A 461,373-nucleotide genomic window follows, 5' to 3' on the forward strand; every position below is an offset into this window, starting at 1 on the left:
GAACTGCGGGGCACGGGCGTCGCCGCCCTCGCGTTCGACCCCGGCCTGCTCGACGAGGGCATGACCAGGGCGCACTTCGAGCGCGGGCGGACCGGGGAGCACTGGGCCGACACGATCCACGACTGGGCGCTGGAGGCGAAGGAGGCGGGTCGCTTCGCGAACGTCGACGACGCCACCGCGCACCTGGTCCGGCTGGTCGCGGGCTTCGCCGACCACCGCTCCGGCCGCTACCTGACCGGCGACGACCTCGACCCGCTGCACGGGTGCTGAACCGCGCACCGCGGCTCTGACGGGCGGGACCGGCACCGGCCGGTCCCGCCCGTCCTCCGTTCGGCCGGACGGCCGGGAGTGCGACCTCGCCCCTGCGCGGACCGCCACCCCGACGCGGAAGCGGTCCGGGAGGCGGCCCAGACCCTGCTCGGCGACACCGGCGTGGCCGAGAACGCGCGGCGGCTCGCGAGGGCGCACGACGCGCTCGCCGAGGTCGAGCGGCTGGTGCTGGGCCGGGAATCCCGAGCGGCGGCACCGGTGGCCGACCGGTGCCGGTCGCGTCGCGCGATTGCGAGGTGGGACGCCCCGAAGGTGGACCGGCCGGTGCGGATTCCGCACTCTGCGGATCGCCGGGCCACCGGTCGTGGTGAACCGGGCGTCCTGAACGGCTGATGATCGTCGTCTTCGCCGGGAGGGGCGCGGTTCGTGCGCGACGCTCAGCGGGGCCGGTCCCGCCCGGCCGCCCCGCTCCCCGTCGCCCCCCGGAGGTCGTTCGTGCGTCGGACCAGGATCGTCGTCGGGACGATCGCCGCTGTGCTGGCGTGCGCGGCGCTGTCCAGCCTCGACCCGCCACCGGCGTGGCCGGCGGAGGCGGTCGGGCAGCACTCGTCCCGGTCCGGGGACGACGGACCGCTCCGCCCCACCGTCCCCGGACCAGCGGACCCGTTCTCCCGGTAGGGGGCGACGGCGTCGGAGCGGTCACCGGCTCCCGGTGCTCGCGGGCGGAACCAGTGCGGCGAGCGGGACGTGGTGCTGCCCCGCGTGGACGTCGCGGTCCCGCAGGCCGCCCTGGGAGACCGGGCGGGGGAAGGAGATCTTCACGACGTTCAGCGAGGGGATGCGGAAGATCTGCACCCCCTCGGCGGGAACGCCGTACAGGCGGGCGACGACGTCCTCGTCGAGGAAGTCCTCGTCGGCGGCCAGCGCGTACCCGGCCTCGTCGCGCATGAACAGCTCCAGGGTGACCCAGAAGGGCCCCGCGTTCTTGGACCGGACCTCGACGGCGAGGTCTCCCAGCGTGTCAGGCACGGGCTGTGGCCTTTCGGTGCTCGGTGCGGAACATGGCCGTCGGCGTCTCGGAGTCGACGACGTGGTTGAGGACGAACTCGTAGGCGGCACCGCGCTCGGTCTCCGCGGGCGAGAAGGGGAACGCCAGGCTCGGCAGGTGCGGCATGTCGGGCGTGGGCAGGTGCAGCATCAGCGGGTTGGCGATCTTGGCCACCGCGGTGGCCGTCGCCTGGTCGGAGGCGTTGACCAGCAGCATGACGCCGACCTCGCGGGCCGGGCCGGTGGCCGGGTCGAGGTCGCCCAGGATCGCGTTGTGCCCGTAGAGGCGGATGTCGGTGGCGTACTCCTCCTCGGTGAGACCGAGGGTCTGGCTCACCCGCTCGGCGAGCACCCGCCGCAGCAGCGCGGCCCAGTTCTCGACGTCGGCCAGGATGTGCGGGTCGCGGATGCCGGTGAACGACGTGGTCTGGTAGCCGGTGATCCGCGCGCCCTCCAGCTTGATCGTGTGCTGCTCGGCGACCTCGAAGCGGGACCCCTCGACGCGGACCCGCCGGTCGTCGAGGGCGTGGTAGGTGGCCTCGGAGACGTCCACGGTCCCGGCGGGCTCGCGCATCCGGAACGGGTTCACCGTCTCGTAGAGCATGTGCGCGGCCACGGACGTCGGCGTGCACGACACGGCGGGGTCGAGCGGTTCGATCGTGAAGCCGTCGCGGTCGATCGTGACGAACACCCCGCCGGAGCGCGGGTTCGTCGTGCACTGCCCGCCGCACTCGGCGATCTTCGCGGCGTGCCAGACGGGGCCGGGCGGCATCCCCCTCGTGAGCGGGAGCGCCGCGATGACCGCCGTGTCGGTGGCACGCCCGGCCAGGACGACGTCGGCACCGGCGCGCAGTGCGGCCTCGATCGGCTCGTGCCCCATCATCCCGACGACGTGGGTGCAGCTGTCCAGGGTCTCCGGCCGCAGCTCGCCCAGCGGCGGCAGCGGGTGGATCGCGCCCGCGGCGAGCCGCTCCTTCAGGTGCGCGGGGCTCTGCTCGCTGTAGATCCTCGCGACGGAGAGGTCGTGGTTCCGCTCGGCGAGGATCTCCTCGACGATCCCGGCCACCCAGTCCACCCCGCTGTCGGTGCCGCTGGTGCCGCACGAGCCGACGACGAGCGGGACGCCCGCCTCCGCCACGGCCGCGAGCAGGACGCGCAGGTCGCGCGCCACCGCCGCCGCGGTGGTCTTCGCCGTGCCCGAGCCCAGGTAGTGGGGGCCGGAGTCGGTCGAGCCGCCGTCGACGGCGATCACGTCCGCGCCGAGCGCCAGGCCGCGGTCGACCGTCTCCGGGGCGAACCCGGCGCCGAGCATCCCGGCCGGGACCAGGACTCGCACCGAGTTCTCGCTGTCGCTGTTCACATCTCTCCTCGTCGTGGATCGGATGTCGGGGGGGGCTCACAGCACGTCGGCCGCGTCGGCCGGGTTCCGGCGGCGCAGCACGTCGATCCGCAGCACCGCGACGACGGCGAGCGCGGCGAGCAGTGCGGCGTCGAGCAGCATGAAGCGCCAGCCGGTGAGGTCGATCAGCGCGCCGACCGCGGCCGGGCCGAGGAAGCCGCCGCTCGCCCAGCTCACGGTGTAGAGGCCGGTGTAGGTGCCCAGCACCCGCGCGGACGGGGCCAGGTTCCACAGGACCACCGAGGCGTTGATCAGGAACGCGGCCGCGCCGATCGCGCCCAGGCACAGCGCCACCACCGTCGCGACCGGCGTGCGCAGGAACGCGCCCGCGGTCAGCGACACCACGAACACGACCACGCCGAGCGACATCACCCGCAGCCGCCCGACGCGTTCGGACAGCAGCGCGAGGGGGTAGGCGGTGAGCAGGAACGCGATGCCGCCGGGCAGGGTGAGGCTGCCGGCGCTGCCGCGCGACAGCCCCAGCGTCTCCGTGCCGTAGGGCGTGATGAGCGAGCGCGACGCCGCCCAGGCTCCGCCGAACAGCAGGATCGCGAGGAGCACCAGCAGCCGGCTGCGGTTCCGGTCGCGCACGACGTCTCCCACGACGTCGCGCATCCGCGTGGCGGGCGCGGCGCGGCGCTCGGGGTCGGCGTCCTCGGCGACCACCGCCCGGTACGCCGGCGAGGCGCTGTCGCGGACCTTCCAGACGAGGACCGCGGCCGAGAGGAGCATCAGCGCCGAGGGGATCGAGAACGACAGCGTCGGGTGCGAGTCCACGAGGAACGCGCTGATCAGCGCCGAGACGACGATCGTCAGGCTGGAGGCGATCTTCACCGCCGCGCTGGCCCTGCTGCGCCGCTCCGGGCGGACGAAGTCCGGCAGCAGGGACTCCGCGATCGGCTTGAAGCTGTTGGCCACCAGGGCGTAGGTGAGCATCAGGGCCACCAGGGCGGGCAGCGACGACGCGAGCGGGATCGTGGCGAACAGGACCGCCGCGACCGGCATCCCGACGGCCAGGTAGGGGATGCGGCGTCCCCAGCGGGTGCGGGTGTTGTCCGAGCGGTTGCCGATCCACGGCTGCACGACGACGCCGAACAGGTTGTCCATCCCCATCAGCAGCCCGATCAGGACGGCGTCGTCCAGGTGCTCGCGCAGCAGCGGCGGCACCTGGGCGTCGTAGAAGTTCCAGGTCGACTCCTGCGCGAAGACCGCGAGAGCGACGAAGAAGGTGGCGCTGCGTCCTCGCGCTCGCCGAGCGGGTGCGTCGACCGTCGTCATGGAGACCCTCCGTGGAGCCGCGGTCGCTGCGTCGCGCCGCCGCCGGTCGTCACCGTAGAGATGCTATAGCAAAAATGTCAAAGGTTTCTTCGAGCTCTTGCCATGGCACAGCAGTAGGATCAGCGCATGACACGAGGCCCGCTCAGCACACCGAGCGCCGGGACGCTGGCCGATCGCGCCTACCGCGCCGTGCACGACGCCATCGGCTCCGGCGAGCTGCGGCCGGGCGAGAAGATCACCGAGCGCGGTCTCGCCGAACGGCTCTCGGTCAGTCCCACCCCGGTGCGCGAGGCGATCCGGCGGCTGGAGCAGGACGGGCTCGTCGAACGCACCGGGCCCCGCACCGTCGTCGTGGCCACCATCGGCGACACCGCCGTGCAGGACCTCGCCGAGGTGGAGGTCGCGCTGCGCGGCCTGGTCGCCCGGTTCGCGGCCCGCCACGCCACCCCCGCGCAGCTCGACCGGCTGGACGAGATCCTCGACGAGGCCGACGACCTGCTGATCGTCGTCCAGAGGCGCCACGCCGACGGCCGTCCCGTCGAGCGCCAGGTCGCCGCGCTGTTCGACGCGGTGCAGCGCTTCAACGACGCCGTGACCGCCTGCGCGGGCAACCCCGTGCTCGTCCGCCTGCTGGAGCAGACCCGCGTCTTCTCCCGCAGCGAGCGCCGCACCCGGCTGCTCGAACGCGTCGCCGCGGACGACCGGTCCGGCCTCGACCGCTACAGCGGCCACCGCGCGCTCGTGCGCGCCCTGCGCGCGGGCGACTCAGCGGCGGCCGAGCGCATCGTCGCGCAGGACGCGCTCGGCGGCCTGAACACCCTGCGTCAGGAGCCCCGGCAGCCCGTCTCCGCCCTCGGACCGCTGTCGGGCGCCGAGGTCTGAGCCGGGACGGCCTGGCGGTCGCCGGGCGGCGGGCCGACTCACCCCTCCACGACGGTGACGGCCCCCGAGGGACAGGCCGAGGCCGCGTCGCGGGTGATCGCGTGCCGCGACGCCGGAGGCGCGGGGTCGAGCAGGAGGACCAGCCCCTCCTCGTCGTCCTGGTCGAACACCTCCGGCGCGGTCAGCGCGCACATCCCCGCGCCGACGCAGCGCTCGCGGTCCACCCGCACCCTCACGAGACGTCCCAGGCCACGGGGAGCCGCTGCACGCCGAGGATGTCCACGTCGGACCGCAGCGGCACCTCTCCCGGCTCGACGGCCAGGCGCAGACCGGGGAACCGGGCGAACAGCGCGGGCAGGGCGACGCGCATCTCCACCCGTGCCAGCTGCTGTCCGAGGCACTGGTGCACGCCGTGCCCGAAGGCCAGGTGCCCGGTGGCACGCCTGGTCAGGTCGAGCGCGTCGGGGTCCGGGAACCTCGCGGGGTCGCGGTTCGCCGCACCCACCTGGAGCGTGACCGTCTGGCCGGCCCGGACGAGCTGCCCCTCCACCACGACGTCCTCCAGCGCGGCCCGCGTCAGGACCGGGGCGATGCTGAGGTAGCGCAGCAGCTCCTCGACGGCCCGGTCCGGATCGGCGTGCAGCGCGGCCACCTGGCCGGGGTCGCTCAGCAGGGCGAAGGTCCCCAGGGAGAGCATGTTCGACGTCGTGTCCAGCCCGGCTCCCAGCAGCAGGACCGCGATGTTGGTGAGCTCCTCGTCGGTGAGGTCGCCGCTGTCGAGGTCGCCGGACGTCACGTCGCCTCCGACGAGGTCGCCGAGCAGGTCGTCGGTCGGGGTCCGCCGCTTGGCGAGCACCAGCTCGTGCAGGAACCCGCCGATCGCGGCGAACGACGCCATCTGCTGCTCGGCGGTGGCGTTGACGTCGTTGAACGTCGCCGTGTGCTCCAGGAAGAAGGGGCGGTCGGACTCGGGTGCGCCCAGGAGTTCGCAGATCACCAGCGCCGGGACCGGCTGGGCGAACGCGGTCACCAGGTCGGTGGGCGAACCGTTGCGCGCCATCTCCTCCAGGTGCTCGGCGGTGATCTGCTCGACGCGGGCGGTGAGCTGACGCATCCGGCGGACGGTGAACCTGCCGGTGAGCAGACCCCGGTAGCGGGTGTGCTCCGGCGGGTCGACCTTGACGAACATCCCCGGCGGGACCGGCGGCAGCTCTCCACCGGGGATGTGCCGCGGCACCGGCAGGTGCGCGAGTTCGGGCCGCGCGCTGAACCGCGGGTCGGCCAGCACCGCGCGCACCGCGGCGTGGCCGGTGGCCAACCAGCCCACGTGGCCGTCGGGGTAGCGCATCGGGCGCAGCGCCCGCTCGTCGCGCAGCGCCGCCAGCTCCGCGGGAGGGTCGAAGGGACAGCCGGGTGCGCGGGTCGCCGGCATCGTGACAGGTTCGTCGGACGGGTGCATCTGTTCTCCCCCAAGCGGTGTCGGGACGGGTGGTCAGGAGCGGCGGACCGTGATGTCGCCGAACGAGGTGTGCACGCGCACCTCGACGGTCCGGCTCCGCTCGGGCCGTCCCGCGGTCTCCTCCAGCAGGTTGTGCACCCTGCCGTGGGCGGTGTTCAGGTCGAGCCAGGCGGCCGTGTCCTCGCCGATGCCGACCTCGACGTCACCCAGCGAGCTCCTGAGCACGGTGGAGCCGCGGACGACCTCGCCGACCCGGATCGAGCCGTTGGCGCTCCTCGCGTCGATCCCGGCGGCGGCCTCCGCGACGGAGATGTCGCCGTTGGACGCGCGCACCCGCAGCTCACCCGCGACCCTGGCGATCGAGGTGGGGCCGTTGGAGTTCTTGACGACCGCGCCGCCGCCGATCTCGCCGATGCGCAGGGTGCCGGAGGAGGTGGAGACCTCGGCGTCGCCGTCGACGGTGTCCACGACGACGTTGCCGGTGGCCGTGTGCAGGTGCAGCGGTCCGGTGCGGTCGGTCTCGACGTTGCCGGTCCCGGACCTGAGGCGGCACTCGCCGAGCCGTCCGGTGAGGCGGAGGTCTCCCGCCCCCGTGGTGCCGCGGACCTGCGAACCGGTCGGCACGTCGACGCGCACCTCCACCGACCCGCGCTTCCAGACCAGGCCGATCCCGCTCGCTCCGGGTCTCCTGATCAGCAGCTTGCCGTTCTCGTACTCGACGCGCGTCTGCTCCGCGGCCCGCACGTCCCTGGCGTCCCGCTCGTCGCTCGGGCGGACCTCGACGACGGTGTCGGTGCGGTCGCCGGCGGTGACGCGCACGTCCCCGGCGGGGATCTCGACCGTGACGTCGATCGGTTCCGGTGTGTCGAAAGTGGGCATGGCTGTCCCCCGTGACTGTGTCGGTTCGGCGTTTTCCCCGGTGGGAGCGCTGGGTGCGGTTACCGCACCCAGCCGGTGAAGCGCTGCTGACCGCGCTTGCCGCTGCCGCCCGGTTCCGGGGTCCGCTGGCGGTCCGGCTGCTGGAGCGCGGCCGACGCGGCCCGCACGAGCCACGCGTTGACCGAGCGACCCTCCGCCGTCGCGGCCTCCTCGATCGCGGACTTGAGCTGCTCCGAGAGGCGGACGTTGATCCGGGTGGTGGCACCCTCGTCGAACGCCGGCACCTCGTCGGTCCGCACCGGCCCGACGGTCGTCTCCGCCGCGCCGTCGGCGGACCGCTCGGCAGGTGGTGGCGTCACCACGAAGTCCGGATCGCGGCCGCGCAGGCGCAGCTCGACCGAGCCGGGCGCGAGGTCCAGGGTGATCTCGTCCGCGGCGGCGGACAGCGTCTCCAGCAGCGTCAGCCGGATCGCGGACTCCAGTGCTCCGCTCAGGCGCTCGACCAGTGCGCGGGCGTCGTCACCACCGGTCTCGGCCAGCAGCGCCAATTCGCGCCCGAGGTTGTCGACGTACGTGCTCAGGTCCATGACAGAACTATGGCGCACTCGTGGCACCAATGCAAGCCGCAACGGTGCCACCATGGCACCTCGACGGCTCAGCGATGACCGGACGCGCCCTCGCACGTGGTGCCGGGCGGCCCCGCCACCGAGACCTCAGTGCCCCCCGCAGCACTGGTGCGGGTCGGCGATCTCCACCGGCCGCAGCACTCCCCCGGCACCCGGTTCCACGAGCAGGACGAGCCGTCCGTCGAGGAACACCGGCCGCAGGAAGTCGCGGGTGTCGACCGGGGCGTCCCGCTCGACGCGGACTCCGACGCCCAGCACCTCGTCCACCGCCGACTCCGCGGGGATCGCCGCGGCCGGCACCACGCCGCTGAGCGCGTCCTGGCCGGGGAAGCGCACGCAGCGCGCACCGGCGGCGACCGGGTCCACCGCGCACGGCCGGCCGTCCAGCAGCGCGGTGAACGCGGCGGGGTCCCCGCCCGGAGCGGTGGTCCTGGCGAACACCGCCGTCGCCGTGACGGTTCGCGAGCGGTCGACCCCGGTGCACACGAGGTCGGCGACGAGCCCGCTGCGGTCCACCGCCGACAGCACCGCGGCGTCCAGGTGGGCCGCGGTGCCGTCGGCGAAGCGGGGTCCCGCGACGGCCGCGACCCACCTGACGTCCGCCATCGTCAGACGACGTCCACGAACACCGGGTTGGCGTAGAACCACAGGTCGGCCCACGGGTCCGCGTCCCCGCCGATGTCCATCACCGGCCCGCCGTCCGCGGTGAGGCGGTTGCCGTCGCTGCCGCGCACGCGCAGGTAGAAGGCGTGGTCGACCGCCCGGAAGGTGTGGGTGAACTTCGCCTTCCGCGCGCCGCGGGCCACCTCGAAGGTCTGCACGACCGACGTGCCGGGCGCGCTCAGCGCGTCCCGGTCGGCCGACGGCCCGGTGATCGGGCCCGCCACGAGGTCGACCTTGGCGAGCTTCGGCACGGCGCCGTTGTGGTTGGGGCCGCCCGCGAGGGTCACCTCGATCGTGACCTCGACGTCCCCGCCGCGGCGGACCCACGTCCGGCCACCGGTGGTGACGCCGCGCCGGTCGCCCTCGGACAGGGCGCGCACCCGCACGTCCACCGCGTCGACGAGACGACCGTGCACAGCGATGATCTTGCCCGCCTGCAGGCCCCGCATGACGTCCACGTACGAGCGCGAGGAGGCGCCGACCACGGTGCTGCTGTAGTAGCCGGGCCAGAAGTCGCCGAACCCCGTCTGGGGCACGCCGGTGTCCACGGGCGCGCCCCGGCTGCCGGTCGTGGTGTGGTCCTGCCCGCCTTGCACGAACGTGTCGCGGAAGACCTGGTGGCTGTCGGAGGTCGCGGTGATCCACCACGGCCTGCCCTCGGCCAGCAGGGAGTCCCACAGACCGCCCACCTTCGCCGCCGCCCAGTCGAAGCCGCCGTAGGTGCGGTAGGGGTTCTCCGCCGCGGTCGGGGCGTAGCCGGGGAAGCTGTCCACGCCGGGCGAGGAGTCGTAGTAGCCGCGCGCGCCACCGCGTCCTCCCGCGGCGGCCGGGATGCCCGCCGCCTGGTGGCCGGGTGCGCCCTCCATGCCCACCGCCACGCCGGGCGCGGCGTCGCGCCAGCCGCGCATCTCGTGCGGGCTGTCCACACCGCGCCGCGACGGGTGGTTGGCGAACATCAGGGCCAGCTCGGTGCGCCCGGCGAGGACCTGGGCCTCCAGGTAGCGCAGTGCGGCCAGCGCGTACGGCTCGCCGTCGGCGGAGGTGGAGCGGGAGAGCAGGCCGCGACCGCCCTGCTCGACCGACGTCGACAGCACTCCGCCGTCGTAGGCGGCCTCGAAGGCGCGGAGGACCTCGACGGCGTCGCGCCCCGGCGGCACGAACACCGTGGCGTGCTCCGCGCCGGGGATGTTCCACTCCACGCCCTGGTAGACCAGCACGTCCCGGTGCGCGCGCCGGGCGCGTTCGACGTCCGGCGCTGTCTGGTCGATGGAGAACTTCTGGTGGGTCACCCCGCCGTGGTCGGTGATCACGACCCAGTCCAGGCCGTACTGCCGCGCCCTCGCGACCTGGGTGGCGATCTCGTACTGCCCGTCCGAGGAGTACTGGGTGTGGATGTGGTGGTCACCCGCCAGCCACTGCCCGCGCGGCTCCCAGGGGTTCGTCGGCCGCTGCCGCGCCGCCGCGGAGTCGTCGGCGGCGGCCGTTGCGGCGAGCGGTCCCGCCACCGCGGCGGCTCCGGCCGCGACCCCCACACCCGCGAGGAAGCGGCGGCGTGCCACGGACAGCGGCCGGTCGTCCTCCTGGTCCCGCCAGCTCCCCTCGACGGCTCCGCCGCCGTCCTCGTGGTGCTCGTGCTCGTGGTGACCGTGCTCGTGGTGGTGGTCGTGCTCGTGGCCGTGGCTCATGGGGGCTCACCGTTCGACGACGCGACAGGGCGGTGGGCGCGCTTGCGCACGACCGCGGAGAAGTGTCGTCGGCCGCGGGCACGCCCGTCCCCCCGGCGGGGTGAACACACGCTGAACGCTCGACGATCACCAGGACGGCACCGCGCCGGGCGCGGACGTCCCGGAGGTGGTGTCGCACCCCAGGACGGCGGGGCGCACGCGCTACCGTTTTCCCATCGGTGGAGCTTCTCCGGGAAGACGGTCGGCGCACCGCGAGGACCGGGGGGTTCGTGTGGCGGCTCGCAGGCCCGGCGACCGGTTCCACCCGGACGACGTGCTGCTCGGCTTCGACGACCGGCCTTCCGACGAGGACCGGGACGGTCACGCGCCGCCGGAGCAGGACCTCCAGATCGCCATCGTCAAGGTCCGCGACTTCCGGGACGTGCGGATGATCGGCGAGCACTACCGCCAGAAGATGCCCGTGGTCGTCGACCTGGCCGACCTGGACGTCGCGGAGGCCAAGCGGGTGGTGGACTTCGTGGCCGGAGCGGTCTTCGGCAGCCGGGGGGACGTCGAACGGCTGTCCGGCCGGGTCTTCCTCATGCTGCCGCCCCGCACCACCGTCTTCAGGATCTGACGCGGCCGGACCGGGACGGCTGTCACACCGCCGCCCGCCGAGCTCGGCGACGCCGGGCACGTCGACCCGACGGCCGGTTCCGGCCCGTGGCCCGCGGGCGAGGAGCTGCACCGGGACCTGCTCGCCGACACCGGCGGCCGAGGCGCGAATCCGTCCCCGCGAGCGTTCCGCTGCTCTACCGTGGTCGGGTGCGGAACACGCGAGCGGCGGAACTGGTGGAACGGGCGCGCGAGGACCTGGCACCGGCGGAGAACCGCCTGGTGGCGCTGGTGGAGTCCGGGGACGCCGGGCTCGACGCCGTGGGCGCGCTCGCGGCGGAGCAGCAGCGGGTGATCCGCAGCGACTGGCGGACGTTCCTGCACCTCGCCGGATCGGCGCGGGACGCGTCCGCCCGCACGTTCTTCACCTCCTACGCGCAGGGCGAGGCCGTGGCGCTCGACGCGCTGGAGCCGCTGGCGAGGGCGTGCGGGTGGGACGCGGACCGCGTCGCCGCGCACCGGCCGCAGCCGGGCTGTCAGGCATACCCTGCGTTCCTGTCGTGGCTGTCGGCGCAGCGCGACACCGCCGACGCGCTGCTCGCGGTGCTGGTGAACTTTCCCGCCTGGGGCGGGTACTGCGCCCGCCTGTCCACCGCCCTGCGTGCGCGGCACGGCTTCGGCGACGCGGCGTGCGCGTTCTTCGACTTCTTCGCCACCCCCGTGCCCGAGCTGGAGGAGCTGGCGCTGACCGCGGTGCAGAACGCGCTCGACTCCGGCTGGGACCCCGCCGAGGGCCTGGAGTGCGGTCGCCTGCTCCAGGGCTACGAGATCATGTTCTGGGACACCCTGGCCGATCGCACGACGGCCTGAGCCGTGTCCGCACGGGTGAGCCCGCGCGGGATCACGGCCGAGAACCGCGCCGCGGTGTGCGCGCTGCGCGTCCGGCCTGCGCGGGAGCGCTTCGTCGCCCCGGTGACCGCGTCGCTCGCCGAGCGCTGAGACCGGTCAGCCGTCCCGGCTGGTCCGCGCGGCCGTCCAGGACTCGACGCCGTCCAGGAACCGGTCCACGCCGAAGCTCAGCTCGGCGGGCAGCACGCCGTCCGGCCGCCGGTGGCCGAGGTCGTCACCGGCGATCTCGGCGGCGTGCACGGCCGCCAGGGCGGGATAGCCGTCCGGGTCGACGACCTCGGCCAGCGCCCGCGCCAGTTCAACCCCGTCGCGCGGGAACTCCCCGTCGGTCCCGCGCGCGGTGCTCATGTCCGCGCTGATCTGCGCGGTGCCGCGCACGACCGCGGTCAGGTGCAGGGCCGCCGCTCTCGCCTCGCCGCCGACCAGCCCGGCCGCCAGCAGGGGCTGGAGCAGGCGGTCGAGCCACGCGAGCTGGTTGGGCCCCACCGGCGCGTGGTCGAGCGGGACGCGCAGCAGCCAGGGACGGGCCTGGAAACCGGCCCACAGCGCACCGGCCCAGCGCCGGACCGCCTCCCGGAAGTCCGTCTCGCCGCCGAGCTCCGGCGGTCGTCCCGCCGCGACGTCGGCCACCACCTCCAGCAGCAGGTCCTTGCTCGGGATGTGGTTGTAGATGGACATGGTCGAGTAGCCGAGCTCGGCGGCGATCCGCTGCATCGACAGCGCTTCCAGGCCGTCGGCGTCCGCGATCTCGACGGCGGCGTGCGCGATCCGCTCCACGGTGAGCCGCGGCCGGGGGCCGCGCTGCCCCCTGGCGCCCCCCTCCCAGAGCAGTGTGAGGCTGCGCCGGAGGTCAGCGCCCTTGCCGTCTCGTGTCGCCATCGCCGTCCCGTCCGTGTCGTCGCCCCATTCTAAAACTATGTACGTCATACGTTTATTATGTATGGTCTACACAGTTCTTGCTCGCGACCTCATCCGAACGGACTCCCATGACCTCGACGACGACCGCGCCTCCTCCGGCTCCCCCGCGCAGCGCGCCGGTCTGGTGGCGTCGCCCCTGGATCGCCCCGCTGCTGATGGTGGTCACGGCGTTCCTGCTCTTCTCCGTGCCGCCCTACCTGACCCTCGACCCGTCCCTGTCCCGCCTGCCGGCGCCGGAGGGCAACTCCCTCTACCACCCGCTGCTCGTCGCGCACGTCCTCTTCGGCACCGTCGCCATGACGACCGCCTGCTTCCAGATCTGGCCCGCGTTCCGCACGCGCCACAAGCACGGCCACCGGATCACCGGGCGGATCTACGTCTTCGCCGGTGTGCTGCCCGCCGGGCTGCTCGGCCTCTACATCGGCTGGCACACCGCGGCCGGGCCCTCCGTGCGGGTGGCCAACCTCGTGGGCTCGGCGCTGTGGCTCCTGGTCACGCTCGTCGCGTTCCGAGCGGCCCGCCAGCGCCGCTTCGGCGATCACCGCCGCTGGATGTCGCGCAGCTTCGCGCTCACCATGTCCATCGTGCTGAGCCGGGTCGTCAACGTCGTGGCCACGATCGTGCTCACGCCGCAGGTGGACACCACCTTCGGCGGCAGCGAGGAGATGATGCGGTACAGCGCCGCGAGCATCGGCGTCTGGCTCAGCCCCCTGGTCCTGCTGCTGATCACCGACTGGCTGCTGGACCGCCGCAAGCCCGCCGCCCGCCGCCCAGCCGACCCCGGTGCCGGCGCACGGGTTCGGGCGACGAACGCCTGATCGGCGGCTTCCCGGCGGCCGGACCCGGGTAGGGTCGGGTGTCGTGACCGAGGTGATCGTCCGCGAGGCGGAACCCGCCGACGCGGCGCGCGCGACGGACCTGCTGCACCAGCTGGGGTACCCCGGCAACTCCGAGGACGACGTCCGGCTCCGCCTGCGGCGCTGGGCGGAACTGCCCGCGAGCACGGTGCTCGTCGCCCTCGTCGACGGCCGCGTGGAGGGCCTCGTGGCCGTCGCGACGATCCCCCGGTTCGAGCGGGACGGGATGATCGGCCGGGTCGTCGCGCTGGTGGTCTCCGAGCGATGCCGGGGCACCGGAACCGGCAAGCGCCTGCTGCGGGCGGCTGAGGGGTACGCCGCGGAGCGGGGCTGCGACGCCGTGGAGATCAGCAGTTCGCGGCACCGGACCGGGGCGCACGCCTTCTACCGCGCCCTCGGCTACACCGACCGGTGCGAGCGGTCCGCGAGCTTCGTCAGGACGTTCGGGTAGACCGGCGCCGCCGGCGGCGGAGTGCGCGGTGGGGGGCACGCCCGCGCGGGCGGAGGGCCTGGTCCTGCGCTGTCCGCGCCGGCGGCCCTCCCCGCCGCCTCCACGCCCGCGACCAGGGGGTCCGGCGCGTGCCGGTCCCCCGGCGACCTGCTGCGCACCGCGCCGCGAGTGCTCACGGGGGTGGCGCGCCACGGCGATCCGGAGCCCGCGCGCACGACGCCGTTCCGCCCGTGACTCCGGCGCCCGGCGCGAGGACCACCGGAGCGGCCGGTCAGTCGAACGTGTAGTGGTACTTCGACGCCAGCGCGCCCATCGCCCGCACGTCCGCGTCGTTCAACGGTGGCCCCACCACGCCCCGCTCACCCGGTGTTCCGATCTCGGCGAACATTCCGTCCATTCCGCCGGGCGTGTAGAGGAAGTACATCCGCGCCGGCTTCGTGGAACTGAGGTTCGTGAACGAGTGGGTGGTGCCCTTCGGCACGTACACGACCCCGCCCGGTTCCACCTCGTACTTCTCCTCGCCCGCGGTGACGACCAGGTTCCCCTCCAGGAGGACGAACGTCTCCGACTCGCGCAGGTGCGTGTGCGGCGGCGGGCCGGCGTTCACCGGCACGATCGCCTCCACCAGCGACAACTCACCGCTGGTCTGCGCCGCGTCGAGCAACGTGGTGTAGGTGTCGCCCACCAGGAACACCGGCGTTCCTCCCGTGGGCGGGACGTGCACGGGAAAGGTCCCGATCGACATCTCTTCGTTCCTCTCCGACGTTCCCGGAAGTCCTCCGGACCCGCGACGCTACGAGCGGAATTCGCCGGAAAGGGCTGCGCACCACGTCGGCTACCCGTTCTTCCGCGTCATTCTGCACGACCTCCCGGCTCACCGGTCCGGTCGTGACGAGAATTGCGCGACTCGTGACGGATGTTGTCGAGAGCACGCTGCGCGTCCTTCCTGCACCGCGTCGGGGTCGTGCCGAAGTGCCGGTGGAACGTCCTGGAGAAGTGCTCAGGACTGGGGAACCCGCACCGGCGCGCCACCTCGGCGACCGGGTCGGCGCCCGTTTCGAGCAGGTGCCGCGCGAGGTCCATCCGCAGACCGAGCAGGTACCGGTGGGGCGTCGTCCCCGTGGCTTCCGTGAACAGGCGCAGGAACCGGAACCGGTCGTGCGGCGTGCGGGCCGCCATGTCCCGCAGGGTGATCGGCTCGGCGACGTGGGCGCGCAGGTGGGCCAGGACACCGGCGATCCCGTCGCCGTCACCGGTGGCGCCACCGGTCACGCGCTCGTGGCTCTCCACCAGGTGGGCGACCAGGTAGCGGGCCGCGGCCTCCGCGTACCCGCCGCCGGCGCCCGACCGCCACGCGTCGAGGACCGTCGCCACCACGGCCGTCACCACCGGATCGGGCCTGCCCACCGCCTCCAGCGCGCCCACGTCCACAGCGGACCCGCCTGGCCGCGACCGCGCGTACTCGGCGAAGAACTCGTCCGGGACGGTGACGAGAGCGAGGTCCACCGGTCCGCTCCGCGGTCGGTAGCCGATGACGCGGTCGACCCCGGGCGGGGTCACGCAGATCTGGTCGGGCCGGTAGACCCCGTGCTCCCCGGCGGGAACGGCGGCGTCACCCAGGACGAGGGGCCCGCCGAGGTGCAGCCCGAGCCGGACCCCGCGCGGCGCGGGCAGGTGCACGGCGCGCACGGCGTCCCGCACGGTGACGACCTCGACGTGCAGGGCGGTCCACGCGCTGTTCGGCGGTGTGGTGGCGATCATCGTGCGAGGGTGGCGCACCGGCGCGGCCCGGTGGCCGGGAGCGTCGTCCCGGAAGCGGTCCACGCAGGTTCTTCTTCCTCCGCTGCCACGACCGGTCGCCGCCGGTGGGGATCAGCGCACCTCGACCCCCACCACGCAGGTGTCGTCGTCGGTGTCGGAGTCGGTGTGGGTCAGCAGGTGGTCGAGCCTGGCCTCCAGACCGCCGGAGGACGCCGCGGAACTGGTGAGCAGCCGGTCGATGCAGTCGTCCAGCGGCAGGTCCCGGCGTTCGACGAGGCCGTCGGTGTAGAACAGCAGCACGTCGCCCTCCTCCAACTGGACCTGGCTCTCGTCGTAGTCGCTGTCGGTCAGCACGCCCAGCATCAGCCCGCGCGGTGTCGGCAGGGCGGTCGCCTCTCCCCGGCGGACCAGGACGGGCGGGAGGTGCCCGGCCCTGGCCCAGGTGAGGGTGCGCGTGGGCGGGTCGAACAGGCCGCAGATCGCCGTGGCGAGGACGTTGTCGGCCAGGTGGCGGGCGACGAGGTTGAGCCACGCCAGCAGTTGCGCCGGGCCCGCGCCGGTGGCCGCGAGACCGCGCAGGGCGTTGCGCAGCACGACCATGCCGGTGGCGGCGCCGACGCCGTGCCCGGTGATGTCGCCGACCGAGATCAGGACCTGGTTCGACGGCAGGACCACGGCGTCGTACCAGTCACCGCCGACCAGGTGCTCCTTCTCCGCCGGGCGGTAGCGCACGGCGATGCGCAGCCCCGGCGCGTCCACCGGCGCCTCGGTGGGCGGCATGATGGCGTGCTGGAGCTGGAGGGCGAGCCGGTTGTGCTCGGCCGCCTGCTGCTCGGTGTGGGCGAGCTGGTCGCGGGTGGCCGCCAGCGCGACCTCGGTCCAGTGCTGGGCCGAGATGTCCTGGTAGGCGCCGCGCACCGACAGGAGCCGGTTGGTCGCGTCGACGACGGGTTCGGCGATGACGCGGATGTGGCGCAGGATGCCGTCGGCACGCCGCAGCCGGAACGCGGTGCTGGCGGGCCGCCGCAGGTGCAGCAGGGTGCGCAGGAACCGGTCGATCGTGCCGGAGTCGTCGGGGTGGGCGTGCTCGGCGAGGTGCTGCACGGACACCGGGGCCGCGGTCTGGGACAGCCCGTAGAGCGAGAACAGCTCGCCGTTCCAGGTGATCTCCTGCGTGAGCAGGTTCTCCTCGAACCCGCCGACGCGCCCGAGCCGCTGAGCGTGCTGCAACAGGTTCGCCAGCCGGGTCGTCTCGTCGTGCACCCGCCACAGCAGGAGCAGTTCCCCGCCGTGCCTGCTGATGCTGATGCTGGCGGTGACGGTGAGCGGCACCTGGTCGACCAGGGTGGCCAGCGTCATCCGTTCGGCGCGGAAGGGCTCACCGGTGGCGTGGACGCGTTCGAGCTCGTCGATCAGTCCGCTGTGGGCCACCAGCGGGTAGGCCTCCAGCAGGGTCGCACCCACGACGTCCTCGCGGGTGCGGTCGGCGAGGTCGGTGAAGTGCGGGTTGGCGTGGTGGACGCGGAAGTCCACGGGGGTGCCGCGTCCGTCCAGCTCGGGGCGCAGCACCATCGCCGGGTCGAGCAGCCCGTCCACGAGGTCCACCAGTTCGGTCAGCGCGTGGTCGGTCGCCGTGCGGGGTTCCGACTCGGCCCGCAGGACCGGCCGGTTCTCCAGGGTGTGCGAGCACAGCTCGGCCAGCGCCTCGACCTGCCGCTGGATCTGCGGTGTCCGCGGAGGTGGCACGTGCGGCCAGCAGATCTCCAGGACGCCGAGGATGCGGCCACCGGTGCCGGCGGGCAGCACCACCCGGCCACCCGGCACCTCCCGGTGCGCCACGGACGGCAGACCGGTGCTGACCACGTCGTCGAACCAGACCGGCGCCCGGTCGACGAGGGCGCGGCGCGCGGAGGTGACGACACCGGGCGGGACGTGCCGCCAGCGCGTCGCCTCCGTCTCGCTGAACCCCGCGTGCCCGGCCAGGTCGAGAGAACCGTCGGAGGCCGCCGCCCACACCGCGACCGCGGTCGCGCCCAGCGGGGCCAGCGCGTGCTGGAGCAGCGCCTCCGCCACCGCCTGCGTGTCGCTCGCCCCCAGCACACCGCTCTCGGTGGTGCGCAACCGGACCACCGCCGAGGACACCGTCCCCGAGTTCCCGGTCCCGGTGCGCACGTGGTCCACGAAGGCGCTGGCCGCCTCGGCGAGCTGGTCGTGCGACGCCTGGTCCACGATCTCCGCCGCCAGCTCCAGCTGCGTCACCCCCGCGCGCTCGGCGAGTTCGGCGAGCTGCTTGGCGGCCCTGGTGGGGCCGCAGCGCAGCCGCTCCACCAGCACGCCCTTCGCCAGCTCGATCAGCGCGCGCCCGTCCGCCGTCGCCTGCGCCTCCCGCACCCTGCGGCTGAGCCGCTCGACGGTCGCGGCCAGTCTGTCCAGGTTGGACCGCATGCTGGTGTGGACGTCCGGCACCTCCGCGAGCGCGCTGAAGGTCGAGTCGTCGTCGGAGAAGTCCGTCGACAACGCCCCGCCCTCCTCCGGGAGCGGCGTCGGCACGAGCCCGGCCGGTGGCTGTCCGGCGCGCTCGTCCCCCGGCGCGATCACCGCCCGCTCCTCGTCACCCGGTCCCACGACCGGCACGTCTCCCGCGTCACCGGTTCAACCACCCGCGGATGCGGCCGATCAGCTCGTCGGCGTCGAGCGGCTTGGTGACGTAGTCGTCCGCGCCGGAGGCCAGGCTCTTCTCCCGGTCGCCCGGCATCGCCTTGGCCGTCACCGCGACGACGGGCAACCGGCTGTGCTCCGGCATGGCCCGGATCGCCGCGGTCGCGCTGTAGCCGTCCATCTCCGGCATCATCACGTCCATCAGGACGAGGTCGACCTCGGGGTGCGCGCAGAGCGTGTCGATGCCCTCCCGGCCGTTCTCCGCGTGCAGCACCGTCATCCCGTGCAGTTCCAGGACACCGGTCAGGGCGAACACGTTGCGGGCGTCGTCGTCCACGACGAGCACGGTGCGTCCGATCAGCTCGCTGTCCGGCTCGGGCGCGGGGCGCGCGGCCGGGGCGTCCCGGCGCACGAGGGGGAGCACGTCTCCCGGCTGCTCGGCGTTGAGGTGCAGGGCGATGCGCTCGCGCAGTTCGTCCAGACCCGTCAGCAGCTCCAGCGGCCGGTCCTGCGCGCGGGTCTGCAAGCGCTGCTCCTGCTCCGCGTCGAGTCGCCGGTTGTTGTGGGCCAGCACGGGAATGGTGCGCAGAGCCGGGTCCTCGTCCACCACGTCGAGGAAGCGCAGGGCCGCGGCGTCGGGCATGTCCAGCTCCAGCACGATGCAGTGGCACGCCTCGACGGCGAGCGCGGCGGCGGCCTGCTCGATCCCGACGGCGGTCACGACCTCGACCGGCCCGCGCGGGTCCGTCGCGTCCCCGCTGGTCGCGAGGTCCGCGGTGGCGCTCTCGGCGACCAGCGACAGCAGGCCGCGCGGACGCTCCTCGACCACCAGCAGGCGGCGGCGCTGCTGCGGCGGCGCGGTGATGAGCAGCCGCTCGTCGGCGGAGCCGGCGCCCTCGACGACGATCTGCTCGTCGGCGGTGCGCTGGATCGTCGCCGCCTCCTCGAAGTCCGGCCGCGCCACCGGGAGGTAGAGGGTGAAGGTGCTGCCCGTGCCCACGGTGCTGCGCGCGGTGATCGCGCCGCCGAGCAGGTAGGCGATCTCACGGCTGATCGACAGCCCCAGGCCGGTGCCGCCGTACTTGCGGCTGGTCGTGCCGTCGGCCTGCTGGAAGGCGCCGAAGATGGACTCCAGCTGCTGCTCGGCGATGCCGATGCCGGTGTCGACGACCCGGAAGGCGATGGCCGGGCCGTGGTGGTGCACCGCCGCGGGCAGGTCGGCGGAGTCCGCGGGCTCGACGCGCAGCTCGACCCTGCCGTTCTCGGTGAACTTCACGGCGTTGGAGAGCAGGTTGCTCAGCACCTGCCGCAGCCGCGAGTCGTCGGTGAGCAGGTCCATCGGGGCCCCCGGCGCGGTGACGACGCGGAAGCTCAGGCCCTTCTGCGTGGTCATCGGCCTGAACGTCGCCTCGACGTAGTCGAGCAGGTGGCGCAGCGTGACGCGCTCGGGGCTGATGTCCATCTTCCCCGCCTCCACCTTGGACAGGTCGAGGATGTCGTTGATGAGCTGGAGCAGGTCCGATCCGGCGGAGTGGATGATGCCCGCGTACTCCACCTGCTTGGGCGTCAGGTTCCGGGTCGGGTTCTGGGCCAGCAGCTGCGCGAGGATGAGCAGGCTGTTGAGCGGGGTGCGCAGCTCGTGGCTCATGTTGGCCAGGAACTCCGACTTGTACTTGGAGGCCAGGGACAGCTGCTGGGCGCGGGTCTCCAGCTCCTGCCGCGCCTGCTCGATCTCCAGGTTCTTCGTCTCGATGTCGCGGTTCTGGCTCGCGAGCAGGGCCGCCTTCTCCTCCAGCTCGGCGTTGGACAGCTGGAGCTCCTCCTGGCGGACCTGGAGCTCTCCGGAGCGCGCCTGGAGCTCGGCGGCGAGGCGCTGGGACTCCTCCAGCAGCTCGTCGGTGCGGGCGTTGGCGATGATCGTGTTGACGTTGACCCCGATGCTCTCCATGAGCTGTTCGAGGAAGTCGGTGTGGATGTCGGTGAAGTGGTGGACCGAGGCCAGCTCGATGACGCCGAGCACCTGGTCCTCCACCACGATCGGCAGCACCAGGAGGCTGGTGGGCGCGGTGCTGCCCAGGCCGGAGGAGATGGTCGCGTAGCCGGGCGGCAGGTCGTCCACGGCGATGATCCTGCGGTTGCGCGCGGCCTGCCCGACCAGCGACTGCCCCGGCCGGAAGCTCGTGACGGCCTGGTCGGGGCCGCCCTCGTCGGCGTGGCCGTAGGAGGCGATGCGGCGCAGCGCCGGGCTGTCGGCGCCGTCGTCGGTCAGGTAGAACGCGCCGTACTGCGCCGACACCAGCGGCACCAGCTCGTCCATGATCAGCTCCGCGACGACGGCGAGGTCGCGGTGCCCCTGCATCAGGCCGGAGATGCGCGCCAGGTTCGACTTGAGCCAGTCCTGGTCCCGGTTGGCCCTGGTGGTCTCGCGCAGCGACCCCACCATCGAGTTGATGTTGTCCTTGAGCTCCGCGACCTCGCCGGAGGCCTCGACGGTGATGGAGCGGGTGAGGTCGCCCTCGGCGACCGCGCTGGTCACCTCGGCGATCGCGCGCACCTGGCGGGTCAGGTTCCCGGCGAGTTCGTTGACGTTCTCCGTCAGCCGCTTCCAGGTGCCGGACACGCCCTCGACCTCGGCCTGGCCGCCGAGGCGTCCCTCGCTGCCGACCTCCCTGGCCACGCGGGTCACCTCGGCGGCGAACGCCGAGAGCTGGTCGACCATCGTGTTGATGGTGGTCTTGAGCTCCAGGATCTCGCCGCGCGCGTCCACGTCGATCTTGCGCGTCAGGTCGCCCTGCGCCACGGCGGTGGTCACCTGCGCGATGTTGCGCACCTGGTTGGTGAGGTTGTTGGCCATGAAGTTGACGTTGTCGGTCAGGTCCTTCCACGTGCCCGCCACGTTGGGCACCCTGGCCTGGCCGCCGAGGATGCCCTCGGTGCCCACCTCGCGGGCCACGCGCGTCACCTCGTCGGCGAACGCCGAGAGGGTGTCGACCATCGTGTTGATCACGCCGGCCAGCGCGGCGACCTCGCCCTTGGCCTCGACGGTGATCTTCTGCGACAGGTCGCCGCGCGCCACCGCCGTGGCCACCTGCGCGATCGAGCGCACCTGGCCGGTCAGGTTGGAGGCCATGACGTTGACGTTGTCGGTCAGGTCCTTCCAGGTGCCCGACACGCCCCGCACGGTGGCCTGGCCGCCGAGGTTGCCCTCCGTGCCGACCTCGCGGGACACGCGGGTGACCTCGTCGGCGAACGCCGAGAGCTGGTCGACCATCGTGTTGATGGTCTCCTTCAGCTCCAGGATCTCCCCGCGCGCGTCGACCCGGATCTTCTGCGACAGGTCGCCGCGCGCCACCGCCGTGGTCACCTGGGCGATGGAGCGCACCTGGGCGGTCAGGTTGTCGCCCATGACGTTGACCGACTCGGTCAGGTCCTTCCAGGTGCCCGACACGCCCTTCACGTCGGCCTGACCGCCGAGTCGTCCCTCGGTGCCGACCTCGCGCGCCACGCGGGTCACCTCGCCGGCGAACGCCGAGAGCTGGTCGACCATCGTGTTGATGGTCTCCTTCAGCTCCAGGATCTCCCCGCGCGCGTCCACGTCGATCTTCTGCGACAGGTCGCCGCGCGCCACCGCCGTGGCCACCTGCGCGATCGAGCGCACCTGGGCGGTCAGGTTCCCGGCCATCGAGTTCACCGACGCGGTGAGGTCGCGCCACGTGCCCGACACGCCCTTCACGTCGGCCTGACCACCGAGGATGCCCTCGGTGCCGACCTCGCGGGCCATGCGGGTCACCTCGTCGCCGAACGCCGAGAGCTGGTCGACCATCGTGTTGATGGTGTTCTTCAGCTCCAGGATCTCGCCGCGCGCGTCGACGGTGATCTTCTGCGACAGGTCGCCGCGGGCCACCGCCGTCGCCACCTGCGCGATGTCGCGCACCTGGCTGGTGAGGTTGCCCGCCATGGCGTTCACCGAGTCGGTCAGGTCCTCCCAGGTGCCCGACACCCCCGGCACCTCGGCCTGGCCGCCGAGCCTGCCCTCGGTGCCGACCTCGCGGGCCACCCTGGTGACCTCCGAGGTGAACAGCGACAGCTGGTCGACCATGCCGTTGAAGACCGTGGCGATCTCACCGAGCAGGCCGTCGCCGTCGTCCGGCAGCCGGGTGCCGAAGTCTCCGTCGCGGACGGCCGTCAGCCCCGCGAGCAGACGACGCAGCTCCAACTGGTCGCTCCCGTCACCGCGGACGACCGTCTGCGCACCGTCGAGCTCGGTGTCGTGCATGTCCACCCTCGTTCCACTCCCGGCCTGAACCCGTGCGGTGCGACGCCGATCCCGCACGATCGGCCGACCTGCCCGCGCACACGCTACAGCGACGACAACGCCCCGGAGCACCGCTGATCTCTCCGGCGGACGGTCCGCGCCGCCGGGCGGCACGCCGGTCTTCTCCCTCGCCCGCGCCACGACCTCCGTCCGGGGGCGGCCGGTCCCGGCGACCACCCCGCGGCGAAGTCAAAAAACTTTGACATGATGTCAGCTCTGCTTTACATTCATGTCCATCGACCAGCGAGCAGAAGGAGCGGGTGTGGCGTTCGAGGAGAAGCGCGCGTGGATCATGGCGGTGCTCGCCGTCTGCGCGTACGGGACCTACCTGGCCGTCGTCCTCGCGGGAGCGGGAGGGGCGCCCCTCACCGAGGCGTCGTACGGCGCGGCGCTGCTGTGGACGGTCGGCGCCGCGGTCGTGGGGCAGATCGTGCTCGACGTCGTCGTCTCGGCGGTGTCGGAGGACTCGAACCAGAAGGACCAGCGCGACCGGGAGATCCTGCGGTTCGGCGACCACGTCGGACAGTCGTTCGTCGTCGTCGGCGGAGTCGCCGCGCTGTGCATGGCGATGGCCGAGCTGAACCACTTCTGGATCGCCAACACGCTCTACGCGGGGTTCGCCCTGTCGGCCGTCCTCGGGTCGGTGGCCAAGATCGTCGCCTACCGGCGGGGCTTCCAGCCGTGGTGAAGCCGACCAGGGTCACGAACTCCATCCGCTCCCTGCGCTTCGCGCACGGGCAGATGACCCAGGCGGACCTGGCGAACCGCATCGGCGTGACCAGGCAGACCGTCATCGCCATCGAACAGGGCCGCTACTCGCCGTCCCTGGAGATGGCCTTCCAGATCGCGCGGGTGTTCGGCGCCGCGCTCGACGACGTGTTCCAGTACCCCGACAGCACAGGAGAGACACCGTGAAGGCGATCGTCCAGGACAACTACGGCTCACCCGACGTCCTCGAACTCCGGGACGTCGACACACCGGTGGCGGGAGCCGGCGAGGTGCTGGTGCGGGTGCACGCGGCGGGCGTCGACCCCGGCGTCTGGCACCTCACGACCGGGCGGCCGCTCCTGCTCCGCCTCACGGGCCTCGGGCTGCGCGCGCCGAAGGTGCGCGTGCGGGGCATGGACGTCGCGGGGCGCGTCGAGGCGGTCGGCGACGGCGTGACCGGGTTCCAGCCGGGCGACGAGGTGTTCGGCACCTGCGACGGCTCCTTCGCCGAGCACGTGAGCGTCACGCCGGACAGGTTGGCGCACAAGCCCGCGAACCTCTCCTTCGAGCAGGCGGCGGCGGTCCCCATCTCGGCCGTCACCGCGTTGCAGGGGCTGCGCGACCGCGGCGAGGTGCAGCCGGGGCAGCGGGTCCTGGTCATCGGCGCCGGCGGGGGCGTCGGCACCTTCGCCGTGCAACTGGCCAAGGTGTTCGGGGCGCACGTCACCGGCGTGTGCAGCACGGAGAAGACGGACCTCGTCCGGTCCCTGGGCGCGGACGAGGTCGTGGACCGCACCCGCGAGGACTTCGCGGACGGCACGCGCCACTACGACCTCGTCCTGGACACGGCGGGCAACCGGCCGTTGTCCCACGTGCGCCGAGCCCTCGCGCCGCGGGGAACCCTCGTGATCGTCGGGGGCGAGGGGCCTGGCAAGTTCTTCGGCGGTGTGGACCGCGTGCTGCGGGCGCTCCTGCTGTCGCCGTTCGTGCGTCAGCGGTTGCGCGGACTGGTCTCCAGCGTGGGCGCCGAGGACCTCCGGTTCCTGCGGCAGGTCGTCGAGGACGGCGGGCTCACGCCTGTGATCGGCCGGACCTACCCGCTCGCCGAGGCGGCGGACGCCGTCCGGCACGTCGGCGAGGGACACGCGCGGGGCAAGGTCGTCCTCACCGTGTGAGCCGCGCTCCCGCGCCGGACGTCACCGTCCGTCGGCGAGCTGCTCGGCGAGCACTCGACCGGCGGAGCGGACGTGCTCCTCCGCGACGCGTTCGAGGGTCGTCAGGTCCTTCACCCGCAGCAGCGCCACCAGTTCGCGGTGCTCGTCCACGACGATCCCCCGGTACTGCTCGTGGCCCAGCCGGACGCGGGTGAGCAGGAACAGGTGCACCTGCGACCGGATGGCCAGCCAGGCGTCCAGGAGCCGCCGGTTCCCGGACAGCCGGTAGATCCGGTCGTGGAACTCGACGTCCAGGGCGAGCAGCCGGGTCACGTCGGCACCGCGGGCGATCTCGGCGGCCATCGTGTCCACCAGCCGGTCGAGGTCGTCCCACTCGAACGCGCCGGAGCGTTCGGCGGCGGCGCGAGCGGCGACGCGCTCCAGGGCGGCGCGCACGGCGTAGACCTCCTCGACGTCGGGCGCGGTCACCTCGGTCACCCTGGTGCCGCGGTGCCACTCGCTCTGCACGAGGCCCTCGCGGGCGAGCACCGCGAGCCCCTCACGCACCGCACCGCGGCTGACGCCCAGGGACGCGGCCAGTTCGACCTCCCGCAGCGCGCCACCCGGCTGGAACAGACCGGTGAAGATCGCTTCGCGGACGCGGTCGGCGGCCTCGTCGGCGAGCCCGCGGCGCTCCGCCCGGCGGATCGGCGCAAGAGGGGACGGCTCCATGTCCTAATGTTGACATTGACTAGCGGCACGGTCAAGGTGGAGTCACGAGCCGACGAAGGAGACACTCCATGAGCAGCACGCGTCCCGGCTTCCACCTGGCCGTTCCGGTCGACGACCTCGCCAGCGCCCGCGAGTTCTACGGGACCGTGCTCGGCCTGTCCGAGGGCCGCTCGGCCGACACGTGGGTGGACTGGGACTTCTACGGCCACCAGTTCGTCACCCACCTCGTCGCGAACGCCCCCGGCGCCGCGGCGCGCAACGCGGTCGACGGGCACGACGTCCCGGTGCCCCACTTCGGCCTCCTGCTCTCCGTCGCGGGGTTCCACGACCTCGCCGAGCGGTTGCGCGCGGCCGGCACGGCGTTCGTGATCGAGCCGTACCTGCGGTTCGCCGGTGAACCGGGCGAGCAGTGGACGATGTTCCTGCTCGACCCGGCGGGCAACGCCCTGGAGTTCAAGGCGTTCCAGGACGAGTCGCAGGTCTTCGCCTCCTGAGGCGGCGCAGGTCTTCGCCTCCCGAGGCGGCGCAGGACTTCGCCTCCCGAGGCGGCACAGGACTTCGCCTCCCGAGGCGGCGGCCGGTGCGGACGAGGTCTCGCGCACGCCCCGCGGTCACGACCCGGTGCTCGCCGCTCGTGCGGCGGGTGTGGTCTCGACCTCGGCGGCAGCGTCGGTCCTCCGTGGACGGACCTCTTCCGCCGCCCGTGCCCGCGGAGGACTCGCGGGCACGGGCGGCGGCCGGTCACGGGGTGAGCCGCCGCGCGAGCAGCGCCTTGCCCTGGTCCGCGCCCTTGCGGCTCTCGTTCTGCGCGCGGCGGAAGAAGTCCGCCAGCTCCGAGTCGCCGTCGCGCTCGGCGTCCTGGACGTAGGTCTCCAGGCGCAGCGCGTTGCTCAGGCACGCCTCCACGAACCAGATGACGTTGTAGTCCTTGTCCTTGGTGCCCGTCACTCCGCCGGTCTCGCCGTCGACCACGATGCCTCCTCGTCGAGTTCGTGCGGTCCCGCCCCGGCTACCCCACCGGGCCGGGGCGACACGCCGGGGCCCGGTCATCACCCGGAGGCAGGACACACGGGTGGACGCGTCCGCTCGGCGGTGCGCGGCGCGTTTCGGGCGTGCCGCGGGTGGAATCCGGTGCCCGGCGCGTTCGAGCGCGTCCAGCACTGCTCGGGAAGGCGGGACGAGATGAGCCGCACGGTCGCGGACGCGCTGGTCGACCGCTTGCGCACCTGGGGCGTGTCCAGGGTGTTCGGCTACGCGGGAGACGGCATCGACCCGCTGCTCGCGGCGCTGCGCCGGGCCGACGGCTCCCCGGAGTTCGTGCAGCCCCGGCACGAGGAGATGGCCGCCTTCGCCGCCACCGGGCACGCGAAGTACACCGGGGAGCCCGGTGTCTGCCTGGCCACCCAGGGGCCGGGCGCGATCCACCTGCTGACCGGGCTCTACGACGCCAAGCTCGACCACCAACCGGTCGTGGCGATCGTCGGACAGGTCGTGACGTCCGCGCTGGGCAGCGGCTACCTCCAGGAGGTCGACCTGCACAGCCTCCTCAAGGACGTGTGCGGGCAGTACGTGCAGACGGTCGCCGCGCCCGAGCAGGTGCCGGTGCTGCTGGACAACGCGATGCGCACCGCCGTCGCCACGAGGACCCCCACCTGCCTGATCGTCCCGCACGACGTGCAGCGCGCCGACGCGCCGGAGGAGCTGCCGCACACCCACGGCGTCGTGCCGTCCGCCGCGGTCGTCGCACGACCGCGGGTCCTGCCGCCCGAGCAGGACCTGCGCCGCGCCGCCGACGTGCTCGCGGCCGGCAGCCGGGTCGCCCTGCTGGTCGGCCGCGGCGCGGTGGGCGCGGCCGAGGAGGTCGAGCGGGTCGTCGACGCGCTGGGGGCCGGGGTGACCGCGTCGCTGCTCGGCAAGCCCGTCCTGCCCGAGACCGCGCCGTGGCACACCGGTGTCATGGGGCACCTGGGCACGACGGCCAGCGCCGAGCTGATGTCGGAGTGCGACACCCTGCTGATCGTGGGCTGCAACAGCCCGTGGACCGAGTTCTACCCCGAGCCGGGACGGGCCAGGGCGGTGCAGATCGACGTGGACGCCCGCGTGGTGGGCAGCAAGTACCCCGTGGAGGTCGCGCTGGTGGGCGACACCGCCGAGACGCTGCGCGCGCTGCTGCCCCTGCTGCCGCGCGCGACCGGCCGGGACTGGCAGGAGCGGGTCACCCGCAGCACGTCCCGCTGGCGCGAGATCGCCGAGCGGCGCGTGCTGGAGCCCGCCGACCCGCTCAACCCGCAACTGGTCGTGCGGCGGCTGTCCGACCACCTGCCCGGCGACGCGCGGGTGGCCGTCGACGTCGGTTCGTCGACCTACTGGTACGCCCGCTTCCTCACCCTGCCGCCGGGCGTGCCCGCGCACGTGTCGGGCTACCTCGCGTCGATGGGGTGCGGGATGCCCTACGGCCTGGCCGCGAAGCTGGACGCCCCCGACCGGCCGGTCGTGGTCCTCGCCGGTGACGGCGCGATGCAGATGAACGGCCTGCTGGAGCTGATCACGGTGGCCGACCGGTGGCGGGGGTGGAGCGACCCGCGCTTCGTCGTGCTGGTGCTGCACAACCGCGAGCTCGACGAGGTCACGTGGGAGCAGCGGGAGATGGAGGGCGATCCGCGCTACCCGGCGTCGCAGCGCGTCCCCGCCTTCCCCTACGCCGAGCACGCCCGGCTGCTCGGACTGCACGGCATCCGCGTCGACGCGCCGGAGCAGGTGGCCGGGGCGTGGCGGCAGGCGTTCGCCGCCGACCGGCCGGTGGTCGTCGAGGCCGTCGTGGACCCGGACGTGCCACTGCTCGCGCCGCACCTGCCCGACGAGAAGGCCGCCGAGATCTACCGGGGGCTGGCGCAGGAGCCCGCTGGCGGCGCGGCGCGGGAGCAGCTGCTGCGGCAGCGGGCCGACGAGGGCCACGACGACCGCTGAGCGGTCACCTCCCGGCGGCCCGCCCGCGCCGCCGGGACCTGCGGCGTCACCTCCGCGCCGCGATGCCGAGCGTCACATCGATGTTCGACGCACACCGCACGGGGTACCTCGACGTGGTCATCGAACCGCGGGCGACCACTCGCGGTGCTGGATCAGCCGTGCTGTTCCACCGAAGCGGATCACCTGGGGGACACATGGCCGACCCGGCACCACTCGTCTACGCCGGAGCCGGTGCGGCGACGTTCGCCGCGGCCCTGCTGCCGCGCGTCCTCGACCGGGCCCCGATCTCGATGCCGATGGTGTTCCTGGGCGCGGGGGCGCTCGCGTTCACGGTCATCGGTCCGCTGCCCGACCCCGACCCGGTCGCGCACGCCACCGTCACGATGCACCTCACCGAGCTGTGCGTGATCATCGCGCTCACCGGCGCCGGCCTGGCCCTCAACCGCAAGATCGGCCTGCGCCGCTGGTCGACGACCTGGCGGCTGCTGGGCATCACCATGCCGCTGTCGATGCTCGCCATCGGCCTGCTCGGGTGGGGCGTGCTCGGCCTCGGGGCGGCGGCCTCGCTGCTCCTGGCCTCGGCGCTCGCGCCGACCGACCCCGTGCTCGCCAGCGAGGTGCAGGTCGGCGAGCCGACCGAGGACCGGGAGTCGGACGAGGACGAGGCCCGGTTCGCGCTGACCTCCGAGGCGGGGCTCAACGACGGGCTGGCGTTCCCCTTCACCTACGCCGCCATCGCCATCAGCACGGTCGGCGCGGCGCCGGCGGCGTGGTTGCCGAAGTGGTTCGGGGTGGACCTGCTGTGGCGGCTGGGGGTCGGCGTCGGCGTCGGTCTGCTGGCGGGGTGGTTGCTGGGCAAGCTGTTCTTCTCGGCGCCGTCGGAGAGGTTCCGGCTCGCCGAGCACGCCGAGGGGTTCGTCGCGCTGGCGATCACCTTCCTCGCCTACGGCGCGGCCGAACTGGCCGAGGGCTACGGCTTCATCGCGGTGTTCGTGTGCGCTTGCACGATCAGGGCCGCCGAGCGGAGCCACGGCTACCACCGCGTGCTGCACCAGTACGTCGAGCAGCTGGAGCGCCTGCTCACGGTGCTGATCATCTTCCTGCTCGGCGGTGCCGCCGTCACCGGGCTGCTCGCGGGCACCGGGTGGCGCGACGTGCTGGTGGCGGCGGTCGTCCTGCTCGTCGTACGTCCCCTCGGCGGGCTGATCGCGCTGGCGCGCGGCAAGACCGGGTCGCACGAGCGGGCCGTCATCTCGTTCTTCGGCGTGCGCGGTGTGGGCTCGCTGTTCTACGTCGCCTACGCGCTGGACGCGGGCGACTTCACCGATCCGGACACCGTCTGGCGCGTGGTGGGCCTGGTGGTCATCGGCTCGATCCTCGTGCACGGCATCTCGGCCACCCCCGTCATGACGCTGCTGGACCGGAGGCGGCGGCGGGCCGCGCGGAAGCTGCACGGCGACGCCGCCGAAGCACCGCACACCGCGGTGTGACGACGCGCCTCAGCCGTCCCTGCCCTGCCAGGTGCTGACGCACACCTCGTTGCCCTCGGCGTCGGCGAGGACCCAGAAGGCCGGGGCGTGCGCGTCCGACCGCAGGACGCCCCCGGCGGCGAGCGCGGCCCGCACCCGGCTCGGGGCCTCGTCGTGCGGGACCGACAGGTCCAGGTGGACGCGGTTGCGCTGGGGCCGCGTCCCGGTCATCTGCTGGAACCAGACGGCCGGGCCGCGGCCGAGCGGGTCGATCAGGCCCGCGTGGGGGTGGGCGCTCTCGTCGGCGTAGCCGGTGACCGCCCTCCAGAACGGCCGGACCGCCCCGATGTCGGAGGCATCGACCGCGATCTCCGGTGCCTGCAGCGCTGCCCCGCTCTCCGTCCGCAGCCCCAGGTCGGCGACCACCGCCGATGCCGAGAGCGCGAGGGCGACGTCCCGCGCCGTCACCGCGCCCGCCGCGAACGTCCGCACGGTCAGCACCACGCCGTCCCGGCGCAGGTCCACCCGCAGGTGCTCGTCGGCGTCGTCACCGGCGTCGGCGACGACCCGCGCGGCGACCTCGGCCGCCTGCACCAGCGAACCGACCCCGACGCACGCGCACAGCGCCCCCAGCACCAGCCGCCACCCCGCGTCGCCCACCGCGTCCTGCGCCTCGGTTCCGCGCAGCGCCCCACCCGTCTCCACGTCCATCCCGTGATCGTGGCACCCACCACCGACGGTTCAGCGCGCCGCCGCGACCGCGACGCGCAGCGGGTCGCGCGCCGGGCGGGTGAGCAGGCGGGCGAGGTCGCCGCCGGTGCCGGCCAGGAACCCGCCCGCCACCGCGGAGCAGATCCCCAGCAGCATCGGCGGCTGGAAGGGCAGCAGGCCCGCTCCGTCGAGCCCGGCCCGCCACCGGGCCAGCGAGACAGGCAGGTACGGCACGGCGAGTTCCGCGGCCAGGTCGGCCGCCGTGATCGCGGTCGGTCCGACCAGTTCCAGGGTGCTGCCCCGGTGCGACTCCGGGTCGGCCGCCACGGCCACGGCCGCGTCGGCGAGGTCCTCCCTGGCGACGGCGGCCACGGCCCCGTCCCCCAGTGGCGTGGCGATCACCCCGTCGGCCGGCGCGGCGAGCTGACCGATCAGCTCCGCGTAGAGCCCGTTGCGCAGGACCGTCCAGTGCAGCGAGCTGGCGCGCAGCCGCCGCTCGGTCCAGCGGTGGGCCAGGGCGAAGGGCAGGTGGTCGCCCGCGGCGGTCAGACTCGTGTAGACGACGTGCTCCACACCGGCCCGCTCCGCGGCGGTGATCACCGCGTCGTGGCGGGCGATCACCACGTCGTCCTCGCCGTAGCCCGCCGACACGAGGACCAGGGTCCGCACCCCGGTCAGGTCCGCGGTGGCGGGGTCGTCGAAGTCCAGCGACCGTCCCGCCGCGCCGAAGCGGTCCGGGGTGCGGCTGCCGGCGAGCGGGGCGAGGCCCCGTCGCGTCAGACCGGCGTGGACGAGCGAGCCGAGGTGCCCGGAGGCACCGGTGACGAGCAGCATGCGGGGAGTCCTTCGCGTGGCCGTGATCGGGAACTACCCTCATCCTCCGAAGGCCGCTCACCAGCCACAAGGAGGCACTTCCGTGTCAGCAGGGCACACCGGGGTAACCCCCCTGCCCGCGCCGTGCGGGCTGCCGGAGCACCCCGACTGCGGAATCCGCGACGTCCTGGACCGCATCGGCGACCGCTGGTCGGTCCTGGCGATCGTCGAGCTGACCGCCGGCACCCGGCGCTTCCGGCAGGTGCAGCGCGGCGTCCACGGCATCTCCCAGCGGATGCTCACGCTGACCCTGCGCCGCCTGGAGCGCGACGGCCTGGTGCTGCGCACCGCGTACCCGACCGTGCCGGTGAGCGTGACCTACGAGCTGACCGACCGGGGCCGGAGCCTCGCCGCGCTGATCGGGCAGCTCGCGGACTGGTCGCTGGCCAACCGGGACGGCGTCGCGGAGTCGCGCCGCCGGTACGACGCCGACGGCCCCGGCTCCGGCGTCTCCTGAGCCGCTCGGTCGTCCTCGGCGAGCAGGTGCCACGATCTGGCAGTTCCGCCGGGCGAGCTCGGCCAGCCGCACCTCCCGCAGGAAGCCTCCCGGCCCGCGCCGGACCGGCCTCACCACGACGCCACCCGCGCCCGTGCGGCCCGGTCGTCCGGCGCGGTCGTCAGGACTCGTCCACCCCGGAACCGGACGCCAATCACGTCGCGGAGAGGAACTCCTCGCCACAACCCCGGCACCGGAGGAAGCGCGACGACGCCGGTGCGGCGACGCCCGCGAGAGCGGGACCGATCGAGATGTCGTAGGACGCGCAGTGCGGGCACGGGTAGGCCACGAACACGTGGTCGCACCGGTAGCACTCCCACGGACCGCTGCCGAACAGGTCGACGGCGTCGTGCGCCGTGAGGACGTCGCACCCGGTGTCGGCGTGCAGCACGGCGTTCGATCCGCATCCGGCACAGCGCAGTCCTCGTTCGTGAGCCAACTGGGTCTCCTTCGGCGCATGGGCGAGCGTGCCGCCGGAGGTCGTCCGGGCGTCTCGCCGAGTTACGAAGTGTCTACTCTCGGTGTGCTCCCGACCCAAGAGCACACTGCCGTGAAGCACCCGTTCGTGTGATGGTGGTGCAGGTGCACGTGCACCGGGTGAGCTCGGCGGATCTCGTGCCGGGCACGGATCAGCGCGGGCGGTCCGCGAGCTCGCTCCGGTAGATCTGCAACCGCAGGTCACGGGCCCTGGTCATGTGCGCGCGGGCGAGAGCTGCCGCCCGCTCGCCGTCGCGGTCGCGGATGGCGGCCACGATCTCGTCGTGCTCGCGCTGCGCCTCCTCCCAGCGCCCCGCCACCGCCAGCGTCGTGGCCGGGTAGCGGGTGAGGTGGTTGTTCAACCGGCTGAGCAGGTCGACCACCGTGCCGTTGTGGCCGGCGGCCCACACGGCCTCGTGCACCGCGCGGTTGGCCTCGGCCATGGCCCGCGGATCGCAGACCGGCGTCGCGGCCATCGCCTCGGTGGCCGCGCGCAGCCGCACCAGGTCCAGCTCGGTGTGCCGCTCGGCGGCGGCGCTGGCGGCGGTGGCCTCCAGCGCGATGCGGACCTCGTAGATCTCCAGGATCTCCTCGGGGCTGCGGGTGCGCACCCGCATCCCGCGGTCGCCGCGCTCGACCAGGCCGTCCTGCTCCAGGCGGCGCAGCGCCTCCCGGACGGGGGTGCGGCTCACGCCGTAGCGCTCGGCCAGCACGACCTCGACCAGCGGCGCTCCGGCGTCGAACGTCCCCGCGACGATCTCCGAGCGCAACCGGTCGTAGACCTCCGTGAGCACGTCTCCCCCGCATCGCCGTCGTGCCGGTGTCGGAGCGTACCCCGGTGTGCGGTCGTGCCGTGCGCACCGCGGAACCGGCGACGGGCGACGTCGGGGCGGGCACGACGACCGGCTTCCCGCGGGATCGGCAACCCGGTCCCCGACCGGGCGATCGGCGCGGGCGGTTCGCGGCGGATGCGCCGGGTATCCGGGGTGCGCCCGTCCGGGGAACCCGGAGCACGCCGATCTCAGGAGCACCCGTGACCCGAGCCGTGGAGATGCTGCGCGCCGCGCCGACCAGGACCGACGTGGACGAGGCGGTGCTGGCCGAGTGCATCGCGGCCTGCGTGGAGTGCGCTCAGGTCTGCACGGCCTGCGCGGACGCCTGTCTGGGCGAGGACGGGGTCGCCGATCTGGTCACGTGCGTCCGCACCGACCTGGACTGCGCCGACGTGTGCGCGGCGACGGCGAGCGTGCTGTCGCGGCAGACCGCCTACGACGCCGAGGTCTCCCGGATGGTGCTCGAAGCGTGCGCCACGGCGTGCGGCGCGTGCGCGCAGGAGTGCGCGCAGCACGCGGAGGTGCACGAGCACTGCCGGATCTGCGCGGAGGCGTGCCGCCGGTGCGAACGGGCGTGCCGGGAACTGCTCACCGCCATCGGTGGCTGACGCGGTCTCGTCTCCCCCGCTGGCGCGTGGCGCGACGAGACCGCGCCACGTCCGTCAGTGCGCTGCCTCGAACGCCTCGATGACGCTCGCCGGAATGCGTCCGCGGTCGGAGAGTTCGTGGCCGTTGGCCTTCGCCCACTCGCGGATTGCCCTGGTCTGCTCCTTCGAGCGACCTTCCCCCGCCGCCCGGCCGGATGCCGCCGGACGGCCACCCTTCTTCGCCCGGCCACCCGTGCGACGGGCGTGGGCGACGAACTCGGCCAGCGAATCACGCAGCCGAGCGCTGTTCTGCTCGCCCAGGTCGATTTCGTAGGTCACGCCGTCGAGAGCGAACGTTACCGTTTCGATGCTGCCACCTGCACTGCCGTCCAGGTCGTCGACGAGCTGGACGATGACTTGCTGCGCCATGGAGAAACCTCACGAGGGGTCGAATGATTGCCGGTGCCGAAGCGGTGACGAGGCCACAGTAAACCATTCGCGAAAGCAGCGCTGTCAATCACAGTTCCGTTCGAGTCTCCGTGTCGCGATCTGCCGGGGCCGCGCGGGGCGCTCGCCCCGCGGAAACGGCACGGCTACAATCCGCACATTGCTTCTCACCTACCGGGATTCGTGGCCGCAGGATTGTGATCCTGCCGGGGGAAACTCATCCCCGGTCGGGTGAGCGACGATGTCGGAGAACGTGCGCACGATCACGGTGGACCGGACGGCGCGGGCCACGGAGCGACGTCACCCACGATCGTGGCCGGGTCCTGCCGCCCCACCACCGCGCCGGACGCTGATCGTCCGGTCGCGAGCGCGGCGGAAACCGGTCGTGCTCGCACGGCGCGGCGAGTAGCGTGGTCCGCCGCCGATCTTCGACGAACGGGCGGGCGTCCGGGCGGGAGACGGCTCCCCCTCCCCGCGCCCTCCGAGGAACCCGTGTCTCCCGCACGACTGCTGCTGGACGTCCGCCCGCTGCGCGAATCGCCGCACTTCCGGCGGCTGTGGGTGGGCACCGCCCTGTCCGCGCTCGGCTCCCAGATGACCGCCTTCGCGGTGGCCCTCCAGGTCTACACCCTCACGCGCTCCTCGCTCGCCGTCGGCGGGGTGGGTCTCGCGATGGCGCTCCCGGCGGTGCTGTTCGGCCTGCTCGGCGGTTCGATCGCCGACGCCTTCGACCGGCGCTCCCTGGTCCTGCTCTGCAGCGGCCTGGCCGCCGTCGTGTCGGGTGCGTTCGCGGTGCAGGCGTTCGCGGGACTGGACCGGGTGTGGCCGCTGTACTGCCTGGTGGTGGCCCAGTCGCTGATCAGCTCGGTCAACGCGCCAGCGCGGCGGACCTTCCTGCCGCGGCTGCTGCGGGCCGACCAGCTCCCGGCCGGGACGGCGCTCACGCTCCTCGCCTGGCACGCCAGCACGGTCGTCGGCCCCGCGCTGGCCGGTGTGGTGGCCGCGACGTGGGGACTGCTGGCGTGCTACCTGGTCGACGTGCTCAGCTTCGCCGCCGCCCTGCACGGGATCGTGCGCCTGCCGCCGATGCCTCCCGAGGGCGGGGCCGTCCGTCCCGGACCACGCGCGGTCGGCGAGGCGCTGCGGCTGGTCCGCCGCACGCCGGTGCTGGCCGGCGCGTTCCTCGCCGACACCAGCGCGATGCTCCTGGGGATGCCCGTGGCGCTGTTCCCCGCTCTCAACGCCGAGCGCTTCGGCGGGTCCGAGCAGACCCTCGGTCTGCTCACCGCCGCGCCCGCCGTCGGCGGGGTGATCGCCGCCGCGCTGTCCGGTCCGGTGGGACGGGTGTCGCGCCAGGGCCGGGCGATGCTGGTCGCGGGTGCGCTGTGGGGCGTCGGCGTCGCCGGGTTCGGTCTCGCGCACGACCTCGCGCTCGCCCTGTTGCTGCTGGCCGTCGCGGGTGCGGCGGACGCCGTGTCCGTGGTGTTCCGCACGACGCTCGTGCAGCTCGCCACCCCCGACCGCCACCGGGGCAGGATCGCCGCGGCCGAGCACGTCGTCGGCGCGGGGTTCCCGCAGCTGGGGAACTTCCGCGCGGGTGCGGTGGCGTCGCTGACCTCGCCCGGCCTCAGCGCGGTGAGCGGGGGCGTGGCCACCGTCGTGGCGGCGGGACTGATCGGGCTCGCCCTCCCCGGCCTGGTCCGCCACCGCGCGCGCTGATCGCGGCGTCCTCCCTCACCGCCACCACGTCGAGCACGCGTGCGACGATCGCGCCGTGGACTCGACGATCAGCCGCACCGGCGCGGTGGTGCTGGCGGCCTGTGCGGTGCTCGGCGCCTGCACGCCGCAAGCGCCCCCACCGGTCACCCCCACCAGCACCGCCGCCGACCCGTGTCCCTCCGGCGTGCTGCTCTCCGCGCCGTCCACCGAGGCCGCGTCGGGGGTGCGGGTGATGCGCCTGGAGATGATCAACTGCGGCACCCGGCCGTACACGGTGCGGGGCCATCCCTCCGTCCGCCTCCTGGACGCCGGCCGCGCGCCGCTGGAGGTGACGATCACTCCGGGGTCGTCGGGCATCTCGACGGTCGACTCCTTCGACGTCCCGCCCCGGCCCGTGGTGCTGCAGCCCGGTGAGCGGGCCGTCTCGGGACTGCTCTGGCGCAACACCAACACCGATCCGACGATCGAGCCCACCACGGGCGAGTTCCTGGACCTCGCGCCCGCCGACGGCGAGCCCCGCCAGGTCGTGCCGTCGGACGGGCCGGTCGACCTCGGCACGACCGGACGGCTGGGCGTGGCCCCGTGGAGCGCCGCGCCGAGGCGGGCCCGGACGGGCGACTCGCGGGTGGTCAGGCGCGGCCGGAGCGCAGGGTCAGCACGGTGATCTCGCTGGGGGCGAAGACGCGCAGCGGCGGACCCCAGAACCCGGTTCCCCGGCTGGTGTAGAGCTGGGTGCGCTCCCCGTGGCGGCTCAGGCCCGACACCGAGGGCTGCTCCAGCCGCACGAGCAGGTGGAACGGCCAGATCTGCCCGCCGTGGGTGTGACCGGAGATCTGGAGGTCCACCCCGGCCGCTGCGGCGAGCGCCACCTGCCTCGGCTGGTGGGCCAGCAGCAGGACCGGCACGTCCGGGTCCGTCCCCGCGAGCGCGGCGGTCAGGTCCGTGCCGTGCCCCGCCAGGCCGGACGAGGTCCCGGTGGGGTCGTCGACCCCGGCCAGGACCAGCCGGTCGCCTCCCCGCTCGACCACGCGGTGCCGGTTGTGCAGGGTGTCCCAGCCCAGAGAGGCCATGTGCGCGAGCCAGCCGGGGGCGTCGGAGTAGTACTCGTGGTTGCCGGTGATGTAGAGCCGCGCCTCGGCGGCGCGCACGTCGCCCAGCGGGTCCACCTGGCCGCGCCTGCGCTCGACGCTCCCGTCTGCGAGGTCCCCGGCGTGGCACACCACGTCGGCCTCCAGCGCGTTCACCGCGTCGACCACGCGCCGCGACCAGCGGGTGCGGTCGATCGGCCCGAAGTGGGTGTCGGCGAGGACCACGACGCGCAGCCCGTCCAGGCCCGGTCCGAGCCGGGGCAGCACGACGTCGACGGCCCTGGTGCGCGGCAGGCGCATCGCCTCGGCGTGGCCGACGGCGACGAGCACGACGGCGACCGCCAGCACGGCGAGCGCGACGGCCCGCGACCGCAGCGGATCGTCCACCCCGGCGGCCAGCAGGACCAGCCGGAGCACGACCCCGAGCACGGACCAGCTGAACAGCACCCAGATCCCGCCGAGCAGGGCGTCGGCGACGTTCGCCGCCCGATCGGTCGCGCGCCCGCCGTGCCCGGTGATCATCAGGACGGGGAAGGCGAGGAACGCGCAGGCGAACACGACGGTGCCCGCCACGGCGACCGGGCGTGGCCAGTCCGCGGCGGCGACGAGCGTCCACCAGGGCAGGCCGAACAGCAGCACCAGCGTCACGGCGATCAGAGCAGGGCGCGCCAGGCGCATGGACGGACCGGTCCTTCCGGGGAGGGGCGGCGAGTCGCCTCACCGCGTCCCCCGAACGTACAAGACGGGTGCCGCAGACCGTCGCCCTGATGCGGCTGAGGCGTGTCCTGCGCGCGGCTGCTGGCCGAGCGCGGCAGGTCCACCGGCGAGGCGGCACGTCTGCTGTCGGAGGTGCTGGAGTCCGTCCGGACCGACCTGTCGGTGCGCTCCCCGCACCTGCTCTCGGCCGCCGAGGCGGACCTGGTCCGCGCGGAACGGCCGGCCCGCCGTGGTCGCCGAGCGGTTCGCCCCCACGGCGACCGCCCACCCGGTGCGGGTGCGCTTCGGCGGGATGCTGCTGTCGGCGCTGGCCGGTGAGATCGCCGTCGGCAACGGCACACCCGCGATCCGCGCCGGGCACGCCCGGCTGGACGAGGCGTTCACCGGGTGGGCGGCCGAGGTGGAGGCCGAGGCGGCGGCGCGGCCGATCCCCGTGGGCGTGCAGTTCGGCGCCCTGCTGGCGACCGTCGCCGACCTCGTGACCTGAACGGGGCTGGCGCGCGGCGCGCGCGACGGCGATCGTGACGGGGAGCGGGGCGACGACGAGGGGGACGCTGGTGCTGGATCTGCTGATCGAGGACGCGACCGTGCTGACGGTGGACTCCGCCCGGCCGCTGGCCCGCCGGATCGGGGTGTGGAACGGCCTGGTCGTCGGCGTGGACGAGGAGCTGGAGGGCCTCTCCGCGCGCCGGACCGTGCGGCTGGACGGGGCGACCGTCGTGCCGGGGTTCGTCGACGCGCACACCCACCTGGCGTGGGCGGGCAAGAGCATCGGGGTGCTCGACCTGACCGGGACGCACGACCGGGGCGAGGCGCTGGCGGCGCTGGGACGGGCGGCGACGGCGGCGGCGCCGCACGACTGGGTGGAGGTCGCCGGGTACGACCAGCGCGTCGTCGGCGGCCACCTCGACCGCCGCGAGCTGGACGCCGTCGCCGCCGGGCGCAAGCTGGTGCTCCAGCACGCGTCGGGACACGCGTGCGTGGTGAGCACCGCCGTGCTCGACCTGCTCCCGGCCGGTGAGCTGACCGCGCTGGGCGAGGACGTGGACCGCGACGAGACCGGTCGACCGACGGGGCTGCTGCTGGAGCGGGCGCAGCTCGCCGTGCGCCGTGCGCGCTTCCCGCACCCGCTGGGCGAACTCGTCGACGCGATCGAGCGGGCCGGGCGGGTGTGCCTGTCGCAGGGCGTCACCACGTGCGCCGAGGCGGGGATCGGCGCGGGTCTGATCGGCTACCCGCCGGTGGAGATCGCCGCCTACCAGGAGGCGCGCGACCGGGGCGGGCTCCCGGTGCGCGTCCAGCTCATGATCGCCGCCGACGCGCTGCACGACCTGGGCGCGCACCCCGGCGACGGCATCGCCCGCGGCCTGGACCTGGGACTGCGCACGGGGTTCGGCGACGACGTGCTGAGCGTCGGCGCGATGAAGCTGTGGCTCGACGGCGGCATGATGGCCCGCACCGCCGCGGTGACCGAGCCCTACCTCGGTGGCGCGGGGTCGGGCCAGTTGCAGGACGACCCGGACGTGCTGCGTCGCACGATCGTCGACGGGCACCGCGCGGGCTGGCAGCTCGCCGTGCACGCCATCGGCGACCGCGCGCTCGACCTCGCCCTGGACTCCGTCGCCGAGGCGCTGGCCGCGGCTCCGCGCCCGGACCCGCGGCACCGCGTCGAGCACTGCGGGCTGGTGCGTCCCGACCAGCTCGCGCGACTGGCGGAACTGGGGCTGACGGCGGTGATCCAGCCGGAGTTCCTGCTGGACAACGGCGACGACTACTCGGAGCTGTTCGGGCCGCGCCGCGCGGAGTGGCTCTACCGGGGCCGGGCGTTCCTGGACGCGGGGGTGCCGGTGGCGTCCAGCTCGGACCGCCCGGTGGCGGCGGGCGCACCGCTGCGCGCGCTGCGGTTCATGGTGGAGCGCCGCTCGGCCAGCGGTCGCGCGGTGGGGGCGGGCGAGGCGATGACGGTGGCCGAGGCGCTGCACGCGGCGACCCTCGGCGCGGCGCGGGCGTGCCGCCGCGAAGCGGTGTCGGGCAGCGTGGAGCGGGGCAAGCTCGCGGACCTGGTGGTGCTCGACGCCGACCCGGCCAGGACGCCCGCCGCCGAGCTGGACGGCATCGGGGTGGTGGCGACGCTCGTGGGTGGCGAGGTCCGGCACGGCGCGCTGGACTGATCCCACGGTCGCCGCCGCACTTCCCGGTTCTCCCCCGCCGTTCTCCGGAAGAGCGATGTGATCATCGCGCTCACCGCCGCTCGCAACGGCCGCGAGAGTGCTCCGCACTCCTCGTCGCCCGCCCCGGCGGCGGGGTGCTCACCACACCGGCGGGACGACGCGCACGCGCACGGACAACGGTCGCGCGGATCGACGGGGACGTGGCCGGGAATCGTCCGCGGTCGACGGCGATCGTCGCCCGACCGCCGCGAAGACGAGCCGCCGAACTGATCGACCTGCCCACGAGAAGCGCATTCCTCCCGATTCCGCCAGCTCGGGACGAACGCGGCGATCAGTCGCCGTCGGAACGCGACGGCGGCACCAGCAGGTCGTCCCCCGCGAAGATCTGGATCTCGTCCCGCACGACGCGGCTCACCCCGGTCAGGACGAGCGACCCGCCCCGGCCGCGCAGCAGCTGCGCGTACCAGGCGAGCGTCGCCACGCCGCTGGCCGACACGTGCCCGACTCCGCCGAGGTGCACGACGATCCGCTGCGCGCGTTCCACCGCCCGCTCCAGGTGGTCGCGCAACGCGTCCACGGTGTGCCGGTCGACCTCGCCCGCCAGCCGCAGCAGCAGGTGGTCACCGGACCCCGGGTCCTCTTCGACGATGAGCGGCGGCACGGGGCGAGCCTAGGAGCGGGGACCGGCTTCCCGCGGCCCCCGCGAACGGTGTTCAACGACAGTTCTTCCACCGTCCAGACGGGCCGGTCGCCGTTCAGCGGGAGCGCGGAGCGAAGGGCGCTCCCATCACGGGCAGCAGCGCCCACACGACCTTGCCCCCGGCCTCCGAGCGCACGCCCCAGGCGGTCGTCAGCTCCTCCAGCACCTGCACGCCGCGCCCGCCCCACGCCCCGCCGGACGGGCCGGTCTGCCGGGGCGGACGGGGATCGCGGTCGGCGACCTCCACGTGCACCCCCGCGTCGGACCGCACGACGCGCAGCTCCAGCGCGCCGGCCGTGTGCTGGAGCGCGTTGGCCACCAGCTCCTCCACGACGAGCAGCACGTCGACCAGCGTGTGGACGTCCACCTCGCCCGACAGCTGACCGCGCACCCAGCGGCGCACCCGCTGCTGCTCCGGAGCGTCGACCAGGGACAGTCGACGCACGGTCACCGCCGTGCCGGTCTCGTCGCGCACCTCTGTCACAGCCACCTCCCGCGCGCACCCGTCGCTCGGGGCCGACGTAGAGGCTACCCAACGCGAGCACCCGCGGGACACGTCGCGTTCGCCACCCGTTCAGCTCACCGCCGACGAGGGCGGGGCCGGACGCCGGCCCCGCCCAGTCGCCTCAGACCGCGCGAGCGCGCACCGGGAGGTCGCGCACCAGCGACCAGGTGACCGCCAGCCCCACCGCCCAGCTCACCGCGCACAGCAGCAGCACCACCGCGGTCGGCACGCTCCCCCAGGAACCGAGCGTCGGCAGGAAGGGCAGCGAGTTCGACCCGTTCACCGCCAGACCGGGCGGAAGGATCAGGGCGACGCCCACCGGGACCACCACCAGGCCACCGCCTCCGAGCCGGTCGAACCCGGCGGCCACCATCGCGCCCACCACCATCCACACCGCGAACACCGCCCAGTGCGCCCAGACGATCGCCGGGAAGTCGGTGGCCGAGCTGAACGTGCCCTGCTCACCGAGCCGCTGCGTCCAGTCCATCGCCCGGTACAGCAGGAACTCCAGTCCGAACCCCACGGCGACCAGCAGCGCGGCCGCACCGGACACCACGAGCGTCACCACGGCCGCCTGCGCCGCGAACTCCCGCCGGGTGCGGCCGTGGGCGATCACCGCGGGCAGCACGTCGTGGACCGCGTAGTAGCCCAGGCCGAACAGGAACCAGCGTCCCGCCTGCACCGAGGCCACGTTCCACCCGCTGATCGTGACCTCGCGCCAGATCGACACCACCGGCACGAGCACGGCGACGAACACCAGGGCCGCCGCCCACACCACCACCAGGACCGAGACGAGGGCGCGGCACAGCACCCTGAGGACTGGCCACTTCATCGCGCTCCTCCAGCGGGCTCGGTCAAGTGCACGAACAGGTCCTGCAGGGCGATCGGGCGCAGGTCGAGCCCCTCGGCACGAGCGCGGTCGCGCCGCGCGCCGTCCAGCTCGCCGAACACGGCCGCCTCCTTCGTGCGCCCCAGCTCCCGCTGCTCCAGCACGGTGAGCCCGGCGACGAACCGGTCGACCGCCTCCGCCTCGCCGACGACCGACGTGCCGCGCGAGCGCAGCGCGTCGACCTCCTCGTGCAGCACCAGACGGCCCGAGTCGATGATCACGATCTCCTCCAGCACCGCCGCCAGCTCCTCGATCAGGTGCGTCGAGACGATCACCGTGCGCGGCGCGGCGGCGAAGTCCGCCAGCAGCGCGTCGTAGAACTTGTAGCGCGACGGCGCGTCCATCCCCAGGTGCGCCTCGTCGAACATCGTCAGCGGAGCCCTGCTGGCGAGGCCCAGCACGACGCCGAACGCCGACCGCTTCCCCAGCGACAGCTCGCCGAACTTCGCGTCGAGCGGCAGTTCGAACAGGTCCATCAGCTCCACCGCGCGGTCCGGGTCCCAGCTCTCGCGCAGGGTCGCCGCCTGGAGCAGCGCGTGCTCGAGCCGGTCCGACGTGCCGACCGCGTCGCCGGTGTGCCGCACCAGGCACACCCGGCGGGTGGCGCGGCCGTTCTCGAACACCGGCTCGCCGTCGATCCGCACCGTGCCCGCACTGGCCCTGCGGTGCGCGCCCACGACGGACAGCAGACTCGTCTTGCCCGACCCGTTGCGCCCCAGCAACCCGTAGATCTTGTCCCCCGCCAGCGAGAAGGACAGGTCGTCCACCGCGGTCACGGCGCCGTAGCGCACGGAGACACCCTCGACGTCCACCCGCGCCCCCATCACACCTCCCCGTTCTCGAACTGCTCGATCCGGCGCACGACGTCGCCCAGCGGGACACCGACGGACCTCGCCTCGACCACCATCGGGTCCACGAACTCGCTGAAGAAGGTCTCCCTGCCCTGCGCCCGCAGCATCTCGCGGGCCTGCTCGCTCACGAACATCCCGATCCCCCGTTTCTTGTAGAGCACGCCCTCGTCCACGAGCTGCTGGAACGCCTTGGCAGCCGTGGCCGGGTTGATCCGGTAGAACGCGGCGTACTGGTTGGTGGACATGACCTGCTCGTCCGCCTTCAGCACCCCGCTGCGCACGTCGGCCTTGATCCGCTCGGCGATCTGCCGGTAGATCGGGCTCCGATCGTCGAACATCGCCACACCCCTGGTTCATTACTTATGTGAAGAACCGTAGCACCAGAGAACCACGCACCTCAAGGTGAATTCGTTTCGACCTACACTGACGTCATTGTGGCCAGTGGCCACACGGGGAACGCGCCGACGACACGCACGGCCCGAACGCCGGTCCGGGCAGCGGGGCCGTGCCGCAGGGGGCGCGGCGCACCGCAGTCGGCGAGCGTGCGGCACTTCCTCACCGGCGCGACCCCGCGGCACGACGACGGTCAGTCCGAAGTGGACGATGCACCGGCCGGGGCCGAGCTGCGGCCGTCCCGCGCCGCGTTCGTGGCGGATCTCCCCGCAACGTCACCGGGAAGTTCCGGCACGCGTTCCCCGACGGCACCGCGGCGGGGGTGCGCCCGCCGTGAGCGCGCGACAGCCGGGACGCCCGCTCCCGAACGTCCTCTTCGGACGGACGCGCGGGATCGCGGTGCGCCGGCGGTCGACTCGTGGTGCTCGAACGGTGAACTCGTGGTCAGTACCGGTTCTTGACCTCGGTCAGGAAGCGGCGGGTGTGGTCCGGGGTCTCCGCGTCGACCATCAGGCGGTCGAACACGCGGCTGTAGACCTCCAGCTCGTCGCGCTTGTCCAGGTACATCGCGCCGGAGAGGTGCTCGATGTAGACGATGTCGGGCAGTTCCGCCTCGGCGAAGCGCAGCAGCGTGAACGGGCCCTCCGCCGCGTAGCCGCTCAGCGCGTACGGCACGACCTGGAGCACGACGTGCGGCAGCTTCGTCATCTCCAGCAGGTGGTCGATCTGCTCGATCATGCCCTCGCGTCCGCCGATGGGCCGGTGCAGCACGGACTCGTCGATGACGGCCCACAGCCGCGGCGCGGTCGGCTTGGCCAGGATCTTCTGCCGCCGCATCCGCAGGGTGATCCGCCGCTCGATCTCCGGAGAGGACATGTCCGGCCTGCCGTGGCTCGCGACCGCCCGCGCGTACCTCTCGGTCTGGAGCAGACCGGGCACGAACTGCAACTCGTAGGTGAGGATGCGCTCGGCCGCCTCCTCCAGGCCCACGAAGTCCTGGAACCAGTCGGGCATGAGGTCGGTGAAGCGGTGCCACCAGCCCGGTTCGTTGGAGCGCTTGACCATGCCGAGGAACTGCTCCCGCTGGACGGGGTCGGTCACCCCGTACATGGTGAGCAGATCGGCGACGTCGCGCTCCTTGAGCCCGACCCGGCCCAGCTCCAGACGGCTGATCTTGGACTCGGAGCCGCGGATCGAGTAGCCGGCGTCGGCGCGCGTGATGTCGGCGGCCTCGCGCAGCCGGCGCAGCTGCGATCCGAGGACGATGCGCAGAGCAGTGGGTCCGCCGCTGTGATCGTCGGCGGGGGTCGGTGGTTCAACCGAGGCCACTGCCACTCCTTCCGCGGGTCCAACGGTGTGCGTCCGGCAGTCGGGGCACGCTTCTACCCGATCGGCGGTTGCCACCGGGCGTCCGGATTCGACTCAATCACTGATCGTGCACCACAGCCACTCGTGATCGACCACGCGCCCGGTGTTGGCCCGTCGCCCCCACGTGCTAACGCTAAGCGTCGCGTGATGTGATGCACAAACTTCCGCGATCATCGACGTTCTGTGAGGCCATGATGCCCGGTAGCACCAACTCCCCCGACGCGGCCGCACCAGTGCACATCGACACCACGAAGGCCAGCATCGCCAGGGTGTACGACGCCTTTCTCAACGGCAAGGACAACTACGAGGTCGACCGCGAAGTGCTGCGACGCGTGCAGAGCGTCGCCCCCGAGGCGGCTCAGCTGGCCGTCGACAACCGCGGCTTCCTGATCCGCGCCACCAGGTTCGTGGCCAGCCAAACCGGCATCACCCAGTACCTCGACTGCGGCTCCGGACTTCCCACCGCGGAGAACACCCACCAGGTGGCCCAGCGGATTCAACCGGATGCCAGGGTGGTGTACGTGGACAACGACCCGGTGGTGCTGGCCCACGGGCGCGCGCTGCTGGAGGAGAACGACCAGACCCACTTCAGCGCGGCGGACATCTTCAACCCGGCGGAGATCCTGAACGACGACGTGGTGCGCAGGCACCTGGACTTCTCCGAGCCGATCGCGCTGTTCCAGATGGGCACGCTGCACCACTACGACGGCGAGCGTCCGCCGAGCGACATCATGCGCGAGTACGTCGAGGCGCTGCCCTCCGGTTCCTACGTGGGACTGACCCACTTCTTCGACCCGGAGACCGAGCAGCACAGCAGGCTCTCCCGCCGCATGGAGGAGATGTTCCTGCACAGCCCGATGGGCACGGGTGTCTTCCGCACCCGCACCGAGATCGAGGGCATGCTCCCCGGTCTCGACCTCGTGTCGCCCGGTCTGGTGCTGTGCGCCGACTGGTGGCCGGACGGTCCGCGGGTGAAGCCGCTGGACGAGGTGTCCTACTGCATCGTCGGGGCCGTCGGCCGCAAGCCCTGACGACGCGCAGGACCTCCGGCCCCTACGGCCTGCGGTGGCGGGGGCCGGCGGGGCCGCGCGGCACCGTCCGCTCGGCACCGCCCGGAAGTGCCCCGGTCGCCGCGCCGCCCCTCCTGAGCCGGACGAACTGAGCCGCCACGAGCGCCGACAGCGCCAGCACCACCAGCAGCAGGACCGCGGTTCCCGCGACCGGGCCGCCGGACGTGCTGGGCGTCGTCACGTCGAACACCGCGCTCAGCACGATCCCGCACTCCGCGCGCAGCACCTGCTGTCCCGAGGGGACGTCGGCGAGCCGCACGGAGGTGTCGAACGCGCCCCGGTCGTCCGCGGTCGTCTCGCCGACCCGCCCGTCCTGCACGGTGAGCCGGACCGGGGCCAGCGGCGCGCACCCGCTCCCCCGCACGGCGAGCGTCCCGCCCAGCTGGACGTCGGTCGAGGTGAGCACCAGGGCCGCGGCGGACGGCGTGCGGGACGACGGGGCCGGAGCCCGTGCCGCGGTCGTGCTCGTCGTGGCCGGCGTGCTCGTCGTGGTCGGCGAACTCGTCGTGGCCGTGGCCGTGGTCGTGGTCGTGACCGGTGGCGGTGTCGTCGTCGGTGGTGGCGGGGCGGTCGTCAGCCGTGGCGGCAGCTGTGGCGAGGGCTGCGTGGTGACCGGCGTCGGTGGGGCGGTGACCTCGAAGCGGGCGGACGCGCCGTCGCCGCACCGAGAGACCACCCGCACCTCGTGCCCTCCCGGCACCTCGCCCCGCGGCACGGCCGTGGTGAGCACGCCCCGCTGCGCGTCGTGCGACGCGGCGATCGCGTCGTCGTCCCAGAGCACGACGACGCCGCCCCGGCAGCGGTCGAAACCGTCCCAGGAGACGTCGAACCGGGAGCCGACCGGACCCGTCGCGGGGTTGACCGCCACCCGCGCCGACTGTCCGAGGGCCGAGGGCGGCGACGAGATCAGCGTCGACACGACCGCGGCGGCGAGGAGCACCGCTCCGCCGACCGTCCTGGATGCCCCTGGCACGTGATCCCCCTGGCTGCGCGACCCGAGCGGACGCGGAAGATAACATGCGCTTCCCGCACCGGGTGCATCTCAGGAGTGAGCGTGAGACGTCGTCTGCCCGACGCGCTGGTGATCGTCCTGGCACTGCTGCTGACGTCGTGCTCCTCCGCGGACCCGACCGCGACCGACGTGCGGATGTCGGTCCAGGTGGACGGTGCCCGCCTCGGTCCGGACGCCCCCGCGTTCGTGCCGCGCGAGGACTCCGCGGTGTTCGTGTCGGTGCGCAACGGCGGCTCGGAGGCGGTGCACGCCAGCGCGTTGCGGCTCACCGGTGACGTGCTCGGCGTCGGGGTGTTCACCCACGAGACGCGCCTGGCGGTGTCGGCCGAGCCGGGCGAGCAGGTGTCGCGGTCGTTCTCGGCGGACCTCGACGTCCTCGGCGCGCACGCCACGGGCCTGGTGGACGCCGAGTTCCAGCTCGTCGGTGTGGACGGACGGGTGCTGGCGGCGGAGGAGGGTCTCGTGGAGCTGCGGGGCAGCCCGCTGTCGCCGCACGCCCTGGCCGGGCTGGCCGTCCTGGTGCTGACCGTGCTGTCCTGGCTCGCGACCGCGCTGACCCGCCTGCGCGCCGGGCCGCGACGCCGCTCCTGGCGCGAAGCCGCGGACTTCCTCCCGGCGGGCGTCGCCACGGGCCTCCTGGTGGTGATCACCCTGCCCGTGCTCGGCCTCCTGGTCCCCGCCCCTCCCGCCCCCCTGTTCCTGGGCACGGTCCTGGCGTCCACCGCCCTGGGCCTGACGACCCGTCCCAGGACGACCAGCCCGACCTGAGCACCGCACCGCTCCGACGCGCGGACGGCGACGACCTCCGTGCCGCGGTGGTGACGCGTCACTCGAAAGCGGACAGAACCGACGCCGGTGAGCGCGCCGCCGGCGTGCACGCGGTTCCCGCGCGCGGACGTGTCGGTCGCGCACCGTGCCGGGGAAGCCGCGCGGACGGCCCCGAGCGGGGCGTTCGAGTCCCGGCGCCGGTGGCCCGCACCAGCGCGAGCCGGTCCGGACCCGCCTCTACGACTCGGCGCCACCGCGTTCGGGGTCGGTGGCCTCGAGGAGCCACTCCAGACCGGGGTCGACCTTCAACCCGAGGTCGGACATCCCGAGCCAGTTCAGCAGGGTTCCCGCCTCCGCCGCGCGAGCGGACAGCTCCATCCGCAGCCCGTACGCGCTCAGCAGCAGCGCCTGCACCGAGTCCACGCCGTAGCACGCCCGCACGGCCTCGTCGCCCAGTCCCGTGATCTGGTGCGGACAGCACCAGGCGCCGCTGGTGCTCCGCGGATCGGGGCGCGGCGTGCCGACCCTGATCACCACGGGCGTCTGCGCGCCGTCCACGGTGACGCTCGCCAGCTGCCGCTCGGCGACGACCTCGCCCAGTTCGTACGTCGTCATCGGTCCCCGCCTCAGTCGATTCCGGTGCGCCTGCGACCGTACAGGGGCTGCGCCGGGCGGGGCGCACGGACACTGTCGATCCACAGTGGACCGCGGTCGTCTCACCACCGCACGGGCAGCTCCGCCAGGTGCCGGGTGCCGGGGTTCGCGCCGCGCCGCAGGTCCTCGGGCGCGACGGCCAGCGCGAGTCCTGGACGGTCGCGCAGCAGCGCGCCGAACGCGACCTCCCCCTCCAGCGCCGCGAGCGCCGCGCCGAGGCAGTGGTGCGGCCCGTGGCCGAAGCCGACGTGCGGGCGGGCCGCGTCGCGCGTGACGTCGAGCCGGTCGGGCTCGGCGAAGACGCGCGGGTCGCGGTTGGCCGCCCCCAGCACCGGCATCACGGCCTCTCCCCGGCGCACGACACCGCCGCCGATCTCGACGTCCTCGGTGGCGTACCGCATCCGCGTGCCCAGCGCCGGACCGCACCAGCGCATCAGCTCCTGCACCGCGCGGGGCAGCAGGCCGGGGTCCGCGCGCAGCAGGGCGAGCTGGTCGGGGTGGGTCAGCAGGGCGGCGGTGCCGTTGGCGATCAGGTTCGCCGTGGTCTCGTGCCCGGCGACGACGAGCGAGAACACGGTGCTGATCACCTGCGCCTCGCCGAGCTGGTCACCGGCGAGGACCAGGTCGGTGACGAGGTCGTCGGCGGGTTCGGCGCGGCGGCGCTCGACGAGCTCACGGGCGTTGCCCGCCATGGCGCGCACGGCCGCCGCCATCGCCGGGCCGCCGCCCGGCGCGAGGGCGGCGCTCCACTCGCGCCACCGCGGCCGGTCCCGCTCGGGAACGCCGATCAGCTCGCAGATCACCGTGATGGGCAGCGGGTGGGCGAACTCGGCCAGCAGGTCCACCACCTCGCCGCGGGGCAGCGCGTCCAGCAGGTCCGCGGCCAGCCGTTCCACCCGTGGCCGCAGAGCGGAGACCCGGCGCGCGGTGAACGCCCGCGACACGGCGCCGCGCAGGGCCGCGTGGGCGGCGCCGTCGAGGTCGGACATGGTGGGACGCACGTGCTCCAGGTCCTCCGGCGCGAGCCCGGCGGCGAGCAGGAACTGCTCCTGGAGGTCGGTCGCGTCCGCTCCGGGCACCGATCGCACGTCGCCGACGAACCGGCGGTCGTTCAGGACGAGCCGCACGTCCTCGTAGCGCGTGACGATCCAGAGCGGCCCCGCGCCGGGGAGGACACCGCGCGCCAGCGGCGACCGCTCCCGCAGGCGGCCGTAGACGCCGAACGGGTCGCGCACCAGGTCGGCGTCCAGCAGGTCGATCACGTCGTGCTCCACCACGCCCCCCAAATGCTTTCATCATCTGAATGTTGTGAGCATTTCGGATGCGGGAGGTGCTGTCAACCGGCACGATCGGGAGGACCACCGCTTCCGATGGCAGGGGGACGTCCGTGAGCGAGTCGAAGCCCGTCGTCGTGCTGAAGCCCGCGCCGCAGCGCGTGGACCGCGTCTTCTCCCCCGCCGTGCTCGACGAGCTGGCGGAGCGCTTCACCCCGGTCGACCTGTCCGGCGACGAGGACGACGAGGCGTTCGACGCCGTCCTGCCCGACGCGTTCGCGATCGTGGGACAGCCCGACCTGCCCCGCGCCCGGCTCGACCGGGCACCGCGGCTGCGCGCCCTGCTCAACGTGGAGGGCAACTTCTTCCCCAACGTCGACTACGCGGCGTGCTTCGACCGGGGCGTGCACGTGCTGGGCTGCGGCCCGGCCTACGCGCAGGCCGTCGCGGAGTACTCCCTCGGACTCGCGCTGGACCTGGCGCGCGGGATCAGCCGCGAGGACCGGGCGTTCCGCGCGGGCCGCGAGCGCTACGTGGCCGACGGCAACCACGACGCCGTGCTGCTCCGGCACGCCGACGTGGGCCTCGTCGGGTTCGGCAACCTCGGCCGGGCGCTGCACCGGCTGCTCGCGCCGTTCGCCACGACCACGCGGGTGCACGACCCGTGGCTGCCGCCGAACGCCCTGCGCGAGCACGGCGTGGTCCCCGCGTCGCTGGCGGAGGTGCTGTCACGCAGCCGATTCGTGTTCGTGCTGGCGACGGTCACCGACGAGAGCCGTCACCTGCTCGGTCCGGCGGAGCTGGACCTGCTGCCGGAGGGCGCGCGGCTCGTACTGGTCAGTCGCGCTCCCGTCGTGGACTTCCCGGCGCTGCTGGAGCGGGTGGCCGCCGGCCGCTTCCTCGCCGCGATCGACGTGTGGCCGGAGGAGCCGGTGGCGCCCGGCGACCCGGCGCGCGACCTGGAGGGCCTGGTGCTGTCCGCGCACCGGGCGGGCGGCGTCCCGGCGGCGTTCCGCGAGATCGGCGAGATGGTGCTCGACGACCTGACGCAGATCGCGCGGGGACTGCCGCCGGCGCGGATGCAGGTCGCCGCGCGCGAACTCGTCGGCCGCTACCGCAACCGCCCGGTGATCTGACGGCTCAGGAGTGACCGCTGATCGCGCGCGGCGTGTAGGGCTCCTCCAGCAGCGCGACCTCCTCGTCGGTGAGTTCCAGGTCCAGCGAGGCGACGGCGTCGTCCAGGTGCTGCGGCTTGGTCGCGCCCACGATCGGCGCGTCCACGGCCGGGTGCCGCGACACCCAGGCGAGCGCCACCTGCGCGCGGGGCACGCCGCGCCGCTCGGCGATCGTCCCGACGGCCTCCACGATCGCGCGGTCGCCGTCGAGGTACAGCGTCCTGCCGAACGCGTCGGTCTCGGTGCGCGCGGTCGTGGTGTTCCACTCGCGGGTGAGGCGACCGCGCGCCAGGGGGCTCCACGGGATGACGCCGACGCCCTCGTCCAGGCACAGCGGCAGCATCTCCCGCTCCTCCTCGCGGTAGAGCAGGTTGTAGTGGTTCTGCATCGACACGAACCGCGTCCACCCGTTCGCGTCGGCCACGTGCAGGGCTTTGGCGAACTGCCAGGCGAACATGGACGACGCGCCCACGTAGCGGGCCTTGCCCGCCTTCACGACGTCGTGCAGCGCCTCGACGGTCTCCTCGATCGGCGTCGCCGGGTCCCACCGGTGGGTCTGGTAGAGGTCGACGTAGTCGGTGCCGAGGCGGCGCAGGCTGTGGTCGATCTCGGTCGTGATCGCCTTGCGCGAGAGCCCGCCGCCGTTGGGACCGGGGCGCATCGGGTTGAACACCTTCGTGGCGAGGACGATCTCGTCGCGGTTCGCGCACTCGGCCAGCAGGCGGCCGACGATCTCCTCGCTCGTGCCGTCGGAGTAGGCGTTGGCCGTGTCGAAGAAGTTGACGCCCGCCTCGACCGCACGCCGGACGAACGGCCTGCTCGCCTCCTCGTCCAGGCTCCACTCGTGGGTGCCCCGGCTCGGGACGCCGTAGCTCATGCAGCCCAGGCAGATCCGCGAGACGTCCATCCCCGTGGACCCCAGCTTCACGTACTCCACGCGGCTCCTCCTCGTGCTCGGCTCGTGCTCGGCTCGTGAGATCCACTCAAGCACGTTCCGCCGCCGGGCGAGCGGTCAGCGCACCCGGAGGGGGACCGCCAGCGGTGGCCGCGGGTCGGAGCGGCGCGGGAGGTGACACCTTCCCGTCGACGGTGGTGGTGGTGGTGCGTGCGGCGGCTCTGCGGCGAAGCGCGTCGCCGAGGTGCGGGCCGTTCCGACGCGTGAACCGGCCACGTGGTGGGGCCGGCCTCCGCGCTCCCCACCACGTGGCGATCGGCGCGGTAGTGCGGGCCGTGGGCGGGTAGTCCGGACGTGTGTCAGCATCCAGCACTTCCGAAGGTCCGGCCTCCGGCGCGACGCGCCGGGGCGCGGCGCGTCTCAACCTCGTGTCCGGCGGTCTCGTCGGGCTGGGCTCGGCGGCCTTCGTCGACGAGGTGGTGTTCCACCAGGTCCTGCACTGGCACCACTTCTACGACCGGTCGACCTCCGCCGTCGGACTGGTGTCCGACGGGCTCCTGCACGCCGTGAGCTGGCTCGCCACCGTCGGCGGCCTGCTGCTGCTCGCCCGGCTGCGCGGGGCGGGGTCGCTGCGCGCCCGCACCTGGTGGGCGGGCTGGTTCCTCTGGTGCGGGGCGTTCCAGCTCTTCGACGGCGTCGTGAACCACAAGCTGCTGGGGCTGCACCAGATCCGCTACGGCGTGGACCTCACCCCGTACGACACGGTCTGGCTGGTCGTGGCGGTCGCGCTCGTCCTCGTCGGGGTGGTGCTGGCGCTCCGGCCGCGCGGGCGCTCCGCGTGAGCGAGCAGCCCGGCCTCCTCGCCCACCTGGGCGTCCTGCTGGTCCTGCTCGCCCTCGCCGCCGCCCGGTCGTGGGCGGTGCGGGTGACGCGTTCCCGGGGACGCGACTGGCCCGCGCGGCGGACGGCGTGGTTCACCGCCGGGCTCGTGGTCGCGGCGGCCGGGCACGTCGTGGGCGGTTCGCACGACCTGCGCGCGGAGGTCGTCGCGCACCTGCTGCTCGGGGTGGTGGCTCCACTGCTGCTGGTGCTCGGCACGCCGGTCACGCTGCTGCTGCGCGCGCTGCCCGCGCCGTCCGCCCGCCGGGTGACCCGCGTGCTCGGCACTCCCGCGGCGCGGATCGCGACCTCTCCGGTGACGGCGGCGCTGCTGTCCGTCGGCGGCCTGTGGCTGCTGCACACGACGGCGCTGCACGACGTGGTGGCGGGGTCGGCGGCGCTGACGACGGCGGTGCACCTGCACTTCCTGCTGTCCGGGTACCTGTTCACCGCCGGTGTGCTCGGCGTCGACCCGGCCCCCCACCTGCCGTCGTTCCCGCGGCGCGCCGTGGTCCTGGTGCTGGCGACGGCGGCGCACGCCGTGCTCGCCAAGCACGTGTACGCCACGCCGCCGCCGGGGGTGTCCGCGGACCAGGCGCAGATCGCCGGACTGCTGCTCTGGTATGGCGGCGACGCGGCGCACCTGCCGCTGCTGGTGGTGTTCTGCCGGCGGTGGCTGCGCCGGGCGTCACCGGTCCGGGCCGCGACGTCCTGACGCACCAGCTCCAGCGGCGCCGGGTCGGCGTCGTGCGGGAGCGGTGCCGCGAATCGCCGGTTCAGCGCGCAATCGCACTCCGCCGTTTCCCGGAAACGGCACGCCGCCCCCGATCAGAAAGTCGACCGGAGGCGGTGTGCCGTCGTGCTCAGTTCTCCGCCTCAGTTCTCCGCGGCGGGCTGCACGGTGAACTCGTACAGCCGGGTGTCCTGGCCCGGCCGGAGGGTGCAGTTCGAGGTGAACGTGCCCAGCCCGGTGAGGGAACCGTCGGCCCGGCGCGGGGTGAGCGTCGTGCTGAAGTTCCCCACGTCGATCGTCGTCGGTCCGGCCACCGCGAACGTCACCGCCGGGGTGCCGCCCGTCGCCACGACGTCGAACGCGCCGGAGGACGGCACCGGCGTGCTGGGGACGACGAGGTCGGCGACCACGCTCTGCGGCGTGCCCGCGTTGTCCACGGCCGTCGTCGCGGTGGCCGTGCCCCCGATCGTCCGCGCGCCGACCAGCGACAACCCGGCCGTCGCCGACGCCGGAACGGTGGCCGTCGCCGTGACCTGCACGGCGGGCGTCTCCTCGCCCGCCACGGCGGAGTCGGGCAGCTGCTCGGCGACGATCTCCACGGCCACGTCCTGCGTGCCGATGAGGGGGAAGGGGCAGCGGTAGGACAGGTCGATCGTCGCGGTGGCCGCCAGTGCCGTCCCGGCCCCGGTGAACCCGACCGCGGCGGCGACCGCCGCCGTCACGGCCAGCCCGGCGACCGCGCTCCTCAGCCTGTTCTTCGCCTGCGTCATCATCGACTCCTCGCGTGGATCTGGTGGCGGAGGAGAATTCCGCCACGAACGGCCAACGGCGACGGAAGTGCGAACTCGCTGTGTGTTTCACGCTGGTTGCGCATTCGTAAACTACCGACGAGTAGCTCCGCTGTCCAACCAGGTGTGCGACATTTTTCGAATTCATCACGGGGTGACGAAGAAGGATGTTCTTCTTGTTGCCCGGATGACAAGCGGCCGGGCGACCGGCGAGCGGTGCGCGTCCGGCGACCGCCCCCGGTGACGCGCGCGGGGACGGCTGACGCCCGCCGCGCGACCGGTGCACGGCGTTCCGGACCGAGCACGGAGCGGAGTCGGCGTCAACCCGTCAGCCGGTGCGCGGCAGTTTCGGGGGCTCAGTATGCTGCGCGCCGCTGAGAGCGGTTTTCGACCGGCGCCGCACCGAGACGATGAGTGTCCGACGTGGACTGGGCTGACAGTGTTGCGGTGGTAGTGCTCGGACTGGTGGTGATCGGTGTCGTGTGGTGGGTGCTCACCGACAACGGCCCCGGGAGACCCGCCGGTCCCGACGCCGTGCCCGCGCGAGCCCGGCCCCCGCGCCCGCGCGCGGCGGAGCCGGAGCGCGCCGCTCGGAGTGCGGCGCGGAAGCCGCCGGCGCGGGAGCGGGTGCCCCCCGAGCGGGCGGCACGGCCGCGACGGGACGACGAGGCGGACACCGTGCCGATCCCGCGCGTGCAGGAGCCGCCCACCGTGCGCGCCGAACGCCCTCCGCCGCCGCCGGAACCGCAGACCGTGCGGATGAGGACGCGGCCGGGCGGACAGCACAGCCGTCCGCTCCCCGTCGAGCGCCCGCAGCGGCCGGGCGGGCTCCGGCCGGGACGGCGACCCCCTCCGCCGCCACCACCTCGCGCACACGACTGACCATTTGCGTTACAACATGTCACGTAATATGCGCTCGGAGGGATGAACTCGGACCACGAACGAGTCCATCGGGTGACGACCGGGCCTCGACGTGTGACACAGGTACCGATCACCTCGGACGCCGTCCGGCGACACTGCCCCGAACGGCAGTGTCGCCGACAACGGGCAACGCGGTGAACTTGCAGCAGGTCAGACGTTCACCCAGCCTCCGGAGCCCGCCGTGCTGACTCGTCGCACCCGCACGACACCGATCGCCGCCCTCCTGGCCCTGCTGACCGTCCTCGTCGCACCACCGGCGAGCGCGGAGCCCGTGGCTGGCCTGCCCGAGCCGACCGACCGCTCCGCCGCCGTCGACCCGGCCCGGCGGATCGAGACCGCCCGCACCACCACCCCCGTCGCGCCGGGCGTCGAGCTGACCTCCTTCGACTGGTACGAGCGCGGCGACGCGGGCGGCTGGGTCCGCGGCGACGCCCTGACCGTCGACCTCGACGGCGGCACCCGCGTGGACTACCTGGACCCCGGCGAGGTGAGCCGCGCCGAACCGCTGTCGGCGCAGGCCGCGCGCACGGGGGCGGTGGCCGCCGTGAACGGCGACTTCTTCGACGTCGGCAACAGCGACGCGCCGCTGGGCGTCGGCGTGCGCGGCGGTGAGCTGGTCAAGTCCCCCGCCGCGGACCACCGGCGGGCGGCGGGCGTCGACGCGGAGGGCGTGGGCCGGGTGATGGAGGTGTTCTTCACCGGCTCCGCGGCGCTGCCGGGCGGTCGCGCGCTGCCTCTGGACCAGCTCAACAGCGCTCGGATCGACGCGGACGGCACCGGCGTGTTCACGCCGCTGTGGGGCTCGTACCCGAGGACGCGCGCCGTCGCGGGCGCGGCGCGGGTGACGGAGGTGGTCGTGCGCGACGGCGTCGTCGCACGGGTGGACGCCGCGGCCGGCGCGGACCCGGTGCCCGCGGGCGGGTTCGTGCTGCTGGGCCGCGAGGCCGGTGCCGACGCGCTGGCCTCGCTCGCCCCCGGCGACCCGGTGAGCGTCGAGTACTCCTCGCGCACCGCCGACGGCAGCGCCCCCCTGGCCGCGATCGGCGGCGGTGAGCTGCTGATCGCGGACGGGGAGGTCGTCGCGCCCGCCGACCCCCTGCACCCGCGCACCGCCGTCGGCTTCTCCGCCGACGGCAGGAGGATGTTCCTGCTCGTGGTCGACGGGCGGCAGTCGCCGTACCTGCTGGGCCTGACCCAGCGGGACCTGGCCGCCGTGCTGCGGGAGATGGGCGCGCACAACGCCCTCAACCTCGACGGCGGCGGGTCGTCCACGATGCTCGCGCGCCGGCCGGGCACCGACGAGCTGGCGCTGGCCAACACCCCGTCCGACGGCGGAGAGCGGCCCGTGCCGAACGGCCTCGCGCTCTACGCGCCGGAGGGCAGCGGGCGGCTCACCGGCTTCCGGGTCGGCACGGCGGCGGACGCGGCGGCCTCCCCCGGCGCGGACCCCGTGCCCGGCGGGCGGCCGGACCGGGTGTTCCCCGGGCTGACCCGGCGTCTCGTCGCGCACGGGCACGACGAGACGTGGGGGCCGGCCGACGACCGGGCGCACTCCTGGCGGACCGAGCCCCGCTCGGTCGGGCACGTCGGCGACGACGGCGTGTTCCGCGCGGCGCGCACCGGCGCGGTGACCGCGACCGCCCACCGCGGAGCGGTCTCCGGGAGCGTCGGCCTGACCGTCCTCGGACCGCTGTCCCGGCTGTCGGCCACCACACCGCGGCTCGCCCTGCCGGCGCCGGGCGCGTCGGGCCGGATCGGGCTGGTCGGCTTCGACGACGACGGCTTCAGCGCGCCGGTCGAACCGGCCGACGCCGTGCTGGAGCACGACGCCACCGTGGTGCACGTCGTGCCCGACGACGACGGCGGGCTGCGCGTGACCGGGAGGAGTCCGGGCTCGACCACGATCTCGGTGCGGGTGGGCGCGCACACCACGAGCGTCCCCGTCACGGTCGGGCTGGACGAGCGGCTGATCGCCGGGTTCGACGACGGCGCGGCGTGGACGTTCCGCGCCGCTCGCGCCACCGGCTCCGTCGCCCCGGTGCCGGACGGGCGCACCGGGGCGGGCCTGGAGCTGCGCTACGACTTCTCCCGGTCCACGGGCACCCGCACCGCCCACGCGGTGCCGCCGAGCCCGATCGAGGTGCCGGGACAGCCGCTCGCGCTGGGCGCGTGGGTGCACGGGCACGCCGGGGACGAGTGGACCGCGTTCACCGTGACCGACGCGCAGGGCCAGACGCGCTCGCTGCACGGCCCGCACATCACCTGGGAGGGGTGGCGGTACCTGGAGGTCGCGGTGCCGACGGAGACGGCGTTCCCGCTGCGCGTCGACAGCTTCTACGTGATCGAGACGGCCGCCGACCGGCAGTACGGCGGGACGGTGGTCGTGGACGACCTCGTGGCGCAGGTCCCGCCGCACGTCGACCTGCCCGCGCGGCGGGCCGGGACGGACCGGGTGGTGGTGCGCGACGGCACGGTCGGCGGGAGCGCGTGGCGCTTCGCGGTGATGTCCGACGCGCAGTTCGTGGCGCGCGCTCCCGACAGCGACCTCGTGCGGCAGGCGCGGCGCACGCTGCGCGAGATCCGCGCGCAGCGGCCGGACTTCCTCGTGGTGAACGGCGACCTGGTGGACGAGGCGGCGCCGGAGGACCTGGCGCTGGCCCGCCGCGTGCTGAGCGAGGAGCTCGGCGACGAGGTGCCCTGGTACTACGTGCCGGGCAACCACGAGATCATGGGGCCGGGCACGATCGAGAACTTCCGGCGCGAGTTCGGCGCGACGAACCGGACGTTCGACCACCGGGGCACGCGGTTCGTGCTGCTGGACTCCTCCACCGGCACGATCCGGGGCGGCGGGTTCGACCAGGCGCTGATGCTGCGCTCCGCGCTGGACCGGGCGCGCGGGGACGAGGCGGTGCACTCGGTGGTGCTGCTGGAGCACCACCCGCCGCGCGACCCGACACCCGCGCGCAGCAGCCAGCTCTCCGACCGGATGGAGGCCGCCGTCGTCGAGGACTGGCTGGCGGAGTTCCAGCGGGAGACCGGCAAGGGCGCCGCGATGATCAGCGGCCACGTGGGCGCGTTCTCCGCGTCCAGGGTGGACGGCGTGCCGCAGCTGATCAACGGCAACTCCGGCAAGGCTCCGGCGGCCGACGCCGCCGACGGCGGGTTCACCGGGTGGACGCTGCTCGGCGTCGACCCGCCGGACCCGGTCCCCGGCCGGGCGTGGCCGCAGCGCCCCCGGCCGCGGTGGCTGAGCGCCGAGTTCCGCCCGCACGTCGACGCCCTCGACCTGCACGTGCCGGAGGTGGTGCGCACCGGCGAGCCCGGCCCGGTGTCCGCGACGGTGACGCAGGGGGCGCGGCGGGTCCCGGTGGCCGCGCCGGTGAGCGCCGACTGGTCCGGCTCCCCCGGCCTGCACGTCGGCGACCGGGCCGGGGTGCGCGCGTGGCACGCGGCGTGGCTGGACCCGGAGACGGGCGAGCTGACCGCGTTCTCCGCCGGGCGCGTGGTCGTCGCCGTCACGGTGAACGGCCAGACGCGGCGCGCGGAGGTCGCGCTCACCGCGGCGCGGCAACGCGCTCGGGCATCCTGACGTGCCCCGGAACGCCCGTGGTCGCGCACACGACCACGAGCACTCACGGCCGCGACGCCCCAGCGCCACCCACCGGACACCTCGACGGCGCACCGTACGCACGACCGGCAGCGATCGATCGGAGTCCACGTGGAACCCCAGGCTCAGAAACCGCAGTTGCGGCGGCGCGCGCTGCTCCAGGCGGCGGTCGCCGCTCCGGTCGCCGCGTCGGCGCTCGGCGCGACCGCCGCGCCGGCCGCGGCCACCGGGTCGGGCGGTCGCTTCGACGGCGACAGCCCCCGCTTCTCGATCGCCGTGCTGCCGGACACGCAGTACCTGTTCGACGAGGACAGCTCCGACCCCGAGCCGCTGAACGCCACCTTCGCGCACCTGCTGGAGCGGCGCTCCGAGGCCAACGTGGCGTTCCTGACTCACCTGGGCGACGTGACCGAGCACGGCAGCGAGCACGAGATCTCGCTGGCCGACCGGGCCTTCCGGGCGATCGACGGCAAGGTGCCCTACAGCGTCCTCGCCGGCAACCACGACGTTCCGGGGTCCACGAACGACCAGCGCGGCGACAGCGCCTACCTGCGCGCGTTCGGCCCGCAGCGCTTCCGCCGCAGCCCCACCTTCGGCGGTGCGTCCCCCGACGGCTACAACAGCTTCCACGTGCTCACCGCGGGCGGGCGGAAGTGGCTCGTGCTCGCCCTGGACTGGCGGGTGTCCCCGAGCGGTCTGGCCTGGGCGCAGGGCGTGATCGACGGGCACCGCGACCTGCCGGTGATCCTCACGACGCACGACCTCGCCTCGGCCGACGACAGCGGTCGCGCCGAGCTGTCGGGCAACGGCCGCGCGCTGTGGGACGGCCTGATCCGCCGCAACGACCAGGTGTTCCTCACCCTCAACGGCCACTACTGGCCGTCGGGGCGCACGGTGCTCACCAACGACGCCGGGCACGACGTGCACGTCCACGTCGCCAACTACCAGGACCGCTACTACGGCGGCGCCGGGATGATCCGGCTCTACACCTTCGACCTGGTGCGCGGCGTGATCGACGTGGAGACGTTCTCGCCGTGGCTGCTGTCCCGCGACGCGGAGGACCGCACGCCGCTGGAGGCGGAGAACCTGGAGCTGACCGGGCCGGTGGACCGGTTCAGCGTGGAGATCGACTTCCGGGAGCGCTTCGCCGGCTTCGCGCCGCCGGTGCTGCCGCAGCCGCGTCCGGCGAGCGCGGTGATGCCGCGCGGCACGGCGGCGTACTGGCGCTTCGACGCGGCCGGACTGGCCGGCGCCGGGGGCGTCGTCGCCGACGGCACGGTCGCGCGCGACCTGACGGGCAACGGCAACGACCTGACCGTGCAGCGACTGCACGCCAGCGGCCCGGACGCGCTGGAGCGGTCGGCCGAGCACCACGAGGGAGCGCCAGCGCACGCCAGTCTGCGCTTCGGCGGCGGCAAGTCCCCCGACCGGGGCGCGGTGCTGCGCACGGGTCCGACGGCGCCGATCAACAGCGCGACCTTCGAGCGGGGCTACACCATCGAGGCCTTCGTGAAGTTCCCCGAGCCGTTCGAGGGCGACCACGCCTGGATGGGCATTCTGAGCTGGGAGGGGCGCAACGGCGACGCGGGCAAGACCAGCGGCTGGTCGCCCGACGAGCCCACGTGCAGCCTGAACCTGTCCCCCGAGCGCTTCCTCCAGTACGTCGTGTACCCGACGGGACGCGACGCCGACCCCACGTCCTGGAGCCACGCCCTGCCGGTGGGCCGCTGGACGCACCTCGCGATCGTCAACGACGGCAACCGCACGGTGATCTACGTCGACGGCTCGAAGATCGCCAGGAACCCGACGCAGCAGTCGCGGGGCATCACGACGCTGGGCAAGCCGTTCGTCATCGGCGGCACCCAGTTCGCCGGGCAGTACGGCCAGGGCTTCTACGGCTGGATCGGCGACGTGCGCATCGTCTCCCGAGCCCTGAAGCCGAAGGAGTTCCTGACCTCCCGCGCCTGACCGCGCGAGTTGCCCGTCCAAGCACCGCGGGTCGGCCGTTCGCGGTGTCCGCGCCGATCTCGGCGCGGACACCGCGGCGCGCTCACGTGATCGGGTAGGCCCTGGCCGGCTCGGTGCGCATCCGGTCGCGGCGCAGCACGGGACTGCGGTCGTCGGTCCCGTCTGCCATTCCGGCGAGCTGTTCCGCGGCGGCCTGAGCGCTGCTGACCCTCGGCGCCCAGCCCAGCTCGTCGTGGGCCCGGTTGGTGAGGACCAGCGGTGTCCGCGAGCCGACGTCGAACCAGCCGGGGGACATGCGGATCGCACGCAGCTGCCACGCCAGCCACACCGCGCCGCGCACCAGCCCGACGGGCACCGGCAGCGGCCGGGCTTTCACCACCTCGGCCAGGTCGTCGATCGTGAGGACGTCGGCGGCGAGGTTGAACGGGCCGCTCGCCCTGCGCCGCAGGATGCGCACGAGCGCGTCGCCCACGTCGTCGGCGTGCACGAGCTGCACCTTGAACCCGGCGGGCAGCGGCAGCAGCGGGAGCCGTCCGGACTGGACGAACCGGATGAGCACGCGCGGCACGATCGGGTCGAAGAACAGGGCGATCAGGCTCGCGGCCGCGCGGCGCTGGGCGACGAGCGTCGGCCGCACGCTGGTCACCACGACGCCGGGGTTCTTCGCGGCGAAGCCCTCGATCATCCGCTCCGCCTCGGCCTTGCTCTTGCCGTAGACGGACGTGCTGATGCCGGTGCTGGTCCAGCTCTCGTCGACCGGTTCGGTCGCGCCCTCGGCGTACACGCCGATCGACGAGCCGTGCACGAGGTGCGGCACCCCGGCGGCCCGCACCGCCCGCAGCACGGCGGCGGTCCCGTCGTGGTTGGTGCGGTGCAGGTGCAGCGTGTCGCGCACCGGCTGGAACGCCCACGCGAGGTGCACGACGGCGTCGGCGCCGGTGAACACGTCGATCAGCTCCTCCTCCGCGTCGGGGCCGCCGACGTCGACGCAGCGCCACTCCGCGGTGTCGAAGGGCGGCGCGACCTCCGGCAGGCGACGGCAGACACCGACCACCCGGTGCTCCTCCTCGTCGCGCGCCAGCGCGCGCAGCAGTCCCGTACCGATGTTGCCCGACGCTCCGGTGATCACGATGCGCACGCCGCCTCCTCAGGTGTCGTCGGCGGATACCCCGGCGCGACCGTCCGAACCGGATCGACCTCGGGTGTCACCCGGTGACGGCGCCGTCCACCACGAGCAGCGGGGGCAGCTGGCGCGGAGGCACGTCCGAGGGGACCTGGACGATCCCGGTGCGGGCGCGGGTCAGCGCGCGCAGCCGCTCGCCGATGCGCCGGTAGAAGCGGAGCTGGGTGTGCCGCCCGAACAGCGCCCAGCCCAGTCGCAGGACGGGGTGGGCGCGTCGGTCGAGCTGGGAGTGGCTGCGCGCGAAGAACTCCACCTCCCCGGTCCGCAGGTGCTTGACGACCTCGTAGTCGACGCGACCGCGTTCGAGGTGGCCGGTGAGCGTCTCGTAGCTCCAGCCCCAGACGCGCCGCTCGTCGTCGGTGTCGTCCCGCACGGCGGTGATCCGCACCCCGAGCTGGAACTTCAGGAAGGCGAACCTGCCCTCCAGCAGCAGGTCCCGCCCCAGCAGCGGCGTGTCGGCGTCGTAGCGGGCGCGGATCAGCTCGGGCGGGGTGAACTCGTAGTCCCGCACGACGGCGCGGGCGATCTCCCAGGGGCCACCGGCCTCCGGCGGGCCGGGCGCCTCCCGGCCGAGGCGGTGGCGGTGGACGTCGAACGTCCACCCCGGAGCCCGCACCTCGCTCGCGTCGTAGTTGACGGACCGCTCGCGCAGAGCGCGCAGGGCGGCGTCCGGTGGGGCTGAGCGCGGGGTGCGCAGGCGCACGGACTCCTCCTTCAGACGGGGTGGTGCTCGCCGATCAGCGGGTGAAGAGCCACTCCAGGCCGCTGACCTCCAGCAGGCGGACCACCGCCGTGCTGGGCTCGCGCAGCCGCACCTGGCCACCGGCCTCCGCGGCGCGGGCACGCGCGCGCAGCAGCGCCCCCAGGCCCGCGGAGTCGCAGAACGTCACGCGGGAGACGTCCAGCAGCAGCCGGGTCTGGCCGTTGGCGACGAGCTGGTCCGTCCTGGCCAGCAGGTCACCCGCGCTCGCCAGGTCCAGCGCACCCGTCACGACCACGACGCACGTCGTCGGGGTCCTCTCGGCGATCTCCACGGTCAGCACCGCCCACCACCTCTCGCACTCGGATCTCCGGGATAACCGCCAGTGACCTCATCAACCCCGTCGGGGGAACTGGATCGGATCAGGATCGTCACGAGGCGAACAGGTCGTGGTCGACCGCGGTGGCCGTGACGAAGCCCGCCGCGGCCGCGGTCGCGACGAAGGCGAACCCGGACGGGGCCTCGGCGCGGCGGGCCATGTCGCCCACGGCGTACACGCCGGGGACGTCCGTGCGACCGTGCTCGTCCACGCGCACCGAGTCGTCGTCCAGGACGGCGCAGCCGAGGAGCTGGGGCAGCTCGCTGGCCTGCCGGGTGCGGGCGTGCAGGAACACGGCCGTGCAAGCGAGCCGCTCGCCGGTGTCGAACACGACGTTCTCGACCGTTCCGTCCGGTCCCTCCACGCGCTCCACCCGCTCGGCGCGCACCCGCACCCCGCGCCGTCCCAGCGCGGCGCGGCGCTCCCGCGCCAGGTCCTCGCGGCCTCCGGTGCACAGCACCACGTCGCTGCTCCACCGGCTGAGCTGCACGGCGAAGTCGCAGTCGGCGTCGTCGCCGCCGAGCACGGCGAGCGGCTGGTCGCGGTACTCCCAGGCGTGGCAGTAGGGGCAGCCCAGCACGCCGCGCCCCCACCTCTCGCGCACACCGGCGACGTCGGGGAGGTCCTCGGTGATCCCGGTGGCGAGCACGACGCGGCGGGCCGCGACCTCCTCGCCGTCCACCAGCAGTTCGAAGCGGTCCAGCTCTCCGGTCACGGCGTCGACGCGTCCGTCGTGAACTCGCACGTCGGGGTAGTGGTCCAGCTGTTCGCGAGCCACCTTCCGCAGGTCGGTGGGCGAGATGCCCTCGGCCCCGATGAGCCCGTGCACGGCCGTGGCGGCGGCGTTGCGCCCGCCACCCGCGTCGACGACGAGGGTGCGGCGGCGCGAGCGGCCCAGGACGAGGGCGGCGTTGAGGCCGCCGGGACCACCGCCGATCACCGCCACGTCGTAGATCTCTCCGGTACGCGGCTCCGTGGTGAGGTGGTCAGCCACCGAGCGTCTCCGCCCCGGTGGACACGGTGGCCGCGATGATCTCCAGCTCGGCGTCCGAGGCGTCGCTCCGCCCGTCGAGGCGGTCGAGCAGCTCGTCGCGGGAGATCAGGACCAGCGAGCCGCGGTAGGAGTCGGTGTCCAGGTCGTCCGCCCGGACGGTTCGCACGCCCCCCTCGACGAGCACCAGGGTCGGGTCGGGCACGCCGGAGTCGATCAGGGCGCGCAGGTCTTCGGCGGAGATCGCCACGGTTCCTCCACTTGTCGGGTCACCGCGGTGTACCCGTTACGTGCCGCCGATCACCCGCTTGGCCCGGCGAATCGCGGGTAGTCCTCCCGGACGTCGACCAGGAGGTGCAGCCATGACCACCGACAGCACGAGGCCCGCTCCGGACGAGGACCCCGACGACTTCGCCGAGGAGGTGGGTGTGGACCCGACGCCGCAGGAGGTCGCGGAGTACGAGCGGCTCGTCCAGGAGCACCAGCCGCGCGGCCGCTGAGGCCGCGCGCACCGAGGATCAGGTGGCGGGCAGCGCTGCGGGGATCTCCGCCCAGGTGGTCTTGCCGAAGCGGTAGCGGCGCACCCCCCACCGCGGCGCCATGGTGTTCACCATCTGCAGGCCGCGACCGCGGTGCGGCCCGAGCCGCGAGAGCCCCACCACCGGCACCACGTCGGGGCTGGCGTCGTCCACCTCGACCCGCACCACGCCCCGGCGGGGCATCGTGAGCAGCCGGACGCGGCGCGGGCCGCAGGCGTGCTCGTGGGCGTTGGTGGCCAGTTCCGTGCAGACCATCTCGGCGTCGAGGAGCTGGTCGGGGCAGAGCCCGTCCAGCACCGAGGCCACCCACGCCCTGAGCTTCGCCAGCGGTGGTGCGGCGCCGACGTCGAGGTCGAAGTCGAACGTGCCGTGTGCGAGCAAGGCGCTGTCCACGGATCTCCTCCCGCTGTGCCGCGTCCGGTGGAGCGGCGCGTTGGCGGAGTACCCGTCTCAGCCGGTCGGTACACGTGCCTTCCGGACCCGGCCCGACTCGCTGATCACGGAGTGTGACGCGGCTCACCCGGACGAACCGGGGGAGCCGCGCCGCCGTACGTCCCGCTGGACCGTTCGGCTGCCGTCAGTCGCCGGAGCCGGGCTCGGTCATCTGCTTCTGCCCCTTCGCACCCACCGCGTCGGGGAGCAGTTGCGAGGCCGCGGCCTGCACCCTGTTCTTCAGCCCACCGGCGACCACCTTGTCCTTGCCGGCCATGAGGGCGTCGAAGCCCTCCCGCGCCACGGTCGCCGCGTCGTCCTTCGGGCCGGTGCCGACCCTGGTGTCCTCCATGTCGGCCCGGCGGAAGAAGTCCGTGTCCGTGGGGCCGGGCATCAGCGCGGTGACCGTCACGCCGGTGTCCTTCAGCTCCTCGCGCAGCGCCTCGGCGAAGGACGACAGGAACGCCTTGGACGCGGCGTAGGTCGACTGGAAGGGTCCCGGCCCGGTCGCCGCGATGGAGGAGGTGAACAGAACGCGGCCGCTGCCGCGCTCCACCATGCCGGGCAGCACGCGCTTGGCGAGGTGGACCGCGGAGGTGACGTTGAGGTTGACCAGCCGCAGGTGCTCCTCCAGCTCGGTGTCGCGGGTGAAGTCACCGCCGACCCCGATCCCGGCGTTGATCGCGACGGCCTCCGGCGGCTCGCCGTCGCGCTGCACCGCTCCCACCAGCCGCTCCACCCCCTCGAACGCGCCGAGGTCGACCTTCACCGCCTCGACCAGCGCGCCGCGTTCCACCAGGTCCGGGACGACGTCGTGGATGCGGTCGTCCTCCGCGGCCACGACCAGGTCGAAGCCGTTGTCGGCGAACACGCGGGCGAGCTCCAGCCCGATGCCGCTGGACGCCCCGGTGACGACGGCGAGCGGCTTGTCGCGGCCGCTGCCGCGCGGGCTGGTGCTGGACGTGCTCGTGGTCACGTCGTCCTCCTCGTCCTCGATGTCGTGTCCACCCGAAGTACCCCGTCCGCCGCGGATCATGCTCCGCGGCGCGGGGGAGGCACAGCCGCGCAGCCGCGCCGTGCGGCTCGGCGCTCGCGTGCGTCCGGAGGTGTGGCCACAGCGCCGATCGGACGCAGCGGGACGGCGGACCGGAGCACGCCCACCGCCGCCGAGCGGCCGTCACCCCGTCGTCGACCAGAGCCCACGCACAGCAGGCACACCCGCCAGGGGCTTGCGCTGATCGGGTGAGAGCCGCCCCGCAGGCCCGTGCTTCTGCGGAGAAGCCGTAACGAGGGGTGCCGCCGCTCCGAGCAGTCACTCGAACAAGTGATCCCAGGAGAGGTGATGATGGTGCGTTCACGACGACGTCCACGAAGCACGTCGACGAGAGGGGCGAGAGAGGCCGCCCCGGAGCGGAGATCCACGTCGAGACGCTGGCTGGCGGGGACGACTGCCGGTCTGCTCGCCGCCGCGGCACTGGCGGCGACGACGTCCGCGCCAGCGACCGCCGCGGTGCCCACCGGTTTCACCGACTCGGTGGCCATCAGCGGACTGACCACACCGACCGCGGCGGCGTTCGCCCCCGACGGCCGGGTGTTCGTCGCGGAGAAGAGCGGCCTGGTGAAGGTCTTCGACTCGCTGGCGGACACGACGGCGACGGTGTTCGCCGACCTGCGCACGCAGACGCAGGACTACTGGGACCGCGGGCTGCTCGGCCTCGCGGTCGACCCGCAGTTCCCGGCACGCCCGTACGTCTACGTGCTCCACACCTTCGACGCGCTCCCCGGCGGCACCGCGCCCCGGTGGGGCGACACGTGCCCGACGCCCCCAGGCGCGACCGACGCCGGCTGCGTCGTCACCGGCAGGCTGTCGAAGCTCACGATGGGCTCGGGCGGGGTGTCGGTGAACGAGCAGCCGCTGATCACCGACTGGTGCCAGCAGTACCCGAGCCACTCCGTCGGCACGGTCGCCTTCGGGCCGGACGGCGCCCTGTACGTGGGCGGCGGCGACGGCGCGAGCTTCAACTTCACCGACTACGGACAGGTGGGCAACCCGTGCGCCGACCCGCCGTCGGCCGCGGGCACGAACCCGACGCCGCCCACGGCGGAGGGGGGCGCGCTGCGGTCCCAGTCGGTGCGCAGGCCGGCCGGCGAGCCGGTGTCGCTCGACGGGGCCGTCCTGCGGGTCGACCCGGACACCGGCGCGGGAATGCCGGGCAACCCGTTCGCGAGCAGCCCGGACGCCAACGCGCGCCGGATCGTCGCGCACGGTCTGCGCAACCAGTTCCGGTTCGCGTTCCGTCCCGGCACCGAGGAGCTGTGGGTGGGCGACGTCGGCTGGAACACCTGGGAGGAGCTCAACCGCGTCGCCGACGTGAACGACGCGACGGCGGAGAACTTCGGCTGGCCGTGCTACGAGGGTTCGGCGCGGCAGTCCGGCTACGACAACGCCAACCTCACGATGTGCGAGTCCCTCTACTCCTCCGGGGGCCAGACCGCGCCGTACCACGCCTACAGCCACTCCGCGAAGGTCGTGTCGACCGACCCCTGCCCGACCGGCGGCTCGTCGGTCTCCGGCGTGGCCTTCGAGGACGGCACGAGCAACTACCCCGCCGCCTACAGCGGCGCCCTGTTCTTCGCCGACAGCTCGCGCGGGTGCGTCTGGGCCGTGCAGCGCGGCGCGAACGGCCAGCCCGACCCCGCGACGATCGTCCCGTTCGTCACCGGCGCCAGCACACCCGTGCAACTGCTGACCGGGCCGGGCGGCGACCTGTTCTACGTCGCGCTGGGCAGCGGTCAGCTCCGCCGGGTGAGCTACTCCAGCGGCGTCAACCGGCCGCCGACCGCGGTCGCCACCGCCACGCCGTCGTCGGGTCCGGCACCGCTCGCGGTGCAGTTCGACGGCGGCGGGTCCACCGACCCGGACGCGGGTGACGCCCTGAGCTACGCGTGGGACCTCGACGGCGACGGTGCCCACGACGACTCCGCGGCGGTGTCGCCCACCCGCACCTACACCTCCGCGGCGGCGATCGACGTGGGTCTGCGGGTCACCGACCAGGACGGGGCGTCCGCGACGACGACCGTGCCGGTGACCGTGGGGACGCCGGACGGGCTCGATCCGGTGCCGGTGATCGACGACCCGACGTCCGCGCTGCGCTGGCGGGTGGGGCAGACCGTGCCGTTCGCCGGGCACGCCACCGATCCGCAGGACGGCGCGCTGCCCGCGTCAGCGCTGAGCTGGCGGCTGAGCGTGCAGCACTGCTCCACGCAGGGGTCGTGCCACGAGCACGTGGTGCAGAACTCCGCGGGTGTGGCGTCCGGGTCTTTCGTCGCACCGGACCACGAGCACCCGTCGCACCTGGAGCTGACCCTCACCGCGACCGACTCGACGGGCCGCACCGGCAGCACGACGGTCCGGCTCGACCCGCAGACGGTGGTGCTGAGCTTCACCTCCAGCCCCAGCCGGGTGGTGCTCGGCGTGGGCGGCACGTCCGAGCGCACGCCGTTCTCGCGGACGGTGATCGTCGGGTCGAGCAACTCGATCAGCGCGCCGAGCCCGCAGACCGTGCCACCGCTGAACCTGCGCCACCGGTTCAGCCGCTGGTCCGACAACGGGGCGCAGACGCACAACATCACCGCACCGGCGACGTCCACGACCTACCGCGCGACGTACTCGCTGTGCCTGGGGTGCTGATCACGAGGCGCTGACACCGCCGGTGCCGGGCGCGGCACCGGCGGTGGCCCGGTCACCGTCACCGGAGGACGTGGCGCACCGCTCCGCTCGGGCTCGGCGCCCGTTCCCGGCGGAAGCGGTCGGCGAGGTCGTCGGGGCTCGTCCACGACCGTTCGCCGCGACCGGTCTCCACCGGTGCGACGACGGGCGGGGTGGCACGCGGGTGGCCGCCGGGGCGACCGGACCCGCCGCGACGGTTCGCCACCCGGCGAGCCGACGCGCCGCTAGCAGGCCGGGGCCGAGTCGGAGGTCGTGACCTCCTGAGCCGCCCGGCACGCCTCGTCCCCGGCGGCACCCGCGTGCGTGGCGATGCGACGCAGCATCTCCTTGAGCGCATCGCGCTCCTGCGGGCCGAGCGGGTGCAGGACGTCGTCCTCCGCCGCGCGCAGGGTCCGCTCCAGGTCGCAGAACCGCTCGCGGCCCTGCTCGGTCAGGTCGATCCGGCGTGCCCGCCGGTCGGCGGGGTCGGGCGTGCGCTCGATCAGACCCGCCCCCTGGAGGTCGTCGAGCAGGTAGGTCATGACCGTGCGGTCGACTCCGAGCCGGTGCGCGAGCGCGAGCTGGTTGCGCGCCTCTCCCCCGGCCGCCGCGGAGAGCACCTGGTAACCGCGCGGACCACCGGGCAGGTTCTGCACCGCCTGCTCGGCGACACGCAGGTAGGAGCGGAAGACCGCCCCCAGCGCCCATCCCAGATCGGCCTCGACGGTGGCGGGGGATTCGGTCGTCACGTGCACATCCTACCGGCGACTGCGACGAACAACACTTCTGTTGACAAGATAGTCTGAGCAGCAGATCATCTAATTGTCAGCATTCCTTCGCACGAAGCGAGTCTCCGATGACCCTGTTCCGCCTGGACGCCAGCATCCGCACCGACGGTTCCGTCAGCCGGGAGGTCGCCGACTCCCTGGAGCGGGGGTGGCTGGCCGAGCACCCCGGCGACGCCGTCGTGCGCCGCGACGTGGGAGTCGCCCCGATCCCCGCGGACGTCTGGGCGACCGCGGCGGCGGCCCAACACGTTCCCGCCGACCAGCGCACCGAGCAGCAGGAGGCCGCGGTCGCGCTGGCCGCCGCCCTCGCCGACGAGGTCCTGGCCGGCGACAGCGTCGTGATCGCGTCGCCGCTCTACAACTTCACCGTCTCCCAGCACCTCAAGACGTGGATCGACCTGCTGGTCACCGACCCGCGCTTCACCCCGGGCCAGCAGCCGCTGGTCGGTCGCCCCGTGGCGCTCGTCCTCGCCCGCGGCGGCGGTTACGGTCCCGGCACCCCGCGCGAGGGCTGGGACCACGCGACGCCGTGGCTGCGCCGGATCTTCGGCGACGTCCTGGGCGCGGACGTCAGCGCTGTCGCCGCCGAACTCACCCTGGCCGACGTGAAGCCCGCGATGGCCGACCTGAGGGACCTCGCGGCGCAGTCGCGCACCGAGGCGCACGGCCTGGCCGAGCGGACCGGCCGCACGCTGGCCGCGCGAGCGCTGGCCGGGCGAGCACTGGCCAACGCCTGACCCGCACGGGCGGCGAGCGGCGCGGTGCCGCTGCTGTTCCGAATTTTCCTCCGATTCCACGATCAGGTGAACCCTCGACCGGGGGCGTTCGACACGGGTAGTCCTGAATCGTCGTTGCCTCGTCCTCACGGAGGAGTAGTCATGCGCCGATCGATATCCGCTGTCGCGGTAGCGGGCCTTCTCACCGCGCTGATAGTCACCGGAAGCGGAACGGCGGTCGCGACGTCGGCGGCCTCCCCCCTGCTCCCCTCTCCGCCGATGGGCTGGAACTCCTGGAACCGGTTCGCCTGCGACATCGACGAGAGACTGGTCCGGCAGACCGCCGACGCGCTGGTGTCGACGGGAATGCGCGACGCGGGGTACACCCACGTCAACCTGGACGACTGCTGGATGGCGCGCGAGCGGGACGCCGGTGGACGGCTGGTGCCCGATCCGCAGAAGTTCCCCTCCGGCATGAGGGCGCTGGCCGACCACGTGCACGAGCGCGGCCTGAAGTTCGGCATCTACTCCAGCGCGGGGACCGCGACCTGCGCCGGGTACCCGGCGAGCCTGGACCACGAGGAGGTCGACGCGCGCAGCTTCGCCGAGTGGGGAGTGGACTACCTCAAGTACGACAACTGCCACAACGAGGGCCGACCGGCGGCCTCGCGCTACGCGAAGATGGGGCAGGCGCTGCGGGCCACCGGCAGGCCCATCGTCTTCAGCATCTGCGAGTGGGGCGACCAGAGGCCCTGGGAGGGCTGGGGCGCCGAGGTCGGCGGCCACCTGTGGCGCACCACCCACGACATCCGCGACACCTGGGCCAGCTGGACCGACCTGCTGGACCAGCAGGTCGGCCTGGAGGGCTACTCGGGGCCGGACCGCTGGAACGACCCCGACATGCTGGAGGTCGGCAACGGCGGCATGCTCGACCACGAGTACCGCGCGCACTTCAGCCTGTGGGCGCTGCTGAACGCCCCGCTGATCGCGGGCAACGACCTGCGCGCCGTGAGCGGGGCGACGAAGCAGATCCTGCTCAACCGCGCCCTGATCGCGGTGAACCAGGACTGGGGCGGCAAGCAGGGCCACCGGGTGCGCGACGACGGCGAGCAGGAGGTGTGGGCCAAGCCGATGTCCGACGGCTCGGTGGCGGTGGTGTTGTTCAACCGGGGTCCGGGCACCGTCGACATCGCGGCGAACGCGGCCGAGGTGGGGCTGTCCGCCGCCGGGCGCTACCGGGTGCTCGACCTGTGGAGCGGACGGGAGGACACGACCGCGGGCGAGCTGCGCGCGCCCGTTCCCGCTTATTCGGTGGTGGCTCAGCGGATCTGGCCCGCCTGAGCACACCGGTCGTCCACAGAGGACCGATCGGGGACGGTCGGCGGTCCGGACCACCTGCACCGGACACCGCGAACCGGTTGCGCAAACGTGATCCGGTGTCCACCACGGACAGTGTCGTCACTCCTCCTCGTGGTTCCCGCTGGTTCGGCGGGTATCGGCCGGACAACCGGTGACTCTCGACGTGTTGGCACCACTGACGATCCGGAAGGACACACAGATGCACAGCATCACTCGCGGAGTGCTCGGCGGAGTTGTCGCAGGCCCTCTGCTCCTCGGCGCTGCCGGTGTGGCGGCTGCGGACGAGGGCTCGGGAGCTGCGTACACCAGCAGCACCGTGGCCGCGGGCCCGCACGGCGCGTCGACAGAATTCGTCCACTCCAGCGCGGAGAGCCACGGGCACGGCGGTCACGACCACGGGTACGGGCACGGCAGCTACGCGTTCTACCACGAGAACGGGACGTGGGCCGGACCCGACGGTGCGGGCACGTGGAGCACCACCTCCTACGCCGAGTCGGAGCGGGGGTCCGAGTGCGAGGAGGAGTGCTCGGACGACGGCAGCTCGTCCTACTACCACGAGCTCGAGACCTCGGCGGGCTGCGACGGCGCGTACGTCTCCGAGACGGAGTCCTACGCGGAGAGCGAGTACTGATCCCGGCACCCGCCCCGGCGCGCCGATCAGCCGAGCGCCGCGACGTCCGCGCGCCACAGCTGCCCACCGCCGTCCGGCCCGGCCAGCACGTAGAGGGCATCGCCCACCCGCGTCACAGCGGTGACGGTGCCGACCGGTCCCTCCGCGGCGCGCACGGTCCACCGGTCGCCGTCCGCGGACGCGACGCGCACCCGTTCCCCGTCGGACACCACCTGCGTCACCCGCCCGCCGATCTCCACCGGTGCGGCCGTCCGGCCCTCCTCGTCCACGGCGACGCGCGGCGTCCCGTCGACTCGCTCGGCCGCGCCGCCCTCCAGCCGCCAGACGGCGAGGGCGCCGTCGACCCGCCCGGTGACACCGCAGACCGAACCCCAGCAGCGCGCCGCCAGCGCCGCGCCGGCACCACCCGCGCCGGGCAGCGGGTGCGCGGTCCAGCCGGTGGTCCCGGCGGTGGAGCGCCACACGACCGGCTGCTCGCGGGTCTCTCCCCCGCCGCTCTCCAGCCGCCAGCCCGCGACGAGGACGCCGCGCTCCAGCGGGACCGCCGCCATCGGGAAGCCGAGCGAGCCCCGATCGCTCTCCAGGGCGGTGCCCTCCGACGCCTGCCGGGTCCACACGTCGCCGTCGGACGTCCAGGCCGCCACGTCCAGGCCCGACCGCGCGCTCTGCCACGACCCGATCAGCACGGGACCGGCGGGGGTCGCGACGGCGTCGACCAGCTCACCGGCGCCCCAGCCGCCGAAGGTGCTGAACCCCTGCGGCTGCTCGGCGACGCCCTCGGCCGTCCCGCCCCACACGCTCCAGCGGACGTTGCCGTGCGCTCCGCCGCGCTCGCCGCCGACGGCCACGATCCGGTCGCCGTCGGCGACGAGCGAGTGCCAGGTGGCCAGCAGGCCGTAGAGGGTCGCTCCGCGCACGGGGACCTCGGCGAGGGAGCCGTCCGGGCCGCGCCGCACGAGACCGGGCACGACGTCCCGCCCGGCCCACCGCACGCCGACGAGCAGCGCGTCACCCGCGGCCGTCAGCACGACGGGTGCCGCTCCGGCGGGGAGGTCGACCCTGGTGAACGGCACCGGGGCCGGTTCACCGGTCCCGTCCTCTCCCCCGCCGCCGCACGCCGCGACCGTCAGCACCAGGAGCACCGTCACCAGCAGAGACCCGCCCGATCGATCTCGCACGGCGGCCAGTATCCACCCGCCTCGCGGCAGCCGGGCGCGGAACGGCCGGTTTCCCGGTCAGCGAGCGGCGGACCGCGCGCGAAGGGCCTCCAGCACCTCGCGCGCAGTCGTGAACTCGCCGAGCCGCACGTCCTTGCGCTCGCCGTGGAAGTCGCTCGACCCGGTGCGGAGCAGTCCCAGCTCCGCGGCCAGCGCCCGCAGCGCGGACCGGACCTCCGGCTCGTGCTCCGGGTGGTCGGTCTCGATCCCCGCCAGTCCGGCGGCGGCCAGGTCGGCGAGCTGCGCGTCGGTGACCTCGGCCCTGCGCCGCGACGAGCGCGGGTGCGCCAGCACGGCGGCACCGCCCGCCGCCGTGATCAGCTCGACGGCGTGCCGGGTCGTCAGCACGTGCTTGGGCACGTCCGCTCGGCCGCCGTCGCCGATCCACGCGGCCGTGAACGCCTCGGCGGTGTCGCGGACCGCACCGGACTCCACCAGCGCCGCCGCGACGTGCGGACGGCCCACGGGGGCGGAACCGGCGACGGCCCGCACCCGCTCCGGCGTGATGTCAGCGCCGAGGTCGCGGCAGCGGCCGACCATCAGCTCCGCCCGGCGGGACCGGTCCTGCCCGATGCGCTCCAGCTCCTGTGCGAGCGGCCGGTGACCGGGATCGACGAAGTAGCCCAGCAGGTGCACCTCGGTGGTGTCGAGCAGGCACGAGACCTCGACGCCCGCGACGAGTTCCACCCCGGCCGCCGCGGCCGCCCGCGCGGCGTCGGGCACACCGCTCAGCGTGTCGTGATCGGTCAGCGCGACGACCTCGAGCCCCGCACGCGCCGCGAGCAGCGGCAGCTCCGAGGGTGGCACCGTCCCGTCCGACGCGGTGCTGTGCGTGTGCAGGTCGATCGTCATGGACGTCCTCCACGGGGTCGGCGTCTCGGCGTGCTCCGAGCAGCGTCGTGCATCCGGGGCGCGGTGTGTACCGGAACCGCGAACGGGAATCCCCCCGCCGTGCCAGGAACAGAAGAACTGCCCAGCACGCTGCGCCGGTCACCGGAGAAGGCGCAGCGCACCTGGATCGAGGCCCACGACTCAGCCGTGCGGAGCTACGGCGAGGGGCAGCGCGCCCACCGCACGGCGTTCGCCGCGCTCAAGCACTCGTTCGAGAAGGTCGGTGACCACTGGGAGCCGAAGGACGAGAAGGGCCCGTCGGACGCGCAGGCCGCGCGCGGCACGCCCGAGCGGGACCTCGGGACCGGGGGCGGGGTCGACGCGAACGCCAGCAAGAAGCACCTCTACGACCTGGCCAAGCGGCTCGACGTGCCGGGCCGGTCGTCGATGAGCAAGGACGAGCTGGTCGACGCCCTGCGGAGGGCGAACGACCGGGAGACCGCGCGCGCCCGCGGCTGACGAGGTCCGCGGTGTCGCGGGACGGCGGTCCCGCGCTGCCGCGACGGCCGGTCAGCCCGCGCTCACGACCCCGTCGTGGGCGGAGTCCGGGACCTGGTCCTGAACGGGCTCCGGGGTCGGCACGGGCACGCCCGCCCGCGCGTAGACGCGCAGGACGTCGGCCGCGACGCGGTCCCACGTGTAGCACGCCTGCACGCGGTCGCAGCCGGCCAGGCCGAAGCCCTCGTGCCGCGCCCGGTCGGTCTGCACGACGCGCACGGCCCGCACGAGGGCCTCCGGGTCGCGCGGCGGCACGTGCAGGCCGGTGACGCCGTGCACCACGACGTCGGTCAGGCCGCCGACGTCCGAGGCGACGACCGGCACGGCGCAGGCCATCGCCTCCAGCGCGACGACACCGGACGGCTCGTAGGAGGGCGTGCAGACCACGGCGTCGGCCGAGCGCAGCAGCGCGGGCAACTCGTCCCGCTCCATCGGGCCGGTGAAGCGCACCCGGCGTGCCACGCCGAGAGCGGTGGCGCCCCGCAGCAGGCGGGCCACCTCGGGATGGGAGTCGAGTCCGCCCTCGCGCGAGCCGCCGACGATCACCAGCTCGGTGTCCGGCAGGGCGCGCAGCGCGTGGACGATCGTGTCGAAGCCCCGGTGCGGGGCCAGTTCGCCGACCGCGACGAGGCGGTGCGACTCGCCGCGCTGGGCGCTCGGCCCGACGGGGGCGAACAGGTCGGTGTCCACCCCCCACGGCACGATCGAGATCGAGGAGCGGGGAACCCCGAAGCGCATCAGCTCGAACACCTCGTCGGTGCAGGTGGCGATCACCCGGTCGGCGCGGCGGCCGACCAGCCGCTCGGCGCCGGGACGCTCGGCCGCGTCGGCGAGCGCACCGGGGTGCCGTCGTTCGACGGCGCTCAGCGCGTGGGAGGTGTGCACGACGGGCAGGCCGACCTCGTGGGCGGCGAGGACCGCGGCGAGGCCGGAGGTCCAGAAGTGCGAGTGGACGACGTCCGGACGCTGCTCCTTCCACCGGTCGACGAGGAAGCGGGTGAAGTCGCCGACGTGCGGGAGCGCCTCGGTCCGGGGCACGGGAGCGGCGGGACCGGCGGGAACGTGCACGACGTCGTACCCCTCCGGGGTCCGGACGCGTTCGGGCAGATCCCCGGCGTCCCGCCGGGTGAAGACCTCCACCTCGTGCCCGAGCCCGCTCAGGGCGGTCGCCAGTTCGGCGACGTGGACGTGCTGTCCCCCGGCGTCGGCACCGCCCCGTGCTGCCAGCGGGCTGGCGTGCTCCGACACCACCGCGATCCTCATGCACTCACCTCGACGTGTTGTTCGCGCGGCCACGTCGAACGTGCGGCCGCTGGTTGCCGTCCCTCGGGCGGTTCGACGGCGGAACGTGCTCCGCCCTCTTCACAGTCCACCCCCTCCACCACCGTTCTGCACGACGAGACGCACTCGGGCTCCGTCGCACGCGTGTGACGAAGGTCGTTTCCCGCTGTCTCCCCGGCGCACTCGCTCGCGGTGGTGAACGACAGCGGAGGGCACCACCTCCTCATCCGATCGGCAGTGACGGAACGGAACCGGGCGTACGAGCGTGCGGCACGTGTCCGCTGCTCAGGGGCGCGACGAGGTCGTGGAACGCCCGCGACGGGCCGACCCCCAGCTCCGCGCGCAGCATGCGGTCGAACATGCGGTACTGCCGCAGCGCCTCGGCCACGTTGCCCTCGGCCAGGTGCAGCGCCACGAGTTCGCGGTGAGCGCTCTCCCGCAGCGGTTCGGTCGTCACGGCCGCGATGCCCGCCTGCAACGCGCGGTGGAACCTGCCGCGCTCGCGGTGGTGGGCGCACAGGGCGTCCAGGGCGTGCAGCCGCACCTGCCTGAACCACTCGCGCTGTCCGTCCAGCCACTCGTCGGTCCAGTCGGGCAGCAGGTCGTGCTGGAGCACGGACACGTCCAGCGGCGCCTCCGCGGAGTCGCTCTCGTCGGAGCACAGCGTGCGCACCTCTCGCTCGATGGTGTGCACGTCGACCTCCACCGACGGGTGCAGTGCGATGTCCGTCGGTCCCGCCACGAGCAGGCCGGTGGGGCACAGCCTGGCCAGCCGCCACAGCGTGGAGCGCAGGCTCGCGGACGCGCGGCGCTCCGGGGCGTCCGGCCACAGCGCGGCGGAGAGCGCGGTGCGGCTGGCCGGGCGGCTGCGCAGGCCGAGGAACGCCAGGAGTCGTTGTCCGTTCGGCGGGATCAGCGGATCTTCCGGTCCGACGACCAGCCGGAACCCGCCCACGAGAGCCAGTTGCGCGCAGGGACGAGCAGTTGTCATGCCGGACCGCCTCGAATCGTGGACGTCGTCTTGCTGGCCCTGGCTTCCCCGTCACGCGCGCCTCATTCCTTGAAGTGACAACTTCTCCCGTCCGAGTGGTGACGCGGCGGTGACGCGAGTGGTGACGCGCAGGACGACGGCGCCGTGACGACGCCCGTTCACGATCGGGTCCGACGTCCCGACACCAGGAGGACCAGATGTACTTCCACACCAGCCGCCTGCAGTTCGAGGCGAAGCCGTCCGCGCCGGACCCGGTGTACGCCCGCAAGCTCCAGGAGCTCATCGGCGGCGCGTTCGGCGAGATGACCGTGACGATGCAGTACCTGTTCCAGGGCTGGAACTGCCGCGTCGAGGGCAAGTACAAGGACATGATCATGGACGTGGCGACCGAGGAGATCGGCCACGTCGAGATGCTCGCCACGATGGTGGCCCGTCTGCTGGAGGGCGCTCCGGCCGAGACGACCGCCGACGCGGTCGACGGCGACCCCGTCCTCGCCGCGGTGCTCGGCGGCATGGACCCGCAGCAGGCCATCGTCGCCGGTGGCGGCGCGATGCCGCAGGACAGCAACGGCTATCCGTGGAACGGCCGGTACATCGTCGCGAGCGGCAACCTGCTGGCGGACTTCCGCGCCAACGTGGCGGCCGAGGCGCAGGGCAGGCTCCAGACGGCCCGGCTCTACAACATGACCGACGACCCCGGCGTGAAGGACATGCTGAAGTTCAACCTCGCCAGGGACACCTATCACCAGAACCTGTGGCTGGCGGCGATCGAGGAGCTCCAGGCCGACGGGCTGGAGGGTCAGCTGGCGCCGGGCGCCCTGTTCGACGAGGAGCACAGCGAGCACGCCGGCACGTTGTGGCACCTGTCCGACGGCCCCGCCGCGGGCGAGGGCCGCTGGGCCAACGGCGTGGGCCCGGACGGGCACACCGAGCTGTCGTTCCTGGAGCGGCCGCAGCCGTTGGGCGACAAGGCGACCGCGCCGAAGCCCGACCCGCTGCTCTACGGCACCAGCCCGGTGAACATCGGCCTCATCGAGCGCGCGATCAACAAGCTCGTTCCCTGAGCGGAAGAGGGGACTCGTCTCGCATGGCGCACTCAACGGCGCTCCGCACGGGGCCCGCGACCAGCCGGTCGCGGGCCCGTGCCCTGCTCACCTTCGCCGGTCCCGGCTGCGTCGTCGCCGTCGCCTACGTCGATCCGGGCAACTTCGCGACGAACACGACCGGCGGTTCCCGCTACGGTTTCCTGCTGCTGTGGGTGATCGTGGCGGCGAACGTCGTGGCGATGTTCGTGCAGTACCTGTCCGCGAAGCTGGGCCTGGCCACGGGCAAGGACCTGGCGACGCTGTGCCGGGAGGAGACCAGCACGCCGGTGCGCGTCGTGCTGTGGGCGCAGGCCGAACTGGTGGCCGTCGCGACCGACCTCGCCGAGTTCGTCGGCGGGGCGGTCGCCCTCCACCTGCTGTTCGGGGTGCCGGTGCTGCCGGCCGCGATCATCACCGGCGTCGTCTCGTTCGTGATCCTGGCCATCAGCCCGTCCGGGCGGCGGCGCTTCGAGACCGTCATCGGCACGCTGCTGCTGGTGATCCTGGTCGGCTTCCTCTACCAGGTGCTGCGGGCCGGACCGACCGCCGACGTGGCGAGCGGCCTCGTGCCGCGGTTCGCGGGCACCGACAGCGTGCTGCTCGCGACCGGCATCCTCGGCGCCACGGTCATGCCGCACGTGATCTACCTGCACTCGGCGCTGAGCAGCAGGCACAGCCGCGCCCTCGACCCCGCCGCCGCGCTGCGCGGGACCAGGGTCGACCTGATCTCCTCGCTGGGCGTCGCCGGGCTGATCAACGCGTCGATGCTGATCGTCGCGGCCCTGGTGTTCCACCCCTTCGGCGGGGCGGGCGGCGACACCCTGGAGGGCGTGCACGCCGGGCTCGGCGCGGCCATCGGCACCGGCGCCGCGCTGGCGTTCGCGCTGGCCCTGCTCGCCTCGGGAGTCGCCTCGGCCAGCGTGGGCACCTACGCCGGTCAGGTGATCATGGCCGGGTTCCTGAACGTGCGGATACCGCTGGCGCTGCGGAGACTGCTCACGATGCTGCCCGCGCTCGCGGTTCTCGCCCTCGGGATCGACCCGACCAGGGCCCTGGTGCTCAGCCAGGTGGTGCTCTCCTTCGGCATCCCCTTCGCGCTGGTGCCGCTGGTCCTGCTCACCCGCCGGGCCGATCTGATGGGCGCGCTGGTCAACCGGCGGGTCACGACGTGGCTGGCCGGCGTCGTGGCCGCCGCGATCATCGGGCTCAACGCCTTCCTCCTCGTCTCGACCTTCGGCGGATGACCGCCGTGGAGGAACGACCGCGGCCGGGCTACGTGCTCTCGCTGTGCTGGAACGACGACGTCGAACTGCTCCCGCTGACCGCCTACCTGCGCGGGCTGTCCGCCCGCTGCGACGTGGTCGTCGTGGACGGGTCGCCCGAACCGCTGTTCCAGCGGCACGCGTGCGACTGGGAGCGTCTGGTGATCCACCTGCGCCCCGACCTGACGCCGCACGGGGGCGACGGCACGGTGACCGGCGTGCTCACCGGGTTGCGGGCGACCGACCGCGAACGGGTCGTCCTCGCGGACGACGACGTGCGGTACGACGAGGAGACGCTGGAGCGCGTGGTCGCCCTGCTCGACACCGCGGACGTGGTGCTGCCGCGGAACGTCTTCGCCGCTCCCCTGCCCTGGCACGCGCGCTGGGACACCGCGCGCACGCTGATCGACCGAGCTCTCTCCGGCGACCACCGCGGCACGGTGGCGGTGCGCCGCGCCGCCGTCCTGGACGGTGGCGGCCACCGGGGCGACGTGCTGTTCGAGATCCCGGAGCTGGTCCGCACCGTGCGGGCGCGCGGCGGCCGGGTGGTGCGCGCCGACGACCTCGTGGTGCCGCGGCTGCCGCCGTCGACGAGGCGGTTCCTCGACCAGCGGGTCCACCAGGACCGCGACAGCCCCGCGCGTCCCGGCCGCCTGGCCGCCGAACTGGCCGTCCTGCCGGTGCTGGTCGCGGCCGCCCGGCGCGGTGCGTTCGCACGCGCGGCGGCCGGTCTCGCCCTGGCCTCCTGCGCGCTGGCCGAGGCGGGGCGCAGGAGGCACGGCGGCCGGGACGCGTTCCCCGCGTCCAGCGTCGCCCTCGCGCCCTGCTGGCTGGCCGAACGGGCGCTCTGCTCGTGGCTCGCGGTCGGCCTGCGCGTGCTGCGCGGGGGCGTCGCGCCCTGCGGTGGCGGGCTCAGCGCCGCGGCCCGCCCGCCGAGCGCCTCAGCCCAGCAGCAGGCGCACCGAGAAGCCGTCGGCGACGTGCTCGAAGTCGACCCGGTCGCAGACCTGCCTGGCGGCGAAGAGGCCCGTGCCGACGTGGACGGCACCGTCGTCGTTCCCCGGCAGGTAGCCGGCGAACGGGTCGTCGAACCCCGCCCCGCGATCGGTGACGGTGCAGACGAGACGCCCGGCGGCGGCCCAGAGGCGCACGCCGACCGGTGACCTCCCGTGCAGCAGGGCGTTCGTCGCGACCTCGTTGATCGCGAGGACGAACTCCTGCACCTGGTGCACCGGCATGGCGCACCCCGCCAGCGCCGCGCGCCGCACCGCGCCGCGCAGCTCTCCCAGGTCGCGCAGGTCGGCGACGTCCAGCACGGGCGGGCCGGACTCGATCGGGTCCGGCCCGCCCGACGCGGTGCGGCGCAGGAACTCGGCCGGGTCGAGGTGGTCGGGGTTGGCCGTGCGCGTCGAGCCGGTGCGCAGGTGCCGGTGGGTGAGCGCGGCGGCGACGAGCACCGGTTCCGGCACCCGCAGCCGGTCGTAGGTGCACACGATCCACATCGGGTACGGGCCGAGGGCGTGCTCCAGCACCGCGTCGAAGCGGCTCCACTCCATCCACTCCGCCGGTGTGCCGCCGTGGTCCAGCTGCACGACGACCCGCACCCGCGACACCCCGGCACGCGCGTAGCGCTCCATCACGTGCTGGTAGTTCGCGACGGCGCCCGCCGGCCGCTCGTAGACGTCCGACGGCGCCAGCAGGTGCAGCCGGTCGTGCCGCGGGAGCGCGTCGACCAGCAGATCCCCGCACCGCTTCCCGCAGACCACGACGGCGGTCTCCCCCGCCTCCAGCCCGTCGAGCAGGAACGGCGCGGTCGCCGCCAGCAGCTCCTCGTCGTCGCGGTGGAAGACGCCGTCGTGCGCGCCGGGCCGGTCCCCGCCCCCGGTCATCCGCCGCCGTCCAGCTCTCCGTCACCGGACGGGTGGCCCAGGCCGGACGTCCGCAGCGCGCGCGGCGCAGGACGGCGCGGGAGGAGGCGCTCACGGCGCTCGTCCTCGTTCGCGTGCGACAGCACCGGACGACCGTCCCCCACCGACCCGGTGAGACCGGTCCACCGGTCAACCGCCACGATCTCCTCCTCGAACACGGTCGGCGGAGACTCCGGGTCCGCGCGTCACCGCGAACCCGAGCCTCTCCCGCGCTGGAGGGCGGACCGGTCCGCGCGGGCCGCAGTCGCACGATCGTAGTGCCACGGCGAGCACCTCCACGGGCCGGTCGGCCAGCTCCACGACGTCACCGGCTCCACCGGGGACGCGGCCGACGCGGATGAGCACGAGACCGGACCTCGTCGTGGACCTCCCCGACGACCTCTTCGAGCAGGTCCTCCAGCGGGTGCGCGGCGCTGAGGCGGCGCAGCGCGTCGGAGACCCGCGGCGAGTCGGGGAACGTCTCGACGGGCCGGGCGACCTCGTCGGGGGTCTCGTCGTCGCCGAGCAGGTCGCGCGGGGGCGACTCCGCCGTCCTGTGCTCCCACGACGGCATCACCGCGTCGCCGCCCGACTCCGCGCTGGCCGCTTCGCGGCCCTGCTGCTCCAGGCGCTCCGCGCCCACCCCCCGTGCCGCCACCGCCCCTGCCGGTAGCCGGGGCGACGGCGGCGCGGTCTACGGCTTGCGGCCCACACCCGCCCAGACGACGGACTCGTTCGGCGTGGCGAACTCGACGACGGGGGCCGACGGACTGGTCTCCTCCGGGTGCCACAGGGTCGTCCACGTGGCGCCGGGGTCGATCAGCTCGAAGTCGCCGAACAGCTCGCCGATCTCGCCGTGCGAGCGCCACACGACCGGGCTGCTGGACGTGTCGTACATCCGCTTCAGGTCCACGAGCTTGCCCGCGACCTCGTCCGGCACGCCCTCGTCGGTGATGTGGGAGAGCGCCAGGTAGGAGCCGGACGGCAGCAGCTCCCGGTAGCGCGCCAGCGCGCGGGGGCCGACGTCCACGCCGTCGGCGTCGGGCTGCTGGACGTGCAGCACCGCGATCAGCAGCAGCGCGATCGGCTCGTCCAGGTCGATCACGCCGGTGCGCACGACCTCCTGCCACAGCCGGTCGGGGTTGCGCAGGTCGGCGTTGATCGCCGCGTGCCTGGCCGGGTCGCCGTGCTGCTCCAGCAGGACCTTGGAGTGGGCGACGGCCACCGGTTCGTTGTCGATGTAGACCACGCGCGAGTCGGGGGCGAGGTCGTCGGCGACCTGGTGGGTGTGGCCCATCGTGGGCACGCCGGAACCGACGTCGACGAACTGCCGCACGCCGAGCTTCACCAGGTGGCGCACCGCGCGGTGCAGGAACAGCCGGTTGGCGACGGCGATGGGGCGCAGCAGCGGGAAGACCGACAGCACCTTCTCGCCGAAGGCCCGGTCGATCGCCCAGTTCGCCGTCCCCCCCAGGTAGAAGTCGTAGACCCTGGCCACGCTCGGGTGGTCGAGGTCGACCCCCGCCGGGGGGAACGGGTCCTGCTCCGCGTCGTCCACGCTGGTCGTCCTCTCCTCACCGGACCCCGCTGGCCCGGCACGTCGGTGTGCGGTGTCGCCGTCAGAACCGGAGCTGGGAGCGGAACCGCTCCGCCAGCTCGCGCAGGAACTCCACGCTCTCGCGCCGCTCCAGCACCGCGCCGCGGAGCTGGTCCCACGCGTCGACGAACGCCTCGAACTGCTCCTCGCCCCGCACGTAGTCGCCACCGGCGACGTGCTCGACGTAGACGAGGTTGTCGGTGATGTCCGCGAAGCGCATGACCGTGAAGTCGTTGGGCACGAACGGAAGGCGCGCGCTGAACGGCAGCACGTGGATGAAGGTCCGCGGGAACTGCGCGTCCAGTTCGATCAGGTGCTGCACCTGGTCCAGGGCGACGGCGGGGCTGGGACCGCCCGGCATGCGGTGGAACGCCGCCTCACCGAGGATGAAGCGGTAGCACGGGGGTCGCGGGAGGGTGAAGACCTCCTTGCGCGCCAACCGGTTGCGCACGTGCGGCGTCACGTCCGTGGTGCCGGCCTCGACGAACTGCTTGAGCATGTAGTGCTCGGACTGGAGCGGGCCGGGAATGCGTTCGCCGTGCCAGCTCAGGATCTCCGCCGCCGTCGGCTCCAGTCCGGTGAACTCGCGGAACCACGCCGGGACGGCCGCACGGTGCCCCGCCCACTCCCCGCGCCGGTCCCCGGCACGGGCGAGTCGCGCCATCGTGGCGGCCTCCGCGTCGGCGACGCGCAGGACCTTCACGACGAGGTCCAGATCGGCCTGCTTCACCGACACCGCGCCGGACTCGATCTTGTTGATCTTGCCCTGGCCGCAGCCCAGGTGGTCGGCGAGCGCCTGCTGGGTCATCCCGGCGGCCGCTCTGGCCCGGCGGACCCTCTCACCCAGCTGGCGGCGCAACGAGGTGACCGTGTCGGACAACAGATCTCCAAGGTCTTCGCACGGGAGAACCAACCGGTGACCCACTGTAGCCGGGTGGGCAAGTCGCCGGCGGAGACCTCAGCGGTCGTAGCGACCCGACCGCGCCGTCTCCAGGAAGGCGCGCCACTCGTCGTCGTCGAACAGCAGCACGGGAGAGGAGGGCAGCTTGCCGTCGCGCAGTCCGACCACGCCGTCGACCGCGAGGTTCACCTCCACGCAGTTGCCACCGTTCGGGCCGCACCGCTGCGGCGCCTCCCAGGACTCGGCCGGCAGGAGCCCGGTGGCGTCCGACGGGTCGTACTCCCTCATCGTCACTCCGTTCGAACGGCGCATCACCCCACGTCTCGATTAATCCTCCTCCTCGGGGAAGCGCAGCGCAATCGAGTTGACGCGCTGCGTGACCACCCGCCGCACAGCGGCCGTACCGCGCACCCCGAGCGCGTAGGCTCGCGCTCGTGCGACTGACGGGCACGACCACGAGCGCTCGGGGGTTCGGGCCTCGCGACCACCTGTGCTGGGCCTACACCGACCCCGGCGACATGCGCGTGCGCATGCGCGAGTTCCTCGCGGACGGCCTGGAGCTGGGCCAGCGGGTCTCCTGGATCGCCTCCGGCCCCCTGGAGGACCTGGTCGACGACCTGCGCGGCGTCCCGATGTTCGACCGGGCCCTGGACAGCGGCGCGGCGTCCGTCAGCTCGATCGACGACTCCTACCCCTTCGGCACCGTGGTCGACCCGCCCGGCCAGGTGGGGGTCTACGCGGAGGCGACCGCGGACGCGGTGGCGGCGGGCTTCACCGGCCTGCGGGTCGTCGCGGAGGCGACACCGCTGGTGCGCACGTCCGCGCAGCGCGAGGCGTTCCTGCGCTACGAGCACCTCGTCGACCGCTACATGACCGGGCACCCCTTCGCCGCGATGTGCGCCTACGACCGCGTCGAGCTGGGCGACGACGTGGTGACCGCGCTCGCCTGCATGCACCCGAACTCGAACCAGGGGCTCACACCGTTCCGCGTCCACGCCTCCGACGACGGGACGACGGCGTTCGCCGGCGACCTGGACGGCCCGGTCCGCGACGCCTTCGCGCGGACGCTGGACCTGGCCGATCCCGCCGTCGCGGACGGCGAGCTGCTCATCGACGGAACCGACCTGAACTTCGTGGACCACCGCAACCTGCTGATCCTCGCCGACCACGCCGCCCGGCGGGGCGCGACGGCCGTGCTGCGCACCCGTGCCGTCGGCGCCGCGCGCCTGCTGGAGGTCCTCGGCCTGAGCAACGTGCGCGTGGAGGTGCCGGCGTGACGCCGGGTGCCGCCGGTCACCGCGGGTACTTCCACGAGGCCGCGTTCTACGGCTCCGACGGCGAGTTCCTCGCACTCGTGGTGCCGTTCCTGGAGGACGGCCTGCGCGCGGGAGAGCCGACGCTGACCGCGTTCGGCGCGAAGAACACCGCTCTCGTGCGAGCCGCGCTCGGCGAGCGCTGCGGCGCGGAGTTCCTCGACGGGGACGTGCACTACTCGCGTCCGGCCAGCGCCATCAGGCGGTACCGCGAGGCGGTGGCGGGCCACCTGGCCGGTGGGGCGACGCAGATCAGGATCGTGGGCGACGTCCCCCACCCCGGACTGGGTCTGCCGTGGGAGTGGTGGGCGCGCTACGAGGCCGCCACCAACCACGCCTTCGAGGACTTCCCGCTGTGGGGCCTGTGCCCCTACGACACCCGGACCGCGCCGCCGCGGGTGCTGGCCGACGTCGCCCGCACCCACCCGGTGCTGACCACGGCCGGGGGCGAGCACGCCGAGAACCCCGACTTCGAGGAACCCGCCCGCTTCCTCGGCGCCCGCTCCCCCGTGTTCGGCGACCCGCTCCAGCGCACGCCTCCGGCGATCGACCTGATCGATCCGACACCGGCGGAGGCCCGGCGTGCCGTGCTCGACGCCACCCGCGGCAGCGCGGTGGACGCCGCCGAGATCGACCACCTCGTGGTGGTGACCAGCGAAGCCGTCACCAACGCCCTGTGCCACGGCCGTCCGCCGCTGCGCCTGCGGCTGTGGAGCGGTGAGCAGCGGGCCGTGGTGACCGTGTCGGACCTCGGGAGCGGTCCGACCGACCCGTTCGCCGGGCTGCTGCCGCCGACGGACCCCGCCAGCGGCGGCATCGGCCTGTGGATGGCGCACCAGCTGTGCAGCGACGTGACCCTGCACCGCGAACCGGAGGGGTTCACGATCCGGCTGGTGGTCGGCGTGGCGCACGCCGCCTGACCGGTGTCTCGTCACGTGCCCCGTCCGCCGGGGTCGCGGGGCTCGGAGGATGATGGCGGCATGTCGTTCGCCGATGACGTCGCCGCCGCCGCGAAGCGGCTGGAGGGCGTCGCCCTGACCACCCCGCTCCAGTTCAACCAGCGGTTGTCCGACGCCACCGGCGCCAGGGTGTGGCTCAAGCGCGAGGACCTCCAGATCGGCCGCTCCTACAAGCTGCGCGGCGCCTACAACCTGATCTCCCAGCTCGGCGGCGCGGAGCGCGCGGCGGGCGCCGTGTGCGCCAGCGCGGGCAACCACGGTCAGGGCGTCGCACACGCGTGCCGCGCGCTGGGCGTGCGCGGCCGGGTGCACGTGCCGAGCACGACACCGCGGCAGAAGCGCGAGCGCATCGCCGCCCTCGGCGGGGAGTTCGTGGAGCTCGTGGTCGACGGCGACACCTACGACGACGCGGCGGCGCTGGCCGCCGAGCACGCGGCGCGCACCGGGGCGACGGTCGTGCCCGCGTTCGACGACCCGCGCACCATCGCCGGGCAGGGCACCGTGGGGCTGGAGGTGCTGGCGCAGCTGGGCACCCGCCCCGACGTGCTCGTGGTCCCCGTCGGCGGCGGTGGCCTGCTCGCCGGTGTCGGCACCTGGTTCGCCCAGCAGCACCCCGGCACGCGTCTCGTCGGCGTGGAACCGGCCGGGGCGGCGAGCACGACGGCCGCGCTGCACGCGGGCGCTCCGGTCGTGCTGGACGAGGTGGACACCTTCGTGGACGGCGCCGCGGTGCGCCGGGCCGGTGACGCGAGCTTCCCGATGGTCCGCGACAGCGGAGCCGAGCTGACGACCGTGGCGGAGGGGCAGGTCTGCACCGAGATGCTGGACCTCTACCAGGTCGACGGCATCATCGCCGAGCCCGCCGGCGCGCTGGCCTCGGCCGCCCTCGCGCACGACGTGGCGGTGGAGCCGGGGTCGACCGTGGTGTGCCTGCTCTCCGGTGGCAACAACGACGTGAGCCGCTACGCCGAGGTCGTGGAGCGGTCGCTGGTGCACCGAGGTCTGAAGCACTACTTCCTGGTGGAGTTCCCGCAGGAGCCGGGCGCGCTGCGCCGGTTCCTCGACGACGTGCTCGGCCCGGACGACGACATCGTCCTGTTCGAGTACGTCAAGCGCGACAACCGGGAGACCGGGGCCGCGCTGTGCGGCGTGGAGATCGGCCGCCGCGAGGACTACGAACCGCTGTGGGCGCGGATGAAGGCGAGCCCGCTGAAGATCCAGCACGTGGCCCCCGGCACGACGGCCTACCGCTTCCTGGTCTGACGCGAGCCGAGCGTCGGCGCCGAAAGGTTCGACGGCTGGACACCACCTCTGAGTTCACGGGGCGTCGACCCGCCCGCGTGACGCTGCCACGTGCCGTCTCAGCAGGGGTTTTTGGCACTGCATCTATCGGAGCATTATCCGAAACAGTGTTGTTCGCTCGTGCTTGCGGAGTCACAATCGAGCGGCATCGCCGATGGCCGCCGCTGCCCTCCGGTCGGCGTGCTCACCCAGTCGCACAGCGGAGGAGTCAACGATGAGAACAGCGGTGAAGATCGTCGCGAGCGTGGTGTCCCTGCTCGCCGCGCTCCTGGTCGCCGTCGCCGCGCCACCCGCCTCGGCCGCCTCCCTCACCGAGGTCACGAACTTCGGCGCGAACCCGTCGAACCTGCGGATGCACCTGTACGTCCCCGCGTCGGCCCCCGCGAAGCCCGCGATCGTCGTCGCGGTGCACTACTGCACGGGCTCCGGCCCCGCCTTCTACTCCGGCAGCGAGTTCGCCTCCCTCGCCGACCGGTACGGCTTCGTGGTGATCTACCCGTCCGCCACCCGCAGCGGCAACTGCTTCGACGTGTCCTCCGCCGCCGCGCTGCGGCACGACGGCGGCAGCGATCCGGTGGGCATCGTCTCGATGGTGCGCCACGTCCAGCAGCGCCACGGGGGCGACCCGGACCGCGTCTACGTCACCGGCGTCTCCTCCGGCGCGATGACGACCAACGTGCTGCTGGGCGCTTACCCGGACGTGTTCAAGGCGGGCGCGGCGTTCTCCGGCGTGCCGTTCGGCTGCTTCGCCACCACCGACGGGTCCGGCTGGAACAGCGCGTGCGCCAACGGCACCGTCCTCAGGTCACCGGCGGAGTGGGGCGACCTCGTGCGGGCCGCGTACCCCGGCTACAGCGGCCCGCGCCCGCGGATGCAGCTGTGGCACGGCACCGGGGACAGCACGCTGCGGTACCCGAACCTCGGCGAGGAGATCGACCAGTGGACGAACGTCCTCGGGGTCTCCCGGACGCCGGTGTCCACCGACCGTCCCCGGTCGAACTGGGTGCGCACGCGCTACGGCGACTCCTCCGGCCGCGTCGCGGTCGAGGCGTACGAGCTCCAGGGCGTCGGCCACGACCTGCTGTCGAACGGCATGGCCGCGCTCGCGGTGGAGTTCTTCGGCCTCACCGGCGGCCAGCAGCCCACCACGCCAGCACCGGGTGGTCCGTGCCGCGTGACCTGGAGGACCACGGCCTGGAACACCGGGCACACCTCCGCCATCACCATCGCGAACACCGGCTCGGCACCGGTCGACGGGTGGTCGCTCGGGTTCACGCTGCCGGGCGGGCAGACGATCGCCTCGGGCTGGAACGCGACCTACTCGCCGTCCAGCGGAGCGGTCACCGCGACCGACGTCGGTCACAACGGGCGGATCGCGCCGAACGAGTCGGTCGAGATCGGCCTGCAGGCGACGCACACCGGCGACACCGCGAAGCCGACGTCGTTCACCCTCAACGGGTCGGCCTGCACGACCGCCTGAGCACGCCGCGCCCCGCGCCGGCCGAGGGGATCGGCGCGGGGACGTGCCCGAAGAGGCAGACGTGGGGGACGATCTCGCGCGCTCGCGCCAGCACCGGCGCGTGTGGCCGCGCGATCGGGCGCGGCGCTGGTAGGCATGGCTCCGGGCGTCGCCGCCCGCTCCCCCTCCCCCGATCCTCCAGGAGATCGCCGTGTCCGCCGCCGTGCAGGAACTCCTGCTGCGCACCGCCGCACGTGCCGCGACCGGCCTGCTCCGTCTCCCCGATCCGCTGCTGCGCGCCGTCACCGGTGCGCCGATGGCCGTGGAGGGGCACGAACTGGGCGCCACGGCCCAGGCGCTGCTGCGCGCCGAGGCCCTCGTCCCGCGCCGGAAACCGGACCGGACGCCCGATCCGGCGGTGGCACGCCGGGACTACGACGTGGTGGCCACGGCGCTGTCGGCGGGCGTCGGCCGGTCGGTGCGCACGCGCGACACGACCGTGAGCGGGGCGGCGGGACCGCTGCGGGCGCGGTGCTACGAACCGCAGGACGCACCGGAGCGCGGCCCGGCGCTGGTGTTCTTCCACGGCGGCGGCTTCGTCGTGGGCAGCGTGGACAGCGTCGACGGGGTGTGCCGCTACCTCGCCGAGGAGGCGGGCGTGCGGGTGATCTCGGTGGACTACCGGCTCGCGCCGGAGCACCCCTACCCGGCGGCGGCGGACGACGCGGAGGCCGCGTTCCGGCACGTGGTGGACAACGCGGCGGACTTCGGCACCACCCCGGACGCGGTGGCGGTGGGCGGCGACAGCGCCGGGGCGACCCTCGCGGCGGTCGTCGCCCACGCCGGTGCCCGGACCGGGCGAGCGCTGCCGGCGTTCTCGCTCCTGCTGTACCCCGCGACGGAGGCCGCGGGCACGCACCGCTCGCGCGGGCTGTTCCGCCGCGGGTACTTCATCGACCAGGAAGTCCTGGACTGGTACCGCGTCCAGTACGTTTCGGACGAGGCGCTCTACGACGATCCCAGGGTGTCGGTGCTGCGGGAGACCGCCCTGGACGGCCTGCCGCCGACGCACGTGGTGACGGCGGCGTTCGACCCGTTGCGCGACGAGGGCGAGGCCTACGCCGAACTGCTGCGCGGGGCCGGGGTCCCGGTGACGCACGTGCGGCACGGCGAGCTGCTGCACGGGTTCGCGAGCTTCCTGGCGGTGGACCCGCACGCGCGGCGCGCGGTGCGCCGGGCCGCGCACGTGCTGCGCGCGGCGGTCTCCGCCCGCTGACACCGCCTCATCCGCGCAACGCCGCCACCAGCGCCCGCGCGAACCCGTCGTGGTCCACGGGCGCGTCGACGCCGACGAGGGCCGCGTACCCGACGAGCGCGGCCAGCACCACCTCCGCACGGTCGCGAGCCGACGGGTCGTCGCCGGGCGACTCCTGCGCGATCAGTCCGGCCAGGAGGTCCCGCAGTCCGGCGTGCCGCCCGGCGACGACCGGGGCGAGCCGTTCGTCGAGCGCGGCGTCGGCCCAGATCTGGGACACCAGCCGGGCGTGCGCCCGCCCGTCCTCCCGGCCGGGGTGGACGTTGCCCAGCAACCGGTCGACGGCGGCGACGGGCGTGTCCGCGCCGAACTCCTCGTCCTGTCCGTCCTCGCAGACCGCGAGGACGAGATCGCCCTTGCTGGGGAAGTAGCGGTACACCGACCCCGTGGACAGGCCCGTCGCGGCGACGACGTCGGCCATCGACGTGCGGGCGAAACCCTTCTGGGCGAACAACGTCCGCGCCGCGACGAGGATCTCCCGGCGACGGGCGTCCAGGTACTCGGGTGTGACCTTCGGCAAAGTGAACCAGTCCTCAGTTTTGTGCTACGGTCGTCGTGTCGGGCAGGGCGCGACCACCGGTCGCCGGCCCGTCCACCTTCCCCGAGTGTCGGTCGCGAGTCGTCTCGGCGCAATGCCGTCACCGTCGCGCCCGCACCGGTTCCCACGTCCAGGAGGACGAGTGCGAGTCCTGTTCAGCGCCGTGCCGGCGTTCGGTCACCTGCTGCCTGTCCTGCCCCTCGCACGCGCGGCGCGCGACGCCGGCGCCGACGTCGTGGTGTCGACGCACGACGCGCTCGCGAGCACCGTCGGAGACCTGCCCTTCGTCCCGGCCGGACCGTCCCTCCCGGAGCTGATCGCCGAGAACGCCCGGCGCCACGAGGGCAGGGGCCCGGCGGACCTCACCGACCTCGCGCCGATCGTGGGCATGTTCACCGGCACCAGGATCGACCTGACCCTGGACAGCGCGCTGGCCGTGGCGCGGGAACACCGCCCCGACCTGATCGTCGCCGAGAGCTCCGACTTCGTCGCCACGCTGGTCGCCGCCGCCCTGGGCGTGCCGCGGGTCGCGGTGGGCATCAGCACCGCGCTGCCGCCGCAGCTGGAGGACCTCTTCGCCGAAGCCGTCCAGCGGCGCCTGCGCGAGTCCGGCCTGCCGGACGTGCCGCGGACCGCCCTGGTGGACGTCTGGCCCTCGTGGCTCCAGCCCGACTGGTACGAGGCACCGGCGGACGCCGTCGCGATCCGGCCGGAGGCCCACCACGACGGCACCGGCCGGGCCCTCACCCCGAGCTTCCCCGGACGCGAGCACCTGCCCACGGTCCTGCTCACGCTCGGCACCGTCGTCGACGATCCCGCCCTGCTGGCGACGGCGCTGGCGGAGATCCTGCGGCACGACGTCAACGTGCTGGTCACGGTCGGCCCCGGCGTCGATCCGGCGACTCTCGACGTGCCTCGCGACCGCGTGCACCCCACCCGGTTCGTGCCCCTCGCCCAGCTGCTCGCGACCACCTCGGTGGTGGTCGCCGCGGGCGGGGCCGGCACCGTCCTCGCGGCCCTGACGCGCGGCGTTCCCCTGGTGATCCTGCCGGTCCTGGCCGATCAACCGCTCATCGCGGAACGGGTGGCGTCCTTCGGCGCGGCGGTCGTGCGCGAGGACGTGCGGGAACTGGGCACCGGCGTCGGCCTGGTGCTCGGCGACGAGCGCCACCGCGCCGCGGCGCGCACCGCGGCGGAGCGGCTGAACGCGGTGGCGAGCCCGGCGGCCGTGTGGGACCGTCTCACCACCCTCCTGCGCGCCTGACCGCTCCGTCCTGTCAGGACGGTCCGAACAGCACCTTCCCCTCGTCGAGCAGCTCTCCGGTGCACGCCGTCCGCCAGCGGCGGCGTGGTGGCGGGCGACGCCCCGCTCCGTCGTGACGCGCGCCCGCGCGGGCCCCGAGGGGCGGGACCCGCACGGGCGCGCGAGCTCACGGCTGCTCGTCCTCGCAGGCTCCCTCGCGGACCGGGAGCGAGACGAGGCCGCCGTGGTCGAAGGGACCGCACACGACGACGCCGTCGTCGGGGTGCTCGCCCCTCAGACAGGCGATGCCGACCAGCGAGTCCGGCTCGACGCCCTCCACCCCGAGCAGGTTCAGCAGCGCCACCACGCCCGGATCGTCGAGGGGCTCGGTCTGGTTGCACGTCTGGGTGACGTCCTCGGGCGCGCGCGGGGCACCGCTGTCCGCGGCGGAGGACGCCGCGGGGGCGGTGAGCAGCAGCGCTGCGGCGGCGGGCACGGCCAGGCTGTGAACGAGACGCACGGGAACCATCTCCTCGACGACGTGCGGACGACGCTCCGACTCGCTCCGGCTACCCCGGACGGCCGCTGACCCTCCGCCGTCAGGCCCACTCCACACCTTCGAGTGGTGGTCACTCGACCAGGGTTGGCACGTGACCGTCACCCGGATCGCGCGACGAGCTCCCGGACGTGGCCGATGCGCGTGGTCGTGCGTCCTCCGCCGTCCTCGCGCGGCCAGCCGGGGTCACCGGTGCGGTCGCGGACCCGGCGCCGCGAGCACGTCGAGCCGGTGGGCGACCGTCACCAGCACCACGCACGACGGTCACCTTCCCCGCCTGCAACTGCTGCACGTGCGCTGCTCGGCGATCGGGTGACGCATCTCGTGGGCGGTCGTCGTGCAGGTGCGCACGCGGTGGTCGGCCCACACCGCGGCGAACTCGCGGCTGCGGGCGCTCAGCTCGCCGATCAGGGCGCTGAGCGCGGTGTCGGCGGGGTGCTGCGCGGCGGTGCGGTGCGGGTTTCCGACGACGGCGCGCGCCTTGGCGGGCCAGTCGGCGTACAGCTCGCGGGTGTGCGCGTCGAGGACCTCCGGGGAGGCGTCGGGCGACCGGTCCTGCTCCAGCCGGGTGTGGTGCGAGGTGCTGACCCCGGCGAGCGCCGCCAGCTCCTCCCGGCGCAGGCCGCGCACCCGGCCCCCGCCACGTGTCGTGACGGGGGCCGTGGACGGTTCCGGGTCAGGAGCAGAGCGCGGTGTCCAGCGCCGACTCCAGGTGCCGCACGGCCTGCTCGGTGGCGGGCAGCGCGGTGACCACGACGCTCGCGGCGCGGCCGTCGCCGGTGGCCGCGTTGACGACGGTGTAACCGGGGGTGTTGCCGCCGTGCGACCAGGCGAAGCCGCCGCAGCTGAGCGCGAACGTGGCGAGGCCCAGGCCGTAGCGGGCTCCGCCCACCAGGTCGAAGCCGGGAGCGTCGACGGTGGTCTGCATCTCCTTCAGCTCCTGCGGCCGCAGCAGCTCGCCGCCGACGAGGGCGCTGAAGAAGCGGTTGACGTCGCTCGGGGTGCTCACCAGCGCTCCGGCGGCCCACGCCAGGGACATGTCCTGCTCGGTGACGTCCAGCAGCTCGCCGGACGCCGAGGTGAAGTAGCCCTTCGGGTGCGGGCCGCGGACGACCTGCTCGCCGAGCTGCGGCCAGTACGTGTCGCGGAGCCCGAGGCGGTCGACGATCCGCTCGGTGATCTCCTCGCCGATCGGCCGGCCGGTGACCCGCTGCACGAGCAGACCGGCCACGACGTAGTTGGTGTTGCTGTAGCGCCAGCCGGTCACCGGCTCCTGCCGCAGCGCCAGGTCGAGCAGGTCGCGCGGCTCGAAGTGGGTGTGCTGGACCGACGGGTAGTTCTTCACGAAGTCGCCGCCGACCGCGGCCAGGACGTAGTCGGGCAGGCCGCTGGTGTGCTGGAGCAGCTGGCGGACGGTGATGGTGCGGCCGTCGCCGCCCCTGCCCCTGACCACGTTCGGCAGGTACGTCTCGACCGGCTCGTCGAGCGAGATCTTGCCCTCTCCGACGAGTTGCAGCACGACGGTCGACGTGAACGTCTTGGTGTTGCTGCCGATCCGGACGCGTCCGTCGGCGGGCACCCGCGCGCCGGTCTCCCGGTCGCCGACACCGGCGGTGTGGTTGCGCTTGCGGCCGTCGCGGCCCCGCACGGCGGCGAGCGCGCCGGTGAACCCGTCCTCGCGCACCAGCACCTCCAGGCTGCGCTGCACGGCGTTCCCCCGCTCCGCCCCCGGCGCGGCCCCGGCCGCCGGAACGGCCGCCAGCCCGCCCAGCGCGGTCATCGCGACCACCGCCGCCACCACCCGCCCACGACGCCGGGATGCGGTGCCCCGGACCTGTTCCCCCTGCTGAACGATCATGAGAGCCCCTGCTGTTCGAGCTGATCTGCGGACTCGTCCAGCATGTCGGCACGGGGCCGCGGGTTCGATCCCGCGCGCTGCCGACCGGAGGTACAGCCTGCTGGAACCCGCCCCCACCGGGGAGGGCCCCGCCGGGGGCGGTGCGCGGCCGGACGACGCGCTGAACCCCGGTGACGGTCTGCCGGGGGGGGTGCTGCCGTCGGTGTCGGCCGCTGCGGTGCGCGACGAGTCGGACGTCCTGGTCCTGAGCCCCCCGGCCCGTGGGATCGTGGCTGCCGAAAACCTCTTCGAACCAGATCGGGGGACGTGTCGATCCGCGACGCTCCCGTTCGACCTGTGGACGAGAGGCCCGACGAGGGGCCGGGACGAGCGGGGAGACGACACCGTGAAGTACATGCTGATCATGCGCGCCACCGACGAGGCCTACGCGGCGATGGGCGACGTCGACATGACCGAGATGATCGAGACCATGGGCCGGTTCAACGACGAGCTGATCCGGGCCGGTGTGCTGGTCGCCGCCGAGGGGCTCGACGAGGCCGCGGACGGGGTGGTCGTCGACCACTCCACCGAGCCGCCCGTCGTCACCGACGGTCCGTACGGCGAGACCAAGGAGCTGTTCGGGGGCTTCTACATCCTCAACGTGACGTCGAGGGAGGAGGCCGTCGAGTGGGCCAAGCGGCTGCCCGCCTCCGGACCCGGCTTCAAGACCGAGATCCGCAGGGTCAGCTCGATCGACGAGTTCCCCCAGGACAACGAGTGGATCAAGAGGGAGCGGGCGTGGCGCGAGGCCACCGGCCAGCTCTGAGCGGGGAGACGCGCGATGGCGGACACCACCGGTCGTGAGGCCGTCGCGGCCGTCTGGCGGATCGAGTCCGCGCGGGTCGTCGGCGCGCTCGCGCGGTACACCGGCGACTTCGCGCTGGCCGAGGACCTCGCCCAGGAGGCGCTGGCCGAGGCGCTCGTGACCTGGCCCCGCACCGGCGTGCCCCGCTCACCCGCGGGGTGGTTGCTCACCGTCGGCCGGCGGCGCGCGATCGACGCGTTCCGCCGGCGCTCCGCCCTCGACGAGAGGTACGCCGTCCTCGCCCGCGACCTGGGCGAGGGCGGCGTCGCCTCGGGGAGCGCGCCCGCCGATCCGGCGCGGGACACCGGCGACGTGCTGTGGGACCCGGACCAGATCGACGACGACGTGCTCGCGCTGATGTTCACCGCGTGCCACCCGGTGCTGTCGCGGGAGGCGGGGGTGGCGCTCACCCTGCGGGTGGTCGGCGGTCTGACGAGCGACGAGATCGCCAGGGCGTTCCTCGTCCCCACCGCGACCGTGCAGGCCCGGATCACCAGGGCGAAGAAGACGCTCGGTGCCGCCGGGGTGCCGTTCGCGGTGCCACCGGTCGAGGACAGGGCGGCGAGGCTCGGTCCGGTGCTCAGCGTCGTCTACCTGATCTTCACGGAGGGGTCGTCGGCGAGTTCCGGTGGCGAGCTGATCCGGCTCGACCTCGCGAGCGAGGCGCAGCGCCTCGCCAGGGTGCTCACCCGGCTGGTGCCGAACGAGCCCGAGGTCCTCGGCCTGCTGGCGCTGCTGGAACTGACCGCGGCGCGCTTCCCCGCCCGCACCGGGCCGGACGGCGAACCGGTGCTGCTGGAGCACCAGGACCGCCGCCGGTGGGACCGCGCCGCGATCCAGCGGGGCCGGGCCGCCCTGGCCGGGGCGGAGCGGATCGGCCGGGGGCTGGGCGCCTACGGCTTGCAGGCGGCCATCGCCGAGTGCCACGCCGTCGCGCCGTCGGTCGACGCCACGGACTGGGAGCGCGTCGTGCTCCTCTACGAGGCGCTCGGCGGGCTCGCGCCGTCACCGGTGGTCGACCTCAACCGCGCGGTGGCGGTCTCGATGGCCGCAGGACCGGCCGCGGCGCTGCCGATCGTGGACGAGCTGGTGGCCACCGGCGCGCTGTCGAACACGCACCTGCTGCCGGCCGTTCGCGGGGAGCTGCTGGTGCGCCTCGGACGCGTCGGCGAGGGACGCGCCGAGCTGGAGCGCGCCGCACGGCTGTGCGGCAACGAGCGCGAGCGGACCGTGCTGGAGCGCAAGCTCGCCGACCTCGGCTGAGGACGCGCGGTCCCACCGCACGGGTGCTGTTCCTCCTGGTGCTGCTCGGTCACCTCGCCTCCCGGATCACCGGGCTCCTCGGTCTCGGCCGGTCCAGGGCGCTGGTCGCCGTCGTCGTCGTGGTGATGCAGGTGCGCCACCGCAGAACGAGACCTCTGAAGCACGACCTAGTCGAAGGACCTGGTGGACGCCGGGACCGCGCCGCGTCCCGCGGCGACGTCGGTGGCGAAGTCGGTCAGCGCGGTGAGCGCGACGCGCTGGCTGAACGGCCCGTAGGACACCCTGGCCACCCCGAGCCGCTCCAGCGTCTCCAGGGGCGGGCTGCCCGGCACGCCGATGACGGTCAGCTTGCGCGGCCCGAACGCCTCCACCAGCGCCTCCACCGTCGGTTCGTCGAGCCGCCCCGGCACGAACACCACCGGGGCCCCCGCGTCCAGGAAGGCCCGGCCGCGCTCGATCGCGTCGGCCAGCACGGCGGCCGGGTCGCGGTCACCGGCCAGCAGGAACGCGTCGGTGCGCGCGTTGAGCACGAACGGCACCCCCTCGGCCTCGCCCGCCCTCACGACGGCCTCGACGGCGGCGACGGCCTCGCGCAGCGGCGCCACGCGGTCCTCGACGTTCCCGCCGACGACGCCGACCCCGATGGCCCGGCGGACCGTCTCGCCCGGATCGCCGTACCCGGCCTCCAGGTCGGCGGTGACCGGCAGGTCGACCGCGGCGGCGATCCGGCCGACGGTCTCGATCGCGAGGTCCAGCGGGACCTGCTCGCCGTCGGGGTACCCGAGGGAGGCCGCGACGGAGTGGCTGGCGGTCGCGATCGCCCTCGTGCCGGGAAGCGCGGCGACGGCCTTCGCACTCGCCACGTCCCAGACGTTGACCAGCGTCAGCAGTTCGGGCGCGGTGTGCAGGTCGAGCAGTGCGGTCGCCCGGTCGGCGAGTGGGATCATGCGGTCGACCCTAGAGCCACCGCGCCACCCCGCGGAGCCGGAACTCGACGATCGGGGACGACGACGTCCGCCCGGGCCCGTTCGCGGGTGATCAGCCGCAACCGCGCAGCGCGCGGGTCGCGGCCGGGGAGGAGGGCGCGAGCGTGAGGTGGTCGAGGGCTCCGGTCAGCGCGAGCACCCTCGTCACCAGCCATCCCGGTGACACCAGCACGAGCTCGTGGCCGCGCGCGGTGGTGCGGTGGTGGCACTCCAGCAGGATCGCGACTCCGCCGCAGGACAGGAACTCCAGCTCGGAGAGGTCGATCGCCACGTGACGGGCGGGCAGTTCGCTCAGACGGAGGCCCAGTTCGGGCTCGGTGGACCGGTCGACCTCACCCGCTACCCGCACCAGGACGATCCCACCGGTGTCACTGACACGAACGCTGAGCTGTTGCACGATCCACCGTCCGAGGCGCGCGTCGACTCCAGGAGAGGCCGCGCTGCGGGACCTGCTGCCGACTGTAGGTCATCCCGGCACCGGTTGCCGGTCGGCGCGGGGACTGGCAGGGTCGTCGTGTCGTCGGGTGGTCGTCCGGTACCGCCCCGGTGCGGAGCGTCGAAACGGGTGGCTCGTGTGACCGAGGACGACGGTGCCGAACCGGCGAGCGCGGCCGTCCAGCTCCAGGAACTGCTCCTGGACACCGAGGACGTGGACACCTTCCTGCACCAGGTGGCGCTCCTGGCCTCCGACGGCGTGGTGCCCGGCGCGTCCTGCGGGATCACGCTGCGCCGCGCGGACGGCCCGTTGACGGTGGCCAGCAGCGACGCGCTCGCCGCGCGCGTGGACGAGGTCCAGTACGGGTTCGGGGACGGCCCGTGTCTCACCTGCATGGACACCGGCGAGGTGGTGCTGGTGGTCGACGTGGCCGAGGACGACCGCTGGTCGCCCTACCGGGCGAGGGCGCTGGAGCACGGGGTGCGGTCGTCGCTGGCGGTCCCGCTGGCCGGGCGCGGCCGGTCGACCGGCGCGCTCAACCTGTACTCCCCGCGGCCCTCGGCGTTCAGCGCCGACCACGTGGGGCAGGCCGAGCGCCTGGCGCGACAGACGGCGCTGGCCGTCGCGCTGGCGGTGCGGATGAGCGAGAAGGCCGAGCTGACGGCGAACCTGCGGGCGGCGCTCACGTCCCGCGCCGTCATCGACCAGGCCCTCGGCGTGATCATGGGGCAGAACCGCTGCTCGCCCGAGGAGGCGTTCGACGTGCTGCGCTCCGCCTCGCAGAACCGCAACGTGAAGCTGCGGTCGATGGCGACGGAGATCGTGCAGGCGGTCAGCGGACGCTCCCCGCTGGACGATCCGCGCTTCGTCTGAGCGGATCAGTCGATCTCGAGCAGCAGGTCGGCGAGGTCGTGCGGCACGGTGATCATGCAGTCGTGGCCGCTCACCAGCTCCCACACCCGCGACGGAGCGCCGTTGGGCTGCACCGCGGGGACGGGCCGCCGGCCGAAGCCCTCCGGCTCGGCGCCCACGCAGTGGATGTGCGTCCGCGGGATCGCGTCCGCGGCGGGGTCGTCCAGCCGGACCGGTTCTCGCAGGCACCGCACCGGGTGGTCGGACAGCATCGCGCGCAGGCGGGCGAGGTCCGCCGGGTCGGTGACCCCGAACAGGCCGTGGGGCGGCGGCAGTTCGGGCAGCGGTGGCACCAGCCAGTCGACCTCGGACGTCGCGGCGGCGTCGATCAGGACCTGCGTCACGGGCATGACGTCGACCGCGCTCTCACCGTCCTCGGGAACCATCGCGTCGAGGTGGACCAGGTGCGCGATCCGGTCCGGGACCCGGTGGGCGACCGACGCGACGACCAGTCCTGCGTAGCTGTGCCCCACGAGCACCACGTCGGTGAGGTCCTCCTCGACGATCAACCGGACGACGTCGTCCACGTGGGTGTCGAGTCCCACCTCGCGGCTGAGCAGGTGCGCGCGGTCGCCGTAGCCGGTCAGCGACGGCGCGAACACGCGGTGCCCGGCGGACTCCAGCAGCGGGACGACCCGCTCCCAGCACCGTGCGTCGTGCCAGGCGCCGTGCACCAGCAGATAAGTTGACATGGTCGAGCGTGCTCCTCCGTCGTGAGTGCGACGCGTCGCTCGGTGCGGGACGCCGGTCGGACACCGGAAATAAATGGGACGCTGTCCCGTTTGACGATACGGGACACTGTCCCGCTTAACAAGGGGGTGGCACGTGACCGACGAGAGCACGGTCCGGCCCAAGCGGGCGGACGCCCGGCGCAACCAGGAGAACCTGCTCGAAGCGGCGGCCGCCGTCTTCGTCACCTCGGGGGTGGAGGCGCCGCTGCGCGACATCGCGACCAGGGCGGGCGTCGGGACGGCCACGATCTACCGGCACTTCCCCACGCGGGCGGATCTCATCGTCGCCGTCTACCGGCACCAGGTCGAAGCCCTCGCCGAGGCCGGTCCGGCCCTGCTGGCGGACAGCGCGAGCCCGCACGGGGCGCTGCGACGCTGGCTCGACCTCTTCGTCGACTTCGTGATCACCAAGCAGGGACTCGCCGCCGTGCTCCAGTCCGACGATCCCTGCTTCGACCCCCTGCACGCCTACTTCCTCGACCGCCTCGTACCCGTGTGCACCCGGCTGCTCGACGCCGCGGCCGAGTCCGGCGAGATCCGCTCCGACGTGGACGCCCACGAACTCATGCGCGGCGTCGGGGGCCTCTGCGCGGGCGCGGGCGGCAACTCCCGCTACGACGCGCGTCGACTGGTCGGGTACCTCGTCGCGGGGCTGGGCCGATCACGCTGACGCCCGGCGCACGCCGAGGAGGGGCGGCGCCGGGGTTGGTCGGCACCGCCCCTCCCCACCGACGCCCCGAGGGGATCGCCGGTGATCGCGGGAACGCCCCTTCCCACACCGGGAGAACGTTCCCGCGACCCGTCCGTCAGGCCGTGCGCCGCGCGGCGACGGTCCGGCCGAGGGCCACCCCGAGTCCGATCATGCCGACGGCCAGGAAGAAGTGCAGCCAGTCGTCGGCCGTGTTGACCGGCACGAAGTTCGCCGAGCTGTTCTTGTCGATCAGCAGGCCGTAGATCCACAGCAGGGCGTAGACGACACCGCCCCCGATCAGGTAGTTCTTCGCGCCGGCGTCGGTGCGGGCCAGGAGGAACCCGGCCACGCCGAACAGCAGGTGGACGATGTTGTGCAGGATCGAGACGGCGAAGATGCCCAGCAGCATCGCCTCCGAGTGGTGGCTGGCGAACTGGAGGGTGTCGTAGTTCGTGGTGATGCCTGGCACGAACCCCAGGATCCCCACCAGCAAGAACACCGCGGCGACCGCCAGTGCGGCCGTGCGCAGCGGCGACCGGGTACCGGTCGCCGAGTCGTGAGTTCGAGCCATGAGAGCCTCCGGACGTCGATCGTTGCCGATGACGCACGGCTACCCCTCAGCAGACCCTCAAACCAGCCGAAGGAGTGGATTTGACGCGCGTGACCACTCATTCGTGGACGTCGACCTGCTTCAGCGGCGTCACCGCCGGGCCGTGCAGCACGGAACCGTCGAGTCCGAAGCGGGAACCGTGGCAGGGGCAGTCCCAGGTGCGTTCGGCGTCGTTGAACGCCACCAGACAACCCAGGTGGGTGCACCGGGCGGACACCGCGCACAGCGTGCCGTCCTGCTCCCGGTAGGCGGCGACGGCACGCGTGCCGCTCGTGCGGACCCTGCCCTCCCCCGGTGCCAGGTCGGCGAAGCCGGGTGCGGTGATCGCCGCGAGCTCGTCGCGCAGCGCGTGGGCGCCCACCGAGGCGTTGGCGCGCACCACGCCCGGAACGGACTGCCGCACCGTGAGCCGCTGCGGGTCGTACCGCTTCGCGGCGGCGCCGCTGCTGACGCCGAGCCCGCTGGTGGTGCCGGTGATCAGGTCGTGCAGGAGCAGACCGGCGAGGGTCCCGTTGGTCATGCCCCAGTGGCCGAACCCGGTGGCGACCCACACGCGGTCGGTGCGCGGGTGGTAGCGCCCGACGTACGGCAGGCCGTCGGCCGTGGAGTTGTCGTGGTCGGACCAGCGGTGCGTCACCGCGGTGAGCCCCAGGCGCTCGCGGGCCCACGCCGCGAGGCGCTGGTAGCGCTCCTCGGTGCTGGAGCGGTCGCCCGGCCGGTGCCCCTCGCCGCCGACGATCAGCAGCACCTCGTCCCCGTTCAGCGGTGCGGTGCGGATCGAGTGGCCGTCCTCGCTGCTGTAGTACATCCCCCGCGGTGCTCGCGCGGCGGGCACCGGCCCCGCGACGACCATGTCCTGCTTCGGCTCCAACCGCGCGAAGAACAGGCCGCGGTCGAACACCGGGTAGTGGGTGGCCACGACGACGTGGCGGGCGCGCAGGTCGCCGCGGGTGGTGTGCACGACGCACGGGTCGCCCTCGGTCAGGCCGATCGCGCGGACACCGGTGCACAGGTAGCTCCCGTCGCCCGGCACGGTCGCGGCGAGGCCGAGCAGCCACTTGCGCGGGTGGAACTGCGCCTGGTCCCGCAGCCGGACCGCGCCGCCGACCGGGAACGGCAGGCCGGTGTCGGTGGTGAACTCCGCCGCCAGGCCAGCGAGGACCTCCGCCTCGGCCTCCTCCCGCAACGTCGTGCCCGCCTTCGTCCCCTCGGCGTACAGGACGCTGTCGCGACGGGAGAACTCGCAGTCCACGCCCAGTTCGACGGAACGCCGCTCGATCCAGTTCAGCGCGCGGGTCTGGTCGGCGGCGTACCCGCGGGCGGTGTTCTCGTCGAACGAGCTCGCCAGCGAGCGGTAGAGGGCGCCGTGCTGAGCGGTGATCTTCGCGGTGGTGTGGCCGCTGACGCCCGCGGCGAGCCGACCGGCCTCCACGACCGCGACGCTCAGCCCGCTGCCGCGCAGCAGGTGCGCGGTGGTCAGTCCGGCGATGCCGGCGCCGAGCACCGCCACGTCGACGTCGTCGAGCGAGGCCACCGCCGGGAGTTCCGGGTCCTCCGTGCTGGTCGTCCAGTACGGCGTGTTGTCGCTCTGCGGCCTCACGGCACCTCGTCCCCCCGTGGCGCGACGGCTCCGCGTGGCCGTCCTCCGCCGGGGCGTACCCCGGCGGAGGACGGCCATGCGCGGGTCAGCGGTTCTTCTTCGCCACCAGGGTCAGCACGTCGTACTTGGCCACCGACGCGCCCTCGCCGTTGACGACGTCGGCGTCCCAGCGGACCTCGCCGTAGTCCTGGTCCTCGCGCGGGGTGATCTGCTTCGCGGTGAGGGTCACCGTCAGGGCGTCGCCGGGGAAGGTCGGTGTGAGGAACCGCAGGTTCTCCAGGCCGTAGTTGGCGAGCACCGGACCCGGCTCCGGCGAGACGAACAGACCGGCGGCGAAGGAGACGACGAGGTAGCCGTGCGCGACCCGGCCGCCGAAGAACGGGTTGGCCCGCGCGGCCTCCTCGTCGGTGTGGGCGTAGAAGGTGTCGCCGGTGAACTCGGCGAAGTGCTCCACGTCCTCCGGGGTCACGGTGCGCGGCCCGGCGGTGACGCTGTCGCCGACGCGCAGGTCCTCCAGGTGCTTGCGGAACGGGTGCACCTCGCCGGTGGTGCGGGCCGCGCCGGGCGTCCAGCGGCCGGTGATCGCGGTGAGCACGTCGGGCGAGCCCTGCACGGCGGTGCGCTGCATGTGGTGCAGCACCGCGCGCATCCCGCCCAGCTCCTCGCCGCCGCCGGCGCGGCCGGGACCGCCGTGCACCAGCGCGGGCAGCGGCGAGCCGTGACCGGTGGACTCCTGCGCGTCGGTGCGGTCCAGCACGAGCATCCGGCCGTGCCACGGGGCCGCGCCCAGCACGACGTCGCTGGCGAAAGCCGGGTCCGCGGTGACGATCGAGCCCACGAGGCTGCCGCGGCCGCGCGCGGCCAGCTCCACGGCGTGCTCGGTGGAGGTGTAGGGCACGAGCGTCGCGACCGGGCCGAACGCCTCGACCTCGTGCGGCTGCGGCGAGTCGGCGTCCGCACGCAGCAGCACGGGCGACAGGAACGCGCCGCGCTCGGCGTCCGCGCCGACGACGTTCACCCGGTCGGGGTCGCCGAAGACGGTCTCACCGGCCTCCAGGAGCGCCTTCAAGGAACGGCGGACCTCCTCGCGCTGCTCCAGCCCGGCCAGCGCGCCCATGCGCACCGACTCCTCGGCCGGGTTGCCGATCACGACCTGCGCCAGGCGCGCGGACGCGGCGTCGGCGACGTCGCCCAGCAGCTCGCGAGGGACGAGCGCACGACGGATCGCGGTGCACTTCTGGCCCGCCTTGACCGTCATCTCGGTCACGAGCTGGTCGACGAACAGGTCGAACTCGGGGGTGCCCGCCGTCGCGTCGGGGCCGAGGACCGAGCAGTTCAGCGAGTCGGCCTCGGCGGTGAAGCGCACGGCGTTGCGGACGATCGCCGGGTGGGTGCGCAGGTGCTGCGCGGTGGACGCGGACCCGGTGAAACCGACGAGGTCCTGCTCGGTCAGGTGGTCCAGCAGGTCCCCCGCGCCGCCGCACAGCAGCTGGACGCTGCCCTCGGGCAGCAGGCCGGAGGAGACGATCAGCTCGACGAGGCGGTGGGTCAGGTAGGCGGTCTGCGACGCGGGCTTGATCAGCGACGGAACCCCGGCGAGGAACGCGGGCGCGAACTTCTCCAGCGGGCCCCACACGGGGAAGTTGAAGGCGTTGATCTGCACGGCGACGCCGCGCCGCGACGTGCACACGTGCTGGCCGAGGAACGTGCCGCCGCGGCCGAGCGGTTCCACGGCGCCGTCGACGTGCACGGTGGCGTTGGGCAGTTCGCGCTTGGCCTTGCTGGCGTAGCCGAGCAGGACGCCGATGCCGCCGTCGACGTCCACCAGCGAATCGGTCCTCGTGGCCCCGGTGCGCGCCGACAGCGCGTACAGCTCGGCGCGGTGCTCGCGCAGGTGCGAGCCGAGCGCCTTGAGCAGCGCGGCGCGCTGGTGGAAGGTCAGCTCGCGCAGGGCCGGCCCGCCGACCGCGCGGCCGTGGCGCAGGGCGGCGGCGGTGTCGAGCCCGGCCGAGGAGATGCGGGCGACCTCCTCGCCCGTGACGGCGTCGTGCAGCGGCGTCCCCTCGCCCGAAGGGGTGCGCCAGCCACCGGAGACGTAGCTGCGCAACAGGGTCATCGGGGTCGACCTCCTCGTCGGACCGGTCTGCGTCGACCGGTCGTCCGGTGCCGGATGCTAGCGCGGCCGTTGACACGGGTCGACACCCGCGACTTGACTCGCACGGGATTCACCCGACCGTCCGTTCGGTCGGAGAACCGGATCTGCCGGGGGGAGCGCGGCGTGGACGGCGGCAGCACCGCGGCGCACGCGATGTTCGAGGCCGACGCGGCGTCGCGCGGTCTCGGCATCGAACTCGTGTCGGCGGGCGGGGGCCGTGCCGTCGCCCGGATGGAGATCGGCCCCGCGATGGTCAACGGTCACGGCATCGCCCACGGCGGCTACGTGTTCCTGCTGGCGGACACCGCCTTCGCGCTCGCCTGCAACAGCCACGGCCCGGTCACCGTCGCCGCCGGGGCCGACGTCGAGTTCGTCGCGCCGGCCCGGCTGGGCGACGTGCTGGTCGCGACCGCGCGGGAGCGCGCCCGCTGGGGTCGCAGCGGGATCTACGACGTGACCGTGCACCGCGACGCCCCGGACGGCCCGGACGGCCCGGCCGTCGTCGCCGAGTTCCGCGGCCGCAGCCGCGTGCTGCGCGACCCCGTCCCCCGTCCCCGGTGAGGAGCCCGTGACCACTCCGGCGCGCAGGCTCGGCGACCCACCGGCGGCGGACGAGCTGGACGCCGCGGCACGCCCACGACGACGTCCCCACCTGCCGCGGGAAGTTCGACGGGACCGGCGTCCGCCCCGGCGGCCGCAGCTCGCCGGAGGACCTCGTGCCGGCCGACGCCGCGCCACCGGCCCGCGCCGGACGTGAGCTGTGCGCGCGGCGTCACAGTCCGCGCGCCGTACGCCTCCGGGCAGCTGTGCCAGGCTGGAGGAGTCACACCCGCTCACAGACTGGTTGGTCGTCACGATGACTGCGGACTCCTCGACCGTCGAGGTCGAGTTCTACTGGCGCCCGGGGTGCGGGTTCTGCCTCTCGCTGCGCTCCGCGCTGCGCGGCACGGACCTGACCGTCCGCGAGGTCAACATCTGGGAGGACCCGGAGGCCGCGGCGCGGGTGCGCTCGGTGGCCGACGGCAACGAGGTCGTGCCCACGGTGTTCGTCGGGGACGAGGCCCTGGTGAACCCCAGCGCGAGCGAGGTCGTGGCGGCCCACCGGCGGCAGTCGCCGGACGCCGGGGCGAGCTGACACCCGCTCGGGGGATGGCGCGGGGGCACGACCGGGTTTTGTGTTGACCCGGAGTTCCCGTTCCCGACGTCGGAGGATCCACGTGACCGCGCCCCGGCCGAGCATCGACCCCGTGATCTGGACGCCTCCCGCGGCACCGCCGCGAGCCCGGCGCGGGAGCGGTGACGTGCCGATGCCCGCAGTGCGGCTGCTCGACGTGATCGGCACCGGCCCCGAGGACGTCGTGCTCGACGCGGAGGGCCGGGTGCTCACCGGTGTCGAGGACGGTCGCGTCCTGCGGCTGTCCCCCGAGGGCGACCGCGTCGAGGTGGTGGCCGACACCGGCGGGCGTCCGCTGGGCGTGGAGGTCGACCGCGACGGGACGCTCGTCGTGTCCGACGCCCACCGGGGACTGCTGCGCGTCGACCCCGCCGACGGCGCGGTGACCACGCTCGTCGCCACCGGGGACGACGCCGGTGGCGCCCCGCTGACGCTGTGCGACAACGCGACCGTCGGCGCGGACGGCACGATCTTCTTCAGCGACTCCTCCGGCCGGTTCGCCCTCGAACACTGGCAGGCGGACCTGCTGGAGCACTCCGGCACCGGCCGGTTGCTGCGCCGCGATCCGGACGGGTCGGTCGAGCCCGTGCTGACCGGCCTGCACTTCGCCAACGGCGTGGCCCTGGCCGAGGACGAGTCGTTCGTCGTGGTCGCCGAGACCGGCGCCTACCGGCTGACCCGGCTGTGGCTGACCGGACCGGCCGCAGGCACCACGGGCGTGCTCGTGGACAACCTGCCGGGGTTCCCGGACAACGTCGCCCTCGGCGACGACGGGCTGCTGTGGGTGGCGCTGGCGTCGCCGCGCAACGCGCTGATCGACCGCCTCGCGCCGCGGCACCCGGTGTTGCGCCGAGCGCTGTGGGCGCTGCCGCCGGCCCTGCACCCCGCACCCGCGAACACCGCCTGGGTGCAGGCGTACACCCCGCGGGGAGAGCTGGTCCACGACCTCCAGTCGACCGTCGAGGGCTTCTCGGCGGTCACCGGGGTGCGGGTGCGCGACGGCGCGGTGTGGCTCGGCAGCCTGTACGGCGGCCACGTGGCCACGTTCGCGCCGCCTCCGGCGAGGAACACCGCCGGGCCCGCCTGAACGCGCAGGCGGGCCCGGCGGTGGACGGATCGGCTACCGGACGCCGGCGAAGCGCAACAGGTCGCCGATCGTGCTGATCTCACCCCCGTCCGGCAGGCGCACCCCCTGCTCGGGGCTCCAGCCGGGCTGGTTGAGGTAGGACTCGGGGTCGTGCCGGAGCTGGCCGATGATCGTCTCGTTGACGATCCGGCTGCCCACCGGTCCCAGCGCGTTGCCCTCGCCGAGGACCTCGGCCTCCTTCAGGAGGTAGAACCACAGCGGGGTCTCGTCGAGGAACCCGCCGTCGACCAGCGCGGTCCGCAGCTCGACACCGGTGCCCTGGAGCAGCTGCTCCGGCGTGAGGACCGGCACCTGCAACCTGCGGGCGACGGCCTGGCCGGTGGGCAGGCCGAGCTTGTACCCGCGCAGCAGGTTGCGCCGCGCGAGCCGCTTCACGACGCCGCGCACGAGTTCGGTGATCTCCTCGCTCCTGCCCTCGTTCAGCAGCTCTCGCAGCGGTGGCGCGAGCTGCGTGTCGATCTTGCGGGCGAAGCGGTCGGGCAGCGGGTCGGCCTTGTCGACGAACCGGTTCCAGTCGATGATCCAGTTGTGCGGCAGCGACGTCGCCTGGCCCGCGAGAGGCGGGTCGGCCTTGCCGGTGAACGTGAAGAGCAGGTCGAAGGTGGCCGAGGGCAGCAACGGGTTCTGGCCCTCCGCCGCCCGGCCGAAGTTCAGGTTGAAGTCGTAGGAGCCGCGCACCAGCGTGTGCCCGAAGCGGAACGCCGCCGTGGAGTGCTCCAGCGGCATGAACGCCTCGCCCCGCGGCCGGTACAGCGGGTCGTCGGTCTCCAGCACCTCGTCGGTGACGCCGTCGGCGGTCACGGTCTTGAGGAAGTCGTGCACCACGAGCCACTGGTAGTGCCAGCGGACGAGGTCGCGCGCCCGGAAGAAGACCTCCTCGGGGGTCGTCAGCTCCGGCTCGTCGGCGCGCACCTGGGCGACGACGGCGTTGTGGAAGCGCAGGAACGCCACGTGGAGCTGCGCGACGATCAGGTTCTCGTCGTCGCGGTCGTCGGCGACGAGCGCCGTGCCCGTCTCGTCGCGGGGCAGGTCGCGCCGGAGGTCGCCCTCCGGGGGGACCCGGAGACCGGGGATCGGGTTGCCGCCGAGGTCGTTGACCGCGGCGGTGCCGATGACGAACTCGGCGCCGTCGTAGAACGCGGCGGCCTCGGTGGGCTCCCCGTCCCCGAAGGTCGGGCCGTCGCCGTAGAGCGAGTCGAGGTTCAGCGCGGGCTGGCGCAGGTTGCGCAGTCGTTCGAGCACCTCGTTCGGCCGGATCGGGTCCGGGTCGCCGTCGGTGATGCTGATGTCGGCGTCGCGGTCGGTGTTCGCGGTCAGGTCGTGGTCGATGAACTGACCCCAGTAGGTGTAGACGGGCGGGATCGTCGAGTTGCCGTCCGGCTGGAGGTCGAACGGACTCGCCGGGGCCTCCTCCGCCATCGCGAAGCCCAGCGCCTTGAGGTAGGCGACCATCTCGGCCGGGTTGTCGTCGGACAGGTGTCGGCGCGGGTAGCGCCGGGCCAGGTCCGGAAAGAGGTAGCCGAACGGCGTCGTGTCCGGATCGGACTCCTCCGCCACCGACTTGAGCGCGCTGATCCCCTCCTGCGTCTGCACCAGCTCCGCCGCTTCGGGCGTGCCGTCGTCCACGGCGTGCCCCCCGTGCGCCAGATCTCTCAGCACTCGGCTCAGAGCCATGACCACTCCCCCTCGGTTCTTCCCCCGTCGACTCCCTGCGGGCCGGGCGGACCCGGCCCCCTCCGAGCCTTCTCCCCGCCCGGTGTCGCGGCATCGGGGAACTCCCTACGCCTGCGCCCTCGCCGGGGAGGCGAACCGGCGGGTGAGCTCGGTGCGCGAGCGGATGCCCAGCTTGCGGTAGGTGCGGGTGAGGTGGGCCTCGACCGTCTTGCGGGAGATGAACAGCGCGGCAGCGGCCTCGGTGTTGTTCATGCCGTCCGCGACGGCCCGCGCGGTCTGGAACTCCTGCGGGGTGAGGACCTCCAGGCCGGTGCGGCCGGTGTCGCCGCCGACGTCGGCGCGCGCGCCCGTGGCCGCCAGCTCGGTCTCCGCGCGGGCCGCCCAGGGCCGTGCCCCGAGGTCCTGGAAGGTGGCGAGCGCCTCGCGCAGCGGTGACCGCGCCGCCAGGGGACGGCGGAGCCTGCGCAGCGTCTCCGCCCGGCACAACAGGGTCCTGGCCCGCTCGAACGGCGTCGGCAGTCGCGAGTGGAGGGTCGTCGCGCGGGCGAAGTGCTCCTCGGCGGTGTCCGCGTCGTCGCTGAGCGCGCCGCGCCCGCGGGCGGCCACGGCGGCGGGGTGCGCGAGGCCGGTGGCGTCGGCGCGCTCCTCCAGCACGGTCAGCACGTCGCGGGCGCGCTCGGCCTCGCCGGTTCTGATCAGCGACTCCACCAGGTCCCCGACGAACAGCGCGACGCCGGGGTGCCGCCAGCCCGTCTCACCGGCGTGCTCCCACGCCAGCCCCAGGTGGCGCGCGGCGGTGTCGGGATCTCCCTCTCCCAGCGCGGCCAGCCCGAGCACGGCGGGCACGTGCGTCCGCAGCAGTTCGACGTCCGCCCCGCCGGCCGCGCGGCGCGCGCGCTCGATCCGCCGGCGGCTCGACGCGGCGTCGCCGCGCGCGGCGTCGAGCCGGCCCAGGGTGGACAGCAGCCTGCCGACGACGTCGGTCTGCGCCATCTCCTCGGCCCACCGCAGGCCCTCACCGGCGTCGGTGGCCGCCGCGGCCCAGTGCCCGCTCCACCAGCCCAGCTCGGCGCGGTGCGCGAGCGCCAGCGGCAGGGCGACCGGCGCACCGGCCCGCCGTCCGGCCTCCAGCACGCGCCCGAGGACCGGGCGCGCGCCCTCGGCGTCCTCCAGCCACGCCGAGCAGCGGGCCAGGAGCACGAGGGGGAGCTGGTCGTGCACCGGGTCGGCCAGCTCCGCGAAGGAGGCCACCGCGCGCAGCCGGGCGGCGGCCTCGGCGGCGCGGCCGTCGAGCAGCAGCGCGGTGGCGGCCACCACCTCCGCAGCGGGCGGCACCTCTCCCGCCGGGCGGATCTCGTCGGCCCGGCGGACCAGGGCGACCGCCCGCCGCACGTCGCCCGCGGTCACCGCGGACAGCGCCGCCTCGACGTGCAGGGCGGCGGCGCGGGAGGAGTCGACCGGCAGGACCGCGACGGCCGCGCGCACCAGGCCCTCGGCGGCGTGCAGCGGGTCGCCCAGCGCGGCGCGGGCGCGGGAGCGCACGACCTCGACGTCCGCGGCGAACGCGGGATCGGCGCGCAGCGCCAGCGCCTCGTCGCACCAGGAGAGCGCCGGGTGCGCCTCGCCCGCGGCGTGCGCGCGGGCGGCGGCGGCGAGCAGGCGGTCGGCGGCGCGTCGCGGGTCCGAGGTCAGCTCGGCGGCCCGGTGCCAGCTGCGGGCGGCCGGGCCGAACCGCACCGGTTCGGCGGAGACGGCGGCCACGAGGTCGTCGGCCGCCGCGTCGTCGGGCGCGGTGAGCGGGGCGGCGAGGTACCAGGCGCGCTGGTGACCGGTGGCCCGGTCGGCCAGCGTGCGGTGGACGAGCCCCAGCACGTCGCGCGGGACGCGCTCCTCGACGACCTGGCGCAGGAGCGGGTGCCGCAGCCGCAGTCCGCCGGGGAGCACCCGCACCAGCCCGGCGTGCTGGGCGTCGAACAGGTCGTCGAGCGAACCACCGAGCGCGGCGAGCACCTCCGCGACGTCGCCGGGCGCACCGCTGGCCGCGACGACGCACAGCGCGACGCGGGTGCGCTCCGGCAGCGCGTCGACCACGCGCGACCAGGTGCGGTGCAGCACCGGTCCCAGCACGGGCCGCTCCGGCGCCGGTGCGCCCGGTCCGGCGTCGTGCAGCAGGACCGACGGCGAGGCGGACACCGTCTCCACGACGGCCAGCGGGTTGCCGCCGGTCCGCTCGACGATCCGGTCCAGCACCCGCGGCGGCACGTCGACGCCCAGCGCGGCGACCAGCTCGCGGCACTCCCGCGCGGACAGCCCCTCCAGGGCGACGGTCGGCAGGTCCAGCGCGAGGGCGTAGCTGCCGGGCTGGTCCCGCACGGCCAGCGCGACGAACACGCCCTCCCAGGCGAGCCTGCGGGCCACGAACAGCAGGAGCTGCTGCGACGGCGGGTCGACCCACTGGAAGTCGTCCACCACGACGAGCAGCGGCTGCCGCTCGCCCGCGGCGGTCAGCACGCCGAGCGCGCCCGCGCAGGCGGCCAGCGGGCTGGCCACCGCGCCCGGCACGAGCGACAGGCTGACCTCCAGCGCGTCGCGCTGCACCTCCGGCAGCCGCTCGAACACGTCGCGCAGCGGCAGCAGCAGGTCCGCGGCGACCGCGAACGGCAGCGACGCCTCCGACTCGACCCCGCGCACCCGCAGCACGCGGGGCACGGTCGCCGCGACCCGCTCCAGCAGCGCGGTCTTCCCGACCCCGGCCTCTCCCCTGACCACGACCGCCCCGCCGGTCCCGCTCACCAGTCCGGTGAGCAGTTCTCTCTCGTGCTGACGCCCCACGAAGGGGCGGTCCTCCCCGCTGACGACGTGCATCCGGTCCCCCCGACCACCACGCGCGACTCACGACACGGCGCGTGGAACTCCGCTTCCCCGTGACGGTGCCGCGCGACGAACGACCGCGGCACGCATCCGTTCGAGCTCCCCCGCTCGAACTCCCCCTGGTCCAGGATGCACGCGAACGGCACCGATTCCCAGCAGAACCGCACCCACCAGCCCGGACACGTGTCCTTCCGCGCTCTGCGTCCACTCGCCGGAGGGCAGGGCGACACGATTCGCGCGCACCACTCCGGCGAATCGCGGTCTCGTCCTGTTCCGATCCGGGCACGCCCCGCGACCGACGTCACCCGGCCGGCTCACAAGCGCGCGAACCACTCCCGCACCGCGGAGACCCCGCCCGCGCCGAGGGCCACCGCCAGCGCCGCCCTGGCCTTGCCGGGGGCGAGACCGCGCGCGCCGATCGCGCCGACCTTCGCGGCGAGACCGGCGCCCAGCGGCAGGTCCTCCAGCGGGGTGGGCGGGACGTGCGCCCTGGAGGCGACCACGACGGGGACGTCCCACCCGGTCAGCTCGGCGATCGTCGTGAACAGCTCGACGGGCACGTTGCCGACCCCGGTCCCGGCCAGCACGACGCCCCGCGCGCCCGCGTCCACGGCGGTCGAGAGCAGCGCGGCGGGCACTCCGGGGTAGGTGGTGATCAGCGCGACGTCGGACTCCGGCTCGCCCGCCACGCGCGGTGGCGTCGGCGGGGCGTCGGCGAGACGCACCACCCGGTCGCCGAGCACCCGGCCCAGCAGCGGGTGCGGCGCGGAGGAGAAGCCCGCCGGGGAGGTCGCGTCGACCTGCCGCACCCAGCGCGGCGCGTGCAGCGCGCCGTCGAGGCAGACGGTGGTGCCGCGGACGGCGCGGGCGGTCGCGAAGGACGCCGCGAGGTTCGCCGGGCCGTCGGGAGCCGGGTGGTCGCGGTCGCGGACCGCGCCGGTGAGCACGATCCCGCCGCGCGCGGCCGCGTCCGCGGTGAGGAGTTCGACCAGGAACGCCGTGTCCTCCAGCGCGTCGACGCCGCAGGTGATCACCACACCGGCGAAGCCCTCGGCGAGCAGGGCGGCCCGCGCCCGGCGGGCGAGGCCGAAGACCGTGGCCGGCGAGGTGTCCCAGCTCGGTTCGGCCAGGACGTCCTCGGCGACCACGCCCGGCGCCCCCGCGGCGAGCTGCGCTCCCGAGGCGACGCGGGACGCGCCGCGGGCGATGGTGTCGCCGGTGGCCAGCAGCAGGACGGGCGCGGGACCGCCGGACGTCACGGGGCGACCAGTCCGACGTGCTGCTCCAGCCGGTCCAGACGCTCGACCAGCGGACGCACCTCGGCGCGGACGGCGGCGCCGAGCAGCGCGGCGGCGTTCGGCGCCGCCGGGGCCTGCTGCGCCCGCAGGTGCACGTACCCGGCGAGAGCGGCCGAGACGGCACGCCGGGCGAGCCGCGGCTCGACGCCCAGCGAGCGCAGCACGCGCCCGGCGGTGCCGTCGGGTTCGGCGACCAGCCCGAGCAGCAGGTGCTCGCAGCCGACGTAGCCGTGGCCGAGCGACGTGGCCTCGGTGACCGCCAGTTCGAGCGCGTTGGCGGCGTCGGCGGTGAAGCGGGACGCGGTGCCGCCGACGCCGCGCGTCGTGACGCGCTCCAGCTCCCCCAGCACCCGCTCCGGTTCGACCTCCAGCGCGCGCAGCACGAGCAGCGAGAGGTTCTCGCCCTCGTCGAGCATCCCGCCGAGCAGGTGCTCGGTCGCCACGCCGGGAGCCTCCGCTGCCCGCGCGCGCCGCACCCCGAGCCGGACCGCGGTCCTGGCCCGGTCGGTGAAGTGGGTCAGCCGCTCGGTCGGGTCGTCCTCCTCCACGTCGCCGAGCGTCGTCTCGCGGATGGCGGTCACGCGGCGCACGGCCTGCTCCAGCGCCCGCTGGCAGATCGCGGACACCGGCACACCGGCGTCCTTCACCGCGTCGGCCAGCTCGTCCGGCAGGTACACGTTGATCTTCGGCACTTCTCCTCCTCCGATCGGAGCCCCATGTGTACCCCGAGAGGGGTTATAGGTCTATAACCCCACGACGCGGCCACTAGGTTGGCCGGGTGAAGCAGCTGCTGAGCTCGTGGCCGACGCCCCTCGAACCCGCACCCCGCCTCGCCGAGAGGATCGGGCTGCGCCCCGACGACCTGTGGATCAAGCGCGACGACCTGACCGGCCTCGGCGGCGGGGGCAACAAGGTCCGCAAGCTGGAGCACACCGTCGCCGCGGCGCTCGACGACGGCGCGACGACCCTGATCACGACCGGTGCCGCGCAGAGCAACCACGCCAGGCTCACCGCCGCGGCGGCCCGCCGCGTCGGGCTGGACGCGGTGCTGGTCCTGCGCGGTGACCACGCCGCCGTGTCGAGCGGCAACGTCAGCCTCGACCGGCTGCTCGGCGCGCGCCTGGTGTGGGCGGGCGACGAGCCGCTGGACGTCGTCGCGGCCCGCGTCGCCGACGAGCTGACCGCCGCCGGACAGCGTCCTGGCCTGATCCCGTTCGGCGGCACGTCCGTCGTCGGCGCGCGCGGGTACGTCGACTGCGCGCTGGAGCTGCGCGAGCAGGCGCCCGACCTCGTCCACGTCGTCGTCGCGGTCGGGTCGGGCGGCACGATGGCCGGTCTCGTCGCGGAACTCGGGGCGCACACCGTGCTCGGCGTGGACACCGGGGCGATGACCGATCCGGGCGCGCGCATCACCGAACTGGTCGAGCAGCTCCGGCCGGGCAGCGGCGAGCTGCGCCTGCGCACGGACCAGGTCGGTCCCGGCTACGGCGTGCTCACCGCGGCGGCCCGCACCGCCCTGGAGGACGCCGCGCGCACCGAGGGCCTCGTCCTGGACCCGGTCTACACGGCCAAGGCCCTGGCCGGGCTCACCGCGGCCGTCGCCGAGGGCGCGATCAGGCCGGGCGAGCGCACGGTGCTCGTCCACACCGGCGGCCTGCCGGGCCTGTTCGGCCACGCCATCGCCGCCGAGCTGGCCTCGCTCTGACCGTGCGTCCGGCCGTCAGCGACGGCGCTCCGCCGGTCCCGCGAGCGGACGACGGGGCCTCGCGGCGACGTCGTGGACCGCTCGCGGGGACAGCGCGTCGTAGGCGGTCAACCAGCCGGTCGCCCGGTGGTCGCCCCTGCGGGTGAACACCGCCGCGCCCACCTGATCGGCCCCCGCCTCCCCCTCGGCCGCCGGTGGCCGCGACACGGTCTGCGGGTCCCGCGCCACCTCGGCGACGCGCACCAGGTGACCGGTCCACACCGCGGCGAACGTCCCGGTCGCGCCGGACACGCGCACGCCGTCGGGGAGGTCCTCCAGCGCGACGGCCGACGCCCTCTCCCGCAGCAGCGCCGTGTAGGAGCCGCGGTCCAGCTCGCACGCGGGCGGCGGCGCTCCTCCCGGCCAGTCCGGCGAGCGCAGTCCGCGGCCCGTCGCGTCGCGCCACATGCGGGGCACCAGCTCCCTCGCCCGCGCGCGGGTGGCCATCTGCTCGCACATCCACAGCAGCCGTCCCGCGCCGCGGCCGGGGCCCACCTCGCGCCACCGGATGCGCCGGTCCAGGTCACCGGCGACGATCGCCACCCACGGGTGGATCGTGCCGAGGACGCCCTGCGCGGCCAGCCACGCGAGGTAGCGCGGGGCCTGCTCCAGCACCTGGTGGAGCGTGCTGGCGGGGATGCCGGCGACCACCCGGCGCGGCCCGTGCGAGCGGTCGAACAGGTGCGGCGAGTTCGCCACCAGCAGCATCGCCGCCCACGCCAGGTCGCCGCGGGAGCCGCTCGCACCCGATCCGAGGCCCTGCACGGCGGTCACCTCGGTGAGGTGCGACGTGCGGCCGCGCGCCTTGATCGCCGTGGCGACCGCCGCCTTGTGCGCCTCGCCCACGGGCGCGTCGAGCAGCGCGGGCACGGCGGCGCTGAGCATCGACGTCAGCGCGACCTCGGCGGTGTCGGGGTCGTCGGGCACCGGCAGCATCCCCAGCACCTGGTTGAGCCGTGCCCCGACCTGCGAGGACACCATCAGCCTCGCGGTCAGCCGCCCCAGTTCGGCGACCTGCAGGCCCACCTCGCCGTCCTCGCGGTCGACCCGGTCGAGGAACCCCCGGTCGAGCAAGAACCGCACCGACTCCTGCACGGGCTCCAGGTCCTCGTCGCCCTGGGCGTGCGCGAGGGTCTGCACCCACCACGCCTCCGCCTCGCCGAGGGTCGTGATCCTGGACTGGAGCACCTCGGCGAGGACGTGGTCGGGCAGGCTGTCGTAGATCTGCGAGTACACCGCGTAGCCCCGGACCAGCCTGCCCTGCCACCGGGCGCGCTCGGTCTCGTCGGTGACGAGGTAGGCCCAGCCCTCGGTCTCCCCCGCGCCGACCCGGCCCGCCCTGCCGAACATCTGGAGCACGGTGGCGGTGCTCAGCTCGGACGTGCCCACCCTCGTGTCGCGCACGACGACCGCCCGCGCGGGCAGGTTGACCCCGGCGGCCACCGTGGTCGTCGCGACCAGCACGTCCGCCTCGCGCCGCCGGAACGCCCGCTCGGCGGCGTGCTTGTGCTCCCAGTCCGCGTAGTGCAGCTGCACGCCGACCTGCGCGCACACCGCCTGGAGCTTGTCCGCGTCGTGCGGGCCCAGCCCGTCGACCACGGCTCCCCGGTCGGCGGCGACCGCCAGGGCCGTGGAGCGCACGTTGGCCTTGGACCCGCAGAACACCAGCACACCGCCCTGCTCGGCGGTGATGCGGCGGGTCAGGTCGACCACCGCGTGCTCGCGGGCGCGGCTGCTCGCGCGCTGGGTGGACGTGGCGGGGATCGCCGGGAGCTGCCAGGTCAGCCGCGACGGCCGCCAGGTGGTCGTGACCAGCTCGCCCTCCAGCCACTCGGCGATCTCCGCGGCGTTCGACACCGTCGCGGACAGCCCGACGATGCGCACCGGCGACTCGGCGCCGCGCACGCGGGCCAGCAGCGCTTCCAGCAGGGCGCCGCGCGCGACGTCGCCGAGCAGGTGGATCTCGTCGACGACCATGCAGCCGACCTCGGCCAGCGCGGCCTGCATGGACGCGGCCCGGCACAGCGACTCGAACTTCTCGGTCGTGGCCACCCACAGGTCGGCCTCGCGGACGCGCTCGACGTCCACGGTGTGCTCACCGGACAGCCGCTCCACCCGCAGGCCGTGCCGCCGCCACACCTCCAGCTCGCGGTCCAGCTCGTCGGTCAGGGACCGCTGCGGCACCAGCCACGCGGCCTTGCGGCCCTCGTCCAGGACGGTCCGCAGGGCGGCCATCATCCCGATCACGGTCTTCCCCGCGCCGGTGGGCGCGGTGATCACCACGTGCCCGTCGCCGTCCACGACCACCGGCGCGGCCTGCGCCTGTGCGGGGTTGAGCGTGGGAAAGGGCAGGTAGTCGAGCCAGGCGCGCGGGACGAACTCCTCGGCGGGCGCGTGCCGCGGCGGCTCGGGGCTGTCGAGGGCCGGGTCGTGCGCCGCCCACACGTGCTCGAAGGCGTCGCGCGCGTGCGCGGCCTCCTCCCCCGTCTCGACGCCGCAGGGCAGCGGACCGACCCCGCCCAGCTCCGCGAGCGCGGCGGCGGACCACAGCTCGCCGAGGCGGGAGTCCGCGTCGAGGGAGGAGATCGTCTCCTGCTCGACCCAGTGCGCCACCGACCGGAACGGGACGCCGCGCTCGGCGAGCCGGACGCGCAGCGCGTCGAACCGGGGCCCCTCCGGCAGCAGCACCCGGACGTCGGTGCCCTCCGGGAGCGGCGGGAGGTCCAGGTCGGGGTCCGCGGTCTTGCACCAGTGCAGCAGCCGCCGCTCCTCGGCGCGCGAGCCGTGCCCGTCGGCAGCGTCCGGCCCGCCGGGCCTGGCCTGGAACGTCGGCTCCGACGAGGCCAGGATGCGCCGCACGGTCGCCGCCATCGCGGTGGTGGACACGGCGACGGCTGGCCGCTCCGGCGCGGACGGCTCCGGGGCGGGCACTCGCGGGGCGGACACCTCCGGGGCTGGCGGCTCCGGCGGGAGCGGGCGCGAGACCGGACGCTCCGGCGCGGGCGGCTCCGGCGGCTCCTCCCGCCGCACCGGGGTGGGGCGTCGCGGGGCCGCGGGCGGTTCGGGCCGTGCCTGCGGTGCCGGAGCCGGAGCGGGCGGGCGCGGTGACGGGGCGAAGCGCTCGCGGCTCAGCGCCGCGAGCTGTGCGTCCTCGGCGAGCCGCCGGGCCACCGCCTCGGGCTTGAGGTCACCGAGGACGGACTTCGTGGACAGCGTCATCTCGCGCGCCGACTTGGCCGTGGCGCAGTGCGGGCACACCACGGCGGTCTGGAGCTGCACCTTCCCCCGGTTGGGGTGCGGGCGGTAGAAGGAGTGCAGCGGGCCGGAGCAGGTGGGGCAGCGGGTCTCCAGCTCCTGGAAGTACTGCCAGCCGGGCTCGGTGAAGACCGGCTTGCTCGCCCGCACGAGCACGCCCCACCGAGCGGCGGCCACACCGACGACGCTGCTCTCGGCGTGGCCGTGCTCCGCACCACCTGTCCGGCCGCTGTCTGCCACTGGGTCTCCTCCGACGTCGCGGAGACTCTATGCGGCCGGACCGACGGTCGGCGGGCCGCTCGCCGCGGCCGGAGGTGTCAGGCGGCGTTCTCGGCGACCGACAGCACGACGGGCGGGTTCTCCGACAGGCGCAGCGCGCCGGTCACCGGCTCCTGGTCGCGGACGTGCTCGTCGTCCTGCACGAGCAGCGCGTCGGCGTGGTCGACCAGGTCGAACGCGTCGCGCAACTGCTCGGCGATCCGCCGTTCGAGGCCGGCGAGGTGCTCCACCTCGGCACGGGCCGCCCGCGTCACCCGCTCGGCCTCCTCGCGCGCCGCGCGCAGCACGCGCTCGGCCTCGGTCTCCGCCTCCAGCAGCCGCTCCTGCACGGCCGCCGCGGCCTCGCGCCGGCGCAGGTCGTTGGCCAGCTCGAAGTCCCGCTGCTCCCGGCGGCGGGCCGCCACGGCGAGACGGTCGAGCTGGTGCCTGCCCTCCTCCGCGCGTCGCGCGGCCTCCGCGATGCCCTCGTGCGCCAGCCGCATCGCCTCGCGGTGCTCCGCAGCCGCGTCCGCGCGCTGGCGGTCCAGCTCGGCCACGAGCCGCTCGTAGCGCTCGCGCAGCCGCGCGGCCTCCTTGTCGGCGGTGCTCCAGGCCAGGTCGGCGGAGGCCAGGGCGCGCGCCACGATCTCCTCGGCCTCGGCGTGCGCCAGCTCGACCCGGCGGCGCAGCCGCTCCGGCACGGTGTCGGGGTCGATCGGCGTGCGGCCGAGGCGCTCCAGGTCGGCGCGCAGGCCGGAGTTCTCCGACCGCAGCCGCTCCACCTCGCGCGCCAGGTTCTCCGCCAGCGCCTCCGCGGCGTCGCGGTCCGCGGCGAGGATGCGCACCTCGGCCTCCACGCAGCGCACGTGCTCGCGCACCTGGCTCCGGTCGTAACCGCGCCACCTCACGTCGAACCCCGTCTCCAGGGGCAGCAGGCCGTCAGCGGCGCTCATGGATGCGTCTCCCGCGAGAGGTCGTCGGTTCGTCGGCGGCGTTGTCGATCTAACACCCGATCCTCCCCCGGCGACAAGACACCCGGTCGTCGCAACGGAATTGTGATGTCCACAGTGGACATCGGAACCGGAGGCGTCACGGCCGGGACACGGCAGGACCGGGAGAGGTGGGCGTCACCCTACCGTGTCAGCCGGGCCGTCCCGTCCAGCGGGAGCGGCCCGTCCGCCGCACCCCGTCCGCGACGGTCAGAACACCTCGGGCGCGGCGTCCAGCAGGGTCGTGTCGAGGGAGTCCAGCAGGTCCAGCTGCGGGCCCGTCCCCGGCAGCTCCCAGCGGAAGAAGTACCGCGCCGCGGCGCGCTTGCCCTCGTAGAACGCGCCGGTCCGGCCGTGCGCGGCGAGCAGCTGCTCCAGCCACGTCCACGCCACGACGGCGTGCCCCACGGCCTCCAGGTACGGGGTGGCGTTGGCCAGGGCGAGCCGCGGATCGCCCGTGCCGTGCAGGCGGCGCGTCGTCGCCCCGATCCTGGCGAACACCGCGTCGAGCCGCGCCGCGAACTCGGCGGGCTCCCCGTCCAGGGCCGCGGCGCGCGCGGTGGTCGCGGCCACGGTGTCCAGGAGCAGCCGCAGGCCCGCGCCGTCGCGCATCACGACCTTGCGGCCCAGCAGGTCGAGGGCCTGGATGCCGTGGGTGCCCTCGTGGATCGGGTTGAGCCGGTTGTCCCGGTACATCTGCTCGACGTCGTGGTCGCGGGTGTACCCGTAGCCGCCGTGCACCTGGATCGCGAGGCTGTTGGCCTCCAGGCACCACTGCGACGGCCAGCTCTTCGCGACGGGCGTGAGCACGTCCAGCAGCAGCCCGGCGGCGGCGCGCTCCTCCGGCGTGGCGGCCGTGCGCTGGTCGTCGCCGAGCTTCGCGCAGTACAGGCCGAGCGCGAGTCCGCCCTCGACGTAGGACTTCTGCGCCAGCAGCATCCGCCGCACGTCGGGGTGCTCGATCAGGGGCACCTGCGGCGTGGCCGGGTCCTTGGCCCCGATCGGCCGGCCCTGGACGCGGGTGCGCGCGTACTGCACCGAGTGCAGGTGACCGGTGTAGCCGAGCGCCGTCGCGCCCAGTCCCACGCCGACCCGCGCCTCGTTCATCATGTGGAACATCTGGGCGAGGCCCTGGTTCTCCTCGCCCACCAGGAACCCGACGGCCCCCGCCTGCCCGCCGGGCCGGTGCACTCCCTCGCCGAAGTTCAGCAGCGCGTTCGTCGTGCCCCGGTAGCCCATCTTGTGGTTGAGCCCGGCGAGGACGACGTCGTTGCGCTCGCCGGGGTCGCCGTTCTCGTCGAGCAGGAACTTCGGCACCACGAACAGCGAGATGCCCTTCACGCCGGGCGGGCCGCCCGGCACCTTCGCGAGCACCAGGTGCACGATGTTCTCGCTCAGCTCGTGGTCGCCGCCGGAGATCCACGTCTTGTTGCCGGTGAGCCGGTACGTGCCGTCTGCCCGCGGTTCGGCGCGGGTGGTGATGTCGGCCAGCGACGACCCGGCCTGCGGCTCGGACAGGCACATCGTGCCGAAGAACCGGCCCCGCACCATCGGACGGACCCACGTGTCGACCAGCTCGGGCGAGCCGTGCGCCACCAGCAGTCGCGCGTTGGCCATCGTGAGGAACGGGTAGGACGAGGTGCCGACGTTGGCCGCCTGGAACCACACGTGCAGCGCGCGGGACACGACCGCGGGGAGCTGCATCCCGCCGAGGTCCTCGTCGAAGTCGCTCGCCAGCAGACCGGCCCCGGTGAACGCCTCCAGCGCCGCAGCCACCTCGGGCACCAGCACGACCCGCCCGTCCGGGCCGACGTGCGGCTCGTGGGCGTCGGCCCTGCGGTTGTGCGTCGCGAAGTGCTTGGTCGCCATCTGCTCGGCGAGGTCGAGCACGGCGTCGAAGGTCTCCCGCGAGTGCTCGGCGTAGTACGGCCTGCTGGTCAGCGAGACCACGTCGAGCCACTCGTGCAGCAGGAAGTCGAGGTCGCGGCGGGACATGATCAGGGACGCGGGCACGGTTCCTCCAACGGTTCCACCGGACGACGTCCTCATGCTGGCACACCGCCACGCCGCCACCGGGGCGCGCGCGAACGGGCCGGTGATCACACCGATGCGCACGAACGGCCCACCCGGCCGTGCCGCACCGGTGGCCCCGGTCCGCCGGTGTTCGTGACCGCGCGTCCGGGTGCGCGGGCGAGGCGGTGCGGGACGTGCTCGCGAGGACCGCCGGACGCCCCGCGTCGACCCGGAACGGCGGTCCGGGCCGACGCGGGGCACGCCGCGGCGGAGGGGTCAGGCGGCGGGGAAGTCGGTGTCGGGCGCGGTCCGCGCGGTGGCGTCGAGGTTCGCGCGCAGGGCGTCGACCTTGGCGGTGGCGTAGGCGTGCGCGTCCGAGCCGAGCAGCTGGCGCAACGGGCCGCCACCGCTGACGACCCCGCCGATGATGGCCGCCGCCCCCCTCACCGGGTCGCCGAGCTGGCCGCCCTGGAGCTTCTGGTGCTCGGCGACCATCTCGCGGATCGCCGGGTAGGCCTCCGTGGTGGTGGCGGGCAGCGCGAGCGAGTCCGCGCTGAGGAAGTCGGTGCGGAAGTAGCCGGGCTCCACGACGGTGACCTCGACGCCGAAGCCGGCGACCTCCGCCGCGAGCGCCTCGGAGAGGCCCTCGACCGCGAACTTGCCCGCGCAGTAGAGCGCCCAGCCGGGGACGGCGGTCAGGCCGAGGATCGACGACACGGTGACGACGTGACCGCTCCGCTGCCCGCGCAGGATCGGCAGCGCGGCGCGCAGCACGTTCCACACGCCGACGACCTGGACGTCGAGCATGTCCCGCACGTCGCGGTCGGTGGTCTCCTCCACCGCGGCCAGGAAGCCGTACCCGGCGTTGTTCACCACGACGTCGAGGCCGCCGAAGCGCTCGGTCGTGCGGTGCACGGCCCGCGCGACGGCCTCGGCGTCGCGCAGGTCGACGGCGAGCGGCAGCAGCCGCGAGGTGTCGACGCCGTCGCCGAGCGCGGCGAGCAGCCGCTCGGTGGACCGCGTCGTCGCGGCCACGTGATCACCACGTCCGAGCAGTTGCCGGACCAGTTCCAGTCCCAGACCTCGGGAGGTGCCGGTCACGAACCAGGTCGCCGGCCGGTCGGTCGGGAAGCTCATCGTCGTTCCTCTGTTCGCAGGAGGTGCGGTCGGTGCCGCGTGCCGGTTCGAGCCTGGCGCACGACGAGCCGCTGGCGGCGCTCGTGCCGAGCCCTGTGGAACCGAGGACTCGCAGGTCCACCCACGATCCCCGCGGCGGGGGGACAATCGGCTCCGTGGCCACCACCAACCGCGAACTCGCCGACTTCCTGCGCCGGGCACGCGGCCAGGTCGACCCGTTGCGAGCGGGCCTGCCGCCGGACGGGCGGGCGCGCCGCGTGCCCGGTCTGCGGCGCGAGGAGGTCGCGCTGCTGGCCGGTGTGTCCACCGACTACTACGCCCGGCTGGAGCAGGGGCGGCGCATCACGCCCTCCCCCGCCGTGGTCGAGGCGATCGGCCGCGCGCTCGGTCTCGACGCCGCGGGGCGCGCGCACCTGGACGACCTCATCGGGCCGACCTCGGCACGGGCGCCCCGACGCGCCCGCGCCGTGCAGCGCGTGCGCCCGGGGCTGCACCAGCTGCTCGACGCGCTCGACGGCGAGCCCGCGCTCGTCCTGGGACGCCGCACGGACGTGCTGGCCGCCAACCGGATGGCCGCGGCGCTGTTCACCGACTTCGACGCGCTGCCACCGGCGCAGCGCAACTACGCGCGCTGGATGTTCCTCGACGAGGACGCCCGGTCCCTGTTCGCGGACTGGCCCGACCAGGCCCGCGCCGCCGTCGAGAGCCTGCGGTTCGAGGTCGGCCGCGCCCCCGGCGACAGCACCGCGACCGCCCTCGTCGCCGAACTGCGCGAACGCAGCGCCGAGTTCGACCGGTGGTGGGAGCAGCACCGCGTCCACCAGCGCACGCACGGGTCCAAGCGCCTGCGCCACCCCCTCGTCGGGGACCTCACCGTCGAGTACGAGACCCTCGTCCCGCCCGGCGACCCCGACACCACCCTGTACGTCTACACCGCGCGGGCCGGGTCGCCCTCGCGGCAGGCGCTGGACCTCCTCGCGAGCTGGACGGCGGTCCCCGGAACCCGGAGCAGGCAGCCGGGCCGGTGACGTCCGCGGTGTCCTGCCGGGGCCGTCCCGGCCGGACGCGCGCCGCGTCGGTCAGCGGCGGGACAGGTGCTCGGCGACGCGGCTGAAGCCGTCCGCGCCGTGCCCCAGGCCGATCGCCCGACGGGTCGCGCCCTCCACCGCGCGCATCACGCTCGCGTCGATGCCGTGCGCCTCCGAGGTGTGCACGACGTGCGCCATCGTGGAGGCGGCCGAGGTGATCGGGTTGTCCTCGCCGGAGAACGTCCCCGCTTCCACGTCGGCCGCGATCCCCTCGAAGATCGGCGGCAGGATCGCCGCGATGCCTCCCGCGAACGGTGCCAGCTCCCGCGCGGTCACGCCCTCCGCCCGCGCCAGCGCCAGGGCGTGCGCGTACCCGGCCACGGCGGTCCAGAACACGTCGAGCAGCGCCAGGTCGTGCGCCGCGGCCCGGCCGATCTCCTCGCCGACGTGGGTGTGCGTGCCGCCCAGGTTCTCCAGCAGCGGCAGGTGGGCGTCGTAGAGGTCGCGAGGTCCGCTGTGCAGGAACACCGCGTGCGGAGTGCCGATGGTCGTGGTGGGCGTCATGATCGCGCCGTCCAGGTAGCCGACACCGTGCTCGGCCGCCCACGCCGCGGTCGCCCTGGCGCGGTCGGGGGTGTCGGCGGACAGGTTCACGACGGTGCGCCCGGCGAGCGCCGCCGTCGTGCCGGGAGTGCGCAGCACGGCGTCCGCGGCGTCGTAGTCGACCACGCACACCACGGTCAGGTCGCTCGCTGCGACGGCCTCGTGCGCGGACGCCGCGCTCGCCGCGCCCCGGCCGACCAGGTCGCCGTCCCGGCCCGGTGTGCGGTTCCACACCGTCGTGGGGACACCGGCGGCGAGGAACGCACCGGCGAGGGACCGGCCCATCGGCCCCAGGCCGAGAACGGTCGCGGACTTGCTGCGGTATGAAGGAAGCACGGTGGAACTCCAGTGCGGTTGAGCGTGGACGGGAGACGACGGTGGTGCGCAGCAGGGCTCAGGACCTCGGCGTGTGCGGCGTGACCGCGGCGGTCGCGGTCATCGACGGCAAGTGGAAGTCGCTCCTGCTGTGGCAGCTCGAATCCGGCCCGTGCCGCCCCGGCGAACTGCGCCGGAGGCTGCCGGGCCTGACCGAGAAGGTGCTGACTCAGGCGTTGCGGGACATGGAGGCGGACGGTCTCGTGCACCGCGAGGTGCACGACGAGCTGCCGCTGAGGACCGAGTACTCGCTCACGCCGTTCGGCCGGGACCTGTCGGAGGCGCTGGCGCCGCTGGCCGAGTGGGGACATCGCCGCCTGGCGGTGCTCGCCGACTCCGCTCGGAAGACCTGAACCACCGCCACCCCCTCGCCCTCCGGCCCCTCCGGCCGCCGCGACCAGCCTGGCGCACCCGCCGCGCGGCGACCAGTACCGACAAAGAAGTGGCCACCCCCCCGGGGGACTACCCCTCGGGGACGATCTCGGGGACTTCCCCGATCTCAACCCGGTGTGCTCCCCGACACACTGCTGGACCATGAAACGTGTTTCCGCACTGCTCGCGGCACTGGTGCTGACGGGTGCGTCAGGGGGAGCGGCGATCGCCGCCGAAGAAGGACGAGGACTCGACTGGCGGCCGTGCGAGGTGGACGGCCCGGTCACCTGCGCGACGATCACCGTGCCGGTCGACTGGAACCGGCCGTCCGCGGGGACGATCGAGGTGGAGGTCGCGCGGACGAGGGCGACGGGGAGGAAGCAGGGCACGCTGGTCTACCTGCCGGGCGGACCGGGCGACTCCGGCGTCAACCGGTTGCTCGGCGGGAACGTCGTGCCCGCCGAGGTGTCGGAGCGGTTCGACGTGGTCAGCTACGACCCGCGCGGTACGAACCGCAGCAACCCGGTCGTGTGCGACGCGGACCTGGTCGGGACGCTGCCGGAGACGGTCCCGGACGCGGGCGCCACCCTCGCCTCCGTCCAGCACCACGCGCGTGAACTCGGCGACAGCTGCCGCGCGCACACCGGACCGCTGGTCGACCACGTCGACAACGTGAGCGTCGCCCGTGACGTCGAGGCGCTGCGGGCCGCGCTCGGCGAGCGGAGGATCACGCTCTACGGCCGGTCCTACGGCACGCTGGCCGGGCAGGTGTACGCGGAGAACTTCCCGCACCGGGTGCGCGGGCTGGTGCTGGACAGCGTGTTCGACCACGGCCTGTCGATCCGGGAGCTGCTCGCGTCGCAGGCCCGCGCCGGGGAGGACGCGTTCGCCGAGTTCGCGACCTGGTGCGCGGTCGATCCGTCGTGCGGGTTCGACGCGGCCGCGGCCTACACCTCGCTGTGGGACGCGGCGGTGCGCGGCGAACTGCCCGGCGGCGCGGCCGCCCTGAACCAGCGGGTGCTCGGCCTGCTGTACGGACCGGACCGGCCGGCGCTCGCGGCCCTGCTGCGGGACACGGGTCCGCGGACCGCCGGGGCCGGCACCGCGCCGTTCCCGATCGCCGCGTTCTGCACCGACCACGACGTCCGGATCTCCTCCGAGCGGGAGTGGTCGTCCCTGTGGCGCCAGCAGGCGGCGCAGGCGCCGACCCTGCGGACGCACTTCGCGTTCAGCGCGGTGTCGCTGTGCGCGGCGTGGCCTGCGGACACGCCCAACCCGCAGCACCGCACCCGGCTCGACGACGACGTGCCACCGGTCCTGATCATGAACTCGGCGCACGACCCGGCCACCCCGCTGGAGTGGGCGCGCGGCGTGCACGACCAGGTCGGCGGCACGCTGCTCACCTACGACGGCTGGGGTCACGGCGTCGTGAACCGCACCGACTGCACGCGGGCGGCGTTCACGGACTACGTGCTGACCGGCACGAGCCCGTCACCGGGCGCGCACTGCCCGGCCGCGGCCCCGTAGTCACCGCCCGACCCGTCCTGCGACACCGAGGCGCCGCAGGACGGGTCGGGCGCACCGGGTTCCGCACGCGTCCCCCGGCGGTGCCCGCCGGATCTGTAGGGTGGATCTGGTACCGCACAGGTGGGGAACGACAACGGACATGGTCATGGACATCGGCGCGCACGCGCCCGTCGGGGACTCATCGGGTGCCTTCGACCAGGTGCAGCGGCTCGCCCGTGAGCTGCTGGTCTACAAGTTCGCGATCGACGAGCTCATGACGAAGCTGCGCATCCTCAGCGAGGAGTTCGACTTCGTCCACCAGCACGATCCGATCGAGCACATCACCAACCGCGTGAAGCGCCCGGAGGCCATCCTGGAGAAGCTGCGCCGCAAGGGCCTGCCGACGGACGTCGACCTCGTGGCGGAGCACCTCGACGACGTCGCCGGTGTCCGGGTGATCTGCCCGTTCGTGTCGGACGTGTACCGCGTGGAGGCGATGCTGCGCCGCCAGAACGACGTGCAGATCGTGCGGACCAAGGACTACATCGCCGAGCCCAAGGCCAACGGCTACCGCAGTCTTCACCTGATCGTGCGAATTCCGGTCTTCCTGTCCGACCGGGTCGAGCACGTCAAGGTGGAGGTGCAGGTGCGCACCATCGCGATGGACTTCTGGGCGACGCTGGAGCACAAGCTGTTCTACAAGTACGACGACCAGGTCCCCGAGGGCTTCGCCGACGAGCTGAGCAGCACGGCGGCGATGGCGGCGCAGCTCGATCAGCGGATGGAGTCGCTGCACCAGCGCGTGCACGGCGGAAGCTGACCCGATCGGGTGTCTCCAGACGCCGCGTCACAGACGGTGATATATCAACCTTCCAGGTAGACTGCATCTGTGACCGATGATTCGTGGCTGAACGAGGACGAGCAGAGGGCGTGGCGGAGCTACCTGGCCGTCCAGACGAAGCTGAGCAGCCGGTTGAACGCGCACCTCCAGCGCGAGTCCGGGCTGTCCGGTTCCGACTACGAGGTCCTGGTGCACCTGTCCGAGGCGCCGGAGGGCCGGATGCGGGCGTTCGAACTCGGCGAGGCCACCCGGTGGGAGAAGAGCCGGATCTCCCACCACCTGACCCGCATGGCCGGGCGCGGTCTCGTCGAGCGGCAGCCGTGCGCCGAGGACAGCCGCTACGCGGACGTCGTCCTCACCGAGGCGGGCCGCACGGCCATCGTCGAGGCCGCCCCGCGGCACGTCGCCCACGTCCGGGAGTGGTTCGTCGACGCCATGTCCCCCGAGGAGCTCGCCGCGTTCGCGGCGGCCTGCGAGGCGGTGGCGGAGAAGCTGGACTCCTCCGCCGACGGAGACTGCCCCTCCGCCCGCGAGTGCTGAGCCGCGCCTCGCGCGGGCGGTGCCGGAGCAGGATCGGGGCACGTTCGGGTGCCCTCCCCCGCCCCGACACACCCCCTCCTCCCCACGCACGGCGGGAGAGGTGGAACGATCGTCCGCGAGGACGGGCCCGGTGACGGCTCAGCAGAACCCGTTCCCCTCGCGACGCCGCCGAGGGGTGGACGACCCGTCCGTCCCGGAGGAGACCTCTCGTTGAGAAAGCTCAGGACTGTTGCGATGCTGCTCGCCCTCGTGGCGGGGGCGGGTCTGGGCGCGTACATCCAGACCGGGGTGCTGCCCGGTGCCCACGGCGGCTCGGCGGCCACGGTGCTCGCACAAGCCCCCGCCGCACCACCGGAACCCCCGGCTCCCCCGGTCGACCTGCTGGTGCCCGCGACCGTCCGCGAGTCGACCGAGTACCTGGTGGCGTCCTTCCAGGTCGACCAGCAGGAGGCGCTGCGACGCCTGGAGCTCCAGCGCACGGCCGCGAAGCTCGACGCCGCCCTGAGGGTGGAGGCCGCCGACGAGTACGCCGGGATGTGGATGGACCAGCAGGCCGGGGGCCTGCTGATGATCGCCACGACCGACCCGACCGCCACGCAGGCCAGGCTCACCGGCGTCCACGACAGCGCCCACGTCCGCACGACGCAGGTGCAGCACACCCTCGCGCAGCTCACCGCCACCAGGGACGCGCTGATCGCGCAGCTCGGCACCGGCGCCGTCGTGCCCCACCTGCCGACCATCAGCGCCGCGGAGAACCGCGTCGTGGTGTGGGAGCGGTCCTGGGCCGAGGGCTGGAGCCCCGGCGCCGACCCGCTCGCCACGCTCGACCCCGCCGCGGCGGACCAGGTCGTCGCGCGGGCCGCGCCCCCGGCCGACACCACCTCGCACGGCTCGCCGAACGGCGTGCCAGGCGGAGCTGTCGACCCCGGGTTCTGCCACCCGCACCACTGCACCGGCCACGGCCCCATGCGCGGCGGGATGCGGCTGAACGGCCAGCGCGACAACGGCACGTGGGGCGGCTGCACAGCCGGTTTCAACGTGCGGTCCACCGGTGGCGACTTCCCCGGCGCGGCGTGGGTGCTGACCGCGGGGCACTGCGTGGTCGGCAAGACCAACAACGTCCCCCTCCAGCACAACGGCACTCCCGTGGTGGAGCAGCACGGCGTGGAGAGCAACAGCTACCCCTACGACTACGCCCTGCTGCCCTACGTCGACCCCGCCGCGGCCACCACGTGGCTGGACGGACAGGCCGAGCACAACCTGGTGCTGAAGCACTGCCCCGGCGACCCCGCGGTCTGCGGCGACCGCACGACCTCGGCGGACCAGCCGATCACCGGCGTCACCCCGTTGGACTCGGTCGTGGTGAACTCGGTGGTGTGCGCGTCCGGATCGGCGTCGTCCGCCGCGACCTATCCCGACGTCACCGACTCCGGCGCCGGAGCGGGGTTCCTCTCCGGCACCCGCTGCGGCCTGGTGACCTCCACCGACGTCGGCATCAACACCGACCTCTGCTCCCGCGCCGGTGACAGCGGCGGTCCGCTGTTCGACCAGGTCAACCAGAGCGCGCTGGGCATCCTGGAGGGCAACCTGCAGAGCCGCACGGGTCCGTGCGCGGCCGGGGAGGTCAACAACTACTCCCCCCTGTCCACGATCCTCCAGGACGCCGCCGGGCAGCTCGACGCGAAGGGCTCCACGTTCAGCGTGATCACCACGCCGACCGGCTGACGCTCCCGTCCGCGCCGGCGGGCGTCCGGGCGCCGGAGACGGCGAGCAGGCCGAGCCGCTCGACCGCGGGGCCGGTGAAGAACTGGATGCGCTGCCCGCCGTCCTCGCTGAACAGGTTCTGGCACTCGACGTCGACGACGCCCAGCTCCGGGTGGTCGACGCGTTCGTGCCCGCCGCGGCGGACGGCGACGTCCCCGGCGTCCCACAGCCGGGCGAACTCGTCGCTGGCCCGGCGCAGGTGGGCGATCATCTCCGCGCACCGCGCGTCGTGGCCGCGGCGCGCGGCGGCGGCCCGCAGGTCGGACACCAGCACCGCGGAGTGGCGCGGGTGGTCCTGCGCCGGGTGGACCGACCGGCAGCCGGGATCGGTGAACCAGCGCCGCACGAAGCTCTCCCCCGGCGCGGGCGGACCCAGCAGCGCCGTGGCGAGCTGGTTCTGCACGAGGGTCTCGTGCAGGTCGGTCATGATCCGCGCCGGGGTGGAGTCCAGCCGGTCGAGCAGCGCCAGCATCGCCGGCTGCACGCGCGCGGCCGTGTCGTGCGTCACGGAGACCGCGCGACCGGCCAGGCGGAACAGGTGCTCGCGCTCGTCGGCGTCCAGGCGCAGCACGCGGGCCAGCGCCACCAGCACCCGCGTCGACGGCTGCGCGCCCAGGCCGCGCTCCAGCTCGGCGTAGTGCTCGAGCGAGGTACCGGCCAGCCGGGAGACCTCGTCGCGGCGCAGGCCGGGCACCCGGCGGCGCGGTCCGGTGGGCAGGCCCACCTCGGCCGGGGTGATCCGCGCGCGACGCGCCTGGAGGAAGATGCCGAGTTCGAGCAGGTTCACCGGTCGAGCGTCGCAGCCGGGGCCGGTCGCGACCAGGGGCTGTCGGCCCCGGATCGCCCGCGGGTCACCGCGCGGAGGGCGATCCAGGCGTCGACGCGGGTCTGCGGGTCATCGAGCGAGCGGCCCAGCGCGCGCTCGATCAGCCGCACGCGGCGGCGGACGGTGTTGCGGTGCACGCCCAGCTCCCCGGCGACGGCGCCGCGCTGGCCGTGGTGGCGCAGGAACGAGCCGAGCGTGCCGATCAGCTCCTCGTCCAGGCCGCCGAGCAGGGCGTCGGCGAACAGGGTTGTGGAGCGGTCGTCGAGGATCGACCAGACGCCCTCGCCGACGAGGTCGCTCCACCGCACGAGCGGGGCGTGCGGGCCGGTCCGGGCGAGGGCCCTGGCCGCCCCGGCCGCGCTGCGGGCGGCGTGCTCGACCGGTTCGGCCGCGCCCACACCGGCGCGCAGCCCCTCCAGCAGCGGTTCCCAGTCCCGCGGGACGTCGGTGACGACGACGAGCTCCTCGTCCAGGACGGCGGCGAGCAGCGGTGCCGGGAAGCGCTGCTCCGCCGCCGCGAGCACCTCGTCCCGGCGTGGACCGGCGCAGCGCAGCACGTGGACCCGCTCCGGCACGGTGGTCCCGCCGAGAGCCGTGGACAGCACCGCAGCGGCGGAGCGGACGTCGCCGTCGAGCAGGAGTTCCACGGCACGGGCGCGCACCCGCCGCTGAGCGCGCAGATCGCGCGCCCTGGTGTCCGCGTCGAGGCCGAGCAGTGCCACGGCGGTGGCGACGGCGCCGTGCAGGCCGTTGCTCCACCGGCCGGGCACGTGCACCACGAGGTAGGTCTCGGGAGCGCCGTGCAGGCCGACGGGCTGGATCGCGGTGCGGCCACCCGCGTCGTCCAGGACGGAGGCTCCCCGCAGGCCGAGCGGGCGCAGGCGGGCGATCTCGGCGCGCACCCGCTCGTCGGGGTGCGGCTGGGCGTCGGGGTCCACGAGCAGCGCCGTGCCCCGGACGTGGGCGGCGAGCCGGTCCAGCACGGCGGCGGGCCCGTCGGGGCGGGTGGCGGCGCGCGCGAGGTCGCGCTGGACGGTGAGGGAGCGACGCGCCTCGGCGCGTTCGGCCGCGTCCAGCGCCCGGCTCACCGCGCGGCTGATCGCCACGAACGACGTGGCGCGGGGCACGGCGAGGACGTTGAGGTCCGTCGTCCTGGCGGCCCGCAGGAGTGCGGCGGGCACACCGGGGTGGCTCAGCCCGACGCCGAAGCCGAGCGCGACGATCCCGGCGGTGGCGAGCCGGTGCACGTAGGGCTCCCACTCCGCGTCCCAGCCGACCGCGCCCAGACCGGTGGTGAGGAGCAGTTCCCCGCCCTCCAGGAACGGCACGGGGTCGGTCAGCTCGCTGGTGGCGACCCACCGCACGTCGGCGCCGGGGCGGGGCACCCACAGCGGGCCCAGTGCGAGCGAGGTGTCGGCCAGGACGTCCGCGACCGTCGTCACGGGTGTCATGCTCGCACAACGTCGGCGGACCGGTGGTGCACGTCTGCCGTGGTGCGGACGTGCGCACGGCCCTAGCGTGCGGGTCATGAGCACTCCGGGCGCGGTGGTGGGCCGACCGGCTCCGCCGCAGGAGCGCGGGCTCGTCGCCGAGATCCCCGGTCCGCGTTCGCGGGAGCTGCTGGTGCCCGCGCGGGGAGCCGGTACGGCGGTTCCGGGGCCGGGTTCCCCGCACGTCGGAGGTCTCGTCGGCGGCGGCGCTGCCGCTTCCGAGCCGACCCGGCGGATCGCCGCGGCGGCGGGACGCGCGCGTCCCGCCACCGCTCACCCGCGGCACGTCCGGTGACGTGCCGCGGTCCCTGCCACCGCTGCCGACGCCCGACGACCCGCTGGCCGAGTGGTTCGGCCTGCTCGACGAGATCTTCGAGGAGATCCGATGACGCACGCTCTCGTCACCGAACTCGCGCCCGGCGAGGGACTGTTCGTCGACGGCCGGTGGAAGGCCGGTTCGACGGGGACGTTCGACGTCGAGGACCCGGCGACGGGCGAGGTGATCGCCGCGGTGTCCGACGGCGACGCCGCCGACGCCGTGGCTGCGGCGGACGCGGCTGCCCGCGCGTTCCCGGCGTGGAGCCGCACCGCGCCGCGCCAGCGGTCGGAGGCGCTGCACCGCACGTTCGAGCTGATGATCGCCGACACCGACCGGCTGGCGGCGATCATCGCGCTGGAGAACGGCAAGGCGCTGTCCGACGCGCGCGCCGAGGTGGTCTACGCGGCGGAGTTCTTCCGCTGGTACGCCGAGGAGGCGGTGCGCGGCGGCGGTTCCTACGGGCCGTCACCCGCCGGTGGCACCCGCACGATCGTCACGCGCAGGCCGGTGGGGGTGGCGGCGCTGGTGACGCCGTGGAACTTCCCGGCGGCCATGGCGACCCGCAAGATCGCCCCGGCGCTGGCCGCGGGGTGCACGGTGGTCCTCAAGCCCGCCGCGGAGACGCCGCTGACGGCGCTGGCGGTGGCCCGCGTCCTGCGGGAGGCGGGTGTGCCGGACGGCGTGGTGAACGTGGTGCCCACCACCGACGCCGGCGGGGTCGTCGGCGCGTGGCTCGCGCACCCGCGGGTGCGGAAGCTGTCGTTCACCGGGTCGACGGCGGTGGGGCGGCTGCTGCTGCGCCAGGCCGCCGATCGCGTGGTGAACACGTCGATGGAGCTGGGCGGCAACGCGCCCTTCGTCGTGACGGACGACGCCGACGTTGAGGCTGCCGTGGCGGGCGCGCTGATCGCGAAGCTGCGCAACGGCGGCCAGGCGTGCACGGCGGCCAACCGCTTCTACGTCCACGCCGACGTCGTGGACGAGTTCGCCTCGGCGTTCGGCGCCGCGGTCGAGGCGCTGCGGGTGGGTCCGGCGAGCAGCCCCGAGACGCAGATCGGGCCGCTGATCAGCCGCGGGGCGGTGGACGGGGTCGCGGCCCTGGTGTCCGCGGCGGTCGACGCGGGCGCCGTGGTGTCGCACCGCGCGCCCGTCCCGTCGGGCGGCGGGTACTACTACCCGCCGACGGTGCTGCGCGACGTGCCGTCCGGCGCGGAGATCCTGCGGACGGAGATCTTCGGGCCGGTGGCCCCGATCGTCACGTGGACGTCGGAGGAGGAACTGCTGTCCCTGGTGAACGACGGCGAGTACGGGTTGACGGCCTACGTGTACTCCCGCGACCTCCAGCGGGCGCTGCGCATCGCCGAGGCGGTCGACGCGGGCATGGTGGGGATCAACCGGGGCGTCGTGTCCGACCCGGCGGCGCCGTTCGGCGGCGTGAAGCAGAGCGGCGTCGGCCGCGAGGGCGCCCGCGAGGGGCTGGAGGCGTTCGAGGAGATCCAGTACCTGAGCGTGGACTGGCCGCTCTGACCGCCGTGCCCGAGCCGGTGGTCGCGGTCCGGAAGTCCAGCTCGACGCGGGTGCTGCCGATGAGGCGCTGGCTCTGGATCGCGACCTCGTGCGTGAAGCAGCACGGGTTGGCGGTGAAGGTGATGCGCGCCCAGCACGTGCTGCTGTGGCGCACCACCGTGCTGACGCTCTTGTCGAGCGAGAGGTGGTACGTGCCGCCCGGGTCGCTCGCGCTCGTCGCGCACCCCTGCTCCTGCGGGTCCTGCCCGTGCAGCCCGCGCCGCCGCACGCGGCCTGCGCGGGCGCCTGGCCCGCGACGACTCCCGTCACCGCCACCGCCAGCCGCACTCTCGCGATCGCCGTCTTCACCAGCGTTCCAGCACGCACGTCGTCTCTCCTGCGGGCAGCGGGCCTTCCGGCCCTCTCCAGGTCTTCTGGGCGTGGTCGAGCACCGGTCGTCGAGGACCGGTCGTCAGAGGAACCGCGGACCAGCGGGCGACCCCGGCCTCCAGCAGCGAGATCCCCAGCGGGGTCGTCGCGCGCAGCACCGCCGACCCGTCGCCGCGGGCCAGCTCCTGCACCCGCCCGTCCGCGACGCGGCGCACCCGGCCGTCGGCGCCGTCGCGGTCCACGAACACCACGCCGCCCCCGGCGTCGGCGCGCGGCCGGAACGGCACGCCGCCCGCGGGCGCGAGGTCGCGGACGTTCCCGTCCGCGTCGATGCCGACCACGCGGGAGCCCACGCGGTGGTGATCCCGTCGCCCGCGGGGATCGCGGAGGTCACCTCACCGGTGAACTCCTGCGCGCGCACGACCGCGCCGGTGGTCGTGTCGACCGCGTTCACCGTGGTGACGCCGAAGTCGACCACACCGGACCGAGTGAGCACGGCGGTCTCGCCCGTGCCGCAGCCGGGGTTGTGGTAGGCCGCGCGACGCGGTGGTGTCGAGCACGGGGTCGCGCCGCACAGCGCGAACGCCGTGGTGCGCTCGTTCAGCACGCGGATCTCCGTGCTCGCTCGACGGACCCACCGCGATCGCGGGTCCTCGGGAAAAACGCTGGCGCAGCGTGCTCCGGGTCCGGTCCGAGAATTGTCCGACCGACGGGTCGGAGGTTATAACCTGTTACTGAACAAGGCTCCTCTTTGACCTGTATCACGTGTCTGAGCTGCTGCGATTCAGCCGTTGTACCATGCATCGCGTGCGAGGAACCGATCAGTGACACGCCTGCCGGTCGCCGCTCTGCTGGCACACTCCGTGCTCACCCAGGCCGTGACGTTCGTGCTGCGCCCCGCGTCGTCCTACCGGGCGCTGGAGCTGGACGTGCCCGCGTCCTGGCTCGGTCTGCTGTCCGCGAGCTTCGCGCTCGTGCCGCTGCTGCTGGCCCTGCCGGCGGGCCGCGTGGTCGACCGGCTCGGCGAGCGGCGGGTGCTGATCGTCGGCGGTGTCCTGATGACCGCGTCGGGCGCGCTGTTCGTCGGGGCGAGCGGATCGGTCGCCGGGCTGGTCGCGGCCAGCGTCGTGCTCGGCACCGGGCACCTGTGCTCGGTGGTCGGGCAGCAGTCGCTGGTCGCCAACACCTCCGGCCCCGGCCGGTTCGACTCGGCCTTCGGCCACTACACGTTCGCCGCGTCGCTCGGGCAGCTGCTCGGGCCGCTGCTGATCCTCGGTTTCGGCGGCAGCGCCCCGGTCCCGGACACCAGGCCCGTCTTCGCCTGCGCGACGGTCGTGAGCGTCGTGCTGCTCGGCTGCTCGCTGCTGCTGCGCGACGGCACGACCCGTTCGCAGCGCGCGGAGGCCGGGGAGAGGGGCCTGGGCACGCTGCTGCGACTGCCCGGCCTGGTGCGGGCCCTGCTCACCAGCTGCGTGGTGCTCGCCGCGGTCGACATCTCCCTGATCTACCTGCCCGCGCTGGGCGCGGAGCGGGGACTCGCGTCCGGCGTGGTCGGCGTGCTGCTCGGACTGCGCGCCGCGGCGTCCATGACCTCCCGCCTGTTCCTGGGGCGGCTCAGCGCGCGGATCGGCCGCAAGCGGCTGCTGATCACCAGCATCGCGGCGTCCTCGGCCGGACTGGGCCTGGCCGCGCTGCCGCTGCCGGTGTGGCTGCTGGCGATCACGATCACCGTGGCCGGGCTCGGGCTGGGCGTGGGTCAGCCGCTGACGATGTCGTGGCTCGCCGAATCCGCGCCGCCGGGCCTGCGGGGACGCGCGATGTCGCTGCGGCTGACCGGCAACCGCGCCGGGCAGGTCGTGGTGCCCGGCGCGGTCGGACTCGTCGCGGCGGGGCTCGGCGCCGCCGGCGTGCTGGGCGTGACGGCCGTCGGCCTCGCCTGGGTGGGGTTCAGCGCGCGCAAGCTGTCGGTCGACGGCCCGGCGGGCGACCCCGGCTGATCACGGCTTGCGCCCGGCCCCCACCCACAGGCCGTCCTGCGACGGGTCGTCCACGACCTCGCCGCCGGGCTCCGGCCGCCACTGCGACGTGGTCACCAGGCCCGGCTCCACCAGCTCGAAGCCGGTGAACAGCTCCAGCACCTCGTCCCTGGTGCGCGGGAAGACGTTGTTCTGCGTGCTGCGCATCGTCTCCACGAGATCGTCGGCGCGGATGTCGGCGAAGTCGTCGGTGAAGTGCGTCAGCGCGAGGAGGCTGCCGGACGGCACGGCGTCGCGGTACCGGGCGAACACCCTCACCGGGTCCTGCTCCGGGGAGATGTAGTGACCCAGCGTCACGGCGAGCAGCCCGACCGGCTCGTCGAGGTCCAGCAGGCTCCGCACGCCCCCGGACCCCAGGACGTCGTCGGGACGGGTCACGTCGGCTTGCACCATCGTGGCGAAGGGGTTCTCCCGCAGCATGAGGGTGCTGTGGGCGACGGCGACGTCCTCGCTGTCGACGTAGACGATCCGCGCGTCGGGCACCACGCGCTGCGCGATCTCGTGCACGTTGCCGACCGTCGGGATGCCCGATCCGAGGTCGAGGAACTGCCGCACGCCCTGCTCGATCATGAACAGCACGGCCCGCCGCAGGAAGGCGCGGTTGCGGCGGGCGATCGTCGCCACGTTCGGCTGCACCTCGACGAGCTTCGCGGCGATGGCCCGGTCCGCGGCGAAGTTGTGCCCCCCGCCGAGCAGGTGGTCGTAGATCCTGGCAGCGCTGGGCCTGGTGAGGTCCACTCCTTCGGGAATCCACGTCACATCGGTCACCTGTGCTCCTCCTGCAGAAGATCGGGGCGGGTCGGACTTCCACTGTCAGGTGTCACTTAATCGGGTATCCGAATGAGGGTCCCACCCCGGTCGTTCTTCACGACGAACCGGGCGATGTCGTACCAGCGCAGCGAGGTCTCGCCGGACAGCTGCGGCGGGGTGCCGGACACGGCGGAGTCCCAGGTCGCGACGACCACCGGCGTGTCGTCGTTGGTGATGGCGAGCAGGGAGCAGCGGCACGGGCCGAGGTCGCCGCGCAGGGTCAGCTCGACGGCGGTGCCCCACTCCTCCGGGTCGATGGCGACGGTCGCGAGGGTTCCGCTCGCCGCGTGCGAGCCGGTCAGCGCGCCACCGGAGGACGCGGTGGCCGACGTCGACGAGGAGGGCGGACGGCTCGACGAGGAGACCACCGCGGCGGCCGGGACCGCGCCCGGAACGCCGGTGGCGCGCACGACCAGCGCCGCCGCGCCGAGGACCGCGGCGAGCACGACCGCGGCGAGCACGAGCACCACCGGGCTCACCGGGGACTGCGCCGGTCCGTCGAGGGCGGTCTTCTGCCTCCGGTGCTGAGCCACGCCCGACATACTCGTCCCGCTCGGCCTTCTGGTCGAGATCCACTTGCCGGACGGTCCGCTGGGACGAACGCGCCAGCGGACCGCGTGAACCGCGGGCACCGAGCACGCGCGCGGGTGTACGAGCCACCGGCCGCCGGATGGTGCACAGTGGTCGTATGAACCTCAGCTCACTCGCCCCCGGCGCGGTGCTCGGCGCGGCACGCTCGACCGCGGAGTGGGCGGTCGGCACAGCTGTGAGCACGACCGCCGCGGCCGCCGCCGTCCCCGGCCGCCTGCTCGGCCTGATCGACTCGGCCGAGGCGGTCGTCGGGCGGGTCGAGGACGTGCTGAGGCAGGTGGACGAACTCGTGCACCGCGCGAGCGCGGTGGTGGCCGGGGCGGAGTCCGCGGTGGGAGAGGTGCGCGCGATCACCGCGAGCGCCGAGGTGGCGATCGGCGACATCACGCGGGTCTCCACGGCCGCGGCCGGCCTGGTCGGCAACGCGAACCACGTCGCGGACACCGCGGCCGAGGTGGTCGCGGCCGCGGGCAGGACCGCGCACACGGCGAACGAGCTGGTCGACTCCTACGCGCCGCTGGCACGGCAGGCGCAACCGCTGGCCAAGCGGTTCGTGGAGGAGCTGTCGCCGCAGGAGATCGACGCGGCCATCTCCCTGGTGGACGAGCTGCCCAGGCTGACCTCGCACCTGACCGACGACGTGCTGCCGATCCTCGCGACGCTGGACCGGGTCGGCCCGGAGATCCACCAGCTCCTGGAGGTCGCGACCGACGTCCGCCAGGCCGTGCTGGGCATCCCCGGCTTCAACTTCCTGCGCAAGCGCGGCGAGGACAAGGAGGAAGCGGACACCGAGCAGGTCGGGCGCTGAGAGGTCGCGCCGGCTGCACCGAGCGGTCCGCCGCGCGCTTCGTGATCTTCCGCCGGCCACCGGCGCGGTCGTCGGCGATGATCCGCCGGAACATCTCGACCAGCGGTGGAGGGGGACATCTCGGCCTCCGCGTGCGTCCGGAGCGGCTCGCCGCCCCCGCCGGACGTCCCGCGGAACTCCTCCGCCGGGGCGTGGCGGCCGGCTCGCGTCCTACCGGGTGGCGGAGACCACGTCGGTGTAGAACGCGCCGGGGTCGGCGGCCAGCGTCGACTTGATCGTAGCGCTCCACTCGTCCACGAGGACCTCCAGCCGACCGGCCTCGACGCCGTCGAGGGCGGCGCGCGCGGCGTCGGCGGGGTCGATCTTGTCCCCCTCGTAGCCCGCCATGATGTCGGTGTCGGCCGCGCCGAGGTGCACGCCCGTCACCAGGGTGCCCTGACCGGCGAGCTCGATCCGGACGCCGTTGGTCAGGCTCCACTGCGCCGCCTTCGCCGCGGCGTAGGCGTTGGACCCGTCGTAGGAGAACCACGACAGCGCGGACAGGACATTGACGATCGCCCCGCCACCGTTGCCGCCCAGGACGGGGGCGAAGGCGCGCACCACGGCGAGCGTGCCGAAGAAGTGCGTGTCCATCTCCAGCCGGATCTTCGCCAGGTCGCCGGTCACGAGGTTCTGGAACGTGGCGATGCCCGCGTTGTTGACCAGCAGGGTGACGTCGGAGGCCGCGGCCGCCGCGGCGGCGACCGAGTCGGGATCGGTGATGTCGAGCTTCAGCACCTCCGCGCCGGGCAGGTCGACGCGCTCGGGGTGGCGCGCGGTGGCGTAGACCTTCGTCGCGCCGCGCTCCAGCAGCTGCTCGGCGAACCGCCGGCCGATGCCGCGGTTGGCCCCGGTGACGAGGGCGACGGAACCGGCGATCTTCATGGTGTTCTCCTGGCTGACGTGGTTCGTCTGGTGGTCCTTCGGGCATCACGCTAAGACCTGACATCAACGTCAAGGGCAAGGAGTGCGAGCCGGATCACGGAGGCGCGGACTCGGCCACCGGCACCGGAACTCCTGCGCGCACAGCGCTTCGCGTCATTACGTTTGGCCACGTACGACCTCGGGTATCACCCGAACGTGGAGCTCGGTGCCCCCAACTGCCAGACCCGTGATCGCTCTGCGCTCGATACACTCTGTAACGCAGGCAGCAACACCCGGGGGGAGACCGTGGCTGCTCATCCTGCTCGTTCTCAGCGCGGCCGTCGCCGGTTCGGCGTCGTCGTGGCTGAACCGGTGTGCAGAACACCGCGGACGGACCGGAGCCGCGAGTCCCCCACCCGGTCGAGGACCCGCTCCACGACATCTCCGGTTCCACCCCGGTGCCTCGGCGGTCCGCCGAGCGCACCACGCGTCGTCGTGCTCGCCCAGCGCCACGTCGGCCCCGCGGCGACGTGGCGCGGACCGGCGCGGACGACGAACGGGGGTCCCGCCGTGCCCGGTGAGCGCGACCGGGCGACCCCGGACGCGGTGAGCCCACCCGGTACCCGCACCACCGCGCCGGGCGGCCACCGCACGCCGGATCCACCCCAGACCCGCTTACCACCGTGAGGTGAAGCCGTGCCCGCCCGAGGCATAGACATATTCCGCATCTACCAGAACGTCCACGACTGGCGCGCGGTGCGACACTCCGGCGTCGAGTACTGCTGGGTCAAGGCCACCAACGGCACGCGCATCGCCTTCGCCAACGACGCGGCGCGCACCCCGGCCCCCGCCGACTCGTCCGTGGCGGGCGCACGCAGCGCCGGCATCGCCCCCGGCCTCTACGGCTACGCACTGCCCGGTGATCCGATCACCCAGGCCGACGTGCTCGCGAGCGAGGTGATCAGGCTCGGCTGCCGGGGACCGGGCACGCTGCCCCCGGCGCTCGACCTGGAGGAGCCCGGAACGAAGTCCGCGGACTTCGGCGTCAGGTTCCTGCGCCGGCTCCAGGAGCGCATCGGCCAGCAGCGCGTCGCGATCTACATGAGCGCGTCCTGGGCCGCGGAACTGCGGCCCGACACCTGGAACGTCCCCGGTCTGGTCGTCTGGATCGCCGCCTACGGCAGCAACAACGGCAACCGCGGCCCGATCCCGTACTACACCGGCCGCACCGACGTGCACCAGTTCACCTCGGTCGGACTGCACCTGGTGCGCGGCATCACCTCGTCGGGACTCGACGTCAACGAAGCGGACATCGCACTGAGCACCCTGCTGGGTGGAGAGGACGACGACATGTTCACGGACAACGACCGCGCCAAGCTCGACCGGCTGAACGCCTTTCTCGCGGAGTCGGCCAACGCGCCCGGTGGACAGACCCTGCACGACGCGATCTGGCGCAACGGCGACGCCCTGGCGCAGGTGCTCGCCAACCAGAGCGCGCAGAACGAGGTCCTGGCCCAGGTCGCCCAGAACCCGGAGATCACCGCCGACGCGCTGGGCGACCGCATCGACACCGCGGTCGCCAGGGCCACCGCCGGCCTGGCCGAGGAGCTGACCAACCGGCTGTCGGCGCAGCTCCTCGCCCAGGTCGGTCCCGCCGTGCTCTCCGTCGTCGGCGAGGACAACGCCGAGCAGGCCGACCGCGTCGTGCAGGAGCTGGCGCGGCGCCTGGACGACGGCGGCCACGGGACGAGCGCCTGAGCCGGTCGCGGCGCCGGGCACCCCGGGTGCCGGGCACCCCGGGTGCCGCGCGTCCTGGTACCCCTCCGCACGTCGGCCGAGACTGGTGCCGAGCGGGGACGAGCCCCGCCGGTACGGGAAGGACGGTCGCCGTGACCGAGAACAGCGCTCGAACGACGGACCTCGACGTCGTGGGGACGTGGGTCACCGCGGACGGGCACATCCGCCAGCAGCTGCTGCCCAACGGCCGCTACGACGAGGCCCGCGGCACCCGGCGCAGTGCCTACACCGGCAGCTACACCGTCACCGGAACCCACATCGACTACGTCGACGACACGGGCTTCACCGCCACCGGCGACGTCCGCGACGGCGTCCTGTTCCACGAGCACCTGGTGCTGCACCGCGAGGGGTGACGGCCGGGTCAGCACCGCGCCGCGACCGTCCACATCGGACGCGCGACCGGGGGTGGAGGAGTCCTGCGGACCAGGACGCGCGAGCGGCGTCGCGGTTGCGTCGAGCACCGCAGGAGGGGCGGGTGTCACGTCGTGTTGCGCGGCACCTGCTCCGCCTTCTAGCTTCGCACGCGTGAATGCGCTCTCCCCTCCCAGTACCGACGCGAGTCCGAGAGCCGACGACACGCGGGAGCCCGCCGCGCCGGGCGGCGAGCGCCGGACCGAACTGCTGCTCATCGCGTTCGCGACCGGCCTGGTGACGCTGGCCCTGGTGCTGGTCGAGGCCGGTCAGGAGCACGAGCTGACCATGCAGATCGTGTACCTCGGTCTGGCCCACCTCGGTCTGTTCGGCGTCGCCCACCTCGCGGTGCGCCGGTGGACCCCCTACGCCGACCCGCTGATCCTGCCGTGCGTGGCGCTGCTCAACGGTCTCGGCCTCGTGCTGATCCACCGCGTCGACCTCGCCAACGCCGGCACCACCTACCTCGACGGGTCCACCTGGGATCCGGCCGCTCCGCGCCAGGTCGTGTGGACCGCGCTGGCCCTGGTGCTGTTCGCCGTCGTGCTGAAGTTCATCCCCGACCACCGTCCGCTCGCCCGCTACGCCTACACCTTCGGGTTCGCCGGGCTGTTCCTGCTCGCCCTGCCCGGTGTGCTGCCCTCCTCCATCTCCGAGGTCAACGGCGCGAAGATCTGGATCCGGTTCGGTCCGCTCGGCTCGATCCAGCCCGGTGAGTTCGCCAAGATCGCACTGATGATCTTCTTCGCCGCGTTCCTCGTGTCGAAGAAGGAGCTGTTCACCACAGCGGGGCGGCACGTGCTCGGCGTGGACCTGCCGCGGGGGCGCGACCTCGGGCCGCTGTTCGCCGCGGTCACCGTCTGCCTCGGCATCATGATCGTGCAGAAGGACCTCGGCAGCTCGCTGCTGATCTTCGGCATCGTGCTGATGCTGCTCTACGTCGCCACCGAGCGCGGGATCTGGGTCGGCCTCGGCCTGACCCTGTTCAGCGCCGGGGCCGTCGTGGCGTGGCGGTTCTTCCCCCACGTGCAGATCCGCGTCGCCAACTGGACCGACCCGTTCGCGGACCCGAACGACACCGGGTACCAGATGGTCCAGTCGATGTTCTCCCTCAGCTCGGGAGGACTGTTCGGCACCGGCCTCGGCGGAGGACGTCCCGACCTGCTCCCCGAGTCCAACACCGACTTCATCACCGCCGTCATCGGCGAGGAGCTGGGCCTGGTCGGCCTGACGGCGACGCTGCTGCTCTACGGCCTGTTCGCGATGCGCGGGCTGCGCGGCGCGCTCGCCGTGCGCGACACGTTCGGCAAGCTGCTGGGCGGCGGTCTCGCGTTCGCGCTGTGCTTCCAGGTGTTCATCGTCGTCGGCGGCGTCACCAAGCTCATCCCGGCGACCGGCATCACCGCGCCGTTCCTGTCCAAGGGCGGGTCGTCGCTGCTGGCGAACTACATCCTCGTCGCGCTGCTGCTGCGCATCTCCAACGCGGCCCGGTCGCCGCAGGCCCCGTCGCGGCCGAGGGTGCAGCAGCCCGCCATCGCCGACCAGGCGACCGTGATGGTGCAGCGGCCGTCCTGAGGCGACGCGCGCCGCGACCGGCACCCGGCCGCGGCGCGCACCCTCAGCCCAGACCCACCAGTTCGAAGCTCCGAATGGCGGCGTTGGTGGTCGCCGAGCAGGTCAGCGGCGTGTCGCTGTGCTCGAACACCGCGCGCACGGTGACCCGCACCGGCGCACCGCCCACACCGTCGAGGACCACCCGCCACTGCTCGGAGCCGGTGCGGTGCACCTCCAGGGGCGCGAGGGCGTCCACCGCCCGCTCCCCCAGCCGCTCGCGGGCGAAGTGCTGCGCCGCCTGCGCCGCGGCGGGCACGGAGGACCGGCCGCGCAGGTGCTCGGGCACGACCAGCCCGGCCTCGTGGGCCCGCACGAGCCGCGGGACCTCCGCCGGTGTGATCCGGCCGTAGTACAGGCCGTGCGGCAGGACGACGACGTTGCCCGCGAACCGGTCGCCGCCGACGTGCGAGCACTCCCACGTCTGCGCCGGCCGGAGCGCGGCGAACGCGGCGGCCACGGGCCTGCCGCGCAGCGCGCAGCACGTGTCGTGCCTGCCGTGGGCGCACACCAGGTACACCGGGTCGGCCGACGGCGTGCCGCGCGGCCGGTCGAGACCCAGGTCGGTCAGCTCGGCGGGGTCGGTGAACTCCGACCAGCGCACCAGCTCGGCCCCCGGCGCGGAGTCCACCAGCGCCCAGCGCCGCCGCGGGACCTCGACGTCGCGCCCCGGTCGCCGCACGAGCAGCACGCGGGCTCCCGCCTCGCGGGCCTGCGCGGCGACCGACAGCGCCACCTCGCGCGGCAGCCGGGACTCCAGCAGGGCGTCGCGGCCCCAGGGACCCGGCTGCTCGACGAGCACCCAGCGGTGGACCGGCGGGGCGCTCGCGGAGACCGGATCACCGCGCCTGGCACAGGCGTCGGCGCACCGCTCGGCGGTCAAGCGGTGCCCTCCCCGCCGCCGGGCACGACGACCCCCTCGCGCAGCAGGCGCCGCACGAGGACGGTCTGGTCGGCGAGGTCGAGGCCCGGCAGCGTTCCCACGATCGCGGGTTCACCGGTGAGCAGCGCCTCCAGCGCGGGGCGGGTGCTCACCGGCAGCGACAGCCGGTCGTGCGGCAGTTCCAGGTGGACGCGGTCGCCGTCGCCGTCGAGCCGGTGCCGCAGGCCCTCGCGCAGCGCCACGACGGTCCCCTCGCCCACCGACTGCGCGGCGGCGGCCTGCGCCAGCGGCGACAGCGGTTGCGGGCGGGTGCCCGACCACACGCGGCGGCGCACCAGCCGTGCCACCTCGGCCGGGTCGACGTCGCGCAGCGCACCGGCCAGCGCCGTCGCGGTGGCCTCCAGGTGCGGCGCGAGCTGCTCCGGATCGGCGACGTCCACGCCGAGCGGCAGCGTCGAGCGCAGCTCGGGCACGTCGCCGACCAGCGCGCACAGGGCTTCCACCAGTGCGAAGCGGGTGACGACGTGCACGCCGACGGTCAGGTGCGCCGACACCTCGCCCAGCGCCCTGGCCGAGTGCAGGTACCCGCGCGGCAGGTACAGCGCGTCTCCCGGCGACAGGACCCGGTCGATCAGCGGTTCCTCCGCGGCGCGCGCCGCGACCGCGTCCGCGCGCTCGCCCCACGGCTGGTCGCGCAGGGGGTCGGGGTGCACCGGCTCGTGGATCGACCACCGCTTGCGGCCGGACACCTGGAGCACGAACACGTCGTGCACGTCGTAGTGCGCCGAGAAGCCCTGCGACGACGGCGGGGTGACGTAGGCGTTGACCTGCACGGGATGGCCGAGGTCGACGCCGAGGCGGCTCGCGAACTCGACCAGCGGCGGCCAGGTGCGGTGCAGTCCCTGGAGCACGAGGGTGCTCCCGGCCTCGAACAGGCGGGCCACCTTGTCGTCGGCGACCTGGTCGGAGATCTCGGCACCGACCCCGCCGCCGCGGGTGAACTGGGAGGAGTCGAGGACCTCACCGTTGCGCGCGACGCGCAGGAACGGCGTGCGCAGCCCCCGGCTGGACAGCAGTTCGTCGACGCCGCGCGGGGTCAGCAGGTCGTCGAACGCCTTCGGCAGGTCAGCGGCCGGGGTCAGCAGGGGCGTGCGGCCCCAGTGCTCGCGGCCGAACTCGTCGGGGTCGACACCGATGCAGCGGCGCAGCGCCGGGCGGTCGGTCGACCGCCCGGCGCTGCTGGGGCTCGCTGCGCTCATCGACCGGCGCCGCTGTCGGCACCGCCGTCCGCACCGCCGTCAGCGCCACCGTCGGCACCGCCGTCAGCGCCACCGGGGACGCCGCCCGCGCCGGAGTCGGCCGGGCCGTGCGCGCCACCGTCGGCGCCACCGTCAGCACCGCCGTCGGCACCGCCGTCAGCGCCGCCGTCGGCCGGACCGTGCGCGCCACCGTCAGCGCCACCGTCGGCACCGCCGTCGTGGCCGCCGGGGACGCCGCCCGCGCCGGAGTCGGCCGGACCGTGGCCGCCGTTCGCTCGGCCACTGGTGATGTCGTCGTCGGACAGTGACATGCTTCCTCCACGGGATCGGTGCGTCTGTTCGGGAACGTTCCACCGCGCTGTACCCCCGTCCGGTCCAGTTCATGCCTCCCGGCACGACGGGGACCCGATCAGGACACCTCCCGACCGGACGAGGACGGCACGCCCGTCCTCCGAACAGATTCCGCGATCCGGCGGGAAAATTCCAACCCCCCGCCACTCGTGACAATGCGACGAAGTCGCACTCCGACGAAGCGGGAAAATTGTCACTTGTCGACAGGTGAACGACAGCGACCAACCGAGAAATTGCTCCTCACAGCCGAACGACGTGCACTTCTGCACGCGATAAGCTGCGCTGGCGCCGCCGCACACGAGATGCACCGGAAGGGTCCCTCATGTTGAGCGCGATGGCAGCAGCCACGATTTTAGCATTCACAGCGGTGTCCCCGGCCGTCGCCGCCGACGCCGATCCTCCGAGCGGCAAGATCGGGGTCGACATCGTCACCGTGAACGGTTCGGGATGCCCGGCCGGCACGGCGGCCGTCGCCGTCGCCGGAGACAACAGCGCGTTCACCGTCACCTACAGCAACTACCTCGCGAAGGTCGGCGTGGACTCCTCCACGACCGATTTCCGCAAGAACTGCCAGCTGGTGCTGGAGGTGTCCGTGCCGCAGGGCTTCACCTACGGCGTCCACCAGGCCGACTACCGCGGCTTCGCCTCCCTCCAGGGGGGTGCGAGCGGTCTGCAGCGCGCCAGCTACTACCACCAGGGACAGTCGCCGACCGCGCAGAACAGCCACTCGTTCGCCGGCCCGTTCAGCGACAACTGGCAGGCCACCGACCGCACCGAGAGCGCCCAGATCGTCTACGCGCCGTGCGGTGAGCGTCGCATGTTCAACATCAACACCGAACTGCGCGTGTACTCCGGGACGTCTGACCCGAAGACCACGACGAGCTTCATGACGATGGACTCCTCGGACGGCAGCGTGAGCACCCGCTACCACGTCGCGTGGAAGACCTGCCCGTAGGACCTGAGGGGCACGCGCCCGACGTTCGGTGAAATCCCAGAACACACGCCGCCGGTCACCGCCGCCGTTTGCAACGGAAAGCACCGGAAAGGCATCTCATGCTCAACGCGATGGTTGCTGTCCTCACCGGCCTGGTGATTGTCTTTCCTCCCGGAGGAGCGCCGAACACCACACCGCCGCCCGATCACATCACCATCGACGTGGTGACCGTGAACGGCTCCGGCTGTCCGGCGGGAACGGCCGCGGTGGCCGTGTCCCCGGACAACAAGGCGTTCACGGTCACCTACAGCGATTTCCTGGCCCAGGTCGGGGTGGGGGCGTCGGCCACCGACTTCCGGAAGAACTGTCAGCTGAACCTGCGGGTGAACGTGCCGCAGGGGTTCAGCTACGGCATCGTGCAGGCCGACTACCGCGGTTTCGCCTCCCTCCAGGCGGGTGCGACCGGGGTCGAGCGGGCGAACTACTACTTCCAGGGCATGTCGCCCACCAGCTACCGCACCCACACCTACACCGGACCGCTGGGGGACAACTGGCAGGCCACCGACACCACCGAGATCGCCGCGATCGTCTACTCGCCCTGCGGTGAGCAGCGCAACTTCAACATCAACACCGAGCTGAGGGTCAGCGCGGGCACGTCGGACCCGAAGACGACCACCAGCTTCATGTCGATGGACTCCACCGACGGCAACATCGACACCACCTACACCCTCTCCTGGAAGGTGTGCCCGACACCGTGACGACCGGTTTCCGCGGCGGAGCGCGCCCGCCGCGGAAACCGCGCGCGCCGTGGGCCCCAGCAGGGGAAACAGCGCATTGGGTAGTGTTTCCGGCGATGAACACCAGTGAGCACCAGGGAGAGCGGTCGTGACGGACGTTCTCCGCGAGGCGGGCCGGCGCCGCACCTTCGCCGTGATCAGTCACCCCGACGCCGGCAAGTCGACCCTCACCGAGGCCCTCGCCCTGCACGCCAGAGCGATCACCGAGGCCGGCGCCGTGCACGGCAAGGCCGGACGGCGCGGCGTGGTGTCGGACTGGATGGACATGGAGCAGGCCCGCGGCATCTCCATCACCTCCGCCGCCCTCCAGTTCACCTACCGCGACTCCGTGATCAACCTGCTGGACACGCCGGGTCACGCCGACTTCTCCGAGGACACCTACCGGGTGCTGTCGGCCGTCGACTGCGCGGTGATGCTGCTCGACGCGGCCAAGGGCCTCGAGCCGCAGACGCTGAAGCTGTTCGACGTGTGCCGCTTCCGCGGCATCCCGGTGATCACCTTCATCAACAAGTGGGACCGGCCCGGCCGCGCCGCGCTGGACCTGTGCGAGGAGCTGGTGGACCGCATCGGCCTCCAGCCGATGCCGCTGACCTGGCCCGTCGGCGAGGCCGGTCGCTTCCTGGGCGTGCTGGACCGCACCGACGGGACCTACATCCGCTACACCCGCACCGCCGGTGGCGCCACCGCCGCGCCGGAGGAGCGGATGGACTCCGGCCGGGCCGAGGCCGAGCTGGGCGAGGACTGGATCGCGGCCTGCGAGGAGGCGGAGCTGCTCGCGGAGTCGGGCGGCGAGTTCGACGCCGACCGGTTCGCCGACGCCTCGGCGACACCCGTCCTCTTCGGGTCCGGTGTGCTGAACTTCGGCGTGCGGCACCTGCTGGACCTGATCGTGGACCTCGCGCCGCGTCCCGCGCCGCGCCCGGACGTCGACGGCGAGCTCCGGCCGCTGGACGCGCCGTTCTCGGCGTTCGTGTTCAAGGTGCAGACCGGCATGGACCGCGCCCACCGCGACCAGGTGGCGTTCGCGCGCGTCTGCTCCGGCGTGTTCGAACGCGGTGTCGTCGTCACCAACGCCACGACGAAGCGGCCGTTCGCGACGAAGTACGCGCAGCAGGTGTTCGGCCAGGAGCGCACGACGGTCGACGTCGCCTACCCGGGCGACGTGGTGGGCCTGGTCAACGCCAACGCGCTGCGCGTCGGCGACACGCTCTACGTCGACAAGCCCGCGGTGCGCTACCCCGGCCTGCCGAGCTTCGCCCCGGCGCACTTCGCGGTGGCCCGCGCGGCCGACCTCAGCCGCGCCAAGCAGTTCCGCAAGGGCATCGAGCAGCTGGAGTCGGAGGGCGTGGTGCAGATCCTGCGCTCCGACCGCCGGGGCGACGGCTCACCGGTGTTCGCCGCGGTCGGCCCGATGCAGTTCGAGGTGGCCGCGCACCGGCTCGACTCGGAGTTCAACTCGCCGGTGCGGCTGGACCACCTGCCCTACACCGTGGCGCGGCGGCTGCCCGATCCCGCGCAGCGGCCGATCGTGAACGCCTCCAGCCGCAGCGAGTCGCTGATCCGCACGGACGGCGCGGAGCTGGCGCTGTTCACCGACCAGATCGCGATGGCGGTCATCCAGCGCCAGAACCCCGACCTGAGGCTGGACCCCCTGGTCGCGGGCACCGACTGACCACCGGCCGACCCGGCGGCGGATCGCCGCCGGGTCAGCCGGTGTGCCGCAGGACGCGGCGCATCGCGGAGGGCTCGACGGACTCCGGGTCGTGCTCGACGCAGGCGCGCAGCGCGGCGAGGGTCTCCTCGACGTCCAGACCGGTGCCGATGAGCACGAGGTTCGTCCCGCGCGGCTCGTCGGGCCGCCACGCCGTGCGGCGGAACCGCAGGTAGCGACCGACCGTGTGCACCTCGTAGCGCTGCCGGTGGCCCGGCACGCCGAAGTGCACGACGCCCTTGACGCGGTAGAGGCCCTCCGGCCGCGCGTCGAGGAAGTCCGCGAACCGCAACGGGTGCAGCGGCTCCGGGCAGCTGAAGGCGGCGGTGTCGTAGCGGGTGTGGGCGTGGTCGCGGTGGTCCTCCTCGTGGAGGTCGGAGAACGACAGCTGACGCGGCACGTCGTCGCGCTCGGGACGGGCCACCCGGTCGAAGAGCAGCTCCGGGTCGACCCGGCCGTGCGCGGTGCGCACGAGCGGCACGTCCGGCGCGAGGTCGCGGACTTCCGCCGCGACCGCGGTCAGCTCCTCCTCGCCGACGCGGTCGGACTTGTTCAGCACCACCAGGTCCGCGAAGCTCAGGTGCTCCCCCAGTTCGGGGTGCCGCGCGCGGGTGGCGGGGAACTCCGCCGCGTCGACGACCTCCACGAGGCCGCCGTACTCGATCCGGTCGGCGCTGCTGGCCAGCACCGTGCGCACGACCGGCTGCGGTTCGGCCAGCCCGCTGGCCTCGACCACGATCACGTCGAGCCGGTTGGCCGGTCTGGCCAGCCGCGCCAGCAGCTCGTCCACCTCACTGCCGTCGACGGCGCAGCACAGGCAGCCGTTGCCGAGCGACACCATCGAGTCGACCTGCCCGGCGACGGCCATGGCGTCGATCTCGATGCTGCCGAAGTCGTTGACCAGCACGCCGACCCGCGTGCCGGAGCGGTTGCCGAGCAGGTGGTTGAGCAGGGTCGTCTTGCCCGAGCCGAGGAAGCCCGCGACGATCACGACGGGGATGCGGCTCCTGGCCACGAACTCGCCTCCGGGTGTGCTGGTCGGGACGGGTCGCGGACGGCGAGCCCGTCGGCAGGGCGGAAGGGTGCTGCTCGGACGGCTCGCGCCGATGCGCGCCGGGCGCGTCTCCAGCGGCGCCCGGCGCCCCGGGTCGAGCCGGTCGGACCCGCTCGCGGGCCGCCGACGGGGTCAGTTCGGCTCGTCCGCCGTCCGGCGCAGGACCGGTCCCAGCACGGATCGCTTCGGGAGCACGCTGTCGCCGGAGGACTCGCCCCGCAGCCGCCTCCCGAGCCACGGCAGCGCGTGTTCGCGGCTCCACCGCAGGTTCTGCGCGCGGCGCTCGCGGACGCTGATCACGTCCTCGGGACCGAGCGCCGAGCGGGGCAGCGAGTGCGGCACGCCCAGCACGTCGAGCACCTCGGCCGCCACCTCGGCGTGCCCGAGCGCGTTGAGGTGCAAGCGGTCCGGCGCCCACAGGCGGCGGTCGCGGAGCTGGCTCATCGCCCACATGTCGACCAGGAGCGCGCCGCGTCGCGCGGCGATCAGCCGGGTGTGCTCGTTGTAGATCGCGACGCGGCCGCGGATCTGCCGGAACAGCGGGTCCTTCACGCCGTCGACCCCGGTGAACAGCACGACGACCGCACCGGTGGACACCAGGCGTGCCACCGCGTCGTCGTAGACCTCCATCATCGCGTCGATGTCGACGCCGGGGCGCATGAGGTCGTTGCCGCCCGCGTAGAGGGTCACCAGGTCGGGCTCCAGGGCGAGCGCCGGTCCGACCTGTTCGGCGACGACCTGCCGCAGCAGCTTGCCGCGCACCGCGAGGTTGGCGTAGCCGAAGTCCTCGTCGCCCTCGGCGAGCCGGTCGGCCACCCGGTCCGCCCAGCCGCGCACGCCGTTCGCGCAGCCCGGGTCGTCGTCCCCCACGCCCTCGGTGAACGAGTCGCCGAGCGCCACGAATCGCTTGCTCATGCTCACGATGCTAGAAGGGCCGCCGTCAACGGGTTCTGGCGGGAGCGCGCCCCTCCGGCGCGCTCCCGCACGGGTACGTTGCAGCGGTGTCGAACTCCGCCGCGGCGAAACCGGTGATCCGCGCGGCGACCGCGGCCGACCTGCGCCGGATCGCCGAGATCTACGCCCACTGGGTCACCACGAGCGCGGTGACGTTCGAACTGACCCCGCCGGACGAGACCGCGTGGCGGCACCGCTTCGACGCCGTCGTCGCGGCCGGGCTGCCGTTCCTGGTGGCCGAGCTGGACGGCGCGGTCGCCGGGTACGCGCACTGCTCGCCGTGGAAGCCGCGCGAGGCGTACCGCCGCACCGCGGAGGACTCGATCTACCTGGCGCCGGAGGCGATCGGGCGTGGAGCGGGCGGGGTGCTGCTCGACGCCCTGCTGGACGACTGCGCGGCGGCGGGACTGCGCGAGGTGCTCGCCGTCGTCGTGGACACCGGGAACGCGGCGTCGCTGGAACTGCACGGGCGACGCGGCTTCACCGAGGCCGGGCGGTTGCGCCGGGTCGGCTTCAAGCACGGGCGGTGGCTCGACACCGTGCTGCTGCAGCGGAGCCTCGCCCCGGAGTGAGGGACGCCGCTCCGGTCCAGCGGGCGGCGAGGGCCTCCAGCACGACGTCGAGCACCGGCACCGCGTCGCCGCCCGGCCGGACCGGGAGATCGTGCGTGCCGCCCGCGGCGACGCCACCGGGCGGGTGTTCCCGATCGCCGCGCTCGTCGGCGCGGTGGGCGTGGTCGCCGCGCTGCCGCGCGAGCCGATCGCCCTGCGCAGCAGCATCGACCCCGACCGCTCGGGGTGAGCCGCGCCGCCGGCGGCGACCGCCCCCCTCAGGCGGGTCCACCCACCAGCGCGACGGGTGGTCCGGTGGGGAAGAATGAACACCCATGCGCAGCACACCAACGGACGTCCGCGGGGTCCAGCGGCCCGGCGCCGACGGGCGCAAGGGCGGCCCCAGCCGCGGCGACGTGCGCTACGACAAGATCCTCGAAGTGGCCGAGGCGCTGCTCGCCGAGAAACCGCTGCGCACCATCACGATCGAGGACGTGGCGAACCGGGCCGGCATCACCCGCCCCACCTTCTACTTCTACTTCGACTCGAAGTACGCCCTCCTCGCGGCGCTGCTGGAGCGCATCGTCGCCGTCGAGGTGGACGGCACCGACCGCTGGTGGCGTGCCCGGCCGGACGGCGTGACGCCCCGCCAGGCGTGCGAGCGCGTCCACCACGACGTGCTGGCGCTGTGGCGGCGGCACGCGCCGGTCGTGCGCGAGGCCACGGAGGCGATGAGCCTCGACCCGCAGCTGCACGCGGTCTACACCCAGATCGTCGACCGGTTCGTCGCCGGTGCGAGCACCCACATCGTCCGCGAGCGCGAGCACGGTTCCGCGCCGCCGGGAGCCGACCCGACGACGCTCGCCGCCACGCTGGTGTGGATGGCGGAGCGCAACCTCTACGCGGCCGTCGCCGACCTCGTGCCGCGGGTGTCCGACGAGCAGCGCGTGGCGGCCATCACCGACACGTGGGTGCGCGCGATCTACGGCACCTCCGATCCCCGCTGAGCGCCGCTCGGCTCCGGACTCCAGCCCGTGTCGGCGGCCCACGTCTCCGCGACCTCCACGACCAGGTCCACCACCGGGTCCTTCACGTCCGCGTACACGTCCAGATCACCCACGGCGGCGGCCAGTTCCAGCTTGAAGCGCGCGTGGGCGGGCACCGCGGCGGGGTGGGCGCGGAACCAGTCGCGGAACAGCAGGGCCAGCCGCTCGTTGGGCGAGCCGACCAGGCGGCAGTGCAGGTTGATCCGCTCGCCGCCCGGCCCGCGCCCGTTCCACAGCCGTTTGCGCCACCGCTGCGGCACGTCGTCGTGACCGGCGGGCACGTGGTCCTGCTCGTGGGGCATCCGGAGCAGGCCGAACGCGGTGAGCGGCGCGTCGAAGGCCACGGCGGCCTCCGCCAGGTCGCGCACGCTCACCTGGAGGTCGAACACCGGCTTCGCCGCCATCCCCGGCACGGCGGTGCTGCCGATGTGCTCCACCCGCACGGCGAGCGGACGCAGCGCGGTCAGGAGCTCGGAGGCGAGAGCGCGGCCGCGAGCGGCCCAGTCGTCGTCGTACGTGCTGATCTCGAAGTGTCGCGCAGTGGCCATCCGACCCACGCCAGGCCCACCCGCAACCGGATTTCCGTGTCACGAACTCCCACCTCTTCGGGTGAAGGTGTCACCCGTCAGAGGTGAGACGGCGAGGTGGCAGCGCGGATCGGCCCTACGTTCGCCCCGTGGTGAACACCGGCGAGTTCGGCGGGCGCACTCCTCCGAACACCGTCCGCCGACGAGTCGGCGCATGCCCCTTGCGCATGCGCTCCGTGCCCGGTAGATCACTCATCGGCCACCCTCGAAGACGTGCATCGAACTCGGGTTGGCAAGATACGGTTACGCCAGTCGAGTTACGTCGGACACGGCCGCCGATGAGGGAAGGACCCAGGTGAACCCCCAGACCGAACAGGTCGACGACCTGCAACTCATCGCTCTCCCCAACGCTGTGAGCTGCGCAGATCTGTTCGTCCGCTTCGCGTTGTCCGAGTGGGCGCTGCGTCCCATGATCGGCGAGGCGGGCGAGGTCGTTCGTCACCTGGTCGAGGCCGCCGTCGAGCGGGCGACCCCCGGCAACCCCAGCTTCATCACGGTGCGGTTGCGGTTGACCGGCGGTTACCTCGTCGTGGAGGTCGAGGACGCGCAGGCCATGCGGGCACCGGCCACGCCGCCGGGCCTCGCCGGGCGCCGCACGGGCGTCGTCGACCTCGCCGGACGCGGTTCGCTGATCTGGTGCGAACTGGCCCTGCCCGCCGGCATGACCGCGTCGGCGGTGCCGCTGCCGCGCCGCGAGCGCAGGCGCTCTCCCGCCGCGGAGCAGCTCGGCGACGAGTCGGCCGAGATCGATCCCGCCGTCATGCAGCGCATCCTCTACGGGCTCAACGGAGCACCCGAGCAGTGATCGGCACCGGGGGCGGCCACCCCGCCCCCGGTGATCTCCCTCCCGCTCAGCCGACCTCCTCGTCGACCCAGCACCACCGCCACGCCTCCCCCGGCTCGCCGCTGCGCACCACGGGGTGCCGCTCGTCGTGGAAGTGCGCCCGCGCGTGGCGCCCGTCCGAGGAGTCGCAGCAGCCCACGTGCCCGCAGGTCAGGCAGACCCGCAGGTGCACCCACGTCGTGCCCTCGCGCAGGCAGTCCACGCACGCCTGCGGCAGCTCTCCCGCTCCCGACGGCGCACCGCGCAGGTGCTCGCAGTGCTGCTCCTCGGCGCGCTGGGCCACCAGGTTGCGATCGGGGTCCAGCGGGTCCAGCTCCGTGACGTGCTCCAGCATCGACTCCTCGACGTCCACGTGCTTGAGCGCCGTGTGGACGACGTCCTCGTTGGCCTCTCCCGCGTCGCGGGCGCGGACGATGGCCTCCCGCTCGGCGGCGAGCATCTGCCGGCGCAACCGCGTGTAGATCCCGGACGGCGTCTCCAGATCCGTGTGCGGTCGCCCCAGGCGCTCCCACGCGGTGTTGGAGCGGGTCGACGCGCGCTCCCGCAGCGCCCTGATCACCGACTCCGGCTCGTCACCGGTGACGATCTCCTCCAGCCGTCGCAGACCGGCCCTGGTCGAGGTCTCGGTCAGCTCGGCGGACAGCAGCGCGTCGTCCGCCGGGTCGGGCGCGGGCAGCTTCATGCGGCGCACCAGCCACGGCAGCGTCAGCCCCTGCACGAGCAGCGTGCCGAGCACGACGACGAACGCCGCCAGCACCAGCACCTCGCGGTGCGGCGTCTCCTCCGGCAGCACCAGGGCCGCGGCGAGCGTCACGACGCCGCGCATCCCGGCCCAGGAGACGACCGTCGCGACGTCCGCAGGCCACGCGATGCGCCTCATGCCCGCCGAACCGAGGGAGAAGACCAGCACGCAGGCGAACACGAACACGAACCGCGCGGCGATCGTGGCCACCAGCACCGCCAGGCACACCGCGGCGATCGTCGGCGCGGCCAGGCCGCTGTCGCCCGCGGCGGCCAGCAGCGCGGGCAGCTGGAGTCCGATGAGGAGGAACACCACGTTCTCCAGCACGAACGCGATGGAGCGCCAGTTCGTGGCCTCCGCGACGCGGGAGGACGCCGTCTGCACCGTCGGCGAGCGGTAGGCCAGGAACAGTCCGGTGATCACGACCGACAGCACGCCCGACGCGTGCACCGCCTCGGCCGGCAGGAACGCGAGGTAGGGCGCGACGAACGACAGCAGCGTGTCGAGCACCGGATCGGTGATCCGCTTGCGCACCGCCGCGAGCAGCAGCGCGACCACCACGCCGATCGCGATCCCGCCGCCCGCCGCGATCAGGAAGCTGACGCCCACGTCGAACGGCGTGACCACGGCGGTCAGCGCGCTGACCGCGACACCGAGGGCGACGAGGGCCGTCGCGTCGTTGACGAGGCTCTCCTCCTCCAGCAGCGTCGTGATGCGCCGCGGCAGGCCCAGCCTGCGCCCCACGGCGGTCGCGGCGATGGCGTCCGGCGGCGCGACGACGGCGCCGAGCGCGAGCGCGGCGGCCAGCGACACCGCGGGCAGCACCCACCAGGTCACCAGGCCCACGGCGACGGTCGTGAACACCACCAGCAGCACCGACATCAGCAGCGTGGCGACCTTGTTCTGCCGGAAGTCGAACAGCGACGCGCGCAGCGCCGTGGCGTACAGCAGCGGCGGCAGCAGTCCGATGAGGACCACCTCGGGTTCGATCTCCACGTGCGGCACGCAGGGCAGGAACGACCCGACCACACCCACCACCAGCAGGACCAGCGGCGTCGGCCAGCCGGTGCGGCGGCACAGCGCCGCCACCAGCCCGACCACGCACACGAGTGTCACCAGGCCGACAGCGACCTCCACGAGACCTCCACACCACGTCGGCACCGCCGTGCGGCGCCCGCTCTGCTCGACGGGTGCCACCCAAGCCTGCCGGAGCCGCGTTGTCGACCCGGCGCACCTCACACCGCCCGAGCACGGTCGTGCCGGCACGTCACGGCTACGATCCGGGCGTGATCGGCGTTCTCAGCACCACCGTCATCGCGCTCTCGCTGGCCGTCGCCCTGTGGGCGCTGGTGCTGGTGGTCCGCGACCGGACGGTCGGCAACGCGCTCCTGGTGGGGCTCGCGGTGCTGGAGGTGGTCCTGCTGGCGCAGGCCGTGACCGGCGTCGTCCAGCTGGCGGGCACCGACCGCACCGTGGACGGCTTCACCTTCGTGGGTTACCTGATCGGCGCCCTGCTCGTGCTGCCGGCCGCGGCGTGGTGGTCGCTGGCGGAGCGCACCCGCTGGGGCACGGCCGTGGTCCTCGCCGGTTGCCTGGTGATCCCCGTGCTCGTGGCGCGCATGATCCAGCTCTGGGACGGTGCCGGTGTCTGAGGTGCGCACCGGGGCCCCGCTGGTCAACCGGGGACCCGGCCGGCTGCTCGTCGCCGTGTACGGGATCTTCGCCCTCGCGGCGACGGCCCGCTCCGCCGTGCAGATCGCCACCCGCTTCGACCGCGCCCCGCTGGCGTTCCTGCTGTCGGCTCTCGCCGCGGTCGTCTACGTCGTGGCCACGGTGTGCCTGGCGCGCGGCGGCCCGCTGGCCCGCCGGGTGGCGTTCGCCGCGGTCGCCGTGGAACTGCTGGGCGTGCTCGCCGTCGGCGCGGCCAGCCACGCGGTGCCGCACCTGTTCCCCGAGCCGACGGTGTGGTCGCACTTCGGCAGCGGTTACGGGTTCGTCCCCGTGGTGCTGCCGGTCGTCGGACTGCTGTGGCTGCGCCGGTCCCGGCGCGGCACCCCGTGACGGCATCAGGAGGAGAACGCGTGGACGTGGTGGACAACCCCGATCTCAACCGGTTCGAGGCGCGCACGGCGGAGGGCGACGTCGCCGGGTACGCGGAGTACCAGAAGACGCACGAGCTGATCGTGTTCACCCACACCGAGGTGCTGCCCGCGCACGAGGGCAAGGGCGTCGGTTCCACCCTCGTCTCCGGCGCGCTCGACCAGGTGCGCGGCACGGGGCTGGCCGTGCTGCCCCTGTGCCCGTTCGTCAAGGCGTACATCGGCCGCCACCCCGAGTACACCGACCTCGTCTACACCTGAGCGCCCACCTCCGGTTCCAGCCACGTCCGCTGCGCGCTCGTCCGGGCGAACTCCGCGACGTGGACGCTGCTGCGCAGCCACGCCAGGACGAACGGGTCGCCGCTGTCGGAGACGAGGCGGCCGAAGGCGTCGCGCTCGTGGTCCCGCGCCGCCGCCTCCAGCTCGGCCAGCAGCCCGGCGGTGCCGGTGAGGCCCCACCGGACGAGCGCGGCGCGGTCGGCCGCGGCCGACGCCACGGCGGGCACGGAGCGACCGCCCACGACGACGCGCTGCACCCAGTGCTCCAGCAGCCGCACGGGCCGCGCGGCGCCGTCCTGGCCGGACGGTCGCGGCGGCACCCGCCCCACCGGCAGATCGCCGACCAGGTGGGAGTGCTGGAGCCGGTCCAGTCCGAGGTCGGCCCGCTGACACCACTCCTGCGGCAGGGTCAGCTCCTCCGGCCCCGCGGCGACGGCCAGTGCCGTCGCGGTGGCGGGACGGTCCGGCACGAGTCTGGCCACGACGCGCATCCGCGCGCCGCGCGCGCGGGCGAGCAGCCGCAGGTTCTCCCACACCCGCGCCGACTCGCCCACCAGGTCGATCTCGGCGCCGTCGGCGAGCACCCGCAGCGCGTCACCCGCGACGCCGACGATCTCGGCGTCGAGGAACAGCAGGTCGGCGCCCGCCGCGCGGTGCGACGGCGGGCGGGCGCGTGCCGCGAACGCCCGGCGCACCTGTTCGGCCGGGGGTTCGCGCCAGAGCAGGTCCAGCGGTTCCTCGCTCCACCGCGCGCCGGAGGCGGCCACCGCCCGGACGGCCGCCCCCGCGCCCAGGCGCCGGTCGGGTGAGGCCGTGGCCCCGGACAGCACGAGCCCGGCCCGGCCCAGCGCGCGGTGGGTGAGGCCAGACTCGCCCACGGCCACCGGTCCACCGGCCACGGGGCCCACCCGCTCCTCACCGCCGGGCGCGATGGCCGGGACCGTCCACAGACCACCGCGGTCGTCGACGAGGTGGGTGACGACACCGGCGTAGCCGGAGGTGGTCACGACCGCCTCGGTGCACAGGCCCCACAGCCGCAGGCCGCCGATCGGCCGGTACTCGCGCCGGGCCGTCCCGCGCAGCTCAGCGGGGTTCCCGCGGCCGGTGCGCAGGTCGTGGCACAGCAGCAGCAGCTCGGTGAGGTCCTCGCCGAGCTCCGCCCGGTCGAACGACGAGTCACCGGCGCGCGACCCGCGCAGGGCGGTCACGATCCGCAGCCCGGCCGCGGCGGCGCGGTGCAGTCCGTGCACGCGGGCGGTGTGCACGGCGCGCAGCAGTTCCGCCTGGACGACGGCACCGCTGCCCGCGGCACCGGCCAGCAGCACGGCGCCGGCGGCCGACCAGAGCGCGCCCGCTGCGCCGCGCTGCCCGGCGGTGATCTCCTCGTCCGGCTGCGTGACCGGCTCGGCCGCGGCCACCGGCGGGGACGCGGTGCCGTCGGTGCCGTCGGAGTCGTCGGCGGCGTCCCCGATCCCGGCCGCGGCGACCGCGATGCCGCGGTGCAGGCAGTTCGGCGCGAGCAGGCAACCGCAGCGCAGGTCGGCCGCCGCGGTGAGGACACCGGCGCGCAGCGTCCACGTCAGGGTCGTGTCCTCGTCGAGCCGGGCGGTGGCCGTGTCGCCGTCGAGCGCGACGACCCACTCCGCCGCCCTCGGCAGCGCGGCGTCCAAGCGCTTGCGCAGGCGCGGTGGGAGGGCGTCGAGCACCTCGGCGACGACGCCCGGCGACACCGGTGGCAGTGCGTTCATCTGATCTGCTCCCCCACCCAGCGGGCCAGCTCCAGCGGACCCAGCGCGGCGACCGGCATCCCGGCCGCGACGAGCGCGCCCGCCGTGGACGTCGAGTAGCGGGCCCGGCCGGTGTCGTCCAGGCTGGCGCAGCCGAGCACCCGCACCCCGGAGGACACCAGTTCACGGGTCTGCGCGAGCAGGTCGCCGAGCGGGCCGCCCTCCTCGAAGTCGCTGACGACGACCACCATCGTGCGTTCGGGCACGGTGACGAGCGTGCGGGCGTGCCGCAGCCCGCCCGCGATGTGCGTGCCTCCGCCCACCCTGACCTCCAGCAGCAGCGACAGCGGATCGGCGACCCGGTCCGTCAGGTCGATCACCTCGGTGGAGAAGGCGAGGAAGTGGGTGGTCAGCGACGGCACCCCGGCGAAGACCGCCGCCGTCAGCGCGGACCACACGGTCGACGCCTCCATCGAGCCGGACACGTCGACCACCAGCACCAGCCGCCAGTCGTTGCCGCGCCGCGCGCGGGTGCGGAACACCGGCCGCTCCGGCACGACGACCACGTGCCCGGCGGCGTCGCGGCGCGCGGTGGCGAGGTTCGCCCGGATCGTGCGGTGCAGGTCGAGCCGCCCTCCCGGCCGGCGAGAGGGCCTGGGGAGCTGGAGACCGGCGAGCGCCGGCCGCATCCGGTTCGCGAGCTGCGCCGCCAGTTCCGCGACGAGCCGCGCGACCAGCGGCCGCAACCGCGCCACGGCCGACTCCGGCAGGCCGCCGGCGAGGGACAGGACGGTGCGCAGCAGGGTCACCGAGGGGCGGACCGCGGCGGGGTCCAGCTCCAGCGCGGCGTCGGAGCGCCCCGCCTCGACCGCGGCGGCGAGCACCTCCTCGCGGACGCCGTCGCCGAACAGCGCCTCCAGCTCGGCCGACCACTCGCGCACGCCGGGGAACGCCGCCGACCGGTCGGCGCCGAGGCCGCCCGACGCGCCCTCACCGCGCTCCCGGCCGTACAGCTCGTCGAGGGCCGCGGCGTAGCGGGCGGCGCCGTCTGGCCGGTCGCCGCGGCGGGCGAGGACGAGACGCCAGCGGAGGGAGGACGGGAGTTCGCCGCCGGGAGCCGCGGTTGCGGGCGCGGCACCGGTGGAGACCTGCGGCTCCTCCGGCTCCGGACGGCGTGCGGGAGCGTCGAGACCGTGCGCGGACAGCGCGTCGAGTCCGGCGCGCTCGGCGTGCAGCCACACCGCGACCAGTTCGGGATCGGCGCCGCGCGGGTCGTCCACCCGTTCGCCGGTGCGGTCCAGCACGGTGTCCAGGACGCGCTGCCGGGCCGCGGGCCCCACGGAGGTGAACGCGCCCCGCAGCGCGGGCAGCCGGTCCAGGAAGTCCTGGTCCGGCAACGACTCCACGCGGTCCAGGAGCGGGGTGAGCGCCTCCGGGGTCTCCAGCAGCACGGCCGCCGCGGTGAGCACGCCGGTCAGCCTGCGGCGCAGCGTCGCGCGGTCGTCGGAGGTGGAGGCGGTGTCCACCCAGGACGCCGCGCGCTCTCCCAGCTCCTCCGGGCGTTGCAGTTCCAGGAGCACGCGGGTGGCCGCCGCGGCGCCCTGCATCAGCGGTGAACCGTCGTCGGCCATCCGCCGCAGCGTCGCGGCCAGGCGCAGTCCGGTGCCGCGACCGTCGTGCCTGCGTCCCAGGTCCACGACCGCGTGCGCGTCGGCGAGGTCGTCCGACCCGGCGGTGCCGTCGAGCTGGGCCACCGCGGCGGCCTCCAGCTCGTCGACCAGGCGGGGCCGCGCGCCCAGCAGATCGCTCGCGAGGCCCGGCAGGTGACCGGACCCGATGCGGTCGAGCAGGTCGAGGCCGGTCAGGAGCTGTCCCAGCGTCGCGGAGGCCGGCAGGACGGTCGCCACGTCGTCGAGCCGGTCGGTCACCAGCGCCGCGAGGCCGCACCCGGCCGCGGCGCGCAGTCCGGCCAGGACCTGTTCCGCCGTGGCTCCTCCGGCGCGGTCCTCCTCCGCCCGGCGGGCGCGCAGCCTGCCCTCCGCGGCCTGCGGGAGCGTGACGCCCCACAGACCGGCCACGGGCAGGGTGGCCGCCGTGGACGGCGTCCAGGCCGCCCGCCAGCGCGTGGTGAGCGCGTCACCGCCGCCCACGCCCGTCGTCTCCGTCTCCTCCGCGTAGGACACGCCCAGCACGGCGAGCTGCCGCAGCGCGAGCTGCCTGCGCGCGTCCAGCGCGGACCGGAGGGGGTCCAGGCGGAGATCGGCGGGCGTGCCGGACTCGGCGGGGCCGGGCAGCCGCAGTTCGGCGAGCAGCGCCTCGACCGCGGGCAGGAGCCCGGAGCGGGGCGTGCCCGCGGCGAGCACGCCGGTGCGGGTGCCCACGAGGACGTCCCCCGCGGCGCGGGCGACGATCCGGCCGCGCCCGAGCGGCTCCGCCGCGGTGAGCACGGTCTGCAACGCCTCCACCAGTTCACCGCGGCCCGGCGCGGGCAGGCCGCGCAGCCGGGCCAGGTCGACGGCCAGCCGCAGGACCTCCCGCGCCTCGCCCGGCCCGGCCGGGTGGCCGCGGTCGCGCACACCCGCGCAGATCCGCACGACCACCTCGGTGGCCGCCCGCTCCAGGGCCAGCGGGTCTCCGCCCGCGAGGAGCACGGCCTGCTGCCACTCCGGATCGCGGATGCCCGACGGGTAGCCGGAGCGCTCGTCGAGCAGCCCGAACGCGTAGGGCACCAGGGACGTCACGATCGGAGCGTCGTCCGGTACGACGTCGTGCGGGTCGCCGGGCAGGGGACCGCCCGACAGCAGCGCGGCGGCGTGGAACGAGCCGACGACGGCCGCGCTGCGCCGACCGGCCACGTCCGCCAGTGCGCGGCGCATCCACGCCTCGCGGCGCAGGTCGTGCGGGTCGACGGCCGTCCCGGCGTCGTGCCGCAGCGCCCAGCCGACCAGCAGCGCGGCCCGGCGCACCGCCTCGGCCGACTGTCCCGGCGCGACCGCCTCGACCAGCCGGTCCCACAGGTCGTCGCCGTCGCGGCCGGTGGTGCCGCGGCGCAGCGCGGCGGTCAGCGGCGCCGCGCCCGCCTCGTGCTCGTGCCGATCGCCGCGCAGGGCGAGCGGCAGGTCGCACGGCACCACCTCGACGTCGTTGCGCCGCGCCCAGCGGATCGCCGCCAGCTCCGGGGAGAAGTCCGCGAACGGGTAGAACGCGAGACCGCCGCCGTCGCGGGCCGCGCCCGACAGCGCGACCGGAGCCGTCGTGTCCGGGTGGCCCAGCCACGGCAGCCACTCGCCCAGTTCGGTGGGCAGCTCGACCAGCAGCACCTCCGGACGCGCCGCGTCGAGGAGTTCGGGGACGGCGACCGCGAGGGCGGGCGAGTGGTGCCGGACGCCGATGAGGAACGGCTCCCGGCACCCGGCCAGCTCGTCGGCCGCGGTGCGGGCGGGATCAGGCGTCGAGGACGTCACGGAGTTCCCACAACCGTCGCCACAGCCGCGCGCCCGACTCGGCGCGTCGGCGCACCGCGCCGTCCCAGTAGCTCAGCAGGCGAGCCGCGTCGCCCGGATCGTCCTTGCGCACGACGCCGAGCAGGTGGCCCGGCAGCAGCGACGCCGCATCGCGGTCGCCGGGGAAGTACGCCCCGGCCAGCCCCAGCGACGTCGCCACCGACACGGCCTCCGCGGTGCTCATCACCGTGGAGGGCCGCTCCACGCTCCAGCCCTCCTCCGACACGCCGTTGCGCAGGTCGCGGAACGCCGTGACCAGCGCTTCGAGCACGGCGTCGTCGACGGCGAAGTCCGCCTGCACCCTCTCCAGCGCCGCTCTCGCGCTGCGCCGCACGAGGTCGACCTCGGCGGCCAGGTCCCCGATGGGGCCCACGGCCTCGAAGTTGAAGCGCCGCTTGAGCGCGGCCGACATCTCCGACACGCCGCGGTCCCGCAGGTTCGCCGTGGCGATCACGGTGAAGCCGGGCGCGGCGTGCACGGTCGCGGCGTCGGTGCCGGACAGCTCCGGCACGGCGATGCGCCGGTCGGACAGGATCGACACCAGGGCGTCCTGGACCTCCGGCAGGCAGCGGGTCACCTCCTCGACGCGCACCACGCCCCCGCCGCGCATGGCGGTGAGCACCGGCGACGGCACCAGGGCGCGAGGCGTCGGCCCCTCCGCCAGCAGCAGCGCGTAGTTCCAGCCGTAGCGGAGCTGGTCCTCGGTCGTGCCCGCCGTGCCCTGCACGACGAGCTGGCTGCTGCCGCACACGGCGGCGGCCAGCAGCTCCGACAGCATCGACTTGGCCGTGCCCGGCTCGCCGACGAGCAGCAGTCCGCGCTCACCGGCCAGGGTGATCACCGCCCGCTCCACCAGGGCGCGCTCGCCGACGAACTTGTCGCTGATCACCAGGCGCGAGCGGACGCCATCGACGGTGACGCCCCTCGGCAGGGACAGCGGCTCCCCGCCGCTGCCCATCACGAACGTGACGACCGCCCGCGGGGTGAGCCGCCAGCCCGGCGGGCGCGGGCCGGGGTCGTGCGCGGCCAGGAACGCCAGTTCCTCGCGGTGGGCGTCCTCGGCGGGGTCGACCTGCCTCGCGGCGGTGGTGGCGGCGGTGTCGGTGGCGGCGGTGGTGGTCACCTGCGTCCTCCGGTCTCGAGCTGCTCGTAGGCGGGCGCGTCGCCGTCGAGGACGCGCTGCCAGGCGCGCTGGAACAGGTCGGCGACCGGCTCCAGCGGCACGACGACGCGGTGGGGGGTGGTGGTGAAGCCGAACATCGGCGCCTTCCAGGACTCGATCGGCAGGTGCGGGGCCTTCAGCGGCAGCCAGCCGCCGGGCAGGAACAGCGAGCGGCCCGCCCTGGCGCGCTTCGCGGTGAGGACCAGGTCGGTCCCGGCGAGCGCGGTGCGGGCGGCGCGCAGCTGGGCGGGCTTCCACCCGGTCCAGCGGGCCGTGTTGGCGTCGGTGGGATCGGGCAGCGCGAGCAGCATCAGGTAGAGCGCGGCCGCGTCGGCGTCGAGGTCGAGCCGCGCCGCCACCTCGGCGAGCAGTTCGGGCGCGGACACGGCGGGGTGCTGGTGGAACGAGGCGGGGTCTGCGCCGGGCGGCGCGGGGACGGCGCACGCCGCCGCGAGTCCCGGTGAGCTCAGCAGGTCCAGCGCGGCGAGGTGCTGACCGCCGTACCCGTTGCCGCTCAGCGCGACCAGCAGGTCGCGGTGCTCGGGCCCGACCGCGGAGGGCCGGACGTGCAGCCTGGAGTACAGCTCGTGGTGCGTGGTCATCTCCAGCCAGCCCGCGAACGTCGCACTCGTGCCGAGAGCGGGACGCGGCACGTCGATCAGCGAGAACAGCGGGTCGTCCTGGTGCAGGCTGCCGAAGTCGATCAGGAAGTCCTCGTGGGCGACGCGCTGCGACGCCAGTGCCAGCGCCTCGGGCAGCTGTGCGCGCAGCGGTGAGCCGACCGGCAGGCGGTGGGCGAGCCACAGCAGAACCTGCGGCACGGCGAGGAGCCTGGTCGCGGTGAACGCCGTGCTGGTCTCCCGCGCACCGGCGGCGGTCCGCGGGTGCGCGTCGGTGGTGAGCCAGGTGCACGTCGCCGGGTTGGCGATGCCGCTGACGTACTCGGCGCTGTCGCGCACCGGCAGCACCTTCGCCGCCTCGACCAGCAGTTCGTCGGGAACGGGCTGCCTGCGGCCGAAGCGGGCGGTCCAGGCGTCGGCGAGACCGTCGAGGTCGGGTCCCGAGGTCCACAGCCCGGCGGGGTCGCGCGGCACGGCGGCGTGCAGCAGCGCGCGGCGCTCGGCGTGGCCGAGGGACTTGAACCGTTCCCTGGCCGCCTTGGCCGCGGCACTGGACAGCCCCAGCACGGTGCGCTCCGACGTGCTCAGGTACTGGCTCGCCCACCCGTCCACGTGGGGCAGTCCGCTCAGCAGCAGGGTCGCCTCGGCCAGGCCGAGGCCGGTGCGCTCGACGAGGGCGGTGGCCCACTCCGGGCGCCACTCCAGCGGCCCGTTCGCGGCGAGCGCGGCGGAGAACGCCGCCGCGGTGGCGGGGTCGAGGTCCTCGGCGCAGGGCCGCGCGGCGTCCAGGCGCCACGTCGGCGGCAGCGAGAAGGAGCCGGGGACCGCGCTGTACTGCAGACCCCGGTACGGGCGCAGCGCCTCGCGGGACCAGCCCCTGCTGACCACGTGCAGGAACCCGCCGGGCACCGCGACGGTCCGGTTCGGCGGCACGGCGTTGTCGGGGGCGAGCACGGTGACGGTGCGCCAGTGGCCGCCCCCGCTGGTCATGCCGCTCTCGGCGACGGCGCGCAGGAACACGAGGAGCGCCTCGCGCTCCTCGTGCGGTGTGATCGGTGACGCCGCCCGCCAGAGCAGGGCGCGCGGGAAGACGAGGTGGTCCTCCCACTGGTCGTCCGCGCCCTGCGGCAGCTCGGAGGTGGCGGGTGCGCCGCCGGAGGCGATCGTGGCGACGCGCGCGCCCAGCTCGGCGACGAGGGCGGGCAGGACGGTCTCGGCCTCGGCGGCGCTGGAGGAGTCCCTCCCGGCGGAGAACCAGGTGAGCGCGCGGCGCATGACGGACGCGCCGATCGTCGGTCCGGTCTCCGCGAACAGCGAGGTGTCGACGGCGGTCGCGGCGTCGGCGAGCCGGGCGTGGTCGGTGAACCTGCGGGACAGCGCGGCGGCGCAGCGCACGACTCCCAGCACACCGGCCACGAGTTCGGGGTGGGTGATCTCCGGTGCGACCCGCTTCAGCACGGCGGCCGGATCGTCGGTCGCGCCGCGGCCGAACACCTGCGCCAGCCGCCGCTTCGGCTTCTGCCGCGCACCGTCGTCCGCCGCCTCCGCGACGGCCGCGGCGAGCAGCTGCTCCACCGCGTCCCGCGAGATCGCCCGCAGCGCGCGGGACCCGGCCTCGTCGCGGGGCCGCAGCAGGTGCCACCAGGCCAGCGGGGGCACCAGGGCGGTGCCGCGCGCCATGACCTGCCTGTTCGCGCCGTGCGTCAGCACGGCGCGGCGGACGCCGTGCTCGTCGAACAGGGTCGTGCGGTCGTGCTCGTCGTCGGAGACCACGAGCACCCCGTCGCCACCGGGCACGCTCAGCGCGCCGTGCGGGCGGGGCGCGGTGGACGGCAGCACCACGCGCACGCCGTCGACGCGCTCGCCGTGCCAGCGGCCGTCTGACTCCCTGCGCACGCGCCAGCCGTGCAGTCCGCCGGACTCGCCCAGCGGACTGGCCGCGGTGGCCGGGTGCGAGGGGCGCACGTCGCACGCGAGGAGGTCCAGGCGCGCGCCGTCGACGGCGAAGTCCTCGACGAAGGCGGGCACGCTGGCGCGGCCGACGGTGCCGGTGGCCGGATCCAGCTCGAACCAGCGCCACGCGCCGTCGTGGTAGGCGGCGGTCCAGAAGTGGGTGCCGTCGCCGAAGGCCGGGCCCCGTGCCGGAAGTTCGGTGTCTCCGGGGTGCACCGCCCGGCGCCCGGCGAACCGGCCACCACCGGGAAGTGCCAGGGAGGCCGACGGGCCGCTGCGGCGTTGTCCCGCCCCCTCGCCGGGGTCGAACACCTGCTCGGGCGCGTCGCTCCAGTAGGCGAGATCGCCGTCGGGACCGCGCCAGCGGACGAGCAGGACCCCGTCGTGCCACGACGCGTACGGCTCGAACACCCAGTCGTGCCGCAGTTCGGCGGGGATGCGCAGCACGTGCTCGGCCAGGACGCCGTCCGGGCCGACGACCACGACGGACTCGCCGCGGCGCAGCACCAGCGCGGGCCAGCCCTCACCGGCGATCCGCACGGGCTGCTGCTCGCCGGGCTTCACCTCGGAACCCTCGTTCAGCGCCTCCAGGGCGGCCTCCAGCGCGGGCCAGCCGTACTCGTCGAGCAGGCCGCCGCGGAGCGTGGCCCGCAGCACGGCGGCCACGTCGGTCGCCGCGATCTTCCCGGCGGTCTCGGGCGAGTCCGCGTACGCCTCGGGCAGGTGCACGATCTCCAGGTCGTCGAGGTGCCACTGGAGTCCGGGCAGGCCGGTGGCGCCGAGGTCGGCCGCGCTGCGCACGACCCACGCGCGCAGCGCGGTGCGCAGGCCCGGCACGCCGAGCAGGGGCCGCAGGAGCGACGCGGGGACGCGCGAGGTCGTGGAGGCCCGGCGCAGGTGACCGATCAGGCCGGTGCCCAGCGGCGCGACGAACCGCTCGTCGGCGGCGAGCGCGGCCAGGTCGCGGCGACCGGGCGCGTCGTCGCGCAGCCACGCCTCCACCGGCAGCTGCACGGCGCGCTCGGGCATCGCCAGCGGGACGCCCTCGGCGCAGCACAGGTCGAGCAGGTCGAGCTCGTCGCAGCGCCACCTCGGCACCGCCGCCACGGGCACCCCGTCGGCGCGCAGCCGGTCGGCCATCGCCGCGACCAGGTCCAGCAGCGCGGCGGAACGGGCGGTGGAGCGCCAGCCGCTGTTGCGGGCGGCGATCATCGCGCCCAGCCAGCCCGCCGGTCCGGCCGGGGCCTCCGCCTCGGGTGCCACGGTTCCGGCCGGAGCGGTGAGCGCCGCGGTCGCGCCGCACTCGGCGAGCACCTCCAGCCACAGCTCGTGGGCGGTGTTCGACTCGGGCACGAAGCCGAGGAGCTGACCGCGCACGGCGGCGTCGCGCGAGGCGAGGCTCACCAGGCTCGACCGGTAGGACTTCCAGAACCCGGCGCCGGCCATCGAGATCGCGCTGGTGTCCAGGACCACGCGCAGCAGCGCCTCGTCCTCGGCGGCCAGGTCGCGCTTCGCCGCCCTCGCGAGCCTGCGCAGGTCCTCCGGCATGCCCGTGTAGGGCGGCAGGCCACCCCTGGTGCGCTCGACGCACAGCGTGAAGAACGACGCGTAGGCCTCGTCGGTGGACTGCTTCTTCGCCAGGCCCTTCGCGTGCGAGGACAGCGCCTTGGCGGTCAGCGCTCCGGCGAAGGCGAACTCCAGGAACACCTCGCGCAGCCGTTCGGGGTCGACGACGAGGTCGTGGACCTCCTCGGCCTCCCTGGCCTTGCCGAACATCGTCGCGGCGTAGGCGACGTTGCCGTGCTGGAGGAACGCGCGGCCCGCCTGCTCGTAGAACGTGGGCAGGAAGTGCGGGGCGGAGCGGCCGAGCATCGCGCCGAGTTCGAGGAAGCCGTCCTTCGCGCTGCCGGCCTTGGACCGGGCGGTGCGCGTCAGCTTCTCCACGTTCTTGACGAGGTTGAGGGCGTGGTGGGCGTTGGCCGGGTCGTGGATCAGCGCCCAGGCGGGGAAGCCGAGCGCGCTGCGCCGGCCCACGCCGACCGCGGTGGCGCGTTCGGGCTCGGTGAAGCCCAGGAACTCCAGGGTGAGGTCCTCGGCGCGACCGAGGACCTCGGGCACGAGGCGGACCACGACCCGGTCGTCCAGCGCGGGGTGGGTGTAGGAGCGCGCGGAGATCGTGTCGCGGTCACCGCCGGGCCCGACGCCCTCGGCGGGCAGCACCGCACCGGCCGCGATCAGCTGGTCCACGTCCTTCTGGGCCACGTCCTTCTGGGCCACCCTCTTCTGAGCCACCCTCTTCTGGGCCAGACTCTTCTGGGACGCGTTCACAGCGACACCACCGCTTCCTCCACGACACGACCGGCGTGCACGGCCGACGCCATGCGCATTCCCTCGGACCAGGCGACCGGTCCGACGTCCGCGAGGGGCACCGGGGTTCCATCGGCGAGGGTCCAGTTCAGCGCGCCGGTGTAGGTCTCGGCCTCCGGGTACTCCATGCCCACCCAGAAGCGCGCCTCGACCGAGCGGCCCGCCTCGAACACGGGGGCGACGGCGCAGCCTCCGCGCACCGGGTGGCCGAGGGTGCGGCAGCGGCTGAGCACGTGGTTGAGCTGCTCGAACTTCCCGCCGGAGAACTCGTTCACCGAGCTCGTCCCGGCCGGGAGGTTGGCCGGCTTGAGGAAGGTCTGCCGGAACAGCTGCTGGATCCGCTGCTCGACGCCCAGCTCCGCGCCGAACTCGCGCAGCTCGTCCAGGTCCTCCAGCAGCACGGGGTGCGGGACGGTCACGACGTCGGGACGCAGCCTGCGGGTGTCGCCGTCGAGGGTCACCACGCCGATGCCGCGCTCGGGGTCGGCGTCGCGCAGGAACCCGGTCTCCGCGCCGGTGCCGTCGTCGGCGGTGACGACGAGGTCGCGCAGGGCCGCGGACCAGGCGGCGTCCCTCCACACCTCGGCGAGCACGGCCGTCGGAACGGGCAGCGAGCGGACCATCCAGGTGTCCACGGTGGACCGGCACTCCGCCTCGTGGCGCGCGAGCCACTCGGTGAGCTGGCGCAGCTGGACGACCACCGGATCGTCCTTCAGGGACGCGGGGACGGAGGCGAGCTGCTTGCCCTTCCCGTTGCGGCACAGCAGCTTTCCGTCGTCGCCGAGCCTCACCCGGTAACCGGCCGCGGTGTCGAGCCAGCCCATCGCTTCCCCCTGCACGAGATCCGTCGGAACGAGATGGCGGGAGGCTAACCGCGCGGTCCGACAGTTTCGGCCGGGTCGCGAGAACTCGCGGGTATCGCAACCTGCGCGTGATCCACCGCGGTCGGGGGGCGACCGAGCGGAACCACGCCGCTCCGCTGCGCGACCGTGTCCCCCGAACAGGTGATCTACGTCCACGTACCGCCAGTCAGGTGGAAGAGGTGGCTCCCAGCCGAGACGATGCGGGTATGACCTCCACTCCCCTCTACGACGAACTGGCCGCCGCGCTGCTCCTGGACACCGTGCCCGCTCAGCCGCCGCAGCGTCGCGGCGCCCACGTGGCGCCCGACGACGCGGCGCCGCAGATCATCACCCGACGCGGGCGGCGGCGGCGCGAGGAGCAGGACGAACAGGGGTGACGGACGCCCTGGACGGGGCCCGCCGCACGGTGCGGCGGGCCCCGTCCGACACCGGGACGGGCCTCAGCGCGGTCCCGTGCTCGACCGGGTGGTGATCCGCGGCGGCAGCAGCGTCGCCGCCGGCACCTGCCCACCGGCCAGCTTCGCGATGAGCAGCGACACCGCGCGGGCGCCGACCTCCTGCGCGGGGATCGCGACCGAGGTCAGCGGCACGCTCGCCCGCTCGGCCAGCTCGTCCGGGCAGATCGCCACCACCGACACGTCCTGCGGCACCCGGCGGCCCGACCGCTGGAACGCCTCCACGACGCGTTCCACGACCGACTCGTTGTGCACGACGACCGCGGTGGGCGGGTCGTCCTCCTCCAGCAGGGCGGCGACGACCTCGTGCGCCGCGTCCCTGCTGGCCTCGCACGGGTGCGTGCTGGTGGTGACGCCCAGCCGCTGCCCGGCGCGGTCGAAGCCCTCCGCGGTGCGCCGGGCGTAGCCGGTCTCGCGGGCGTAGACCTCCGGCGGTGAGCCGATCAGCGCGACGCGGCGGTGACCGAGTCCGGCGAGGTGCTCCACGCACAGCTCACCGGCGGCGGTGAAGTCCAGGTCCACGCAGGTCAGCCCGGAGGCGTCCGCGGGAAAGCCGATGAGCACCGACGGGAGGCCCAGCGCGCGCAGCAGCGGGACGCGCACGTCGTGCAGCTCGACGTCCATGACCAGGAAGGCGTCGACGAGAGCGCTGTCGGCCACCCTCCTGATGCCCTCCTCCCGCTCCTCCTGGGTCAGCAGCAGCACGTCGTGGTCGTGCTTGCGGGCCTCGGTGACCACCGAGACGACGAACTGCATCACCACCGGCACGTGCACACCGCTGCTCCACGGGATCACCAGCGCGAACACGTTGGAGCGGCTGCTGGCCAGCGCGCGGGCACCGGCGTGCGGGCGGTAGCCGAGCACCCGGATGCTCTCCTCCACCCTCCGCCGGGTCTCCTCGGAGATGGACCGCTTGCCGCTGAGCACGTAGGACACCGTGCTCGGCGACACCCCGGCGTGCCGGGCCACGTCGGTGATCTTGGTCAAGAGAACTCCCGCCCCCGGTCGTCGTGCGGGCACGATGGTCCCACGCGCGGATCAGCCGCTCCGCAGGGAGACGACCAGGTCGGTTCCCGCGCAGTGCACGAGGACGCCCAGCTCCGTCTCGGTCACCTCACCGCCCGCCGCACCCGCGACGGACCCGACGCCCACGAGCAGCAGCCGCCAGTTCCCGGTCGCCCCCTCGGCCCGCACCCGCACGACGTCGGCCTCGCGGCTCACCTCGAACACCGCCGCCGTCTCCCCGGTGGGAGCGGGCACGGTCGTGGTGACCCGCGCCCCGTCGGCGAGCGCGTACGCCCGCAGGGTGACGCCCTCGGCGTAGTCGTAGTCGGGCCGGTCGTCGACCGCGCCCACCGGCACGACCGCACCCGGCCGCACCAGCAGCGGCACCTCGGAGTAGCCGCACCGCTCGCGCACCCAGCGCGGTCCGCCGACCTGCTCGCCGGTGAGGAAGCGGGTCCACGTGCCGTCGGGCACGTAGTAGGAGACGTCGCCGTCGGCGGAGAACACCGGGGCCACCAGCAGATCGCCGCCGAGCAGGTACTGCCGCTCCAGGTGGGTGCACGCCGGGTCGCCGGGGAACTCCAGCGCCATCGCGCGCATCACCGGCACGCCCTCGGTGTGGGCCTGCCGCGCCGCCTCGTACAGGTAGGGCATGAGGCTCGCCTTGAGGCGGGTGAACGTGCGCAGCACGTCGACGGACTCCTCGTCGAACACCCACGGCACGCGGTAGGACGAGCTGCCGTGCAGCCTGCTGTGCGAGGACAGCAGTCCGAACGCGATCCACCGCTTGAACAGGCCCGCGTCGGGCGTGCCCTCGAAGCCGCCGATGTCGTGGCTCCAGAACCCGAACCCGGACGCCCCGAGGGACAGGCCGCCGCGCAGGCTCTCCGCCATCGCCTCGAACGTCGACTCGCAGTCGCCGCCCCAGTGCACCGGGAACGCCTGCGCGCCCGCCGTGGCGGAGCGGGCGAACACCACGGCGTCACCGGTGCCGCGCCGCCGTTCCAGCAGGTCGAAGACCGTGCGGTTGTAGAGGAGCGAGTAGTAGTTGTGCATCCGCTGCGGGTCGGAGCCGTCGAACCACACGACGTCGGTGGGCACGCGCTCGCCGAAGTCGGTCTTGAAGCAGTCGACGCCCTGGTCGAGCAGGCCCTCCAGCGCGGCGGCGTACCACTCGCGCGCGGCGGGGTGGGTGAAGTCCACCAGCGCCATGCCGGGCTGCCACTGGTCGCCCTGCCACACGTCGCCGTTCGGCTTGCGCAGCAGGTACCCCGCCGCGGCGCCCTCGGCGAACAGCGGCGACGCCTGGGCGATGTAGGGGTTGATCCACACGCACACCCGCAGGCCGCGCGCCTTGAGCCGGGTGAGCATCCCCTCGGGGTCGGGGAAGGTGCGCGGGTCCCAGGTGAAGTCGCACCAGTGGAACTCGCGCATCCAGAAGCAGTCGAAGTGGAACACCGACAGCGGGATGCCGCGCTCGGCCATGCCGTCGACGAAGCCGGACACGGTCTCCTCGTCGTAGGAGGTCGTGAACGACGTGGACAGCCACAGGCCGAACGACCAGGCCGGAGGCAGGGCCGGTCGGCCGGTGAGGGCGGTGTACTTGCGCAGCACCTCCTTGGGCGTGGGGCCGTGGATCACGAAGTACCGCAGGCTCTGCCCCTCGACGCTGAACTGCACCCGCGTCACGTTCTCGGAGCCGACCTCGAAGGACACCGCGCCGGGGTGGTCGACGAACACCCCGTACCCAGCGCTGGACAGGTAGAACGGGACGTTCTTGTAGGCCTGCTCGCTGTTGGTGCCGCCGTCGGCGTTCCACACGTCGACGACCTGGCCGTTCTTCACCAGCGGCCCGAAGCGCTCCCCCAGCCCGTAGACGACCTCGCCGACGCCGAGGTCGAGCTGCTCGCGCACGAAGTGGCCGTCTGGTGTGGTCATGAACCCGGCGGCCCTGCTGTCGCTGCTGGTCAGCACGCGGCCGCCGGCCTCGAAGTCGACCCGCCAGGAGTCCTCGCGGCTCACCCGGACCGACAGCTCGCCCGAGGTGAGGGTGACCGCCTCGTCGTCGTGGTGCGTCCGGACGGACGCGCCGCCGTCGTCGGCCAGCTCGAAGCGCGGTCCGCGGTCCACCTCGCCCTGGAAGTGCGTGAGGGTCACGCCGATCACGTCGGGCATCGGCGACGACAGGCCGATCGTGACGACGGGTCCCTTGAGCAGGTCGCCCCGGCGGCGCACCGGATGACCCGGCGCGACCACCACGAGGGAGCCGTCCTCCTCGGTGACGTCGAGAACCTCCACGGGGTGCACGGCCTGCACTCCGGGCCGGAGCATCCAGTAGCCGTCGCTGAACTTCACGGACTCGCCTTTCCGCAGGTGGGAGGTGCTACTTCACGGCGCCCGCGGTGATGCCGCGGGTCAGCGTGCGCTGGAAGATCAGGAAGAACGCGACGGCGGGCACGATGCCGAGCAGCGCCGAGGCGCTGGTGGTCGTGGCGTCCATCAGCCGCTGTCCCTGGAGCACGCCCAGCGCGACCGGGACGGTCTGGGTGTCGTTGGAGATGAGCAGCACCAGCGGCAGGAAGAACTCGTTCCACGTCCAGATGAAGAAGAACACGACGAGCACGGCGAGGGTGGGGGCGCTGATCGGCACCACGACCCGCACCAGCACCTGCCACTTCGACGCCCCGTCGATGCGGGCCGCGTCGAGCAGCTCGCGGGGGAACGTGCTGAACACCGACGACAGCAGGTACGTGCCGAACGCGGCCTGGATGATCGTGAACACCACGATCACGCCGAAGCGGGTGTCGTAGAGACCGAGCTGCTTCCACAGGTAGTAGATCGGGTAGACCAGCGCCTCCTGCGGCAGGGTGTTGGCGACGAGGAACAGCACCAGCACCCACAGTCGCCCGCGGATGCGGCCGATGCCCAGCGCGTAGGCGTTGAGCACCGACACGACGACCGCGAGCACGGCGACCGATCCGCTGATCAGGACGCTGTTCCACAGCTTCTGCCCGAAGTCGACCCGCTCCCAGAACTCCGTGATGCCGTCGAGGTTCAGCCCCTGCGGCAGCGCGAGCGGCCCGTTCGCCGAGTACTCCGCCGGGGTCTTGAACGCGTTGAACACGACCACGGCCAGCGGCAGCAGCATCACCACCGCGAGCAGCACCAGCGAGGCCAGCACGGCCCACGAGGACACGCCCCTGCCGCGGCGCACCGACGTCGTCGTCACGACCGCTCACCTCCCTCGGCACGGTTCTGCAACCGCAGGAACCCCGCGGTCAGCAGCAGGATCAGCACGGTCAGCACGGTCGCGATGGCTGCGCCGTAGCCGACCTGCGTCTTCTCGAAGAAGCTCTGGTAGGACAGGTAGGACGGCACGCTGGTGGCGCCGCCGGGCCCGCCGCGGGTGAGCACGTAGATCGGGCCGAACACCTTCAGCGCGGCGATCGTGCAGGTCAGCACGACCACGAAGATCTCCGGCCGGATCTGCGGCACGGTGATGTGCCAGAACCTGCGCCACCACGACGCGCCGTCCAGCTCCGCCGCCTCGTACAGCGCGGGGTCGACCCGCTGGAGACCGGCCACGAAGATCACCACGGGGTAGCCGAGCTGGAACCACACCAGCACGCCCATGACGCTGTAGAGCGCGAGGTCGGGATCTCCCAGCCAGTCCTGCGCCAGCGAGGCGAGGCCGGTGGCCTCCAGCAGCCGGTTCAGCGCGCCGTCGCGCGGCGCGAGCATCCAGCTCCAGATGATCCCGGCGACCGCCACCGGCACGATCTGCGGCAGGTACACGCACGCCCGCAGGACGGCGGCCGCGCGCGGCCCGAACCGGGTGCCGACGACGTCGAACAGCGCGGCGGCGACGACGAGACCGGCCAGAGTCGGCAGGATCGCCATCGCGACGATCAGGCCGACGTTGTGCCGGAAGGACGCCCAGAAGGCGCCGTCGGAGAACAACCGCTCGTAGTTGTCGAACCCGGTCCACTCCGGGGTGCCCACGCCGGTCCACGTGGTGAAGCTGATGCCGACGTTCATCACCAGCGGCAGCAGGATCACCACGAGCAGCAGCAGCGCGCCGGGGACGAGGAAGACGAGGTAGGGGGCTCCTCCCCCGCTCCGCCTGCGACGCGGCGGAGCGGGGGACGCGATCGTGGGCGCCGGTCCGGCGGAGGTCGTCGTCACCGTCGGATCACTTGCCCACGTTCGGGAGGTTCTCCCGGTAGGGCGCCTCGATCTCGGCGAGCACCTCGTGCGGCGAGGCGCTGCCCGCGATCAGCTTCTGCGTCGCGGAGACCAGCACGTCGTAGTAGCCGGGCGCGGGCCAGTCCGGGTAGTAGGCCAGCCCGTCGACCTGGCTGATCTTCGCGAAGTTCTCGACGACCTGCTGGTCGTCCGGCGTGCCGCTCTGGCCCTCGTCGGCGGCGACGGGCAGGCCGCCCGCCCTGCCCAGCGCGTTCTGCACGCCCTTGCGCATGGTGATGTCGATGAAGTCGTAGGCGAGCTCCTTGTTCTTCGAGCCCTGCGGGACGACCCAGAGGTTGCCGCTGGCGCCGAGCGTCATGGGGCTGCCGGGCAGCAGGAACGATCCCCACTGGAACTTCTCGACCTCGGCGGCGAGCCTGCCCTGCCACCAGGTGCCGGAGATCATGATCGGGTGCTGGCCGTTGATGAAGGAGACACCCATGTCCTCGGCCTTCTGCCCGGCGGTGTCCTTGCTGATGTAGCCGGCGTCCACCCAGGACTTGAACGTCTCGGCGCCGTACACCCACGCCTCGTCGTGGAAGTCGACGTCACCGGTGTAGCGCTGGAACCGGTCGACCCAGTCGCGGTCGGCCTTGCTCAGCGCCAGCTGGTAGAGCAGCTGGGACGCCGGGTACTCCGCTCCGCTCATCGCGATCGGGGTCGTGCCCGCGGCGCGGAACTTCTCCAGCGCGGCGGTGAACTCCTCGAACGTCGTGGGCACGGCGACGCCCTGCGCGGCGAAGGCGTCCTCGTTGTAGTAGACCGTCACGTACTCGGCGTAGTTCGGGACGCCGTACCACTTGCCCGAGCCCATCACGCCGTTCTCGTCGTACCTGGCCGTGGTCTGCAGCCCCGGCGAGAGCAGGTCGTCCCAGCCGCGGGAGGCGGCCTGTTCGCTCAGGTCGGCCAGCAGGCCCTGCTTGGACAGCAGGCCGGTCGTGGCGTTGCCCTTGTTGTACTCCATCAGGTCCGGCGCGTCGGAGGAGTTGAGGACCATGGGCGCGGTCTTGCGGATCTGCTCGAAGCCCTTCTCCTCGAACTCGACCTTCACACCGGGGTGCGACGCCTCGAACTCCTCGATCGCCTGCGCCCAGGCCACCCCCATCGCGCTGTCGGGGCCCTCGTAGTGCCACAGCCTCAGCACACCGGGGTCGCTCGACCCCGAATCCCCGCAGCCGGTCAGCGCCACCACCGCGGCGGCCAGGGCGGCCGCCAGAGCGGCTGTTCCTCGCGTGATCATCGGGTACCTCCGGTGCGTCGGGGTCACGCCGGGCGGGAAGCGGAGCGCGCGGAGGAGCGCGCCGCTCGCGGCGGCGTCGGTCGGGGACCTGCGTGGAGAAGGCACAGCGTGGAGAGGGCCAGCGTCGAGAAGGCACAGCGTCGAGAGGGCACAGCACCCCACCACCGGTGGAGCGGGAGACGAACCTCGTGCGTCGAACTGTCGAAGCGCTTCGACGCGAAAAGCTACGACCGGTCGCCCGCCACGTCAACGGCGTGTTTCCGAATTGTTTTCCCGGACGTCCGGCTTCCCGTCCGGTCGCGGAGCTCGTCGAACCCCGCCGGGCACTCCCGCGCTCCGATCACGCCCGCGCCCTGCGGGAGGAGTTCGTGCGCACCGGACCGGGGTTCGCGGTGCCACGGACGGGTCGCGGTCGTCAGCGGCTCACCGGCCGGACGCCCTCGCAGCCCGGGCAACAGGCTCCACGAACGGGTGACATCAGTTCACCCGTCGGTCGAGTGAACTGTCCCGACTTCCCCTGCGTATGCCTCGGTGAACGTGGTGGTGGACGGAACGGAGACCGTTCCGTAACCTGTCCGAGACCTCATCCGAGGAACACCCCTTCGGGGGATTGCACTTTGACGTGAAGGAGGGCTGCGCGACGTGTTGTCGCATCCAGCCACACGCACCGTCAGCGCGGCGCTCGCCGCGGCGGCCGTCGTGGCCTCGGTCGGACTCACGTCCGGCAGTGCCGCGGCGGACCCCGAGTCCGAGGCGCTGAGCAAGTACCAGCAGCTCACCCAGGAGGCCGAGAAGCTCAGCCAGGAGTACCTCAAGGCCGAGGAGGACCTCAGGGCCAGACGGTCGGATCTGGACGGTGCGAACAACGACCTCGGTGCCGCGCAACGCCTCCAGGAGGAGGCCGCGGCCCAGGAGGAGCAGTTCCGCGGACAGGTCGACCTGCTCACCGAGGCCTCCTTCGAGGGCGCCAGGTTCAACCAGCTCTCCGCACTGCTGGTGAGCGAGTCGCAGCAGGACTTCCTCAACCGGATGTCCGCGCTGGGGGTGCTCGCCGCGGACAACGACGAGGCGCTGGGCAAGCTCTCCGAGGCCACCGCGAAGGCCGACCGGGCCAGGGCGGGCGCGCAGGACGCGCAGGGCAGGGCGACGGAGGCGTCCGACGCCGCCGCCGACCTCGTCGACGAGATCGGCCGGCGCAAGGCCGACGCCGACGCGCAGGTCGCCGAGGCCCGCGCGCAGTACGACTCGCTGTCGGCCAGCGCCAGGCAGACGCTGAGCCAGGCGGGCGACACCTCCGAGGTCACCCCTCCGGCGAACGCGTCGAACGCGGCGGCGATCGCGCTGGAGTTCGCCCTGGCACAGCGCGGCGAGCCCTACGTGTTCGGGTCCAACGGCCCCGACTCCTGGGACTGCTCCAGCCTGATGCAGGCGGCCTACCGCCAGGCCGGCGTCTCGATCCCGCGCACGACCTACAGCCAGGCCGTGGTGGGCACGTCGGTCTCGCGCGGCTCGGTGCAGGCCGGCGACCTGATCATCTACTACGCCGAGCAGAGCCACGTCGCGATGGCGATCGACGGGACGCGGGCCGTGCACGCCGCGACCGAGGGCGTGCCGGTGAAGATCGCCGACATCGACTCGATCGGTTCGGTCAACACCATCCGCCGCGTGGCGTAGCCCGCGCACGCGCACGACGAGGGGCCGCGAGCACCAGCTCGCGGCCCCTCGTCGTGCCGGAGCGCGATCGTGGTCCCGACGGCGGCGGCGAACCCCTCCGGTGGCGTGGCGGGCGCGATGACCGGTCCGCAGAACCCCGCCGGCGCTGCTCCGGTTCACCCCGGTGCCGTCGTGGACGTCCTCGGCCCGCGACGCTACTTAGGGTAGCCTAAGGCAATGCCAGAACGAGCAGAGCGGACGGCCCCGCCCCGGCGCGGCCGCGGGACGACCACGCTGCGGGTGCTGCGCACCGAGCGCATCACGCCGCACATGATCAGGGTGGTGGCCGGCGGGCCTGGCCTGGAGTCCTTCACCGGCAACGACTTCACCGACGCCTACGTCAAGCTGCTGTTCCCGCCCGCGGGCGTGAGCTACCCGCAGCCGTTGGACGTGGCCGCCGTGCGCGAGACGTACCCGCGCGAGCAGTGGCCGGTCACCCGCACCTACACGGTCCGCCACGTCGACCGCGCCGCGGGAGAGCTGGCGATCGACTTCGTGCACCACGGCGACACCGGCCTGGCCGGGCCGTGGGCGGCGAGCGTGCGACCGGGCGAGGAGTTCTCCTTCCTCGGGCCCGGTGGCGCCTACGCGCCCGATCCGGCCGCCGACTGGCACCTGCTGGCCGGTGACGAGGCCGCGCTGCCCGCGATCGGCGCGGCGGTGGAGCACCTGCCCGGCGGAGCGCGGGCCATCGCGATCGTCGAGGTGGAGGACCCGGCCGAGGAGCAGAAGCTGGAGGGACCCGGCCTGGTGGACGTGCGGTGGGTGCACCGCAGCGAGGGCGGGTCGTTCGTGGACGCGGTGCGCGCCCTGGAGTTCCCGGCCGGGACACCGCACGTGTTCGTGCACGGCGAGACGGGCGCGGTGAAGCAGCTGCGCCGTCACCTGTTCGAGGAGCGCGGCCTGAGCAAGGAGCAGGTGTCGATCTCGGGCTACTGGCGGCGCGGCATGAACGAGGACGCCTTCCAGGAGTCGAAGCGCACCGACGGCGCCTGAGCGGTCAGGCTCGGCTGCTCAGCGGGTTGTCGTCGTCCGCGAGCTGGGCGATGAGCCGGCCGAAGAAGCGCTGGTAGGCGATCTCCTGGGCGAGGGTGAGCTCCACGTCGTCGGCGGGGCTCGGCGCCAGGGAGATCGCCGTGCGCAGCGACCGGGTGTCGTCGTCGTCGGCGAGGGTCAGCACGACGCACAACCGCGACAGGGGCGCGATGACCCTGGTGGCGGCCGGCGGCCGGTAACCGGACCGGCGGCCCACCTCGTCGAGCACCACCGCCAGGTCCTCCGCGTGCTGCGAGCCGACGGCGGGCCCGGTGATCAGCGCCAGGCTGCACACCTGCACGGCGGCGTCGAGCACGTCGAGGTCGTCGGAGCGCAGGCGCACCACGCGCAGCGGGCTGTGCAGCCGCACGCCGTGCGGGGTCACCATGCGCGGCCCGTCGGTGCCGGCGATCACGTGCAGCTGCGGCCAGATCGCCGTGCGCACCCGGTGCAACGCCTCCAGCGTCGCGCCGTGCGCGATCGGCGGCGGCAGCGAGCGGTCGGCGCCCAGGCAGCGCTCGGCCCCGGCGAGCATCCGCAGGAACTCCTCGACCCGATCGAGCAGGGTGGCCGTCATCGCGCTGTCGGGCACGAGCCGCTCGACCGTCGTGGCCCGGTGCCGGACGGGGGACCGATCGGGGTCGGGCGCAGTGGCCATGATCGACTCCTCGCCGTGCTCGGTCGGTGGGCGGGCGGCCGCACCGGAGTGCTGCAATCAGATCAGGTCGCCTCCATGGTGTACCCGCCGGTGTAGAACTGGGGACGCGCGGGCGGAGAAGTTCCACTCGGACGCGGCCGAACGGGGCCCGCGATCAGCGCGGACGCCCGTGGGCGTGCGACACCGGGTCGTGCACCAGCGTGGCCGCCAGCGCCGTCCCGGCCGCCTTCGCGAGCGCGTCGTGGCGCTGACCGCGCGGTGCTGGTGCGCAGCGCGTCGGGGTGGGGTCAGCGGTCGCCATCCGGTTCCGGTCGTCGGCGGACCCGGTTCCGCACCGCTCCGGCCGGCCTGGACCCGGCATCAGTTTCGATCAGCACTGAAGTCGTCGTGGCTGTAGTGGTCGGGCGTGCAGCAGTGGCCCGGCCGGGAGAGGTGCTCAGCAGGTGGTCTTCACCAGGTCGAACGCCTCCTCGACCCGGCCGCGCAGCGTGCGCGCACCCCCGTCCGCCACCCAGGCCGACAGCGCGGTGTCGAACGCCGCGAACCCCACCGCCACGGTGAGCGCGGACCGCAGGTCGGTCGCGGGAGCGGCACCGGCGCGGGCGGCCAGCTCCTCGGTCAGCTGCGCCCGCCAGTGCGCCTGACGCTCCAGGTAGCGGGCGAACAGCGCCGGAGTGGTGACGGTCAGCGTCGACAGCGCCAGCGCTCTCGCGTCCCCGGCGTCGTGGTGGCCGCCGAAGCGCACCAGGGTGCCGCGCACGGCCTGCGCCGGCGTCTCCCCGGCAGGGCGCACCGCCAGTTCGGCGCGCAGCACCGCTCCCCAGTCACCCCGGTGCTCCACGACCACGTCCTCCTTCGACCGGAAGTAGCGGAAGAAGGTGCGCCTGGACACACCGGCGACGGCGACGATCTCCTCGACGGTCGTCTCCTCGAAGCCGCGGGTCGCCAACAGGGTCAGAGCGGCGTCGGTGAGGTCGTCTCGGACCAGCTGTCGCTTGCGCTCGGCCAGTGACGCCGATCCGACGGCGGACTCGATCACGCGGGGCATCCTAGACGTGACCCGGCACGTGGTGCGCATCACGACACCCTCCGCCGAGGTCGGCACGGTGTGCCAGGCTTGTCTCTCATGAGCGGCACGCGCGGTCACCACCCCCTCCGTACGAGCAGGTCAGATCATCCGATCGGCCGCATGGAGGTACCCCCCTGCGCCTCCGCTGAGCACTTCCGGTGAAATTGGCACGCAACCACGAGGTGCACACGAACGTCTTTCAGCACGTGGTGCTCGCTTCGGCGAAGCACCGCGCCCGCGACATCTGCCACGACCGCCGCAACGGCGTGTTGCAGCGCACCGGTCTGGGAGGACCTCTTCCGTGAACGACGAGCACGACGACAGGCAACGCGGCCAGGAGCCGCAGTGGCCCACCGGCGACGACCCCGACGCCGGCGCCCCCGCGCGCCGGCCGGGCGGCCCGTCCGGTGCTCCCGGCCAGCCGCCGCGAGGTCTGCCGCCGCAGGGTCCACCGCCCCAGAGCCAGGCTCCCCGCACGCCCGGAGCGCCGGGGAGCCCGCGCGGACCCCAGCAGCCGGGTGCCCAGCAGCCGGGTGCCCAGCAGCCGGGTGCCCAGCAGCCGGGTGCACAGCAGCCGGGTGGCCAGCCGCCGCGGGGGCAGCAGCCGCCGCGGCGTCCCGGTGTGCCCGCCGGGACCGGTGGACGTCCGCCGGTCCCGCCGCCCGGTGGGCGCGGCGCCGTGCCCCCCGGCGCGGGCGGCCCTCCGCCGGGCGCTCGTCCCGGCGGTCCTCCCGTGCCGCCCGGTCGCGGTGGCCCGCAGCGCCCCGGTGCTCCCGCACGCCGTCCCGTGGACGAGCGGACCGACCTGCTGCCCCCGGTGGGCCCGCCCCCGTCGGGTGAGCGCGAGCCCGACCTGCTGACCCACCTCGAACCCGACGAGACTCCCGACGAGCTCTACGAGGACGAGTACGACGAGGACTACGACGACGTCGACGAGGCCGACGAGGTCGACGACGAGGAGCTGGAGGCCGGCGAGCGCGCCCTGCGGAAGAAGAAGATCTGGCGGCGGGTGCGCCTGGGCGGGTTCATCGCCCTGGGGTTGATGATCGTGGCGCCGGTGCTGGCGTTCGCCATCGCCTACCAGGTCCTCGACGTGCCGAACCCCGACGAGGTCGCGGCGAAGCAGAGCAAGGCGATCATCCTGCAGTACTCCGACGGCAGCGAGATGGCCAAGATCGCGCCGCCCGGCGCGAACCGCACGCCGATCACCTACGACGACTTGCCCGACCAGGTGAAGAAGGCCGTGTTCGCCGCGGAGGACCCGACGTTCGAGACGAACCCCGGCTTCGACGCCAAGGCCATCCTGCGCGCGGTGAAGATCCAGGTCACCGGCGGTGACAGCGGTGGCTCCGGTCTGACCCAGCAGTACGTGAAGATGGCCACCGCCGAGGACCAGAACTCGCTGAGCCGCAAGTTCAACGAGATCGTGCGCGCCTACAAGATGAGCCAGCAGCAGGACAAGAAGGACATCCTCACCGCCTACCTGAACACCACCTACTTCGGTCGCGGCGGTTACGGCATCAAGGCCGCGGCGGACGTGTACTACGGCAAGGACCTCAAGGACCTCACCTACTCGGAGTCCGCGCTGATCGCGGGCATGATCCAGAGCCCCAGCAAGTCCGAGCAGGACACCTACACCAGGGAGCGCTGGGACTACGCGATGGGTCAGCTCGTGAAGAACGGCTGGCTCACCGAGCAGGAGCGGGCGGCGGAGCAGTTCCCGAAGCCGAAGGCGCTCGACGAGAGCAACCAGAACGGCCTGTCCGGCGTCCGCTCCTACATCGGGACGCAGGTGATGGAGGAGCTGGGCGAGCAGGGCATCTCCGAGGACCAGCTCCGCGTGGCGGGCGTGACGATCAAGACGACGATCGACTCGAAGTCGCAGGACTCCGCCGAGGCCGCCGTGGCGAAGGTCATGGAGGGTCAGCCCGAGCAGCTGCGCACGTCGCTGTCCGCCGTGGACCCGAGGACGGGCGCGGTGCGCGCCTACTGGGCGGGCAAGGACGGCGCCGGAACCGACTACGGGCGCGGCGTGCTGCAGGAGCCGGGCTCGACGTTCAAGCCGTTCGACCTGGTGGCGGCGCTGAAGAAGGGCCAGGGCCTCAACGAGGTCTACGACGGCAGCTCGCCGAGGACGTTCGAAGGACGCCCTCCGGTCTACAACGCCGCGGGTGTCGTCTGCTCCGAGCAGTGCACCGTGCGCGAGGCGATGCTCAAGTCCGTCAACACCGTGTTCTACGAGATGGCGCTGGAGCGGGTCGGCACGAAGGCGGTGGCGCAGGCGGCGTTCGACGCGGGCATCCCGAAGAAGGCCCTGGGCGAGAACCTCCTGGTCAACGAGGAGGGTGGCAACCCGGACGCGAACATCGCCATCGGCGGTGGCAAGACGCTGGTGCGGCCGTTCGACATGGCCTCGTCGTTCGCGACGTTCGCCGCGGAGGGCGTCAAGCGCGACCCGTACTTCGTCGAGTCGGTCACCTACCCCGACGGAGCGTCGTTCTACGAGCACCGGAGCAACGAGAGCCTGGCGTTCGACTCGAACCCCGAGCAGAACAAGAAGATCGCGAACAACGTGACGGAGTCCCTCAAGGAGATCCCGTCCAGGTCGGGCATCGGGTGCGACGACGGCCGCGAGTGCGCCGGCAAGACCGGCACGCACGAGTACCCCAACAGCACGACGGAGAACTCGAAGGCGTGGATGGTCGGCTACACGCCGTCGCTGTCGGCGGCGGTGTGGGTCGGCACGGACAACCTGGAGAAGATCCGCGACAAGGACGGCAGCCCGATCTACGGCAAGGGCGTGCCGGGCAAGATCTGGCAGGCGTTCATGAACGGGGCGCTGGAGGGCACGCCGAAGGAGCCGCTGCCCGAGACCGAGCTGATCGGCAGGGCGGCTCCCCCGCCCACGACGGTCAGCCAGCCCACCACGACGACGGTCGTCACGACCTCGGAGGTCGTGACCACGAGCGAGGTCGTGGTGCCGACCGAGGAGCCGGAGGAGACCCCGTCGTCGATCCCGAGCGTCCCCAGCGGGCCGACCGGCCCCACCGGACCGACCGGGCCCACCGGGCCCACCGGGCCCACCAGGCCGACCGGGCCCACGGGGACGAGCGGCAACCAGGGCGGTGGCGGCAACCAGGGCGGCGGTGGCAACAACCTGGTCAGCCCGATCAGCGGCGGCTGACGACGCTCGCACGGTGACCAGGAGGGCTCGGCGCGGTGCGCCGGGCCCTCCTGTCCGTTCGCGGGGCCGATCTTCACCCGCCTGCGCAGCGCGCCGGGCAGCACAATGGCGGGGTCGGACCGGGGGGTGGTGGTGAGCGTGCCGAACGGGGTGCCCGGTCCGGACGGGTTGCCCGTCGTCGGATCTCTGCTGGGGATGCGCCGGGACGTGCTGGGTCTGCTGGAGGCGGCCAGGAGGGCGCACGGCGACGTGGTCCGCGTGTGGGCGGGTCCACCGGGGCTGCGGACCGTGTTCTACGCGGTGTTCTCCCCCGAGGGCGTGCGACAGGTGCTCAGCGGGAGGGCGGCGGACTTCCGCAAGGACAACCAGTTCTACGACGAGGTGCGGGCGAGCTTCGGCAACGGCCTGCTGACCAGCCAGGACGCCGATCACGTGCGCCAGCGCAGGCTGGTGCAGCCCGTGTTCACGCCCCGCGCGGTCGACGGCCACGCCGAGCGGATGGTGCGGGAGGTGCGCTCGACGGTCGCGCGCTGGGGCGACGAGATCGATCTCGGGCCGGAGATGACGGGTCTGACGCTGCGCGTCGTCACGCAGGTCCTGTTCGGCGCGGACGCGAGCGACGCGGAGCACGTGGTGCGGCGCTGCTTCCCCGTCGTCAACGCCCACCTCCTGCGGCGCGGCTTCGCGCCGTTGCGCACCCCGCGGCACTGGCCGACCCCCGCGAACCGGCGGGCCGCCGCCGCGCGGGCCGAGCTGTACGCCCTCTGCGACCGGATCGTGGCCGCGCGGCGGGCCGGGGACGGGGAGGACGACCTGCTGGGCAGGCTCGTGCGGGCGCGCGACGAGCGGGGCGACCGGCTGTCGGCGGAGGAGGTCAGGGACCAGGTGCTGATCCTGCTGCTGGCCGGGCACGAGACGACCGCCACCTCCCTGACCTGCGCCCTGCACCTGCTCGCGACGCACCCGGAGGTGCAGGAGCGGGTGCGGGAGGAGGTCGACCGCGTGGTGGGCGCGCGGGAGCCGCGGGCCTCGGACCTGCCGGAGCTGCGGTGCACGGCGCGGGTGCTCAAGGAGGCGATGCGCCTGTACCCGGCGATCCCGATGACGGGCCGGCGCTGCCACGAGGACGTCGAGCTGAACGGCCTGCACGTCCCGGCGGGGTCGGACGTGTTCGTCAGCCCGTGGATCACCCACCGGCACCCGGAGCACTGGGAGGCCCCGGAGGTCTTCGACCCCGACCGCTTCCTGCCGGAGAACGAGGCCGCGCGCCCCCGGTACGCGTGGCTGCCGTTCGGCGGCGGGCCGCGCGCGTGCATCGGTCAGCACTTCTCCCTGCTGGAGGCCGCGCTCGCGCTGGCCGTCGTGGTGCGGCACCGCGAACTGTCGGCCGTCGGCGACGGGCTGCCCGTCGCGTTCGGGGCGACCCTCCAGATCACGGGTCCGGTCCGGTGCCGGTTGAGGAGGCGCGCGCTCTCCTGAGGTGTCTCAGCAGCCGATCAGGCAGCGTTCGCAGGGCATCCCGCAGACGGTGTCCAGTACCTCCGCCTCGCCCTGCCGCATCCGCAGTCCGCACCGGGTGACGACCGCGTGCGGGAGGTGGTGCTGCTCCTCGACCACGATCAGGTGGCTGACCCGTCTGGTCTCTCCGACGACCCCCGGCCGGTACCGCACGGTCGCCAGTGTTCGAGCCGTTCCCAGCACCGAGAACCCCCTTCGCCACGTCGCGGTTCTGAGCGTAGGAGCGCCTCAGGGATTAATCTTCGTGCTGCGAGCCCGAAGTCCGAGCCGGGCGTTGGTCCGACAGGACCAAGGACGGTGGATCAAGCGGGCGACAGCACGGCGGTGCCCAGCCACCGGCACAGCGTGAGCGCCAGCTCGACCTCCAGCCGGTTCGCCGTCAGCGCCCGTCCCACGGCCTCCTCGGCCTTGCGCACCCGGTACTGCACGGAGTTCTTGTGCATCCGCAGCTCGGCCGCCGCCGCGGTGTAGCTGCCGCCGGAGGCGAGGAACGCGAGCAGCGTCTCCCGCAACCGCCGGTGGTGCTCGTCGTCGACGGCCAGCGCGCCGAGGGTGTCCGCGACCCAGCCGCGCGCGGAGTCCAGGTCGGAAGCCATCAGCGCCACCGATCCGACCTGGCCGAAGCTCATGACGGGCTCGGCGTGCTCGCCCGCGGTCATGCTCAGCGACTGCACGCGCAGCGCCTGCCGGTGGGTCCGGCGGAACCCGGCGACACCGGTGGCGGGTTCTCCCAGTGCGACTCGCACGCCCGTGGCGGCGGTGGCGCGCGCCCGTTCGGCGAGCTGGTCGGCGGAGGTGACCGCGTCCCCCAGCGGCAGCCACGCCCACGCGCTGGTCTCGTCGCACGGCACGAACAGCGGCCGGTCCACTCCGTCGACGTCCGCCGCGAGCGCGGTCGTGAACGTCTCCAGCTCACCGAGCGCGCTGCCCGTCTCCGGGGTGCCGACGTGCCAGGTCACGAGACCGACGTGCGTGCCGCGCAGCCGGTAGCCCAGGGGCGTCGGGTCGGTGTCGGACAGCTCGGCCACGTCGGTGTCGGAGGCCAGGACGCGCCGGACGCGCGCGGCGCGCAGGGCGCTCTGGTTGCGCAGCCAGCGGTCGCGCTCCTCGCCGTAGGCGATGACGACCTGCTGGGTGACCCGGTCGATGACGGCGAAGGTGGTGGTCACGACGCGGCGCACCATCGCGCCGAGCAGCTCGGGCTCCCCGACCTCGACCATCGCGACGGTCAGCGCGTTGTCCAGCACCGCCGTCTGCCCCACGTGGTAGGCGCGGATCAGCTCGTGGACGGGGGTGCCGCGCTGGGCGAGGCGGCGCGCGTACTCCAGGGCCGCGAGGGGCGCGTCCACCCTGGCCGGGTCGATGTCGTGCTGGAAGACCTGCATGGCGGTCTCGATGTTCTGCTGCACGCTGGAGGCCAGCAGGCTGACCATGCGCTCGTCGTCCTGGAGCAGGTGCGGGATCTGCTGCTCGTAGAGCTTGACCAGTTCGACGGTGAACTCGGCGGCCCTGGCGCTGAGGGCGCGGGCGATGCCCGCGACCCGCTCGACGACGAGTGACTCATCCACCACCGGGCCCACCATAGCGGCAGTGGATCACCCGTCCGTGTCAGCGGTGCGTCAATGCCCGGACACGCTCCGCCACGTTCACGCGTGTCCCGCCCGACGGGCCCGCCGTGCGGGCGGGACGAACCGCACGCACGACGGGCCACGTCACGAGGGGTGCCCGCGTCAGCCGCGACGCCACTTCTGGTTGGCGCCGCCGGTGCACTCCCACTGGTGGAGCTTGGCGCCGGAGGCGTTGATCCAGTCCTTCACGTCGACGCACTTGTTGGCCTGCGGGTTGACCAGGTCGCCCGCCGCGCTGAGCACGAACTGCTGGGCCGGGCTGCCGCTGCACCTCGCGAGCTGGATGCTCGCGCCGTTGTCGCGCGAGCCCCAGGCGACGTCCATGCACATGCCGAGCGCGCGGACCGTGCCGTCGGAGGCGAAGGTCCAGTTCTGCGCCCCGGTGCCGTTGCAGTCCCAGATCTGGAGCTGGACGCCCTCGGAGGCGTTGGAGTCGGGCACGTCCACGCACCGGCCGCCGTAGCCGATGATCCGGCCACCGCCACCGCTACCGCCACCGCTGGTGGTCAGCGACAGCCCGTAGACCGACAGGATCTCCCCGATCGGCTGGAAGTACATGGTGCCGCCGGTGGTGCAGTTGCCCGATCCACCCGAGGTGACGCCCTGGGCCTGGTTGCCCGCGACCCACGAGCCGCCGGAGTCACCGCCCTCGGCGCAGGCGTTGCTCCTGGTCAGGCCGGACACGGCGCCCTGCGGGTAGCGCACGGTCTCGTTCTTGCCGAGGATCGTGCCGCAGCGCCAGCCGGTGGTGCGGCCGGAGCGGCACACCGAGCTGCCGACGGCGGCCTCCTGGGAACCGGCGACCGTCACGTTGCCGCCGGAGTGGTTGTTCACCCACGGCTGCGGCGTCCAGGAGGAGTTGGTCTGCACCCAGCCGTGGTCGTCGCCGGGGAACGAGGAGCCGCGGAAGGTGCCCTGCGCGACGCCGTTGAACCCGGCGGTGGGGCTGCCGACCGCGCCGCAGTGCCCCGCGGTGACGAACCCGCCCTGCTGGACGGAGAAGCCGACGGAGCACAGCGTGTTGCGGTTGATGACGTACTCGTCACCGCCGCGGATGTCGTGCATCGGCCGCGGCGCCTCGCCCTGCGCGGCGACCACGCGCACCTCGTCGCCCGCCGCGCCGGACGCGGCGGCGAACTCGCGGGCGCTGTCCTGAGCGGCGGGGTCGGCCACCACGACGACGCTGTTGCTCGCGGGATCGACGTACCAGCCGTGGATCTGCTCGCCCGCCTCGGCGGCGACGCCGTCCAGAGTGGACTTCAGGTCGTCGAGTCGCTCCTCGCTGTGCTCGACCAGCTTCGGCTCGGCGCCGGCCTCGCGGACCGCGTCCACCTTGGACGGATCGGTCACGCCGACGACGAGCGCGCGCCCGTCCTCGGGCAGCCAGGCGCCGCCGAAGTCCGCCCCGAGCTCGGTGCGAACCTGCCGCTCCACGACGGGGGCGGCCGCCTCCACGGCGAGCCTGCCCTCGATCTGCTCGTCGGTGAGCCGCAGGTCGCGGCGCATCGCGTCGAGCATCTCGGGTGCGATGTCGAGCTTCTGGACCCCGGGGTCGGACGTCGACGGAGACGCCACCACGGAGGTGATGGGAAACGCGATCAGCGCGGCGGCCAGCGCCGCAGCGCCGGTGAGCGCCGTTGTCCTTCTCTTCACTTGTTGTCCTCGCACGTCACGGGGAAGCGGAGCCGAGCGGCACCGCGCAGGGTTTCCACGACGGGTGAGAGCGCTCTCAAACGGGAAGTGTCACGATCGGGACGCGTGGAGTCAACGGTGTGGCCACAATCCTGTGCGCACGAAAATAATCTCGCGATTCCCGCGACCGAGCCGACTCTTCTTTCGTCCTGTCCCGACCGGTTTCGAGCGGGTGAGCGCGCGAGACGAGCCGTGGACCGAACAACCGCGGATCATCGGCCGGATGTGCCGGACAGGCGTCTCAACGGACCGTAGACTGCCGCCATGCCAGGGAAAACCGACTCCTCGCAACCCGACGGCACCGTTCGCGGCAAAGTCACCATCGCACGCATCGCGGCCGAGGCCGGGGTGTCGGTCCCGACAGTTTCGAAGGTCATGAACGGCCGGGCCGACGTCGCCCGCGACACCCGCGAACGGGTCGAGGCGATCATCCGCCAGCACGGCTACCAGCGCCGCAACGACGGCCGGGCCCGGCGGGCCGACCTGCTGGAGCTGGTGTTCCACGAGCTGGAGAGCGCGTGGGCGCTGGAGATCATCCGCGGCGTCGAGTCGGTGGCCAGGGACAGCGGGGTCTCCGTCGTGCTGTCGGAGCTGCAACCGGGCTCCGGCGGGCGCGACTGGGCGGAGGACGTGCTGGCACGCCGTCCGGTCGGGGTCGTCTCGGTCTTCTCCGACCCCGGCGGCGTGCAGCTCGCGAAGCTGCACGCCCGGCAGATCCCGGTCGTCGTGGTCGACCCGGTCGGCGACCCCGGCGCGGACGTGCCGTCCATCGGCGCCACGAACTGGAACGGCGGCCTGACCGCCACCCGGCACCTGCTGGAGCTCGGTCACCGCCGGATCGCGGTGATCGGCGGCCCGGAGCGGGTGCTGTGCAGCCGCGCGCGCGTCGACGGCTACCGCGCCGCCCTGGAGACCGCGGGCGTCGCGGTCGACCCGGCGCTGGTCCGGCACGGCGACTTCCACGTCACCTCGGGCCAGCGGGAGGCGATGTCACTGCTGGAGCTGCCCGATCCGCCCACCGCCGTCTTCGCCGGCAGCGATCTGCAGGCCGTCGGGGTCTACGAGGCGGCGCGCTCCAGGGGGCTGCGCATCCCCGAGGACCTCAGCGTGGTCGGCTTCGACGACCTGCCGGTGGCGAAGTGGACCGGACCGGCGCTGACCACGGTCCGCCAGCCGTTGCAGGAGATGGCAGCCGCGGCGACCCGCCTGGTGCTGACGCTCGCCCGCGGCGAGCGGCCGGAGCACTGGCGACTGGAGCTGGCGACGAGTCTCGTCGTCCGGCAGAGCACGGCCCCGCCGTCGCGGGCGTAGTGGTTTTTCGATAGTTTCCGATACTGTTCGGGCCATGACCGATGATCGTGGTGAGGACATCTGGCGCGATCCCGCCGTGCCGCTCGACGCGCGGGTGGCCGACCTGGTCCGGCGCATGACGCTCCCGGAGAAGCTCGCCCAGCTCAGCTCGGTGTGGGTGAGCGCGTCGAGCAGCGGTGACGTCGTGGCCCCGCACCAGGACGACCTGGCCGAGGACACGCCGCCGTGGGCGAAGGCCACCGAGCACGGTCTGGGCCAGTTGTGCCGCACCTTCGGCACCGCCCCGGTCGAGCCGCTGGCCGGCGCGCGGTCGCTGGAGCGCACGCAGCGCGAGATCGCCGGGCGCAGCCGCTTCGGCATCCCGGCCCTGGCCCACGAGGAGTGCCTCGCCGGGTTCACCGCGTGGGGCGCGACGGCGTACCCCGTGCCGCTGGCCTGGGGCGCCTCCTTCGACCCGGACCTGGTGCGCAGGGTCGCCGCGACCATCGGCCGCGACATGCGCTTCCTCGGCGTGCACCAGGGCCTGGCCCCCGTGCTCGACGTGGTCCGCGACCACCGCTGGGGCCGGGTCGAGGAGACGATCGGCGAGGACCCCTTCCTCGTCGGCAGCATCGGAGCCGCCTACGTGCAGGGTCTGGAGGGCGCCGGCGTCGTCTCCACCCTGAAGCACTTCGCCGGGTACGCCGGTTCGCGCGCCGGGCGCAACCACGCCCCGGTCGGCGCCGGACCGCGCGAGATCGCCGACGTGGTCCTGCCTCCGTTCGAGATGGCGCTGCGCCTGGGCGGCGCGCGCTCGGTGATGCACGCCTACACCGAGATCGACGGTGTTCCCTCCGCCGCAGACGGAAAGCTCCTGACGACGCTCCTGCGCGACGAGTGGGGCTTCACCGGGACCCTCGTGGCCGACTACTTCGGCATCTCGTTCCTGCACGTGCTGCACGGCGTGGCCGCCGACGCGCGCGACGCCGCGGCGCAGGCGCTGACCGCGGGGGTGGACGTGGAGCTGCCCGCCGTGCGCTGCTACGGCGATCCGCTGCTGGAGCAGGTCACCTCGGGCGCGGTGTCCGAGGACCTGGTGGACCGCGCGCTCACCCGCGTGCTGCGGCAGAAGGGCGAACTGGGACTGCTCGACGGCGTCCCGACCGCACCGGACGTCGACGCGCCGATCGACCTGGACCCGCCGGAGAACCGCGAGCTGGCCCGCGAGCTGGCGAACGAGTCGGTGGTGCTGCTGGCCAACTCCGGCGTGCTGCCGCTGGAGCGGCCGGGGCGCGTCGCCGTCGTCGGCCCGCTCGCCGACGACCCGCACGGGATGCTGGGCTGCTACTCCTTCCCCAACCACGTGGGCGTCTCCCACCCGGAGGTCGGGCTGGGCATCGACATCCCCACGGTGCTCGACGCGGTGCGCGACGGGCTGAGCGACGACGTCGTGCACGCGCCGGGCTGCGAGGTCACCGGCGACGACCGCTCCGGCTTCGCGGAGGCGGTGCGCGCGGCGAGCGAGGCGGAGGTGTGCCTGGTCGTCGTGGGCGACCGGTCCGGGCTCTTCGGGCGCGGCACGTCCGGCGAGGGCTGCGACGCTCCCGACCTGCGGCTGCCCGGTGCGCAGGCCGACCTCGTGCACGCCGTGCTCGACTCGGGAACGCCCGTCGTGCTCGTGGTGTGCAGCGGCCGGCCCTACGCGCTGGGCGAGTTCGGCGACCGCCCCGCGGCCGTGGTGCAGCTGTTCTTCCCCGGCGAGGAGGGCGGCCCGGCACTGGTGGAGGTGCTCGCCGGGCGGGTGAACCCGTCCGGGCGGCTGCCGGTGTCCGTGCCCGCCCTGCCGGGCGCGCAGCCCGGCACCTACCTCACCTCGTTCCTCGGCACCCGCAACGACGTCACGAGCCTCGACCCGACGCCGCTGCACCCGTTCGGCCACGGGCTGTCCTACACCGAGTTCGCCTACCGCGACCTGCGGCTGTCCGAGGCGGAGGTCGCGGTGGACGGCGAGGTGCTGATCGGCTGCACGGTGAGCAACACCGGCGACCGCTCCGGCACGGAGGTCGTGCAGCTGTACCTGCGCGACCCGGTGGCGCAGGTGACGCGGCCCGTGCGGCAGCTCGCCGGGTTCGCCAGGGTGGACCTGGAACCGGGCGCGTCGCGGACGGTGTGGTTCCGGCTGCACGCCGACCGCACCTCGTTCACCGGCCGGGCCGGTCGGCGGATCGTGGAACCGGGCGACATCGAGGTCCACGTGGGCCGCTCCAGCACCGACACCCCGCTGTCCGGCTCGTTCCGGCTGACCGGGCAGGTGCGCGAGGTCGGTCACGACCGGGTGCTCGACACACCGGTGACGACGGAGACGCCGGTCGACGAGGGCGGGCTGCGGGCGTCCTGAGCGTTTCCCACCGGCCGCGGTGGGAACTCGATCGACGTGAACACTCCCATCGAACACCCCGGCCTGACCGAGGACATGAAGACCACTCCGGACCACGGCGAGCAGTCCTACACCGGACACGACCGGCTGCGCGGCAGGAGGGCCGTCATCACCGGCGGCGACTCCGGCATCGGCCGCGCCGTCGCTCTGGCCTTCGCCCGCGAGGGGGCCGACGTGGTCATCGCCTACCTTCCCGAGGAGGAGGAGGACGCGAAGGAGACCTCGCGGCTCGTGGAGGAGGCCGGTCAGCGCTGCGTGCGCGTGTCCGGCGACATCTCCGAACCGGACCACCCGGCGGAGATCGTCGACACCGCCGTGCGGGAGCTCGGCGGCATCGACGTGCTGGTCAGCAACGCCGCCTACCAGATGTCGCAGGCCGGCGGCCTGGAGGACATCACGGACGAGCAGTTCGACCGGGTGATGCGGACCAACGTGTACGCGATGTTCCGGCTGTGCAAGGCGGCTCTGCCGCACCTGGGCAAGGGCTCGTCGATCATCACCACGTCGTCGATCCAGGGCTTCCAGCCCTCGCCGGAACTGCTGGACTACGCCACCTCGAAGGGCGCGATCGTCAACTTCACCAAGGGGCTGGCGCAGAACCTCGCCGACCGGGGCGTGCGGGTCAACTCGGTGGCCCCCGGCCCGATCTGGACGCCGCTGATCCCGGCGACCATGCCGGAGGACACGGTGGAGAGCTTCGGCGAGCAGGCGCCGCTGGGGCGTGCGGGACAGCCCGCGGAACTGGCGCCGCTGTACGTCTTCCTGGCGTCGGACGAGTCGAGCTACGTCACCGGCGAGATCATCGGCGTGACCGGCGGATCGCCGATCACGTGAGGACGCGCGCGGGGGTGGCCGTGGACCAGCACCACGGCCACCCGCCGCCGCGTCAGACCGCCTCGGCGTCCTCCGGCGCGGTGGCGCGCAGCCAGCGACAGCCGTAGGGGCCGAGGGTCAGCGTCGCCACGCCCTCGTCGGACACCTCGGTCCGGCCGTCGACGAGGAGGTCGGTGAGCACGCACGAGTCGTCCAGCCCGTCGAGCTTCAGCTCCGGGCGCACCTCGCGGTCGGCGAGGTTGTGCAGGGCGACGACCGTGCCGGAGGGAGTGGAGCAGCGGTGCGCGAACACCGACGGCTCTCCGGTGTCGAGGACCTCGTAGTCGCCCCACGCGAGCTCCGGGCACTCCCGGTAGCGCTCGATCAGCATCTTGACCCAGGACATCAGCGAGTCCGGGTCGCGCTGCTGCGCGCTGACGTTGACGTGCTCGGGAGAGTAGTCGCCGCCGGGCACGGGGCCGGGGAACGACGAGGGGTCCGCGGTGGAGAACCCGGCGCCGCGGCCGGGCTTCCACTGCATCGGCGTGCGGACGGCGAGCCGGCCCTTCGCCTCCAGGCTCTCCCCCATGCCGATCTCCTCGCCGTAGAACAGCACGGGAGTGCCGGGCAGGGAGAACAGCAGGCTGTAGACCATGCGGATGCGCCGCTGATCGCCGTTCAGCATCCCCGGCAGGCGGCGGCGCAGCCCCCGGCCGTAGACCTGCACGTCCTCGCTCGGACCGAAGGCGGCGAACACCTCCTCCCGCTCGTCGTCGCTGAGCTTGTCCAGCGTCAGCTCGTCGTGGTTGCGCACGAACGTCGCCCAGTGCCCGTCGCGCGGCGGCTCCGGCCGCTCGCGCAGCGCCCCGGCCAGCGCGCCGGCGTCACCGCGCGCCAGCGACAGGTACATCTGCTGCATCCCGATGAAGTCGAAGCACATCGTGAGCTCGTCGCCCACGCCCTCGGGGTCCCCGAAGAACTTCGTCGTCTCCTCGTAGGACAGGTTGACCTCGCCCAGCAGCACGCTCTCCCCGTTGCGGCGGTTGAGGAACGCCCGCAGGTCGGCGAGGTAGTCGTGCGGGTCGGGCAGGTCCTCGGAGTCGGGCAGGCCGTCGGTCTCCAGCAGGAACGGCACGGCGTCCACCCGGAACCCGGACAGGCCCAGCTCCATCCAGAACCCGCAGATGCGGGCGATCTCGTCGCGCACCTCGGGGTTGGCCACGTCCAGGTCCGGCTGGTGGGAGTAGAACCGGTGCAGGTAGTACTGGCCGGTCTTCTCGTCCAGCGCCCAGAGGCTGTCCTCCTCGTCGGGGAACACGACGCCCTCCGGCCCGTCCTCCGGCGGCTCGTCGCGCCATACGTACCAGTCGCGGAACTTCGAGTCCCGGCTGCTGCGGGAGTCGACGAACCACGGGTGCTGGTCGGAGGTGTGGTTCACGACGAGGTCGGCGATCACGCGCATCCCGCGGTCGCGGGCGGTGCGCACGAACTCCACGAAGTCGCCGAGCGTGCCGAGCCGCGGGTCGACGTTGTAGTAGTCGGTGATGTCGTAGCCGTCGTCGCGGTCGGGCGAGGGGTAGAACGGCATCAGCCACACGCAGGTCACGCCCAGGCGTGCCAGGTGGTCGATGTGCTGGGTGAGGCCCTGGAAGTCGCCGCACCCGTCGCCGTCGCCGTCGGCGAAGGTCTCCACGTCCAAGCAGTAGACGACGGCGTTCTTCCACCAGACGTCCGAGGTCCTGGTGAGCTTCACGAGGCCACCGCCACGGCGGGCGCGGGCTTCGTCGGGTTCAGCTGCGGCAGCACCTCGGAGCCGAAGGTGTCGATGAAACCGCTCAGGTCCTGCCCCACGTGGTGCAGGTAGATCTCGTCGAAGCCCAGTTCGGCGTAGGTGCGCAGCAGTTCGGTGTGCCGGCCGAGGTCGGAGGAGACGGTGACCACGGAGGTGATCTGCTCGTCGCTCACGTGCTCCGACACCGCGTCGAAGTGCTCGGCGGTGTCCAGGTCCCAGCACACGGGCGGCGGGAAGACGTTGCTGCGCCACTGGTCGCGGGCGATGTGCAGCGCCTGCTCCTGGTCGGGCGCCCAGCTCAGGTGCACCTGGAGGTGCAGCGAGCCGCGACCGCCCGCGTCGCGGTAGGCGCCGACCATCCGGCGCAGGGTCTCCACGGGGGCGTTGACCGTCACGAGACCGTCCGCCCACTGCGCGCACCAGGCCGCGGTGCGCTCGCTGACCGCCGCGCCGATGAGCGCCGGCGGCTGCTCCGGCCTGGTCCACAGCCGCGCGCGGTCCACGGTGACCAGGCCGTCGTGGCTGACCTCCTCGCCCGCGAGCAGCGCCCGGATGATCTCGACGCACTCCAGCAGGCGCGCGCTGCGGACGTCCTTGCGCGGCCAGGCGTCACCGGTGATGTGCTCGTTGCTGGCCTCGCCGGTGCCCAGAGCGGCCCAGAAGCGGCCGGGGTACATCGCCGCGAGCGTGCCGATGGCCTGGGCGATGATCGCCGGGTGGTAGCGCTGCCCCGGGGCGTTGACGACGCCGAACGGCAGGCTCGTGGCCTGCAGAGCGGCGCCGAGCCACGACCACGCGAAGGCGCTCTGGCCCTGCCGCTCGCTCCACGGCGAGAAGTGGTCGGAGCACATGGCGGCGGTGAACCCGGCCTGCTCGGCCAGGGTCACCGCCGCCAGCAGATCTGACGGGTGGATCTGTTCGTGAGAGGCGTGCACGCCGAAGACGGTCATGTCGGCACGTTTACCCACCCGGCGCGAACGTCAAGCAGAACCGCTCTCGGCGGTCAGCAGGGCCAGCACGTCGGCGAGGTCGCCGCGCCTGGCGTACGCGGCCTGCTGCCGCTGCGCGCCGCCGCCGTTGCGGTCCAGCCCGGCCAGGGTCCGCTCGGCGAACTCGACGTCGCCGCTGGCCTCCAGGACCGGGCGGACGTGCTCCAGCAGCTCGGCGACGATGCCGCGCACCGGGACCAGCTGCCCGTTCACCGGGTGCAGCACGGAGCCGCCGAAGCCGTCGCGGGCCGCGCGCCACAGGTTGCCGCGCAGCACCTCCTGCGGCAGGCGCGGCGCGGGCACCCCGTCGTCGATGTCGTGCAGCGCCCTGGTGACCAGGCCGCGGGAGAACAGCGCGACCAGAGCGGCCTCCTCGGGCGTGGCGGCGACGTCGCACACCCGGAACTCCAGGGTGGGGTGCGCCTCGGACAGCCGGACGTCCCAGTAGACCATCGCGCGGTCGAGCATCGCCTCGCTGCGCAGCAGCGCCTCGACGCTGGACTCGTAGTGGTCCAGCGAGTCGAACAGCGGCGGCGGGCCGGCGGACGGCCAGCGCGACCACAGGACGTGCCTCCAGCTCGCGTAGGCGGTGTCGACGCCGTCGAAGAACGGCGAGTTCGCCGTCAGCGCCAGCAGCACCGGCAGCCACGGCCGCAGGTGGTTGCTCACCCGCACAGCCGTCTCGCGGTCCGGCACGGCCACGTGGACGTGGTTCCCGCAGGTGCTGCCGGTGCTGGCGATGGCGCCGAAGTGCTTGGCCATGCGGCGGTAGCGGAGGTTCGGCGTGATCTCCGGCGGCTGGTTCTCCGACAGGATCGGCGTGCCGCTGGGGATCAGCCGAGCGCCGGAGGACGCCGCCTCCTGCGCCAGCCGCTCACGCATCTCGCGCAACTGCTCGACGATCTCCTCGGCCGTCGTGCAGATGCCCGTCGCGGACTCGACCTGCGCACGGGCCAGCTCGCGCTGGATCTCGCCCTCCGTGTCGTCGGGATCCACCTCGTCCACCACGGCCGGGCCGACCGGGCACAGCTGGCCCTCCTGGTCGACGAGGAGGAACTCCTCCTCCACACCGACCGTGAGCACGGGTTCATCACCTGAGCGACTGGATCTCATGGGGTGCGAGTATCCGAATTCACCGCGCGGCAAACGACGACACCCCGGTGCGCGGGCATGCCGGGGCCGGCGGGGCGAACACCCGACGCGACACCCGGCGTCGGCGTTCCGCGGTGTCGTCGGCGGCGCGGCGCGCAGACCGTCCTCTTCGGACGACGAGCGGCGCGGGTGGACCGGACGGCCAGCGCGGAGACCACCCGGTTTTCCGCTCCGCGGCTCCGGGTAGTCACCGCGCATGTCGCAGGCGCGGGACAACGCTCGGGAAGGCCACCACGACGCCGTGGGGCAACCGCACGACGAGAGCGAGGGTCCTGTCGCGGAAGCCGAGGCCAAGGCCGCGCGGATGCGGTCGGACGAGGAACCCCTCGGTCAGCCCGGCCGTCCGCTGAACCGCCGCTCTCCCTTCTACATCGGCATGACCGCCACGGCGGGCGTCGCCGTCACCTACGCCCTCGCGCAGGCTGTGGTGGCCACGCGCGACGCGCTGGTGCTGATCGGGGTGGCGTTCTTCCTCGCCGTCGGGCTGGAGCCGGTGACGTCGTGGCTGGTGCGCCACCGGTTCCCGCGCTGGGCCGCGGTCACCACCGTCCTGGTGACCGTCGTGCTGGTGGTCGCCGGCTTCCTCACCGTGGTGATCACCCCGCTGGTCGACCAGTCCACGCAGTTCTTCTCCCGCTCGCCCGACCTGCTGCGCTCGCTGGAGGACAAGAGCTCCGTGCTCGGCCAGCTCAACGTGCGCTTCCACCTCCAGGACCGCGTGGAGCAGTTCGTCCAGGACCGGCAGGAGGCCCTGTTCAACGGCCTGCTCGGAGCGGGGCGCATGGTGTTCAGCGCGGTGACGAGCACACTGGTGGTGCTGACGTTGATGGCCTACTTCCTCGCGGAGCTGCCGCGCATCCGCCAGGTGCTCTACCGGCTGGTGCCGCACTCCCGGCGTCCCCGCGCGATCCTCATCGGCGACGAGATCTTCGCCAAGATCGGCGGGTACGTGATCGGCAACCTCCTCGTGTCGGTCGTCGCGGGCGTCACGACGTTCGTGTGGCTGCTGGCGTGGGAGGTGCCGTACGCGGTGCTGCTGTCGATCGTCGTGGCCGTGCTGGACCTGATCCCCGCGGTGGGCTCGACCATCGCGGGCGTCGCGGTGTCCCTGGTGGCGCTGACGGTGTCGCCCGCCGCGGCGATCGCCACGGCCGTGTTCTTCGTGCTGTACCAGGCGGTGGAGAACTACCTGGTGGTACCGCGCGTCATGGGCCGGGTGGTGCAGATCCCCGACCTGGTGACGGTCGTCGCGGTCCTCGTCGGCGGCTCGCTGCTCGGCGTCGTGGGCGCGCTGGTGTCGATCCCGCTGGCCGCCGCGCTGCTGCTGATCTTCCGCGCCGTCGTGGCGCCGCGACTGGACGCGATGTGACGCCCTACTCCGCGGGTGCGCGTCCCACCGCAGCGCGCCCGGCCTGCTTCGGCTGCGGCTTGGGAGCGGGGACCTTCACCGCCGGCGCCGGGGGCTTCGCCTCGGCGACCGGCTCGGCGGGCCGGGCGGGCACCGGCGGTGCGGGCGGCGCGGTGCGGCGGTTCTCCGGTCGCAGCGCGACCTGGCTGACCCAGTAGCGGAACTGCCGCTCCCCGCCGACGAGGGGCGTCGCCGCGATCTTGTCCAGGTCGGCGTAGGTGAAGCGCTTCTCCCCGGACAGGAAGTCGTCCACGGCCAGCGCGTACAGGTCGGCGGCCGCCTGGTGCGACAGCCACAGGTGCCGCGCCACGTCCGCGTCGGTTCCCGCGGCCAGCCGCGCGACCTCGTCGCGGTCCAGCGCGAGGTGGTTCGCGCGGTCGACGACGTGACGCAGCAGCGCCTGCCGGGCACGCAGCGCGACCCGTGCGCGCAGGGTCTGGAGGTACGCGGCGATCAGGCCCAGGACGCCGACGGCGATCCCCGCCCAGGCGAGCGGATCGGGAGCGGGCACTTCGTTCTCCTCGGAGCCGGGAACGGGGAACGGCGGTGACTGCGCGAGCACAGTACTTGCCCCCGGCCCGGACGGGCGTCAGACCCCGGCCCCGCGCTGGTACGCGTAGTAGGCGTCCCCGGTGTCGCCGTCGAGCGCGACGAACGACTCGATGCGGGCCGTCGCCGCGCGGATCAGCACGACGAGCACGTCCAGGGCGTGCTCACCGCGCAGCAGTTCCACCGCGGCCGGCAGGACGTCCGCGCCCGCGACGAGCCCGGCGAGCAGGTCGGTGGCCGCCGCCGCCGCTCGCTCGCACACCACCTCGCCGGGCGGGACGCCGAACGCGGAGTCCAGCCGGGTGCCGCGCACGACGCCGCCGCGCGGGAACCCGTCCAGGACGATGTCGGTGAGCACGTCGACCGCGGCCAGCGCGGAGGTCTCCACGCGCAGCAGGTTCTGGGCGATCAGCAGGAGGGTGGCGATGTCCTTGCGGTTGAGCGCGCCCACCGCCGCGAGGGCCTCGACGCGGGCCCGCTCGACCTCCTCGACCGGTCTCGGCACCGCGAGACGCCGGTTGTGGCGGCTCGCCAGACCGGTGTGCAGATCGTCCACGCCACCTCCCGATGATCGTCGAGGCCGGATCGAGTCTAAGCAGGACATCCACGCACCGAGGCCGAACGCTCACACATCGTGACCGAAAGTGTCACGGCGGCGGGGGTGCCGCCCTCCGCGCACCGCACGCCGACGCGGTGGCCGAGCACGGTGGCCGAGCACGTGGACCGAGCACGTGGACCAGGGCGAGCCCCCTCCGGCGGGGTTCGGCGTTCACCACTTCGAGGTCGACGACGGTGAGGCACCGATCACACCCCGGAGACCGAACGGAATGGTTGACACATCAACACAGTTCCCCTACATTGTCACTTGAAGATTCAAGCAGACCTGCGGAGGAAGCAACCATGACCACGGCCACCGATCTCACCCAGCTCACCGGCGACTACACCATCGACCCGAGCCACTCCCGGATCGGCTTCGTGGCGCGGCACGCGATGGTGACCAGGGTGCGCGGTTCGTTCAACGCCTTCGACGGCTCGATCCACGTCGACGGCACCGACCCCGGCCGGTCCACCGCCAAGGTCGTGATCAAGGCCGAGAGCATCGACACCCGCAACGCCGACCGCGACGGTCACCTGCGCTCCAGCGACTTCCTGGCGCTGGAGCAGTACCCGGAGATCACCTTCGTCTCCACCTCCGCCGCGCAGCTCGACGACACCACGTTCCAGCTGACCGGTGACCTCACCATCAAGGACGTGACGAGGTCGGTCACCATCGACTTCGACTTCGAGGGCGTCGCGCAGGACCCCTTCGGCAACACCCGCGTGGGCTTCGAGGGCTCCGTGGTCATCAGCCGCAAGGACTACGGCATCACCTGGAACGCCGCGCTGGAGACCGGCGGCGTCCTGGTGTCCGACAAGATCACCCTGGAGTTCGAGATCTCGGCGATCAAGAACGCCTGATCGCTCCGCACCTCCGCCGGACGGGCGGTTCCGGTCGCGCCGCACGCGCGACCGGAACCGCCCGTCCGGCTGTCGGGGTCAGCGACGCGGTCCGAACCGCAGCCGGAAGTCCCGCAGCGACAGGCTGATCACCGGACGCAGCCCGGCCAGGTGCCCCAGCGGCCCGTCGGGCGCGAAGGTCGTGTCGACCCTCGTCAGCTCCACGGCGCTGGTCGAGCGGACCGGCGTGACGGCGAGCCGCCCGGCGAGCGCCTGCGCCGTGCTGAACGCGGCGGGCCACCGCCCCGGCAGCCTCCGGCGGGGCACGACCGTCGACTCCGCGATCAGCGCGCCCGCGAGGCGCGCGCGCAGCGTCGCGCCGAACTCGAACTCCGCGAGGTCCTTCGGGATGCCCCACAGCGCGCGACCGCCGTCGCGCGACTCCGGGCTGTCGACCCAGATGTCGGTGATGCTGACCCGCGGCCGCGCGCCCTGCCGCACCGCGACCGCGCACAGCAGTTCCCGGTAGGACAGCACGCCGCCGGGTTCGTAGTCGACCCACGCGGTGCCCACCAGCGGCCGCCCGCCGAGGAGGACCGGCCGCACGCCGCTGGGCAGGGCGGGCAGCGTCGACAGCGGCGGGCGCCACAGCGACAGGTGCAGCTGGCCCCGCAGGTCCCAGGGCTCGGGCGGGTACGGCACGACGGCTCCTCTACACGGGTGTGATGGGCAGGCGCAGCGCGCCGGGCGCGGACGACGGGACGACGGGGTGGCGAGGTGCGACCGGCGCCACCCGAGCGTAGGGGGCGCCGAGCGGTGGCCGCGGATCGGCGTCACCCGCGTTGGGCCAGAGCGCCGTGGCCCGCTCCGCCTGCGCGGTGATCGTGAGCGACGGGTTCACGCCGGGGTTCGCGGAGATCGCCGACCCGTCGATCACGTGCAGGCCGGGGTGGCCGTACAGCCGCTGGTAGGGGTCGACGACCCCGGTCTCCGGCGTGTCGCCGATGACGCACCCGCCGATGAGGTGACCGGTCGACGGGACGTCGACCAGGTCGGCGGACGTGCCGCTCGGAACGCCGTCGATCTTGTCCGCCACCCGGCGGGCGACGTCGTGCCCGACGGGGATCCACGTGGGACTGGGCTCGCCGGCACCGGGCGCGCCGACCAGCCGTCCGCGCCGCAGCCGGGTCGTGACGGAGTTGTCGAGCGACTGCATGACCAGCAGGACGATCGTCTGCTCCGACCAGCGCCGGGGATCGTGCAGCGCGACCAGGTCCCGTCGCCGCCGCCACATCTCCCGCAGCCCGTGCAGCCAGCGCGGTCGCCGGTCGCCGTCGACGAGCACGGCCCCGAGCAGCCCGAGCAGGTTGCTGCCGCGCCCGTAGCGCACGGGTTCCACGTGCGTGTGCTGGTCGGGGTGGATCGACGAGGTGATGGCCACCCCGCGCGAGAAGTCCACGTCGCGCCGCCGCGACCGGGCGGCGAGCAGCGCCTCGGAGTTGGTGCGGGTGAGCGTCCCGATCCGCGGCGAGATCCCCGGCAGCGCACCCGAGTCGCGCATCCGGTGCAGCAGCCGCTGCGTCCCCAGCGCCGACGCGGCGAACACCACCTGCCCGGCGGTGAAGGTCCGCCGCCGGGTCACCACGGCGTAGCCGTCGCGCAGCGGGCGCACGGCGGTCACCTCGGTCTCGGGGTGCACGACGGCGCCCGCGCGCTCGGCGAGGTGCAGGTAGTTCTTGGGCAGCGTGTTCTTGGCGTTGTGCCGGCACCCGGTCATGCACTCCCCGCAGTGCAGGCAACCCGAGCGGCGCGGGCCGAGACCGCCGAAGAACGGGTCCTCCACGATCTCGCCGGGTGCGCCGAAGAACACCCCGACCGGGGTCCGGCGGTAGGTGGAGCCGACGCCCACGTCCTCGGCGACCTCCCGCAGCACCTCGTCCGACGGGGTCGTGAGGGGGTTGGTGGTCACCCCCAGCATCCGCCCGGCCTGCTCGTAGTGCGGGGCGAGCTCCGCGCGCCAGTCGGTGATGTGCCGCCACTGCGGGTCGTCGTAGAACGACCGCGGCGGCTCGTAGAGCGTGTTCGCGTACACCAGCGACCCGCCGCCGACCCCGGCCGCGCTGAACACGAGGAGCTTGCCGAGCAGGGTGATCCGCAGCATTCCGCGGCACCCCAGGCGCGGCGCGTACAGGTAGTCCCGCACGTGCCAGGAGTTCTTCGGGAACGACGACTCGTCGAAGCGCCGACCGGCCTCCAGCACGCCGACCCGGTAGCCCTTCTCGGTCAGGCGCAGCGCGGACACGCTCCCGCCGAACCCCGAACCGATGACGATCACGTCGTGGTCGACGTCCTGCGACATGCGCGCCCCCTGCCCCCGCGACACGTGTGACCGGGTGGTCATACCCGAGGTCCCACCGTGGCGCGTGCCCGGCCCGGTGTCAAGGACGCGGGCGGTGGAACCGTGCTCCGCCCGCTTGATCAGGCGTGCAGCTGGTTGGCGGTGCGCAGCACGTCCGGCGCCAGCAGCTCGGCCGGATCGACGGCGGCGTCCGTGCGCACGAGGAACGACGCGGACTCGCCGGGCAGCAGCGTGACCAGCATCCGATCGGTCACGGCGTCCGGCGCGACCCGGTCCGCCAGCACGGACACGTCCACCAGCAGGGCGCGCGCGGTCACGTCCACCCGGTACCCGCCGTCCACCCGGCGGGCCGCGGCCTCCGGGGCGGTCGCCGGCAGCCGCCGCTCCAGGTCGGAGCCGAAGAACCACAGCGCCCGCTCCGCGCCGTCCGCCGTCGCGATCAGCAGTTCCGAGCCGGGGTCACCGGCCTCGACCACGAGGAGCGGCAGGAGCAGCACGAGGGTGCCCCGCGCCGGGACCGCGGCGGGGAGCACGACACGGGCCAGCTCCTCGCCCGAGAACGCCACCCGCCTCACGCGCACGTCGGTCCGCAGCTCCGCGGCGGTGTCGTTGACCAGCACGGCGGCCAGGCCGTCGGCGCGGGGCTGCACCGTGAGCAGCCGGTCGGCGTAGGCGCGGCGCAGCGCGTACCAGGCCGGCTTGCGCCGTCCGTCACCGTCCACGACCGCCCACGAGGCCACCGGCCAGCAGTCGTTGAGTTGCCACAGCACGGTTCCCGCGCAGCGCGGGGACCACGAGCGCAGGTGCTCGACGCCCGTGCTCACCGCGTGCGCCTGGTTGAGCTGCGTCGCCCAGAACCAGTCCTCGAAGCGCTCCTGCGGCGGGAAGTGCTCGTCCAGCCGGCGCTGCATCTTCGCCACGCCGTCGTCCGCCTTCTGGTGCACCGCGACGCCGTGGCTGTCGGGCGCCATCGGGTCGTCGTGCACGGCACGGGTGAGGGTCGCCCACGTCGGCGCGCCCTCGAAGCCGAACTCGGCGGCGAAGCGCGGGACGTGGTCGCGGTAGTGGACGTGGTCGCGCTCGTTCCACACGTCCCAGACGTGCGTCGTGCCGTGGTCCGGGTCGTTGGGGTGGACGTCGGAGGAGAACGACCACGGGCTGCTGGGCACGTAGGGCCGGGTGGGGTCGAGCTCGGCGACGATCCCCGGCAGGACGTCGAGGTAGTAGCCGAGCCCCCAGGTGCGGTCGCCCAGCTCCTCCTGCCAGCCCCAGTCGTGGTAGCCCCAGACGTTCTCGTTTCCGCCGTTCCACAGCACGAGGCTGGGGTGCGGGGACAGCCGGGCGACGGCCTCGCGGGCCTCCGCGACGACCTCGCCGTGCAGCGGCTCCTCCTCGGGGTAGGCGGCGCAGGCGAAGAGGAAGTCCTGCCAGGACAGCAGACCCAGCTCGTCGCACAGGTCGTAGAAGTCGTCGCTCTCGTAGATGCCGCCGCCCCAGACGCGCACCAGGTTCACCCCCGCGTCGACGGCCTGGGCGAGGCGCTCGGCGTACCGCCGCCGGGTGACCCGGTGCGGGAAGCAGTCGTCGGGTATCCAGTTGACGCCGCGCGCGAAGACCACCTCGCCGTTGACGACGAACCGGAACGGCGTGCCGATCTCGTCCGGCTCGGTGTCGAGGCGGACGGTGCGGAACCCGGTCCGGCCGCTCCACGAGTCCAGCTCGGCCGAACCCGACCGCAGGGACACCCGCACGGGGTAGAGGGGCTGCTCGCCGCGGCCGCGCGGCCACCACAGCTCCGGCTCGGGCACCTCGACCTCGACCACGCCGGTCTCCGCGTGCAGGACCGCCTCGGCGGCGTGCTCCCCCACCGCGGCGGTGACCAGCAGCGGTTCCGCGGTGTCGCGCCGCACGTCGACGTGCACGCTCACCCGGCCGACGCCGTCGTGCACCGCCGCCAGCGGGCGCACGCGCGCGAGCCGCGCCGCGGCCCACTGCTCCAGCGCGACGGGACGCCAGAGGCCCGCCGTGACGAGCTGGGGTCCCCAGTCCCAGCCGAAGTTGCAGGCCGCCTTGCGGACGAAGTTGAACGGCAGGGAGTTGACGTGCGGACGGTGTCCCAGCGCGTCCCGCACGCCCTCGGCGTGGGCGACGGCCGAGGTGAACGTGACGACCAGCTCGTTGGGACCGGGCCGCAGCAGGTGGCGCACGGCGAAGCGGTGGGTGCGGTGCATGTTGGCGGTGCGGCCCACCTCGGTGCCGTTCAGCTCCACCCGCGCCACGGTGTCCAGCCCCTCGAACACCAGGTCGGCGTGGTCCAGCCCCTCCTGCGGCCGCCACCGGAACGTCGTGCGGTACTCCCAGTCCGCGCGGCCGATCCAGGCCAGCAGCGCCTCGTTGTCGTCCAGGTACGGGTCGGGGATCAGCCCGGCGGCGAGGAGGTCGGTGTGCACGCACCCCGGAACCCCGGCCGGCACGACGGCGCCGGTGATCTCGGCCGGCGTCTCACCACCGACCGGTCGCAGCGTCCAGCCCTCGTGCAGCGGTGTCCTCATGAGCGGTCCTCGCGGGGTGGGAGGTGAGTCGGACTAGGACTTGACCGCGCCCGCGGTCAGTCCCTGCACCAGCGCCCTCTGCAGCAGCAGGAAGCCGAGCACGACGGGGACGCTGACGACCAGCGACGCCGCCATGACCTGGTTCCAGTAGACGTTGGACTGGGTCGCGTACCCGCGCAGGCCGACGGCGAGCGTCCTGGTCCGGTCGTCGGTGAGCACGGAGGCGAACAGCACCTCGCCCCACGCCGTCATGAACCCGTAGATCGCCACCGCGGCCACGCCGGGCAGCGCGGTCGGCAGCACCACCCGGAACAGCGCGCCGAGCGGGCCGGTGCCGTCGACCAGCGCCGCCTCGTCCAGCTCGCGCGGGATCGAGTCGAAGTAGCCGACGAGCAGCCAGACGGAGAACGGCAGGGCGAAGGTCAGGTAGGTGACGACGAGGCCGGTCCTGGTGGCGAACAGCTCCGTGCCGAGCGTCCGGTCGACGGTGACGTAGATCAGGAACAGCGGCAGCAGGAACAGGATGCCGGGGAACATCTGGGTGGACAGCACCGTCGTGAGGAAGCCGCTCCGGCCGCGGAAGCGGTAGCGGCTGATCGCGTAGGCGGCCAGGACCGCCAGCACCAGCGAGCAGGCCGTCGCGGCGAGCGCCACGACGGCGCTGTTGAGGAAGTACCGGCCCAGCGGAACGGTCTTCCACATCTGGGAGAACGGCTCCAGCGTGAGCGCCGACGGCAGCCACGTGAACGGCCCCTGCACGTCGCGCAGGGGTGCGACCGAGGACACGGCCATCACGTACAGCGGTGCGCAGACGAACAGCGTCAGCACGACGAGCACGCCACCGCGCGCCCACCTGGTCCACAGAGGACTTCTCACTCGTCTCGCCTCCACCGCAGGAATCCCGTGTACGCCAGGCTGACCGCGAGCAGGAACAGCACCAGCAGCACCGACATCGCGGAACCGAGGCCGAAGTTCCACGTCTGGAACGAGGAGTTGTAGACGTGCAGCGAGATCACCTCGGCCTCGGCGGGCGCGGCCTGCCCGAACAGGGTGAACGGTGTGGTGAAGTCGTTGAAGCTCCACAGGAACAGCACGAGCACCAGCACGGCGTTGACCGGCCGCAGCATCGGCAGGGTCACCATCCGCAGGCGCCACCACGGTCCGGCGCCGTCGACGTTCGCCGCCTCGTACAGCTCGGCCGGGATGCTCTGCATCCCCGCGGTGAGGGTGAGGAACGCGAACGGCCAGGTGCGCCACACGCTGACCACGACGAGGCTGGCGAAGCTGTTCTCCCCCACCAGCCAGAACGGCCGTTCGCCGGTGAGTCCCAGCACGTCCACGACGAGCGAGTTCACCAGCCCGGTGTCGCGCTGGAGCATGAAGTTCCAGGTGATGACCGAGGCGAAGGCCGGCAGCGCGAACGGCACGAGGAACAGCGTGCGCAGCAGTCCCCTGCCGGGGAACGGCGGGTGCAGCGCCACCGCGGCGGCGAGGCCGATCACCCAGCACAGGCCGACGACGAGCGCGCTGTAGAGGGCCGTGGTGCCGAAGGAGCGCAGCAGGTCGGCGCCGACGGGCGAGGACAGGTCGATCACGACGGCGTAGTTGCCGAACCCGACGAACGGCGCGGCCGACCAGTCGCGCAGGGAGAACTGGTCGAGCTGGAGCAGGCTGGTGAACACGCCCACGAGCACGGGCACCACGTGCACGAGCAGTTCGACCAGCAGCGCGGGCAGCAGGATCAGGTGGGGGAACCAGGTCCGGGGGACGCGCCGCCGCGGCGCCCGCTCCCCCGCCGCGGACGGCGGGAGCGGCCCGGTCGGAGCCGCTCCCGCCTGCCCACCACCCCGGCGCGACGGGGTGGTGGTGCTCATCCCCCCGCCCTCATCCGCTGGTCGGCGGCCGCGAGCGCGTCCTCGACGACCTGCTCGTCGACGGTCTCGCCGCTGGCCGCGTCGGCGAGGACGTCCTTGACCGCGGTGCCGACCAGGGTCTCGAACTGCGCCTCCGCCGGGACCATCGGCATCGTCTCGGCCGACTCGGCGAGCACCTGCTGGAAGACGTCGATCAGCGGCCCCCGGAACCTCGGGTCGTCGTACGCCTCGCGGACCACCGGCAGCGAGCCCCAGGTGCCGTTGAGGATCTTCTGCTCCTCGGTGCTGGTCAGGAAGTCCACGAACTCCAGCGCGCCCTCGGTGTCGTCGCTGTTGGCGAACACCCCGACGTTGATCCCGGCGACGTGGCTGCTGATCTTCTTCCCGCCCGGCGGCAGCGGGTCGAGCACCGGGATCGGGGCCACCCCGTAGGCGTCGTCGGCCATGCCGTTCGACCTGATGGCGGCGGTGGCGTAGTTCTGAATCATGATCATGGCCGTCCTGCCGGCCGCGAAGTCCTTGACGACCTGGGTGTCGTTGACGTACTCGGCGTCGCTGGGGTTGACGACCCGGTGGGTGCTCAGCAGGTCGACGTACTGGCTCACGCCGTCGACCATCTGCGGCGAGTCGAGCCGCGGCTCGTCGCCCTCGAACGGCCGAGCGCCGTTCTGACGGCCGAAGATGAACGCGAAGTGGGCGTTCTCGGTGTAGCTGGCGCCCATGATGCCGAGGCCCCACTGCCGCTTCTCCGGCACGGTGAGCTTCTTCGCCGCGTCGACGAACTCCGCCCACGTCCTCGGCGCCTGCGCGATGCCCGCCTCGGCGAACAGCCTCTTGTTGTAGAACAGGCCGTAGGCCAGTCCGTACAGCGGCACGGCCACCGGCGGCCGCCCCTCGGCGCCGGTCGACGTGAGGGTGCTCGCCAGGAACCTGTCCTCACCGCCCACCCGGCCGATCGTCTGCTCGTCGAAGGGCAGGAACGCGCCCGTGGCCTGGAGGGAGGCCGACCAGGTGTTGCCGATGTTGACGACGTCGGGCCCCTCGCCGCTGGCGGTGGCCGCGAGGACGCGGTTCTGCAGGTCCGTCCAGGGGATGACCTCCAGCTCGACGGAGATGCCGGTCCGCTGCTCGAACTTCTCCAGCTCCGGCGTCAGCACCTGCCTGTCGTGGTCGAGGCTGGTGCCCTGGTTGCTGGCCCAGTAGGTGAGCGCGGCGCCCGCCGCACCGCTGTCCTCCGAGCCGCCGCACCCGGCGAGCCCGAGCGCGACGGCCACGCCCGCGGCCGTCCACGCCGCCACACCCCTTCGTGGTCCCACGGTCGCTCCTCACATCGCTGTGCCCGAGTCCCGAGTCACGGCGATGCAATCAATGAACCGGTTAAGTGTCAAGCGGCGGTCGGCTCGACAATGGTGGTGAATCGGTTCAGCGACTCCGCGGTGCCGGCCCCGTGCTGGCCCGCGTCACGAGCACCGGATCGCCCGTGCGCACGTCGCGCGGCTCCCCACCGGCGACGAGGTCGAGCAGCAGCGACACCGCCGCCGCGCCGCGCTCGGCGATGGGCCTGCGCACGGCGCTCAGCGCCGGTCGCACGAGCTGGCACAGCGCCGAGTCGTCCCAGGCCACGAGGGACAGGTCGCGCGGCACGGACAGCCCCAGCTCGTCGGCCACGCCCAGCGCGGCCACCGCCATCACGTCGTTGTCGAACAGCAGCGCGGTCGGCGGGGTCGCGGTGGCGAGCAGCCTGCGGGTCAGCCGCGCGGCGGCGGCGTCGCTGTAGTCGGCGTGCACGACCCGCGCCCCGGTCAGCCCGAGCCGGTTCGCGGCCTCGGTGAACGCCCCGGAGCGCACCCCGGTGTGCACGAACTCCCGCGGGCCGGCGATGCGCACGACCCGGCGGTGCCCCAGCGCCGCCAGGTACTCCAGCACCTCGTCGATCGCCACGCGGTCGTCCGTCCAGACGCACGGCAGGTGCCCCTCGGCCCCGGGTTCGCCCAGCGCGACGGCGGGCAGGCCGATCTCCCGGACCAGCGGCACGCGCCGGTCGGCCACCCGCAGGTCGACGAGCAGCACGCCGTCGACGCGGCGCTCGGCCCACCACCGCCGGTGGGTGGCCATCTCCACGTCCTGGTCGTCGGACACCTGGAGCAGCAGACCGGTCGTGCCGCCGTCGAGCGCGTCCTGCACCCCGGAGATGAGCTGCATGAAGTACGGCTCCACGCCGAGCACCCGCGCGGGCCGGTCGACCACGAGCCCGATCGCGTCGGCGCGGCCGTCGGACAGGGCGCGGGCGGCGCTGCTGGGCGCCCAGCCGAGGCTCCGCGCGAGTTCGACGATGCGTTCCCGCGTCTCCCGCGACACGCCCGGCCGGTCGTTCAGGGCGTAGGACACCGCGCCCTTGGAGACCCCGGCGGCCCTGGCGATGTCGGCGATGGTGGGACGCTTGACCCGCACGGTCACTCCTCAGGCGGCAGTTCTCCGATTCTTCGAACTCCTCGACTGAATCGGTTTTCCGCGAATCACCTTAACGCAGCGATCAGCGCGTCTCGGCACGGTTCCACCGACCCGGTGAGCGTCGCGCCGGACGGGTGGACGCGGTGACCACCGGCGGTCAGGGTGCGGGGGCCGTGCAGCCCGCGGCCTCGTTGAGCGGCTGGCCCGGCCCGACGTCCAGGCCGCCGCGCAGCGGGGTGCCCCCGTACCCCGCGGTGCAGGGCGGCGGGTCGAAGAACGTGAGGCTCAGCCCGAAGTTCGCGCCGTCGGCGCCGAAGGCGGCCGATCCGGCGGTGACGGCGTCCGGCGCGGTCACCAGGATCTGCTCGACCTGACCGCGCCGGGTCACGAGCACGTCGGCGGTCGTGACGAGGTTCGCGAGCAGCGTGCCCAGCGCCGGGCCGGACTCGCGCAGCAGGGCGCCGACCTCTCCCGCCGCGCGCGGCGCGGTTTCGATGATCGAGCGCACGTCGGCGTCGGCGTCGCGCAACCGCGCGGCGACGAGCTCCGCGTCGGCGGCGAAGGACCGCAGCGCCGCCGCGTGGTCCAGCTGGGTCCGCAGCACGGGCCCCGCGTCGGTGATCAGGCGCGTGGTCTGCGGCAGGTGCTCCCGCGCCTGCCGGGTGAACGCGCTCGTGGTGTCCAGCAGCAGCCCCAGGTCCGCTCCCCTGCCGCGCAGCGCCTCGTCCAGCTCGTCGACGACGACGGCCAGCGAGTCGGTGGGCACCGACGAGGCGAACCCGTCGAGGTGGGTGAGCACCTGGTCGACGGGCAGCGGCAGCCGGGTGTCCTCCCGCCGCACGACCGAGCCGTCCACCAGCACGGGGCCGTCCGCCGAACGGGGACGCAGGTCGACGTACTGCTCGCCCACGGCGGAGCGGTTGGCGACGACGGCGAGCACGTCGGCGGGGATCGGCGGGGCGTCCGCGTCGATGACCAGGTCGGCGGTCACGCCGCGCGGGCCGTCCAGCCGCAGCGGGCCGACCCGGCCCACCGCGACGCCGCGGTAGGTGACCTCGGCGTTGCTGAACACCCCGCCCGCGTCGGCCAGTTCGAGGCGCACGACGAGGTCGCCGCCGTCGAAGAACCGGTCGAGCCCGGCGTAGCGCGCTCCGGTGTAGCTCACGCCCAGCAGCGCGACGACGACGAAGGCCGCGATCCTGGCCCTGCTGGCCCCGCTGAGCATCAGCCGCCTCCGGTGCGGGGGTTCAGCGTCACGTGCGTGTTGAGGTAGTCGCCCCGGATGCCGTCGAGGACGGCGTCGGTGAACGGGTAGGTGAACAGCAGCTCCAGCGACCGCGGCAGGTCCTCGCCCGCCGCGGCGAGCTGCTGGAGCACGGGAGCCAGCGCCTCCAGGTCGGCGACGAGGTCGTCCCGGCTGCGCCGCACCACGTCGACCGCCACGTCGGACAGGGTGTCCAGCGAGGTGAGCAGCGCGACGAGGTCGCCGCGCTGCTGCTCCAGCACGCGCAGCCCCGGTTCGAGGTCGTCGAGCACGTGGCCGATCCGGTCGCGCTCGCCGTCGAGCGTCCCGGCGAGCCGGTCGAGTCCGTCGAGCGCCCTGGTGATCTCGTCGCGGTGCCCGTCCAGTCCCGTGCTCAGCACGTCGAGCTGTTCCAGCAGGGAGCGGATCTGCGGCTCCCGGCCTCCGGTGGCGCGGTTCAGCTCGCGCGAGATGTCCCTGATCTGGGCGATGCCGCCGCCGTTGAGGAGCAGCGACAGCGCTCCGAGGACCTCCTCCACCTCCGGGTTGCGGCCGGTGCGGGCCAGCGGGACGCGCGCGCCGTCGGTCAGCGCGCCCTCGCCGTCCTCGGGGGCGAGGAGTTCGACGTACTTCTCGCCGAGGAGGCTCGACTGGCGCAGCCGTGCCAGCGCGTCGGCCGGCAGGGACACCGAGCCGTTGATCAGGACGGTGACCTCGGCGACGCTGCCGTCCTCCGACAGCGCGACGTCCTCGACCCGCCCCACCGGGACGTCGGCGACCTTCACCGCGGCCTGCGGCACCAGGTCGAGCACGTCGTCGAACTCCACCACGACCCGCAGCGGCCGGTCGCCGAGATCGGCCCCGCCGGGCAGCGGCAGGTCGTGCGCGGTGGGCACCGAGCACCCGGACAGCAGGAGCGCCAGCGCGAGCAGCACGGGTGGGCGCATCAGCGGCCTCCGGCGACGAGCGGCAGCGGGAGCACGGCCGGGTTGGAGTACTCGGGCAGGTTCGCCCGCGCGGTGAGGGTGCCGGTGGCCGGGTCGGCGGCGCGCACGAGGCCGTGCAGGGCGAGCGGCACGGTGTCGAGCACCTCGGCCAGCGCGGCGCGCTGGTCGGCGAGGCGTCCCGCGACGGGCGCGAGCCGTTCCACGCCGACGCGCAGGCTCTCCCGGTTGTCGCGGACGAACGCCTCGACGTCGCCGAGCGCGGTGGCGAGCTCGGTCAGCGCGGCCCCGAGGTCCTCGCGCTCGGCGGCGAAGAACTCGGCGACGTCGGCGAGCTGGTCGATCGCCAGCCCCACCTGCTCGTCGTCGCGGGCGAGGGCGGTGGTGAACGTCTGGAGGCCGTCCACGGTGCCGAAGAGGTCGTCACCGGTGTCGGCCAGCGTCCTGGTGGCCTCGGCGAGGTCGTCGACGGTCCGCCCGATCGTCTCGCCGTTGCCGTCGAGGGCGGCGGCGCCGACGTCGAGCAGCCGCGACAGCGAGCCGTCGGCGTTGGCGCCCTCCGGTCCGAGCGCGACCAGCAGTTCGTCGAGGCTCGCGTAGAGCTCGTCGAGCTCCACGGCGCCCGCGGTGCGGCTCACCGGGACGACCGCGCCCGCGGCGATCCGCTCCCCTCCGGTGTAGGCGGGAGCGAGCTGCACGTAGCGGTCGCTGACGACGCTGGGCGCGACGATCACGGCGTTGACGCCGGCCGGGACGTCGACGTCGTCGTCCAGCCGCAGCACGACGCGCACGTCGGCCGGACCCGGCACGACCTTGACCACCTCGCCCACCCGCACGCCGAGCACCCGCACGTCGGAGCCGGGGTGGACGCCGACGACCGAGGTGAAGTGCGCGGTGACGCGGCGGCCGGGGTCGCCCAGCGCCCAGAAGCCCGCGCTGGTGACCACGAGCAGCACGACGAGCGCCACCGACGCCGCCCGCACCCCCCGGCGCGTCACCGGTCGCCCCGCAGCACGGCCGGGTCGCAGTCGCGGCGCTGCGCCGGGGCCGGGACCAGCCCGCAGATCCACGCGTCGACCCAGGGACCGCTGCTCACGACGCCGCTCACGAGCCGGTAGTACGGCGCGGCGAGCCGCAGCCCGCGGTCGAGGTCGTCCTGGTGGCGCTGGAGCACGTCGGCGACCGCGCCGAGCCGGTCCAGCGCGGGCCGCAGCGCGGCGGTGTTCTCCTCGACGAGCCCGGAGAGGTGGGTGGACAGGTCGCGCGTCCCGGCGAGCAGCGCCGCGACGGCCTCGCGGCGGTCGCGGACCTCGGCCAGCAGGAGGTTGCCGTCGGCCAGCAGCGTCTCGAACTGCTCGGCGCGGGCGGCGAGCGCGCCGCTGATCCGGTGGGTGGAACCGAGCAGCGCCGCCAGGCGCTCGTCGCGGGAGGAGATGGTCCGCGACAGGGCGGACAGCCCGGCGAGGGTGGCGCGCACGTTCTCCGGCGAGTTCTGGAAGGTCTGCGACAGCACGTCGAAGCTCGTGGCGAGCTGGGCGGTGTCGATGCGGTCGAGCGTCGTGGACAGCCCCTCGAACGCCTGCACCACGTCGTAGGGCGACCGGGTCCGCTCGGTCGGGATGGCGTCGTCGGGGTCGAGTTCCGCGTCGCCCTCGGACTCCACGGCCAGGTACTTCTGCCCCAGCAGGGTCTTGATGCGGATCTCGGCGCGGCTGCGGTCGCGCAGCCGCACGTCGCGCACCCCGAAGCCCACCTGCACGTGGTCGCCGCGCAGCGCGACGGAACGCACCTCGCCGATCTTCAGGCCCGCGAGGCGCACCTCGTCGCCCTCGCGGAGCCCGGCGGCCTCGCGGAAGTCCGCGGAGTAGGTGGTGCCGCCGGGGAGCGGCAGCGCGTCGGAGAAGAACGCGCCGAGCAGGACCAGGATCAGCACCAGGACGCCGACGGCGCCGGTGACGACGGGATCGCGCCGTCTCATCGCCGGCACCTCTCCTCGGTCAGCGGGATGCCCGCGGGCGGACCTCCTGGTGCGGCGGGCACGTCGGCGGTGGCCGAGCACAGGTAGAAGTTGAGCCAGGACCCGTAGGAGGCGGTGCGGCCGATCGCGTCGAGCTTGACCGGCAGGGTGCGCAGGAAGCTCTCCAGCTCGGGCGAGTCGAGGTTCGCGGCGACGACGCCCAGCGAGGCGATGTCGTCGCGCAGCGGCGCGCGGGCGTCGCCGAGGAGCCCCGCGGTGCTCTCCGTCAGCGCGGCGAGCCCGCCGATCGCCTCGCCGACGGGGCCGCGGTCCCGAGCGAAGCCGGTGGCCAGGCGTTGCAGGGCGTCGATCAGCTCCGACAGCGCGTCACCGCGGGAGTCCACGACGCCGAGCACGGAGTTGAGGTCGTCGACCACCCGGCCGATCACCTCGTCGCGGCTCGCGAGGGTGCTGGTGAGCGACGCGGTGTGCGCCAGCAGGGAGTCGACGGTGCCGCCCTCGCCCTGAAGCACCCGCACGATCTCCAGCGACAGCGCGTTGACGTCGTCGGGGTCGAGCGCTTGGAACAGCGGCTGGAAACCGTGGAACAGGGCCGTCAGGTCCAGCGCCGGGGTGGTGCGCTCCAGCGGGACGAGACCGCCGGGCGGCAGGGCGTCGCGCACGGGCCCGGCGTCCTGCTCCAGCGCGACGTACCGCTGGCCCACGAGGTTGCGGTACTTGACGGTCGCGGTGACCGACGCGGCGAGCCTGCGGTCGCCCTCGACGGAGAAGCCGACGTCGACCACCTCGTCGTCCACCAGCGACAGCGACTCGACCCGGCCGATCCGGACACCGGACATCCGCACGTCGTCGCCCTCGGCCAGCGCGGTCACGTCGGTGAAGCGCGCGGTGTAGACGACGTCGCCCGCGTCGTCCACCCCGGCGAGGGTGGCGGCGAGGAACGCCGTCGCGGCGACGGTGACGACGGCGAACACCGCGAGCTTGACCAGCGGGGCGAGCACTCCTCTCACCACGCCACCACCTCCGTTCCGCGGTAGAGGGGCCCGAGCAGCAGGCCGCTCCAGCTCGGCACCTCCTGCGGGCTCAGGCCGAGGCCGGGCGCGGCGAGCGCGGCGATCAGCCGTCCCTCCTCCGGCGATCCGGCCACCCCGGACGGGGCCGTGCCCCCGCCGCTCGGCGGGGACGGGCAGCGCGGACCGCTCGACGGGGCGACGGGCCCGTCGCCCGGCGCGCGGGCGGGCACGACGGTCAGCGTCACGTGCAGGCCCGGCCGATCGGTGCCCCGGCCCAGCGCGCGGTCGACGCGGGGACGCAGCGCGTCGACGGCGTCGAGCAGGCACGGGTACTCCGGCGCGTACGCGGCGAGCACGTCGAGCACGGGCTGGCTGGCCGCGCTGAGCCGGATCAGGTCGTTCCCGGTGTCGCGCAGGAAGCCGTCGAGGTCGTGCGAGGCCGACGCGACCCCGCGGTGGACGGCGAGCAGGTCGTCGCGGCGCTCGGAGATCGTGGTGCTGGTGACGGCGAGGTCGTCCAGCGCCCGCGCGAGGTCGGGTGCCGCGTCGGCGTGCACACCGGTGACGTCCGCGAAGCGGCTGATGTCCTCGGTCAGCGCGGGCAGGTGCGGGTTCAGCTCGCGCAGCAGCGCGTCGAGTTCCACCAGCGCGTCCCCCAGCGCCTCCCCGCGTCCGCGCAGCGCGTCGGCCACCGACGTGAGCGTCACGGCGAGCTGCTGCGGTCGCACGGCCCGCAGCGTGGGCATCAGGTCGGCGAGCACGCGTTCCAGCTCGATCGCGCCGGACGTGCGGTCCTGGTCGATGACGTCCCCGCTGCGCAGGTGCGCCGACGAGGGCGCGTCCGGGACGACGAGGCTGACGTAGCGCTCGCCGAACAGCGTCTTGGGCAGCAGGCGCGCGGACACGTCGGCCGGGACGTCCGCGACCGCCTCCGGGACGAGCGCGAGGTCCAGCTCCGCGCCGCCGTCGCGGGACCGGACCTCGCTCACCCGGCCCACGACGATCCCCAGCACCTTGACGTCCGAGTCCGTCTGGAGCTGGTTGCCGACGTGGTCGGTGCGCAGGAGCACGTGCACCGAGCGGGTGAACACGCGCTCGTAGACCGCGACGGAGAACGCGAACCCGCCGAGGACCAGGGCGACGAGCAGCAGTCCCAGCGCTCTCCTGCGCAGGACTGCGACGGCGCGGTCTGCGTGCATGCGCGTTCTCCAGGCACGGGGGGAAGGGGTGCTCGACGAGCCGGGGCAACTACCTACTGGCCAGTACGCTACGGCGGGAAGCCATACCCGACAAGGCGCTCGGCGACACTCGGCACGCGCGTGACAAAGATCGGATTCGATTCACTCACCTTCGACGGAGAACTGCGCCGGGAAGCGGCCGAACGGACGTCGCTCGTTGCTCCGAAAAGGAGTGGGACGCGTTTTCCCGGAGATCGTCTCCGTTCGGCCGATCGGGGTGGACGGCCACCGACTCCGGTTGACAGCTTTCATGATCAAAAATACAGTGATCCGAATTGTGAACCGGACCGGAGAGGTCGGCCGCGGAATCGACTTTGTGCGCATCACGACCCGACGGAGGGCGAGCGGGAGCATGAAGCGAAACGGACACCCGCTTCCCGGTCCCGCCGGGGCCGGCGGCGCTCCTCCGGCCCAGCGGACACGGGGCGACCGGCTCCCCGGCGGCCCCGAAGAGGTGTGGGAGCAGCTGCCCGGCGACCTCGCGCCGAAGTTCAGGGCGCGCGCCGCGTCCGTCGCCACCGACGTCCTGCGCGAGATCCAGCGCGCCGTCCCGCAGTACGCCAGACCGCTGGAGGGCGTGTTCGGGCAGGTCGTCGTCGACGGCGTCGAGCAGGCGATCCACCAGTTCATCGACCGCATGGTCGACCCCGGCGCGCGCCAGGACGACCGGGCCGAGTTCTTCCGGCTGCTCGGCAAGCTGGAGGTCGGCGAGGGCCGCAGCCTCGACCGGTTGCAGACGGCGTACCGGATCGGCGCGCGCGTGGCGTGGCGGCGCATCTCCGAGTTCGGCCAGCAGGAGCGCGTCCCGCTGGCCACCATGTGCCTCATCGCGGAGGCGATCTTCGCCTACATCGACGAGCTGTCGCTGCGCTCGATGGAGGGCTACGCCGACGCGCAGGCCAGGGCAGCCGGTGCGGTGCAGCGCAGGCGCAAGAGGCTGCTGGAGCTGATCCTCGCCGAGCCCCCGTACCCGCCGTCTGCCATCGCGGAACTCGCCGAGGCGGCGGACTGGCCACTGCCGGAGAACGTGCAGGTCGTGGCCCTGGAACGCCGCACCGACCAGCACCAGCTGCCCACCCCGACGCTGCACGAGGACGTCCTCGTCGACGTCGAGGGCAGCGATCCGTGCCTGCTGATCACCGACCCCGGCCGTCAGCTCGACACCCTGGAGCAGCGGCTGGGCGGTCGGCGCGCGGCGATCGGCCCTCCCGTGGCGCTGGCCGACGCGCCGAAGTCGCTGCGCTGGGCCCGGCGCGCGCTGACGCTCATCGAGTCCGGCGTCATCGCCGACGCGCCGGTCGTGGCGTGCGCCGACCACCTGTCGACGCTGCTGCTGCTGTCCGACGAGGCGCTGGTGCGCGAACTCGTGAGCCGGGCGCTGGCGCCGCTGGAGGGGCTGACGCCGAAGCAGCAGCAACGGTTGCGCGAGACCATGTCGGCGTGGGTGGACACGCGCGGCAGCGCGCCGGAGGTGGCGTCGAGCCTCGACGTGCACCCGCAGACCGTGCGCTACCGGTTGCGCCAGCTGGAGGAGCTGTTCGGCGAACGGTTGCACGACCCGGACGCGCTGTTCGACATCGCCGTCGCGCTGCGCGCCCTGCGCCTGCTGACCTGCGACGCGGACGGCGAGCCCGACCCGGTCAGACCGTCGACGTGAGCGTCATCTCCAGGTCGTTGCCCGGCCCGGAGACGAGCCCGGTCAGCAGGGGGTCCAGGGGCTCGTCCGCCCCGCAGCCGCCGTAGGCGGGGATCGCGTAGGTGCCGGTCAGCGGGATGCGCGCCAGGTCGAACGGGCCCTCCAGGTCGATCGAGGCCGGTTGCCGCGTGCGGCAGCCCTCCCCGATCCGCAGGTCGACGCCGTCGACGGCGGTGCGCGTCAGGCCGATGTCCAGGTCGACGTGCGCGGTGATCCGCCCGTTCACGATCGTGCCGGTCACCTCGCCCACCGGAGCGAGGACGACGTCGGAGGTCGTCGGCACGAACCCGAAGGCCAGGAACCGGCCGCTGCTGGGCGGGAGGGTGAGCACGCCGCTGATCCGCCCGGTCAGCAGGTCGATCTCGGCCACCATCTCCCCCGGTCCGATCACGAGGTCGGACCCGAGCTTCGCGAGGTGCGACACGCCGTCGACGCGGTAGCGCACGACGACGCCGGGCAGCGGGTCCCGCGCCCCCGCGCCGACGAGCGCCGGCTCCGGTGCGCCCGCAGCGGGAACCGTGCCGACCACGAGTGCCGTCGCGCAGAGCGCGCCGACCGCGGCGGAGATCCTCATGCGCACTCCTCGATCGATGCCGCAACAATGTGAAAATACTTCCACCGAGCGACACCGCACAAGACGCGGCAGACGCTCTTGTCATCCGGATGACAAGTTCTTCCGAACGTTCTGTTGCTGCGGTGAGGTAAATCCGAGAACCGCTGTTCACGTGGTTGCAACAATGCCTACCGCTGAGTAGTTTACCAACGAGTAGCCCGTCCTTCCGGCTGCTTCACGGCATTGTCATCGCTTTCCGCGCAACGGCGCGTTCTCGCATCGATTCGTGCACGAGGAGTAGTGGACGATGAAGAAGAGCCTCAGGTGGACGACGTTCGTCAGCGGGCTGACGGTCGCCGCGACGGTCGTCGGCGTGGTCGTTTTCGCGGGTGCCGGCACGGGTGCGGCCGCCACCGCGTCGCTGACCCTCGGCTACACCTGCCCGTTCCCGCTGATCGGCGACCAGAGCGTGTCGGTGCGGATCGTGGCCGAGCAGCTGCCGGACGCGCCCGTGGCGGGCGAGCCGAACCCGGCCGTGCGGGTCACCGCGACCGCCACCGTCCCGGCCACGGCCACCCAGGGCCTGACGCTGGTCGGCGCGACCTCGATCGAGGGCACCGCCTCGGCGGTGACCACGGTGGACAACGCGGGCGTCCAGCTGCCGATCACCCCCGCGCTGACCGTCGCCTCCACCCCGGTGCCCGCCTCCGGCCCCTTCGACGCGGTCGCCGCGGGCAGCGCGCCGCCGGTGACCTTCCCCAACGCCGGGACGACGACGATCTCGGTGGGGAACTTCAGCACGACGCTGACCCCGCGCACGGCCACCGGCGCCGAGACGGGCCTGGGCACCTTCACCTCGAACTGCACGCTGACCCCCGGCCAGGACACCCTGCTGCACACCGTCGAGGTGGCTCCTCCCACGACCACCCAGCCGCCGACGACCACGACCACCGACCCGACCACCACCACCACCACCGAGCCGACCACGACGACCACGACGACCACCGACCCGACCACGACCACCACGACGGCTCCGCCGAACGAGCCGGTGCGGATCACCTACGACGTCGGGGGCTCGACCAGGATCGCGAAGCTGAACTCCGACCTGCCGCTCGGCCCCGGCACGCTGGCCGCCGAGCTGGACCTGCTCAGCGGGAACTTCACCGCCGACCTGGACCTGCCGGAGAGCACCGGCAGCTTCACGCTCTTCAACCTCCTGCCCGCCAGGGCGACCGTCGAGATGACGCCGCTGGGCAGGACGACCGGCACCCTCGCGGACGGCGCGGTCACCGCGAGGTCCTCGGTGGTCATCGGGCTCACGGACGTCCGAGTGCTGGGCGTGCAGGTCGTCAAGCCGACCCACCGGTGCCGGACGACGGCTCCGGCCGACATCGGACTCACCTCGGCCCCCGGCTTCGACCCGATCACCGGCGGCACGCTCTCGGGCACCTACACGATCCCCCGGTTCGAGAGCTGCGGCCTGGTCACCCCGATCGTGAACAGCTCGATCCCCGGCTCCGGCAACACGATCGGCCTCACCATCGCCGGGCGGTGATCCCCCTCCCCGACGGCGGGCTCGCGGACGCGGGCCCGCCGTCTCCCGCGCCGGCACGGCGCGAGCCCCGCACGAAGTTCCAGCGAAGAAGGACGAGATGATCACTCTCCGCAGATCAGCGGCAGCGGCGGCGGGCGCGTTCGTGCTCGGCGCCGTGGCGTTCACCGGCGCCGGCACGAGCTCCGCCGCGACCAGCACGCTCGTGCTCACCTACAACTGCCCGTTCCCGCTCATCGGTGCCCAGGACATGACGGTGACGATCGTCGCCGAGCAGCTCCCGGACTCCGCCGTGGTCGGGCAGCCGATCCCCGAGGTGCTGGTGACCGCCACGGCAGCCGTACCGCCGACGGCGACGCAGGGCCTCTCGCTGGTCGGCGCCACGACGGTGTCCGGCACCGCGAAGGCCGACACCGTGATCGACAACGCCGGGTTCGCGCTGCCGGTCGTGCCGCAGCTGACCATCGGCGAGACGGCGGTGCCGACGTCGGGCTCCTTCGACGCCGTCGCCCGCGGCAGCGCGCCGCCGGTGAGCCTGCCCAACGCGGGCACGACGACGATCTCCGTGGGGAACTTCAGCACGACGCTGACCCCGCGCACGGCCACCGGTGCCGAGACGGGCCTGGGCACCTTCACCTCGGACTGCACCCTGCTGCCTGGCCAGGACACCCTGCTGCACACGTTCCCGGTGACGGCGGGCGGCACGACCGATCCGACGACCACCACCACCACGACCACCACCACGACGACGACGACCGGCGCGACGACCACGACGACCAGCGGCACGTCCGGGTCGACGACCACCGGGAGCACGACGAGCGGCACGGGCACCCCGACCACCGGCACGACGACCACCGGCACGACGACGCCCACCACCACGGTGCTCGCCGGTGGTGGCGGCCCGCCCGACGCCCCCGACCGCTACACCTCGACCAGGGACGTCTCCCGCCTGGCGAGCACCGGCACGTCCCTCGCCCTCCCGCTCGGCCTCGCGGCCCTCCTGGTGGTGGCGGGCACGACCCTCCTGCTGCTCCAGCGCCGTCGCCGCCGGTCCTGACCTCGAACCGGCCGGGGCCGCCCGCCCGCGTTCGCGGCGGCCCCGACCGGGTGAACTTCTCAGCCCGGCGCGACGGCCGGCAGCTCTCCCCTCTGCTCCACCGGCGGCGGGGTGATCTCCACCGGACCGCCCCAGTCGCGGTAGGTGGCCAGCACGCTCACCGGTGACGTGCCGGGAACCGCGGTCACCACCTCGGACTTCACCGGCAGGTCGTCGCTTCCGACCCACACCACGGTCGTGTAGGAGGTGACGCCCTGCTCGGCGAGCTGGTCGAGGTTGCGGTCGCCGCCACCCGCCACGACGGGCACCGCCAGCGCGTAGCGGACGGTCCGCGTCCCCCCGACGGTCTCCTCCGCACGATCGGTGATGGTCGCGCCGTCCGGCAGCGCCACGCGCACGTCGGCCGAGTCGCGGACGTGCGCGCCGACGTCGGCCATCGCCTGCGCGAGGGGGTTCGCGTCCTCGATCGGGGCGAGTTCGACCCACGGCCGATCACCGAGCCCCTGCGGCACCTTCACGTAGACGAGCCCGGACAGCATCGTGTAATCGACCGCCGCACCGCCGGACGATTCCGTTCCGGCCATTTCGCAGCGCGTCCCCGGTTCCCCGCTCGTGCGCACGACGCACGTTCCCCGGCCGCTCGCGCCGAGGTCGAGGTCGACGGTCGCGCTCCCGTGCCGCGCCATCGCCTCCCGGAGAGCACCGCCCAGTTCAGCGGCAGTGCCGTAGGTCTTCATCGGGGGTGGCGGATCGTCCGCGCACCCGGCGAGAACTCCGGTCGCGACGATTCCGGCGAACACGACTCCGTGTTTTCGCATGCTTCTCCTCGACGGGGAAACGGTGGTGCGCAGACTCTATCCCGCGCGGACGCGCTCCGGCCCCCTGCGCATTCACGCCAGGAGGAACTGTTGCTCCGGGACGAATTCCGCTGGGCGTTCTTGTTCCGCGGGTGACAAGAACTTCCCCGGTGCGCCGGGGAAGGCCGGGAGCAGCGCCGCCGACCGGTGGGGCCACCTGTCCCGGTCTACTCCGACGAGCACCGCTACCACGAAGGAGTGTTCTTTTTTTCGTCCGATCGTGTTTTGCGTGCGCCCCGGCGGAACGCGCGGAACCACTCGACGACGGCGGCGCCCCGGCGCTGGTGGGGCGGTGTGCTCGATGATCGAAATTCACTCCGTGGAGCGGTACCTCTTTGTGCCCCCTTCCCGAGGTGTTTGCCCCTGAACTATGGTCAGCGCCGCTCGTTTCGGTCGGACAGCGCGACGTCGTCGCCATTCCCGCCCGGTGCCACCGGTTCGCGGTTCAATCAGATAGGCGGTTCGTGTTGTGACTGCTGTCACGGAAAACGGTCTGGGTGAAAGGCCGCGGCTCAGCCTGAGCACGGCGGCGGCGCGGAACCTCGCGACGACCACCAAGACCACGCCGCAGATGCAGGGCATCTCGTCGCGGTGGCTGTTGAAGGTGCTGCCGTGGGTGCAGGCCGCCGGTGGCGCCTACCGGGTGAACCGGCGGCTCAGCTACGCGGTCGGGGACGGGCGCGTCACGTTCACCAGCACGGGCTCGGAGATCCGGGTCGTGCCGCAGGAGCTGTGCGAACTGCCGTCGCTGCGCGGCTTCGAGGACGAGACCGCGCTGGCCGAGCTGGCGACCCGCTTCGTGCAGCGGCAGTACGAGCCGGGCGACGTCGTGGTCCAGGAGGGGCGTCCCGCCGAGGAGGTCGTGCTGATCGCGCACGGCAAGGTCAGCAAGATCGGCACCGGTGAGTACGGCGACCAGACCGTCCTCGGCGTCATGGCCGACGGCGCGTACTTCGGCGACGAGGTCCTCGCGGGCCGGCAGACCGACTGGGACTTCACGGTCAAGGCCGTGACCCCGCTGACCGTGCTGGTGCTGCCGGTGGTGGCCCTGGCGCAGCTGAACGGGCGCGCGGCGGCGCTGCTGGAGCACGTGCGGCGACCGCGCCCCGACAGCTCGGCGAACACGCACGGCGAGGCCGCGATCGACATCGCCTCGGGCCACGAGGGCGAAGCCGCGCTGCCCGGCACGTTCGTGGACTACGAGCTGACCCCCCGCGAGTACGAGCTGAGCGTGGCGCAGACCGTGCTGCGGGTGCACAGCAGGGTCGCCGACCTCTACAACCAGCCGATGGACCAGGTCGAGCAGCAGCTCCGCCTCACCGTCGAGGCGCTGCGCGAGCGCCAGGAGCACGAGCTGATCAACAACCCGGACTTCGGCCTGCTCGCCAACGCCGACCTCCGGCAGCGCGTCCACACCCGTTCCGGTCCGCCCACCCCGGACGACTTCGACGAGCTGCTCGCCGCGGTGTGGAAGAACCCCGGCTTCTTCCTGGCCCACCCGCGCACGATCGCCGCGTTCGGCCGCGAGTGCAGCAGGCGCGGGCTCTACCCGAGCAGCATCGATCTCGGCGGCCACCAGGTGCCGTCGTGGCGCGGCATCCCGATCCTGCCGTGCAACAAGATCCCGGTGACCCGCACCCGCACCAGCTCCGTGCTCCTGATGCGCGTCGGCGAGCAGGACCAGGGCGTCGTCGGCCTGCACCAGACGGGAATCCCGGACGAGTACGAGCCCGGCCTGTCGGTCCGCTTCATGGGCATCGACGAGAAGGCCGTCATCTCCTACCTGGTGAGCGCCTACTACTCCGCCGCGGTCCTCGTGCCGGACGCGCTGGGCGTGCTGGAGCACGTCGAGCTGGGCCGGGAAGGCTAGGGCCGCGGCGGTGCAGTCGTCCGAACCGCCCGCGCGGGCGGCCGGTGTCCGCACGCGGGCGCGGGCCAGCCGGACGGCCCCGCCCCGCGCCCGCGCGGCGGACCGCACGGCGCTGCGCGCGTGGACCCGGCACGACTGCGCGCTCCCCGACCGGGCACCGCGCCGTTCCCGCGGGGCCCCCGCGCGAGCCGGCGCACGTCTTCGAGCACACCAACACCGCACCGAACACGACAGGTGGACATCGCTGTGACCACGACGGAACCGATCATCGCGGCGCCGCCGCTGAGCCTGAGCACCGCCGCGGCGCGGAACCTGGCGACCACCACCAAGTCCGTGCCGCAGATGCAGGGCATCACGCCGCGGTGGCTGCTGAGGGTCCTGCCGTGGGTGGAGACCTCCGGTGCCGCCTACCGGGTGAACCGGCGGCTCAGCTACGCGGTCGGGGACGGGCGCGTCACGTTCTCCAACACCGGTTCCGACATCCGCGTCGTGCCGGGCGAGCTGTGCGAGCTGGGCCTGCTCCGCGGGTTCGAGGACCAGGCGGTGCTCGCCGCGCTCGCCGACCGGTTCGTGCAGCGCCGGTTCGAGCCCGGTGAGACCGTCGTGCAGGCCGGGCGCCCGGAGGACCAGGTCGTGCTGATCGCGCACGGCAAGGTGGCCAAGGAGCGCGTCGGCGAGTACGGGAGCCCCGTCGAGCTGGGACTGCTGGCCGACGGCGAGTACTTCGGCGAGAACGTGCTGGCCGGGCCGCAGGGCGAGTGGGACTTCACCGTGCGGGCCGTCACGCCGGTGACCGTGCTGACGCTGGACTGGTCGGTGTTCGAGTCCATGAACGGCGGCGCAGGCGGGCTGCGGGCGCACGTGCAGCGCGCGCTGGCCAGGGCGACCTCGGCCCCGCAGAACAAGCACGGCGAGGCGGCCATCGACCTGGCGTCCGGGCACGAGGGCGAGGTGGAGTTGCCCGGCACGTTCGCCGACTACGAGCTGAGCCCCCGCGAGTACCAGCTGAGCGTGGCGCAGACCGTGCTGCGGGTGCACACCCGCGTGGCGGACCTCTACAACCAGCCGATGGACCAGGTCGAGCAGCAGCTGCGCCTGACGATCCACGCGCTGCGCGAGCGCCAGGAGCACGACCTGATCAACAACCCGGACTTCGGCCTGCTCGCCAACGCCGATCTCAAGCAGCGCGTCCACACCCGCTCCGGCCCGCCCACGCCCGACGACCTCGACGAGCTGCTGTCGCGGCGGCGGAAGTCGGAGTACTTCCTGGCCCACCCGCGCACGATCGCCGCGTTCGGCCGCGAGTGCAGCCGCCGCGGCGTCTACCCGGCGACCGTCGAGCTGGAGGGGCGGTCGTTGCAGGCGTGGCGAGGAGTGCCGATCCTGCCGTGCGACAAGATCCCGATCACCGAGCGGGGCACCAGCTCGATCCTCGTCATGCGCACGGGCGAGCGGGACCAGGGTGTCGTCGGCCTGCGCCAGACCGGCATCCCCGACGAGTACGAACCCGGCCTGTCGGTGCGCTTCACCGGCATCGACGACCGCGCCGTGCTGTCCTACCTGGTGAGCGCCTACCACTCGGCCGCGATCCTCGTTCCCGACGCGCTCGGCGTGCTGGAGCACGTCGAGATCGGACGCTGACCCGTGACCAGGACGACCGAGATCGCGGAGGTCCCCGGCCAGCGGGGCAGGTCGGCCGGCGAGGTCCTGCTGTGGAGCAGGGACGTCGTCGTGCCCGCGCTGCGGGCGGCGGTGGACCAGCTGCCCGCGTCGATGCGGGACATCGCGGCGTACCACCTCGGCTGGCGCGACGCGCAGGGCCGCGTGGACTCGGCCGACGGCGGCAAGACGCTGCGGCCCGCGCTGGTGCTGCTCGCGGCGCGCGCCGCCGGTGGTGACGTCGCGAACGCCCTGCCGGCCGCCGTCGCGGTGGAGCTGGTGCACAACTTCTCGCTGCTGCACGACGACGTCATGGACGGCGACGAGACGCGGCGGCACCGGCCGACGGCGTGGACGGTCTTCGGGGCGAACGCGGCGGTGCTCGCCGGGGACGCGCTCCAGACGCTCGCGCTGGAGGTGCTCGCCACGAGCGGGCACCCCGCGCTGCTGGACCAGGTGCGGGTGCTCAACGCGGCCGTGCTGGACCTGCTCGACGGGCAGAGCGCGGACCTGGCGTTCGAGGACCGCACGGACGTCGTGCTCGCCGAGTGCGTCGCCATGGCGGAGTACAAGACCGGCGCCCTGCTCGGCGGGTGCTGCGCGCTGGGCGCGCTCGCCGCCGGGGCCGATCCGGACCGGGTGCGGCACCTGCGGGGCTTCGGAGCCCGGCTGGGGCTGGCGTTCCAGCTCGTCGACGACCTGCTGGGCATCTGGGGCGATCCCGAGGTGACGGGCAAACCGGTGTTCTCCGATCTCCAGAACCGCAAGAAGTCCCTGCCCGTGGTGGCCGCGCTCAGCTCGCACACGGCCGCCGCGCGGGAGCTGGACGCGCTCTACCGCAGCGACGAGGTCCTCACCGAGACCGATCTCGCTCGGGCGGCCGAGCTGATCGACGTCGCCGGTGGGCGGCGCTGGGCGCGGACCAAGGCGGACGAGCAGCTCTCGCTGGCCGCGGAGCACCTGCGTGTCGCGGGTGCCGAGCCGGTCGCCGCGGCGGAGCTGATGGAACTGGCGAAGCTGGTCACCAGGCGCGACCGCTGACCGCGTCCGCGCCGGAACCGCCTGCTCCCGCGGTTCCGGCGCGGAGGCGGCCGTGCGCCGGAGCGCGGTGCGGGTCGTCCAGACCACTCACCCGATCGGCAGCACGACCCGCCGCGCACGGTCCGCCGAGCGCTTGACACCGGATCGCGGCGCGCGCCAAGCTGACTCGCGTCACCTGGTTGAAACGTTGCAGCAACAGGGGTGATCGCACCACTCGGCCTGTCCCACGGGCAGCCCGCCGCCAGCCGCCCGCACTGACCGGACCCCTCGGCACACCGGGAGGAACGTGGTGATCGGCACCGCGCAGACGACAGCAGCCCGCCCGACAGCAGCAGCACGGACAGCAGCAGATCGGCCCGCACCGCTCCTGAGACCCGACGACCTCGCCCTGCTCGCCCTGCTCGCCGACGGCCTGGTCGTCGACGCGGTGGGACGACGGCTCCAGATGTCGGACCGCACGGTCCGCCGTCGCACCAGAGCCATCTGCGACCAGCTCGGCGTTCGCACGCCGGTGCAGGCGATCGTGTGGGCCGCCCGCCGCGGACTCATCTAGTCGCCCGACGACCACGCCGCCGCGCACGTCCCCGCACCTCAGACCGTGAGGAGAACGATTCGTGGCACATCTGCGAGCAGTTCTGGGAGCGCTCCCAGCTCTGGCGCTCGTCGCATCGGGCACGGTGGCCGCCCAGCCGGCCGCGGCGGAACCCGGCACGCCGTCGGCGGCGGTGGTCAACGGTCAGCGCGAGAACCTGGATCGGGGCGTGGTGAGCGTCCGGTCCGGCAACGGCAACCTCGTGAGCTGGCGCTGGCTGCGCACGGACCCGGACTCGGTGGGCTTCAACGTCTACCGGGGTTCCACGAAGCTCAACGCCAGTCCGATCACGGCGTCGACCAACCACCTGGACGCGGGCGCCGCGGCGGGCAGCGCGTACACCGTGCGCGCGGTGGTGAACGGCACCGAGCAGGCGGCGTCACCGGCCGCGTTGCAGTTCCCCGCCGGACACCTGGACGTGCCGATCCAGCCGCCGTCCTCCGACCACTCGGCCAACGACGCGAGCGTCGCCGACCTCGACGGCGACGGGGACTACGAGTTCGTGCTGAAGTGGGACCCGAGCAACGCCAAGGACAACTCGCAGTCCGGCACCACCGGCAACGTCCACGTCGACGCCTACACGCTCAGCGGGTCGCGGCTGTGGCGGATCGACCTGGGGCGCAACATCCGGGCCGGAGCGCACTACACCCAGTTCCAGGCCTACGACTACGACGGCGACGGGCGTGCCGAGGTCGCGATGAAGACCGCGGACGCCACCGTGGACGGCACGGGCCGGGTCATCGGCAACGCCTCGGCGGACCACCGCAACTCCAGCGGCTACGTCCTGACCGGGCCGGAGTACCTGACGGTGTTCGACGGCAGGACCGGCGCCGCACTGTCCACGGTGGACTACGTGCCGCCGCGCGGCACGGTCAGCTCGTGGGGCGACTCCTACGGCAACCGGGTGGACCGGTTCCTCGCGGCGACGGCGTACCTCGACGGCTCCCGGCCCAGCCTGATCATGGCGCGCGGCTACTACACGCGCTCGGTCGTGGTGGCGTGGGACTTCCGGGGTGGCGCGCTGACCAGGCGCTGGACGTTCGACTCGAACTCCTCCACCAACGCGGGCACGGCCGGGCAGGGCAACCACAACCTGTCGGTCGCCGATCTGGACGCCGACGGGCGGGACGAGATCGTCTACGGCGCGCTCGCGATCGACGACAACGGAGCCAGGCTGTGGAACACGGGCCTGGGTCACGGCGACGCGCTGCACGTGGGCGACCTGGACCCGTCCCGCTCCGGCCTGGAGGTGTTCAAGGTGTCCGAGGACACCTCGAAGCCGGGGTCGTGGTTCGCCGACGCCCGCACCGGTTCGGTGATCTGGTCGACGGCGTCGGGCGCCGACAACGGTCGCGGCGTGTCGGCGGACGTGTGGGCGGGCAGCGCGGGCGCGGAGTCCTGGTCGGCGTCGGACACGAGCCTGCGCAACCCGCGCGGGCAGTCGGTCGGCCGGGAGCCGTCGTCGATCAACTTCCTGGTCTGGTGGGACGGCGATCCGGTGCGCGAGCTGCTGGACGCCACCAGGATCGACAAGTACGGCACGGGAGGCGAGACGAGGCTGCTGACCGCCTCGGGCGTGCACTCGAACAACGGCACCAAGGCGACGCCCTCGCTGTCCGGCGACATCCTGGGGGACTGGCGCGAGGAGGTCGTGTGGCCGACGACCGACAACCGGGCACTGCGGATCTACTCCACCCCGCACGTCACCGGCCAGCGGATCACGACGCTGACGCACGACCTCCAGTACCGGACGGCGCTGGCGTGGCAGAACACCGCCTACAACCAGCCGCCGCACCCGAGCTTCTTCCTCGGCGACGGGATGGCGACCCCGCCCCGGTAGCCGGGCGGCGGCGGGGCGGGCTCGCGCGAGCCCGCTCCGCCGCCCGTGGCCGGGGCGCTTCTGCTGACGCGCGAGGTGCTCACCCGGCGGACCACCCGCGGCGTGGTCAGGCGGCGAGCGCGGCGGAGATCGTCGGGTAGAGGTCGAGCAGGGACTCCACGCCCGCCACCCGGAGCGGGCGCAGCACCGCGTCGGAACCGGCGACGACGCGCAGAGGTGTGCGCTGGTCGTGGCACACCTGCTGGTGGGACAGCAGCAGGGACATGCCGCTGGAGCCGAAGAAGGTGAGGTGCCGCAGGTCGACCACGACCGGCGCCGGTGCGGTCACCTCGGCCTCGGCCTCGTTCAGGTGCATGCCCAGGACGGGTGTGGTGGTGAGGTCGAGCTCACCGCTGGCGTGCAGCACCACGGCGAAGTGGCGCACCTCCCGGCGCACGCGAAGGACGTCTGATCTGTCTGAACCCGCGGTGGGAAGCGGATCGGGCACGGCGTTCCTCTCCGGAGGGGCTCGGCCGACCGGTCCGGTCCGGTCCTCGCGCGGTGGCGCGGCCGAGCGCCTCACCCCCTCCGACCGTAGTCACCGCTGCTCGCCGCGCAACCGGATCAGGTGTGGCGCACCCGGTCGAGCGCGTTCTCCAGCGTGCGCAGCACCGCGCTCACCGCGTCGCCCAGCACCGACGCCCTCGCCGGGTCGACGTGCGGAGACGGGTGCTCGCCGAGCGCGAGCAGCTCGCGCGTCACCCCCATCACGACCTCGGGGTGTCCCAGCGGGAGCGGCGGGTCGATCCGGTCGGTGTCACCCGCGTGGCTGCGAGCCACCACGCGGACCTCCACGCCCGCGGCGGCGAGATCGCGGCGCTGCGGCATCGTGCGCTCCTCCCACACCGAGCGCGCCATCTGCTCCGCGCCCGCCGGGACGGGCGTGTCACCCGCCTCCGGATCGACCAGCAGCACCGAGTCGAGCAGAGCGCTGTGCCGGGACGCCGCGTCGAGCACGTTCTCCGCGACGGGACCGCTGGACACCAGGTGCACGGTTCCGCGGCGATCGGACAACCCCTCCAGCACCTCGTCCACGGCACGCCACGGACCGTCGGCGGCGGGGAGGCGGCACCACACGACGCGGAGGTGCTCGGTCAGCGGGCGCCAGGTCGCGGGCAGCTCGCCGTGGCTGGCCGTTCCACCGGGGTCGACCACGACCACGACGGGAGCGCTGCCCGTCTCGTCGGAGGGACCCGACCGCACCACTGCGGGCCCGTGCGTCCTGCTCGTGTCCTCGGCGAAGTCTCGCATGGCGATCGGCTACCCGGCCGCGGACGCGGGTACACCGGCCGGTCGCACGTCGTAGACCGTGTACGCGGTGCGGATGATGGGCTGCGCGACGTTGCGGACCCGCACCCCGCCGGGGGTGAGGCCGTGCTCGGTGCCGAAGTGGGCGTGGCCGTGCACGGCCAGGTCGGCGTGGTTCGCGTCGATCGCCTCGCCCAGCAGGTAGGAGCCGAGGAACGGGTGGATCTCCGGCGGCTCGCCCCGCAGCGTGTCCGGCACGGGTGCGTAGTGGGTCAGCGCGATCTTCATGTCGGCGTCCAGCGCCGCGAGCGCCTCCCGCAGCCGCTCGGCGATCCCCACGGTGTGACCGACGAAGGCCTTCATCTCGCGCTCGCCGAAGTTGCTGCCGCACTTCCCGGCGAAACCACCGCCGAAGCCCTTCACCCCGGCGATGCCCACGCGGCACCCGTCCAGCGTCAGCACCACGCCGTCACCCTCCAGCACGCGGATGCCGCGGTCGTCGAGCAGCGCGGTGATCTCGTCCTGCTGGTCGGAGTGGTGGTCGTGGTTGCCGAGGACGGCCACCACGGGAACCGGCAGGTCGGCGAACTCGTCGGCCACGACCCGCGCCTCCTCCACGGTGCCGTGCCGGGTGAGGTCACCGGCGAGCAGCAGCACGTCGGCGTGGTCCCCCAGCCGTTCCAGCGCGGGACGCATGCGGCCCCGCGCGTCCTCACCGAGGTGGACGTCGCCGACCGCGGCGATGCGGGTCATCGGATCTCCTCCTGTCCCACGGGCTCGCCCACAGGCACCACCCGCACGTCGTTGAGCACCTGGAGCCCCGGTGCGGCCTCGTGGACCACCGCCTCCACCTCGGTGCGGCGCTCGGCGCACGCGACGTCGCCGGAGAGCAGCACGTGCTCACCGCGCACGGTCACGCGCACCCCCTGCTCGGTCGTGCGCGCGTCCTCGGCGAGCGCGCGCTGCAACCGCGCGGCCAGGTACTGGGCTGACTCGGGCTCCTGCGTCGTTCCTCCGGACGTGGTCATCACGTGCTCCTCTCCGTCCCCGCTCATCGCACCGAGTCCACGGGTTCGCGCCGCGGCTCGACGATGGCGAGCCGTTCGCTCAGGACCAGGAACGCCTCCGCGAAGGGGGAGTCGGCGGTCTCGACGCGGACCCGGTCCCAGTCGATCTGCTCGCGCAGCGCGCGGGCGAAGGGCAGCAGCTCGCTGAAGTCGCAGCGGTGGTCGCTCAGCACACCGAGCTTGCTGATCAGCACCTCCGTCGCGGGCATGACGGGCAGCGTCACCGAGCCGACCTGGAGCTCCTCCGCGCACGCCAGCACCTCGTCGGTCACCTGCTGCTCGTTGGGGCGGAACAGCAGGTCCACGAGGTAGTCGCCGTCGTAGACCTTCAGCAGCCAGTCCTCCGGCGGCTCGGCGGACCGCATTCCGGCCGCGACGAGCGCGGAGACGGCCGCTTCGGTGTCCTCCTCCCGCACGAGCAGGTCCACGTCGTGCTCGCTGGGCGGTCCTCCCCGCGCGTACCCCGCGCAACCACCTGTCAGGGCGAAGGGGATGCCTGCCGTGCGGAGCGCTTTCGCGACCTTGGTCAACGTCCTCAGCAGTTCGTCCTGGATGCCGCTCATGATCCCGGTTACCCCTCAGCGCCCCGGGGATAACCCCGTCGGGCGATTTGCGATCTTCGTGCTGGGTAGCCCGGACGCATGACCGCGACTCCTCCTGACCCACCGCCCGAGACGACACCCGGCCTGGAACCCGGCGGTGGCGTCAACCCCGGTGACACCCCGCCCGACTCCGGTCAGACGTCGGGGTTGTCGCACGCGCAGCCCATGCCGTCGCGCCGCGCGCCGATCATCGTGCTGACGGTGCTCGCCGTGCTCGTCGTGCTGGTGCTGGGCGCGGTCGTGGTCTCGATCATGGGGATCGTCGAGGTCTTCTGACCGCGCCGGTTCACCGGCCGGGCGCGAGGGGCGGACTGCCGGTCACGCCGCGCCGGTGCCCCAGGGCCGCGAGGAGTTCCCGCAGCGCGTCGCGCGCGTCGTGCTGCGGGACCCACCCCAGCTCCGTCCTGGCGCGCTCGGCGCTGAGCAGGGGCGAGGCCAGCGCGAGGTCCACCCACCCGGCGGAGGTGGGTTGCAGCCGCAGCTTCCACGACACGGCGGCGGCACCGCGCAGCACGGGCTCCGGCACGGAGACGTGCCTGGCCCCGACCAGCGACGCGAGCACGCGCGGGGTGATGACCGGCTCGGACACCAGGTTCACCGCTCCCGGCAGCCGGGTGCGCAGCACCCGGACCAGGGCGTCGGCCACGTCGTCGGCGTGCACGAACTGCAGACACGTCCGCGCCGGCAGCGGCAGCAGCGGCACCTTGCCCCGCGCGGCCAGCCGGAACAGGGGCGCTGGCACCAGGCGGCCCAGGAAGTAGCGGGCGATCTCCGCCGCCGCGCCGGACTGGAGGATCAGGCCGGGACGCGGCCGGGACACGACCACGTCCGGGTTGCGCTCGACGAAGAGGTCCAGCAGGTGCTCGACCGCGGCCTTGTGCCTGCTGTAGTAGGAGGAGGACACGCCGTCGGTGGGCCACTGCTCGTCGACGAGGCGCTCCTTGTCGGACGGCGAGTACGCGCCGATCGACGACATGTGCACCACGTGCGGCACGCCGACGCGGGCCGCGGCGGCGAACACGCGGTCGCTCCCGCTGACGTTCGTGCGGAACATCGTGCGCTCGTCGTGGCTGGGCTGGATCAGCCACGCCAGGTGCACGACGGCGTCCGCGCCGCGCATGACGTCCTGGAGCGGCTGCTCGGCCCCGGCGACGCCGATGTCCACTTCGGACCACCGCACGCCCGCGTAGGGCGGGTTCTGCTGCGGCGCGCGACGCGACACGCCGACGACCTCGGTGTCGGACTCCGCGGCGAGCCTGCGCAGCAGTGCGGTGCCGACGTTGCCGCTGGCGCCGGTGACGACGATCCTCATACCGGTCCGGCTACCCGCCCCGGCCCCCCGTCAACCCGGAGCGGCGTGGCGGTGGTCGAGGGACCGCCGGTCGGCCGGTCGCGGATCTTCGGCGACGGAGGTGCTGGTGCTCACCGGCACCGGCGCCTCTCAGGAGGTGCCGCTGGTGGAGACGGCGCTCGGCGCGGTGGATCACCCGGCGCGGACCACCGCGACCGCGCACGGCGCGTGCTGCACCACCGCCTGACCGGTGGAACCGAGGACCATCCCGGCGAACCCGCCGCGCCCCCGGTCCCCCACCACGACGAGCTGCGCGACGGCGGCGAGACCCAGCAGCGCCACCGCCGGCCGATCGCGCACCACGACCTGCTGCACCGGCACACCGGAGTGCCTCTCCCGCCAGCGCGAGAGCCGCTCGGCGAGCAGCCGCCACTGGTCGACCTCGATGCCGTCGAGGTCCGGCGCGGTCCACGCGATCCCGTAGGACGCCTCCACGAACACGTCGCTCCACGCGGAGACCGCGACGAGCGGCACACCACGCGCGGCGGCCTCGTCGAAGGCGAAGCCCACGGCCGCGTCGCTCGGCGGAGATCCGTCGACACCCACCACGACCGGTCCACCGGTGCGACGCTCGCCGTCGCGCACCACGACCACCGGGCACCGGCCGTGCGCGGACAGCGCCGTGGCAGTGGACCCGGCGAGCAGCCCGGCGAACCCGTCCAGACCGCGCGAACCGAGCACGACGAGCCGCGCGCCGACCGACTCCGCCACCAGGGCCGGGCCCCCGGCCTCCATCCGCACGACGTGGCGGACCACCACGCCGGGGTGCACGGCCCGCGCGACGCTCTCCGCCTCGCACAGCCACTGCCTGGCCTGCTCGTCCATCGCGCGGCGCAACTGCTGACCACCCGCGATGATGGCCGGGTAGCCGCGCACGGGCACGAAGCAGCCGTGCACGAGGCGCAGGGGGACGTCGTGCCGGGCGCACGCGCCCGCTCCCCACTCCGCCGCTCGCAGCGCGGAGGCGGACCCGTCGACACCCACGACGACCGGCGGCACGGACTCGTCGTCGACCATGCTCGGCTCCTCCCCGCGCGCCCGCGCCTGCGACCGTAGGACGACCGGACGGGGGTTGTCTCCACCCGTTGCTCCCTTCGAGGTGGCGACATCCGGTGGTTGTCCGACCACTCGGCGTCAGCGGGCGCTACTGTCGTCGCGGGCCGTGGAGGTGGGTGTGACGAAGGTGTTCCTGGTCGACGACCACGAGATCGTGCGTCGGGGCGTGGCCGATCTGCTGGACGGCGAGCCGGACCTGGAGGTCGTCGGAGGCGCCGGATCGGTGGCCGAGGCGCTGGCGCTCGTGCCGGACAGCGGAGCCGACGTCGCCGTGCTGGACATCCGGCTGCCCGACGGCAGCGGGATCGAACTGTGCCGCGAGCTGGCCGGACGCGCTCCCGGTGTGCGCTGCCTGATGCTCACCTCCTACGCCGACGACGACGCGCTGTTCGACGCGGTGGTGGCCGGGGCGGCGGGCTTCGTCCTCAAGCAGGTCCTCGGTGGTGACCTGGTGCGGGCGGTGCGCGCGGTCGGCGCGGGGCGGTCGCTGCTGGACGCGAGCGGCACGTCCGCGCTGCTCGACCGCATCCGGGGCGAGCGCGAGCGGTCCGATCCGCTGCGGGCGCTGTCCGACCAGGAGCGCGCGGTGCTCGACCTGATCGCAGAGGGCCTGACCAACCGGCAGATCGCCGAGCGGATGTCGCTCGCGGAGAAGACCGTCAAGAACTACGTCTCGCACGTGCTGGCGAAGCTGGGGCTGCAACGCAGGACGCAGGCCGCCGTGCTGGCGAGCCGGACGGGTTCCGCGCGCCCCGGTCCGTGAGCGGCGGGCGCCCCCGCCCGCCGGCGCGGCGCAACGTCAAGCCTTGATCAAGGATGCGCCCGATGCGCCCGGCACGTGTTGTCGGCGGAGTTCTCGCTGACTAGTTTGACAATCGGGCCAACCGGAATTCGACCGGTTCCGGCGAATGTCCGTCGAGCGGTGAGTGGTGGGGTGAGTGCTGTGCCGAGAACGGGCAGGACCGCGGTTGCCGTGGCGCTGACACCGGGTCTGGTCGCGACGGCGAGTTCCCTCCAGCCGGTGAGACGGCGTCGTCCCGTTCGCGGGGTCGACGGCGCTGCTCCGGCGGGTGCGCAGCTCAACCCGACTCCCATCGGGTAGCGCCGCACCGGGTCCGACCTGCGCGAAGTCCTCCTCCGCCGACGTGCCCCCGCCCCGGAGGGCGGGCGCGGGACGTGCCGTGGCGGAATGACCGGAGGACGTGAATCCGCGCGTTCCGGCCCGGTCGGAGAACTGTTCACCGCGACGGGTGAACAACGGAACGCGTTCTGCGTTACCGGCACGTGAACACGCCGTGGCGCCCGTTCTGCGAACGGGATGCGCATTCAACCGCCTCCCGCCGCCGGCACCGCGAAGACGATCGTCGTCCCGCCGTTCCGGAACCCTCGACGGCGCCGCGACGCGCTCGCGCGTCCCGACCGGAGCGTTGCCGTCGCGCACCGAGCCGCTCCGGTCCGACGACGTCGTCGAACAGCCGGGTCCTCGACCAGCCGGGTGCGCACGGCGTCGGCGATCGACCGGCGGATCGCCGACGGTGCGCGCCACCGCGCACTGGTGGCGAGCGGGACGCCGGGCGCGGGGTGCTCAGCAGCGCTCGGGACGACGGACAGCGCGGCCCGGACAGCACGGACCGGAGCGGGACCGAACTCCGGCGAGAAGTCCACGCAGCGTAAACACGACAGGTGTCAACAACACGGAGAGTGCGAACGTACCAAATGTAAACGATTCCACACGACGTGTGCGCCCACCCCCGTGTCAACGCTCTGACAATCGGTGGTATGTTCACCCGCCTGGCGGAGCAGACTTCTCCCGCCACGCTTCGTTTAGCGTCCCGCGAGCATTCGTCGAGAACTCGCCCAAAGGGGATGCGATATCGACCCGATGGTCACCGCCGAGGCTTTTGCACCATCAATCACAGGTCCCCTCAGGTGCTCCGACCTGGTCCGACCCGACCCGGCCCGGCCGCTGAATGCGCCGTACGGCGGTACCCCGACAAGCCTCTGGAGCAGCGAAAACGACTCGGCGACCTCATCTGCAACTTGCATCTCGCAAAAATTACGGTGAGCGTCCGTCTATCAGCCGGTGCACAGCTTGTCACGCAACGTGAGTAGAAAGAGAAAATCATCTCGGTTGGACAGAGAATGACGACACCCTTGACGTGACCCAGTACACTCCGTGATCGGCCAGTGATACTGGTGAATGACGGAAAGCAACAGCGTCGACCGCGCCGGAGACAGCGATGACCACCGAGAGCACGAGTGCGAGACCTGGACCTCACGGTTTCGACCCGGGTTTCGGCGGCCAGCACGACATCAGCAGCACGTCGGGCCGCCTCGACTTCGACCCGTTCCGGGAGGAGCGCGACGAGTACCCGACCTCGGAGATCCCGGTGATCAAGGTGGACGAAGAACAGCCAGAAGAACAGCCGGCGGACGAGGTCGACAGCTTTCGCGTGCGGCCCTACGCGCGCACCGGCGGACGCACCCGCTCGAAGATCGACCTGGCGATCGAGACGATCGTGACGTCCAGGGAGCACGCCGTGCACTCGTCGAAGCTGTCGAGCGCCGAGCACCACGTGATCAGCAAGCTGTGCCTGCAACCGCACTCGGTGGCCGAGGTAGCGGCCAAGCTGCGGCTGCCCCTGGGGGTCGTGCGGGTGCTGCTGAGCGACATGTCCGGCCTGAGCCTCATCGAGGTGCACAGCAACGGCGAGCTGAGCAGCAGCGGCCGCCCCCCGATCGACCTGATGGAGCGCGTGCTCGCCGGCCTGCGCCGGATGTGATCGCGCGGACCCCGGACGCCGAGGACCCGTCCAGCAGGTGTGGCCGGCGACCGGTTCCGGGTGCCCGCGTCGCACGGCCGCGTCCGGGGCCGGGCGCGGCCCGCGCTCCACCCGCCGAACACTCCGCTCGCGGTGCGGCGGGGGCGAGTCGGCGGCGCGGCGAGTGGCGGCGGAGACGTCCGACCCGCCGGTGAGAACTCCGGCTGACGATCGCCCCGCTCGCGCCGGCCTTCTCGGCCACCTCCGCCTGTCGCCGCGACTGCGCGCACGTGCACGACCGCGGGCGCGACGCGTGTGCGCGCGGACGCACCCGCGCGCGCGTCCGCCACTAAGCTCCTGGAGCATGACGGTCTTCGGCTGCCTCCTGCTCGTGCTCGCCGCCATCTCCGCCTTCGTCCGCGACGCGGACGTCCTCGGCGTCGACCCCCTGGTGCTCGGCGGCGTCCTGGCCGTGCTCGGCGTCGCGCTGATCGCGGTCGGCGTGCTGCGGGCACGGCGGCGCAGGGCGTCCGGCGAGCCGCACCCCGTCGGCAACCCGTTCCAGCGGGCGCGCGCGCTGCCGCGACTGATCCGCGAGGCGCGGCGCGGCGAGTACGGCGAACTGCCGAAGAGCCGGTTTCTGCTCTGGGCCGGCGCGGTGGTCTACCTGGTGTCGCCGGTCGACGTCCTGCCGGAGCTGCTGCCGATCATCGGCGTGACCGACGACGCCGGTGTCGCGGTGTGGCTGCTCACCAGCGTCTCCACCGCGACCGGGATGTTCCTGCGGTGGGAGCGCAACCGGCGCGGAAGCGGACCAGCCCTGCCGCGCGACGCGCGGCAGGGCTGACGGGTCGGACTGACGGGTCGGGCGGAGGCCTAGTCGGAGATCTCCAGCAGGGTCGAGCCCTTGTCGTCGGTGACGACGTAGCGGGCGATGTCGTAGTAGCGCACGGCCACGTTCCCGCCGAGCTGCAACGGGTTCTGGGCCGTGGGCGGGTTGTCGGTGGCGTACCAACTGGCCACCGGGATCTTCTCCCCCGTGGTGGTCAGCGCCAGCAGCACGCACTTGCTCGCACCGAGGGCCCCGTCGACCTGGAGGTCGACCGCGGTGCCCCACGGCTCGGTGCGGCTGCCGACCGTCACGGTCGCGCCGGACTCGGGATCTCTGGCGCTCTGGGTGTCGTCGAACTCCTCCGGCCTGTTCTGCGCCACCGCGGACCGCTCCGGCGCCCCGGTGGGGTTGCCACCGGCGACGGGCGCACCGTCCGAACCGGACCCGAGCCCGGCGGCGGTGAACGCGGACACGGCCACGAGGAGCACGGCCCCGGCAGCCGCCGCGAAGATCCACTCCTTGCGGCGCTTGCGTCGCTGGGCGGAGACGGAGTCCAGCATGGCGCGGACCGAGCGGCCGTCCGGACGCTCCGGCGCGGTTCCCCGCAGGAGACCGCTCGCGTCGGCGTCGTCCAGCAGATCGGGCAGGGCGGCGAAGTCCCGCAGGTCCAGGGCGCACTTGCGACACTCGGCCAGGTGATCCTCGAACGCGTCGATCTCGTCCCGGTCGAGCACGCCCAGCACGTATGCCGCCACGTCCGCGTGGTTCGGCACAGCACTCACGTGTCAGCCCCGTTCCTGCAGTGCCCGGCGGAGGGCACGGAGAGCGTAGTAAACCCTTGACTTCACCGTACCCGGAGGAACCCCCAGCGCGGCAGCGGCTTCGCTGACCGTGCGATCCCGCAGGTACGTTTCGAGAATAGCCTCCCTGTGCTCCTCCGTCAGGCCGTTCATCGCTTCGGCGATCACGATGGCCGACAGCGTGCTGTCGGCCTCGTCCCGCCCTGGTGTCTCGTCCGAAGGGGTCAACTCGAACTCCTTCGGACGAACGCTGCGCTTGCGCCGGTCGTCGATCACGAGACGACGTGCGACGGTGAAGAGCCAGGAGCGCAACATCACGGGGTCGCGCTCCAGCTTCTCTGCGTTCCGCCACGCCCTCAGCAGGGTCTCCTGGACGATGTCCTCGGCCCACTGCCGGTCGTGGCCGGTCAGCCTCATCGCGTGGCCGAGCAGCGCGCTACCGAACTCTTGGTAGAGACGACGGATCAGCTCATCTTCCAGACTCTCCACCGGGAAGGGCTGATCGCGTCGACGTTGGGGTCGTCGATGCTGCGCCACGCCGCACATCTTTGCCCCACGGACCGCACTTAGTCGAGAACTTCTTCTGAGAAAAAAGTCGCCGGATCGTTGATGAACCGTCATCGTCGCGTGTCCGTATGCCCCGGTGTCCGCTCGTTCGGTCCGCCGGAATCCCCTCCGACTGGTCCTTTCGGCGGAGCCCGCTCGATCGGAAAGGACCAACGCGATGCCCTGGCGACGTTCTCGTCTCGCTCTTATCGCACTTCCGGGCCTCGCCGCAACGCTGATCACCAGCGCCTGCGGTGCTCTCGTGCCCGGTGCGAACAGCACGGCGGGACAGCCGCAGAACACCGTCGCCCCGACGCCCGCCAAGGCCCGGACCTCGTACGGGATGCTCTCGCTGGCCTCGTCGGAGATCGGTCTGATCGTCACCGACGCGAACGGCAACACCCTCTACCGCTTCGACAAGGACAAGACGCAGCCGCCGACGAGCACGTGCGTGAACGCCTGCGCGACGCAGTGGCCGCCGGTCCCCGCCGAGGACCCGGTGATGGTCTCCGGCGTCGACCCGACCCTGGTGACGTCCCTCACCCGCGCGGACGGCTCGGAGCAGATGGTGCTCGCCGGGTGGCCGCTCTACCGCTTCGCCCGCGACAAGAAGGCCGGGGACGTGCTCGGCCAGGGCTCGGGCGGGACGTGGTGGGCCGCGACGCCGGAGGGCGAGAAGGCGGGGGCCGGCGCGTCCGCACCGGCGAGCGCCGCGCAGCCCGCGACCGGAGCGCCGGCCTCCACCTCCCCCGCCGAGAGCGGCACGCCGCGGTCCGCCGCCTCACCCGACACCGGATCGGACGGGAACTGATCACCATGCGCCGCAAGGTCTTCGCCGCTGTCCTCACAGGTCTGTGGCTGCTGCTCGCACCCGCGACGGCGTCCGCCCAGGAGCAGTTCGCCCAGCAGCAGCCGGGCACCCCGGAGGGTCCCACGACGACGCCCTTCGGTCCGCTCACCGCGGCCGACCGCGATCTCGTGATCAAGGTCAAGCAGGCAGGGCTGTGGGAGATGCCGATGGGCGAGGCCGCCCAGACCCGCGCGGCCAGCCCGCGGGTCAAGGAGGTCGGCCGGCTCATCATGCTCGACCACGAGTTCCTCGACGAGCTCACCGACGACAAGGCGGCCGTGCTGGGCATCGAGCTCCCCGCCGTCGCGAGCCAGGACCAGCAGGGCTGGATGGCCGAACTGACCTCGAAGACGGGCGCCGACTTCGACCGGGCGTTCGCCAACCGGCTGCGGGCCGCTCACGGCAAGGTCTTCAGCACGATCGCGAAGGTCCGCGCCAGCACCACCAACGACGTCGTCCGCGAGTTCGCCCAGGCGGGCAACAGCTTCGTCATGAAGCACATGACGCTGCTGGAGAGCACCGGTCTGGTCGACCAGACCGGCTTCGGCGACCCCGTCCCGGTGGGCGGCGCCCCTGCGGCGGCACAGGCCGCAGCGGTCTCGGCCTCCCCCGAACTCGTCGCGTCCTCCAGCGACGGTCCCAGCCCGGTGGTCGTCGCCCTCGTCTGCCTCGCGGGCGTGGCGGCGACCTTCGGCGTGCTCCGCGTTCTCCGCCCGCGCCAACTGAAATGAGCACTCGCATGTCCCAGGGAGCCAGACACAGGACCCGCCGCACGTCGATGATCGCGCTCGCCGCGGTCGTCGGCCTCCTGACCGCCGGAGGCGTCGCCGTGGGAATCAGCACCGCATCGGCCCACGACGACCCGGGGGCCGAGCACGCCGACGCCGGCGGACCGTTCGTGTCGGACTTCGTCGACATCCGCGAGGCGGACCGCGCTCCCGACGAGCCGCGGGCGCGGCGCGGCGGCCGCGGGTCGGCCGGAACGTTCGTGGCGCAGTGCGGCCGCAACGAGAACGGGCACAACAACCCGGACAACTTCATCGTCGCGCCGGGCGTCGCGAACGGCGCGCACCACCTGCACGACTACGTGGGCAACCTGTCCGCCGACGGGTTCTCCACCGACGAGAGCCTCGCCGCGGCGGGCACGACGTGCCGCTTCGACGACAGGTCCACCTACTTCTGGCCCGTGCTGCGGGTCCGCGACGAGAAGATCACCGCGGAGAGGCCGGGCGAGGGCGAGGAGGCGCACGAGGAGGCGGAGGCCGAGGTGGCCGCGGCCGAGGCCCTGCAGGACGCGCCACCGGCGATCGCCCCCGAGGCCGCCGCGGAGCAGGAGAACGCGCAGCCCGCCCCGCCGCGGGCCGACACGGGTGACGCGGCGACACCGCAGGTCGCCCCGGCCGAGGCCGCGCAGGAGGAGGCCGCCAAGGCCGAGATCGCCCGGGAGGCGACGGCACCCGACCCGGCGCAGCCCGCGGCACCCCCCGCGGTGGCGGCAGAGGAGGAGGCGGAGCAGCAGCAGCGCGCCGCCGAGTACGAGGCGTCCGGCGAGGACGCGGCGGACGGCAACGTCGGCACCGTCCTGCGGCCGAGGTCCGTGCGCCTGCAGTTCCGCGGCAACGCCCGCGCGGACGTCGTGGCCATGCCGAGGTTCCTGCGGCTGATCACCGGTGACGCCAAGGCGGGCACCAACGGCACCGGCAACGCCCGCGCCCGCTGGAGCTGCACCGGCTTCGAGCGCAAGGCCACCACGCAGTACCCGCTGTGCCCGCGCGGCAGCCGCGTGCTGCGGGTGCTGGACTTCCCGAGCTGCTGGGACGGCGTGAACACCGACAGCGCCAACCACCGCACCCACGTGGTGTTCCCGCTGGCGGACGGCTCGTGCGCGGGCGGGACGAAGCCGATCCCGCAGCTGCGGATGGTCCTGAGCTACAAGGTGCCTCCGGGCGCGTCGTACGCGCTCGACAGCTTCCCCGAACAGCTGCACGCGCCGGTGACCGACCACGCCGACTTCGCGAACGTGATGTCGGAGCGGTTGATGAACCGGGTCGTGCAGTGCATCAACCGCGACCGGACCTGCTGATCCGGTCCGGCCGCGAGAGGACGTGACGCGTCGGGCCACCGGCCACCCGCACCCGCCGCGGAACCGCAAGACCCGCTCGGCCCGGTCGCGACCACTCCTGCGCGATCGGGCCGGACGGCCCCCACCACCGGTGAACCCACCCCTGTGATCCGCCGTCTCGGAGGTCTCCATTGCTCAGCCAGGTCCCCATGCTGTTGGCGGACGCCGCCGCGGACCAGGACGCGGGCGTCAAGAAGATGGCGCAGCTGTCCGCGCGGCTGGCCTACGCCATGATGTGCCTGACCCTCTGCTGGGGCGTGCTCATCGCCACCGGCTGGGCGCAGCGGCTCACCGGCCGCCAAGAGCTGCGCAACGGCCACATGGTGCTCGCGACGGCGGCGCTCGCCTTCGGCAGCCTGCACGCCGTGGCGTTCACGCTGCTCCAGACCGCCGCGAAGTTCTCCTTCGCGAAGCTCGTCCTGCCGTTCCTGTTCGGCGGGTTCTTCCGCCACGGACTGGGCATCGTCGGCCTGGAGCTGATGTTCGCCATCGCCATCACCGCGGGGCTGCGCCGCAAGGTGCTCTACCGCCGGTGGCTGCGGTTCCACCAGCTGGCCTACGCCGCGGTGACGCTCACCGTCGTGCACTCGTGGCTGGGCGCCGTCGCCAACGGCAACCTCGCCGTGCTGTGGCTCGCCGGCCTGACCATCCTCATCCCGACCGCGACGATCGCCGCGGCCAGGTTCGCGCCCCCCGAGACGCTGGCCCGCCTGGGCCTGGTCGAGCGCACCGGACGCCCGCAGGACGAGGTGGCCGCGGAGGCCTCCGTGCTGGACGTCAGCGTCAACAACGAGCGCTGCCACCGGTACGGCATCTGCATGCAGGAAGCCCCGGAGGTGTTCGACCTGATCGACGACGACCGGTTGACCTACGAGCGACGGCCCCACCCCGACCACTACGCGAAGGCGCGCGCCGCGGCGCGAGCGTGTCCCATGCGCGCCATCGAGCTGCGGGAGCGAGTCAGATGACCGAACGCATCGTGATCGTCGGAGGAGGTCTCGCCGGTGTGCGCTCCGGCGAGCGGCTCCGCGAGATGGGCTTCGACGGCGAGATCGTGATCGTCTCCGCCGAACGCCACCTCCCGTACCACCGTCCCGCCCTGTCCAAGGAGGTCATCACCGGCGAGCTGCACTGGTCCGACCTCGGACTGGCCACGGCCCCGGAGCTGGACGCGCAGTGGCGGACGGGCGTCATGGCCAGCGGTCTGGACACCAGCACCCGCACGGTGTCGCTGCCCGGTGGCGAGGAGCTGCGCTACGACGGCCTGGTGATCGCCACCGGCGTCGACTCCCGGCACCTGGACGGCGTGCCGCGCCACGACCCCCGCGTGCACCAGCTGCGCACGCTCGACGACGCCGTGGGCATCCGCAGGGCCATGTCGAGCAGTCAGGGCCAGGTCGTCGTCATCGGCGGCGGGTTCATCGGCGCGGAGATCGCCGCGTCCATCCGGCACGTGGGCCGCGAGGTGGCGGTCGTGATCCGGGGCAAGGCGCTGCTCGGCGGCGCCATCGGCGAGGAGTTCGGCAACCTGGTCACCCAGATGCACCGGGAGCACGGCGTGCGGCTCGCGTCGGGCGTGAAGATCCTGCACTGGGTGCGTCAGGCCAACGGCATCGCGATCCACCTGTCCGACGGCCAGGTGCTGTTCGCCGCCGCCGTGGTGCTCGCCGTCGGCGCGACGCCGTCGGTGGCCTGGCTGCGCGGCTCCGGCCTGGAGCTGAGCGACGGCGTGCTGTGCGAGCAGTCCTGCCACGTCGTGGGCGCGGACGACGTGGTCGCCGCCGGTGACGTGGCGCGCTGGCCGAACCACCGCTTCGGCGGCGTGGTCCGGCGGGTCGAGCACTACATCCACGCGGTGGAGATGGCGCGGGCGGCGGCGGAGAACCTGCTCGTCGGGCGCGCTCACGCCCGGCCGTTCACCCCCGTTCCCCGGTTCTGGACGGAGCAGTACGGCATGCGCGTGCAGGGGTCGGGCATCCCGAAGCTCGGCACCGACACGACCCCGCTCGGGCGCGGCGTCACGGGCTTCGTCGCCGACGGCCGCCTCGTCGGCATGGTCGGTCTCGACGCGCCGAACGCGATGATCAGGCACGGCCACGAGCTGCGCAGGCAGACCGCCCTCGACCGCGAGCGCGTCGACGTGCTGTCGGTGCGGCCCACGCGGGCGCCCGGTCCCCAGCCGGTTCCCCCGCCGCCGCAGACGCCGCGCGACCCGGCGCCGTTCACCGAGCAGCTCCCGCCGGTGCGCGAGCCCGTCCCGGCCGGTGCGCCGCCGCGCGAGCCGCAGAGACGTCCCGACCTGGTGTGGGCGCTGCCGACACCGCGGCGCTGATCCGTCTCCCGCGCGGCAGGCACCCGCGCTCCCACGACCCGCGGCACCGCCGCGGGTCGTCGGCGTGCCGCGACACGCCCGGAGCGCGACCGCGTCCCCCCACCGGGGACACCCGGTCGACGATTATGTGGGAACGCAGCGTGACCGATGGTGGGCGTGTTACCACGCTCGCACGACTACGCTGTGCAAACGAAGTAGTGCGATGATGCTCCGAACGGGGGTACGGATTCGCACTGACGTTCACCGCTCGTCGTGCACCGGTGCCGGTGCACTACTGTTCCCGGGACCGAAGGCACTGACAGCGAGGAGAGGGCAGGTGCTGAGTCGCAACGACACGCCGACCGTGCTCGCGAACAGTCCCGCCCAGCCCCTGCGCGTGCTCCTCGTCGAGGACGACGAGGGTGACGCGGTGCTCGTCGAAGCGCTGCTCGACGAGGCGGACGCGCCGGTGGCCTTCACCCGCGCGCGCAGCGTGCGCGAGGCGGAGCCCCTGCTCGGCCGGGTGGACTGCGTGCTGCTCGACCTCGGTCTGCCCGACGCGTCGGGCCTCGACGGCCTGCGCAAGCTGCTCGCCCACTCCTCCCCCGCGGCGATCATCGTGCTGACCGGTCTGACCGACGAGCGCCAGGGCGTGGAGGCGGTCGCAGCCGGCGCCCAGGACTACCTGGTCAAGGGACAGGTCGACGGAGCGCTGCTGTTCCGCGGCATCCGCTACGCCATCGAGCGCAGGCGGGCGGAGGACGCCCAGCACCAGCTCCGCGAGGAGAAGCTGCACGCGCAGGAGAAGACGCGCCTGGAGCGCGGTCTGCTGCCGTCCCCGCTGCTGCACGGCGACGACCTCGCCCTGGAGGTCCGCTACCGTCCCGGCGGCAGCCGGATGCTGCTCGGCGGCGACTTCTACGACGCCGTGCGCACCCCCGACGGCTCGGTGCAGGTCATCATCGGCGACATCTGTGGCCACGGGCCGGACGAGGCCGCGCTCGGCATCTACCTGCGCATCGCGTGGCGCGCGCTGGTGCTCGCCCAGCAGGAGCCCGCGAAGGTGCTCGGCACGCTGCACCAGATCCTCATGCACGAGCGGCACCAGCCCGGTCTGTTCGCCACCGCCTGCATGCTGACCATCTCCCCCGACCGCCGCTGGGCGCGGGTCTACCTCGCCGGGCACCCGGAGCCGATGCTGCTCACCGGCGGGCACATCCTGGAGCTGCCCAGGGACCGCGCCGGGCTCCCGCTGGGCGTGCTGCCCGACAGCACCTGGCACGGCCTCGACGTGGCGCTGCCCACCGGCTGGTCGCTGATGCTCTACACCGACGGCCTGATCGAGGGCCGCGTGATCGGCGACGAGGAGCGGCTCGGCGCCGAGCGGCTCATCGACCTCATCTCCGGCCACACCGCGGCCAGGCCCGACTGGCAGGACGACGCCGCGGACCTGCTGGACTCGCTCATCGCCAGGGTCAAGGAGCTCAACGGCGGCGAGCTCGACGACGACATGGCAGTGCTCCTGCTGACCGACCGCACATCCAGGACGTGACGATGGAAGAAGGAAGCCACCCGGACAGGTGGCCGGCGAAGAGACTGCTGTTCGGTCTCATCGCGTTCCTCATGCTCATCTCGACCGCCGCCGTGGGCAGCGCCGCCGCCGCCACGGCGGGCCTCAGCGACGCGCGGGTGCTCGTGCTCGACCAGATCGGCCCGGCGCGGCGCATGGCGCAGACGCTGTCGGCGGCGGTGCTCGACCAGGAGACGGGCGTGCGCGGCTACGTCCTCACCGGCAGCGAGGACTTCTTGCAGCCCTACCGCGACGGGCAGGGGCAGGAGGTCGCGCTGATCGCCGACTCCCGCTCCAGGCTCAGCGGCAGGCTCCCGGAGATCAGCGCCAAGTACGACCGCCTGGAAGAGCTGACGAACCAGTGGCGCGAGGAGTACGCCGAGCCCACGATCACGAGCATCAGGGCCACCGGCCCGACCCTGGAGCCGGTCGCCGAGGCCGACCGGGGCAAGAACAGGTTCGACGAGGTCCGCGCGACGCTCCAGGACATCCAGCGCGACCTGGAGCGCGAGGGCGACGGGGCGCGGGACGCGCTGAACCGGTCGGCGTCGACGGTGATGGCGCTGCTCGTGAGCACCGGAATCGTGCTGGTGCTGCTGATCATCGCCGTCGCGATCGTGCTGCACCGCATCCTCATCGCGCCGCTGGCCGGTCTGGCGGCGCAGGTGCGCCAGGTGGCCTCCGGCGACTTCCAGCGCAACGTCAACCTCTCCGGTCCTCGGGAGATCGTCGAGCTCAGCCACGACGTCGACCAGATGCGGCAGCGGATCGTGCAGGAGCTGGAGGCCTCGCGCTCGGCCCACGAGCAGCTCGACGAGCGGTCGCGCGACCTCCAGCGGTCGAACGCGGAGCTGGAGCAGTTCGCCTACGTGGCCTCGCACGACCTCCAGGAGCCGCTGCGCAAGGTCGCGAGCTTCTGCCAGCTCCTGGAGCGCCGCTACGGCGGCCAGCTCGACGAGCGGGCCGACCAGTACATCGGCTTCGCCGTCGACGGGGCCAAGCGGATGCAGGTGCTGATCAACGACCTGCTGGCGTTCTCCAGGGTCGGCCGGCTCACCCGCGAGCAGACCGTGGTGCACAGCGGCGACCTGGTCGCGCACGTGCTCGGCAACGCGGCGGACCAGATCGAGGAGGTCGGCGCGGAGGTCGTGGTCGGCGACCTGCCGTCGGTGCGGGGTGAGGCGTCGCTGCTGACCGCGGTGTTCCAGAACCTCATCGGCAACGCGCTGAAGTTCCGCGGCGAGGAGCCGCTGCGCGTCGAGATCGACGCGCGGCGCACGGACGACTTCTGGACGTTCACCGTGTCGGACAACGGCATCGGCATCGACGCCGAGTACGCCGAACGGATCTTCGTGATCTTCCAGCGCCTCCACCACAAGGACGCCTACCCGGGCACGGGGATCGGTCTCGCGATGTGTCGCAAGATCGTCGAGTACCACGGTGGCACGATCAGGCTGGCCACCGAGAGGCCCACCGGCACCACCTTCGAGTTCACCCTTCCCGTCGTCGAAGAATCTGAGAGCTCTGATGACTGAGCCCGGCCTGAACGTGATCGACGTCCTCCTGGTCGAGGACGACCCCGGTGACGCGTTGATGACCGAGGAGGCGTTCGAGCACCACAAGATCCGCAACACGCTCCACCTGGTGCGGGACGGTGTGGAGGCGCTCCAGTTCCTGCGCCGCGAGGGCGAGTACGCCGACGCGCCGCGGCCGGGCCTGATCCTGCTGGACCTCAACCTGCCCCGGATGGACGGGCGGGAGGTCCTCGCGGAGATCAAGGTCGACGAGGAGCTGCGGTCGATCCCGGTGGTGGTCCTGACGACCTCGGAGGCCGAGGAGGACGTGCTGCGCAGCTACAGCCTGCACGCGAACGCCTACGTGACGAAGCCGGTGGACTTCGAGCGCTTCATCGAGGTCGTGCGCCAGATCGACGACTTCTTCGTGACGGTGGTCAAGCTTCCCCGCTGACGGGAGGACGGGGCGGGGCACCTCCGAAACGGGGTTGGCGGAGGTGCCCCGATCCGCGTCGGGCCAGCGGGAGGACCGGCGTGGTGGTGCGCGTGACCCGCGCTACCGCTGGACGAGGCGTGCGAGCGCCGACACGGCGTCGGCGAGCAGCGACACGACCGAGGGGCTCAGCTCGGACGGCGCGGGCACGTCGGTGGTGGACTCAGGCACGGGTGACCTCCTCGGCCGCCGGGGTCGCGGTGTGCGCGACGTGGCCCCTGGTGCGCCGGGTCTGCTTCAGCTCGGCCTCCAGCAGGTGCTTGCGCCCGGCGACGAGTTCGTCGCGGACCCTCTTCTCCACCTCGCGGAACGTCCGGTGGTAGTCCTCGTCGTACTCGTCGACGATCTGGAACGTCCAGCGCCCGAGCAGGACGTTGCGACCGACGAGGTCGAACTCGACGACGTCGGCCAGCTCGTGGTGCCCGGCCTCGCGCAGCAGCCTCGCCGCGTCGCCCGCGGCGAAGTCGGCGCTACCGGTGATCTGGTGGAAGGCGTACAGGTGGCCGCGCGCCGCCTCGGCCTTCTCCAGCGCCTCGGACAGCTTGCCCACGGCCTCGACGGTCTTGTCCCCCACACCCGACGGACGCTGGTAGCGCTCGGGCAACTCTGCATCGTCCACGCCGGTGGTGTACCCGCTGCCGCGGTGCTTCAACCCGCAGGTGATCAGGACCTCACCCCCGCAGGACGTGGCCGGCCGCACGTCATCCGACCGCGCCTCACCCGGCCGTTCCCGCCGGTCGTGCGGCCCGGCCACCGGCCGGGTGCTCCGGGCGCGCTGCCCGGTCCGGCCGAGCGCTGCGGCCGTCGCGGCGAGCGGGGCGACGACGAGGCCGCCCGTGCCGCGATCAGCTCACGTCGGTGAAGGTCACCTCGTAGCCCAGCGCCGTGAGCAGGCCGGAGAGCATCTGCCGGGTGTTCTCGTCGGCCCGTTCCACGAGTCCGGACGACGCGGCGGCCTCGGCGATCTTCTCCTCCGCCTTGAGGTAGAAGTCCTGCTGGTTCTGCGTCTCCACGAGCGAGTTGAGCCGGTCCCAGAAGCCGCGTTCCTGGGAGAAGACGTAGCTGCGGGAGTTGTCGAGGCTGGGCTTGTCGAGCTGGGCGCGGGGCAGGTCCACCTCGACGGACTTCCCGTCGGGCGAGACCCGGATGCTGTCGGCGTTCAGCCCGGAGAACTCCACGTACGCGGTGACCGTGCCGGCGGCGACGAAGAGGGTCCGCTGTCCGGCCAGGACGTCGGGCACGTAGGCCACGTCCTTCTCCACGTCCACGACGACCTGGTAGTCACCGGCCACCGCCTGGTAGCGGCTCAGGTCCCTGATCGACTGGAGGACGGCGGGCTGACTGCGGTCGGTCTCCGACGTGCCGAAGAGGTCGAACCGCGGAATCGCTCCGGTCAGCTGTCCGACGGCGGCGATCACCAGCACGACGGCCAGTCCCAGCGCCCCGAACTTCGCCAAGCGCATCCACTGCATGCGAGCGGTCACCTCCACCGGTGGGGATTCTTCCGCCCTCCTACCCGATGTGCCAGGACGGAAAACTCCCGTCCCCCGGACAGAGCAGCGCGCCGGTCCGTCCACACGGCTCAGTCGGACCGGTCCGCCGTCGTGCGACGCACGTGGGTGCGGGTGCGGGGGCCCGGCCGGAAGCCCAGCGACGAGTACAACCGCAGCGGCACGGGGTACGCGGCGTCACCGCGCGGCCCGACGCCGACGCGGGTCGCGCCGGCCGCGGCGAGCGCGCGCATCCCGTCCAGGCACACCGCGCGGGCCAGCCCGAGCCGCCGGTGACGCGGGTCGGTGCCGACGGGTTCGATCAGCCCGGCCCGGTGCCGCTCGTCGAGCCAGCAGGTCGCGTAGGAGACACAGGCACCGTCCGGAGCGAGGACCACCCGGTCCAGCTCCGGCCGGTAGCCGGGGGCGCCCATCACGGCGCGGTAGCTGTCGCTCGTGACGCGGGACCCGGCGAACGCGCTGCGGTGTACGGCCGCGCGCGGCTCCGGACCGGGTACCGGCCCGACGGCGTAGCCCGGCGGCAGCACGGGCTCCGGCAGATCGCGCAGGTCGCGGAGCACGTGCCGGAAGAACGGCCCGGCCCGCTCGGCGAACCCGGCGCGCCGCAGCGCCCGCACCTCGGTCGCCTCCGTCTCCAGGACGGTCACCTCCAGCTCCCCGGCGGTGGCGGTGGCCGCGAACCAGTCGAGGACCTCGTCGGCCACCTCGTCGTGGTCCGGCCGGACCTGGAACACCAGCTCCCCCGGCAGCTCGATCCAGCCCCACGCCACGACGCGGCCGGCACGCTCCCAGATCCTGGTGGGCCAGTCGGCCTCCCGCCCGAGGTGCTGGAACCTGCCGTGCGCGAGGTCCCCCACGTGCCAGCGGCTGCGCGGGCTCCAGAGGTCGCTCGTCAGCTCCTGCATCCGCCGCACGACGGCGTGCTCGTCGTCCCGATCGCCCACGACAGGACCGTACCGATGGCGGCAACGGGGTGTTCGACGTCGATCTATCCTGCTCCCATGCCCGGAATCGACGTCTACCTGCTGATCCTCGGTGATCACCTGCCCGATCCGCGCACCGGCAGGGCCGTCGGGGAGGCCGAGCGCGTCCGGGCGGTGGTGGAGCAGGCCGTCGTCGCGGAGGAGGCGGGGTTCACCGGTGTCGCCATCGGCGAGCACCACTTCACCCGCTACGTCGTCTCCGCCCCCGAACTGGTGCTCGCCTCCGTCGCCGCGCGCACGTCCACGCTGCGGCTGTCCACCGGTGTCACGCTGCTCGCGCACCGCGATCCGGTGCTCGTCGCCGAGGAGCTGGCCACCCTCGACGTGCTGTCGCGGGGGCGCGCCGAGCTGATCGTGGCGCGCGGGGTGTCCCGGCAGACGAACGCGGCGTTCGGCGTGGGGTCCGCCGACCTGCGGCCCCGGTTCGAGGAGAACCTGCGGCTGCTGCTGCGACTGCTGGAGGAGCGGGACGTCACCTGGCACGGCGAGTTCCGCAGCCCTCTGATCGACGTGACGACCACCCCCCGCCCGGTGCAGACACCGCGGCCGGTGGTGTGGACGGGCAGCGGCTCGGCCGTGTCGGCGGACCTGGCCGCCGAGCTGGACCTGCCGCTCATGCTGCCCAGCACGCTGCGCGATCCGGCGGCGCACCTGGACGTCGTGCGGCGCTACCGGGCAGCGGGCGGGGGCCGGGTCGCGCTGCCCAGCCACGTCTACGTGACCCCCACCCCGGGCGAGGCGCGCGAGCGCTGGCGCCCGTACCTGAGCGCGTACGCGGAGTTCGCCCAGCCGTGGCGCGGGCAGGGGGCGAGCACGGAGGTGGACCGGCTGATGGAGGGCGCCGCCGTGTGCGGTGATCCGGCGGAGGTCGCGGAGCGGCTCAACGGCCTGACGCGCCTGCTGGGCCTGGACGCGCACCTGGTCGTGGTGGACATCGGCGGTCTGCCGCTCGCGGAGGTCGTGGACACGATCCGGCTGTTCGGGCAGGAGGTGCTTCCCCGGCTCGTGGGAGCGCCGGTCGCCGGTCCGACGGGTCGACGCTGTTAACCCCGCCGTCGTCGCCGGGTAATCGGCACGGCTGAGCATTTCCGGGAACTACGAACCTCGGGGAGCTTCCGTGCCGATGTGGACTTCGGGAACCGGTACCACGGTGGTGGGCATTCCGGCGCGCGACGAGGCGAGCACCGTCGCCGCGGTCGCGCGCGCCGCCGACGCCGGACTGAGCAGGGCCTTCCCCGGCGGCGCGAACGTGGTGCTGCTGGCCGACAACGGCAGCACCGACGGCACGGTCGAGCGCTTCCTGGACACCGACCTGCGCGCCCGCCAGGTCGTGGTGCGCTCCAGCGGGATCGGCACGGGCAAGGGCACCAACGTCTTCGCCATCGCCGACCGCGCGCTGGAGCTGGACGCGGAGCGGGTGGTGCTGCTGGACGCGGACGTGCGTTCCACCGAGCCGGAGTGGATCGGCCGGCTGGCCGACGCGGTGGACGGCCCGGAGCCGGCCATCGCCGTGCCGGTCTACCGGCGCGACAGGTACGAGGCCAACACCACCAACCACCTGGCCGGTCCGCTGCTGGCCGGGGTGTTCGGGGCGCGGGTGCAGCAGCCGATCGGCGGCGAGTTCGCGGTCAACCGGGCCTTCCTGGAGCGCGCGGCCACCTGGCACCGCCCGGCCAGCTCCTACCTCTACGGCGTCGACGTGTGGCTGACCGGCAACGCGCTGCGCGAGGGGATGCGCGTGGTGGAGGTGCCGCTGGGGCGCAAGCTGCACAACTCGCCGTTCCCGAAGATCCTGCGACTGCCGCAGCAGGTGCTCGACTCGCTGTTCCACGTCGTGCTGCGCACCAGCGGCACGGCGGTGCCGGACGTGCGGGCGGCGGCGGTGCGCGAGGCGGTCGACGGGGCCGCGGTGCCGCAGGACCCGGCCGTCGTCGCCAGCGTCACCTCCTCGGTGGCGGCCTACCTCGCCGCGCACCGGGCCGACGTGCACCGGCTGTTCCCCACCGCGCGGCTGCTCGCGCCCGCGCCGTGGGGGCTGCGGATCGCCACCGACGACTGGCCGCACCTGCTGGCCGATGCCGTGCAGGCGCTGGGCGACGGCGAGTTCGAGGCGGCGCGCGACCACCTCGTGGCGCTGTACGTGAACCGGGTGCTGACGTTCTGGGACGAGATCGAGGGCCTCGACGGGTCCGAGATCGACGCCCTGCTCGACCGGCAGACCGCCCGCACCGCGCACGCCGTGCGACGCCGCGGCGTCACCTTCGACCCCACCTGCGCCCCGACCGGGTTCAGCACGGCGCACTGGGACGGCCACGACGTCGACCCGGTGCGCCACAGCGTTCCCGCGTGACGCGCCGCCGGGGCTCCTGGGCCGTCAGGACGCGGGAGCCAGAGCGCTCGCGCGCTGACGGCGCAGCGGGACGATCAGCGGGGTGTCGGTCTCCGGGTCGGCGATCACCCGGCACGGCAGACCGAACACGTCCTCCACCAGCTCCGCCGTGACCACCTGCGACGGCTCGCCCCGGGCGACGATGCCCTCGCCGGGCTTCATCACCACGAGGTGGGTGGCGTAGCGGCACGCCTGGTTGAGGTCGTGCAAGACGGCGACGAGCGTGTGACCGCCCTCGTGCAGATCGGCGCACAGGTCGAGCACCTCGACCTGGTGGGCGATGTCGAGGAACGTCGTGGGCTCGTCCAGCAGCAGGATCGACGTCCGCTGCGCCAGCACCATCGCGAGCCACACGCGCTGCCGCTGACCGCCGGACAGCTCGTCGAGCAGCCGGTCGGACAGGTCCTGCACTCCGGTCAGCCGCATCGCCTCGGCGACGGCCGTCTCGTCGTCGTGGGACCACTGGCGCAGCAGCCGCTGGTGTGGGTAGCGACCGCGGGCGACCAGCTCGCCCACGGTGATGCCGCCGGGCGAGATCGACGTCTGCGGCAGCAGGCCCAGCCGGCGCGCGACCTCCTTGGACCGGTAGGAGGAGATCACCTCGCCGTCCAGGTAGACCGCGCCCCCGGTGGGCTTGAGCATCCGGGCCAGTGCCTTGAGCAGCGTCGACTTGCCGCAGGCGTTGGGGCCGACGACGACGGTGAACGAGCCGTCCGGGACGGACACGTGCAGGCCGGACGCGACCGTGCGCTGGTCGTAGGCCAGCGTGAGGTCCTCCCCGCGCAGTCGGCTCATCGTGCGACTCCCCTTCGCCATTCGGTGGCCAGCAGCCAGATCAGGTAGAGCCCGCCGATCGCGCCGGTGGCGATGCCGACCGGCAACTGCGTGGGAGCGAAGATCCGCTGCACGGCCAGGTCGCTCGCCACGAGCAGCACGGCCCCCATCAGGGCGGAGGACAGCACGCCCGGCCCGGTCGCCGCGGTCAGCCGCTTCGCGAGCTGCGGCGAGGCGAGCGCGACGAACGCGATGGGCCCGGCGGCGGCGGTCGCCACCGCGGCGAGGCCGACGCTGGTCAGGATCAGGCCGAACCTGCTGCGCTCCACGTCGACGCCGAGCCCGGTGGCGGCGCTGTCGCCCATCTCCATCACCGCGAGGCGGCGGCTGAACCACGCGGCGAGCGGGAACAGGACGGCCAGCGCGGCGGCGAGGGGCTGCACCTGGTCCCAGCCGCGGCCGTTGAGGCTGCCGACGAGCCACGCCTGGGCGGTGAGCGCGCTCTCCAGCGAGACCCTGGTGAGGAGGTAGGAGTTGATCGCCAGCGCGAACGAGCTGACGCCGACGCCGATCAGGACGAGCCGGAACCCCTGCACGCCGCGCCTGCGCGCCAGCAGGTACACCGCGAGCGAGGTGATCAGGCCGGTGGTGATCGCGCCGGCGGACGTCTGGAGCATGGAGCCGTGGAAGACGACGATGACGAGGATCGCGCCGGTCGCGGCCCCGTTGGTGAAGCCGATGACGTCGGGGCTCGCGAGAGCGTTGCCCGAGAGGCTCTGCAGGAGCGCACCGCTCGCGGCGAGCGCGGCTCCCACGAGGACCGCGGTCAGCAGGCGCGGCAGGCGCAGGGTGAGCACGATGAAGTCGGACGCGCCGGTCCCCCGCCCGAGCAGCGTCGTCACCACGTCGACCGGCGCTATGGGGAAGTCGCCGGTGGTCATGGTGAACACGCCGACCACGAGCAGCACCGCGAGCAGGCCGAGCGAGGCGAGGAGCGCGCGGAGCGGGAAGCGCAGCGAGACGCCACCGCGCGGCCAGCGCACGACCGTGCCCCGGACCGGCCGGGGCGGCGCGGGGGCGCTCACAGCGACCCGAGCTTCCTGCGGCGGCACAGCGCGATGAACACCGGAGCCCCCACCAGCGCCGTCACGATGCCCACCTCCAGCTCCGCGGGTGCGACGACCACGCGGCCCAGCACGTCGGAGCCCAGCAGCAGGACCGGCGCGAGCAGCGCCGAGTACGGCAGCACCCACCTCTGGTCGGCTCCGCCGATCATCCGGGCGACGTGCGGAACGGTCAGTCCGATGAAGGTGATGGGACCGATGGCCGCGGTCGCCCCGCCGCACAGCAGGGTCACCGCGACGGCTCCCAGCAGCCTGGTGCGGCCGAGGTTCGCCCCGAGCGCCTTGCCGGTCTCCTCGCCCAGCGCGAGCACGTTCAGCGACCGGGCGAGGGCGAACGCGAGGAGCAGGCCGACGGCGATGAACGGCGCGATCTGCGTGAACACGTCGAGCTTGCGGCCCGCCACCGAGCCGACGTTCCAGAAGCGGAAGGCGTCGAACGAGCGCGGGAACAGCAGCAGCACGCCCGAGGTGTAGGAGATCAGCACGGCGGTCAGCGCGGCTCCGGCGAGCACGAGCCGCTCCGGGGTGGCGGTGCTGCGGCCCTGCGAGCCCAGCACGTAGACCAGCACGGACACCGTCGCCGCGCCGCCGAGCGCGAACCACGCGTAGCCGCCGGGAGAGGTGATGCCGAAGAACACGATGGCGGTGGCGACGGCGGCCGACGCGCCCTGGTTGACGCCGAGCAGACCGGGGTCGGCCAGCGGGTTGCGGGTCAGCGCCTGCATGAGCGCGCCCGCGATGCCGAGCGCGGCCCCGACGCTCAGGCCGAGCAGGGTCCGCGGGACGCGCAGGTCGTGCACGATCACGGCCTCGGCCGAGCCGTCGTGGTGCCACAGCACGGACCAGGTGACGGAGACGGGGATGCCCTTCGACCCGACCCACAGGCTGAGCAGCACCACGAGCGCGAGCACGGCGGCGGCCAGCACCAGTCCGGCGGCTCGCGGCGCGACTCGCGACGCGGCGCGCGGTGCCCGGCGCGGTTCGTCGGTGTCGACGAGTTGCACAGCCGTGCTCACCCGCGCCTCCGCAGTTCTGGACCGTTCGCGGTCGAGTTACTGAGGTGAGGCTAACCGAAGCCCGCCACCCGGATCAACGCGGTGTGCCGGCCACGTGCGGCGACCGGACGGCCCCCGCGCGCGGCACGGGTCCGCGACTCGCCCGATCGAGGGAGCACGGGCGATGCCGCGCGGGGGACGCCGACGTGGCCGTCACCGACGACCCGCTCACCGGGTGGGAGCGCGCCCTGCTGAGCGCGCCGCGGGTCGTGGCGGGCGCCACGACCCGCGGCGAGCACTACAGCTCCACGCCCAGCAGGGCGTCGACCGCCGCCCGGAGCAGCACCGGTCCCGTCGGGTCGGAGCCGCCCGAGGTGGTGGCGTCGCGCGCCCAGGCGTCCACGGCGGCCAGCGCGCGCGGGGTGTCGAGGTCGTCGCCGAGGTGGTCGCGCAGCCGGGCCACGGTGTCCTCCGCGGCCGGGCCGGTGCTCCGCGCGACGGCGTCGCGCCACAGCGCGAGCCGCTCCTGCGCCCGCACGAGCAGGTCGTCCGTCCACGGCCGGTCCTCGCGGTAGTGCCCGGCGAGCAGGGCGAGGCGGACCGCGTTCGAGTCGACCCGCTCGGCCCTCAGCTTGGAGACGAACACGAGGTTGCCGCGCGACTTCGACATCTTCTCGCCGTCGAGGCCGATCATCCCGGCGTGCACGTAGTGCCGCGCGAAGGGGCGCTCGCCGGTCAGCGCCTCGGCGTGCGCCGCGCTGAACTCGTGGTGCGGGAAGACCAGGTCGGACCCGCCGCCCTGCACGTCGAACGGCGTGCCGAGCCGGTTGAGGGCGATGGCGCTGCACTCGATGTGCCAGCCGGGCCGCCCCTCCCCCAGCTCGGACGGCCAGGACGGCTCGCCGGGCCGTGCGGTGCGCCACAGCAGCGCGTCGAGCGGGTGCCGCTTGCCGGGACGGTCGGGATCGCCGCCGCGCTCGCCGAACAGGCGCAGCATCGTCTCCTGGTCGTAGTTCGACTCGTAGCCGAACCGGCCGGTCGCGGTGTGGTCGAAGTAGACGTCGGGGTGCTCTGGGTCGTCGACGCGGTAGGCGGAGCCGTCGGCGAGCAGCTTCCCGATGGCCTCGACGATCTCCGGGATCGCCTCGACCGCGCCCACGTACTGCCGCGGCGCGATGACCCGCAGCGCCTCCATGTCCTCGCGGAACAGGGCGGTCTCGCGCATGGCGAGCACGACCCAGTCGTCCTGGTCGCGCTCGGCGCGCTCCAGCAGCGGGTCGTCCACGTCGGTGACGTTCTGCACGTAGTGCACGTCGTGGCCGTTGTCCCGCCACACCCGGTTGACCAGGTCGAACGCCAGGTAGGTCGCGGCGTGGCCGAGGTGCGTGGCGTCGTAGGGGGTGATGCCGCAGACGTAGATCCCGGCGGTGGGGCCGGGGCTCGTGGGCCGGACCTCACCGGTCGACGTGTCGTACAGCCGCAACGGCCGGGGTTCGCCCGCGATCCGCGGCACGGGAGGGGATGACCAGGTCTGCATGGTTCCGACCCTAACCCCCGCCGCCGGAGGGGGAAGACCGTCCGCACCGCGGGACGGCGCGGGGGACGCCGTCGTCGGCTTCGCGGTCGTGGACGCCGTGCGGGCGGTGGTCACCGCCGAGCCCCCGCGCTCCCACCGGCGGCACGAGCGGACCGGGGGGGGCGGCGAGGCACCGGAGAAGCGGAATCACCCGGCCGGGGGCGGTTGGAGCGGGTGGTCGCGGGTATGGGCAGGGCGACGACCGCGTCGAACCCCGGGAGACGGAATGACCACGCTGAGGCCGACTCCGGTGATCCCCCAGCCGGGAGCGCGCCACCCGCGCTCCAGGGGTTCGGTGCTGCTGAGCCTGCTGCGGACGACCGATCACAAGCAGATCGGCATCATGTACATGGTCACGTCGTTCGTCTTCTTCCTGCTGGGCGGCCTGATGGCGCTGGTCATGCGGGGCGAGCTGGCGCGGCCCGGAATGCAGTTCCTGTCGCAGGAGCAGTACAACCAGCTGTTCACGATGCACGGCACGGTCATGCTGCTGCTGTACGCGACACCCATCGTCTTCGCCTTCGCCAACTTCGTCCTGCCGCTCCAGATCGGCTCGCCGGACGTGGCGTTCCCGCGGTTGAACGCCTTCTCCTACTGGCTGTTCCTGTTCGGCGGGCTGATCGTGGTGTCGTCGTTCCTGACCCCGGCCGGCGCCCCCGACTTCGGCTGGACGGCCTACACGCCGCTGAGCCAGGGCGCCCACACGCCGGGCGTCGGAGCCGACCTGTGGATCGCCGGTCTCGCGGTCGGCGGTCTCGGCACGATCCTCGGCGCGGTCAACATGATCACCACGGTGACCTGCCTGCGCGCGCCCGGCATGACCCTGTTCCGGATGCCGATCTTCACCTGGAACATCCTGGTCACCAGCATCCTGATCATCATCGCGTTCCCGATCCTGACCGCCGCGCTGTTCGGGCTGCTGGCCGACCGGCACCTCGGCGCCCACGTGTTCGACCCGGCCAACGGCGGGACGATCCTCTACCAGCACCTGTTCTGGTTCTTCGGCCATCCCGAGGTCTACATCGTCGCGCTGCCGTTCTTCGGCATCGTCACGGAGATCCTGCCGGTGTTCAGCCGCAAGCCGCTGTTCGGCTACAAGGGCCTGGTCTACGCCACGGTCGCCATCGCCCTGTACTCCGTGGTCGTCTGGGCGCACCACATGTTCGCGACCGGCGCCATCGCCATGCTGTTCTTCTCGGCGACGACGTTCATCATCGCCATTCCCACCGGCATCAAGTTCTTCAACTGGATCGGCACGATGTGGCGGGGGCAGATCACCCTGGAGAGCCCGATGCTGTTCAGCATCGGCTTCCTGGTGACGTTCCTGTTCGGCGGCCTCTCCGGCATCCTGCTGGCCTCGCCGCCCATCGACTTCCACGTCCACGACACGTACTTCGTCGTCGCGCACTTCCACTACGTGCTGTTCGGGACGATCGTGTTCGCCACCTACGCGGGCATCTACTTCTGGTTCCCGAAGATGACCGGGCGGATGCTCGACGAGGGACTGGGCAAGCTGCACTTCTGGGGCACGTTCCTCGGTTTTCACGGCACGTTCCTCCTCCACCACTGGCTGGGCAGCCAGGGAATGCCGCGCCGCTACGCCGACTACCTGCCGAGCGACCACTTCACGAACCTCAACACGCTGTCCACGATCTTCGCGTTCCTGCTGGGGGCCTCGACGCTGCCGTTCATCTACAACGTGTTCCGCAGCTACCGCTACGGCGACCCGACGACCGTGGACGACCCGTGGGGCTTCGGCAACTCGCTGGAGTGGGCGACGACCTCTCCCCCGCCGCGGCACAACTTCACCGAGCTGCCGCGCATCCGCTCCGAGCGCCCCGCGTTCGAGCTGCACTACCCGCACATGATCGACCGGATGCGCGACGAGGCGCACTTCTCCATCACCAAGCGCAACCAGGACGACGTCGGGTCCGACCACGCCACCGAGGTCGGGCTGTCCGCCGAGCGCAGGCCGCAGAACGGCGAAGACCCGGAGTAGGCGTCCGAGCAGCGCAGGGGGCGCCCTCCATCCGAACGAACGCACCCCGAGCGGAACGTGGGAGTATCGATGCTGTCACGCACCGTGTTCGGAGGGAGATGAATGCCGTGCAGTCCCCCGCAGCTGCTCCGGTGTCCGACCTCGTGGACGTGACGGGGCTCGACCTCGCGCACCTCGCGTCCGCCGACGACGAGACCCTCCTGTCCGCCGTTCGCGGACTGCGCGCCGCTCTGGGCCCGGCGCCCGTGCTCACCGAGGCGGGCACCCAGGACCCCGGTGGAGTCGCGGCGGACCTCGAATGCTGACGCCGGGCGCGCAGCCCGGCACCCCGGCGCCCCGTCACACCCTGAGCTGGCCCGTCTTCGACGCGTTCGCCCGCGGCGCGCAGGACGAGCGGACCGTGCTCGCCCTGCGCGCCGCGCACCTGAGCAGACGCCTGCTGCTGCTCCGCGCCCTGCTCGACGAGGCCGGCGACCTCGGCGGCGCGCACGACGCCTGGGACCTGCTCGTCGCGGCGCAGCGCCGCGCCCCGGCCAGCACGACAGCCGTGCTGAGCCACCCGCCGACCGGCGTCTGGCTCGCCAGGACCCTGCGCAGACTGCGCGGCGACCTGGACGGGCCGGCGCCGCTGGAGGTGGAGGCCGGGCACCTGCACGCCGTCGCCGCGGCGGCCGCGGTCCGCGCGGGCCTGGAGTTCACCGCGCGCGTGCCCGTGCGGCGCGGCACCGCCGCGCTGCCCTCGCTGGGCCTCGCGCACGTCACCGGCGCGCGGCGGTGGGACACCGCGGAGGTGCGCCGCACAGCGGCCGGTCTGCGGGTCGGCCAGGTGGCGGTGCCGGAGGACCCGGCGCGGGACGCGCCCGGCTGGTGGGGCCTGCGCGTGCTGCGCGCGGAGTCCGCCGGACTGCGGCTGGAGGTGCCGCTGGACGACGTCGACCCCTACCGCGACTTCCGCCGCCCCCTCCTGCCGGCGCGGTTGCCCGCCGACGAGGTGGCGCGGTGGCGCTCGCTGCTGCGGGAGACGTGGGACCTGCTCGTGCGCGAGCAGCCGGACACCGCCCGCGCGCTGCGCCCCGGCCTGCTGTCGCTGGTGCCGCTGCACGGGACGACGGTCAGCGCGTCGGCCTCCGACGCCTTCGGCTGCACCGCGCTGCCCCGGCCGCACGACCCGGCGGAGTTCGCCGAGACCCTCCTGCACGAGTTCCAGCACTCCACCCTGCACGCCCTGCACGACCTCGTCCCGCTGCACCGCGACGACGGCGCGGCGCGGTTCTGCGCGCCGTGGCGCGAGGACCCCCGGCCGCTGGCCGGGCTGCTGCACGGGGCGTTCGCGTTCACCGCCGTCGCGGACTTCTGGCGGGTCCGCGCCAACCGCCCCGGCCCCGACCCGAGGCGGCGCTGCGCCCGGCTCGCGTTCGCCCACCACCGGTCGCGGGTCGCCGCCGCGCTGGACGCGCTGCACGGCGAGCCCGGCCTGACCGCGGCGGGCGTCCGCCTGGTCGACGGCGTGCGCGAGCGGACGGAGAGCTGGCGCGACGAGGCCGTGCCTCCGGACGTGCTCGCCGTCGCCGGGACGATCACCGGCGAGCACCGGGCCAGGTGGCGCCTGCGGCACGCGCGCCCGGCGGCGGAGCGCACCGCCGAGCTGGCGCGGGCGTGGCTGGCCGCACCCGCGCCGCACGCCCCGGCCACCCGCGTGCCCGACCACGTGAACGAGGTGGCCCGCCTCCCCGCGGCGGACGAGCCGTGGATCTCCCTCGCCCTCGCCCTGCGCCACCGGGAGCACGACGACACCGTGCTGGAGCGTCCCGAGCTGGTCAGGGCCGTGTACCTGGAGGTGAGGGCCCGCAGCGGGCGCGCGCCGGACGTGCGGGCGCTCGCCGGGTGGCTCGCCGATCGCTGAGGAACCGCCGCTCCGGCCTCAGGTCGACACCGGCTCCACGTCGCAGTCGGCCCGCGTCTGGCGCGCGACCGCCCCGATCGCCGGGTGCAGGTCGCCCAGCGCGACCCGCAGCCGCGCCAGCACGTCGGCGTGCACCGCCTCCGCGTCCGGCACCCGTCCCAGCGCACGCAGGTCCAGCGCGGTGTTGGCCTCCGCCGACAGGGTCACCGGGTGGTCCGGCCCGAGCGCCACCCGCAACCCCGCCACCGCGTCCTCGCCCACCTCCAGCGCCGCGCCGACGTCCCCGCACCCGGCGAGGTCGCTCGCCAGGTTCACCCGGCAGGCCAGCGTGAACGGGTGCTGCGGGCCCAGCACGGCGATCATCCCGCGCAGCGCGCCCTCGTCGAGGTGCCGCGCCACCGCCACGTCGCCCCGCAGGCGGTGCGACACCGCGAGGTTGGTCCGGGTGGCCAGCGACCAGGGGTGCCCCTCACCGAGGTTGCGGCGGTAGCGGTGCCACACCACGCGCCCCAGTTCGATCGACTCCACCAGGTCACCGGCCAGGCGCAGGTCCACGGCGAGGTTCGCGGCGGCGGCCGTCGTGGCCGGGTGCTCGTCGCCGTGCAGCTCGCGCAGCCTGGTCAGCGCCTCCTCCGACAGCTTGCGCGCCGAGTCGTGGTCACCGGCCCTGCGCAGCACCGCGGCGAACGTGCGGATCGCCTGCGTCGTGTCCGGGTGGTCGTCGCCCAGCAGGTCCCGGTACCGGGCCAGGGTGCTCTCCTGCAACTCGGCCGCCTGCGCGTACTCCCCGCACTGGCGCAGGTCCAGCGCCAGGCTGTTCAGCGTCAGCAGGGTCCACCGGTGGTGCTCGCCCAGCACGCGCGCCTTGCGCAGCCAGGTGTCGCGGTCCACGTCCCGCGCCGCGGTGTACCTCCCGCACAGCCGCAGGCTCACCGCGTGGTTGTGCGCGGCGCTGAGGGCCTCGGCGTCGTCCTCGCCGAGCAGGTCGCGCAGCCGTCCCGCCACGTCCGCGTCGATGCGCAGGGCCGCGGCGAAGTCCCCCGTCGCGCGCAGGTCCGCCGCCAGCACGCCGGCCATGCTCAGCGTGCGGCCGTCGTGCGGGCCGTACACCCGCCGCGCCACGTCCAGCGCGTGCGAGTTGACCGCCCTCGACCTGGTGGAGTCGCCCTCGTTGCGCAGCGCGATGCCGAGCTGCTTCGCCGCGGCCAGCGCGTCGGGGTGCTCCTCCCCCAGCCTGCGCGACCACGACTGGTGCACCTCCTCCGCGAGGGCCCGGCAGCCGGTGAAGTCGCCCCGCAGCCGCAGGAACACCACCTGGACCAGCACGAGACGCCGCACGAGCGGGTCGTCCGAGTCGATCGCCCGCGACGCGCAGACGTGCGGCAGCAGTTCGGCGCAGCGCGGCCAGTCCCGCACGTCGGCCGGGTCGTGGGGGGCGCTGTCGGCGAGCACGAGGTGCGCCACGTGCCGCCGCGCCTCCCGCTCCCGCTCGGTCATCTCCTCCCGCACGACCAGCTGCACGAGGCGGTGGAACTGCACCGTGTCCGCCCGGTGGTCCAGCCGCGCCAGGCCGAAGCGGCTGATGTCGCGCACCGCCTTGCCCAGCAGGATCGGATCGGTCATGTCCTCGGAGTCCGCGACCGGGGAACGCAGTCTCGCCGAGGACAGCAGGCCGCGGTGGATCGGCTCCGGACCGAAGAACGAGCACACCCTCAGCAGCTCGAACGCCTCGGGGCTGCGCGCCCGCAGCCGGTCCAGGGAGACGTTCCACGCGGCGGCCACCGGCATCGGGTAGTCCACCGGGGCACCCGCGGCGAGCAGGTCCATCTGCTTGCGGCGGAACAGCTCCAGGTACTCCCGCGCCGGCATCCCGGTCTCCACCCGCCACGCCGCCGCCTGCTCCAGGGCGAGCGGCAGGTCGCCGAGCACGTCGGCGATCCGGTCCGCGTCGTCCTCGGACAGGCCGCCCGCGCGGCGGCGCAGCAGCTGCGTGCTCTCCTCCCTGGTGAACAGGTCCACCTCGACGCCGAGCGCGACCGTGGACCACTGCGGGTTGCGCGAGGTGACCAGGACCCGGCCGCCGCCGGCGGGGAAGAACGGCCGCACGTCGCCGGGGCGGTCGGCGTTGTCGAACACCAGCAGCCAGCGGCCGTACGGCTGCCCGGTGCGCAGCGCCTCCAGCACGGCGGGCACGGCCGTCTCGGCGCTCCCGGCTCCGGGCAGGGACAACCGCTCGGCCAGCTCCACGAACGACGACCGCACCTGGGCCGGCCGGTGCGCGGGTATCCACCACACGAGGTCGTGGTCGGCGGCGTGCCGGTGCACGTGCTCCACCGCGATCTGCGTCTTGCCGATGCCGCCCATGCCGTGCAGGGCCGTGGGCCGGACGTCGGCGCCCGCGTGCGATCCGATGCCCGCGTGCAGCGCGTCGAGCAGCTCCTCCCGGCCGGTGAAGTTGACGTTGCGGCTGGGCACGCCGCCCCACACGGCCGGTGTGGCGCCGCGGTCGGCGGCCGTGGCCGGGGGACCGCTGCGCACCCCGCCGGCCCGCAGCCACGCGATCGTGCTGGTCTCCTTCACCGAGACCGGGACGCGCCGGAACGACGCGGCGTCCACGGCCGGGTAGTTGCGCACGACCTCGTCGAAGTACCACTCCGACACGGCGAGGACGATCACGCCCGTGGTCCGGGCGAGCAGCTCCTTCAACGCGGGCGCCTCCAGCAGCCGGAACGCCAGGTTGAGGGCGTTGCCGTCGTGACCGTGCGCGTCGCGGCGCACCTCCCCGGCGTGCAGCGCGACCCGCAGGCGGATCTGCGCGCCGGGCGAGTGCGTCGAGTTGTACCGGCGGATCGCCGCGGCCAGCCGGTCGAGCAGCTGGTCCACCAGCAGCTCCTTGGGGATCTCCGGCGGCACGAGGACCATCACCCCGTCGCCGCGGTCCTCCCGCGTGCACGAGTCCCAGTCGGCGCGCGCGTCGGCGAAGGCGTCGGCCAGCGCGGTGTAGAGGCCGTCGCGCATCACCCTGCGGTGCTCTCCGGTGCGGTCGGCCCGCCCGAAGCCCTCGATGTCGACGACCAGGATCGACCGGTGCTCCGCCGCCGTGCGGTGCGCCTCGTCCGCCGCCTGCTCCCGGCCGGCCTCCGCCCGGAGCACCTCGGCCGGCTGCCGCAGCCAGGCGAAGCACGTCTCGTCGCGGTCGACGGGCACCCGCCGGTACGGCCCGCCCGCGGTGGGCGGGCCGTCGTCGGCGAACTGCTCCGAGCAGGCGACGACCACGGGGCCGGGCGACTCGGTCACGGCGCGGTGCTCCGCGAGCGCCTCGGCCAGTTCCACCGCCCGCTCCACGTCCGCGTCGTGCCGCGCCAGGTGCAGCACGACGCGCAGCCGCAGCGCGACGACCGGGTCGACCTCGGTGTTGTGCTTGCGCACTCCGACGTCGAGGGCGTCGAGGAACCGCTCGACGAGCACGTGCCGCCGCACGCACGCGGGCAGCACCACCGCCAGCCCCTCCCCGCGGTCGTAGCGCACGCAGTCGCCGAACTCGGTGCCCACGTCGGCCAGGGCGGCGGACAGCACGGCCCGCAGACCCCGCCGGGCGGCGGCGCGGTGTTCGGCGCTCCACCCCGGCCGGTCGAAACCGTCGACGTCGACCACCAGCACGCAACGGTGAACTGCACTCGATCGGAACTCCACCGCACCTCACACCCTCAAGTGGCAGCGATCCTCGTCTGGTCGTCCCGATTCTCGGTGCTGACGAGAAGGTCCTTGAGAAAGTGCGGCACTCGGACCCTGGAGATGGGGCCGATCGGCCCTGATCGCGGCGGACCACCCGTTCCAGTCCGTGCGCCCGTTCGCCGGGAGGGCGGACGGGCGCACGGAGCAGGCGCGTCCGCTACCCGCCGCGCTTGCGCGAGCGCAGGTAGTCGGAGACCACGGCCGCGCCGAGGCCGTCCTCGCTCGGGGCCACCACCCGGCCGCCGCTGCGCCGGGCCACGGCGTCGCAGAACGCCCGCAGGGCGGGGTCGTCGCCCAGCACGAAGACCGTGATCGACGCGCCGAGCTTCGCCAGGGCGTCCACCTCGGCCATCGTCTTCGCGAGGGTCCTGGGCAGCGGAGGCCAGCTGAACTCGGCCCGGCCGTCGACCTCCAGGTGCGCGGTCGGCTCGCCGTCGGTCACCACCAGCACCACCGGCTGCGCGTCGGGGTGCCGGCGCAGGTGCCGGGTGGCCAGCAGCAGCGCGTGGTGCAGGTTCGTGCCCTGCTCCCACACGCCCTCCAGGCCCGTGAGCCGGCCGATGTCGACCGTCTCGGCGTGCCGGCCGAACGTGATCAGCTCCAGGGCGTCGGAGCGGAACCGCGTGCGGACCAGGTGGTGCAGCGCGAGGGCGGTGCGCTTCATCGGCACCCACCGGCCGTCCTGCACCATCGACCACGAGGTGTCCACGCACAGCGCGACGGCGGCGCGGGAGCGCTGCTCGGTCTCGCTGATCTCCACGTCCACCACGTCCAGCCGCACCGGCCCCACCCCGGAGCGCAGCACCGCGTTGGTGATCGTGCGCGGGACGTTCCACGGCTCGGTGTCGCCGAACCGCCACGGCCGCGTGGTGCCGGTCAGTTCGCCCGCGGCGCCCGCGCGGGCGCTGTCCCGATCTCCCCGCGGGGTGCGCAGCGAGTCGACCACGCCGCGCAGCGCGGTCTCCCCGAGCCGCCGCAGCGCCTTCGGGGTCAGCCGCAGACCGCCGTCGGGCGCGCGTTCCAGCAGGTTCTGCTCCCGGAGCTGGCGCTCCAGGTCGGCCAGCCGCCGGGCGTCCACCCCGGCCTCCTCGCCGAGCTGGCGCACCAGCGCCTCCACGTCGACGTCCTCCAGCCTGGCGCCGGGGTAGGACTGGCCCAGCTGCTCGGCCAGTTCGTCGATCTCGGCGAGGTCGGCCATCGCCCGCGCGCCCTCGCCCAGGCCGAGCGGGTTGCTGCCGCGGAAGCGCTCCGAGCCCGACCAGTCCTCACCGGGACGCAGCCCCCGGAGCAGGGAGTCCAGCGCGGACAGCTGCTGGCCGACGGCCGGGTCGCCGAACGCCCGCCGGCTCAGCTCGGACAGCTCGGCGCGCTGCTGCTCGGTCATCGAGTTGAGCATCCGCTGGGCCGCCGCCGAGCGCGCCGCCAGCGCGTCGATCAGCTCGTCCACCGTGCGCGGGTTCTCCGGGAAGAACTCGCCGTGCTCGCGCAGGAACTCCTCGAAGCGGCGAGGGGTGTCCTCGTCGCCGCGCGCGTGGGCGGCGAGCAGGCCGTTGAGCGCCTCCAGCATCGCCTTGACGCGCTCGACGTCGGCCGGGCCGACGTCGCCCATCGCCTCCTTCATCCCCTGGAAGCGCTGCTCCACCAGCTCGCGGCCGAGCAGGCTCTGGATCTTGTCGTAGGCCTCGCGGGCCCGCGGCGAGCGCCAGTCGTACTCGGCCAGCTCCCGGACCGCGCCCGCCGTGCTGGTGGGCAGCGCGTCGAGCAGCGTCTCCCGGAACCGGGCGTCGTCGTCCGGGTCGGGGAACAGCGCCCGGCGCTCGGCCTCCACGGCCTCGTCGAGCAGCCTGCGGATCTCCTGGAGCGACCCGTCGAGCCTGTTGCGGCGCTGGATCTCCGAGCGGCGCCGCCACAGCCCGGTCGTCAGGTCGTCCAGGCCGCGGGTGCCCTCGACGCCGCGGCGCAGCAGTTCGCGCAGCGCGGCCTGCGGGGACGCGCCCTCCATGACCTCGCGGCCCAGCTCGTCCACCGCGGCGCGCAGGTCGACCGGCGGGGCGAGCGGGTCGGGCCCGCCGCTCCACCGCCCGTAGCGGTACCTGCTCATCCGTACACCGCTCGGTCGTCGTCCGCGCTGTCCTTGCCGATGTCGCGGGTCAGGTAGAGCGATTCGAGCGCCAGCTCCACGGCGGAGGCGATGCGCCCGGCCGGGTCCTTCGGGCCGACGCCCAGCCGAGCGGCCACGTCGTGCAGGACCGGCAGCTCGGGCAGCGCGGCCAGCAGGTCGGCGGCCGGGACCCGCTCACCGGTCGCGACCGGGTGACCGGCGGTGACGGCCTCGGCCAGCTCCCGCAGGTTCAGGCCGCGGAACCGCGCGCGGGCGGTGTCGGCCACGGCGCGGCGCAGCAGGTGCGTGAGCACCTCGATCTCGCGCCCCTCCTCGCCGGCCTCGAACTCGATCTTGCCGCGCAGGACCTCCGGCACGGACTCCAGGTCGATCGGCCGGGCCACCGGAGGGTGCTCCCCGGTCAGCGCGGAGCGGCGCAGGGCGGACGCCGCGACGGTCTCGGCGGCGGCGACGGCGAACCGGGCGGAGACGCCGGAGCGCTGGTCGACCGCGGAGGACTCGCGCAGGTGCCGCACGAAGCGCGCGACGACCTCCACCAGGTGGTCGCCCACCTCGGCCACCAGCGCGGCCTCCTGCTTCACGAGGTCGACCTCGGCGGCGACCTCCAGCGGGTAGTGGGTGCGCACCTCGGCGCCGAAGCGGTCCTTCAGCGGCGTGATGATGCGCCCGCGGTTGGTGTAGTCCTCCGGGTTGGCCGTGGCCACGAGCAGCACGTCCAGGGGCAGCCGCAGGGTGTAGCCGCGGATCTGGACGTCGCGCTCCTCCATCACGTTGAGCAGCGACACCTGGATGCGCTCGGCCAGGTCGGGCAGCTCGTTGACGGCCACGACGCCGCGGTGCGCGCGCGGCAGCAGGCCGTAGTGGATGGTCTCCGGGTCGCCCAGGCTGCGGCCCTCGGCGACCTTCACCGGGTCGACGTCGCCCACCAGGTCGCCCACGGACGTGTCCGGGGTGGCGAGCTTCTCGGTGTAGCGCTCGTCGCGGTGCCGCCACTCCACGGGCAGGTCGTCGCCCAGTTCGGCGGCCCGGCGGCGGGACTCGGGGGTGATGGGCTCCAGGGGGTGCTCCCCCAGCTCGGAGCCGGCGATGACGGGGGTCCACTCGTCGAGCAGGCCGACGAGGGTGCGCAGCAGACGGGTCTTGCCCTGACCGCGCTCGCCGAGGAGCACGAAGTCGTGCCCGGCCAGCAGGGCGCGCTCCAGCTGCGGCAGGACGGTGCGGTCGAAACCGACGATGCCGGGCCAGGGGTTGCGCCCCTCGCGCAGTGCCGCCAGGAGGTTCTCCCTGATCTCGGTCTTGACGCCGCGCGGGAGGTGGCCGGCGGCACGGAGGTCGCCCGCGGTGCGCGGCAGGTTCATGGGCGCGTTGGTCACCTGTACGACGCTACGCACCCTCTCGGACGATTTCGACGTGGAGCAGCTCCACCCGGTGCGACGATGCTCCCGTGATCTTCTGCTGCGATCCGGTGAACCCGACGGTCGTCGACGAGCACTTCCGGGCGGAGGCCGCCGCCGCGCCCCGCCGGGCGCTGATCGACCACGACGCCCTGTGCGGTGGTGACGCCGACCTGGCGGTGCGCCGGGTCCCGCGCGATCTGGGGCCGGTGTTCTACCGGGGCTGGATGATCCCGGTAGTCCGCTACGCGGAGCTGGCCACCGCGCTGACCGAGCGGGGCTCCCCGCTGGCCACGAGCCCCGAGCAGTACCGCAGGGCCCACGAGCTGCCGGGCTGGTACGAGGTGTTCGCCGGGCTGACGCCGCGCAGCGCGTGGACGGACTCCTCCCGCGCGCCGCTCCCGCCGACGACCGGCGCGATGATCGTCAAGGACTGGGTGAAGTCCCGCAAGCACGAGTGGGACACCGCGTGCTTCGTGCCCGGTCCCGAGGCCGTGACCGGCGTGGTGCGGGAGTTCGTGCGGCTCCAGGGCGAGTTCCTGGCCGGTGGGGTCGTGCTGCGCGAGTTCGAGGAGTTCACCGGTCCGGAGACCCGCGTGTGGTGGGTGGACGGCGAGCCCGTGCTGGCCGGTCCGCACCCGGACGCGCCGGACGAGGCCGCCGTGCCCGGCCTCGCGGACGTGGCGCCCGCCGTGGCCGCGCTCGACTGCCGGTTCGTCACCACCGACGTCGTGCGGCGGGCCGACGGCGCGTGGCGGGTCGTGGAGGTGGGCGACGGACAGGTCAGCGACCTGCCGCGCGGGACCGATCCGACGGTCCTGCACACGGCGCTGGCACGGGCCGTGGAGAATGCCGCCCGATGAGCGAGAGCGTTGACTTCACCTGGTCCCCCCAGCCCGGCGACTGGCGCGACGCGCTGCGCACGACCGTCCCGGTGTTCCGGTGGGCGCCGTGGTTCGCCGCGGTGCTGGCCGTCCTGTCGGTGGTCGTGCTGCTGCTCGGCATGCTGTGGGCCGGGGTGTTCGGTCTGGTGCTGGCCGCGGTGATCGCGGCGATGCTGCCGGTGCAGGTCACCGCGTCCTTCCGGAACCACCCGCTGGCGGCGAAGTCGGTGACGGGCAGCGCGGACGAGCACTCGCTGCGGATGACCGCGGGCGAGTCGGCCCGCAGCGAGCTGGACTGGACGCGCCTGCCCGGCTGGACGGAGACGGCGCGCGGGTTCGTGCTGCGCACCGGCGAGGGCACGGGCGCACCCGCCTACGCCGTGCCGCACCGGGCGTTCCGCGACGACGCCGACCGCGACCGGTTCCGGGCGCTGCTGACCGACCGCGTCGGCCCGGCCGCCCGCCGGTTTCCGCCGAGGGCCACGTAAGGTCGGTAGGCGTGTCCTGTGCGAGTGCGACGCTGGTCGTCTGGACGTCGGGTTGGCTGCACGGAGTGGCTGCCGCCGACGACGTCCTCGACGCCCTGCACACCTGGGCCGAGCTGCACGAAGTGGTCGCCGACGACGACGGCACGGCCACGGCGCTCGACCTTCCCGGTCCCGACGAGGCCCCCGTGGGCGCCGCCCTGCTGCTGGCCGCGCTGCGGCGGGCCGGAGCCACGACCGGGCGGCTGGTCCTCCCCGTACCGGGTGACGTCCGCGGGCTCGGTGGCCGGGGACCGCTGAGCACGACGGCGCTGCGCGCCGGGGAGGCGGCCGTGCTGCCCGAGGTCGGCGTGGGCCTGGTGCCCCGGCTGGTGGCGGACGGCGTCATGCGCTGGACGGTGTTCGACCTGCCGTCCGCGTCGGGCTCCGAGCACGTGTCGATCGCCGAGGCCGAGCACGGTCTGGCGAACGCGATGCGCGACGCCGCCGCCGCGCTGGTGTCCCTCGACGTGGCGCGGCACCGGCCGAACGTGCGCGAGGAGATCACCCGGCTCTCGACCGCCCAGACGAAGCTGACCTGGCCGGACGGCATGCCGCCGCGGTCGCTGCGGGTCCTGCAGCGCGCGGCCGAGGTCGCGGCGATCCTGACCGTCGCGGCGAGCGACGCGCCCGGTGGCGCCGTGTCGGCGTCGGCGACGCAGGCCCGCGACGACGCCCTGCGCCCGCTGTCGGAGGCCGTGCGCCGCGCGCGCTGCGCGGCCGTCGAGGAGGCCGTCCGCGTCCTGTCCGACCAGTCCGCCGGTCGGCACTGACCGTCCGTCCGGTGGCCACCCCGGCCGGGGTGGCCACCGGACGCCGTCAGCGGCGGGCGGGACGCTTCGCGGGCTTGCAGCACAGCGGCGCGCAGGGGGCGCCGTTCAGCGTGCAGCCGCCCTCGGGGAACTCCGACAGCTTGCGCGACGGCACGGCGTCGAGCTGCTCGCGCACCAGCTCCACGACGAGCTGGGCGAAGCGCGGGTCGGCGTTGGGGGTCGCGGCCCTGGCGAAGCCCATGCCGTGCTCCTCGGCCCGTTCGCGGGCCTCGGTGTCCAGGTCCCACACCACCTCCAGGTGGTCGGAGACGAACCCGATCGGACACACCACGATCGCGGGCACGCCCTTCGCGTGCAGCGCGTCCACGTGGTCCACGACGTCCGGCTCCAGCCACGGGATCTGCGGCGGCCCGGACCGCGACTGCCACACCACGTCGTAGTCACCCGCGCCCAGTTCGGCGGCGACGAGCCGCGACGCCTCGGCGATCTGGCGGGAGTAGCGGTGGCCGCCCTCCGCCGGCGGACCTGCGGCGGCGTCGGCCGACTCGGGCACGGAGTGCGCCGTGAACACCAGCCGGTACTCGCCGTCCAGGGTCGCCGCCGCCGCGCGCACCGCGTCGGCGAAGGCCGCGACGAACAGCGGGTGGTCGAAGAAGTGCCGCAGCTTCAGCAGGTCGGGGGCGTCCGCTCCGACGGCGGCCCGCGCGCGCAGCACGTCGTCGTCGTACTGGCGGCACGCCGAGTAGCCCCCGTAGGCGCTGGTGGAGAACACCAGGGCGCTGCGCACACCGGCCTCGGTCATCTCGGCGAGGGTGTCCTCGACCATCGGGTGCCAGTTGCGGTTGCCGAAGTAGATCGGCAGGTCGACGCCCCGCGCGGCCAGTTCCGCGCGGACGGCCTCGATCGCGTCCAGGTTCAGCCGGTTGATCGGGGAGACGCCGCCGAAGTGCTGGTAGTGCTTCTCGACCTCGTCCAGGCGCTCGGGCGGCACACCCCGCCCCCTGGTCACGTTCTCCAGGAAGGGACGGACGTCCTCCGGTCCCTCCGGGCCTCCGAAGGACAGCCACAGCAGCGCGTCGTAACTCACGACGTCCATCCTGACCCTGCGACGCGCGCCACGCACGACCGGGGGCCGGGCGGGATCGGCCCGGCCCCCGGAACGACGGGCCTACAGGCCGAGGAAGTGCACGCCGCCGTCGACGAACACCATCGAGCCGGTGGTGGCCGGGAAGAAGTCCGACAGCAGGCCGACGACGGACTTCGCGACCGGCGTCGGGTCGTCGACGTCCCAGCCGAGCGGCGCGCGGTCGCTCCACATCTTCTCCAGCTCGCCGAAGCCGGGGATGGACTTCGCGGCCATCGTGCGGACCGGACCGGCCGCCACCAGGTTGACCCGGATGCCCTGCGGGCCCAGGTCGCGCGCGAGGTAGCGGTTGACCGACTCGAAGGCGGCCTTGGCCGCGCCCATCCAGTTGTAGGCGGGCCACGCCTGGCGGGCGTCGAAGTCCAGGCCGACGATAGAGCTGCCCCGGCCGAGCAGCGGCAGGGTCGCCGCGGCGAGCGCCTTGTAGGAGTAGGCCGAGACGTGCATCGCCTTCGACACGTCCTCCCAGGGCGCGTCCATGAACGGCGCTCCGAGGCAGCTCGGCGGGGCGTAGCCGATGGCGTGGACGACGCCGTCGAGGCCGTCGACGTGCTCGCGCACCCGGTCGGCCAGCGAGTCCAGGTGCCCCTGGTCCTGCACGTCCAGCTCGACCACGGGAGCGGGCTCCGGCAGTCGCTTCGCGATCCGCTCCACCAGGCTCATGCGGCCGAAGCCGGTGAGCACGACCTGCGCCCCCTGCTCCTGCGCGACCTTGGCGACGTGGAAGGCGATCGACGCGTCGGTGATCACACCGGTGATCAGCAGTCGCTTGCCCTCGAGCAGTCCCGTCACTTGCGTTCCTCCGTTGGAAAGGTGCCTCATCGGGTGAATCCGGGCGGTCGGACGACCGGTCAGTGGCCCATGCCGAGGCCGCCGTCGACCGGCAGCACGGCGCCGGTGACGTAGCCGGCCTCGTCGGAGGCCAGGAACACCACCGCGGCCGCGACCTCCTCCGGCGTGGCCTGCCGGCCCGCGGGGATCTGGCCGAGGATCTGCTTCTTGCGGTCCTCGGACAGCACCTCGGTCATCTCGGTCTCGACGAAACCGGGCGCCACCACGTTCGCGGTGATGTTGCGCGAGCCCAGCTCGCGGGCGATCGAGCGCGCCACGCCCACCAGCCCGGCCTTGCTCGCGGCGTAGTTGGCCTGACCGGCGCCGCCGGACAGGCCGACCACGGACGAGATGAACACGATCCGGCCCCAGCGCTTGCGCAGCATGCCCTTCGTCGCGACCTTGGCGACCCGGAAGGAGCCGGTCAGGTTCGCGTCGACCACGCGCTCGAACTGCTCCTCGGTCATGCGCAGCAGCAGCGTGTCGTCGGTGATGCCCGCGTTGGAGATCAGGATCTCGACCGGGCCCTGCTCGGCCTCGATCTCCTTGAACGCGGCCTCGACCTCGGCGGTGTTCGTGACGTCGCACTTCACGCCGAAGAGGCCCTCGGGGGCGCCCGATCCGCGGTGGGTCACCGCGACCTTGTCGCCCCTGGCCTGGAAGGCCCTGGCGATCGCCAGGCCGATGCCACGATTGCCGCCGGTGACCAGTACGGACCTCGACACGCGCCACTCCTTCACCCACCCCCGGAGGGGCGTCCATCACCGCTGGTTGACGGGGCGAGGCTATCTGCTACCCCCGAGTACTCCGCCACCGGTGAGACCAGATCACAATCGGCGGGTGGACGGCTTCCTCGAACGGCTCCGCTCCGACGTGGACGGCGACGTGCTCGCCGACCCCGCGTCCCGCGCCCTGTACTCCGCCGACGCGTCGAACTACCGGAAGGTGCCGCGCGTCGTCGTGCGGCCCAGGTCGACCGACGGCGCCGCGGCCGCCGTCGCGGCGGCGGCGGAGTTCGGGGTGCCGGTGACCGCCCGCGGGTCGGGCACGTCGATCGCGGGCAACGCCGTCGGTCCCGGCCTGGTGCTGGACCTCGCCCGGCACCTGAACCGGGTGCTGGAGGTCGACCCCGACCGGCGGCTCGCGCGGGTGCAGCCGGGTGTGGTGCTGGACCGGCTCAACGCGGCCGCGGCCCCGCACGGCCTGCTGTTCGGCCCCGACCCGTCGACGCACTCGCGCTGCACGCTCGGCGGGATGATCGGCAACAACGCCTGCGGCGCGCACTCGGTGGCCTGGGGCAAGACCGGCGACAACGTCGAGTCGCTGGACGTGCTGCTGCCCGGCGGGACCCGGTTCGACACCGCGACCCCACCGGCGGCGATCTCGGCCGGGCTCGCGGCGCTGCGCGTCGACCCGGCGTGGTTCCCGCCGCTGTCCCGGCGCGTCTCCGGCTACGCGCTGGACGCGCTGCCGGACCTCGCGCGGGCGCTGGTCGGCACGGAGGGCACCTGCGCGACGGTGCTCGGCGCGACCGTGCGGCTGGTCGCGGCACCGGAGCGGCGGGTGCTGGTCGTGCTGGGCTTCGCCAGCAAGTACGACGCAGCCGACCAGGTGGTGGCGCTGCGCGAGCTGGACGTGCTGGCCGTGGAGGGGCTGGACTCCGGGCTGGTCGCGGTGCTGCGGGCGCACCGGCCGCACTCCCCCGCGCTGGAACTGCTGCCGCCCGGCGCGAGCTGGCTGTTCGTGGAGACGGCGTCGGAGACCGCTGCGCGCGAGGTGGTGGCCGCGATCGGCGTGGACGCGCTCGTGGTGACCGACCCGGCGCGGCAGCGGGTGCTGTGGAGCGTGCGGGAGGACGGGGCCGGGCTGGCGACGCGGATGACCGACGGCACCGAGGCGTGGTCGGGCTGGGAGGACACCGCCGTGCCACCGGAGCGGCTCGGCGCGTACCTGCGGGAGTTCGACGCGCTGCTCGCCGGGCACGGGCGGCGCGGCGTCACCTACGGCCACTACGGCGACGGGTGCCTGCACGTGCGGATCGACTTCGACCTGACCCGCTCGGCCGCGGGCTACCGGGCGTTCCTCCAGGACGCCGCCGAGCTGGTCGTGGCGCACGGCGGGTCGCTGTCCGGCGAGCACGGCGACGGCCGCGCCCGCTCGGAGCTGCTGTCCCGGATGTACCCGGCCGAGGCGCTGGAGGCGTTCGCCGCGTTCAAGCGCGTGTTCGACCCGACGGGGCTGATGAACCCCGGCAGCGTCGTGGACCCGGCTCCGCTGGACGCCGACCTGCGGGTGCTCGTGGCCCCGGCGACCCTGCCGACCCGCGCCACCCTGGCCCTGCGGGCCGACGGCGGTGACCTGGCCGCCGCGACGCGGCGCTGCGTGGGGGTCGGCAAGTGCCTCAACGCCTCCGGCGGCGTCATGTGCCCCAGCTACCGGGTGACGCGGGAGGAGAAGCACTCGACGCGCGGGCGGGCGCGGCTGCTGTTCGAGATGCTGAACGGGTCGGTGGTGCGCGACGGGTGGCGGTCGGAGGAGGTGCGCGACGCGCTGGACCTGTGCCTGTCGTGCAAGGGCTGCAAGAGCGACTGCCCGGTGGACGTGGACGTGGCGGCGTACAAGGCGGAGTTCCTGCACCACCACTACCGGGGCAGGCTGCGGCCCGCGTCGCACTACTCGATGGGCTGGCTGCCGCTGCTGCTCGCGCTCGGGCGGCTCGCGCCGGGCCTGGTGAACCGGGTCGCGCCGCGGCTCAAGCGGCTCGGCGGCATCGCGGCCGAGCGGGAGGTGCCCGCGCTGGCGCGGCGCTCGTTCCGCTCGTGGTTCCGCCGCCGGCCGCGCGGCTCGGGGCAGCGGGTGCTGCTGTTCCCCGACACGTTCACGAACCACTTCGAGCCGGGGGTGGGGCAGGACGCCGTGGCGGTGCTGGAGCACCTGGGCCGGGCGGTGGAGGTGCCCCGGCAGCCGGTGTGCTGCGGGCTGACCTGGACGTCGACCGGGCAGCTCGGCGTGGCGCGCCGGGTGCTGCGGCGCACCGCGCGCGTGCTGCGGCCGTGGACGGAGGCCGGGGTGCCGGTCGTCGGCCTGGAGCCCAGCTGCACGGCGTTCCTGCGCGGTGACGCGCTCGAACTCGCCGGGGACGACCCGGACGTGGCGCGGCTCGCGGCCGTCACCCGCACGTTCGCCGAGCACGTCGAGCCCGACCTGCCCGCGGGTGGAGGAGACGGGCCGGAGGCGATCGTGCAGGTGCACTGCCACCAGCACGCCGAGCTGGGCTTCGACGCCGACCGGCGCGTGCTCGCCGCCTCCGGCGTGCGGGCGCGGGTGCTGGACTCGGGGTGCTGCGGGCTGGCGGGCGACTTCGGGTTCGCGCGCGGCCACTACGACGTGTCGATGGCGTGCGCCGAACAGGCGCTGCTGCCCGCCGTGCGCGCGGCGCAGGACGGCACCGCCGTGGTCGCCGACGGGTTCAGCTGCCGCACGCAGATCCGGCAGGGCGCCGGGCGCGAACCGGTCCACTCGGTCACGGCCGTCGCGCGCGCACTGCGACTGGGGCGGTACCGGAACTCCTGAGGCACCCCGCCGGGGGCGCGGCGCGCTGGCACGACGGTGACCGGTGAGCACCGACCGCCGCCAGGACCACCGCCTCGCCGAGGCGGTCCTGCGGGTGCTCGAACCGGCCGATCTCGGGCGCGCGATCGGCCTCCGTCGGCTCGTCCGAACCGCGCAAATCCGGTTGACCTCGACCATGGTCCAGGTCCTACCGTTCGGGGCAACCCGACGCCGGAGGCACCGCATGAGCATGGAGATGGCCGCGTGGAACTCGCTGTACCACGCGATGCACTCGCAGGAGGAGAAACGCGCGTTCTCGCGCGACACGGTCAGGCGAATAGGGCGGTTCGCCGCGCCCCACCGCGCACAGCTCGTGCAGTTCCTCGTGCTCAGCGTGGTGGGCGCGGTGCTCGCCGTGGCGACGCCGGTGCTCGCGGGCCGCGTGGTCGACGCGCTCGTGAACGGTGCGGCGGCGGAGGTCGTCGTGCAGCTCGCGGTCCTCATCGCGGTCATCGCGGTGCTCGACGCGGGACTGGGCCTGCTGACCCGCTGGCTGTCCGCCGGCATCGGCGAGGGGCTGATCCTCGACCTGCGCACGGCCGTGTTCGACCACGTGCAGCGGATGCCCGTCGCGTTCTTCACCCGCACCAGGACCGGTGCGCTGGTGAGCAGGCTCAACAACGACGTGATCGGCGCGCAGCGCGCGTTCAGCGACACGCTGTCCGGTGTCGTCAGCAACCTCGTGATGCTGGTGCTGACGTTCGCCGTCATGGTGGGGATCTCCTGGCAGATCACGCTGCTGTCGCTGGTGCTGCTGCCGGTGTTCGTGCTGCCGGCGCGGCGGATGGGCAACCGGCTGGCGAAGCTCACCCGCGAGGCTGCCGACCACGACTCGGCGATGAGCACGCAGATGACCGAGCGGTTCTCCGCGCCCGGCGCGACGCTCGTGAAGCTCTTCGGCCGCCCGGCGCACGAGTCGGCCGAGTTCGCCGCGCGGGCGCGGCGGGTGCGCGACATCGGTGTGCGCACGGCGATGGTGCAGTGGGTGTTCGTGACCGCGCTGACGCTGGTGTCGGCGCTGGCGCTGGCCCTCGTCTACGGGTTGGGCGGCTTCTACGCGCTGCGCGGGCAGCTCGACCCCGGCGCGGTCGTGGCGCTGGCGCTGCTGCTGACCCGGCTGTACTCGCCGCTGACGTCGTTGGCGAGCGCGCGGGTGGAGGTGATGAGCGCGCTGGTGAGCTTCCAGCGGGTGTTCGAGGTGCTCGACCTGAAGCCGCTGATCACCGAGAAGCCGAACGCGCGGCAGACCCCGGACGGTCCGCTGTCGGTGGAGTTCGAGGGCGTGCGGTTCGCCTACCCGTCGGCGGACAAGGTGTCGCTGGCGTCGCTGGAGGAGGTCGCCGCGCTGGACTCGCGCGGAGGCGTCGAGGTGCTGCACGACGTGTCGTTCCGGGCCGAACCCGGTCAGGTCGTGGCGCTGGTCGGCTCGTCGGGCGCGGGCAAGTCGACGATCGCGCAGCTGCTGCCCCGCTTGTACGACGTGGACTCCGGCGCGATCCGGCTGTCCGGTGTGGACGTTCGGGACCTGTCGGCGGACTCGGTGCGCGACTCGATCGGCATGGTCACCCAGGACGGCCACCTGTTCCACGAGTCGATCCGGTCGAACCTGCTGCTGGCCCGCCCGGAGGCGAGCGAGGAGGACGTGTGGGACGTGCTGCGGCGTGCCCGGCTGGAGGACCTCGTCGCCGCGCTGCCCGACGGGCTGGACACCGTGGTCGGCGAGCGCGGCTACCGGCTGTCCGGTGGTGAGCGGCAGCGGCTGACCATCGCGCGGTTGCTGCTGGCGCGTCCGCGCGTGGTGATCCTCGACGAGGCGACCGCGCACCTGGACTCGACGTCGGAGGTCGCCGTGCAGGAGGCCCTGGACGAGGCGCTGGACGGCCGCACGGCCATCGTGATCGCCCACCGCCTGTCCACGGTCCGCTCCGCCGACCTGATCCTGGTCCTGGAGGGCGGCCGCATCGTGGAACGGGGCACCCACGCCGAACTCCTGGCCAGGGGCGGCCGCTACGAGGAACTGCACCGCACCCAGTTCGCCCAACCGGTCGCCTGACCGCGAGTTGAGCGTGCCAGCACTGCGAGTTGAGCGTTCGCGCATCTCGAACCCCTCGTTCACGGTCCGCGTCGGGCGGGAACGCTCAACTCCGGGTGCCCGAACGCTCAACTCGCGGTGTCTGAACGCTCAACTCGCGGTGGGGGACGTCACGGGGCGGGGGTGGCGGGCGCGGGGGACACTGTCGGGCGACTGCTGGCGCGCACCCCGAGGAACACCCATGGACACGGAGCACTCCCGCACGCGGCGGCTGGACGCGCTGCCCTTCACCCGCGAGCACCGCAAGCTGCTGCTGGGGTCCGGCGCGGGGTGGGCGCTCGACGCGATGGACGTCGGGCTGATCTCGTTCGTCCTCGCGCAGCTCGCCGTGCAGTGGGACGTCAGCTCGACCGCTCTGTCCTGGGTCGCCTCGGCGGGGTTCGTCGGCATGGCCGTCGGGGCGAGCCTCGGCGGGCTGCTCGCCGACCGGATCGGGCGGCGACAGGTGTTCGCGCTGACGCTGCTCGTCTACGGCGTCGCCACCGGCGCGTCGGCCCTGGCCTGGTCGGTGGGCGTGCTGATCGCGCTGCGGTTCGTCGTCGGCCTCGGGCTGGGCGCCGAGCTGCCCGTCGCCTCGACGCTGGTCAGCGAGTTCGCCCCGCCCCGCATCCGCGGGCGCGTGGTCGTGGTGCTGGAGGCGTTCTGGGCGGTGGGCTGGACGCTGTCCGCGCTCGTCGGCTACCTGGTGATCCCGCTGAGCGACGACGGGTGGCGCTGGGCGCTGGCCATCGGCGCGCTGCCCGCGCTGTACTCGGCGTTCGTGCGGGCCAAGCTGCCGGAGTCGGTGCGTTTCCTGGAGGCGCGGGGCCGGCACGAGGAGGCCGAGCGGGTCGTGCGCCGGTTCGAGGAGTCCGCCGGGGTGAGCACCCCCGACCCCGGCGGCGCCGTGCGGGACGAGGCACCGGCCGCCCCCGCCGGGCGCTCGGGCCTGCGGGCGCTGTTCGCACCGCGGGCGCGCCGCAGCACGATCGGGCTGTGGGTCGTGTGGTTCTCGGTGAACTTCTCCTACTACGGCGCGTTCATCTGGCTGCCCACGCTGCTCTACGCGTCGGGCTTCTCGCTGGTCAGGTCGTTCGGCTACACCCTCGTCATCACCCTCGCCCAGCTCCCCGGCTACGCCGCAGCGGCCTACCTGGTGGAGCGGTGGGGCAGGCGGCGCACCCTGGCCGTGTTCCTCGTCGGCTCCGCGGTGGCGGCCGGACTGTTCGGCGCGGCGGGTGGCACGGCGCAGGTGCTCACGGCGGGGATGCTGCTGTCGTTCTTCAACCTGGGCGCGTGGGGCGCCCTCTACGCCGTGACACCCGAGTTGTACCCGACCCCGCTGCGCGGCACCGGTTCCGGCTGGGCGGCGGGGGTGGGTCGCATCGCGTCGGTGGTGGCGCCGCTGCTCGTGCCGCCGCTGCGGGCCGCGGGCGGCACGGGGCTGCTGTTCGCGGTGTTCGCCGCCGTGTTCGTGGTCGCGGCGGCGGGCTCCCTGGTGCTGCCCGAGCGGCGCGGCCAGGTGCTGGAGGACTGAGCGCGTACGACGACAGCCGCGCCGGTCACCCCCCTGCGGGTGATCGGCGCGGCTGCTCGAAGGAACCGCCCGGTTCGCGCTACGCCGCGCTGCTGCGCTCCAGCGCGGCGGCGTAGCGGTCGGCCGAGGCACGCCAGGCCGCGATGACCTCGACGGGACGGGTACCGGCGGCCTCAGCGCGGTCGGCGTCGACGCGGAGCTGCTGTGCGGCTGCGGCGTTGTAGGCACGGCGGTCGGCGGGGGTGAAGCGGCGCTTGGGCTTGCTGGTCGACCTCGTCATGGCAGTCTCCTTCGAGGCACGACGGGGTCGGGTGTTCACGACCCCGCAGCGTGGGCGGTTGCGGTCACATGTCGTCCTACCGGGGTGTCGGAATCCGGTGTCGAGCCGGGGATCGACAACACAGAACTACCCGGGTTCGCATCTCCGCCAAACACGACCGAGACCGCGGTCACCCGGATGGCCCAGAGGTCTCGGCCTCGTACATCGAACCCCCTGCGCACCAGCACCTCCAGCACAGACCGAAGCCAGGTGCGTTGTCGCACAAGGACTTCCGCGTCACCCGGCGTGCCGGTCGCGCGGTTTGTCAACGCCCCTCCCGGTGGCACGTCGTACTGCCACGCCCCGCCGGTGTCGCCGTGCTGGAGGTGGATCGGGGTCTTGCGCAGCGGGTCGGTCGAGGCCACGGCCCGGTCGCGCGTGTCGCGGCCGGGGTTCGGCGGGGTCGGCTCGGGCAGGCGCAGCGCGTCCTGGCGGACCCGCCCGCGCCCGCGGGCCGCGTCGTGGGACGCTCCCGCGTCGGCGACGTGACCGGCCGGCACGGACGAGGCGGCCGCCGGTCTCGGACCGGTGGACGACGTGCGAACCCCGGGGTTGCGGCGTCCGGCCAGTCCGGTTCACCGCCACCGGAGGGCACATCTGCCGTCCAGCCGCCGCCGGGCGGGGACGGAGGTGCTCCGAACAGCCCACCGGGACGGTCCGTCGACCGTCCCGTGTGGACCTTCGTCCGGAGCACGCGCGTCGAGGGCGGGTGCCGCCCCCGACGCGGGTGGACTCCTGTCAGGCGCTGAACTCGGCGAGCAGCGCGGCGCGCTGCTTGGAGCCGAGACCACCCGCACGACGGGTGGGCTGGATCTCCAGCTGCTCCATCAGGGCGTCGGCCTTGACCTTGCCGACACCGGGGAGCGCCTTGATGAGGTCGACGACCTTCGTCTTGCCCGCGATGTCGTCGCCCTTGTCCGCCTGCTCGAAGACCTGCGCCAGGGTGAGCTCGCCGCCCTTGAGCTTCTTCTTCAGCTCGGTGCGGGCGGTCCGGGCGGCCGCGGCCTTCTTCAGGTTCTCGGCGCGCTGCTCGGCGGTGAGTTGGGGCAATGCCACTCTCGATCATCCTTCCGGTCGGGGTGTCCCTGCTCCATCCGAGGGACATGACGTACCCCCATCATCACCCCGTGGCGCGTCGAATGTGCGCAACCCCGCAGGTCGGCGCGTTGCTCGGGGCTGTTCCGACCCGGTTCGCCCACCCGTTCGAGTCGTGGTCGGCCGTGCGCAGCGCCGGGTGAACGCCGTCACGTCCGGGGACGTCACACCCCGCCTGACCAGGAGTTACGTTTCGACTCAAGATCACTGCGGGCACGAGCGGGGACGACACCGCCGATCGGCCGAACAGGTGCGGCGACATGACGCAGATCCCATCCGCCGACCGGACCGGTTCGAGCGCGTCACGACCGCGCGCGCGGCCCCGAACGCCCTGGAAGCGCTCCCACTCCGCACGGGCCGGCCCGTCCCGGCCGCACCGCGCTCGGTCCCTCCAGCGGCTCGCACGGTCCCGCCCTCTCCAGCGCCCGGCGCGTCGCGGTGCCGACGGTCGCGACGGCTCGCCCGGCGCGACGAGCAGATCCACGTCGGCGCTGGTGAGCGGCCTCGTCACCGCGCCTTCGACCTCCCGGTCCGCGCCCGCGGCGCGGACCGCGGCACCCGGCCGAACCTCTGCTCCACAGTGGACTCAATGCTCCATCGGTGTTCACCTGTCCCGAAAGCGGTGTGCGGCAACGGGTGCGTACCTACCATGCGGTCGACGCGAGCGTGCGGTGGCAAGGGGGCCTCCATGACCGGATCGACCGAGCGTGTGCTGACCGTCGTGGCTCACCAGGACGACGACCTGATCTTCATCAACCCGCAGGTGAGCGACGGCGTGCGGCGGAGGGTGCCGACGCGGACCGTCTTCGTCACCGCCGGGGAGTACAACGGCAACGACACCACCCGCGAGATCTACGCGGCGCAGCGGCGGGAGGGCGTGTGCGCGGCCTACGCGGCGATCACCGGCGGGAGGGGGCCGTGGCTGCGCACCGCGCGCACCTTCGCGGGGGTGCGCGTGGAGGTGAGCGTCCGGCCGGCCACGCCGAACGTGGAGCTGGTGTTCCTCTGCCTGCCCGACGGCGGTGACGACCTCCAGCTCGACGCGCTGACCCGGCTGCGCGCCGACCCGAAGCACACCGCGCGGACCATCGTCATGCCCCGGCCGGCGCCCGTGCAGCAGTCGCACACCTACACCGCCGAGACCCTGCGCGCCGTGCTGCTGGCGATCGTGCGGGACTTCGCTCCCACGACGGTGCACGTCCAGGACTGCGATCCGGACCCGCAGCTCCCCGGCGACCACGCGGACCACATCGCCACCGCGCACTTCGCCCGCGAGGTGGTGGAGGAGCTGTACGCGCCCCGCGCGCGCACGCGGCCGCTGCTCGTCCAGCACCGCGACTACGCGACGGAGGGCTGCGAGGAGAACCTGACCAGCGCGGTCGTCGCGGAGAAGCAGTCCCTCTTCGAGACCTACGCCGCGCACGACAGCGGCGCGGGCACGCTGCCGTACGTGTGGCTGCGCCGGACGTACCGCCGCTGGCCGCTGGGGACGGCGTGGATCGCCGCCGACGGCGCGGGACGGCTGCACGCCTTCTGCGTGCAGGGCGGCGCGGTGTGGCACCGGCGGCAGTTCGCGGCCGGTCGCCCGTTCGCCGCTGCGGTGCCGCTCGGCGGCGACGTCGCGGCGACGCTCGCCGCGGCGCGGACGGCCGACGGGCGCGTCGCGGTGTTCGGCGTGCACCAGACCACGCACGACGTCGTCGTGAACGAGCAGCTCCCGACGGGTGGTTTCGCCGGGTGGAGGAGTCTCGGCAACCCGAACGGGCCGGGCGGGCGGCACACGGGGGCGCCCGCCGTGGGGACGACCGCCGACGGCCGGTTGCAGGTGTTCGCGAAGAACTCCGGCGGGGGCGTCTCCACGATCCACCAGACGTCGCCCGGCGGGGCCTTCACGCCGTGGAGCGACCTCGGCGGCGGTCCCGACGTGCGCGGGACGCCGGTGTGCGTGAGCCGCCCTGACGGCCGGGCGGTGCTGTTCGCGGCGACGCGGACCGGCATCCGCTGCTGGACGTGGACGCCGGCGGCCCCCGGGTGGGTCCCGACGACCGACGTGGTGACGAACGACGCCGTGACCTGCTCGCCCACGGCCGCGCTGCACGCCGACGGACGGGTGGCGGTGTTCTGGCGGGGCCTGGCCGGGGAGGTCAGGACGGTCCACGAGCTGACGGCGGGCGGCGCGTGGTCGAGCACGCCGGAGAGCCTCGGCAACCCCGGCGGTTTGGACGACGTGGCCGTGCTGCGCGCGCCGGGGGCGAACGGCCGGATCTTCCTGCTCGCCGGTGACGCGCACGGCGGGGTGTCCGCGGCCGCGCAGGTCGCCCCGAGGGGCGGGTGCTCCGGGTGGGTCCGGCTCGGCGGCCGCCTGCACGGCTCGCCCGCGCTGGTGCTGGACCGGACGGGCCACCCCGTCGCGTGCCACTTCACGGCGGACGGCAAGCACCTGGTGACGACGCCGGTCGAGGCGCCCGAGCTGTCCTGACGCGCCCGTCCGGGAGACCCGGACGGGCGGCGTTCAGCGGCGGACCTGGGCCGGGATGCCGGAGGTCACCGGCTCGGTGACCACGATCGCGGTCGCGTTGTCCTTGCCGCCCAGCTCGTGCGCGGCGTCCACCAGCTGCCTGGCCGACGCGGCGCCGGTGAGCAGCCGGTGGGTCAGGAACTCCGGCACGACCTTGTGCACGCCGTCGGTCGTCAGCAGCAGGCCGCCGTTCCCGCGGACCTGCGTCCAGCCGATCCGGTCGACGTCGGTGAGCCGGACGGTGTTGGTGACGACGTGCTCGGCGCGCGGCGGCACCTCGTGCCCGTGCTTGCGCAGGTACTGGGCGAGCGTCTGGTCCGTGGTGAGCGTGTGCAGCGACGTGTCGTCCCAGGTGTGGGCGCGGCAGTCGCCGACCCACGCGATGCGGTGGCCGCTGCTGGTGCGGTCGGTGAACGGCGTCGCCACGACGAGGACGCAGTCCCCCTCGGCCGGCAGCGCGCGCTGAGCGGCGAGCAGAGCCTCGATGGGGCCCTCCGACGCGGGCACCCTCACGGCGGCCTCCACGGCGCACCTGGCGGCCAGGACGGCGGCCTCGTCGTCGCCGATGCCGTCCGCGACGGCCACCACCAGCTCACCCGTCAGCGGGTCGCGGTACGCCGCCACGGCGTCCGCGTTGACCGATCGGGGCCCCCGATCGCTCGCCGCGGTCCAGCCCGCGTCGATCCCCTCGAACCGCGACCTCGTGTCCTCGCGCAGCACGGCGTCACCTCCCCGACTCGACGGTGGACCTCTCCACCGACCTGCCTACAGGATTCACGACTCACCTGTGAGTCTCCTGTGACCGGGTCCGCCCCGGCGGGGCGACGATCCGATCTCAGGACCCGTCCGCGCGGCGCTCCACGAGCCCGCCGACCACCGCGCGTCGTACCAGTGTGCCCCCGGCACCGCGCACCGGGCACGTCGAGGCACGACTTCCGAACCGCGGGCCTGCCCCGCTCGTATCCCCCGGTGGCCGCCCAGCGCGGTCCACGTCGAGTCGAACCGACCACCGCCGCCGATCTGGTCGTGGGAAGGACACGCATGTCATCACCACAGGGCACGGACGTACGGCGGAAGGTCTTCGCCGGAACCGCCCTGGTGGCCGCGGCGCTGGTCAACGCCGCCGTCACCGGGCTGGAACCCGGCACCGCCACGGCGTCGAGCCACCGGGAGGCTCCCCTGATCTCCGCGGACCCCGCGGTGGACAACACCGACCTCTACGCGTTCGTCAGCCCCGACGCCCCGGACACCACGACGATCGTCGCGAACTGGTACCCGTTCCAGGAGCCGAACGGCGGGCCGAACTTCTACCCGTGGGCCACCGACGCGCGCCACGACCTCAACGTCGACAACGACGGCGACGCGAAGCCCGACCTGACGTTCCGCTGGACGTTCAGCGACGACGACCGGCGCGGGAACACGACGTTCCTGCACGCCGACGGCCCCGTGACGTCGCTGGACGACGAGAACCTGCTGTTCCGGCAGACCTACACCCTGGAGGTGCTCGACGAGCGCGGGGGCAGGTCCGTGCTCGTGGAGCACGGGGCGGTGGCCCCCTCGAACACCGGGCCGGCCTCGATGCCCGACTACGCGACCCTGCGCACGCAGGCCGTCACGCACCTCCCCGGTGGCGGCGTGGTCTACGCGGGTGCGGCGGAGGACCCGTTCTTCCTGGACCTGAGGGTGTTCGACCTGCTCTACGGCGGGGACCTGTCCGAGGTCGGCCAGGACACGCTGAGCGGCTACAACGTCAACACGATCGCCCTGCAGATCCCCACGGCGTCGCTGGTGCTGAACGAGGACGTGGCGCGCAACCCCGTCATCGGCGTCTGGAGCGACACCGAGCGGCGCTCGCTGAAGCTGTCACCGGGCGCGGCGAAGGCCGAAGGTCCCTTCGTGCAGGTCTCCCGCCTGGGAAACCCGCTGGTCAACGAGGTCGTCGCACCGGCGGGGCTGAAGGACGCCTTCAACGGGCTCACCCCCGACCAGGACGGGAGGGTCCGGGAGCTGCTGGACCGGGTGCTCGACCCCGAGCTGCCCGCGCTGATCGAGGAGATCTACCGGATTCCCGCACCCGCCGCGCCGCGAGACGACCTGGTCGAGGTCTTCCTGACCGGCATCACCACGAAGGCCGGCGGTCCCATCGCGGTGGACCTCAACTCCCAGCTGGACAACGCCGACGTCGTGGCCGAGAAGTTCGTGCCGTCGGAGATGCTGCGCCTGAACACGAGCGTCCCGGTGACCGCGGAGCCGAACCGGCTGGGCGTGCTCGCCGGTGACCTCCAGGGCTTCCCCAACGGCCGCAGGCTCGCCGACGACGTCGTGGACGTCGCGCTGCAGACCGTGGAGGGCGCGGCGCAGGCCGGCGCGCTGGTCGAGGCGCTGGCCGCCGGCGACGCGGTCGACGCCAACGACAGGGCGTTCGAAGCGGCGTTCCCCTACGTGGCGCTGCCGAACAACGGCGCGGTCAACGCGCAGGCCGTCGCGCAGGAGATCCCGGTGGAGAACACGTCGGGCGTGTTCGGCGGGGAGGCCGCCGGTCCGCTGCTGAGCGCGACCGCGTTCGCCGCGCTCGGCCTGATCGGCGGCAGCGCGTGGCTGTGGCGCGGGCGGGAGCGGCGCGTCCGCCGCTACGGCGGGCACTCCTCGGCGCTGTGACCGACCGGCCGGGAGGGCTCGCGGGCCCTCCCGGCACCCACCACGACGTGAGGTGAGCACCATGTCCGCACCGGGCGAGCAGTTCCTCCCCGGCCCCCACCGCAAGCTCGTCCTCGTGGTGCTCGCGGTGTCCGCCGCGGCGGCGCTCGCGGTCGGCGCGACCTCCGCGCCGGCGCCGGAACCCCCTGCCGTCGCCACCGTCCCCGCGGCGCACGACGAGCGCGGCGCGCTGTTCCGCTCCGCCGACGTGCTGCGCGACCGGTTGCGCAGGCTGCCGGGGGACGCCGACGGCTGGGCGCGGCTGGGCACCACCTACGTGGAGATCGCCCGCGTCACCGCCGACGCCTCCTACTACCCCAGGGCCGACGGCGCGCTGCGCGAGTCGCTGCGGGTGCGGCCCGACGGCAACGGGGCCGCGATGCTCGGCCGGGGCGCGCTGGCGAGCGCCCTGCACGACTTCTCCGGCGCGCGGGACTGGGCGCTGCGGGCGGTCGAGGTGCTGCCCGGCTCCGTCGAGGCGCACGGCGTGCTGGCCGACGCGCTGACCCAGCTCGGCGACGACGACGGCGCGGCGTCCGCCGTGCAGCGGATGCTCGACCTGCGCCCCGGCGTCGCCGCGTTCACCCGCGCCTCCTACCACCTGGAGCTGCACGGCGACGACGACGGCGCGCGCGACGTCATGGGACGCGCACTGGCCGCCGCGAGCACCCCCGAGGAGATCGCCTTCTGCCGCTACCACCTGGGTGAGCTGGCCTTCGGCGCCGGAGAGCTCGACGAGGCGGCGGAACAGGTGCGGTTCGGGCTGGCGGCGAGCCCGCACGACCCCGCGCTGCTGCGCGGTGCGGCGCGGGTGGCCGCCGCGCGCGGCGAGACCGGGCGCGCTCTGGCCGGGTACCGGGAGGTCGTGGAGCGCGCCCCGCTGCCGCAGCACCTGCTGGAGTTCGCCGAACTGCTGGAGGCGGCCGGGCGCGGCGAGGAGGCGCGGGAGCAGTTCACCGTGCTGGCCGAGCAGCAGCGCGCGCAGGCGGCGCAGGGCGCGGGCGACGACCTGACGGCGTCGCGGATCGCGGCGGACCACGGCGACCCGGCGGAGGCGCTGCGACTGGCCGAGGCCGAGTGGGGCAGGCGGCGGAGCGTGTTCACCGCCGACGCGCTGGCGTGGGCGCTGCACGTCGGCGGACGCGACGCCGAGGCGCTGCCCCTCGCCGACCTGGCCGTGGCGACGGGCTGGCGCGACGCGGCGGTGGGCTACCACCGGGGCACGATCCTCGCCGCGCTCGGGCGCACCGACGAGGCGGTGCGCGTGCTGAGCGACGCCCTGGCCCGCAACCCGCACTTCTCCCCCGTCCAGGCCCCCGAGGCGCGGGCAGCGCTCGCGCGGCTGCGGAGCGGCCGGTGATCCGGCGCTGGCCGGTGCTCGCCGCTGGCGCGCTGGCGCTGCTGCTCTCCCCCGGCGTCGCCGAGGCGCACCCGCTGGGCGACTTCAGCGTGAACCACTACCACGGCCTCCTGCTGCACCGGGACCGGATCGACGTGCTGTCCGTCGTGGACACCGCGGAGATCCCCACGCTCCAGGAGCGCGCGGACCTCGACACCGACGGCGGCGGGACCGTGTCGGAGGACGAGTCCGCGGCGGCGGCGCCCCGGCGGTGCGCCGAACTGGCGGGCGCGGTGGAGTCCACCGTGGACGGCTCGGCGCTGCGCTGGGAGGTGCGCTCCGCGCGGCTGGAGCACCCGCGCGGGCCGGCCGCACTGCCGACGACGCGGCTGACGTGCGCGCTGACCGCGCCGGTCGCCGTCGACCGGCCCGTCGCGGTGTCGTTCCGCGACACCTCCCGGCCCGACCGGATCGGCTGGCGGGAGATCACCGCCAGCGGTGACGGCGTCGTCCTGTCCGGCGCCGGCGTCCCGGCGCGCAGCGTCACCGACGAGCTGCGCGAGTACCCCGACGACCTGCTCGGCGAGCCGCTGGACGTGCGCGAGGTGGAGCTGCGCGCCGAGCCCGGCGCAGGGTCGGCCGGTGGCGCCGCGGCCAGCGAGCCCGACGGGCCCGGCCTCCCGTCCGCGCTGGCGTCGACGGTGACGGGTCTGGTCGGCGACCGGGACGCCTCGCCGTGGGCGGGAGTGCTGGCCGTGCTGCTGTCGCTGGTGCTCGGCGCGTCGCACGCGGCGCTGCCCGGCCACGGCAAGACGATCATCGCCGCGTACCTGGCCGGGCGGCACGGCACGGCGCGCGACGCGCTCGTGGTGGGCGCGTCGGTCACCGCGACCCACACGGGCGGCGTGCTGGTGCTGGGTCTGCTGATCAGCGCGTCGAGCGGTCTGGCCGGCGAGGTCCTGCTGCGGTGGCTGGGAGTGGTCAGCGGTCTGCTCGTCGCGGGCATCGGCGTGCTGCTGCTGCGCTCCGCCCTGCGCGCCCGCCCGCTGCGCGAACCGGTCGCGGCGGGACCCGGCCACGGACACGGGCACGGCACCGGCCACGGGCACGGGCACGGCACCGGGCGGGCCGGGCTGATCGGCGTGGGGGCCGCGAGCGGCCTGGTGCCCAGCCCGTCAGCACTGGTGGTGCTGCTCGGCGCGGTGGCGCTCGGCCGCACCTGGTTCGGCGTCCTCCTCGTCGTCGGCTACGGCCTCGGCATGGCCGCCGTGCTCGTGGTCGCGGGCCTGGCCCTGGTGCTGCTGCGCGACCGCGCCGAGCGCGTCACCACCGGCCCGGTCCACGCGTGGGTCGGCCGGGCCTCCGCGGTCGCGCCCGTCGTCACCGCGGCGGCGGTCGTCGTCCTCGGCGGCTGGCTCGCGGTCGGCGCGCTGACCGGCTGATCCGGGCCCCGCTCCCCGATCTGATTCTGTGAGCGCTAACAGCTCGCCCCTCCGGAGAGCGGCACCCGTTCGGAGCAACGTCCGTCCGGCACACCGGCCGGTCCCAGATCCGGCGGCCCGATCTCGCCGGTGTCAACGGATTGCACACTTCGCCCCGTCGAGCACTGTGGACGGTCGGCCCGCCGAGGAGCTGCTTGCCCTGCACGATCTGCGTGTTACCGTTAACATCCGTCGGCCGCAGGCCCGCAGCGGCGCGGGCGCGCCCGGGAACCGGAGGTGCGAGGGGTGGACGGCAGAACTGCGCGCGACCCGGCCATGACCGACGTGGCCCGGCTCGCCGGAGTGTCGCACCAGACGGTGTCCCGCGTTCTCAACGACCACCCCAACGTGCGCGAGCAGACCAGGCTCCGGGTGCGCGCCGCCATCGCCGAGCTGGGCTACCGGCCCAACCGCGCGGCACGGGCGCTGGTCACCGGCCGCTCGCAACTGCTGGGCGTCGTCGCGCAGAACTCCGCCCTCTACGGTCCCGCGTCGCTGCTCGCCGCCTTCGAGGGCGCGGCGGCGGAGGCGGGTTTCGCGGTCAGCGTCGGCAGCGTCGGCTCGCTGGACCGCGCGTCGGTCTCCGCCGCCGTCGAGCGGCACCTCGACCAGCGGGTCGCCGGGATCGTGGTGATCGCCCCGGTGGCGTCGGCCAACGAGGCCCTGGACCACCTGCACTCGGCCGTCCCCCTGGTCACGGTCGACGGCGACCCGGCCCGCTCGACCGCGCTGGTGACGGTGGACCAGGTGAGCGGGGCGCGCGCCGCGACGCGGTTCCTGCTCGACGCGGGTCACTCGACCGTCTGGCACGTCTCCGGCCCGACCCAGTGGTTCGACAGCGCGGGCCGCATCGCGGGCTGGCGCGCGGAACTGGAGCGGGCGGGCGCGGAGGTGCCTCCGGTGATCGCGGCGGACTGGACGGCGGCGGCGGGGTACCGCGCCGGGCAGGTGCTCTCCCGGATGCCCGACGTGACGGCGGTCTTCGCGGCCAACGACCACCTCGCACTGGGCGTGCTGCGGGCCCTGAGCGAGCGCGGCCGGAGCGTGCCCGGCGACGTGAGCCTGATCGGTTTCGACGACGTGCCCGAGGCGGCGTACTTCACCCCGCCGCTGACCACGGTCCGGCAGGACTTCGACGCCGTCGGCCGGGCCACGCTGTCGCTGCTGCTGTCCCAGATCACGTCCGGGGAGCCGAGCTCCCAGCGGCGCACGGTGGCTCCCGAACTCGTCGTGCGCGACAGCGTCGCCCCGCCCCCCGCCTGACCAGCGACGGGCCCGGACACGGTCCGTGACCGGTCGTGTTGTGCACGCTCACGACAGCGCCCCGCGCTCGTGAACAGCAGGTGAGCGGTGTTACCGAAAAGTTGCCGCCACGTGTTGACGGGACTAATGTTAGCGATAACACTGCAACTTCGAGCCAGTCGGCGGTGTCCGGCGCACGCTCTGTCCGATCTCCGAGACGAAGGTGTCTTCCATGCCGATCGATCCGTTGGACGCCCTCGTGGTGGGAGTGGACTTCGGGACGCTGTCCGGACGAGCCGTGGTCGTGCGGGTCCACGACGGCGCCGAGCTCGGCAGTGCGGTGCACGAGTACCGCCACGGCGTCGTCGACCGCACCCTCCCCGTCACCGGGCGCCAGCTCCCCCCCGAGTGGGCGTTGCAGGTCCCCTCCGACTACGTCGACGTGCTGCGGAACGCCGTTCCCGAGGCCGTGCGCGCCGCCGGTGCCGACCCGGCCCACGTCATCGGCATCGGCACCGACTTCACCGCCTGCACGGTGCTCCCGACCACGGCCGACGGCACGCCGCTGTGCGAGCTGCCCGAGTTCGCCGCCGAGCCGCACGCCTACGTCAAGCTGTGGCGCCACCACGCCGCGCAGGGCCAGGCCGACCGCATCAACGCGCTGGCGGAGAAGCGCGGCGAGAGCTGGCTGCCGCGCTACGGCGGGCTGATCTCCTCGGAGTGGGAGTTCGCCAAGGGCCTGCAACTGCTGGAGGAGGCCCCCGAGGTCTACGCGGCGACCGAGCACTTCGTCGAGGCGGCCGACTGGATCGTCTGGCAGCTCACCGGCACCTACGTGCGCAACGCCTGCACCGCGGGCTACAAGGGCATCCTCCAGGACGGCGAGTACCCGTCGGAGGAGTTCCTCGCCGCGCTCAACCCCGACTTCGCCGGATTCGTGCGCGACAAGCTGGAGCACCCGCTCGGGCAGCTCGGCGACCGCGCGGGCGGCCTGTCCGCGCAGGCCGCGGGGTGGACCGGCCTGCCCGAGGGCATCGCGGTCTCCGTCGGCAACGTCGACGCGCACGTCACCGCCCCGGCCGCGCGGGCCGTCGAGCCCGGCCAGATGGTCGCGATCATGGGCACCTCCACCTGCCACGTCATGAACGGCGAGCAGCTGCGCGAGGTGCCGGGCATGTGCGGCGTGGTGAAGGGCGGCATCGTCGCCGGTCTGTGGGGCTACGAGGCCGGGCAGAGCGGTGTCGGCGACATCTTCGCGTGGTTCGTCAACCACGGCGTGCCGCCGGAGTACCACGAGCAGGCCCGCGAGCGCGGCATCAGCGTGCACGAGCTGCTGACCGAGCTGGCCGCGCGCCAGGACATCGGCGAGCACGGCCTGATCGCCCTGGACTGGCACAGCGGCAACCGCTCGGTGCTGGTGGACCACGAGCTGTCCGGCCTGGTCCTCGGCCAGACGCTGGCCACCCGCGCGGAGGACACCTACCGCGCGCTGATGGAGGCCACGGCGTTCGGCACCCGCATGATCGTCGACACGTTCACCGACGCCGGCATCCCGGTCACCGAGCTGGTCGTCGCGGGCGGTCTGCTGCGCAACGCACTGCTCATGCAGATCTACGCCGACGTGGTGAACCTGCCGCTGTCGACCATCGGCTCCGAGCAGGGCCCCGCGCTGGGCTCGGCGATCCACGCCGCCGTCGCGGCGGGCGCCCACGCCGACGTCAGGGTCGCCTCGGAGGCGATGGGCTCGGTCAACCGGGGCGTGTACCAGCCGATCCCGGAGAACGTCGAGCTCTACGAGCGGATGTTCGTCGAGTACGCCGAGCTGCACGACCACTTCGGCCGCGGCGCGAACAGCGTCATGCACCGGCTGAAGGCGCGCAAGCGCGCCATCGCCACGAGCAGGGAGAGCGAGTAGATGTCCTCCGCCATCGCCCACGTGCGAGAGACGATCACCGAGCTGCGCCGCGGCGTCGCGGAGCTGCACCGCGAGCTGACCCGCTACCGGCTCGTCGTGTGGACCGCGGGCAACGTCTCCGCCCGCGTGCCCGGCGAGGACCTCCTGGTCATCAAGCCGTCGGGGGTGTCCTACGACGAGCTGACCCCGGAGCGGATGGTCGTCACCGACCTGGACGGCGTCCTGGTCGACGGCGAGCACTCCCCGTCCTCCGACACCGCCGCGCACGCCTACGTCTACAAGCACATGCCCGAGGTCGGCGGCGTCGTGCACACCCACTCCCCCTACGCGACGGCGTGGGCGGCGCTGGGCGAGCCGATCCCGTGCGTGCTCACGATGATCGCCGACGAGTTCGGCGGCGAGATCCCGATCGGGCCGTTCGCCCTCATCGGCGACGACTCGATCGGCCGCGGCATCGTGGACACGCTGCGCGACAGCCGCTCCCCGGCGGTCCTCATGCGCAACCACGGCCCGTTCACCGTCGGCAAGGACGCGAAGGCGGCCGTGAAGGCGGCCGTCATGGTGGAGGAGGTGGCCCGCACGGTCCACATCGCACGCCAGCTCGGCACGCCCCACCCCATTCCGCAGGACGACGTGGACCGCCTCCACGCGCGCTACCAGAACGTCTACGGGCAGGTCTGACCGGGACCCGCTCGACCCGCCCGATCCACCACCCAGCACCATCACGTCCCAGACGAGCCCCTCAGGAGAGACGATGCCGCCCGCTGCGAAGCCCCAGATCTGGTTCCTCACCGGCAGCCAGCACCTCTACGGCGCCGACGTGCTGGACCAGGTCGCGCAGCAGTCGCAGCAGATCCAGCGCACGCTCACCGAGTCGGGGCAGATCAGCGCGGAGATCGTCTGGAAGCCGGTGCTGACCGACGCCGCGGCGATCCGGGCGACGATGCTGGAGGCCAACTCCGACGCGTCGTGCATCGGCGTCGTCGCCTGGATGCACACGTTCTCCCCGGCGAAGATGTGGATCACCGGCCTGGACGTGCTGCGCAAGCCGCTGCTGCACCTGCACACGCAGCTCAACGCGACGCTGCCGTGGGCGTCGATCGACATGGACTTCATGAACCTCAACCAGGCCGCCCACGGCGACCGCGAGTTCGGGTTCGTGCAGACCAGGCTGGGAGTGGCGCGCAAGACCGTCGCCGGGCACGCCTCCGACCCCGTCGTCGCGTCCCGGATCGACGGCTGGGCCCGCGCGGCGATCGGCCGGGATCGACTCGGGGGCTTGAAGCTGGCACGATTCGGCGACAACATGCGCGATGTGGCGGTCACCGAGGGCGACAAGGTGGAAGCCGAACTCCGGTTCGGCGTCTCCGTCAACACCTACGGCGTGAACGACCTCGTCGCCGTGGTGGACGCCGTGACCGACGAGGCGGTCGACGCGCTGGTCGCCGACTACGCCGACACCTACCGGCTCGCGCCGGAACTCGCGCGCGGTGGCGAGCGGCACGACTCCCTGCGCTACGCGGCCCGCATCGAGGCCGGACTGCGCACGTTCCTCACCGACGGCGGCTTCGGCGCGTTCACGACGAACTTCCAGGACCTCGGCGGACTGCGTCAGCTCCCCGGCCTGGCCGTGCAGCGGCTGATGAACGACGGCTACGGCTTCGGCGGCGAGGGCGACTGGAAGACCTCGGCGCTGCTGGCGGCCGTGAAGGCGATGGGCGCGGGCACCGGCCGCGGCACCTCCTTCATGGAGGACTACACCTACCACTTCGGACCCGGCGAGCCGAAGATCCTCGGCGCGCACATGCTGGAGGTCTGCCCGAGCATCGCCGCGCAGCAGCCGTCGTGCGAGATCCACCCGCTCGGCATCGGCGACCGCGAGGACCCGGTGCGCCTGGTCTTCGACGCCGCGCCCGGCGACGCCGTGGTGATCGGCCTGGTCGACCTCGGCGACCGGTTCCGCTTCGTCGCCAACGAGGTCGAGGTCGTCGCGCCGGACGAGCCCCTGCCCAACCTGCCGGTGGCGCGTGCGGTGTGGAAGCCCGCGCCGTCGCTGTCCACGTCCACCGAGTCGTGGCTCACCGCGGGCGGACCGCACCACACCGTCCTCACGCACGCCGTCGGCTCGGACACGCTGCGCGACTTCGCGCTCATGGTCCAGACGGAGCTCGTCGTGATCGACGAGAAGACCACCACCGCCGACTTCGGCGACCGCCTGCGGTGGAACTCCGCCTACCACCGGGTCGCCCAGGGCCTGCCCGGCTGGAGGTGATCCGGCTGGCGAACGAGCACCACCGCGCAAGCGCACGACAACGATGGCAGCAGGACCAGCTAGACCCGCGGCGTCCGCCGCGCCCAGGTGATCTCAAAGGAGAGACATGAAGCTCGCACGGTTCGCGTCGGTGGGTGCCACCTTCGCACTCGCCGCGGCACTGACCGCCTGCGGTTCGTCGACCAAGACGGTCGACGAGCAGGCCGCCCCCGGCGACAACGCCGGTGGCCTCGTCGGCGTCACGATGCCGACGAAGTCCTCCGAGCGGTGGATCCACGACGGCGACAACATCAAGAGCGCCCTCGAGGCGCAGGGCTACCAGGTCGACCTGCAGTACGCGGAGAACGACATCCCGACGCAGGTCAACCAGATCGAGAACCAGATCACCAAGGGCGCGAAGCTCCTGATCGTCGCCTCCATCGACGGCACCGCGATCACCACGCAGCTGCAGCAGGCCGCCGATGCGAAGATCCCGGTCATCGCCTACGACCGGCTCATCCGCAACAGCCCGAACGTGGACTACTACGCCACCTTCGACAACTTCCAGGTCGGCGTGCAGCAGGCGACCTCGCTGCTGACCGGTCTGAAGGTGAAGAACGCCGACGGCTCCGAGGGCTCGGTCACCGGCCCGCTGAACATCGAGCTGTTCGCCGGTTCGCCCGACGACAACAACGCCACGTTCTTCTTCAACGGCGCGATGTCGGTGCTCCAGCCCTACATCGAGAAGGGCACCCTCGTGGTGAAGAGCGGCCAGACCGACTTCACCACCGCGGCGATCCTGCGCTGGGACCCGGCCACGGCCCAGAAGCGCATGGAGGACATCCTGACCTCCACGTACTCCAGCGGTGAGAAGGTCGCCGGCGTGCTGTCCCCGTACGACGGCCTGTCGATCGGCATCCTGTCGGCCCTGAAGAGCAACGGCTACGGCTCCGGCGGCCAGGCCTACCCGATCGTCACCGGTCAGGACGCCGAGGTCGCCTCGGTCAAGTCCATCATCGCGGGCGAGCAGCACGCCACGATCTACAAGGACACGCGTCAGCTGGCCGCCGCGACGGTGAAGATGGCCGACGCGGTGCTGAAGGGCGAGAAGCCCGAGGTCAACAACGAGAAGGACTACGACAACGGCGAGAAGGTCGTTCCGGCGTACCTGCTCGAGTCCGTGATCGTGAACAAGGAGAACTACGAGAAGACCCTGGTCGAGTCGGGCTACTACACGGCCGACCAGCTCAAGTAGGTCGCACGGACCGCGTCCCGTCGCCGCCGGATCGAACCGCGGCGGCGGGACGCCCCTCATCCTCCCGTCGTCCCGACCGCTAGGGGCCCAACCCATGACCGACGACATCCTGCGGATGCGCGGAATCACCAAGACCTTCCCCGGAGTGAAAGCGCTCCAGGACGTCACCCTGTCCGTGCGCCGCGGCGAGATCCACGCGATCTGCGGCGAGAACGGCGCGGGCAAGTCGACGCTGATGAAGGTCCTGTCCGGTGTGCACCCGCACGGGTCGTACACCGGCGAGATCGTCTTCGACGGCCAGCCGTGCTCCTTCTCCAGCATCCGCGACAGCGAACAGCTCGGCATCGTGATCATCCACCAGGAGCTGGCGCTCGTCCAGCAGCTGTCGATCGCCGAGAACATCTTCCTGGGCAACGAGAAGGCGTCCCGCGGCCTGATCGACTGGAACCGCACCAACCACGCCGCCGCCGAACTGCTGCGACGCGTGGGACTGCGGGAGAACCCGGTCACCCCGGTGGTCGACATCGGCGTGGGCAAGCAGCAGCTCGTGGAGATCGCGAAGGCGCTGTCCAAGGAGGTGAAGCTGCTCATCCTCGACGAGCCCACCGCGGCGCTGAACGACGAGGACTCGGCTCACCTGCTCGACCTGCTGCGCGGTCTGCGCGACGAGGGCATCACCTCGGTGATCATCTCGCACAAGCTCAACGAGATCACCGAGATCGCGGACTCCATCACGATCATCCGCGACGGCAGGACCATCGAGACCCTGGACGTGCACGGCGGCCAGGTCACCGAGGACCGCATCATCTCCGGGATGGTCGGCCGGGACCTGGAGCACCGCTTCCCGCCGCACGAGTCGCACGTCGGCGACGAGGTGCTGCGCATCGAGGACTGGACCGTGCACAACCCCGCGCAGGGCGGCCGCAGGGTCGTCGACGGCGCGAACCTCGTGCTGCGGCGCGGTGAGATCGTGGGCCTCGCCGGGCTCATGGGTGCCGGCCGCACCGAGCTGGCGATGAGCGTGTTCGGCCGCTCCTGGGGCACCGGGATCTCCGGCCGCCTCGTCAAGGACGGCAAGGAGATCCACCTCAAGAACGTGCAGGACGCCATCGCGAACGGCATCGCCTACGTCTCCGAGGACCGCAAGCGCTACGGTCTGAACCTCATCGAGGACATCAAGCGCAACGTGTCCGCCGCCGGGCTCCCCAAGCTGGCGAAGCGGGGCTGGGTGAACGAGAACGAGGAGTTCAGCGTCGCCGAGCGCTACCGCAAGAGCATGAACATCAAGGCTCCCAGCGTGCTCACCACCACCGGGACGCTCAGCGGCGGCAACCAGCAGAAGGTCGTGCTGTCCAAGTGGATCTTCACCGATCCCGACGTGCTGATCCTCGACGAGCCGACCCGCGGCATCGACGTGGGTGCGAAGTACGAGATCTACACGATCATCAACGAGCTCGCCGCCGAGGGCAAGGCGGTGCTCGTGATCTCCTCGGAGCTGCCGGAGCTGCTCGGCCTGTGCGACCGGATCTACGCCCTGTCGGAGGGCCGGATCACCGGTGAGGTCGAGCGCGCCGAAGCCACCCAGGAACGTCTGATGCAGTACATGACCAAGGGACAGGAGCAGCGTCCATGAGCACGACACCCGTCACGGCCGACGGCCCCGCGGAGGGAGGGCCCACCGGCGACGCGCCAGTGGCACCGGGCACCTCACCGCGGCGCTTCACGATCAACGTGCGGCAGAGCGGCATCTACGTCGCCTTCGCGCTGATCGTGGTGCTGTTCACCGTCCTCACCGACGGCGCGCTGCTCCAGCCGCAGAACATCTCCAACATCATCGTCCAGAACTCCTACATCCTGATCCTCGCGATCGGGATGATCCTGATCATCATCGCCGGGCACATCGACCTGTCGGCCGGTTCGGTGGTGGCCGTGACGGGCGCGATCTGCGCCGTGCTCACGGTGAACATGGACGTGGCCTGGCCGATCGCGGTGGCCATCACCCTCGTCGCCGGCGCCGCCATCGGCGCGTGGCAGGGGTTCTGGATCGCCTACTTCGGCATCCCGGCGTTCATCGTGACGCTCGCGGGCATGCTCGTGTTCCGCGCGCTGACCATGACGGTGCTGGGCAACCAGGGCATCGGCCCGTTCCCCGACCAGATCCGCACGCTCTCCAACGGCTTCATCGAGAGCTACCTCGGCAACATCGGTCTCGGCCCGCTGGGCGGCGCCGACCTGCTGACGCTGGTCGTCGGCGTCGTCCTGGTCGCCGGCTTCGCGCTCACCCAGTGGCGGGCGCGCAAGGCGCGGCTGGGCTACAACCAGATCGTCGACCCGATGCCGGTGTTCCTGCTCAAGATCGGCCTGGCCGGCGTCATCGTCATGGCCGTGATCGTGCAGCTCGCGCGGTTCAAGAACCTGCCGTGGGTGCTGGTCCTGCTGGCCGTGCTGGTGCTGGGCTACTCGCTGCTCACGACCCGCGCGGTGTTCGGCCGCCGCATCTACGCGGTGGGCGGCAACCTCCAGGCGGCGACGCTGTCCGGCGTGAAGGTCAAGTCCATCACGTTCTGGATCTTCGTCAACATGGGTGTGCTGGCCGCGCTGGCCGGTGTCATCTTCGCCGGTCGCCTCAACCAGGCCGGTCCGACGGCGGGCAACGCCTTCGAGCTGGACGCCATCGCCGCCGCGTTCATCGGCGGTGCGGCCGTGCAGGGCGGTGTCGGCAAGGTCGTCGGCGCCATCACCGGCGGCCTGATCATGGCCGTCATCAACAACGGCATGTCGCTGATCGGCGCACCCAGCGAGCGCGTCATGCTCGTCAAGGGTCTCGTGCTGCTCGCGGCCGTGGCCTACGACGTGTGGACCAAGCGCCGCGCGGGCGCTGCCCACTGACGGCACGCTCCTCGCACCACCCGCGGACGGCCGGGGCTCGCGCCCCGGCCGTCCGTCGTGCGGCGGGGACCGCTGGAACGCGGCCTAGCGCGTCCGGGTCCTGGGGCCCGTGCTCTCCCGCACGACCAGCTCCGGCGTCACCATCAGCCGCGGCGTGCCGGTCCGGCCCTCCATCTGCTCGCGCAGCAGCTCGAACGTCCTGCGGCCCACCTCGGCGAAGTCCTGCCGCACGGTGGTCAGCGGCGGGCTGAAGTACGCCGCCTCCGGCACGTCGTCGAAGCCCACCACGTGCACGTCGCGCGGCACCTCGATGCCCTCCTCGGCGAACGCCCGCAGCACACCCAGCGCCATCTGGTCGTTGGCCACGAACACCGCGTCCACGCCCGTCTCCGCGGCGAGCGCCTTCCCCGCCTCGTAGCCCGACCTCGGGCTCCAGTCACCGCGCAGCACCGGACGCTCCGGCGCGCCGTGCCGCCGCAGCGTCTCCCGCCAGCCCCGCACCCGCTCGTCGGCCTCCACCCAGTCCAGCGGACCGGCCACGTGCCACACCGACGCGTGCCCGAGGGCGAGCAGGTGCTCCACCGCGCGGCGCGCGCCGTCGAACTGGTCGACCGACACCGCCGGGAACGGCACGGAGTCGGAGCCGTTGACCACGACCAGCGGCACGTCGTGCGGGGCGAACTCCAGCGCGCGGCTGGTCGCGAGGTGCGGGGCGATGACGACTATGCCCCCGACCGCCTGCCCGTGCAGGATCTCGATCGCACCGGTGATCGAGGCGTGCTCGGGGTCGCTGATGCTCGTGATGGACAGCGCGTACCCGGCCTCGCGCGCCGCGATCTCGACGCCGAGCAGCGTGCTCGCCGGGCCGTGCAGCGTGGAGTCCAGCGCCACGACGCCGAGGGTGCGCGACCGGCCGGTGGCCAGCGTGCGCGCCGCCGAGTTGGGCCGGTAGTTCAGCTCCTGGATGGCCGCCAGCACCCTGGCCCTGGTCTCCGCCTTGACCGGCCCGGTCTCGTTGATCACCCGCGACACCGTCATGTGCGAGACGCCGGCGCGCCCGGCGACGTCGGCCAGGGACGGCTGCCGTCCGCGAAACTCCTGGTCCGCCATCCGCGTCAACTCCGGTTCCTCGTTCGGCCGTGCTCGCCGCAAGCCTAGGGGGCGAGGATCGCGCGCGGCCGATCACCACGGGCCGTGTCGCGGTGCGGTCGGGGCGGCGCGGTCGAGGCTGACGACGTACTGGGCGATTTCCTCCGCCGAGCTGTCCGGACCGGTGGCCGAGGCCGGGTTCACCGGCGTCACGTGGCCGGACACGAGCTCCCACCAGCCGGTCCTGGTGGCCGAACGCCCCGCTCGCGAAGAACCGGCCCGCGCCGGGTCGGGCGTTCGCACGGCCCGTCCCCTGTGTCCGGACGGACGTGTCCCGTGCGCGGAACTCCCTCAAGCGGAGGTAAAGAAGCTGCGGAGCGCCTTGTCCGGAGCACCGGCGGGACCGCACGGTGTGACCGATCACGACGAGGAGGTCGCATGAGCACCCGGACGACGGCGTCTGAGCAGCCCGGCACCACACCACCGCACAGCGAACGCCGGGTCGTCGGCAACGTGGTGCGCGGCAGCATCGGCAATCTCATCGAGTGGTACGACTGGTACGCCTACACGGCGTTCGCGGTGTACTTCTCGGCGACGTTCTTCCCCTCGGGGAACCAGACGGCGCAGTGGCTCAACACGGCGGCGGTGTTCGCCGTCGGCTTCCTCATGCGGCCGCTGGGCGGGTGGCTGCTCGGGCGGTTCGCCGACCGGTTCGGCCGTCGCAGGGCGCTCACCCTGTCGGTGACGCTGATGGCCGCCGGATCGCTGATGATCACCCTCACGCCGGGGTACGCGACGATCGGCGTGGCCGCCCCGATCCTGCTGGTGACCGCGCGGCTGCTCCAGGGCCTGTCGGTCGGCGGCGAGTACGCCACGAGCGCGACCTACCTGTCGGAGGTGTCCTCCCCCGGCAAGCGCGGCTTCTACTCCAGCTTCCAGTACGTCACGCTGACCTCGGGCCAGCTGCTGGCGCTGGGGTTGCAGATCGTGCTCCAGCAGGTGCTCAGCCCGGAGGCGCTGTCGAGCTGGGGCTGGCGCATCGCGTTCGCGGTGGGCGCGCTGGGCGCGGTGGTCGTGATGTACCTGCGACGCACCATGGACGAGTCGGAGAGCTTCGAGCGGGAGAGGGCGAGCGGCGGCGGGTCGCAGGGCACGCTGCGGGCGCTGGCGAAGCACCCGAAGGAGGTCCTGCTGGTCGCGGGCCTCACGCTCGGCGGCACGGTGGCGTTCTACACGTACACGACCTACCTGCAGAAGTTCATGATCAACACCAGTGGCATCGAGAAGAGCACGGTCACCTGGATCAACTTCCTGGCGCTGCTGGTGTTCGTCGTGATCCAGCCGCTGGCGGGCCGGTTGTCCGACCGCATCGGCCGCCGTCCCCTGCTGCTGGGCTTCGGCATCGCGGGCACGCTGCTGACCGTGCCGCTGCTGACGCTGCTCGGCGGGACGCGCAACCCGGTGTTCGCCTTCGCCCTCATGCTCGTCGCCCTGGTGATCATCACCGGCTACACCTCGATCAACGCCATCGTGAAGGCCGAGCTGTTCCCGACGCGCATCCGCGCGCTCGGCGTCGGCCTGCCCTACGCGCTGACCGTGGCGATCTTCGGCGGCACGGCGGAGCTGATCGCGCTGTCGCTCAAGCAGGCCGGACACGAGTCGGTGTTCTTCTGGTACGTGTCGGGCTGCGTGCTCGTGTCCCTGCTGGTGTATCTGTTCATGCGCGAGACCTCGAAGGACTCCCCCCTGGAGGCCGCGCCGCAGGACTGACGAACGAGGAGGTGGCCCGTGCGCGTGCTGCTCGTCGAGGACGACGACGGGGTGGCCGACGCCCTGGTGGAGGCGCTCGACGCGCACGGGCACGTCCCCGCCAGGGCCCGCCGCGGCTCGGACGCCCTCACCGCCCACCGCGACGCCGACCTGCTGCTGCTGGACCTCGGGCTGCCCGACTGCGACGGTCTGGACGTGCTGCGCAAGCTCCGCCGCGTCTCCGACGTCCCGGTCCTCGTCCTGACCGCGCGGGGCGACGAGCGGTCGGTGGTGCGCGGGCTGCGGCTCGGCGCGGACGACTACCTCGTCAAACCGGTGCGGCTGGCGGAACTGCTGGCCAGGATGGACGCGGTGGCCCGCAGGGTGGCCGCCAGGACCGGTGGTGGCGAGCGGGTGGTGCGCGTGGGCGACGTGGAGATCGACCTGGACTCGCGGCGCGTCCTGGTGGCCGGGGAACCGGTCACGCTGACCACCAAGGAGTTCGACGTGCTGGCCGTGCTGGCGAGCAGGCCGGGCACCGCGATCAGCCGGCAGCACCTGATGGACGAGGTGTGGGGCGACGCCTACCTGGCGGTGTCGCGGTCGCTGGACGTGCACGTCGCGCAGGTGCGGGCCAAGCTGGGGCGGCCCGGCGTGCTGTGCACGATCCGCGGCTTCGGCTACCGGCTGGGCGAGTAGGTGCGCCGCCGCCTGCTGCTGGTGCTGCTGCTGTTCTCCGCGACGGCGGTGGCGTCGTTCGCGCTGCCGCTGCTGTCCGCGACGGCGGCCGAGCGCACCCAGACCTTCGTGCTCGGCCGCACCGGCGACACCGACCGGTTCGCCGCGCTCGCGCAGCAGGCCCGCACGACCGGTGACAGCGCCGCGCTGCGCGCCGAGGTCGCCGAGTACACCGCCCTCTACGGCGAGGCGGTCGTGGTGGTCGACGCGCAGCGCGCTGCCGTGGTCGAGTCGGGTGGCCTGCGGGCCGACGACCCGGCGCTGTCCGGCGTGCTGGACGCGGCGCTGCGCAACCAGCCCGCCGCGCCGGTGCCGACCGTCCTGCCCTGGTCCGACCGCGAGGTGCTGTTCGCCCGCCCGGTCGGCACGGGCACGCGGGTCGCCGGGGCCGTGGTGCTGCGCGCCTCGACCGAGCGGGCGGCGGCCGACGTGGCGCGGCGGTGGACGTGGGTGCTGGCCGGGGCGCTGGCCGCCGGTGTCGGCTGCGTGCTGCTGGCCCTGGTGGTGGCGCGCTGGCTGCTGCGCCCGCTGGCCGAGCTGGACCGCGGTGTGCGAGCGGTCGCGGGCGGGCAGCGGCGGGCGCACGTGACGGTGACCGGACCGGCCGAGCTGCGGGCGCTGTCGGAGTCGTTCAACCGCATGTCCGACGCGGTGACCGAGGCCGCCGACCAGCAGCGCAGGCTGATCGCGGACGCCTCGCACCAGCTCCGCAACCCCCTGGCGGCGCTGCGGCTGCGGGTCGACACGCTGGCCGGGCGGGTCACGCCGGACGGCGAGCGCACCTACCGCTCGACGGTGGCGGAGGTGGAGCGGCTGGAGTCCCTGCTGGACGGCCTGCTGGCGCTGGCGTCGGCGGAGAGCAGGGCGGTCGAGCTGGCGGCCGGTGGCCGTGAGCCGGAGGTGTGCGACGTGGGGCACGTCGTGCTGGAGCGGGTCGACGCGTGGAGCGCGGCGGCGGGGGCCGCCGGGGTGCGGCTGGAGGTCGGTGCTCGGTCGCCGCTGTCGGTGCTCGCGCGGTGCCCGGAGCCGGACCTGGCGCAGGTGCTGGACGTGCTGCTGGACAACGCGGTCAAGTACGCGGGGCGGGGCGCGGTCGTGCGGGTGGAGCAGGGCGCGGACCGCGTGGCGAGCACCGCGCGGGTCGTCGTGTCCGACGACGGTCCCGGTCTGCCGCCGGACGACCTGCCGCGCGCGACCAGGCGGTTCTGGCGCGCGAGCGCGGCCGACGGGCGCGGCACCGGTCTGGGGCTGGCCATCGCGGACAGCGTGCTCGCCGCGCGCGGCGGGCGGCTGGACCTGCGCGCGGCGGAGCCGACGGGGCTGGCTGTGCTGGTGGAACTGCCGCTGGAGCCCGCGCTGTGAGGCGCCGGACGCTGCTGCTGGGGGCGCTCGGCTCGGTGCTCACCGGGTGCGCGGGCGGCGGCTACCGGGGCCCGGAGCGGACGGTGACGGTCGCCGCCGGGGAACCGGGCGGCTTCTACCTGGACTTCGCGACGCTGCTGGCGGCCGAGCTGACGGCGGCGGAACCCGATCTGCCGAGCACGGCCGTGCGGACCGGTGGCAGCGTGGACAACCTCGCTCTGCTGCGCGACGGCCGCGCGGACCTGGGACTCGCGCTCGCCGACACGGCGCAGTCGGCCGATCCGGCGCTGGAGCTGCGCGCACTGGGCCGCGTCTACGAGAACTACCTGCAACTGGTGGTGCGCGCGGACTCCCCCGTCGCGGCGGTGGCCGATCTCGCCGGGCGGACCGTGTCGCTCGGCGCACCGGGGTCCGGCGCGGCGCTGCTCGGCGACCGCCTGCTCGCCGCCGCCGGGCTGACCGCGCGGGTGGAGCACCTGCCGCTGCTGGAGGCGACGACGGCGCTGGAGACCGGCCGGGTCGATGCGGTGCTGTGGTCGGGCGGGGTGCCCACGCCGTCGCTCGCGGAGCTGGACCTGCGCGCCGGCATCCGGCTGCTGCCGCTGGACGGCGTGCTGGCGCTGCTGCGCGAGCGGCACGGACCCGTCTACGAGCAGGTGTCCGTGCCGAGCGGCGTGTACCGGGCGGCGGCCGAGGTGCCCACGATCGGCGAGGCGAACCTGCTGGTGTGCCGGGCGGCCCTGCCCGAGGAGGTCGCCGCCGCCGTGGTGCGGGTCCTCGTCGGGCGGGCCGCGCGACTCGTGCCGCAGCAGGCCGTGGGCGCGCAGTTCCTCGACGTCCGCAGCCTGATCGGCACGGCCGGGCTGCCGCTGCACCCCGGCGCGGTCACCGCGTACCGCGCGCTGCACGGCTGAGCCCGGTCAGGCGTTGAGCGTGTCCAGGATCTGCTGGCCGTACTTCGCCAGCTTGTTCTCGCCGACGCCGTTGACCGCGCTCAGCTCGGCGAGCGTCGACGGCGCACGGGCGGCGATCTCGCGCAGCGTCGCGTCGTGGAAGATCACGTACGCGGGCACGCCCTGCTCCTTGGCCGTGGCGGCACGCCACGCGCGGAGCTGCTCGAACACCGGGACCGCCTCGGCGGGCAGGTCCACGGGCTCGGCCTTGCGTGCCGACGAGGACGACGACCTGGTCCGGGCCGCCCTCGCCGGGCGCTCCCGCTCGCGGCGCAGCACGACCTCCCTGCGGCGGCCCAGCACCTCCGCGCTGCCCTCGGTCAGCACGAGCGTGCCGTAGTCGCCCTGCACGGCGAGCAGCCCCTGCGCGAGGAGCTGGCGGACGACGCCGCGCCACTGGCTCTCGTTCAGCTCGGCGCCGATGCCGAACACCGACAGCGTGTCGTGGTCGTGCTGGATCACCTTGGCGGTCTTGCGGCCCAGCAGGATGTCGACGGCCTGACCGGCGCCGAACTTCTGCCGCCGCTCGCGGTCGAGCCGGAACACCGTGGAGAGCAGCTTCTGCGCGGCCACGGTGCCGTCCCACGACTCCGGCGGCGTGAGGCAGGTGTCGCAGTTGCCGCACGCCGTGCTGTCCTGGCCGAAGTACTTCAGCAGCTGGACGCGGCGGCACTCGACCGTCTCGCACAGCGCGAGCATCGCCTCCAGGTGCGTGGCGAGCCTGCGGCGGTGGGCGTCGTCGCCCTCCGAGGTGTCGATCATCTTGCGCTGCTGCACGACGTCCTGGAGGCCGTAGGCGAGCCACGCGGTCGACGGCAGGCCGTCGCGGCCCGCGCGGCCGGTCTCCTGGTAGTAGCCCTCGACGGACTTCGGCAGGTCGAGGTGGGCGACGAACCGCACGTCCGGCTTGTCGATGCCCATGCCGAAGGCGATCGTGGCGACGACGACGAGCCCGTCCTCGCGCAGGAACCGGGACTGGTTGGTCGCGCGGGTCCGCGCGTCGAGCCCCGCGTGGTACGGAACGGCCTCGATGCCGTTGGCCACCAGGAACTCCGCGGTCTTCTCCACGGACGCGCGCGACAGGCAGTAGACGATGCCCGCGTCACCGGCGTGCTCGGAGCGCAGCAGGTCCAGGAGCTGCTTGCGCGGCTCGTTCTTCTGCTCGATGCGGTACTGGATGTTGGGCCGGTCGAAGCTGGCGACGAAGTGCTTGGCGTCCTCCAGCTTCAACCGGGTGGCGATCTCGGTGTGGGTGGTCCTGGTGGCGGTCGCGGTCAGCGCGATGCGCGGCACGGTCGGCCAGCGCTCGTGCAGCGCGGACAGCGCGAGGTAGTCGGGCCGGAAGTCGTGGCCCCACTGGGCGACGCAGTGCGCCTCGTCGATGGCGAACAGCGAGATGGTGCCGCGTTGCAGGAGCTGCACCGTGGACTCGACCTTCAACCGTTCCGGCGCGAGGTAGAGCAGGTCCAGCTCACCGGAGAGGAACTGCGCCTCGACGACCCGGCGCTCCTCGAAGTCCTGGGTGGAGTTGAGGAAACCCGCCCGCACGCCGAGCGCGGTCAGCGCGTCGACCTGGTCCTGCATGAGGGCGATGAGCGGGGAGACGACCACGCCCACGCCGTCGCGGACCAGCGCGGGGATCTGGTAGCACAGGGACTTTCCGCCGCCGGTGGGCATGAGCACGAGCGCGTCGCCACCGGACACGACGTGGTCGATGATGCTCTGCTGCTCACCCCGGAACGCGTCGTAGCCGAAGATCCGGTTGAGCGCCTCCTCGGCCGTCTTCGGTCGCTCGCCGCCCCCGGCGGCCCACTGCGCGGTCTCCCAGTCGCTCGGCGCGGACTCCTCGGGTCCGAGGTCCTCCGGCGGCCCCCAGTCTCCGGACCCCCAGTCCTCCACGGGCTCCTCGGGGCCGGGATCGTCCAGGTGCGCGGAGCCGGGAAAAACCATGTGCCGGAGTGTAGGGCCCAGCCCCGACACTCCAGCACCGCCCGCGAGTCGCCCGTTCGAGCACCCCGAGTCGACCGTTCAGGCACCCCGGGTGGAGCGTTCGAGCACCCCGAGCGGAGCGTTCAGGGAAGACGCTGGGACAGGAGCAGCGAACCGGCCGCGGCGATCAGGGCGGCGATCGTGCCCATGACCAGCCAGGGCTTGCTCGCGTCGGCCTGCTTCTTCTCGTAGCCGATCTGCTCGCCGAGGGTGTCGTAGACGCGGCGCAGCTCCTCGGCGCTCGCGGCCTTGAAGAACTCGCCGCCGGAGATCTCGGCGATCTCCCTCATCGACTCGTCGTCCACCGGCACCTCCTGGCTGCGCCCGTCGATGTCGACGACGCCCCTGGACGTGCCGAAGGAGATCGTGGAGATCGGAACGCCCGCCTTCTTCGCGTCCTCCGCCGCGTCGAACGCCTTGCGCGTGCCGACGGTCTCCTTGCCGTCGGTCATGAGCACGATCCGCGACGGCGGCGGCCCCTCCGCTCCCCCGACGACCTTGCCGAACGAGTCGATGGCGGCCATCGCGGCCACGATCGCGTCGCCCGTGGCGGTCGACTGGGCCAGTTTGAGGCCGTCGATGCCGCCGGTGACCGCGTCGCGGTCGGTGGTCGGCGCGACCAGCACGGTGGCCGAACCGGCGAAGGAGATGAGGCCGAGGTTGATGCCGGGGGTGAGCCCGTCGGCGAAGGACTTCGCGGCGACCTGCGCGGCCTCCAGCCTGCTGGGCTGGATGTCGGTCGCCATCATCGACAGCGAGGTGTCGACGACGAGCATGACCGTGGCGCGGTTGCGCGGCACCCGCTGCTCCGCGGTGGGACCGGCCAGCGCGATCGTGAGCAGCACGAACGCCACCAGCAGGAACGCGGCGGGCACGTGCACCGGCCAGCCGGGCCGCTTGGGCGCGACGCGCTCCAGCAGCTCCAGGTTGGTGAAGCGCAGGACGCGCTTGCGGCGCACCCGTTGCAGCACCACGTACCCCGCGCCGAGCGCCGCGACGACGATCAGCAGCAGGAACCACCAGGGCGAGGTGAACCCGGTGAGGCTGGGCCCGGCCATCAGGCGACTCCTCCGGACCAGCGCCGCTTGCGGGCGACCACGAAGCGGACTGTGTCGGCGATCCAGTCCGAGTCGGTGCGCAGCACCAGGTGCCCCGCTCCGGCGCGGCGCAGCCCGACTGCCACGTCGGAGCGGTGCTCCGCGGCGGCGGCGGCGAACTCCCTGCGCAGCAGCGGCGACGCGGTGACCTCGCGCTGGCGTCCGCTCTCCGGGTCGGAGAGCACGACCGTGCCCACCTCGGGCAGGTCCACGTCGCGCGGGTCGACGACCTCCACCGCGATCAGGTCGTGGCGGGCCGACAGGGCGCGCAGCGGACGCTGCCACCCCGTGTCGCCGAGGAAGTCGGAGATCACCACGACGAGGCCGCGGCGACGGGGAGGACGGCGGAGCTGCTCCAGCACGGCGGCCAGGTCGCCGCGGGTGCCCTCGGCGGCGCGCGGCGTCTCCGCGACCTTGCGGACGAGACCTCGGGCGTGCGCGAGGCCGCCGCGGGCCGGGACCCGCACGACGGTCTCGCCGGTGGACACGATCGCGCCGATGCGGTTGCCTCCGCCGCTGGTGAGGTGCGTGACGGCGGAGGTGGCGGCCACCGCGAGGTCGCGCTTCTCGCACGCGGCGGTGCCGAAGTCGAGGCTGGGCGACAGGTCGACGGCGAGCCAGGTCTCCAGCTCGCGGTCGGCGACGGTCTCGCGGATGTGCGGCACGGTGGTGCGGGCGGTGACCGCCCAGTCCATCCGGCGCACGTCGTCACCGGGCTGGTAGGGCCGCGCCTCGCCCGGCTCGGAGCCCGGCCCCGGCACCAGACCGAGGTGGTTGCCCTGGAGCAGGCCGTCGAGCCTGCGCCTGACCTCCAGCTCCATGGTGCGCAGCGCGGCCTCCATGCGGCCGCCGTGCATCACCGGCGGCGCCCACGACGGCCGTCCGGAACCGACGGCGGGGTCCTCGGCGGTCTCGCGCTGGGTCACGGCCGCCCGTTCGTCCCGGCCTGCGCGGGGTGCACGGCCGGCGCCATCGGCTGCCCGCTGGGCTGAGGCCGCGCGGAGACCTGCGGGAGCGGAACGGTCTGCAACACCCTGGTGATGATGTGGTCCAGCGGAACCGAGTCGGCGAGCGCGTCGTAGGACAGCACGAGGCGGTGGCGCAGCACGTCGGGCACCACGTCCACCACGTCCTGCGGCAGCACGTAGTCGCGGCCGCGGACCAGCGCGAGGGCGCGGGCGGCGGCGATGATGCCGAGGCTCGCACGCGGCGAGGCCCCGTAGGCGACCCAGCTGGCGACGTCGGCGAGTCCGTGCTCGTTGGGCGCGCGGGTGGCGATGACCAGGCGGACGACGTAGTCGACCAGCGCGTGGTGCACGAAGACGCGGGACGCGACGCCCTGGAGGCGGGTCAGCTCCTCGGGGCTGAGGACCTGCGACGGCACGGGCGCTTCGACGCCCATGCGGTAGACGATCTCCCGCTCCTCCTCGGCCGACGGGTACTCGACCTGGATCTTGAACAGGAAGCGGTCGCGCTGCGCCTCGGGCAGCGGGTAGACGCCCTCGTTCTCGATCGGGTTCTGCGTCGCCAGGACCAGGAACGGGGTGGGCATCGGGAAGGTCTTGCCGCCGATGGAGACGTGCCGCTCGGCCATGACCTCCAGCATCGCGGACTGGACCTTGGCGGGCGCGCGGTTGATCTCGTCGGCGAGGACGAAGTTCGCCACCACCGGGCCGAGCTCGACGTCGAAGCTCTCGGTGCTCTGCCGGTAGATGCGGGTGCCCAGGATGTCGGCGGGCACCAGGTCGGGGGTGAACTGCACGCGGGAGAACGTGCCGCCGACGACGGTCGCGAACGTCTCCACGGCCAGGGTCTTCGCGACGCCGGGCACGCCCTCGAGCAGCAGGTGCCCCTTGGCGAGCAGGCCCACGAGCATCCGCTCGACCAACCGGTCCTGCCCGACGATCACGCGCTTGACCTCGAACACGGTGCGTTCGAGGAGCTGGGCGTCGCGAGCGGGGCTGTTCGGGCCCTGCTGAGCGCTCACCGAACCCTCGGGACCGGGACCGGACTCGGTCACGTGCGAACCTCCTACTGCGGCGGAGCTGTGCGTGCGAACCCGACGGTCCGCGCGCACAGTCAACCCGTCGCCCGGTGAGACGCCTGTGAAGGGTCCTGTCAGGACGGCCGGGCGAACCGCGATCTCCCGCCGGAACGCGGAGAGCGCGGCGGAGATCGGGGGATCAGGTGAACCTCGCCAGATCGGCGGGGGTGTCGACGTCGTCGCTCTCGCCGGGCTCGGCGGGGACGAGGACGGCGTCCAGCGCGCCCAGCACCGAGCGCAGCGACCGTCCGGCCGGGTCGGCGGGCAGCGCGGCGCGCAGGGCCTTCGCGCGCCACGCGCTGGTGAGCCACTGCGCGCGGCCGTCGGCGTCGACCAGCAGCGCGCCGTCGACGCCGATCCGGTCCAGGAGCCGGGTGATCGTGGCGGAGGTCGTGCCGGGCTGGTCGACGGCGAGCAGCACGACGTGTCGGGTCTCCACGTGCGCCAGCCCCGCGGCGACCCCGGCCAGCGGTCCGCCGCCCGGCGGGTCCTCGCGCGCCCACGTCACGTCGCCGCGGACGGCGCGCTCCGGCCCGACCACGACGATCCGCTCGGCGTCGTCCAGGACGCCGACGAGCCGGTCGAGCAGGGTGCGCCCGCCGATCTCGATCGCGGCCTTGTCCACCCCGCCGAGCCTGGTCCCGCTCCCACCGGCGAGGACCACCGCGCTCCACCCCGTCACACCGGCACCCTAACCCCGCGAGCGGGGCGGTCGAGCACGCCGAATGCGCTCACCGGTCCCAAACGCTCCACTCGGGGTGCTCGAACGCTCCACTCGGGGTGCCTGAACGCTCAACTCAGAGGAGGCGGGTGGCGTGGGGGACGATCCCGCCGTAGCGGACCGGGGCCACGCGGACGCTCGCGCCGGAGTGCGGGGCCTCGACCATCATCCCGTCGCCCAGGTACAGGGCGACGTGCGTGCCGCCGTTCGGGCCCCAGAACAGCATGTCGCCGCGTCTGGCCTGGGCCAGGGGCACCCGGCGACCGGCCGTGTACTGGTAACCGCTGTAGTGCGGCAGGCGGACGCCCGCGCCGGCGAACGCGTACATCATCAGGCCGGAGCAGTCGAAGCCCACGCTGCGGTAGTCGCCGAAGGAGTCGGCCACACCTCCGTCGCGAATGCCGATCGTGGGGCCGTCGTAGTTGCCGCCGCCCCAGGAGTACCGCACGCCGAGCTGCCGCAGCGCCCGCGCGATCACGACCTCCACGTCACCGACCGGCGCGGGGGCGGGGGCGACGTGCTGCTGCACCGGAGCGGTCACCGCGACCGGCCTCGGCGCGGGCGGCGGAACGGGTGACGGCGCGGGCGGAACGGGCGGAGCGGGCGGCGGAGCGACCGGGGTCACGGCTTCCGCGGCGGCACGCGCCGCCGCCTCCTCCTCGGCCCGGCGAGCCGCGTCCCACGCGGCGTACTGACCGCGCTGCGCCTCCAGACCGCCGACGGCCTCGTGCGCCCGCACCAGTTCCGCCTCGACGGCCGCGCGGTCGCGCTCGACCTCCGCGGCGCGGGACTCCTGCTCCTGCCGCGCCCGCACGGCGGCCCGCTGCGCCGCGTCGGCCTCGTGCGCGGCCCGGTCCGCCGCCGCCCGCTTCTCCTCGGCGAGACCGAGGGCGGCACGGGCGGCGGCGTCCTTGTTGCCCTGCTCGGTGCGGGCGCGCTCCAGCTGCTCCATCGCGTCGAGGCCCGAACCGCTGACGGCCTCCAGCATCTGCGCCCTGGCCAACAGGTCCTCCGGGCTGCGAGCACCGACGAACGCGGTGATCGACCCGACCGTGCTGCCCTGCTGGAAGCTGGCGCCCGCGAACTCGTCGAGCTGGTCGCGTCCCTCCTCGACGGACGCGGCCGCCGCGTCGGCCTCGGCGCGCGCCGCCTCGGCCTCCGCGGCGGCACGCGCCGCCTCGGCCCGCGCGTTCTCCACGTCGACGAGGGCCTTGTTCGTGTCCTCCATGGCCCGCGCGACGTCGTCGCCGAGCTGGTGCAGGAGCGCCCTGGCTCCGGTGAGGCGGCCGGTCAGCTCACCGACCCGGCCCGCCCTCTCGTCGGCCTCGGCACGTCCGGCGCCGAGCTCGGCGTCGCCGGGGTTCGGCGGTGGTGGGGCGGCGACCGCCCGACCTCCCAGCACCAGCACGATCACCAGCGCGAGAACGGCGGACACCGCCGATCGGACCACACCCCGTCGTACGAACAAGACCACTCCTCCCGACCGAACGGCCGATCCGGTGTGCACCGAACGGCGTCGTGCGGACACCCTCCGAGAGCGTGCCACCGGGTTCGTGGTCTTTCCACTCGTCACAGGAGGAACGGAGACATCGTCAACCACTCGTGTCACACCGATCACCGCAAACCTCCGGGTTCGCACGAGTCGCGGCACCCGGAGGACGCGACGAGCGCCCGGCGGTCAGTCGAGGACCGCGGTGGCGTCGACCTCCACCAGGAGGTCGGGGGTGAAGGGGGCGGCGATGCCCACCAGCGTGATCGGGGGGATCGGGACGGCTCCCAGCTTCTCCCCCGCCCTGGCGATCCCCTCCATCAGCAGCGGCATCTTGTCGAGGTGCCAGTCGGAGACGTAGACGGTCAGCTTCGCCACGTCGCCGAAGGAACCGCCGACCCCGGCCAGCGCGGTGGCGACGTTCAGGTAGCACTGCTCGACCTGAGCGGCCAGGTCGCCCACGCCGACCGTGTTCCCGTCGGCGTCCCAGGCGACCTGGCCCGCGATGGACACCAGCCTCGACCCGGTGGCCACCGACACCTGCCGGTACGCCTCGACCTGCGGCAAGCCGCTGGGGTTCACCAGGGTGATGGTCATTCTTCCTCCTCGCCAGGAGCCCGCGGGCTCGTGTTCTTCCCGGTCACGGCAGAGCTGTGCGCGTTCAGTCGGCGACCGCGGTGGCCTCGACCTCGACCAGGAGGTCCGGCTCGGCCAGCGCGGCGACGCCGATCAGCGTGCCGGGCGGGACCGGAGTGCCCCCCAGCTTGGCGGAGGCCCGCGCGACGCCCTCCAGGAACAGGGGCATCTTGTCCGCGGTCCAGTCGACGACGTAGACCGTCAGCTTCGCGACGTCGTCGAAGGAGGCACCGACCCCGGCCAGCGCGGTGGCGACGTTCAGGTAGCACTGTTCGAGCTGGGCGGCCAGGTCGCCCTCGCCGATCCGGTTGCCGTCGGCGTCGCGGGCGACCTGACCGGCGACGAACACCAGCTTCGATCCCGTGGCGACCGACACCTGGCGGTAGACGTCGACCTTCGGCAGTCCTTCGGGGTTCACCAGGGTGATGGCCATGCTGACTCCTCGTCGTGAGAGTCCGGAGATCCGGACCTCTGAACCATAGCACTGCAATGCTATGTAACCTGACGCCATGCCCAGGTCGAAGGATCCGGCGGTCCGCACGCTGCTCGTCGAACGCGCCGCGCACATGCTCCGCACCCGCGAGCCCATCACCCTGCGCTCACTGGTGGCCGGGACCTGCGTCTCGACGATGGCCGTCTACACGCACTTCGGCGGCATGGACGGCATGTGGAAGGCCGTGCGGCAGGAGGGCTTCACCCGTCTCGCGGCGAGGTTCGCGGCGGTGCCCACGTCCGAGGACCCGGTGCTGGACCTGACCGCCCTGGTCTCCGCCTACGTCGGCAACGCCCTGGACCACCCCGACCTGTACCGGGTCATGTTCGACGCGAACTTCGACCTGGAGGACCTCGCGGCCGCGGACGCGACGCTGGAGCACATGGTCCAGGCCGCCGACCGGGGCAGGGCGGCCGGGCGCTTCCGCGCGGGCACCGTCCCGCTGGAGCTGGCCACCCAGAGCTGGGCCGTCACCCACGGGCTGGTCTCACTGGTCGCCAACGGCCCCCTGCCGCACCAGACGCTCGACCACACCGCATCCCTGCTGGCCGCGCTGTTCGTCAGCACGGGAGACGACCCGGCCAGGTGCCGCCGGTCGGTGGAGAGCGGCTGGACGGTCCCTAGTCCACGCCGCGCTCCGGATCCTCCCAGTAGGGAGCCCGGAGCTTGAACTTCTGGATCTTGCCGGTGGCCGTGCGCGGGATCTCCGCGCGGAACTCCACCGACGTGGGCGCCTTGTACCCGGCGAGCCGGTCCTTGCAGTGCGCGATCAGCTCCGCCTCCGTGGCCGCGGCGCCCTCCGCGAGCACGACGAGCGCCGTGACCGTCTCGCCCCACCGCTCGTGCGGCACGCCGATCACCGCCACCTCGGCCACGGCCGGATGGGCGAAGAGGGCGTCCTCGACCTCGGTGGACGACACGTTCTCCCCGCCGGTGATGATCACGTCCTTCTTCCGGTCGGAGATCGTGAGGTGGCCGTCGGAGTCGAGGTGGCCGCCGTCACCGGTGTGGAACCACCCGTCCTCCAGCGCCCGCGCCGTGGCGTCCGGGTCGTCCCAGTAGCCGTCCATGACGACGTTGGAGCGGGCGAGCACCTCGCCGTCCCCGGAGATCCGCAGCCGCGCCCCCAGCGCGGGGGCTCCGGCGCGCGACAGCGAGCGGGCGCGCTCGGCCACGGGCAGGTCCACGTCCTGCGGGCGGGTGCGGTTGACCGTGAGCAGCGGCGAGGTCTCGGTCAGCCCGTAGATCTGGAGGAACTCCCAGCCCAGCTCGTCGAGCACCCGCTCGATGGTGCGGCTGGGCGGCGGTGCGCCCGCGACGACGACGCGCACCCGGTCGCGGCCGGGGATCTCGCCCTCCCACGTCTGCGCGGCGTCGAGCACCGCGTTCCACACGGCGGGCGCACCGCACATCAGGGTCACGCCGTGGTCCCGGACCCGGCGCAGGATCTCCGCTCCGTCGACCTTGCGCAGCACCACCTGCGGCACGCCGAGCCCGGCCAGCCCGAACGGCATCCCCCAGCCGTTGCAGTGGAACATCGGCAGCACGTGCAGGTAGACGTCCCGCTCCCAGAGGCGGGTGTGCATCGCGAAGGTGACGGCGTTCAGCCAGAGGTTGCGGTGGGTCAGCCGCACGCCCTTGGGACGCGCGGTCGTGCCGGAGGTGTAGTTGATCGTGGCCGTGGCGTCCTCGTCCGGCGCGCTCCAGGGCACCGGTTCGACGCCGAAGCGCATCAGCTCCGCGTCGGTCCGCTCGCCGAGGACGAAGCGGTGGGGCGCGGTCACCCCGGCCAGCGCCGCGTCCAGCTCGGGGTCGACGAGCAGCACCGACGCGCCGCTGTGCTCGACGACGTAGGACACCTCGTCGCGACGGAGCCGGAAGTTGATCGGCACGCACACCCGGCCGCTCGCGGGCACGGCGTGCAGCAGTTCCAGCAGTCGCGCGGAGTTGTGGCTGACCACCGCGACCCGCTCGCCCTCGCCGACGCCCAGCGCGTCCAGCCCCGCCTGCCAGGCGCGAGCGCGGACGGCCAGCTCGCCGTAGGTCGTCGCGGGCACGGGCGCGGCCGGCTGCCCCGGCTCGTCCACGACCGCGGTGGTGTCGGCGAACACGACCTCCGCCCGGTCCAGGAAGTCGGCGACGGTCAGGGGAACGCGCATCCCAGCACCTCCACGTGCTCCGGGTGACCTGGACACTAGAGGAGGGTGACGGCGATCACCACGTGCTCGGGTCGCCCCACGAGCGGTAGGTCCCGGCGCCGGTGAAGGGAACCGCGGCCAGTTCGGGCAGCACCTCGGCGACGGGCGCGCGCAGCACCACGGCCGCCAGGTCGTCGCAGGGCGTCGGCTCCGCGTTGCAGACCACGACGGTCGCGCCCGCTCTGCGCGCCAGGTCGACCAGGCTCGCGGCCGGCTCGACCAGCAGCGAGGTGCCCGCGACGAGCATCAGGTCGCAGTCCACGGCCGCCGTGCGGGCCCGGCGCAGCACGTCGGCGTCCAGCGGCTGCCCGAAGGGGACGGTCGTGGACGCGAGGACACCGCAGCACGTCCAGCAGTCCGGGTCCTCCTCCCCCGCCCGCACCCGGTCCAGCGCGTCGCTCATCGCGCCGCGCGCGCCGCAGGACAGGCACACGGTGCCGAAGAGCGAGCCGTGCAGCTCCACGACGAGCGCGGGGTCCGACCCCGCGGCCCCGTGCAGTCCGTCGACGTTCTGCGTGAGCAGGGCCCGCAACCTCCCCGACCGCTCCAGCTCCACCAGCGCGCGGTGCGCGGCGTTCGGCGCGGCCGACCACGCGGGGTGGTCGAGGCGGAAGCGCCAGGACGCGCGGCGCACCTCGCGGTCACGGGCGTAGGCGTCGAGCGTGAATCCGCGACCGGTGTCGACGTCGGCCGTCCGCGAACCGGCGGAACCGCGGAAGTCGGGAATTCCGGAATCCGTCGACACGCCGGCTCCGGTGAGCGCGGTGATGCGGTGAGCGGAGGCGAACGCGGTCCTCGCCGCCGTTGTTTTCCTGCTGTCGTGCACGCCCCACGGTCGCACGCGCGCCAGCGAGAACACCACTCGGCCGGCGTCCGGGCGTGAGACGGTGTGCGCGTGCGCAGAACGTGGATTGGTGCAGGTTGCGCCGCAGTGGGCTTGGTCACGACGGCGGCGGGGACGTTCCTCCCCTGGCTTCGTTCCGGAACTGTGACCAGAACCAGTTACGAAGTGCTCGCTCTACGTGGTTTCGCCGGGTTGGACAATGTGACGGGCGAACTGGTGCGGGCCGCGTGGGTGGCCGTGACACCCGTCGCACTGCTGTGCGCGGTGCTGTTCGCGGCACGATTCCACCGATTCGGGGCGTGGCTCGCGATTATCTTTGGCACGATCACGGGAACGGTGGCGGCACTGGCTGCCGTCCAAGGGGGCAACGAGGGTTCACTGGTCGGCATCAGCCGTACCGGGCCGGTCGTCACCCTCGGTGGTGCCGCACTGGTGATCGCGGGGGCGATCACCGTGCTCATCACGAGGGCCCGCAAGAACGTCAGCACTTCAGGAGGAACACCGTGACCTACCCAGGTGGCGGCGGGGGCGACTGGTCTCCGCAGAACCCGCAGCAGAACCCGCAGTTCGGGCAGCAGTACGGCGGCAACCCGCCGAGCGGTCCCCAGCCCGTGCAGGGGCAGCCGGGCCAGTACCCCCAGACCGGCCAGTTCCCGCCCACCGGTCCGCAGCCCCAGCAGTTCGGGCAGCAGCAGCCGTTCGGCCAGCAGCCCCACGGTCAGCAGCCCCAGTTCGGGCAGCAGCCGTTCGGTCAGCAGCAGTTCGGGCAGCAGCCGCAGTACGGCCAGCAGCCGTTCGGGCAGCAGCCGAAGAAGAAGCGCACCGCACTGGTGATCACGTCGGTCGTGGCCGTCGTGGCGCTCGCCGCCGGCACCGTCGCGACGGTCTGGGCGATCCGCAGCTCCGACTCCGCCGCCGCGGGTGCGCCGAGCCCGGCCGCCGCAGCCAGCAACCTGATGAACTCGCTGGGCAGCGGCGACGTCATCGGCATCATGAACGGTCTGGCCCCCGCCGAGGCGAAGCTCTCCAAGGACTACACCGAGCAGACCGTCCAGGAGCTGAAGCGGCTGGAGATCCTGAAGCCGGAGGCCGACCCGAACAAGGTCACCGGCGTCGAGTTCAAGGCCGAGGGCATCACCTTCGACGAGGGCGCGGCCGAGCAGGTCAACAACCACGTCACGATCAACAAGCTGACCGCGGGCACGATCACCGTCACGTCCGACGTCCGGCAGATCCCGTTGACGGACAAGCTCGTCGACGCGCTCGGCTCGGAGTTCGACCAGCAGTCGCCCGAGACCGAGACGATCGACCTCGCGCAGAAGATCCGCGACGAGAACGACGGCGAGCCCTTCCGCATCGCGACCGTGAAGGTCGGCGACGAGTGGTACCCGAGCATCTTCTACACGCTGGCGGACTACGCGCTCGCCGAGGAGGGCCTGAAGTGGCCGTCGACCGGCATCGCCGCCGCCGGTGCGGGTTCCGCCGGTGACGCCGCCAAGCAGATGATCGAGGCCGCGCTCGACAGCGACCTGGAGAAGGTCATCGCCCTGCTCCCGCCGGACGAGCTGGGCGTGCTCCAGGACGTCGGCCCCGTGCTCGTGGAGCAGATGGGCGGCAGCGCGCCGACCGGCGCGAAGCTGCTGGCGCTGGAGACCGACGAGAAGGAGGTCACCGGCGGCACCCTGCTGACCGTGAAGAAGCTGTCGGTCGAGGCCGACGGCGAGAAGGTCGACGTGTCCCGCGACGGCGACTGCTACACGGTGGCGGCGCAGGGCGACTCGCAGAAGCTGTGCGCCGACGAGGTCACGCAGCTCATCGAGCAGCAGGGTGGCAGCGACCTGCCGCCCGCCGCCGTCGACGTGATGGGCCGGCTGGCCAGCGGCCTCATGCAGGAGGGCGTCGGCGTGGTCGCGACCGAGGTCGACGGGAAGTTCTACGTCAGCCCGTTCCGCACCTACAGCGAGCTGCTGCTGACGGTCGTCCGCCAGCTGGAGGCGAAGGACGTCGACGAGCTGCTGAAGGCCGCGAAGTAGTCGTCGCAGCACGTCCGAGGCCCCGCCGCTTGCTCCGAGTGGCGGGGTCTCCGCGCGCGAACGGCGGAACCGGTGGTTCGCCGCTTCCGCCACACTCGGCCGGTCGATCCCCCGATCGGCCTCGTCACGACCTGTCGTTGAGGAAGCGCATGGACTCGCTCGCGATTGCCACCCAGGCGGTCCGCCTGGTGGCCGACCACCTCGTCACCCCCGTTCCGGAGTCCGCGGACGCCGCGGAGCGCCTGCACCGGCTGGTCCGGGAGCACCTGGGGCGGACCGAGCTGGGCGGGGCCGTGCTCGCCGGTTTCGAGGAGGACCCGCGCGACGACGACCGCAGGAGGATGGCCTCCTCGGCGCTGGCGGAGTCCGCCCGCGACGAGCACGTGGCCACCGAGCTGCGCACGGCCGTGCAAGCCGTGCTGGCACGGCGTTCCGAGGACGACCCGCTCGCCGGGCCGGGGTCGGGGCGAGCGGCGTTCGTCGTGGTGGCCGTGCTGCTGCTGGTGGTCGTGGGAGCCGTCGTCACCTACGTCGTGAGCGGAGGCGAGGACGCGGCCGGGACGGCGAGCGCCCAGACGGCGTCGGCGCAGTCGTTCGCGCGCGGCGACGAGCCCGGCGACGAGCACGTCCCGGTCGAGGAGATCGGCGTCGACCCCGGCGAGGACGGCGCGCGGGAGACCGTCGAGGCGTGGTGGGACGCGCTGGTCGCCGGGGACGCCGAGCGGGCGTGCGGACTGCTGTCGCGGGAGGTCGTGGAGAAGGCGGAGGCCACGCTCGGCGGTTGCGAGAACTACGTGGTCGAGATCGTCAACCGCGCCTCCGAGGACACCGCCGCGGACGCCGACGGCGACGGCGCCGCCGCGCTGGAGGACGCCGAGGTGACCGACGTGCAGATCACCGACGACTCGGCCGCTGTGGATCTGTCGCCGGAGGCGGACGGGGTGACCGGCGGCGAGCACGTGCGCCTGGTGCGCGAGGACGACCGCTGGGTGCTGAACTAGCTGAAGGCCCCGGCGACGGCGAGGCTGTCCTCGTAGACGTGGTGCCGGACGACGAGGCCCGCTTCGACCGTCAGGTGCAGGGCGAACCGGGCCCGGTAGGCGCGTCCCGTGGACCGTGCGGTCTGGCGGATCTCCCCGAGCACGACCGCGTCGGCACCGTCGACCAGCACGCGCTCGACCGTGGTGGCCGCCTCGCCGGGAACGTGGTGCTCGACCAGTTCGCCGAAGTGAGCGGCGGCGTCGGCGCGCGTGGACCGGTGGCGGATCCACGGGGTGGCGGCGCGGCCGTGCTCGGCCTCCGGCCAGTTCACCTTCCAGTCCACCTGCTCGGCGTACAGCTCGGCGATGCGCTCGGCGTCGCCCTCGCCGATCCGGCCGAGCAGTTCCTCCACCACGGCGCGCGTGCTCGCGGACATGTTGACCCCTCCGGTCCGACACCCGCGCCGCACCGGCACGGAGAGATCGCGATCTTGCCAGTGCGGACGAGCGGGCGTCGACCGGATTACCGGGCAGGCAGTCCGGCGACGAACTTCCGCCACGTCGACGGCCGGAACACCAGCAGCGGCCCCGCGTTCTTCGAGTCACGCACCCGCGCCCGGTCCACGGACACGGCCACCTCCACGCAGTTCCCCTCGTCGTTGCCACCGCTGTAGCTGCTCTTGCGCCACGTCATCACTTCGGCCATGAAGCGCTCCGTACTCGTCGGCCAGCCGGGTCACGAACTCCCTCGATTCTGGCTCTCCGAGGGCGAGGTCGGACAGCTCCATCACGGTGGTCCGGTACTCCGCCACGTGCGCCGGATTCTCCAGGAACACGTTCGACACCTTGTTCTCCAGGTAGACCACCGGCCGGTGGTCCGCGTTGTCGAGCAGCACGAAACTTCCCTCCCGAACACCACCGTGGGGAATCGGACCGACCGGGACGATCCGCACCACGGCCGGAGCGAACAGCAGGGCCATGAGCTGGTCGTGCATGACGCCGGTGCCACCCACCGGGCGGCGGAGAACCTGTTCGTCGACGAAGAAGACGGCGTCCGGTCGGTTCGGCCGTCGCAGCACCTCTTGACGCGTGGTGCGCAGCGGCGAGTCCTCACCGCGCAGCACTGCTTTCGTGTAGTCGGCCGATTGCAGGAGTCCGGGAATCAGCAGGCAGTCGTAGCTGGTGATGGCGGTGGCGCGGGCCTCCTCGGTCATGAGCGTGCGCACCCGCTCAGCGGGTTCGGCCCCGAAGGGTTGCACCCACACGTCCTTCTCACCACCGCGGTGCAGGGCGAGGAGGCGGGCGAGCTCGTCGCCGACGACACCGCACCTGGTCAGGTAGACGGCGACGTCGACCTCGCTGGTCCCGCGCTCGCCCGACTCCAACTTGGTGATCTTGGCGGACGACCAGCGGAGGCTCTCCGCGAGCGCGCTGCCGCCGAGCCCCGCCGCTCTGCGCCGAACGCGCAGCTCCTCGCCGAACAACCGGCTTCGTGCCGTCGAATCACGACGCAGTCCCATGTCCGGCAACGGTAGTGACCGGATCGGGCCCGAATTCCCGCCCGGGCGCGAAAGTGGACCTGAAAAGGGCAAGCGCGGGCATTTTTGACCTGCGGTACGACTTCACGCCGGGGGTCGCCGGGACCGGTTCACCGCGAACGGGCACCGGCGACCCCCGGCCCGCTACGCGGTGGTCTCGGCGGTCACCCGCGCGGGACGCCGGGTCCGCCCGCCGCCGGCGAACCCGCGCATGACCGGCCGCTCGACGCAGAAGAACAGGAGCGCGCCCACGACCAGCGTCGCGACGAGCAGCACGAGCGAGATCAGAGCGGCCGTGACGTCGTCGTGCGCGCCGCGCAGCAGCCAGCCCCCGTAGATGACCACGACGCCCTGGCACAGGTAGAAGCCGAAGGAGACGTCACCGAGCCACTGCATCGTCCGGCCGCGCAGGGCGGTGCGAGCCCCCTCGACGTCGGCCGTGGCCGCGGCGCAGATCAGCACGCCCAGCGGGATCGCGGTGACCACGTTGAACCCCCACACCACCGGCACGTGCAGCGCGACGGCGTACCCGACGACGGTCAGCAGCGCCGCGGGCAGCACGCCGATCGAGGGCCACCGGCCGACCGCCACGATCCTCGCCAGGACGATGCCCAGCACGAACTCGAACAGCCGCGACGGCGGGAAGACGTAGCCGAACCAGAACTGGAGGTCCGAGAGCGGCACGCCGCTGGACCTGGAACCGGGGACGAGGTACTGGTTCACGAGCTGGAGGGCGACCATGCCGAGGACCGCGAGGCCCGCCCAGGTCCACAGGCGACGGTCGGCGATCCGCCGGACGCCGCGCAACAGCACGGGGAACAGCAGGTAGAAGAGCAGTTCGCAGCACAGCGTCCAGGACGGCACGTTGATGCTGCGGTGGATCTCGACCTGCGGGAAGAACCCGTGCACCAGCAGCAGGTTCGGCAGGTAGGCGGTCCACGGGGTGACCGCCGAGGCGAACAGCAGGAGCGTCGCGGCCCACATGACCACGTGGTTGGGGAAGATCTTCAGCATCCGCCGCCGCCAGAACGGCCGGACCGCCTCACCGTCGCGCGCCGACCAGGTCAGCACGAAGCCGCTGAGGATGAAGAAGAACGAGACGCCGACGTAGCCCGCTCTGCTGAACAGCCAGGACAGGTCCGGCCCGACTCCGCCGCCACCGAACGGGGTGATCAGCGCGTTGGGCGGGATCGGCGAGGGCATCATCACCGTGATGTGGAAGAGGAAGACCAGCATCGCCGCGATGAACCGCAGACCGGTCAACGACGGCAGCCGCACGGCCTTCTCCGTCGGGCGAACGGGCGGTCCTGGCGACACCGATTCGGGCGAGACCATGCTTTCGTTTCCTTCCACGACAAACAGGTGAAACCATGGCAAAAAAGAGGTGCGGAGCGACTCGGGGATCACCGAGCCGCTTTCGGACCACACCGTTCCATCGCCTGGAGGAACGATCCGCAATATACGTATACCCCCGCTGACCGGCAAGGACTTCGACAAACCGGTCACACCCGGAGGTCACGGCCCGACCGTCCGCCGGAGACGAACGACCTTGATCGACATAATCCCCGCGAGCGTCCGGCGCGACATTCGCCCGGCCCGCCGTCCTCGACGAGGAGAAATTAACCGCTCGTTGAACGACGATTATTTCGCCGGGACCGACGCCGGGTTTCGACGTCGTGAACGGAATGCGAAACGTGCCACCCGCGCCACGACGGGCGTCGTCCACCCCGCGTGGGTCTAGGCTCGGTCTCCGTGAACCGGGGCGACGCACGTTCGGCGAACCGCTTGGAGCAGCGCCTGCGGGCCGCGCGGCAGCGGAACTTCGTCGGGCGTTCGGCCGAGCTGGAGCTCTTCCGGGCTGCTCTGAACGGCGGCTCGGGCGCGTTCGCGGTGCTGTTCCTGCACGGGCCGGGCGGCATCGGCAAGTCCACGCTGATGCGCCGCTTCGCCGACGAGGCCGCCGAGGCGGGCCGCGCGGTGGTCGAGGTCGACTGCCGCACGCTCCCCCCGTCCCCCGCCGCGTTCGAGGCCGACGCGGTCGAGGCGCTGGCGGTCGAGAACGCCGTGCTCCTGATCGACACGTTCGAGAGGTGCCAGGGCCTGGAGATGTGGTTGCTGGACCAGTTCCTGCCCCGCCTGCCCGCCGGGGCGGTCGTGGTGCTCGCCGGCCGCCGGCCGCCGGACCCGAGGTGGCGGGCCGACGCCGGGTGGGGCGAGGTGCTGCGCGTCGTGGCGCTGCGGAACCTGCCCCCGGAGGACGCGGTGGCGCTGCTGCGGGCGCGCGGGGTCCGTCCGCAGCTGCACGACCCGCTGCTCGGGTTCACCGGTGGCCACCCGCTCGCGCTGCGTCTCGCGGCGGAGGTCGCGGTGCAGGACGAGGGTGCCGCGGCGACGTGGACGCCGACCCGCGACGTCGTGCAGACGTTGCTGACGCACCTCGTGGGCGACGTGCCCTCCGCGGCGCACCGCACCGCGCTGGAGGTGTGCGCGCACACCCGCACGACCACCGAGGAGCTGCTGCGGGCCGCGCTGCCCGGCGAGGACGCGGCGGAGCTCTTCGCCTGGCTGCGCGGCCTGCCGTTCGTCGAGTCCGGGCCGCACGGGCTGTTCCCGCACGACGTGGTGCGCGACGCGCTCGACGCCGACCTGCGCTGGCGCGACCAGCGCGGCTACGAGGAGATGCACCGGCGCATCCACGACCACCTGGCGGAGCGCGCCCGCACCGCCAGCGGCTCGGCGGTGCTGCCCGCGACGGCGGCCGTGCTGCACCTGCAACGCCACGGCGGGGCCGATCCGCGCGACTGGGAGTGGCGCGGTGAGGGCGAGGTCTACGAGGACGTCGTCTCCCCGGACGACCGGGCGGCGCTGCTGGCGCTGGCCGCGTCGGAGGGCGCGGAGTCCGCGGCCGTCGTCGAGTTCTGGCTGGACCGGCAGCCGCGGGCGTTCCGGGTGTACCGGAGGTCGGACACCCGCGAGCTGGTCGCGTTCATGGCGTGGCTGGAGCTGACCGAGCCCCGCGAGGACGAACTGGCCGCCGATCCGGTGGCCGCGCTGGCCTGGGACCACGTGCTGACGACCGCTCCGCTGCGGCAGGGCGAGCACGTCGCGGTCCAGCGCTTCTCGGTCAAGAACTCCTACTTCGACGGGATGCCGCTGGGCGCGAACGTCGTGGAGCTGCGGACCAGCGCGAACCTGTTGCGCGCCGAGCGGATGGGGTGGTCGTTCATGACGGTGGCGCACGCGCACACGGTCGTGGACATGATGCGGCGCTTCGACATGGAGCTGATTCCCGGCGAGGCGGTCGTCGGGGAGCGCGTGCTCGGGCTGTTCGCGCACGACTGGCGCGTCGTGCCGCTGCCGCGGTGGCTGGAGCACGTCGACCGGCAGGTCCTCTCCGGTGGGCAGCCGCAGCCGCAGCGGCGGACCGAGCTGTCGGTGCTGTCGCGGCCGGAGTTCGACACGGCGGTGCGCGACGCGCTGCGGGCGTGGCAGCAGCCCGAGGTGTTCGCGGTGAACCCGCTGCTGCGCAGCAGGCTCGTCGCCGAGCGGGAGGGCGACGCGGCCGACGCGCTGCGGGACGTGCTGGTGGAGGCCGTCGACGACCTGCACGCCGATCCGCGGGCGGTGAAGCAGCACCGGGCGGTGGCGGCGACGTTCTTCCAGGGCACGGCGACGCAGGAGGTGGCGGCGGAGCGACTCGGTCTGCCGTTCAGCACCTACCGGCGGCACCTGTCGCGCGGCCTGGAGGGCGTGTGCGACCGCCTGTGGCAGCGCGAGGTGCACGGTTCGCACTCCGCGCCGGGGGCGTGATCGCGCGAGTGCTGGTCACCGGGGCCGTCACCTCCGCAGCGCGACGGCGCGGCCCGCGACGACGGCGACGGCCAGCAGCGCGACGGAGAGCGCCAGGAGGCCCAGCAGCGCCGGCACGGACACGTCCTGGTGCCCGAGCATCCACAGCGCGAGACCGACGGGCGTGGACCTGCCCGCCAGGAACGTCACCACGACCACCGCGGTGCACGCGAGCAGCGTGACGCCGGTGCGGGTGATCAGCGGTCGCGACAGCAGCAGTCCCGCCGCCGCGCCGGAGAACCCGCACACGAGGTGCGCGAGGAGCCCGGTGCGCACGTCGGCGAGCGTGTACGGGTGGGGGTTGGTGAGCACCGGCAGCGCCGTCGCGACGATCGCGAACAGCAGCACGGTGGCGGCGGTCAGGGTCGCGACGGCGGCCAGCACCCGGCCCCAGCCGCCCGCGGTGACGACGGTGATCGTCCGCAGCACGGGGTCCTCGGCGGTGGAGATCACCACGGCGAGCCACGCCCCCACGGGGAAGATCAGCGCGCAGGACCCGGCGTAGGCGGGGAGCACCGTGCCCGCGTCGCCGGAGTAGAGCATCCCCAGGACCGCGCAGTACAGCAGCGCGGGGGCGAGGTAGCGCTGCGAGCGCAGCACGTCGGCGCCGAGCAGGCGCAGCAGGGCGATCACGGCCGTCCCCCGCGCACCGCGACCACCGAGCAGCCCAGCCGCAGCGCCCGCGCGAGCACGTCGTCGCTGGCCGAGGCGTCGACCACCAGCCGGACCACGTCACCGCGCGGACCGGCCTCGCGCACCCCCTCGGCGGCGGCCAGCGCGTCGAGGTGGGCGGCGGCCCGCGCCAGTTCGATCTCCACGCCGCTCGCCGCCGCGCCCCGGCCGAGCTGGACGCGGCGGACTCCCGGCAGGGCGAGGGCGTCTCCGCCGTGGTCGGTGACCACGACGGTCGCACCGGCGGCGCGGGCCTCGCCGAGCAGCCCGCCCAGCACGGCCGAGGCGGAGACGTCCAGCCCGGACCACGGCTCGTCCAGGACGAGCAGGCCCGGCGGCGCCTGGAGCGCCTGGACGAGCGCGACCTTCTGCGCGTTGCCCTTGGACAGCCGGGCGATCGGCGCGTCGACCTCGCCGGTGAAGGCGAGCCGCTCCAGCAGCGGGGACGGGTCGGACCGGACGCCGCGCACCGCGGCCAGGTGGCGCAGGTAGTCGCGGGTGCTGGCGCGCACGCCCTCCGGGAAGCGCTCGGGGGCGAGGGCCACGTGCGCCGGACGACCGGTGACCGTGCCGGAGGTGGGCGACGCGAGACCGGCCAGCACCCGCAGCAGGGTGGTCTTCCCCGAGCCGTTGCCGCCCAGCACCACGACCAGGTCGGCCGGGTCGAGGGTCAGGTCGACGTCGCGCAGGACGAGCGGGCCGCGCCCCCAGCGCTTGCAGACTCGATTCAGTCGCATCACCGGTCCCAGTGTGCCGTGATCCGCGTCCACCCCACTTGAAGCCGAATACAGGACGCGCGTACTGTTTAGGGCAGGCGGGGCCTGTCTGCGCGGGTGTGGAACATGCGCGAGACTCGCCCCCAGTCCCACAACTGACCACCTGCGCTGTCACCAATGGAGTTGCACGTGTCTGCACCTGCGAGCAAGGACAGCTTCGGCGCCCGCGGCTCGCTCACGGTCGGGGACACCTCGTACGAGGTGTTCCGCCTGAGCGCGGTCGACGGTGCGGAGCGCCTTCCGTACAGCTTGAAGATCCTGCTGGAGAACCTGCTGCGCACCGAGGACGGCGCGAACATCACCGCCGACCACGTCCGCGCCCTCGCGGGCTGGGACCCGAGCGCGACCCCTGCGACGGAGATCCAGTTCACCCCCGCGCGCGTGGTCATGCAGGACTTCACCGGCGTCCCCTGCGTCGTCGACCTCGCCACCATGCGCGAGGCCGTGACGCAGCTCGGCGGCGACCCCACCAAGGTCAACCCGCTGGCTCCCGCCGAGCTGGTCATCGACCACTCGGTCATCGCCGACGTCTTCGGCCGCCCGGACGCGTTCGAGCAGAACGTCGACCTGGAGTACGAGCGCAACCGCGAGCGCTACCAGTTCCTGCGCTGGGGTCAGACGGCGTTCGACGAGTTCAAGGTCGTCCCGCCCGGCACCGGCATCGTCCACCAGGTCAACATCGAGCACCTGGCGCGCGTCGTCATGACCCGCAACGGCCAGGCGTACCCGGACACCCTCGTGGGCACCGACAGCCACACCACGATGGTCAACGGCATCGGCGTCCTGGGCTGGGGCGTCGGCGGCATCGAGGCCGAGGCCGCGATGCTCGGCCAGCCGGTGTCGATGCTCATCCCGCGCGTCGTCGGCTTCAAGCTCAGCGGCGAGCTGCCCGCCGGTGCGACCGCCACCGACCTGGTGCTGACGATCACCGAGATGCTGCGCAAGCACGGCGTCGTCGGCAAGTTCGTCGAGTTCTACGGCGAGGGCGTCGGCGCGGTGCCGCTGGCCAACCGCGCCACCATCGGCAACATGAGCCCCGAGTTCGGCTCCACCTGCGCGATCTTCCCGATCGACTCCGAGACGATCGACTACCTGAAGCTGACCGGCCGCCCGGCCGAGCAGCTCGCGCTGGTCGAGGCGTACGCCAAGGAGCAGGGCCTCTGGCACGACCCGTCGGTCGAGCCGCAGTTCTCCGAGACGCTGGAGCTGGACCTGTCGACGGTCGTCCCGTCGATCGCCGGCCCGAAGCGCCCGCAGGACCGCATCGAGCTGGTGGCGTCCAAGCCCGCCTTCCGCGGTGCCCTGAGCGCCTACGTCGGCAAGGTCTCCGAGGTCCCGAAGTCCGGCGTGGACGAGGCCGTCGACGAGACGTTCCCGGCCAGCGACCCCGTCGCCGTCGGCACGAAGTCCGAGGACGACAGCGCGCCGCGCGTCGTGCACTCGGCCGCCGAGGGCGCCGACGGCCGCCCCAGCAACCCGATCTCGGTGACGCTGGACGGCAAGACCTTCGAGCTGGACCACGGCGCCGTGGCGATCGCCGCGATCACCTCGTGCACCAACACCTCGAACCCGTCGGTCATGATCGGCGCCGCCCTGCTGGCCAAGAAGGCCGTCGAGCGGGGCCTGGAGCGCAAGCCGTGGGTCAAGACGACCCTCGCGCCCGGCTCCAAGGTCGTCATGGACTACTACGAGCGCGCCGGCCTGACCCCGTACCTGGAGAAGCTGGGCTTCCACCTGGTCGGCTACGGCTGCACCACGTGCATCGGCAACTCCGGCCCGCTGCAGGACGAGATCTCCGCCGGCATCCAGGAGAACGACCTCGCCGCGGTGTCCGTGCTGTCGGGCAACCGCAACTTCGAGGGCCGGATCAACCCGGACATCAAGATGAACTACCTGGCCAGCCCGCCGCTGGTCGTGGCGTACGCCATCGCCGGTTCGATGGACAAGGACATCGTGTCCGAGCCCATCGGCACCGACACCAACGGCGAGCCGGTCTACCTGGCCGACATCTGGCCGTCGCCGCAGGAGGTCCAGGAGGTCGTGTCCTCGGCCATCTCCTCGGAGATGTTCACCAAGGACTACGCCGACGTGTTCGCCGGTGACCAGCGCTGGCAGTCGCTGCCCACGCCGACCGGCAAGACGTTCGAGTGGGCCGACGACTCCACCTACGTGCGCAAGCCCCCGTACTTCGAGGGCATGGAGATGGAGCCGGAGCCGGTGACCGAGATCAGCGGCGCGCGCGTGCTCGCGCTGCTGGGCGACTCGGTGACCACGGACCACATCTCCCCCGCCGGCGCCATCAAGCAGGACTCGCCCGCGGGCAAGTACCTGACCGAGCACGGCGTGGAGCGTCGCGACTTCAACAGCTACGGCTCGCGCCGCGGCAACCACGAGGTCATGATCCGCGGCACGTTCGCCAACATCCGCCTGCGCAACCTGCTGCTCGCCGACGAGAACGGCGGCGAGGGCGTGCAGGGCGGCTTCACCCGCAACTTCCTCGCGGACGGCGAGCAGACCACGATCTACGACGCGTCGGTGGCCTACGCCGAGGCCGGCGTGCCGCTGGTCGTGCTCGCGGGCAAGGAGTACGGCTCCGGCTCGTCGCGCGACTGGGCGGCCAAGGGCACGTCGCTGCTGGGCGTGCGCGCCGTCATCGCCGAGTCGTTCGAGCGCATCCACCGCTCGAACCTGATCGGCATGGGCGTGCTGCCGCTCCAGTTCCCGGAGGGCTCCACGGCGGCGTCGCTGGGCCTGGACGGCACGGAGACGTTCGACTTCACCGGCATCACCGCGCTGAACTCCGGCGACGTCCCCGGCACGGTGCACGTGGCGGCGGCGAAGGCCGACGGCTCGACGGTGGAGTTCGACGCGGTCGTCCGCATCGACACCCCCGGTGAGGCGGACTACTACCGCAACGGCGGCATCATGCAGTACGTGCTGCGCAAGATGGTCCGCAGCTAGGTCCCGCTCTCGCGCGAGGGGCCGTCCACCTCCGGGTGGGCGGCCCCTCGCGCGTCAGCCGGTGGCGCCGAGGCGCTCCGCGACGTCCGGCGGGAGCGGGTAGGGGCGCTCCGGCGGCAGCAGGGCGCTCGCCTCCGCCGTCCGGCCCCGTCGCACGAGGCCGTGCACGGCGTGCGCGAGGTGCGTGACGTCGCGCAGGCCCACCGTCCACTCCCGCACGTACCGGTGGGACGCCGAGCCCGCCAGCCCGACCTGGATCGCCCGGTGCGCCAGGGGGTTCAGGTGCAGGTCGCGCTCCGGGTCCCACTGGACGCGCACCTCCGGCTTGCGCTCCGCCCGCTCGCTGCTGAGCACCGCCGACCGCAGGGCCGACTCGAACCCCTCGCGGGTGACGGTGATGGCGAGGACGCGCTCCTGGTCCGGCTTCCCGGCCCAGCCGCAGCGGTACATCGTCCACAGGAACGACGGCTTGATCCACGTCATCCGGTCGGGCCGGAAGGGCGGCACGAGGCGGCCCGCCGCGAGGGCGGGTTCGGCGACGGCCGGGGAATAGGCCTGGTAGACGGTGATGGTGCGGGCGTCGTGATCGGCCCTCACCTGCTTGTGCTCCACCCCGTCAGCCTCTCCCGGCGGTCAACCGGGATTCGGCCGCTCGTGGTGCGCGCGCGGCCCGAACCGGCAGCGATAGGGTCGGCACCGTGCGCGATCAGACGATCACCGACTTCCTCGACCAGCTCGCCAGCCGCGCGCCCGCTCCGGGCGGCGGTGCGAGCGCCGCCCTGCACGCCGCGCAGGCCGCGGCGCTGCTCGGCATGGTCGCCCGCTACAGCGACGGCCCGAAGCACGCCGAGCACGCCGGCCTGATCGACCGGGTCCGCGACGACGCCGACGCGGCGCGCGACCGCGCGCTCGGGCTCGCGGAGGAGGACGCGGCGGCGTTCACCGCCGTCACCGACGCCTACCGGCTGCCGAAGGCGTCCGACGAGGAGAGGGCGGCGCGCTCGCGGGCGATCGCCGACGCGCTCGTCGGCGCGGCGGAACCGCCCGCGCGGGTCGTGCGGGAGGCGCGGCGGCTCGTGGCGCTCGCCGCGGAACTGCTGCCGGTGGCCAACCGCACCGTGATCACCGACGTCGCCGCGGCGACCGAGGCGGCGCGAGCGGCGGCCACCACGGCCCGGATCAACGTCGAGGTCAACCTCCGCGGGATCACCGACGAGGCGGTGCGGACGTCGCTGACCGCCGACGTGGCGAGCGTGGACGACGTCGTGGCCGGGGCCGAGCGGGTCACCGCCGCCGTGCGCGAGGAGATCGCCCGATGAGCGAGCTGTCCGGCAGGGAACTCGCGGCGGCGATCCGCGCCGACGTCACCGCCCGCGCGGCCGTCGCGCACCCGCGGCTGGCGGTCGTGACGGCGACCGACGACGGGGGCAGCGCGTGGTACGTGCGCTCCATCGCCACGGCGGCGGCGAAGGTCGGCATCGCCTGCGACGTGGTCGACCTCGGCGCGGGGGCGAGCGCGCGGGACATCGCCGCGGCGCTGCGCGGACCGGCCGGGGACGACGCCGTGCACGGCGTGGTGCTCCAGACCCCGCTGCCCGCGGGCGTGGCGCTGGAGGACCTGACGGCGGAGATCCCGCCGCACAAGGACGTGGACGGCGCGAACCCGCTGTCGCTGGGCCGCCTCGCGGCGGGCCTGCCCGCGTTCGCCCCCGCCACCGCCGAGGCGGTCGTGACGCTCCTGGAGCACCACGACGTCGCCCTGGCCGGGCGGCACGCCGTCGTCGTGGGGCGCTCGACCGTGGTCGGCAAGCCCGCGCTGCACCTGCTGCTCGACCGGAACGCGACGGTGACCGTCGCCCACTCCCGCACGACCGACCTGGCCGCCGTGACGAGGACGGCCGACGTGCTCGTGGCGGCGGTCGGCCGCGCCGGACTGATCACGCCGGAGCACGTGCGCCCCGGCGCGGTCGTCGTGGACGTGGGCACGAACCCCACCGAGGACGGCGGTCTCGCGGGCGACGTCGCACCGGAGGTGGCGTCCGTCGCGAGTGGACTGACCCCGGTGCCCGGCGGCGTCGGCCCGGTCACGACGGCGCTGCTGCTGCGCCACACCGTCGAAGCAGCGGAACGGTGATCCCCTCCGCGCTGGCCCTCGGCGCGCTCGGCGCGGTGTTCTGGATCGGCGCGTCGCGGCGCGCGGTCCGGGTGACGGGTGTCGTGCTGTGCTGGCTGGCCGCGACGGCGCTCGCGGCCGAACTGGCGGGTGACGTGGTGACGCCGGTCGCGGTGTCGGTGCTGGCGGTGCCGCTGGTGGTGTGGCGGCGCGCGCTGCTGTCCCGGCCGTGGGCGCCGCTGTACGCCGCCGGCGTCGTCCTGCTGGTGCTGAGCCTGCCGACCCTGCTGGTGAACCCGCAGCCGGTGGACGAGCCGGTGAGGGTGTACGTCGGCACGGCCCCCGGCTTCGTGACCGGTTCCAGCGCGTACGAGTCCGAGCTGACGGCGACGTTCGACGTCGGTGTGCCCGGCTCCTGGACGGGTTCCAGGGCGTACGAGTCGCCGCTGACGGAGACGTGGAGCTTCGGCCCCTACTCGTCGTCCACCGCGACGGCGCTGCCCCCCGTGACGGTGCCGGACGCGGTGGTGATCGCCACCGCCGTGGCGCTCGCACTCGTGGCGTGGGCGTGGCGACGACGTTCGGCGCTCGTGCTCACGACGGCCGGACTGTTCCTGGTGACCGCCGTGGACGGTGGTCTGGAGCCGTCTGCGCGCGCCGTCTCGTCGTCGGGTCCGCCCGTCGTGCCCGGCCTGATCACGCCGTCGCTGGTGCTGCTGGCGGGTGCCGCGGTGGCGCTGGTGGCGCACCGTCGGTCCGGTTCGCGGGGCAGGTCCGGACTCTCCGCCGAGGGAGCCTGAACGCTCGTCTCAGGTGCCCAGGTGGCGGAGGATCGCCAGCACGCGGCGGCTGTAGCCCGCCGTGCGGTGCAGCTCCAGCTTGTCGAAGATCGAGTTCACGTGCTTCTCCACGGCGCTGGCCGACACGTGCAGCGCGCTCGCGATGCTCGCGTTGGTGTGGCCCTCGGCCATCTTCTCCAGCACGTCGCGCTCGCGCGGGGTCAGCCGCGTCAGCGGGTCGAGGTGGGTGGTGCGGGCCAGCAGCCGCCGGACCACCTCGGGGTCGAACGCGGCGCCGCCCGCACCGACGCGGTCCAGGGCGTCCAGGAAGTCCCCGACCTGCGCCACCCGGTCTTTGAGCAGGTAGCCGACCCGGCCACCGTCACCGGTGACGAGTTCGGTGGCGTAGCGCTTCTCCACGTACTGCGACAGCACGAGCACGCCGATCGCGGGCCACCGGCGGCGGACCTCCAGTGCCGCGCGCAGTCCCTCGTCGGTGTGCGTCGGCGGCATCCGGACGTCGGTGACCACCACGTCCGGCGGGTGCGTCTCGACGGCGGCCACCAGCTCGGTGGCGTTCCCCACCGCGGCGACGACGTCGTGCCCCTCCTCGACCAGCAACCGGACCAGTCCCTCGCGCAGCAGGATCGAGTCCTCGGCCAGGATCACCCGCACGGCAGCTCCGCGACCACCGTCGTCGGGCCGCCGGGCGGGCTGTCCAGCGTGAACAGCCCGTCCACCGCGGCCACCCTGCGCGCCAGACCGGACAGCCCGCCACCGCTCGGGTCGGCTCCGCCGGAACCGTCGTCGGCGACGCGCACCACCACGGTCTCCCCCACCCGCTCCACGTCGATGCCGATCCCGGTGGCCCCCGAGTGCTTGATCGCGTTGGTGACGGCTTCGGACACCACGAAGTACGCGGCGGTCTCGACCGCCGCGGTCAGCCGTCCGGACAGCTCGCAGCGCAGCCGCACCGGCACGCCGGAACGTTCGGCGAGCGCCTCCAGCGCGGTGTGCAGCCCCGCCTCGTCCAGGGCGGTCGGATAGACGCGCCAGGTGACGTCGCGCAGGTCGGCCAGCACGCGCTGCGACTCCTCGTGGGCCTGGCGCAGCAGGTCGTCGGCGTGCGCCCGTTCCGTCGAGCGGCGCGCGCGGCCGAGCAGCATCCCCAGCGCGACCAGCCGCTGCTGCACCCCGTCGTGCAGGTCGCGCTCGATGCGGCGGCGCTCGTCGTTCACCGCCTCGACCACCTCGGCGCGGCTGACCGCCAGCTCGGAGACCCGTCGGCGCAGCAGCTCCCGGCCGTCGGGGCCGAGGAACCGCGCGGCCACGGCCCGTTCCGCGGTCACCACCCCGATCACCCCCTGCACCGAGAGGAAGACCAGAACCACGCCGACCAGCACGAACGTGATCCGCTCCGACCAGTCGTCGACGCCGGCACCTCCCCCGAGCGGCTGCCCCGACACCAGTTGCCACACCATGATCGCAGCCGACGCCGCACCCAGCCCGACGAACGTCACGACGCCCTGACCGAGGCAGCCGACCACCAGCCGGACGGCCAGGTAGCGCCAGGCGCGCGGTCCCGACGAGCCGCCGGGGACGGTCGCGTCGAAGTGGTCCGCCAGTCTGCGGCGCTCCAGCTCGACCAACCGCAGCGCCCACGCGTAGATCCTCGGCCGCGCCGCGGGAACGGCCAGCGCGGGGCCGGTGCACAGGACGAAGGCCAGCTCGGCGAACGCGGTCACACCGCCGAACACCACTCCCACCGTCACGCGCACGGCTCGCCGGAACACGTCGGAAGCAGGCACGAGAGCAGGTTATCGAGGGCCCCGCGGGGGTGTACTGCGGTTTTCCGCAGCGTTCGGGTGCGGAAGGTCCGCGCGCGGACGGCGGTGAACCGCATGGTTCCGACCAGCGCGAATTCCTAGCGTTCCGGGCATGACGACGCTCACCGCACCGACCGACACCGCCGAACCCCTGGGAGGGCTCGCCGGCTGGGCCGTCGGACTGATGGACTCGCTCGGCGGCCCCGGCGCCGCCCTGATCGTGGGTCTGGACAACCTCTTCCCGCCGATCCCCAGCGAACTCGTGCTGCCCCTGGCCGGGTTCTCCGCCAGCCGGGGGACCTTCACCCTCGTGGGCGCCCTGGCCTGGACCACGCTGGGCTCGGTGCTCGGCGCGATCGTGGTCTACCTGCTCGGGGCGCTGCTGGGCCGCGAGCGGACCAGGGGGCTGCTGGCGCGCATCCCGCTCGTCGAAGCGGCCGACTTCGACCGCACCGAGCGCTGGTTCGCCCGGCACGGCACGAAGGCGGTGTTCTTCGGCCGGATGGTGCCGATCTTCCGCAGCCTGATCTCGCTGCCGGCCGGGATCGAGCGGATGCCGTTCTGGACGTTCCTGACGCTGACCACGCTGGGCAGCCTGATCTGGAACTCGGTGTTCGTCGGAGCCGGGTACGCGCTCGGGGAGAACTGGCACCGGATCGGCGACTACGCCGACGTGTTCCAGAAGCTCGTGATCGGTCTGGTGGTCGTGGCGGTCACGGTGTTCGTCGTGGTCCGGCTGCGGGCCCGCCGCACCGCCTCCCGCACGCGCTGACGCGCGGGAGGCGGTGTTCGAACGCTCCACTCGTGGTGCTCGAACGCTCCACTCGCGGTGTCCGAACGCTCCACTCGCGGGTCAGGCGAAGGGTTGGGCGTCGGGCTGGAAGACCTGGCCGTCGGCCGGGGCCGTCAGGTTCACCAGGTAGTCCGTCACGGCCGTGTCGACGCCCTCGCTGTCGCCCAGGATGCAGTGGCCGAAGGAGTCGACGCTGAGCAGGCGGGCGTTGCCCAGCTGCTTCGTCATGCGCTTCGAGAAGTCGTGCCGGGTGGCGGGGTCGTAGTAGTTGCCGACCACGACCACCGGGTTCGGCGTCCGGCGGTTCCACGGCCCGGAGTAGCGGTCCGGGTGCCGCACCGGCCACGTCGCGCACGTCAGCAGGTCCGACGCCGCCTGCTGGCGGGCGAAGGTCGGCGACTCGCGCTCCCAGACGTTCGCGATGATCGGGAACAGCCCGGGGGCGCGCAGGAACGGCTTGTCCGTGCAGTTGACGCCGAAGTAGGAGTCGTCGCTGTCGTAGGGGGCGTCGACCACGCCCACCCGCACGTCGGCCAGGCCGTGCCGGTTGTTCAGCAGCGGCACGTCGGGGGCCGCGGGGGCCGCCGCGGCCGAGACCGACGGGAACGCCGTGTCGTACGCGCTCTGCAGGCGCGCGGCGAGGACGCTGAACGACGACGGCGAGTACAGGTTGCTCGACACCTGGCCGACGAACGCGGCGAACGTCACGACCTGGCCGTCCGGCAGGGTCACCGGGGTGGTGCGCAGGTGCTCGCGGAGCTGGTCGAACTTCGCGCGCGGGTCGCCCTCGGAGAACGCGCACTTCTCGGCCACCGCGTCGCAGCGCTTCAGGAACGCGTCGAGGGCGATCTCGAAGCCCTGCGCGCGCTGCCGGTCGTACTCGGTGCCGTTGGTGGTGCGCAGCGCCGGGTCGACGTTGCCGTCCAGCACGATCGCGCGGGACCGCTGCGGGAACAGGTTCGCGTAGGTCGCGCCGAGCAGGGTGCCGTAGGAGAAGCCGACGTAGGTCAGCTCCTGATCACCGACGCCCCGGCGCAGGAGGTCCAGGTCGCGGGCCACGTCCTCGGTGGACATGTGGTCCAGCAGCGGACCGGCGGTGCGGGCGCACGCGTCGGTGTAGTCGCGGGTGGCGTCCACCGTGTCGCGGATCTCGGTCCGCGTGATCGGCGCGGAGGACATGCGCGAGTAGACCTCGTTCGCCTCCTCGTTCGTGGCGAAGCAGCGCAGCGGGTCGCTGCGGCCGACACCGCGCGGGTCGAAGCCGATGAGGTCGAACCGGTCGAGGACGTCCTGCTGGAAGAACGAGGCGCCGTGGGCGGCGTAGACGAGCCCCGCGCCGCCGGGCCCGCCGGGGTTGACGAACAGCGAGCCGATCTTCCTCGCCTGGTCGAGCGCGGGGCGCTTCATCATCCGGATGCCCACGGTCGCGCCGCGCGGACGGTCGTGGTCCACCGGCACGGCGTAGGTGGCGCAGCTCACCACCTCGCGCGAAGCCGCGGGGATCTCGGCGAGCACGTCGGCCGCGCACGTCTCCCACTGCGCGGGCGCCGCGTGGAAGCCCGCCGTCTCCGGCTGCGCGACGGCGGTGCCCGCGACTCCCGACAGCGCCGTCCCCAGCGCCAGCGCCGCCGTCAGCGCCGCTCCGCCCACCGATCTGCGCACACGATCTCCCACCGGTCCCGCTCCTTCCGCCACCCGACGCGCCGTCACGGCGCGTCGAGAGCGAAGCTTCCACGCGCGCGGCGTCGGCGACACCGCAGATCGGAGGGAATTCCGGCGCGCGGATCAGCCGGCGGCGCGGGCCAGCGACACCGCGAAGCGCTGTCGCGAGTCCGTCCACCAGCGGTGCAGCTCGAACCCGGCGGCCCGGAGCTCGGACTCCACGCGGTCGCGGCGGAACTTCGCCGACACCTCGGTGCGCAGTTCCTCCCCCTCGGCGAACTCGACGTCCAGGTCCAGCGCACCGAGTCGCGCGCGGACCGGCCGCCGGGCCCGCAGCCGCATCTCGATCCACTCCTGCTCGGCGTTCCACCGGGCGACGTGCGCGAAGTCGTCGACGTCGAAGTTCCCGTCCAGCTCCCGGTTGAGCACCAGCAGGACGTTGCGGTTGAACTCCGCGGTCACGCCCCGCGCGTCGTCGTAGGCGCGAACCAGGACGTCCGGCGCCTTGACCAGGTCGGTGCCCAGCAGCAGCCACTCCCCGGTGCCGAGCACGTCGCGCACCGAGCGCAGGAACTTCTCCCGCTCCTCGGGGATCAGGTTGCCGACGGTTCCGCCGAGGAACGCGACGAGCCGCGAGTCCGACGGCGGGAGCAGCCCGAGGTGCTGGGTGAAGTCGCCGACCACGCCGTGCACGGTCAGACCGGGGTAGTCCGCCACGACGGACGCCGCCGCCTCCCGCAGCGCCGAGGCCGACACGTCCAGCGGCACGAACTCCCGCAGCGTGCCCGCCGACGTCAGCGCCGTCAGCAGCAGCCTGGTCTTCTCCGACGAGCCGGAACCCAGCTCCACGAGGCGGCGGGCTCCCGTGGTGACGGCGATCTCGACGGCGCGCTCGGCGAGCACCTCGCGCTCGGCGCGGGTCGGGTAGTACTCGGGCAACCTGGTGATGTCCTCGAACAGCCTGCTGCCCCTGGCGTCGTAGAAGTACTTCGGGGACAGCCACTTCGGCGACGCGGTGAGTCCCGCGCGCACGTCGGCGCGCAGCGACTGCGCGGCGTCGGCGGCGGTGAGGTGCACGTCGACCACGGTCTCGGTCATCGTCGTCCTGTTCTCGGTGGCGGTGGAACGGGGAGGTTCACTCGGGTCGGGCCAGCGGGAGGACGTCGGCCCCGGACGCCGTCGCGAGCACGAGGTGGCGGTCGGGGACCTCCCGCCAGCGCTCGTCGGTGTCGTGGGGCTCGGAGGCGAGGAGCGCCGAGTCCCCGGTGTGCAGCAGGTGCAGCGCGTGCGTCCACGCGGTGCCGACCAGGACCGTGCCGTCGGTCAGCAGCAGGTTCAGCCGCGAGCCGGGCGCGGCCTCCTCCACGGCGGTCACGACGGCGGCGACGGCGTCCGCCGGGTCCTCACCGCGGGCGAGGCGGTGCCGCAGCAGCGCCCACAGCAGCGCCGAGTCGGTGGGCGCGTCCAGGGTGAGCAGGTCGGTCACGGGCAGGGACGCGGCCACCCCGGCCACCGAGTCCGGCCAGCCGCGCACGACGCCGTTGTGGCTGAACAGCCAGCGGCCGTCGGTGAACGGCGCGCAGGCCGTGTCCACGACGGGCGTCCCGACGGTGCCGGAGCGCACGGCGGCGAGCACCGCGCCGGACCGGCTGGCCCGCGTCACGGCGTGCAGGTTCTCGTCGGCCCAGATCGGGCCCGCCCTGCGGTAGCGGACGGGCGCCTCACCCGGCGCCGGGAACCACCCGACGCCGAAGCCGTCGACGTTGACGGTCCCGCCGCGGCGCATGTCCCGCGGCGCCCACGACTGCCGCACCAGCGAGTGCGGCTCGTCGTAGAGCAGTGCGGCGACGGGCACGGCGGGGCCGAGGTACCCCAGGTGGCGGCACACTCAGCTCAGCTCTCCCGGCTTCGCGTCGCGGGCGCAGCGGAACCCGGCGAAGATCTGCCGCCGGACCGGGAGGTCCCAGTTGCGGAACGTCGCCCGCACGGCGGACGGGTCGGTCCCGAACGATCCGCCGCGCAGCACCTTGTGCGCGGGGCCGAAGAACACCTCGGAGTACTCGCGGTACGGGAACGCCTCGAAGCCGGGGTACGGGTGGAGGTCCGTGCTGGTCCACTCCCACACGTCACCCACGAGCTGGTGCACGCCCAGCGCGGAGGCGCCCGCCGGGTACGCGCCGACCGGCGCGGGGCTCAGGTGCCGCTGACCGAGGTTGGCGTGCTGCTCGGCGGGCTCCTCCTCGCCCCACGGGTAGCGCCGCGACAGGCCCGTGGCCGGGTCGAAGCGGGCCGCCTTCTCCCACTCCGCCTCGGTGGGCAACCGCTTGCCCGCCCAGCGGGCGTACGCCTCGGCCTCGTAGAAGCAGACGTGCACGACCGGTTGCGCCGGGTGCAGCGGCTCGGTCCGGCCGAACGCGGTGCGCGCCCAGCCCGAGCCGTCCCGCTGCCAGAAGCGCGGCGCGACGAGCGACGCCGACACGCGGTGCGCCCAGCCCGCCCCGCTCCACCAGCGCTCCTCGTCGTACCCGCCGGCCTCGACGAACGCCGCGTACTCCGCGTTGGTCACCGGGGTCGTGTCGAGGAAGAAGGGCTCGGTGTGGGCGGTGTGGCCGGGGCGCTCGTTGTCCAGCGCCCACGCCTCGGTGGACGTGCCCATGACGAACGGTCCGCCCGGCACGAGCACCTCGGCGGGCAGCATCCCGGCCGGGGCCGCCGGTGGCGCGGGAGCGTGCAGCACCGGGTCGCCGGTGCGCAGCTGGTGGGTGGCGAGCATCGTCTCGTCGTGCTGCTGCTCGTGCTGCACGATCATGCCGAAGGCGAAGGCGTTGTCGACGAGCCTGCGCCCCTCCAGCGGGGTGCGCTCCAGCACGTCGAAGACCTTGTTCCGGACCTCGCTCACGTAGCCGCGCGCCTCACCGGGAGCCAGCAGCGGCAGCTCGGGACGGACGGACCGGGCGTGCTTGAACGCGTCGTACAGCTCGTCCACGTCGGTGCGCACGGGCTCGCGTCCGCCGACGTCGCGGACGAGCCACAGCTCCTCCTGGTTGCCGATGTGGGCGAGGTCCCACACCAGCGGCGACATGAGCCTGGAGTGCTGACGGGTCAGGTCGTGGTCGTCGACGGCGTCGGTGAGCGCGGTGGTGCGGGCGCGGGCGCGCTCCAGCTCGCGGGCGACCCGGTCGCGGAGCTGCTCGGTCGAGGGCTGGCGTGCCGTCCGCGTCTCGGCGGTCTGCGGCTGGCTCTGGGACGTGGTCACGGTCGGACACCTCCGGAGGGCTCGGCGAGTGCGCGGTGCAGCTCCTCGGCGATCACCGAGGTCTGGTCGGACGGCAGTCCGGTGCTGCCGAGCGCTCGGCAGCCCACCTCCACGACGCGGTGCGCGGCCTCGGCGACGCGGGTGTCGCTCAGGCCGTGGCGGGCGGCGGTCAGCCACCGGCCCGTCGCCCGCTCGGTCGCGTCCAGCACCTCGTCGACCACCGACGGACAGCTGAACAGGGCCGTCATCAGGGCCACCGGTGTGATCCAGTCACCGGGTCGCGGGGTGTCGAGGTAACGCACCTCCAGGTACCCGCGCGGGCGCACCGGCGGGAACATCGTGGAGAGGTGGTAGTCGAGGTCGTCGTTCGTGGGACGCCGGTCGAACGCCCCGTCGATCCACTCGGCGAAGGTGAACGAGCGCGGCGGGATCCAGGAGCCGCCCGGTCGGCGCAGCACGATCACCGGCGTGTCCAGGACCCTCCTCGCCCAGGACCCGGCGGGGTCGGCCGACACCGCGGCGGGCCGGGTCCGGACGGGATCGGTGCCGTAGAGGGCGCGCATCCTGGCCGACGCCCACTCCGGACGCCTGCCGCCGACGCCGGGCGAGTTCGCGAACAGCGCGATCAGCACGGGCCCCAGGGCGTGCACGGCGGCCCAGCGCGCGTGCAGGTCGACTCGTTCGCCCAGGTCGAGGCACACCTGAAGGCCGGCGGTGCTGCACATCATCGTGATGCCCTCGGGCCCCAGCGGGGCGAAGGCGTGCTCCATCGCGGCGTAGCGCGGTACCTGGAGGACCCGGTGCGGCGGCCGGTGCGGGTCCGCGCCGCGCTCGCCGAGCACGAGGCCGGCGGCGGCGAGGAGGTCTGTGAGGGCGGAGACGTCGTCCGCCACGACCGTCAGCAGCTCGGAGAGCGAGGTGCTGGGCGGGGTGGAGATCTCGACCTGGCCACCGGGTTCCACGGTCAGCGGGGTGCCGCTGGGCAGTGGCCGCTGAGGACTGTCCGGTACCAGGGTGGGTGGGGCGTGATCGCCCAGTGCCGAGGCCAGGGTCGCCGCGTCGAGCTGGCCGGCGGGATCGTCCCGGTGGTGGACGGTCCACTCCATCTCGACGCCGACGTAGCGCGGAGGGCCGTGCTTGAAGCACACGGAGGCGACGTACGCCTCCGCCTCCGCACGGTTCGCGAAGACCGCGGGAGCGGGCCCCGGCGCAGAGTAGTCACGCACAGCAGTCAATTCTGACACTCCCCGTGATGACGTTCCGGATTTCGACGCTACACGCGGGTACCGACAGAAGCACGGGCCGACGACTGCCGGGGCCCGCCGGATCAGGGAACAGCGGGACGTTCGCCGTCGTCGTCGCGGTGGACGTCGTGGTGGACGAGGAGGGCGATCAGGTCGGGAGCGCTCGCCTGGTGCAGCACGCGCACGAGGTCGACCGCGTCCGAGGCGCGCGACATCCTGCTGACCGGCCAGTCCAACCCGGCGGTGAGCTTCGCCAGCGCGTGCTCGGTCGCGTCCACGATGGACACGGTATGCCCGGTGAGCAGGGATTTCGAGCCCGGAGGAGCACATCCACCCCAAAGGATCACGGGGAGCCGCGCACGCAAACCGTACGTACTGATTGGACCTTCGGGGCGGCGGCTGCGACCATTCTGCCGTGCCCAAGGTCAGTCAGGACCACCTCGACGCGCGGCGGCGCCAGATCCTCGACGGCGCACGCTCGTGCTTCGCGCGCCACGGCTACGAGGGGGCGACCGTGCGCCGCCTGGAGGAGGCGATCGGACTCTCCCGCGGGGCCATCTTCCACCACTTCCGGGACAAGGAGTCGCTGTTCCTCGCCCTGGCCGAGGACGAGGCGCTGCACATGGCCGACGTCGTCGCCGAGCAGGGACTCGTGCAGGTCATGCGGGACCTGCTGGCGCCCCGCCCCGAGGGCGCCGACCACCCGGCCGACTGGCTGGGCACCAGGCTGGAGGTCACCCGGCGGCTGCGCACCGACCCCGAGTTCCGCGGGCGGTGGGCGCAGCGCTCCCAGCAGTTGACCACCGCGACCCGGCAGCGCCTGCTGCGCCAGCGCGAGGCGGGCAACCTGCGCGACGACGTGGACGTCGACGTGCTGACGAACTTCCTGGAACTGGTGCTGGAGGGCCTGGTGTCGCACCTGGCCATGGGTCTGCCCGGCGCGCACCTGACCCCGGTGCTGGACCTGGTGGAGGAGACGGTGCGCCGCCACCGCAGGTCGAGCTGACCCGGGGGAGCGCCGAGAGGATGCTCCGGACCTACCTCGCCGCGGCCGGTGCCGCGCGGCTGGCCGACGAGGTGGTGGCCGTCGCGGTCGTGCTGCTGGTGCACGCCCGCACGTCCGACCTCGCGCTGGCCGGTGCGGTGGTCGCGGCGTACACGCTGCCGTCCGTGCTGTCCGGGCCGCTGCTCGGCGCGTGGCTCGACCGCGCCCGGCGTCCGGCGGCCGTGCTGGCGGGCAACCAGTTCCTGCTGGCGGCGGTCGCGGTCGGACTGTGGTGGGCGATCGGCCGCGCGCCGGTGGCCGTCGTGCTGGGGCTGGCCGCGCTCACGGGCGTCACGCTGCCGGTGACGAGCGGCGGCTTCAGCGGCCTGGTCCCCCGGCTGGTGCCCGCGACCGACGTGACCCGTGCGACCGACGCGGACGCGCTGCTGTTCGGCGTCGCCGCGATCGGCGGTCCCGCGCTCGCCGGCGCGCTCGCGGTCACGGCCGGTGAGGACGCCGCGGTGCTCGTGATCGCCCTGCTCGCCGGGGCCGGCGGCGCGTGCGCCGCGGTGCTGCGTCCCGCGCCCCGCGACGGGTCAGCCGTACCGCCGCGCCTGGCCACCGCGGTGCGCCGCGGGCTCGCGCACCTGGTGTCCGGTCCCCCGCTGCGCGGCGGGACGCTGACGACGGTGCTCGGCTTCGGCTCGACGGGCGTGCTCGTGACGGCGCTGCCGGTCCGGGTGGGCGAGCTGGGCGCGGACGGGGGTGCGGCCGGGCTGGTGTGGACGGCGTTCGAGGCGGGCTGCGTCACCGGGCTCCTGCTGGTGCGCCGCCACCTGCCGCGCTGGGCACCCGAGCACGTCGTGTTCGTCGCCACGGCGCTGCACGGCCTGGTGCTGGCGACGTGGCCGCTGGCCGGGAGCGTGCCGGCGCTGCTGGCCCTCGCCGCGCTCGCCGGTCTCGTCCAGGGCCCGGTGCTGACGTCGATCATCACCGCGCGCCGGCTGTACTCGCCCGCCGACCTGCTGGGGCAGGTCTCGACGACCGGCGCGAGCCTGAAGATCGGCGCGTTCTCCGTCGGGGCGGCGGCGGGCGGCCCGCTGGTGGTGTCCTCCGGCGCCGCGGTGGCGGTCCTCGTCGTGGCGGTGGGCCAGCTGATCGCCTCGGCCGCCGGGTGCGCCGCCGCCCGGACCGGTCGCGCGGCCGTGCGCCGTTCCCGGTGGGGCGGCGCGGGGAACTCCGGATGCGTTCGCGGCTCTCCGGCGGGTACACCCGTCTCGTACCCGGCCGTCGTCGCACCGGCGCCGGCGAGAGCGTCCACCGAGATCCGAGGAGCACCGATGTCCACGCCCCCGCTGCCGCCAGAGGCCGACGCCCTGCTGCGCCGCCCCAACCCCTGCGTCATGGCCACCCTGCGCTCGGACGGCACACCGGTGTCGACCGCCACCTGGTACCTCTGGGAGGACGGCCGGGTGGTGATCAGCCTGGACGAGGCCCGCGTGCGGCTGAAGCACCTGCGCCGCGACCCGCGGGTGACCTTCACCGTCCTCGCCGAGGGCGACTGGTACACGCACGTCACCCTCGTCGGCCGCGTCGTGGAGATGTACGAGGACGGGGACCGGAAGGACATCGACCGCATCTCCGAGCACTACACCGGCAAGCCCTACGCGGACCGGGTCAACACCCGCGTCACCGCCGAGGTCGAGGTCGACCGCTGGCACGGCTGGGGCGCGATGAAGGACAACGACCAGCCCTCCGGGTGAATCCGCGGCAGCCGGGGGCCGGGCGGGTGCGCGCGCACCCGCCCGGTTCCGCTCAGTCCTCCCGCGTCCACGCCTTCGCCAGGGCGAGCTTGCCGCCGGTGTGCAGCAGCGACCGGGAGTACAGCCTGCTCGCCAGCAGCACGATCAGGACGACCGTCGCGGCCAGCAGCCCCATCGCCACCAGCGCCTCCCAGGCAGCCGCCTGCCCCTCGAACAGCCGGACCGGCATGGCGATGGCCGACGAGAACGGCACGAACGACAGCACGGCGAGCGCGGTGGCGTCGTCGGAGAAGAACATCACGCCGAAGTAGGGCCCGATGACCAGCATCATCACCAGGCCCATGCTGGAGCCCAGGTCCTCCTGCCGGCTGACGACGGCCCCGGCGACCGCCCACATCGCGGCCAGCAGCACGAAGCCCAGCACGAGGAACGGCACGAACCAGGCCAGCGCGGGCGCGACCAGGGCGAGCAGTTCCGAGTGCCCGCCCAGCCGCAGCGCGACGGGCGTCACCACCGCGAGGACCAGCACCTGACCGAGCGTCAGCAGCGTGTGTCCGACGATCTTGCCGGCGAGGAGGGCCCGCACCGGGACCGTCGCCACCAGGATCTCCACGATCCTGGTCTGCTTCTCGGTGACGGTGCTCTGCGCGATGGCCGTGCCGCCCATCCCGAACACCAGGAACGTCAGGGCGAACACCACGATCACCAGCTGCCGCTGTCCCCCGCCCACCTCCGAGGGGTCGAGCAGGTCGACCGGCGGCGCGGTGCGCAGCGCGGCCACGACGTCGGTGGGCGGGTCGGTGAGCGCGACCACGCGCACACCGGTGGCCGACTCGCCGCTGGTGTCCGGCACGACCGCCGCCTCCACCTCCTCCGACCGGACCAGCTCCTGCGCGGCGGCGAGGTCGCCCACCGAGCTGATCTCCAGGTCCGCGCCCGTCAGCGCCTCGGCGGCCTGCGCGCCGACCGTGACGACCTTCGTCTGCCCGCCGCCGAGCACGGCGGGCAGGATCGACGACGCGAAGAGACCCACCACGATCATCCCGAGGCCGATCCAGAACGCCTTGGTGCGCAGGAAGGACTTCACCTCGCGCTCGGCGACCAGCCGGGTGGCGGAGACGAGGTCCCTCGCCCGGTCGTCCTGCTTCGCCGCGGTGGTCATCAGATCGCCTCCATGAAGATCTCGTCGAGCGTGGGCACGACGGGGGTGAAGCTGCGGACGGAACCCCGGCGCAGAGCGGCCTCCAGGACGACCTGGTCGGCGTCGTCGGGACCGTCCAACTCGAACACGGCGCGCGGGCCGTCGACGTCGACGACCCGGACGCCGGGCACGTCGCGCACCCACCCGGCGTCGGAGGCCACGACCAGTTCGAAGCGCCGGGTGCCGTAGCGGGCGCGCAGCTCGTCCCGCGCGCCGCTGGCGGCGATCCGGCCGCCGGAGATGATGACCACGTCGTCGCAGAGCCGTTCCACGACCGAGAGCTGGTGGCTGGAGAACAGCACCGGCACACCGTTCGCGGCGCGTTCGCGCAGCACGCCGAGGACCGTCTCCACCGCGATCGGGTCCAGGCCGGAGAACGGCTCGTCGAGGATCAGCACGACCGGGTCGTGCACCAGCGCCGCGGCGATCTGCGCGCGCTGCTGGTTGCCCAGCGACAGCTCCTCGAGGTTGTCCTTCGCCCGGTGGCCCAGTTCGAGCTGGTCGAGGAGGCGTTCGGTGTTGCGCCGCGCCGCGGCCTGGTCGAGTCCGTGCAGCTGCCCGAGCCAGCTGATCTGCTCGGCGACGCCCATCTTCGGGTAGAGGCCGCGCTCCTCCGGCATGTACCCGAACCGCCGCCGCACCCCGCCCGTGATCGGGGAACCCCGCCAGGTGACCGTGCCAGCGTGGGCGGCGAGGACACCGAGGACGATCCGCATGGTCGTCGTCTTCCCGGAACCGTTCGCCCCCAGGAACCCGGTCATCCGTCCCGGCAGGACCTCGAAGGACACCCCGTCGAGGATCTGGTGGTCGCCGAAGCTCCGGCTGATCGACGTGACTGTCAACATGGTCGGAACGCTAGACGTCCGGCCGTCTCGGCACGTCCGGCCGGAGATCGACTTCGCGGGTCCTCCGCGCGGAGGACCTCTGCGGCCGGCCCGGCGCGACGATGCCGTGCTCGTAGGCGAACACGACGGCGTGCGTGCGGTCGCGCAGCGCCAGCTTGGCCAGGATGCGCGACACGTGCGTCTTCACGGTCGTCTCGCCCAGGTGCAGCGCGGCGGCGATCTCCGCGTTGCTCGCTCCGCGGGCGAGGTGGACCAGCACCTCGAACTCGCGGTCGGTCAGCTCGGCCGGTCGGCTCGGCGCCACGGGCGGCACCGGTGCGGTGAACCGCGCGATGACGCGGCGGGTGACCTCGGGCGACAGCAGCGCGTCTCCCCTGGCGACGACCCGGACGGACTCGACGAGGTCCTCCGGCGAGGCGTTCTTGAGCAGGAAGCCGCTCGCGCCGGCGCGCAGGGCCTCGAACAGGTAGTCCTCGTGGTCGAACGTGGTGAGGATGACGACCTTGACCGGATGGTCGGCACCGGCCGGTCCGAGGATGCGCCGGGTGGCCTCCAGGCCGTCGACGCCGGGCATCTGGACGTCCATCAGCACCACGTCGGGCCGCAGCCGTCCGACCACCTCCACGGCGTCCAGGCCGTTCCCGGCCTCGCCGACGACCTCGATGTCGTCCTCCGTCCCGAGGATGACCCGGAAGCCGGCGCGGACCAGGTCCTGGTCGTCGGCGAGCACCACGCGCAGGGGAGTCGTCATGCCGGGAACCTCGCACGGACGAGGTAACCGCTGTCGCGGCGGGGTCCTGCTTCCAGTTCGCCGCCGTGCACCGCGACGCGTTCCCGCATGCCCACCAGGCCGAAACCGCCGTTGCGGTCGGACGCGGCTGCCCGACCGCGTCCGTCGTCGGCCACCTCGACCTCCAGCGAGGTCTCCAGGAAGCGCACCCGCAGGTCCGCCCGGCGCGCGCCCGCGTGCTTCACGACGTTCGTCAGCGCCTCCTGCACGACGCGGTACGCCGACAGCGCCACGGCCTGCGGCACCGGCCGGGGCTCGCCGTGGACCCGGTGCTGCACGTCCAGCCCGGTCGACCGCGCCATCGCGGCGAGCTCCGGCAGCTGGTCCAGCCCCGGCGACGACGTCTCGCCGTCCGCCGCGGCCACCCCGAGGACGTCCTCGGCCGGCTCCGAGCGCAGGACGCCCAGCAGGGCGCGCAGTTCGCCGATGGCGGTGCGCGCGGTGTCCTCGACGGTCCGCAGCGCGGAGCGCGCCAGGTCGAGATCGCGGTCGAGCACCCGCCTGGCGGCACCCGCCTGGACGCCCATGACCGACACGTGGTGCGCCACCACGTCGTGCAGGTCCCGTGCGATGCGCACCCGCTCGGCGACGATCGCGCCGCGGGTGTTCTGCTCCTGCGAGCGGCGCAACTGCTCGGCGCGGTGCTCCAGCTCGGCCTGCCTGCGCGCCGACAACCACGCCGCGTCGCCGAAGAAGTAGGCGGACAGGAAGAACAGCAGGTTGAACCCGATGTTGTAGAGCACGGAGGCGAGCACCGGGTCCAGCGGACCCGTCGCGCTCTCGAACACCTCCGGCACGGGCATCACGAGGAAGCGGACGAGCCCGAACCCGAGCCAGCCGAACATCGCGACGATCACCGCGATCCGCGCCCACCGGGCGGCCGTCCGGTCCCGCATCCACGCGCCCGCGCTGTAGATCGCGAGGAACAGCGCGATGGAGGACACGAGGCCCTCCCCGGTGTGCCGCACCTGTGCGGCGATGAAGAGCGCGCCGACGACCAGCAGCACGGTCAGGGGGTGGCGCCGCAGCACCACCAGCGGCACGACGGTCGCGGCGCTCCAGGCCAGTTGCTCGGCCAGCGACGGAGACGCGCTCGACAGGTACAGGCCCATGCTGTTGACCAGCAGGGTCACCACCTGGGCGCCCGCCAGCACCAGGAGGGCGAGCCAGACGTCCTGCCGCCGCTGGGCCGGGGAGGCCGGGGGACGCCGCCACCGGCTCCACTCCGGCTCGCGGTCGTCCGGGCTCGATCCGTCGCGGGGGTGCGGCGGCGTGGCGGTGGTCATGCGCGAGAAGGTAACCGGGTCGCGCGGCACTCCGGAGCCGATCCCCCACGACCGGCGGTCCGCGCCACAGGATCGGGTTCCGCGGCAGACCTGAGACCGCATCACGGGCACCGGACGCGGGTGCGCTCGCTCGCCTCGACCTCGCCGACGCTCGCGTTCGAGGCCGAGGTCGACGGGCGCCCGGTCGCGGGTGCGGGGAACCGCCACGTCGCGCGCGGCACGCCCGAGGAGGGCACCGGGCAGACACCCGACGCGTGGCGGTCGCGGCTCGACGCGCGCAGACCGACCCGAAAAGCTACTTGAAAGTAGCTCGCCGTCGAGCCACGGTGGGGGGATGGTGGACCTCAGGACCACGACCACGCTCGCGCTCGCCCGCGCCGTCGTGCGCGCCCACGCCCTGCTCGGCGACCCGGCGGCACAGCTGTTCGGCCGCTCCGCCAGGCGCGACCCGTACCCGGTCTACGAGCGGGTGCGCGCGAGCGGCACGCTGCCGGGCAGCAGGCTCGGCGTGCGGATCACCGCGTCCCACCGGGTCTGCTCCCAGCTCGTGCGCGACCAGCGCTTCGGCACCGTCCCGGCCTCCGCGCTGTCCCCGGCCGACTCCACCGTGCACGTCGACGGCCGCCGGCTGGTCAACCCCGTCGAGGAGTCCTTCCTCTCGCGCAACCCGCCGGAGCACACGAGGCTGCGCAAGCTCGTCGCGCCGTTCTTCACCCCGCGCGCCCTGCGCGGCCAGACGCCGGTCGTGGAGCACGTCGTGGAGGAGTTCCTCGACGAGATCGGGGACCGCCCGACCTTCGACCTGATCGGCGACTTCGCCGCGCGGGTGCCGGTGCGGGTGATCACCGACCTGCTCGGGGTGCCCGACGCCGACCACGCGAGCTTCGCCCGGTGGGGCGCGGCGCTGGTCGGCGCTCTCGACGGCGTGCGGACGGCGGGCGAGATGCGGGCGCTGCACGAGGGGCTGCGCGAGTTCGACGCGTTCCTCACCGACCTGGTGGAGCAGCGCGGGCGCACGCCCGGCGACGACGTGGTGAGCGCGCTGGTCGCCGTGGACGACCTGGCCGCCGACGACCTGATCGCCACGACGGAACTGCTGCTCGTGGCCGGGTTCGAGACCACGGTGAACCTGATCGGCAACGCCGCGCGAGCCGTGATGGCGCACGACGACGTGCGGGCGAAGCTCCTGGACGATCCCGCGTACGCGGAGGCCGTCGTGGAGGAGACGCTGCGGTTCGACCCGCCCGTCCAGTACACGGCGCGCAGCCCGCTGGAGCGGGTCGAGGTGGAGGGCGTCGAACTGGCTCCGGACACACCCGTGGTGCTGCTGCTGGCCGCCGCCAACCGCGATCCGGAGGTGTTCGCCGAGCCCCGGCGCTTCGACCCCGGCCGCTCGGACGGCCGCGAGCACCTGGCGTTCTCCGCGGGAATCCACTACTGCCTGGGCGCGAACCTGGCGCGGATGGAGGCCGCCGCCGCGCTGCGCGGCCTGTTCCGCCGCTACCCGCGTCTGCGGATCGACGGACGGGTGCGGATGCGCCCGTCGGGCATCATCCGCGGGGCCGCCCGCGTGCCCGTGCGGGCCTGATCGGATCATCGTCCTCGTGCCGGGAGGAGCGGGCAACATCACCCACTCCGTCGGGTGAGGATCTGCCACGGCGGCGGGGATGTGATGCATTCTGGCGAGGGCCGGGAGCCCCGCCGCTCCGCCGCCGTGGCGGGCCTCCCGGCACTTCGACCGCTCACTCCGGTCCACCCGCACCGGCGCAGCTCGGGTTCCGGCGCGGAGTCCTGCTCCCCGAGGGCGACCGTCAGCAGAAGGTCCCCGGAGGGCAGGGTTCGCCCTTCGGCACGAACACCACCCCTCTTTCCTCGCTGGACTCACCCGCCACCGGGTCGTAGTACATGTGGCCGTACCGTCCGCACACCTTCACGTTCTCACCGAAGAAGGCGCCGCCGAAAAACATCGCGATCGCGGCCAGTGGCACACCCACGACGGAGGCCACCACCGCGAGCAGATCGCCCGGCCCGAAGTCGACCGTGAACGCGGCCGACCACCTCACACCTCTGATCAGCTCGAAGTTGTCCTTGACGCGGTCGTCCATCCCGAACTGGTCCCACGTGTGGGCGCGATTGCCTCCGAACACGAGCGTGCCCTCGACGTCACCGTCTTCCGCAAAGGTCAGAACAGGCCCGCCGAACGGTCGGAGATCCATCGTCACGACCATGAGGACGTCGTAGCTCAACACCCCGGTGGAGCGCATGCTGCCCTTGTACTGCCATCCGCCCGTACTGCTCACCATGAGTTCGGCCCACCCGTTCGCGGCAGCACCGTCGACGTGGACGACTCCCGTCTTGATGTCCCTGGCGTCCGACACGTCGAAGGAGAACTCACCGTCCTGCAGCTGTACGGTGCCCCGTTCGAACCGGGACATGTTCCCCTGCTGGTCGAGCGTCGGAAAGCCGAGGTAGGACGTTTCCGCGCCCCGAGCCCTCCAGTGGTCGAGAATCTTTCCGTGGACCTCGCAGGCGCCGCTGCGGGTCGAGAAGTAGATGCTTCCGCCTTGAAACGCGCTCATCCGTCCGCCGTCGCCGGCCGTGGCCACCTCGTCCGCCACCGGGAAGCCGAGCAGGCCGGCGGGTCCGTCCAGTTGCAGGTACTTGGTCACCACGGCGCCGTAGACCCACTTCGCTCCGGTGTCCGCGTGCCAGTACACGTTTCCCGTCGTGTACCGCTGGACGAACCCTCCCCCGCCCGCCGCTTCGACCTCGGAAACAGGCGTTCGCGCCCCGGGAGGGCCTTCACCGAGGACCGCGACCTTCTCCTGAATCCGCTGGGAGGCCACGACGCTCTGCGCCGACGCCACGACAGTCACCTTGTACGGCACCACCTCGACGTGGTCGAAGAAGCCCTTGACCCACAGGTTCGCAGGCAGAGGCCCCAGGGGCGCGAACTGCCAGACCTGCAGTCGCAGGGTCGTGGTGACGCTTCCGGACTCGGGAACGCTCACGGTGTGATCCGGTACGTCGATCCACGGGTCGGCAGAACCGAGAACGATGTCGTTCGTCGGCGCACCGCCGGAGAGGCTGACCCGCACCGGCACCGCCACCTCGTCGTTCCTCACACCCACCACCGGGTCCACCAAGAACTCGACGCGCACCCCACCGATCACGAACACGAGTGGAACGTCGACTCGTTCGCCCGAGGACTCCACGACGAGGGTGCCGGTCACCGATCGCGGTCCGGGGACGCCGGCTGTGAACTCGAGCATCCCCTGGACGTGCAGGCCGGGGTGAACGAACAGGGGTTCCCCCGCCGACACCCTGCCCACCTCGACCTTGTCCGTGTACCCCTCCTGCCGTGCCTGCTCCCGCAGGTCCGGCGGCAGGTCGGCGAGCTCGTCGTCGGTCCACTCCTTGCGCTGGAGTTCGTACGCGATGAGATCGGTGAGGCGGATCATGGAGTCTCCGCCCGAGACCGAGGCCACCAGCGACCCCTGTGGAACGAACTTCACCTCGAAACCCCGTCGCAGCGTCGCTCCCGCTTCCGCCGCCCTGGTGATGCTCGCAGGTTCTACGAAGAACTGCGCCATGTGCCTGCTCCTCGGTGATCGGCCGGCACGGCAGCCCCGGCGCTTCGGCCATCCCCGAAGGGCGCGAAGGACGCCTGCCGGCTTCGTGAACGCCGAGGCGGTGGCGCCGTCGACGGCGCACCGGACGATCTCCGTCCCCGGACTCCGGTTCGACCGGCGGATCACGACCTCGGATCGACGTGCGCGTTCCCGGCGCAGTCGCTCACAGGACTCCTCCTCCTGCCGCTGCGAATCACGAGCCGCACGCGCGCACGGCCGACCATCTCCGACGAGCGACGTGATCGCCGTGCGAACACGGTTCGTCCACCGGTGTGGGTGACGAGCGGTGCCCGGACGACGGGGTGACGCGCGCGGGGCACCGCTGCGGCCGGTCCGGTCGGGCGCACGTCCCGTCCCCCGCCTCGCGGGGAGTTCTCAGACCACACCGGGGAGGCCGAAGCGGGGTTGCGCCGTTCGGCCGCGGGAGAGGCGGGTCCGGACACCTCCGGGTGGCCCGTCGCACACGCCCGGAGTGCGGCCGGACCTCACCTTTGGTGAACTCCGGACATGGACCTCGTCGAGGCACACGGGCAGGCGATGCGCGAGTTCGACCACCGGGTGCGCCAGGTGCTCCCGGAGCACTGGCAGCGTCCCACCCCGTGCTCGGACTGGTCGGTCGGAGACCTCGTGCAGCACCTGGTGCGCGAGCAGCTCTGGGCCCCCGAACTGCTCGCCGGGTGCACGGTCGAGCAGGTCGGCGACCGCTTCGACCACGACACCCCGGGCTCCGACCCGCTGATGGCGTGGGTGCTGGCCGCGGGCGCGGCACGCGAGTCGTGGACCGCGCCGAACGCGCTGCTGCGGAAGGTGCACGTCAGCTCGGGCCGGATCTCGGCGGAGGAGTACGGCTGGCAGATGACGCTCGACCTCACCGTGCACTCCTGGGACCTGGCGCGCGGGATCGGCGTGGACGACCGGGTGGACCCGGCGCTGGCGGCGGCGGTGCTGAGCCGGGTCGAGCCGCAGGTGGAGGCGTGGCGCGGCAGCGGGATGTTCGGCGACGCGGTGCCGGTGCCCGAGGACGCCGACGACCAGGACCGGCTGCTCGGGCTGCTGGGCCGCGACCCCGGCCGCTGACCCGCGTCAGGGGCCGTCGACGCCCGGCGTCCAGCTCTCCGGGCGACCGCTCTCGGTGAGCAGGAGCTGCCAGTCGGCGAACCCCGGCGGGGCCGTCGGCTGCCACGGCCACTGTCCCTGCGGGGTCGGCACGACGATCTGCACGGCCGCGAAGTCGCCCTTGCCGTGGAGCAGGAACGCGCTGCCCAGGAACTCCGGGTAGAAGCCCTTGAAGACCCGCTCGAAGGTCACGGGCACGCCGTCGAAGAAGTCGAAGTAGAGCTGCCCGGGGACGAACCGCTCGCCCTTGCTGGCGCGGTCCACGTACGCGCGGATCAGCACGTCCGCCATCGGCGCCTCCAGGCCGACGACGACCGCCTCGGCCACGCCGAAGCGGCGCCACGCCCCCACGGAGAACGCGTAGGGCGCGCCCTCGGCGTCCTGCGGGACGGCGACGACGGCGTGCCCGCGCCGTTCGGCCTGCTCCAGCAGCCACGCGCGGAGCTCCTGGTCCTGACGGCTCAACGCCTCGCTCGACACTGTTCCCATTCTGGCGGTGGTGGTGGGTGAACGAGGAGTCCCGGACGGCGTCCGGGACTCCTCCTCCTGGCCCTGCTGCGGCCGAGATCAGTCGATCTCGGCCATGACCTCGTCGCTCACGTCGAAGTTCGCGAAGACGTTCTGCACGTCGTCGCAGTCCTCCAGCGCGTCGATCAGCTTGAAGATCTTGCGGGCGCCCTCGGCCTCCAGTTCGACCGTCACCGACGGCAGGAAGCTGGAGTCGGCGGACTCGTAGTCGTACCCCGCGTCCTGGAGCGCCGTGCGGACCGCGACCATGTCACCGGCCTCGGAGACGACCTCGAAGTTCTCCCCCAGGTCGTTGACCTCCTCGGCGCCCGCGTCGAGGACCGCCATGAGGACGTCGTCCTCGGACAGGCCGTTCTTGGGCAGGAGGACGACGCCCTTGCGGTTGAACAGGTACGACACCGAGCCGGGGTCGGCCATCGAACCGCCGTTGCGGCTCATCGCCGTGCGCACCTCGCTGGCCGCGCGGTTGCGGTTGTCGGTGAGGCACTCGACGAGCACGGCCACGCCGTTCGGGCCGTAGCCCTCGTACATGATCGTCTGCCAGTCGGCGCCGCCCGCCTCCTCGCCGCCGCCGCGCTTGCGGGCGCGCTCGATGTTGTCCAGCGGCACGGAGTTCTTGCGCGCCTTCTGGATGGCGTCGTAGAGCGTCGGGTTGCCGTCGGGGTCACCACCACCGGTTCGGGCGGCCACCTCGATGTTCTTGATCAACCGAGCGAAGAGCTTGCCCCGCTTGGCGTCAATGGCGGCCTTCTTGTGCTTGGTGGTCGCCCACTTGGAGTGGCCGCTCATCTCTCCTCCGTCGAATCCAAGAGCTGTCGGGCCCCCGGCTCAGCCGAGGGCCTCGCGAACGATGTTCACGAAGAGGCGGTGCACCCGCCCGTCGCCGGTGAGCTCCGGGTGGAACGCGGTGGCGAGCACGTGCCCCTGCCGAACCGCGACGATCCTACCGGCGGCGTCCCCCGCGTCCGGGGATTCCGGGACGCGCGCCAGCACCTCGACGTCGTCGGCGGCCGACTCGACCCACGGCGCGCGGATGAACACCGCGTGCACGGGACCGTCCGGCACACCGGCCACGTCGAGGTCGGCCTCGAACGAGTCGACCTGACGGCCGAAGGCGTTGCGGCGCACCACCACGTCCAGTCCGCCGAGCTGGTGCTGGTCGGGACGGGCGTCGAGCGCCCGGTCGGCCAGCAGGATCATCCCGGCGCACGACCCGTAGGCGGGCATGCCCTCCGCGAGCCGGGCCCGCAGCGGCTCCAGCAGGTCGAAGACGTGCAGGAGCCTGCTGATCGTCGTGGACTCCCCGCCCGGCAGGACGAGACCGTCGATCTCCGCCAGGTCCTCCGGCCTGCGCACCGGCCTCGCGACGACGTCGCACTCGGCCAGCGCGAGCAGGTGCTCGCGGACGTCGCCCTGGAGGGCGAGCACACCGACGACGGGCGCGGCAGCGGACACGACTTCGTCACCTCCGGTAACGGGACTGCGTCCAGCCTATGTCTCGGCGGGGTGCGCGGACGGACCGGGTGCCGAGGTCAGCCCGTCCGCACGTCCTGCGGCCGCCGCGCCCGCACCACGCGCCAGCCGATCGCGAGGACCACGGCGAGCACCGGGATCGACCAGAACGCGATCCTCTCGGCCGGTCCGGCGAAGGCCATGAGCACGACGACGAGGACGAGGAACCCGAGCGTCGCCCACCCCGTGTACGGGGCGCCGGGCATCCGGTAGGCGGGACGGACGAGTTCGCCGCGCAGCGCGGCCTGCCGCAACCGCATCTGGCACACGATCAGGGTCGCCCAGGTCGCCACCACGCCCAGCGACGCGACCGCGATGGCGATGTCGAACGCCTCCTTCGGCACGAGGTAGTTGAGCACCACGCCCGCGAGGTAGGCGGCGGACGTGAAGAGGATGCCGCCGTGGGGCACGTGCCGGGCGCTCATCCGGCCGGTGAACGCGGGGGCCTCGCCCTTGTCGGCGAGTGCGCGCAGGATGCGGCCGGTGGAGTAGAGCCCCGAGTTGCAGGACGACAGCGCGGCGGTGAGGACGACGGCGTTCATGACGTCGCCGACGCCGCCGATCCCGAGCGCGGAGAACACGGTGACGAACGGGCTCTCGCCGCCGGTGTAGACGTTCCACGGCAGGAGCATCGTCAGCAGCAGCACGGAACCGACGTAGAACACGGCGATGCGGTACACGACGCCGTTGATGGCGCGCGGCAGCACCTCGCGGGGGTTCTGCGTCTCCCCCGCCGCGATGCCGACGACCTCGATGGCGGAGTAGGCGAAGACCACCGCCTGCAACGTCATGAGCGCGACGCCGATTCCGGCGGGAAAGAATCCGCCGTGCTCGGTGATGTTGTGCACACCGGCCTCGTGGCCGCCGATGTTCGCACTCGTCAGCACGAGTCCGATTCCGGTGACGAGGAAGACGACGATGGCCGTCACCTTCACGACGGAGAACCAGAACTCCAGTTCACCGAACAGCTTCACCGACAGCAGGTTGACACCGACCAGGAATGCGAGGGCGACCAGGGCGGACACCCACTGCGGAAGATCGGGGAACCAGCGGTGCACGTAGATCGCGACGGCGGTGATCTCGGCGATCCCGGTCATCGCCCAGTTCACCCAGTACATCCAGCCGGAGGTGAAACCGGCCCACGGGCCGATGAACTCCCGCGCGTACTCGACGAAGCTGCCCGCCGTGGGGCGGTGCAGGACCAACTCGCCCAGCGCTCTCATCACGAAGAACGCCGCGACACCGCAGATCGCGTAGGCGAACACGAGCGAGGGTCCCGCCTGGGCGAGCTTGCCGCCCGCCCCGAGGAACAGCCCGACCCCGATGGCCCCGCCGATCGCGATCATCTGCACCTGACGCCTGCTCAGCGCCTTGGTGTAACCGTCGGAATCCGGTGGTGGCGAATCCGTTCCTGGTGAACGTGCGTCGTCGCGCTGTTCGTGCGCCGATTCCACGTGCAATCGTCCTTCCGAAGCCGAGAACGGCGTCGGAACCTCCCGCGCCCCGACGCCCGGTCTAGAACGCGGTGACGTTGTTCACCCCGTCCGGTTTCGCACCGTAACCAGAGTCGGGCACCATCGCCGAATCACCTGGGAAAGATTTGAGGTGAACGCGGCGCGGCGAAAGCGATCTGTCCAGGTCGTCCCAGACGTCCTCCACGTCCTCCAGGCCCACCGACAGCCTCAGCAGGGACCGCGGCACGCCCGACTCCTCGCGGTCCGCGGCGTCCACGAGGCGGTGCGTGAGGGCGGCCGGGTGCTCGATCAGCGTGTCGACCGAGCCGAGGCTGACGGCCGGGGTGACCAGTCGCAGGCGCGCGACGACGGCGGCCGGGTCCTCGCGGGTGGTGAAGGCGAGCACCGCGCCCGGTCCGCGCAGCTGCCGCCCCAGCACGCCGAGCGGGTCGCCTCCCGGCAGGCTCGGGTGCCGCACCGCGCCGACTCCCGGATGACCGTCGAGCCGGCGGGCCAGCTCGACCGCCCCACGCTGCGCGGCCTCGACGCGCAGCGGCAGCGTGGCCAGACCGCGGTGCAGGAGGTAGCCGCCCAGGGGGTGCAGGACCGCCCCGGTGACGATCCTGACCTGCCGCAGCCCCTCGGCCCGCTCCTGCGAGCAGGCCACGACGCCGCCGAGGACGTCGCCGTGCCCGCCGAGGTACTTGGTGGCGGAGTGCAGCACGTAGGCGGCGCCGTGCGCGGCGGGGTTCTGGAGCACGGGCGTGGCGAAGGTGTTGTCGACCAGCACCGGCACGTCGCCCGCGCGGGCCACGACGTCGGCGATGTCGGCCAGGTCCAGGTTGGGGTTCGCCGGGGTCTCCAGGACGACGAGGCCCGTGTCGGCGCGGATCGCGGTGTCCACCCGGTCCGCGGCGGCGTACGTGGTCCGCACGCCGAGCAGCCCGGAGGCCAGCAGGTGGTCGGTGCCGCCGTAGAGCGGGCGGACCGCCACGACGTGCGGCCGGTCGCGCAGCAGGCACGCCGCCTGCACGACGGCGGTGACCGCGGCCATGCCGCTGCCGAACGCCACGGCGCGCTCGGTGCCCTCCAGGTCGGCGAGCGCCTGTTCGAAGCGGGCCACCGTCGGGTTGTGCAGCCGGGCGTACACCGGCGACGCCGCGGTGTGCGCGCCCCCGGCCCACGCCTGCAGCGCCTCGCCGCCCGCGACCTGGTCGGGCACGGGGTAGGTCGTGGACAGGTCGACGGGCGGCACGTGCACGCCCAGTCCGGCCAGGTCCTCGCGTCCGCCGTGCACGGCACGGGTGCGCATCCCGGTCATGAACACCTCCACTGGTCCGCCGACACCGCAGGATCGTTCGTGCCGTGCGCCGAATCGTGGACTTCTCTCCGGTCGCGTGGGCACAATCCCGCAGATCCTTCGACAGAGGTGGGTGATCCGAGTGCTGGATTCGGTGGACGCGGCCATCGTGCGGGAGTTGCAGAAGGACGCGCGGCTGCCCAACAAGGACCTAGCGGCGACCGTGAACGTGGCGGCCTCGACCTGCGTCGTGCGCCACCGGGCGCTGCGGGAGCGCGGCGTGATCACCGGCTACCACGCGGAGGTGGACCTGGCCGCCGTCGGGCGCCCGGTGCAGGCGGTGATCGCGGTGCGCGTCCGGCCGCACACGCGGGCGGTCGTGGCCCTGTTCACGCGGTACGTGCTGTCGCTGCCGGAGACGCTGTCCCTGTCGCACGTGGCGGGGCCGGAGGACTTCCTGGTGCACGTGGCCGTGGCGGACACCGCGCACCTGCAACGGCTGGTGCTGGACAGCTTCACGACGCGGCACGAGGTGGCGGAACTGCACACGAACCTGCTGTTCAGCCACGTCCGCAAGCACACGGTCCCGGCCGCGGCGCAGTAATATGTTACCCACTGGTAGCCCCCGGTGAAACGCCGCGATCGTCACGTGGCGGCGAGGGCTGTCGCGAGGGAGGCTCAGGACATGACGACCACTCCGGACCGGGCGGTTCCGGACCGCGCGGCGCTGCGCGACCTGCTCGACGGCAGGTGGGGCGAACTGCGCCGCGCGAGCCGCGAACTGCTCGGCGAACTGACCCCGCCGCCGGTGCACGAGCTGAGCCGCGACGAGCACCGCGCGCTGGTGTTCGAGCAGATGCAGGTCCTCACCAAGGGCGGCCACCCGCTGCACGGGTTCCCGAGCGAGTACGGGGGCCACGACGACGTCGGCGGCTCCGTCGTGTCGTTCGAGGTCCTGGGCTACGGCGACCTGTCGCTGATGGTCAAGGCCGGAGTGCAGTGGGGTCTGTTCGGCGGGGCCGTGCAGGCGCTGGGCACGCGGGTCCACCACGAGAGGTACCTGCCCGCGATCATGAGCCTGGAGCTGCCCGGCTGCTTCGCGATGACGGAGACGGGCCACGGTTCCGACGTGCAGCGACTGCGCACCACGGCGACCTACGACCCGGACTCCCGCGAGTTCGTCGTGCACACGCCGGACGCCTCCGCGCGCAAGGACTACATCGGCAACGCCGCGCGCGACGGCCGTGCCGCCGTCGTGTTCGCCCAGCTGATCACCGGTGACGAGAACCACGGCGTGCACGCGCTGGTCGTGCCGATCCGCGACGACGGGGGCGACGCCCTGCCCGGCGTGACGATCTCCGACTGCGGCCACAAGGCCGGCCTCAACGGCGTGGACAACGGGCGGCTGTCCTTCGACCACGTGCGGGTGCCGCGCGAGGCGCTGCTCAACCGGTACGGCGACGTCGCCGAGGACGGGACGTACAGCAGCCCGGTCGAGGGCGCCGGACGCCGGTTCTTCACGATGCTGGGCACCCTCGTGCGCGGCCGGATCAGCGTCGCGGGCGGTGCGGGCAGCGCCACCAAGAAGGCGCTGGCGCTGGCGGTCCGCTACGGCGAACAGCGTCGCCAGTTCACCCGGCCCGGCTCGGACGACGACGTCGTGGTGCTGGACTACCTGGCGCACCAGCGCCGCCTGCTGCCCGCGCTCGCCACCAGCTACGCGCTGCACTTCGCGCAGGAGGAGCTGGTGTCGGCGCTGCACGACGCGCAGCGCGACGGCGAGGTCGACGACCGCCGCCAGCGAGAGCTGGAGTCGCGCGCGGCGGGCCTCAAGGCCGTGTCGACCTGGCACGCCACGCGCACCATCCAGACGTGCCGGGAGGCGTGCGGCGGCGCGGGCTACCTGGCGGAGAACCTGCTGCCGCAGCTCAAGGCGGACACGGACGTGTTCACCACGTTCGAGGGCGACAACACCGTCCTGCTCCAGCTCGTCGCGAAGGGCCTGCTGACCAGCTACCGCGACCACGTGGGCGACCTGGACACCTTCGGCCTGGTGCGTTTCGTGGCCGAGAGCGTGGTCAGCGCGGTGGTCGAGCACACCACCGCCCGGTCGATCATCGGTCAGCTGATCAGGGACGCCGGTGACGGTCCGCTGGAGCGCGGCTGGCAGCTCAAGCAGTTCGAGGAGCGCGAGACGCACGCCCTGGAGGGACTGGGCAAGCGGCTGCGCAGGGGCGCCTCGGGCCGCCGGGACGCGTTCGCGGCGTTCAACGCCGCGCAGGACCACGTGCTGTTCGCGGCCCGCGCGCACGTGGACCGCGTGGTGCTGGAGGCGTTCGTCGCGGCGATCGACCGCTGCGAGGACCCGGCCACCGCGGCACTGCTGAACGGGGTGTGCGACCTGTACGCGCTGGCGAACCTCGAGGCGGACCGGGCGTGGTTCCTGGAGCACGGCCGGATCACCCCGGCGCGGTCGAAGGCGATCACCCAGCACGTGAACCAGCTGTGCCGCGAGCTGCGCCCGCACGCCCGGCTCCTGGTGGACGCCTTCGACGTCCCCGAGAGGTGGCTGGCGGCGCCCATCACCGCGTGAGGGCCGCGCACGCGCGACGCGGAACGGACCCGCCGACACCCCCGCCCGGCGGGTCCGTCCCCCTCCCGCTCAGGGACGGAAGCCGACGACCACCCGCTGGTCGGCCCGCGCGCTCGCCGTCGCGGTGAGCGTGCGGGTGCCCGCGTCGTAGGACCACTCCGAGACCTCGCGGCCGTCGACGGTGACCGCCGACGGCTCGTCGACGTCGCGGAACCTCACGGTCCACGTCCGGCCGTCCACCGCCCCGGGGAACGTGCCGGCCCTGGCGTCCACGGTCAGCGCGTGCTCGCCGTCGTCGTAGCTGATCGGCGTGCGCGCGAAGGCGTCGTCGCGGTAGCCGTGCCCGTCGCCCTCGTCCTCGTACAGGTCGTAGGAGCCCGGAGCGCCGGTGGCCACGTCCAGGGTGATCCGGTCCAGCGGGCGCTGGGTCGCGTGCTCGACCCGGTCGGTGCGGGTGGGCAGGATTCCGCCCGCGCGCAGGAACACCGGCATGGTGGACAGGTCCGTGGTGACCGTCGTGACGGCCGGACCGGTGAGGGTCTCGCCGGTGAACCAGTTCGTCCACTCCCCCGGCGGGATCCACGTCCGCGTGGGCACGTTCTCCGTGCCCGGCGTGGTGACCGGCGCGACGAGCACGTCGTCGCCGTAGAGGTACTGCTGGTCGAACTCGTGGGCCTCGGGGTGCTCCGGGTAGTTCAGGTAGAGGCCGCGGTTCATCGGCAGGCCGGTGTCGTGGGCCTCCCGGCCCAGGGTGTAGGTGTGCGGCAGCAGCGCCTCGCGCAGCCGCAGGAACGACGCCGCCGAGGAGCGCGCGGGCTCCGGGTACTCCCACGGCAGCCTGGCGCCGTGGTTGGAGTGCAGCCGCATGATCGGCTGGAACGTGCCGAGCTGCACCCAGCGGGCGTACAGGTCGGGCGGCAGCACGTTCTCGGGGCTGCCGGAGAAGTTGTGCGCGCCGATGTCGTGGGACTCGTAGGCCATTCCGACGTTGCCGCGGCGGATCGTGTAGTACGAGGCGTAGCCGAGCATCTCCCAGCTCGACCTGGTGTCCATCGAGGTGTCGACGGTGTAACGGTGCTCGGCCCACGGTCCGGCCGGGTAGAGCCGGTTGTCCCCGTAGCCGGTGAAGCCGCTGCCGCTGCGGTTCCAGGAGAACCCGCGCTGCCCCCGCTCGTCGGCCCGGCGGGCGTAGGCGGCGTTGAAGAGGCTGTCCGGCGACACGCCCTCCGGCCGGTAGCGCGTGCCGTCGCAGCACGAGTCCAGCCACCACAGCACGGGGTGGCCGAGCTGCTCGAACTGGTCGTGCAACGCGAAGTAGGCGTCGCGCTGAGCTGGCTCGCTCATGTCGAACACGCGGCAGTCGAAGCCCTCGCCCAGCCCGCAGACACCGGGTTCCAGCTCCCGGCCGACGCGGCGCACGACCTCGGGGTAGCGCGGGTCGCCCGCGTCGATGCTCGGGTGGACGTTGAGCGACACGCGCAACCCCTGCTGGTCGGCCCAGTCGAGGAAGCCCCGCGGATCGGGGAACAGCTGGGCGTCCCAGTCCCAGCCGTTCCAGTCGTTGCCCGCCTTGAAGTCGGTGTCCACCACGAGGACGTCGAGCGGGACCTGCTCCGCGCGGAAGCGGGGCAGCAGCTCCCCGCGGTACTGGGCGTCGGTCATCACCCCGTAGCGGGAGTACCAGGTGCCGAAGGCCCACTGCGGCAGCATCACCGGCGGACCGGTCAGCGCCTTCAGGTCGGCCAGGCCCTGCCGGAGGTCGTGGCCGTAGCCGAAGAAGTAGCCGTCCTGGTAGGGCTTGTCGCGAGCGGGGCGCGGGGTGGTGCTCCCGTCGTCGCCCGCGACGGCGGTCTCGGTGTCGTTGAGCAGGTACCAGCCGTCGCGGCTGAGCAGGCCCTCGTAGGTCATCGTCCGCGCCGGGTCGTGGTCGCCCACCTCGTCCAGGCTGCGCCGCCACGCGCCGAGGTTGGCTGCGGCGTGCTCGGCGTCGGCGCGGGCGCTTTCCGGGTACGGGTCGCGCGGCGGTGTGACGGCGACGGCGTCGGCCTCGACGTCGCAGCCGACCTCCGTCTCGCAGCGCAGCGACATCGGCGTGTCCCCGGCGGGCAGCCTCAGCGTCGTGGACGCGGTCGACCACGAGCCGGACTCACCGGTCGACGGCAGCGTGATCCGCTGGTCCGCGCCGCCGCCGGACACGACGAGCGTCTGCTCTCCGCGGCTGGAGTACCGCAGGTGCACGCGGTACTCCCCGGCGGCGGGAACGTCGCGCTGCGTCCAGTCCACCCGCGAGCCGCGGGCGAAGAGACCCGCGAAGCCGCGTCCGGTGTGGTTCGGCTCGTCGGCGAGGCCGACGGCGCCGTCGCCGAGCCGCGCGGTCTCCAGCTGGCACGCCGTCGACCGGTAGCAGGAACCGGCGAGGTGCCAGACCGGGCGGGCGGTCACGCGCCGCGGACCGGTCTTCAGCTCGACGCTGAGGTTCTCCGAGGTGAACGGCCCCGAACCCTGCCGGTAGCGCAGGGTCAGCCGGTCGGTGCGGACGACCCGCACCCCGCCCTCCTCGACCGCGGTGCTGAACGACGTGTCGGGCAGGTCGCGCTCGATCGCGTTGAACGTGGGCCGGTCCTCGAAGACCCCGTCCTCGGCGTACTCCACGCGGATCAGCGTGGGGCTGAGGACCTGGAAGCGCGCCCTGCCGTCGGACACCGCCTCGTCGGTGTCCTGGCCGCGCGCGACGACGACCACGACCAGACCGGTCACGAGGACCAGGACAGCGAGCAGTACGACGAGCCGTCGTCTCGACATGGGAACACCACTTCCGCCGGCGCCCCCTGCACCACCCAGCGTACCCAAAAGATAACGCCCTGTCACCTGACGCCGATCGAGCGAAGACCGGCCGTCGTCGCGGCCGCGAGAACGACCACGACCACGAAAGGCCACCTGCGCCACGCGGCGAGCCCGCCGACCGTCACCCCGGCGGGAAGCGCCCAGCCCGCGAAGCCGCGACCGTCCGTCAGCGACGACGTGGCCACGAGGGCGACCAGCAGCACGGTGGCCGCGGTGGTCATCAGGTCGCGGACCCGGTCGGGCAACCGGACCCGGTCGCGCAGCAGCGGTCCGGCCAGCCGGAACGCGTAGGTGCCGACGGCGAGGACGAGCACGGCCGCGAGGGTCACGAGACCTCCTGGTTCGCACGGGTGGAGGCCGCCGCCGGTCCGCCGACCGCGGCCACGAGGCCGAACAGGGACAGCAGCACCGGCACGCCCGCGGGCAGCAGCGGTGTGGTGGCCAGCGCGACCGCCGCGCCGAGCAGAGCGGCCCGACGGGTGGCCGCGTCGCGCAGCGCGGGCAGGACGAGGGCCAGCAGCGCCGCGGGGAACGCGGCGTCCAGCCCGAACGCGCCGGGGTCGCCGACGGCCCGACCGGCGAGGGCGCCGCCGATCACCCCGACGTTCCAGGCGACGAACAGCGACACGCCGCACGCCCAGTAGGCGGCGCGGGCGCGGGCCGGGTCGCGCTGCGCCAGCGCGAACGCCACGGTCTCGTCGATCAGCAGGTGGCTGCCGACGAGCCTGCCGAGCCAGCTGCGGCCGAGCACGTCGCCGACCGCGAGGCCGAACGGCAGGTGCCGGGAGTTGAGGACCAGCCCGGCGATCACCGCGGCGGCCGGACTGCCGCCCGCGGCGACGACGCCGACCGCCATGAACTGCGCGCCACCGGCGAAGACCAGCACGGACATCGCGGTGGGCATCCACCACGCCAGGCCGGACGCGACCGCGATGGCCCCGAAGGAGGCGCCGTTGACCGCGGCACCGGCCGCCACGGCGGCGACGTCGCGCAGCAGCGGGGGATCGAGTGTTCGCCAGATCGAACGCATGGTCCTTTACACTGGACAAGCGCGGAGCGTTCGTCAAGTCGAACGAGTGGTCCGTCACGCCGAACACAGGAGGTGGCATGAGCGCACCGCTGGACGTCATCGCGGCCTCGCTGCGCCGGGAGCGCGAGCGCGCGGGTCTGTCGCTGAGCGAACTGGCCAAGCGCGCGGGCATCGCGAAGTCCACGCTGTCGCAACTGGAGTCCGGCAACGGCAACCCGAGCGTCGAGACGCTCTGGGCGCTCGGCGTGGCGCTGGACGTGCCCTTCAGCAGACTGGTCGACCCCCCGGTGGCACGGGTGCGGGTGATCCGCGCCGGCGAGGGGCCCTCGATCCGCGCCGAGCACTCCGACTACCGCACGACCCTGCTCGCGTCGTGCCCGCCGGGCGCTCGCCGCGACGTCTACCTGTTCACCCTCGAACCGGGACCGGCGCGGGACTCCGAGCCGCACGGGCGCGGGAGCGTGGAGCACCTGATCGTCAGCACCGGCCGCCTGCTGGCCGGGCTGCGCGACGACCCGGTGGAGCTCGGCCCCGGCGACTACCTCGTCTACCCCGGCGACCTCCCGCACACCTGCCGCGCGCTGGAACCGGGGACTTCAGCCGTCATGGTGATGGAACACGTGTGAGTCCGGGGCTTTACTGGGGGTGTGACGACCGGGTCCCGCGCGGCGCCGTGGGTCGCGGCCGGGCTGACCCTCGCCCTGGCCGCGATCGTGTCGGCGTTCCTCGGTGATCCCCCGCGCGGCGCGCCGGAGGTGCTGCCCGCCGAGGGCTGGTACCGCGTCCGGGTCGCGGGAGCCGACGGCCTGTGCGTCGGGTCGGGCGACCGGCGCGGCGCGGGGGCGGCGCGGGTGGTCGCCGTGCAGCGGGCCTGCGAGTCGGCCGGACCCGCGACGTTCGTGCGGGTCGTGCGCTCGGGGCACGCGGTCGAGTGGCACGAACCGGGCGGCTCGGTGACGTGCCTGTCGGTGGACAACGCCTACACCGGCGACGGGGCCCCGCTGGTGCCCGTGCCGTGCGCCGACGCCGCGCACCAGCGGTTCCTGTTCGAGCGGGCGTCCACGTCGGACCGCTACCGGTTGCGCCTCGCGCACAGCGGCCTGTGCGCGGGGCACCGCGACGGACCGTCGCAGGACGCGCCGGGCGCGGTGATCGTGCAGACGACGTGCACCGGCGGCGCCGACCAGGAGTTCGTCCTCGACCCGGCGAGCGCTCCGGAACAGCACGGCGCGGGGGCCGCCCCGCGTGCCGGGACGGCCCTCGCGGCGGACGGCTACCAGCCGCGCTCGGCCAGGCGGTGCGGCTGCGGGATCTCGTCGACGTTGATGCCGACCATCGCCTCGCCCAGACCGCGGGAGACCTTCGCCAGCACGTCCGGGTCGTCGTGGAAGGTGGTGGCCTTCACGATCGCCTCGGCGCGCTGCTCGGGGTTGCCGGACTTGAAGATGCCGGAACCGACGAACACGCCCTCGGCGCCGAGCTGCATCATCATCGCCGCGTCGGCCGGGGTCGCGATGCCGCCCGCGGTGAACAGCACGACGGGCAGCTTGCCCGCCTCGGCGACCTCGCGCACCAGCTCGTAGGGCGCCTGGAGCTCCTTGGCCGCGACGTAGAGCTCGTCGGGCGACAGGGTCTGCAACCGGCGGATCTCACCGCCGATCTTGCGCATGTGCGTGGTGGCGTTGGAGACGTCGCCGGTGCCGGCCTCGCCCTTGGAGCGGATCATCGCCGCGCCCTCGGTGATGCGGCGCAGCGCCTCGCCCAGGTTCGTCGCCCCGCAGACGAACGGCACGGTGAACTGCCACTTGTCGATGTGGTTGGCGTAGTCGGCCGGGGTGAGCACCTCGGACTCGTCGACGTAGTCGACACCGAGGGACTGGAGGATCTGGGCCTCGACGAAGTGGCCGATGCGGGCCTTGGCCATCACCGGGATCGACACCGCGGAGACGATGCCGTCGATCATGTCCGGATCGCTCATCCTGGACACGCCGCCCTGGGCGCGGATGTCGGCCGGGACGCGCTCCAGCGCCATGACCGCCACGGCGCCGGCGTTCTCCGCGATCTTCGCCTGCTCGGCGTCGACCACGTCCATGATCACGCCGCCCTTGAGCATCTCCGCCATGCCGCGCTTGACGCGCGCGGTACCCGTCACCTGGACGGAGTCGGAGCTGGAAGAAGTGGGCACGGTGAACCTCTCGACGTCTGACGGTGGGCGTGAAGCACCCTCAGCCTACGACGCACGTGGACCCCCGACACCGGCCAATCAGCCACGTAATCGGAAGGCCACTTGCTCCTCCACCGCAGGTGGTGGCGCTCGTCACGCGGAAAGACCTCGTTCGTCCTCGCGGGTTGTCACCGCCGTTCCCCCTTGTCGGGACCGGCGTGCGGGTGTGAGATCGGACACCAACGCTTGCACCGAAGACCCCGATGAGTTCTCGGAGGGCAGTCCCGTGGGAAGCAAGAGCGCAGACAACGGTCACCCGGCAGGCCCGGTCGCTGTGGACGACCCGGCCAGAGTCCGCAACGTCGTGCTGGTGGGCCCCTCCGGCTCCGGCAAGACCACGCTCACCGAGGCCCTGCTCACCGCCACCGGAGTGCTCACCAGAGCCGGTTCGGTCGTGGAGGGCAGCACCGTGTGCGACCACGACCCGGCGGCCGTCCGCCAGCAGCGGTCCGTGGGTCTGGCGGTCGCGCCGCTGCGGCACGGCGACGTGAAGATCAACCTCATCGACACGCCGGGGTACGCGGACTTCGTCGGGGAGCTGCGCGCCGGGCTGCGCGCCGCCGACGCCGCCCTGTTCGTGGTGTGCGCGGCCGAGGGGGTGGACGCCGCGACCACCGCGCTGTGGCAGGAGTGCGCCGCGGTGGGCATGCCGCGCGCGGTCGTCGTCGCCCGCACCGACCACCAGCGCGCCGACGTCACCGCGGAGATGGCGGCGTGCCGCGAGGCGTTCGGCGCGGGCGTGCTGCCGCTGTACCTGCCCCACCCCCTCGGCCTGGTGGGCGTGCTGACCGGCCGCGTCCACGACTACACCCGCGGCGCGCCGCCGGCGATCGTCGAGCCGGACGCGGACCTGCTGGAGGAGATCGGCGAGGCGCGGGCCGAGCTGATCGAGGGGATCATCGCCGAGAGCGAGGACGAGACCCTCATGGACCGCTACCTCGGCGGCGAGGAGCTGGACCAGGACGTGCTGATCGCGGACCTGGAGACCGCTGTGACGCGCGGCGCGTTCCACCCTGTGCTGCCGGTGTGCGCGACCACCGGCGTCGGGCTGCACGAGCTGCTCGACGGCATCTCGCGCGCGTTCCCCTCACCCCTGGAGCACGCGCTGCCCGAGGTGACGGGCGTCGACGGCGTGCCGCACCCCCGGTTGCCGGTCGACCCGGCCGGTCCGCTGCTGGCCGAGGTCGTGCGGACCGCGGTGGACTCCTACGTGGGCCGGGTGTCCCTCGTGCGGGTGTTCTCCGGCACGCTGCGCCCCGAACTGCCCGTGCACGTGTCCGGGCACGGCATGGCCGGGCGCGGGCACGACGACCACGACGTGGACGAGCGCGTCGCGCACGTCTACGCACCGCTGGGGGCGGCGCTGCACGAGGTGCCCTACTGCGTGGCGGGCGACCTGTGCGCGCTGACGAAGCTCTCCTCCGCCGAGACCGGCGACACCGTGTCCGCGCCGGAGCAGCCGCTGCTCGTGGCACCGTGGCCGATGCCGGAACCGCTGCTGCCGGTGGCGGTCGTGCCGCGCAGCCGCAGCGACGAGGACACCCTGGCGCGCAACCTGTCCCGGCTCGTGGCGGGTGATCCGACGCTGCGCCTGGACCGCAACGCCGAGACGCACCAGCTCGTGCTGTGGTGCATGGGCGAGGCGCACGCCGACGTGGTGCTCGCCCGGCTGCGCGCCGGAGGCGCCGAGGTGGACACCGAACCGGTGCGGGTGCCGTTCCGCGAGACGTTCGCCGAGGCCGCCGGGGGGCACGGGCGGCACGTGAAGCAGTCCGGCGGCCACGGCCAGTACGCGGTGTGCGACATCGTCGTGGAACCGCTGCCGCGCGGGAGCGGTGTCGAGTTCGTCGACCGCGTCGTGGGCGGCGCGGTGCCCGGCCAGTTCATCTCCAGCGTCGAGAAGGGCGTCCGCGCCCAGCTCGCGCGCGGCCTCCGGGGCGGCCACCCGGTCGTGGACGTGCGGGTGACGCTCGTCGACGGCAAGGCGCACTCGGTGGACTCCTCCGACGCGGCGTTCCAGACCGCCGGATCGCTGGCGCTCAAGGACGCCGCCGCGAACGGCCGCACCCGGCTGCTGGAACCGCTGGACGAGGTGGAGGTGCGGATGCCCGACGAACACCTGGGCACGGTGCTCGGCGACCTGTCGGGACGGCGCGGCCGGGTGCTCGGCACCGAGACCGACGGCACGGGCGCGACCCTGGTGCGCGCGGAGGTGCCGAGCGTGGAACTGCTGCGCTACCCGGTGGAGCTGCGGTCGATCACGTCGGGCACCGGCACGTTCACCCGCAGGTTCGCGCGGTTCGACCCCGCGCCGGAGGTGGTCGCCGCTCGCGCCCGCTGAGCGTCCGTCGCACGAGCTCGTCCGGACGCACCCCTCCCCGCGGTGCGTCCGGGCGCGCCCCGGCGCACGGTGCGTCCGGGCGCGCCCCGGAGCGGTCGCGCACGGACCCGCGGACCTGCTGCGGTCCCGCACGAGGGTTCCGTCGACGAGCGGCACCGCACCTGCGGCAACTCCTCGGCGGAGGAGCGGACGGCGAGCTGGTGGACGAGGCCCGCCACGCCGTCCCCCGCCGTGGCGCGGAACGGCGCGGGCTCCGCTCAGGTGTTCTGGGGGAAACCCAGGTTCACCCCGCCGTGCGACGGATCGGGCCAGCGACTCGTGATCACCTTGGAACGCGTGAAGAAGTGCACGCCCTCCGGTCCGTAGGCGTGCGCATCGCCGAACAGCGAGTTCTTCCACCCGCCGAACGAGTAGTAGGCGACCGGGACCGGAACGGGAACGTTCACGCCGACCATTCCCACCTCGATCTCGTTCTGGAACCTCCGCGCCGCGCCGCCGTCGCGGGTGAACACGGCGGTGCCGTTTCCGAAGGGGTTTCGGTTGACCAGCGCCACGGCCTCCTCGTACGTCGCGACGCGCACCACCGACAGCACCGGGCCGAAGATCTCGTCGGTGTAGACGGACATGTCCGGCCGCACCCGGTCGAACAGCGTCGGACCGAGCCAGAACCCGGCCGGGTCACCGTCGACCGGGTGGTCCCGCCCGTCGACGACCAGCTCGGCGCCCGCCTCGCGGCCGGCGTCCACGTAGGACGCGACGCGGTCGCGGTGCGCACCCGTCACGAGCGGGCCCATCTCGCAGCCGGGCCGCCGGCCGTCGCCCACGCGCAGGTCCGCGATGCGGTCGGCGATCGCGCTCACCAGGTCGTCGCCCACCGGATCGACGGCGACGACCACCGACACCGCCATGCACCGCTCCCCCGCCGAGCCGAAGCCCGCCGAGACGGCCGCGTCGGCGGCGAGCGACAGGTCGGCGTCGGGCAGGACCACCACGTGGTTCTTCGCGCCGCCGAGCGCCTGCACGCGCTTGCCGTTGCGGGTCGCGGTCTCGTAGACGTACCGGGCGACGGGCGTGGAGCCGACGAACGACACCGCCTTCACGTCCGGGTGCTCCAGCAGCCGGTCCACCGCCTCCTTGTCGCCGTGCACGACGTTGAGCACGCCGTCGGGCAACCCCGCCTCGGCGAACAGCTCCGCGATGACGTTGGCGGCCGACGGGTCCTTCTCGCTGGGCTTGAGCACGACGGTGTTGCCGCACGCGACGGCGTGGGGCACGAACCACAGCGGCACCATCGCGGGGAAGTTGAACGGCGAGATCACGCCGACCACCCCCAGCGGCTGCTGGATCGAGTACACGTCGACCCCGGTGGAGGCGTTCTCGCTGTAGCCGCCCTTGAGCAGGTGCGGGACACCGCAGGCGAACTCGACCGACTCCAGCGCCCGCTGCACCTCGCCCGCGGCGTCGGAGAGCACCTTCCCGTGCTCGGCGGTCACGATCGCCGCGAGGTCGGCGCTGCGGGCGTCGAGCAGCTCCCGGAAGGCGAACATCACCCTGGTCCTGCGGGCCAGCGAGGCGTCCCGCCACGACGTGAACGCCTCGCGGGCCGCCGCGACCGCGACGTCCACGTCGGACGCGCTCGCCAGGTCGACCCGGCCGCTCACCGCGCCCGTGGCCGGGTCGTGCACGTCGCCGGTGCGCTCCGCGGCGCCGGTCCAGGGCTTGCCCCCGATCCGGTGGGTGATCCTCACCGGTCCACCGCCTCGATCGCCGGGGCGAGCGCGCCGAGCGCCTCGTCGACCTCGTCCCCGGTCAGCGTCATGGGCGGTGCCAGGCGGATCACGTTGCCGTGCAGGCCGCCCCTGCCGACGAGCAGGCCGCGCTCCCGCGTCCCGCCGAGCACACCGGCCGCCGCGGCCCGGTCCGGCTCGCCGTCCGGACCGACGAGCTCCACGGCGACCATCAGGCCCTTGCCGCGGACGTCGCCGACGACGCGGTGGCGTTCGGCGACGTCGCGCAGGCCGGAGATCAGCCGGTCGCCGAGCTTCGCGGCGTTGGCCTGGAGGTCGTGGTCGAGGAGGTAGTCGAGCGTGGCGAGCGCGCCGGCGGTGGACAGCGGGTTTCCCCCGAACGTGGAGATCGAGTTGGCGGTCAGGCAGTCCATCAGGTCGGGCCCGGCGACGACGCCGCCGATGGCGAGGCCGTTGCCCAGCCCCTTGGCGAAGGTCATCGCGTCGGGCACGACCCCGTGGGCCCCGATGCCCCAGAAGTGCTCGCCCGTGCGGCCCCAGCCGGTCTGCACCTCGTCGGAGACCAGCAGGACGCCGTGCTCGTCGAGCACAGTCTTGAACTCGCGGAACAGCCCGTCCGGCGGCACCGCGAACCCGCCGACGCCCTGGATCGGCTCGACGATCATGCAGGCCACGTCGCCCGCCGTGGTCGTCTCCAGCACGTCCCGCAGGTCGGCGACGCAGGCCGCCACGTAGTCCTCGTCGGAGAGGTCGCGGAACGGGCTGCGGTAGCGGTAGCCGCCGTGCACCCAGCTCACCCTCACCGGACTGAGCGAACTCGCCGACCAGCCGCGGTTGCCGGTGATCGCGACCGTGGCGAACGCGCGGCCGTGGTAGGAGTTGCGCAGCGCCAGGACCTGGTCGCTGCGCCGGTACCGGGTGGCGAGCATGAGGGCCGTCTCGTTGGCCTCGGTGCCGGAGTTGGTGAAGAACACCTTGGCGTCCGGGATGCCCGACAGCCCGGCGATCCGCTCCGCGAGCCTCACCTGCGACTCGATCAGGTACAGCGTGGACGTGTGCAGGACACCGCGGTCGATCTGGGCGCGCAGCGCGTCGTTGATCTCCGCGACGTCGTAGCCGACGGCGTTGGTGAGGATGCCCGCGAAGAAGTCCAGGTAGGTGCGCCCCTCGCGGTCGGTCACCCGGCGCCCGCTCGCGCTGGCGATCTCGATGGGTTCGTCGTAGTAGAGGGCCATCCAGTTCGGCATGACCGCTCGGTGGCGGGCCAGCAGCTCTCGGTGGGCCATCGTTTCCTCCGTCGGTGAGCTCGTGCAGCCGAGTCTGGTCGGGGGACGCGCCCGGACACCATGCACAACGTGTACCTCGCCGGGCCCGTCCGCATTACGTTGTGTGCAGCCGTCGGGAGGAGCCGGACGTGTACCCCACCGTCGCGGAAGCCGTTGCGCTGCCGGTGATCCGGCGCGGACGGCCGAGGCTCGTCGCCGGGTCCGCTGGCCTGGACCGGCGCGTGCGCTGGGTGCACGTGTCGGAGATCGCGGACATCGCGCCGCTGCTGCGCGGCGGCGAACTGGTGCTCACGACCGGCATCGCGCTGCCCGGCGATCCGGCTGGGCTCAGCCGCTACGTGGAGGACCTGGCGTCCGTGGGCGCCGCCGGACTGGTCGTGGAACTGGTGCGCCGGTGGAGCGACCGGGTGCCCCCGGCGCTGGTGGAGGCCGCGGAGCAGCACGGGATGCCGCTGGTGACGCTCGCCGTGGAGACGCGGTTCGTGTCCGTGACCGAGGCCGTGGTCGCCCTGATCGTGGACGCGCAGCTCGCCGAGCTGCGCGCGGCCGAGCAGGTGCACGAGACGTTCACGGCGCTGACCGTCGCCGGGGCCGAGCCCGCCGAGGTGCTGCGCGAGGTGGCCAGGACGTCGGGCCTGCCCGTGGTGCTGGAGACGCTGGGGCACGACGTGCTCGCCTACGACGCCGCCGGGCAGGACCCGGCGGAGCTGCTGGCCGACTGGGGGCAGCGCTCGCGGGCCGTGTCCGTGCCCGAGCGCACCGCCTACCACGAGGAGGCGGGCTGGCTGGTGACCGTGGTCGGCGCGCGGGGCGCGGACTGGGGACGGCTGGTGCTGCTGTCCCCGGACGACCCGCCGCACCGGCACGTCGTCGTCGCCGAGCGCGCCGCGTCGGCGCTGGCCGTGCACCGGCTGGTGGCGCGCGACCGGGAGAGCCTGGAGCGCCAGGCGCACCGCACGGTGCTGACGCAGCTGCTGGGACAGGCGCCGCCACCGCACGACCTGCCCGCGCGGGCCGCCGCGCTCGGCGTGCCGCTGGAGCGCAGGCAGCTCCTGGGCGTGGCGATCCGGCCGGGCAGCACGACCTCCCCGGCGCAGGCCGTCACGACGCAGGAGGTGCTGCGCGACCTCGCCGAGGCCACGGCGCTGGCGGCGCGGCGCGCGACCGTGCCCGCCCTGGTGGGCGTCGTGGACGACACGACCGTGCGCGCCCTGCTGTCGCTGCCGCCGCAGGTGGGGCTGGAGGCGGTGCTGCGCCGCTTCGCCACGGAGGTGCACCGCACCGCGGCGGCCACGCAGCACGGCCTGCCGGTGGTCGTGGCCGTCGGCACGACCGTGCTGGGAGCGCCGGACGTGCGGCGCAGCCTCGGCGAGGCCGCGCACGTGGCCGGTGCGGCGCTGCGCTCGCCGTCGGCCGGGCTGTACCACCGGCTCGACGACGTGCGGTTGCGCGGCCTGCTGCACCTGCTGCGCGACGACGAGCGCGTGCGGGCGTTCGCGGAGCGCGAGCTGGGCCCGCTGGTCACCCGCGACGCGGCGCAGGGCAGTCGTCTGCTGGAGCTGCTGCGCTGCTTCTGCGAGCAGGGCGGCAACAAGTCGGCCGCCGCCGCAGCGGCCCACCTGTCCCGCACGGCCTACTACCAGCAGCTGGCGAGGATCGAGCAGGTCCTGGGCGTGTCCCTGGAGGACCCGGAGTCGGTGCTGTCCCTCTCGGTGGCCCTCCTGGTCACAGACCTGACCACCCCCTGACCCACGAGTTGAGCGTTCGGGCACCACGAGTTGAGCGTCCAGGCACCGCGAGTTGAGCGTTCGGGCCTGCCGCCGAGGTCGAACGGTCCACTCGTCGAACGCGAACGGTCAACTCGCGGGTCGTGCCAGGTGGGTGGAGAGGAAGGCGAGGGCGCTGGGCAGGGCTCGGTACCAGTAGGCGTTGTCGTGGGCGCCGTGGCCGAAGGACGCGAACTCCGCTCGCGTCGCCTGGGCCAGGGTCAGCGACGCGTCGTAGAGCGGGTCCTCCCGCCCGCACCACACGCCCACGGCGGTGTCGTCGGGCAGGTCGTCGACGTGCAGCAGCGGCTCGTGCTCGCGCCAGGACTCCTCGGAGGCGAACGCGTCCAGGCGGCGGGCGTCTGACCAGCGGGCGAACACCGCGGGGCTGACGGCCGCGACCGCGGCCAGGGGTGTGCGGCGGGCCAGGTTCAGCGCGCCCGCGCCGCCCGCCGAGGTGCCGAGCGCACCGCGCACCGGACCGAGCCCCATCTCCGCCGCCCACGCCGGGGCCTCGTCGCGCAGCATCGCCTGCGGGTCGTCACCCGCGCGGCGCTCGATCCACCACGTGTCGCTCCCGCCGTCGACGGCGAGCAGCGCGATCGGACCGGCCTGCGCGGCGAGGAACCACGGCAGCCCGGACGTCATCGCGGTGCGCGCGTTCCCGTCGCGGCCGTGCAGCACCAGGCACACCGGCAGCGCGGAGCGGTCCTCGACGTCCGCGGGGACGATCGCGACGGCCTCCACCTCGCGACCGCGTGCCGCCGAGTGGAAGCGCTGGGAGAGCACCGTCGCCGGGTTCACCGGGGGAATCCTGCCGACCGGACCGGTGAGGCCGAGCCGACGCCGCACCCCCTGATCGCCGCCCAGCAGGTCGAGCACACCCGTGCCGAGCGAGGCGGCTCCCAGCAGCCCGCCGATCAGCACGCCACGACGACGGACCACCGCTCACCCCTGCCGGACCGGAACGCGCAACGGACACCGTGTGCTCTGATCTCGCCAACCGCGGACAGTGTGCCACTGCCCCGCAGTGGCGGGAGAGCCACAGGATTCCGAGATGGACATCGAGTCGACGCGAGCCCGTCAGCGGCGCGCAGGGCGGGCACCCGGCCCCCGTCTCACCAGCGTAACAGGGGTGTGACCGGTGGCACCGGACCCCTCGGCCACCGCCGATCCGGCGACCTCGTCCCGGGCGACCTCGTCCCAGCGGGCGCACCCGGACGGGCGCGTCGAGCTGCGCGCCCCGTCCGTCCTCGCCGGCAGCCGCTTCGCCAACGCCGAACTCGCGCCGGTCCCGGTGGAGCAGCGCACCTGGACGACCTACAACTTCTTCGCGCTGTGGATGGGGATGGCGCACAACATCCCCAGCTACACGCTCGCCGCGTCGCTGATCGCGCTGGGGATGGACTGGGTGCAGGCGCTCCTCACGATCACCCTGGGCAACCTGGTCGTGCTGATCCCCATGCTGCTCAACAGCCACGCGGGCACGAAGTACGGCATCCCGTTCCCGGTGTTCGCCCGCGCGTTCTACGGCGTGCGCGGCGCCAACCTCGTGGCGCTGCTGCGCGCGTTCGTCGCCTGCGCGTGGTTCGGCATCCAGACGTGGGTCGGCGGCAAGGCGCTGCACGTGATCGTCGGCAAGCTCGTGGGCGGCTCCTGGACGGGTGCGGCGGTCGTGCTGGGCCAGCCGTGGACGCTGTGGGCGTGCTTCCTCCTCTTCTGGGTCGCGCAGATGCTGATCGTCTGGCGCGGCATGGAGGCGATCCGGCGCTTCGAGAACTGGACGGCGCCGCTGGTGTCGGTGGGCTTCCTGGTCCTGCTCTGCTACGTCGCGGTGCGGGCGGGCGGCTTCGGGCCGATCCTGTCCGAGCCGTCGCGGCTGGGCTGGGGCGCCGACTTCTGGAAGGTCTTCTTCCCCGCGCTGATGGGCATGATCGCGTTCTGGTCGACGCTGTCGCTGAACATGCCGGACTTCACCCGGTTCGGCGGCAGTCAGCGCAAGCAGGTCGTCGGCCAGCTCCTCGGCCTGCCGACCACGATGTCGTTCATCGCGATCGTCGCGATCCTCACGACCTCGGGCGCGGTCGCGCTGTACGGCGAGGCGATCTGGGACCCGGCCGAGCTGGCCAGCCGCTTCGACAGCCCCGTGGTGGTGGTCGTGGCGCTGGTCGCGCTGGTGCTCGCGACGATCTCGGCGAACCTGGCGGCCAACGTCGTCAGCCCGTCCTACGACTTCTCCAACGCGTTCCCGCGACGCATCACCTTCGCGGTGGGCGGTCTCGTCACCGGCGTCCTCGGCGTCGCCGTGCAGCCGTGGCGGCTCATCGCCGACCCCGGCACCTACGTCTTCGCCTGGCTCGGGTTCTACGGCGGCCTGCTCGCGTCGGTGGCCGGGGTGTTCGTCGCGGGGTACTGGGTCCTGAACCGCACCCACCTGCACCTGGCCGACCTGTACCTCGACGGGCGCGGCGCCTACTGGTACCGCGCGGGCTGGAACTGGCGGGCGGTCGTCGCGACGGTCGTCGGCTCGCTCCTCGCGGTCGGCGGCGCGCACTCGGCGCCGGGCGGCGGACCGTTCCCGGAGGACGGGCTGATCCCGTTCCTCAAGCCCCTCTACGACTACAACTGGGTGGTCGGACTGGCAGGCGGACTCGTGGTCCACCTGGCGCTGTCGTGGCCGGTCACCAGCCGTCCGAAGGAGGAGATCTGAGTGAGCGACGTCGTCCGAGCCGGGCTGGTCCAGCAGAGGTGGACCGGCGACAAGGAGTCCATGATCGCGAACGCGGTCGAGGCGATCCGCAGCGCCGCCTCGCGGGGCGCGCAGGTCGTGTGCCTCCAGGAGCTGTTCTACGGTCCGTACTTCTGCCAGGTCCAGGACTCCGACTACTACTCCTACACCGAGGCGGTCCCCGACGGACCGACCACGCGGCTCATGTGCGAGCTGGCCGAGCAGCTGGGCGTGGTGCTGGTCGTGCCGGTGTACGAGCACGAGCAGCCCGGCGTGTACTTCAACACCGCGGCGGTGATCGACGCCGACGGCACGTACCTGGGCAAGCACCGCAAGAACCACATCCCGCAGGTCAAGGGATTCTGGGAGAAGTTCTACTTCCGTCCCGGCAACCTCGGCTACCCCGTGTTCGACACCGCGGTCGGCCGCGTCGGCGTCTACATCTGCTACGAGCGGCACTTCCCCGAGGGCTGGCGGGCGCTGGGCCTCGCGGGCGCGAAGATCGTGTTCAACCCGTCGGCCACCAGCCGAGGTCTGTCGGAGTACCTGTGGCGGCTGGAGCAGCCCGCCGCCGCCGTGGCCAACGAGTACTACGTGGGCACGATCAACCGCGTGGGCGTCGAACCGCTGGGGGACAACGACTTCTACGGCCAGTCCTACTTCGTCGACCCGCGCGGTCAGCTCGTCGGCGACGCCGCCTCCGACACCGAGGAGGAGGTCGTGGTGCGCGACCTGGACATGGGGGCGCTCGCCGAGGTGCGGGACCTCTGGGCGTTCTACCGCGACCGCCGCCCGGACACCTACGACTCGCTGGTGCGGCCGTGAGCACCGTGATCAGCGGCGGCACGGTCGTCAACGCGACCGGCGCGCACACCGCGGACGTGCTGGTCGACGGCGAGCGGATCGCGGCGCTGGCCTCGCCCGAGTCCGGCCTCGCCCAGCAGTGGGCGGCGAGCGCGGAGCGGGTGGTCGACGCGAGCGGCAAGTACGTGGTCCCCGGCGGGATCGACGGGCACACCCACATGGAGATGCCCTTCGGCGGCACGTTCTCCGCCGACACCTTCGAGACCGGCACGATCGCCGCGGCGTGGGGCGGCACGACGACGATCGTCGACTTCGCCGTGCAGGCGAAGGGCACCTCGCTGCTGTCCGCGCTGGACGGGTGGCACGCGAAGGCCGACGGCAACTGCGCCGTGGACTACGGCTTCCACATGATCGTCTCGGACGTGAACGACTCCTCGCTCCGGGAGGTGGACGCCTGCGTCGAGGCGGGCGTGAACACCTTCAAGATGTTCATGGCCTACCCCGGCGTGTTCTACGCGACGGACGGGGAGATCCTGCGCGCGATGCAGAAGGCCCGCGAGACCGGGTCGATGATCATGATGCACGCGGAGAACGGCATCGCGATCGACCAGCTCGTGGCGCAGGCGCTCGCGGAGGGCCGGGGCGACCCGGTGGAGCACGGCCTGACCAGGCCGCCCGAGCTGGAGGGCGAGGCGACGTCGCGGGCCATCGCGCTGGCGCGGGTGACCGGTGCGCCGCTCTACCTCGTGCACCTGTCGGCCGCGCAGGCGCTGGACGCGGTGACGGCGGCGCGCGACACGGGGCAGAACGTGTTCGCCGAGACGTGCCCGCAGTACCTCTTCCTGTCGCTGGAGGACCTGGCGAGACCGGACTTCGAGGGCGCGAAGTACGTGGCCTCTCCCCCGTTGCGGCCGAAGGACCACCAGGCCGAGCTGTGGCGCGGCCTGCGCACCAACGACCTGTCGCTGGTGTCGACCGACCACTGCCCGTTCTGCTTCGCCGAGCAGAAGGAGCTGGGCCGCGGCGACTTCTCCAAGATCCCCAACGGGATTCCCGGCGTGGAGCACCGGCTGGACCTGCTGCACCAGGGCGTCGTGCGCGGCGAGATCTCGCTGCCGCGCTGGGTGGAGATCAGCTCGACGACGCCGGCCCGGATGTTCGGCCTGTACCCGCGCAAGGGCGTCGTCGCGCCGGGGGCCGACGCCGACCTCGTGGTCTACGACCCGGCCGCGCGGCAGACGCTGTCGGCGAGCACGCACCACATGAACGTGGACTACTCGGCCTACGAGGGGATGGAGCTGACCGGGAAGGTGGACACCGTGCTCTCCCGCGGGCGGGTCGTGATCTCCGACGACGCGTTCCACGGCGCCGCGGGGCACGGGAAGTTCCTCGCCCGCGACCTGTCCCAGTACCTGCTCTGAGAGGGTGTCCGCGATGGACTTCGGCGTGGTGCTCCAGACGGACCCGCCCGCCTCCGCCGTGATCGAGGCCATGCGAGCTGCGGAGGACAGGGGCTTCGGCCACGGCTGGACGTTCGACTCCGCGGTGCTGTGGCAGGAGCCGTTCGTCGTCTACTCGCAGGTGCTCGCACGCACCTCGCGACTGGTGGTCGGGCCGATGGTCACGAACCCCGGCACGCGCGACTGGTCGATCACGGCGTCGCTGTTCGCGACGCTGAACGACATGTTCGGCAACCGCACGGTGTGCGGGATCGGCCGCGGCGACTCGGCACGTCGCGTCATCGGTCAGCCGCCCGCGTCGCTGGCGACGCTCGGCCGGGCCATGACCGTGATCAAGGAGCTGGCCGAGGGGCGCGAGGTCGAGCACCACGGCACACCCGTGCGCATCCCCTGGGTGCGCGACGGGAAGCTGGAGATCTGGATGGCCGGCTACGGGCCGAGGGCGCTGCGGATGGCCGGCGAGCAGGCCGACGGGTTCATCCTCCAGACGGCCGACCCGGACATCGCCCGCTGGACGATCGGCTCGGTGCGCGACGCCGCGCGGGCGGTGGGCCGCGATCCGGACGCGATCACGATGTGCGTGGCCGCGCCCGCCTACGTGGGCGAGGACCTGGCGCACCAGCGCGATCAGCTGCGCTGGTTCGGCGGGATGGTCGGCAACCACGTGGCCGATCTCGTGGCCCGCTACGGCGACTCCGGGACGGTGCCGACGGCGCTGACGGACTACATCCGGGGCCGGGAGGGCTACGACTACTCCCACCACGGGCGGGCGGGCAACCCGTCGACGGACTTCGTGCCGGACGAGATCGTGGACCGGTTCTGCCTGACCGGTCCGGCTCCGGCGCACGTGGACCGGCTCCAGCAGCTCGCGGAGATCGGCGTGACGAACTTCGCGCTGTACCTGATGCACGACGAGAAGGACGAGACGATGGCCTCCTACGGCGCCGAGGTGATCCCGCGGGTGTGAGGGGCGCACCGGGTGCCAGCCGCTCGGGCGACGGCCGGTGCGCGCCCTCAGCCGCTGCCGTAGGGGCGGGTGAGGATCTCCAGGTTGTGCCCGTCGAGGTCCTCGAAGTACACCCCGCGCCCGCCGTCGTTGGTGTTGATCTCCCCCGCCCGCTGGTGGTGCGGGTCGGCCCAGTGCGGCAGACCCCGCTCGCGGATGCGGCCGAAGATCGCGTCGAAGTCGTCCTCGCTCACCAGGAAGGCGTAGTGCTGCGGGGTGATCTCCCCCTCTGCCCGCACGAAGTCCAGGTTGACGTCGTTGTCGACGGTCACCACCTGGAACGGCCCGAACGGCGTGGGCTCCCCCAGCCCCAGCAGATCCGCGACGAAGCGCGAGGAGCGGACGCTGTCCGCCGCTTGCACGATGGTGTGGTTCAACTGCACGGCCACGACGACCTCCTCCGTCTTGACGGCTACGCGTCGAACCTAGGACCTCCAGCGCGGTGGAGGTCAACTCCTCGTCCACCGGGGAGCGGCCGCCGGACAGCACGGCGATCGTTCCCGTGCCCGTTCTTCCCGCTGCCGTGCGGTTCGCACCGCCGTGCCCGGTTCCTCGTGGAAGAAGCGCGCTTCCGAAACGTGCCCCGGTTCGTGCGACGCACGGACGACCGGGCCGCTCAGCGGACGGCGCGGGTCCTGCCGTCCCAGGAGTCCGCCAGCAGGTCGGGCAGCACCTCGGCCAGTTGAAGCGGGTAGACGGTGTCCTCCGTGGCCCGCAGCTCCTCCGCCGTCCACCAGCGGTGCCGCTGCACGGTCCGCGTCTCGACCTCGTCGAAGCCCGACGTGTCGACGACGAACTCCGGCGGGCGGGCCAGGAAGAACCACTCGTCGGCGTCGAAGGTCTCGCCGTCGAAGCTGAACACCGTGCGCCGCCGCCACACCGGGCCCACGAGGTCCTCGGCCGTCAGCTTCACCCCGGTCTCCTCGAACGCCTCGCGCACCGCCGCCTCGTGCAGCTCCTCTCCCTGCTCGACGCCCCCGCCCACGGTGAACCAGAACGACTCCTGCGGCCTGGCCGGGTCGAAGCCCTGGAACAGCAGCACGCGGTCGTCCCCGTCGACCATCACCACCCGAGCGGCCGGGCGCGGCGTCAGCACGGCGGTCTCCCCCTCCTCCAGGGGCTCGGCGATCTCGAAGTACTCCGGCTGACCGGCGGTCCCGGCGAGTGCGAGCCACCGCACGACGCGGCGGTTGCGCTGGGTGAGGGTGTCGCGCACGGCGTCGTTGTGCACGCGCCTGGCCAGCACGACGCGCTGCTCGGCGTCCGACAGCTCCGCGGCGAGCGCGGGTGCCAGCACGGCCCGGTCCAGCGCGCCCAGCAGGCGGCTCAGCTCGTTCTCCGCCGCCTCGCGGTCGCCTCGCCCGGCTCTCTCGGCGCGGTCGGCCGCACCGCGCAGCACGTCGCTGACGTCGGCGTTCACCCGCACGGACGCCACGACGGCCCTGGTGACCACGGCGCGGCGGGCGAGCGCCGCGTCCAGCGCAGCCCAGGCGGCGTCGGTGCGCACGTGCAGCCGGTCCAGGCGGTTGGCGGTGCCGAGGATCCACGGGCCCACGAGGAGAGCGACGCCCAGCAGGACGAGGAGGCAGGTCACGACGGTCCCGGCGGTCACTCGTCGGCCTCCACCACGTGTCGGGGATCAGCGGCCATCGCGGTCTCGTACACCCGGAGCACCTGTCCGGCGACCACGGACCAGTCGAACGTCATCACCCGCTGCCGGGCGGTCTCGACGTACTCCTGCCGCTGCCGCGGATCGCCGAGCAGCGCGCGCAGGCCCTCGGCGAGGGCGGGCGCGTCGCCGACGGGGCTGAGCACACCGGCCCGGCCGTCGTCGAGCACCCGGCGGAACGCGTCGAGGTCGCTGGCGGCCACGGCCGCGCCCGCCGACATGGCCTCGGTGAGGACGATGCCGAAGCTCTCGCCGCCGGTGTTGGGCGCGCAGTAGACGTCGACGCTGCGCAGCGCGCGCGCCTTGGTCTCGTCGTCGACCTGTCCCAGCAGGACGAACCGGTCGGCGAGACCGGGACCGGCCGCCTCCAGCAGGTCCTCGGTGTCGCCGCGGCCGACGACGAGGACCTTCAGGTCCGGCATGTCGGGCGCGAGCAGCCGCACGGCCTCCAGCAGCACCGGCATCCCCTTGCGGGGTTCGGTGAAGCGGCCCACGAAGCCGATCGTGCCGCCGGCGCGCGGGTAGCCGTCGAGGGGTGCGGCGTCGGCGAAGAAGCCGACGTCGACGCCGTTGGGGATCTCCACGGCGTCACCGCCCAGGTGTTCCACCTGCACGCGGCGCGCGAGCGCGGACACGGCGATCCGCGCGGTGATCTTCTCCAGGAACGGCTGGAGCACGCCCTGGAACGCCGAGAGCATCTTCGAGCGGGGCGTGGAGGTGTGGAAGGTCGCGACGATCGGCCCGTCGGCGAGCATCAGCGCCAGCATGGACAGGCTCGGCGCGACGGGCTCGTGCAGGTGCAGCACGTCGAAGGAGTGCTCGCGGATCCAGCGGCGGACCCGCGCGAAGGACACCGGGCCGAACGACAGGCGTGCCACCGAGCCGTTGTAGGGGATGGCGACGGCGCGACCGGCGGGGGTGACGAAGTCCGGCAGCACGGTGTCCTCGTCCGCGGGCGCGAGGACGTTCACCTCGTGCCCCAGCTTCCGCAGCGCCCGCGCGAGGTCGACCACGTGGGCCTGCACCCCACCGGGGACCTCGAAGGAGTAGGGGCAGACGATGCCGATCTTCACCGGGTCTCCCCGGCGCCGTCCCGCTTCCGGGCGAGCGCGCGCTCCAGCGCCCGCTGCCTGCTCTCCGGCAGGTCGGCCAGCCACAGCTGCTGCATCATGTGCCAGTCGGCCGGGTGAGCGGCGATGTCGGCGGCGAACACGTCCGCGAGCGACTGGGTCGCCGCGGTGACGCGGTTGGTCCCGGCCACGGGGACGGGCGGGTGGATGCGGAAGCCCCAGCCGTCGTCGGTGAACCAGCAGCCGACGGGCAGCAGCGCGGCCCCGGTCGTCGCCGCGAGGTGCGCCGGTCCGGCGGGCATCATGGTCTGCTCGCCGAAGAACGTCACGGGCACGCCGCTGGCGGTCAGGTCCCGGTCGCCGAGCAGGCAGACGACCCCGTTGCTCCGCAACCGCTCCGCCAGCACCTTGGCCGGTGGACGGTCGCCGCCGGTGAGCGGCACGATCTCGAAGCCCAGCGTCCGGCGGAACTCCAGGAAGCGCTGGTAGAGCGCCTCGGGTCTGAGGCGTTCCGCGACCGTGGTGAACGTGCCGGAGTGCCCGACCAGCCACACACCGGCCACGTCCCAGTTGCCGCTGTGCGGCAGCGCCAGGACCGCGCCGGTGCCCTGCGCGAGCGCGGCGTCCAGGTTCTCCTGACCGCTGACGAGCGAGTCGCACGAGGCGTGGACGGCCCGGAGGTCCATCGAGGGCAGCCGGAACGCCTCCAGCCAGTAGCGGGCGTAGGAGCGCAGGGACTGGCGGACCAGGTCGTCCAGTTCGTCCGGTCCCGCCTGCGGCACGACGCGGGCGAGGTTCGCGCGCAACTGGCGGACCCCCGGCCCCGCGCGGCGCGCCGCGCGGTCCGCGCCGAACCGGAACAGGCCGCGGGCCCAGTTCTCCGGCAGCGCGCGCACCAGCCGCCAGCCCGCCGTGTAGCCCAGCAGGGCCGCGCGCTCGCCGAGCGATGAGCTCATTCCCCAGCCTCCTCCGCGGCGCGTCGCACCGCGATCAGCCGCTGGACCACCGTGGCGATCGTGAGCACCGCGAGCAGCCACAGGGCAACGGCGAGCACGTGAGGCACGCCCAGGCCGTGCAGTCCGGCGCCGACGAGCGCGATGATGAAGCGCTCGGCGCGTTCGGCGAGTCCGCCGTCCGCGCTCAGCCCGGACGCGTCGGCGCGCGCCTTGACGTAGGAGATCACCTGTGCGGCGACCAGCGAGATCAGCGCCGCGACGGCGAGTTCGCGCTGACCCGTGTCGAAGGCCCACCAGACGAGGGCGCTGAACAGGGCGCCGTCGGCGATGCGGTCGCAGCTCGCGTCCAGCACCGTGCCGAACCTCGTGCCGTGACCGCGCGCTCTGGCCATGGCGCCGTCGAGCAGGTCGAACAGGACGAAGACGGTGACGGCGAGCGCCCCCGCGAAGAGCTGTCCGCGGGGGAAGAACCAGAGCGCGCTGGCGACCGTGCCGATGGTGCCCAGCACGGTGACGGTGTTCGGCGTGAGCCCGAGTCGCAGCAGCCACGCCCCGATCGGATCGGTGACGCGCGAGACGGACGCGCGAGCGAAGATGTTCAGCATGGGGTTGTTGACTGCACCTACCGGCGGGGACGACGTGTCGACGGCAGCCTAACCGTCCAGCTCAGCCGCCCGTGCGGCGACACCTGCTCCAGCGGCGCTCACGACGGTCGCCGGTACTCGTCGGAGATGCGCCCGAGCAGCTCCCGCACACCGTCGCCGTGCAGTGCGACGCGGTCCAACCTGCTGAACAGCCCCAGGTACTCGCGCACGTCAGCGGGGTCGGTGATGGTCGCGCTGCCCGTGAGGACGCTGACGGTGACGACCTGCTCGTCGTAGATCTGGAAGCCGTGCAGGGCGGCCACGCCGATCTCCGCGGCCCACGGCACGACGCCCAGCCGCACGTTCGGCCGCAGCAGCGCCTCGGAGAGGTGGTCGATCTGCTCGCGCATGAGCTGCGCCGGTCCCATGCGCCAGCGCAGCGCGCTCTCGCTGAGCAGGAACACGAACTGGCGACTCGGGTCGTCCAGGCGCGCGCGGCGGTTGCGCAGGGAGGCGATGGCCGTCTCCTGCTCCTGCCGCGGCGTGGTGGCCAGCACGACGCGCAGGTAGCTCTCGCTCTGCAGGAGCGCGGGCACGAGGTTCAGGTGGAGGAACCTGCTCGTGGTGGCGCGGGCCTCGATGCGGCTGACGGTCTGCTGGTGGCGGTGCGCACCCCGGTGGAGCACGACCCGTCTCGACTCGGCCTCCGCGTGCAGGAGGCGGGCCAGTTCGACGAGTTCGACCCTCGTCTCCCTGGTGGCGGCGAGTTCGGTGACGAGTCGCTCGACATCGGCGATCGAGGGCAGCAGCATGCCGTTCTCGATCTTGGACAGCTTGGACTGGCTCATTCCGGTGGCCCGCGCGGTGGCGGTTCCGGTCATCCTCGCTTCGGTGCGCAACCGGCGTAACTCGCGGGACAGCCGCTCTCTCGCGAGCCGCGAACGCTCGGGTGCGGTCATTCTTCGCACCATATCCACGTGAGTGCGGATAAACGATCGGCCATAGGAGGCGTTCGCACGGGGCTCTACGGGCGCACCCCTTGATCACACTCCGTGTTGTCGCAGGTCAGAACAATCCGAGGCCCCGACTGCTCCTTTTGCCGACCTTTTTACGCAGAAGTGCGGAAATCACTCCACCGCACTCCACGCGGCGGCCAGGAGTTCCCTCGTCTCGCCCAGCAACTGCGGCAGCACCTTCGTCTGACCGATGACCGGCATGAAGTTCGCGTCACCGCCCCAGCGGGGCACGACGTGCTGGTGCAGGTGCGCCGCGATGCCCGCACCGCCGACGACTCCCTGGTTCATGCCGATGTTGAACCCGTGCGGCGCGGAGGCGTGCCGCATCGCCCGCACCGCCCGCTGCGTGTACCGGGCGAACTCCCCGGTCTCCTCCGGCGTCAGGTCCGTGTAGTCCGGCACGTGCCGGTACGGCAGCACCATGAGGTGACCGGGGTTGTACGGGTACAGGTTCAGCACCGCGTAGACGAGCTCGCCGCGCGCCACGATCAGCCCGTCGGCGTCGCCCAGGCTCGTCACCCGGCAGAACGGGCAGGCCTCCGGCTCGTCGCCGTCGGCCTTGCCCTCTCCCCTGATGTAGGACATCCGGTGCGGGGTCCACAGCCGCTGGAGCGCGTCCGGGACCCCGATGCCGTCCTGCTCGACCAGTTCGGCGTCACCGGCCCCGGCGTCGCCGGGCTCGCCCTGCGTCACGCCAGCGCCGCCTGCACGGACTCCGCGGTGGGCGAGGTGTTGTCCCGCCGCCCCACCCAGTCCACGACGGCCTGCACGGCCCGCTCCACCGGCACGCCGTTGATCTGCGTGCCGTCGCGGAAGCGGAAGGACACGGCGCCGGACTCCACGTCCTTGGCACCGGCCAGCAGCATGAACGGCACCTTCTGCGTGGTGTGGTTGCGGATCTTCTTCTGCATGCGGTCGCCCGAGGCGTCCACGTCGACCCTGATCCCCCTGGCCCGCAACGCCTTCGCCACGGCGAACAGGTGGTCGGCGTGGTCCTCGGAGATGGGGATGCCGACGACCTGCACCGGCGCGAGCCACGCCGGGAACGCTCCGGCGTAGTGCTCGGTGAGCACGCCGAAGAACCGCTCCACGGAGCCGAAGAGCGCGCGGTGGATCATCACCGGGCGCTGGCGGGAGCCGTCGCTGCCGGTGTACTCCAGCTCGAAGCGCTCCGGCAGGTTGAAGTCCACCTGGATGGTCGACATCTGCCAGGTGCGGCCCAGCGCGTCCTTGGCCTGCACCGAGATCTTCGGGCCGTAGAACGCGGCGCCGCCGGGGTCGGGCACGAGCTCCAGGCCGGAGTCCTCCGCCGCGCTGCGCAGGGCGTTCGTGGCCTCCTCCCACACCTCGTCGGAGCCGACGTACTTCTCCTCGTTGCGCGTCGACAGCTCCAGGTAGAAGTCGTCCAGACCGTAGTCGCGCAACAGGTCCAGCACGAACGTCAGCAGCGACTTCAGCTCGTCCTGCACCTGGTCGGGGGCGCAGAAGATGTGCGCGTCGTCCTGCGTCATGCCGCGCACGCGGGTCAGGCCGTGGACCACGCCGGACTTCTCGTAGCGGTACACCGAGCCGAACTCGAACATCCGCAGCGGCAGCTCGCGGTAGGACCGGCCGCGCGACTTGAAGATCAGGTCGTGGAACGGGCAGTTCATCGGCTTGAGGTAGTAGTCCTGGCCGGGCTTGCGGACGTCGCCGTGCTCGTCGTACTCGGCGTCGAGGTGCATCGCCGGGTACATGCCGTCCTTGTACCAGTCCAGGTGGCCCGAGGTCTCGAACAGCTTGCCCTTGGTGATGTGGGGCGAGTAGACGAACTCGTAGCCCTCCTCCTCGTGCCTGCGGCGCGAGTAGTCCTCCATGGCGCGGCGGATGATGCCACCGCGCGGGTGGAACACCGCGAGGCCGGAGCCGATCTCGTCGGGGAAGCTGAACAGGTCCAGCTCGACGCCGAGCTTGCGGTGGTCGCGCCGCTCGGCCTCGGCCAGCAGCTCCAGGTGCGCGTCCAGCGCCTCCTGCGACTCCCACGCGGTGCCGTAGATGCGCTGGAGCTGCGGGTTGTTCTCGTTGCCGCGCCAGTACGCCGCCGCGACCCGGCTCAGCTTGAACGCCGGGACGTGCTTGGTGGTGGGCAGGTGCGGGCCGCGGCACAGGTCGCCCCACACGCGCTCGCCGGAGCGCGGGTCGAGGTTGTCGTAGATCGTCAGCTCGCCGCCGCCGACCTCCATGACCTCGGAGGTGTCGACACCGCTCTTGACGTCGACCAGCTCCAGCTTGAACGGCTCACCGGCCAGCTCGGCCTTCGCGGCGTCGGTGGACTCGACCACGCGGCGCGAGAAGCGCTGCGCGCCCTTGACGATCTGCTTCATGCGCTTCTCGAGCGCCTGGAGGTCCTCCGGGGTGAACGGCCGGTCCACCTGGAAGTCGTAGTAGAAGCCGTCCTTCACCGGCGGGCCGATGCCGAGCTTGGCCTCGGGGAACTGCTGCTGCACGGCCTGGGCCAGCACGTGGGCCGTGGAGTGGCGGATGACGCTGCGGCCGTCCTCGGTGTTCGCCGCGACGGGCTCCACCTCGACGTCGGCGCTCGGCGCCCAGGACAGGTCGCGCAGGTGGCCCTCGGGGTCGCGGACGACCACGACGGCGTCGGCCCCCCGGCCCGGCAGACCCGCCTCCCGGACCGCCGCTCCGGCGGTGGTCCCGGCCGTCACCACCACGCGCTGCGGTGCACGGGCGGCTGCGGGACTCGACTCGGACACGGTGTTCTCCTCGGGAGGCTGGTGGCGCGAACGTCTCAGATGTTATCGGTGCTCACCAGCGACATCAGCACGGCGTCGGCCCAGCGGACGGCGGGGCGCGGGGCGTCGCGACCGCTCCCCCTCGACGACATCGCGGACGGCGGCCGGACCTACAGTCGCGCCATGCGCGAACTGGACCACCTCGTGCTCGCCGGTCCGCACCTGCCGACGCTGGTGGCGGACTTCGAGCGGTTGACCGGCGTCCGCCCGGCGCCGGGCGGACGGCACTCCGGGCTGGGCACGGCGAACCACCTGGTGGGTCTGGGCGGGGCGGCGTACCTGGAGCTGATCGGGCCCGATCCGGACGGTGACGAGCCGGAGCGACCCCGCCCCTTCGGCATCGACGCCCTGACCGAGGCGACGCTCGTCACCTGGGCGATTCGCCCGATCGAGTTCGACGAGCGGATCGCCACCGCCCGGTCGGGCGACTACGAGCCGGGGAGCGTGCGCTCGATGTCGCGCCGCACGGCGGACGGGGACCTGCTGCGCTGGCGGCTCACCGTTCCCGACGACGGGCACGGGCTGGTGCCCTTCCTGATCGACTGGGGCAGCACGCCGCACCCGGCGAGCGGCGGCCTGCCCGAGGTGGCGCTGACCTCGCTGAGCGCCACGCACCCGTCGCCGTCGGACGTGCTGCGGGCGCTGGACGTGCTGGGAGCGGACCTGGAGGTCGTCCCCGGCACGCGCGCGGGCCTGCGGGCGGTGGTGCACGGCCTGTACGGGCCGGTGGTCCTGAGCTGAGGGGTGTCCGGTCAGGTGTCGGTGCGCGTTCGCACCCTCCGTGATCGAACGACCCCGGTGCGCGCGGTCGCCGTCGCTAGCGTTCCCCTCGACGTCGTTGATGCTTCAACGACGTCGAGCCGCCGTTCCCGACCCGCACCCGAGGTGAAGCGCATGACCCCCGACGAGATCGCCGCGATCGACGGCGGACGCCCGCTCGTGTTCCGCGGCGCGACCGTGCTCACGATGGACGCCGCCGGGGTGGTCGAGAACGGCGACGTCCTCGTGACCGGTGGCACGATCACCGCCGTCGGCCGCGCGCTGGAGGTCCCGGAGGGGACCGTGGAGGTGGACGCGACCGACGGGATCGTGATGCCCGGCATGGTGGACACGCACCGCCACATGTGGCAGACGGCGCTGCGCGGGCTCGGCGCGGACTGGACGCTCACCCAGTACTTCGTCTTCTACTACCTGAACTGGGGCAAGATCCACCGGCCGGAGGACGTGCACGCGGGCAACCTGCTCTCCGCGGTGGAGGCGGTGGACGCGGGCGTCACGACGACCCTCGACTGGTCGCACGGGCTGCGCACGATCGACCACGCCGAGGCGGCCGTCGACGCCCTGGAGCGCGCGCCCGGCCGGTTCGTCCTCGCCCACGGCAACATCTTCGACGCGCCCTGGGAGTGGGCCACCGGCGCCGACTTCCGCAGCTTCGCCGAACGGCGCTTCGGCTCCCGCGACGACATGCTCGGCTTCCAGCTGGCCTTCGACGTCACCGCCGATCCCGCGTTCCCGGAGCGGGCGGCGTTCGAGGCGGCGCGGGAGATGGGGCTGCGGGTCACGACGCACGCCGGCGTGTGGGGCGCGACGAACGACGAGAGCATCCGGCTCATGTGGGAGCACGGCGTGATGACGCCGGACGTCACCTACGTCCACGCCACCACGCTCGACCAGGACTCCTACCAGCGCATCGCCGCCACCGGCGGCTCGGTGTCGGTGTCCACGGAGAGCGAGCAGAGCGCCGGGCAGGGCTACCCGCCCACCTGGCAGCTGCGCAAGCACGGCATCCCGGTGTCCCTGTCGGTGGACACCAGCGTGTGGTGGAGCGCCGACCTGTTCTCCGCCATGCGCGCGACGCTGTCGGCCGACCGCTCGCGCGAGCACCTGGAGGCCCACGCGCGCGGCGAGACCGTCGTGCACAACGCGCTGCGGGCCGAGGACGTCGTCCGCTGGGCCACCATCGGCGGCGCCGCAGCCCTCGGGCTGGACTCGCTGATCGGCAGCGTCACCGCCGGCAAGAGGGCCGACCTGCTGCTGATCAAGAACGAGCGCTCACCGGCGATGTACCCGCTGCTCAACCCCTACGGCACCGTCGTCTACCAGGCCGGACGCGGCGACGTGAACACCGTGCTGGTCGACGGTCGCGTGGTCAAGCACGACGGGGTGCTGGTCGGCACGGACCTCGCCGCCGCCAAGGACGCGGTGCGCGGCACGGTCGAGCACGTGCGCTCGACGATGGGCGAGCAGGCCTGGCAGGAGAGCCTCTCCCCCGAGCTGCCGACCGCCGAGCGCGTTCCCGACCCGTACACCTACACCGACCACGACGGCGGTCCCGAGCGGCGCCGCCCCGCGGGCGGCTGAGCGTCAGAACAGGGCCTGCATGATCGGCAGGAACAGCCGGTCGCGGTCCCCCGACGGCACCTGGCCCCTGGTCATGATCGCGGTCGCGCCCCGCGCGGTGAGCCCGTGCTCGACGGCCCACCGCGCGAGGGCGGGGTGCCGGTGGTCCACGTCGAGGCGCACCGGTCCGGCGGAGTCCTCGGCGAGGTCGGCGATCAGAGCGCGCGCGGTGGCCTCGTCCGCCGCGCACACCGGGCCGACGATCGTGGTCTCGCCGTTGTGCCACGTGCAGCCGTAGCCGGTGATCACACCGTCCACCTCGGCCACCCGCCGGTGCTCGGTGATCGCCGCGAAGCGGGCGAGCACGGACGTGCGGTCGACGGCGTGCACGGCCGCGTCGATCTCCAGGACCGCGGGGACGTCGCCGTCCGCGGTGAACCGCGTCGTGCGCGGCCCGGCCGAGCGCCAGGGGCCGACGTGCGTGGTGACGTGCCCGGTGACGCGGAAGTCGAACTTCTCGTACAGCGGACGGCCGGCGTCGGTGGCGTAGAGCGTCATCGGCACGGTGCCGGCCCGCTCCACCGCGTGCTGCACCAGCGCCCTGCCGATGCCGCGCCCGCCGTGCGCGGTGGCCACCAGGACCATGCTGACGGCGACCAGGTCGTCGTCGAACCCGGTGCTCACCGTCGTCCCGACCAGCTTCCCGTCCTCGACGGCCCCGTACACCTCCGCGACGTCGAACAGCATCGCCCACTTGTCCCGATCGGGGGACCAGCCGCGGTCGAGCGACAGGGCGACGCAGGACTCCAGGTGGTCCGCGGAGAGCCGACGGATGCGCATGTCACCGACGCTGCCAGACGGGACCGCGATCGTCCGAACAGATTTTCGTCACAGGGCGACGGCGGCCCGCGGCGGACCACCTCGTCCGTGGCGTCGCGCGGCAGCGGCACCACCCCGTGCCGGGCGAGCCGGTGCGGACGAACTCCCCCGGCTCCACCGCGGCCGGGCGCGCCGTGCGGGGTCCAGGAGGCGACCGGGAGACGACCAGGCGGCGACCCGCCGGGACCCGCGCCACGGGTGTCCGGCGTCCGGGGTCAGGCCAGAAAGCCGCGCAGCAGCGACGCGGTGCCCTCCAGGTGCTCGGCCATCGCGACGCGCGCGGCGGCCGGATCGCCGTCGAGGATGCTCGTCACGATGCGCTCGTGCTGCTCGTTGGAGTGCGCCAGGTTGGGCTCCAGCAGCGGGATCGACTCCAGCAGCTCGTTGACGCGCATCCGCACGTCGGCGACGGCCGCGGTGAGCGAGGGCGACCCGGTGACCTCGGCGACGGCCAGGTGCAGCCGGGAGTCCTTGCGGCGGTACTCCCCCAGGTCGGCGGCGGACGCCTCGGCGAGGCGGGCGCGCAGGTTGCGCCGCTCGTCCGGTCCGAGGGAGCGGCCCGCGGCGATCTCGGCGGCGCTCGTCTCCAGGGCGCGGCGCAGGGTGATCGCGTCGGCCAGCTCCGCGCCGCCACCGGGCTCCGGCTCCGGTGACGACGCGGGCAGGACGTCGTTGACGAACGTGCCGCCGTAGCGGCCTCGCCGCGACTCCACGTACCCGGCCTGCTGCAACGACCGGATGGCCTCGCGCAGCGTGACGCGGCTGACGCCGAGCCTCGTGGCGAGCTCCCGCTCGGCGGGCAACCGCTCCCCCGGCTCGGCGACGCCGAGCCGGATCGCCTGCATCAGCCGCTCCACCGTCTCCTCGAAGGTGTTGCCCGCGCGCACCGGCCGGAAGACGGCTGCGTCCGCCGTGGACGGTCGGTCCCCCTGCCGCGGCCCGGTCATCTGCACGGCCTACAGGGGTGTGACGTACGCGCCGGAGATGCCGCCGTCGACGAGGAAGTTCGACGCGGTGATGAACGACGAGTCGTCGCTGGCGAGGAACGCCACGGCCGCGGCGATCTCCTCCGGCTCGGCGAAGCGGCCCATCGGCACGTGCACCAGGCGGCGCGCGGCCCGCTCGGCGTCCTTGGCGAACAGCTCCTCGAGCAACGGGGTGTTCACCGGTCCGGGCGACAGCGCGTTGACGCGGATGCCGGAGCGGGCGAACTGCACGCCCAGTTCGCGGCTCATCGCGAGCACACCGCCCTTGGAGGCGGTGTAGGAGATCTGCGAGGTGGCCGCGCCCATCGTGGCGACGAACGACGCGGTGTTGATGATCGATCCCCTGCCCTGCCGCTGCATGTGCGGCAGCGCGTGCTTGCAACACAGGTACACCGAGGTGAGGTTGACCTGCTGCACCCGGTTCCACGCCTCGATGCCGGTGGTCAGGATCGAGTCGTCGTCGGGCGGGGAGATCCCGGCGTTGTTGAACGCCACGTCCACCGAGCCGAGGGTGTCGGCCGTGGTCTGGAACAGGGCGGCGACCTGCTCCTCGTCGGTGACGTCGACCTGCGTGTACACGCCGTCGACCGCGTCGGCCGCCGCCTTGCCCGCGTCGGGGTCGACGTCGGCCACGACGACCCGCGCGCCCTCGGCGGCGAGCCTGCGCACGGAGGCGAGGCCGATGCCGCTGCCACCGCCGGTCACGACGGCCACGCGGCCCTCGAGTCGCTTCGTCATGTTCGCTGTTCTCCAGTCACGTCGCGATGAACACGTTCTTGGTCTCGGTGAACGCCGACAGCGCGTCCGGCCCGAGTTCCCGGCCGAGGCCGGACTGCTTGAACCCGCCGAAGGGGGTCGAGTAGCGCACCGAGGAGTGCGAGTTCACCGAGAGGTTCCCGGCCTCGACGCCGCGGGACACGCGCAGCGCGCGGCCCACGTCGCGGGTCCAGATCGAGCCGGACAGCCCGTAGTCCGAGTCGTTCGCCAGGCGCACGGCGTCGTCCTCGTCGGTGAACGGCAGCACCGCCACGACGGGGCCGAAGACCTCCTCGACGGCGACCCGGTCGGTGGGCGCGACGGGCGCGAGGACCGTGGGCGGGAACCAGAAGCCCGGCCCGTCCGGCGCGCTGCCGCGGAACGCCACGGGCGCGTCGTGCGGCACGTAGGAGGCGACCCGGTCGCGGTGCGCGGCGGAGATCAGCGGTCCCATCTCGGTGGCCTCGTCGCCGGGCGCACCGACGACGACGCCCCGCACTGCGGGTTCCAGCAGCTCCATGAACCGGTCGTACACCGAGGCCTGGACGAGGATGCGGGAGCGGGCGCAGCAGTCCTGCCCGGCGTTGTCGAACACCCCGTACGGCGCGGTGGCCGCCGCGCGCTCCAGGTCCGCGTCGGCGAACACGACGTTCGCGCTCTTGCCGCCCAGCTCCAGGGTCACCCGCTTCACCTGCTCGGCGCAGCCCGCCATGATCTGCTTGCCCACGGTGGTGGAGCCGGTGAAGACGACCTTGCGCACGGCCGGGTGCGTCACGAACCGCCTGCCCACGACGTCGCCTCGACCGGGCAGCACCTGGAGCACGTCGGCCGGGAGGCCGGCCTCGCGGGCCAGCTCGCCCAGGCGCAGCGCGGTCAGCGGGGTCAGCTCGGCGGGTTTGAGCACGACGGTGTTGCCCGCCGCCAGCGCGGGCGCGAAGCCCCATGCGGCGATGGGCATGGGGAAGTTCCACGGCACGATCACGCCGATCACGCCGAGGGGTTCGGCGAACGTGACGTCCAGACCTCCCGCCACCGGGATCTGCCTGCCGAACAGGCGTTCCGGAGCGGCGGCGTAGTAGTGCAGGACGTCGCGGACGTTGCCAGCCTCCCAGCGGGCGTTGCCGATGGTGTGCCCGGAGTTGAGCACCTCCAGCCGAGCCAGCTCCTCGACCGCGCCGTCCACGGCGTCGGCGAAGCGGCGCAGCAGGCGTGCCCGGTCGGCCGGGGCGACGGCGCGCCACGCGGGCAGCGCGGCGCTGGCCCGCTCGATCGCCGCGTCGGTCTCCTCCAGCGAGGTGAGCGCGACCGTGCTCACCACCTGCTCGGTGGCCGGGTCGACCACCTCGTACATCGTGCTCACCGCGGGGAGTCCCTCCTGTCGCGGGCGGCGTCCACCAGGGCGGTGAACAGCCGCACGTCCTCGATCTCCTGCTCGGGGTGCGACTGCACGCCGAGCGCGAAGCGCGCCCCCGCCAGTTCCACCGCCTCCACCACGCCGTCGGCCGAGGTGGCCACGACCCGCAGGCCGCGACCGAGCCGGTCCACCGACTGGTGGTGGTAGCACTGCACGGTCGTGGTGTCCCCGACGACGCCGTGCAGGACGCTGCCCGCCTCGACGGTGATGTCGGTGCGGCCGAACACGGCGGGTCGCGGCTGGTGCCCGCCGCCGCCGACGACGTCGGGCACGTGCTGGTGCAGCGTGCCGCCGAGGGCGACGTTGAGCACCTGCGCGCCCCGGCACACCCCGAGCACCGGCAGGTCGAGGGCGAGCGCGGCGTCCAGCAGCGCGAACTCCGCCGCGTCGCGCCGCTGGCGCGGTTCCCCGGTCATCGGGTGCGGCTCGTGGCCGTAGCTGGCGGGGTCGAGGTCGGCTCCACCGGTGAGGACGAGCCCGTCCAGCCAGCCGATCGTCTCCGCGCGCCAGTCACCCTGCGGGGGCAGCAGCACGGGGTTTCCGCCCGCGCGCAGCACGCAGTCGAGGTAGGTGCGGTGCAGCAGGGCCGCCTCGGCCTCCCACACGCCGAACCGCGCGACCTCCAGGTAGGTGCTGAGACCGACGAGGGGCCGGTCAGAGACGTTCGAAGCCACGGACCCGCTCCCAGTCGGTGACCGCCGCGTCGAAGGCGGCCAGTTCCACCCGCGCGGCGTTGGCGTAGTGGTCGATCACGTCCTGCCCGAACGCCTCGCGCAGGATCTCGCTGCCCGCCGCCAGTTCCGCGGCGTCGCGCAGGGTCGTCGGCACGGTCTCCCGGCCGGAGCCGTAGGCGTTGCCGGTGAACGCGGGCTCCAGCGGCAGCGCGTGGTCCACGCCGTGCAGTCCGGCGGCGATGAGCGCGGCCACCGCGAGGTAGGGGTTCACGTCCCCGCCCGGCACGCGGTTCTCGAAGCGCAGCGACTGGCCGCGGCCGACGACGCGCAGCGAGCAGGTGCGGTTGTCCCGGCCCCACGCGACGGCGGTCGGCGCGAAGCTGCCCGGCACGAAGCGCTTGTAGGAGTTGACGTTCGGCGCGAGGAAGTACGTGATCTCGCGCAGCGCGGCGAGCTGTCCGGCGAGGAAGCGCTCCATCAGCTCGGAGAAGCCGTGCTCGCGGTCCCCGGCGAACGCGGGGGCGTCGCCGTCGATCGTGCGCAGGCTCAGGTGGACGTGGCAGGAGTTGCCCTCGCGCTCGTCGTACTTGGCCATGAAGGTGAGGCTCTTGCCGTGCTGCGCGGCGATCTCCTTGGCACCGGTCTTGTAGACGCTGTGGTTGTCGCAGGTGGCCAGGGCCTCGGCGAAGCGGAACGCGATCTCGTGCTGGCCGGGGTTGCACTCGCCCTTGGCCGACTCGACCTCCAGCCCGGCCCCCGCCATGCCGTTGCGGATGGCGCGCAGCACGGGTTCCACCCGCGAGGTGCCGAGCAGCGAGTAGTCGACGTTGTACTGGTTGGCCGGGGTGAGGCCGCGGTAGCCGCTGTCCCACGCGCGCTCGTAGGTGTCGTCGAAGAGGAGGAACTCCAGTTCGGTGCCGACGTAGGCGGCCAGCCCGCGCTCGGCGAGCCGGTCCAGCTGGCGGCGCAGGACCTGCCGGGGCGAGGGCGGCACGGGCGAGCCGTCCTCGCGGCGCAGGTCGCACAGCACGAGCGCGGTGCCGGGCAGCCACGGCAGCAGGCGCAGGGTGTCCAGGTCCGGCTGCATGACGAGGTCGCCGTACCCGGTGTCCCAGGACGACATCGCGTACCCCGGCACGGTCTTCATGTCGACGTCGACGGCGAGCAGGTAGTCGCACGCCTCCGCGGCGTGGTCGAGCACCTCGGACAGGAAGTACCGCGCGGCGCAGCGCTTGCCCTGGAGACGGCCCTGCATGTCGGTGACGGCGACCAGGACGGTGTCGATCTCACCCCGGTCGACCAGGGTGCGCAGTTCCTCCACCGACAGCAGGCCCTCGCTGTAGCGCTGCATTCCGCGTTCCTCTCGCCGTTCACCGGTCAAAGGTCTGCTACAGAACCATTGGGCGTCCATGCTGCACGGACGCAACACCGGTGTCAACAGATCGGAACTCGACAGACCCCTGGTGGCCCTTGACACTACGAGGTGACGCACGCCACTCTCAATGCCGTTCAAAGGACCGGCACGAAACCATTGGAGAGCGCCGATGGCCGCCGAGGGATCGAAGTCCGACCACGTGGCCTACGAGCGGGTGGGCGAGGAGTACCTGGAGCAGCGGCAGCTCAGGCGCGGAGCCGCCGGGTGGGTGCTGCTCGCCGGGCTGGGCGTGTCCTACGTGATCTCCGGCGACTTCGCCGGGTGGAACTTCGGCCTGGCGCAGGGCGGCTGGGGCGGTCTGCTGGTCGCGACCGCGCTCATGGCCACGATGTACACCTGCATGGTCTTCGGCCTGGCCGAGCTCGCCGCCGCGCTGCCGGTCGCCGGAGCCGGGTACGGCTTCGCCCGCCGGGCGCTGGGGCCGCTGGGCGGCTTCGCCACCGGGGTGGCGATCCTGATCGAGTACGCCATCGCGCCCGCCGCGATCTCGGTGTTCATCGGCGGGTACGTCGAGGCGCTCGGCCTGTTCGGGCTGACGAACTCCTGGCCGGTCTACCTGGCCGCGTACGTGATCTTCATCGGTGTGCACCTCCGCGGTGTCGGCGAGGCGCTGCGGCTGATGTTCGGGATCACCGCCGTCGCCGTGGTCGCCCTGGTGGCGTTCGTCGTCGGCCTGGCCCCGAAGTTCGACGCGGACAACCTGTTCGACATCGCCCCCACCGACGCGGTGGGCGCGAGCTCCTTCCTGCCCTTCGGATTCGCCGGGATCGTGGCGGCGCTGGTCTACGGCATCTGGTTCTTCCTCGCCGTCGAGGGCGTGCCGCTGGCGGCGGAGGAGGCGCGCGACCCGAAGCGCGACATGCCGCGCGGCATCATCGCCGCGATGAGCGTGCTGCTGGTGTTCGCCGCGCTCATCCTCGTCGTCGGTCCCGGCGCAGCGGGCTCGAACGCGATCAAGGACGCGGACAACCCGCTGCCGCTGGCCGTCCGCGAGGCGTTCGGCGGTGACAACCCGCTGGCGCAGCTGGTGAACTACGTCGGCCTGGCCGGGCTGGTGGCGAGCTTCTTCTCCATCATCTACGCCTACTCCCGGCAGCTCTTCGCGCTGTCGCGCGCGGGCTACCTGCCGCGCTGGCTGTCGCGCACCGGTTCTCGCAAGACTCCGCACCTGGCGCTGATCGTCCCCGGCACGATCGGCTTCCTGCTCGCCGCGGTCACGCAGGACGGCGCCCGGCTGATCAACATCGCGGTGTTCGGCGCGGCGCTGTCCTACGTGCTGATGATGGTGTCGCACATCGTGCTGCGCGTGCGGGAGCCCGACGTGCCCCGCCCGTACCGCACCCCCGGCGGCGTGATCACGACCGGTGTGGCGCTCGTGCTGGCGGTCGCCGCCGTCGTCGCGACGTTCGTGGTCGACGTGGTGGCCTCGGCGATCACCGGCGGCATCTTCCTGGTGGCGCTCGCCTACTTCTGGTTCTACAGCCGCCACCGGCTCGTCGCGAACGCGCCGGAGGAGGAGTTCGCGGCCATCGCGCGGGCGGAGCGGGAGCTGGACCCGACCGAGGACTGACGGCGGCGGCCGTCGGGGGGATTCCGCGACGGCCACCGCTGTGGCACGGTCTTCCCAGCGCAGAAGCGGGGGGCCGCGCATGACCGTCGCCGAGGACGTCGCGGACAGTTCGAGCGCGCCGGCGCAGGCCGTGCGCCGCCGGTCGTGGCCGGTGTTCGCCGCCGCGGCGCTGCTGGCCCTGCTGCCGCTGGCGTTCCAGGCGGTCACCCTCCCGCGGGGCTTCTTCTGGCAGGACGACTTCCGCTACCTGATCCGCGTCACCGACCAGCCGCTGACGCCGGAACTGCTGTTCACCGGCTACAACGGCCACCTCATGCCCGGCCAGTTCCTGCTGGTGTGGGCCGTCACCGCGATCTCGCCGCTGAACTTCCCCCTCGCCGTCGCTCCCCTGCTGCTCCTGCACGGCGCGGCGGCGGCGCTGCTGTGGCGGCTGCTGGTGCGCCTGTTCACCGCGCGGTGGGCGCTGCTGACGCCGTTCGCGGTGTTCACCTGCTCACCGCTGCTGCTGGTCTCCACGCGCTGGTGGGGCTTCGCGCTCCAGGTGGTGCCGATGGTGCTCACCCTGATCGGCGCGGTCGACGCCCAGGTGCGGCACGTCCTCACCGGCCGCACCCGCGATCTGGTGGCGGGTCTGCTGTGGGTGGTGACGGGCGCGCTGTGCTGGCAGAAGGCGCTGCTGGCCGTGCCGGTGCTGATCGCGGTCACCGGCATCGCGTTCGGGTTGCGGGCGCACCGGCGCTCGATCGCCGCGCACACCGCGCTGCTGCTCGCGCTCGCCGCCGGGTACGTGGCGCTCGCCGACGACGCCGTGGCCGGTGGTCCCTCCGCCGCCTCGCAGTGGCTCGCGCTGGCGCCGCGGATGATCGCCGACACGTTCGTGCCCGGCGTGCTGGGCGGACCGTGGCTGCTCAGCACCGAGGGACCGACCGCGTGGGCGGTGCCGCCGCTGCCCGTGCGGCTGACGCTGTGGGCGGTCGCGGCGGCGGTCGTCGTCACCGGTCTGCTGGTCGGCCGCCGGCGGGCGGCACTGGCGTGGCTGCTGCTCACCGGGTACCTCGCGGTCGCCGTGGTCCTGGTCGGCGTGACGCGGCTGTCGGTGATCGGCAGCGTGATCGGCGGCGATCCGCGCTACGTCGCCGACGCCGTCCCGGTGGCGGTGCTGTGCGCGGCGCTGGCGTTCTGCGCGCCCGGCGCCGCGCCCCGCCCGGTGTCCGGCCGCGGCGGTGCCGCGCTGGCCGCCCTGGGCGTCGTGGTCGTGGCCGGTTCCGCCGTGACGGTGGTGCGCGCCGACGACGGCGGCCGCACGGCGGCCACCGAGCGGTACGTGGCGACGCTGCGCGAGGGGCTGCGGCGCGATCCCGCCGTGGTGCTCTACGACCGGCGGGTGCCGGTGGAGATGATGAACCCCTGGTTCGGCGACCTGTCGAACCTCTCGGAGGTCGTGCGGGTGGTGCCGGAGGTGGCGCCGCGCTTCGACGGCCCGGCGGAGACGCTGCACGTCGTGGACGACCTGGGGAACCCGCGGCCGCTGACCGTGGACGTCCGGGCGACCGGCGCGGCGGGAACGGTGCCGGAGTGCGGTCACCCCGTGGGGCGCAACCCGGTGGAGATCCCGCTGAGCGCACCGATGACCGCTCCGCGTCAGGTGGTGCGCCTGGACTACTTCACCGGCGCAGCCGGGGCCGGGGTGCTGCGCGCCGGTGGCCGGGAGGTCGAGGTGCGCTTCGACACCGGCCTGCACACCCTGCACGTGGTCGTGCCCGATCCGTTCAGCTCCGTGACGCTGTGGACCACGGAGGCGACGGCCGGCGTCTGCGTGGACGGCGTGGTGGCGGGGCCGCCCGCGTCCGGCTGACCACCACCGCACGGCCCCGGTTCCCACCTGGCAGGATCGGACTCGTGAGCGACATTCGACGTGTGGGAGTGGTGGGCTCGGGCCTCATGGGGTCCGGCATCGCGGAGGTCTGCGCCAGGGCGGGCCTCGACGTGCTGGTCGCCGAGGTGGACGCCGGAGCCACGCAGGCCGCGAAGGACCGGATCGCCGCCTCGCTCGGTCGCGGTGTGCGCAGCGGCAAGCTGACGGAGGCCGACCGGGACGGCGCGCTGGAGCGCCTGCGCTTCACCACCGACCTGGGCGACTTCGCCGACCGGAACCTGGTCGTCGAGGCCGTCGCGGAGAACGAGCAGGTCAAGACGGACGTGTTCGCGGCGCTGGACAAGGTGGTCACCGACCGCGAGGCGATCTTCGCGTCGAACACCTCGTCCATCCCGATCATGAAGCTGGGCATGGCCACGAGCCGTCCCGAGCAGGTCGTCGGCGTGCACTTCTTCAACCCGGTGCCGGTGCTCAAGCTGGTGGAGCTGGTGCCGTCGCTGCTGACCGCGGAGGAGACGCGGGCCAGGGCCGAGGCGTTCGTCACCGGCGTGCTGGGCAAGGAGGTCATCCGCTCCCAGGACCGCGCGGGCTTCGTCGTCAACGCCCTGCTGATCCCCTACCTGCTGTCGTCGATCCGGATGCTGGAGTCCGGGTTCGCCTCCGCGCACGACATCGACAACGGCATGGTGCTGGGCTGCGCGCACCCGATGGGGCCGCTGCGGCTGGCCGACCTGATCGGCCTGGACACGACCAAGGCCATCGCCGAGTCCATGTACGAGGAGTTCAAGGAGCCGCTGTACTCCCCGCCGCCGCTGCTGCTGCGCATGGTCGACGCCGGCCTGCTGGGGAAGAAGAGCGGCCGGGGCTTCCACGACTACTCCGCCGCCTGACCGGCGAACGCGCGGCGCCGGTTCTCGCGAACGCGCGGCGCCGCGCGTCGTCCACCGCCGACACCCGCACCGCAGAGTGATCGGCGCACGGCCGAACGACTGAACCGCCGCCGTCCGCCACCGGCGTGCACACCACCGCTCAGAACACAACGTGAGAAACATGGTCCCGCGCGAATTAATGCTCGCACGGGGACACCTGCCGCTGGCCGGGGCGAGCGCACCCCTTACCACATCTCCTCGTCAAAAATTACCGTGTTGACAGAAGACGAAATACCAGCGCTATCCTGCACTGTCCGTTACCAAAACTGCCCGGACGACTACTCCATCAGGCTGATGTCCAGGCGAGCGCGGACCCGTACGATCCCTGTGGAACCATCACCACGGACTGCGGAGACGACCGCACTTCACGCCTCCAGTTCGCTCTCACATGCGCGAACAGCAACGCGGGACCAAGCGGCGCGCTCACGACCGCCCGACCGCCGGACGACGCGAGCAACACCCGCACGGGTGGACAAGTTTGGTTCGCTTGGCGTAACTTCTCGGGCGCACCTGACGAGGAGAAGAAACCGTGATGGACGACGCCGATGCCTCTCTGCGCGATTTCACCGGTCAACAACTCACCGCACTCCTCCATTCAGTGGGTTTGCAGGAAACCACTGAAACATCCGTTCGACTGCTGCACGACGCACTGGGGCCCGCCGCGGCCCGGCCGGTCTCGGAATCACCGGTGTGGCCGTCCGACGTCTCCGACGACCGGACACCGGTGGAGTTCTCCACGGCCTTCGGCGACGACGACCCCGCCGTGCGGGTGCTGGTCGAGACGATCGCCGATCCTCCCGGCAGGGCGGGCAACCTCCACACCTCGCTGCACGTCCTCGGTGCGCTGACCGAGCGGTTCGGCCTGTCGCTGGACCGCTTCCACGCGGTGCGCGACCTGTTCCTCCCGGAGAACCCGCAGGGCGCGTTCAGCCTGTGGTTCTCCCTGGTGTTCCGGCGAGGCGCGCTCCCGGCGATCAAGGTCTACTTCAACCCCGACGTGCGCGGCGTCGACCAGGGTCCGTCCCTCGTGCAGGAGGGCCTGCGACGGCTCGGCTTCAGCGCGGGCCACTCCACGATCACCGCCCACGCGCTGAGCCGCCCCGGCGGACTCGACCGGTTCTCCTTCTTCGCGCTGGACCTCGACGAGGGTGATCACTCGCGGGTGAAGGTCTACGTCTCCCACGAGGACGCCGACGTCGCCGTCGTCGAGCGCGCGGCGAGCGCCGCGCGGGGCGTCGACGCCGAGCGCGTCCCGGACTTCTGCCTGCTGACCGGCGGACCCGGCCCGTTCACCGGCCGACCGCTGATCTCCAGCTACACCTTCGTCGACGACGATCGGGACCGGCCCAGCGGCTACTCGCTCTACGTGCCGATCCGCGACTACGTCGCCGACGACGCGGAGGCGCGGACCAGGGTGCTCGCGGTCCTGCAGCGGTGCGGCATCGACCCGACCGGTTTCGAGAACGCGCTGAACGCCGTGGCGGGCAGACCGCTCACCGACGGCGCCGGCCTCATCGCCCACGTGTCGCTGCGCCTCGGACGCCCCCGGCCCGGTGTCACCACCTACCTGTCGTCCGAGGCCTACGGCGTCACCGCTCCCCGCCCACTCCGACTGGCCAACTAGGAGTTTCGCCGTGCCCCTGATGGAGCCGTACCGCATCAAGGTCGTGGAGCCGATCCCGATCACCACGCGCGCCGAACGAGAGCACGCGATGGCCGACGCGGGCTACAACCCGTTCAACCTGCGGGCCGACCAGGTCACCATCGACCTGCTCAGCGACTCCGGCACGGGGGCGATCTCCGCCGAGCAGCAGGCCGCGGGCACCAGGGGTGACGAGTCGTACGCGGGCGCGAGGTCGTACTACCGCTTCCGCGAGGTGATCGCGGACCTCACGTCCTACCCGCACTTCTTCCCCGTGCACCAGGGCCGCGCGGCCGAGCGCATCCTGTTCTCGGCGCTGCTGAAGCCCGGCCAGGTGTCGATCAGCAACACCCACTTCGACACGACGCGCGCCAACGTGGAACTGCTGGGGTGCACGGCGCGGGACCTGCCGTGCCCGGAGGCGAAGAACCTCGACGGCGACTTCCCCTTCAAGGGCGACATCGACCTGGTGCAGCTGGAGCGCATCCTCGGGGAGCCCGGCGCGGGCAACGTCGGCGTCGTGGTCATGACGATCACCAACAACGGCGGCGGCGGCCAGCCGGTGTCGATGGCGAACCTGCGGGCCGCGCGCGACATCTGCCGCCGCTACGGCGTGCCGTACTTCCTCGACGCCGCCCGGTTCGCGGAGAACGCCTGGCTGGTGACCCAGCGGGAACCCGGCTACGCGAACGTCTCACCGCGCGAGGTCGCCGAGGAGGCGTTCGCGCTGGCCGACGGCTGCGTGGCGAGCCTGAAGAAGGACGGCATCGTCCACATGGGAGGGATCGTCGCGATGCGCGATCCCGAGCTCGCCAAGCGGTGCGAACTGCTGCTCATCGCCGGAGAGGGCTTCACGACCTACGGCGGGCTGTCCGGTCGCGAGCTGGACATGCTCGCGCAGGGCCTGCTGGAGGTCACCGACCCCGCCTACCTCGGCGCGCGGGCCGCGCAGACCTCGCACCTCGCCCAGCTCGTCGCCGACGCGGGGGTGGACATCGTGCGGCCACCGGGAATCCACGCGCTCTACCTCAACGCGGGGCGGCTGCTGCCGCACCTCCCGCCGCGACTGTTCCCCGGTCACGCGCTGGCCACCGAGCTGTACCTGGCGGGCGGTGTCCGCTGCGCCGAACTGGGCTCCCTCTACCTCGGCGAGATCGACGACGACGGCGAGTTGCAGCGACCGGCGCCCTACGAGCTGGTGCGGCTGGCCATTCCCCGCCGCGTCTACACGCAGAGCCACCTGGAGTACGTGGCCGAGACCCTCGCGCAGATCGCGAAGCGCCCGGAGCGGGTCCCCGGCTACCGGCTGGTGGAGTCTCCCCCGATCCTGCGGCACTTCAAGTGCCGCCTGGAGCAGGTCCCGGCGGACGCCCGGTAGCGGTGCCGGGCCCGGCACCACCACCGGCTCCACCGGCGCCCGTGCCGTCGCGTCGCCGCGACGGCACGGGCGGGTGTCGTCACGCCATCGCGTCGAGCCGCGCCATGGTGTGTTCGATCAGGTCGATCAGCACGGCCTTGCTGGACTCCCGATCGCGCACGTCGCACAGCACGACCGGGATGGCGGCGTCCACGTCGAGCGCACCCCTGACCTCCTCGACGGTGTAGCTGTGCGCACCGTCGAAGCAGTTCACCGCCACGATGAACGGGATGTTCCTGCGCTCGAAGAAGTCGATCGACGGGAAGCTGCTGTCGAGCCGCCGCGTGTCGACCAGGACGATCGCGCCGATCGCGCCGTGAGCCAGCTCGTCCCACATGAACCAGAAGCGGTTCTGCCCCGGCGTGCCGAACAGGTACAGCACGATCGAGGGGTTGATCGTGATGCGCCCGAAGTCGAGGGCGACCGTGGTCGTGTCCTTGCCCTCGACGCCGACGACGTCGTCGACGCCGACGCTGGCCTCGGTCAGGAGTTCCTCCGTCTGCAGAGGAGGGATCTCGCTGACGGACTTGACCATCGTGGTCTTGCCGGTGCCGAAGCCTCCGGCGATCACGATCTTCACCGCGGTGGGAACGAGCAGCTCGCCACCGCGCTGCTCAGATTCCACGGACACCATCGAGCACCGCCTGCAGTAGGTTCCGGTCGGGGATTTCCGTGACCCTGGACGGGTCTCGGACGATCACGTCACCACGCTGGACGAGATCGCTGAGCAGCACCTTGACGACCTGCAACGGCAGGTCGAGGTACGCGGCCACCTCCGCCACCGACAACGGCCGCTGGCAGAGCTTCATGATCTCCAAGTGCTCCACCGTCAGCGAATCGGGGTCCGACGCGTTGCGCATCGCCCGCACCTGGGTCACCAGGTGCAGCTCGCTGCGCACCGGCCGGGTGCGTCCCCTGACCATCGCGTACGGCCGGACCAGCGGGCCGGCCGCCTCGTCGTACCACCAGTCCTCCTGGCCGGCCCCCGCCATCAGGACGACCTGCGCGCGGCCGGCATCGCGCCGGGGTTCACTCCACCCCGCGGTGCTGCGGACAAGTAGTTCCCGACGCGCTTGACGAGCATGTTCATCTCGTAGGCGATCATGCCCATGTCCGCGTCCTCGTCGCTGAGGACCGCGAGGCAGGCGCCGTGTCCGGCGGCCGTGACGAACAGGTAGGCGTGCTCCATCTCGACGATGGTCTGCCGCACCTGGCCGCCGCCGAAGTGGCGGCCGGTGCCGCGCGCGAGGCTCTGGAACGCGGAGGCCATGGCCGACAGGTGGTCCGAGTCGTCCTTGGACAGTCCGGGAGATCTTCCCAGCAGCAGGCCGTCGGCGGACAGGACCACGGCGTGGCGCGCACCGACGACGCGGCCCACGAGGTCCTCCAACAACCAGTTCAGTTCGTTGTGCTGAGTAGTCATCTCGTTCATGTGGAGGGCGTCCCTTTCAGTCTCCACGGATCAACGACGAATCACGGTTCGAGGGTGTGGTCCGTGCGCCGGGCGTCACGGGTTCCCTGCTGGAAGGCCGAAAGTCCGGTACGGCTCCGTTCTGCCGACTTCTCGACGTCCTTGACGGGATTCAGCGGCGGAGGTGCGGGCGGGACGAAGTCTTCGTTGGCGAGCTGCGGCGCCAGGTTCTGCTGGCGACGCCGGCGGGGCAGTTGCGGACGGCCGTCCGGGCCCCTGGTGCCCTCCGGGTCGTCCACCGGCCAGCGGTTCTCACCGGTGGGTGGAGGAGGCGGAGGGAGCTGGGGGTTGCGCTGGAGATCGCGCTGGGGGTCGCGCTGGGGATCACGAGGTCGCTGTGGCATCTGGATCTCACGGGTCAGTCGCTCGTCCTCTGGCTGGGAATCCTGGTCGGCATCAGCTTCGGCCTGGGCCCAGAAGCCGTCCAGCTCGCTGGTGAACTCGGGAAACCTGGCGTCCTGCGCCGAGTCACCCTGCTGCTGCTGCGGAACGGGGTTCTGCTCGTGGTGCTCGCCCGCGTAGCTCCGGCGCGGCAACTGGGTGGTGTCCGCCGGGTCGACGGCCGACACCGGGCCGGCGATGACCTCGCTGGGGATCAGGACCATCGCCAGCGTTCCGCCGTAGGGGGATTCGCGCAGTTCGACCTTGACGCCCCGGCGAACGGCCAGGCGCGCGATCACGAACAGACCGAGGCGGGACTCGCCCTTGAGCGACATGGCGTCGAACTCGGGCGGGTCGGCGAACATCGCGTTCGCCGCCTCGCGGTCCTCCGGACTCATGCCCAGACCGTGGTCCTCGATCTCCACGACGACGCCCTGCGGGACCTCGCTCGTGTGGACCTGCACCTGCGAGCGGGGCGAGGAGAACGCGGTGGCGTTGTCGACCAGCTCGGCGATCAGGTGGATCGTGTCGGCGACCGCCGCGCCCACGAGCGCGGTCTCGGGCACCGGGTTGACCTTCACGCGCACGTACTGCTCGGTCTCGGCGACACCGGCGCGCAGGACGTCGATCAGACGGACGGGCTTGCGCCACTGCCGCCCCGGCTGCTCACCGGCGAGGATGATCAGGTTCTCGGCGTTGCGGCGCGCGCGGGTCGCGAGGTGGTCGAGCTGGAAGAGCGAGTCGAGCTGCTCGGGGTTCTCCTCCTCGCGCTCCAGCTTGTCGAGGATCTTGAGCTGGCGGTGCACGAGGCCCTGGTTGCGGTGTGCGATGTCGAGGAAGACGCGGTTGATGCCCTCGCGGGCCTGGCCCTCCTTGACCGCCGCGGCGACCGCGGTGTACTGCGCGGCGTTGAACGCGTCGGCCACCTGGCCGATCTCGTCGCTGCCGTAGTCGAGCTGCGGGACCTCGGCCTCCACGTCGACCTGCTCACCCCGGCGCAGCCGGTCCACGATGTTCGGCAGGCCCTCGTGGGCCAGCGCCAGCGCGTCCTTCTTCAGGTCGGCCAGGCGGGTGACGAGCGCGCGGTTGACCAGGCTGTTGGAGATCCGCACGGCCGCCACGATCCCGGCGATCACGGCGAGCAGCGCGACGAGCGAGCCGATGATGACCGTCTGGAACTTGTTCTCACCGGTGGCGAGCGTGTTCTCCGCGGTCTGGGTCGCCTGCTCGGAGACCAGCGCCAGCAGCTCGTCCGAGACGGGCGCTGCCGCGTTCTGCCACGCCGAGAGCTGGACCGGGAGCGGTTCGTCGTCGCTGTTGCTGCTGCTGTTGTTCGACGACCGCTGCGGAGGGCTCGCGACGAGCTGGTTCTCCATCTCGACGAGCGTCCGCCACTGGTCGCCGTCGATCATCCGCTGGTGGTGCGCGCGGATGTTCGGCAGGGCGAACGGCGAGGTGGTGCTCAGCAGGGAGCGGTAGGCGCCGACGAGGTTCGTGAACTCCAGGTGCTCCTCGGTGGCGAACTGGCCGGCGGCGAGCGCACCGGACGCCAGGGAGCTGGCTCGCGACATCCAGTCGGCCACCTGGAAGTACTGGGTGGCGGCGAGCGCGTCCTGCACCGCGGTCGCGTCGGGCACGACGCGCGCCTGCACGCCGAACAGCGCGCCACCGGCGTCGAGGAGGGTGTTGTAGTAGACGTACACCTCCTTCTTGTCCGCCTGACCGAGCTCGATCTGGGTGCGGCGCTGCGACAACTGTTCGAGCTGCCGGTCGAGTTCGTCGATCTTCTCCACGATCTCGGGCGGAGCCTGACCGGCCAGCTCCTGCAGCGCCACGGTCATGTCGCGGATCTCGTCGTCGGTCCGCAGCTGCTGGGCTCGCAGTTCCGAGTCGTCGACGTTCGGCTGGCTCAGCACCGTCATGCTGAGCTCGCGCTCCTTCTGGATCGCCGCGAACGTCTGCACGGCGGGGATCGACGCGTCCTTCACACCGGAGGCGACGGATCTGAGGTAGAACCCGTCGTACGCCGTGTAGGACGAGAACAGGGCCCACATCACCAGGAGGATGGCGCTGGGCACCACCACGACACCGGTGAGCCGGGACCGGATGGTCTTCTGGTTGGTCTCCGGACCGTCCTTCTGCTTCACAGCGCTCCAGCAGGATCGTGACGTTCACCAAGGGGCATTTGTCATGCACTGCGCGTGACAGCAGTACTCGCTATCAGATCACCGATTTGCAACGAGACGGTAACACCGCAAGATCAATGTCACCAAGAGGCAGCAATCACGCGCAGCGCGCGACGTGGAGACTACTCAGCCGAGTGATAGCGGCCGAAAGGAGGCTGCCCATTCGGCTCCGTGGCGGGAAACCGGCCGCATCGGTGCTGCTCACGGCTCGTCCACCGCGACGACGGAGTACTCGGTCGTCGGTGTCGGAGGCGTCGTGAACCGGGCGTTCGGCAGGTACAGGCGGTGTCCGAGGGAGGCGACGGTGCTCGGGACGTCGAACCTCGGGTCGGTGATCGTCGCGACGAGTTCACCGCGGCGGCCGTCGGCGTCGAGCCGGAACCCCAGGACGGTGTTCAGCCGGTTCTGCACCACGTACAAGGTGCGGCCCTCGCGCAGCAGGCCGTCCCCGTGGGTCAGCGCGACGCCGCCCAGGTCCACGGGCGTCGCGACGCCGGAGCGCGGGTCGATCCGGTGCAGCACACCGGTGTTGCTCTGCACCACCAGCAGCGACCGGCCGTCCGGGCCGTCGACGACGCCGTTGAGGTTCGTCGCTCCGGGCGTGATCGCAACTCCCGCGAGCGGCAGCGTCGACACCTCGCCGCGGCCGGACAGCCGGTACAGCACCGCCTTGCGCGAGTCGGTGAACCAGGCCCCGTCGCGGGTGAGCACCACGTCGTTGACGAAGGTGTCGGCGTCGGCGGCGAAGCGGTGGCTCGCCAGCAGGCGGCCGGTGCGGGTGTCGATCACCCGGCCGTCGCCGCCCGCGCCGCCCGCCACGAACAGGCGTCCGCGATCGTCGACCTTCACGCCCAGCGACTGCGTGCCCGGTCCCTCGGCGAGCACCCGGCCGCGACCGGTGCGCAGGTCGGCGGCGTAGACGTCGCCGTCGACGCGCGAGCCGAAGTACGCCGTCGTGCCCGAGATCGCGATGCCCTCCGGCTGGAAACCGGCGGGCAGGGCGAACTCGGCGGGGAACGCACCGCCGGGCCCGCCGGCCGACGCCGGTGCGGCGACTGCCAGCGAGAACGCGACGACCACTGCTGCGACGATGCCGGATCTGCGGATCACGGGTGCACTCCTCGTCGTTCGTCGGGGTGACGCGGAACGCCGAGCAGTGTTTCGCACCGCGTCGCGCGCGTCGACCTCCCCCCGGCGAACGCGCCGGATCACACCGGGTCGGGTGTCACCGCCAGCAGCCCCGCCCGCCACAGCGCCGTGTCGATCAGCACGTCCAGCAGCGCGCCGTACTCCAGGCCCGCGGCGCTCCACATGGCCGGGTACTGCGAGGCGCGGGTGAAGCCGGGGAAGGTGTTGACCTCGTTGACCACGGTGTCGCCGTCCGGGGTGACGAAGAAGTCCACCCGCAGCAGGCCGGAGCAGTCCAGCGCGCGGAACGCCCGCGCCGCCTCCTCGTGCAGCCGCGCCACGATCGCGGGGTCCACCTTCGCGGGGACGTCCAGCACCGTCTGCGCGTCGGTGTACTTGGCGGTGTAGTCGAAGAACCCGTGGTCGTTCGTGGTGAGGATCTCCAGCGGCGGGCTCGCCTCGATCTCGCCGCCCGGCCGCTCCAGCACGCCCACGTCGATCTCGCGGCCCGGCACCGACGCCTCGACCAGCACCTTGGTGTCGCTCGCGCGGGCCAGCGCCAGCGCGGCGGGCAGCTCGTCCCAGTCGTCCACCTTGGACACACCGAGGCTCGACCCGGCGCGCGAGGGCTTGACGAACACCGGCAGGCCCAGCCGCTCGCGCTCGGCCGGAGTCACGTCGTCGGTGGCCTCGCGCAGCACCACGCCGTCGGCGACGGCGAGCCCGGCGGAGGCGAGCACCTTCTTGGTGAACTCCTTGTCCATGCCCAGCGCGCTGGCGAGCACCCCGTTGCCCACGAACACGGTCCCGGCCATCTCGAAGACCGCCTGGAGCGTGCCGTCCTCGCCCTGGGGGCCGTGCAGAGCGGGGAACACCACGTCGACCGTGCTCAGCCGCGCCACGGCGGCCGCCATGCTCGACATCACGCCGGCCTCGCGACCGGAGCGGAAGCCGCTGTCCAGGAGCGCGAGGGCCTCGTCGCCTCCCCGCTGGAACACCTCGGGGGCGTCCTCGCCCACGACCCACCGGCCGTCGCGGCAGATCTTGACGGGGAGCACGTCGTAGCGCCCGCGGTCCAGGTGCGCCAGGATGCTGGCCGCGGACTTGCACGACACCTCGTGCTCACCGCTGCGCCCGCCGAACACGACGGCCAGCGCGATCTTGGCCTCAGCCAATCAGGGACTCCTCAACTCGGCCGGCGAGCGCTCGCTCACCGACGTGACGACGCGGCACTCGCGTGCCGATTCCGGTGAAGACCTCGTGCGGGATCGTCCCGGCCCAGGTCGCCCAGTCCAGGACCGTCGGCTCGCCGTCGTCGCCCGGCCCGAACAGGACGACCTCGTCACCGGCCTGCGCCGCGGCGCCGCCGAGGTCGACGACGAACTGGTCCATCGCGACGCGTCCGGCGACCGGGTGGAGGCGTCCGTCGATCCACACCCGTGCGGACGTCCCCGCGCTGCGGGGCACGCCGTCGGCGTAGCCCAGCGGCACGAGCCCCAGCGTGGTGTCCCGCGGTGTCGTGTAGTCGTGCTCGTAGGACACACCGCTGCCCCGCGGCACCCGCTTGGCGAGGACCAGGCGGGCCCGCAGCGTCATCGCGCCGCGCAGGCCGTGCCCGTGCCGGGGATCGGGTTCGGCGCCGTAGAGGCCGATGCCGGGCCGCACGAGTTCGTAGTGCGTCTCGGGGGCGTCCAGGGCGGCGGCGGAGTTGGCCAGGTGCCGCACCTCTGGCCGCAGACCGGCCTCGCGCGCGTGCGCCACCGCGTCGTCGAACAGCGCCACCTGGCGGCCGACGCTCTCGGCGCGGGCGTCGGACCCGCTGATCAGGTGCGACCACAGGCCGCGCACGTGCAGCAGCCCGGCGCGCTCCAGGTCGCGCGCGCGGCGGACGAGGTCGGCCCAGTCCTGCGCGCGGGCGCCGTTGCGGTGCAGGCCGGTGTCCACCTTGAGGTGCACGTTGGCCACACCGCCGACGTCAGCGGCGCACCCGGCGATCCCGTCGAGGTGTTCCAGCGACGACACGGACAGGTCGACGTCGTTGCCGATCAACGGCCGGAAGTCCTCGTCGTGCGCGTGCAGCCAGCTGAGGACGGGTGCGACGACGCCGCCGCGGCGCAACGCCATCGCCTCGGCGCACGTGGTGACGCCCAGCCAGGTCGCCCCCGAGGCCAGCGCCGCCCGCGCCACGGGCAGCGCGCCGTGACCGAAACCGTCCGCCTTGACCACGGCCATCACCACGGCGTCCGTGCGACCGGCGAACACGGCCGTGTTGTGCGCGATGGCGTCGAGGTCGACGGTGGCCTCGGCGGTGCGCGTCGTGGATGGTGTCATCTGATCCGTTCGCAAGGTCCTCGTCGTGATCCCGGTGCGTCGCGTCCGCGGAGCGCGCGCCGCGGGTCCTGGCGCCTCCGGGCACGCGGAGGCGAGCCGGGAGAGCTCCCACGTCGTCGCGCGCGAATCGGTCGTCCCGGCCCGTCAGCGGCGCAAGCATGCGCCACCGGCCGGTGCGAGACGAGGGTTGTCGCGAGTCGTTGCCCGAACAGGCAGGACCTCGGCGACAGGTGACACGGACCTGTTGACAGGTGGGGAGAGGATGCGTATTGCGCCGTTCGCGCCATCGCGGTGACGACCCCCACAGCACGCGGGGGCAGGGGACGCGCGGCGCTGTGCCCGCTTCACGCGGATGGCGCTGGACGTTCCGGGGAACGTCCAGCGCCATCCGCGCCGTTCTCCTGCTGCGAGTCCGGTGCACGTCGTCGACGTGGCGCCGGCGCGCGTTCGCACGCGCTTCGCGCAGCGCGCGTCGGCGACGCGCTAACTGACCCAGAGCTGACTGCACCCGGACACGAGCAGCACCACCGCGACGAGTGTCAGCGTCAGCGTCGTACGCACAGGGCCTCCGATTCGATGTGACCTGTAATCATCGGATCGAGAGTATGCACCTGGCACAACAGCTTCATTCTAACGGGGTGCTCGACAGAGCGAGATGTTCCACACCGTGATTAATCGCCGAAAGGCGAATTGTCAATTACCGATCGGTAGCTGACCTGCACGTCTGCCTGCGACAGGCTCTCGACCAGCCAATCGCGCATAACCGCACAAGAAACGTCATGTTGCACCGAGAAAACCGAACGGACGTTAGGTTCAACCACTAGCTCATCTGTGTTTCGTATCATCACGCTCTGCTGCACGACCGGCTGGAAGTTCGCTCGGGCGCGCCTCGGGAACGGCGACGGCGCGCAGTCGCGCCAGTTCGGCGTCGAACCGCGCTGCGCGGTGCGCGTCGTCGTCCTCGCTGAGCGCCTTCGCGCTCTCCCACGCCTCCTCCGCCCCGCCGAGCCGCCCCGCCGCCAGCAGAGCGCGCGCGAGCACGTCCAGGGCGTCCGTCTCGTTCCCGGTGGTCCGCGAGCGCTGGAACAGGTGGACGGCCCGGCGAGCCGCCTTCACGGCCTCGGCGAGGTCGTCGAGCTGCAGGTCGGCTCTCGACAGCACGAGCAGTGCGCGTGCCGCCGTCTCCGCGTCGCGGGTGCGCGTCACCGCGGACAGCGCCCGGAAGGCGAACTCCCTCGCACGCGCGGGGCGTTCGCGGTCGAGTTGCAGCGCGGCCAGACCCGCGAGAGCGATCGCCTCGCTGAACGGATCTCCGATCTCGCGGGCCAGTTCGAGCCCCTCCTCCAGCCGCTCGGCGGCTCGCCGGTGGTCCAGTGCCAGGCGGTGGGCCTCGCCGGTGCGGCAGAGGAACAGCGCTTCCAGGCCGCTCGCCCTCGTCCGGCGCACGAGCAGCAGCGCCCGCTCGTGCGCGTCGATGCCGTGCACCAGGTCGCCCACCTCGACGAGGACGCGCGCGCCGTTGTGCACGCTCGACGCGACCCCCTCCTCGTGCGAGAGGCGCGAGAAGAGCAGGGTCGCCTCGTGCAGGCGCTCCTCGGCCAGGCCGAACTCCTTGCGCTGGAGGTGGAGGTTGCCCGCGTTGTGCAGCGCGTACGCCTCGCCGAGGACGTCGCCGGTCGCCCGCGCGACGCGCAACGCCACCCCCAGCGCGGCCAGCGCGTCGTCGAAGTGCCCCATGCGCTTGAGCATCTCCCCCGCGACGTGCGGCAGCTTCGCCGCGTAGTCGAGGTGACCGGCCGCGGCGGCCCAGGCGATGACCGCGTTCAGGTTCAGGCGTTCCTCGTTGCACCACCGCATCGCCGAACTCGCGTCGGGGAACGTCAGCGGAACCACGTCCCCGACCGGCGGCAGTTCGAGCACCCGTGTGTGGTGGGGGAAGACGGCGACGTCCGCGTTGGCCGCCGTCCTGAAGTAGTGGTCGAGCACGCGCTGCTCCGCCGCCCGGCGCTCGACGGCGTACCGCTCGTCCGCGATCAGCGCGGCCGCGTGCTCCCGCAGCAGGTCGTGGAACTGGTAGCGGTCCAGGAGGCCGGGCTGCTCCAGCAGGTGCGCCTCGGCCAGGACGTCCAGCCGGGAGCGCACCACCGCTGCGGGCTCGCTCATCAGGGCAGCGGCCACGGCCACGGTGACGTCCGGTCCGGGGTGCAGGGCGAGCAGGCGGTACAGGCGCTGCTCGGTGTCGCCGAGCGCGCGCACCGACTGGTCGAACACGGCTCGCAGGCCGTGCTTGACGCCGTCTCCCGCAGCGCCGATGTCGAGCAGCTTGACGTCCTCGTTCACCTGCCGGAGGAAGTCCGACAGCGGTGCGCCGGGCCGGGCGGCGATGTGCTGGGCGAGGACCTTCAGCGCGATCGGCAGTCCGGAGCACAGGTCGGCGAGCGCCTCCAGCGACCGGGGCTCCCCGACCGCCCTGGCCCCCACACCGCTGGCCAGCAGCCGGCGCGCGTCGATCCCGTCGAGGGGGTCCACCTGGAACTGGTGCGGGTGGTAGCGGAAGCCGAGGCCCGTGAGCTTGCTCCTGCTCGTGATCACCACGACCGACCGGGACAGCAGCGGCATCAACCGCTCCACCTGGTCGCTGCCGCGGGCGTTGTCGAGCACCACGAGCACCCGGCGCGTGCTCAGGAGGGCAGCCAGCTTGTTGGCCCGCGCGTCGGGGTTGGGTAATCGCTCCGGCGGATGGCCCAGTCCTTCGAGGAACCGGTCGACCACCACGGCGGCCTCCACGCCGGGGCCCTCCGCGAATCCGTCGAGGTCGACGAAGAGGTCTCCGTCGGGGAACCGGTCCAGCGCGTTGAGCGCCCAGTGCACGGCCAGAGCGGTCTTCCCCACCCCGCCGAGGCCGTGCAGGACCACGACGCAGGGCTTGGCCTCCCCGTCCTCGCGCGTCGTGACGGCGTCCACCTCGGACACGAGCACCTCCCGTCCCACCACGACGTCGGGGAAGTGGTGCGGAAGCTGGTGGGGGACCACCCGCTCGTCCCGCCGCGCCTCCCGGCCGGCGGGATCGGCGCTGCGGCGCACGAGAACGTCGTGCACGCGCCGCAGAGCGTCCGCGGCCGCGTCGTCGGCGTCCTCCCGCAACCGGCGGTGCACGGCGAGGAAGTGCTCGGTCGCCTCGGCGGCGCGCGCCAGCCCGTGCAGCGCTTCGAGCCGCTTGGTGAGCAGACCGAGGTGCGTGTGGTCCTCGACGCCGAGGTCGTCGTGCGCCGTCAGCACGGCGTGGTGCTGGCCGAGCGCGAGCTGGGACTCGAACAGCGCCTCCCACGCGGGCAGGCGCACGTTCTCCTCCACCCGGCGCCGCCACGTGTCCGCCGCGGTGGAGCGCACGTCGGCCAGCGGCTGCTCCGTCCACGTCCGCAACGCCCGCTGGAGGAGCTCGCACGCGGTGCGGTGGTCCCCCCCGGCCGCGGCGACCCGACCGCGCTCGACCTGCTCGCGGAAGGAGAAGAAGTCGACCGACGGTCGCGGCACCACGACCGCGAACGCGTTGTCCCGGCCGGAGAGGTCCACCCGCACGCCGAGCCCGCCCAGCGCTCTGCGGATGCGCTTGGCGTAGGTGGCGAGCGTGTCGGCGGGGTTCTGGGGGAGGTCGGCGTCCTCACCCCACACCCAGTCGACCAGTGCTCCCGTGGACATCCGCTTCCCCGCGTGCACGAGCAGGACGCCGAGCACCGCGCGCTCCTTGGGCGCACCCCACGCGTCGACGAACCCCCCACCGGTCTTGACCTTCGTCGTTCCGAGCACGGAGAACCGCACGTCCACCAGCGCCACCCCCCGCTGCGTCGCCGCCAGCGCCTCCCAGTCGCGACCTCGTGCAACCCCTCGACCGCTGGAAGTCCTCGACGTGCGAGCCCGACCCCTCGTCCGACCGAATTGTGACCCTTGTACGTGTTCGGCAACCCGCACTCCAGCGGAATTCACCGGTGCGCTCCCCCCACCTGGGCCGTTCGTGCGTCGACCCGCGTCCGACCGGCGCAGCTCGCGACCGTGCCACCAGCAACCGAGCACGACGAGCAGAGGGGTGCGGACACGATGTCGCAACGGTGGATCAGAGGGCCGCTGGGGATCGACGCGGCCACCAGGGTGACCAGGACCGGGACGAGCACGGTCCTGCTGATGGTCCCGACGACGACCGCGGGCACGCGGCTGATGGACCTGGTGCCGCTCCTGGAGTGCGACCACCGCGTGCAGACGGTGGTGACGGTGCCGCAGACGGGCGAGTCCTGGCACGGCACCGACGAGTTCGCCCGCCGCACCGGCGCGGTCGTGCTGCCGTGGGAGCAGGCGGTGCAGCACGAGTTCGACCTCGTGCTGAGCGCGAGCCACCGGGAGATCCACCGCGTGCGCGGCCCGCTCCTGCTGCTGCCGCACGGGGTCGGTCACCTGAAGTCCCGCGAGTACAGCCGCAAGGCCGGCGGCGCGACGGTGCCGACCTCGGGGCTGGAGCGGGAGCTGCTCACCCATCGCGGCCGGGTGATCCCCTCGGCCGTCGCGCTCGCCCGCGACGAGGAGACCACGGTCCTCGCCGAACGCTGCCCGGAGGCCGCGCACACGGGAGTCGTGGCCGGAGACGTCTGCTTCGACCGGATGCGGGCGAGTCTGCCCCTGCGGGAGCACTACCGTCGCGCGCTCGGTGCGGCCGACGGACGACGGGTGGTCGTGATCAGCTCGACGTGGGCGCCCTGGTCCACCTTCGGCCGCCACCCGGAGCTGTACCGGAGGCTGGTGGCCGAGGCGGCGGCCGAGGACGCGGTGGTGGTGGCCGTGCTGCACCCCACCGTGTGGGCGGTGCACGGCGAGTGGCAGGTCCGGGCGTGGCTGGCGGACTGCACGCGGTCGGGTCTGCTGCTGATCCCGCCGCACGAGGGGTGGCGCGGCGCGGTGGTCGCGGCGGACGCCGTCGTCGGCGATCACGGGTCCACCACGGTGTACGCCGCCGCCCTGGGGCGACCGGTGCACCTCGCCACGATTCCCGACGGGGAGATCAGAAGGGGCAGCGTGGCCTGGCACCTGGGCCGGACGTGTCCGCGGCTGGACCACGACCGGCCGCTGCTGCCCCAGCTGGACCGGCCGTCGGACGGCACGGGGCTGCGCGGACTCGTCACGTCCAGGCCGGACCGGGCCGGCACGATCCTGCGCGGCACCATGTACCGCCTGCTCGGTCTGTCCGAACCGCCGCACGGTGCTCCGGCGTCCCCCGTGCCGCTCCCCGTGCCGCTCGCGGACGTGCGATGACCGCGCCCGGAGTCCTGCTCGTCACGTGGCGGGCACCGTCGGGAGACACCGGTGACCTCCTGCTGGTGGACGCGGCGGTCGCCGCACCGCGGTGGCACCGGCTGGCCGACGTGCTGGTCGTGGACGAGCACGTGGCCGTGCAGCCCCGGTCGTGGACGCTGCTCGTCGTCCGCGGCCCGGCCGGGTGCACCGCGGTCCTCCCCGACGGGCAGCGGGTTCTCACGGGGGCGCACCGGGTCGAGGTCGTCGCCGTGCAGGCGCTGCGGCACCTGCTCGCGGGTCAGCCGCCGCGCACCCTCTCGATGCGGCTCAGCAGGTCCGCGGCTGCCGACCCGGACGTGCGAGCGGCCAGCACGTGAGCCCCGGTGTAGTGCTCGGAGGCGGCGGTGAGGTCGCCGGAGAGCTCGGCGACCTCGCCCCTGGCCGTCAGGACCTGGCAGCGGTGGTGCGGGGAGTCCAGATCCCCCAGCACGTCCAGGGCGTCGAGCAGGGTGACGTCGGCCGCGCCGGCGTCACCGCCGCGCGCCTGCGCCAGTCCCAGCCGCACGAGCGTCCTGGCGTGCTGGACGACGTCTCCCAGTTCCGCCATCACCGCGATCGCGGCGCGGAACTCCTCCTCCGCCTCGGCCAACCGCCCCAGCTCCACCAGCGTCTCGCCGATTCGCCTGCGGCTCAGCGCCGTCCCCCTCGGCACGCCGGCCCGCTCGTGCAGGTCCGTCGACTCCCGGTAGTGCCGCAGCGCCCCCTGCAGGTCACCGCGCGCTCGCGCGGCACGGCCGAGCTGCGACACCGTCGACGCGGCGAGCGCGACGTCCCCGACCGCCTCGGCGATGTCGCGCACCACGGCGTTCTCCTCCAGCACCTCCTCGTAGCGGCCGAGCTGGGCGCAGACGTGCGCGCGGCGCAGGCGCAACCGGCCCTCGGCCACCGGAGCGCGGTCGCGGTGCGCGGCGGGAACTCCCAGCGCGAGAGCCGAGAGCAGGTCGTCGTGGTGATGTCGGTGCAGGAAGAACCCCCACAGCGTGTCGCACAGCTGCCACACGAGGTCGTCCCAGCCGTGCCGCGCGGCCACGTGGATCGCGGCGGTCACGGCCGTCCGCTCCGACTCCCACCACCGCAAGCCCTCCGCCCTGCTGCCGAGCGCAGCTCCCGCCGCGGCGATCACCTCGTACCGCGGTCCGAAGCGCGGTTTCTCCGGTGCCACGGCCAGATCCGCGGCCACCGCCCGGTCGAGGAGCAGGGCGAGCAGCCTGCGTCGCGTCGCGTCGCGGTCGGCGGGCGCGTCGAAGCGCTCCGCCTGCTGCCTGGCGTGCAGCCGCAGCAGGTCGTGGTAGCGGAACGTGTCGTCGTCCACCGCGGTCAGCAGGTTCTTCTCCACCAGTTCCCACAGCACGGGTTCCACCTCGCCGGAGCGCCGCTCCACCGCGGCGGCGGCGACCGCCACGTCGAACGTGGTGCCGGGGTGCAGGGCGCACCACCGGTAGACCCGCGCCTGGGCCTGCGACAACTCCTCGTAGGACACGTCGAACACCCTCTCCACCGACGGGCTGCCGGACACCGCGAGCGCCGAGAGCCGTCCGTCCTCGATCCGCAGGCCACCGACCTCGCGGGCGATCGGGCGCCGGGGCCGGGCGGAGAGCCGTGCTCCGACCACGGACAGGGCGATGGGCAGCCCACCGCACAACCGGATCAGCTCCTCGGCGGCCACCGGCTCGGCGCGCACGCGCGCACCGCCGACCGCGGCCGACAGCAACCGCAGCGACGCGTCCCCGTCCATCGGCCCCACGTCGAGGAGGCGGGCGCCGTCCAGCCCCAGCGCGGGGAGGCGGAACCTGCTGGTGACGACGACGCTCGCCGCCGACGCGGGCAGCAGGGGACGCACCTGGGCGGCACTGGCGGCGTCGTCGAGCAGGATCGCCAGCGATCGTCGTGCTGTCAACGACCGGTAGAGGGCCTGCCGGGGTGCCTGCCCGCCTGGCAGGTCCTCCTCCGGCACGCCCAGCGCCGTGAGGAACCAGCCGAGCACCTGCTCCGGGTCCACCGGGCCGCTCTCCCGGAACGCGCCGAGGTCGGCGTACAGCTCGCCGTGCGAGTGGTGCGCGCGGCAGCTTGCGAGCCAGTGCACGGCGAGGCTGCTCTTGCCCACTCCTCCCGGTCCCGTGACGACCGCGAGCAGGGGCCCCGAGTCCGTCTCCTCGCGCCACCGCCGCAGCAGGTCCAGTTCGCGCTCCCGGCCGGTGAACGCCCGTGGCGGCGGCGGGAGTTGCAGCGGAACCGGCACGCGCCGCGCCGAGTCGTGGAAGTGCACGTTCTGCACGGTGTGCGCTTGCACCACGTTGCCCAGCGGGTGTCCGTGCACCGCGTTGCTCGTCCGGCGACCGCCGTCGGGCTCGTCCACCGCGTCTCCTCCCGACGATCGGACCGTCGCCAGACGTCCCGACGGTGTCACAGGTCGCGACGGGGTGGTGCCGGCACCGGTGGAACTGCACTCGAACGCACCGCCGTCGCCCCGTGGGCCGACGACGTTCAGCCCATGTCGAGCGCCAGGAGGACGTCCACCCGCTGCCGGAAGTCGGACAGGTCCACGCCCAGCAGGTGCTCCACCCTGCCGATGCGGTAGCGCAGGGTGTTGACGTGGACGTGCAGGCGGGCCGCCGCCGTCGTCCAGGAGCCCGAGCAGTCCAGGAACACCCGCAGCGTGCCCAGCAGGTCGGCGCCCCCGGCCGCGTCGTGGGCCAGCACCGGGCCCAGCACCCTGCGGCGCAGCGAGTCGCGCAGCTCCTCGGGCAGACCCGCCAGCAGGAGCTGGTGCAGGGCGATCTCCTCACCGGCCGTCACGACGGCGCTGCCCGGTCTCCGCTCGCCCAGACCGTGCGCGTGGTCCGCCTCCTGCGCGGCGCCGCGCAGGCCCGCGACGCCGGCCGCGGAGCTGATGCCCACCACGACGCGGGAGCGGCCGAGGCCGGGTTCCAGGACGCGCAGCGCGGCGCGGACCGCGTCGGCGCCGTCGTCGGGCCAGTCCGGCGCCAGCGCCCACGCCCTGCCGTCGACCACGCCGATCAGCGCGCCCCGGCACAGCGGCGTCAGCAGCTCGTCCAGCACGGGGGCCGCCAGGTGGTCATCGGTGCTGGAGGCGACCAGGACGCGCAGCGGTCCGTCGGGGTCCAGTCCCGCCGCGGCCACGTGCGACGCGACGGCCGGAGCGCCGGTGGCGACCAGTCGCAGCAGCGCGGCCGCGGGGAGGTTCTCGACGAGCCGGTGCTGCGCGATCCGGTCGCGCGCCAGCCCCACGAGGCTCGCCAGCTCGGCGGCCACGTCGTCGCGGAGGTGCTCGCCGTCGACGACGAGCACCCAGCCGGTGACCCGGTCACCGCCCTCCGGCGCCGCGAACAGCGTCGCACCGCGAGTCGGCACGGGCAGGCGCGACGCGCGCAGGAAGTCCCGCACCACCCGTTCGGGATCGTCCGGGGGAACACCGGCGACGAGTCGCCCCGTCGTGGTCAGCACGGCGCACGGCGCGTCCAGCTCGGCGGTCCCGGCACGCACCAGCGCCTCGACGTCACCACCGCCCGCGACGACGGCCAGCAGCCGCTGGTGCCTGCCGAGCTGCCCGGCCCGCTCCCCCGCCAGGCGCTGCACGACGTGCTCGGTGATCACGGCGAACGACAGGTCGAGGGGGACCTCCAGCAGTGCCACGTCGAGCCCGGCGCACGCGGCCACCAGGTCCGGCGGCACGCGGCGGGCCTCGGTCTCGCTGGCGGCGAGCGCGGCCGCACCGGCGTCGGCGAGCGCGGCGACGAACACCTCCGAGTCGCGCGGGCCGGTGTGCCAGAGCAGCCCGGAGACCACCAGCTCACCGCCGGAGAGGTAGCGGCGGGGGTCGGGCAGCTCCGTGCCGTACAGGCCGCGCACCGGCCGGTCGAGCAGCTCGTGCCCGCTGAGCGGGGTCAGGCGCAGTTCGGGGGCGTCCAGCAGGTCTCTCACCAGCAACGCGATCACCCCCGCCCGCGACACCGTGCTCCGACGGGGTTGTAGGAAACCACGAAGAACGTGGTCGCACGAGGCCGGAGCTTCGTGCGCGGTGGCACTGGCCGGAACCGGCCGGGCGGCGTGTACTGGGCAGGAGAGCAGCGGACCACGGAGGAGGGTCGTCGCGGTGACCGTCTCCACGCACGTGCTCGACGCCCGGCGCGGACGTCCGGCCGCTGCTGTCCCCGTTCGCCCGCTCCACCTACCGCGGCAGCTGAGGAGGCTCCCCGTGGACTTCCTGCGTCCCACGACGCTCGCGGAGGCGCTGGCCGCGAAGGCCGAGCGCCCGGACCTGGTGCCGATCGCCGGTGGCACGGACGTGATGGTCGAGCTGAACTTCGACCACCGCCGCCCACCGGGCCTGCTGGACCTGACCGGGATCGCGGAGCTGGCCCGGTGGTCGGCCGACGGCGACGTGCTGCGCGTCGGCGCGGCCGTGCCGTACGCGAGGATCGTCCAGGACCTCGGCGACCGGCTGCCGGGGCTGGCGATGGCGTCGCGCACGGTCGGTTCACCGCAGATCCGCAATCGCGGCACGGTCGGCGGGAACCTCGGCTCGGCCTCGCCCGCCGGTGACACCCACCCGGTGCTGATCGCGGGGGACGCGGTCGTGGAGGTCGCGTCGGCGCGCGGCGCGCGGTCGATCCCCGCCGACGAGTTCTACCTGGGGGTCAAGCGCAGCGCGCTGGAGCCCGACGAGCTGATCACCGCCGTGCGCCTGGCCGCGGCTACCGGGCCGCAGCAGTTCGCGAAGGTCGGCACGCGCAACGCGATGGTGATCGCCGTGTGCTCCTTCGCCGTGTCGCTGCACCCGGAGCGGCTGCGGGTGGGCGCCGCCGTCGGATCGGCCGCGCCGACCCCGCGCCGGGCGAGCGCGGCGGAGGAGTTCCTCTCCGCCGAGCTGACCTCGGCGGGCCTGTGGGAGTCGCGGGAACCGTTGCCGGACTCGGTGCAGCGCCGCTTCGGCGAGCTGGTGGCGGAGGCGGCGAGTCCGATCGACGACGTGCGCGGCAGCGCCGCCTACCGGCGGCACGCGCTGGCGGTGCTGGCGCGGCGGTCGCTGGGCTGGGCGTGGCGGGAGCACTCGGGAGGGGGGAACGAGCGGTGCGCGTGAACGTGACCGTCAACGGCGAAGCGCGGAGCGCCGACGACGTGTGGGAGGGCGAGAGCCTGCTGTACGTGCTGCGCGAGCGGCTGGGCCTGCCCGGCGCGAAGAACGCGTGCGAGCAGGGCGAGTGCGGTTCCTGCACGGTGTACCTGGACGACGTGCCGGTCTGCGCGTGCCTGGTGGCCGCGGGGCAGGTGCAGGACCGCGAGGTGCGCACCGTGGAGGGCCTGGCCGACGGCGAGACGCTCGACCCGGTGCAGGAGGCCTTCGTGCAGGCGGGCGCGGTGCAGTGCGGTTTCTGCACTCCCGGCCTCGTGGTCGCGGCCCACGACCTGCTGCGCCGCTCCCCCTCTCCCGATGATCCGGAGATCCGCGAGGCGCTGGCGGGGAACCTGTGCCGCTGCACGGGGTACGAGAAGATCCTCGACGCCGTGCGCCTGGCCGCGGCGAAGCGGGGCGCGTGATGGCGCGCCTGGTGATCGACGGCCCCGCGGTGTCCACCGTGGACGGTTCCGGCACGGAGTTCGCCTGCGGGCACGTGATCGTCGAGGACGAGCGGATCGTGGCCGTCGGCGACGGGCCGGCGCCCGCTCAGACGGGCCAGCACACCCGCGTCGACGGCACCGGCTGCCTGCTCACCCCCGGTCTGGTCAACACCCACCACCACCTGTACCAGTGGGCGACCCGCGGGCACGCGCAGAACGGCGCGCTGTTCGAGTGGCTCACGACGCTGTACCCGGTGTGGCGCGGACTGGACGCGGAGATCACGCACGGCGCGGCGTCGGCCGGGCTCGCGAAGCTCGCGCTGACCGGCTGCACGACCGCCGCCGACCACCACTACGTGTTCCCCCGCGCCGGCGGCGACCAGTTCGCGGCCCTCGTCGCGGCCGGACGGCGGATCGGCGTGCGGCTGCACGCGGTGCGCGGGTCGATGGACCGGGGGCGCTCGTCCGGCGGCCTGCCGCCGGACGACCTGGTCGAGGAGACCGAGGCGGCGCTGATCGCGACCGAGCGGGCCGTCGCCGAGCACCACGATCCGGCGCCGAACTCGACGCTGCGCGTCGCCGTGGGGCCGTGCTCGCCGTTCTCGGTCAGCCGCGAGCTGATGACCGGGGCCGCGGACCTCGCGCGCCGCGCCGGGGTGCGGCTGCACACCCACCTCGCGGAGACCACCGACGAGGAGGAGCAGTGCCTCGCCGAGTTCGGCCGCACACCGGCGGAGCACGTCGAGCAGCTCGGGTGGCTCGGGGACGACGTGTGGCTCGCGCACACCGTGCACCTGTCCGGCGACGCGGTGAAGCGGCTCGGCGCCACGCGCACCGGATCGGCGCACTGCCCCACGTCCAACGGCCGCCTGGGCACCGGCATCGCACCGGTGCGGGACCTGCTCGACGCGGGCGTGCCGGTCGGCCTCGGCGTGGACGGCGCGGCGTCCAACGAGTCCGGCGGACTGGTCGAGGAGCTGCACCAGGCGCTGCTCCAGGCGCGGCAGCGCGGCGGTCCGGACGCGCTGAGCGCCCGCGAGGCGCTGTGGATGGGCACGATCGGCGGCGCGCGGTGCCTGGGACGGGAGCAGGAGATCGGCTCGATCGAGCCGGGCAAGCTCGCCGACCTGGCGCTGTGGCGGCTGGACGGGCTGGACCACGCGGGCATCGCCGATCCCGTCGCCGCGCTCGTCCTCGGGCCGGTGCCGACGCCGACGTTGCTGCTCGTGGGCGGGAGGACCGTCGTGGAGGACGCCGAACTGCGCACGGCCGACGAGTCCGTCCTGGCGCGCGACCTGCGTGCCGTCAGCGCGCGCCTGATCGCGGAGGTCTCCTGATGTCCCAGCCCGTGCGGACCCCCACCGATCTGACGTCGGCGGTCGCCGGCGGCGTCGGCGAGAGCCCCCAGCGCCCGGACGGCAACCTCAAGGTGCGCGGCGAGTTCGCCTACTCGTCCGACCTGTGGCACGAGGACATGATCTGGGGCGCGACGCTGCGCAGCCCGCACCCGCACGCGCGGATCACCGGCGTCGACCTCACCGAGGCGCTGAAGGTCCCCGGCGTGCACGCGGTGCTCACGCACGCCGACGTGCCCGGTGCGAACGCCTGCGGCGTGGAGCAGCGCGACCAGCCGGTGCTGGCCGTGGACGTCGTGCGCTACCAGGGCGAACCGGTGGCGCTCGTCGGCGCGGACCACCCGGAGACGGCGCGGCGCGCGATGGAGCGGATCGTCGTGGACTACGAGGTCCTGGAGCCGGTGGTGGACGCCGAGGCCGCCGCGCGCGGCGAGTGCGCGCCGCTGCACGCGAGCGGCAACGTCGTGCGGCACGTGCCGGTGCGCCGCGGGGACCAGTCGGCGACGGCGGAGGTCGTCGTGACCGGCCGCTACGAGGTCGGGATGCAGGACCAGGCGTTCCTGGGCCCGGAGTCGGGTCTCGCGGTCCCGGCGGAGGACGGCGGCGTCGACCTGTACGTGGCGACGCAGTGGCTGCACGTCGACCAGGACCAGGTGGCGTCCGCGCTGGGACTGCCGCTGGAGAAGGTGCGGCTCGCGCTGTCCGGCGTGGGCGGCGCGTTCGGCGGGCGGGAGGACCTGTCGATGCAGGTGCACGCGTGCATGCTGGCGCTGCACACCCGCAAGCCGGTGAAGATGGTCTACAACCGCGAGGAGTCGTTCTACGGCCACGTGCACCGCCACCCGGCGGTGCTGCACTACGAGCACGGCGCCGACCGCGACGGGAAGCTCGTGTACGTGCGGGCGAAGATCTACCTCGACGGCGGCGCCTACGCCTCCAGCACGGCCGCCGTCGTCGCCAACGCCGCCACCCTCGGCATCGGCCCCTACGACGTGGACAACGTGACGGTGGACTGCTGGGGCGTCTACACGAACAACCCGCCCTGCGGGGCGATGCGCGGCTTCGGCGCGGTGCAGGCGGGCTTCGCCTACGAGTCGCAGATGGACCGGCTCGCCGGCGTGCTGGGCCTGGACCCGGTGGAGGTCCGGCTGCGCAACGCGGTGCGCGAGGGCTCCACGATGCCCACGGGCCAGGTGATCGACTCCGCCGCGCCGGTGGCGGAACTGCTGGAGCTGGTGCGGGACAGGCCACTGCCCGCGGCCACGGGCGGCGAGCTGGACCTGCGGCAGATGCCGGGCGGTGTCTCGAACACCACCCACGGCGAGGGCGTCGTGCGCGGCGTCGGCTACGCGGTCGGCATCAAGAACATCTGCTTCTCCGAGGGGCACGACGACTACTCCACCGCGCGGGTGCGGCTGGAGGTCGTCGGCGGTGAGGCGGCGGCGCTGGTGCAGACGGCGGCCTGCGAGGTGGGTCAGGGCCTGGTGACGGTGGTGCAGCAGATCGTCCGCACCGAGCTGGGCGTGCAGCGGGTGAGCGTGCTGCCGATGGACACCTCGATCGGCAACGCGGGCTCGTCGTCGGCGTCGCGGCAGACCTACGTCACCGGTGGCGCGGTGAAGTCGGCGTGCGCGGCCGTGCGGGCGAGGGTCCTGGAGCTGTACTCGCGGCAGACCGGCACCGGTCCCGCCGAGGTGGGACGGCTGGGCGCGGAGCTGAGGGGTGGGAAGCTGGTGTCGTCCCACGACGTGCTGGCCGACCTGGCCGACGTGCTGGGCGGGGACGCCGTGGACGAGACGGCGGAGTGGCGGCACCGCCCGACGGAGCCGATCGACCCGGAGACCGGTCAGGGGAACGCGCACGTGCAGTTCGGCTTCGCCGCGCACCGCGCGGTGGTGGACGTCGACGTGGAGCTGGGCCTGGTGAAGGTCGTGGCCCTGGACTGCGCGCAGGACGTCGGCCGCGCCCTCAACCCGCAGGCCGTCCTGGGACAGATCCAGGGCGGTTCGGCGCAGGGCCTCGGACTCGCGGTGATGGAGGAGATCCGGACGAAGGACGGGAAGGTCCGCAACCCGTCGTTCACCGACTACCTGATCCCGACCGTGCTGGACGTGCCGCCGATGGGCGTCGACGTGCTGGAACGCGCGGACCCGCACGCCCCCTACGGCCTGCGCGGGGTGGGCGAGCCGCCGACGATCTCGTCCACCCCGGCGATCGTGGCGGCGATCCGCGCCGCGACCGGGCTGCCGCTGACGCGGGTTCCCGTCCGTCCGGAGCACATCACGGGCACGTGAAGGCCGAGAGCGGCAGCGGCACTCCCGGCGTGCACGCCCGAGAACTCGCGGAGACGCGCGAGCGGTGGAATCCGCACCCCGTGAAACGGCGCCTCCGCGAGAAGGCGAGGCGCTGCGACCGTGTCGGGCGCGAGCGAACCGCCCGCACCGGCGACTCGATTCCGGAGCGCTTCAGCAGAATCTCCGCGGCAGCGGGAGAGCGTGAAAGTGTCGTATTTTTGCGATGACCGAACCACTTGCCACGACCGAGATCACCCGAAATCGTGATCGGCCACGCCGCCCTTGTGCGCTTTTCGCGCGTGCGCGACACGGCGCGGTCGGCGAACCGCCGTCAGCGGCCGGGGGTGTGGCGTTCGGGCGTCAGGAGGTCCTCCCCGCACAGGAGGATCACCCGGCGGACGAGGTCCTCCGCCCGGTGCAGCAGCAGGTCGCCGCCGCGCGCGCGCAGCAGCGCGCGCGCCTGCTTGAGGGCCATCACGCCCTGAGCCGAGATGAAGGTGACGCCGGCCAGTCCCACGACGACGATCGCGTGCCGCTCCGCCACCTGCTTCAACCGCTCCGTCAGCACGTCGGCCGACAGCACGTCGATCTCCCCGTACAGGCGGAGGGCGACCGCGCCGACCGGGTGCTCGGAACGGTCCCGGAGGACGATCTCCTCGACCATGAGATCCGTGGCCATCAGGACCGCGACCCGTCCGCGGTCCCCGGTCTGCCTCCGCCGGCACCACGCTCGTCCTCGACGCCCTGCCCGGTGATTCTTCCAGGAACGTCGGCCGAGTCCCCGCTGGGTGTTCGGAAGAACCTGGTTGTTTGCACACACATTTCCACGACAATCACGTTCCTCTCCACGGGGCACCCGGCCTGCGCAAACACAGGCAGAACACGCCCAGGAGAACGCACGTCGCACGATGCGACTGGGACGCTCAGTGTTGCGCACATCAAGAAGACCGGCAAGTCCCGAACGAACACGAAATAAGTTGTGCCGCACCTCGCCCCGTTGTGCGGTACGAAGACGACATTCCACCCGGTGCGATCGGACTCGTTTCGGGCCGGTCGGGACGGCGCTGCCCCGGAATCGCGGTCGAACCGCTCACCGGCGTTCGCGTCACGGCGCTGGCATCACGGCGCTGGCATCACGGCGCTGGTGTCACGGCGTCCGGACGCCGCCGGCCGTGACAGACTCGACCCCAGGGCCCGCACCGCGTGCCGGCCCACCCCGGCGAACCGGTCAGGAGGCCCGACGTGCGCACCGGTCCGAGCCCGAGCGGACCACGGTCCCCGCTGGTGACGTCGCGCCCGGTCGACGGCGCGGTGGTGGTGGCCGTGGTGGGCGAGATCGACCTCGACAACGTGGCGGAGATCGAGCAGCACCTGGACGCGGCGCTGGCAGCGGGGACCACGCCCCGCGCGGTCGTGCTCGATCTCACCGACGTGTCCTACGTGGACTCCTGCGGGCTGAACCTGATGGTCCGCGCCCACCAGCACTGCGGTGCCGCCGGGACCTCGCTGCGCGTGGTCGCCTCCGCGCGCGCGGTCCTGATGCCGTTGCAGGTCACCGAACTGGACCGGGTGCTGACCGTGTGCACGGCGCTGGCCGACGCGCTGGCGGCGACGGCGAGCTGACCGGCCCCGTCGCGATCAGCCGGAACCGCGCGATCCGGACGTCACCGCGGGGAGGCGCGTCACGCGGTGACGTCGCCGGCACCGCGACCGCGCTGCGGGAGGGACAGCGCGTGCAGAGCGGCCTCGGTCGAGGCGAACAGGGACAGCATCCGGTGGACGCCGGTCATCTCCAGCGTCCGCGCGGTCACCCTGCCCGCGACGACGGCCAGCGCGATGCCGTCGCGCTCGGCCCGGCGCTGCGCCCTCACCAGCACGGCGAGTCCGGCGGAGGTGAACAGCGTGACCCCGGTGAGGTCGACCACGACACCGGTGCGGCGCTGGTCGAGCAGCGCGGTCAGTTCGCGGCTCAGCGGCTCGGCGGTGAGCACGTCCACCTCACCGGCCGCGCTGAGCACCGGAGCACCGGACGGGTCGGTGACGACCTCGATCGAGAGGGACTCCTGCGGCTCTTCGAACACGGCACGCTCCTTCGGGGTTCGACGACATCACCGGCACGCCGCCGCCCCCGGAGCCTCCTGCGCCACCACCGCGGACCGGGCGCGAGAACCCGTCACGGACGGCGGTGCTGGACGATCGGTGGACACCGCCCGTCCCGGTGTGCACTGGACGGTCCGGCTCGTCCTAGAACGACCAGCGGCCACGTCGACGCACGACCGTCGCACACCCACCAGGCTACCGGCGACCGGCCGTCTCCGGTGCGCGCCCGGCCACCGGCGCGGCGGACGGGCCGTACCGGGCGGGCACCGGAGACGCGACGGCACCGCGTCCTACCACCGCTGGTCGTCGCGCTGTGGCACGATCGCGCGGGTGACCAGCAGAACCGGTGCGGAGCGCCTGCACGACCTCGCACGGCTGCGCCGGGTCCGCGACCGGATGGACCGGGAGTACGCGCGACCACTGGACGTGGAGGCGCTCGCCCGCGGCGCGCACATGTCGGCCGGGCACCTCAGCCGCGCGTTCCGGCTCGCCTACGGCGAATCGCCGTACGCCTACCTGATGACGCGGCGCGTGGAGCGCGCGATGGCGCTGCTGCGCCGCGGCGACCTGAGCGTCACCGAGGTCTGCTTCGCGGTCGGCTGCTCGTCGCCGGGCTCCTTCAGCACCCGCTTCACCGAGCTGGTCGGCGTGCCGCCCAGCACCTACCGGCGGGAGGCGGCGCTCGCGACGGCGGGGATGCCGTCGTGCGTGGCGAAGCAGGTGACCAGACCGGTCAGGAATCGAGAAGCGCGGCCCGCCGGGGCGCACCTAGCCTGAGCGGCATGGACATCCGCATCCACTCCACGTTCCTGCCCCAGGACGACCCGGACGCCGCCCTGGCCTTCTACCGCGACGTCCTCGGCTTCGAGGTCCGCGGTGACGTCGGCCACGACGGGCTGCGCTGGATCACGGTCGGTCCCGCCGGGCAGCCCGGCACGTCGATCGTCCTGCACCCGCCGGCCGCCGGCCCCGGCATCACCGAGGAGGAGCGCCGCACCGTCGCCGAGATGATGGCCAAGGGCACCTACGCCGGCATCAACCTCGCCGCGCGGGACCTCGACGGCGTCTTCGACCGGTTGCAGGCCGGTGGCGCCGAGGTCGTGCAGGAGCCGACCGAGCAGCCGTACGGTGTCCGCGACTGCGCCTTCCGCGATCCCGCTGGCAACCTGGTCCGCGTGCAGCAGCTGCGCTGAGCCGTCACACCACGACCCGCACGGACGATGGAGACACGATGAGCACGGCCACGAGGACGAACGCGCGACCACCCGCGCCGCACGTCGCCGACAGCCACGACCTGATCCGCGTGCACGGCGCGCGCGTGAACAACCTCAGGGACGTCAGCATCGAGATCCCGAAGCGCCGGCTGACGGTGTTCACCGGTGTCTCCGGCTCGGGCAAGAGCTCGCTGGTGTTCGGCACGATCGCCGCGGAGTCCCAGCGGATGATCAACGAGACCTACAGCGCCTTCGTGCAGGGCTTCATGCCGACGCTCGCACGGCCCGACGTCGACGTGCTCGACGGCCTGACGACCGCGATCACCATCGACCAGCAGCGGCTGGGCGCCGACCCGCGCTCCACGGTCGGCACCGCCACCGACGCCAACGCGATGCTGCGCATCCTCTTCAGCCGGCTCGGGCAGCCGCACGTCGGATCGCCCAACGCGTTCTCCTTCAACGTCCCCACGGTGCGGGCGAGCGGGGCGATCACGGTCGAGCGCGGCAACGCCAAGGCCGTGAAGGCGACGTTCACCCGCACCGGCGGCATGTGCACGCGCTGCGAGGGGCGCGGGTCGGTGTCGGACATCGACCTCACCCAGCTCTACGACGACTCCAAGTCCATCGCCGAGGGCGCGTTCACCGTTCCCGGCTGGAAGTCGGACAACTTCTGGACGGTGCGGCTCTACGCCGAGTCGGGCTTCCTCGACCCGGACAAGCCGATCCGGGAGTTCACCGCGGAGGAGATGCGCGACTTCCTGCACCGCGAGCCGACCAAGGTGAAGGTCCAGGGCGTCAACCTCACCTACGAGGGCCTGATCCCCAAGATCCGGAAGTCGTTCCTGTCCAAGGACCGGGAAGCGCTGCAACCGCACGTGCGGGCGTTCGTGGACCGCGCGGTCACGTTCGCCACCTGCCCGGAGTGCGACGGCACCCGGCTCAGCGAACTGGCCCGGTCGTCGCGCGTGGGCGGCATCAGCATCGCCGACGCGTGCGCGATGCAGATCAGCGACCTGGCCGAGTGGGTCGGCGGGCTCGACGAGCCGTCGGTGGCGCCGCTGCTCACGACGCTGCGGCGCACCCTGGACTCGTTCGTGGAGATCGGGCTGGGCTACCTCTCGCTCGCCCGTCCGGCGGGCACGCTGTCGGGCGGCGAGGCGCAGCGCGTCAAGATGATCCGCCACCTCGGCTCCTCGCTCACCGACACCACCTACGTCTTCGACGAGCCCACCGCCGGCCTGCACCCCCACGACGTCCAGCGGATGAACGACCTGCTGCTGCGGCTGCGGGACAAGGGCAACACGGTGCTCGTCGTGGAGCACGAGCCGGAGGTGATCGCCATCGCCGACCACGTCGTGGACCTCGGTCCCGGCGCGGGCGCGGCGGGCGGCACCATCTGCTACGAGGGCACCGTCGAGGGACTGCGGTCGGCCGGCACCGTCACCGGCAGGCACCTCGACGACCGGGCACCGATCAAGGAGACGGTGCGCACGCCCACCGGTGTGCTGAAGATCCGCGGCGCGACGACGAACAACCTGCGCGACGTCGACGTCGACCTCCCGCTCGGCGTGCTGTGCGTGGTCACCGGCGTCGCCGGTTCCGGCAAGAGTTCGCTCGTGCACGGGTCGATCCCGAGGGGCGCGGGCGTCGTGTCGGTCGACCAGAGCGCGATCCGCGGCTCGCGGCGCAGCAACCCGGCGACGTACACCGGGCTGCTCGACCCGATCCGCAAGGCGTTCGCCAAGGCCAACGGCGTGAAGCCCGCGCTGTTCAGCGCCAACTCCGAGGGCGCCTGCCCGGACTGCAACGGCGCGGGCGTCGTCTACACCGACCTGGCGATCCTGGCCACCGCCGCCGTCCCCTGCGAGGAGTGCGGGGGCAAGCGGTTCCAGGCGGCGGTCCTGGAGCACCACCTCGGCGGCCGCGACATCAGCGAGGTGCTCGCGATGTCGGTGACCGAAGCCGAGGAGTTCTTCGCCGACGGCGAGGCGCGCACGCCCGCCGCGCACGCGGTCCTGCGGCGGCTCGCCGACGTCGGGCTCGGCTACCTCAGCCTCGGCCAGCCGCTCACCACGCTGTCCGGCGGCGAGCGGCAGCGGCTCAAGCTGGCCGTCCACATGGCCGAGAAGGGCGGTGTCTACGTCCTCGACGAGCCGACGGCCGGTCTCCACCTCGCCGACGTGGCGCAGTTGCTCGGCCTGCTGGACCGGCTCGTCGACTCGGGCAAGTCGGTCGTCGTCGTGGAACACGACCAGGCGGTCGTGGCGCACGCCGACTGGGTCGTCGACCTCGGCCCCGGCGCGGGCCGCGACGGGGGCAGGATCGTCTTCGAGGGCACGCCGGCCGACCTCGTCGCCGCCCGCTCCACCCCCACCGGCGAGCACCTCGCGGCCTACCTCGGCGCCTGACCGAACGCGGTTGATCGCGGGCCGGGGCCGCGAGTAGGGTCCGCCGCGTGGCGAGCCCCGAGTCGGACAGAGCGCAGCCGCCGGTCACCCGGCGGCGAGCTCGCTGAACGGTCGTCGACCGCTTCCGCACCGCTCTCGTCCTCGGTGACCGGACACGGTTCCGCGTGTCCGGACCGGTTCTGCTCCCCTCGTCCACAGGTGGCGCGGCCCGACGACCGGCGCGCGGATCTCCCCGTCCGCACGTCACCGCTGGAGTCGATCCGTTGCCCCTCTTCGTCCACGTCCTGGGCCTTGCCGTCTTCGCGCAGGGCACCTCCGAGTTCGTGCTGTCCGGCCTGGTGCCGGGCATCGCACGTGACCTGTCCGTGTCGGTGGCCGCCGCCGCGAGCCTGACGTCCGCCTACGCCGCCGGCATGGTCCTCGGCGCGCCGGTGACGGCCGTGCTGAGCGCGCGCTGGCCGCGTCGTCGCGCGCTGGCGAGCCTGCTGACCGCGTTCGTCGTCGTGCACGTCGTCGGCGCGCTCACGACGAGCTTCCCGGTTCTGCTGGCGACCAGGGTGGTCGCCGCCGTCGTCAACGCCGGTTTCCTCGCGGTCGCGATGTCGGTCGCGGCGGCCCTGGTGGCCCCGGCGCAGCGGACCCGCGCCACCGCCGTCCTGCTGGCCGGGGTGACCCTGTCCTGCCTCGTCGGCGTGCCCGCTGGCGCGCTGCTGGCCGACCGGTCCGGGTGGCGGTCGGCGTTCTGGGCGATCGCCGTCCTGTGCCTGCCCGCGCTGCTCCTCGTGTTCCGGTCCGCGCCGACCGACGCCGCCCGTCGGGACGAGGTGTCGATCCGACGGGAGGCGCGCGAGCTGCGGTCGCGTCCGCTGCAGCGGGCGCTGGTGCTCGCGGCCCTGGTCAACGGGGCCACGTTCGCGACGTTCGGCTACCTCGCCGTCATCGCGACGGACGTCGCTCACCTGTCCGGTGGTGCGGTTCCCGGCCTGCTCGCCGCGTTCGGCGCGGGCGCCTTCCTCGGCGTGACCGCGGCCGGGCGGTGGGGCGGTCGGGTGGGACCGGATCTGGTCCTCGCCGTGTGCGCCCTGCCCACCGGGTGGGCGGCACTGGCCCTGGCCAGCACCGACGCGGTCGCGCTGTTCGCACTGGCGGCAGTGCAGGGAGCGCTGTCGTTCGGCATCGGCTCGGCGCTCGTCGGCCGCGTCGTCCAGGTCGCGACGGACGCTCCGACGCTGAGCGGATCGTTCGCCACCGTCGCGCTGAACGCCGGCGCGTTCGCGGGTCCTCTGCTCGCGGGGGCCGTCGCCGGGACCACCGGCGACCACCGGGACGCCGCGTGGGTCAGCGCCGTCCTGGCCGCGGCGGCGACCGCCGTCGTCCTCACGTCCCGGACGCGCGTCGCCCGCTGACCCGACCGGCTCGCCGTCAGGACGCGAGCAGCGCCCGCGCGGCCTGTTCGGCGAGCCAGTCCGTCGCGTCCTTCCAGGTCCAGCCGAAGTCGCGGACCGTGCGCCACGCCTCGAAGCCGAAGTAGAACCACAGGGTCTGCTCGACCTGCTTGCGGGTGAGGCCCTCGCGCAGTCCGCCGACGTCGAGCAGTCGGGCGGCGACGACGGCGAGCCGGTCCCGCACGGCGCGGGTGGCGAGATCGGCCGCCGCCGCCACGTCCGGGTCTGCGGTGCGGTTGTCGAGCAGGACGGCCAGCACCTTCTGCCTGCGGCGGCGCACCTGCTCGGTGCCCTCGGCGACGAGTCGCAGGATCTCGCGGGGATCGGCGCACTCGCCGATGCGCCGCTCTGTCTCCACCGCCACGGCGTCGTCGGCGCCCTCGCCGGACAGCGCGGTGATCAGCGCCGGTTTGCCGCCGACGCTGGTGTAGACGGTGTTCACCGCGACACCGGCGGCGGCCGCGACCGCGGCGACGCTCGTCCGGGCGTAGCCCCGCTCGGCGAACAGTGTCGCAGCGGCCTCGACGATCGTCCGCCGCGTGTCCTCCGCGTGCTTCTCCCGCACCGGCGACCGGTAGCCCCGCACAACCATGGACCGGATGCTACCCCCGCTCACATTCGTAGTATGTTCGTTCTTATGAATGTAGATGCAGCACTGTCGAGTGAACACGATTCCCCCGAACCCGTGGTCGTGGTGGGCGCTGGCCCGGTGGGCCTGTGGACGGCGGCCGAGCTGGCGCTGGGCGGCGTCCGGACCGTGGTCCTGGAACGGGCGACCGAGCGCAGCCCGCACTCCAAGGCGCTGGGCGTGCACCCGCGCACGCTGGAGGTGCTGGCGATGCGCGGTCTGGTGCGGCAGTTCCTCGACGAGGGCGTGCCGGTACCGCGCTGGCACTTCGGGATGCTGGAGAACCGGCTGGACTTCAGCGTGCTCGACACGCCGTACCCGTTCATGCTGGCGCTGCCGCAGCTCCGCACCGAGCAGCTGCTGGAGGAGCACGCGCTCGCGCTGGGCGTGCGCGTCCTGCGCGGCCACACCGTGACGGGGCTGCGGCAGGACGCCGACGGCGTGCGGCTGGACGTGACCGGGCCGGACGGGGAGCACGCCCGCACCGCGCGCTGGGTCGTGGGCGCGGACGGCGTCGGCAGCGCCGTGCGCACGGCGGCCGGGATCGCGTTCCCCGGCACCGCGACCACGTCCTACGGCTACGTGGGCGAGGTGCGGCTGACGTCGCCGCCGGTGGTGAGCGCGCACAACGAGCACGGCGCGCTGATCACCGTGCCCGTGCGCGACGGCCGGTACCGCATCGCCGGGGTGGACGCGCACGACGGCGGCGCACCGGGACCGTTCACCCTGGAGGACCTGCGGGCGACCACGACGCGGGTCGCGGGCAGCGACTTCGGGATGCACGACCCCGGCTGGCTGTCCCGCTACGGCAACGCCACGCGGCTCGCCGAGCGCTACCGCAGCGGCCGGGTGCTGCTGGCGGGCGACGCGGCGCACCGGCACCTCCCGGCGGGCGGCGTCGGGCTCAACGTCGGCGTGCAGGACGCGATGAACCTGGGCTGGCGGCTGGCCGCCGTGGCACGCGGCGACGCGGACCCGTCGCTGCTGGACGAGTACCACGACGAGCGCCACCCGATCGGCGAGCAGCTCGCCGAGCACACCCTGGCCCAGTCGGCGCTGATCACCGCGACCGCTCCCGACGGCACGGCGCTGCGCTCGCTGCTGAGCAGGACGATCGCGACGGTGCCCGAGTTCGCGCTGGCCCTGGCCCGCAAGCTCTCCGCGCTGGACGTGGCGTACCCGTCGGCCGGTCACCCCCTGACCGGCTCGCGGATGCCGGAGGACTTCGAGCTGCTCCGCCACGGCCGTCCGCTCCTGCTCGTCCCGGCCGGCTCCCCCGGCCCGGCGTCCACCGCGGCGGCGGCGGAGCTGGGCGTGGAGGTGGTGCCCGGCGCCCGGTCGTGGACGGACGCGGCGGTCGTCCTGGTCCGCCCGGACGGCCACGTCGGGTGGGCGGCGGACCGGGCCGCGGACGAGGAGGTCGCCGCCGCCCTGCGCGGACTCGGCACCCGCTTCCCCCGCGCGACCCGGCCGGATCAGGCGGGGTAGGTGCGGATCTCGGTGGCCTTGACCGCGGCCCACAGCGGATCTCCGGGGCCGAGGCGGAGTTCCGCGAGGGTCGCGGTGGTGATGTCGGCCAGCACCGGCGGGGCGCCGTCGAGGCGGACGCGCGTGGTGCGGGCGTGCTGCTCGACGCCGGTGACCGTGACGCGCCAGGTGTTGCGGGGGCTGCCTCCGGGCGGGGCGGGGTGCAGGCTCACCGCCGTGGGCGGGAACGCGACGTGCACGGGGCCCGCGGCGGGTTCGACCACGGTCAGGGTTCCGCCGGTGTCGAGGTCGACGGTGCTTCCGCGGGCGGTGCCGCGGTAGAGGTTGAGGCCGACCAGATCGGCGACGTAGCCGGTGCGGGGGTGGCGGGCGACGTCGGCCGGCGTGCCCCGCTGGACCACGCGGCCGCGTTCCAGGATCACCAGCCGGTCCGCCAGGACCATCGCGTCGAGCGGGTCGTGCGTGACGATCAGCGTGTGGCCGTCGAACTCGCGCAGGTGCCGACCGAGTTCGGCCCGCACCTGCAGGCGCGTCCCGGCGTCCAGCGCGGCGAGCGGTTCGTCCAGCAGGAGCAGTTGCGGGCCGGTGGCCAGGGCGCGGGCCAGGGCGACCCGCTGGGCCTGCCCGCCGGACAGGGCGCGGGGCTTGACGTGGGCGAGGTCGAGCAGGCCGACGCGTTCCAGCCAGCCGCGCGCGGCGGTGCGCGCCTCGGCCCTGCGGGTGCCGCGAGCGCGCAGGCCGAAGGCGACGTTGTCCAGCGCGGACAGGTGCGCGAACAGCAGGTGGTCCTGGAAGACGACGCCGATCGGCCGTCGCGCGGCGGGGAGGAAGGTGCCGGGCTGCTCGTCCCAGACCCGGTCGCCGACCCGGACGTGCCCGTCGGTGAGGGGGAGCAGTCCGGCGAGGGTGCGCAGGGTGGTGGTCTTGCCCGCGCCGTTGGGACCGAGCAGGGCGACCACCTCACCCCGGCCGATCGTCAGGTCCAGGTCGAGGTCGAACCGGTCGCGGGTGACGCGGAGGTGGGCGCGCAACGTCACGGCGCTCCCCCGATCCACCGGTCCCGCAACCCGACCAGAACGGCGACCGACACCAGGAGCAGGACGACGCTCAGCACGACGGCGGCGTCGGGATCGGTCTCCAGTGCCAGGTAGACCGCCAGGGGCATGGTGGTGGTCCGGCCGGGGAAGTTGCCGGCGAAGGTGATCGTGGCGCCGAACTCGCCGAGCGCGCGGGCCCAGCACAGCACGGTTCCGGCGACGACGCCGGGCGCGATCGTGGGCAGGGTGACCCGGCGGAAGATCAGCCAGCGGGACGCGCCGAGGGTGGCGGCGGCCTCCTCGTAGCGGGGGTCGGCGGCGCGCAGCGCGCCCTCCACCGAGACGACCAGGAACGGCATGGCGACGAACGCCTCCGCGAGCACGACGCCCGCCGTCGTGAACGGCAGCGAGATGCCGAACCAGGCGTCGAGGTACTGCCCCACCAGCCCGCGGCGGCCGAGGACGAACAGCAGGGCGACACCGCCGACCACGGGCGGCAGCACCAGCGGCACGGTCACCAGCGCGCGCAGCACGCCCCGGCCCGGCAGGTCGCTGCGGGCGAGCAGCCAGGCCAGCGGAACGCCCAGGAGCAGGCAGATCACCGTGGCCAGGCTCGCGCAGACCAGGGACAACCGCAGCGCCTGCCCCACCTCCGCGCGCACCAGCTGACCCGGCACCGCGCCCCAGGGCGTCCGGACGAGGAGCCCGGCGAGGGGCACGAGCAGGAACGCGAGCCCCACCAGCGCGGGCAGCACGAGGACGACCGGGAGCCGTCCTCCGACCGCCCGGCGGCGGACGCGGTTCACGGGGCGGTGAACCCGGCGTCGGCGAGGACGGCACGTCCCCGGCCGGACAGGACGTGGTCGACGAACGCCCGTGCCCCGGCGGCGTTCGGCGCGTCGGCCAGCACCGCCACGGGGTAGTCGTTCACGGCCTGGTCCGCCTGCGGGAACTCGACGCCCTCGACCTCGGCGTCAGCGGCCGCGACGTCGGTCCGGTACACCAGCCCGGCGTCCACCTCCCCCAGCCGGACCTTGGTCAGCACGGCCTTGACGTCCTGCTCCAGCGTGTCGGCCCGCGGCGTCACCCCGGCGGCCTCGAACACCTTCTCCGCCGCCGCTCCGCAGGGCACCTGCTCCGCGCACAGCGCGATCGTCGCGTCGGCGTTCCCGAAGTCCGCGAGGCCGGTGATCCCGCCGGGGTTGCCCCTCGGCACGGCGATCTGGAGCCTGTTGCGCGCGAACGTGGTGGGGGTTCCGGCGGTGCCGACGCCGTCGACGACCTGCTGCATGTTCACGGGCGCCGCGGCGGCGAACACGTCGGCGGGTGCGCCCCGGTCGATCTGCTGCGCGAGCGCGGAGCTGCCGCCGAAGTTGAGGACGACCCTCGTGCCGGGGTTCGCGGCCTCGAAGTCCTCGCCCAGCTCGGTGAACGTCCCGGTGAGCGAGGCGGCGGCGAAGACGGTGACGGCGCTCGCGGCGGGCGCGGTGCCGGCGGAGCCGCAGGCGGCCGGGAACAGGGTCGCGACGAGGACCGCGGCGAGCACGCGCGTGCGGGACACGGTCACGCCTCCGGGATCTCGACGACGACGTGCGTGGACTTGATCGAGGCGACCGCGACGCTGCCGACCTCCAGGCCGAGTTCGTCGGCGGACTCGCGGCTCATCAGCGACACCACCCGGAACGGCCCGGCCTGCATCTCGACCTGGGCCATCACCACGTCCTTCACCACGCGGGTGACGATGCCGCGCATCCGGTTGCGCGCCGAGGCGGCGACGGTGACCCCGGACTCGGTGGCGTCGGCGCCGCGCTGGGCGAAGGCCGCCAGCTCGCGCCCCTCGACGGCCATGCGCCCGTTGTCGAGCTGGATCGACGCCAGCCTGCCCTGGTCGATCCAGCGACGCACCGTGTCGTCGCTGACGCCGAGCAGTGCGGCGGCTTCGCTGATCCTCAGATTCGGCACGACAAGCCATCGTAGTTCCGCATCAGCGGAACCGGACCGCTCGACGCGAATCCGGCCCGGATCGTTACCGGTTCCCGCGGACGCGGCTCCCGAGAGGCTTCCGGGCCGCGTTCACGGAGCTGGGACCGTCGTGCGGTGGTCGCGCCCGCGCGAGGTGGTCACTGGAAGCCGCGACCGATGGTGGGCACCAGGGCCAGCGCGCGCACGTCGTCGGCCAGCGCCGCCGGCGCGGCCGGCTGGACCGGCGCCACGACGGGCGCGGGCCGGTCGAACGCGCCGGGTGCCGTCAGGTCCTCGACGAAGGCGTCGATCTTCTCCTCGGTCACCGAGGGCATGACGAAGATGTGGGCGTAGTCCCGCAGCCGCCCCGAGTTCATGAGCATGGGCTGGCACGACAGCGACCACTTGTCGACGATGCGCGGGTTGGGCCGGCGGAAGCGCACCGTGAGAGCCATCGGGCTGCGGTTGACGTACAGCCCCTCCTCGGGGAGTCGGTCCTCCCGGTCGAGCAGGTCCTCCAGCTCGCGCAGCTGCGTCTCCAGGTATCGGGTCAGCCGCAAGGCTCGCACGGCCGTGGCGGCGTGCTCCTCCACCGACTTCTGCGCGAGGTGGTCCCACAGCACCAGCGGGGACAGGCCGTTGCGCGACCCGGCGAAGGTGGTGTCCGGCGAGCCGGTGTAGGCCGGGACGCTCGGGGGCTCGACCCGGAACTTGTTCTTGGTCATGAACACGCCGCACGGCCAGGGCGCGCCCGGCCACTTGTGCCCGCTCATCACGATGGAGCTGACCATGTCGACGCCCTCGACGCGCAGGCCGAAGTCGAACTCGGGGATGCCGCCCCTGATCTCCCGCCGGACGGCCCGGCCGAGTTCGTCCTCCCGCTCGGCGGCGATGCGCAGGAACGGCACGTAGCCCGCACCCAGCGCGCCGTCGACGTGGATCCAGAAGCCCCTCCTGGTGTCGGGCCTGCCGGGTTCGAACTCGAACGTGCGCTCCAGCAGGCCGTTGTCGCGCAGGACCGGGTACAGCCGCTTGGCGATCTTGCCGACGTTGTCGCAGGCGCCCTTGAAGGTGGTGCCGAAGTTGAGCAGCAGCAGGACCGGGTGCTGCTTGCGGGCGAAGAACTCCACGAGCGTCACCAGCGCGGCGACGTCGATCTCCCCGCTGCCGTCCGCGCCGCCCTTGGACGGCACCTCCATCGGCCAGTCGCCGTCCAGCGGGCACTCGCCGGGGTACTCGGTCCTCCCGACGGCGCCGAAGGTGTCGATCGCCAGCGTGCGCACCGCCTTGACGATCGAGTAGTGGGTGTCCTCGGAGTAGAAGACCACCGGCCGCAAGCGGTTGCCCGGCGCGCTGTCCGCGTCCCGCGCCTGCGGCGAGGTCTGCACGTACATCATCTGTCCCCCGTCCTCACCGCCGTCGGCGGGACGGGTGACGAGCTTCTTGCCGGACAGGTAGTCGCGGGCGTTGGAGAGGGCGTAGAGGTTGCCCTCGGTGGATCCCATCGTCAGCACGTAGCCCCAGTAGTCCTCCGGCGACGGCCGACCGGTGTTGTGGGGCCAGTTCGCCCGCCACAACGCCGCGTAGTGGTCCAGCACCGCCCGTTCGACGAGCTTCGTGTTCGGCTTGTAGTTGCCCTCCTGGAACGGGTCGCCGACGTTGTTGAGGTGGAACTCCAGGAACCGCCCCAGGTCCTGCTGGTAGTGCCCCATGTCCTGGTTGCCCTGGAAGCCGACCATGTGCTCGCGCTTCTCCACCAGGTAGGTCTCCAGCGCGTTGAGCGCGCGCTTGCGCTGCTTGGCGCTCAGCCCGCCCACCGGGATCTGGAAGTCCTCGGCCCGCAGCTCCGGCTCGCACGGGTAGACCGTCTGCGGGTCGGCGGAGGGCTCGGTGATCAGCGAGGCGTGTCCGTCGCCCAGCCCGGAGGACCGCAGCAGCACCGACCAGGACGTGCCGTCCGGACCGAAGGCGAAGTCGGGGCGCTGTTCCGGGACGTGCTGCGTCATCGTGTCTCCCGATCGTCCGCGATCTCGGTGCAGCCGACTCACGAAGGACGCGACACGTGTCGGCGGACTTCGTCGGGTCGCGATCCGCGGATCGTCGACGAAGCGTGATCTTCGTCGACCGTAGCAGCGCCGGGAGCGGTTGAAACCGGACCGCGACGACGTCCACCCGATCGTGGATCACCGCACGACGCGTGGATCACCGCACGACGTCGGCGGGCTGGGAGGAGCCGCCGCGCTGGGGACGAGCCGGGCACCGGCGCGCGAGAGCTCGATCGCGGTGTTCGCCGACGACGGCCGCGTCCGCACCCGTTCCCCGTGGCTGTTCGCGTCCAGCTCGTCGTCCGGGAGCGGCGTCCGAGCGGTCAGCGGTAGGCGCGGACGACACCGGTGTCGACGGCGGGCCCGTGCTCGTCGGGGGACGTGAGCACCGTCCAGCGCGAGGCGGAGGTGTCCGGCGCTCCCCAGACGAACGTCCCGTCCGCGCAGCTCATGACGAGGTCCTGGCCGTCGAGGGGCGGTGGGCGGCTACCGGAGTGCGCCCTGCACACGGCGCCACCGTCGAGTTCGAGCATCCAGTGGTCCGGGCCGGTCCCCGTTCCGGGTTCGGCGGGGAGCGGTTCGGCGAGCTGGATCACCTCCAGCTCCGCCGGTGAGCGGACGCAGGCGACGGCGGTGCCCGCGCGGCCGGCGAAGCAGGGGTCCTCGATCTCGGCGGCGTCGGTGGCGCAGCGCCAGGAGTCCGCGCGGCCGGACACGAGCGAGGACGTCCAGCAGCTCCCCGTGGTGGTGCCGGTCGCGGTGAACCCGGAGGCGATGCGATCGCCGTCCCACGGCCGCACGTCGACGACCTCCGTGGGCTCCCCGGCGTGCGCCGTGGTCGTGGTGACGACCGGCGCGGCCGTCTGCGCGGGGTGCGTCGTGGGATCGGTCCACACGTGCAGTTCGGAGCTTCCGAACCCGCCCTCGACCCCGAGCAGGAAGGTCGCGGTGGTGGTGGTCACGGCAGCGACGAACCGGTCCACGTCGTCGAAGTGGTTGTCGCGCACCGGCGCGCGCGTCCACGTCGCGCCGTCCGGCGAGGTCCACGTCGCGGCGGTGGTCGGTTCCTGGTGGGTGACCCCGAGTGCGAGGAACCCGTCGTGCCACGGGCGCACGGAGACGACCTGCTGGTACTCGCGGGGCGCGACTCCGGCGTCGGGCAGGTGTCCGACGTCGACGACGCCGGAACGCCACACCGGGTCGTCGTCCCTGCGGTACCGGACGGTGAGGTCGTCGGCGAACACCACGGTGGTGGAGCCCGAGCGGGCGGCCGCGCCCGACGAGTCCTCGGAGAGACCGGCACCGATGTCCTGCCAGTGCAGGCCGTCGGTCGAGGAGTGCACGGCCGGGGTGCCGCTCGCCGGGGAGGGCAGGAGGAGGAAGCCGTCTGCGGTCGCGACGACCTGTGGCGCCATCCCCTCGAAGACGTCCGCCGACGGCGTGCGCACCGTCTTGTCGAACGAGACGCCGTCCGGCGAGTACCACACCCGCAGACCGGCACCGGCTCCGAGCACACCCGCGGGGCGGGTACCGGCGACGACCACGCCACGCGGTCCCGCCGCGATGCCGAGGTGCTGGTCGCCCCCGGTGTCGGGGACCGGCGTGGCGCTCCAGTCCCGGCCGTCGCGCGAGTGCCACACGGCCGCGCCGTCCGCGGTGGTGCCGAGCACGTGCACCGTCGACCCGTGCCCGGCGACCCCGGTCCCGGACACGACCCCCGCCAGGCCCTCCAGCTCGGCGACGGTCCACGCGCGTCCGTCGGAGGAGACCAGCACGGTCGGCGGATCGGTGCCGGTGAGCAGGGCGACGCCGCCGTCCCACCCCGCCGCCGCGCCGTAGCTCGACAGGCCGCTGTCCGCTGACGACCACACCCGGCCGAGCGCCGTCCACCGCGGCGACCGCTCCACCGGCTCAGCGGGTCCGGGGTCGGGCGTGCAGGACACCGCGAGCAGCAGGGCTGCCAGCACGACGCAGGTCCGACGGTTCAGCACCGGGGCGACTCCTCCTCCGGGACCCAGCGCAGCAGGGACGTCCCGTCGACGCAGAAGTGCCTGGCGGCGGTCGTCGCCGTGGTGCGCAGAGGCCGCCCGTCGTCGTCGACGACGAGGTCCCCCCGGCGGTCGCCGGAGGTCCAGCTCAGGTGCAACCGCCACTCGACGTCCTCGACCGGCGAGAACGGGGTGATGACGAACTGCTCCGGATCGACGTCGCTGATCTTGTAGGGGAAGTCCTTCAGGGGCTCGTCGTCCGCGCCGGGCTCGCCCTCGGTCCAGGGGACGAGAGCGGGCGCGGGGTCCGTCAGGTCCACCCGGAAGAACCGCGGAGCGACACCGCTCTCGCACCCGGAGGCCAGGAAGGTCCCGGTCATCGCGGGACGCCGTGCGACGACCTCCACGCGCGCGGACTGGAGCACCACGGAGTCCCCGGTCAGCCCCTGCACGGTCACCCGCACCTCGCCCCCGGTCGCGAGCACGCCACCGGCCGGGCGCTCGTCGGTGCGGTCGACCGGGCCGTCGAGCACTTCGGGGACGACCCAGCCGCTCACGCAGTCGTTCTTGGGCAGCAGCGCGGTGATCGCGGCCAGCGGCTCCTCGTCCGCCGGTTCCTCCCCAGCGGGGGGCGACTCCCGCGAGGCGAGCACCCACGCCAGGAGCGCCAGCAGCAGCACGACCACGCCGGACAGGGCGGCGATCCCACGCCGGTCGTGGTTCACCTGGTGGCGATCACCGACGTGCACCTGGTCGATCGTCCCGGACTGCACCACCTTCTCGATCCGCCCGCTCGCGGAGTTGGTGGGGCGCCGGTCCTCGGGCGTGGTCATCCGCACTCCTGATCAGCTGCCGGAGCGGCCCGGCACGATCCGCGTGCCCGCACCGTAGAGCCGACCGCGCCCGAGCGGTACGCACTCGTGCGTCTTTCGGGCCGCGCACGCCCCCGGCCGGGCCGGGTCAGCTCGCCGTGATCAGCGCGCCGATCACGCTGATCACGGCCGCGGCGATCGTCCCGGCGAACCCGACGATCAGGGTCAGGCGCTGGTCGAGGGTGAGCCGGTCCTCCCGCTGGGGCGCGTCCGCGGCCACGGCGACCGGCGGCTCCGCCGCTCCGGGACCGGGAGGCGCGGGCGGCAGGACCCGCGGGGGCCGTCCGGCCGGGAGGTGTCCGGGAGGGAGGTGTCCGGGAGGGAGGTGTCCGGGAGGGAGGCGTCCGGCGAGCACCATCCCCGCCGACGCGGCGGCCACCAGGACGCCGAGCAGGACCGCGACGTCCAGGGTCACGTCCAGCCAGTCCGAGGCGCTGACCGTGCGCCGCACCACCACGGCGGTCACGGAGGTGCCGATCCCGCTGACGCCGACCGCGGCGAACACCCCCGCGGCGCCGAGCAGCGTGGTCCGTCCGGCGATCGTCCACACCAGCGCGGGCGTGCCGACGGTGACCAGCGCGAGCGCGACGACCGTCAGCGAGTCGTCGACCTCCACCAGCACCTCGACCAGTCCGCAGGCCAGGCCGAGCCCGAGCAGCGCGGGACCGGCGCCCCGCAGCCCGGCGCGGCGCGCGAGGCCGTGCAGGGTGAGCACCAGGCCCACGCCCGCGACCAGGGCGGCGACGACCAGCACGCGCTGGTGGACGTCCCAGTCGAGGTCGACCAGTCCCGCCGCCGCGAAGACGCCCAGTCCGGCGCCGGTCGTCCAGGCTCCGGCACCGGCGGTGCCGGAACCCGCGCCACGGGACCCCGTCATGCGGCCCAGTTTCGCGGCAACGCGGCCCGGTGACCACCGATCGGCCGCAGAACGACCCGAATGCCGCTGCCACGGCTGTGCGCGCACACGTCGCCGGGCGGGAGCGCGCGGGCCGCGGCCCCTCCGTCCCGCCGACTCGTTCTGCGAGGTGCACCCCGAGGACCTCGAAGCGGATCTGGCGCGGTTGCGGCCCGATCTCGTGGTGCACGAGTGGGGCGTGCCGGGTGACGTCGTCGTCCGGAGCCGGGTGCCGCAGGCGGACCCGGTGCCGCACGTGGGTTCGCCCACGCCGAGGCCGTCGATGCCGCGGGGGCCGGGCTGCGCGCCTGCTCCCCGGCGAGCTGAGCGCGGACGAGGTCGCGCGCCGCCTGCCGGAGTTCGCGCGTCGCGGGTGAACCTGCGCCGGGGGCCGGGACACGGCAGGATCGTCGCCGTGGACACGACAGGAGGACGATGAGCAGGACCGTCACCGGCGACCGCTTCGGCGCCTGGTTGATCAAGTGCAATCCGGGGGTCACCGACGTCACCGGGGTGCTGCGGCACGAGGTGCCGCCCGCCGAGAGCTGGTGCGTGAACCGCAGCTACCGCCTCGACCTGGTCGAGGAGGGGCAGCGCGTGCTGTTCTGGGTCACGGGGACCGCCGGTGCCACGCCCGAGCCGGGCCTGTGGGGGCACGGGGTGGTGACCGGCGACGTCGAGCGCACCGGCGCCCGGCCGCAGCTCCCCCTGCGCCTGGAGGTCTGGGACTCCCCGCTGGGCCGCGCCGAGCTGCGCGCCGACCCGCGGCTGGCCGGGATGGAGGTCTTCCGGCAGCCGCAGATGGGCAACCCGCTGCACGTGACGAAGGAGGAGCTGGCCGCGCTCGCCGAGCACGGGGCGGCGCTCAGCCTCCCGGCGTGAGCAGGCCCCGCTCGCAGGCGGTGGCCACGGCCGACGCCAGGTCCTCGGCGCCCAGCTTCGCGCACACGTGCAGCAGGTGCGTCTTCACGGTGGCCTCGCTGATGAACAGCAGCTTCGCCGCCTCGCGGTTGGTGCAGCCGCGGGCGACGAGGCCCAGCACGTCCAGCTCGCGCGGGCTCAGCGGATCGCTCACCGGTTCCGGTGTGCGCACCCGGCCCAGCAGCCGGGTCGCCACCGGCGGCGACAGCACGTCCTCGCCGCGCGCGGCGGAGCGGACGGCGCGGAACAGCTCCTCGCGCGGGGCGTCCTGGAGCAGGTAGCCGATGGCACCGGCCCTGATCGCGGGCAGCACGTCGCCGTCGGTGTCGCGGGTGGTGAGGACCAGGACGCGAGCCGGGTTGCCGGCGTCGCGCAACCGCTCGATCGCGGTCACGCCGTCGACGCCGGGCATCCGCAGGCCCAGCAGCACCACGTCGGGTTCCAGGGCGGTCGCGAGCGTCACGGCCTCCTCTCCCCCGGCGGCCTCGCCCACGACGTCGAACCCGGCGTCACCGGCGAACACGCCGCGCAGCCCGTCGCGCACGACGGGGTGGTCGGCGACGACGAGGAGCCTGATGGGCGTGATCACCGCGCCACCTCGGCCGGGGCGCCGACGGCGACGGGCACGGCCGAGGTCGCGGCCGGCACGACGTGCGGGGTCGCCCGCGACGGGGTGGAGAACCCGCGTTCCCCGGCGTCGAGATCCGGTTCTGCCACGCGTACCCGCTCTCGGTCGAACGTTCTGGTGGCCACCGCCCCGGCCGCCGGTGCGACCACGGCCATCGTCCCGGGCGCGGGGCTCGCGGGGCGGCGCCGGTCCGGAGCTCCTGCAACGCGCACGCCGGGCGGCGTCACGTCGCCGATGCGCACGAGCGGCAGCAGGGCCGGGAACAGCGCGGCGAACTCCCGGTTCACGCGGGAACAGCCCGGTCTCGACGGTGACGATCCCTGTGAACGCGGACACCTCTCCCCGTGCCGCGGGTGACCAGCACAACCGTGACGCCGCGGTCCCGGACGCCCTCCACGACCGACCACGTGCCGCGTCGCGCCTGCGGGTCCGGTCCGGTGGTCAGCTCGTCGAGCACGGCGATCTCCGGGTCGCCGATCAGCGCGAGCACGTCCGCCGGCTCGCGCCGGTCGGCCGGGTTCCGGCAGGAGGAGCGCAGGTCGAACTCCGCCACCTGCCGCCCGTACCTCGCGACGAGGCCGTCCACCTCGACGATCCCCGTGCGAGAAGCCTGGCCGGAGCGGGCGCACCGCTCGACCGGTCAGACCCGGCATCAACCGATCGGTCGATGCATCAGCCGAGACCGAGCGCCCTCATCCGGGCGATCTCGTCGGACTGGGTCGCGATCACGTCGGTCGCCATCTCCTCGACGTACTCGGTCGAGCCCTTCGTCAGCACGTCGTTCGCCATCTGGATCGCACCCTCGTGGTGCGTGGTCATCAGCTGGACGAACAGCCGGTCGAACTCGGCCCCGGAAGCGGCCGCCAGCTGCGCGAGCTGCTCGGCGGAGGCCATGCCGGGCATCGTGGAGTGGTCGTGCGAGCCGTGTGCGGCGTGCGGGCCGCCGCGCTGGTTCTGCCAGGTCTTCATGGCCTCGACCTCGGGGCCCTGGCTGTCCGCGATGCGCGACGCGAGGCCCTTGACGGTCTCGTGGGACGCCCGGTCCGGGGCGAGCGCGGTCATCTCCAGCGCCTGTCCGTGGTGCGCGATCATCATCTGGACGTACTCCAGGTCGGCCTCGTTCGGCGGGACCTCCGGCGCGGTCGCCCCCTCGGTCAGGGTGGCCGCGGCCTCACCCGGCTTGCCGGGAGCGATCACGGGCGTCGTGCCACCGGCGGGCTCTCCCGTGCAGGCGACCAGGCCGAACACCCCGGCCGCGGACAGGACGACCGCTGCCGCAGTCACACCGATGCGCATCCCGCTCCCCCTTCGAACCCGCTCGCGTCGTGCCAAAGTACCTGGAAGTTCCCGACGGCCGGGAATCTTTCGCATTACCTCCGATCGGACCTGGTCCTTAGCGAGGCGAAGGGGACATACTGCGCCGGTCGTCCCTGTTCGAGGAAGGATCAACCGTGACTTCACGCGATTCGACCCGTCGGCGCAGAGCGCCGTTCGCGGTCCTGGGGGCATTCGCGCTCGCGGTCTCCGCAGTGGCCACCGCCCCTGCCGCCGTCGGCTCGCCCGACGACGACGCCCTGGCCGGACTGTCCGAGGCGGAGCTGTCCGCTCCCGCGACGCCGTCCGCCGGCATTCCCGCTGAGGACGAGATCGTCCGCAGCCGCAACGTCCAGCTCGTCAAGAACCTGCCCAAGGAAGCCCCCTTCACCGCGTCGACCACGAACTCGGACCTCGCGTTCCAGGGCGACTACGCCTTCCAGGGCAACTACGACGGCTTCACGATCTTCAACATCAAGAACCCGACCGACCCGAAGGTCGTCAGCAAGGTCCTGTGCCCCGGCTCGCAGAACGACATCAGCGTGTCGGGCGACCTGCTCTACCTGTCGACGGACTCCTCGCGCAGCGACGACTCGTGCACCAGCACGACGCAGTCGGCGACGATCAAGGAGTCGTGGGAGGGCGTCAAGGTCTTCGACATCAAGGACAAGCGCAACCCGCGCTACGTCGCCGCCGTCGAGACCGACTGCGGTTCGCACACCCACACCCTGGTGCCGGACGAGCGCGGCAAGAACGACTACCTCTACATCTCGTCGTACTCGCCGAACGCCACGTTCCCGGACTGCCAGCCGCCGCACGACAAGATCAGCATCGTGAAGGTGCCCAAGCGCAACCCGGAGGCCGCGTCGCTGCTGTCGGCTCCGGTGCTGTTCCCGGACGGCGGCAACCCCGGCGTTCCCGGCACCATCGCGACCGGCATGACCAGCGCCACCACGGGTTGCCACGACATCACCGTGTACCCGGCGCAGAACCTGGCCGCCGGCGCCTGCATGGGTGACGGCGTGCTGTTCGACATCTCCGACCGCGAGCAGCCGCGCGAGATCGACCGCGTGCAGGACGACGCGAACTTCGCGTTCTGGCACTCCGCCACGTTCAACAACGAGGGCACGAAGGTGATCTTCACCGACGAGCTCGGCGGTGGCGGCGCCCCGACCTGCAACGAGACGATCGCGAAGACCCGCGGCGCCGACGGCATCTACGACATCGAGGGCCGCGGCGACGACCGCAAGCTCGTGTTCAAGAGCTACTACAAGATCGACCGCCTCCAGGGACCGACCGAGAACTGCGTCGCCCACAACGGCTCGCTGATCCCGGTCCAGGGCCGCGACATCATGGTGCAGTCCTGGTACCAGGGCGGCGTGTCGATCTGGGACTTCACCGACTCGACCAAGCCGCGGGAGATCGGCTTCTTCGAGCGCGGTCCGCTCCCCAACGGCGCGGGCGGCGGCACGTGGTCGGCGTACTACTACAACGGCTACATCTACTCCTCCGACATGGCCAAGGGCTTCGACGTCCTGAAGATCCGCGACCCGCGGGTGCACGGCGCCGAGCGGGTCAAGTTCAAGGAGCTGAACGTGCAGACCCAGCAGGGCTACCGCGAGTGACGCTCGGCTGAACACCGGGGAGGGGGCCGCGTCGCACGTCGACGCGGCCCCCTCGTCGTCAGCTCGCCCTCACCAGCACACCGCTGTCGCGCACCGCCCCCGGCGACAGCGCGCGGTGGCCGACGTCGCCGAAGAGCACGGTGAGGCCGCACCACCACGTCGTCGCCCCGGCCGCAGCACCCCGGCGACGCCGCTCCCGGCCGGTCCGACCCCCGGTGATCTCGCACCGGGGACGGGACCGGCGTTCGCGGCGGGACGTCAGCGGAGCACGTCGGCACCGTCGCTGAGCGGGGAGAACGCCGTGCGGTCGTCGGTCAGCAGGGACAGCCGCGCGCCACCGATGTCGAAGTACAGGCCCAGCACCTTCAGCCGACCCTCCCGCACCGCCGTGCGCACCACCGGCAGCCGCTCCAGGGCGGCGACCTGCACGGCCACGTTCACCATCGACAGCTGGTCGGCCTCGCTGCTCCCCTCCGGCGCGGCGGGGTGCCCGGCGCGCAGGGCGGCCAGGCTCGGCACCCCGGCCTCCAGCCACCGGCCCAGCGGGTCGTCACCGCCAGCCGCTCCGGCCAGCAGCGCCTGCATCGCGCCGCAGCCGGAGTGACCGCACACCACCAGCGCCGGGACCCGCAGCACGTCCACCGCGTAGTGCACCGACGCCTCGACGCCGTCGTCGCCGTGCGGGGCGAGGTTGCCCACGTTGCGCACGGTGAACAGGTCCCCCGGCCCGCTGCTGGTGATCACGTTGGGCACCACGCGGGAGTCGGCGCAGGTCAGGAACAGCGCGTGCGGTTCCTGCGACCCGCTCAACCCCTCGAACACCGGCCGCAGCAGCGGCGCCGACCTCCGGTGGTACTCCTGCACACCGGACACCAGGGGACGCGCCGCTTCGTCGTGCTCGCCGTGGCGCTGCTCGGGCAGGGAGCCCTGCCAGGACGACCACGGCCCGAACCACCGGGGCGGCACGAGCCGCGGATCGCGGTGCGACATGCCGCTGCCGATGCCCGACACCTCGTCCACGTGCACCGGACCGCCACCGCGCTCGTGCTGCTCGCGCCACGTCGACAGGTGCTCGAACGCGGTGTGGTCGAGGAAGTCCACGACGAGTTCGACGTCGACCGGTGCGCCGTCGGGAATCCTGGCCAGCACCCGCGACAGGCGCGGGACGGACAGGAAGCTCAGCGTTCCCTCGACCACGACCGTCCAGTGCTCCGGTGCCCCGGACTGCGGCGTGGGCCGCGCGGTGACCTTCGCCCACACCACGCGGCGGACCATCAGCGCGACCGAGAGGACGAGACCGATGACGACTCCCGTGAGCAGGTCGAGGAACACGACGCAGAGAACGGTCACCAGGTAGACGGGCAGCTCGGAGTGCCGGTGCGCGGTGCGCACGTCGACCGGCTTGACGAGCTTGAGGCCGACGTGGACCAGCAGTCCGGCGAGCGCCGCCATCGGCACCTGCTCGATCAGCGCCACGAGCAGCAGGGAGAACAGCAGCACCCACACGGCGTGCAGGACCGCCGAGGCCCTGGTGCGCGCACCGGAGGCGACGTTGGTGGAGCTGCGCACGATGACCCCGGTGACGGGCAGGCCGCCGAGCAGACCGGACAGGGTGTTGGCAGCGCCCTGTCCGACCAGCTCGCGGTCCAGGTCGGCGCGCTTGCCGCTGCCGCTGAGCTTGTCCACCGCGACGGCCGACAGCAGGCTCTCCACGCTGGCGATGACCGTCATGGTGAACACGGCCAGCGCGAGCGCGCCCCACCGGCCGTCGGGCAGCGCCGGGAGCTGGACGGAGTCCAGCAGCGAGCCGGGCAGCTCCACCCGGTCGACGTTCCAGGAGAGCGCCGAGCTGAGCGCGGTGACGCCGACGACCGCGACCAGCGAGGCCGGGACGCGCCGCACGAGCTTCGGCAGCAGCGGCCAGACGAGCAGGACGGCCAGCACGAGCAGGCCGACCACGGCGGCGGGGGTGTGCACGCCGAGGAGCTGCGCGGGCAGCTCGACCACGTTCTCCAGCGCCCCGGTGCCCGGACTGCCGCCCAGCAGCACGTGGAGCTGGGCGAGCGCGATGGTGATGCCGATGCCCGCCAGCATCCCGTGCACGACGGCGGGTGAGATGGCGAGCGCCACGCGCGCGACCCGGCTGAGCCCGAGGACGATCTGGAGCAGACCCGCCACGACGGTGACGGCGCAGGTGACGGCCCAGCCGAACTGGTCGACGAAGCCCGCCACGACGACGGTGAGACCAGCGGCGGGACCGCTGACCTGCAACGAGGAGCCGCCGAGCACCCCGGCGACGATTCCGCCGACGACGGCGGCGATGAGCCCGGCGGTAACCGGGGCGTCGGAGGCGATGGCGATGCCGAGCGAGAGCGGCACGGCGACGAGGAACACGACCAGCGACGCGGGCAGGTCGTGCCGCAGATCTTCTCGGGCCCACCGGCGCGCGGCCCGGAGGGGCGACGGCCGGTTCGTGGGCGCAGGACGTGCGTCCAAGGGGGTCCTCCACGACTGCTGCGGGTGAATCGGACGGTGCAGCGGAGAACGCGCGGCGGTGCGCGCGACGCCCGCACTGGCGCCGATTCCGCGTACGACGGCCCCAACGACCGATATGTCCGGTTGGTTTCCCCACAGAGCGTATCCGTGCGATTGCTCACAGTCGATCGGCCACAGTGGACCCCACCCGAAGGTGTGCGCTACGTGCCCCCCGGACAGCGGTCGCGCACGCTGTCGCACCCCCCGCACGACGAACGCTCCACCCGCGCGGGTGATCGCGGACCGGGTGATCACGTTCCCGGCCACCGCACGTGTCCGGACACGGACGAGCCCCGGTCGAGAGCCGGTCGGGTCGTGCGACGAACAGCGGGGCGCGCACGTGCGGCCCACCACCCGCCCAGCGCCTCGTCGGCACCCCGCCGAGCTCCTCCGCGGTGGACGGAGCCGAGCCGGTTCGACCGCGCGGGAGCCTGGTACCTAATGTGTAGGCGTGCTACACATGTAGTACGCCTACACATGGAGGACCCGTGGTGGCACGCAGATCCAGACACCTTCTGGTGTGGTTGCACGTGGTGACGTCGGTGGGCTGGGGCAGTCAGGCGGCGGCGCTGTTCGCGCTGGTGCAGTTCGGCTTCCGGATCGGCGACACCGCGGCGTTCGCCCTCGCGGAGCTGGTGGACGTGCAGGTGCTCCAGTTCTGCGCGACCACCTCGGCGTTCAGCGGGATCGCGCTGTCCGCCCTCACGCCGTGGGGCTTCTTCCGGCACTGGTGGGTGCTCGCGAAGTTCGCGATCACGACCTCGCAGCTGTACGCGGGGATCTTCCTGCTCAGCCCGCGCCTCGGGGACGCCGCCGAGGGCGGCCCGCCGTCACCGGCGCTGCGGGTCGGGTCGCTGCTGATGGCCTCGGCCATCGCCTTCCAGGCGTGGTTGTCGACGGCCAAACCGGGACGGCGCACGCCGTGGGCACGCCACGACCGGCAGCCGGTCGCCTCCACTCGCGCGTTCGCGTTCTGCACGGCGGTCCCCGCGGCCGACCTGCTGCTCGGCGAGTTCGTGCTGGGACGGTCGATCCCGGTGCTGTCGCTGCTGGTCGCCGTCGGCCTGCCGGTGATCGGAGCGGTGCGGAGCAGGAGGTCGCGCGGCTCCGGCCGCCCGGCTCACCCGACCGGCTCGGCCTCGTTCAGGTCCTCCACCCGCACCGGGCGACGCCGGTCGAACGCCACGCCCAGACCGTAGGGGTCGCACACCGGCAGCTCCCCCTCGGTGAACACGACCAGCCACTCGTCGCCCGCGTAGAAGACGAGCCGGGGCCCGTGCAGCGGAAGCTCGGCGGGAGAGGCGTCGCGGAGCGCGGCGAGGTCGTCCCCCGCCACGCCGAAGAAGTCGGGGTGGCCCTGGATCGACTCGTGCACGAACTCCAGCGCGGCGTCGACGGCCGCGTCGACGTCGGCCAGGACCTCGGTGATCAGGGCGAGGTCGACGGCGTCGAGGTCCTCACCACCGTCGAGCACGACGTCGACGTCCACCCGCGCGCCGGAGCGCGACGTCGGCGGGGTCGCCACGTGCCACACGCGCAGCTCGTCCGGACCGCGCTCCAGGACGAGGTCGCCGACACCGGGGCGGGACGTGGTCTCCGTTTCCATGCCGTCATCCTCTCCGCCGGGCGCCGGGGCGCAACCGGCGGGGCCGCTACGCGGTGCTGCGCTCGACCGCCCGGAGGGCGCTGTCCACCGTGGGGTGCAGCGACAGCAGCGCGTCGACGCCGGTCGCGCGCAGCGGGCGCAGCACGCCCCTGTGAGCGCCCACGACCGCGAGGGCCGCGCCCACGCGCTCGGCGCGGTGGTGGGTCGCGACCAGCACCTCGATGCCGGCGGAGCCCAGGAACCGCACACCGCTGAAGTCGACCACGAGCGCCGCCGGGCGGCGCGACAGCAGGTCGTCGACCTGCTCGCGCAGAGCCGGGCTGCTGCTCATGTCGAGATCACCGATCACCCGCACCACAGCGGTGTCGCCGTCGTACTCGGTGATCATCCGTGGTGAGCGGGCCGTCTCCGCGCGCACGTCCTCCAGCACGATGACACACCTCCTCCGAGCGCGAGGCCGCAGCGCACACCGGCCCGGCCGGGCCCATCGAGCACACGCGGCGGAAGCCGAGTCGTTTCCGTCGCGAAGGACGTTACGCACTTCCCGGGGAGCCGCAACCCGTGCGCGGGCCGATCGCGGCGCGTCGCACCCGGCCGCGCGCGGAGTCCGCGACCTCCAGGACGTCCTCCTCGTGGCAGAGCTCCAGCACCCGCGTCACCACCCGGCTGGGCAGCACGCGCAGTGGAGTGCCCTGCCGGGCGCACCGACCCCTGGCCTCCAGCAGCACGGCCACCCCCACCGCTCCGAAGAAGTCCACGTCGCGCAGGTCCGCCACGACGGAGGCCGGAGCGCCGGCGAGCGCCGCGGCGAACCGGAGCTGGCGCTCCAGCATCCACGCGGTGACCGTGTCCACCTCGCCGCTGGCCCGCACCACCACGGCGCGGCTCTCGACCCGCCGCTCGACCCGCAACCACCGCGGAGGAGAACGCCGCTCGTCCCGGCCGAACACGTCGGTCACGGTGATCGCCTCCCGCTGGTTCCGCTGGTGACGACTCCGATGGTCCACCCGGTGGCCGTCGAGCGCCCGGCGAGAGGGCGTGGCGTCTCGGACTGCGGGGCAGCCGCTCAGCACCGTCGCCGAGGGTGCGCTCCGGTCCGTCCGCCACCCTCACAGCGACACGAAAGTGCGTCATGGTGACTTCGCGTTGATACGAAGCGGCGAATTCACCTTCTTCATCACCCGTACAGGTGACCGTTACTGGAAGACATCGTCTTCTCTCACACGATGGTGTGGTGGGATGGATATCGCCGAAGATCGTCGTGTATGTTCATGTCACGGCGGCCAGAAACGCCTTGCATTTGCGTCGTGAGGTTTCACCTTCGAATTGTCGATGCATTGTTGGCTGCCGCCCGATGTGACCATCCTGCTTGTTGAGGAGATCTTTGTGTTTAAGAAGGCTAGTGCTGCGGTTGCCGCAACCGCCGCCGGCATGGTGATGCTGGGTGGCATGGCGTCGGCCGATGTGGGCCCCGAGGACAGCGTCGACAACAGCGACTTCGGTCAGGTCGGCCTGCTCAACCTGAACAACACCGACATCCTGCACAACGTCAACGTGGTTCTCGGCGTGTGCGACAACAACATCAACGTTCTGGGCATCCAGGTGCCGATCGAGGACGTGGCCAACGGCCTCAACGTGCCGATCCTGTCCCCGGGCGAGAACGAGGCCGAGGGCAACACCCCCGACGTGTGCGCCACCGGCGGCGTGCTCGACGGCGGCTCCGGCCAGTCCAGCTGAGTTCCGCACCAGGGGCAGGGAGTTCACCGGGAAACACGCGGGCCTCGCGCTCGCGTTGTTCTCCGAACGTTCTCGCCACCTGCTCGGTCTGAACTGAACACGAAGATGGGGCGAGACGCGCTGCACGCGTCTCGCCCCATCTTCGTGCGTTCACAGATGACCACACCGTCTGCTTCCTGCACCACGACCACGTCGTTCCCGTTGCTGGCGTCCGGCAGTGGTCGAGGCAGCTCGCACGTACGACCGAAGCGCATTTCCCCAGCACGATTTCTCGCCGTTCTTCCACGGCATCTCCCAGGGCATCTCCCACGACATCTTCCACGGCACGCAGCACTGCTCCCGTTGCCGAGCGGACGCACCAGCGAAAACGGCTTCACCGGCCGGGCGACGACGACGAACGCGGAGCAGAGCACCGCCGGCCCGGCACCGGTTGCCGCGAGAGAAACAGCACGACGTTCCAGCACGGAGCGGGAAGTGCCGTGCCCGGCGTCGCGGTTCAGCGTTGACGCGCACCGACCCGACTGCCGGGCCGAGGACGTGCCGATCGCCGAGCGGAACACCGCGCGGATCTGCTCGAGCCGTCAGCAGCGCGTCGGGCGGTGCCGTGCGGACGGTGTCCGGATCACGGGAAGGGCCACGGGTTGGCCGTGCACCGCTTGCCGTCGCGCGACACGGTCACCTGCTGCGGGTTGTCCGCGGTGACGTCCACGAGATCGTCGTTGGCCGTGCTGAACGTCTGCTGCATCATCACGGGAGCGGGCTGCCCGTCCTCCTGGCACGCCTCGTGCAGGTAGGAGAAGAAGTGGCCGACCTCGTGGTTGATGGCGTACTGGCGGTAGCCGGTGAGGTCGGCGCCGAAGGCCGTGGCTCCCCTCGCCCACCTCGCGGCGCTGAGGTACACGCTCTGCGCGATGCGGCAGTTGACGTCCACCGGGATCTCGAAACCGCACAGGGCGCGTGCGGTCCCGCTCGACGTCAGCCTGACGCGCAGATCGGGCTCCCCGCTGTCGACCCGGCGGACGGCGAGGTCACCGCGAGCGGTCCAGCCCCTCCGGTCCGACAGCGCGTGCTGCACGACGTCGGCGAACGAGGCGTCTCCCCCGGTCAGCCGCACACCGTCCTCGACCTCCACGGTGTAGGTGTGCTCGGGGCCGGAGCCGATGCGCGGTGACGTCCCGGCGACGACTCTCCACGTGCCCTCACCCGTCCGCGGGAACTGCTCGCCCTCGGGCAGCCGGGCACTGGGCACCAGGGCCTGCTCGGCGGCCAGGTCCTGCTCCTCGGCGCGGGCGAGTTCGAGCCCGGCGGGCGGCTGCGGGGCGAAGACCGGCTCGGAGGCGGGAGCGCGCACCGCCGCGGACGGCGGGTTCGTGCCGCTCGCCTCCCAGCTCGACACCGCGGCCCTCGTGCTCGTCACGTCGCCGCGGTCGGCGGCGAACTGGAATCCCAGCACCACCACGAGCACGCAGAGCACGGAGAGCCCGGCGGCGTAGAGAGCGCGCTGGTGGCCGCCCTGAAAGACGCCCATACATCACCATCCGTCGTTCGAGTGCGCCATCGCGGCGGGCGAGCGGCCCTCACGACCACCCCTGCACGTCGCGGGGGTCACAGCGATCCAGTGTGGACGATCACCGCGAGCGGACCCGCCAGCGGCGGGGAACTTCACCGGAAAGAGGTCCGGTTCTGATCCTTCCGCGCGGGCTCAGCCGGGAGCGGACGAGGAGGGCGCCGGCGAGGACGGTGTCGGCGGCAGCGACTGCTCCGCCTCGGACAGCGGGTCGTCGCTCCCCGGCGACTCGTCGACGGCACGAGGGGGTGGCAGGTGGCCCGTGCTGATCAGCAGGGTCACCTTCGCGCCGGGCAGGGCGTTGCCCCTCGGTGTCTGGCTGACCACGGTTCCGCGCGGCTCGGTCGAGTTCTGGTCCTCCGCGGTGACCTCGTAGCCCGCGTCCTTCAGGGTCGAGGTCGCCTCCTCCTCGGTCCGGCCGACCACGTCGGGCATGCGGATCTCGTCACCACCGGTGGCGTAGCGCTTCTCGACGGGCGGCATCGGCTTCTCCGGCAGGTTCTCGTGAACCTTGATCATCGTGTCGAACCAGGTCCTGGCCGGAACGGTGCCGCCGAAGATGTCGCCCTCCGCGCACAGCCGCGGCTTCGGGCCGTTGATGCAGATGCCGCGCGGCGTGGAGCCGTCGTTGAAGGTCTGCACCGCCGCGGCGTAGTCGGGGGTGGCGCCGAGGAACGCGGCGGACTTGTAGTCCTCGGTGGTGCCGGTCTTGCCGAGCATCGGCCGCGTCCACTTGAACTGCTTGGCCGCGGCGACCGCCGTGCCCTGGTCCCTGTCGTCCTTGCTCATGCCCACGGCCAGCGCGTTGGCCAGCGGCTCGGCCACGACCTGCTCGCAGGGCAGCTCCTCGACGCGCACCGTGCGCCCGCTGCGGTCGGTGACCTCCAGCAGCGGCGAGGGCGGGCACCACGTGCCGCCGCTCATGATCGTCGCGGCGACGTTGGCCAGTTCCAGGGTGCTCGTCGGCGCGGGGCCGAGGGTGAACGAGGCGTTGCCGCCGGACTTGTAGAACTCCGTCTGCGACAGCCGCAGCTCCCGCTCCTTGGCCTTCGGGTCCGGCTCGACGCCGGCGATGCTGGTGGCCATCGTGTCGCGCAGTCCGAGCTTCGCCGCCATGTCGACCACCGCGTCCAGACCGGCCTGCTCCTCCAGGATGACGAAGCCGGTGTTCGGCGAGGTCGACAGGGCCGTCTGCAACGTCATCTGCGGCGGGTACTTGTCGTTGAAGTTGTTCAGGCAGTACCAGCGCGTGTTGGGCTCTCCGGTCGAGGGGCACCTCTCGGCGCCGCCCTTGAACACCCTCGACACGTAGGAGTTCGGCGTCGCCATCACGCTCTCGATGCCCATGCCCTTCTCCAGGGCGGCCGCCGCGGTGAACACCTTGTAGACCGATCCGGCGCCGAACTTGTTCTCCACGGCGCTGGGCAGGTCGTACTGGGTCTGGTGCTCCTCGACGTTCAGTCCGTAGTCGCGGTTCGCGACCAGGGCGACGACCTCGTGGCGCTCCTTGCCCGGACGCACGATCGCCATCGTGTTGGCGATGCCGTCGGTGTCCTTCGCCACCTGCGTCTCGGCGGCCTTCTTCGCCTGCTGGGTGATGGTCCGGTCCAGGGTCGTCCTGATCCTGTAGCCGCCGGTCTTGAGCTGCTCCTGGCTGAACCCGACCCGCGAGAGGTAGTTGACGACGTAGGAGCAGAAGAAGCCGTTCTCCGGACCGGCGCCGACGCACCCGGTGGGCAGCGGGCTGACCGGGTCGGCCACGCCCAGCGGCTCCTTCTTGGTGGCCTCCGCCGCTTCCACGGTGAGCTTGTCGTTCTCGGCCATCTTGTCGATGACCTGGTTGCGGCGTTCGAGCGACTTCTCCGGGTGGAGTTCGGGGTTCAGCGCGGAGGGGCTGTTGACCATGCCGGCGAGCACCGCCGACTGCGCGACCGTGAGCTTGTCCGGCGTGGTGTTGAAGTACGCCTGCGACGCGGCGGCGATCCCGAAGATCGTGGAGCCGAACGGCACGGTGTTGAGGTAGCGGGCGAGGATCTCCTCCTTGTCCAGCTCGCGTTCGAGCTGGAGCGCGATGCGCGCCTCGCGGAGCTTGCGGGCGACCGTCTGCTCCTGCGCCTTCTCCTGCTCCAGCTTGTTGTTCCGCGCGACGACGTACATCAGGTAGTTCTTGACGTACTGCTGGGTGAGCGTCGAGGCGCCCTGCGAGACGCTGCCGCTGGCCTGGTTGGTCAGCGCGGCGCGGATCGTGCCCTTCCAGTCGACGCCCCGGTGGTCGTAGAACCTGCGGTCCTCGACCGAGATGAGAGCGGCCTTCATGGTGGAGGAGATCCCGTCGGGCGGCGTGAGCACCCGGTACTGGTCGTACAGGTACGCGATCGGCTCTCCGTCCCGGTCGGTGACGGTCGTCATCAGCGGCGGGTCGGTGGTGAGCAGGTCGGCCGAGATGCTGTCCACCCTGTCGCTGGCCCGGTTGGAGACCAGGCCGAACGCACCCGCCAGCGGGAAGAGGACGCCCGCGAGGAGGACTCCGGCCACGACGCACAGGCCGGCGAGCTTCAACAGACTGTTCCGGAGTAGCACCCGTCGAGCGTAGGAGCGCGAGCGCGCCGACCGTGAGGTCTTCGTTGCACATTCACCACATGGGTGGACATCGCGTCGACCTGGTTTGCGAACGCGCCGGACCAGGCGGTTCACTCCCCCGCGGGTGAGCGGCGCTCCACAGGGGACCGTCGCGCGGGGACGGTGCGCAGGTCGGAGCTACCGCGCCGCCTCCCCGCCGCCCAGCGGCGCGATCACGGGCAGGGTGTGACCGGGCGGCCGTGCCCCGATCGCGGTGCCGAGCAGGACCTGCCAGGCGCTCACCTCGACGGAATCGGCGCACTGGCCGGGCCCGCACCGCCCCGCCGCCGCCGCGGGGAACGCGGGTCCTCGTTCCGCGACGAGCGGGGTGGCCAGGACGGCGGCCAGGACGGGGAGCAGCAGCGCGGCCGCGGCGACGGCCCGTCGACGGTGTGCGCGACGGCGTGCGCGGCGCGGGTGCGCCGACGCGGTGTCGAGCACGAGCGGTCGAGTGCTCACGGTTCCATCCTCTCGTCGGGCGGGCGACGAGCCGCGTCGCCCGCCGGGCCGAGTGTGCGCGGTGGCGCGCGGTTCCGCCGGGCCCGCGGACGGCCGCACCCGGCCGCGAGAGGGGTCTGGCGACGTGTCACGATCTTTTCGGCGAGGGCGGGAGAACTACACGTCATTCCCCGCGACCACGACCGCCCACCGATTCGGGTCCACCGATCCGATTCAAACACCGCTTTCCGTGAAAAAATGAACCGGCACACCGGCGGCAGGTGCTCGGCCAGGTGATGATCGACAAAGCTGCGACGAGCGTCCGATGATCGGAGGCGCTCGGCAAAAAAATCTAGAACATTACTGCGGAAGACACACGATGCGGTGACGGGAGATGCGCTCGTCCACGCGGCACGTACATTTCTGGTTGTTCGACCCAACCGCAACACCAGGAGGTATTCTCTGATGCGCAGCATCACTCGGATGATCATCGGTGGAACGCTGTCGATTCCGCTGGCCCTGGCCGCCGCGGGTATGGCTTCGGCCGACACGGCGCATTCTCACGGCGACCCGTACTCCATCTACGTCCAGGAGGCGACGGCCGCGGGTCCCGAAGGCGCGTCGACGTACTTCGTCTACAGCGAGGCCGGGTACGGCCACCACCACCACCACGGTCACGACGACTGCAAGGACGACTGCCACGAGTACGAGGAGCCCACCTGCGAGGAGGAGTCCACCTGCGAGGAGGAGCCCACCTGCGAGGAGGAGTCCACCTGCGAGGAGGAGCCCACCTGCGAGAGCGACTACGACGACTGCGACGACGACGATGACGACGACGACGACTACGGTCACCACGGTGACTACGGCGACGACGGCAACGTGGTCCAGAACTTCCTCGTCGGCAACCTGTTCTGATCCGCGGTTCCGCTCTTCTCTCCCGCGGTGATCCGGGGCTCGGCGCACGCCGTTCTCGGATGACGAGCAGTCGGAGCGGCACCGCTCCACCGCGGTCGTCCTCCCGGCCGGGAGACAGGTGCGTGCAGCAGTCGGACGGGCGCTCGGAGATTCTTCTCCGGGCGCCCGTTCCCCGTTTCCGGAGCGTGCCGCCCCACCCCGGCGACCGCACGATCCGCGCCGATCGCTCCCGCCGGGCCCGAGGGCACGGGTTCGCGCTCTGGTCGACGCTCGCGTCACGCGCAGCACACGGCTCACCAACAGGGGAAATCTTCCGCTCTTTCGAGTGTACTTTCCTCGTGACGGCACACCGCTCCTCCGCGGACCCGCGCACCTGCTACGTCGGTCAATTAGTATCAGATCGAATCGCGACTGGAACAGCGCCGAACTGGGGGCCGCTGCTCACCCCGCTGCGACCACTGCCGGCAGACGGATGACGCCTCGGCGACGAGAGGTCCACGATGTTCGACGAGCTGCTGAAAGATCCCTCCCGTTGGTTTCGCACCCGTTTCCGCGGATACGACCGGCGCCAGGTCGACGCGGAGTTCCGCCTGGTGGACCAGGAGCTCGAAGTCGTGACGGCGGATCGGGACGCCGCCCTGTCCAGGGCGGAATCGCTGGCGGTCCAGCTCGACGAGGCGCGCGCGGAACTGCACGAGTACCACCAGATCCACTCCGGGCACAACACCAGGCAGGACCCCGTCGCCGGGTGCATCCGCTACCTGATCCACTCGGCGAAGAAGGAGGCCGGGAAGATCGAGCGGGACGCCAGGTCGCACGCCGACCAGATCGTGCAGCAGAGCGAGAGCCTGCTCGCCGCGCGGGCGAACCTGCTCGACGAGGCCGAGCAGGAGGCCCAGCGCCGGCTCGCCTCGGCCACCGAGCAGGCGAGGCAGATCGTGGTCTCGGCCCTGCACGAGTCGAAGCGGCTCCTCGACGAGCTGACCGACCGGCAGCGCCTGCTCGACGAGTGGTTGAAGGAGATCACGACGAGCACGAACGTCCCGCTGCCCCGGCCGACACCGCGGGGCAGGGCGGCCCACGCGGCCCGGCAGTAGGCCGGGACGCGGGGTGTGCTCCGCACAGCGGGAGGTGCGGTGGGCGCCGTTCGCGGAAAGCTCGCCGGGAACGCGGTCGGCGCGACGCACTTCGCACGGTCACGGCGCGTCGCCATTTCTCCGGATTTTCCACACGTGAGAGCAGAGGAAACACCGGATCGAGGTATCCCTCATTTCTGCTGTGGCGGACTTACGATTGCCCGACGGTTCGCCCGTTCACCGGCAGAAAGAAGATCCCTCATGCGAAGCACGACGCGCGCTCTCCTCGGCGGGGCGCTGGCACTTCCCCTGGTGATCGCGGCGGCCGGAGCCGCCTCGGCCGACGAGTACGTCAGCGCCACGTCCTACGCCGGACCGGACGGGGCCTGCGTGGAGTACACGTACGCGCACTCCGACGAGTACGGGAACACGTACTACACGTCGGTGCGCCTGAAGGCCGGACCGGACGGCGCGTCCACCACCTCCACGACGTCGGCCGCCGAGGGCCACGGGTCGGAGAGCGGGGGCGACGGGTCGGCCTGGTACGCCGAGTCCGGCTCCGTAGCCGGGCCCGACGGCGCCTACACCTACCAGATCGGCGCCGTCAGCGACTGACCGCTCGGCGGTGCCGTCGCGGCGGGGACGGCGCTCGTCGTTCCCGCCGCGGTGCCGTGCTCAACGCCGACCCGGCACCGGCACCTCCCCTCTACGCACACCGTCCTTCCCACCCGCGCGGGTGCACGCCCCGCCTCTCGGTGAACCGCTCCACCACCGCCGGCCCGCGTCCCCGGTGCTCGCCGATCCTCGACCGGCCCGCCACCGGCAGCCGAGCGCGATCGGCGTCGTCGGCCCCGATGCGCGCGGACGCGGGCCCGGACGGCCGCCACGGGCGGAAGCAGCGGACGCGACCGCCGTGCTCGCAGGCGTTGGTGACGAGCTCCGTCGCGAGCGACGCCGCGCTCCGCGCGCACACCCCGCTCTCGTCGGCGAGCCACCGGCGGACCACGCCGAGCAGATCCGCCAGCGGCGCGTCGGCGCTACCGCTCCGGTCCACGCCGCGCACGTCACCGCGAGAACTCCCGGTACCGGTCGTCACCACCACCTCGCGTGCTCCGCCGTCCGACCACGTGCGAACCGACCGGGCACCCCACCAGGCTCACGGGACACGCACACCCGGATTCCCCTTGTCCCACGACAGCGCGAGCGGCGTGGTCACAAGAGCGACGATCAGACGTTTTCCGTAATCACGGCCATACCGATCGAGTGATTCTGGTGTCGTTCGGTGTAAGAGGTGTATCCGACGAGCAGCCGACGCGGAACCGACATCGGGAGTCGGCACCGGCGAAGCCGCGAAGTCACCACGGAGGTCGACCATGCGCGAGACCACACCGCCAGGGATGAGCACCACCGTGAAGCTTCCCGCGCCGGACGACGTGGCGGAGCAGCCCGCGACCGGGATCGCGGCACCCCCTCCCACGGCCCTCGACCTGCTGACCGAGCACGTCGAGCGGGTGCGCGCCACGGACGTGACCGACACCGCCACGGCGCTGCTGGTCGCGTGGCGCGCCTTCGGCGCAGCCGGGATCTGCGGGACCGTGCTGACCGGCACGGACCCCGGATCGGCGCGGACGGCCGACCGCGCGCAGCGCATCCACGTGGACACGACGTGGTACCTGGCGCCCGCTCCGTCGCTGCCCTGCACCGACGCCGTGATCGTGCCGGTGAACGCACTGGTGCCGGATCAGACGGACGATCCCGCCGGACGGCACGGCGAGGTCGCGCCCTCGGACGTCGACCAGGTGCGGCTGGGCATCGTCGCCCTGGCCGAGGAGATCACCACGATGCTGTCGGGCGCGGCGGAGGCGGCCGTGGACACCGCCGACCGGTGCGCCTGCGAGAGCGGCGCCAGGGCTGCTCTCGACCTGGCCCGGTGCTGGTACGC

415 protein-coding genes and 2 pseudogenes (2 of these 417 only partly in view) are annotated in these 461,373 nt (G+C 73.3%); 181 read left to right on the forward strand and 236 right to left on the reverse strand.

The window, feature by feature from the left end; all coding sequences use genetic code 11:
• From IMZ35_RS05605 to IMZ35_RS05615, 3 genes are all read left to right on the forward strand, one after another.
• A protein-coding gene (locus IMZ35_RS05605; RefSeq protein ID WP_199439843.1) for an SDR family NAD(P)-dependent oxidoreductase crosses the window boundary here: on the forward strand, positions 1-270 show its 3' portion. The gene continues 1,977 nt to the left of window position 1, outside the view; only the last 270 of its 2,247 coding nucleotides appear in the window; its start codon lies off the left edge, out of view; it ends in the stop codon at positions 268-270.
• Positions 271-348: 78 nt separating this feature from the next.
• A complete protein-coding gene (locus tag IMZ35_RS05610) occupies positions 349-663 on the forward strand; it encodes a hypothetical protein (protein WP_199439844.1) in 315 nt (104 codons plus the stop codon).
• A 102-nt stretch (positions 664-765) separates the two neighbouring features.
• Positions 766-948, forward strand: a complete 183-nt coding sequence (locus tag IMZ35_RS05615) for a hypothetical protein (RefSeq protein ID WP_199439845.1) — start codon at positions 766-768, stop codon at positions 946-948.
• 21 nt (positions 949-969) lie between these two features.
• On the opposite strand, the gene IMZ35_RS05620 is transcribed toward IMZ35_RS05615, so the two are convergent.
• From IMZ35_RS05620 to IMZ35_RS05630, 3 genes are all read right to left on the reverse strand, one after another.
• Positions 970-1,299 carry a DUF4387 domain-containing protein gene (locus IMZ35_RS05620; RefSeq protein ID WP_199439846.1) on the reverse strand — a complete coding sequence of 110 codons (330 nt, stop codon included), beginning with the start codon at positions 1,297-1,299 and terminating at the stop codon, positions 970-972.
• Positions 1,292-2,629 (reverse strand): acyclic terpene utilization AtuA family protein, encoded by a 1,338-nt coding sequence (locus IMZ35_RS05625; protein WP_199440304.1) that lies wholly within the window; start codon positions 2,627-2,629, stop codon positions 1,292-1,294. Before IMZ35_RS05625 ends, IMZ35_RS05620 begins: the two co-directional genes overlap by 8 nt.
• Positions 2,630-2,713: 84 nt before the next feature.
• Positions 2,714-3,994: an MFS transporter gene (locus tag IMZ35_RS05630; RefSeq protein ID WP_199439847.1), complete on the reverse strand. Its 1,281-nt coding sequence runs from the start codon at positions 3,992-3,994 to the stop codon at positions 2,714-2,716.
• Positions 3,995-4,120: 126 nt separating this feature from the next.
• Here IMZ35_RS05630 and IMZ35_RS05635 point away from each other — a divergent pair, with 126 nt between their 5' ends.
• Complete coding sequence (locus IMZ35_RS05635) at positions 4,121-4,876, forward strand: GntR family transcriptional regulator (RefSeq protein ID WP_199439848.1); 756 nt, start codon at positions 4,121-4,123, stop codon at positions 4,874-4,876.
• 38 nt (positions 4,877-4,914) lie between these two features.
• Here IMZ35_RS05635 and IMZ35_RS05640 read toward each other — a convergent pair whose 3' ends face one another.
• From IMZ35_RS05640 to IMZ35_RS05665, 6 genes are all read right to left on the reverse strand, one after another.
• Positions 4,915-5,112 (reverse strand): ferredoxin, encoded by a 198-nt coding sequence (locus IMZ35_RS05640; RefSeq protein ID WP_199439849.1) that lies wholly within the window; start codon positions 5,110-5,112, stop codon positions 4,915-4,917.
• Positions 5,109-6,308 (reverse strand): cytochrome P450, encoded by a 1,200-nt coding sequence (locus IMZ35_RS05645; protein WP_229370813.1) that lies wholly within the window; start codon positions 6,306-6,308, stop codon positions 5,109-5,111. The genes IMZ35_RS05640 and IMZ35_RS05645 overlap by 4 nt, the downstream gene beginning before the upstream one ends.
• Positions 6,309-6,368: 60 nt before the next feature.
• Positions 6,369-7,214: a DUF4097 family beta strand repeat-containing protein gene (locus IMZ35_RS05650; RefSeq protein ID WP_199439851.1), complete on the reverse strand. Its 846-nt coding sequence runs from the start codon at positions 7,212-7,214 to the stop codon at positions 6,369-6,371.
• A 59-nt stretch (positions 7,215-7,273) separates the two neighbouring features.
• A complete protein-coding gene (locus tag IMZ35_RS05655; protein ID WP_199439852.1) occupies positions 7,274-7,801 on the reverse strand; it encodes a type II toxin -antitoxin system TacA 1-like antitoxin in 528 nt (175 codons plus the stop codon).
• 126 nt (positions 7,802-7,927) lie between these two features.
• Entirely contained in the window at positions 7,928-8,446 is a 519-nt protein-coding gene (locus IMZ35_RS05660) for a hypothetical protein (RefSeq protein WP_199439853.1), read from the reverse strand.
• A 2-nt stretch (positions 8,447-8,448) separates the two neighbouring features.
• Entirely contained in the window at positions 8,449-10,188 is a 1,740-nt protein-coding gene (locus IMZ35_RS05665; RefSeq protein WP_199439854.1) for a PHP domain-containing protein, read from the reverse strand.
• A 271-nt stretch (positions 10,189-10,459) separates the two neighbouring features.
• Between IMZ35_RS05665 and IMZ35_RS31300 the strand changes: the two genes are divergently transcribed.
• The 3 genes from IMZ35_RS31300 to IMZ35_RS31305 all read left to right on the forward strand — a co-directional run bounded on the left by IMZ35_RS31300 (position 10,460) and on the right by IMZ35_RS31305 (position 11,781).
• The gene (locus IMZ35_RS31300; RefSeq protein WP_199439855.1) at positions 10,460-10,804 is read left to right on the forward strand and encodes a cell division protein SepF; all 345 of its coding nucleotides are present in this window, start codon (positions 10,460-10,462) and stop codon (positions 10,802-10,804) included.
• 188 nt (positions 10,805-10,992) lie between these two features.
• Positions 10,993-11,652, forward strand: a complete 660-nt coding sequence (locus IMZ35_RS05675; RefSeq protein ID WP_199439856.1) for a thiaminase II/PqqC family protein — start codon at positions 10,993-10,995, stop codon at positions 11,650-11,652.
• A gap of 3 nt (positions 11,653-11,655) precedes the next feature.
• A complete protein-coding gene (locus IMZ35_RS31305; RefSeq protein WP_267877043.1) occupies positions 11,656-11,781 on the forward strand; it encodes a hypothetical protein in 126 nt (41 codons plus the stop codon).
• A gap of 6 nt (positions 11,782-11,787) precedes the next feature.
• On the opposite strand, the gene IMZ35_RS05680 is transcribed toward IMZ35_RS31305, so the two are convergent.
• Complete coding sequence (locus IMZ35_RS05680) at positions 11,788-12,618, reverse strand: TetR/AcrR family transcriptional regulator (protein WP_229370815.1); 831 nt, start codon at positions 12,616-12,618, stop codon at positions 11,788-11,790.
• Positions 12,619-12,677: 59 nt separating this feature from the next.
• On the opposite strand from IMZ35_RS05680, the gene IMZ35_RS05685 reads away from it, so the two are divergent.
• Together IMZ35_RS05685 and IMZ35_RS05690 are read left to right on the forward strand one after the other, a co-directional pair.
• A complete protein-coding gene (locus tag IMZ35_RS05685; RefSeq protein WP_199439857.1) occupies positions 12,678-13,427 on the forward strand; it encodes a DUF2306 domain-containing protein in 750 nt (249 codons plus the stop codon).
• Positions 13,428-13,470: 43 nt separating this feature from the next.
• Positions 13,471-13,917 (forward strand): GNAT family N-acetyltransferase, encoded by a 447-nt coding sequence (locus IMZ35_RS05690; protein ID WP_199439858.1) that lies wholly within the window; start codon positions 13,471-13,473, stop codon positions 13,915-13,917.
• A gap of 271 nt (positions 13,918-14,188) precedes the next feature.
• Here the strand turns inward: IMZ35_RS05690 and IMZ35_RS05695 are convergent, their stop codons facing one another.
• The 4 genes from IMZ35_RS05695 to IMZ35_RS05710 all read right to left on the reverse strand — a co-directional run bounded on the left by IMZ35_RS05695 (position 14,189) and on the right by IMZ35_RS05710 (position 22,612).
• The gene (locus IMZ35_RS05695) at positions 14,189-14,662 is read right to left on the reverse strand and encodes a cupin domain-containing protein (RefSeq protein WP_199439859.1); all 474 of its coding nucleotides are present in this window, start codon (positions 14,660-14,662) and stop codon (positions 14,189-14,191) included.
• 107 nt (positions 14,663-14,769) lie between these two features.
• The gene (locus IMZ35_RS31660) at positions 14,770-15,678 is read right to left on the reverse strand and encodes an AraC family transcriptional regulator (RefSeq protein WP_199439860.1); all 909 of its coding nucleotides are present in this window, start codon (positions 15,676-15,678) and stop codon (positions 14,770-14,772) included.
• Positions 15,679-15,789: 111 nt separating this feature from the next.
• A complete protein-coding gene (locus tag IMZ35_RS05705) occupies positions 15,790-18,303 on the reverse strand; it encodes a SpoIIE family protein phosphatase (RefSeq protein WP_307867785.1) in 2,514 nt (837 codons plus the stop codon).
• Between the two features lie 19 nt (positions 18,304-18,322).
• Positions 18,323-22,612, reverse strand: a complete 4,290-nt coding sequence (locus tag IMZ35_RS05710; RefSeq protein WP_199439861.1) for a HAMP domain-containing hybrid sensor histidine kinase/response regulator — start codon at positions 22,610-22,612, stop codon at positions 18,323-18,325.
• Positions 22,613-22,913: 301 nt separating this feature from the next.
• Here IMZ35_RS05710 and IMZ35_RS05715 point away from each other — a divergent pair, with 301 nt between their 5' ends.
• From IMZ35_RS05715 to IMZ35_RS05725, 3 genes are read left to right on the forward strand one after another with little or no spacing between them, the layout of a single operon-like run.
• On the forward strand, positions 22,914-23,339 hold the full coding sequence (locus IMZ35_RS05715) for a hypothetical protein (RefSeq protein ID WP_307867786.1): 426 nt from the start codon (positions 22,914-22,916) through the stop codon (positions 23,337-23,339).
• Positions 23,333-23,566 (forward strand): helix-turn-helix transcriptional regulator, encoded by a 234-nt coding sequence (locus IMZ35_RS05720; RefSeq protein ID WP_199439863.1) that lies wholly within the window; start codon positions 23,333-23,335, stop codon positions 23,564-23,566. The genes IMZ35_RS05715 and IMZ35_RS05720 overlap by 7 nt, the downstream gene beginning before the upstream one ends.
• Complete coding sequence (locus tag IMZ35_RS05725; protein WP_199439864.1) at positions 23,563-24,534, forward strand: NAD(P)-dependent alcohol dehydrogenase; 972 nt, start codon at positions 23,563-23,565, stop codon at positions 24,532-24,534. Before IMZ35_RS05720 ends, IMZ35_RS05725 begins: the two co-directional genes overlap by 4 nt.
• 21 nt (positions 24,535-24,555) lie before the next feature.
• Here the strand turns inward: IMZ35_RS05725 and IMZ35_RS05730 are convergent, their stop codons facing one another.
• Positions 24,556-25,245 (reverse strand): GntR family transcriptional regulator, encoded by a 690-nt coding sequence (locus IMZ35_RS05730; RefSeq protein WP_199439865.1) that lies wholly within the window; start codon positions 25,243-25,245, stop codon positions 24,556-24,558.
• Positions 25,246-25,313: 68 nt separating this feature from the next.
• Here IMZ35_RS05730 and IMZ35_RS05735 point away from each other — a divergent pair, with 68 nt between their 5' ends.
• Entirely contained in the window at positions 25,314-25,739 is a 426-nt protein-coding gene (locus IMZ35_RS05735; RefSeq protein WP_199439866.1) for a VOC family protein, read from the forward strand.
• A gap of 247 nt (positions 25,740-25,986) precedes the next feature.
• On the opposite strand, the gene IMZ35_RS05740 is transcribed toward IMZ35_RS05735, so the two are convergent.
• Positions 25,987-26,217 carry a hypothetical protein gene (locus tag IMZ35_RS05740; protein ID WP_199439867.1) on the reverse strand — a complete coding sequence of 77 codons (231 nt, stop codon included), beginning with the start codon at positions 26,215-26,217 and terminating at the stop codon, positions 25,987-25,989.
• A gap of 210 nt (positions 26,218-26,427) precedes the next feature.
• Between IMZ35_RS05740 and IMZ35_RS05745 the strand changes: the two genes are divergently transcribed.
• Complete coding sequence (locus IMZ35_RS05745; RefSeq protein ID WP_199439868.1) at positions 26,428-28,212, forward strand: thiamine pyrophosphate-requiring protein; 1,785 nt, start codon at positions 26,428-26,430, stop codon at positions 28,210-28,212.
• 194 nt (positions 28,213-28,406) lie between these two features.
• Positions 28,407-29,702, forward strand: coding sequence for a cation:proton antiporter (locus IMZ35_RS05750; protein ID WP_199439869.1), 1,296 nt, complete (start codon positions 28,407-28,409; stop codon positions 29,700-29,702).
• 9 nt (positions 29,703-29,711) lie between these two features.
• Here IMZ35_RS05750 and IMZ35_RS05755 read toward each other — a convergent pair whose 3' ends face one another.
• Together IMZ35_RS05755 and IMZ35_RS05760 are read right to left on the reverse strand one after the other, a co-directional pair.
• Positions 29,712-30,392: a 4a-hydroxytetrahydrobiopterin dehydratase family protein gene (locus IMZ35_RS05755; protein ID WP_199439870.1), complete on the reverse strand. Its 681-nt coding sequence runs from the start codon at positions 30,390-30,392 to the stop codon at positions 29,712-29,714.
• 30 nt (positions 30,393-30,422) lie between these two features.
• Positions 30,423-31,226: an NAD(P)H-binding protein gene (locus IMZ35_RS05760; RefSeq protein ID WP_199439871.1), complete on the reverse strand. Its 804-nt coding sequence runs from the start codon at positions 31,224-31,226 to the stop codon at positions 30,423-30,425.
• An 82-nt stretch (positions 31,227-31,308) separates the two neighbouring features.
• Between IMZ35_RS05760 and IMZ35_RS05765 the strand changes: the two genes are divergently transcribed.
• Positions 31,309-31,722, forward strand: coding sequence for a winged helix-turn-helix transcriptional regulator (locus tag IMZ35_RS05765; RefSeq protein ID WP_307867787.1), 414 nt, complete (start codon positions 31,309-31,311; stop codon positions 31,720-31,722).
• A 193-nt stretch (positions 31,723-31,915) separates the two neighbouring features.
• Here the strand turns inward: IMZ35_RS05765 and IMZ35_RS05770 are convergent, their stop codons facing one another.
• Both IMZ35_RS05770 and IMZ35_RS05775 read right to left on the reverse strand, forming a co-directional pair.
• On the reverse strand, positions 31,916-32,200 hold the full coding sequence (locus IMZ35_RS05770) for a hypothetical protein (RefSeq protein ID WP_199439873.1): 285 nt from the start codon (positions 32,198-32,200) through the stop codon (positions 31,916-31,918).
• 190 nt (positions 32,201-32,390) lie between these two features.
• Positions 32,391-33,032, reverse strand: a complete 642-nt coding sequence (locus tag IMZ35_RS05775) for a GntR family transcriptional regulator (RefSeq protein WP_199439874.1) — start codon at positions 33,030-33,032, stop codon at positions 32,391-32,393.
• 239 nt (positions 33,033-33,271) lie between these two features.
• On the opposite strand from IMZ35_RS05775, the gene IMZ35_RS05780 reads away from it, so the two are divergent.
• Positions 33,272-33,679 carry a four-helix bundle copper-binding protein gene (locus IMZ35_RS05780; RefSeq protein ID WP_307867788.1) on the forward strand — a complete coding sequence of 136 codons (408 nt, stop codon included), beginning with the start codon at positions 33,272-33,274 and terminating at the stop codon, positions 33,677-33,679.
• Between the two features lie 54 nt (positions 33,680-33,733).
• Here the strand turns inward: IMZ35_RS05780 and IMZ35_RS05785 are convergent, their stop codons facing one another.
• Positions 33,734-34,087 carry a histone-like nucleoid-structuring protein Lsr2 gene (locus tag IMZ35_RS05785; RefSeq protein WP_199439875.1) on the reverse strand — a complete coding sequence of 118 codons (354 nt, stop codon included), beginning with the start codon at positions 34,085-34,087 and terminating at the stop codon, positions 33,734-33,736.
• A 510-nt stretch (positions 34,088-34,597) separates the two neighbouring features.
• On the opposite strand from IMZ35_RS05785, the gene IMZ35_RS05790 reads away from it, so the two are divergent.
• Both IMZ35_RS05790 and IMZ35_RS05795 read left to right on the forward strand, forming a co-directional pair.
• Entirely contained in the window at positions 34,598-35,824 is a 1,227-nt protein-coding gene (locus IMZ35_RS05790) for an MFS transporter (RefSeq protein WP_199439876.1), read from the forward strand.
• A gap of 55 nt (positions 35,825-35,879) precedes the next feature.
• Positions 35,880-36,488, forward strand: a complete 609-nt coding sequence (locus IMZ35_RS05795; protein ID WP_199439877.1) for a DUF4232 domain-containing protein — start codon at positions 35,880-35,882, stop codon at positions 36,486-36,488.
• On the opposite strand, the gene IMZ35_RS05800 is transcribed toward IMZ35_RS05795, so the two are convergent.
• Positions 36,454-37,590: a metallophosphoesterase gene (locus IMZ35_RS05800; protein ID WP_199439878.1), complete on the reverse strand. Its 1,137-nt coding sequence runs from the start codon at positions 37,588-37,590 to the stop codon at positions 36,454-36,456. The two genes, IMZ35_RS05795 and IMZ35_RS05800, sit on opposite strands and share 35 nt — an antisense overlap.
• A gap of 268 nt (positions 37,591-37,858) precedes the next feature.
• Between IMZ35_RS05800 and IMZ35_RS05805 the strand changes: the two genes are divergently transcribed.
• Both IMZ35_RS05805 and IMZ35_RS05810 read left to right on the forward strand, forming a co-directional pair.
• Positions 37,859-38,116 carry a hypothetical protein gene (locus tag IMZ35_RS05805; protein ID WP_199439879.1) on the forward strand — a complete coding sequence of 86 codons (258 nt, stop codon included), beginning with the start codon at positions 37,859-37,861 and terminating at the stop codon, positions 38,114-38,116.
• Between the two features lie 70 nt (positions 38,117-38,186).
• The gene (locus tag IMZ35_RS05810; protein WP_307867789.1) at positions 38,187-39,800 is read left to right on the forward strand and encodes an amidohydrolase; all 1,614 of its coding nucleotides are present in this window, start codon (positions 38,187-38,189) and stop codon (positions 39,798-39,800) included.
• A gap of 331 nt (positions 39,801-40,131) precedes the next feature.
• Here the strand turns inward: IMZ35_RS05810 and IMZ35_RS05815 are convergent, their stop codons facing one another.
• From IMZ35_RS05815 to IMZ35_RS05840, 6 genes are all read right to left on the reverse strand, one after another.
• On the reverse strand, positions 40,132-40,461 hold the full coding sequence (locus IMZ35_RS05815; RefSeq protein WP_199439880.1) for an STAS domain-containing protein: 330 nt from the start codon (positions 40,459-40,461) through the stop codon (positions 40,132-40,134).
• 94 nt (positions 40,462-40,555) lie between these two features.
• Complete coding sequence (locus IMZ35_RS05820) at positions 40,556-40,984, reverse strand: ATP-binding protein (RefSeq protein WP_199439881.1); 429 nt, start codon at positions 40,982-40,984, stop codon at positions 40,556-40,558.
• Positions 40,985-41,126: 142 nt separating this feature from the next.
• On the reverse strand, positions 41,127-41,837 hold the full coding sequence (locus IMZ35_RS05825; RefSeq protein WP_199439882.1) for a hypothetical protein: 711 nt from the start codon (positions 41,835-41,837) through the stop codon (positions 41,127-41,129).
• A complete protein-coding gene (locus tag IMZ35_RS05830; protein WP_199439883.1) occupies positions 41,834-42,718 on the reverse strand; it encodes an ATP-binding cassette domain-containing protein in 885 nt (294 codons plus the stop codon). The genes IMZ35_RS05825 and IMZ35_RS05830 overlap by 4 nt, the downstream gene beginning before the upstream one ends.
• Positions 42,718-43,083: a GntR family transcriptional regulator gene (locus IMZ35_RS05835; RefSeq protein ID WP_199439884.1), complete on the reverse strand. Its 366-nt coding sequence runs from the start codon at positions 43,081-43,083 to the stop codon at positions 42,718-42,720. The genes IMZ35_RS05830 and IMZ35_RS05835 overlap by 1 nt, the downstream gene beginning before the upstream one ends.
• Positions 43,084-43,582: 499 nt before the next feature.
• Positions 43,583-44,467 (reverse strand): Sco1979 family transcriptional regulator, encoded by an 885-nt coding sequence (locus IMZ35_RS05840; protein ID WP_199439885.1) that lies wholly within the window; start codon positions 44,465-44,467, stop codon positions 43,583-43,585.
• Between the two features lie 233 nt (positions 44,468-44,700).
• Here IMZ35_RS05840 and IMZ35_RS05845 point away from each other — a divergent pair, with 233 nt between their 5' ends.
• Positions 44,701-45,537, forward strand: coding sequence for an SAM-dependent methyltransferase (locus tag IMZ35_RS05845; protein ID WP_199440309.1), 837 nt, complete (start codon positions 44,701-44,703; stop codon positions 45,535-45,537).
• A gap of 22 nt (positions 45,538-45,559) precedes the next feature.
• On the opposite strand, the gene IMZ35_RS05850 is transcribed toward IMZ35_RS05845, so the two are convergent.
• Positions 45,560-46,549: a hypothetical protein gene (locus IMZ35_RS05850; RefSeq protein ID WP_199439886.1), complete on the reverse strand. Its 990-nt coding sequence runs from the start codon at positions 46,547-46,549 to the stop codon at positions 45,560-45,562.
• Positions 46,550-46,630: 81 nt separating this feature from the next.
• Here IMZ35_RS05850 and IMZ35_RS05855 point away from each other — a divergent pair, with 81 nt between their 5' ends.
• Positions 46,631-47,356, forward strand: coding sequence for a hypothetical protein (locus tag IMZ35_RS05855; RefSeq protein ID WP_199439887.1), 726 nt, complete (start codon positions 46,631-46,633; stop codon positions 47,354-47,356).
• 237 nt (positions 47,357-47,593) lie between these two features.
• On the opposite strand, the gene IMZ35_RS05860 is transcribed toward IMZ35_RS05855, so the two are convergent.
• Positions 47,594-47,971 carry a DUF6968 family protein gene (locus IMZ35_RS05860; RefSeq protein ID WP_199439888.1) on the reverse strand — a complete coding sequence of 126 codons (378 nt, stop codon included), beginning with the start codon at positions 47,969-47,971 and terminating at the stop codon, positions 47,594-47,596.
• Between the two features lie 101 nt (positions 47,972-48,072).
• Complete coding sequence (locus IMZ35_RS05865) at positions 48,073-49,272, reverse strand: cytochrome P450 family protein (protein ID WP_307867790.1); 1,200 nt, start codon at positions 49,270-49,272, stop codon at positions 48,073-48,075.
• A 125-nt stretch (positions 49,273-49,397) separates the two neighbouring features.
• Between IMZ35_RS05865 and IMZ35_RS05870 the strand changes: the two genes are divergently transcribed.
• Complete coding sequence (locus tag IMZ35_RS05870; RefSeq protein WP_199439889.1) at positions 49,398-50,420, forward strand: NAD(P)-dependent oxidoreductase; 1,023 nt, start codon at positions 49,398-49,400, stop codon at positions 50,418-50,420.
• A gap of 4 nt (positions 50,421-50,424) precedes the next feature.
• On the opposite strand, the gene IMZ35_RS05875 is transcribed toward IMZ35_RS05870, so the two are convergent.
• Positions 50,425-51,396, reverse strand: a complete 972-nt coding sequence (locus IMZ35_RS05875) for an aldo/keto reductase (protein ID WP_199439890.1) — start codon at positions 51,394-51,396, stop codon at positions 50,425-50,427.
• A 314-nt stretch (positions 51,397-51,710) separates the two neighbouring features.
• Between IMZ35_RS05875 and IMZ35_RS05880 the strand changes: the two genes are divergently transcribed.
• Together IMZ35_RS05880 and IMZ35_RS05885 are read left to right on the forward strand one after the other, a co-directional pair.
• The gene (locus tag IMZ35_RS05880) at positions 51,711-52,196 is read left to right on the forward strand and encodes a DUF2243 domain-containing protein (protein WP_307867791.1); all 486 of its coding nucleotides are present in this window, start codon (positions 51,711-51,713) and stop codon (positions 52,194-52,196) included.
• The gene (locus IMZ35_RS05885) at positions 52,193-52,948 is read left to right on the forward strand and encodes a cytochrome c oxidase assembly protein (RefSeq protein WP_199439891.1); all 756 of its coding nucleotides are present in this window, start codon (positions 52,193-52,195) and stop codon (positions 52,946-52,948) included. Before IMZ35_RS05880 ends, IMZ35_RS05885 begins: the two co-directional genes overlap by 4 nt.
• A 161-nt stretch (positions 52,949-53,109) precedes the next feature.
• Here the strand turns inward: IMZ35_RS05885 and IMZ35_RS05890 are convergent, their stop codons facing one another.
• Entirely contained in the window at positions 53,110-53,736 is a 627-nt protein-coding gene (locus IMZ35_RS05890; RefSeq protein ID WP_199439892.1) for a DUF6801 domain-containing protein, read from the reverse strand.
• Positions 53,737-54,856: 1,120 nt separating this feature from the next.
• Here IMZ35_RS05890 and IMZ35_RS05895 point away from each other — a divergent pair.
• Both IMZ35_RS05895 and IMZ35_RS05900 read left to right on the forward strand, forming a co-directional pair.
• Positions 54,857-58,264 carry a phosphodiester glycosidase family protein gene (locus tag IMZ35_RS05895; RefSeq protein ID WP_199439893.1) on the forward strand — a complete coding sequence of 1,136 codons (3,408 nt, stop codon included), beginning with the start codon at positions 54,857-54,859 and terminating at the stop codon, positions 58,262-58,264.
• A 129-nt stretch (positions 58,265-58,393) separates the two neighbouring features.
• Complete coding sequence (locus tag IMZ35_RS05900; protein ID WP_307867792.1) at positions 58,394-60,250, forward strand: laminin G domain-containing metallophosphoesterase family protein; 1,857 nt, start codon at positions 58,394-58,396, stop codon at positions 60,248-60,250.
• 82 nt (positions 60,251-60,332) lie between these two features.
• On the opposite strand, the gene IMZ35_RS05905 is transcribed toward IMZ35_RS05900, so the two are convergent.
• From IMZ35_RS05905 to IMZ35_RS05925, 5 genes are all read right to left on the reverse strand, one after another.
• Complete coding sequence (locus IMZ35_RS05905) at positions 60,333-61,388, reverse strand: NAD-dependent epimerase/dehydratase family protein (RefSeq protein WP_199439894.1); 1,056 nt, start codon at positions 61,386-61,388, stop codon at positions 60,333-60,335.
• 67 nt (positions 61,389-61,455) lie between these two features.
• On the reverse strand, positions 61,456-62,136 hold the full coding sequence (locus tag IMZ35_RS05910) for a DUF1990 family protein (protein WP_438816828.1): 681 nt from the start codon (positions 62,134-62,136) through the stop codon (positions 61,456-61,458).
• 34 nt (positions 62,137-62,170) lie between these two features.
• Positions 62,171-62,476 carry an anti-sigma factor antagonist gene (locus IMZ35_RS05915; RefSeq protein WP_199439895.1) on the reverse strand — a complete coding sequence of 102 codons (306 nt, stop codon included), beginning with the start codon at positions 62,474-62,476 and terminating at the stop codon, positions 62,171-62,173.
• A gap of 88 nt (positions 62,477-62,564) precedes the next feature.
• Positions 62,565-63,506: an NAD(P)/FAD-dependent oxidoreductase gene (locus tag IMZ35_RS05920; protein WP_199439896.1), complete on the reverse strand. Its 942-nt coding sequence runs from the start codon at positions 63,504-63,506 to the stop codon at positions 62,565-62,567.
• Entirely contained in the window at positions 63,499-63,753 is a 255-nt protein-coding gene (locus IMZ35_RS05925; protein ID WP_199439897.1) for a hypothetical protein, read from the reverse strand. The genes IMZ35_RS05920 and IMZ35_RS05925 overlap by 8 nt, the downstream gene beginning before the upstream one ends.
• Before the next feature lie 112 nt (positions 63,754-63,865).
• Here IMZ35_RS05925 and IMZ35_RS05930 point away from each other — a divergent pair, with 112 nt between their 5' ends.
• Positions 63,866-64,003: a hypothetical protein gene (locus tag IMZ35_RS05930; protein ID WP_199439898.1), complete on the forward strand. Its 138-nt coding sequence runs from the start codon at positions 63,866-63,868 to the stop codon at positions 64,001-64,003.
• Positions 64,004-64,021: 18 nt separating this feature from the next.
• Here the strand turns inward: IMZ35_RS05930 and IMZ35_RS05935 are convergent, their stop codons facing one another.
• Both IMZ35_RS05935 and IMZ35_RS05940 read right to left on the reverse strand, forming a co-directional pair.
• Positions 64,022-64,435 carry an ATP-binding protein gene (locus IMZ35_RS05935; RefSeq protein WP_199439899.1) on the reverse strand — a complete coding sequence of 138 codons (414 nt, stop codon included), beginning with the start codon at positions 64,433-64,435 and terminating at the stop codon, positions 64,022-64,024.
• 184 nt (positions 64,436-64,619) lie between these two features.
• Positions 64,620-65,450, reverse strand: a complete 831-nt coding sequence (locus IMZ35_RS05940) for an SDR family NAD(P)-dependent oxidoreductase (protein WP_307867793.1) — start codon at positions 65,448-65,450, stop codon at positions 64,620-64,622.
• A gap of 534 nt (positions 65,451-65,984) precedes the next feature.
• Between IMZ35_RS05940 and IMZ35_RS05945 the strand changes: the two genes are divergently transcribed.
• Positions 65,985-68,165, forward strand: coding sequence for a PQQ-dependent sugar dehydrogenase (locus IMZ35_RS05945; RefSeq protein WP_307867794.1), 2,181 nt, complete (start codon positions 65,985-65,987; stop codon positions 68,163-68,165).
• Positions 68,166-68,428: 263 nt separating this feature from the next.
• On the opposite strand, the gene IMZ35_RS05950 is transcribed toward IMZ35_RS05945, so the two are convergent.
• A complete protein-coding gene (locus IMZ35_RS05950) occupies positions 68,429-68,932 on the reverse strand; it encodes a MarR family winged helix-turn-helix transcriptional regulator (protein WP_307867795.1) in 504 nt (167 codons plus the stop codon).
• Between the two features lie 107 nt (positions 68,933-69,039).
• On the opposite strand from IMZ35_RS05950, the gene IMZ35_RS05955 reads away from it, so the two are divergent.
• From IMZ35_RS05955 to IMZ35_RS05965, 3 genes are all read left to right on the forward strand, one after another.
• A complete protein-coding gene (locus IMZ35_RS05955) occupies positions 69,040-69,708 on the forward strand; it encodes an FMN-dependent NADH-azoreductase (RefSeq protein WP_199439902.1) in 669 nt (222 codons plus the stop codon).
• Positions 69,709-69,849: 141 nt separating this feature from the next.
• Positions 69,850-71,028: a glycoside hydrolase family 27 protein gene (locus tag IMZ35_RS05960; protein WP_199439903.1), complete on the forward strand. Its 1,179-nt coding sequence runs from the start codon at positions 69,850-69,852 to the stop codon at positions 71,026-71,028.
• 217 nt (positions 71,029-71,245) lie between these two features.
• Positions 71,246-71,677 carry a hypothetical protein gene (locus IMZ35_RS05965; protein WP_199439904.1) on the forward strand — a complete coding sequence of 144 codons (432 nt, stop codon included), beginning with the start codon at positions 71,246-71,248 and terminating at the stop codon, positions 71,675-71,677.
• 26 nt (positions 71,678-71,703) lie between these two features.
• Here the strand turns inward: IMZ35_RS05965 and IMZ35_RS05970 are convergent, their stop codons facing one another.
• Together IMZ35_RS05970 and IMZ35_RS05975 are read right to left on the reverse strand one after the other, a co-directional pair.
• A complete protein-coding gene (locus tag IMZ35_RS05970; RefSeq protein WP_199439905.1) occupies positions 71,704-72,855 on the reverse strand; it encodes a hypothetical protein in 1,152 nt (383 codons plus the stop codon).
• A 57-nt stretch (positions 72,856-72,912) separates the two neighbouring features.
• The gene (locus IMZ35_RS05975) at positions 72,913-73,746 is read right to left on the reverse strand and encodes a PHP domain-containing protein (RefSeq protein ID WP_199439906.1); all 834 of its coding nucleotides are present in this window, start codon (positions 73,744-73,746) and stop codon (positions 72,913-72,915) included.
• A gap of 99 nt (positions 73,747-73,845) precedes the next feature.
• Between IMZ35_RS05975 and IMZ35_RS05980 the strand changes: the two genes are divergently transcribed.
• Positions 73,846-74,244 (forward strand): ChaB family protein, encoded by a 399-nt coding sequence (locus tag IMZ35_RS05980; protein ID WP_199439907.1) that lies wholly within the window; start codon positions 73,846-73,848, stop codon positions 74,242-74,244.
• Between the two features lie 51 nt (positions 74,245-74,295).
• Here the strand turns inward: IMZ35_RS05980 and IMZ35_RS05985 are convergent, their stop codons facing one another.
• Positions 74,296-75,546, reverse strand: a complete 1,251-nt coding sequence (locus IMZ35_RS05985) for a glycosyltransferase (protein WP_199439908.1) — start codon at positions 75,544-75,546, stop codon at positions 74,296-74,298.
• A 241-nt stretch (positions 75,547-75,787) separates the two neighbouring features.
• Positions 75,788-76,555 (reverse strand): AfsR/SARP family transcriptional regulator, encoded by a 768-nt coding sequence (locus IMZ35_RS05990; protein WP_199439909.1) that lies wholly within the window; start codon positions 76,553-76,555, stop codon positions 75,788-75,790.
• Positions 76,556-76,752: 197 nt separating this feature from the next.
• On the opposite strand from IMZ35_RS05990, the gene IMZ35_RS05995 reads away from it, so the two are divergent.
• Both IMZ35_RS05995 and IMZ35_RS06000 read left to right on the forward strand, forming a co-directional pair.
• The gene (locus IMZ35_RS05995) at positions 76,753-77,619 is read left to right on the forward strand and encodes a manganese catalase (protein WP_199439910.1); all 867 of its coding nucleotides are present in this window, start codon (positions 76,753-76,755) and stop codon (positions 77,617-77,619) included.
• A 23-nt stretch (positions 77,620-77,642) separates the two neighbouring features.
• The gene (locus IMZ35_RS06000) at positions 77,643-78,884 is read left to right on the forward strand and encodes an Nramp family divalent metal transporter (RefSeq protein WP_199439911.1); all 1,242 of its coding nucleotides are present in this window, start codon (positions 77,643-77,645) and stop codon (positions 78,882-78,884) included.
• 959 nt (positions 78,885-79,843) lie between these two features.
• Here IMZ35_RS06000 and IMZ35_RS06005 read toward each other — a convergent pair.
• The 6 genes from IMZ35_RS06005 to IMZ35_RS06030 all read right to left on the reverse strand — a co-directional run bounded on the left by IMZ35_RS06005 (position 79,844) and on the right by IMZ35_RS06030 (position 83,595).
• The gene (locus IMZ35_RS06005) at positions 79,844-80,791 is read right to left on the reverse strand and encodes a sensor histidine kinase (protein WP_199439912.1); all 948 of its coding nucleotides are present in this window, start codon (positions 80,789-80,791) and stop codon (positions 79,844-79,846) included.
• Positions 80,788-80,970 carry a hypothetical protein gene (locus IMZ35_RS06010; RefSeq protein ID WP_199439913.1) on the reverse strand — a complete coding sequence of 61 codons (183 nt, stop codon included), beginning with the start codon at positions 80,968-80,970 and terminating at the stop codon, positions 80,788-80,790. Before IMZ35_RS06010 ends, IMZ35_RS06005 begins: the two co-directional genes overlap by 4 nt.
• A 164-nt stretch (positions 80,971-81,134) precedes the next feature.
• Complete coding sequence (locus tag IMZ35_RS06015; RefSeq protein ID WP_199439914.1) at positions 81,135-81,467, reverse strand: hypothetical protein; 333 nt, start codon at positions 81,465-81,467, stop codon at positions 81,135-81,137.
• 36 nt (positions 81,468-81,503) lie between these two features.
• A complete protein-coding gene (locus IMZ35_RS06020; protein ID WP_199439915.1) occupies positions 81,504-82,367 on the reverse strand; it encodes an SAM-dependent methyltransferase in 864 nt (287 codons plus the stop codon).
• A 61-nt stretch (positions 82,368-82,428) separates the two neighbouring features.
• Complete coding sequence (locus tag IMZ35_RS06025) at positions 82,429-83,286, reverse strand: helix-turn-helix domain-containing protein (RefSeq protein WP_199439916.1); 858 nt, start codon at positions 83,284-83,286, stop codon at positions 82,429-82,431.
• Between the two features lie 78 nt (positions 83,287-83,364).
• A complete protein-coding gene (locus IMZ35_RS06030) occupies positions 83,365-83,595 on the reverse strand; it encodes a DUF397 domain-containing protein (RefSeq protein WP_199439917.1) in 231 nt (76 codons plus the stop codon).
• 146 nt (positions 83,596-83,741) lie between these two features.
• Here IMZ35_RS06030 and IMZ35_RS06035 point away from each other — a divergent pair, with 146 nt between their 5' ends.
• The 5 genes from IMZ35_RS06035 (at position 83,742) to IMZ35_RS06055 (ending at position 89,616) form a co-directional block, all read left to right on the forward strand.
• Positions 83,742-84,584, forward strand: coding sequence for an MEDS domain-containing protein (locus tag IMZ35_RS06035; protein WP_307867796.1), 843 nt, complete (start codon positions 83,742-83,744; stop codon positions 84,582-84,584).
• The gene (locus tag IMZ35_RS06040; protein WP_199439918.1) at positions 84,581-85,540 is read left to right on the forward strand and encodes a sensor histidine kinase; all 960 of its coding nucleotides are present in this window, start codon (positions 84,581-84,583) and stop codon (positions 85,538-85,540) included. Before IMZ35_RS06035 ends, IMZ35_RS06040 begins: the two co-directional genes overlap by 4 nt.
• Positions 85,541-85,600: 60 nt before the next feature.
• Positions 85,601-86,842, forward strand: a complete 1,242-nt coding sequence (ilvA, locus tag IMZ35_RS06045; protein ID WP_199439919.1) for a threonine ammonia-lyase IlvA — start codon at positions 85,601-85,603, stop codon at positions 86,840-86,842.
• A 253-nt stretch (positions 86,843-87,095) separates the two neighbouring features.
• The gene (locus IMZ35_RS06050) at positions 87,096-88,361 is read left to right on the forward strand and encodes an extracellular catalytic domain type 1 short-chain-length polyhydroxyalkanoate depolymerase (protein ID WP_199439920.1); all 1,266 of its coding nucleotides are present in this window, start codon (positions 87,096-87,098) and stop codon (positions 88,359-88,361) included.
• Between the two features lie 190 nt (positions 88,362-88,551).
• Positions 88,552-89,616, forward strand: coding sequence for an alpha/beta hydrolase (locus IMZ35_RS06055; RefSeq protein ID WP_307867797.1), 1,065 nt, complete (start codon positions 88,552-88,554; stop codon positions 89,614-89,616).
• Between the two features lie 7 nt (positions 89,617-89,623).
• On the opposite strand, the gene IMZ35_RS06060 is transcribed toward IMZ35_RS06055, so the two are convergent.
• Positions 89,624-90,175 (reverse strand): TetR/AcrR family transcriptional regulator, encoded by a 552-nt coding sequence (locus tag IMZ35_RS06060; RefSeq protein ID WP_199439921.1) that lies wholly within the window; start codon positions 90,173-90,175, stop codon positions 89,624-89,626.
• A gap of 160 nt (positions 90,176-90,335) precedes the next feature.
• Here IMZ35_RS06060 and IMZ35_RS06065 point away from each other — a divergent pair, with 160 nt between their 5' ends.
• Positions 90,336-91,457 carry a glycosyltransferase gene (locus IMZ35_RS06065; RefSeq protein ID WP_199439922.1) on the forward strand — a complete coding sequence of 374 codons (1,122 nt, stop codon included), beginning with the start codon at positions 90,336-90,338 and terminating at the stop codon, positions 91,455-91,457.
• 166 nt (positions 91,458-91,623) lie between these two features.
• Here the strand turns inward: IMZ35_RS06065 and IMZ35_RS06070 are convergent, their stop codons facing one another.
• The 3 genes from IMZ35_RS06070 to IMZ35_RS06080 all read right to left on the reverse strand — a co-directional run bounded on the left by IMZ35_RS06070 (position 91,624) and on the right by IMZ35_RS06080 (position 93,850).
• Entirely contained in the window at positions 91,624-91,956 is a 333-nt protein-coding gene (locus IMZ35_RS06070) for a hydrophobin family protein (RefSeq protein WP_199439923.1), read from the reverse strand.
• 300 nt (positions 91,957-92,256) lie between these two features.
• Positions 92,257-92,622: a helix-turn-helix domain-containing protein gene (locus tag IMZ35_RS06075; RefSeq protein ID WP_199439924.1), complete on the reverse strand. Its 366-nt coding sequence runs from the start codon at positions 92,620-92,622 to the stop codon at positions 92,257-92,259.
• Between the two features lie 46 nt (positions 92,623-92,668).
• Positions 92,669-93,850 (reverse strand): serine hydrolase domain-containing protein, encoded by a 1,182-nt coding sequence (locus IMZ35_RS06080; protein ID WP_229370825.1) that lies wholly within the window; start codon positions 93,848-93,850, stop codon positions 92,669-92,671.
• Positions 93,851-94,235: 385 nt separating this feature from the next.
• Between IMZ35_RS06080 and IMZ35_RS06085 the strand changes: the two genes are divergently transcribed.
• Together IMZ35_RS06085 and IMZ35_RS06090 are read left to right on the forward strand one after the other, a co-directional pair.
• A complete protein-coding gene (locus tag IMZ35_RS06085; protein ID WP_199439925.1) occupies positions 94,236-94,655 on the forward strand; it encodes a YciI family protein in 420 nt (139 codons plus the stop codon).
• A 15-nt stretch (positions 94,656-94,670) separates the two neighbouring features.
• Positions 94,671-95,957, forward strand: coding sequence for an RNA polymerase sigma factor (locus IMZ35_RS06090; protein WP_199439926.1), 1,287 nt, complete (start codon positions 94,671-94,673; stop codon positions 95,955-95,957).
• A gap of 167 nt (positions 95,958-96,124) precedes the next feature.
• Here the strand turns inward: IMZ35_RS06090 and IMZ35_RS06095 are convergent, their stop codons facing one another.
• Both IMZ35_RS06095 and IMZ35_RS06100 read right to left on the reverse strand, forming a co-directional pair.
• Positions 96,125-96,904 (reverse strand): isocitrate lyase/PEP mutase family protein, encoded by a 780-nt coding sequence (locus tag IMZ35_RS06095; RefSeq protein WP_199439927.1) that lies wholly within the window; start codon positions 96,902-96,904, stop codon positions 96,125-96,127.
• A 91-nt stretch (positions 96,905-96,995) separates the two neighbouring features.
• Positions 96,996-97,340: an STAS domain-containing protein gene (locus IMZ35_RS06100; RefSeq protein ID WP_307867798.1), complete on the reverse strand. Its 345-nt coding sequence runs from the start codon at positions 97,338-97,340 to the stop codon at positions 96,996-96,998.
• Between the two features lie 168 nt (positions 97,341-97,508).
• Between IMZ35_RS06100 and IMZ35_RS06105 the strand changes: the two genes are divergently transcribed.
• Positions 97,509-98,252, forward strand: a complete 744-nt coding sequence (locus IMZ35_RS06105; RefSeq protein WP_199439929.1) for a GAF and ANTAR domain-containing protein — start codon at positions 97,509-97,511, stop codon at positions 98,250-98,252.
• Positions 98,253-98,257: 5 nt separating this feature from the next.
• Here the strand turns inward: IMZ35_RS06105 and IMZ35_RS06110 are convergent, their stop codons facing one another.
• The gene (locus IMZ35_RS06110; RefSeq protein ID WP_199439930.1) at positions 98,258-98,983 is read right to left on the reverse strand and encodes an alpha/beta fold hydrolase; all 726 of its coding nucleotides are present in this window, start codon (positions 98,981-98,983) and stop codon (positions 98,258-98,260) included.
• 133 nt (positions 98,984-99,116) lie between these two features.
• Between IMZ35_RS06110 and IMZ35_RS06115 the strand changes: the two genes are divergently transcribed.
• Positions 99,117-99,692 carry a TetR/AcrR family transcriptional regulator gene (locus IMZ35_RS06115; RefSeq protein WP_199439931.1) on the forward strand — a complete coding sequence of 192 codons (576 nt, stop codon included), beginning with the start codon at positions 99,117-99,119 and terminating at the stop codon, positions 99,690-99,692.
• A 136-nt stretch (positions 99,693-99,828) separates the two neighbouring features.
• Here the strand turns inward: IMZ35_RS06115 and IMZ35_RS06120 are convergent, their stop codons facing one another.
• The 3 genes from IMZ35_RS06120 to paaZ form a co-directional block, all read right to left on the reverse strand.
• Positions 99,829-100,284, reverse strand: coding sequence for a DUF4383 domain-containing protein (locus tag IMZ35_RS06120; protein WP_199439932.1), 456 nt, complete (start codon positions 100,282-100,284; stop codon positions 99,829-99,831).
• Between the two features lie 97 nt (positions 100,285-100,381).
• A complete protein-coding gene (locus IMZ35_RS06125; RefSeq protein WP_199439933.1) occupies positions 100,382-101,923 on the reverse strand; it encodes an FAD-dependent oxidoreductase in 1,542 nt (513 codons plus the stop codon).
• 85 nt (positions 101,924-102,008) lie between these two features.
• Complete coding sequence (gene paaZ / locus IMZ35_RS06130) at positions 102,009-104,039, reverse strand: phenylacetic acid degradation bifunctional protein PaaZ (RefSeq protein ID WP_199439934.1); 2,031 nt, start codon at positions 104,037-104,039, stop codon at positions 102,009-102,011.
• Between the two features lie 192 nt (positions 104,040-104,231).
• On the opposite strand from paaZ, the gene paaI reads away from it, so the two are divergent.
• From paaI to IMZ35_RS06145, 3 genes are all read left to right on the forward strand, one after another.
• Positions 104,232-104,639: a hydroxyphenylacetyl-CoA thioesterase PaaI gene (paaI, locus tag IMZ35_RS06135; RefSeq protein WP_199440318.1), complete on the forward strand. Its 408-nt coding sequence runs from the start codon at positions 104,232-104,234 to the stop codon at positions 104,637-104,639.
• A gap of 295 nt (positions 104,640-104,934) precedes the next feature.
• Complete coding sequence (locus IMZ35_RS06140; RefSeq protein ID WP_199439935.1) at positions 104,935-105,213, forward strand: glutaredoxin family protein; 279 nt, start codon at positions 104,935-104,937, stop codon at positions 105,211-105,213.
• Positions 105,214-105,385: 172 nt separating this feature from the next.
• A complete protein-coding gene (locus tag IMZ35_RS06145) occupies positions 105,386-106,339 on the forward strand; it encodes an SMP-30/gluconolactonase/LRE family protein (protein ID WP_199440319.1) in 954 nt (317 codons plus the stop codon).
• Positions 106,340-106,372: 33 nt separating this feature from the next.
• Here IMZ35_RS06145 and IMZ35_RS06150 read toward each other — a convergent pair whose 3' ends face one another.
• From IMZ35_RS06150 to IMZ35_RS06165, 4 genes are all read right to left on the reverse strand, one after another.
• The gene (locus IMZ35_RS06150) at positions 106,373-108,073 is read right to left on the reverse strand and encodes a peroxidase family protein (protein ID WP_199439936.1); all 1,701 of its coding nucleotides are present in this window, start codon (positions 108,071-108,073) and stop codon (positions 106,373-106,375) included.
• A gap of 105 nt (positions 108,074-108,178) precedes the next feature.
• Complete coding sequence (locus IMZ35_RS06155) at positions 108,179-110,938, reverse strand: helix-turn-helix transcriptional regulator (RefSeq protein WP_199439937.1); 2,760 nt, start codon at positions 110,936-110,938, stop codon at positions 108,179-108,181.
• A gap of 320 nt (positions 110,939-111,258) precedes the next feature.
• Entirely contained in the window at positions 111,259-112,203 is a 945-nt protein-coding gene (locus IMZ35_RS06160; protein ID WP_199439938.1) for an asparaginase domain-containing protein, read from the reverse strand.
• Positions 112,200-112,934 carry a Clp protease N-terminal domain-containing protein gene (locus IMZ35_RS06165; protein ID WP_199439939.1) on the reverse strand — a complete coding sequence of 245 codons (735 nt, stop codon included), beginning with the start codon at positions 112,932-112,934 and terminating at the stop codon, positions 112,200-112,202. The genes IMZ35_RS06160 and IMZ35_RS06165 overlap by 4 nt, the downstream gene beginning before the upstream one ends.
• 86 nt (positions 112,935-113,020) lie before the next feature.
• On the opposite strand from IMZ35_RS06165, the gene IMZ35_RS06170 reads away from it, so the two are divergent.
• Complete coding sequence (locus IMZ35_RS06170) at positions 113,021-113,947, forward strand: pyridoxal-phosphate dependent enzyme (RefSeq protein WP_199439940.1); 927 nt, start codon at positions 113,021-113,023, stop codon at positions 113,945-113,947.
• 15 nt (positions 113,948-113,962) lie between these two features.
• Here IMZ35_RS06170 and IMZ35_RS06175 read toward each other — a convergent pair whose 3' ends face one another.
• From IMZ35_RS06175 to IMZ35_RS06190, 4 genes are all read right to left on the reverse strand, one after another.
• Positions 113,963-117,481 (reverse strand): DEAD/DEAH box helicase, encoded by a 3,519-nt coding sequence (locus tag IMZ35_RS06175; RefSeq protein ID WP_199439941.1) that lies wholly within the window; start codon positions 117,479-117,481, stop codon positions 113,963-113,965.
• 77 nt (positions 117,482-117,558) lie between these two features.
• Positions 117,559-118,452, reverse strand: coding sequence for a coiled-coil domain-containing protein (locus tag IMZ35_RS06180; RefSeq protein ID WP_199439942.1), 894 nt, complete (start codon positions 118,450-118,452; stop codon positions 117,559-117,561).
• 246 nt (positions 118,453-118,698) lie between these two features.
• The gene (locus IMZ35_RS06185; protein ID WP_307867799.1) at positions 118,699-120,501 is read right to left on the reverse strand and encodes an acyl-CoA dehydrogenase; all 1,803 of its coding nucleotides are present in this window, start codon (positions 120,499-120,501) and stop codon (positions 118,699-118,701) included.
• A 276-nt stretch (positions 120,502-120,777) separates the two neighbouring features.
• The gene (locus tag IMZ35_RS06190) at positions 120,778-121,638 is read right to left on the reverse strand and encodes an SDR family NAD(P)-dependent oxidoreductase (RefSeq protein ID WP_199439944.1); all 861 of its coding nucleotides are present in this window, start codon (positions 121,636-121,638) and stop codon (positions 120,778-120,780) included.
• A gap of 155 nt (positions 121,639-121,793) precedes the next feature.
• Between IMZ35_RS06190 and IMZ35_RS06195 the strand changes: the two genes are divergently transcribed.
• Positions 121,794-122,666: a helix-turn-helix domain-containing protein gene (locus tag IMZ35_RS06195; protein WP_307867800.1), complete on the forward strand. Its 873-nt coding sequence runs from the start codon at positions 121,794-121,796 to the stop codon at positions 122,664-122,666.
• A 51-nt stretch (positions 122,667-122,717) separates the two neighbouring features.
• Here the strand turns inward: IMZ35_RS06195 and IMZ35_RS06200 are convergent, their stop codons facing one another.
• A complete protein-coding gene (locus tag IMZ35_RS06200) occupies positions 122,718-123,605 on the reverse strand; it encodes an NAD(P)-dependent oxidoreductase (protein ID WP_199439945.1) in 888 nt (295 codons plus the stop codon).
• 41 nt (positions 123,606-123,646) lie between these two features.
• Between IMZ35_RS06200 and IMZ35_RS06205 the strand changes: the two genes are divergently transcribed.
• The 5 genes from IMZ35_RS06205 to IMZ35_RS06225 all read left to right on the forward strand — a co-directional run bounded on the left by IMZ35_RS06205 (position 123,647) and on the right by IMZ35_RS06225 (position 128,628).
• Positions 123,647-123,997, forward strand: coding sequence for a winged helix-turn-helix transcriptional regulator (locus tag IMZ35_RS06205; RefSeq protein WP_307867801.1), 351 nt, complete (start codon positions 123,647-123,649; stop codon positions 123,995-123,997).
• A gap of 181 nt (positions 123,998-124,178) precedes the next feature.
• A complete protein-coding gene (locus IMZ35_RS06210; RefSeq protein ID WP_199439947.1) occupies positions 124,179-125,543 on the forward strand; it encodes an alpha/beta hydrolase in 1,365 nt (454 codons plus the stop codon).
• A 145-nt stretch (positions 125,544-125,688) separates the two neighbouring features.
• Positions 125,689-126,342, forward strand: a complete 654-nt coding sequence (locus IMZ35_RS06215; protein WP_199440321.1) for a GTP pyrophosphokinase — start codon at positions 125,689-125,691, stop codon at positions 126,340-126,342.
• A gap of 69 nt (positions 126,343-126,411) precedes the next feature.
• The gene (locus IMZ35_RS06220) at positions 126,412-126,903 is read left to right on the forward strand and encodes a MarR family winged helix-turn-helix transcriptional regulator (RefSeq protein WP_199439948.1); all 492 of its coding nucleotides are present in this window, start codon (positions 126,412-126,414) and stop codon (positions 126,901-126,903) included.
• Between the two features lie 210 nt (positions 126,904-127,113).
• Positions 127,114-128,628 (forward strand): trypsin-like serine protease, encoded by a 1,515-nt coding sequence (locus IMZ35_RS06225; protein ID WP_199439949.1) that lies wholly within the window; start codon positions 127,114-127,116, stop codon positions 128,626-128,628.
• On the opposite strand, the gene IMZ35_RS06230 is transcribed toward IMZ35_RS06225, so the two are convergent.
• Both IMZ35_RS06230 and IMZ35_RS06235 read right to left on the reverse strand, forming a co-directional pair.
• Positions 128,609-129,454, reverse strand: a complete 846-nt coding sequence (locus IMZ35_RS06230) for a helix-turn-helix transcriptional regulator (RefSeq protein WP_199439950.1) — start codon at positions 129,452-129,454, stop codon at positions 128,609-128,611. The genes IMZ35_RS06225 and IMZ35_RS06230 overlap by 20 nt on opposite strands.
• Positions 129,451-130,935, reverse strand: coding sequence for a PucR family transcriptional regulator (locus IMZ35_RS06235; RefSeq protein WP_199439951.1), 1,485 nt, complete (start codon positions 130,933-130,935; stop codon positions 129,451-129,453). The genes IMZ35_RS06230 and IMZ35_RS06235 overlap by 4 nt, the downstream gene beginning before the upstream one ends.
• Positions 130,936-131,020: 85 nt before the next feature.
• Between IMZ35_RS06235 and IMZ35_RS06240 the strand changes: the two genes are divergently transcribed.
• Positions 131,021-131,278, forward strand: coding sequence for a hypothetical protein (locus IMZ35_RS06240; RefSeq protein ID WP_199439952.1), 258 nt, complete (start codon positions 131,021-131,023; stop codon positions 131,276-131,278).
• Between the two features lie 90 nt (positions 131,279-131,368).
• Positions 131,369-132,829 carry an NAD-dependent succinate-semialdehyde dehydrogenase gene (locus IMZ35_RS06245; protein WP_199439953.1) on the forward strand — a complete coding sequence of 487 codons (1,461 nt, stop codon included), beginning with the start codon at positions 131,369-131,371 and terminating at the stop codon, positions 132,827-132,829.
• 344 nt (positions 132,830-133,173) lie between these two features.
• Here IMZ35_RS06245 and IMZ35_RS06250 read toward each other — a convergent pair whose 3' ends face one another.
• A complete protein-coding gene (locus tag IMZ35_RS06250; protein ID WP_199439954.1) occupies positions 133,174-133,551 on the reverse strand; it encodes a hypothetical protein in 378 nt (125 codons plus the stop codon).
• A 3-nt stretch (positions 133,552-133,554) separates the two neighbouring features.
• Between IMZ35_RS06250 and IMZ35_RS06255 the strand changes: the two genes are divergently transcribed.
• Positions 133,555-133,731: a hypothetical protein gene (locus IMZ35_RS06255; protein WP_199439955.1), complete on the forward strand. Its 177-nt coding sequence runs from the start codon at positions 133,555-133,557 to the stop codon at positions 133,729-133,731.
• Between the two features lie 291 nt (positions 133,732-134,022).
• Complete coding sequence (locus IMZ35_RS06260) at positions 134,023-135,195, forward strand: MFS transporter (RefSeq protein WP_199439956.1); 1,173 nt, start codon at positions 134,023-134,025, stop codon at positions 135,193-135,195.
• Here IMZ35_RS06260 and IMZ35_RS06265 read toward each other — a convergent pair whose 3' ends face one another.
• Positions 135,196-136,002, reverse strand: coding sequence for an SAM-dependent methyltransferase (locus IMZ35_RS06265; RefSeq protein WP_199439957.1), 807 nt, complete (start codon positions 136,000-136,002; stop codon positions 135,196-135,198).
• Between the two features lie 56 nt (positions 136,003-136,058).
• Positions 136,059-136,577 (reverse strand): hypothetical protein, encoded by a 519-nt coding sequence (locus IMZ35_RS06270; protein WP_199439958.1) that lies wholly within the window; start codon positions 136,575-136,577, stop codon positions 136,059-136,061.
• Positions 136,578-136,732: 155 nt separating this feature from the next.
• Between IMZ35_RS06270 and IMZ35_RS06275 the strand changes: the two genes are divergently transcribed.
• Positions 136,733-137,443, forward strand: coding sequence for a hypothetical protein (locus IMZ35_RS06275; protein ID WP_199439959.1), 711 nt, complete (start codon positions 136,733-136,735; stop codon positions 137,441-137,443).
• Between the two features lie 210 nt (positions 137,444-137,653).
• Here IMZ35_RS06275 and IMZ35_RS06280 read toward each other — a convergent pair whose 3' ends face one another.
• Positions 137,654-138,367: an SDR family oxidoreductase gene (locus tag IMZ35_RS06280; protein WP_199439960.1), complete on the reverse strand. Its 714-nt coding sequence runs from the start codon at positions 138,365-138,367 to the stop codon at positions 137,654-137,656.
• A gap of 675 nt (positions 138,368-139,042) precedes the next feature.
• On the opposite strand from IMZ35_RS06280, the gene IMZ35_RS06285 reads away from it, so the two are divergent.
• The 3 genes from IMZ35_RS06285 to IMZ35_RS06295 all read left to right on the forward strand — a co-directional run bounded on the left by IMZ35_RS06285 (position 139,043) and on the right by IMZ35_RS06295 (position 142,129).
• Positions 139,043-140,104: a glycoside hydrolase family 25 protein gene (locus tag IMZ35_RS06285; protein ID WP_199439961.1), complete on the forward strand. Its 1,062-nt coding sequence runs from the start codon at positions 139,043-139,045 to the stop codon at positions 140,102-140,104.
• A 131-nt stretch (positions 140,105-140,235) separates the two neighbouring features.
• The gene (locus IMZ35_RS06290) at positions 140,236-140,496 is read left to right on the forward strand and encodes an Atu4866 domain-containing protein (RefSeq protein ID WP_199439962.1); all 261 of its coding nucleotides are present in this window, start codon (positions 140,236-140,238) and stop codon (positions 140,494-140,496) included.
• 172 nt (positions 140,497-140,668) lie between these two features.
• Positions 140,669-142,129 carry an FtsW/RodA/SpoVE family cell cycle protein gene (locus IMZ35_RS06295; RefSeq protein WP_199439963.1) on the forward strand — a complete coding sequence of 487 codons (1,461 nt, stop codon included), beginning with the start codon at positions 140,669-140,671 and terminating at the stop codon, positions 142,127-142,129.
• 43 nt (positions 142,130-142,172) lie between these two features.
• On the opposite strand, the gene IMZ35_RS06300 is transcribed toward IMZ35_RS06295, so the two are convergent.
• From IMZ35_RS06300 to IMZ35_RS06310, 3 genes are read right to left on the reverse strand one after another with little or no spacing between them, the layout of a single operon-like run.
• Positions 142,173-143,048 carry a ferredoxin family protein gene (locus tag IMZ35_RS06300; RefSeq protein ID WP_199439964.1) on the reverse strand — a complete coding sequence of 292 codons (876 nt, stop codon included), beginning with the start codon at positions 143,046-143,048 and terminating at the stop codon, positions 142,173-142,175.
• On the reverse strand, positions 143,045-144,307 hold the full coding sequence (locus tag IMZ35_RS06305) for a cupin domain-containing protein (RefSeq protein WP_199439965.1): 1,263 nt from the start codon (positions 144,305-144,307) through the stop codon (positions 143,045-143,047). The genes IMZ35_RS06300 and IMZ35_RS06305 overlap by 4 nt, the downstream gene beginning before the upstream one ends.
• Positions 144,304-144,618: a hypothetical protein gene (locus IMZ35_RS06310; protein WP_199439966.1), complete on the reverse strand. Its 315-nt coding sequence runs from the start codon at positions 144,616-144,618 to the stop codon at positions 144,304-144,306. Before IMZ35_RS06310 ends, IMZ35_RS06305 begins: the two co-directional genes overlap by 4 nt.
• 362 nt (positions 144,619-144,980) lie before the next feature.
• Between IMZ35_RS06310 and IMZ35_RS06315 the strand changes: the two genes are divergently transcribed.
• The 3 genes from IMZ35_RS06315 (at position 144,981) to IMZ35_RS06325 (ending at position 148,061) form a co-directional block, all read left to right on the forward strand.
• On the forward strand, positions 144,981-145,613 hold the full coding sequence (locus IMZ35_RS06315; protein ID WP_199439967.1) for a DUF4360 domain-containing protein: 633 nt from the start codon (positions 144,981-144,983) through the stop codon (positions 145,611-145,613).
• Positions 145,614-145,711: 98 nt separating this feature from the next.
• Positions 145,712-146,350 (forward strand): DUF4360 domain-containing protein, encoded by a 639-nt coding sequence (locus IMZ35_RS06320; RefSeq protein ID WP_199439968.1) that lies wholly within the window; start codon positions 145,712-145,714, stop codon positions 146,348-146,350.
• A gap of 127 nt (positions 146,351-146,477) precedes the next feature.
• A complete protein-coding gene (locus IMZ35_RS06325; protein ID WP_199439969.1) occupies positions 146,478-148,061 on the forward strand; it encodes a peptide chain release factor 3 in 1,584 nt (527 codons plus the stop codon).
• Positions 148,062-148,095: 34 nt separating this feature from the next.
• Here the strand turns inward: IMZ35_RS06325 and IMZ35_RS06330 are convergent, their stop codons facing one another.
• Complete coding sequence (locus tag IMZ35_RS06330; RefSeq protein ID WP_199439970.1) at positions 148,096-149,115, reverse strand: CobW family GTP-binding protein; 1,020 nt, start codon at positions 149,113-149,115, stop codon at positions 148,096-148,098.
• Positions 149,116-149,286: 171 nt separating this feature from the next.
• Complete coding sequence (locus IMZ35_RS06335) at positions 149,287-150,069, reverse strand: SGNH/GDSL hydrolase family protein (RefSeq protein WP_199439971.1); 783 nt, start codon at positions 150,067-150,069, stop codon at positions 149,287-149,289.
• 86 nt (positions 150,070-150,155) lie between these two features.
• Between IMZ35_RS06335 and IMZ35_RS06340 the strand changes: the two genes are divergently transcribed.
• The 3 genes from IMZ35_RS06340 (at position 150,156) to IMZ35_RS06350 (ending at position 151,666) form a co-directional block, all read left to right on the forward strand.
• Positions 150,156-150,680 carry a GNAT family N-acetyltransferase gene (locus tag IMZ35_RS06340; protein ID WP_307867802.1) on the forward strand — a complete coding sequence of 175 codons (525 nt, stop codon included), beginning with the start codon at positions 150,156-150,158 and terminating at the stop codon, positions 150,678-150,680.
• Between the two features lie 91 nt (positions 150,681-150,771).
• Positions 150,772-150,909: a hypothetical protein gene (locus tag IMZ35_RS06345; RefSeq protein WP_199439972.1), complete on the forward strand. Its 138-nt coding sequence runs from the start codon at positions 150,772-150,774 to the stop codon at positions 150,907-150,909.
• Positions 150,910-150,994: 85 nt separating this feature from the next.
• A complete protein-coding gene (locus IMZ35_RS06350; RefSeq protein ID WP_199439973.1) occupies positions 150,995-151,666 on the forward strand; it encodes a TetR/AcrR family transcriptional regulator in 672 nt (223 codons plus the stop codon).
• On the opposite strand, the gene IMZ35_RS06355 is transcribed toward IMZ35_RS06350, so the two are convergent.
• Positions 151,642-152,253 carry a GrpB family protein gene (locus IMZ35_RS06355; protein WP_199439974.1) on the reverse strand — a complete coding sequence of 204 codons (612 nt, stop codon included), beginning with the start codon at positions 152,251-152,253 and terminating at the stop codon, positions 151,642-151,644. The genes IMZ35_RS06350 and IMZ35_RS06355 overlap by 25 nt on opposite strands.
• Positions 152,254-152,587: 334 nt before the next feature.
• On the opposite strand from IMZ35_RS06355, the gene IMZ35_RS06360 reads away from it, so the two are divergent.
• A complete protein-coding gene (locus tag IMZ35_RS06360; protein WP_199439975.1) occupies positions 152,588-153,097 on the forward strand; it encodes an ATP-binding protein in 510 nt (169 codons plus the stop codon).
• A gap of 46 nt (positions 153,098-153,143) precedes the next feature.
• Here IMZ35_RS06360 and IMZ35_RS06365 read toward each other — a convergent pair whose 3' ends face one another.
• Complete coding sequence (locus IMZ35_RS06365) at positions 153,144-155,015, reverse strand: Na+/H+ antiporter (protein ID WP_199439976.1); 1,872 nt, start codon at positions 155,013-155,015, stop codon at positions 153,144-153,146.
• Between the two features lie 149 nt (positions 155,016-155,164).
• Here IMZ35_RS06365 and IMZ35_RS06370 point away from each other — a divergent pair, with 149 nt between their 5' ends.
• Genes IMZ35_RS06370 through IMZ35_RS30440 form a run of 3 tightly spaced genes read left to right on the forward strand, consistent with a single transcriptional unit; the run spans position 155,165 to position 156,238 of the window.
• Positions 155,165-155,530 (forward strand): hypothetical protein, encoded by a 366-nt coding sequence (locus tag IMZ35_RS06370; RefSeq protein ID WP_199439977.1) that lies wholly within the window; start codon positions 155,165-155,167, stop codon positions 155,528-155,530.
• A complete protein-coding gene (locus IMZ35_RS06375) occupies positions 155,517-155,939 on the forward strand; it encodes a hypothetical protein (protein ID WP_438816829.1) in 423 nt (140 codons plus the stop codon). The genes IMZ35_RS06370 and IMZ35_RS06375 overlap by 14 nt, the downstream gene beginning before the upstream one ends.
• A gap of 20 nt (positions 155,940-155,959) precedes the next feature.
• Complete coding sequence (locus IMZ35_RS30440; RefSeq protein WP_307867804.1) at positions 155,960-156,238, forward strand: GNAT family N-acetyltransferase; 279 nt, start codon at positions 155,960-155,962, stop codon at positions 156,236-156,238.
• Here IMZ35_RS30440 and IMZ35_RS06385 read toward each other — a convergent pair.
• From IMZ35_RS06385 to IMZ35_RS06405, 5 genes are read right to left on the reverse strand one after another with little or no spacing between them, the layout of a single operon-like run.
• The gene (locus IMZ35_RS06385; RefSeq protein ID WP_199439979.1) at positions 156,229-158,004 is read right to left on the reverse strand and encodes a hypothetical protein; all 1,776 of its coding nucleotides are present in this window, start codon (positions 158,002-158,004) and stop codon (positions 156,229-156,231) included. The two genes, IMZ35_RS30440 and IMZ35_RS06385, sit on opposite strands and share 10 nt — an antisense overlap.
• Complete coding sequence (locus IMZ35_RS06390) at positions 158,001-161,447, reverse strand: DUF5682 family protein (protein WP_199439980.1); 3,447 nt, start codon at positions 161,445-161,447, stop codon at positions 158,001-158,003. Before IMZ35_RS06390 ends, IMZ35_RS06385 begins: the two co-directional genes overlap by 4 nt.
• A complete protein-coding gene (locus tag IMZ35_RS06395) occupies positions 161,428-162,609 on the reverse strand; it encodes an ATP-binding protein (protein ID WP_199439981.1) in 1,182 nt (393 codons plus the stop codon). Before IMZ35_RS06395 ends, IMZ35_RS06390 begins: the two co-directional genes overlap by 20 nt.
• Entirely contained in the window at positions 162,606-167,549 is a 4,944-nt protein-coding gene (locus IMZ35_RS06400; protein WP_307867805.1) for a hypothetical protein, read from the reverse strand. The genes IMZ35_RS06395 and IMZ35_RS06400 overlap by 4 nt, the downstream gene beginning before the upstream one ends.
• Positions 167,546-168,412, reverse strand: a complete 867-nt coding sequence (locus IMZ35_RS06405; protein ID WP_199439982.1) for a DUF4132 domain-containing protein — start codon at positions 168,410-168,412, stop codon at positions 167,546-167,548. Before IMZ35_RS06405 ends, IMZ35_RS06400 begins: the two co-directional genes overlap by 4 nt.
• A gap of 245 nt (positions 168,413-168,657) precedes the next feature.
• Here IMZ35_RS06405 and IMZ35_RS06410 point away from each other — a divergent pair, with 245 nt between their 5' ends.
• On the forward strand, positions 168,658-168,828 hold the full coding sequence (locus IMZ35_RS06410; RefSeq protein ID WP_199439983.1) for a hypothetical protein: 171 nt from the start codon (positions 168,658-168,660) through the stop codon (positions 168,826-168,828).
• Positions 168,829-168,891: 63 nt separating this feature from the next.
• On the opposite strand, the gene IMZ35_RS06415 is transcribed toward IMZ35_RS06410, so the two are convergent.
• The 5 genes from IMZ35_RS06415 to IMZ35_RS06435 are packed head-to-tail and all read right to left on the reverse strand — an operon-like array spanning position 168,892 to position 175,396.
• Entirely contained in the window at positions 168,892-169,893 is a 1,002-nt protein-coding gene (locus IMZ35_RS06415; protein ID WP_199439984.1) for a LacI family DNA-binding transcriptional regulator, read from the reverse strand.
• 51 nt (positions 169,894-169,944) lie between these two features.
• On the reverse strand, positions 169,945-172,266 hold the full coding sequence (gene yicI / locus IMZ35_RS06420; protein WP_199439985.1) for an alpha-xylosidase: 2,322 nt from the start codon (positions 172,264-172,266) through the stop codon (positions 169,945-169,947).
• A gap of 28 nt (positions 172,267-172,294) precedes the next feature.
• The gene (locus IMZ35_RS06425; RefSeq protein ID WP_307867806.1) at positions 172,295-173,140 is read right to left on the reverse strand and encodes a carbohydrate ABC transporter permease; all 846 of its coding nucleotides are present in this window, start codon (positions 173,138-173,140) and stop codon (positions 172,295-172,297) included.
• Positions 173,137-174,096 (reverse strand): carbohydrate ABC transporter permease, encoded by a 960-nt coding sequence (locus tag IMZ35_RS06430; protein ID WP_307867807.1) that lies wholly within the window; start codon positions 174,094-174,096, stop codon positions 173,137-173,139. Before IMZ35_RS06430 ends, IMZ35_RS06425 begins: the two co-directional genes overlap by 4 nt.
• Positions 174,097-174,103: 7 nt before the next feature.
• Positions 174,104-175,396 carry an ABC transporter substrate-binding protein gene (locus IMZ35_RS06435; protein WP_199439986.1) on the reverse strand — a complete coding sequence of 431 codons (1,293 nt, stop codon included), beginning with the start codon at positions 175,394-175,396 and terminating at the stop codon, positions 174,104-174,106.
• Between the two features lie 642 nt (positions 175,397-176,038).
• Between IMZ35_RS06435 and IMZ35_RS06440 the strand changes: the two genes are divergently transcribed.
• Positions 176,039-177,070, forward strand: coding sequence for a C40 family peptidase (locus tag IMZ35_RS06440; protein ID WP_199439987.1), 1,032 nt, complete (start codon positions 176,039-176,041; stop codon positions 177,068-177,070).
• A gap of 216 nt (positions 177,071-177,286) precedes the next feature.
• Positions 177,287-178,105, forward strand: coding sequence for a siderophore-interacting protein (locus IMZ35_RS06445; protein ID WP_199439988.1), 819 nt, complete (start codon positions 177,287-177,289; stop codon positions 178,103-178,105).
• Between the two features lie 4 nt (positions 178,106-178,109).
• On the opposite strand, the gene IMZ35_RS06450 is transcribed toward IMZ35_RS06445, so the two are convergent.
• The 4 genes from IMZ35_RS06450 to IMZ35_RS06465 all read right to left on the reverse strand — a co-directional run bounded on the left by IMZ35_RS06450 (position 178,110) and on the right by IMZ35_RS06465 (position 180,736).
• On the reverse strand, positions 178,110-178,802 hold the full coding sequence (locus tag IMZ35_RS06450; RefSeq protein ID WP_199439989.1) for a hypothetical protein: 693 nt from the start codon (positions 178,800-178,802) through the stop codon (positions 178,110-178,112).
• Between the two features lie 154 nt (positions 178,803-178,956).
• Positions 178,957-179,103: a hypothetical protein gene (locus IMZ35_RS06455; RefSeq protein ID WP_199439990.1), complete on the reverse strand. Its 147-nt coding sequence runs from the start codon at positions 179,101-179,103 to the stop codon at positions 178,957-178,959.
• A gap of 135 nt (positions 179,104-179,238) precedes the next feature.
• Positions 179,239-179,841, reverse strand: coding sequence for a TetR family transcriptional regulator (locus IMZ35_RS06460; RefSeq protein ID WP_199439991.1), 603 nt, complete (start codon positions 179,839-179,841; stop codon positions 179,239-179,241).
• Positions 179,842-180,070: 229 nt separating this feature from the next.
• Positions 180,071-180,736 (reverse strand): hypothetical protein, encoded by a 666-nt coding sequence (locus IMZ35_RS06465; RefSeq protein WP_199439992.1) that lies wholly within the window; start codon positions 180,734-180,736, stop codon positions 180,071-180,073.
• Between IMZ35_RS06465 and IMZ35_RS06470 the strand changes: the two genes are divergently transcribed.
• Positions 180,689-183,055: a transglycosylase domain-containing protein gene (locus IMZ35_RS06470; protein ID WP_199439993.1), complete on the forward strand. Its 2,367-nt coding sequence runs from the start codon at positions 180,689-180,691 to the stop codon at positions 183,053-183,055. The genes IMZ35_RS06465 and IMZ35_RS06470 overlap by 48 nt on opposite strands.
• 138 nt (positions 183,056-183,193) lie before the next feature.
• A complete protein-coding gene (locus IMZ35_RS06475; protein WP_307867808.1) occupies positions 183,194-184,534 on the forward strand; it encodes a cytochrome P450 in 1,341 nt (446 codons plus the stop codon).
• Positions 184,535-184,540: 6 nt separating this feature from the next.
• Here IMZ35_RS06475 and IMZ35_RS06480 read toward each other — a convergent pair whose 3' ends face one another.
• The 3 genes from IMZ35_RS06480 to IMZ35_RS06490 all read right to left on the reverse strand — a co-directional run bounded on the left by IMZ35_RS06480 (position 184,541) and on the right by IMZ35_RS06490 (position 187,854).
• Complete coding sequence (locus tag IMZ35_RS06480) at positions 184,541-184,726, reverse strand: hypothetical protein (protein ID WP_307867809.1); 186 nt, start codon at positions 184,724-184,726, stop codon at positions 184,541-184,543.
• Positions 184,727-184,875: 149 nt separating this feature from the next.
• Positions 184,876-186,144, reverse strand: a complete 1,269-nt coding sequence (locus tag IMZ35_RS06485) for a PucR family transcriptional regulator (protein WP_199439995.1) — start codon at positions 186,142-186,144, stop codon at positions 184,876-184,878.
• A gap of 159 nt (positions 186,145-186,303) precedes the next feature.
• Positions 186,304-187,854, reverse strand: coding sequence for a ricin-type beta-trefoil lectin domain protein (locus tag IMZ35_RS06490; RefSeq protein WP_307867810.1), 1,551 nt, complete (start codon positions 187,852-187,854; stop codon positions 186,304-186,306).
• 303 nt (positions 187,855-188,157) lie between these two features.
• On the opposite strand from IMZ35_RS06490, the gene IMZ35_RS06495 reads away from it, so the two are divergent.
• The 3 genes from IMZ35_RS06495 to IMZ35_RS06505 all read left to right on the forward strand — a co-directional run bounded on the left by IMZ35_RS06495 (position 188,158) and on the right by IMZ35_RS06505 (position 192,454).
• Positions 188,158-189,204, forward strand: a complete 1,047-nt coding sequence (locus IMZ35_RS06495) for a LacI family DNA-binding transcriptional regulator (RefSeq protein WP_199439996.1) — start codon at positions 188,158-188,160, stop codon at positions 189,202-189,204.
• A 34-nt stretch (positions 189,205-189,238) separates the two neighbouring features.
• Entirely contained in the window at positions 189,239-191,581 is a 2,343-nt protein-coding gene (locus IMZ35_RS06500; RefSeq protein WP_199439997.1) for a beta-xylosidase/alpha-l-arabinosidase, read from the forward strand.
• A gap of 75 nt (positions 191,582-191,656) precedes the next feature.
• On the forward strand, positions 191,657-192,454 hold the full coding sequence (locus tag IMZ35_RS06505; RefSeq protein ID WP_199440329.1) for an SDR family oxidoreductase: 798 nt from the start codon (positions 191,657-191,659) through the stop codon (positions 192,452-192,454).
• Positions 192,455-192,506: 52 nt separating this feature from the next.
• Here the strand turns inward: IMZ35_RS06505 and IMZ35_RS06510 are convergent, their stop codons facing one another.
• Genes IMZ35_RS06510 through IMZ35_RS06520 form a run of 3 tightly spaced genes read right to left on the reverse strand, consistent with a single transcriptional unit; the run spans position 192,507 to position 196,297 of the window.
• Positions 192,507-194,186: an alpha-amylase family protein gene (locus IMZ35_RS06510; protein WP_199439998.1), complete on the reverse strand. Its 1,680-nt coding sequence runs from the start codon at positions 194,184-194,186 to the stop codon at positions 192,507-192,509.
• Positions 194,183-195,175, reverse strand: a complete 993-nt coding sequence (locus IMZ35_RS06515) for a TIGR03885 family FMN-dependent LLM class oxidoreductase (RefSeq protein ID WP_199439999.1) — start codon at positions 195,173-195,175, stop codon at positions 194,183-194,185. The genes IMZ35_RS06510 and IMZ35_RS06515 overlap by 4 nt, the downstream gene beginning before the upstream one ends.
• A gap of 30 nt (positions 195,176-195,205) precedes the next feature.
• Positions 195,206-196,297 carry a carboxylate-amine ligase gene (locus IMZ35_RS06520; protein ID WP_307867811.1) on the reverse strand — a complete coding sequence of 364 codons (1,092 nt, stop codon included), beginning with the start codon at positions 196,295-196,297 and terminating at the stop codon, positions 195,206-195,208.
• 310 nt (positions 196,298-196,607) lie between these two features.
• On the opposite strand from IMZ35_RS06520, the gene IMZ35_RS06525 reads away from it, so the two are divergent.
• Entirely contained in the window at positions 196,608-197,735 is a 1,128-nt protein-coding gene (locus tag IMZ35_RS06525; protein ID WP_307867812.1) for an AI-2E family transporter, read from the forward strand.
• Between the two features lie 4 nt (positions 197,736-197,739).
• On the opposite strand, the gene IMZ35_RS06530 is transcribed toward IMZ35_RS06525, so the two are convergent.
• Positions 197,740-198,285 (reverse strand): hypothetical protein, encoded by a 546-nt coding sequence (locus tag IMZ35_RS06530; RefSeq protein WP_199440002.1) that lies wholly within the window; start codon positions 198,283-198,285, stop codon positions 197,740-197,742.
• 78 nt (positions 198,286-198,363) lie between these two features.
• The gene (locus IMZ35_RS06535) at positions 198,364-198,879 is read right to left on the reverse strand and encodes a hypothetical protein (RefSeq protein ID WP_199440003.1); all 516 of its coding nucleotides are present in this window, start codon (positions 198,877-198,879) and stop codon (positions 198,364-198,366) included.
• Between the two features lie 344 nt (positions 198,880-199,223).
• Here IMZ35_RS06535 and IMZ35_RS06540 point away from each other — a divergent pair, with 344 nt between their 5' ends.
• Complete coding sequence (locus tag IMZ35_RS06540) at positions 199,224-199,781, forward strand: YceI family protein (protein WP_199440004.1); 558 nt, start codon at positions 199,224-199,226, stop codon at positions 199,779-199,781.
• Positions 199,782-199,859: 78 nt separating this feature from the next.
• Here the strand turns inward: IMZ35_RS06540 and IMZ35_RS06545 are convergent, their stop codons facing one another.
• The 13 genes from IMZ35_RS06545 to IMZ35_RS06605 all read right to left on the reverse strand — a co-directional run bounded on the left by IMZ35_RS06545 (position 199,860) and on the right by IMZ35_RS06605 (position 215,373).
• The gene (locus tag IMZ35_RS06545; protein WP_199440005.1) at positions 199,860-200,462 is read right to left on the reverse strand and encodes an acetoacetate decarboxylase family protein; all 603 of its coding nucleotides are present in this window, start codon (positions 200,460-200,462) and stop codon (positions 199,860-199,862) included.
• A 10-nt stretch (positions 200,463-200,472) separates the two neighbouring features.
• Positions 200,473-202,119: an FAD-dependent oxidoreductase gene (locus IMZ35_RS06550; RefSeq protein WP_199440006.1), complete on the reverse strand. Its 1,647-nt coding sequence runs from the start codon at positions 202,117-202,119 to the stop codon at positions 200,473-200,475.
• A 119-nt stretch (positions 202,120-202,238) separates the two neighbouring features.
• The gene (locus IMZ35_RS06555) at positions 202,239-204,671 is read right to left on the reverse strand and encodes a glycosyl hydrolase 2 galactose-binding domain-containing protein (RefSeq protein ID WP_199440007.1); all 2,433 of its coding nucleotides are present in this window, start codon (positions 204,669-204,671) and stop codon (positions 202,239-202,241) included.
• A 33-nt stretch (positions 204,672-204,704) separates the two neighbouring features.
• Positions 204,705-205,547, reverse strand: a complete 843-nt coding sequence (locus tag IMZ35_RS06560; RefSeq protein WP_307867813.1) for a carbohydrate ABC transporter permease — start codon at positions 205,545-205,547, stop codon at positions 204,705-204,707.
• Positions 205,544-206,545, reverse strand: a complete 1,002-nt coding sequence (locus IMZ35_RS06565) for a carbohydrate ABC transporter permease (RefSeq protein WP_199440008.1) — start codon at positions 206,543-206,545, stop codon at positions 205,544-205,546. The genes IMZ35_RS06560 and IMZ35_RS06565 overlap by 4 nt, the downstream gene beginning before the upstream one ends.
• Entirely contained in the window at positions 206,542-207,861 is a 1,320-nt protein-coding gene (locus IMZ35_RS06570; protein ID WP_307867814.1) for an ABC transporter substrate-binding protein, read from the reverse strand. The genes IMZ35_RS06565 and IMZ35_RS06570 overlap by 4 nt, the downstream gene beginning before the upstream one ends.
• 106 nt (positions 207,862-207,967) lie before the next feature.
• Positions 207,968-208,996: a LacI family DNA-binding transcriptional regulator gene (locus tag IMZ35_RS06575; protein WP_199440009.1), complete on the reverse strand. Its 1,029-nt coding sequence runs from the start codon at positions 208,994-208,996 to the stop codon at positions 207,968-207,970.
• A 157-nt stretch (positions 208,997-209,153) separates the two neighbouring features.
• Positions 209,154-210,221, reverse strand: coding sequence for an MCE family protein (locus IMZ35_RS06580; protein WP_199440010.1), 1,068 nt, complete (start codon positions 210,219-210,221; stop codon positions 209,154-209,156).
• Entirely contained in the window at positions 210,221-211,186 is a 966-nt protein-coding gene (locus tag IMZ35_RS06585) for an MCE family protein (RefSeq protein WP_199440011.1), read from the reverse strand. Before IMZ35_RS06585 ends, IMZ35_RS06580 begins: the two co-directional genes overlap by 1 nt.
• Complete coding sequence (locus IMZ35_RS06590) at positions 211,186-212,181, reverse strand: MCE family protein (RefSeq protein WP_307867815.1); 996 nt, start codon at positions 212,179-212,181, stop codon at positions 211,186-211,188. Before IMZ35_RS06590 ends, IMZ35_RS06585 begins: the two co-directional genes overlap by 1 nt.
• A complete protein-coding gene (locus IMZ35_RS06595; protein WP_229370834.1) occupies positions 212,178-213,161 on the reverse strand; it encodes an MCE family protein in 984 nt (327 codons plus the stop codon). The genes IMZ35_RS06590 and IMZ35_RS06595 overlap by 4 nt, the downstream gene beginning before the upstream one ends.
• Positions 213,158-214,171 (reverse strand): MCE family protein, encoded by a 1,014-nt coding sequence (locus IMZ35_RS06600; protein ID WP_199440333.1) that lies wholly within the window; start codon positions 214,169-214,171, stop codon positions 213,158-213,160. The genes IMZ35_RS06595 and IMZ35_RS06600 overlap by 4 nt, the downstream gene beginning before the upstream one ends.
• Positions 214,168-215,373, reverse strand: a complete 1,206-nt coding sequence (locus IMZ35_RS06605; protein ID WP_199440013.1) for an MCE family protein — start codon at positions 215,371-215,373, stop codon at positions 214,168-214,170. Before IMZ35_RS06605 ends, IMZ35_RS06600 begins: the two co-directional genes overlap by 4 nt.
• Positions 215,374-215,764: 391 nt before the next feature.
• Here IMZ35_RS06605 and IMZ35_RS06610 point away from each other — a divergent pair, with 391 nt between their 5' ends.
• Positions 215,765-217,069, forward strand: coding sequence for a PucR family transcriptional regulator (locus IMZ35_RS06610; RefSeq protein WP_199440014.1), 1,305 nt, complete (start codon positions 215,765-215,767; stop codon positions 217,067-217,069).
• Here the strand turns inward: IMZ35_RS06610 and IMZ35_RS06615 are convergent.
• Positions 217,053-217,682: a hypothetical protein gene (locus IMZ35_RS06615; RefSeq protein WP_199440015.1), complete on the reverse strand. Its 630-nt coding sequence runs from the start codon at positions 217,680-217,682 to the stop codon at positions 217,053-217,055. The genes IMZ35_RS06610 and IMZ35_RS06615 overlap by 17 nt on opposite strands.
• Positions 217,683-217,968: 286 nt before the next feature.
• Here IMZ35_RS06615 and IMZ35_RS06620 point away from each other — a divergent pair, with 286 nt between their 5' ends.
• Together IMZ35_RS06620 and IMZ35_RS06625 are read left to right on the forward strand one after the other, a co-directional pair.
• Entirely contained in the window at positions 217,969-219,216 is a 1,248-nt protein-coding gene (locus IMZ35_RS06620) for a DUF6801 domain-containing protein (protein WP_199440016.1), read from the forward strand.
• A 97-nt stretch (positions 219,217-219,313) separates the two neighbouring features.
• Positions 219,314-220,270 carry a DUF6801 domain-containing protein gene (locus IMZ35_RS06625; RefSeq protein ID WP_199440017.1) on the forward strand — a complete coding sequence of 319 codons (957 nt, stop codon included), beginning with the start codon at positions 219,314-219,316 and terminating at the stop codon, positions 220,268-220,270.
• A gap of 59 nt (positions 220,271-220,329) precedes the next feature.
• Here the strand turns inward: IMZ35_RS06625 and IMZ35_RS06630 are convergent, their stop codons facing one another.
• A complete protein-coding gene (locus IMZ35_RS06630) occupies positions 220,330-221,088 on the reverse strand; it encodes an SCO4651 family lipoprotein (RefSeq protein WP_199440018.1) in 759 nt (252 codons plus the stop codon).
• A 508-nt stretch (positions 221,089-221,596) separates the two neighbouring features.
• On the opposite strand from IMZ35_RS06630, the gene IMZ35_RS06635 reads away from it, so the two are divergent.
• From IMZ35_RS06635 to IMZ35_RS06655, 5 genes are all read left to right on the forward strand, one after another.
• Positions 221,597-222,997 carry a family 2B encapsulin nanocompartment shell protein gene (locus IMZ35_RS06635; protein ID WP_307867816.1) on the forward strand — a complete coding sequence of 467 codons (1,401 nt, stop codon included), beginning with the start codon at positions 221,597-221,599 and terminating at the stop codon, positions 222,995-222,997.
• A gap of 240 nt (positions 222,998-223,237) precedes the next feature.
• On the forward strand, positions 223,238-224,638 hold the full coding sequence (locus tag IMZ35_RS06640; protein ID WP_438816836.1) for a family 2B encapsulin nanocompartment shell protein: 1,401 nt from the start codon (positions 223,238-223,240) through the stop codon (positions 224,636-224,638).
• Positions 224,639-224,641: 3 nt separating this feature from the next.
• Complete coding sequence (locus IMZ35_RS06645) at positions 224,642-225,697, forward strand: family 2 encapsulin nanocompartment cargo protein polyprenyl transferase (protein ID WP_307867818.1); 1,056 nt, start codon at positions 224,642-224,644, stop codon at positions 225,695-225,697.
• Between the two features lie 289 nt (positions 225,698-225,986).
• On the forward strand, positions 225,987-226,250 hold the full coding sequence (locus IMZ35_RS06650; RefSeq protein ID WP_307867819.1) for a helix-turn-helix transcriptional regulator: 264 nt from the start codon (positions 225,987-225,989) through the stop codon (positions 226,248-226,250).
• Positions 226,251-226,311: 61 nt separating this feature from the next.
• Complete coding sequence (locus tag IMZ35_RS06655; RefSeq protein WP_307867820.1) at positions 226,312-228,129, forward strand: rhamnogalacturonan lyase; 1,818 nt, start codon at positions 226,312-226,314, stop codon at positions 228,127-228,129.
• Between the two features lie 106 nt (positions 228,130-228,235).
• Here IMZ35_RS06655 and IMZ35_RS06660 read toward each other — a convergent pair whose 3' ends face one another.
• The 5 genes from IMZ35_RS06660 to IMZ35_RS06680 form a co-directional block, all read right to left on the reverse strand.
• The gene (locus IMZ35_RS06660) at positions 228,236-228,565 is read right to left on the reverse strand and encodes an STAS domain-containing protein (protein ID WP_199440019.1); all 330 of its coding nucleotides are present in this window, start codon (positions 228,563-228,565) and stop codon (positions 228,236-228,238) included.
• 167 nt (positions 228,566-228,732) lie between these two features.
• Positions 228,733-229,419, reverse strand: coding sequence for a hypothetical protein (locus IMZ35_RS06665; RefSeq protein ID WP_199440020.1), 687 nt, complete (start codon positions 229,417-229,419; stop codon positions 228,733-228,735).
• Between the two features lie 9 nt (positions 229,420-229,428).
• A complete protein-coding gene (locus IMZ35_RS06670) occupies positions 229,429-230,169 on the reverse strand; it encodes a metallophosphoesterase family protein (protein ID WP_199440021.1) in 741 nt (246 codons plus the stop codon).
• A complete protein-coding gene (locus IMZ35_RS06675) occupies positions 230,166-230,444 on the reverse strand; it encodes a BON domain-containing protein (protein ID WP_199440022.1) in 279 nt (92 codons plus the stop codon). Before IMZ35_RS06675 ends, IMZ35_RS06670 begins: the two co-directional genes overlap by 4 nt.
• A gap of 23 nt (positions 230,445-230,467) precedes the next feature.
• The gene (locus tag IMZ35_RS06680) at positions 230,468-231,046 is read right to left on the reverse strand and encodes a nucleotidyltransferase family protein (RefSeq protein ID WP_199440023.1); all 579 of its coding nucleotides are present in this window, start codon (positions 231,044-231,046) and stop codon (positions 230,468-230,470) included.
• Between the two features lie 78 nt (positions 231,047-231,124).
• On the opposite strand from IMZ35_RS06680, the gene IMZ35_RS06685 reads away from it, so the two are divergent.
• A complete protein-coding gene (locus IMZ35_RS06685; protein WP_199440024.1) occupies positions 231,125-231,361 on the forward strand; it encodes a DUF6480 family protein in 237 nt (78 codons plus the stop codon).
• 10 nt (positions 231,362-231,371) lie between these two features.
• Here the strand turns inward: IMZ35_RS06685 and IMZ35_RS06690 are convergent, their stop codons facing one another.
• Both IMZ35_RS06690 and IMZ35_RS06695 read right to left on the reverse strand, forming a co-directional pair.
• On the reverse strand, positions 231,372-232,397 hold the full coding sequence (locus IMZ35_RS06690) for an NAD-dependent epimerase/dehydratase family protein (protein ID WP_199440025.1): 1,026 nt from the start codon (positions 232,395-232,397) through the stop codon (positions 231,372-231,374).
• A gap of 171 nt (positions 232,398-232,568) precedes the next feature.
• A complete protein-coding gene (locus tag IMZ35_RS06695; RefSeq protein WP_199440026.1) occupies positions 232,569-233,453 on the reverse strand; it encodes a universal stress protein in 885 nt (294 codons plus the stop codon).
• A gap of 157 nt (positions 233,454-233,610) precedes the next feature.
• On the opposite strand from IMZ35_RS06695, the gene IMZ35_RS06700 reads away from it, so the two are divergent.
• The 3 genes from IMZ35_RS06700 (at position 233,611) to IMZ35_RS06710 (ending at position 237,101) form a co-directional block, all read left to right on the forward strand.
• Entirely contained in the window at positions 233,611-234,255 is a 645-nt protein-coding gene (locus IMZ35_RS06700; RefSeq protein ID WP_199440027.1) for a response regulator, read from the forward strand.
• Between the two features lie 1,477 nt (positions 234,256-235,732).
• Entirely contained in the window at positions 235,733-236,275 is a 543-nt protein-coding gene (locus IMZ35_RS06705; RefSeq protein ID WP_199440028.1) for a DUF742 domain-containing protein, read from the forward strand.
• 343 nt (positions 236,276-236,618) lie between these two features.
• The gene (locus IMZ35_RS06710; RefSeq protein WP_199440029.1) at positions 236,619-237,101 is read left to right on the forward strand and encodes a YkvA family protein; all 483 of its coding nucleotides are present in this window, start codon (positions 236,619-236,621) and stop codon (positions 237,099-237,101) included.
• A gap of 29 nt (positions 237,102-237,130) precedes the next feature.
• Here the strand turns inward: IMZ35_RS06710 and IMZ35_RS06715 are convergent, their stop codons facing one another.
• Together IMZ35_RS06715 and IMZ35_RS06720 are read right to left on the reverse strand one after the other, a co-directional pair.
• Entirely contained in the window at positions 237,131-237,868 is a 738-nt protein-coding gene (locus tag IMZ35_RS06715; RefSeq protein WP_199440030.1) for an anti-sigma factor family protein, read from the reverse strand.
• 3 nt (positions 237,869-237,871) lie between these two features.
• Positions 237,872-238,432 (reverse strand): sigma-70 family RNA polymerase sigma factor, encoded by a 561-nt coding sequence (locus IMZ35_RS06720; RefSeq protein ID WP_199440031.1) that lies wholly within the window; start codon positions 238,430-238,432, stop codon positions 237,872-237,874.
• Between the two features lie 262 nt (positions 238,433-238,694).
• Between IMZ35_RS06720 and IMZ35_RS06725 the strand changes: the two genes are divergently transcribed.
• The 8 genes from IMZ35_RS06725 to IMZ35_RS06760 all read left to right on the forward strand — a co-directional run bounded on the left by IMZ35_RS06725 (position 238,695) and on the right by IMZ35_RS06760 (position 247,253).
• The gene (locus tag IMZ35_RS06725) at positions 238,695-239,243 is read left to right on the forward strand and encodes a hypothetical protein (RefSeq protein WP_199440032.1); all 549 of its coding nucleotides are present in this window, start codon (positions 238,695-238,697) and stop codon (positions 239,241-239,243) included.
• Positions 239,244-239,248: 5 nt separating this feature from the next.
• Positions 239,249-240,013: a DUF4142 domain-containing protein gene (locus IMZ35_RS06730; protein WP_199440033.1), complete on the forward strand. Its 765-nt coding sequence runs from the start codon at positions 239,249-239,251 to the stop codon at positions 240,011-240,013.
• Positions 240,014-240,021: 8 nt separating this feature from the next.
• Positions 240,022-241,365, forward strand: a complete 1,344-nt coding sequence (locus IMZ35_RS06735; protein ID WP_199440034.1) for a DUF1996 domain-containing protein — start codon at positions 240,022-240,024, stop codon at positions 241,363-241,365.
• Positions 241,366-241,553: 188 nt separating this feature from the next.
• Complete coding sequence (locus IMZ35_RS06740; RefSeq protein ID WP_199440035.1) at positions 241,554-242,372, forward strand: ferric reductase-like transmembrane domain-containing protein; 819 nt, start codon at positions 241,554-241,556, stop codon at positions 242,370-242,372.
• The gene (locus tag IMZ35_RS06745) at positions 242,369-243,736 is read left to right on the forward strand and encodes an NAD(P)/FAD-dependent oxidoreductase (protein WP_199440036.1); all 1,368 of its coding nucleotides are present in this window, start codon (positions 242,369-242,371) and stop codon (positions 243,734-243,736) included. The genes IMZ35_RS06740 and IMZ35_RS06745 overlap by 4 nt, the downstream gene beginning before the upstream one ends.
• Positions 243,737-244,052: 316 nt before the next feature.
• On the forward strand, positions 244,053-245,267 hold the full coding sequence (locus IMZ35_RS06750) for a PP2C family protein-serine/threonine phosphatase (RefSeq protein WP_307867822.1): 1,215 nt from the start codon (positions 244,053-244,055) through the stop codon (positions 245,265-245,267).
• 2 nt (positions 245,268-245,269) lie between these two features.
• The gene (locus IMZ35_RS06755) at positions 245,270-246,820 is read left to right on the forward strand and encodes a sensor histidine kinase (protein WP_199440037.1); all 1,551 of its coding nucleotides are present in this window, start codon (positions 245,270-245,272) and stop codon (positions 246,818-246,820) included.
• Entirely contained in the window at positions 246,813-247,253 is a 441-nt protein-coding gene (locus IMZ35_RS06760; RefSeq protein ID WP_199440038.1) for a response regulator, read from the forward strand. Before IMZ35_RS06755 ends, IMZ35_RS06760 begins: the two co-directional genes overlap by 8 nt.
• A 202-nt stretch (positions 247,254-247,455) precedes the next feature.
• On the opposite strand, the gene IMZ35_RS06765 is transcribed toward IMZ35_RS06760, so the two are convergent.
• Positions 247,456-247,911, reverse strand: coding sequence for a hypothetical protein (locus IMZ35_RS06765; RefSeq protein WP_199440039.1), 456 nt, complete (start codon positions 247,909-247,911; stop codon positions 247,456-247,458).
• Between the two features lie 24 nt (positions 247,912-247,935).
• On the opposite strand from IMZ35_RS06765, the gene IMZ35_RS06770 reads away from it, so the two are divergent.
• On the forward strand, positions 247,936-248,154 hold the full coding sequence (locus IMZ35_RS06770) for a hypothetical protein (protein WP_199440040.1): 219 nt from the start codon (positions 247,936-247,938) through the stop codon (positions 248,152-248,154).
• On the opposite strand, the gene IMZ35_RS06775 is transcribed toward IMZ35_RS06770, so the two are convergent.
• Both IMZ35_RS06775 and IMZ35_RS06780 read right to left on the reverse strand, forming a co-directional pair.
• Entirely contained in the window at positions 248,138-248,776 is a 639-nt protein-coding gene (locus IMZ35_RS06775) for a DUF4230 domain-containing protein (RefSeq protein ID WP_307867823.1), read from the reverse strand. The genes IMZ35_RS06770 and IMZ35_RS06775 overlap by 17 nt on opposite strands.
• A gap of 98 nt (positions 248,777-248,874) precedes the next feature.
• Positions 248,875-249,747, reverse strand: a complete 873-nt coding sequence (locus IMZ35_RS06780) for a GNAT family N-acetyltransferase (protein WP_199440041.1) — start codon at positions 249,745-249,747, stop codon at positions 248,875-248,877.
• A 57-nt stretch (positions 249,748-249,804) separates the two neighbouring features.
• Between IMZ35_RS06780 and IMZ35_RS06785 the strand changes: the two genes are divergently transcribed.
• Positions 249,805-250,833 (forward strand): LLM class flavin-dependent oxidoreductase, encoded by a 1,029-nt coding sequence (locus IMZ35_RS06785; RefSeq protein ID WP_199440042.1) that lies wholly within the window; start codon positions 249,805-249,807, stop codon positions 250,831-250,833.
• 76 nt (positions 250,834-250,909) lie between these two features.
• Positions 250,910-252,136 (forward strand): glycosyltransferase family 2 protein, encoded by a 1,227-nt coding sequence (locus tag IMZ35_RS06790; protein WP_199440043.1) that lies wholly within the window; start codon positions 250,910-250,912, stop codon positions 252,134-252,136.
• Positions 252,137-252,160: 24 nt separating this feature from the next.
• Here IMZ35_RS06790 and IMZ35_RS06795 read toward each other — a convergent pair whose 3' ends face one another.
• The 4 genes from IMZ35_RS06795 to mshC form a co-directional block, all read right to left on the reverse strand.
• Positions 252,161-252,970, reverse strand: a complete 810-nt coding sequence (locus tag IMZ35_RS06795; protein WP_229370836.1) for an ABC transporter ATP-binding protein — start codon at positions 252,968-252,970, stop codon at positions 252,161-252,163.
• Positions 252,967-254,034: a FecCD family ABC transporter permease gene (locus tag IMZ35_RS06800; protein ID WP_307867824.1), complete on the reverse strand. Its 1,068-nt coding sequence runs from the start codon at positions 254,032-254,034 to the stop codon at positions 252,967-252,969. The genes IMZ35_RS06795 and IMZ35_RS06800 overlap by 4 nt, the downstream gene beginning before the upstream one ends.
• Positions 254,031-255,002 (reverse strand): FecCD family ABC transporter permease, encoded by a 972-nt coding sequence (locus IMZ35_RS06805; protein ID WP_229371177.1) that lies wholly within the window; start codon positions 255,000-255,002, stop codon positions 254,031-254,033. The genes IMZ35_RS06800 and IMZ35_RS06805 overlap by 4 nt, the downstream gene beginning before the upstream one ends.
• Before the next feature lie 364 nt (positions 255,003-255,366).
• On the reverse strand, positions 255,367-256,605 hold the full coding sequence (mshC, locus tag IMZ35_RS06810; RefSeq protein ID WP_199440046.1) for a cysteine--1-D-myo-inosityl 2-amino-2-deoxy-alpha-D-glucopyranoside ligase: 1,239 nt from the start codon (positions 256,603-256,605) through the stop codon (positions 255,367-255,369).
• 265 nt (positions 256,606-256,870) lie between these two features.
• On the opposite strand from mshC, the gene ctaD reads away from it, so the two are divergent.
• The 3 genes from ctaD to IMZ35_RS06825 all read left to right on the forward strand — a co-directional run bounded on the left by ctaD (position 256,871) and on the right by IMZ35_RS06825 (position 260,546).
• Positions 256,871-258,643, forward strand: a complete 1,773-nt coding sequence (ctaD, locus tag IMZ35_RS06815; RefSeq protein WP_199440047.1) for an aa3-type cytochrome oxidase subunit I — start codon at positions 256,871-256,873, stop codon at positions 258,641-258,643.
• A 107-nt stretch (positions 258,644-258,750) separates the two neighbouring features.
• Positions 258,751-258,948, forward strand: coding sequence for a hypothetical protein (locus IMZ35_RS06820; RefSeq protein WP_199440048.1), 198 nt, complete (start codon positions 258,751-258,753; stop codon positions 258,946-258,948).
• The gene (locus IMZ35_RS06825; protein WP_199440049.1) at positions 258,942-260,546 is read left to right on the forward strand and encodes an HEXXH motif domain-containing protein; all 1,605 of its coding nucleotides are present in this window, start codon (positions 258,942-258,944) and stop codon (positions 260,544-260,546) included. Before IMZ35_RS06820 ends, IMZ35_RS06825 begins: the two co-directional genes overlap by 7 nt.
• A gap of 18 nt (positions 260,547-260,564) precedes the next feature.
• Here the strand turns inward: IMZ35_RS06825 and fxsT are convergent, their stop codons facing one another.
• From fxsT to IMZ35_RS06840, 3 genes are all read right to left on the reverse strand, one after another.
• Entirely contained in the window at positions 260,565-264,206 is a 3,642-nt protein-coding gene (gene fxsT, locus IMZ35_RS06830) for an FxSxx-COOH system tetratricopeptide repeat protein (RefSeq protein WP_199440050.1), read from the reverse strand.
• 232 nt (positions 264,207-264,438) lie between these two features.
• Positions 264,439-266,382 (reverse strand): vWA domain-containing protein, encoded by a 1,944-nt coding sequence (locus tag IMZ35_RS06835; RefSeq protein WP_199440051.1) that lies wholly within the window; start codon positions 266,380-266,382, stop codon positions 264,439-264,441.
• Positions 266,379-267,761: a sigma 54-interacting transcriptional regulator gene (locus tag IMZ35_RS06840; protein WP_199440342.1), complete on the reverse strand. Its 1,383-nt coding sequence runs from the start codon at positions 267,759-267,761 to the stop codon at positions 266,379-266,381. Before IMZ35_RS06840 ends, IMZ35_RS06835 begins: the two co-directional genes overlap by 4 nt.
• Before the next feature lie 86 nt (positions 267,762-267,847).
• Here IMZ35_RS06840 and IMZ35_RS31665 point away from each other — a divergent pair, with 86 nt between their 5' ends.
• Genes IMZ35_RS31665 through IMZ35_RS06855 form a run of 3 tightly spaced genes read left to right on the forward strand, consistent with a single transcriptional unit; the run spans position 267,848 to position 269,978 of the window.
• Positions 267,848-268,660, forward strand: coding sequence for an ATP-grasp domain-containing protein (locus IMZ35_RS31665; protein WP_199440052.1), 813 nt, complete (start codon positions 267,848-267,850; stop codon positions 268,658-268,660).
• Entirely contained in the window at positions 268,657-269,169 is a 513-nt protein-coding gene (locus IMZ35_RS06850; protein ID WP_199440053.1) for a YcxB family protein, read from the forward strand. Before IMZ35_RS31665 ends, IMZ35_RS06850 begins: the two co-directional genes overlap by 4 nt.
• An 11-nt stretch (positions 269,170-269,180) precedes the next feature.
• Complete coding sequence (locus IMZ35_RS06855; protein WP_199440054.1) at positions 269,181-269,978, forward strand: Rv1486c family protein; 798 nt, start codon at positions 269,181-269,183, stop codon at positions 269,976-269,978.
• Positions 269,979-270,024: 46 nt separating this feature from the next.
• On the opposite strand, the gene IMZ35_RS06860 is transcribed toward IMZ35_RS06855, so the two are convergent.
• The 3 genes from IMZ35_RS06860 to fabG all read right to left on the reverse strand — a co-directional run bounded on the left by IMZ35_RS06860 (position 270,025) and on the right by fabG (position 272,678).
• Entirely contained in the window at positions 270,025-271,065 is a 1,041-nt protein-coding gene (locus IMZ35_RS06860; protein ID WP_199440055.1) for a ferrochelatase, read from the reverse strand.
• Between the two features lie 81 nt (positions 271,066-271,146).
• Positions 271,147-271,914 (reverse strand): enoyl-ACP reductase FabI, encoded by a 768-nt coding sequence (fabI, locus tag IMZ35_RS06865; RefSeq protein WP_199440056.1) that lies wholly within the window; start codon positions 271,912-271,914, stop codon positions 271,147-271,149.
• Between the two features lie 59 nt (positions 271,915-271,973).
• On the reverse strand, positions 271,974-272,678 hold the full coding sequence (gene fabG / locus IMZ35_RS06870) for a beta-ketoacyl-ACP reductase (RefSeq protein WP_199440057.1): 705 nt from the start codon (positions 272,676-272,678) through the stop codon (positions 271,974-271,976).
• Positions 272,679-272,793: 115 nt separating this feature from the next.
• On the opposite strand from fabG, the gene IMZ35_RS06875 reads away from it, so the two are divergent.
• From IMZ35_RS06875 to IMZ35_RS06885, 3 genes are all read left to right on the forward strand, one after another.
• The gene (locus IMZ35_RS06875) at positions 272,794-275,526 is read left to right on the forward strand and encodes an FAD-binding and (Fe-S)-binding domain-containing protein (protein ID WP_307867826.1); all 2,733 of its coding nucleotides are present in this window, start codon (positions 272,794-272,796) and stop codon (positions 275,524-275,526) included.
• A 223-nt stretch (positions 275,527-275,749) separates the two neighbouring features.
• Entirely contained in the window at positions 275,750-277,618 is a 1,869-nt protein-coding gene (locus IMZ35_RS06880) for an ABC transporter ATP-binding protein (protein WP_438816831.1), read from the forward strand.
• A 220-nt stretch (positions 277,619-277,838) separates the two neighbouring features.
• Entirely contained in the window at positions 277,839-279,173 is a 1,335-nt protein-coding gene (locus tag IMZ35_RS06885; RefSeq protein ID WP_199440059.1) for an MFS transporter, read from the forward strand.
• Positions 279,174-279,252: 79 nt separating this feature from the next.
• Here IMZ35_RS06885 and IMZ35_RS06890 read toward each other — a convergent pair whose 3' ends face one another.
• Complete coding sequence (locus IMZ35_RS06890) at positions 279,253-279,453, reverse strand: hypothetical protein (protein ID WP_199440060.1); 201 nt, start codon at positions 279,451-279,453, stop codon at positions 279,253-279,255.
• A 777-nt stretch (positions 279,454-280,230) separates the two neighbouring features.
• Entirely contained in the window at positions 280,231-280,548 is a 318-nt protein-coding gene (mihF, locus tag IMZ35_RS06895) for an integration host factor, actinobacterial type (protein WP_199440061.1), read from the reverse strand.
• 727 nt (positions 280,549-281,275) lie between these two features.
• Here mihF and IMZ35_RS06900 point away from each other — a divergent pair.
• Positions 281,276-283,066, forward strand: coding sequence for a DUF8189 domain-containing protein (locus IMZ35_RS06900; RefSeq protein WP_199440062.1), 1,791 nt, complete (start codon positions 281,276-281,278; stop codon positions 283,064-283,066).
• A 33-nt stretch (positions 283,067-283,099) separates the two neighbouring features.
• On the opposite strand, the gene IMZ35_RS06905 is transcribed toward IMZ35_RS06900, so the two are convergent.
• On the reverse strand, positions 283,100-283,825 hold the full coding sequence (locus IMZ35_RS06905) for a PP2C family protein-serine/threonine phosphatase (RefSeq protein ID WP_307867827.1): 726 nt from the start codon (positions 283,823-283,825) through the stop codon (positions 283,100-283,102).
• Between the two features lie 321 nt (positions 283,826-284,146).
• On the opposite strand from IMZ35_RS06905, the gene IMZ35_RS06910 reads away from it, so the two are divergent.
• The 10 genes from IMZ35_RS06910 to mmsB all read left to right on the forward strand — a co-directional run bounded on the left by IMZ35_RS06910 (position 284,147) and on the right by mmsB (position 298,174).
• A complete protein-coding gene (locus tag IMZ35_RS06910; protein ID WP_199440063.1) occupies positions 284,147-285,763 on the forward strand; it encodes a DUF4331 domain-containing protein in 1,617 nt (538 codons plus the stop codon).
• 61 nt (positions 285,764-285,824) lie between these two features.
• A complete protein-coding gene (locus IMZ35_RS06915) occupies positions 285,825-287,162 on the forward strand; it encodes a tetratricopeptide repeat protein (protein ID WP_229370845.1) in 1,338 nt (445 codons plus the stop codon).
• Positions 287,159-288,583 (forward strand): nickel/cobalt transporter, encoded by a 1,425-nt coding sequence (locus tag IMZ35_RS06920; RefSeq protein WP_229370847.1) that lies wholly within the window; start codon positions 287,159-287,161, stop codon positions 288,581-288,583. Before IMZ35_RS06915 ends, IMZ35_RS06920 begins: the two co-directional genes overlap by 4 nt.
• 315 nt (positions 288,584-288,898) lie before the next feature.
• Complete coding sequence (locus IMZ35_RS06925) at positions 288,899-289,885, forward strand: LacI family DNA-binding transcriptional regulator (RefSeq protein ID WP_199440346.1); 987 nt, start codon at positions 288,899-288,901, stop codon at positions 289,883-289,885.
• Positions 289,886-290,096: 211 nt separating this feature from the next.
• Positions 290,097-291,779 carry a ribulokinase gene (gene araB / locus IMZ35_RS06930; RefSeq protein ID WP_199440065.1) on the forward strand — a complete coding sequence of 561 codons (1,683 nt, stop codon included), beginning with the start codon at positions 290,097-290,099 and terminating at the stop codon, positions 291,777-291,779.
• Entirely contained in the window at positions 291,780-292,460 is a 681-nt protein-coding gene (locus IMZ35_RS06935) for an L-ribulose-5-phosphate 4-epimerase (RefSeq protein WP_199440066.1), read from the forward strand.
• A gap of 73 nt (positions 292,461-292,533) precedes the next feature.
• Positions 292,534-294,051, forward strand: coding sequence for an L-arabinose isomerase (gene araA, locus IMZ35_RS06940; protein WP_199440067.1), 1,518 nt, complete (start codon positions 292,534-292,536; stop codon positions 294,049-294,051).
• 106 nt (positions 294,052-294,157) lie between these two features.
• Positions 294,158-295,285, forward strand: a complete 1,128-nt coding sequence (gene chvE / locus IMZ35_RS06945; protein ID WP_199440068.1) for a multiple monosaccharide ABC transporter substrate-binding protein — start codon at positions 294,158-294,160, stop codon at positions 295,283-295,285.
• A 94-nt stretch (positions 295,286-295,379) separates the two neighbouring features.
• Positions 295,380-296,918, forward strand: coding sequence for a multiple monosaccharide ABC transporter ATP-binding protein (gene mmsA / locus IMZ35_RS06950; protein ID WP_199440069.1), 1,539 nt, complete (start codon positions 295,380-295,382; stop codon positions 296,916-296,918).
• The gene (gene mmsB, locus IMZ35_RS06955; RefSeq protein ID WP_199440070.1) at positions 296,915-298,174 is read left to right on the forward strand and encodes a multiple monosaccharide ABC transporter permease; all 1,260 of its coding nucleotides are present in this window, start codon (positions 296,915-296,917) and stop codon (positions 298,172-298,174) included. The genes mmsA and mmsB overlap by 4 nt, the downstream gene beginning before the upstream one ends.
• 84 nt (positions 298,175-298,258) lie before the next feature.
• Here the strand turns inward: mmsB and IMZ35_RS06960 are convergent, their stop codons facing one another.
• Entirely contained in the window at positions 298,259-299,284 is a 1,026-nt protein-coding gene (locus IMZ35_RS06960; protein WP_199440071.1) for a LacI family DNA-binding transcriptional regulator, read from the reverse strand.
• A 72-nt stretch (positions 299,285-299,356) separates the two neighbouring features.
• A complete protein-coding gene (locus tag IMZ35_RS06965) occupies positions 299,357-299,566 on the reverse strand; it encodes a hypothetical protein (RefSeq protein ID WP_199440072.1) in 210 nt (69 codons plus the stop codon).
• Positions 299,567-299,701: 135 nt separating this feature from the next.
• Between IMZ35_RS06965 and IMZ35_RS06970 the strand changes: the two genes are divergently transcribed.
• The 4 genes from IMZ35_RS06970 to IMZ35_RS06985 are packed head-to-tail and all read left to right on the forward strand — an operon-like array spanning position 299,702 to position 304,026.
• Positions 299,702-301,033 carry an MFS transporter gene (locus tag IMZ35_RS06970; RefSeq protein WP_199440073.1) on the forward strand — a complete coding sequence of 444 codons (1,332 nt, stop codon included), beginning with the start codon at positions 299,702-299,704 and terminating at the stop codon, positions 301,031-301,033.
• An 18-nt stretch (positions 301,034-301,051) separates the two neighbouring features.
• On the forward strand, positions 301,052-301,711 hold the full coding sequence (locus IMZ35_RS06975; RefSeq protein WP_199440074.1) for a response regulator transcription factor: 660 nt from the start codon (positions 301,052-301,054) through the stop codon (positions 301,709-301,711).
• Positions 301,712-303,112 (forward strand): sensor histidine kinase, encoded by a 1,401-nt coding sequence (locus tag IMZ35_RS06980; RefSeq protein ID WP_199440075.1) that lies wholly within the window; start codon positions 301,712-301,714, stop codon positions 303,110-303,112.
• Positions 303,109-304,026 (forward strand): TAXI family TRAP transporter solute-binding subunit, encoded by a 918-nt coding sequence (locus tag IMZ35_RS06985; protein WP_199440076.1) that lies wholly within the window; start codon positions 303,109-303,111, stop codon positions 304,024-304,026. Before IMZ35_RS06980 ends, IMZ35_RS06985 begins: the two co-directional genes overlap by 4 nt.
• A gap of 6 nt (positions 304,027-304,032) precedes the next feature.
• Here IMZ35_RS06985 and recQ read toward each other — a convergent pair whose 3' ends face one another.
• The 8 genes from recQ to IMZ35_RS07025 form a co-directional block, all read right to left on the reverse strand.
• A complete protein-coding gene (recQ, locus tag IMZ35_RS06990; RefSeq protein WP_229370849.1) occupies positions 304,033-306,015 on the reverse strand; it encodes a DNA helicase RecQ in 1,983 nt (660 codons plus the stop codon).
• Between the two features lie 122 nt (positions 306,016-306,137).
• Complete coding sequence (locus IMZ35_RS06995) at positions 306,138-307,112, reverse strand: VWA domain-containing protein (protein WP_199440077.1); 975 nt, start codon at positions 307,110-307,112, stop codon at positions 306,138-306,140.
• Entirely contained in the window at positions 307,112-308,008 is an 897-nt protein-coding gene (locus IMZ35_RS07000; RefSeq protein WP_199440348.1) for a DUF58 domain-containing protein, read from the reverse strand. The genes IMZ35_RS06995 and IMZ35_RS07000 overlap by 1 nt, the downstream gene beginning before the upstream one ends.
• 65 nt (positions 308,009-308,073) lie before the next feature.
• A complete protein-coding gene (locus tag IMZ35_RS07005; RefSeq protein ID WP_307867828.1) occupies positions 308,074-309,171 on the reverse strand; it encodes an AAA family ATPase in 1,098 nt (365 codons plus the stop codon).
• Positions 309,172-309,334: 163 nt separating this feature from the next.
• Positions 309,335-309,877, reverse strand: coding sequence for a molybdenum cofactor guanylyltransferase (gene mobA / locus IMZ35_RS07010; RefSeq protein WP_199440078.1), 543 nt, complete (start codon positions 309,875-309,877; stop codon positions 309,335-309,337).
• A gap of 115 nt (positions 309,878-309,992) precedes the next feature.
• The gene (locus IMZ35_RS07015) at positions 309,993-311,390 is read right to left on the reverse strand and encodes an NlpC/P60 family protein (RefSeq protein ID WP_438816832.1); all 1,398 of its coding nucleotides are present in this window, start codon (positions 311,388-311,390) and stop codon (positions 309,993-309,995) included.
• A 204-nt stretch (positions 311,391-311,594) separates the two neighbouring features.
• Entirely contained in the window at positions 311,595-312,002 is a 408-nt protein-coding gene (locus IMZ35_RS07020) for a RidA family protein (RefSeq protein ID WP_199440079.1), read from the reverse strand.
• 64 nt (positions 312,003-312,066) lie between these two features.
• Entirely contained in the window at positions 312,067-312,474 is a 408-nt protein-coding gene (locus tag IMZ35_RS07025) for a RidA family protein (protein WP_199440080.1), read from the reverse strand.
• Positions 312,475-312,550: 76 nt separating this feature from the next.
• On the opposite strand from IMZ35_RS07025, the gene IMZ35_RS07030 reads away from it, so the two are divergent.
• On the forward strand, positions 312,551-313,204 hold the full coding sequence (locus tag IMZ35_RS07030; RefSeq protein WP_199440081.1) for a TetR/AcrR family transcriptional regulator: 654 nt from the start codon (positions 312,551-312,553) through the stop codon (positions 313,202-313,204).
• Here IMZ35_RS07030 and IMZ35_RS07035 read toward each other — a convergent pair.
• Both IMZ35_RS07035 and IMZ35_RS07040 read right to left on the reverse strand, forming a co-directional pair.
• Positions 313,155-314,693 carry an AMP-binding protein gene (locus tag IMZ35_RS07035; protein ID WP_199440082.1) on the reverse strand — a complete coding sequence of 513 codons (1,539 nt, stop codon included), beginning with the start codon at positions 314,691-314,693 and terminating at the stop codon, positions 313,155-313,157. The genes IMZ35_RS07030 and IMZ35_RS07035 overlap by 50 nt on opposite strands.
• A gap of 55 nt (positions 314,694-314,748) precedes the next feature.
• A complete protein-coding gene (locus IMZ35_RS07040; RefSeq protein WP_307867829.1) occupies positions 314,749-315,477 on the reverse strand; it encodes an SIR2 family NAD-dependent protein deacylase in 729 nt (242 codons plus the stop codon).
• Positions 315,478-315,720: 243 nt separating this feature from the next.
• Here IMZ35_RS07040 and IMZ35_RS07045 point away from each other — a divergent pair, with 243 nt between their 5' ends.
• The 3 genes from IMZ35_RS07045 (at position 315,721) to IMZ35_RS07055 (ending at position 318,610) form a co-directional block, all read left to right on the forward strand.
• Positions 315,721-316,083, forward strand: a complete 363-nt coding sequence (locus tag IMZ35_RS07045) for a hypothetical protein (protein ID WP_199440083.1) — start codon at positions 315,721-315,723, stop codon at positions 316,081-316,083.
• Entirely contained in the window at positions 316,080-317,609 is a 1,530-nt protein-coding gene (locus IMZ35_RS07050; RefSeq protein ID WP_199440084.1) for a DUF3824 domain-containing protein, read from the forward strand. The genes IMZ35_RS07045 and IMZ35_RS07050 overlap by 4 nt, the downstream gene beginning before the upstream one ends.
• 149 nt (positions 317,610-317,758) lie before the next feature.
• Positions 317,759-318,610 carry a hypothetical protein gene (locus tag IMZ35_RS07055; RefSeq protein ID WP_199440085.1) on the forward strand — a complete coding sequence of 284 codons (852 nt, stop codon included), beginning with the start codon at positions 317,759-317,761 and terminating at the stop codon, positions 318,608-318,610.
• Here IMZ35_RS07055 and IMZ35_RS07060 read toward each other — a convergent pair.
• The 4 genes from IMZ35_RS07060 to IMZ35_RS07070 all read right to left on the reverse strand — a co-directional run bounded on the left by IMZ35_RS07060 (position 318,607) and on the right by IMZ35_RS07070 (position 321,462).
• On the reverse strand, positions 318,607-319,026 hold the full coding sequence (locus IMZ35_RS07060; protein WP_199440086.1) for a nuclear transport factor 2 family protein: 420 nt from the start codon (positions 319,024-319,026) through the stop codon (positions 318,607-318,609). The genes IMZ35_RS07055 and IMZ35_RS07060 overlap by 4 nt on opposite strands.
• Positions 319,027-319,112: 86 nt before the next feature.
• Positions 319,113-319,232 (reverse strand): DUF397 domain-containing protein, encoded by a 120-nt coding sequence (locus IMZ35_RS07065; RefSeq protein WP_307867830.1) that lies wholly within the window; start codon positions 319,230-319,232, stop codon positions 319,113-319,115.
• Complete coding sequence (locus IMZ35_RS30450) at positions 319,192-320,109, reverse strand: helix-turn-helix domain-containing protein (protein ID WP_307867831.1); 918 nt, start codon at positions 320,107-320,109, stop codon at positions 319,192-319,194. Before IMZ35_RS30450 ends, IMZ35_RS07065 begins: the two co-directional genes overlap by 41 nt.
• 162 nt (positions 320,110-320,271) lie before the next feature.
• Complete coding sequence (locus IMZ35_RS07070; protein WP_199440087.1) at positions 320,272-321,462, reverse strand: acyltransferase family protein; 1,191 nt, start codon at positions 321,460-321,462, stop codon at positions 320,272-320,274.
• Between the two features lie 417 nt (positions 321,463-321,879).
• On the opposite strand from IMZ35_RS07070, the gene IMZ35_RS07075 reads away from it, so the two are divergent.
• Positions 321,880-323,937 (forward strand): AAA family ATPase, encoded by a 2,058-nt coding sequence (locus tag IMZ35_RS07075; protein WP_307867832.1) that lies wholly within the window; start codon positions 321,880-321,882, stop codon positions 323,935-323,937.
• 27 nt (positions 323,938-323,964) lie between these two features.
• Here the strand turns inward: IMZ35_RS07075 and IMZ35_RS07080 are convergent, their stop codons facing one another.
• A complete protein-coding gene (locus IMZ35_RS07080; RefSeq protein ID WP_199440089.1) occupies positions 323,965-324,609 on the reverse strand; it encodes a hypothetical protein in 645 nt (214 codons plus the stop codon).
• Complete coding sequence (locus IMZ35_RS07085; protein ID WP_229370864.1) at positions 324,606-325,385, reverse strand: ABC transporter ATP-binding protein; 780 nt, start codon at positions 325,383-325,385, stop codon at positions 324,606-324,608. The genes IMZ35_RS07080 and IMZ35_RS07085 overlap by 4 nt, the downstream gene beginning before the upstream one ends.
• Positions 325,386-325,553: 168 nt before the next feature.
• Between IMZ35_RS07085 and acnA the strand changes: the two genes are divergently transcribed.
• Positions 325,554-328,385, forward strand: a complete 2,832-nt coding sequence (acnA, locus tag IMZ35_RS07090) for an aconitate hydratase AcnA (RefSeq protein ID WP_307867833.1) — start codon at positions 325,554-325,556, stop codon at positions 328,383-328,385.
• Positions 328,386-328,439: 54 nt separating this feature from the next.
• On the opposite strand, the gene IMZ35_RS07095 is transcribed toward acnA, so the two are convergent.
• Complete coding sequence (locus IMZ35_RS07095; RefSeq protein WP_199440091.1) at positions 328,440-328,997, reverse strand: DUF4291 domain-containing protein; 558 nt, start codon at positions 328,995-328,997, stop codon at positions 328,440-328,442.
• Between the two features lie 86 nt (positions 328,998-329,083).
• On the opposite strand from IMZ35_RS07095, the gene IMZ35_RS07100 reads away from it, so the two are divergent.
• The 3 genes from IMZ35_RS07100 to IMZ35_RS07110 are packed head-to-tail and all read left to right on the forward strand — an operon-like array spanning position 329,084 to position 331,298.
• Positions 329,084-329,704 (forward strand): cyclodeaminase/cyclohydrolase family protein, encoded by a 621-nt coding sequence (locus IMZ35_RS07100; RefSeq protein ID WP_199440092.1) that lies wholly within the window; start codon positions 329,084-329,086, stop codon positions 329,702-329,704.
• Complete coding sequence (locus IMZ35_RS07105) at positions 329,701-330,519, forward strand: bifunctional 5,10-methylenetetrahydrofolate dehydrogenase/5,10-methenyltetrahydrofolate cyclohydrolase (protein ID WP_199440093.1); 819 nt, start codon at positions 329,701-329,703, stop codon at positions 330,517-330,519. Before IMZ35_RS07100 ends, IMZ35_RS07105 begins: the two co-directional genes overlap by 4 nt.
• A complete protein-coding gene (locus tag IMZ35_RS07110) occupies positions 330,516-331,298 on the forward strand; it encodes a hypothetical protein (protein ID WP_199440094.1) in 783 nt (260 codons plus the stop codon). Before IMZ35_RS07105 ends, IMZ35_RS07110 begins: the two co-directional genes overlap by 4 nt.
• 9 nt (positions 331,299-331,307) lie before the next feature.
• Here IMZ35_RS07110 and IMZ35_RS07115 read toward each other — a convergent pair whose 3' ends face one another.
• A complete protein-coding gene (locus tag IMZ35_RS07115; RefSeq protein ID WP_199440095.1) occupies positions 331,308-331,952 on the reverse strand; it encodes a response regulator in 645 nt (214 codons plus the stop codon).
• Positions 331,943-333,085 (reverse strand): sensor histidine kinase, encoded by a 1,143-nt coding sequence (locus tag IMZ35_RS07120; RefSeq protein WP_307867834.1) that lies wholly within the window; start codon positions 333,083-333,085, stop codon positions 331,943-331,945. The genes IMZ35_RS07115 and IMZ35_RS07120 overlap by 10 nt, the downstream gene beginning before the upstream one ends.
• Positions 333,086-333,215: 130 nt before the next feature.
• Here IMZ35_RS07120 and IMZ35_RS07125 point away from each other — a divergent pair, with 130 nt between their 5' ends.
• Positions 333,216-333,875 carry a DedA family protein gene (locus IMZ35_RS07125; RefSeq protein ID WP_199440096.1) on the forward strand — a complete coding sequence of 220 codons (660 nt, stop codon included), beginning with the start codon at positions 333,216-333,218 and terminating at the stop codon, positions 333,873-333,875.
• Positions 333,876-333,956: 81 nt separating this feature from the next.
• Here IMZ35_RS07125 and IMZ35_RS07130 read toward each other — a convergent pair whose 3' ends face one another.
• The 6 genes from IMZ35_RS07130 to IMZ35_RS30455 form a co-directional block, all read right to left on the reverse strand.
• A complete protein-coding gene (locus IMZ35_RS07130) occupies positions 333,957-335,570 on the reverse strand; it encodes an alpha/beta hydrolase (protein WP_307867835.1) in 1,614 nt (537 codons plus the stop codon).
• 111 nt (positions 335,571-335,681) lie between these two features.
• Positions 335,682-336,656 carry an L-histidine N(alpha)-methyltransferase gene (gene egtD / locus IMZ35_RS07135; protein ID WP_199440097.1) on the reverse strand — a complete coding sequence of 325 codons (975 nt, stop codon included), beginning with the start codon at positions 336,654-336,656 and terminating at the stop codon, positions 335,682-335,684.
• Between the two features lie 37 nt (positions 336,657-336,693).
• Entirely contained in the window at positions 336,694-337,446 is a 753-nt protein-coding gene (gene egtC, locus IMZ35_RS07140) for an ergothioneine biosynthesis protein EgtC (protein ID WP_199440098.1), read from the reverse strand.
• Positions 337,447-338,814, reverse strand: a complete 1,368-nt coding sequence (egtB, locus tag IMZ35_RS07145; RefSeq protein WP_199440099.1) for an ergothioneine biosynthesis protein EgtB — start codon at positions 338,812-338,814, stop codon at positions 337,447-337,449.
• A complete protein-coding gene (locus IMZ35_RS07150) occupies positions 338,811-340,049 on the reverse strand; it encodes a glutamate-cysteine ligase family protein (protein WP_229370874.1) in 1,239 nt (412 codons plus the stop codon). The genes egtB and IMZ35_RS07150 overlap by 4 nt, the downstream gene beginning before the upstream one ends.
• 92 nt (positions 340,050-340,141) lie before the next feature.
• Entirely contained in the window at positions 340,142-340,336 is a 195-nt protein-coding gene (locus tag IMZ35_RS30455) for a hypothetical protein (RefSeq protein ID WP_229370876.1), read from the reverse strand.
• 137 nt (positions 340,337-340,473) lie between these two features.
• Between IMZ35_RS30455 and IMZ35_RS07155 the strand changes: the two genes are divergently transcribed.
• Together IMZ35_RS07155 and IMZ35_RS30460 are read left to right on the forward strand one after the other, a co-directional pair.
• Positions 340,474-341,064, forward strand: a complete 591-nt coding sequence (locus IMZ35_RS07155) for a TetR/AcrR family transcriptional regulator (RefSeq protein ID WP_199440101.1) — start codon at positions 340,474-340,476, stop codon at positions 341,062-341,064.
• 20 nt (positions 341,065-341,084) lie between these two features.
• Complete coding sequence (locus tag IMZ35_RS30460; protein WP_229370881.1) at positions 341,085-342,806, forward strand: TIGR03618 family F420-dependent PPOX class oxidoreductase; 1,722 nt, start codon at positions 341,085-341,087, stop codon at positions 342,804-342,806.
• Between the two features lie 52 nt (positions 342,807-342,858).
• Here the strand turns inward: IMZ35_RS30460 and IMZ35_RS07165 are convergent, their stop codons facing one another.
• The 4 genes from IMZ35_RS07165 to IMZ35_RS07180 are packed head-to-tail and all read right to left on the reverse strand — an operon-like array spanning position 342,859 to position 346,928.
• Positions 342,859-343,968 (reverse strand): ABC transporter permease, encoded by a 1,110-nt coding sequence (locus IMZ35_RS07165; RefSeq protein WP_199440102.1) that lies wholly within the window; start codon positions 343,966-343,968, stop codon positions 342,859-342,861.
• A complete protein-coding gene (locus IMZ35_RS07170) occupies positions 343,968-344,852 on the reverse strand; it encodes an ABC transporter ATP-binding protein (RefSeq protein WP_199440103.1) in 885 nt (294 codons plus the stop codon). The genes IMZ35_RS07165 and IMZ35_RS07170 overlap by 1 nt, the downstream gene beginning before the upstream one ends.
• A gap of 10 nt (positions 344,853-344,862) precedes the next feature.
• Complete coding sequence (locus IMZ35_RS07175; protein ID WP_199440104.1) at positions 344,863-345,603, reverse strand: response regulator; 741 nt, start codon at positions 345,601-345,603, stop codon at positions 344,863-344,865.
• The gene (locus tag IMZ35_RS07180) at positions 345,600-346,928 is read right to left on the reverse strand and encodes a sensor histidine kinase (protein WP_199440105.1); all 1,329 of its coding nucleotides are present in this window, start codon (positions 346,926-346,928) and stop codon (positions 345,600-345,602) included. Before IMZ35_RS07180 ends, IMZ35_RS07175 begins: the two co-directional genes overlap by 4 nt.
• Positions 346,929-347,262: 334 nt before the next feature.
• On the opposite strand from IMZ35_RS07180, the gene IMZ35_RS07185 reads away from it, so the two are divergent.
• Positions 347,263-348,516 (forward strand): cytochrome P450, encoded by a 1,254-nt coding sequence (locus IMZ35_RS07185; protein ID WP_199440106.1) that lies wholly within the window; start codon positions 347,263-347,265, stop codon positions 348,514-348,516.
• A gap of 223 nt (positions 348,517-348,739) precedes the next feature.
• Here the strand turns inward: IMZ35_RS07185 and IMZ35_RS07190 are convergent, their stop codons facing one another.
• Positions 348,740-350,521 (reverse strand): LGFP repeat-containing protein, encoded by a 1,782-nt coding sequence (locus tag IMZ35_RS07190; RefSeq protein WP_199440107.1) that lies wholly within the window; start codon positions 350,519-350,521, stop codon positions 348,740-348,742.
• 546 nt (positions 350,522-351,067) lie between these two features.
• Between IMZ35_RS07190 and IMZ35_RS07195 the strand changes: the two genes are divergently transcribed.
• Positions 351,068-351,637, forward strand: coding sequence for a TIGR03086 family metal-binding protein (locus IMZ35_RS07195; protein ID WP_199440108.1), 570 nt, complete (start codon positions 351,068-351,070; stop codon positions 351,635-351,637).
• A 6-nt stretch (positions 351,638-351,643) separates the two neighbouring features.
• On the opposite strand, the gene IMZ35_RS07200 is transcribed toward IMZ35_RS07195, so the two are convergent.
• The 5 genes from IMZ35_RS07200 to IMZ35_RS07220 all read right to left on the reverse strand — a co-directional run bounded on the left by IMZ35_RS07200 (position 351,644) and on the right by IMZ35_RS07220 (position 356,491).
• The gene (locus tag IMZ35_RS07200) at positions 351,644-352,165 is read right to left on the reverse strand and encodes a DUF4262 domain-containing protein (protein WP_199440109.1); all 522 of its coding nucleotides are present in this window, start codon (positions 352,163-352,165) and stop codon (positions 351,644-351,646) included.
• Between the two features lie 78 nt (positions 352,166-352,243).
• Positions 352,244-352,993, reverse strand: coding sequence for a YebC/PmpR family DNA-binding transcriptional regulator (locus IMZ35_RS07205; RefSeq protein ID WP_199440110.1), 750 nt, complete (start codon positions 352,991-352,993; stop codon positions 352,244-352,246).
• 39 nt (positions 352,994-353,032) lie between these two features.
• Positions 353,033-353,659 carry a pyridoxal 5'-phosphate synthase glutaminase subunit PdxT gene (pdxT, locus tag IMZ35_RS07210; RefSeq protein ID WP_199440111.1) on the reverse strand — a complete coding sequence of 209 codons (627 nt, stop codon included), beginning with the start codon at positions 353,657-353,659 and terminating at the stop codon, positions 353,033-353,035.
• Between the two features lie 77 nt (positions 353,660-353,736).
• Positions 353,737-355,068, reverse strand: a complete 1,332-nt coding sequence (locus IMZ35_RS07215; protein ID WP_368857011.1) for an amino acid permease — start codon at positions 355,066-355,068, stop codon at positions 353,737-353,739.
• A gap of 163 nt (positions 355,069-355,231) precedes the next feature.
• Positions 355,232-356,491, reverse strand: coding sequence for a trans-sulfuration enzyme family protein (locus IMZ35_RS07220; RefSeq protein ID WP_199440112.1), 1,260 nt, complete (start codon positions 356,489-356,491; stop codon positions 355,232-355,234).
• Positions 356,492-356,612: 121 nt separating this feature from the next.
• Here IMZ35_RS07220 and IMZ35_RS07225 point away from each other — a divergent pair, with 121 nt between their 5' ends.
• Together IMZ35_RS07225 and IMZ35_RS07230 are read left to right on the forward strand one after the other, a co-directional pair.
• Positions 356,613-357,074, forward strand: a complete 462-nt coding sequence (locus tag IMZ35_RS07225; protein WP_438816833.1) for an Lrp/AsnC family transcriptional regulator — start codon at positions 356,613-356,615, stop codon at positions 357,072-357,074.
• Between the two features lie 81 nt (positions 357,075-357,155).
• Positions 357,156-359,063: an acyl-CoA dehydrogenase family protein gene (locus IMZ35_RS07230; RefSeq protein WP_199440114.1), complete on the forward strand. Its 1,908-nt coding sequence runs from the start codon at positions 357,156-357,158 to the stop codon at positions 359,061-359,063.
• 69 nt (positions 359,064-359,132) lie between these two features.
• On the opposite strand, the gene IMZ35_RS07235 is transcribed toward IMZ35_RS07230, so the two are convergent.
• The 3 genes from IMZ35_RS07235 to IMZ35_RS07245 all read right to left on the reverse strand — a co-directional run bounded on the left by IMZ35_RS07235 (position 359,133) and on the right by IMZ35_RS07245 (position 362,937).
• Positions 359,133-361,865 (reverse strand): TIM-barrel domain-containing protein, encoded by a 2,733-nt coding sequence (locus tag IMZ35_RS07235; protein ID WP_199440115.1) that lies wholly within the window; start codon positions 361,863-361,865, stop codon positions 359,133-359,135.
• Between the two features lie 62 nt (positions 361,866-361,927).
• On the reverse strand, positions 361,928-362,236 hold the full coding sequence (locus IMZ35_RS07240) for an AzlD domain-containing protein (protein ID WP_199440116.1): 309 nt from the start codon (positions 362,234-362,236) through the stop codon (positions 361,928-361,930).
• Positions 362,233-362,937 (reverse strand): AzlC family ABC transporter permease, encoded by a 705-nt coding sequence (locus tag IMZ35_RS07245; RefSeq protein ID WP_199440117.1) that lies wholly within the window; start codon positions 362,935-362,937, stop codon positions 362,233-362,235. Before IMZ35_RS07245 ends, IMZ35_RS07240 begins: the two co-directional genes overlap by 4 nt.
• 77 nt (positions 362,938-363,014) lie before the next feature.
• On the opposite strand from IMZ35_RS07245, the gene IMZ35_RS07250 reads away from it, so the two are divergent.
• On the forward strand, positions 363,015-363,563 hold the full coding sequence (locus IMZ35_RS07250) for a helix-turn-helix domain-containing protein (protein ID WP_199440118.1): 549 nt from the start codon (positions 363,015-363,017) through the stop codon (positions 363,561-363,563).
• A 647-nt stretch (positions 363,564-364,210) separates the two neighbouring features.
• Here the strand turns inward: IMZ35_RS07250 and pdxS are convergent.
• Entirely contained in the window at positions 364,211-365,122 is a 912-nt protein-coding gene (pdxS, locus tag IMZ35_RS07255; RefSeq protein ID WP_199440119.1) for a pyridoxal 5'-phosphate synthase lyase subunit PdxS, read from the reverse strand.
• 265 nt (positions 365,123-365,387) lie between these two features.
• On the opposite strand from pdxS, the gene IMZ35_RS07260 reads away from it, so the two are divergent.
• Entirely contained in the window at positions 365,388-367,502 is a 2,115-nt protein-coding gene (locus IMZ35_RS07260) for an elongation factor G-like protein EF-G2 (RefSeq protein WP_199440120.1), read from the forward strand.
• 257 nt (positions 367,503-367,759) lie between these two features.
• Here the strand turns inward: IMZ35_RS07260 and IMZ35_RS07265 are convergent, their stop codons facing one another.
• Both IMZ35_RS07265 and IMZ35_RS07270 read right to left on the reverse strand, forming a co-directional pair.
• Positions 367,760-369,250 carry a CoA-acylating methylmalonate-semialdehyde dehydrogenase gene (locus IMZ35_RS07265; RefSeq protein ID WP_199440121.1) on the reverse strand — a complete coding sequence of 497 codons (1,491 nt, stop codon included), beginning with the start codon at positions 369,248-369,250 and terminating at the stop codon, positions 367,760-367,762.
• A complete protein-coding gene (locus IMZ35_RS07270; protein ID WP_199440122.1) occupies positions 369,247-370,536 on the reverse strand; it encodes an aspartate aminotransferase family protein in 1,290 nt (429 codons plus the stop codon). The genes IMZ35_RS07265 and IMZ35_RS07270 overlap by 4 nt, the downstream gene beginning before the upstream one ends.
• A gap of 128 nt (positions 370,537-370,664) precedes the next feature.
• Here IMZ35_RS07270 and IMZ35_RS07275 point away from each other — a divergent pair, with 128 nt between their 5' ends.
• Positions 370,665-372,284, forward strand: coding sequence for a PucR family transcriptional regulator (locus IMZ35_RS07275; protein WP_199440123.1), 1,620 nt, complete (start codon positions 370,665-370,667; stop codon positions 372,282-372,284).
• Positions 372,285-372,392: 108 nt separating this feature from the next.
• Here IMZ35_RS07275 and IMZ35_RS07280 read toward each other — a convergent pair whose 3' ends face one another.
• Positions 372,393-373,247, reverse strand: a complete 855-nt coding sequence (locus tag IMZ35_RS07280; protein ID WP_199440124.1) for an alpha/beta hydrolase — start codon at positions 373,245-373,247, stop codon at positions 372,393-372,395.
• Positions 373,248-373,536: 289 nt separating this feature from the next.
• On the opposite strand from IMZ35_RS07280, the pseudogene IMZ35_RS07285 reads away from it, so the two are divergent.
• From IMZ35_RS07285 to IMZ35_RS07300, 4 genes and pseudogenes are all read left to right on the forward strand, one after another.
• Positions 373,537-375,056, forward strand: a pseudogene (locus tag IMZ35_RS07285) (NCS1 family nucleobase:cation symporter-1); the annotation flags it as partial.
• Positions 375,013-375,855 carry a nitrilase-related carbon-nitrogen hydrolase gene (locus tag IMZ35_RS07290; RefSeq protein ID WP_199440126.1) on the forward strand — a complete coding sequence of 281 codons (843 nt, stop codon included), beginning with the start codon at positions 375,013-375,015 and terminating at the stop codon, positions 375,853-375,855. The pseudogene IMZ35_RS07285 and the gene IMZ35_RS07290, both read left to right, overlap by 44 nt.
• Entirely contained in the window at positions 375,852-377,255 is a 1,404-nt protein-coding gene (gene hydA / locus IMZ35_RS07295) for a dihydropyrimidinase (RefSeq protein WP_199440127.1), read from the forward strand. The genes IMZ35_RS07290 and hydA overlap by 4 nt, the downstream gene beginning before the upstream one ends.
• 13 nt (positions 377,256-377,268) lie before the next feature.
• Entirely contained in the window at positions 377,269-378,261 is a 993-nt protein-coding gene (locus IMZ35_RS07300) for a TIGR03842 family LLM class F420-dependent oxidoreductase (protein WP_199440128.1), read from the forward strand.
• A gap of 47 nt (positions 378,262-378,308) precedes the next feature.
• Here the strand turns inward: IMZ35_RS07300 and IMZ35_RS07305 are convergent, their stop codons facing one another.
• From IMZ35_RS07305 to thrS, 8 genes are all read right to left on the reverse strand, one after another.
• Positions 378,309-378,689: a VOC family protein gene (locus tag IMZ35_RS07305; protein WP_199440129.1), complete on the reverse strand. Its 381-nt coding sequence runs from the start codon at positions 378,687-378,689 to the stop codon at positions 378,309-378,311.
• Between the two features lie 227 nt (positions 378,690-378,916).
• Positions 378,917-379,912 (reverse strand): NUDIX hydrolase, encoded by a 996-nt coding sequence (locus IMZ35_RS07310; RefSeq protein ID WP_199440130.1) that lies wholly within the window; start codon positions 379,910-379,912, stop codon positions 378,917-378,919.
• Positions 379,909-381,042: a glycosyltransferase family 4 protein gene (locus IMZ35_RS07315; protein ID WP_199440131.1), complete on the reverse strand. Its 1,134-nt coding sequence runs from the start codon at positions 381,040-381,042 to the stop codon at positions 379,909-379,911. Before IMZ35_RS07315 ends, IMZ35_RS07310 begins: the two co-directional genes overlap by 4 nt.
• The gene (locus tag IMZ35_RS07320; protein ID WP_199440132.1) at positions 381,039-381,995 is read right to left on the reverse strand and encodes a phosphatidylinositol mannoside acyltransferase; all 957 of its coding nucleotides are present in this window, start codon (positions 381,993-381,995) and stop codon (positions 381,039-381,041) included. Before IMZ35_RS07320 ends, IMZ35_RS07315 begins: the two co-directional genes overlap by 4 nt.
• A complete protein-coding gene (gene pgsA / locus IMZ35_RS07325) occupies positions 381,992-382,600 on the reverse strand; it encodes a phosphatidylinositol phosphate synthase (protein WP_199440133.1) in 609 nt (202 codons plus the stop codon). The genes IMZ35_RS07320 and pgsA overlap by 4 nt, the downstream gene beginning before the upstream one ends.
• 98 nt (positions 382,601-382,698) lie before the next feature.
• Positions 382,699-383,550 carry a helix-turn-helix domain-containing protein gene (locus tag IMZ35_RS07330; protein ID WP_307867838.1) on the reverse strand — a complete coding sequence of 284 codons (852 nt, stop codon included), beginning with the start codon at positions 383,548-383,550 and terminating at the stop codon, positions 382,699-382,701.
• Positions 383,551-383,706: 156 nt separating this feature from the next.
• Complete coding sequence (locus IMZ35_RS07335) at positions 383,707-384,288, reverse strand: HIT family protein (protein WP_199440135.1); 582 nt, start codon at positions 384,286-384,288, stop codon at positions 383,707-383,709.
• Positions 384,285-386,345 carry a threonine--tRNA ligase gene (thrS, locus tag IMZ35_RS07340; protein WP_199440136.1) on the reverse strand — a complete coding sequence of 687 codons (2,061 nt, stop codon included), beginning with the start codon at positions 386,343-386,345 and terminating at the stop codon, positions 384,285-384,287. The genes IMZ35_RS07335 and thrS overlap by 4 nt, the downstream gene beginning before the upstream one ends.
• Positions 386,346-386,393: 48 nt before the next feature.
• On the opposite strand from thrS, the gene IMZ35_RS07345 reads away from it, so the two are divergent.
• Positions 386,394-387,125, forward strand: coding sequence for a VOC family protein (locus IMZ35_RS07345; RefSeq protein WP_307867839.1), 732 nt, complete (start codon positions 386,394-386,396; stop codon positions 387,123-387,125).
• 153 nt (positions 387,126-387,278) lie between these two features.
• Entirely contained in the window at positions 387,279-388,745 is a 1,467-nt protein-coding gene (locus IMZ35_RS07350; RefSeq protein ID WP_199440137.1) for an amidohydrolase family protein, read from the forward strand.
• Between the two features lie 3 nt (positions 388,746-388,748).
• On the opposite strand, the gene IMZ35_RS07355 is transcribed toward IMZ35_RS07350, so the two are convergent.
• The 6 genes from IMZ35_RS07355 to IMZ35_RS07380 form a co-directional block, all read right to left on the reverse strand.
• Positions 388,749-389,564 carry a GNAT family N-acetyltransferase gene (locus IMZ35_RS07355; RefSeq protein WP_199440138.1) on the reverse strand — a complete coding sequence of 272 codons (816 nt, stop codon included), beginning with the start codon at positions 389,562-389,564 and terminating at the stop codon, positions 388,749-388,751.
• A gap of 254 nt (positions 389,565-389,818) precedes the next feature.
• Positions 389,819-390,550, reverse strand: coding sequence for a FadR/GntR family transcriptional regulator (locus IMZ35_RS07360; RefSeq protein ID WP_199440139.1), 732 nt, complete (start codon positions 390,548-390,550; stop codon positions 389,819-389,821).
• A gap of 9 nt (positions 390,551-390,559) precedes the next feature.
• Entirely contained in the window at positions 390,560-391,327 is a 768-nt protein-coding gene (locus tag IMZ35_RS07365; RefSeq protein WP_199440140.1) for a 3-oxoacyl-ACP reductase, read from the reverse strand.
• A 16-nt stretch (positions 391,328-391,343) separates the two neighbouring features.
• Complete coding sequence (locus IMZ35_RS07370) at positions 391,344-392,696, reverse strand: aldehyde dehydrogenase family protein (RefSeq protein ID WP_199440359.1); 1,353 nt, start codon at positions 392,694-392,696, stop codon at positions 391,344-391,346.
• A 5-nt stretch (positions 392,697-392,701) separates the two neighbouring features.
• Positions 392,702-393,433, reverse strand: a complete 732-nt coding sequence (locus IMZ35_RS07375; RefSeq protein WP_199440141.1) for a gamma-glutamyl-gamma-aminobutyrate hydrolase family protein — start codon at positions 393,431-393,433, stop codon at positions 392,702-392,704.
• Positions 393,414-394,784 (reverse strand): glutamine synthetase family protein, encoded by a 1,371-nt coding sequence (locus tag IMZ35_RS07380; RefSeq protein WP_199440142.1) that lies wholly within the window; start codon positions 394,782-394,784, stop codon positions 393,414-393,416. Before IMZ35_RS07380 ends, IMZ35_RS07375 begins: the two co-directional genes overlap by 20 nt.
• 193 nt (positions 394,785-394,977) lie before the next feature.
• Between IMZ35_RS07380 and eat the strand changes: the two genes are divergently transcribed.
• The 5 genes from eat (at position 394,978) to IMZ35_RS07405 (ending at position 402,263) form a co-directional block, all read left to right on the forward strand.
• Entirely contained in the window at positions 394,978-396,438 is a 1,461-nt protein-coding gene (gene eat / locus IMZ35_RS07385; protein WP_199440143.1) for an ethanolamine permease, read from the forward strand.
• Between the two features lie 79 nt (positions 396,439-396,517).
• Positions 396,518-398,293, forward strand: coding sequence for a hypothetical protein (locus tag IMZ35_RS07390; RefSeq protein WP_199440144.1), 1,776 nt, complete (start codon positions 396,518-396,520; stop codon positions 398,291-398,293).
• A gap of 44 nt (positions 398,294-398,337) precedes the next feature.
• The gene (locus IMZ35_RS07395; protein WP_199440145.1) at positions 398,338-399,204 is read left to right on the forward strand and encodes a 3-hydroxybutyryl-CoA dehydrogenase; all 867 of its coding nucleotides are present in this window, start codon (positions 398,338-398,340) and stop codon (positions 399,202-399,204) included.
• A 571-nt stretch (positions 399,205-399,775) separates the two neighbouring features.
• Complete coding sequence (locus IMZ35_RS07400) at positions 399,776-400,867, forward strand: tryptophan dimethylallyltransferase family protein (RefSeq protein WP_199440146.1); 1,092 nt, start codon at positions 399,776-399,778, stop codon at positions 400,865-400,867.
• 19 nt (positions 400,868-400,886) lie between these two features.
• Complete coding sequence (locus IMZ35_RS07405) at positions 400,887-402,263, forward strand: tryptophanase (protein ID WP_199440360.1); 1,377 nt, start codon at positions 400,887-400,889, stop codon at positions 402,261-402,263.
• Positions 402,264-402,342: 79 nt separating this feature from the next.
• On the opposite strand, the gene IMZ35_RS07410 is transcribed toward IMZ35_RS07405, so the two are convergent.
• From IMZ35_RS07410 to IMZ35_RS07445, 8 genes are all read right to left on the reverse strand, one after another.
• A complete protein-coding gene (locus IMZ35_RS07410) occupies positions 402,343-402,936 on the reverse strand; it encodes a GTP-binding protein (protein ID WP_199440147.1) in 594 nt (197 codons plus the stop codon).
• Positions 402,917-403,294: a DUF742 domain-containing protein gene (locus IMZ35_RS07415; RefSeq protein WP_199440148.1), complete on the reverse strand. Its 378-nt coding sequence runs from the start codon at positions 403,292-403,294 to the stop codon at positions 402,917-402,919. Before IMZ35_RS07415 ends, IMZ35_RS07410 begins: the two co-directional genes overlap by 20 nt.
• On the reverse strand, positions 403,294-403,734 hold the full coding sequence (locus IMZ35_RS07420; protein WP_199440149.1) for a roadblock/LC7 domain-containing protein: 441 nt from the start codon (positions 403,732-403,734) through the stop codon (positions 403,294-403,296). Before IMZ35_RS07420 ends, IMZ35_RS07415 begins: the two co-directional genes overlap by 1 nt.
• A 41-nt stretch (positions 403,735-403,775) precedes the next feature.
• The gene (locus IMZ35_RS07425) at positions 403,776-406,301 is read right to left on the reverse strand and encodes a sensor histidine kinase (protein WP_199440150.1); all 2,526 of its coding nucleotides are present in this window, start codon (positions 406,299-406,301) and stop codon (positions 403,776-403,778) included.
• Positions 406,302-406,541: 240 nt separating this feature from the next.
• Positions 406,542-407,450, reverse strand: a complete 909-nt coding sequence (locus IMZ35_RS07430) for an SMP-30/gluconolactonase/LRE family protein (RefSeq protein ID WP_199440151.1) — start codon at positions 407,448-407,450, stop codon at positions 406,542-406,544.
• Positions 407,451-407,548: 98 nt separating this feature from the next.
• Positions 407,549-408,643: a D-alanine--D-alanine ligase family protein gene (locus IMZ35_RS07435; RefSeq protein WP_199440152.1), complete on the reverse strand. Its 1,095-nt coding sequence runs from the start codon at positions 408,641-408,643 to the stop codon at positions 407,549-407,551.
• The gene (gene alr, locus IMZ35_RS07440; RefSeq protein ID WP_199440153.1) at positions 408,636-409,799 is read right to left on the reverse strand and encodes an alanine racemase; all 1,164 of its coding nucleotides are present in this window, start codon (positions 409,797-409,799) and stop codon (positions 408,636-408,638) included. Before alr ends, IMZ35_RS07435 begins: the two co-directional genes overlap by 8 nt.
• A gap of 825 nt (positions 409,800-410,624) precedes the next feature.
• On the reverse strand, positions 410,625-413,624 hold the full coding sequence (locus tag IMZ35_RS07445) for an AfsR/SARP family transcriptional regulator (protein WP_199440154.1): 3,000 nt from the start codon (positions 413,622-413,624) through the stop codon (positions 410,625-410,627).
• Between the two features lie 270 nt (positions 413,625-413,894).
• Between IMZ35_RS07445 and IMZ35_RS07450 the strand changes: the two genes are divergently transcribed.
• Positions 413,895-415,097 carry a hypothetical protein gene (locus IMZ35_RS07450; RefSeq protein ID WP_199440155.1) on the forward strand — a complete coding sequence of 401 codons (1,203 nt, stop codon included), beginning with the start codon at positions 413,895-413,897 and terminating at the stop codon, positions 415,095-415,097.
• Complete coding sequence (locus IMZ35_RS07455; RefSeq protein ID WP_199440156.1) at positions 415,094-415,456, forward strand: hypothetical protein; 363 nt, start codon at positions 415,094-415,096, stop codon at positions 415,454-415,456. Before IMZ35_RS07450 ends, IMZ35_RS07455 begins: the two co-directional genes overlap by 4 nt.
• Here IMZ35_RS07455 and IMZ35_RS07460 read toward each other — a convergent pair.
• The gene (locus IMZ35_RS07460) at positions 415,378-417,495 is read right to left on the reverse strand and encodes an NB-ARC domain-containing protein (protein ID WP_199440157.1); all 2,118 of its coding nucleotides are present in this window, start codon (positions 417,493-417,495) and stop codon (positions 415,378-415,380) included. The two genes, IMZ35_RS07455 and IMZ35_RS07460, sit on opposite strands and share 79 nt — an antisense overlap.
• Positions 417,496-417,623: 128 nt before the next feature.
• The gene (locus IMZ35_RS07465) at positions 417,624-419,081 is read right to left on the reverse strand and encodes a helix-turn-helix domain-containing protein (RefSeq protein ID WP_307867857.1); all 1,458 of its coding nucleotides are present in this window, start codon (positions 419,079-419,081) and stop codon (positions 417,624-417,626) included.
• A gap of 274 nt (positions 419,082-419,355) precedes the next feature.
• On the opposite strand from IMZ35_RS07465, the gene IMZ35_RS07470 reads away from it, so the two are divergent.
• Genes IMZ35_RS07470 through pucD form a run of 4 tightly spaced genes read left to right on the forward strand, consistent with a single transcriptional unit; the run spans position 419,356 to position 424,368 of the window.
• Positions 419,356-420,240 (forward strand): FAD binding domain-containing protein, encoded by an 885-nt coding sequence (locus IMZ35_RS07470; RefSeq protein WP_199440159.1) that lies wholly within the window; start codon positions 419,356-419,358, stop codon positions 420,238-420,240.
• Positions 420,231-420,698, forward strand: a complete 468-nt coding sequence (locus tag IMZ35_RS07475; RefSeq protein WP_199440160.1) for a (2Fe-2S)-binding protein — start codon at positions 420,231-420,233, stop codon at positions 420,696-420,698. The genes IMZ35_RS07470 and IMZ35_RS07475 overlap by 10 nt, the downstream gene beginning before the upstream one ends.
• On the forward strand, positions 420,698-422,056 hold the full coding sequence (locus IMZ35_RS07480) for an 8-oxoguanine deaminase (RefSeq protein ID WP_199440161.1): 1,359 nt from the start codon (positions 420,698-420,700) through the stop codon (positions 422,054-422,056). Before IMZ35_RS07475 ends, IMZ35_RS07480 begins: the two co-directional genes overlap by 1 nt.
• On the forward strand, positions 422,056-424,368 hold the full coding sequence (gene pucD / locus IMZ35_RS07485) for a xanthine dehydrogenase subunit D (protein WP_199440162.1): 2,313 nt from the start codon (positions 422,056-422,058) through the stop codon (positions 424,366-424,368). Before IMZ35_RS07480 ends, pucD begins: the two co-directional genes overlap by 1 nt.
• Before the next feature lie 331 nt (positions 424,369-424,699).
• Here pucD and IMZ35_RS07490 read toward each other — a convergent pair whose 3' ends face one another.
• A complete protein-coding gene (locus IMZ35_RS07490) occupies positions 424,700-425,047 on the reverse strand; it encodes an STAS domain-containing protein (RefSeq protein WP_199440163.1) in 348 nt (115 codons plus the stop codon).
• A gap of 605 nt (positions 425,048-425,652) precedes the next feature.
• Between IMZ35_RS07490 and IMZ35_RS07495 the strand changes: the two genes are divergently transcribed.
• A complete protein-coding gene (locus tag IMZ35_RS07495; protein WP_199440164.1) occupies positions 425,653-425,991 on the forward strand; it encodes an STAS domain-containing protein in 339 nt (112 codons plus the stop codon).
• 59 nt (positions 425,992-426,050) lie between these two features.
• Here the strand turns inward: IMZ35_RS07495 and IMZ35_RS07500 are convergent, their stop codons facing one another.
• Positions 426,051-426,449, reverse strand: a complete 399-nt coding sequence (locus tag IMZ35_RS07500; protein ID WP_199440165.1) for an STAS domain-containing protein — start codon at positions 426,447-426,449, stop codon at positions 426,051-426,053.
• A gap of 349 nt (positions 426,450-426,798) precedes the next feature.
• Between IMZ35_RS07500 and IMZ35_RS07505 the strand changes: the two genes are divergently transcribed.
• The 4 genes from IMZ35_RS07505 (at position 426,799) to IMZ35_RS07520 (ending at position 431,496) form a co-directional block, all read left to right on the forward strand.
• Complete coding sequence (locus tag IMZ35_RS07505; protein ID WP_199440166.1) at positions 426,799-427,245, forward strand: helix-turn-helix transcriptional regulator; 447 nt, start codon at positions 426,799-426,801, stop codon at positions 427,243-427,245.
• A gap of 5 nt (positions 427,246-427,250) precedes the next feature.
• Entirely contained in the window at positions 427,251-427,661 is a 411-nt protein-coding gene (locus tag IMZ35_RS07510; protein WP_199440167.1) for a VOC family protein, read from the forward strand.
• A gap of 38 nt (positions 427,662-427,699) precedes the next feature.
• Positions 427,700-430,090, forward strand: coding sequence for an ATP-binding cassette domain-containing protein (locus tag IMZ35_RS07515; RefSeq protein ID WP_199440168.1), 2,391 nt, complete (start codon positions 427,700-427,702; stop codon positions 430,088-430,090).
• Between the two features lie 263 nt (positions 430,091-430,353).
• Positions 430,354-431,496, forward strand: a complete 1,143-nt coding sequence (locus IMZ35_RS07520; RefSeq protein ID WP_199440169.1) for a Cmx/CmrA family chloramphenicol efflux MFS transporter — start codon at positions 430,354-430,356, stop codon at positions 431,494-431,496.
• 16 nt (positions 431,497-431,512) lie between these two features.
• Here the strand turns inward: IMZ35_RS07520 and IMZ35_RS07525 are convergent, their stop codons facing one another.
• Complete coding sequence (locus IMZ35_RS07525; protein WP_199440170.1) at positions 431,513-432,127, reverse strand: TetR/AcrR family transcriptional regulator; 615 nt, start codon at positions 432,125-432,127, stop codon at positions 431,513-431,515.
• Between the two features lie 93 nt (positions 432,128-432,220).
• Here IMZ35_RS07525 and IMZ35_RS07530 point away from each other — a divergent pair, with 93 nt between their 5' ends.
• A complete protein-coding gene (locus tag IMZ35_RS07530; protein WP_307867840.1) occupies positions 432,221-433,651 on the forward strand; it encodes an FAD-dependent monooxygenase in 1,431 nt (476 codons plus the stop codon).
• On the opposite strand, the gene IMZ35_RS07535 is transcribed toward IMZ35_RS07530, so the two are convergent.
• From IMZ35_RS07535 to IMZ35_RS07570, 8 genes are all read right to left on the reverse strand, one after another.
• Positions 433,639-434,688 carry an ABC transporter ATP-binding protein gene (locus IMZ35_RS07535; protein WP_199440172.1) on the reverse strand — a complete coding sequence of 350 codons (1,050 nt, stop codon included), beginning with the start codon at positions 434,686-434,688 and terminating at the stop codon, positions 433,639-433,641. The genes IMZ35_RS07530 and IMZ35_RS07535 overlap by 13 nt on opposite strands.
• Complete coding sequence (gene modB / locus IMZ35_RS07540) at positions 434,685-435,494, reverse strand: molybdate ABC transporter permease subunit (protein WP_199440173.1); 810 nt, start codon at positions 435,492-435,494, stop codon at positions 434,685-434,687. Before modB ends, IMZ35_RS07535 begins: the two co-directional genes overlap by 4 nt.
• On the reverse strand, positions 435,491-436,249 hold the full coding sequence (gene modA, locus IMZ35_RS07545) for a molybdate ABC transporter substrate-binding protein (RefSeq protein WP_199440174.1): 759 nt from the start codon (positions 436,247-436,249) through the stop codon (positions 435,491-435,493). Before modA ends, modB begins: the two co-directional genes overlap by 4 nt.
• A 2-nt stretch (positions 436,250-436,251) precedes the next feature.
• Entirely contained in the window at positions 436,252-436,650 is a 399-nt protein-coding gene (locus tag IMZ35_RS07550; RefSeq protein WP_199440175.1) for a TOBE domain-containing protein, read from the reverse strand.
• A 158-nt stretch (positions 436,651-436,808) separates the two neighbouring features.
• Positions 436,809-438,656, reverse strand: a complete 1,848-nt coding sequence (locus IMZ35_RS07555) for a PLP-dependent aminotransferase family protein (RefSeq protein ID WP_199440176.1) — start codon at positions 438,654-438,656, stop codon at positions 436,809-436,811.
• Between the two features lie 362 nt (positions 438,657-439,018).
• Positions 439,019-440,686: a hypothetical protein gene (locus IMZ35_RS07560; protein ID WP_199440177.1), complete on the reverse strand. Its 1,668-nt coding sequence runs from the start codon at positions 440,684-440,686 to the stop codon at positions 439,019-439,021.
• A complete protein-coding gene (locus tag IMZ35_RS07565) occupies positions 440,680-441,516 on the reverse strand; it encodes a hypothetical protein (RefSeq protein WP_199440178.1) in 837 nt (278 codons plus the stop codon). The genes IMZ35_RS07560 and IMZ35_RS07565 overlap by 7 nt, the downstream gene beginning before the upstream one ends.
• A gap of 127 nt (positions 441,517-441,643) precedes the next feature.
• On the reverse strand, positions 441,644-442,432 hold the full coding sequence (locus IMZ35_RS07570) for a hypothetical protein (RefSeq protein WP_199440179.1): 789 nt from the start codon (positions 442,430-442,432) through the stop codon (positions 441,644-441,646).
• 453 nt (positions 442,433-442,885) lie between these two features.
• Here IMZ35_RS07570 and IMZ35_RS07575 point away from each other — a divergent pair, with 453 nt between their 5' ends.
• Complete coding sequence (locus IMZ35_RS07575; RefSeq protein WP_199440180.1) at positions 442,886-443,332, forward strand: EVE domain-containing protein; 447 nt, start codon at positions 442,886-442,888, stop codon at positions 443,330-443,332.
• Here IMZ35_RS07575 and IMZ35_RS07580 read toward each other — a convergent pair.
• From IMZ35_RS07580 to IMZ35_RS07595, 4 genes and pseudogenes are all read right to left on the reverse strand, one after another.
• The gene (locus IMZ35_RS07580; RefSeq protein ID WP_307867841.1) at positions 443,316-443,960 is read right to left on the reverse strand and encodes a response regulator; all 645 of its coding nucleotides are present in this window, start codon (positions 443,958-443,960) and stop codon (positions 443,316-443,318) included. The two genes, IMZ35_RS07575 and IMZ35_RS07580, sit on opposite strands and share 17 nt — an antisense overlap.
• Positions 443,957-444,286 (reverse strand): hypothetical protein, encoded by a 330-nt coding sequence (locus IMZ35_RS07585; protein WP_199440181.1) that lies wholly within the window; start codon positions 444,284-444,286, stop codon positions 443,957-443,959. Before IMZ35_RS07585 ends, IMZ35_RS07580 begins: the two co-directional genes overlap by 4 nt.
• Positions 444,287-444,351: 65 nt before the next feature.
• Positions 444,352-444,486 (reverse strand): annotated as a pseudogene (locus IMZ35_RS07590) (ABC transporter ATP-binding protein); the annotation flags it as partial.
• Positions 444,487-444,671: 185 nt separating this feature from the next.
• Positions 444,672-445,295 (reverse strand): DUF305 domain-containing protein, encoded by a 624-nt coding sequence (locus IMZ35_RS07595; RefSeq protein WP_199440182.1) that lies wholly within the window; start codon positions 445,293-445,295, stop codon positions 444,672-444,674.
• 233 nt (positions 445,296-445,528) lie between these two features.
• On the opposite strand from IMZ35_RS07595, the gene IMZ35_RS07600 reads away from it, so the two are divergent.
• Positions 445,529-446,938 carry an LVIVD repeat-containing protein gene (locus tag IMZ35_RS07600; RefSeq protein WP_307867842.1) on the forward strand — a complete coding sequence of 470 codons (1,410 nt, stop codon included), beginning with the start codon at positions 445,529-445,531 and terminating at the stop codon, positions 446,936-446,938.
• A 258-nt stretch (positions 446,939-447,196) separates the two neighbouring features.
• Here IMZ35_RS07600 and IMZ35_RS07605 read toward each other — a convergent pair whose 3' ends face one another.
• Complete coding sequence (locus IMZ35_RS07605) at positions 447,197-449,434, reverse strand: SulP family inorganic anion transporter (protein WP_199440184.1); 2,238 nt, start codon at positions 449,432-449,434, stop codon at positions 447,197-447,199.
• Between the two features lie 530 nt (positions 449,435-449,964).
• Between IMZ35_RS07605 and IMZ35_RS07610 the strand changes: the two genes are divergently transcribed.
• Positions 449,965-450,672 carry a hypothetical protein gene (locus IMZ35_RS07610; protein ID WP_199440185.1) on the forward strand — a complete coding sequence of 236 codons (708 nt, stop codon included), beginning with the start codon at positions 449,965-449,967 and terminating at the stop codon, positions 450,670-450,672.
• Here IMZ35_RS07610 and IMZ35_RS07615 read toward each other — a convergent pair.
• The 3 genes from IMZ35_RS07615 to IMZ35_RS07625 all read right to left on the reverse strand — a co-directional run bounded on the left by IMZ35_RS07615 (position 450,594) and on the right by IMZ35_RS07625 (position 452,038).
• The gene (locus IMZ35_RS07615; RefSeq protein ID WP_199440186.1) at positions 450,594-451,079 is read right to left on the reverse strand and encodes a hypothetical protein; all 486 of its coding nucleotides are present in this window, start codon (positions 451,077-451,079) and stop codon (positions 450,594-450,596) included. The genes IMZ35_RS07610 and IMZ35_RS07615 overlap by 79 nt on opposite strands.
• Positions 451,080-451,125: 46 nt before the next feature.
• Positions 451,126-451,509, reverse strand: coding sequence for an STAS domain-containing protein (locus IMZ35_RS07620; protein ID WP_199440187.1), 384 nt, complete (start codon positions 451,507-451,509; stop codon positions 451,126-451,128).
• Between the two features lie 103 nt (positions 451,510-451,612).
• Entirely contained in the window at positions 451,613-452,038 is a 426-nt protein-coding gene (locus IMZ35_RS07625; protein ID WP_199440188.1) for an STAS domain-containing protein, read from the reverse strand.
• Positions 452,039-452,465: 427 nt separating this feature from the next.
• Here IMZ35_RS07625 and IMZ35_RS07630 point away from each other — a divergent pair, with 427 nt between their 5' ends.
• Positions 452,466-452,816, forward strand: coding sequence for a hypothetical protein (locus tag IMZ35_RS07630; RefSeq protein ID WP_438816837.1), 351 nt, complete (start codon positions 452,466-452,468; stop codon positions 452,814-452,816).
• Positions 452,817-453,438: 622 nt separating this feature from the next.
• Here the strand turns inward: IMZ35_RS07630 and IMZ35_RS07635 are convergent.
• The 3 genes from IMZ35_RS07635 to IMZ35_RS07645 form a co-directional block, all read right to left on the reverse strand.
• Entirely contained in the window at positions 453,439-454,344 is a 906-nt protein-coding gene (locus tag IMZ35_RS07635) for a DUF3152 domain-containing protein (RefSeq protein ID WP_199440189.1), read from the reverse strand.
• Positions 454,345-454,518: 174 nt separating this feature from the next.
• On the reverse strand, positions 454,519-456,963 hold the full coding sequence (locus tag IMZ35_RS07640; RefSeq protein ID WP_199440190.1) for a transglycosylase domain-containing protein: 2,445 nt from the start codon (positions 456,961-456,963) through the stop codon (positions 454,519-454,521).
• 177 nt (positions 456,964-457,140) lie between these two features.
• A complete protein-coding gene (locus IMZ35_RS07645; RefSeq protein ID WP_199440191.1) occupies positions 457,141-457,461 on the reverse strand; it encodes a hypothetical protein in 321 nt (106 codons plus the stop codon).
• A 444-nt stretch (positions 457,462-457,905) separates the two neighbouring features.
• On the opposite strand from IMZ35_RS07645, the gene IMZ35_RS07650 reads away from it, so the two are divergent.
• The 3 genes from IMZ35_RS07650 (at position 457,906) to IMZ35_RS07660 (ending at position 460,046) form a co-directional block, all read left to right on the forward strand.
• Positions 457,906-458,355: a hypothetical protein gene (locus IMZ35_RS07650; protein WP_199440192.1), complete on the forward strand. Its 450-nt coding sequence runs from the start codon at positions 457,906-457,908 to the stop codon at positions 458,353-458,355.
• A 614-nt stretch (positions 458,356-458,969) separates the two neighbouring features.
• Complete coding sequence (locus IMZ35_RS07655) at positions 458,970-459,452, forward strand: hypothetical protein (RefSeq protein WP_199440193.1); 483 nt, start codon at positions 458,970-458,972, stop codon at positions 459,450-459,452.
• 240 nt (positions 459,453-459,692) lie between these two features.
• Positions 459,693-460,046, forward strand: coding sequence for a hypothetical protein (locus IMZ35_RS07660; RefSeq protein WP_199440194.1), 354 nt, complete (start codon positions 459,693-459,695; stop codon positions 460,044-460,046).
• 91 nt (positions 460,047-460,137) lie between these two features.
• Here the strand turns inward: IMZ35_RS07660 and IMZ35_RS07665 are convergent, their stop codons facing one another.
• Positions 460,138-460,527 (reverse strand): hypothetical protein, encoded by a 390-nt coding sequence (locus tag IMZ35_RS07665; RefSeq protein ID WP_199440195.1) that lies wholly within the window; start codon positions 460,525-460,527, stop codon positions 460,138-460,140.
• A 301-nt stretch (positions 460,528-460,828) separates the two neighbouring features.
• On the opposite strand from IMZ35_RS07665, the gene IMZ35_RS07670 reads away from it, so the two are divergent.
• Positions 460,829-461,373, forward strand: the 5' portion of a protein-coding gene (locus IMZ35_RS07670) for a hypothetical protein (protein WP_199440196.1). The gene runs 37 nt beyond the window's last position; 545 of the gene's 582 nt are visible here — the first part of the coding sequence; its start codon is at positions 460,829-460,831; its stop codon lies off the right edge, out of view.

Origin of the sequence: Umezawaea beigongshangensis (assembly GCF_016464305.1) — a bacterium.
Taxonomy (GTDB): domain Bacteria; phylum Actinomycetota; class Actinomycetes; order Mycobacteriales; family Pseudonocardiaceae; genus Umezawaea_A; species Umezawaea_A beigongshangensis.

Coding starts and splice junctions, on each gene's coding strand:
- IMZ35_RS07060 (WP_199440086.1), bottom strand. CDS start 319,026: ATGTCCGCGAGCACGCGCGCCGTGGTGGAGGAACTGCTCGGCCGGATC.
- IMZ35_RS06500 (WP_199439997.1), top strand. CDS start 189,239: ATGACCGATGATCGTGGTGAGGACATCTGGCGCGATCCCGCCGTGCCG.
- IMZ35_RS06455 (WP_199439990.1), bottom strand. CDS start 179,103: ATGGCGACCGCTGACCCCACCCCGACGCGCTGCGCACCAGCACCGCGC.
- IMZ35_RS06095 (WP_199439927.1), bottom strand. CDS start 96,904: ATGATCCCACTCGCCGACCGGGCGACCGCACTGCTCGACCTGCACACC.
- IMZ35_RS06565 (WP_199440008.1), bottom strand. CDS start 206,545: ATGAGCACCACCACCCCGTCGCGCCGGGGTGGTGGGCAGGCGGGAGCG.
- IMZ35_RS05665 (WP_199439854.1), bottom strand. CDS start 10,188: ATGAGCCACGGCCACGAGCACGACCACCACCACGAGCACGGTCACCAC.
- IMZ35_RS05930 (WP_199439898.1), top strand. CDS start 63,866: ATGACCACCGACAGCACGAGGCCCGCTCCGGACGAGGACCCCGACGAC.
- IMZ35_RS05985 (WP_199439908.1), bottom strand. CDS start 75,546: ATGAGGATCGCGGTGGTGTCGGAGCACGCCAGCCCGCTGGCAGCACGG.
- IMZ35_RS07400 (WP_199440146.1), top strand. CDS start 399,776: ATGGACGACGCCGATGCCTCTCTGCGCGATTTCACCGGTCAACAACTC.
- IMZ35_RS06140 (WP_199439935.1), top strand. CDS start 104,935: ATGACTGCGGACTCCTCGACCGTCGAGGTCGAGTTCTACTGGCGCCCG.
- IMZ35_RS07230 (WP_199440114.1), top strand. CDS start 357,156: ATGACGACCACTCCGGACCGGGCGGTTCCGGACCGCGCGGCGCTGCGC.
- IMZ35_RS07660 (WP_199440194.1), top strand. CDS start 459,693: ATGCGAAGCACGACGCGCGCTCTCCTCGGCGGGGCGCTGGCACTTCCC.
- IMZ35_RS07525 (WP_199440170.1), bottom strand. CDS start 432,127: ATGGTTGTGCGGGGCTACCGGTCGCCGGTGCGGGAGAAGCACGCGGAG.
- IMZ35_RS07025 (WP_199440080.1), bottom strand. CDS start 312,474: ATGGCCATCACCCTGGTGAACCCCGAAGGACTGCCGAAGGTCGACGTC.
- IMZ35_RS07185 (WP_199440106.1), top strand. CDS start 347,263: ATGGTGGACCTCAGGACCACGACCACGCTCGCGCTCGCCCGCGCCGTC.
- IMZ35_RS06785 (WP_199440042.1), top strand. CDS start 249,805: ATGCCCGGAATCGACGTCTACCTGCTGATCCTCGGTGATCACCTGCCC.
- IMZ35_RS06410 (WP_199439983.1), top strand. CDS start 168,658: ATGACCTCCACTCCCCTCTACGACGAACTGGCCGCCGCGCTGCTCCTG.
- IMZ35_RS05730 (WP_199439865.1), bottom strand. CDS start 25,245: ATGGAGCCGTCCCCTCTTGCGCCGATCCGCCGGGCGGAGCGCCGCGGG.
- IMZ35_RS06705 (WP_199440028.1), top strand. CDS start 235,733: ATGACCACCGAGAGCACGAGTGCGAGACCTGGACCTCACGGTTTCGAC.
- IMZ35_RS05750 (WP_199439869.1), top strand. CDS start 28,407: ATGGCCGACCCGGCACCACTCGTCTACGCCGGAGCCGGTGCGGCGACG.
- IMZ35_RS05685 (WP_199439857.1), top strand. CDS start 12,678: ATGACCTCGACGACGACCGCGCCTCCTCCGGCTCCCCCGCGCAGCGCG.
- IMZ35_RS07415 (WP_199440148.1), bottom strand. CDS start 403,294: ATGGCGGGGGCCGGCCAGGAGGACTGGTGGTACGACGAGGCGGCCGGC.
- IMZ35_RS06710 (WP_199440029.1), top strand. CDS start 236,619: ATGACGGTCTTCGGCTGCCTCCTGCTCGTGCTCGCCGCCATCTCCGCC.
- IMZ35_RS06145 (WP_199440319.1), top strand. CDS start 105,386: ATGCCCGCAGTGCGGCTGCTCGACGTGATCGGCACCGGCCCCGAGGAC.
- IMZ35_RS05625 (WP_199440304.1), bottom strand. CDS start 2,629: ATGCTCGGCGCCGGGTTCGCCCCGGAGACGGTCGACCGCGGCCTGGCG.
- IMZ35_RS07105 (WP_199440093.1), top strand. CDS start 329,701: ATGAGCGAGCTGTCCGGCAGGGAACTCGCGGCGGCGATCCGCGCCGAC.
- IMZ35_RS05960 (WP_199439903.1), top strand. CDS start 69,850: ATGCGCCGATCGATATCCGCTGTCGCGGTAGCGGGCCTTCTCACCGCG.
- mmsA (WP_199440069.1), top strand. CDS start 295,380: ATGACCGACGACATCCTGCGGATGCGCGGAATCACCAAGACCTTCCCC.
- IMZ35_RS06880 (WP_438816831.1), top strand. CDS start 275,750: ATGAGCATGGAGATGGCCGCGTGGAACTCGCTGTACCACGCGATGCAC.
- IMZ35_RS06740 (WP_199440035.1), top strand. CDS start 241,554: ATGCTGTTGGCGGACGCCGCCGCGGACCAGGACGCGGGCGTCAAGAAG.
- IMZ35_RS07355 (WP_199440138.1), bottom strand. CDS start 389,564: ATGCGCATCCGTCGGCTCTCCGCGGACCACCTGGAGTCCTGCGTCGCC.
- IMZ35_RS06050 (WP_199439920.1), top strand. CDS start 87,096: ATGAGAACAGCGGTGAAGATCGTCGCGAGCGTGGTGTCCCTGCTCGCC.
- egtD (WP_199440097.1), bottom strand. CDS start 336,656: ATGACCGAGACCGTGGTCGACGTGCACCTCACCGCCGCCGACGCCGCG.
- IMZ35_RS07270 (WP_199440122.1), bottom strand. CDS start 370,536: ATGGCCCACCGAGAGCTGCTGGCCCGCCACCGAGCGGTCATGCCGAAC.
- IMZ35_RS07250 (WP_199440118.1), top strand. CDS start 363,015: ATGAGCGCACCGCTGGACGTCATCGCGGCCTCGCTGCGCCGGGAGCGC.
- IMZ35_RS06595 (WP_229370834.1), bottom strand. CDS start 213,161: ATGAGACGGCGCGATCCCGTCGTCACCGGCGCCGTCGGCGTCCTGGTG.
- IMZ35_RS07515 (WP_199440168.1), top strand. CDS start 427,700: ATGAGCACGGCCACGAGGACGAACGCGCGACCACCCGCGCCGCACGTC.
- IMZ35_RS07330 (WP_307867838.1), bottom strand. CDS start 383,550: ATGGTGCGAAGAATGACCGCACCCGAGCGTTCGCGGCTCGCGAGAGAG.
- IMZ35_RS06580 (WP_199440010.1), bottom strand. CDS start 210,221: ATGCTCAGCGGGGCCAGCAGGGCCAGGATCGCGGCCTTCGTCGTCGTC.
- IMZ35_RS06355 (WP_199439974.1), bottom strand. CDS start 152,253: ATGGCCACTGCGCGACACTTCGAGATCAGCACGTACGACGACGACTGG.
- IMZ35_RS06215 (WP_199440321.1), top strand. CDS start 125,689: ATGGACATCGGCGCGCACGCGCCCGTCGGGGACTCATCGGGTGCCTTC.
- IMZ35_RS05695 (WP_199439859.1), bottom strand. CDS start 14,662: ATGTCGATCGGGACCTTTCCCGTGCACGTCCCGCCCACGGGAGGAACG.
- IMZ35_RS07405 (WP_199440360.1), top strand. CDS start 400,887: ATGGAGCCGTACCGCATCAAGGTCGTGGAGCCGATCCCGATCACCACG.
- IMZ35_RS05995 (WP_199439910.1), top strand. CDS start 76,753: ATGTACTTCCACACCAGCCGCCTGCAGTTCGAGGCGAAGCCGTCCGCG.
- IMZ35_RS06900 (WP_199440062.1), top strand. CDS start 281,276: ATGACCGGATCGACCGAGCGTGTGCTGACCGTCGTGGCTCACCAGGAC.
- IMZ35_RS06670 (WP_199440021.1), bottom strand. CDS start 230,169: ATGACCCGCATCGCCGCGGTCGGCGACGTCCACCTCGGTGAGGACGCG.
- IMZ35_RS07020 (WP_199440079.1), bottom strand. CDS start 312,002: ATGACCATCACCCTGGTGAACCCCAGCGGCTTGCCGCAGGTCGAGGCG.
- IMZ35_RS05975 (WP_199439906.1), bottom strand. CDS start 73,746: ATGACGATCGACCTGCACACGCACAGCACCGCGTCGGACGGGACGGTG.
- IMZ35_RS06385 (WP_199439979.1), bottom strand. CDS start 158,004: ATGAACGCACTGCCACCGGTGTCGCCGGGCGTCGTCGCCGAGGTGCTC.
- IMZ35_RS06615 (WP_199440015.1), bottom strand. CDS start 217,682: ATGAGGATCTCCGCCGCGGTCGGCGCGCTCTGCGCGACGGCACTCGTG.
- IMZ35_RS05745 (WP_199439868.1), top strand. CDS start 26,428: ATGAGCCGCACGGTCGCGGACGCGCTGGTCGACCGCTTGCGCACCTGG.
- IMZ35_RS05645 (WP_229370813.1), bottom strand. CDS start 6,308: ATGCCGGCGACCCGCGCACCCGGCTGTCCCTTCGACCCTCCCGCGGAG.
- IMZ35_RS06120 (WP_199439932.1), bottom strand. CDS start 100,284: ATGGCTCGAACTCACGACTCGGCGACCGGTACCCGGTCGCCGCTGCGC.
- IMZ35_RS06495 (WP_199439996.1), top strand. CDS start 188,158: ATGCCAGGGAAAACCGACTCCTCGCAACCCGACGGCACCGTTCGCGGC.
- IMZ35_RS06310 (WP_199439966.1), bottom strand. CDS start 144,618: ATGTCACTGTCCGACGACGACATCACCAGTGGCCGAGCGAACGGCGGC.
- IMZ35_RS05650 (WP_199439851.1), bottom strand. CDS start 7,214: ATGCCCACTTTCGACACACCGGAACCGATCGACGTCACGGTCGAGATC.
- IMZ35_RS06970 (WP_199440073.1), top strand. CDS start 299,702: ATGAGCACCCGGACGACGGCGTCTGAGCAGCCCGGCACCACACCACCG.
- IMZ35_RS06760 (WP_199440038.1), top strand. CDS start 246,813: ATGACTGAGCCCGGCCTGAACGTGATCGACGTCCTCCTGGTCGAGGAC.
- IMZ35_RS06280 (WP_199439960.1), bottom strand. CDS start 138,367: ATGAAGATCGCCGGTTCCGTCGCCCTCGTCACCGGGGCCAACCGCGGC.
- IMZ35_RS07175 (WP_199440104.1), bottom strand. CDS start 345,603: ATGACGACTCCCCTGCGCGTGGTGCTCGCCGACGACCAGGACCTGGTC.
- IMZ35_RS06320 (WP_199439968.1), top strand. CDS start 145,712: ATGCTCAACGCGATGGTTGCTGTCCTCACCGGCCTGGTGATTGTCTTT.
- IMZ35_RS06915 (WP_229370845.1), top strand. CDS start 285,825: ATGTCCGCACCGGGCGAGCAGTTCCTCCCCGGCCCCCACCGCAAGCTC.
- IMZ35_RS07380 (WP_199440142.1), bottom strand. CDS start 394,784: ATGCAGCGCTACAGCGAGGGCCTGCTGTCGGTGGAGGAACTGCGCACC.
- IMZ35_RS06840 (WP_199440342.1), bottom strand. CDS start 267,761: ATGAACCTGCCGCGCACCGCGGGCGACCTCCGTGCCGCCGGCCACCTC.
- IMZ35_RS06245 (WP_199439953.1), top strand. CDS start 131,369: ATGACGCACGCTCTCGTCACCGAACTCGCGCCCGGCGAGGGACTGTTC.
- IMZ35_RS06505 (WP_199440329.1), top strand. CDS start 191,657: ATGAAGACCACTCCGGACCACGGCGAGCAGTCCTACACCGGACACGAC.
- IMZ35_RS07055 (WP_199440085.1), top strand. CDS start 317,759: ATGGACTCGCTCGCGATTGCCACCCAGGCGGTCCGCCTGGTGGCCGAC.
- IMZ35_RS06825 (WP_199440049.1), top strand. CDS start 258,942: ATGCTGACGCCGGGCGCGCAGCCCGGCACCCCGGCGCCCCGTCACACC.
- IMZ35_RS07650 (WP_199440192.1), top strand. CDS start 457,906: ATGCGCAGCATCACTCGGATGATCATCGGTGGAACGCTGTCGATTCCG.
- IMZ35_RS07420 (WP_199440149.1), bottom strand. CDS start 403,734: ATGAACGAGATGACTACTCAGCACAACGAACTGAACTGGTTGTTGGAG.
- IMZ35_RS07195 (WP_199440108.1), top strand. CDS start 351,068: ATGGACCTCGTCGAGGCACACGGGCAGGCGATGCGCGAGTTCGACCAC.
- IMZ35_RS05955 (WP_199439902.1), top strand. CDS start 69,040: ATGACCCTGTTCCGCCTGGACGCCAGCATCCGCACCGACGGTTCCGTC.
- IMZ35_RS06790 (WP_199440043.1), top strand. CDS start 250,910: ATGTGGACTTCGGGAACCGGTACCACGGTGGTGGGCATTCCGGCGCGC.
- IMZ35_RS07245 (WP_199440117.1), bottom strand. CDS start 362,937: ATGCGTTCGATCTGGCGAACACTCGATCCCCCGCTGCTGCGCGACGTC.
- IMZ35_RS06745 (WP_199440036.1), top strand. CDS start 242,369: ATGACCGAACGCATCGTGATCGTCGGAGGAGGTCTCGCCGGTGTGCGC.
- IMZ35_RS06795 (WP_229370836.1), bottom strand. CDS start 252,970: ATGAGCCGACTGCGCGGGGAGGACCTCACGCTGGCCTACGACCAGCGC.
- IMZ35_RS06665 (WP_199440020.1), bottom strand. CDS start 229,419: ATGCGAGACTTCGCCGAGGACACGAGCAGGACGCACGGGCCCGCAGTG.
- mshC (WP_199440046.1), bottom strand. CDS start 256,605: ATGCAGACCTGGTCATCCCCTCCCGTGCCGCGGATCGCGGGCGAACCC.
- IMZ35_RS06515 (WP_199439999.1), bottom strand. CDS start 195,175: ATGACCGTCTTCGGCGTGCACGCCTCTCACGAACAGATCCACCCGTCA.
- IMZ35_RS07125 (WP_199440096.1), top strand. CDS start 333,216: ATGACGACGCTCACCGCACCGACCGACACCGCCGAACCCCTGGGAGGG.
- IMZ35_RS07180 (WP_199440105.1), bottom strand. CDS start 346,928: ATGACCACCGCCACGCCGCCGCACCCCCGCGACGGATCGAGCCCGGAC.
- IMZ35_RS05655 (WP_199439852.1), bottom strand. CDS start 7,801: ATGGACCTGAGCACGTACGTCGACAACCTCGGGCGCGAATTGGCGCTG.
- IMZ35_RS05860 (WP_199439888.1), bottom strand. CDS start 47,971: ATGACGACGTACGAACTGGGCGAGGTCGTCGCCGAGCGGCAGCTGGCG.
- IMZ35_RS06030 (WP_199439917.1), bottom strand. CDS start 83,595: ATGAGGGAGTACGACCCGTCGGACGCCACCGGGCTCCTGCCGGCCGAG.
- IMZ35_RS07455 (WP_199440156.1), top strand. CDS start 415,094: ATGACCGCGCCCGGAGTCCTGCTCGTCACGTGGCGGGCACCGTCGGGA.
- IMZ35_RS06695 (WP_199440026.1), bottom strand. CDS start 233,453: ATGGTCGACGACGAGTCCGTGCCGCCGGTCGTCGTGGGTGTCGACGGG.
- IMZ35_RS06610 (WP_199440014.1), top strand. CDS start 215,765: ATGAAGCGAAACGGACACCCGCTTCCCGGTCCCGCCGGGGCCGGCGGC.
- IMZ35_RS06150 (WP_199439936.1), bottom strand. CDS start 108,073: ATGGCTCTGAGCCGAGTGCTGAGAGATCTGGCGCACGGGGGGCACGCC.
- IMZ35_RS05990 (WP_199439909.1), bottom strand. CDS start 76,555: ATGACAACTGCTCGTCCCTGCGCGCAACTGGCTCTCGTGGGCGGGTTC.
- IMZ35_RS07350 (WP_199440137.1), top strand. CDS start 387,279: ATGACCCCCGACGAGATCGCCGCGATCGACGGCGGACGCCCGCTCGTG.
- ctaD (WP_199440047.1), top strand. CDS start 256,871: ATGACCACGCTGAGGCCGACTCCGGTGATCCCCCAGCCGGGAGCGCGC.
- IMZ35_RS06110 (WP_199439930.1), bottom strand. CDS start 98,983: ATGTCAACTTATCTGCTGGTGCACGGCGCCTGGCACGACGCACGGTGC.
- IMZ35_RS07365 (WP_199440140.1), bottom strand. CDS start 391,327: ATGACGAAGCGACTCGAGGGCCGCGTGGCCGTCGTGACCGGCGGTGGC.
- IMZ35_RS07595 (WP_199440182.1), bottom strand. CDS start 445,295: ATGCGCATCGGTGTGACTGCGGCAGCGGTCGTCCTGTCCGCGGCCGGG.
- IMZ35_RS06925 (WP_199440346.1), top strand. CDS start 288,899: ATGACCGACGTGGCCCGGCTCGCCGGAGTGTCGCACCAGACGGTGTCC.
- IMZ35_RS06450 (WP_199439989.1), bottom strand. CDS start 178,802: ATGGCCACTGCGCCCGACCCCGATCGGTCCCCCGTCCGGCACCGGGCC.
- IMZ35_RS07615 (WP_199440186.1), bottom strand. CDS start 451,079: ATGGAAACGGAGACCACGTCCCGCCCCGGTGTCGGCGACCTCGTCCTG.
- araB (WP_199440065.1), top strand. CDS start 290,097: ATGCCGATCGATCCGTTGGACGCCCTCGTGGTGGGAGTGGACTTCGGG.
- IMZ35_RS06240 (WP_199439952.1), top strand. CDS start 131,021: ATGAGCACTCCGGGCGCGGTGGTGGGCCGACCGGCTCCGCCGCAGGAG.
- IMZ35_RS06910 (WP_199440063.1), top strand. CDS start 284,147: ATGTCATCACCACAGGGCACGGACGTACGGCGGAAGGTCTTCGCCGGA.
- IMZ35_RS07000 (WP_199440348.1), bottom strand. CDS start 308,008: ATGCACGGCGGCCGCATGGAGGCCGCGCTGCGCACCATGGAGCTGGAG.
- IMZ35_RS07480 (WP_199440161.1), top strand. CDS start 420,698: ATGGCGCGCCTGGTGATCGACGGCCCCGCGGTGTCCACCGTGGACGGT.
- IMZ35_RS06620 (WP_199440016.1), top strand. CDS start 217,969: ATGAAGAAGAGCCTCAGGTGGACGACGTTCGTCAGCGGGCTGACGGTC.
- IMZ35_RS06180 (WP_199439942.1), bottom strand. CDS start 118,452: ATGAGCGCCGCTGACGGCCTGCTGCCCCTGGAGACGGGGTTCGACGTG.
- IMZ35_RS06555 (WP_199440007.1), bottom strand. CDS start 204,671: ATGAGGACACCGCTGCACGAGGGCTGGACGCTGCGACCGGTCGGTGGT.
- IMZ35_RS05830 (WP_199439883.1), bottom strand. CDS start 42,718: ATGGGGGCGCGGGTGGACGTCGAGGGTGTCTCCGTGCGCTACGGCGCC.
- chvE (WP_199440068.1), top strand. CDS start 294,158: ATGAAGCTCGCACGGTTCGCGTCGGTGGGTGCCACCTTCGCACTCGCC.
- IMZ35_RS06550 (WP_199440006.1), bottom strand. CDS start 202,119: ATGTCGCAGGACGTCGACCACGACGTGATCGTCATCGGTTCGGGGTTC.
- IMZ35_RS07165 (WP_199440102.1), bottom strand. CDS start 343,968: ATGACCACCGCGGCGAAGCAGGACGACCGGGCGAGGGACCTCGTCTCC.
- IMZ35_RS07450 (WP_199440155.1), top strand. CDS start 413,895: ATGTCGCAACGGTGGATCAGAGGGCCGCTGGGGATCGACGCGGCCACC.
- IMZ35_RS07085 (WP_229370864.1), bottom strand. CDS start 325,385: ATGCGACTGAATCGAGTCTGCAAGCGCTGGGGGCGCGGCCCGCTCGTC.
- IMZ35_RS06675 (WP_199440022.1), bottom strand. CDS start 230,444: ATGACCACGTCCGGAGGAACGACGCAGGAGCCCGAGTCAGCCCAGTAC.
- IMZ35_RS05630 (WP_199439847.1), bottom strand. CDS start 3,994: ATGACGACGGTCGACGCACCCGCTCGGCGAGCGCGAGGACGCAGCGCC.
- IMZ35_RS30450 (WP_307867831.1), bottom strand. CDS start 320,109: ATGGGACTGCGTCGTGATTCGACGGCACGAAGCCGGTTGTTCGGCGAG.
- IMZ35_RS06605 (WP_199440013.1), bottom strand. CDS start 215,373: ATGCACGCAGACCGCGCCGTCGCAGTCCTGCGCAGGAGAGCGCTGGGA.
- IMZ35_RS05845 (WP_199440309.1), top strand. CDS start 44,701: ATGCCCGGTAGCACCAACTCCCCCGACGCGGCCGCACCAGTGCACATC.
- IMZ35_RS06155 (WP_199439937.1), bottom strand. CDS start 110,938: ATGCACGTCGTCAGCGGGGAGGACCGCCCCTTCGTGGGGCGTCAGCAC.
- IMZ35_RS06995 (WP_199440077.1), bottom strand. CDS start 307,112: ATGGCCGGGCCCAGCCTCACCGGGTTCACCTCGCCCTGGTGGTTCCTG.
- IMZ35_RS06005 (WP_199439912.1), bottom strand. CDS start 80,791: ATGACCGGGGGCGGGGACCGGCCCGGCGCGCACGACGGCGTCTTCCAC.
- IMZ35_RS05755 (WP_199439870.1), bottom strand. CDS start 30,392: ATGGACGTGGAGACGGGTGGGGCGCTGCGCGGAACCGAGGCGCAGGAC.
- IMZ35_RS07205 (WP_199440110.1), bottom strand. CDS start 352,993: ATGAGCGGCCACTCCAAGTGGGCGACCACCAAGCACAAGAAGGCCGCC.
- IMZ35_RS05965 (WP_199439904.1), top strand. CDS start 71,246: ATGCACAGCATCACTCGCGGAGTGCTCGGCGGAGTTGTCGCAGGCCCT.
- IMZ35_RS07565 (WP_199440178.1), bottom strand. CDS start 441,516: ATGACCACGCCCGAGGACCGGCGCCCCACCAACTCCGCGAGCGGGCGG.
- IMZ35_RS06730 (WP_199440033.1), top strand. CDS start 239,249: ATGCGCCGCAAGGTCTTCGCCGCTGTCCTCACAGGTCTGTGGCTGCTG.
- IMZ35_RS06885 (WP_199440059.1), top strand. CDS start 277,839: ATGGACACGGAGCACTCCCGCACGCGGCGGCTGGACGCGCTGCCCTTC.
- IMZ35_RS06630 (WP_199440018.1), bottom strand. CDS start 221,088: ATGCGAAAACACGGAGTCGTGTTCGCCGGAATCGTCGCGACCGGAGTT.
- IMZ35_RS06835 (WP_199440051.1), bottom strand. CDS start 266,382: ATGAGCAGGTACCGCTACGGGCGGTGGAGCGGCGGGCCCGACCCGCTC.
- IMZ35_RS07510 (WP_199440167.1), top strand. CDS start 427,251: ATGGACATCCGCATCCACTCCACGTTCCTGCCCCAGGACGACCCGGAC.
- recQ (WP_229370849.1), bottom strand. CDS start 306,015: ATGGTTTTTCCCGGCTCCGCGCACCTGGACGATCCCGGCCCCGAGGAG.
- IMZ35_RS07575 (WP_199440180.1), top strand. CDS start 442,886: ATGAGCAGGACCGTCACCGGCGACCGCTTCGGCGCCTGGTTGATCAAG.
- IMZ35_RS06305 (WP_199439965.1), bottom strand. CDS start 144,307: ATGAGCGCAGCGAGCCCCAGCAGCGCCGGGCGGTCGACCGACCGCCCG.
- IMZ35_RS05785 (WP_199439875.1), bottom strand. CDS start 34,087: ATGGCGCAGCAAGTCATCGTCCAGCTCGTCGACGACCTGGACGGCAGT.
- IMZ35_RS06685 (WP_199440024.1), top strand. CDS start 231,125: ATGACCGCGACTCCTCCTGACCCACCGCCCGAGACGACACCCGGCCTG.
- IMZ35_RS06585 (WP_199440011.1), bottom strand. CDS start 211,186: ATGCGCCCACCCGTGCTGCTCGCGCTGGCGCTCCTGCTGTCCGGGTGC.
- mmsB (WP_199440070.1), top strand. CDS start 296,915: ATGAGCACGACACCCGTCACGGCCGACGGCCCCGCGGAGGGAGGGCCC.
- IMZ35_RS06720 (WP_199440031.1), bottom strand. CDS start 238,432: ATGTGCGGCGTGGCGCAGCATCGACGACCCCAACGTCGACGCGATCAG.
- IMZ35_RS07035 (WP_199440082.1), bottom strand. CDS start 314,693: ATGCGCGTTCCCCTGACCGTCGCCGACTTCCTGGACCGGGCGGAGGTC.
- IMZ35_RS07235 (WP_199440115.1), bottom strand. CDS start 361,865: ATGTCGAGACGACGGCTCGTCGTACTGCTCGCTGTCCTGGTCCTCGTG.
- ilvA (WP_199439919.1), top strand. CDS start 85,601: ATGTCGTTCGCCGATGACGTCGCCGCCGCCGCGAAGCGGCTGGAGGGC.
- IMZ35_RS05825 (WP_199439882.1), bottom strand. CDS start 41,837: ATGAAGTGGCCAGTCCTCAGGGTGCTGTGCCGCGCCCTCGTCTCGGTC.
- pgsA (WP_199440133.1), bottom strand. CDS start 382,600: ATGCTGAACATCTTCGCTCGCGCGTCCGTCTCGCGCGTCACCGATCCG.
- paaI (WP_199440318.1), top strand. CDS start 104,232: ATGTTCGAGGCCGACGCGGCGTCGCGCGGTCTCGGCATCGAACTCGTG.
- IMZ35_RS06625 (WP_199440017.1), top strand. CDS start 219,314: ATGATCACTCTCCGCAGATCAGCGGCAGCGGCGGCGGGCGCGTTCGTG.
- IMZ35_RS06350 (WP_199439973.1), top strand. CDS start 150,995: ATGCGCAGCACACCAACGGACGTCCGCGGGGTCCAGCGGCCCGGCGCC.
- IMZ35_RS06435 (WP_199439986.1), bottom strand. CDS start 175,396: ATGATCACGCGAGGAACAGCCGCTCTGGCGGCCGCCCTGGCCGCCGCG.
- IMZ35_RS06690 (WP_199440025.1), bottom strand. CDS start 232,397: ATGAGGATCGTCGTCACCGGCGCCAGCGGCAACGTCGGCACCGCACTG.
- IMZ35_RS06275 (WP_199439959.1), top strand. CDS start 136,733: ATGAACCTCAGCTCACTCGCCCCCGGCGCGGTGCTCGGCGCGGCACGC.
- eat (WP_199440143.1), top strand. CDS start 394,978: ATGGCCGCCGAGGGATCGAAGTCCGACCACGTGGCCTACGAGCGGGTG.
- IMZ35_RS07190 (WP_199440107.1), bottom strand. CDS start 350,521: ATGGCGCAGTTCTTCGTAGAACCTGCGAGCATCACCAGGGCGGCGGAA.
- IMZ35_RS06540 (WP_199440004.1), top strand. CDS start 199,224: ATGACCACGGCCACCGATCTCACCCAGCTCACCGGCGACTACACCATC.
- IMZ35_RS07320 (WP_199440132.1), bottom strand. CDS start 381,995: ATGAGCTCATCGCTCGGCGAGCGCGCGGCCCTGCTGGGCTACACGGCG.
- IMZ35_RS06210 (WP_199439947.1), top strand. CDS start 124,179: ATGAAACGTGTTTCCGCACTGCTCGCGGCACTGGTGCTGACGGGTGCG.
- IMZ35_RS05660 (WP_199439853.1), bottom strand. CDS start 8,446: ATGGCGGACGTCAGGTGGGTCGCGGCCGTCGCGGGACCCCGCTTCGCC.
- IMZ35_RS06090 (WP_199439926.1), top strand. CDS start 94,671: ATGGCGGACACCACCGGTCGTGAGGCCGTCGCGGCCGTCTGGCGGATC.
- IMZ35_RS07300 (WP_199440128.1), top strand. CDS start 377,269: ATGGACTTCGGCGTGGTGCTCCAGACGGACCCGCCCGCCTCCGCCGTG.
- IMZ35_RS05680 (WP_229370815.1), bottom strand. CDS start 12,618: ATGACGTACATAGTTTTAGAATGGGGCGACGACACGGACGGGACGGCG.
- IMZ35_RS05760 (WP_199439871.1), bottom strand. CDS start 31,226: ATGCTGCTCGTCACCGGTGCCTCCGGGCACCTCGGCTCGCTCGTCCAC.
- IMZ35_RS07070 (WP_199440087.1), bottom strand. CDS start 321,462: ATGGTCTCGCCCGAATCGGTGTCGCCAGGACCGCCCGTTCGCCCGACG.
- IMZ35_RS06190 (WP_199439944.1), bottom strand. CDS start 121,638: ATGAGCTTCCCGACCGACCGGCCGGCGACCTGGTTCGTGACCGGCACC.
- IMZ35_RS06755 (WP_199440037.1), top strand. CDS start 245,270: ATGGAAGAAGGAAGCCACCCGGACAGGTGGCCGGCGAAGAGACTGCTG.
- IMZ35_RS07635 (WP_199440189.1), bottom strand. CDS start 454,344: ATGGGCGTCTTTCAGGGCGGCCACCAGCGCGCTCTCTACGCCGCCGGG.
- IMZ35_RS07030 (WP_199440081.1), top strand. CDS start 312,551: ATGCCCAGGTCGAAGGATCCGGCGGTCCGCACGCTGCTCGTCGAACGC.
- IMZ35_RS07200 (WP_199440109.1), bottom strand. CDS start 352,165: ATGGGAACAGTGTCGAGCGAGGCGTTGAGCCGTCAGGACCAGGAGCTC.
- IMZ35_RS07170 (WP_199440103.1), bottom strand. CDS start 344,852: ATGTTGACAGTCACGTCGATCAGCCGGAGCTTCGGCGACCACCAGATC.
- IMZ35_RS07220 (WP_199440112.1), bottom strand. CDS start 356,491: ATGACCGGGATGCGCACCCGTGCCGTGCACGGCGGACGCGAGGACCTG.
- IMZ35_RS06000 (WP_199439911.1), top strand. CDS start 77,643: ATGGCGCACTCAACGGCGCTCCGCACGGGGCCCGCGACCAGCCGGTCG.
- IMZ35_RS05635 (WP_199439848.1), top strand. CDS start 4,121: ATGACACGAGGCCCGCTCAGCACACCGAGCGCCGGGACGCTGGCCGAT.
- IMZ35_RS06335 (WP_199439971.1), bottom strand. CDS start 150,069: ATGAGCAAGCGATTCGTGGCGCTCGGCGACTCGTTCACCGAGGGCGTG.
- IMZ35_RS07555 (WP_199440176.1), bottom strand. CDS start 438,656: ATGACGCAGCACGTCCCGGAACAGCGCCCCGACTTCGCCTTCGGTCCG.
- IMZ35_RS06315 (WP_199439967.1), top strand. CDS start 144,981: ATGTTGAGCGCGATGGCAGCAGCCACGATTTTAGCATTCACAGCGGTG.
- IMZ35_RS06405 (WP_199439982.1), bottom strand. CDS start 168,412: ATGGGCTGGCTCGACACCGCGGCCGGTTACCGGGTGAGGCTCGGCGAC.
- IMZ35_RS06890 (WP_199440060.1), bottom strand. CDS start 279,453: ATGACGAGGTCGACCAGCAAGCCCAAGCGCCGCTTCACCCCCGCCGAC.
- IMZ35_RS31660 (WP_199439860.1), bottom strand. CDS start 15,678: ATGATCGCCACCACACCGCCGAACAGCGCGTGGACCGCCCTGCACGTC.
- IMZ35_RS06850 (WP_199440053.1), top strand. CDS start 268,657: ATGAGCGAGAGCGTTGACTTCACCTGGTCCCCCCAGCCCGGCGACTGG.
- IMZ35_RS06080 (WP_229370825.1), bottom strand. CDS start 93,850: ATGATCGTTCAGCAGGGGGAACAGGTCCGGGGCACCGCATCCCGGCGT.
- IMZ35_RS06960 (WP_199440071.1), bottom strand. CDS start 299,284: ATGGCGGACCAGGAGTTTCGCGGACGGCAGCCGTCCCTGGCCGACGTC.
- IMZ35_RS05735 (WP_199439866.1), top strand. CDS start 25,314: ATGAGCAGCACGCGTCCCGGCTTCCACCTGGCCGTTCCGGTCGACGAC.
- IMZ35_RS06680 (WP_199440023.1), bottom strand. CDS start 231,046: ATGAGCGGCATCCAGGACGAACTGCTGAGGACGTTGACCAAGGTCGCG.
- IMZ35_RS06935 (WP_199440066.1), top strand. CDS start 291,780: ATGTCCTCCGCCATCGCCCACGTGCGAGAGACGATCACCGAGCTGCGC.
- IMZ35_RS07490 (WP_199440163.1), bottom strand. CDS start 425,047: ATGGCCACGGATCTCATGGTCGAGGAGATCGTCCTCCGGGACCGTTCC.
- IMZ35_RS06445 (WP_199439988.1), top strand. CDS start 177,287: ATGCCAGAACGAGCAGAGCGGACGGCCCCGCCCCGGCGCGGCCGCGGG.
- IMZ35_RS07390 (WP_199440144.1), top strand. CDS start 396,518: ATGACCGTCGCCGAGGACGTCGCGGACAGTTCGAGCGCGCCGGCGCAG.
- pucD (WP_199440162.1), top strand. CDS start 422,056: ATGTCCCAGCCCGTGCGGACCCCCACCGATCTGACGTCGGCGGTCGCC.
- IMZ35_RS05890 (WP_199439892.1), bottom strand. CDS start 53,736: ATGACGCAGGCGAAGAACAGGCTGAGGAGCGCGGTCGCCGGGCTGGCC.
- IMZ35_RS05835 (WP_199439884.1), bottom strand. CDS start 43,083: ATGTTCGACGATCGGAGCCCGATCTACCGGCAGATCGCCGAGCGGATC.
- alr (WP_199440153.1), bottom strand. CDS start 409,799: ATGACACCATCCACGACGCGCACCGCCGAGGCCACCGTCGACCTCGAC.
- IMZ35_RS06735 (WP_199440034.1), top strand. CDS start 240,022: ATGTCCCAGGGAGCCAGACACAGGACCCGCCGCACGTCGATGATCGCG.
- paaZ (WP_199439934.1), bottom strand. CDS start 104,039: ATGACCCTGTTGCGCAGCTACGTCTCCGGTGGCTGGCGCACCCCTTCG.
- IMZ35_RS07360 (WP_199440139.1), bottom strand. CDS start 390,550: ATGACCGGGCCGCGGCAGGGGGACCGACCGTCCACGGCGGACGCAGCC.
- IMZ35_RS05710 (WP_199439861.1), bottom strand. CDS start 22,612: ATGCACGACACCGAGCTCGACGGTGCGCAGACGGTCGTCCGCGGTGAC.
- IMZ35_RS07370 (WP_199440359.1), bottom strand. CDS start 392,696: ATGTACGAGGTGGTCGACCCGGCCACCGAGCAGGTGGTGAGCACGGTC.
- IMZ35_RS07570 (WP_199440179.1), bottom strand. CDS start 442,432: ATGACGGGGTCCCGTGGCGCGGGTTCCGGCACCGCCGGTGCCGGAGCC.
- araA (WP_199440067.1), top strand. CDS start 292,534: ATGCCGCCCGCTGCGAAGCCCCAGATCTGGTTCCTCACCGGCAGCCAG.
- IMZ35_RS30460 (WP_229370881.1), top strand. CDS start 341,085: ATGCTCCGGACCTACCTCGCCGCGGCCGGTGCCGCGCGGCTGGCCGAC.
- IMZ35_RS05800 (WP_199439878.1), bottom strand. CDS start 37,590: ATGCGCCTGGCGCGCCCTGCTCTGATCGCCGTGACGCTGGTGCTGCTG.
- IMZ35_RS07410 (WP_199440147.1), bottom strand. CDS start 402,936: ATGGTGTCCGTGGAATCTGAGCAGCGCGGTGGCGAGCTGCTCGTTCCC.